This window comes from Pseudomonas sp. W4I3 (assembly GCF_030816195.1).
Classification (GTDB): Bacteria; Pseudomonadota; Gammaproteobacteria; order Pseudomonadales; family Pseudomonadaceae; genus Aquipseudomonas.
Map to the genome: position 1 here is coordinate 5,403,810 of NZ_JAUSXS010000001.1, position 461,373 is coordinate 5,865,182.

Below are 461,373 nucleotides of genomic sequence, written 5' to 3' on the forward strand. Positions count from 1 at the left end.
CGGACGCTTCTGTTCGAACGACACGTAGGCAATGCGCTTGCCATCCGGCGCAAAACGCGGCGACAGAATCGGCTCGCGCGATTGCAGCAGGGTCACGGCGCGGGCGCCGTCATAGTCCGAGCGCTGCAGGGTGTAACGGGTGTTGTCTACGGAGAAACGCTCAGCGGTGACGTACAGCATGCGTGTCGAGAACGCACCCTTGATACCGGTGAGTTTTTCAAACGACTGGTCCGAAATGTAGTGGGCCATGTCACGCAGTTGTTCAGCGGTACCGGAAACATTGCCGGTCAGGACCTGCTGCTCGGTGGCCACGTTGAACAAGGTGTAGGTGATTTGCAGGCGACCGCCGGCCGGCGTGATGTTGCCGACCATCAGGTACTGCGCGCCCACCGCCTTCCAGTCACGGAACACGACTTCGCTGGCCTGGTTGGGCTGGCTGATCATGTTGCCCTTCGGAATCGGCGCGTAGTAGCCGGAGTTGCGCAGGTCGTCGCTGACGATCTGGGCCATGTCATCCGGCAATACGCTGCCGCCCTGCCAGCCGAACGGTACTACCGCGATCGGGGTAGCCCGATCGCTGCCGCTGGTAACCAGGATGTTCTTTTCATCCGCCGCCGCTATCCCTGCCATACAGCAAATAACGACAAGCATTCCTCGAAGAAGGTTTCTCACAAGGCTAGATCCTCAGGTGTGAATGTCATCTTGAATGAACGATAGGGAGCGAAGTCGCTTGGTTTCATTCCCTGCATCTCGGTCAACCGGCCAATATTCTTGACTGCGGCAACCGCCGAACTGTCGAACGAACCGTCACCACTGGACTTGGCCACGCTGACCGAAGTCACCGTGCCGTCCGGCAACATGCCGATCTGCAGCACTACTGTCATGCCCTTACGTGCCGAAGGTGGACGTGTCCAGCCTTCCGCTGCCCGAGCCCGGATCAGGTCATCGAAACTGCCCGCGACTTCATCGCCACGCTCATCGGCCAAGGCTTGCTGACGCTGCGGCGTGTCGGAAAGCAAATCTGCCAGGGCCTGGGCCTTTTTCTCTTCGGCGGATTTACGTGCTGCTTCCTGGGCCTTTTTCTTGGAGGCGTCGGCGGCAGCTTTCTTCTTCGCATCATTGGCGACTTTCTTCTTCGCCTCGTCTGCTTCAGCTTTTTTCTTGGCGTCTTCGGCGGCTTTCTTCTTCGCGTCTTCGACGATCTTTTTCTTGGCTTCCTCAGCGGCCTTTTTCTTGGCCTCTTCTTCGGCAGCTTTCTTGGCTTCTTCTTCGGATTTCTTTTTGGCTATGTCAGCCAATTGTTTCTCTTCGGCCTTTTTGGCTTCGGCAGCTTTCTCGGACTTCTTGGCTTCATCAGCCTTTTTCGCCTCGTCAGCTTTCTTCGCCTCGTCAGCCTTTTTCGATTCCTCGGCCTTTTGAGCCGCCTCTTCTTTCTTTTGTTCCGCAGCAGCCTTCACCGCTTCCTGCTCGACCTTCTTCTGTTCCATCTGCTCGACTTCGGTCTGGCGCGCAGCCGACTTCTGGGCCTCACCCGCAATCTTCTGATTGGTCTGGGTGGTGGCCTGACTTTTCGATTTCAGCTGATACAGGGTCGCCTGCACGATCGGCTTGGCTGGCGGCAGGTCAGGGGTCATGGCAAAGCTGACGAACAGCATGCCAAACACCAGGACGTGCAGGGCTATCGCCCAAACACCAGGCCAGAAGTAGCTTTCCGAGGCGGACGGCTCTCGCTGTTGCTGCATCAGGGCGCCTCGGTAATCAAGCCAACGTTACCGACGCCGGCCTTCTGCAGCCCGCCCATGGCGCCCATGACGGAGCCGTAGTCGACCGACTTGTCACCGCGAATGAACACCTGGGTGTGCTTGCCGCCTTCGTTGCCGGAGCGAATGATCTTGGTCACGGCGTCAGTCATGGCCGGCAAGGTCAGGGCCTTGTCCTGCTGCTTCTGAGTGTCGACTTCGCTGCCAAGGTTCCAGTAGTAGGTCTTGTCAGCCTTGATCGAAATGGTCAGGACCTGAGTGTTGTTGTCTTGCGGCAAGGCTTCACTGGAAACCTTGGGCAGATCAACCTTCACGCCCTGGTTGAGCATCGGCGCGGTCACCATGAAGATCACCAGCAGCACCAGCATCACGTCGATGTAGGGCACTACGTTCATCTCGGCGACCGGCTTGCGCTTTTTGCGAGCTCGAGCGATTAAAGCCATTGGGAATTACCTGCTTATTCTTCGCTGGTGTGCACTTTACGGTGCAGGATCGCCTGGAATTCATCGGCGAAGGTGTAGTAACGGCCGATCAACGTTTCGCTGGTGGCGGCAAAACGGTTGTAGGCGATTACTGCGGGGATAGCGGCGAACAGGCCGATCGCGGTGGCGATCAGGGCTTCAGCAATGCCCGGGGCCACGGTGGCCAGGGTCGCTTGCTGGGCCTGGGCCAGGCCACGGAAGGAGTTCATGATGCCCCATACGGTACCGAACAGGCCGATGTAGGGGCTGACGGAACCGACGGTCGCCAGGAACGGCAGGCTCTGCTCCAGCTTCTCTTCTTCACGGGAGATAGCAACGCGCATGGCGCGGGCCACGCCTTCCATTACGGCTTCCGGGTCAACGCCAGGCTGCTGGCGCAGGCGCGAGAACTCCTTGAAGCCGGCGCGGAAGATCTGCTCGACGCCCGAATCCGGGTCCGGGTTGCTGCCGGCCTGGCGATACAGCTTGGACAGGTCGATACCCGACCAGAAGCGCTCTTCGAAGCTCTCGAGGGCACGTCGACCGGCACGCAGCAGGTTGCTGCGCTGAAAAATCATGACCCAAGAGGTAACCGATGCGGCTACCAGGGTCAGCATGACCAGTTGCACCACGACACTGGCATTGCTGACCAGGCTCCACATGGAGGAATGGTCGACGACGGTAGGTTCCACGCTAAATCTCCTGCTTTGATTGTTTACCCGCGCCGCTCACGGCGGCAAAGGCCGCACGTAGAGTTTCGGGAATGGCCCGAGGTTTCAAACTGTTGGTGCGAACACACGCCACCAGGAACTGCCCCTCACAGAGCAGCGTTGCATCCGTTGCCCGCCTGACCTGCTGCTTGAATCGCAGGCTGGCACGGTTCAATTCGATGACTTCAGCGCTGACCAGCAGCTCATCGTCCAGTCGCGCCGGTGCGTGGTAACGCGCCTCGCTGGAATGCACGACGAATAACAGGTCCTCCCCTGCCAGCAAGGATTGGGCAAAGCCCAGTTCCCTTAGCCGCTCGGTTCGAGCCCGTTCCATGAATTTCAGGTAATTGACGTAATAAACGATGCCGCCGGCATCAGTGTCCTCGTAATAAACGCGACAGCGATGTGCGAACGACTGATCCCCGTTTTGCGCGCGCATACTCTAGTGCTTACTCCTCAGGTTGCCAATCCGGCTGGGCAACTGTTTTTTCATTCCTGAAACTTTCTTAAGTGACTCAAATGACGACGCCAGACACTGGGACAGCACAAACTTCAGATAAATCGCCCCACATGGCAAATACCTTGTAGGAGCGGGCTTGCTCGCGAATCACCTGAGCGCGCCGCGTACAACCAGACACACTGCATCATCGTTGACGTTTTTCGCGAGCAAGCTCGCTCCTACAATTTTTTAATCGTCTACTGCATCGAGAAATTCGTCTACCACGGGCATCTCTCCCAATCGTGACGGGATATTTAGCCCGAAGTGCAGGTAGGCGTGACGCGTCACCACCCTGCCCCGCGGCGTACGCATGATGTAGCCCTGCTGGATCAGGTAGGGTTCCAGCACATCCTCAATGGTATGACGCTCTTCACTGATGGCGGCGGCCAGGCTGTCCACCCCCACCGGGCCACCGTCGAATTTCTCGATCATGGTCAGCAGCAGACGCCGGTCCTGATGATCGAAACCATGCTCGTCGACGTCCAGCAGGTTCAACGCCAGGTCCGCGACCGCCTTGGTGATATGCCCCTTGGCGCGCACTTGCGCAAAATCGCGCACGCGGCGCAGCAGACGGTTGGCGATCCGTGGCGTACCCCGAGCGCGGCGAGCGATTTCGAAGGCGCCTTCCGGGTCCAGCGGCAAACCGAGGATACTCGCCGACCGGCTGACGATAGTCGCCAGGTCCGCGGTGCTATAGAACTCAAGACGTTGAACAATACCGAAACGGTCTCGCAGCGGGTTGGTCAGCATGCCCGCACGTGTGGTCGCGCCCACCAGGGTGAACGGTGGCAGATCGAGCTTGATCGAGCGAGCGGCCGGGCCTTCGCCGATCATGATGTCGAGCTGGAAGTCCTCCATCGCCGGGTACAGCACTTCCTCGACGATGGGCGACAGCCGGTGGATCTCGTCGATAAACAGCACGTCGTGCGGCTCGAGATTGGTCAGCAACGCCGCCAGGTCGCCTGGACGCTCCAGCACCGGGCCGGAGGTGGACTTGATCGACACGCCCATTTCCTGGGCGATGATGTTGGCCAATGTGGTTTTACCCAGGCCCGGCGGGCCGAAGATCAACGTGTGATCCAGCGACTCACTGCGCCCGCGCGCGGCCTGGATGAACAGCTCCATCTGCTCGCGCACGGTGGGCTGGCCGATGTATTCGGCCAGGCTCAGGGGGCGGATGGCGCGATCCTGCACCTCTTCACGGTCGCGCGGGCCGGTGGCCGCGATCAGACGATCAGCTTCAATCACTTAAATCATTCCCTTCAGGGCTCGACGGATCATGTCTTCGCTGCTCAGGTTCTTGTCCTTGATGGCCGACACCGCTTTGCTGGCCTCCTGCGGCTTGTAGCCCAGGGAGATCAACGCACTGACGGCATCGCTTTCGGCACTGGCAACCTGGGCCGCCGGCATGTCCGGCTGATTCGGTACCAGAGCGAACATACTCGGCACCACTTCCCAGGCCTTGAAACGGTCCTTGAGTTCCACCAGCAGGCGCTCGGCGGTTTTCTTGCCGACACCGGGGACCTTGGTCAATGCCGAGGTATCCTGGGCCGAAACCGCTCGCACCAGCTCGTCCACTTCCAGGCTCGACATCAACGCCAGGGCCAGCTTGGGCCCCACCCCATTGAGGCGAATCAGTTCGCGAAAGAAATCACGGTCGCGCTTGCCAATGAAACCATAGAGCAATTGTGCATCTTCGCGCACGACCAAGTGGGTGTGCAGCGTCAGCGGCTCGCCAACCGACGGCAGGCGATACAGGGTGGTCATGGGCACTTCAAGCTCGTACCCCAACCCGTTTACATCCAGAATCAGGTGCGGCGGCTGTTTCTCAGCCAGGGTGCCGCGCAAGCGTCCAATCACGGTTCAGATCCTTAAAGCGTGGGGGCCAGATAAAGGCTGACCGCACATTTCGATTGCGCTGATGCTATCAGAGACGCAGGCGTCCGCCACGACTGCGTGCCGTGCCCAAGCCATGCGGCAGCAGGCTGGAACGGGTGTGGGCGTGGCAAATGGCAATGGCCAGGGCGTCGGAGGCGTCGATCTGAGGCTTGGCGGTGAGTTTGAGCATGTGCATGACCATCATCTGCACTTGCTCCTTATTCGCCCCGCCGGTACCGACGACAGCCTGCTTGACCTGGGTTGCGGTGTATTCGGCGATTTCCATGCCCTCCTCGGCCCCGGCCACAATCGCCGCGCCACGGGCCTGGCCGAGTTTCAACGCCGAGTCGGCATTCTTGGCCATGAAGACTTTTTCGATGCCCATGGTCACCGGCCCGTAGGTCTGGATGACTTCACGCACGCCGCGATAAACGATCTGCAAGCGTTCGGCCAGTTCACCCGCGCCGGTGCGAATGCAGCCCGACGCGACGTACACACAGCCACGCGGGGTCTGTTGCACCACGCCAAAACCGGTGATGCGCGAACCGGGGTCGATACCTAGGATTAAAGTCATAACGCCTGCGGTTTTAAGGGTACATATAGATCCAATGTGGGAGGGGGCTTGCTCCCGATATCGGTGGGTCAGTCAGTTCATGTGTGGCTGACACACTGCAATCGGGAGCAAGCCCCCTCCCACACTGGATTTTCATCGCGCTTAAGTCAGCTGTTCGGCAACGGACTCAGGGATGTCGGCATTCGAATAAACGTTCTGCACGTCATCCAGGTCTTCGAGCATGTCCAGCAATTTCAACACTTTCTGCGCACCGTCCAGGTCCAGTTCGGCACTGGTGGTCGGCAGCATCACGATTTCCGCGTCCGTGCCCTTGAAACCAGCGGCTTCCAGGGCGTTACGCACCGCGTAGAAGCTGGCGAACGAGGTGAATACGTCGATGGAGCCGTCTTCGTTAGTGACCACGTCGTCGGCGTCCGCCTCCATCGCGGCCTCCATCAGCGCGTCTTCGTCCGTGCCAGGTGCAAAGCTGATCTGCCCCTTGCGCTCGAACAGGTAGGCCACCGAACCGTCGGTGCCCAGGTTGCCACCGCACTTGCTGAACGCATGTCGAACCGCTGCTGCGGTACGGTTGCGGTTATCGGTCATGCATTCGACCATCACCGCCACGCCGCCTGGGCCGTAGCCTTCGTAGGTTAGTTCGACCATGTCGTCGGTGTCGGCGGCGCCGGCACCACGGGCCACCGCACGGTCGATGATGTCGCGGCTCATGTTGGCGCCGAGCGCCTTGTCCAGCGCCAGGCGCAGACGCGGGTTGGAGCCCGGATCACCACCACCCTGACGGGCGGCGACGGTCAGTTCGCGGATCCACTTGGTGAAAATCTTGCCTTTCTTGGCATCCTGACGCTCTTTGCGGTGCTTGATGTTCGCCCACTTGGAATGGCCAGCCATAACACAACTCCGAAATTCTCTAGAAACCTTTATCCATCCCGCTCCAGGCGGACGTCTCGTGTTAAGTGCAGCCCTTGTAACGCAAAGGCGCATCCGAAGATGCGCCTTTAAGACTGCGTAAACCTCAGTGCGCTTTCACGCAGCAGCCTTACTCAGCCTTCGGCGTCTCGCGCAGGCGGATGTGCAATTCGCGCAATGCCTTGGCGTCCACAACACCCGGGGCCTGGGTCATGACGTCCGCAGCACTCTGGGTTTTCGGGAACGCGATCACTTCACGGATCGACTGGGCGCCGGTCATCAGCATCACCAGACGGTCCAGGCCGAAGGCCAAGCCACCGTGCGGTGGCGCACCGTACTTGAGGGCGTCGAGCAGGAAGCCGAACTTCTCTTCCTGTTCCGCTTCGTTGATGCCCAGCAGACGGAACACCGCTTGCTGCATCTCCTTGCGGTGGATACGGATCGAACCGCCACCCAGCTCGGTGCCGTTGAGCACCATGTCATAGGCACGGGACAGCGCGCCGGCCGGGTTGGCTTCCAACTCCTGCGGCGAGCACTTCGGCGCGGTGAACGGGTGGTGCAAGGCGCTGAAGCTGCCGTCGTCGTTCTCTTCGAACATCGGGAAGTCGACCACCCACATCGGTGCCCATTCGCAGGTCAGCAGGTTCAGGTCGTGGCCCAGCTTGATGCGCAGCGCGCCCAGGGCTTCGCTGACGATCTTGGCCTTGTCGGCACCGAAGAACACGATATCGCCATCGACCGCACCGACGCGATCGAGGATCACGTTCAGGTTGGCTTCCGGGATGTTTTTCACGATCGGCGATTGCAGGCCGTCAACGCCGTTGGCGCGCTCGTTGACCTTGATGTACGCCAGGCCCTTGGCACCGTAGATGCCGACGAACTTGGTGTAGTCGTCGATCTGTTTGCGCGGCATGCTCGCGCCGCCAGGCACGCGTAGGGCGGCGATGCGGCATTTCGGGTCGTTGGCCGGGCCGCTGAACACCTTGAAGTCGACGTCCTTGAGCTGGTCGGCCACGTCGACCAGTTCCAGCGGGTTACGCAGGTCTGGCTTGTCGGAACCGTAGCGGCGCATGGCCTCTTCGAAGGTCATGTGCGGGAATTCGCCGAACTCCAGGTCCAGCACTTCCTTGAACAGGTTGCGGATCATTTGTTCGGTGAGGCCCATGATCTCTTTTTCATCGAGGAAACTGGTCTCGATGTCGATCTGGGTGAATTCAGGCTGGCGATCGGCGCGCAGGTCTTCGTCACGGAAGCACTTGGCGATCTGGTAGTAACGGTCGAAGCCGGCCACCATCAGCAGTTGCTTGAACAATTGCGGCGATTGCGGCAACGCAAAGAACGAACCGGCGTGGGTGCGGCTCGGTACCAGGTAATCACGCGCGCCTTCGGGCGTTGCACGGGTGAGGATCGGCGTTTCGACGTCGAGGAAGCCGTTCTCGTCGAGGAAGCGGCGGATGCTGGTGGTCATGCGCGAACGCAGACGCAGCTTCTCGGCCATTTCCGGGCGACGCAGGTCCAGGAAGCGATAACGCAGGCGGGTTTCCTCGCCAACGTCGGAATATTCGTTCAGTGGGAACGGCGGGGTTTCCGACTCGTTCAGCACTTCCAGCTCATAGCCCAGCACTTCGATGCCGCCGGATGCCATGTTCTTGTTCACGGCACCGGCCGGACGCAGGCGTACCTTGCCGGTGATTTTCACGACGTATTCGCTGCGCACGCGGTCGGCGGCGGCGAAGCTTTCGGCGCGGTCCGGATCGAACACCACCTGGGCCAGACCATCACGATCACGGATATCGAGGAAGATCACCCCGCCGTGGTCGCGGCGACGGTGAACCCATCCGCAAAGGGTGATTTCCTGACCTTCCAGGGTCTCGTTCAGTTGGCCGCAATAGTGGCTGCGCATCATGGTAGTGGTTTCACTTCTCGTAATTCGAAATTCGGTGGCAGGCCTGCCTCGTCACCGTACATTAAAGCAGGGGACGGATAATGCAGGAGCCTGCGCGTAGAGTTCAACTCAGTCTGCTTTGTCGCCGCCCGCCAGGTTCTTCTTGGCGCCGGTCTTGAAATCGGTCTCGTACCAGCCGCTGCCGCTCAGGCGGAAGCCCGGCATGGACAACATCTTCTTCAACTCAGGCGCCTGGCAGGCTGGGCAATCGACCAACGGCGCGGCGCTGATCTTCTGAATGGCTTCCAACTGATGACCACAGGAAGCACATTGATAGTCGTACATGGGCATGGAGATGTCTCGGCGATCAGATCGTTACTGCGCCACGCCCTGCCGTTGTGCATAAAGCGCCCGGCATGCGCAGCAAAGCGCGGGATTATATCTGGTAAATCGAGGCAGCGCAGCCGGCTTTCTGCCCGAGGCCCGGCCCGCCAGCAGCAAGGGCCGGGCCCTGCAACATCGAATCACATTGGCCCAGAGGCGACAGGACGGTCTTTCAACACATGAACGACGCACACCACCCGCACCAGCCCGCTGAAGTTCTTCACACCGCCATAACGCAAATGCACTTCGCGGTCGACATAGGACAACAGCGCACTGACCGAGCAGGTATTGAGCCTGGCTATTTCAGTGAGGATGTTCCAATAGACCTGCTCAAGCCGCAGGCAGGTGGAAAACCCGTTGAGCCGCACCGACCGCGATAGGGGTTTGGCGAGCCCCATGTCGAACCCTTTAGCGAAAGGGTCGACCTTTATCTTGTGAAAACCACAGGTTTCCACGCCCTTACCCAATCCACACGACATACACCTGACACTCCCTTGCCAAACCGTTGTCCACGGGTTTCTCCCATTGGACGATCAGCCTATAAAACAGCAGGAAGCGAGAAGCAGCCAGAAGACGCGGGAACCGGTTGTCGTAGGACAACGCCAGCAAGTACGGGGAAACGAGTGAGCGGCGCCAGGGAGGCGCCGCCAGGGGTTCAACGGTTACTGATTCTCGAGCAGCGAGCGCAGCATCCACGCGGTTTTTTCGTGCACTTGCATGCGCTGGGTCAGCAGGTCAGCCGTTGGCTCATCGCTGACCTTGTCGAGCAAGGGGAAAATGCCGCGCGCCGTGCGAGTCACAGCCTCCTGGCCAGCTACCAATTGCTTGATCATCTCTTCGGCGCTCGGCACACCCTCTTCTTCCTTGATCGAAGACAGACGGGCGTAGATCGAGTAGGCACCCGGCGCCGGGAAGCCCAGGGCACGGATACGCTCGGCAATGGAGTCCACGGCCAGCGCCAGTTCGTTGTACTGCTCTTCGAACATCAAGTGCAGCGTGCGGAACATGGGGCCCGTGACGTTCCAATGAAAATTGTGGGTCTTGAGGTACAGCACGTAGGTATCGGACAGCAGCCGTGAAAGTCCGTCGACGATGGATTTACGATCTTCTTCACTGATACCAATATCGATTGCCATGTTTTTCCCCTTCAATTGATGAGCATTCATTGATCAGGTGCAGGGTCACTCTAGCAAGAGTGGTGGCCGCGTGCAGCCCGGCACACCCAGGCGATGTGCGACAAATCGCCCCGCACCGCTGGCGAGGCCGCGACCGGAGAGTCTTTTGCCTTGTAGGAAAAACCTTCAAAAGACCGCTCAAGTTACCTGCACCTGTCTAGGACAAGCCTTCGACGCAAAAATGCCACCGCGATTGCAACACCCCGAAATGCTTGATTTGAGTAGGCACAGCCTTTGCTGTTAAATAGGCGGCGTGTGGCTGCCGTTCATTTCTGCGGCACGCCACATAGGCTGATATCCGCGCACGTGCTCAACGCCTCCCATTGTTCAGAAGCGAACCGTGCCAGTCAGCTCTTCCTTGTGATCCGTCTTAACGTGAGTTAATCAAAATGTTGAAAATCGTCCACCTGCTAACGGGCGTTGCAGCTTTGCTGCTGTCCTTTATCCCGAGCCTGCAGCCTGAAAGCCTGCCCTACCTGCAACAACACGACGCTCTATACCTGGCCTTGTTCGGCCTTCTCAACCTGACACTGGCACCGGTAATTCCTTACTGGAACAAAGGCACGCGTCATCAACTGCAAAACCTGGTCAGCGCGCTGCTGGTACTGACCGTCGTCGTTCAAACCCTCACCCTGCTGGCACCCATGCCTGAAGTGGGCGGCCACCCGGCCATCCTGCTCAGCCTGGTGATTGCTGTGGTCGCCATCGTTCTTCACCTGGCCATCAGCTTCTACCGTTCGTCCCCAGCGGCCGCGTCGCAAAACTACGACATGACCAACCGGGATACCGGGACCGTCAAGTGGTTCAACACTTCCAAAGGCTTCGGCTTTATTTCCCGCGACTCGGGCGACGATATTTTCGTCCACTTCCGAGCCATCCGTGGTGAAGGCCACCGCGTGCTGGTCGAAGGCCAGCGTGTGGAGTTCTCGGTGATGAACCGCGACAAAGGTCTGCAAGCTGAAGATGTGATCGCAGCCCTGCCGCGTCGCTGATTGCACCTGCTGTAAAAAAAACCGCTATCCGGCGTTGGCCGGATCGCGGTTTTTTATTGCGCGCTCAATCAATAGTGAGGCGGCGGTGCTTCTTCTTCCGAAGTTTCGAACTGGCCGCCCATCTCTTCCTGGCGCTTGAGCAAGGCGATCATCTGCAATTGCAGACGCTCCACCGCTTGCTGCTGGGCGACCAGGATGTCATTGAGGGTTTCGATGGTGTCGTCCTGGAAGGCCAGGCGGCTTTCCAGATCGGTGACGCGATCTTGCAGGTCCATGATTCAGTCCTGGGTAAAAATGAAGTCGGCAGGCAGTAGTTCACGCAAGCGGCTGCGGATTGCCGCCACCTGCTCCGTGCTGTAAGGGCGCGCCGGATGCTTGCCCCATACCGGCGCCGGCCAGGCGGCGTCATCACGCTTGCGCACGATGACATGCACATGCAACTGACTGACGACATTGCCCAGCGCGCCGATGTTCATCTTGTCGGCCGCCAGCCCTTCGTTCAGCAACTGGGCGAGGGACGTGGTTTCCTGCCACAACGTCTGTTGCGCAGCGACATCGAGTTGAAATACTTCGCTGATACCGTTGATGCGCGGTACCAGGATGAACCAAGGGTAATTCGAGTCGTTGGACAGAAGCAGGCGACAGAGCGGGAAGTCCCCAATGGCCAATGTGTCTTGTTGCAGGCGTTGATCTAAAACGAACACGTGGGCACTCCGTTCGGTGGGTCGATTTCAGGTGCCCAGCATAACGCCGAATCCCCAAGGCTTCACGGCGAATGCAGGGTTAGCTTGAGACGAGCGCGTTGCACAGACGCACCCTTTCGAGGCAGCTGCACGGTTGAACCACGCTAACTCGGGGGTCTGAGGAATGCACCAAAATGACCCACCCGTGCTTCAAAGGAAGCCGCCGACTACCCACCGGAAGGGTCAATCGGTAACGTTTTGCTCAGGCGCAGGTTTTACAGGCCACCGAACAGCGGTAACACCCGCGCGTTACGCCGTAACCAAACGGCCTAAAAAGCCCGTGCTTATGCGGTTTTTACACTGCCGTAACGTTTTTCACGAAAAAATGACATTCGGTTGGCCCTTTGTGCACGCTTGTTGCATTCACCTCGCTATCGTCGGCAACAGCACCTGGTGGACGCAGGGGTTTTGCGATAAGAAACAGTAGCGTTTCAATGTGTACCAGGGATGACTTCAAACTTTAGAGCAAGTCTGAAAAGAACATTGAAGTTGTCAGCCCGGTTACCGTCGGGCTGTGATTTGCGACACGGAGCTCGCAATTTACGACAGCCTCGTAAAGAAGCTGAAAGGATAGTTGGGTAAGTATCGTCAACAGCGCCGGTGTGAGATAACTTTGCGCCGACACAATAAAGAAAGAGCCGCCCAGATAAAAATACAGGTGGGACGGCAGTACTCTTCCTAAAACCAAAGGAGCAAATCACGATGCGCGTGATGAAGTGGAGCATGATCGCCCTGGCTGTTTCAGCAGGCACCTCGCAGTTCGCAATGGCGTCCGCCCAGGACGATTCCAAGGGCTTCATCGAGGACAGTACAGCCAGCATCCTGACTCGTACCCTGTACTTCAGCCGTGACTTCCGTAACAACGATTCAGGCCAAAGCCGTCGCGAAGAAACCGGTCTCGGTTTCCACGGCCTGTTCAGTTCGGGCTACACCCAAGGCACCATCGGTGTCGGTGTCGATGCCATCGGCTTGCTAGGTATCAAACTCGACAGCGGCAAGGGCCGCGCCAACACCGGCCTGTTCCCTAATGGTTCCGATGGTCGTGCTCAGGACGAGTACTCCAAAGGTGGCGCCGCCATCAAATTCCGTATTTCCGATACGGTCCTGAAAGTGGGCGACCAATACACCACCGCTCCGGTCTTCGCATCCGACGACAGCCGCCTGCTTCCGGAACTGCCGCAGGGTATCTCGATCACTAGCAATGAGATCAAGGGCCTGAAACTGGAAGCCGGTCACTTCACCTCGATCGTCGCCCAGGATCACACCTACAAAGACAGTATCGCCAGCAGCGAGCCAAACACGTTCACTGGCCTGCGACAAGCGAACTTCGTAGGTGGCGTTTACTCTTGGACGCCAGAGTTGACTACCAGCCTCTACTACTCGAAAGTGGAAGACTACTGGAAAAAACTCTATGCCAACGTGAACTGGACGCACGCGCTCAGTGATGATCAGTCCGTGGCTGTTGACTTCAACATCTACGACACCAAGAGCGATGGCGCCGGCCTGGTACGTGCTGAAAAAGACAACACCACCAAGCTCGACAACCGTGCGTTCAGCTTGCAGGGTGCGTATACCTACGGTGCTCACACCTTCACGCTGGCAGCCCAGAAAGTTACTGGCGACGGCGACTATGCTTACGGTGTAGACGGCGGCGGCACGATTTTCCTGGCTAACTCCATCGCACGTTCCGACTTCAACGCCGAGGGCGAGAAGTCGTTCCAGGCGCGTTACGACATCAACATGGCGACCTTCGGCATTCCCGGCCTGAGCTTCATGACTCGTTACGTCACCGGTAGCGGCGCCAACACTGGCACCACATCGAACGGTAAAGAGTGGGAACGCGATATCGAAGGCAAATACGTGATCCAGAGCGGCCCGGCGAAAGACCTGAGCCTGCGTATTCGTCAAGCCACTTATCGTTCGTCGGATGGCGTTTACTACGGTTCGGCTTCGATCGACGAACTGCGTCTGATCGCGCAATACCCGCTGAACATCCTGTAACGACGCCAGTCATTACAACGATGACTTAAGGTTTCGACCTTAAATAAAAAGCCGCTCCCCTGTTTACAAGGGAGCGGCTTTTTTATTGCAGTTATGTTTCAAACAACGAATAACTAGCAAGCTAAGTAACTATATCCAACTGTCGCATTTAACCTGACCTTTCGGCCAACTTAAACGCAACACGGTTTCATGATTTGGAAGGGGCTTCCTGCATCACGCGAATAACGCGCTGCGGGAACGGAATATCAATTCCTGCCGCTTTCAAACGGTCACGCGCCAGCTCATTGAGCATAAACACAACATCCCAGTAATCCGGAGTATTGGTCCAGCAGCGCAGGGAAACGGTGATGGAGCTATCGCCCAGGGTCGATACGACGGCAGCAGGCGCCGGGTCGGCCAGCACGCGTGGGTCTTTGGCCAGTTCCAGCAACACTTCGCGGGCTTTCTGCAGATCAGCCTCGTAGTCCACGCCCACGTCAAACACGACCTTGCGGGTCGGCTGGCGGTTGGTGTTGGTGATGATGCCGTTGGACAGGATGCCGTTCGGCACGATCACGGTCTTGTTGTCGCCGGTACGCAGTACCGTGTGGAAAATCTGAATGCTGTCGACGGTACCCGAGGTGCCCTGGGCTTCGATCCAGTCACCGATACGGAACGGACGGAACAACAGAATCAGCACGCCGCCGGCGAAATTGGCCAGGCTGCCTTGCAAGGCCAGGCCGATCGCCAGGGTCGCAGCACCGATGGCGGCGACGAACGAGGTGGTGGCCACGCCGATCATCGAGGCCACGCTGACGATCAGCATGACTTTCAGCGCAATGTTCGCAAGGCTGGTGATGAAGTGCTGCAGCGCCAGGTCGGCGTTACGCACGGCCAGCAAGCGCCCCACCCGGTGGGTAAAGACGTTGATCAGCCACCAACCGATGGCCAGGGTGATAACGGCCAGCAGTACCCGGCTGCCGTATTCCATGATCATCGGGATCCAGGACTGCGAGGTCTTGATCAAGTGATCCATTTCAGCGTTCAAATCCATCTATCTTCTCCTGTTTGCGGATATGCGGCTTCATTGACTGCCTGAAAACGCAAATGAGCCCCGTAGGGCTCAATGGTAGGCATTGTTGCTGCGGCGTGGGACGGCAAAAACCGCCACAGGTTCCGCAAGGTGCCATCAGTCGCGGAAGTTATTGAACTGCAGCGGCATGTCGAACGTCTTGGCGCGCAGGGCCGCGATGGCCTCTTGCAAGTCATCACGCTTTTTGCCGGTGACACGTACCTGCTCACCCTGGATGGCCGCCTGGACTTTCAGCTTGGCGTCCTTGATGTGCGCGACGATTTTCTTCGCCAGTTCCTTGTCGATGCCTTCCTTGAGCACGGCTTCCTGCTTCATCAGCTTGCCGGAAGCGTAGGCGTCCTTGACTTCAAGGCACTGCACGTCGATCTTGCGCTTGACCAGAGCCAGCTTGAGAATTTCGATCATCGCTTCCAGCTGGAAATCGGCTTCAGCGGTCAGGTTGACGGTCAGTTCCTTTTCCTTGAATTCGAAGCTGCCCTTGCCTTTCAAGTCATAGCGACGGTCCAGTTCCTTGACGGCGTTCTCGACGGCGTTGGTGACTTCGTGTTTGTCCAGTTCGGATACCACGTCGAACGAAGGCATGTCATTTCTCCAATATAAGGGGCGGGCTCAGTAGAGATGGAGCGCGCCCGAGCTAAAATGCCGGGGCATTATAGCGGTTCTTTCGCCGCGTTCACCGCCGGCAACCCCAAGGAGCACACACTGATGTCGACCACCTGGCATATTCTCGGCGCCGGAAGCCTGGGCACCCTCTGGGCCACGCGACTGGCGCGCGCGGGCGTGCCGGTGCGGCTGATCCTGCGCGATCAGGCGCGACTGGCCAGCTACGCGGCGGGCCAGGGCCTTACCCTGGTTGAGCACGGCATTGCACACGCCTACCCAGTCGCTGGCGAAACGCCCGACAGCCCGGAGCCGATCCATCGCCTGCTGGTCGCGTGCAAGGCCTACGATGCCCAGAACGCTGTCGCACAGGTGCAACACCGCCTGGTGCCGGATGCGGAAGTGATCCTGCTGCAAAACGGCCTCGGCAGCCAGGATGCGGTGGCCGCCCAGTTGCCGCACGCGCGTTGCATCTTCGCGTCCAGCACCGAAGGCGCGTTTCGCGATGGCGAATGGCGGGTGGTATTTGCCGGCCATGGCTATACCTGGCTCGGCGATGCGGCTCGGCCGACTGCGCCGCTGTGGCTGGATGACCTGCAGGCCGCCGCCATTCCCCATGAATGGAGCATCGACATCCTCACACGCCTGTGGCGCAAGCTGGCGCTCAATTGTGCGATCAACCCTCTGACCGTGCTCTACCAGTGCCGCAACGGAGGGCTGCAGGCCCATCAATGTGAAGTCGCAACCCTGTGCGCCGAGTTGACCGAACTGCTGGAATATTGCGGCCAGCCCGCGGCTGCGCAAGATCTGCACAGCGAGGTGCAACGGGTGATCCAGGCCACCGCGGCGAACTATTCCTCCATGTACCAAGACGTCGCCAACGCGCGTCGTACCGAAATCAGCTACCTGCTGGGCTACGCCTGCCAGGCGGCCGCCCGCCACCAACGGGTACTGCCGCATCTGCAGCAGGTGCAAGCGCGACTGGTCGAGCAGTTGGTTGCACGCGGATTGCCCAGCGACTGAGGCACGCGCTACCCTGCCGTATGTCTATTGCCTGTGAACAACCTGATGCCATTGCGCCAGCGTCTTGAAAACTTACCGGTAGGGCAGAAATTGCTGGCTGCCCTGCTGGTACTGCTGACCACCGTGTTGCTGGTGGCCAACCTGACCTTTATCAGCGCCGCCTACTGGATCTCCCAGGAAAGCATGGCGCCCCAGGCCTTGCAGGCCATCGGTCGACTGGTGTCCAACCCTGCGCTGGCCGCCGACGCCCTTCAATCCCCAGCCAAGGCCAACGCGCTGCTCAATGAACTGACCAGCTATGCGCCGTTGCGCGCCGCCGCCCTGTACGACGGCGAAGGCAATCGCCTGGCGCAGATGCAACACGGCGACCGCCTGCACCTGCCCGACAATTACCGGCATATCGAGGCCTGGCGCCTCACCGAGTTTCGCAGTAACCAGGTCATCAGTCTGCCCCGCGCCGGCCAACCTTCAGGGCATTTGCTGCTGGTGGCCAGCAGCGAGCTACCGGTGGGCGTTCTACACCGGCACCCTGACCGCAAGCCTGGGCATCCTGATTTTCAGCGTGTTGCTGTGGCTGGTGATTGCCCGGCAGATCAAACGCCTGATCACGCGGCCAATCCACGAACTCGAAGAACTGTCCCGCCAGGTAACCCGCGAAGAGAACTACGCCCTGCGCGCCGGCCCCGGTAACCACGATGAAATCGGCAGCCTGGCGGAAGCGTTCAACACCATGTTGTCACGCATTGAAGCCCGCGAGCAGCAGCTCAAACGCGCACGGGATGACTCCCAGGCCGCCTACGATCAGGCTCAGGGCCTGGCCGAAGAAACCCGCCACACCAACCGCAAGTTGGAACTGGAAGTTCAGGTGCGCAGCAAGATTGAGAAAAAGCTCACCGGCTTTCAGAACTACCTGAACAGTATTATCGACTCGATGCCTTCAGCGCTGATCGCCCTGGATGAACAGCTCTACGTCACCCAGTGGAATCAGGAAGCCACCGCGCTTTCCGGCACGCGCCTGGACGAAGCCCTCAACCAACCGATCTTCCTCGCGTTTCAACCGCTCAAGCCGTACCTGCCGCAGATCAAGGCCACGGTGGAGCAGCACACCGTGGAGCGCATCGAGCGCGTCACCTGGGTCAAGGACGACGAGCCAAAGCATTACGCCCTGACGTTCTACCCGTTGATGGGCGGTGCCGGGCGCGGCGTGGTGATCCGCATCGACGACATCACCCAGCGCCTGTCCCTGGAAGAAATGATGGTGCAATCGGAAAAGATGCTGTCGGTCGGCGGCCTGGCTGCCGGCATGGCCCACGAAATCAACAACCCGCTGGGCGCGATCCTGCACAACGTGCAGAACATCCGACGCCGCCTGTCACCCGACCTGCCCAAAAACCTGGAACACGCCGAACAGGCCGGCATCGAGCTGGACCTGGTCAATCGCTACCTGCAAAGCCGCGAAGTCCCGCAGTTGCTGGACGGAATTCAACAGGCCGGTGCGCGCGCAGCCAAGATCGTCACGCACATGCTCAGCTTCAGCCGGCGCAGCAACCGGCAAATGGCACCGTGCGACTTGCCGGGCCTGATCGACCAGGCCGTGGAGATCGCCGGAAACGATTTCGACCTGGCCATCGGTTTTGACTTCAAGGGCCAGGCGATCATCCGTCAGTTCGATCCGCAACTGGGGCCAGTCCCCGGCACAGCCAACGAACTGGAGCAGGTGCTCCTCAACCTGCTGAAAAATGCCGCCCAAGCGATTCACCTGCGCGAAGACGACAGCGAACCTGGGCGCATCATCCTGCGCACCCGCCTCAACCCGCCGTGGGCCGAAATCCAGGTGGAAGACAACGGCATCGGCATGAGCGAAAACGTGCGTAAGCGCACCTTCGAGCCGTTTTTCACCACCAAGGAAATAGGCCAGGGCACCGGGCTTGGGCTGTCGGTGTCGTATTTCATCATCACCAATAACCACAAGGGCCAGATGGAAGTGCATTCCACCCTGGGCCAAGGCACGTGTTTCACCTTGCGCCTGCCGCTGGCCGGCAGCCAACTGTCCCCCACAGAACTCACCCAACTGGAGCAATGACCATGGGCTTTCGCCTGTCGAAGATCTACACCCGCACCGGTGACCAGGGCGAAACCGGCCTCGGCGACGGCCGCCGCGTGCCCAAGGATCACCCACGGGTGGAGGCCATTGGCGAAGTGGACACGCTGAACAGTCAGCTTGGATTGCTGCTGGCAAACCTTGAAGAACAAAGCGGCAAACATCCTGAATTGAACGATGTCATCGAGGTGCTCACGCCCTGCCAGCATCGGTTATTCGATCTGGGCGGCGAGCTGGCCATGCCGGTGTATAAGGCGCTGAATGCAGCGGAAGTGGATCGACTGGAAGCAGCGATTGATCGCTGGAATGAAGAGGTGGGGCCACTGGAGAATTTCATCCTGCCCGGCGGCTCGGCGCTGATCGCCCAGGCACATGTGTGCCGCAGCCTGGCGCGCAGTGCCGAACGCCGCTGCCAGCACTTGAATGCAGTGGAGCCTTTGGAAGGGGTGGGGTTGGCGTATATCAATCGGTTGTCGGATTTGCTGTTTGTCGCGGCCAGGGTGATTGCCCGGCGCCAGGGCGTTGCCGAAGTTTTATGGCAGGCTGCGGCGAAGCCTCACTGAAGATTATTGCGTGGCTGGCAGGGCCCCATCGGGGGCAAGCCCCCTCCCACACTAGACTGCATTCACAAATCAAAATGTGGGAGGGGGCTTGCCCCCGATGAGCATAGGTATCTACACAACTTCGCTCGGCCCTAAGCCTGTGACGGCTCAGCAGCCGAAGCCTCTCTAACTGACGCCCAGCGTTCCAATGTGGGAGGGGCGGTGCGACGGTTCGACTTGCCCCCGATGGCGGCCTGAAAGCCGACAATGATGTTGGATCAGAGCGAGTACATATCCGTTGCTGCGGTAACGGCGGCTTAGGGTTCCGCCCTTACGGCGGGTCACTTTTGGAAAAGAGCCCCAAAAGTAACCAAAAGGGCTCCTGCCCCACCACTCGGCACCTCGCTCACGCTCGGTGTGCCCGTAATCCGACAGTGATTTGGAGGGCCGCCTCCACGCGCCATCCATGGCGCGGGGCGGCTAAACCGGCATCCCTGCCGGTTTACCCTCCAAATCACTATCGAATTCCGGCCAGCGTGGTTTAACGGGGCGCCTAAGATCAAGATCAAGAGCGGCTCGCTTCGCATCGTGGTTACCGTAGGCTGCTACAAAGTTGTGTAGATACCTATGCCCCGATGAGGCCCGCCAGAGCAACCTCAAACCTGCGGCCAGAACGCCCTGATCCCCGCCACACCCTGAGCCCCTGCCTCCCAGGCTTTTTCCCGCTGCGCAGGCCCAACCCCACCCAACACAAACACCGGCTTGCTGAACCCACGGATCAGCTCGGCCGCCTGTTCCCAACCCAACGGCTGGGCATCGGGGTGGGTCTGAGTCGGCTCAACCGGCGACAGCGTGACAAAGTCCACATCCATCAACTCTGCCAGCGCCAGTTCTTCAGCGTTGTGGCACGAGGCCGCCAACCAACGGTCCTTCGGCAGTGGTCGCCCCTTGCTCGCGTATTTACGCAATTGGGCCGAGGTCATGTGCCAGCCGGCCGAAGGAAAATCCCCCAGCCATTCGAACGGCCCCTTGAGCATCAGCTGCGCCTTGCCGGCACACAGCCCCACGGCGTCCACGGCGAGGTCGCGGTATTTGGGGTCGTAACCGTTGGGCGCACGCAGTTGAACCAGCTTGATGCCACCGGCAATGGCTGCTTGAAGGCCTCGCAACAAGGGCGCGGTTTCCAGTTCACCCGGGGTGATCAGGTATTCGGCAGGCAGGCGCGCTGCCGCAACAATGGGCGCGTTAGCCGCCGGAAACTCATAGTTGATCAAGTCTCGCGGAGCCACCCATTCCAGGGGCTGCCCTTCAACCCCATGGGGCTCGCCGGTAAACGCCGAGACGTCCCAGACATCCAGCAATACTTGCTTGTCCGGGTAGTCATGCTGCACCTGGATCAACGGCCGCGCCAAGGTGACCTGGATGCCCAGCTCTTCCTGCAATTCGCGGGACAGAGCCGTGGCGACCGATTCGCCCGCCTCCACCTTGCCACCGGGAAACTCCCAGAGGCCGCCTTGATGCTGAGTATCGGCGCGGCGTGCCAGCAGGATCCTGCCATCGACACCGCGGATCACCGCTGCTGCTACATGCACTCGTTTCACCGCCGATTTCCTCCGGGTTTCAGGTGCGATATTCCGCGTTGATCTTCACGTATTCGTGGGACAGGTCCGTGGTCCAGATGGTTTCGCTGCATTCGCCGCGGCCCAGCTCGATACGGATGGTGATTTCTTCCTGCTGCATCACCGCCGAGCCCTGGGCTTCGGTGTAGGTTTCGGCACGGGCGCCACGGCTGGCAATGCACACGTCACCAAGGAACACGTCGATCTTGCTTACGTCCAGGTCAGGCACGCCGGCACGACCAACGGCCGCGAGGATACGGCCCCAGTTCGGGTCGGAAGCAAACAGGGCGGTCTTGATCAGCGGCGAGTGCGCCACGGTGTAACCCACGTCCAGGCACTCCTGGTGGTTGCCGCCGCCGTTGACTTCAACGGTGACGAACTTGGTAGCGCCCTCGCCGTCCCGCACGATGGCCTGGGCCACGTCCATGCACACTTCGAATACCGCCTGCTTCAACGCCGCGAACAGCGGGCCTTCGGTAGAGGTGATTTCCGGCAGATTGGCCTGGCCGGTGGCGATCAGCATGCAGCAGTCGTTGGTAGACGTGTCACCGTCAATGGTGATGCGGTTGAACGACTTGTTGGCGCCATCCAGCATCAGGCGTTGCAGCACATCGCGGGAGACTTTGGCGTCGGTGGCGATATAGCCGAGCATGGTGGCCATGTTCGGACGGATCATGCCCGCGCCCTTGCTGATGCCGGTCACGGTGACGGTCACGCCCTCGTGTACGAACTGACGGCTCGCGCCCTTGGGGCAAGGTGTCGGTGGTCATGATGCCGGTGGCCGCAGCCGCCCAGTTATCCACAGACAGATCATCGAGCGCGGCTTGCAGGGCGCCTTCGATTTTTTCCACCGGCAGCGGCTCACCGATCACACCGGTGGAGTACGGCAGCACCTGGCTGGCGTCAACGCCGGTCAACTGCGCCAGCTTGGCGCAGGTGCGCGCCGCCGCGACAAGGCCGGGCTCGCCGGTACCGGCGTTGGCATTGCCGGTGTTGGTCAGCAGGTAACGAATCGCGCCGGCCACACGTTGCTTGGCCAGGATCACCGGCGCAGCGCAGAAGGCGTTGAGGGTGAACACACCGGCAACGGTCGAACCTTCGGCACAGCGCATCACCACCACATCCTTGCGGCCCGCACGCTTGATGCCGGCCGAAGCGATACCGAGTTCAAAACCGGCGACCGGGTGCAGTGTGGGCAAAGGACCAAGACCAACAGCCATGTGTGCGCTCCTTGAAATAGATGATGTCTGTGCCGTCGCTACCGACGGGGAATTAATGGCAAAACGCCGCGACGGCTGATGCCGGTCGCGGCGCAGGGTGTTGCAGCGTCAGGCGAAAATCTTATTCGATCTGGCCGTGGCAGTGTTTGAATTTCTTACCCGAACCGCAATAGCACAGTTCGTTGCGGCCCAGCTTCTGATCATTGCGCACCGGGGTTTGAGCCAGGGCCACATCGACCTCTTCACCCAACACTTCAGGCGTCTCCAGGCCAGGCGCTTCGTCATGCTGGAACTGCATGCGCGCAGCCAGTGCCTCGGCTTCCTGACGCAGGCGCGCTTCTTCCTCGATCGGGTCTTCGCGACGCACCTGAACGTGGGACAGCACGCGGATCGAATCGCGCTTGATCGAATCCAGCAGTTCGGAGAACAACGTGAACGACTCGCGCTTGTACTCCTGCTTCGGGTTCTTCTGGGCGTAGCCACGCAGGTGGATGCCGTGACGCAGGTGGTCCATGGTCGACAGGTGGTCTTTCCACAGGTCGTCCAGCACGCGCAGAACGATTTGCTTCTCGAAGGTGCGCAGTGCTTCGGCACTCGCCTGCTCTTCTTTCTCGTTGTACGCGGCCAGCAGTTCGGCCATCAGTTTTTCGCGCAGGGTTTCTTCGTACAGGTGGTCGTCTTCGTCGAGCCATTGCTGAACCGGCAAATCGACCCCGAAGTCGCTCTTCAGTGCAGCTTCCAGACCGGCAACATCCCACTGCTCAGGCAGCGACTGCGGTGGAATATGCGCGCTGACGGTGGCGTTGAGCACGTCCTGACGGAAATCAGCGATGGTCTCACCAATGTTGTCGGCGGCCAGCAACGTGTTACGCATGTGATAGATCACTTTACGTTGTTCGTTGTTGACGTCATCGAACTCGAGCAGTTGCTTGCGGATGTCGAAGTTACGCCCTTCAACCTTGCGCTGGGCCTTTTCGATGGCGTTGGTCACCATGCGGTGCTCGATGGCTTCACCGGACTGCATGCCCAGGGCCTTCATGAAGTTCTTCACCCGGTCCGAGGCGAAGATACGCATCAGGCTGTCTTCCAGCGACAGGTAGAAACGGCTGGAACCGGCGTCACCCTGGCGACCGGCACGACCACGCAACTGGTTGTCGATACGGCGCGATTCGTGACGCTCGGACGCGATCACCTGCAAACCACCGGATTCCAGCACGGCCTGGTGACGCTTCTGCCAGTCAGCCTTGATCTGGGCGATCTGCTCGGGGGTCGGGTTGTCGAGCGATGCCACTTCCACTTCCCAGTTACCGCCCAACAGGATGTCGGTACCACGACCGGCCATGTTGGTGGCGATGGTCAGCGCGCCGGGGCGACCGGCCTGGGCGATGATCTCGGCTTCTTTTTCGTGGAACTTGGCGTTGAGGACCTTGTGCTCGATGCCTTCCTTGTTGAGCAGGTTGGACACGTGCTCGGAGGTCTCGATGGTCGCGGTACCCACAAGGATCGGACGACCCTTGGCCATGCCGTCCTTGATATCGTTGACGATCGCCGCGTATTTCTCTTCGGCGGTCAGGAATACCAGGTCGTTGAAGTCTTTACGCGCCAGTGGCTTGTTCGGCGGGATGACCACCACCGACAGACCGTAGATCTGATGGAATTCGAACGCTTCGGTGTCGGCCGTACCGGTCATGCCGGACAGCTTGTTGTACAGACGGAAGTAGTTCTGGAAAGTGGTGGAGGCCAACGTCTGGCTTTCGGCCTGGATGTTGAGCACTTCCTTGGCTTCGATGGCCTGGTGCAGGCCTTCGGACAAGCGACGACCGGGCATGGTACGGCCGGTGTGTTCGTCGACCAGTACCACCTGACCGTCCTGGACGATGTATTCGACGTTGCGATGGAACAGTTTGTGAGCACGCAGACCGGCATACACGTGGGTCAGCAGGCCCAGGTTATGCGCCGAGTACAGGCTTTCGCCTTCAGCCAGCAGGCCGATCTGGGTCAGCATGTCTTCGACGAACTGGTGGCCAGCCTCGTTGAGTTCGACCTGACGGGTCTTCTCGTCGATGGTGAAATGACCCTCCTTGGTCACCACGCCTTCGACTTCCTCGATGTGCTGCTCCAGGCGCGGGATCAACTTGTTGATCTCGGTGTACAGGCGCGAGCTGTCTTCGGCCTGGCCGGAGATGATCAGCGGGGTACGGGCTTCGTCGATCAGGATGGAGTCGACTTCGTCGATCACGGCAAAGTTGAGTTCGCGCTGGAATTTTTCTTCCATGCTGAACGCCATGTTGTCGCGCAGGTAGTCGAAACCGAATTCGTTGTTGGTGCCGTAGGTGATGTCGGCCGCATAGGCAGCGCGCTTCTCTTCCGGCGGCTGGAACGGCGTCACCACGCCGACGGTCAGGCCGAGGAATTCATACAGCGGGCGCATCCAGTTGGCGTCCCGGCGAGCCAGGTAGTCGTTCACCGTCACAACGTGCACGCCCTTGCCGGACAGTGCGTTGAGGTAAACACCCAGGGTTGCCACCAGGGTCTTGCCTTCACCGGTACGCATTTCGGCAATCATGCCTTCATGCAAGGTCATGCCGCCGATCAACTGGACGTCGAAGTGGCGCATGCCCATGACGCGCTTACCGGCTTCACGGGCGACCGCAAAGGCTTCGGGAAGCAGCTTGTCGAGGGTTTCACCTTTGGCTATGCGGGCCTTGAACTCTTGGGTCTTGGCGCGCAATTGCTCGTCCGACAGGGCAACCATCTGCTCTTCGAAGGCATTGACCAGCTGCACCGTCTTGAGCATGCGTTTGACTTCGCGCTCATTCTTGCTTCCAAAAAGTTTCTTTAACAAAGGCGCAAACATATCGGCAGGTTCTTCCACACATAGGGATGGAGGGCGCACCGTGAGTGGCCCGAGCAGCCCTCACGGCCGCATGCGAACGCGCATTCTACCCGGAATCGTGGGTGAGGAAAGTGGCGTTGTTCCCGGAGGCGGGCACGGCGCTGTGAGAGGGCTTGTTTAAAATAAGGGCTTTTGCTGGAACTTCAACCCATCAAATGCAGAAGTTACTTGTTGGTTTCACGAGAAAAGCCCTGCCTTTGCATGGCCTCGGGGCCAAGAGGCGCTTTCTGTTAAGATAGCCGCTCTGTTACTTAAGGTGTCTAAACATGGCATTTCGCCCTCTTACAGCCCGCGCTCCCGGCGTGTTGCTTCGCGAAGCCAAGCCGCTCAAAGCCATCTTCGGCCACGCGCAACGCCTGGGGCGTTTGCAACGCCTGCTCGAAAGCCAGCTGCAACCGGCTGCCCGCGAGCACTGTCATGTGGCGTCATGGCGTGAAGGCAACCTGCTATTAATCGTCACTGACGGACACTGGGCAACCCGTTTGCGCTACCAGCAAAAACGCTTGCAGCGCCAATTGATGGAGTTTGACGAGTTTGCCGGCCTGACGCGCATCCAGTTCAAGGTGCAGCCGCCCACCGTACTGCGCAGCACGGCGGGGAATACGATGGACTTGTCGCAAACTGCGGCCGAAACCCTCCAGGCGACAGCCGAAGGGATCAACGACCCGGGCTTGCGCGCGGCCCTGGAACGGCTGGCCGCCCATGCCAGGCCCAAACCCTGAGCCCTACTTGCGTTTGCTGCCACCGAGCAACGAGCCTAACAAGCCACGCACCAGCTGCCGCCCCATCTGATTGGCGGCCTGCTGCATGGCGGATTTCAGCGCCTTGCCTGCTGCGGTTCCCAGGAACGCGCCGGCCTTGTCGGTGAAGCTGGGTTCTTCGGTCGCCGGCTTGGCCTCCTCGGTCGGCCCCAATTCCTTGCGCGCCATCAGCACTTCATAGGCTGATTCGCGGTCAATTGGCTTGTCATACCGGCCCTGCAGCGGCGAACTGGCGACCAACGCCGCACGTTCGGCCTCGGTGAGCGGCCCGATCCGCGACTGTGGCGGTGCGACCAATACGCGCTGGACTACTTCCGGCGTGCCCTTTTCCTGCAAGGTGCCCACCAACGCCTCACCGGTGCCCAACTCGGTCAGCACCGCCAGGGCATCAAATGCCGGGTTGGGCCGGAATCCGTCCGCCACCGCCCGCAGGGATTTCTGCTCCTTGGTGGTGAATGCCCGCAGGCCATGCTGAATCCGCAGCCCCAGTTGCGCCAGTACCGTGTCGGGCAAATCGCCCGGCGACTGGGTGACGAAATACACACCCACGCCTTTGGAGCGAATCAACCGCACTACCTGCTCCAAACGGTCCTGCAGCGCCTTGGGCGTATCGGCGAACAACAAGTGCGCCTCGTCGAAAAACAGCGCCAACAGCGGTTTTTCCGCATCACCGCGCTCCGGTAACTGCTCGAACAGTTCCGCCAGCAGCCACAGCAGAAACGTCGCGTAGACCTTCGGCGCATCGTGCACCAAGCGGCTGGCGTCCAGCAGATGGATACGCCCGCGCCCGTCGCTGGCGGGCTGCAAAATATCTTCGAGTTGCAGGGCCGGCTCGCCAAACAACGCTTCGGCGCCCTGCTGCTCCAGCACCGCGAGGCGCCGCAACAACGCCTGACTGGAACCGGTGGTCATCAACGCTGCGTCGTCGCCCAACAGTTCAGGGTGATAGCGCAGGTGGTTGAGCAAGGCCTTGAGATCTTTAAGGTCCAGCAGCAACAACCCTTCACGGTCGGCCACCTTGAATGTCGCGTACAGCGCCGACTGCTGGCTGTCGGTGAGTTCCAAGAGGCTGCCGAGCAACAACGGCCCCATTTCGCTGATGGTGGTGCGCAACGGATGACCGGACTGCCCGTGGATATCCCACAGGGTGACTGGATAAGCCTTGGGCGCGTAATTAAGGAAGGGCATACCGGCGATACGTTCGGCGACTTTGCCCTGGGGGTTGGCCGCAGCGCCCAGGCCGCAAAGGTCGCCCTTGATGTCGGCGGCAAAGACCGCCACGCCCGCATCACTGAAGGCTTCGGCCAGGCGCTGCAAGGTGACGGTCTTGCCGGTGCCCGTAGCGCCGGCGATCAACCCGTGACGGTTGGCCAGACGGATGGGCTGGGCGATGGGCAGGCCATCTGGGCCGGCACCGATAAGCAGTTGTGTGGAGTCAGGCATTTCGTCACCTATGGTTAATCTTTAGTGCAGCGGGGTCGATACAGACTATGTGAAACCTACAAAGTCTAAAAATAGGACAGATATTTCCTACAGGTGCCCCTGGTGCAAGCACCAGAAGTACCACACCTTTTTTGACGCTGCCATTTTTGCGCATCCGACCAGGACGCGCCTCGAATATCAAGACCTTAGCGGACCCTACAAGCCATGAATAAAAACCTGCGCTTCAGCCATAAAATTTTGCTTGCAGCCTCCCTTATCGTCATCGCCGCCTTCGCGTTATTTACGCTTTATAACGATTACCTTCAGCGCAATGCGATTCGTGAAGACCTCAACAGCTACCTGCATGAAATGGGCGACGTCACCGCCGGCAGTATTCAGACCTGGCTCAACGGGCGCATCGCTCTGGTGGAAAACGCCGCACAGAATATCGCCCTCAATCCCGATCCATCGGTGGTTGCCAGCCTGCTGGAACAGAAAGCACTGACCTCGTCGTTCATGGCGACCTACGTCGGCGACAGCCAGGGCACCTTCACCATCCGTCCCGACACCAAGATGCCCGACGGTTTCGACCCGCGTGTTCGCCCCTGGTACAAGGGCGCCCAGACCAGCAACGGCTCGACCTTGACCGAGCCCTATATCGACGCGGCCACGGGCCAACTGATTATTTCCATCGCCACACCGAGTGCCAAGGCCGGCCAGAGCATCGGCGTGGTCGGCGGCGACTTGAGCCTGCAGACCCTGGTGGACAACATTGGCGCACTGGACCTGGGGGGCATGGGTTACGCGTTCCTGGTCAGCGCCGACGGCAAAGTGCTGGTGCACCCGGACAAAGCCCTGGTGATGAAGACCCTGGCGGACGTCTACCCGAAAGACACACCTAAAATCAGCACCGACTTCAGCGAAGTTCAGGCGAACGGCAAGGCCAATATCGTGACGTTCACCCCTATCAAGGGACTGCCCTCGGTGAACTGGTACCTGGGCATCTCGGTGGATAAAGACAAGTCGTTCGCCATGCTCAGTGAATTCCGTACCTCGGCGGTCATCGCCACGATCATCGCCGTGGTGATCATCATCGCGTTGCTGGGCATGTTGATCCGCGTGTTGCTGCAACCGCTGCACGTGATGACCCGGGCCATGGAGGACATTGCCGACGGCGAAGGCGACCTGACCCGACGCCTGACCATCCAGAACAACGACGAATTCGGCACGCTGGGTACGGCGTTCAACCGTTTCGTCGAGCGCATTCATACCTCGATCCGCGAAGTGTCGTCGGCCACCGAACAAGTCAATGAAGTCGCACTGCGGGTGGTCAGCGCCTCCAACTCATCGATGGTCAATTCGGACGAACAGGCCAACCGCACCAACAGCGTCGCGGCGGCGATCAACCAACTGGGCGCGGCCGCTCAGGAAATTGCCCGTAACGCGGCGCAAGCCTCCAACCAGGCCAGCGATGCGCGGCATCTGGCCGAAGACGGCCAGCAGGTAGTGGAGCGCAATATCAAGGCGATGACCCAGCTGTCGAGCATGATCAGCGCCTCCAGCACCAATATCGAGGAGCTGAACAGCAAGACGGTGAATATCGGCCAGATTCTGGAAGTGATCACCAGTATTTCCCAGCAGACCAACTTGCTCGCGCTCAACGCTGCCATCGAAGCCGCGCGTGCCGGCGAAGCCGGCCGCGGGTTCGCGGTGGTGGCCGATGAAGTGCGCAACCTGGCGCATCGCACCCAGGAATCGGCGCAACAGGTGCAAAAGATGATCGAGGAACTGCAAGTCGGCGCCCGCGACTCGGTGAGCACCATGAGTGAAAGCCAGCGCCACAGCCAGGACAGCGTGGAAATCGCCAACCTGGCCGGCGAACGCTTGAACAGCGTGACTCAACGCATTGGCGAAATCGACGGCATGAACCAGTCCGTGGCCACTGCCACCGAGGAACAGACGTCGGTGGTGGAGTCGATCAACATGGACATCACCGAAATCAACACCCTCAACCAGGAAGGCGTGGAAAACCTGCAATCGACGCTGCGCGCCTGCTCGGACCTGGAGCGCCAGGCTGCACGCTTGAAGCAAATGGTGGGTAGCTTCAGGATCTGATAGATACCCAGCCCCATGTGAGATACCAGTCCGTTAAGGCTTTTTGTGTAGGAGCGAGCTTGCTCGCGAAGAACTCAGGGCCCCGGCGTCTATCCAGAATGGACGCGTTGCCTGGACGTTTTTCGCGAGCAAGCTCGCTCCTACAGAGGACCACTTTCTGGTATTCGGGCGTGCCCGCGTCCCAATCCCGATCGAACATCTATCCTTACCTCAGGTCCACGTTAAGGAGAGCAATGGATCGGAGGGATGTTCATCGTGCATATCGCTGACATAACCATGTTCTACGCCCCGGCCAGCGGTGGCGTACGCACTTATCTGGACGCCAAGCACCGGCGCCTGGCGCTCAAGCCTGGCATTCGCCACAGCCTGCTGGTGCCTGGGGCCCACTTGAGCGAGCGAGACGGTATCTTCGAGGTGCCGGCGCCGCCGCTGCCCTTCGGCAAAGGCTACCGCTTCCCCCTGCGCCTGGCGCCTTGGCGAAACGTCCTGCACGATTTACAGCCTGATCTGATCGAAGTCGGCGATCCGTACCTGACCGCCTGGGCCGCCCTGGACGCCCGGCGCCAGCTCGACGTACCGGTCATCGGCTTTTATCACTCCGACCTTCCGCTGCTGGTGCGCAACCGCATGGGCGCCTGGTTTACCCCCAACGTCGAAGCTTATGTCAGCAAACTCTATGGGAATTTTGACCGGGTACTGGCCCCCAGCCAGGTGATGGCCGACAAACTCAGCGGGCTTGGGGTGAAAAACGTCTTCGTACAGCCATTGGGCGTTGACCTGCAAACCTTCACCCCCGCCGTGCGCGACCCCGGCCTGCGCGCCGAACTGGGGATCGATGAAGACACCCGGCTGCTGATTTTCGCCGGCCGTGGTTCCAAAGAAAAAAACCTGCCGGTGCTGCTCAATTGCATGAAACGCCTGGGCGAAGGTTACCACCTGCTGCTGGTGGGCTCCGGTATGCCGGCCAGCGTGCCGGACAACGTCACCGTGGTCGACGGCTTCCGCCCGGCCCAGCATGTTGCTCGCTTAATGGCCAGTGCCGATGCGCTGCTGCATGGTGGCGACCAGGAAACCTTTGGCCTGGTCATTCTGGAAGCCATGGCCTGTGGCATCCCGGTGGTCGCCGTTGCGGCAGGCGCTTTCACCGAGATTGTCGACGAGCGCTGCGGTCTGCTTTGCGCGCCCAACAACCCAAAAGCCATGGCCGATGCGGTCCGCGAACTGTTCGGCGCCGACAGTCGCCGCCTTGGGGAACAGGCTCGGCGCCATGTGGAACAGCATTACGCGTGGGATGCGGTGGTGGACAGCCTGCTGGGGCACTACCACGCCGTGCTGGGTACTCACAAACCGATGCTCGCCCATGGCTGAACGTTCGGTAATGCTGGTGCTGCATGATGTGGCGCCGAGCACTTGGGCCGATTACCGACCTTTTGTCGAGGCCGTCGATGCGCTGGGCGATGTCCCTATCACCTGGCTGGTGGTCCCGGACTTTCATCACCATAACGCCCTCGCCGCCCACGGTGACTTCCGCCGCCTGCTGGATAGCCGCGTAGCCCGCGGCGATGAACTCGCCTTGCACGGTTATTACCACTGCGACGAACAACCTCGGCCACGTACGCCAAAAGAGTGGTTCATGCGGCGCATCTATACCCATGAAGGCGAGTTTTACCAGCTGTCCGAGGCCGAGGCGTTACTGCGCCTGACTGACGGCATTGAAGTATTCCAGCGTAATGACTGGCCGCTGCACGGGTTCGTGGCACCCGCCTGGTTGATGAGCCAGGGCACCCGACTGGCGCTGCGCCAGTTACCGCTGAGCTATACCAGCGATCCGCAGCATCTGTATCGCCTGCCTGACTTCACGCCCGTCCATGCGCCGGGCCTGGTGTGGAGCGCTCGCAGTGCGTGGCGCCGGGGCCTGTCCAAAGTGCTCAGTGATCGGCGCGAGCAGCGCTGGCAGACAGCCCCGGTGATCCGTCTGGGGTTGCACCCCGTGGACATGCGCCATGCGTTCTCGCGCAATTACTGGCTGCACACCCTGCAACGACTGCTCGACGACGGCCGCACGCCACACACCAAGGTCGCTTGGCTGTCGACGCTGCCATGCGCCGGCTGATCTGGCTCCTGCTGGCGCTGTTGGTCGCCGTGGTGATTCCGGTGTGGCTGGGTGGCGGCGAAACCATGGCACGGCTGCGGCAGTTTCCGCTGCCCCAGTTACTGGGGATGTTTGCCATGATCATCGGCTGCTGGTTGATCAACAGCCTGCGCATTCGCTTGTTGCTGGGCGAACAGCGAGGCAAGTTGGGATGGCGCAAAAGCCTGGGCGTGGTGATATCGACCGAGTTCGCCATGTGCGCGACGCCGGGCGGTAGCGGTGGGCCGCTGACGCTGATGGGCCTGCTGGCGCGCAATGGCATACGGCCTGCCCACGGCAGCGCGGTGTTTGCCATGGACCAATTGAGTGACTTGCTGTTTTTCCTCTGCGCACTGCTGGGCATCGTGCTGTACGCGTTGTTCCATAGCCTCAGCCCGCGCCTGGAGTGGCTGCTGGGGGTCAGTGCGGTGTCGATGATCGGTGGCGTCGTCGGTTGCCTGATGGTAGTGCGCTTTCACCGCCGGCTGATTCGCCTGGCCGGGCGGGTGCTCAAGGCCCTGCATGTGCGCGTCGGCACGCGTCGGCGCTGGGCCCGCCAGTTGCTGCGCTTCCTCGCGGCATTCACCCAGACGCTGAAATTGCCCTGGCCCACGCTGCTCGGCGTGTTTGCGCTGACCAGCCTGCATTGGCTGATACGCTACAGCGTGTTGTACCTGGCGCTAAGAGGGCTGGGGGGTGATGTGCAGTGGGCCTGGAGTTTCCTGATCCAGATGCTGTCCTTGACCGCAGGTCAATTCAGCCTGTTGCCCGGCGGGGCCGGGGCGGCGGAGTTAACGTCGGCGGCCTTGCTGGCGCCCATGGTGGGCAAATCCACGGCAGCGGCGGCGATTCTGATCTGGCGCGCAGTGACCTACTACTTCTATCTGCTGGCCGGTGCGCCTGTGTTTCTGTTGATGGTAGGCAAACCGCTGCTCAAGCGTCTTTTCCAGGGGCCGCGGGCGGCTTCTCGGGTTCCTGCAACTGCTCCCACAACTGGGCAGCGCCCGGAAATTCAGTACCGTCATCGGCGCCCAGCGCGTCCGGGTCGTAGCGACTCAGACACCCCTCGCCCACTGTAGCGGGTGGCCTGGATGTCGCCTTGTCGAGTGGATCAGTCATGGTCGGCTCCTGAACATAAAAAAGGGCCCGTAGAGTTTTACTCCCGGGCCCCTGCTTGTTCAATCACAACGCGCTGATCAGAACACCACGGTCTTGTTGCCGTGCACCAACACGCGATCTTCCAAGTGATACCGCAAACCGCGCGCCAGCACCATCTTCTCGACGTCACGACCGAAACGCACCATGTCTTCGATGCTGTCGCTGTGGCTGACACGAACCACGTCCTGCTCGATGATCGGACCGGCGTCCAGTTCTTCGGTGACATAGTGGCAGGTCGCGCCGATCAACTTCACGCCGCGCAGGGACGCCTGGTGATAAGGCTTGGCACCCACGAACGAAGGCAGGAAGCTGTGGTGAATATTGATCACCTTGCCGGCGTATTCGCGGCACAGTTCCGGCGGCAGGATCTGCATGTAGCGCGCCAGCACCACCACGTCGGCGTCGTGCTGTTTGACCAGGCGGGACACCTCGGCGAAGGCAGGCTCCTTGTCCTGCGGGTTGACCGGCACGTGGTAATACGGGATGCCATGCCATTCGACCATGCTGCGCAGGTCATCGTGGTTGGAGATCACACAGGCGATCTCGCAGTCGAGTTCATCGCTGTGCCAGCGGTGCAGAAGGTCCGCCAGGCAATGGGATTCACGGCTGGCCATCAGGACGACGCGTTTTTTCTGCTCGGTGTCGGTGATGTGCCAGGTCATCGAAAACTCTTCGGCGATCGGCGCAAACGCCTCGCGAAAGGCTTCCAGACCAAAAGGCAATGTATCGGCACGGATTTCGTGACGCATGAAAAACCAACCGCTGAGATCATCCGAGTGATGGCTCGCCTCGGTGATCCAACCGTTATGAGAAGCCAGAAAGTTACTGACCTTGGCAACGATGCCAACCCGGTCCGGGCAAGCAATCACCAGCCGAAAAGTGCGCATTAGGGGGAAACTCCAGAACTTCACAAAGGCCGCCATTCTAGCGATTGCGCAGAAAAACTGCAGTACTCCTTGCGCCTTATTCTGAACCCCAACGACAGCAACAGCCCTTAATAGCGTAAGGTTTTACCACCGGTATATGCCCGTGCCCGGGTTAACTCGGCACTTAGCAGCATTAAGGCAATTGTTGTTAGCGGCTCGCCTGATAATTAACTCGATTGCAGAGCGCAGCCGCAAACATTCAATGTAATTCACCTAAATAGCCGGTTAAATGTTTACTTGATCAAATTGCCTGACTATTATTAGGCCACTCACCCTGTCAATCAGCGTTCTACATAAGGTAGTCCACATGTCTCTGATCAACGAATATCGCGCCACCGAAGAAGCTATCAAAGAGCTGCAAGCCCGTTTGAAGAACCTGTCGCAAGACGACAAGCTGAAAACCGAGCTGGAATTCGAAGGCAAACTGCGCACCCTGATGGGCGAATACTCCAAATCCCTGCGTGACATCATCGCGCTGCTCGATCCGGAATCGAAAGTTAAAGCACCGCGCGGCGCTGTGAAAACTACCGGCACCAAACGTGCTCGCAAGGTCAAGCAATACAAAAACCCGCACAACGGTGAAGTGATTGAAACCAAAGGTGGCAATCACAAGACTCTGAAAAGAGTGGAAAGCCAAGTGGGGCGGTGACGTGGTTGAAGGTTGGGCTACCCTGCTGGGCTAAGCCTGGTCGGATTCACACCCGATACGCAACACATTAAAAACGCCAGCTTGCTGGCGTTTTTTATTGTCTGGTTTTTTTGCAGTTGCCCGCTACAGATTCAGGCGAGCCGCTAAAGAGTCGGCATAGTCCTGCCACTCACCCAGTACCTGGCGCTGGAACGAAGTCGCACTGTTTTCCAACTCCTCACGCGCAAGCTTAAATGCCATCAAGGTATTGGGTGCGCCCCACGCCGGGTCTGACAAACGTTGCTGACAGAAAAGTCTCCAGCGCTCTTGTTCCTCAATGCTCAAGGTTTCAGGAAAGTTACGCGCGCGGTAGCGAAATAATAATTCCGGCAAACGACGATCATCGAAGGGCCATTGCTGACGTCCTAATTGAACCGGCTCTGCCATGCGAACTTGTTCACATAAACGCCGGTCACGGTCGCCGATAAAACCGTCGTAGAGCTGCTGCTCCGGATCCTCGTTCGCCGCAAATTCCTCCTCGGTATAAATGCTCGCCAACTTGTCACGCCAAACTTCCTGTGCGTCAGTTAGTCGCAGCGCGCGCGCCTGATAAACGTCCATATCCAATTGCAGCCGCTCGCGATCTTCGGCCCGCAGCACCTTCAAGGGCGCGACGACCGGGCAGCGATTGATGTGCAACAACTTCAAAGGCACCGGCAGCTCACCTTCCGCCAGTTGATCGCGGCGCGTATAAAGGCGTTCGCGCAACATGTCGGCATCCAGCTCGAGCAGGCCCTGCGGGTCGAGCCCCAGGTCGCAGACAATCAATGCATTGCGATTGCGCGGGTGCCACGCCAAAGGCAATACGACTCCAAGATAATGACGCTCGGCGCTGAAGCGTCCGGAAATGTGCACCATCGGCTGCAACAATCGCACCTGGTCCATTACCCGTTGCTTGCTGCGCAACTGGAACAACCATTCATACAGTTTGGGTTGTTTGTCCCGCACCAACCGCGCCAGGGCAATGGTTGCGCGTACGTCAGACAACGCATCATGAGCCTGGCCGTGGTCGATGCCATTGGCCTCGGTCAAGCGCTCAAGCTTGAGCGTCACGCGCCCGTCTTGCTCGGGCCACACAATCCCTTCCGGTCGCAGGGCATACGCGGTGCGCATCACATCGATCAAATCCCAGCGACTGTTACCGCCCTGCCACTCACGCGCATAAGGGTCGAAAAAATTGCGGTACAGGCTGTAGCGCGTCATTTCGTCGTCGAATCGCAAGGTGTTGTAACCCGCGCCGCACGTACCGGGCGCAGACAGTTCAGCGTGCACCCGCGTCATGAAATCCGCTTCGCTAAGGCCCTTCTGCGCCAGCACCTGCGGGGTAATCCCGGTGATCGCACACGCCGCCGGATGGGGCAGGATATCGTCGCTGGGCTGACAATAAAGGTTGATCGGCGGGCCGACTTCGTTGAGCTCGAGGTCGGTACGAATGCCGGCTACCTGCAGCGGGCGATCGCTGCGCGGGTTGATCCCGGTGGTTTCATAGTCGTACCAGAAAATGGAGGTCACGGGCTGTTCCTGTGCTGAAGACCGGCAAAGTCTAGGCGCTGAAAGGTGTCAGGGGCCAGCGATACCTTACTGTACAAACATCCAGTTAAATCTTGAAGGGTTGCTTCCAGCCTCGACACTGCTAGCATCCGTCTCTCTCAGTCGCTTCGCACTGCCAAGGACCGCAATGCCAATAGCCCCTTTGGATACCTGCTACCAGATCGAGACCCCGGAGGGTATCGACCTGCCCTTGCGCCCCGCCGGCCTGCCGCCAAGGGCATTGGCGTTTGCCTTCGACCTGCTCGTGCGTGGCGTGATCATGGGCATCCTGCTTGTGCCCCTGGCGCTGCTGGGCAACCTCGGGCTCGGCTTGGGCTCGCTGCTGCTGTTTCTGGTCAGTTGGTGGTACATGGTGCTGTTCGAAGTGCTCAATCAGGGCTGCTCCCCCGGCAAGCAGGTCATGGGCCTGCGCGTGGTGCAGGACGACGGCACCCCCATCGGCTGGTCGGCATCGCTGATCCGCAACCTGCTGCGCTTTGTCGACATGCTGCCCTTCGGCTACTTCTTCGGCGCCGTCAGTTGCCTGCAGCATCCGCATTTCAAGCGGCTCGGCGACCTGGCTGCGGGTACGCTGGTGGTCTACCGCGAACAGTCGCTGGCCCGCCCACGCATCCCCCCGGCCGCCGCCCTGCGCTTGCCCTTTGCACTGGACCTGAGCGAACAGCGAGCCATACTCGGTTTCGCCGAACGCCAGGCTGAGCTGTCTGCCGAACGGGTGCAGGAACTGGCTGCAATCCTCGCCGCGCCCTTGCAGGTGTCTCCGGCTCGCGCCGTGGAGCAACTCAACGGTGTGGCCCATGGCTTGTTGGGGCCGACATGAAGCAGAGCCTTTTCGAAAGCCGTCACCAGCCGCAATGGGAAACCTTCGCCGAACAGCTGCAACAGTTGGAGCGAGGCAAAGCCTGCGAGGTATCCGACTTCCCTTATCACTATCGACGCCTATGCCAACACCTGGCCGTGGCCCAGGAGCGCGGCTACAGCAGTTACCTGGTGGACCGCCTGCAACAACTGGCGCTGCGCGGCCACCAGCAACTGTATCGTCATCGCAGCCAAACGACGGCGAACGTACTGGCCTTCGTCCTGGCCGGCTTCCCGCGCCTGGTGCGCGAACAGTGGCGCTTCGTACTGGTCGCCAGCCTGCTGTTCTTCGGCAGCCTGCTGGGTATCGCTTTGCTGGTCTACCTGTTCCCCGACCTGATCTACAGCATTGTCAGCCCGCAACAGGTGGCCGAGATGCAAAGCATGTACGACCCCGCCGCGAGCCGCCTGGGGCGCGCGGCCGAACGCGCCTCCAGCGAAGACTGGATGATGTTTGGCTATTACGTGATGCACAACATCGGCATCGCCTTCCAGACCTTTGCCGCCGGTTTGCTGTTCGGCCTGGGCAGCGTGTTCTTCCTGGTATTCAACGGATTGACCATCGGGGCGGTCTGCGGGTACCTCAGTGAAATCGGCTACGGCCAGACGTTCTGGTCATTTGTGATCGGTCATGGCGCCTTCGAACTCAGCGCCATTGCTCTGGCCGGTGCAGCAGGCCTGCAACTGGGCTGGTCGCTGATCGCTCCAGGGCCACTGGCACGTAGCGAATCCCTGCGCCTGGCAGCCCGCAAAAGCGTGCAGATGCTCTGCGGGGTCATGATATTCCTGCTGATCGCAGCGTTCGTCGAAGCCTACTGGTCGTCCACCACGACCGTTGCACCTTGGATCAAATACCTCGTGGGCAGCGCACTTTGGCTGCTGGTGGCCGCCTACCTGATCTTCGCCGGCCGGACTTACCATGCGCCTGACTGACTCAAGCGTGGTCATCCGCCCGCGCACCTCCTGGGAAGCCATGGACCTTGGCGTGCTGATGGCCGGGGAACATCGGGCATTGCTGATGAGCAGTTGGGCACTGGTAAGCCTGCCTGTGTTCACCCTGCTCACTGCGCTGCTGTGGCAGTACCCGTCTTACGCCATATTCGTGTTCTGGTGGCTGAAGCCCGCGTTCGAGCGCTTGCCGTTGTACATTCTTTCCAAGGCCCTGTTTGGTGAAACGCCCAGCCTGAAACAGGCCGTTCGACAGTGGCCACGCCTGCTCAAGGGGCAACTGCTCGCCAGCCTGACCTGGCGTCGGCTGAGCTTGAGCCGCAGCTTAGTGCTGCCAGTAAGTCAGCTCGAAGGCCTGGAGGGTCAAGCTCGTCAGCAGCGCCTGGGCGTACTGCAACAGCGCAATGCGGGCGCCGCGCGCTGGTTGACGATCATCGGAGTGCATCTGGAAATCGGTCTGTGGTTCGGTTGTATGGCGCTGTTCTATCTATTCATCCCGGAGCAGGTCGAACTGGATTGGGACTGGCAGCGCCTGGCACTGGCGACAGGCCCGCAGGGGCTATGGCTGGAACACCTGAGCAATGCCTTCTATGCGTTGATCCTCGTGTTCTGGGAACCCATCTACGTCGCCTGCGGCTTCAGCCTGTATTTGAACCGTCGCACCGTACTGGAAGCCTGGGACCTTGAACTGGTGTTTCGAAGGTTGCGCCAACGTCTGAGCAGTGTGGCGCCGCTGTTGTTGATAGCCGTCGGGCTGGCACTGGTGCAACTGAGTTCATCGGCGATGGCCGATGAAATACCTGATTCAAAGTCCCTCAGCACCCAGGCGGCCAGCCAATCGATCAAGGCATTGCTGGAAAAGCCGCCGTTCAAGAACCCAGAAACCGTGACCCGTTATCGTTTTGGCGAGGAAAAACCCGCCACTGGCCGCAAAGCCCAAGGCGACGGCAAGCTGCCTGGGTGGCTCCAGCACTTGCTTGATAACCTCAACAGCAACACCTTCAAGCACGTGGCCCAAGGCCTGGAGATACTGCTATGGGCCCTGGTGATTGGCGGGCTGGCCTTGGTGGTGTGGCGCTACCGTGAATGGCTGCGCACGTTTGTCAGCCGCAGACGGCGACCTCATCCCAAAGCCGCAAAACCTGCGCCGGCCCAGTTGTTCGGGCTGGACGTGGGGGTCGAAACATTGCCCGACGACATCGCCAGCGCCGCCGAACAGCTATGGCCCAACCAACCGAGAGAGGCCCTTGGCCTGCTCTATCGCGGCCTGCTCAGCCGGCTGCTGCATGAGTTCAACCTGCCGCTCAAAAGTGCCGACACCGAGGGCCAGGTACTGGAGCGCATTCACCCTTTGCAGCATCCGCAGTTGCTGGCATTCAGTCACGAGTTGACCCGTCACTGGCAAAACCTCGCCTATGGCCACCGCTTGCCTCCCGACGCCGCCCAGCAAAAGCTCTGCAGCGACTGGCGCGCACTCTTCAGTGGCGGAGCGAGCCAATGAACCGACCCTTAGTCTGGATGGCGCTGCTGCTGGCTTGCCTGTTAGGAGTAGGTGGCCTGTATGCCTGGCACAAGGCAATTCCCTATGAGGAAGTCGTGGATCGCGGCCCATCGCCGCAGGCACTGGCGAATCCTTACCTGGCGGCCGAGCATTTCCTGCGCGGGCAAGGCGTGGCGGTAGCGCACGCCAATGGACTTGAGCGCCTGGCCGACCTGCCCGCCACCGGCCATAGCCTGCTGTTGCTGGGGGAGCGCAGCAACATGACCCCGCGCCAGGTTGAACAGCTGCTGGCATGGACAAAAGCCGGCGGCCACCTGCTACTGGTGGCCGAAGCGTTATGGGATGACGAGACTGGAAAAAGCGGCGATTTGTTGCTCGATCGTCTCAATCTGCGCCAGTCCTTGAGTGATGACTTCGACGAGCCGGCGCCACCGCGCAAAAAAGTCGCGCCGGACCTCACCAAACTGTATGTCGACAATGAAACCGCGCCGGCGTACTTCAGTTTCGACACCGACTTCAACCTTACCGACCCCAAGCACTTGGCGCAGTTTTCAGCCAACAGCGCCAAGTCCAGCCATTTGATGCAAGTTGACCTTGGGTCAGGCCGCGTCACGGTGATTACCGACAGCGACCTGTGGAAAACCCCAGGCATCGGCAAACACGACAACGCCTGGCTGCTGTGGTACCTGACCCAGGGCACTGACGTAACCTTGCTGTTCAACAGCGACGTGGACAACCTGCTCACCCTGTTAATCCGCTATTTTCCCCAGGCCCTCGTCGCGCTTGCAGCTCTGATTGCGCTGGCGCTCTGGCAAGCCGGCATGCGCCAGGGCCCGATCCAGGCGACCGCGCCCAAGGCACGGCGACAACTGCAAGAGCATTTGCGCGCCAGCGCCGACTTCCTGCTACGCCGCAACGGCCAAGGCACACTGCTGCAAGCCTTGCAGCAGGACCTGCTGCGCACCGCTCGACGGCGTCACCCCGGCTTCGAACACCTCGACACGGCCGAACAATGGCAGGTGCTGGAACGCCTGACGCGACAACCCTCTCATATCATCAGCCAGGCACTCGGCGCACCGACGCTGAAACGGCTCTCCAGCGCGGACTTCAGCCGCCAGGTGGCGTGCCTGCAAACCCTCAGGAATGCCCTATGAGCGACTCTCCAATGGCCGATGCCCTGACCACCGAACAACGTCTTCAATCCGCCAGCCAACAGGCCCAGGCCCTGCGCGTTGAGTTGCGCAAGGCGGTCATTGGCCAGGACGCCGTGATCGACGACGTACTCACCGCATTGATCGCCGGTGGCCATGTGTTGCTCGAGGGCGTTCCCGGCCTGGGCAAGACGTTGCTGGTGCGGGCGTTGGCCCGTTGCTTTGGCGGCGACTTCGCGCGCATCCAGTTCACCCCGGACCTGATGCCCAGTGATGTCACCGGCCACGCGGTGTACGACCTGCAGACCGAACAGTTCAAGCTGCGCAAGGGGCCGGTATTCACTCACCTGCTGCTCGCCGACGAAATCAACCGTGCCCCGGCCAAGACCCAGGCGGCACTGCTCGAAGCCATGCAGGAGCGCCAGGTCACTCTGGAGGGCGAAGCTTTGCCCATCGGCGCGCCGTTCATGGTGCTGGCCACCCAGAACCCCATCGAGCAGGAAGGCACCTACCCCTTGCCCGAGGCCGAGCTGGACCGATTCATGCTCAAGGTCCGCATGGATTATCCCGACGCACAACAAGAGTTGGACATGGTGCGCGAAGTCAGCCGCTCGTCACGGGCCGACATGCTCGATGTGCAACCCTTGCGCACTGTGCTGCAAGCCGAAGACGTGGTGCAGATGCAGCAGACCGCCAGCGGCATGCCCCTGGATGAACAGGTCCTCGACTATGCCGTGCGCCTGGCGCGAGCGACGCGCAGTTGGCGAGGCTTGGCCATCGGTGCCGGTCCACGGGCCTCTATTGCCCTGGTTCGCGGCGCCCGTGCCCGGGCGCTGTTGCGCGGGGGCGAATTCGTGATTCCGGATGACGTCAAGGGTTGCGCCCTGGCGGTGCTGCGTCATCGCGTACGTCTTTCGCCCGAGTTGGACATCGACGGCCTGGAGGTGGATCAGGTGATCATGCAGTTGCTCGACCAGACCCCGGCACCCAGGCAGTAACGCCGACATGAAACCGACCCGTCTGTTCCTGACCTGGCTGGGTGTGCTGCTAGCCCTCAATATCCTCCTGGGCATGTCGGTGGCGTTGCAGTTCAAGGTGCCCGATGCCTTGCACGCAATCGCCTGGGGCCTGCTGCTGGCCCTGCTTTTGCTGTCGGTGCTGGATGCCCTAAGGTTGCGCCGCCGGCCGTCCCCACGCGTGCAAAGGACGCTGCCAGGCAGCCTGGCGTTGGGGCGCTGGGGCGAAGTGCGGCTGTCACTGGAACATGACTATCCACAACCGCTGACCGCGCAGGTGTTCGATCACGTGCCCGACGGACTGGTTGTGGATAACCTGCCCCAATCCATCCCGCTGCGCCCCGGCGAACGTGGCGAACTGGGTTATCGGGTGCGCCCCGTGCGACGTGGACATTTCAGCTTCAGCCGCTGCGAAATCCACGTGCCCAGCCCCTTGGGATTGTGGTCGGCACGGCGCTGGATCGAAGGCAGCGATGCCACGCGCGTCTACCCGGATTTCGCCCGTTTATCCGGTGCGCAGTTGCAGGGGGTGGATAACTGGCTGAGCCAACTGGGCGTACGTCAGCACCAGCGGCGCGGGCCGGGCCTGGAGTTTCATCAGTTACGCGAGTTTCGCGACGGTGACAGCCTGCGTCAGATCGACTGGAAAGCCACGGCGCGCCAACGCACGCCGATTGCTCGCGAGTATGAGGATGAGCGCGACCAGCAGATTGTATTCATGCTCGATTGTGGCCGGCGCATGCGCAGTCAGGATGACGAGTTGTCCCACTTCGACCACGCGCTGAATGCCTGCTTGCTGATGAGTTATGTCGCCTTGCGCCAGGGCGATGCGGTAGGTCTGTGTACCTTTGCCGGCGACCAACCGCGTTACCTGGCGCCGGTCAAGGGCAGCAGCCAGTTGAACGTTTTGCTCAATGCGGTCTACGACCTGCAAAGCACACGCCAGACAGCCGACTATGAGGCCGCCGCCAGCCAGTTGCTGGCTCGGCAAAAACGCCGCGCATTGGTAATCGTGGTCACCAACCTGCGCGATGAAGACGATGAAGCACTGCTCGGGGCTATCCAGCGAATCGGTCGACACCACCGGGTACTGGTCGCGAGCTTGCGAGAGGAAATACTCGATCACTTGCGCCAGGCCCCGGTCCAAACCCTACCCGAAGCACTGGCCTACAGCGGCGCAGTTGACTACCTAAACCGGCGAAACCAGCTGCATGATCGCCTGGGTGCGCATGGGCTGGCAGTGCTGGACAGCTTGCCGTCGACGTTGGGCGCCGCGCTAGTGACCCGTTATCTGCGCTGGAAAAAAGCCGGCGTGTTCTGAAGACAGGCATACGACCAGGCTAGACGCAGATAGTCAGGCAGATGCCTGCAACGGATCGAAACTGAAGTAATGCAACAAAGCGCTGATCAGCTGTGTGTATTCTGCGCACGCCTGACGCACGCGGAAACCCGAGTCGTAATGCTGCGGGTTGACATCTTCATGGCTCCACAAACACGTTGCGGTGAGGCTAACAGCCTGGAACTCGCCGTCCGGCCCCGGAATTTTCAAGCACAGCTCAAAATCTGCACCGATCATCATCGGAAGCTGGCTGATCAGCATCAGCCCGTCCTCAGAAACGTCGCCCAGAAAACCGATTGGCTTGTCCGTAAGCCGATTGAACACCTGCAGAAAATAAGGCAGCTGATGCCGTTCGATCCGTCGTTCGATAAACATGTTGAGTTCGCCATCCAATAAAGCCAGTGATTCGGAACGAGCCCAGCGCTCGCTCTCCCTGGATATCGGTGTGACAAGCGCTCGTTGTCACAAAACAGCTGCCGAATCCGGGCCTTGCATTCTTTTGAATAGAAAGTTGTACAAACAGACATTCAAAGAATAACCCAAGACTGGAAACCGGCCAGTTATGAAGCGACAAATAGCATCACAAAGACGTCGGCCGAGGTTGCGCCACACTCACCCCAGAGGTATGGCCCAGCTGGCGCAAGGTATCGAGCCGGGCTCGGGCACGGTAAGCGTATTCGCTTGCCGGGTATTGGCTGATGATGAATTGATAGGTTTGCGCGGCATCGACGAACAGCTTCTGCCGCTCCAGGCACTGGCCGCGCAGCATCGAAACCTCAGGTTGCACATAACGACGGGTGCGGCTCTCACGGTCGACCTGGGACAATTCCAGGGTGACCCGCGCGCAGTCACCCACCCCATAGGCGCGATAAGCGTTGTTCAAGTGATGGTCCATCGACCAACGGGTGCAGCCGACAACACTGACGGCCAGGGCAGCAACGAGCAAAATTCGCATGGGGGTTCTCCTGTCTTGTGCAGTGTATCGACCCCTGGTCGAAAATCTTCAAGGTGTTTGCCTTCCATCCTCAGCAAAAACAAACCGATCGTCGATAAGTAGTGCAAACGAACAATGACTACAACGAAAGAGCATAGTAGCCTTCCCCAGCGCTTGAACTCAGGAGTCTGTGCATGTCCGTCCGTCGTACCAAAATCGTCGCCACCCTTGGCCCGGCCAGCAACTCGCCGGAAGTCCTCGAACAGCTGATTCTGGCTGGTTTGGACGTTGCCCGTCTGAACTTCTCCCACGGCACCCCGGACGAGCACAAGGCTCGCGCCAAGCTGGTGCGTGACCTGGCCGCCAAACACGGCCGCTTCGTGGCGCTGCTGGGTGACCTGCAAGGCCCGAAAATCCGTATCGCCAAATTCGCCAACAAGCGGATCGAGTTGAAGATCGGTGACAAATTCACCTTCTCCACCAGCCATCCGCTGACCGAAGGCACCCAGGACGTCGTAGGCATCGACTATCCGGATCTGGTCAAGGACTGCGGCGTCGGCGACGAACTGCTGCTGGACGACGGCCGCGTGGTGATGCGCGTCGACACCGCAACCCCGACCGAACTGCATTGCACCGTGATCATCGGCGGCCCGCTGTCCGACCACAAAGGCATCAACCGTCGCGGCGGTGGCCTGACCGCACCGGCCCTGACTGAAAAAGACAAGGCCGACATCAAGCTCGCCGCCGAAATGGAAGTGGACTACCTCGCCGTATCCTTCCCGCGCGACGCCGCCGACATGGAATACGCACGTAAACTGCGCGACGAAGCCGGTGGTACCGCCTGGCTGGTGGCGAAGATCGAACGCGCCGAAGCCGTGGCCGACGACGAAACCCTCGACGGCCTGATCAAGGCTTCCGACGCCGTGATGGTTGCCCGTGGCGACCTGGGCGTGGAAATCGGCGATGCCGAGCTGATCGGTATCCAGAAGAAGATCATCCTGCACGCACGCCGCCACAACAAAGCGGTGATCGTTGCGACGCAGATGATGGAGTCGATGATCCAGAACCCGATGCCGACCCGCGCCGAAGTGTCCGACGTGGCCAACGCCGTGCTCGACTACACCGACGCCGTGATGCTCTCGGCTGAAAGTGCCGCAGGCCCGTACCCGCTGGAAGCCGTGCAGGCCATGGCGCGTATCTGCCTCGGCGCCGAAAAGCACCCGACCAGCAAGACCTCCAGCCACCGTATCGGCAAAGAGTTCGAAAGCTGCGACCAGAGTATTGCCCTGGCCGCCATGTACACCGCCAACCACTTCCCGGGCGTAAAGGCGATCATCGCCCTGACCGAAAGTGGCTACACACCGCTGATCATGTCACGCATCCGTTCCTCGGTGCCGATCTACGCGTTCACCCCTCACCGCGAAGCCCAGGCGCGCGCGGCGATGTTCCGTGGCGTGTACACCATTCCGTTCGATCCGGCTTCGCTGGCACCGAACGAAGTCAGCCAGAAGGCTATCGACGAGCTGGTCAAACGCGGCGTAGTCGAGAAAGGCGACTGGGTCATCCTGACCAAGGGCGACAGCTACCACACCACTGGCGGCACCAATGGCATGAAGATCCTGCACGTGGGCGACCCGCAGGTCTGAGTGTCACGCTGGAAAACATGTGGGAGGGGGCTTGCTCCCGATAGCGGTGGATCAGTCACACATAAACTGACTGATCCATTGCTATCGGGAGCAAGCCCCCTCCCACATTTGACCGTGCACCTTTCAAACAACTCGGTCGATTGTGGGCCTGCGATGGCGTCGGTCATGGCGAATCTCGTGGCGGGAGGATTCAGCGCTCAACCACGGGGCAGGAACACGTCGGCCAGCAATTGATTACGCGGCAGTCCCGCCAGGAACAAGCGCTTGGCGAACGCCTCGACGCTGACGGGGTGCCCGCAGAGTAAGGCCTGGGTTTGCCTGGAAACGAGCCGCAGTTGTGCCAATGCCTGGTCCAGCTGTGCCGTCGTCCACAACTCCACGGTCACGTTCGGATGGCTCGCGGCCAGCGCCGCCAAGGGCGCGGCCAGGTAATGCCCTTCGGCGTCATGGGCCAAGTGAATCAGGCGGATAGCGCCTTGGTGATCCTGGCGCAGCGCTTCACGCAACACACCCCACAATGGTCCCAGGCCGGTGCCGGAGGCGAGCAGCCACAGCGGCCGCGATTGCCAGTCCGGGTCGTATTGCAGCGCCCCGCCGCGCAGCTCGCCCAGGCGTAGACGATCACCGGTTTTCAATTGTCGCGCCGCATTGCTGAATGCGCCGGGCAGGCGGCAATCCAGATGAAACTCCAGGTACTGATCTTCCTGGGGCAAACTCGCCAGGGAATACGGCCGCGCCACCTGCCCCGCCCACAACACCAGGTGCTGCCCCGCCCTGTACCGCAAGCCGCGTTCGGGAAGCAGGCGCAGACGCAGCACCGATGCGTTCAGCCAATCGGCACTCACGACCTCGGCCGCCATGCCGTCACGTGCAGGGTCGAAGGCTTCGACCCGCAGATCGCCGACGACCTGGCACTGGCACGCCAGGTGCCAGCCGTCGTGGCGTTGCGCCGGGCTCAACGCGTCAGGTTGCAGGTTTCGAACCTCACCCCGGCAACGCACCAGACAGGCGTGGCAACTTCCGGCGCGGCAACTGTAGGGCACGGCCACACCCGCCTGGTTCAAGGTATCCAGCAGGTTGCTGCCGGTGGCTACCGACCAATGGCGTTCGCCGACGTAGAGTTCAGGCATACAAGGGCTCAATCACAAAGGGCGCGCACAGGGAATCATGCCTGCGACAGTTTGACCATAGTCGGGTGTATCGGCCACCGCGCCGGGTTATACTGCCGCGCCTTTTTAGCGTCGCGCCTGCACCAGTGGCGTGCCTTGGAAAGGTGGTTTCAGCCGACCGATGCACCCCACTGAAGCCACCTTATTGAATGTTCCCTTATAGAGGAGCGCGACTCATGACCGTGATCAAGCAAGACGACCTGATTCAGAGCGTTGCCGACGCCCTGCAATTCATTTCCTACTACCACCCCGTTGACTTCATCCAGGCGATGCACGAGGCCTATCTGCGCGAAGAATCGCCGGCCGCCCGTGATTCGATCGCCCAGATTCTGATCAATTCGCGCATGTGCGCCACCGGCCATCGCCCAATTTGCCAGGACACCGGTATCGTCACCGTGTTCGTGCGCGTGGGCATGGATGTACGTTGGGATGGCGCCACCATGGGCCTGGACGACATGATCAACGAAGGCGTGCGTCGCGCCTACAACTTGCCGGAAAACGTCCTGCGCGCATCCATCCTGGCCGACCCGGCAGGCGCGCGTAAAAACACCAAGGACAACACCCCGGCAGTGATTCACTACTCCATCGTCCCGGGCAACACCGTGGAAGTGGACGTGGCCGCCAAGGGCGGTGGTTCCGAGAACAAGTCGAAAATGGCGATGCTCAACCCGTCCGACTCGATCGTCGACTGGGTGCTCAAGACCGTTCCGACCATGGGCGCAGGCTGGTGCCCACCGGGCATGCTCGGCATCGGCATCGGCGGCACCGCCGAGAAAGCCGCGGTGATGGCCAAGGAAGTGTTGATGGAATCCATCGACATTCACGAGCTGAAAAAGCGCGGCCCGCAGAACCGCATCGAAGAGATGCGCCTGGAGCTGTTCGAAAAGGTCAACCAACTGGGCATCGGTGCCCAGGGCCTGGGTGGCCTGACCACCGTGCTCGACGTAAAAATCATGGACTACCCGACCCACGCCGCGTCCCTGCCGGTGTGCATGATCCCCAACTGCGCCGCCACCCGCCACGCGCACTTCGTGCTCGACGGTTCGGGCCCGGCCTCGCTGGAAGCGCCGCCGCTGGACGCCTACCCGGAAATCGTCTGGGAAGCCGGCCCATCGGCCCGTCGCGTCAACCTCGATACCCTGACGCCGGAAGAAGTGCAAAGCTGGAAGCCGGGCGAGACCGTGTTGCTCAACGGCAAGATGCTCACCGGTCGCGACGCGGCGCACAAGCGCATGGTCGAGATGCTGAACAAGGGCGAAACCCTGCCGGTGGACCTCAAGGGCCGCTTCATCTACTACGTCGGCCCGGTTGATCCGGTGCGCGAAGAAGTGGTTGGCCCGGCGGGCCCGACCACCGCGACGCGGATGGACAAGTTCACCCGCCAGATCCTCGAGCAAACCGGCCTGCTGGGCATGATCGGCAAGTCCGAACGCGGCCCGACCGCCATCGAAGCGATCAAGGACCACAAGGCCGTGTACCTGATGGCCGTGGGCGGCGCCGCTTACCTGGTGGCGCAGGCCATCAAGAAATCGCGCGTCGTCGCGTTCGCCGAACTGGGTATGGAAGCGATCTACGAGTTCGACGTGAAGGACATGCCGGTCACCGTTGCGGTGGACAGCAATGGCGAATCCGTACACATCACCGGTCCTGCCATCTGGCAGAAAAAGATCAGTGAGAGCCTGGCGGTGGAAGTGCAGTAAACCAATGTGGGAGGGGGCTTGCTCCCGATAGCAGTGTGGCAGCTAAAGATTAGCTGACTGACTGACCGCTATCGGGAGCAAGCCCCCTCCCACACACGTTCCGGACAGCTCATGGTATGGTGCTCGCCCCCTACCGGCTTGTTCATCATCGTATGATCGCAATCCCTCGCCCCCTGCGCCTGACCTTCTACTCCCTGCTGATCATTGCCGGCGCCGTACTGGCCGCAGCGCTTGCCACGCGCCATGCCGAACGCCAGGCCCTGGTGGACGATGCCGCCCGCGCCAACCAGCAACTCACGCTATATGGCAATTCGCTGCACACCCTGATCGAACGCTACCGCGCTTTGCCCGCCGTACTGGCCCTGGACTCGGAGATGATCAACGCCTTGAAAGGCCCGCTGGATGCCACTACCCAGGACTTGCTCAACCGCAAACTGGAACGCATCAACGGCGCCGCACAGTCTTCCACCCTGGAATTGATGGACCGCACCGGCCTGGCCGTGGCCGCCAGCAACTGGAACCTGCCCAGCAGTTATGTGGGGCACAACTACGCGTTTCGACCGTATTTCAGCCAGACCCTGAGCCAGGGCACCGGGCGTTTCTATGCGGTGGGGGTGACCACCGGGATTCCAGGCTACTTCCTTTCCAGCGCCGTGGTCGACGAACACGAACAGTTTCTCGGCGCCATGGTGGTCAAACTCGAGTTTCCCGAACTTGAACGCGAATGGGCCCAGGGCAACGACCTGCTGCTGGTCAGCGATGCCCGCGGCATCGTGTTTATCGCCAACCAGCCGGGCTGGCGTTACCGCAGCTTGCGTGAGCTGTCGGCCAGCGACCTGGCGGAACTGAAGGCCACCCGCCAATACGACAAGAAGCAACTGCAACCGCTGGAGACCCGCATCCTGCAGCGCTTCGACGACAACAGCCACTTGATGCGCGTCAACGGTCCCGATGGCAACGCCAACTACATCTGGGAATCGCTGCCGCTCAAAGCCGAAGGCTGGACCCTGCACCTGCTGCGCAAGCCCCAGTTCCCGTTCGAAGACCAACGCAACGCCGGCCTTGCCGCCGCCGGGTCCTGGCTGGCGCTGGTGTTCCTAGTGCTGTTCCTCAGCCAACGCTGGCGCCTGGCGCGTTTGCGTCAACGCAGCCGCGAGGAGCTTGAGCAGCTGGTCGAGGAGCGCACCCAGGCCCTGCGTACCGCCCAGGATGGTCTGGTGCAGTCGGCCAAGCTCGCGGCATTGGGGCAGATGTCCGCCGCCCTCGCCCATGAAATCAACCAACCGCTGACCGCCCAGCGCATGCAATTGGCCACGCTGCGGCTGTTGCTCGATCACGGCCGCGTCGACGATGCCTACAAGGCACTCACGCCGCTGGATGACATGCTCACACGCATGGCCGCGCTGACGGGCCACCTCAAGACCTTCGCGCGTAAAAGCCCCAGCGGCCTGCGCGAACGCCTGGACCTGGCCACGGTGGTCGATCAATCCCTGCACCTGCTCGACGCGCGCCTGCGCGATGAAGCGATCAGCACCGTATTGGACGTGACCCGCCCCGCCTGGGTACGTGGCGACGCGATTCGTCTGGAACAGGTGCTGATCAACCTGCTGCGCAACGCCCTGGATGCCATGGCCGACAAGCCGCGCAAACGTCTGGAAATCCGCCTGCACGCCGATCAACAGCTCTGGCAGTTGAGCGTCAGCGACAGCGGCGGCGGGATTGCCGAAGAACACTTGAACAATGTCTTCGACCCCTTCTTCACCACCAAGCCGGTGGGTGACGGGCTCGGCTTGGGGCTGGCCGTGTCCTACGCTATCGTGCATGAGCTGGGCGGACGCCTGGTCGCCGGCAACCGGGGCGACGGCGCGGTGTTTACCCTGACCTTGCCTGTTGCGCTGGAGACGCCCGACCTATGTTGAACGCGGTGATTGTGGTTGATGACGAAACCAGCATTCGTACGGCCGTCGAGCAATGGTTGAGCCTGTCAGGGTTCGAGGTGCAGTTGTTCAGCCGTGCCGAGGAATGCCTGGCGCAGTTGCCCAGGGACTTCCCCGGCGTAATCCTGAGCGACGTGCGCATGCCCGGCCTCAGCGGCCTGGAGCTGCTGGCCGAAGTGCAGCGTCGTGATGCCGACTTGCCGGTCATCCTGCTCACCGGCCACGGCGACGTGCCGATGGCCGTCGACGCCATGCGCGACGGCGCCTACGACTTCCTGGAAAAACCCTTCAGCCCGGACGCCCTGCTCAACAGCCTGCGCCGCGCCCTGGATAAACGCGGGCTGATCCTGGAAAACCGCCGCTTGCATCGACAAGCCGATCATCGCGCGCAGCTGGAATCGAGCCTGCTGGGGGTGTCCAAGAGCCTGCAAACCCTGCGACGCCAGGTGCTGGACCTGGCGTCGCTGCCGGTCAACGTGCTGATCCGGGGTGAGACCGGCAGCGGCAAAGAGTTGGTTGCGCGCTGCCTGCATGATTTCGGTCCACGGGCGAAAAAGCCCTTTGTGGCCCTCAACTGCGCCGCGATCCCCGAGCAACTGTTTGAGGCCGAGCTGTTCGGCCATGAAAGCGGCGCGTTCACCGGCGCCCAGGGCAAGCGCATCGGCAAACTGGAATATGCCCACGGCGGCACGCTGTTCCTCGATGAAATCGAAAGCATGCCCCTGGCCCAGCAGGTAAAACTGCTGCGCGTGTTGCAGGAACAGAAGCTGGAGCGCCTGGGTTCCAATCAAAGCATTCATGTGGATTTGCGCATCATCGCGGCCACCAAGCCGGATTTGCTGGAGGAGGCCCGCGCGGGGCGTTTTCGCGAAGACCTGGCGTATCGCCTCAACGTCGCGCAACTGCGCCTGCCACCGTTGCGCGAGCGGCGCGAAGACATCCCGCTGCTGTATGAGCATTTTGCCCAGGATGCGGCTCAGCGCCTGGGGCGCGGCGCCGAGCCGTTGAGTGGCCCGGCGCTGGGGCGCCTGCTCAGTCATGACTGGCCAGGCAATGTGCGCGAGCTGGCCAACGCGGCCGAGCGCCAGGTGCTGGGGCTTGGCGAGCCGGAACCGGAAGGCATCGAGGCCGGGCAATCGTTGGCGGCGCAACAAGAGGCGTTTGAAGCGCATTGCCTGAAAGCCGCGCTGACCCGGCACAAAGGCGATATCAAGGCGGTGCTGGCCGAACTGCAACTGCCTCGGCGGACCCTCAATGAAAAGATGCAGCGCCATGGGTTGGTACGGGAGATGTTTCTCTAGCAGCCATTCGATCGCCATCGGGGGCAAGTCGAATCGTCGCACCGCCCCTCCCACAGTGGACCGCGTTTATTCAGGAACAATGAGGTCAAAATGTGGGAGGGGGCTTGCCCCCGATGACGTCAGCAGCCATAAGCGGATTTCCGCTCATCCCCGCAAAACCATCAGCAACTTTCCGCTCAAAAAAACCTTGAAACCCTTCTAAACCGGGCCTTCACCCACCTGGCACAGCTCCTGCTATAGCCCGAACAGGCTGCGCACGCGCCGCTCCATAAAAACAACTAGATGAAGGATCCTTCAATGGATAACTCCAATACCTTGCCTCTGGGGTCGGCGGCTGCGCCGACCAAAGAACGCACCACCTCCAGCCGGATCAAATCGATCTTCAGCGGCTCCGTCGGCAACATGGTCGAGTGGTATGACTGGTATGTCTACGCCGCGTTTTCGCTGTACTTCGCCAAGACCTTCTTTCCGAAGGGCGACACCACCGCCCAATTGCTCAACACCGCCGCGATCTTCGCCGTAGGCTTCCTGATGCGCCCTATCGGCGGCTGGCTGATGGGCCTGTACGCCGACAAGGTCGGGCGTAAAAAAGCCCTGATGGCCTCGGTCTACCTGATGTGCTTCGGCTCGCTGCTGATTGCCCTGAGCCCCAGCTATGAAGTCATCGGCATCGGCGCGCCGATCCTGCTGGTGTTTGCCCGTCTGCTGCAGGGGCTGTCCGTCGGTGGCGAATACGGCACCTCCGCCACGTACCTCAGCGAGATGGCGACCAAGGAACGCCGTGGTTTCTATTCCAGCTTCCAGTACGTCACCCTGATCTCCGGTCAGCTCATAGCCCTGGCGGTGCTGATCGTCCTGCAGCAAGTGCTGACCACCGAGCAGCTGTATGCGTGGGGCTGGCGTATCCCGTTCGCCATCGGCGCCCTGTGTGCGGTGGTTGCGCTGTTCCTGCGTCGCGGCATGGAAGAGACCGAATCCTTCACCAAAAAGGAAAAAGCCAAGGAAAGCGCAATGCGCACCTTGATGCGCCACCCCAAGGAACTGCTCACCGTGGTCGGCCTGACCATGGGCGGTACCCTGGCGTTCTACACCTACACCACCTACATGCAGAAATACCTGGTGAACACCGTCGGCATGAGCATCTCCGACTCCACCACCATCTCGGCCGCCACGCTGTTTCTCTTCATGTGCCTGCAACCGCTGGTGGGCGGGCTGTCAGACAAGATTGGCCGGCGGCCGATCCTGATCGCCTTCGGTGTCCTCGGCACTTTGTTCACCGTGCCTATCCTCACCACGCTGCACACCATCCAGACCTGGTGGGGCGCATTCTTCCTGATTATGGCGGCGCTGATCATCGTCAGCGGCTACACCTCGATCAACGCAGTAGTGAAAGCCGAGCTGTTCCCCACTGAAATCCGCGCCCTGGGTGTAGGCCTGCCGTATGCCCTGACCGTGTCGATCTTCGGCGGCACCGCTGAATACATCGCGCTGTGGTTCAAGAGCATCGGCATGGAAACCGGTTATTACTGGTATGTGACCGCGTGTATCGCGGTGTCTTTGCTGGTCTACGTGACCATGAAAGACACCCGCAAGCATTCTCGGATCACCACCGACTAAAAATATGGGAGGGGGCTTGCTCCCTCCCACATTGTTATGATGCGTGCCCCAGAACCGAGTATGGAAAAGGCGATGTCCGACGATATCCACTTCTACGAACCCGCCAAAGGCCACGGCCTGCCTCATGATCCGTTCAATGCCATTGTCGGTCCACGACCGATCGGCTGGATCTCGTCACACGACAGCGAAGGCCGTCTGAATCTGGCGCCCTACAGTTTCTTCAACGCGTTCAATTACATTCCGCCGATCATTGGGTTTTCCAGCGTCGGTCGAAAGGACAGCCTGAACAATATCGAGCAGACCGGCGAGTTCGTGTGGAACCTGGCGACGCGCCCGCTGGCCGAGCAGATGAACCAGAGTTGCGCCGCCGTTTCGCCCGACGTGAATGAATTCGAATTGTCCGGCCTGACGCCGGTGGCGTCGAAAATCGTCGGCGTACCGCGGGTGAGCGAGAGCCCGGTATCGTTCGAGTGCAAGGTCACGCAGATCATCCAGCTGCAACGCGCCGACCAGCAGTTGGTACCCAGCTGGCTGGTACTGGGCGAAGTGGTCGCGGTGCACATCGCCAAATGGCTGCTCAAGGATGGGATCTACGACACCGCCGCCGCTGAGCCGATTTTGCGCGGTGGCGGCCCGGCGGATTATTTCCAGCTGGGCCCAGAGGCGCTGTTCAAGATGTACCGACCCGGCGCCACCAAAGCCTGACTGAAATACAGTCAACCTGTGGGAGGGGGCTTGCTCCCGATTGCAGTGTGTCAGTCAGCTAATGTGTAGCTGATACACCGCTATCGGGAGCAAGCCCCCTCCCACATTAGTTTGTGGCAGTTGTCCAAGTCAGCTGGCCTTCTGCGTCCACATCGACCAAGTGCTCAAGCTCCACAGTCGCCGCATCGTCGGCATCGGAGGCGGTCTTGAAGGTCTGCCCTTCGAGGATCTTGTGAAACTGCGCAGCGCCCATGCCATCCAGTGCCTTGACGGCGACGGCGGCGCTGTAGCCACCCTCTCCCGGCACTACGGCGGAAACGGCTTCGTGGTGGGCAAATTGTTTACGTGCCATGTTGAAAGTCCTGGCCAAAATTAAAAGTCGGCCATTCTAACCCTCTCAACCGGCCAGTTGCAGGTACTCGTCGTAAGCGTTGACGGCGGATGCATCGGTGAAGGTCTGGAAGTCCATGCTGCGCACGACCATGTCGTTCAGCAGCTCGGTAAAGACCATCAGGGCCGGCGAATTGAAGTAGGCGCTCATCGCCTGTTCACTGCTCCAGAAGCCCGAAATCAGCCACACATCGGGGTCTGTCTGGGAATGCTGCAACGAGAACTGCAAGCAACCCTGAGCCTGTCGGCCCGGTTCGATCAAACTGCTCAAGCGTGCACCGAGTTCGGTGCTGCACCCGGTACGGGCACGGATAAAGGCCATATGGCTCGCGGGAATGGGGGTGGACATGTTCGACTCTCCCGTTGAGAAGTGATGCTCGGCAAGCACTGTGGGGGCGTGTTGCCACAGGATCAAAGATAGCGGCGCCGGTGCGGGCACGGTTAGTCAATTCCTGCAGGCTTATTGCACAATCCTGCGAGAAGCGTAGGCAGGACGTCCCAGCTGCGGATTTATTCCAAGCGCGAACGCCATGTTTCAGGGAGATGACAGCCCCTTTGCTTGCCTGATCCACGCAATGGCGCAGGATCAGGCAAGGATTGTGCAGAATCGACGTAACACTTTTTGAAAACCCACCGCTAAGCTGAGCCCCATCAAACCCGCGTGTAGAGGACGCCCCATGTCGTCGCCCGACCTCAAGCCCATGCCCCTCGATGCCGAGATGGAAAAGCAGCGTGCCGAACTGGCCAGCATTGTGCACCGCCATACCTGGGAGGATGGTTCCTACGGCACCGCGATCACGTCGCTGTACCTGAACCGCCACAACACGCCGCGCGACTTCATGCCGGTGCTGGTGGAGCCGGCCCTGTGCATCCTGGCCAGTGGCAGCAAGGAAGTGCGCCTGGCCGACGAAATTTTTGCTTATGACCCGCTCAATTATTTGGTGTTCTCGGTGGCCATGCCGGTGTCCGGCCGAATTATCGACGCCACTCCCGATGACCCCAACCTCTCGGTGCGCATCAATATCGACCCGGCCCAACTCACCGCACTGATTGCCGAAGCCGGGCCGATGGGCGTGCCATCGCGTCCAACCGCCCGTGGCATGTACGTCGACCGCATCGACACTCAGCTGCTCGACGCCGTGCTGCGCCTGACCCGACTGCTGGACACGCCCAAAGATATCGCGATGCTCGCGCCGCTGATCAACCGCGAAATTCTCTACCGCTTGTTGCGTGGGCCCCAAGGCTATCGCCTGTACGAAATTGCCGTGGCCAACAGCCAGAGCCATCGGGTGAGCCAGGCGATCAAGTGGTTGAACGGTAACTACGAACAGCCGCTGCGCATCGATGACCTGGCGCGGGAAGTGAACCTGAGCGTCTCGACCTTGCACCACCGCTTCAAGGCGATCACCGCCATGAGCCCGCTGCAATACCAGAAACAACTGCGCTTGCAGGAGGCCCGGCGACTGATGATTGCCGAAGGGCTGGAGGCTTCGGCAGCCGGGTATCGGGTGGGCTATGAAAGCCCCTCGCAGTTCAGCCGGGAATACAGCCGGTTGTTTGGTGCACCGCCTTTGCGCGACTTGGCCCGTTTACGCCAAAGCATCTGACCTGATGAAGATCAAAATGTGGGAGGGGGCTTGCCCCCGATTGCGGTGGGTCAGCTACACATTGGCTGACTGACACACGGCTATCGGGAGCAAGCCCCCTCCCACATGGGCTCCGGCGTATGTTCAGTCGAGGCCGCGGGGCAGCTGCAAGGTCACCCGCAATCCCCCCTCGCGCAAATTCTGCAAACTCACTTCACCGCCGTGGCTGTGGGCGATGTTGCGCGCAATCCCCAGCCCCAAACCATAGCCTTGCTGCTGCCCGGCGAGGCGAAAGTGCGGTTCGAACACCTGCTCCAGGCGCTGTTCCGGCACGCCGGGGCCTTCGTCATCCACGTGCAGGATGAACTCGATGCCGTTGTCCTCGATGCGCAAATGCGCGTTCTGCCCGTATTTGAGCGCATTGTCGATCAGGTTGCCGATGCAACGCTTGAGCGCCAGCGGCTTGCCAGGGTAAGTGGTCAGGGCGTGCCCATGCTGGGTGACTCGCCCATTGCCGTTGGGCGCAAGGTACGGTTCCACCACGCATTCGAGCACGTGGTTAAGGTCCACAGGCTGGATGTTCTCGTGGATATCGGTGTCTTTCACGCATTGCAGCGCGCCCTTGACCAGCAATTCCAGCTCATCCAGGTCACGCCCGAACTTGGTTTGCAGGTTCTCGTCTTCGAGCAATTCCACGCGCAGGCGCAGGCGCGTGATGGGCGTGCGCAGGTCGTGTGAAATCGCGCTGAACAACTGGCTGCGTTCGGTCAGGTAACGGCTGATGCGCTCACGCATGGCATTGAACGCACGCCCCACTTCCACCACTTCGCTGCCGCCGCCTTCGGCCACCGGTTCTACATCGGCGCCCAGGGACATGTCCCGCGCCGCCCGCGCCAAGCGCTTGAGCGGCCGGCTTTGCCAATGCACCAGCAGGCCGATAAACAGCAGCAGAAAACCGCTGGTCAACACGATAAACCACACCTGCTGGGCGGGCAGGCCTTGCTCTTCAAGGCTGGTGTAGGGCTCGGGCAACAGCGAGGCAATGTACAACCATTCACCGGGCGCGAGCTGAATCTGGGTGACCAGCACCGGCGGGTTGACCGGCTCCAGGGTCAATGCGTAGTGAGCCCAGGAGCGTGGCAGTTCATCGAGCTTGAGACCGGCATTGAAGATGCGCAGGTCTTCGGCGCTGACGAACTCCACCGAGATATGCACATCGGCGCCTAGGGTCTGGCGCAGCACCTCGTCCACCGCCACCAGCACCGCCTGCTTGCGCGGGGTTTCGGGCAATATCTGCATGTCCAGCGGACGGTCATTGAGGGTCACCACAAACCGCGTGCCGCCCATGCTGCGCAACTGGTCGAGCACCAGCGGGCGATAGGCCACCGGCAATGAACGGAAGTAACTCACGCTGGCGGTCATCGAATGCGCGAGGCTACGGGCGCTGGTGACCAGGCCCTCCAACTGGGTGGCGCGCAGCTGCGACACCCAGATCACGCTGGACAGCGCCTGGGCGAACAGCACGGCGAGCAGGGTCAGCAGCAACATGCGCCCAAGCAGCGAGCGCGGCACGGGAAAACGGCGGCGGCGTTCGCTCAGGTGTTCAGTGGGCATTGCCGGCAACCACGCTGGCTGCCAGTTGATAGCCGCTGCCGCGTACGGTGCGGATCAGCCGCGGAGGTTTTTCGGTGTCGCGCAGGCGTTGGCGCAGGCGGCTTACGGCCATGTCGACGATCCGATCCAACGGCATCAGGTCGCGACCACGGGTGGCGTTGCCGATGGTGTCGCGGTCGAGGATTTGTTGTGGGTGGTCGAGAAACAGTTTGAGCAAAGCAAAGTCGGCACCGGAAAGGATCACCTCTTCGCCATCCACGTGAAACAGGCGGTGGCTGATCATATCCAGGCGCCACTCATCGAACACCAACACCTCGCCGCCACTGCTGCGCTCCTGGCCGAACTGGCAGCGACGCAGCAGCGCCTTGATCCGCGCCTGCAACTCGCGTGGGCTGAACGGCTTGCCGATGTAGTCATCGGCGCCCAGCTCCAGGCCGATCACGCGGTCGGCTTCGTCGGAACTGGCGGTAAGCATGATGATCGGCACCTGCGCCTGGCGCGGGTGCTGGCGGATCCAGCGGCAGAGGCTGAAACCGTCTTCGTCCGGCAACATCACATCGAGGATGACCAAGTCGCACGGCGCCTCGTTCATTGCCTGGCGGAACCCCGCGCCATCGGCCACGCCACGGACCTGGAAGCCGGCGCGACTGAGGTAGGTTTGCAGCAATTCGCGGATTTCCTGGTCGTCGTCGACGAGGAGAATCGATTTACTGATTACGCTCACGGGGTCCTCCTTGTTGTGATGGGGTGCTCTTGATGGCGTCATCGGGGGCAAGCCCCCTCCCACATTTGAAACGCATTCCAGTGTGGGAGGGGTGCCACGATTCGACTTGCCCCCGACGAGGCCATCACAGCCTAAGCAAATGCCTGCTCCAGCGCCACACCCGCCCCGGTCAACCCCGAATATGGCGCCGTCACCAACCATACCGGAATGCCTTTGAAGTAGTCGCTCATGCAACCTTTGTCCGCAAAGCTTTTGGCGAAACCGCTGTTGATAAAGAAGTCGGCAAACCTCGGTATCACCCCGCCCACGATATACACGCCGCCACGCCCGCCCGTGGTCAGCACATTGTTGCCCGCCACCCGGCCCAGCCAGATGCTGAACTGGTCGAGGACTTCCATCGCCACCGGATCGCCCGCCAGGCCCGCCGCCGTGATGGCCTCGGGCGTGTCCAGCACCGGTGTGTGCCCATCCACCGCACAAATCGCCCGGTACAGGCGCGGCAACCCGCCGCCGCTCAACGCGGTTTCAGCGCTGACGTGGCCAATCTCGCTGTAGATGTGTTGCCACAACTGGGTTTCGCGCGGGCTGCTCAGGGGCAGGTCGACATGGCCGCCCTCCCCTGGCAACGCGGCCCAACGGCCTGCGCCGAGGTCCAGCAGCGTACCGACGCCCAGGCCGGTGCCCGGGCCGATCACCACCGCCGGCCGCAACGGTTCCGGCGTGCCTTCACAGACCACGCGAAATTCATCGGGTTGCAAGCGGGTCATGCCCAGGGCCATGGCCGAGAAGTCGTTGACCAGCAGCAGTTCGTCCACCTGCAACGCCTGGCAAAAAGCCGTCTTGCTCAAGCGCCAGTGGTTATTGGTGAACTTGAACTCATCGCCGCTCACCGGCCCGGCTACCGACAGGCACACCGCGCCGATGTCGCCAATCGCCAGGCCTTCTTCATCGAGATAGACCTTGATGGCCTCCTCAGGGCTTGAGTGATCCGCCGTGGCCAGCACGCGGATCGCATGCAGTGCCTGATCCCGCCACAACGCAAAACGGGCGTTGGTACCCCCGATATCACCGACCAGCGCTAACTTCACTTAAGCGTCTCCAAGGCAGAGGTAAAGGCGCTGGCGCCCTGCTCTGCGGAGCTTGCGGCCAAGCGCATGAATGCAAACAACTCGCGACCGGCGCCCACGTTATTGCCCAACAGGCCCGTGGCCGGCGTGCGCGCGGCAAACTCTTCGGCGTCCACCTTAAGCTCCAGGGTGCCGGTGACGCCATCGACGCGAATGATATCGCCATCTTTAACCCGCGCCAGCGGCCCGCCGCTCTGGGCTTCGGGGTTGACGTGGATCGCGGCGGGGATCTTACCCGACGCGCCGGACATACGCCCGTCTGTCACCAGCGCCACTTTGAAACCACGGTCCTGCAACACGCCCAGAAACGGCGTCATCTTGTGCAATTCGGGCATGCCGTTGGAACGCGGGCCCTGGAAGCGCATCACCGCGACGAAGTCTTTTTCCAACTGGCCGGCCTTGAACGCATCGGCCAGGTCCTGTTGATCCTGGAACACCACGGCCGGTGCTTCGACCACCTGGTGCTCCGGCGCAACGGCCGAGACTTTCATCACGCCACGGCCAAGGTTGCCTTCCATCACCCGCAAGCCGCCTTCTGGCGAAAACGCACGGGCCACGGGGCGCAGGATGGTTTCGTCGAGGCTTTCGATGGGGCCGTCGCGCCAGATCAGTTCGCCGTCGACCAGGAACGGCTCCTGGGTGTACCGGCTCAAGCCCTTGCCCGCCACGGTGTTGACGTCTTCGTGCAGCAGGCCGGCTTCGAGCAGTTCGCGGATCAGGAAAGACATGCCGCCCGCTGCCTGGAAATGGTTGATGTCAGCCTTGCCGTTCGGATACACGTGAGACAGGGTCGGGACCACCTCGGAGAGGTCGGCCATGTCCTGCCAGGTCAGGATGATGCCCGCCGACATCGCGATGGCCGGCATGTGCAGGGTGTGGTTGGTGGACCCGCCCGTGGCGTTGAGGGCGACGATGGAGTTGACGATGGACTTCTCGTCGACGATCTCGCCGATGGGCGTGAAGTTGCCGTTGGCCTTGGTCAGGCGCGTGACCTGATGCGCGGCCTCGCGGGTCAGCGCGTCGCGCAGCGGCGTGTACGGGTTGACGAACGAAGCGCCCGGCAGGTGCAGGCCCATCACTTCCATCAACAGCTGGTTGGTGTTGGCGGTGCCGTAGAAGGTGCAGGTACCGGGGCTGTGGTAGGACTTCATCTCCGATTCGAGCAGCTCTTCGCGGGTGGCCTTGCCTTCGGCGTAGCGCTGGCGCACATCGGCTTTCTGCTTGTTGGAGATGCCCGACGGCATCGGCCCGCCAGGCACGAAGACCATCGGCAGGTGGCCGTAGCGCAGCGCGCCCATCATCAGGCCGGGGACGATCTTGTCGCAGATACCCAGCATCAGCGCGGCGTCGAACATGTTATGGGACAGCGCTACCGCCGTGGACATGGCGATGACTTCGCGGCTGAGCAGGCTCAGTTCCATGCCCGGCTCGCCCTGGGTCACGCCGTCGCACATGGCGGGCGTGCCGCCGGCGAACTGGCCGACCGAGCCGACTTCGCGCAGGGCTTTCTTGATTTGTTCAGGGAAATGTTCGTACGGCTGGTGCGCCGAAAGCATGTCGTTATACGAAGAAACAATTGCCACGTTGGCGGCATTCATCATGCGCAGGCTGTTTTTGTCTTCGGTGCCGCAACCCGCCACGCCGTGGGCGAAGTTGGCGCACTGCAGCTTGCCGCGCATCGGACCGTCGCTGGCTGCGCCGCGAATGAGCGCAAGGTAAGCCTCGCGGGTGGCGCGGCTGCGGGCGATAAGCCGTTCGGTGACCTCAAGAACGCGGGGATGCATGTATAGAACTCCAGGCTAACGGATGTGGCGACCTGAGTGTCTATGCTGATCAAACGCCCGCAGCGCATGGGATGGCAGGGAGTCGTTTGGATCATCGGACCAGTTGATTCAGGTCACTCGTTGTAGATTGAACAAAATATTGCCACTAAAAAGGCTTGTTTTCTATTTTTATGCGAATAATCTTGTAATTCTTACAACAAATCGACGATAGGCACCTTCCAATGACTCTACGCATCGCAATCAATGGTTTTGGCCGTATCGGCCGTAATGTCCTGCGCGCACTGTATACCCAAGGCTACCGCCAGGATTTGCAGATCGTCGCCATCAACGATCTGGGCGACAGTTCGATCAATGCCCACCTGCTCAAATACGACACCGTCCATGGCACATTCGAAGCAGAGGTCGCTCACGATCAGGAAAGCCTGACCGTCAATGGCGACCGGATCGCCGTCAGTGCCATTCGCAACCCGGCCGACCTGCCGTGGGCCGCGCACAAGATCGACGTGGTGTTCGAATGCACCGGGCTGTTCACCGACCGTGACAAGGCTGCCGCCCATATTACCGCCGGCGCGCGCAAGGTGATCATCTCCGCTCCAGCCAAGGGCGCGGACGCGACCGTGGTCTATGGCGTGAACCATGACATTCTGCGTCAATCGCACCAGATCATCTCCAACGCATCGTGCACCACCAACTGCCTGGCGCCGGTCGCCCAGGTGCTGCACCGCGAACTGGGCATCGAAAGTGGCCTGATGACCACTATTCACGCCTATACCAACGACCAGAACCTGACTGACGTCTACCACACCGACCCGTACCGCGCGCGTTCGGCCACCCAGAACATGATCCCGAGCAAGACCGGCGCCGCTGAAGCCGTCGGCCTGGTGCTGCCGGAGCTCGCGGGCAAGCTGACCGGCATGGCCGTGCGCGTGCCGGTGATCAACGTGTCGTTGGTGGACCTCACCGTACAGCTGAAGAAAGAAGCCACGGCTGATGAAGTCAACGCGCTGTTGAAGCACGCCAGCCAACACTCGAAAATCCTCGGCTACAACACCCTGCCGCTGGTTTCCAGTGACTTCAACCATAACCCGCTGTCGTCGATCTTCGACGCCAACCACACCAAGGTCAGCGGCAAGCTGCTTAAAGTGCTGGCCTGGTATGACAACGAGTGGGGCTTCTCCAACCGCATGCTGGATAACTGCCTGGCGCTTTGCAACGCCGAGTAAAAACCCATTTGGAATGGGGCTTGTGTGGGAGGGGGCTTGCTCCCGATGGTGGTGTGTCAGTCACTCATATATTGACTGGCACACCGCTATCGGGAGCAAGCCCCCTCCCACATTTGAGCGGTGCAAGGCTGTAGAAATAGCCACTTGCCATTTCAGTTGATGATAAGCATTATCATTAACTGCAAATCGGTCTGGTATCACTGTGAGCCAATCTCGCTTCAACCACGTTTTTCTCACCCAACGGGTGATCCTGCTGCGCACTCTGCAACGCATGGTGAATAACCACAGCACTGCCGAGGACCTGTTGCAGGAAACCTACCTGCGCGTGACTCGGGCCCTGAGTGAGCGGCCGATCGACCACCTGGAACCCTTCGTCTACCAGACAGCGCGCAACCTGGCGCTGGATCATTTGCGTTCGCGCAGGATCCAGGCCCGCACCCTGCAGGAAGATGTCCCGCTGGATGTCCTGCAAAGTGTCGCCGCCCCGATCAGCACACCTGAAGACGCGACCCAGGCCGAGCAATTGCTTGAGCACCTGAGCGTCAGCCTGGGCCAGTTGAGCGCCCGCCAGCAACGCATCTTCATCCTCAGCCGCCTGCACGGTTGCAGCTACCAGGAGATTGCCGATCAGTTGCAGGTGTCCTTGAGCACCGTACAAAAGGAACTGAAGTTGATCATGGCCATCTGTGTAGGTGTGGCCGAACGGCTGGATCAGCCTTAAGCTTCACTCGGACAGAAGTGTCGATCCAAGCTGTAGGAAAAATGAATAGAACGTGGCGAAGACCCGAGGAACACCGTGACGGACCCGAATAAAGTGCGCCCCCATGAGCTGGCTCATGAGGTGCTGCAAGACGCGGCCATGGACCAAGCCCTCGATTGGCTGATCGCCTTGCAGTGCCCGCAGCCAGGCCAGCACGCCGCGTTCCAGGCCTGGCTGGCCGAGAGCCCGGCGCATGCCCACGCCTTTAACAAAGCCCAGGCTGCCTGGGGCGGCGCGCCGGTGCACAGCGCCGCCGTGGCCCTGGCCGCGCCGCGCAAACCGAGCGCCTGGCGCCGGGTCAAACCGCACTGGAAACCCCTGGCCACCGCGGCCGTGCTGCTGCTCGGCCTGTTCAGTTTCAGCAACCTGCCGGTACGCCTGCAGGCCGACCACCTCACCGTGGTCGGCGAGCGCCAGCGCCTGCAACTGGACGAAGGTTCCAACGTGCTGTTGAACACCAATTCGGCGTTTTCCAGCAGCGTCACAGACCACCAGCGCATCGCCCGCCTCTACCAGGGCGAAGCGTTTTTCGACATCGCCCCAGCCCGTGGCCTGCCGCTGGAAATCGACGCCGGCCCGGTGCGCGCCAGCGTGCAGGACACCGCGTTTGCCGTGCGCTATCTCGACGGCGAAGCCCAGGTGCAAGTGCAGCGCGGTGATGTCGACCTGAGCAATACCTTCAACGACGCGCGGGTGCGCCTGAGTGCCGGCCAGAGCATCCGCATCGGCCCCAAGGGCTTCGGCCAGCCGGCCAAGCTGGATGCCGGTAAGGACCTGGCCTGGGTTCAGGGCCGCCTGGTCTTCGAGAACTGCCCGATGAGCGAGGTGCTGACGGAGCTGCGTCGCTATTACCCGGGCTGGATCGTCAACACCAACGACAAGCTCGCCAGCGTCGCGGTCACCGGCAATTATCGCCTCGACCAGCCGCTGGATGTGGTGCGTTCCCTGGCCCACATCACCTCGGCCAAGCTGTCGGAATACCCGGCGCTGGTCATCTTGAACTAAATGAGAATTATTTTTACTCGATCCTGACCGGCGATACGTCTCGTTATAGCCAATGCAACTGATTCCTATTTGGATAGGTTCGCAACTATAAGATTCGTATCTCCGGAGCGCTCTCGATGTCCTCTCGTTTCAACCGCCGGTCTTGTTCGCCCGTCCTGTCTCTGCTGACCGCCGCCATACTGATGGCCGGCGCGCCGGCGATGGCCGCCACTGCCGCCGAACCGGTGCCGCGCAGCCACGGCAACTACACGTTCAGCATCGAACAGCAGCCACTGGTGTCGGCACTGAATGCCTTTACCGGCGTGACCGGCTGGCAAGTCGGCCTGCCGGCTGAATTGGGCCAGGGTGTATCGTCCCCAGGCGTGCGCGGTGCGTTGTCGCCGGAGAAGGCGCTGGAGCGGCTGTTGGCGGGGACAAACCTGAGCTATCGCAAGCTGGGCAATAACAACATCGTCCTGGAGAAACGTGCCACCGGCAGCGCTCTGAACCTGCAGCAAGTGACCATCAGCGCCACCCGCACCGAGCAGGATGTGGACAGCGTACCGAGCATGGTCAGCGTGCACGACCGCCAGGAGCTGGACCGCCAGAACGTCAACACCACCCGCGAACTGGTGCGTTACGAGCCGGGCGTGTCGGTGGGCGGCGCCGGCACCCGCTCGGGCAACGCGGGCTATAACATTCGCGGTATCGACGGCGATCGCATTCTTACTCAGGTCGACGGCGTGGAAGTGCCGGACAACTTCTTCAACGGCCCCTACGCCAAGACCCGGCGCAACTACGTCGACCCGGAAATCGTCAAGCGCGTGGAAATCCTGCGTGGTCCGGCCTCGGCCCTGTACGGCAGCAGTGCGATTGGCGGCGCGGTGAGCTACTTCACCCTCGACCCGGATGACATCATCAAGCCCGGCCAGGACGTCGGCGCGCGCCTGAAGACCGGTTACAGCTCCGCCGACGAAAGCTGGCTGACCTCCGCCACCGTCGCCGGCCGCGTGCAGGACTTCGACGGCTTGCTGCACCTGAGCCAGCGCAACGGTCACGAAACCGAATCCTATGACGGCAACAACGCCACCGGCCTGGCCCGCACCGGCGCCAACCCCGAAGACGCGCGCACTACCAACGTGCTGGCCAAACTGGGTTGGAATTACGGCGACGACAACCGCCTGGGCCTGACCTACGAGAAGTACAAGGATGATCGCGACGTCAACCTGAAGAACGCCGTGGGCGGCCCTTTCGTCGGTGGACGCGGTTTCAACCTTTACCGAGACCGTCGCGGCAACGACACCATTACCCGCGAGCGTTTCGGCCTGGAAAACAGCTTCGCCCTCGACTCGCCCATCGCCGACCGCATCAAGACCAGCCTCAATTACCAGATCGCCAAGACCGACCAGACCACGGCTGAAATCTACCAGTCGGGCCGTCGCGTATTGCGCACCCGCGATACGCTGTACGAAGAGAAACAGTGGGTCTTCGATGCGCAACTGGACAAGGCCTTCAGCCTCGGTGACACCGATCACCAAGTGACCTACGGCACCACGCTCAAGCAGCAGAAAGTCACCGGTTCGCGCGAAGGCAGCGCCACCTGCCTGGCGGTCGGCAGCGGCTGCACCGCCATCGGCGCGCCCAGCCCATCGGCCGGCGACAGCGTGAAGAAAGCCAGCGACTTCCCCGATCCGACCATCAACACCTATTCGCTGTTCGCCCAGGACCAGATCACCTGGGACAAATGGACCTTCCTGCCCGCCGTGCGCTATGACTACACCCGGCTCAAGCCCAAGCTGACCGAGGAATTCCTCAGCACCGTGAACCCCACCGGTGAATATTCCGTCGACGGCAAGGACAAGACCTGGCACCGCGTCACGCCCAAGTTCGGCCTGACCTACGCCCTGACCGATCAATACACTTGGTTCGGCCAATACGCCGAAGGTTTCCGCACACCGTCCGCCAAAGCCCTGTACGGCCGCTTCGAAAACCTCAACCTGGGCTACACCGTGGAGCCCAACCCCGACCTCAAGCCGGAAACCAGCAAGGGCATCGAAACAGGGCTGCGCGGCAAGTTCGACGAGGGCTCGTTTGAAATCGCGGTGTTCTACAACAAATACCGCAACTTCATCGACGAAGACAACGCGGTGGTCGGCGGCACCGTCGAACAGTTCCAGGCGGTGAATATCAAGCGCGCCACCATCAAGGGCGCCGAAGCCAAGGGTCGCCTGAACCTGGATGCCTTCGGTGCGCCACAAGGCCTGTATACCCAGGGTGCGGTGTCCTACGCCCATGGCCGCAACGACGACAACGGCGAGCCGCTCAACAGCGTCAACCCGCTCAAGGGCGTCTTCGGCCTGGGCTACGATCAGGACAGCTACGGCGGCCTGGTGAGCTGGACCTTGGTGAAAAAACAGAATCGCGTCGACAGCAGCACTTTCCACGCGCCGGACGGCGATACCAGCGGCCCGTTCAAGACGCCGGGGTTCGGCATTCTCGACCTGACCGCCTACTACAAAGTCACCCACGACGTGACCATCAACGGCGGCGTCTACAACCTCACCGACAAGAAGTACTGGAACTGGGATGACGTACGCAGCTACGACAGTGTCGGCGAAGCCGCGGTGACCGGCCCGGCCAACCTCGATCGCCTGACCCAGCCGGGCCGCAACTTCGCGATCAATGTGATCTGGGACATCTGACGGCAACCGCCTCACCTCGCCGCGATGATTTCGCGGCGGGGTGAGGATTTTTTACTGTGCCGCGTCTTCCTGTTCGTCTAGTTGATAACCGCTCTCTTTAGAGCCAACAGGCGCTACCCCTTCTCAAGGACTTTTTATGACCGCTTCTCCTACCGCAGAACGTCCAAGCCTGCGCTCCCAGCGCCTGAACCAGATCACCCACGAACCGCACACCAAGCTCGACGCGCTGGTCAAAGCCCACGCCCCGTTTGAAACCCAGGCCAACTTCGCCCGCTTCGTGGTGGCGCAGTACCTGTTTCAATCGGAGTTGGTCGCGCTGTACAACGATGCCGAACTGAACCAGATCATCCCGGACCTGGCCCAGCGCTGCCGCGCAGACGCTGCCAGGCTCGACCTGGGCGACCTCGACACCGACGTGCCTGCACCGGTTGCCGGTGCCGTCAACAACCCCGGCCGCGCCGAAGCCTTGGGCTGGCTGTTCGTCTCCGAAGGCTCCAAACTGGGCGCTGCCTTCCTGATCAAACGTGCCGTGGGCCTGGGCCTGAGCGAAACCTTCGGTGCCCGTCACCTGGGCGAGCCGGCGGGCGGGCGTGCCGAAGGCTGGAAACGCTTCACCCGCACCCTCGATGCGATGCAACTGAGCGCCGAAGAGGAAGGCGCCGCGGAGAAAGGTGCGATCGATGCGTTCGTGCGCTTCACCGTATTGCTGGAACAGGCGTACGCTAGCGCCCCTGAACTGGCCTGAGCCCCAATTTAAGCGCGATCCAATGTGGGAGGGGGCTTGCTCCCGATGGCGGTGTATCAGTCAACGAATCTATTACTGACCCACCGCCATCGGGAGCAAGCCCCCTCCCACATTCAGACCGCATTTCAATGCTGACTTTTTTGTTGCTCCCAACCTTGCACACACCATGACCGGCAAACTCCAATCCACCTCTAAAATCGCGCAGATCCTGTACGGCCTGCTGGCCTACGTCAGCCTGGGGATCGGCCTGGTGGCGATTGTCATACCGGGTTTGCCCACCACCGAATTCATCCTGCTGGCCGCCTGGGCCGCCACTAAAAGCTCACCACGCCTCAGCGCCTGGCTGGAAAACCACCGCCTGTTCGGACCGATCCTGGTCAACTGGCGCAATGGCAAGATCATCGCGCGCCGGGCCAAAGTCAGCGCCACCGTGAGCATGTTGCTGTGCGCCGCGCTGATGCTGGTGATGCTCGACCATGGCTGGCCGATCTACCTGGCAATCGCCGGCATGAGCCTGGGCAACCTGTGGATCTGGTCGCGCCCCGAACAGCTCGCACGCCCCGTATAACGCTGCGTGCAGGCGCCTACCGCTCATCGGCTGTTACTCATGAATTGATTTGTTACGCCGATGTTTCAGGCATGGCGCCGAATGGACTTGGCACTTTTGCGTGCTTCTCAACAAGTCCATTCGTGAGTGAACCTATGTTCGACACCCTCTCTATCCGCTTGAAAATCGTGCTGCTGTCCGGCCTCTGCCTGCTAGGCGTGATTGCACTGGTGGTCGGCATTAACATCTACAACACCAACCAGAACGACCAACTGGTCAGTGACTCAAGCTCACGAATGCTGACGGCCAGCGTAGAACAGCTGCTACAGGCCAAGGCGGCCGAACAGGCCGTGCAGTTGCAGAAAACTTTCAACGAAAACCTGCTAGTGGTCACCGCCCTCGCCGACCAGGTCAAAGACCTGCGCAACCTAGGGACCAAGCGTTCCCTGGAAGCCGGAGCCCTGCGCGAAGATCTCAATCAGAGCGTAAAAACCGCCTTTGACCGCAACACCAAGGTGCTGGGCATCTGGCTGTCGTTCGAACCCAACGCACTGGATGGCAAGGACAGCGAATTCGTTGACGACAAGGCGCGCGTCTCCAACGAGAAAGGCCGCTTCTCCAGCTATTGGAGCCGGGCCGGCGGCGAAAGCCTGAACACGATCATGGTTGAAGATGACCTGACGAAAACCACCCTCAACCTCAGCGGCACGCCCTACAACATTTGGTACACCTGCCCACGCGATACGCGCACCACCTGCCTGCTGGACCCGTACGAAGACACGGTGGCCGGCAAACCCGTGCTGATGACCACCATCTCCCAGCCTTTGATCGTGGACGGCAAGGTGATCGGCGTGGTCGGTGTGGACATCGCCCTCAATGCCCTGCAAGCCGTCACCGATGCGGCTCAGAAAGACCTGTTCAACGGCGCTGGGCATTTGGAAGTGCTGTCCAGCACCGGCCTGATCGCCGCCTACAGCGGTGAGCCGGCGCGCGTGGGCAAGAACCTGATCGACACCCTTGGCGCCGAAGGCAAAGAGATCGTGCAACTGCTCGCCAATGATCGCCCGATGATCCGCGAACAGGACGAGACCATTCGCACCGTGTACCCCGTCAAGCCGATTGCCGACGCCAAATCCTGGGGCGTCGTGATCAAGCTGCCCAAGGCCGTGATGCTCGCCGATAACGTCAAGCTGCAAGCGGTGCTTGACGACGCGCAGTCCACAGGAACCCTCAAAGCCTTGCTGGTCGCGGCGGCCGCCGGCCTTGTTGGCCTGCTGCTGATCTGGCTGACCGCCACCGGCGTGACCCGCCCGATCAACAGCGTGGCGGCCATGCTCAAGGACATCGCCAGCGGCGACGGCGACCTCACCCAACGCCTGGCCTATGCCAAAAAAGACGAACTGGGCGAGCTGGTGAACTGGTTCAATCGCTTCCTCGACAAGCTGCAACCGACCATTGCGCAGATCAAGCAGAGCATCACCGAAGCGCGCGGCACGGCCGACCAGTCCTCGGCCATTGCGCGTCAGACCAGCGAAGGCATGCAGGTGCAGTTCCGCGAAATCGACCAGGTGGCCACCGCGTCCAATGAGATGAGTGCCACCGCCCATGACGTCGCCAACAGCGCCTCCAACGCCGCCAGCGCGGCACGCGGCGCGGACCAGTCGGCACGCGAAGGCATGTCGATCATCGAACAAAGCACCCGCGACATCACCACCCTGGCCGAGGAAGTCAGCAAGGCGGTGGGCGAAGTCGAGGCGTTGGCCGTCAACAGCGAACAGATCGGTTCAGTCCTGGAAGTGATCCGCAGCATTGCCGAACAGACCAACCTGCTGGCGTTGAACGCGGCAATCGAAGCGGCGCGTGCCGGGGAAAGCGGGCGCGGTTTTGCGGTGGTGGCCGATGAGGTGCGCAACCTGGCCAAACGCACCCAGGATTCGGTCGAGGAAATTCGCCTGGTGATCGAACGCATCCAGAGCGGCACCCGCGGCGTCGTGGCGACCATGCACTCGAGCCAAAGCCAGGCCCAGAGCAATGCCGGGCAGATCCATCAGGCCGTGCAGGCGCTGGGCAAGATCAGCGACGCGGTGACGGTGATCAGCGACATGAACCTGCAGATCGCCAGCGCCGCCGAACAGCAAAGCGCAGTGGCTGAAGAGGTCAATCGCAACGTCTCGGCGATCCGCACCGTGACCGAAACCCTCACCGGCCAGGCCACCGAGTCGGCGGCCATCAGCAGCCAGCTCAATGCCTTGGCCAGCCAGCAGATGAAGTTGATGGATCAATTCAAGGTTTAAGCAACACCACACCTCAATGTGAGAGGGGGCTTGCCCCCCGCTCAGTCCTTTCCCGGTTTTGGTATCGCAATGCGGCTACTGGACTTGATTTCACGCAACGCCAGGCTGGACTGGATGGACGCAATGCCCACCTGACGTCTGAGCACCTGCTCGACAAAGTCGCTGTAGCTATCAAGATCCTTCGCCAACACCTGCAACACGTAATCGGCATCACCAGTGATCTTGTGACAGGCCAACACTTGCGGCAATTGCGCAATCACCGCCTCGAAGGCGTCCGGAGCATGGTCGGCATGGGTAGAAAAACGGATATGCACAAACGCCATGATATCCAACCCCAGCATGCGTCGATCAAGGTTGGCTTGATAGCCTTTTATGACGCCCGCCTCCTCCATTCTCTTACGCCTTCGCCAACAAGGCGTCAGGCTTGACGATAGTCGCTCACTGAGCTCGGAATTGGAAATACTCGCGTCCTCCTGCAGCAACTCAAGGATAGCGAGGTCGGTTTGGTCAAGGCTGATACGTTTGGAACTTTTTTTCTGCATTAAGCCATTCCTGAGTAAAAAAACCCGAAATATCTGCTAATCCGCGAAAACAAAGCAAAGAAATCGCCTCCTGGCCAGAACAGAATATTTGCACTGGTTCACATTAACGGATGCGCAGAATGTTTACAGTTTTTAGTGATTCCCACCGTTTGCACCACGGCACAGAATTAAAAGACGGCGTACTCAAGCCGTCCTTCGAACAACCAAGCCGGGCCGATACCGTCCATGACCGCGTCAAGCAGGTCGGCCTGGGCCAGATCATCGAACCGCGCGCATTTGACCGGTCGTGCTACGTCAATGCGCACAGCGAGCGCTACGTCAGTTTTCTGGAAAGTGCCTGGACGCAATGGTGCGCAACCGGACGCACTCACGATGCTTTGCCGCTGGTATGGCCCGTGCGCGATCTGGCCAACGACCAAGTACCGACCTTCATCGACGGCAAGTTGGGTTTCTACGCCATGGATGCCGGCTCCCCGATTACCGCCACCACTTGGCAAGCTGTAAAAACCAGCGCCGATATAGCCCTCACCGGCCTTGCCCTGATCGATGAAGGCCATGACAGTGCGTTTGCGCTGTGCCGCCCGCCGGGACATCACGCTGCACGCGAATACATGGGCGGCTACTGCTACCTCAATAACGCGGCCATTGCCGCACAACGGGCCATTACCCAAGGCGCCCAGCGTGTTGCGGTACTGGATGTCGATTTTCATCATGGCAATGGCACACAGAACATTTTCTACGACCGCAGTGACGTGATGTTCGTCTCGCTGCACGGCGAGCCGGCCGTCTCCTATCCCTACTACTCAGGCTTCAGCAGCGAAGTCGGCGCCGGCCTTGGCGAGGGGTTCAACCACAACTACCCCTTGCCCAAAAGCACCACTTGGGAAAGCTACGGCAACGCCCTGCGCCATGCCTGCAGAACGCTCAAGCACTTTGCCCCAGAGGTGCTGGTGATTTCGCTGGGAGTCGACACATTCAAGGACGATCCCATCAGCCATTTCCTGCTGGAAAGCGATGATTTCATCGGGATCGGAGAGCTTATTGCCAGCGTTGGCTGCCCCACTCTGTTCGTGATGGAAGGGGGTTACATGGTCGACGAAATCGGCATCAACGCCGTCAACGTGCTGCACGGATTCGAGAGCAAACGCAGCTGAGCCATCCCTCGCTCAACGGCCTTCAATTCTGGAACGGAGAATAAGAACATGACGCTTTTCATAGATGTCGATGACGCTGCACGCCTGTTTACCCAAGTGGGCATCCGGCGCGCTATCCGCGACATGGCGACCTACATCAAGGCTGACTACGCACGCTGGGCGCACTTTGATAAATCGCCGCGCACCGCCAACCACTCGGCAGCAGGCGTCATCGAACTGATGCCCACGGACGATGGCCAGCAGTATTCATTCAAATACGTGAACGGCCATCCGCACAACGGCCAGCAGAACCTGCTGACGGTCATGGCTTTCGGTGTCCTGGCTGATGTGCAGAGTGGCTATCCCACCCTGCTCAGCGAACTGACCTTGACCACTGCCGTGCGTACCGCCGCAACGTCCGCGCTGGTGGCGCAGTCCTTGGCTCGCTCGAATGCGACCTCGATGGCCCTCATCGGCAACGGTGCCCAAAGTGAATTCCAGGCGCTCGCCTTTCATGACCTGTTGAGCATCAGCGAAATCCGCATCTTCGATATCGATCACGACGCGTCCCTCAAGTTGAAGCATAACCTCGCGATGTTTCCGGACATCGAAGTCATTCTGGCCGGCTCCGTGAAGGAAGCAGTCAAAGGCGCGGATATCGTCACCACGGTCACCGCCGACAAAGCCTATGCAACGATTCTGACCCCCGACATGATCGAGCCCGGCATGCACATCAATGCGGTCGGCGGTGACTGCCCGGGTAAAACCGAACTGCATGCCGATATCCTGCGCAACGCCCGGGTCATCGTCGAATTCGAGCCGCAGACACGCATTGAGGGCGACATTCAGCAACTGGAAGCCGACTCTCCCGTGATCGAATTTTTCCGGATTGCGCGGGGTGAAGTGGTTGGACGCGAAAACGATACGCAGGTGACTGTCTTCGATTCGGTGGGCTTTGCCTTGGAGGACTTTTCGTCACTGCGCTACCTCAACGATCTGGCCCAGGCACAGCAAATCGGTCGACGCATCCACCTCGTACCGACGCCGGCCAACATCAAGAACCTCTTTCAACTGCTGGATCCGCTACCGGCCAAAACCTCGCGCCTGCGCACCGTCAACTGATCGGAATGGCCGCCCCCCAGCCACTTGGCGAGGGGGCCATCGCCTTCCAGGCATGCCTGTGATTAGCCGCTGTATTTCTAACAAGAACGCTCGACACCTACTTTCTGCCAAAACTCAAAAACATAAAATCAAGAGGTTTTGCAATGAAATCGAATTCTTCCGGGCTGCTTGAACAGCCCGCGCTGCAGCGCACGCTGGGCAATCGTCACATCCAGCTAATGGCCATGGGCGGTGCCATTGGTACCGGCCTGTTCATGGGCTCCGGGAAGATCATCGCCCTCTCCGGGACGTCGATCATCCTCATCTACATGATCATCGGACTGTTCGTGTTTTTCGTCATGCGTGCCATGGGCGAAATGCTCCTGTCCAATCTCAACTTCAAAACCTTTGCCGACTTCGCCGGTGCGTACCTCGGCCCGCGCGCAGCATTCTTCCTCGGCTGGTCGTACTGGCTGAGCTGGAGCGTGGCGGTGATCGGCGATGCCGTCGTGGTCGGCGGATTTTTCCAGTATTGGTTTCCCGACGTGCCGGCGTGGATACCCGCGGTCGGGATGCTGGCGACCCTGTTCGCGCTCAACGTGCTGACGGTCAGGCTGTTCGGGGAGGTGGAGTTCTGGTTCGCAATCATCAAGATCATTGCGGTGGTGACCCTGATCGGCGTCAGCACCGTGCTGATTGCCAGCTCGTTCGTCTCACCCAGCGGGGTCACCGCGTCCCTGAGCCACCTGGTGGATAAACAGGCAGCGTTCCCTAACGGATTGTTCGGCTTCTTTGCCGGATTTCAAATGGCGATTTTCTCCTTCGCCGGCACTGAGCTGATTGGCACAGCCGCCGCCGAAACTCGATCTCCGGAGAAAACCCTGCCCAAGGCAATCAACTCGATTCCGCTGCGGATCATCTTGTTCTACGTGCTGGCCCTGATCTGCATTATTGCTGTGACGTCCTGGCAGCAGGTGTCCGCAATCAAGAGCCCGTTTGTCGAACTGTTTCTTGTGGCAGGGTTCCCCGCAGCAGCTGGCATCGTCAACTTCGTGGTACTGACGTCTGCGGCGTCATCGGCAAACAGCGGCGTATTTTCATCGAGCCGTATGCTGTTCGGGTTGGCCAACCAAGACAACGCGCCCCACGTATTCCGACGGCTGTCGAGTAACAGCGTGCCGCTGTTGAGCTTGGCGTTCACGATGCTGTTGATGCTGGTGGGAGTATTGGTGCTGTTCGTCGTTCCGCAAGTCATGACAGCCTTTACTATCGTCTCTACCGTGTCGGCGATCCTGGTGATTTTCACGTGGTCGACGATCCTGGCGTCTTATATTGCCTATCGCAAAAAACGCCCTGATCTGCATGCGAAGTCGGCTTACAAGATGCCTGGGGGAGTACCGATGGCCTGGGTTTCCCTGGCGTTTCTGGGCTTTGTGCTCTGCCTGCTGGCGTTGCGGCCTGATACGCGTATTGCCCTGATGGTCATGCCGGGATGGTTCGTGTGGCTGGCAATTGCTTATCAGTTGACTCGCGCCTTGAAGCCAACGTCTGACGCTATTCCTGGCAGGCAGAACGCGACAGTGGCGCAGCCCTAATGAAACGAATGGCTTGATCCACTCGGACTCACCAAAAGCTGCTGGGTATGTACCACCGCCATCGGGCAAGCCTCAATACCTGTAGGAGCGAGCTTGCTCGCGAAAAACGCCCAGACAACGCGTTCATTCTGGATAAACGAGTGGGCCCTGAGTGCTTCGCGAGCAAGCTCGCTCCTACAAAAACCTTACAGACCGGTCCAGGCCTGGACGAACGCTGTCAGGTCTTCCTTCGGCGCGGTGCGCGGCGGGTTCTGTGGGGTGCCCAGGTAGAGAAAGCCAATCACTTCCTCGCCAGCTGCCAGCCCCAGGCCTTTGGCGACGTGGGCCGAGTAGGACAATTCACCCGTGCGCCACACCGCACCAATCCCCTGGGCATAAGCCGCCAGCAGAATGCCGTGGGCCGCGCAGGCGGCTGCCAGCAGTTGTTCGGACTTGGGCACCTTGAAGTGCTCCTGCAGGCGAGCAATCACCACCACCACCAGCGGCGCGCGCAATGGGCCGTTCTGGGCCTTGTCGATCGCGGCTTGCGGGGCATCGGCATCGTGCAGGCGGGCGGCTTCGGCCAACAGCGTGCCCATCTGCTCACGGGCGGCACCTTCCACGGTGAGGAAACGCCACGGGCGCAACTGGCCGTGGTCGGGCGCACGCATGGCGGCGGCGAACAGCACGTCGCGCTGCTCCTGGGTCGGTGCCGGTTCGAGCAAGCGCGGCACGGAAACACGGTTGAGCAAAGCGTCGAGAGCCTGCATTGGCCACCTCCTGAAAAAAATGTGCGGTCATTCTAGCGGAATGAATCGGCATGCCACCAAACGATAATTGCTCTTATTCAAACTGCCCCGCCCTGTTAGACTTTGCGACCACCTTTTTCGCCTTCGTTCAGGAAACTCGATGTTCCGTTCGCTACTTCACCTGTGCGCAGCCTTGATGGCCCTGGGCCTGACCGCCTGCGACGATGCCCCTCGGTTTACCCAGGCCGAGCCGGGTGAAGCGCGCGCTGGCGGTGCCACGACGGTGAACAAGCGTGACCAGAACGCGTTTTCCCTGCCCTCGGCCAACCTGGCGCCCACCCGCCGCCTGGACTTCAGCGTCGGCAACAGTTTCTTTCGCAGCCCCTGGGTGATCGCGCCGTCCACCACCACCGCACGAGACGGCCTGGGCCCGCTGTTCAATACCAACGCCTGCCAGAACTGCCATATCAAGGACGGCCGAGGCCATCCACCGCTGGCCGACGCGCCGAACGCCGTGTCGATGCTGGTCCGCCTGTCGATCGCCGCGCCTGTTACCGAAAAGGAACCTTACGCCAAACTCATCGAGCAACTCGGCGTGGTGCCAGAGCCGGTGTATGGCGGGCAACTGCAGGACATGGCCGTGCCTGGCGTGGCCCCGGAGGGCAAGGTGCGGGTCGATTACACACCGGTGAACGTCCAGTTCAAGGACGGTACGGTGGTCGAGTTGCGCAAGCCCGACCTGCAGATCACCCAGCTCGGCTATGGCCCGATGCACCCCGACACGCGTTTCTCTGCGCGCATCGCTCCGCCGATGATCGGCCTGGGGCTGCTCGAAGCCATCAGCGACGCCGACATCCTGCGCAACACCGACCCGGAGACTGCTGACAGCGAAGCCATCGTCGGCCGGGCGAACCAGGTGTGGGATGACGCCGAGCAAAAAACCGTACTCGGTCGGTTTGGCTGGAAAGCCGGGCAACCCAACCTCAATCAACAAAATGTTCACGCGTTTTCTGGTGATATGGGCCTCACCACCTCCTTGAGACCCTTCGATGACTGCACCGACGCCCAAGTCGCCTGCAAACAGGCGCCCAACGGCAACGGCCCCGATGGCGAGCCGGAAGTCAGCGACAACATCCTGCGCCTGGTGCTGTTCTATACGCGTAACCTCGCCGTGCCGCTGCGCCGCGACGTCAACGCTCCGCAGGTGCTGGCCGGCAAGAACCTGTTCTACCAGGCCGGTTGCCAGGGCTGTCACAAACCGACGTTCACCACGGCCGCCAACGCCGCTGAACCTGAACTGGCCAACCAGGTGATCCGCCCCTACAGCGATTTGCTGCTGCACGACATGGGCGAAGGGCTGGCCGACAACCGTACCGAATTCAAGGCCGGTGGCCGCGACTGGCGTACCCCGCCGTTGTGGGGCATCGGCCTGACGCAAGCCGTCAGTGGCCACACCCAGTTCCTGCATGACGGCCGCGCCCGCAACCTGCTCGAAGCCGTGCTCTGGCATGGCGGGCAAGCGCAAGCGGCGCAGCAGCATGTGTTGTCATTCGATGCCGAGCAGCGTGCCGCGTTGCTGGCGTTCCTGAATTCTCTATAAGCTTTGCCCCAATTACTGAAGGGAGCTCGACATGTTCCGTCCCAAGTTGTTGTTCACCAGCCTGGCCGCCCTCGCCCTCGGCGCCTGCTCGCCCCAGGACCCGCAAGCGGTGACCTCGGCGGCCATCGCCAAGCAAGTCATCCTGCCGACCTACAGCCGTTGGGTTGAAGCCGACCGTCAACTGGCCGTCAGCGCCCTGGCCTACTGCCAGGGCAAGGAAAGCCTGGACACCGCCCGCGCCGACTTCCTCCACGCGCAGAAAGCCTGGGCCGAGCTGCAACCGCTGCTGATCGGCCCGCTGGCCGAGGGCAACCGTGCCTGGCAGGTGCAGTTCTGGCCGGACAAGAAGAACCTGGTAGGCCGCCAGGTCGAGCAACTGGTTGCCAGCCAGCCACAGATCGACGGCGCCGCCCTCGCCAAATCCAGCGTGGTGGTGCAAGGCCTGTCGGCCTACGAATATATCCTCTACGACGCCAAGCCTGACGTTGCCGACGAAACCCAGAAAGCCCGGTACTGCCCGCTGCTGATCGCCATCGGCGAGCGCCAGAAAGCCCTGGCCGAAGAGATCCTGGCCAGCTGGAACAGCACCGACGGCATGCTGGCGCAGATGACCAAGTTCCCGAACCAGCGCTATGCCGATTCCCACGAAGCCATCGCTGACCTGCTGCGCGTGCAAGTGACCGCCCTGGACACCCTGAAGAAAAAACTCGGCACGCCGATGGGCCGCCAGACCAAGGGCATCCCGCAACCGTTCCAGGCCGATGCCTGGCGCAGCCAGTCGTCGCTGCAAAGCCTTGAAGCCAGCCTCGCGGCCGCCCAGACCGTTTGGGTGGGTGTGGACAACAAAGGCTTGCGCGGTCTGCTGCCGGCAGAGCAGAAAGCCCTGGCCGAAAAGATCGACGCCGCGTATGCCGCGTCGCTGAAACTGTTCGCCAGCAACCAGCGTTCCCTCAACGAACTGTTGAACGATGACGCCGGGCGCCAGCAACTCAACGATCTCTACGACAGCCTCAACGTGGTCCATCGCCTGCATGAAGGCGAGCTGGCCAAGGCGCTGGGGATCCAACTGGGCTTCAATGCCAACGACGGTGACTGATGATGCTCAGGCGACAGGCTTTGGCGGTTGGCAGCGTGCTGCTCAGCGCACTCACGCTGGGTGGCTGGACGCTGTTCAAAGGTAATGGCGCTTCACAAAGCAAGCACGGTCCGTTGCTGCTGTCGGCGCGTGACGATGCCGACGGCAAGCACTACGCCGTAGGTTATCGGCTGGACGGCAAGCAGGTGTTCGCCACTCAGGTCGGCCAGCGCTGCCACGACATCATCAACCACCCGACGCTGCCGATTGCGCTGTTCGTCGCCCGCCGCCCGGGCACCGAGAGTTACCTGGTCGACCTGCGTGATGGCGCACTGCTGCAAACCATTACCTCCAACGCCAACCGCCACTTCTATGGACACGCCGTGATCCACAAAGACGGTGAATGGCTGTACGCCACCGAGAACGACACGTCGGACCCCGGCCGTGGTTTGCTCGGGGTGTACCGGTTCGAAGGCGAGCGGCTGGTGCACAGCGGGGAACTGTCGACCCATGGCATCGGCCCGCATCAGGTGTCATGGATGCCCGATGGCGAAACCCTGGTGGTGGCCAACGGCGGCATTCGCACCGAAGCCGAAAGCCGCGTGGAGATGAACCTCAACGCCATGGAACCGAGCCTGGTGCTGATGCACCGCGACGGCAGCCTGATCAGCAAGGAAACCCTGGGCCAGCAAATGAACAGCGTGCGCCACATGGGGATCGCCAGCGATGGCACCATTCTCACCGGGCAGCAGTTCATGGGGCCGTCCCAGGAACGTTCCGAATTGCTCGCGATCAAGCGTCCGGGCCAGCCGTTCGTGGCTTTCCCGGTGGCCGATGAGCAGTTGCAGGCGATGGGTCACTACACCGCCAGCGTCGCGGTGCACAGCGAGCTGCGGCTGGTGGCGCTGACAGCACCGCGTGGCAACCGGTTGTTTATCTGGGACATGGACAGCGGCGAACTGCGCCTGGATGGGCCCTTGCCAGACTGTGCCGGTGTGGGCGCGGTGGCGGACGGGTTTGTTGTGACGTCAGGCCAGGGGCGCTGCCGGTTCTACGATTGCCGCCAGGAAAAATTGCTCGCGCAGCCGCTGGAATTGCCGGCGGGGTTTTGGGATAACCACCTGCATCTGGTCTGATTCCCGATTGCAAAAAAAAGGGCCTCGCATCGCAAGGCCCTTTCCGGGGGTTTCAATCGTTTCAACTTTGCGGCCTCATCGCCTGAGACATCCCGAACATGAACAAAAGCAGCTCATGATCGGGTTTGGCCGCCACACTGACCTTGGCGATACGTGGCTGCAGGCATTGCCCACCGCCCTGCACCGCACTGAGTACCTGTGTGCGAGGCTGTTCCCACGCGGCCAGGGCCAGGGCTGCAATGCCCAATGCCCCGACCAGGAACAAACCTCGTGCTATTTCTAGCTTCATCTGGATAAACCCTTGATAGCGCTGCCAAACGCCGTCTCGTAAAAGTAGCTGAGTTTCTTCCAGTCGGTATCGTTCCACGACGAATGGCGGCGCAATTGCAGCATGTCATGGGAGGCGGCCCGATAAGCGGTCAGACGCTGGCGGCATTTTTCAAAGTCCAGCAGCGCCACTTCCACGTTCACCGCGTCACCTTCGCCGGTAACCCGTACGAAGATATGCTTGATGTACAGGCAACCATGCTGCCAGCGCCCCTTGTGCATGCGCGCCAGGGTGCCGGCCAGTTCCTTGAGCACGCGTTCATGCACCTCTTCACCGTATTGCTCACGGCCGCCGGCGGCGTACCAGTTTTCAATCTCGTCGAAACCGTCCAGCGAAGCGGTGACCAGCAGGGCCTTCCACTGATGCTCCGGGTCGCGTCGCGCCTCGCAGAACACCAACTCCGGCACGCGTACATCCAGCAAGCGCAAGCCCTTGAGGGCATCGCGCTCACGCAACACGGTCGGACGCCCAAACGGATGCAACCAGCTGCGGTAGATGTGTCCGGTCTGGCGCTTGCAATAGAGCAAGCGCCCATTGGGACTGACCACCCGCTGCACGCCACTCTCACCGCCACGCCGACGATTGGGCTCTTCAACCCATTCACCCTGCTGACGCCAGAAAAAATCAAATCGTTCTTCGGGAGCTACATGACTGCCTACTACGCACTCAACTGCCATCCTGTTACCTCTTACGCAATACATAAACTCGCCACATGGCGTAGAGCGGCATGAAGTCCAGAGACTCCTGAACTCGGAAACCGGCCTGCTCGAATTCTGCCTCGACAGTAGCAGCCGGTAACACAAACCGGTTTTGGTAACCTTCCTGCTCACCTTTCTTGCGACGACGCACTTCGGCGCGCTTGCGCTTCCAGGCCTTGAAATTGCCGTCCACCCAGAGCGACATAATCACGCTGTCGCGGGTAACACGTTGAAACTCACGCAGTATTGTCATTCTGTGCGCAGGGTCACCGATGTGGTGCATCAAGCGCATGCAGAAAATACTGTCGACCGAATTATCTGGCAAATCGATATCAAAGGCGGATGTCTGCAAAGGGCGTACCCGTTTCACCACATCCGCTGGTTGAGCCACCGTGGCGACTTTCAACATCGACGCCGAATTGTCGGCCCCGATAATCACGCGGTTGGGTTTCTCGGCCAGCAACGGCCAGAACCGACCGGCGCCACACGGCAGGTCGAGCACCAGACCCGGCTCACCGGCCATGGCCAGCGCACCGCGCGCCAGTTGCTCGTCGCGCTTGTGGGACAACCGGCGAGCCAGGTTGTCCTGATGCTTGAGCAAATATTGCTGCGCGTGTTGATCGTCGTACTTTTCTGAGAATTCCAACTTGATCGGGGAAGGCATCTTACGTCTCCGGTAACTGATGCCTACAACCCTATGCAGAGAACTGTGATGAACAAGTCAACTCATTGTGAAAAACTTGTCCTGTCTAATCTCATACATTTCAAGACTTTACAGAAACATTTAGTAGCACCGGGCCATCTTCGCTGAAAAGAACGCAACGTGCAGCAGCAAACTGACAGACTGAACGGTCAGGTTTTGACCCGGCCCAGTTCGACATGAAAACGGCAGCCATTGGGCTCCATGGTGCTCAACGTCACGCTCCAGCCTTGGCTTTCACAGATACGCTGCACCAGCGACAAGCCGAGCCCCAAGCCGTCGCCGCGCTTCTCGCTGCCGCGCACGAACGGCTCGAACATCGCCTCGCGCTTGTCTTCAGGAATGCCCACCCCGGAATCTTCCACCACAAAGCCGCTCGGCTCCAGGGTGAGGCGGATGAAGCCCTGCTCGGTGTAATGCAGTGCATTGCGCAACAGGTTGCCCATTACGGCGTGCAGGAACGTGGTGTTGTAGCGCGTGTCCAGCGGGTTGCCAGGGCAATAGATCAATTCCAGGCCTTTTTGCTCGATGGGCCCGCGCCAGATCCCGAGCAGGTCCTCGGCGACCTGTGTCAGGTTGACCTGGGCCGACATGGCGGCATCGTCGTGTTTGGCGCGGGCCAGCATCAGGAAGGTCTGTACCAGTTCGCGCATTTCTTCACAGGCCCGGGCGATACGCAGGACCTGGTTGCGACCCCGTTGATCGATAGCCGGGTTCTCCAGCAGCAGCTCACAGGAACTGGCCAACACCATCAGCGGTGTGCGCAGTTCATGGCTTACATCGCTGGTAAACAGCTGTTCGCGAGACAGCGCCTGGCGCAAGCGACCCAGCGTGGCATCGAATGCCACCGCCAACTCGCCCACTTCATCGGCCGCATAATCCGGCGCCAACGGCGGTGCAAGTCCCAGCAGTTGGTCGCGATGGCGCACCTGACGCGCCAGCCTTACCACCGGCGCCATCACCCTGCGCGCCAGCACCCACCCCAGAAAGACCGCCAACGCCAGGCTGAGCACGAAGCCCACCAGCACCACGGCAAACAGGACGCGCTCGCGCTCTTCGAAATCGCTCTGGTCCTGCAGCAGCACATAGCGCCGCCCGTCGATCACTTCGACCATGGCGTGGTACGACAGCGACTCGCGAAACACTTCATGAAAGCCTGGGTCCAGATGGCGCAAGTCCTTGGGCAGTTCGAAATCGCCGGGGCCGCCGCTGAAATAGAACAACTGGTCAGGCTCGGGCCGGTGTCGCCAGTCTTCCATGCTGTCCATCAAGAGCAGGCGTTGCAGGTCACCGCCCAGGCCCGCCGAAATCAACTTCTCTTCCACCAGGTGCACCGTCGCGACGATGCCCATGGCGAAGGCCCCCGCCACCAACGCGCTCATCAACGCAAAGGCAATGATGATCCGCTGGGCAAGGCTTTGCTTAAACTCCATCACGGCCCTCGGCCAGGCGATAGCCCACACCGTGCACCGTTTGCAGCAGCGGCTTGGCGAAGGGCTTGTCGATCACTTGGCGCAATTGGTGAACGTGGCTGCGCAGGCTGTCGCTGTCCGGGCAATCGTCGCCCCACAAGGCTTCTTCGAGGATTTCGCGGCGCAATACGTGCGGGCTTTTCTGCATCAACACCGCCAGCAGCTTCAGGCCGACCGGGTTGAGCTTGAGCAGGCGCCCTTCGCGCGTGACCTCCAGGGTATCGAGGTCGTAGTTCAGGTCACCCACCTGCAAGGCACGACGCCCGCCACCCTGGGCACGGCGCAGCACCGCTTCGATACGCGCGGCCAGTTCGGACAAGGCGAACGGCTTGAGCAGGTAATCATCGGCCCCGGACTTGAAGCCCTGCAGCCGGTCGTCCAGTTGGTCGCGGGCGGTGAGCATGATCACCGGCGTGTCGCGCCGCGCGTCTTCGCGCAGGCGTTTGCACAGGGTGTAACCATCGATCCCCGGCAGCATGATGTCGAGCACGATCAAGTCGTAGTGCTCGGTGGCGGCCAGGTGCAGGCCCGACAAACCGTCCTGCGCACAGTCCACTGTGTAGCCTTTTAGCCCCAGGTAATCGGCCAGGTTGGCCAGAATATCGCGGTTGTCTTCAACCAATAAAATTCGCATGGGCAGTGTCTCCGTACGCGGTAACGGCCGTGTTGGCTCGCGCAGCTTAAGGCCAAGTGTCGCTCAGGGATAGACCCGCAGGGCCCGTCGATAAAGGTTTTCAACTGATTATTCAGCTGAACGAGTTTTTCACTATAGCTTCACAAACTGACTACAGTGTCAGCGTGAAGATCGCCCCCATTGATAAAAGGAAATTGGACATGGGTTTTCCCAAAACTGCGCCTATGCGCTATCTGCTGTTGATAACCGGTGCCTGGCTGGTTGTTTTCCTGCTCACTCGCAGCGTGCTGCTCATCACTCACCTGGACGAGGTGAGCGGCAACCTGCTGCCGGTGTTTGGCGTGGGTGTGCTCTACGACCTCGGTTTCCTGGCCTATGCGGCGCTGCCGCTGGGGCTGTACCTGTTGCTGTGCCCGCCTGCGCTGTGGCGCCGCCGTGGTCACCGCTGGTTCCTGCAAGCGCTGCTCACGGTGAGCCTGTTCGCGATGCTGTTCACGTCGGTGGCCGAATGGCTGTTCTGGGATGAATTCGGCGTGCGCTTCAACTTTATTGCCGTTGATTATCTGGTGTACTCCGACGAGGTATTGAACAACCTGTTGGAGTCCTACCCGATCGGCAAGCTGCTCAGCCTGCTGGCGATGCTCGCGCTGATCCTGAGCGTGGTACTGCGCAAGCCTTTCAACGCGGCGATGGCCGCGCCTTTGCCGGTGCTGCGTGGCCGCTTGGTGAGTGCCCTGGCCTTGCTGGTGGTCGCCGGCCTCAGCCTGCAGTTGATCAGCCAGGACAGCCCGCGCACCCAAGGCGGCAACGCGTACAACAACGAACTGGCCAGTAATGGTCCCTATCAGTTCTTTGCCGCGTTCCGGAACAACGAACTGGACTACACACAGTTCTATAAAAGCCTGCCGACCGAGGTGGTCGCCAAGCAATTGCGCGCCGAACTCAGTGAGCCTAATGCGCGCTTCGTCGACCAGGACCCGCTGGATATCCGCCGCGCCATCACCAACCCCGGCACGCTGCGCAAACCCAATATCGTGCTGGTCACCATCGAGAGCTTCAGCGCCAAATACATGGGCAGCAACGGTGATGAGCGCAACCTCACACCCAACCTCGATGCGCTGCGCAAACAGAGCCTGTTCTTCAATAACTTCTATGCCACCGGTACGCGTACCGACCGTGGCCTGGAAGCCATCACCCTGGCGATTCCTCCTACGCCCGGGCGCTCTATCGTCAAGCGCATCGGCCGCGAAAGCGGTTTCGCCAGCCTGGGGCAGCAGCTCTCCGCGATTGGCTACGACAGCGTGTTCGTCTACGGCGGGCGCGGCTATTTCGACAACATGAACGCGTTTTTCAGCGGCAATGGCTACCGCGTCGTCGACCAGAGCAGCGTGCCCGAATCAGAAATCTCGTTCAAAAATGCCTGGGGCATGGCCGACGAGGATCTCTACAAACAAACCCTGAAACTGGCCGACGGCGACTACGCCAAGCAGCAGCCGTTCCTGCTGCAGTTGATGACCACCTCCAACCACCGCCCCTACACCTACCCGGACGGGCGTATCGATATCAAATCCGGCAAGGGCCGCGACGGTGCGGTGAAATACACCGACTACGCCATCGGCCAATTCCTCGACGCCGCGCGGCAGAAGCCCTGGTTCGATAACACGATCTTCGTGTTTGTTGCCGACCACACCGCCGGCAGCGCAGGCAAGGAAGACCTGCCCATCACCAACTACCAGATACCGCTGTTTATCTATGCGCCCAAGCTGATCGACGCCCGAGAAAACGCGCAACTGGCCAGCCAGATCGACCTCGCGCCCACGCTGCTGGGCCTGATCAACCTGAGCTACGAATCAACGTTCTTCGGCCGCAACCTGCTGCAGGACAATCCGCTGCCACCGCGCGTGGTGGTCGGCAACTACCAGCACCTGGGCCTGTTTGATGGGACTAACCTGGCGATCCTCAGCCCGCGCAAAGGCCTGCGTCGCCATGACCAGGCGCTGGGTGACAGCCAGGAACTGCGCGTGGGCAGCGATGACCCGTTGATCCAACGGGCCATCACTTATTACCAGGCCGCCAGCTATGACTACAAACAACAATTGCTGAGCTGGAGAGCCCCCAAGGAAGAGGCCCCTGTCTTGAGCACACGCTAATCGGAAAGTCCCGTACAGGTGAGTACGGGACTTTTTTTGCCAAGGTTCGTCATGAATCCCCCCGCCTCTCTTCCCGTTTCAAAACCGCTGAATTTCTGGCTGTGTCTAGGCCTCCCCGCCGGCGCTGCACTGGCCTTGCTGCTGCTGCAGCTGACCTCGCTGGACATGGACCTGGCCAAACGCTTCTACGACGCTGAGCAGGGTGCTTTCATTGGCCGCTACAGCTTCTTCCTCGAAGACATCCTGCATGACCGGGCCAAGCAACTGGTGATCCTGTTCTCGGTACTGGCGATCCTCGCACTGGTCGGCAGTTTCATCCTGCAGCGACTCAGGCCTTATCGCCGCGAGCTGGTGTGCCTGGTGCTTTCCCTGGGATTGGCGACGGCCTTTGTGGCGCCGCTGAAAACTGTCACCGCCGTGCAATGCCCGTGGAGCCTCAAGGAGTTTGGTGGCCAGGAAACCTACAGCGAACTGCTCAGCCCTCGCCCGCCTACCGATAAACCCGGTCGCTGCTGGCCGGGCGGGCATGCGGCGACCGGGTTCGCCTTGTTCGCCTGGTTCTTTGCCCTGCGCGATCGCCGGCCACGCATGGCGCGCAACGCATTTATCTTTGCGGTGGCCTTGGGCAGCGTCTTTTCAATCAGCCGCATGCTGCAAGGCGCGCACTTTTTTTCCCACAATGTGTGGACGGCAATCTTCTGCTGGTTGATCTGCCTGGGCCTGTATTGCGTGCTGTTGTACCGGCCATCGAAGTCCGTCACCTCGCTTTGACGGCTTGCGCAACCCCCATAAAAAAACCCCGCCTGCATCGCTGCAGGCGGGGTTTTTCAGTAGCCGGGTAAGGCTGGCTTACATCATGCCGCCCATGCCACCCATGCCGCCCATGTCTGGCATACCGCCGCCAGCACCTTCAGCCTTCGGCTTGTCAGCGATAGCAGCTTCGGTAGTCAGGATCAGGCCACCGATGGAGGCTGCCGCTTGCAGCGCGGAACGGGTCACCTTGGTTGGGTCCAGGATGCCCATTTCGATCATGTCGCCGTACACGCCAGTCGCAGCGTTGTAACCGTAGTTACCTTTGCCGTTCTTGACTTCGTTGACCACAACGCTTGGCTCGTCGCCGGAGTTGGCAGCGATCTGGCGCAGCGGTGCTTCAACGGCACGACGCAGTACAGCGATACCGACGTTCTGGTCAGCGTTGTCGCCGGTCAGATTGGTCAGGGCTTCCAGAGCACGGATCAGCGCAACGCCACCGCCAGGTACCACGCCTTCTTCAACGGCTGCACGGGTTGCGTGCAGGGCGTCTTCAACGCGGGCCTTCTTCTCTTTCATTTCAACTTCGGAACCAGCGCCAACCTTGATCACTGCAACGCCGCCGGACAGCTTGGCCAGACGCTCTTGCAGTTTTTCACGGTCGTAGTCCGAGGAAGTCTCGGCAACCTGGGCACGGATCTGAGCGATACGCGATTCGATGTCGCCTTCAACGCCAGCACCGTCAACGATGATGGTGTTTTCCTTGGAGATGGTCACGCGCTTGGCGCTACCCAGGTTTTCCAGGGTGGCGCTTTCCAGGCTCAGGCCGATCTCTTCGGAGATAACGGTACCGCCGGTCAATACGGCGATGTCCTGCAGCATGGCCTTGCGACGGTCGCCGAAGCCTGGAGCCTTGACGGCTGCGACTTTGACGATGCCACGCATGTTGTTCACAACCAGCGTCGCCAGAGCTTCGCCTTCAACGTCTTCGGAAACGATCAGCAATGGACGGCCGGCTTTGGCAACGGCTTCCAGTACTGGCAGCATTTCGCGAATGTTGGAGATTTTCTTGTCGACCAGCAGGATCAGCGGGCTGTCCAGCTCGGCAACCATGGTGTCTGGCTTGTTGACGAAGTACGGGGACAGGTAGCCACGGTCGAACTGCATGCCTTCTACAACCGACAGTTCGTTTTCCAGGCCCGAGCCTTCTTCAACGGTGATCACGCCTTCTTTACCGACTTTTTCCATGGCTTCGGCAATGATGTCGCCGATGGAGCTGTCGGAGTTGGCGGAGATGGTACCTACCTGAGCGATAGCCTTGGTGTCAGCGCATGGCTTGGACAGGTTTTTCAGCTCGGCAACGATGGCGATGGTCGCCTTGTCGATACCGCGCTTGAGGTCCATCGGGTTCATGCCGGCAGCGACGGCCTTGTAGCCTTCGTTGACGATGGCCTGAGCCAGAACGGTAGCGGTGGTGGTGCCGTCGCCAGCGTCATCGTTGGCACGGGAGGCAACGTCTTTGACCAGTTGCGCGCCCATGTTTTCGAAACGGTCTTCCAGTTCGATTTCTTTGGCTACGGAAACGCCGTCCTTGGTGATGGTCGGAGCGCCGAAGCTCTTCTCGATGATCACGTTACGGCCTTTCGGGCCCAGGGTCGCTTTTACTGCGTCAGCCAGGACGTTGACACCGGTGAGCATTTTCTTGCGGGCGGAGTCGCCGAATTTAACTTCTTTAGCAGCCATGATCGATATTCCTTAAATACTTTGGAGTAAGCGGGAAAATGAGCGGGAATCAGTCTTCCAGTACGGCGAGAATTTCGTTCTCAGCCATTACCAGCAAGTCTTCGCCGTCGATTTTCACAGTGTTGCTGCCGGAGTAAGGGCCGAAAACAACCTTGTCACCCACTTTCACGGCCAGCGCACGTACTTCACCGTTTTCCAGGGCCTTGCCTGGGCCTGCAGCCAGAATCACACCGTGGTTGGCTTTTTCAGCAGCCGAACCTGGCAGGACGATGCCGCCAGCGGTTTTCTTTTCTTCTTCACTGCGACGGATGACGACGCGGTCATGCAGAGGACGAAGCTTCATTGTCGATCTCTCCTAATTGTGTTTTTCATCGGCCGGTATCAATTCCGGCGGGTTAAATTCCGGCGGTGCCGGTCGCGGTTCGCTGGGCGAACCGCGGAAGTCTGTCTAGTGTCACCACCAGAAACCTTGCGGTGACCGTTACATAAGGGCGCCCAGGCTTATTACAAGGGGCAGCGAATGAAATTTTTTGTGTCTGCTCAAGGGTAAATGCAACACGGCACCCGAAGGTGCCGTGCCAGTGCAGCGGTTATTTGCTGTCGCGGTGCTCGAACTCGCCTTCGATCACATCCCCTTCACGCCCCAGGGGCTGGCGCGGTGCAGGGCCGCCACGGGGCTGCAGGTCATCGGCGAACGCACGCTGGCGCATGGCCGCTTCTTCGGCGCGTTGGCGCATCTTGCCGGCCAGCAGCTTACGGGTGACCGGCAGCAGCATGACCAGACCGACCACGTCGCTGATAAAGCCGGGCAGGATCAACAGGCCACCGGCCAGCGCCATCATCAGGCCTTCGAGCATGGTCTGGGCGGGCAGCTCGCCGCGGTTCAGGCTTTCACGGGCACGCAGCGCCGTGGCCAGGCCGGCGACGCGCAGCACCAGAACGCCGAGCATCGAGCCGAGGATGATCAGCAACAGTGCCGGGAAAAATCCGATCGCACCGCTGACTTGAACGAATACGAACAGCTCCAGCACCGGGAACAAAAGAAAAAGCAGCAAAAAAGGGCGCATCAAATGGTTCCTCAACGCAAGAATGCCTTGCTAGTCCACCTTAGATGACGTCGCCTTTTCGTGAATTCAAGCGCTAACGTCTGATTTTTTCGGCCAGGTTTCGGCGTGAGCCAATGAAACCAGGGCTTCGCGTACTTGTGTCGGCGTGTTGCAGGACTCGGCAAACGGCAACCAATGCAGCGACTGACCGATGCGCAGGTGCATGCCTTCGCTGTCGATACCCACCAGTTGTGCCGGCTCGGTCGCCGGTAAACCGGCGAGGTGGACGTAGTGGGCGATAGCCTTGGCGTGATCGCTGTTCATGTGCTCGATCATGCTGCGCTCAGCCTTGCCCGCGAATGGGTTGGCCAAGGTCAGCTGATCGATCCAGTGGATCGCACCAAAGCCACCGATGTAACGGTGGCGCACCGGCTTGAGTACCCAGAAATCGAAGTCGTGGGCCTTGTGGTAGTTGGCCGACTCGGGGAAGTAGCGGTAATAGCGCTCGGCAGCGGCTTCGATGGCAGCGGCGTCCTCCAGCTTCTCGGCTTGCGCCAGGTAGGTCAGCCGCCCGACGGCCTGCACATCGTCGGCCTCGCGCTCACCGACCAGCAGCGAGCACTTGGGGTCTTTCTGCAGGTTGTGAGTGTGCTGGGCGATGCGGCTGATCAGGATCAGCGGGCGGCCCTGCTCGTCGAGGCAGTACGGCACGACCGAACCGAAGGGAAAACCGGGCATGGCTTTGGACAGTGTGGCCAAGGCCCCACGGTATTCCTTGAGCAACAGCTCTCGGGCGTTCCTGGCAACGTGCGCGCTCAATGTATGACTCCTGGTTGTTTCGCCGCCCATGGCATATGGGAATAGATCTCAACACAAGGTAATCAATATCCGCGCAGGTTGCCAGAGCGCTCGATGCAGCGTTACCAGGCCACGCCAAACCCTGCGGTGTAGCGGGTTTTGCTCAGGCTGCTGTCGGAGTCGCCGCTGATGACGTCGCGCTCCGCCTTGAGATTGAGCGATGCCCATTCGGTGACCTTGTAGCGCAGGCCCATCTCGGCATCCAGGGAGTACTCGGCCGGACCGTCCAGCGGCTTGCCCAGTTCGCCGTTGGTGAAGAATTCCACGGTCTTGCCCACCAGGTAGCGGTTGTAGTTCCACTTCATGGCCAGGGAATAGAAATTGTCCTTGCCGCCGTCGGCGTATTCGTAATCGGTGCGGTTGACCAGCGAGCCGAGGGAGAACGCGCCCAGCTCGTCGTCCCAGAACTGATAGCCCGGGCCGGTACCGACGGTGCGCTGGCGCGCCAGGTCTTCGACCTTGTCGCGCTTGTAGGTCAGGCGGCCCTGCCAGAACCAGTGCTCGGTGATAAAGCGGTCGAGGTCGTATTCCAGAGCCCAGTTGTCGGTGGTGGTGACGTCGTCCTGGAACTCGCGGTTGTATTCGCCCTTGCCGGTATGGCGCCACTGGCCGTGACGGGCCGAGGTCTTGAAGTCGATGTCGTAGTCGTTGGTGTCTTTGTCGGCGCGCTTGTAGTCCAGCGCCAGGTCGACGTTGCCCTTCCAGACCAGGTCCTCGATCACAGGCTTGGGCTTGATGATCTGCTGGATACTGGCCAGGTCCACGGTCTTGGGCGCTTCGCCGTTGGCCAGCACGACCTTGCCATCCTCGGCCGCCTTGAGGGACTTGGCCTTTTCACCGGTATAGGCGTCCTGCTTGACCAGCAACTCCTGGTCGCTCTCCAGGGTTTTGACCTGCTTCCAATCCACCGGGATTGCGCCCCCGTAGCTGGTCTGGATCAGCAACTTGCCGCCGTCGAAGACTTTGATCTTGCCGGTCAGGCGGTCACCGTTCTTCAACCAGACGGTATCGGCGAGCAAAGGCGTGGAAGCACTGAGGACAGCGAGGCACAACAGGGTTCTGGACAACATAAGCAGATACGGGGCTCGGGGGTTGGCGAAAAAAGAAGGGGCTATCGTCGTAGATAGCCTGAACTGACTCAACTATTTATAGTGAGTTCAATTCTCACCGCCAAGTTTACAGACGTTTCTTACAAAAACACCGACGTTCTCAACGGATAGCCTCACAGTGAATGAACCTGCCGACACCCCGCAGAGCCCCGCCGACATGCGCCGCACCGCGCTTTACCTGACGTTGGCGCAAGTGCCGCCAGGTTGCGTGGTGAGCTACGGGGAGTTGGCGCACCTGGCAGGGCTGGGACGCGCCGCGCGCTGGGTCGGACGTACCTTGAGCCAGCTTCCGGCGGATACCCGACTGCCCTGGCACCGGGTGTTGGGCGCCGGTGGTCGGATAAGTCTGCCGGTGGGCAGTGCCTCAGGTGACGAGCAACGTGCGCGTTTGCGCAGCGAAGGTGTCAGTATCCTGAACAATCGCGTTGATATTCAGCGCCATGGCTGGCGCCCGGTAGAGCACAGCGGTTAGAGTGCGCGCTTTGTTTCCGCAAATCTGAGGCAGACTCCAGCCCATGCCCCGTAAAACCTGGCGCGCCGCGCTCGCCGCCTATGCCAGCCCCTCGACGTTAGTGCTGTTGTTGCTCGGTTTCGCTGCCGGCCTGCCTTATATGTTGGTGTTCTCGACGCTTTCCGTGTGGCTGCGTGAGGCGGGTGTTGCCCGCGAGACCATCGGTTACGCCAGCCTGATCGGGCTGGCGTACGCCTTCAAATGGGTCTGGTCGCCGCTGCTCGACCAATGGCGCCTGCCGTTGCTCGGTAAACTCGGGCGCCGGCGTTCCTGGCTGGTGCTTGCCCAGTCGCTGGTGATCCTCGGATTGATCGGCATGGGTTTTTGTGACCCGCAAAAACACTTGTCCTGGTTGATCGCCATTGCCGTCGTCGTTGCCTTCGCGTCGGCCACCCAGGACATCGCTGTCGATGCCTACCGCCTGGAAATCGCCGACGACAGCCGCCAGGCCGCCCTCGCCGCCAGCTATATGTCCGGTTATCGCATCGCCGCCCTGCTCGCCACGGCCGGTGCGCTGTTCTTTGCCGAAGGCTTCGGCTCCACCGGTTTCAACTATAAACACTCGGCGTGGACCGGCACTTACGTGCTGTTCGGCGTGTTGATGGTGCCGGCACTGCTCACCACCTTGTTCATGCGTGAACCCAACGTGCCGCTGCGCACCCAGCTGCAGGCCGGACGCTACAGCTTCATGCATCAGTTGGTATCGGTGTTCGTGCTGATCGTGCTGCTGGTGTCGGTGCCGGCGATGTTTACCCAGCTGTACAACACCGATTTCGCCAGCGTGTTGTTCCAGGGCGTGAGCCTGTGGGAACTGCTGATGGAAGACCGCGCCTTCCTGCGGGCCATCCTCTATATCCTGCTCACCGGCCTGTGCCTTTCGGCCATGGGCCGCCGTGGCCTGGCGCCGGTGCTGACGCCGGTCAACGACTTCATCCTGCGTTACCGCTGGCAGGCGTTGCTGCTGCTCGGGCTGATCGCCACCTATCGCATGTCCGACACGGTCATGGGCGTGATGGCCAACGTGTTCTATATCGACCAGGGCTTTACCAAGGACCAGATTGCCGGGGTCAGCAAGATCTTCGGCCTGATCATGACCCTGGTCGGTGCCGGCATGGGCGGCCTGTTGATCGTGCGGTTCGGTATTCTGCCGATCCTGTTCATCGGCGGCGTGGCCTCGGCCGGCACTAACCTGCTGTTCGTGATGCTCGCCGACATGGGCCCCGACCTGCAGATGCTGATTGTCACCATTTCCCTGGATAACTTCAGCTCGGGCCTGGCCACGTCGGCGTTTGTCGCGTACCTGTCGAGCCTGACCAACCTCAAGTTCTCCGCCACCCAATACGCGCTGCTCAGCTCGATCATGCTGTTGCTGCCGCGCCTGATCGGCGGCTATTCCGGGGTGATGGTGGAGAAGTTCGGCTATCACAACTTCTTTATGATCACCTGCCTGCTGGGTGTGCCGACGCTGTTCCTGATTGCCTTGCACTGGTTCCAGGAGAACCGGCGCATTCGGTTGAATCCGCCGCAGGAAGACTGATACGACTCAGTCAGTGTGGGAGGGGGCTTGCTCCCGATAGCAGTGTGTCAGTCAGTGCATCTGACACTGACACATTGCTATCGAGAGCAAGCCCCCTCCCACATTGGATCTCCCACAGTCAGTCAGATCCCCCCGCAATGTCACGCCTGTACTCCAGCAGCAACCGCCCGTACAATCCCAAGTCATTTCAAGTCCAAGCAACCGACAACGGCCTACCATGCGTACCAGTCAATATTTGCTCGCCACACAGAAAGAAACGCCTTCCGACGCGGTTGTGATCAGCCATCAGCTGATGCTGCGCGCCGGCATGATCCGCAAGCTGGCCTCTGGCCTGTACACCTGGCTGCCCATGGGCTTGAAGGTGATGCGCAAGGTCGAAGCCATCGTTCGTGAAGAAATGAACGCCGCCGGCTCTCTGGAAGTGTTGATGCCGAGCACTCAACCGGCTGAACTGTGGCAGGAATCCGGGCGCTGGGAAGAGTACGGCCCCGAGTTGCTGCGCTTCAAGGACCGTCATGGCCGCGACTTCTGCGCCGGCCCGACCCATGAAGAAGTCATCACCGACCTGATGCGCAACGAGTTGAGCAGCTATAAACAGCTGCCGCTGAACCTGTATCAGATCCAGACCAAATTCCGTGATGAAATCCGCCCACGCTTCGGTTTGATGCGCGGCCGTGAATTCATCATGAAGGACGCCTATTCGTTCCACGCCGACCAGGCTTCCCTGCAGGCGACCTACGACCGCATGCACCAGGCCTACTGCAATATCTTCACGCGCCTGGGCCTGAAATTCCGTCCGGTTGAAGCGGACAACGGCTCCATCGGCGGTGCCGGCTCCCACGAATTTCACGTGCTGGCCGAATCCGGCGAAGACGATATCGTGTTCAGCAACGGCTCGGACTACGCGGCGAACATCGAGAAGGCCGAAGCCATCCCACGGGAAACTTCGCGCCCAGCGCCGACGCAGGAACTGCGCCTGGTCGACACCCCAGACACCAAGACCATCGCGGCCCTGGTGGAAAAATTCAATCTGCCGATTGAAAAGACCATCAAGACCCTGATCGTGCGCGCCGAAGAAGAAGGCAAGCTGATCGCCCTGGTGATCCGTGGCGACCACGAGCTCAACGAAATCAAGGCCGCCCAGCAACCTGGCGTGGCCAGCCCGCTGGTCATGGCCACCGATGCCGAACTGCGTGACGCCATCGGCGCCGGCGCCGGTTCCCTCGGCCCGCTGAACCTGCCGCTGCCGATCATCATCGACCGTTCGGTCGAGCTGATGAGCGACTTCGGTATCGGTGCGAACATCGACGACAAGCACTACTTCGGCGTGAACTGGGAACGCGACCTGCCGGTTCCGACCGTGGCAGACCTGCGCAATGTCGTGGCCGGCGACCCGAGCCCGGACGGCAAGGGCACCCTGGAGATCAAGCGCGGCATCGAAGTCGGGCACATCTTCCAACTGGGCAACAAGTACAGCAAGGCGATGAAGTGCGAAGTGCTGGGCGAGAACGGCAAGCCGATCACCCTGGACATGGGCTGCTACGGCATTGGCGTGTCCCGTGTGGTCGCTGCCGCCATCGAGCAGAACAACGACGAGAAAGGCATCATCTGGAGCGACGCCCTGGCACCGTTCCAGGTGGCGCTGGTACCGTTGCGCTATGAAACCGAGCAAGTACGCGAAGCCACCGACAAACTGTATGCCGAACTGACGGCCGCCGGTTTTGAAGTGCTGCTCGATGACCGGGACAAGAAAACCAGCCCGGGCATCAAGTTCGCCGACATGGAACTGATTGGCATCCCCCACCGCATCGTGGTCAGTGACCGCGGCCTGGCCGATGGCAATCTGGAATACAAGAGCCGGACCGAAGCCCAAGCCCAACCGTTGCCGGTGGCTGACGTGCTGTCTTTCCTTCAGGCGCGTATTCGTCGCTGAAAACCAGATCAAGAGAAGTCATGTTCAAGCGAAACACCAGAGCCCTGGGGGGCGCCGCCTTGTGCGGCGCCCTGCTGGTCAGCGGCTGCGCCAACCAGATGTCGCAACGCAGTGAGCACGAGGAGCGGGTCGAGCGTAAGTTGCTCGACCACAGCCTGCAGATCGATGTAGGCGAGCCCAAAGTGCTGGAGCTGCCGCAACGTCGGGTTCGGATTCACGAGCAAAAGACCTTTGAAGTCACCGAATTCGAAGTCACCCGGCGTTACGACCGCTACACGCCCTATCAGCCCTGGCGCAAACTCTATGAGATGCCCTTGGGTGCCGTGGCCCTGGTGGCTGGCGCGGGCGCCAACGTGGTGAACATCTTTGCCCTCGGCAACCTGCCTGCCAGCATGACGCGCGAGTGGCTGAGCTATGGCGTGGACGGCATCAACCCGTTCATGAACGTGCAATCCCACGGCCGTGCGCAACAGAACCTCGCGGGTATCGATGAAATTCAGCGTGACAAGCGCCTGGAATATTCAAGCCTGCCCTGGAGCGAACGCCCGGTGCAGGTCACCGCTGGCAGGCAGACCCATGACCTGACCACCGACCGCGACGGCGTACTGCGCCTGAACCTGTTGGACAGTCCGTTTTCCGAGCAGGACCTCAACCGCGTCACCACTTTGAAGATCAGCGTGGAAGACGGCCAGGACGATGTGCACACGGACGCGACCCTGGCGATCAGCAACACCCTGCGCGGCAAATTGCTGGAAGCCCATGGCCTGATCTACGACGACCTCGAGGACGACGAAGTGAGCCAATGGGTGCACCGGGTCAAGCGCCTCTCGGAGTTGGGCCTGGAAGAAGAAGCCAGCGAACTGGAACAAAGCCTGATTGAACTGACGCGCAATGATCCGGAGCTGCAGCAGGAGTTTTTGCAGGCCCTGGCCAAGGATGCAGGACGGTTGGTTGCAGACCCTGGCGCACGCTGAAATCTGAAGCCTGTTGGAGATCAAATGTGGGAGGGGGCTTGCTCCCGATGGCGGTGTTTCAGTCACTGAAAATATTGACTGATCCACAGCTATCGGGAGCAAGCCCCCTCCCACATTTGCTCCGGTGTCTACCAGGAGAATTCGAGCTGTTCATTGCCGCTGCGCAAATCCAACAACCTCACCCCAATCCCCAGCAACCGCACCGGCTTGCCACCACGGTTGAACGCCTGGGTCATCAGCTGTTGATAACTTTCCAGGTCCCGCCCTGCCCCCGCCTGCTCCAGGGTGGTTTGGGTAAAGTCATGAAACTTGACCTTCACGAACGGCTTGCCTGCGCGGTAGCTGCTGTCGATTCGCGCCATGCGCCCGGCCAGGGTTTCCATCAGCTCGGGCAGCTTCGCCAGGCAACTTGAAAGGTCCGGCAGGTCCACATCGTAGGTGTTTTCCACACTGATGGACTGCCGCCGACTGTCATTGTGCACAACGCGGTCATCAATCCCACGGGCGAGGCTCCAGAGCCGTTCACCAAAACTGCCGAATTCGCGCACCAGCGCCAGCTTGTTCCACTCACGCAATTGCAGGCAATCCTCGATGCCCAGGCGCGCCAGCTTGTCGGCGGTGACCTTGCCGACCCCGTGCAATTTGCTCACCCGCAATTGGGAGACGAAATCTTCGACCTGATCCGGGGTAATCACAAACAGGCCGTTGGGTTTCTTCCAGTCGCTGGCGATCTTGGCCAGGAACTTGTTGGGCGCCACGCCGGCAGACACCGTGATGTGCAATTGGTTGGACACGCGCCGGCGGATGTCCTGGGCGATGCGCGTGGCGCTGCCGCCAAAGTGCGGGCTGTCGGAGACGTCGAGGTAGGCTTCATCCAGCGACAGCGGCTCGATCAAATCGGTGTAGTCGCGAAAGATCGTCTGGATTTCCTTCGACGCTTCTTTATAGGCATCCATGCGCGGCTTGACGATGGTCAGGTCCGGACACAGCTTCAAGGCGTGACGTGACGACATCGCGGAGCGCACCCCATACGCCCGCGCCTCGTAATTGCACGTAGCGATCACCCCCCGCCGATCTGCCGAGCCGCCGACAGCCAAGGGCTTTTGCGCCAGGCTCGGGTCGTCGCGCATCTCGATGGCGGCGTAGAAGCAATCACAGTCGACGTGGATGATTTTGCGCTGCGTCATATAAACGGGGTGTGGGTCAACGGTTGGCCAGTATCGCATTCACCCCTGTATATAGCACCAGTAGTTTGAATCTTCTGTCTGAGCGGTAGGAAATATCGCAGATGAATGTGTTTTCTCAATCGAATTCAGCCTTCCAATAGAGCTGAAAGCCTCGCCCTGACTGGCTCTGCGCCCTTCCTGCGCTTACCCTGGAGCGCTAACCACTTGAAGCACAAGCGCTTTTTTTTGGTTTTCGGGTTGACACACTCGCGTTCCTCTGTAGAATGCCGACACACAGACGCGGGATGGAGCAGTCTGGTAGCTCGTCGGGCTCATAACCCGAAGGTCGTCGGTTCAAATCCGGCTCCCGCAACCAAACATCAAAAAAGGCTACTCGAAAGAGTGGCCTTTTTTGTGCGCGCCTGTTTTTACCCCTCCCCTTGTAGGAGCGAGCTTGCTCGCGAAAGACGTCAACGATAACGCAGCGCTTCAGGTAGCCAGCGGTGTCTGGAAGTTTTTCGCGAGCAAGCTCGCTCCTACAGGGAGATGCCAAGGCCTTGATTTTGAATAAATCCCACTTATTTAAGCCATTGGCTCATTAACGGTTGACACCTCGGCGCTGGACTGTAGAATGCCGCCCACAGACGCGGGATGGAGCAGTCTGGTAGCTCGTCGGGCTCATAACCCGAAGGTCGTCGGTTCAAATCCGGCTCCCGCAACCAAACATCAAAAAAGGCTACTCGAAAGAGTGGCCTTTTTTGTATCCGGTGAAAAAGTTCTTCTGAAACAATGGCATGGCATCTTTCATGAAACCGTAGACGGTTTGTAGAGTCCATCTCATTGCACGCTATGCTCAGTGCTCAAGCGCTACCCTCTACGACCAATGGCCGCAGTCGCCGCACTCGGTGATCCGCGTTAATATTTGTAATTATTTTGTCCATAGGGATTGGTAACTTGGCTGGATACCTCCATCCTGTCGCGCACAATCCACGAGGTGATTGATGCGCGCCAACTCGTCTGAACCACAAGACACCGTCACAGCGGAACAACCGATCCCTCCCACCCGTTTGCGTTGGCTGGATCTGTTGAGCAAGTACCGTCAGCCCATTGGCCTGGCCGTCACCCTGCTGCTGTTTGCCATTGCCTTGATCGCCTGCCGGCACCTGTTGCTGGAGCTTGACCTTTACGCCCTCCACGACTCGATCCTGGAGGTGCCTAAACCGGCCTTGCTCGGTGCATTTGCGGCAGGGGTGGCCGGCTTCATCATTCTGTTGGGCTATGAATTCTCCGGCGCGCGTTATGCCGGTGTGAAGCTGCCCGCCAAGACCCTGGCCTTGGGCGGCTTCACCGCCTTTGCCATCGGCAACGCGATTGGCTTGTCGATGCTCTCGGGCGGGTCGGTGCGCTACCGTTTATACGCACGTCACGGCATTGGCGCTTCGGAAGTCGCCCACATGACCGTGTTCGCCAGCCTGGCGCTGGGTTGCGCGCTGCCGCCACTGGCTGCATTGGCCACGCTGAGCAACTTGCCGGCGGCATCGACCTACCTGCATTTGCCGCAAAGCCTGCTCGGTGGGGTCGCCGGCGCGGTGCTGCTGCTGTCGGCCATGCTGTGCATCGGCATCTACCGCCGTCGCCTGCCGGAACAACCTTACCCGGATAACCTGCTGGTCAAGGTCGGGCGTCGCACCCTGCGCCTGCCTGGCCGTCGCCTGACGTTCCTGCAACTGATCATCACCGCACTGGACGTCGCCGCTGCGGCGGGTGTGCTTTATATGCTGCTGCCGGAAGCACCGCCCTTCGGCCCGTTCCTGTTGGTGTACCTGCTGGCCCTGGCGGCCGGCGTGCTCAGCCACGTACCGGGCGGCGTGGGGGTGTTCGAAGCGATCCTGCTGGCGGCCTTCGCCGACAAGCTCGGCGCCGCGCCACTGGCGGCCGCGCTGCTGCTGTACCGGATGATTTATGTGGTGTTGCCGCTGCTGATCGCCTGCATCTTTCTGCTGGTCAACGAGGCCCAGCGCCTGTTCCAGACTCAGCAGAGCCTGCGGGTCGCCTCAGGCCTGGCGGCACCGGTGCTGGCCGTACTGGTTTTTTTGTCCGGCGTGGTCCTGCTGTTTTCCGGCGCCACGCCGGAGATCGATTCACGCCTGGAAAACATCGGCTTCCTGATTCCCCACCGCCTGATTGACGCTTCGCACTTCGGTGCCAGCCTGATCGGCGTGCTGTGCCTGTTACTGGCCCAGGGCCTGCGTCGACGTTTGTCGGCCGCCTGGATGCTGACCATGGTGCTGCTGCTGGTCGGCGCCCTGCTCTCACTGCTCAAGGGCTTCGACTGGGAAGAAGCCAGCCTGATGACCATGACCGCCGTGCTGCTGGCGATCTTCCGACGCTCGTTCTACCGCGCCAGCCGCTTGACCGAACTGCCGTTCTCGCCGCTGTACCTGGTGGCCAGCGTGTGCGTGCTGGGTGCGTCGATCTGGCTGCTGCTGTTCGCCTACCAGGACGTGCCCTACAGCCATCAACTCTGGTGGCAGTTCACCCTCGATGCCAACGCCCCGCGCGGCCTGCGCTCATTGCTGGGTGCTGCCGTATTGCTGGTGATCGTGTCACTGACCTGGCTGCTGCGTACCGCGCGCCCGGTGATCCATCTGCCGACCCCGGAAGAACTCGAGCGCGCCGCCAAGATCCTGATGGCGTCCTCGCAACCTGATGGCGGCCTGGCGCTGACCGGCGACAAGGCGTTGCTGTTCCACCCCAACGATGAAGCCTTCCTGATGTATGCCCGTCGCGGGCGCAGCCTTGTGGCCTTGTACGATCCGATTGGCCCCACTCAACCGCGTGCCGAGATGATCTGGCAGTTTCGCGACCTCTGCGACATCCACCATGCACGGCCGGTGTTCTATCAAGTACGCGCCGAGAACCTGCCGTATTACATGGATATCGGGCTCACCGCGATCAAGCTGGGCGAAGAAGCCCGTGTCGATCTGAAACGCTTTGACCTGGAAGCCAAGGGCAAAGAAATGAAGGATCTGCGCTACACCTGGAACCGTGGCACCCGGGACGGCCTGTCCCTGGAAATCTGCGAACCGGGCACGGCGCCGATGGATGAATTAAAAGTTATCTCGGACGCCTGGCTAACCGGTAAGAATGTGCGCGAAAAAGGCTTCTCCCTGGGCCGCTTCAGCGACGACTACCTCAAGCACTTTCGTATCGCGATCATTCGCTTCGAAGGGCGCCCGGTGGCCTTTGCCAACCTGCTCGAGACGTACAACCATGACCTGGCCAGTCTTGACCTGATGCGCGCCCACCCGGAAGCGCCGAAGCTGACCATGGAATTCATGATGGTCGGCCTGATTCAACATTATAAGAACCACGGCTACGCCCGCTTCAGCCTTGGCATGGTGCCGTTGTCGGGCCTGCAACCACGGCGTGGCGCGCCACTGACCCAGCGTTTGGGCTCGATGGTGTTCCGCCGTGGCGAGCAGTTGTATAACTTTCAAGGCTTGCGCCGCTTCAAAGACAAGTTCCAGCCTGACTGGGAACCCCGTTATATGGCTGTGCCCGCAGGACTTGATCCGCTGGTGGCACTGGCCGACACCGCCGCCCTGATCGCGGGCGGCTTGACTGGATTGGTGAAACGCTGATGATTCGACGCTCCTGGCGGTATGTATTGGCCTTTGTAGTGCTGCTTGCGCTGATCCTGGGCGGCGGCTACTGGTACTGGAACCGCCCTGCCCCACAGCCGACCCTGGAGCAATTGCCCCAGGCCGACGGCTCAGTGATGACCCGCGTAACCCCGGCCAACACGGCGAAAGCCCGTGTGGCGGTGGCCGTGATGGCCGACGAAACGCTCACCGACAGCCAACTGATCGCCTTGAGCCAGGGTGGCTCGGCGCAGATCGTTCAGGTGGTCCTGCCCAAGGATGACTGCAAACTGCAGGAGCAAGCGCTGCAAAGCGCCCTGGGCCAGCTTAAAGGCCCGGCGACCCTGGTCAGCGGCATCGGCCCTGGCGCCGCGCTCGCCTGGCGCTGGCTGGCCACACAGAACGACGACAAGGCCAACGCCATCTCCGTCGGCTTCGCCCTGAAACAGGAAGGCTGCAACGACGCACTGCCGAAAACCGCCGCCCATGGCAATTGGCTGGTGGCCTGGAACGACAACCCTGACGATGAAAGCGCCAGTTTCGTACGCGACACACCGCGTGCCACCACCAGCATCAGCGACTACGACATTCATTACCCGCAGGTCCTGAACAACGAGTTGCGCAAGCAACTGGTGGGTTCGGACAACGGCGGCCTGGCGATTCCAGTAGTGGAAGTGCCAGCAGGCCAGGCCAAGGACACGGTGACCCTGTTCCTCTCCGGTGACGGTGGCTGGCGCGACCTGGACCGCGACGTGGCCGGCGAAATGGCGAAGATCGGCTACCCGGTGGTCGGCATCGACACCCTGCGCTACTACTGGCAGCACAAGAGCCCGGAACAGAGTGCCAAGGACCTTACCGAACTGATGCAGCACTATCGGCAGAAATGGGGCACCAAGCGCTTCGTGCTGACCGGTTATTCATTCGGCGCCGACGTACTGCCGGCCATCTACAACCGCATGCCCGAAAACGAGCAGCAACGGGTCGACGCGATCATCCTGCTCGCCTTCGCCCGCACCGGCAGCTTTGAAATTGAAGTGGAAGGCTGGCTGGGCAACGCCGGCAAAGAAGCCGCCACCGGCCCGGAAATGGCCAAGCTGCCAGCGGACAAGGTGGTGTGCATCTACGGCGCCGAGGAAGTCGACGAGAGCGGCTGCACCGACAAGACCGCCGTGGGCGAAGCCATGAAGCTGCCTGGCGGGCATCACTTCGATGAGAACTACCCGGCGCTGGCCAAGCGCTTGGTGGATATCATCGTCAAGCATCAGGCCAAAGCCGAGTAAGCGGTACACATAACCCAATGTGGGAGGGGGCTTGCTCCCGATAGCGGTGGGTCAGTCCTATCAACAGTGACTGACACTCCGCCATCGGGAGCAAGCCCCCTCCCACATTGGTTTGTGGTATTGCTGATGATCAGCGCGGTTCGATATGCGCAATCATCAGCTGTACCGTTTCATTGCCGCGATACTCGTTCACATCCAGCTTGTAGGCCAATTCCACCCAGCGTACCGTCGGGTTCGGCCAGATTTCACGGTCCACGCCAAACGCGATGCCATCGAGCTTCACTGACCCGCATTCGCTCTTGAGCACCACCTTCAGGTGCCGTTCACCCACCACTCGCTGCTCCACCAACTGGAACACGCCGTGAAACAACGGCTCGGGAAAGTGCTGCCCCCAGGGGCCGGCATGGCGCAGTGCGCGGGCCAGTTCCAGGTGAAATTCTTCCACCGCCAGAGTGCCGTCGGTGAGCAGTCGACCGGTGAGGTCTTCCTCGCGCAGTTGCCGACGCACTTCGGCGTCGAAGGCTTGGGCGAACAAGGGGAAATTCGCTTCGGGCAGCGTCAGGCCCGCCGCCATCGCGTGCCCACCGTACTTGGCGATCAGGTTGGGGTGCTGGGTGGCGACCACCGCCAGCGCGTCACGGATGTGAAAGCCTTGTACCGAACGCCCGGAGCCCTTGAGCAGGCCGTCACCGGCATCGGCAAACGCGATGGTGGGACGGAAATAGCGCTCTTTCATGCGCGACGCCAGGATCCCGATCACCCCTTGGTGCCACTCCGGGTCGAACAGGCACAAGCCGAACGGCATCGACTCCACCGGCAAATCCTTGAGTTGCGCCAGGGCCTCGCGCTGCATGCCTTGTTCGATGGACTTTCGGTCCTGGTTCATGCCGTCCAATTGCGCGGCCATTTCCCGCGCCGCGCCGATGTCCGAGGTGAGCAAGCATTCGATGCCCAGGCTCATATCGTCCAGGCGCCCGGCGGCATTGAGCCGTGGGCCGAGGATGAAGCCAAGGTCGGTGGAGGTGATGCGGGCGTGGTCACGCTTGGCCACTTCCAGGATCGCCTTGATCCCCGGACGCGCACGGCCGGCGCGGATACGTTCCAGCCCCTGATGCACCAGGATGCGGTTGTTGGCGTCCAGCGGCACCACATCGGCAACGCTGCCCAGGGCCACCAGGTCGAGCAGCTCGCCAATGTTCGGCTGCGGGTTGCTGTCGTACCAGCCCAGGCTGCGCAAGCGCGCGCGCAGGGCCATCAATACGTAGAAGATCACGCCCACGCCGGCCAACGCCTTGCTGGGGAACGCACAGCCTGGCTGGTTCGGATTGACGATCGCATCCGCCGCCGGCAGTTCATCGCCCGGCAAGTGATGATCGGTCACCAATACCTTCAGCCCCGCCGCCTTTGCCGCGGCCACGCCCTCGACGCTGGAGATACCGTTGTCCACGGTGATCAGCAACTGCGGCTCGCGCTGCAGCGCCACCGCAACGATCTCCGGCGTCAGGCCGTAGCCGTATTCGAAACGGTTGGGCACCAGGTAATCGACATGGGCCGCACCGAGCAAACGCAGGCCCAGAGTACCGACGGTGCTGGCAGTGGCGCCGTCGGCATCGAAGTCACCGACGATCAGGATACGCTGACGCTGCTCCAGCGCCGTCACCAGCAGGTCGACGGCGGCATCAATGCCCTTGAGCTGCTGGTAGGGAATCAACCGCGCCAGGCTCTTGTCCAGCTCCGCTTGCGATTGCACCCCGCGTGCGGCGTAGAGACGGGTCAGCAGCGGCGGCAATTCACCGAGAAATGGCAGGACGGCGGGCAAGGGACGGGGATCGATACGCATACGGTGGGGATAACTTCTCACTGATACAACGGTTGAACGACAATTCAAAACGCTATGAAGATCAAATGTGGGAGGGGGCTTGCTCCCGATAGCGGTGAGCCAGTCACACCATCATTGGCTGACACTCAGCTATCGGGAGCAAGCCCCCTCCCACAGATTCAATCACGTCCGCCCACCAGCCATTGCAGTTGCACTTCGTGCTGGCCACGGTCGTCGGTGACGAAAATCGTGCCTTCGCTGATCATCACATCCCACTTGATCACGCGAGGCATGTCCTTGGCCAGGGTCTCGAGGATTTCCTGAGGCACAGCAGCGATGTGGACGTTTTTCAGGTTATTGGCCACCGGCACGACCTTGCCTTCCCACACGCGCAGGCTGCCATAGGCCAGCAGGCTGGTGCGTTCGGTACGGCGCGAGCACCAGGTCAGGCGGTCTGCATCCGGCTGGCCGACTTCGATCCAGTGCAACACCCGATCATCCAGGCTCTTTTCCCACAAGGCCGGCTCGTCGACGTCCGACAAGCCACGGCCGAACGCCAATTGCTCGTTGTACCAGAGGGCGTAGGCCAGCAGGCGCACGGTCATGCGTTCTTCGGTTTCCGAAGGGTGGCGGGCGATGGTCTGTTTAACGCTCTCGTACACCGAACGGTCGAGGTCGGTGAGGTTGAGTTCGAATTTGTAGGTCGTGGACGGCTGGGCCATGAACGGGCTTCTAAAGACAAGGAAAGGCGGCCAGTCTAACCGATGGCGAGGCCATTGAACGAATACTGCGCGGCATCCCCCCTTATCCCTGGGACGGTGGCCTGTGTTAAAAGGCAAGACACTACTGTCCCACGCGTGTAAGGATCCCCATGTCGCTCAACGCCAAACCGCTTGCAGGCCTGAAAGTCATCGAACTCGGCACGTTGATCGCCGGCCCGTTTGCCTCGCGGATCTGCGCGGAGTTCGGCGCCGAGGTGATCAAGGTCGAATCCCCGGATGGCGGCGACCCGCTGCGCAAATGGCGCAAGCTGTACGAAGGCACCTCGCTGTGGTGGTTCGTGCAGGCGCGGAACAAGCAGTCGCTGACCCTCAACCTCAAGCACCCCGAGGGCCTTGCGATCCTCAAGCAGTTATTGGCCGACGCCGACATCCTGATCGAAAACTTCCGCCCCGGCGTGCTGGAAAAGCTCGGCCTGAGCTGGGAAACCCTGCACGCACTCAACCCCCGGCTGGTGATGGTGCGCCTCTCGGGCTTCGGCCAGACCGGGCCGATGAAAGACCAGCCGGGCTTTGGCGCGGTGGGTGAGTCCATGGGCGGCTTGCGCTACATCACCGGCTTCGAAGACCGCCCGCCCGTGCGCACCGGGATTTCCATCGGCGACTCGATGCGGCGTTGTGGGCGGTGATCGGCGCGCTGATGGCGCTGCGTCATCGCGAGGTCAACGGTGGCCTGGGCCAGGTGGTGGATGTGGCGCTGTACGAAGCCATCTTCGCCATGATGGAAAGCATGATCCCCGAGTTCGACGTGTTCGGTTTTATTCGCGAACGTACCGGCAACATCATGCCCGGTATTACCCCCTCCTCGATTCACACCAGCGCAGACGGCAAACACGTGCAGATCGGCGCCAACGGCGATGCGATCTTCAAGCGCTTCATGGCCGCCATCGGCCGCGTTGATCTGGCAAACGACCCGGCGCTGGCCAGCAATGATGGGCGTGACAGCCGCCGCGACGAGCTGTACGGGGTGATCGACCGCTGGGTCAACGGCTTGCCCCTGGAGCAGGCCATGGCGCAACTGAACGCGGCCCAAGTGCCCGCCAGCCGCATCTACAGTGCCGAAGACATGCTGGGCGATCCGCAATTCCTGGCCAGGGAGATGTTCCTCAGCGCCCAATTACCGGGCGGCAAGGATTTTAAAATGCCGGGCATCGTGCCCAAACTGTCGGACACGCCAGGCAGTTGTGAATGGGTGGGGCCGCAGTTGGGCGAGCACAACACGGTGGTGCTCAGCGCCCTGGGGTATGACGCGGCAGCCATCACCCGCTTGCGTGCGGACGGCGCGATCTGAGGGCGTGTTGCGCCAAATTCCAGGCAAAAAGAAACCCCGAGGAGTGGGGAGACAACTCGGGGTTAAACGTGATCTACAAAGACCAGTACAACAAGCCACAAACACCGGAGCACAATGTTTGCTCTTGCTGTTACAAACTCTGACCGGCCGTGTTGTAGGAAGTTTCGAAGGATAAATAATTCTTCATGCGCATACCGGGGTTCGTGTCATGGCGGCGTTTCGCAAGGCTGCGAAGACCGAGGGCTCGAGTCGACCTTCGGCGATTTTCAAATCGCGCAGCAGGCAATCCACCACATCCACCAGCGCGCGCTTGTCGCTCAGTTGTGCGCGGTTGACTTCGCGCTCGACCATGATGGCGCCACCGGGGTTTTTCACGGTCACCATGCATTCGCCTTGCACACCAGAGGTGGTCAGCGTAACCAGATAAGGGCTCAGTGCTTCTTCAAGCAACAGGCTGATACTTTCCATCTCGATCACCACTCAATAGTTCGGGAACAATCGTTTCAACGGGTGCTGCATCTCTCCTAGTGACTGGTTGTGACGTAGGAAAGTTCGCTTTTTCGTCTCTGTGGGGCCGCAGGGGGTGACGGATTCCAGCATGCGCCTGCAACATGACAACGAAAAAACGGCCGCACATAAATGCTTACGCAATGAGCTGCTGTTTTGGGGTTCGCCGAGCGCGCAGGCCGGGGGCGAATCCTATACTCGGTGAGCGCTGATCACTCGGCCGTGCGGGTAGAGCGCATGTCATATGGCCCTTATTGCGAAGGATGAAGAGGATGTTGGAACACAATGAACAACAAGCATCGATCGAGAAAATTCACGCGGACATATCACGCATTTATGCCGAACAGCGCACGTTCAATGCTGAAGTCCACAAGATAACCCGCGAGATCTTCTGGTACCCCGTGGGCATCGCAATAGGCTTTTTTACGGCTGTTGGTACGGTAATGGCGCTGGCGCATAAGCTGCTCACATAAACAATATGACTGCCGGGCCTGCCAGCAACAAAAAACGCCGCTGACCCAGGGAAGGGAAAGCGGCGTTTTTGTCTACGCGGGTGTGCCTTACAGCGGCTTGCCCCGATTGCCGTGCTGGCTGACAAACGCCTGCACCGTCTTCAGATCGTTGGCCAACACCGTGCAGCGCTCTTCGCGCTCGAACAGATCAGCCAGGTGCTCCGGCAGTTGCAGGGCCTTGCCCACACCGGCCTTTTCCACCGCTTCCGGGAATTTGACCGGGTGCGCCGTGCCCAGGATCACCATCGGGATATCCAGGCTGCGACGGCACTCGCGGGCGGCCTTCACACCAATGGCGGTGTGCGGGTCGAGCAGCTCACCGGTCTGGGCATAGACCTCGGCAATGGTTTCGCACGTCTGTGCATCGTCCACCGCCAGGGAGTCGAACAGCTTGCGGGTCTCGGTCCAGCGCTCTTGTTCGACGCTGAAACTGCCCCCTTGCTTGAAGCTGTTCATCAGTTCGGCCAGCGCCGCGCCGTTGCGACCGTGCATGTCGAACAACAGGCGTTCGAAGTTCGACGAGACCATGATGTCCATCGACGGCGACAGCGTGGCGTGCAGGGTTTCCTTGACGTACTGGTTGCCACTCATGAAGCGGTGCAGGATGTCGTTGCGGTTGGTCGCGACGATCAACTGGTTGATCGGCAGGCCCATGTTGCGTGCCAGGTAGCCGGCGAAGATGTCGCCGAAGTTGCCGGTCGGCACCGAGAACGACACCGAACGCGCCGGGCCGCCCAACTGCAGGGAGGCGTGGAAGTAGTAGACGATCTGGGCCATGATCCGCGCCCAGTTGATCGAGTTCACCGCCACCAGGCGCGTGCCCTTGAGGAAGCTCTGGTCGGCGAAGCTGTTCTTGACCATTTCCTGGCAGTCATCGAAGTTGCCTTCGATGGCGATGTTGTGGATGTTCTCACCGAACAGGGTGGTCATCTGGCGACGCTGCACTTCCGACACGCGCTTGTGCGGGTGCAGGATGAAGATGTCGACGTTTTCGCAGTGCTTGCACCCTTCGATGGCCGCCGAGCCGGTATCGCCGGACGTAGCGCCGATGATTACCACGCGCTCGCCGCGTTTCTCCAGCACGTAGTCCAGCAGGCGGCCGAGCAGTTGCAGGGCAAAATCCTTGAACGCCAGGGTCGGGCCGTGGAACAGCTCAAGCACCCACTCGTTGCCGTTCAGCTGGCGCAGCGGGGCAATGGCGCTGTGGGAGAACACGCCGTAGGTTTCTTCCAGGATCTTTTTGAAGTCCGCGTCCGGAATACTGCCGGTGACGAACGGGCGCATCACCCGGAACGCCAGCTCGTGGTACGGCAGGCCGGCCCAGGAAGCGATTTCTTCCTGGGTGAAGCGTGGCAGGTTTTCCGGCACGTACAGGCCGCCGTCGGTGGCAAGGCCTGCCAGCAGAACGTCTTCGAAATTCAGGGCCGGTGCCTGGCCGCGGGTGCTGATGTAGCGCATAGGGGCAAACCTTCGGTTTGGGCTTCAAGCTTCAAGTGACAAGCTTCAAGTTAAAGCAGATCTGCTTCCACTTGAAGCTTGTAGCTTGGCGCTTGCAGCTGGATTAATTCAAATGTTCGACGCGAATGCGAACGACCGGGCCCACTACGCCCTGCAGGGCTTCCAGGGCGGCGATCGCATCGTTGATATGCTGCTCGAGCACGCGGTGGGTCAGCAGGATCATCGGCACCTGGCCGTTCTGCTCCTCGACTTCCTTCTGCATGATCGACTCGATGTTGATTCCGCGCTCCGACAGGATGCTGGCCACCTGGGCCAACACGCCCGGATGATCCTGGGCCTGGATGCGCAGGTAGTAGGCGCTTTCGCAGGCCTCGATCGGCAGGATCGGATGGGCCGACAACGAGTCCGGCTGGAAGGCCAGGTGCGGCACGCGGTTTTCCGGGTCGCTGGTCATGGCACGCACCACGTCCACCAGGTCGGCGATCACCGAAGAAGCGGTCGGCTCCATGCCGGCACCGGCGCCGTAGAACAGGGTGGAACCGGCGGCGTCACCGTTGACCATCACCGCGTTCATCACGCCATTGACGTTGGCGATCAGGCGGTCGGCCGGGATCAGCGTCGGGTGCACGCGCAGCTCGATACCGGCCGGGGTGCTGCGCGCCACGCCGAGGTGCTTGATGCGGTAGCCAAGGGCTTCAGCGTAGTTCACGTCGGCGGTGGTCAGCTTGGTGATGCCTTCGGTGTAGGCCTTGTCGAACTGCAGCGGGATACCAAAGGCGATGGACGCCAGAATGGTCAGCTTGTGAGCTGCGTCGATGCCTTCCACGTCGAAGGTCGGGTCGGCTTCGGCATAACCCAGGGCCTGGGCTTCGGCCAGCACGTCTTCGAAGGTACGGCCCTTTTCGCGCATTTCGGTGAGAATGAAGTTACCGGTGCCGTTGATGATGCCGGCCACCCAATTGATGCGGTTGGCGGACAGGCCTTCACGAATCGCCTTGATCACCGGAATGCCGCCGGCCACCGCCGCTTCGAACGCCACGATCACGCCCTTCTCACGCGCCTTGGCGAAGATCTCGTTGCCGTGCACGGCGATCAGCGCCTTGTTGGCGGTGACCACATGCTTGCCGTTCTCGATGGCCATGAGCACCAGCTCACGGGCCACGGTGTAGCCGCCTACCAGCTCGATAACAATATCGATTTCAGGGTTGGTGGCCACGGCGAACACATCGTTGGTAATCGCAATACCGGTCGTTTCGAACTGAGGCTTTGGCGAACGCGTGGCAATTTGCGCCACTTCAATTTCGCGCCCTGCACGGCGGGAAATTTCTTCAGCGTTACGCTGAAGTACGTTAAAGGTGCCGCCACCGACGGTCCCTAACCCACAGATGCCTACTTTGACCGGTTTCACTGAAGAACTCCCCATGAAACGGCCGACTCAAGGTCGGCCGTGGAACACAGCCGCACAACGGCGGCTCTCAATTAATGACCCGCCGACGGTTCGGCGGATCATGCTCGTCAAAGGCTCGACGATTAATGCTTACTTGGCACCCAGTGCCAGTTTGGCAACTTGTGGCGCCGGCTGGTAGCCCGGAATCACCTGGCCGTCGGCCAAAACGATGGCCGGTGTACCGTTAACGCCGATGGACTGGCCCAGGGCGAACTGCTTGGAAACCGGGTTGGCACATTTGGCCGCCTTGATTTCCTTGCCGTCGACCATCTTGTCCATGGCCGCTTTCTTGTCGGCCGAGCACCATACTGCCTGCAACTGCTCGTCACCCGGCGAGCCCAGGCCCTGGCGCGGGAACGCCACGTAGCGTACTTCCACGCCCAGCTTGTTCAGCGCGGGCACTTCGGCGTGCAGCTTGTGGCAGTACGGGCAGGTGGTGTCGGTGAACACCGTGATGTGGGTCTTGGTTTCGCCGATGGCCGGGTACACCACGGTTTCAGCCACCGGAATACCATTGATCAGCTTGGACACGCCCAGGCGTTCGGCTTTCTCGGTCAGGTTGACCGGCTTGCCGTCCTTCAACTGGAACAGGTAGCCCTGAACGATGTACTGGCCGTCGGCGCTTGCGTACAGCACGCGGCTGCCCTTGAGCTTGACTTCATACAGGCCGGCCATCGGGCTGGCGCTGATGCTTTCGATCGGCGTGTCGAGCTGCAGGTTGACCAGGCTCTTGCGAATGGCCTGCTCGGCCGCATCATCGGCGACGGCAAAGGTGGAAACCAACGCAATGGCTGCGGCGGCAATAATCTGGGTCAAGCGCATGGGAACTCCTGAAGGCAGATACAGGGACGGGTGCAGGTACGCCGATTGGAAATTGGGAGTGTGACCGTCGCCTTTGAACCGGCAAAGCCTACCACAGTTGGGCCGCAGGGCAGCCCGTAGCCGGGTAAATTGGGATTTTTCAGCCGCGCGGGTGGTGCTTGGCGTGCATATCCTGCAAGCGCGCCCGTGCCACGTGGGTGTAAATCTGTGTGGTGGACAAGTCACTGTGCCCGAGCAACATCTGCACCACACGCAAATCCGCGCCGTGGTTGAGCAAGTGCGTGGCAAATGCATGGCGCAGGGTGTGAGGCGACAGCGTCTTGCCGATCCCGGCCACCTTGGCCTGGTGCTTGATGCGGTGCCAGAAGGTCTGCCGGGTCATCTGCTCACCGCGCAGGCTGGGAAACAGCACATCGCTGGGGCGGCCACCAAGCAGTTCGTGGCGCGCATCACGCATGTAACGCTCGACCCACACAATCGCCTCTTCCCCCATCGGCACCAGGCGCTCCTTGCTGCCCTTGCCCATCACCCGCAACACGCCCTGACGCAGGTTGACCTGCTCCAGGGTCAGGCTGATCAACTCGGTCACTCGCAATCCGCAGGCATAGAGCACTTCCAGCATGGCGCGGTCGCGCTGGCCGATGGCTTCGCTGAGATCCGGAGCGGCGAGCAAGGCATCCACGTCGGCTTCCGACAGGGATTTGGGCAATGGCCGCCCCAGCTGTGGCATGTCGATTTGCAGAGTGGGGTCGACTGCGATGAGTTTTTCCCGCAGCAGGTGGCGATAAAAGCCACGCACGCCGGAGAGAAAGCGCGCCGTGGAACGCGGTTTGTAGCTCTGCTCCAGGCGCCAGGCCAGGTGATCGAGGATCAGCTCCCGACCAGCATTGATCAGCTCGAGGTTTTTTTCCTGCAACCAACCATTGAACAGCGCCAAGTCGCTGCGATAGGCCTGGCGGGTGTTATCCGACAGGCCCTTTTCCAACCAGAGGGCGTCAAGGAAGCGGTCGATCAGGGGGTGGTCAATGGCGGGCATGAGGGCTCAGGCGAATGAAGGTGGTGTGCGATGGATGCTATCGCAGGCAAGCCAGCTCCTACAGGGGCAATGCACGCCAATGTGGGAGCTGGTTTGCCTGCGATGGCCACGACTCGGTTTCAGATCAATCGACAAACCCAGGCAGCACCGGCACCGGGCGCTTGTCGGCATCAATTGCGACAAAGCTGAACACGCCCTGGATCGCCCGCTCACGGCCATCGGCGCTCATGCTTTCCACATACACTTCGACTTCCACCTTGAGGCTGGTGTTGCCGACTTTGATCACACGGCCGATCAGCTCAACGATGGAACCGGCCGGGATCGCATGATTGAAATCGATGCGGTCGGTGGAGACCGTCACGAGCGGCAATCGGCAGAAGCGCGTGGCGGTGATGAACGACACTTCGTCCATCCACGCCAGCGCTGTGCCGCCGAACAAGGTGTTGTGGTGGTTGGTGGTCGGCGGGAACACGGCCTTGGTCACGTGAGTCACGGACAAGTCGGTGCGGCGCTGGATTTCTTCGAGGCGGGTGGTCATGGACAAATACCGGGCATTGGGCAAATTTCAGGCACAAAAAAGCAGCCCGTAGGCTGCTTTTTTCTGCATCGGGAAGCTGGACTTAAGCCAGTTTTTCCTTGATGCGAGCTGCTTTACCGGACAGGTCACGCAGGTAGTACAGCTTGGCTTTGCGTACGTCACCGCGACGTTTCACAGCCATGCTGTCGATTTGCGGGCTGTAGGTCTGGAAAGTACGCTCTACGCCAACACCGTTGGAGATTTTACGAACAGTGAAAGCACTGTTCACACCACGGTTACGCTTGGCGATTACCACGCCTTCGAACGCTTGCAGACGCGAACGGTCGCCTTCCTTCACTTTCACCTGAACGACAATGGTGTCGCCCGGGGCAAAGGTAGGGATCTCTTTGGTCATCTGCTCTGCTTCGAGTGCAAGGATGATTTTGTTAGTCATGCTGTGCTCCTAAGGTAAGTCAATGGACCTACCATCGATACGTTGTTAACTATCGTCCCGCGCGAGGATGTATTCCTCGAGCAGCTTCTTCTCTTCTCCAGAAAGCGAGCGGCTTTCCAGAAGATCGGCGCGTCGTTCATAGGTCCGACCAAGGGACTGCTGTAAACGCCAACGCCGGATGTGTGCGTGATTGCCACTTAGCAATACGTCGGGAACACGCTGATCCGCATACACCTCCGGACGGGTGTAGTGCGGGCAATCCAGCAAACCATCCGTGAAGGAATCTTCCTCCGCAGAGTCCGCATGCCCTAAAGCTCCAGGCAGCAGTCGTGTAACCGCATCTATCAGGACCATCGCCGGCAGCTCGCCGCCAGACAGGACATAGTCCCCAATCGACCACTCTTCATCGACATGAGCTTCTATAAAACGCTCGTCAATGCCTTCATAGCGACCGGCAATCAGGATCAGTGCTTCCTCATTCGCCAGTTCACGTACCGCAGCCTGTTTCAGCTGACGGCCTTGAGGGGACAGGTAAATTACCTTCGCCTTCTCCCCGGCGGCTGCCTTGGCCTCAACCAACGCGTCTTCCAGGGGCTTGATCTTCATCACCATGCCCGGGCCACCGCCAAATGGGCGATCGTCCACAGTGTGATGTCGATCCGTCGTGTAGTCTCGCGGGTTCCAACAGGTGAGCTGCAACAGCCCCTGTTTCACCGCCCGACTGGTGATGCCGTACTCGCTGATGGCGGAAAACATCTCGGGAAACAAACTGATCACTTCAATGCGCAAATTAGCCACGCTTAGAAGTCCGCGTCCCATTCCACCTTCATCTCGCCCGCTGCCAGGTCGACGGCCAACACGCACTGCCCGGTATAGGGCAACAGGCGTTCGCGATCATCCAGGCTGCCAGCGCAAGGCTTGACCACCATTACATCATTGGCGCCGGTTTCCAGAAGATGATCGATTTTCCCGAGCAATTGCCCCAGTTGATCAATAACCTTCAGACCTTCCAGCTGGTACCAGTAGTACTCGCCGTCGGTCAATTCAGGGAACAGGTTGCGCGGCACGCAGATCTCATAACCAGCCAGAAGACGAGCTTCTTCACGATCATCAAGACCCTTGAGCTTTGCGACCAGGAACTTGTCGCTCCCGCGTCCACTGACCAGCTCCACCTGTTTCACACTACCTTCGCGCTTGAGCGTCCAGGTTTTGTACTGCAACAGGTTTTCAGTCGGATCAGTAAAGGAATACACCTTCACTTCGCCGCGAACGCCATGAACAGAATAAATCTTGCCGATAACGATCAAATCATCAGCAACAGTTGGCGTCGCGTTCATATTGCTCAGGCTGCGGCCTTAGCCGAGTCCTTCAACAACTTGGCAACACGCTCAGAAGGCTGTGCACCAACGCTCAGCCAGTAGGCTACGCGCTCTTGGTTCACGGACAGGCGGACTTCTTGACCACGAGCGATCGGGTTGAAGAAGCCAACTTGTTCCTTGTGAGAGCCGTCACGTGGGTTGCGGCTGTCAGTTACGGTCAAGTGGTAAAACGGGCGCTTTTTGGAGCCGCCAAGGGCAAGACGGATTGTTAGCATGTGAACATCGTTCCTGTAGTCGGTGCTGCAAATCTAAATGCACAGCGGGCATAGGTGCCCGAAAGGCCGCATATTCTAAGGAATATCCGGACTTTTGCAAATGTCTTTTTCTGGCGCCTATCAGCGTGCCATTCAGATCTGCTATAGAGCCGTCGGTTAAAACGGCAGGTCAGCGCCCGCCAACGGCGGGTTTGCTGGAGATCCCACATCCCTGTGGGTCGGAGCGCAAGCTGGGCTTGCGCTCGAATACTTTACATTTTCGGCATGCCGCCGCCGGGCAACATACCGCCCATGCCGCGCATCATCTTGGCCATACCGCCCTTGGCGGAGAATTTCTTCATCATCTTCTGCATCTGCTTGTGCTGCTTGATCAAGCGACCGATGTCCTGCACCTGGGTGCCGGAACCCATGGCGATCCGGCGCTTGCGCGAACCGCTGATCAGCTCAGGGTCGCGGCGCTCGGCCGGGGTCATGGAGTTGATGATGGCTTCCATCTGCTTGAACTGCTTCTCTGCCGCGCCCTGAGCGTTGCCCATTTGCGCCAGGTTCACGCCGCCGATGTTCGGCAGTTTGTCCATCAGGCCGCCGAGGCCACCCATGTTCTTCATCTGCTGCAGCTGGTCACGGAAGTCTTCGAGGTCGAAGCCCTTGCCCTTCTTCAGCTTTTTGGCCAGCTTGTCGGCCTTGTCTTTATCGAGCGTGGCTTCGGCCTGCTCGATCAGGCTGAGCACGTCGCCCATGCCGAGGATGCGCGAGGCGATACGCTCCGGGTGGAACGGCTCGAGCGCTTCGCTCTTCTCGCCCATACCGATGAACTTGATCGGCTTGCCGGTGATGGCACGCACCGACAGCGCGGCACCGCCACGGGCGTCGCCGTCGACCTTGGTCAGGATCACGCCGGTCAACGGCAGCGCATCACCGAAGGCCTTGGCGGTATTCGCCGCGTCCTGGCCGGTCATGGCGTCGACCACGAACAGCGTCTCTACCGGGTTGATCGCGGCATGCAGCGCCTTGATCTCGCCCATCATCTCTTCATCGATGTGCAGGCGACCGGCGGTATCGACGATGACCACGTCGATGAATTTCAGCTTGGCTTCTTTAATAGCCGCGTTGGCGATATCGACCGGCTTCTGGCTCAGGTCCGACGGGAAGAAGGTCACGCCTACTTCGCCGGCGAGCATTTCCAGCTGCTTGATAGCGGCCGGGCGGTAAACGTCGGCCGAGACCACCATCACCGACTTCTTCTTGCGCTCTTTAAGGAAGCGCGCCAGCTTGCCCGCGGTGGTGGTCTTACCCGCACCTTGCAGGCCGGCCATCAGCACGACGGCCGGCGGCACGGCGCTCAGGTTCAGGTCTTCGTTGGCCGCGCCCATCAGGCTTTCGAGCTCGGCCTGGACGATCTTCACGAACGCCTGGCCCGGGGTCAGGCTGCGCGACACTTCAGTGCCGACCGCACGCTCCTTGACCGAATTGACGAAGTCCTTCACCACCGGCAAAGCCACGTCGGCTTCCAGCAACGCCATGCGCACTTCACGCAGGGTGTCTTTAATATTGTCCTCGGTCAGCTTGGCCTTGCCGGTTACGTGGCGCAGCGTCTGCGAGAGACGGTCAGTCAAGTTTTCAAACATGCGCGATCCTTTCAGGCCCTATTCAACGAAATGCATTGGTAGACCGAGGTAATGGCAGCCCAGGCTGTGGTAAATCGCTATTAAAAACAGCGCTCGGCGAGCCTGCGGCGTGGGCAGGTCGCGGATTATAGCGAAGACTGCGCCCGTGCACACCCGCTGTCTGGCCCGGGAGTCTTTCGTGCGGCGCGGGTGTGTGCCAAACTCAGCGCCTTTCGGGCTTGTCTCTCAGGATTTATGCTCCCTTTGTCACCCAGTTTGCTACCCAGTCTCGCCGCCGCCATTTTGTATGCCGCTGCGACCCTCTATCAGGGCACTCGTCTGGCCCAAGGCGCCAAAGCGGACAAACGTCTGCTGACAGGCCTTGGCGTGCTCGCCCTGCTGGCCCATGCCGCCAGCCTGTTTACTCATTTGATGACCCCGGTCGGCCTGGGCCTGGATTTTTTCAGCGCCGCCAGCCTGATCGCCGCCGCCGTGATCGCGCTGACACTGCTGGCGTGCTACCGGATTCCGGTCGAGAACCTGCTTGTCCTGCTATTCCCGCTGGGGATGCTCACGGTGCTGCTGGCGCAATTCGCGCCCACCGGCACCGTGCAGGTGATCGATGAAGAACCGGGCATCCTCGCGCATATCCTGCTGTCGATCCTTGCCTACGGCATGTTCACCATCGCGGTATTCCAATCGCTGCTGGTGCTGTTGCAAGACCACCAGCTCAAGCACAAGCACCCGTCCGGGCTGATCAAGAACTTCCCGCCGCTGCAAACCATGGAGAGCCTGTTGTTCGGCTTTTTATGGGCAGGCTGGACCTTGTTGTCGCTGTCGCTGATTTCCGGCTGGCTGTTCGTCGAGAACCTGTTCGCCCAGCATCTGGTGCATAAAACGCTGCTGGCCTGCCTGGCCTGGGTGGTGTTCAGCGTATTGCTGTGGGGCCGCAACCGCCTCGGCTGGCGTGGACACAAGGCCATCCGCTGGACCCTGGCCGGTTTCTGCCTGCTGATGCTGGCCTATTTCGGCAGCAAGCTGGTCCGCGAATACATCCTGCATATCTGACTGGCGGCGATCATGGACAACTTGCCCCTTGGGCCGATGCTCGCCGTAATTGCCCTGCTGATTTTATGGGCAGCGCTGTTTACGGCCATCGAAGCCGCACAACAACACCTGCTGGCCCTGCGCCCCGGCACACGCCAGGGCGACAAGGCTGCCGCACGCCTGAGCTTCCCGCGCCACAGCCTGATCCTGTGCAACAGCCTGTGTCGCGCAGCCGTTGTCATCCTGTGCACGCTGTTGGCGATTTATGCCTGGGCGCAAAACGGGCCATGGCTCGGCTGGCTGATCTCCTGCGCGCTGCTGCTGATTCTCGCCGACTACCTCCCCCGCGCCCTGGCGACTCGCTATCCGCACGCAATACTGGGCTTTGGCAATGCCCTGCTGGGCGTACCGCTGAAAATTCTCTACCCCGCGGCCTGGTTACTCAATGGCATCAGCCTGATGTTGCTGCGCCCGTTCGCACGCAAGCCCGGCGTAGTGAAAAAGAGCGACGAGCCGTTGTCCGACCACGACGACGAACCGCACCATGACGCCGACGAAGAGCATAGCCTCGGCATGCCTGGCATCCATGCCCTGGACAACATCACCGTCAACGACATCCTGGTGCCGCGCAGCGAAGTGGACGGCATCAACCTGGATGACCCGATCGAAGACATCGTCGAGCAACTGCGCACCTCCCAGCGCACGCGGCTGCCGGTGTTCCACAGCGATATCAACCAGGTCGAAGCGGTGCTCAATACGCGGCAGATCCAGCATCTGCTGCCCGATGCCAGCCTGACCAAGGAAGCGCTGCTGGCCGCCTGTCACGACCCCTACTTCGTGCCGGAAAGCACGCCTTTGCAGCTGCAACTGCTGAATTTTCACAAACAGCAGCGGCGCCTGGGCATGGTGGTGGACGAGTACGGCGAAGTGCTGGGCATCGTTACCCTGGAAGACATCCTGGAAGAAATCGTCGGCGAATTCGAAAGCGAGCAGGCTGTGGATAACCCGCACATCGAAGCCCAACCCGACGGCCGCTACATCATTGACGGCGCAGCCTCGATCCGCGAGCTGAACAAGAGCCTGGGCTGGCACCTGCCCAGCGACGGTCCCAAGACCCTCAATGGCCTGGTGACCGAAGCCCTGGAGACCATCCCGGACTGCGCGGTCTGCCTGAAAATCGGGCGCTACCGCCTGGAAATCCTCGAGACCGAGGACAACCGGGTGAGCAAGGTACTGATCTGGCATACCAGCTACGTGCCTGTCGCCATCTGACTTCCTGAACACCACCCCTCCCACATTTGGAATTGCGGCGCTCCAGCTACTTGTTGTATTTCCACACCCCTTCCTATAATCGGGACGGCTTACCCAAGCCCCGCCCGACCGCGTGCTACCCGCACTCAGCGTGTCCAGGCACCGCTTCACCATGTCCGACCGGTGTTTGCTCCCATCCCGAGCCGCCCCGCGCACAACCCTGATCCATGGGTGTTCGACCAATAATAATCCGCGTCCAAACGCGCAATGACCGTCAGGGATACCTCCATGAGCACCACGTATAACGAGGCCGCAACCGCCGCCCCGACCAACTCGACGGCCCGCGTGGCGACCGCGAGCATCGTCGGCACCGCCATCGAGTTCTACGATTTCTATATCTACGCCACGGCTGCGGCACTGGTCATCGGCCCGGTGTTCTTCCCGCAGACGTCCGGCACTGCGCAGATGCTGGCGTCGTTCCTGACGTTCGGCATCGCCTTCATAGCACGCCCGCTGGGTTCGGCACTGTTCGGCCACTTTGGCGACCGCATCGGCCGCAAGTCGACGCTGGTGGCCTCCCTGCTGCTGATGGGCGTGTGTACCACGCTGATCGGCTTGCTGCCCGGCTACGACAGCATTGGCGCCTGGGCACCGATTCTGTTGTGTGTATTGCGCTTCGGCCAGGGCCTGGGGCTGGGCGGGGAATGGGGCGGCGCGGCATTGCTGGCCACCGAGAACGCCCCCAAAGGCAAGCGCGCCTGGTTCGGCATGTTCCCGCAATTGGGCCCCTCGATTGGGTTCCTGGCGGCCAACGGCTTGTTCCTGATCCTGGCCATGAGCCTGAACGACGAGCAGTTCCGCAGCTGGGGCTGGCGCATCCCGTTCATCCTCAGCGCGGTGCTGGTAATGGTGGGCTTGTATGCACGGCTCAAGCTGCACGAGACGCCAGTATTCGCCAATGCCGTGGCCCACGAAAAACCGGTGAAGGTGCCGCTGGTGGAGCTGTTCAGCCAACATTGGCTGCCGGTGCTGCTGGGCGCAGCGTCGATGGTGGTGTGCTATGCGCTGTTCTATATCACCACGGCGTTTTCCCTGAGCTACGGCGTGTCGACCCTCGGCTACAGCCGTGAAACCTTCCTCGGCCTGTTGTGCTTCGCGGTGCTGTTCATGGGCCTGGCGACGCCGCTGGCGGCGCTGGCCAGCGACCGCTACGGGCGCAAGCCGGTGCTGATTGTCGGCGCGGTCCTGGCGATTCTGTCGGGCTTTACCATGGAGCCGCTGCTGACCCACGGCTCAACCTGGGCCGTGGCGCTGTTCCTGGCGCTGGAGTTGTTCCTGATGGGCGTGACCTTCGCGCCGATGGGTGCGCTGCTGCCGGAACTGTTCCCGACCCGCGTGCGTTATACCGGCGCTTCGGCGGCGTATAACCTGGGCGGCATTGTGGGAGCGTCGGCGGCACCGTTCTTCGCGACCAAGCTGGTGGCGATGGGCGGGCTGAGTTATGTCGGTGGGTATGTGTCGGCGGCGGCGTTGCTCAGCCTGATTGCTGTGCTGTGCCTGAAAGAAACGCGGGATAACGACTTGAACAAGGTCGCCTGATACACCGCTATCGCCTGTAGGAGCGAGCTTGCTCGCGAAAAAGGTACATCCGACGCAGCGATGCGCCTGAAATACCTTCGCGAGCAAGCTCGCTCCTACAGGTTCTGTATTACAGCTCTACAACAACCGCTTGAGAAGCACGAATAGCCTTGGCCCGAGCCGCTTCAATCGACTCATCTCGCGCCAACGCCACGCCCATGCGGCGCTGACCATTCACTTCTGGCTTGCCAAACAGACGCAACGCCGTGTCCGGCTCGCTCAACGCGGCGCCCAGGTTGGCGAACGCCGTCTGGGTCGACTGCCCTTCCACCAGAATCACCGCCGAGGCCGACGGCCCGAACTGACGGATCAATGGAATCGGCAGGCCGAGGATGGCGCGCGCGTGAAGGGCGAACTGCGACAAGTCCTGGGAAATCAGGGTTACCAGGCCGGTGTCGTGCGGGCGCGGCGACACTTCGCTGAACCACACTTGATCACCCTTGATGAACAGTTCCACGCCAAACAGACCACGGCCACCCAGGGCTTCGGTCACGGCCTTGGCAACCCGCTCGGACTCAGCCAGAGCAATCGGGCTCATGGCCTGGGGCTGCCAGGACTCCTGGTAGTCGCCCTTCTCCTGACGGTGGCCGACCGGCGCGCAGAAGGTGGTGCCGCCGATGTGGCGCACGGTCAGCAGGGTGATTTCGTAGTCGAAGTCGATAAAGCCTTCGATGATCACACGCCCCTTGCCGGCGCGCCCGCCTTCCTGGGCGTAATCCCAGGCTTTCTGGACGTCGTCGGCGCTGCGCAGCAGGCTCTGGCCCTTGCCCGAGGAACTCATCACCGGCTTGACCACACAGGGGAAGCCCAGGTCCTGCACGGCCTTGCTGTAGTCTTCGAAGGTGTCGGCGAAGTGGTACGGCGAGGTCGGCAGGTCCAGCTCTTCGGCGGCCAGGCGGCGGATGCCTTCACGGTTCATGGTCAGCGAGGTGGCGCGCGCGGTCGGGATCACGGTGAAGCCTTCGGCTTCCAGCTCGACCAGGGTCGCCGTGGCGATGGCTTCGATTTCCGGCACGATGAAGTGCGGCTTCTCCGCCTCGATCACGGCGCGCAACGCAGCGCCATCGAGCATGTTGATCACATGGCTGCGGTGCGCAACCTGCATGGCCGGCGCGTTGGCGTAGCGATCCACGGCAATCACTTCAACGCCCAGGCGTTGCAGTTCGATTACCACTTCCTTGCCCAGCTCACCGCAGCCACACAGCAAAACGCGGGTCGCGGTTGGCGACAATGGAGTTCCGATTCGGGTCATCTCAGGTCCTCAGGGGAGCGGATCAGGGGGAGAAAGGCCGGCATTTTACATGAACTGCAAAAATTGGCCTCAGTTGGCGACGGTGCGCCGGCGGATGCGCCAGGCCATGACCAGCCACACCACGGTGACACCGGCGAACTTCGACACCAGCGCAGTGCCCGCCACGGCCGGCGTCAGCGCACCGATCAGGCCGAAGAAGATAAAGGTATCGAGGGGAATGCTCAGCGCCGAACTTATCCACAGGCGATCGTGCAACGGGCGCCGGGTAATGCTGAACACCAGCCAGTCGATGCATTCGGACACCGCAAAGGCCGTGGCGCTGGCCAGGGCGATGGACGGATCGGAGGTGATATAGGACAGCACCAGCGCCGCCAGCATGGCAATGATCGCGCCGTGGCCGAAGCGGGTTTGCACCATGTCGCGCAGGATAAACACCAGGCCGCCCCAGGCGGACCAGATGACGTCCAGGTGTGGGGCGGTGGAAAAAGCGAAGTTGATCAGCACGACGCTGCTGATGTAGGCGATCAGGAAGAGCATGGGGCGATAGAACCTGTAGGAGCGAGCTTGCTCGCGAAAAACGTCAACGATTACGCGGGAAGCCTGACTATACGCGGTGTTCTTGCGTTTTTCGCGAGCAAGCTCGCTCCTACAGAGGCATCATCCACACCAAGCCACTCGCCTTTGCCCGCTCATGACACAACCCCAATACCACCCGACGTTCGGCGTTGTCCATGCGGCTCCAGCGCGTAATCTCTTCCACGGTGCGCTGGCATCCAGTGCAGATATCCTCATCATCCAGCGCGCAAATGCTCACGCACGGCGAGGCGACGGGGCGTTCAACCGCGCTCATTCTGCCTGCTCAATCAGGTCCCGCGCGTACCGCTGCGCGTTATGCACATAGTGCGCGGCGCTGGCTTCGAGCATGCGCTTCTGCGCTTCGGTCAGCTCGCGCACCACCTTGCCCGGCGAGCCCATCACCAGCGAGCCATCGGGAATTTCCTTGCCTTCGCCGATCAGCGAGTTGGCGCCGATGATGCAATGCTTGCCGATCTTGGCGCCATTGAGGATCACCGCGTTGATGCCGATCAGGCTGTAGTCATCGACGGTGCAGCCGTGCAGCATGGCGTTATGACCGATGGTCACGCCGGTGCCGAGGGTCAGTGGGTAGCCCATGTCGGTGTGCATCACGCTGCCGTCCTGCACGTTGCTGTTCTTGCCGATCAGGATCAGCTCGTTGTCGCCACGCAACACCGCGTTGAACCATACGTTTGCGCCCTCCTCCAGCTTGACCTTGCCCACCAGCGTGGCATTGGGTGCCACCCAGCTGTGTGGATGGGTCTCGACGCTGGCATCGCCCAGGCGGTATTTCATGGTTTTCCCTCACGGCTCGCCATTCAAACGATGGCTTAGATATTGATGAAGCTCTTGGGTGGCTGGTGCAGGCTGATCTGGGCATCGTCATAGAGCAGGTTGATCAGCTCGACGATCATGATTGCCGTCAGGCCCCAGATCTTGTATTCGCCGAACCTGTAGCTTGGCACATACCAACTGCGGCCCTGGTAGTCGATGCGGTGGGTGTGCTCGCGGGGGTCCTGGCGGAAGAAATCCAGCGGGACGCTGAAGACAGCGGCAATTTCGGCGTCGTTGGCCAGGTATTCGACATAATCCGGGATCACGCCGACGTACGGCGTTACGCGAATGCCATGCAGGGAGATCAACGGGCTCAACGGCCCGATCACTTCGACCAGCCCCGGCGGCAGGCCGATTTCTTCCTCGGCTTCGCGCAGGGCGGTGAAGATCAGGTCCGGGTCTTCGGGGTCGCGGCGCCCGCCGGGGAAGGCCACTTCGCCACCGTGGGTCGACAGGCCGCTGGCGCGCAGGGTCAGGATCAGCTCGGGTTCGTCACTGCGGGTAATCGGCACCAGCACCGCGGCCTCGGGGAAACGCCCGTCAGTCTCAAGAGTGTGGGGGGTGTGATTGCTTACCCGGCGAAGTAGCTCGTCCAGCATGAGTCATCTCGGTCTGTTGGCTACCTTGCATCATGCACCAAAGCGGGCAGGCGCCCAAGCCCAAAACCGCTGGCATGTCGCTAAACGACAACTTGCAGGGCCTTGCCCGCCACGCCAAGATAGGCCCACTCTCCAGGAACCCCAGCATGAACTTCTGCAGCCAGTGCGGTAAACCGGTTACCCAACGCATTCCCGAAGGCGACGCACGTCTGCGCTACGTCTGCGACCACTGCTCGACCATTCACTATCAGAACCCCAATATCGTCGCGGGTACCGTACCCGTGTGGGGCGACAAGGTGCTGCTCTGCCGCCGCGCGATCGAACCGCGCCTGGGTTACTGGACCCTGCCCGCAGGCTTTATGGAAAACGGCGAAACCGTGGAACAGGCCGCCATGCGCGAGACGCTGGAAGAAGCCTGCGCCCGCGTGCGCAACCTGAGCATCTACACCCTGATCAACGTGCCGCACATCAGCCAGGTGCACATCTTCTATCGCGCCGAGCTGGTCGACCTGGACTTCGCCGCCGGCATCGAGAGCCTGGAAGTGAAGCTGTTCGCTGAAGCCGATATCCCTTGGTCCGAGCTGGCTTTCCGCACGGTCGGGCGTACCTTAGAATGCTTCTTTGCCGATCGTCGGCAACAGCTGTTCCCGGTGCGCAGCGAGTCCGTGCCACCGCTGTCCAAGCCCGCCCAATAACAAGCCGGCCAATCGTCGCCAAAGGGAAATCGTTTCAATGCGTTGGTTGCTTGCTCTTATCTGCCTGTCGTTCGCTGCCCTGTCCTCGGCCTCCACGGTGGAAACACTCGGCGGCAAACCCGTCGAAAAAGTCCTGGTGCTTAAATCCGCCCACCAGTTGCAACTGATCAACGACGGCAAGCCGCTCAAGACCTATCGCATTTCCCTGGGTAAGAACCCCAAGGGCCACAAGCTGATCGAGGGCGACCGCCGCACCCCTGAAGGCCTTTACTGGATCGACTGGCGCAAGACCAGCGAGCGTTTCAACCTGGCCATGCACATTTCCTACCCCAATATCAGCGACGCCGCCCGCGCCCGCCGCGAAGGGGTGAAACCGGGCAGCATGATCATGATCCACGGCACCCCGGACACCGAGGACTACCCGGAACAGTGGTTCCACACCCTGGACTGGACCGACGGCTGCATCGGCATGCGCAATGTGGACATGCGTGAGGTCTGGGGCCTGGTCAAGGACGGCACCCTGATCGAGATTCGGCCCTGATACTCGACCGCTCGTAAAATAATTCGAAAATATTTCCTGCCCCGAGCAGCGCTGACCGGCGAATACCAGTTCACGGCACACGCTGAGCACTTGCGCACCTGACCAAGACCTCTCTAATACCACTTGATACCGGGCACCCTTAAGGTGCCCGTAAACCGTGGCGCGCACCGTTTTGGTAGCATTGACATGGTATCTAAGTGGTATTAATTTTCGGCCATTACCGGGCGACAACACTCCAATAACGCATCGGAAACCTGACAAATGAACCCCATCCTGGCCTTGCGCCCTGACGACAAGCAATCCACGCCGTTGTACCTGCAACTGGCTCGCAGCCTGGAAGCAGCGATCCATGCCGGCCAGTGGAAATCCGAACAGGCCCTGCCCTCGGAACGCGCCCTCAGCGAACAGCTGAGCATCTCGCGAGTCACCGCCCGTAAAGCGCTGGAAGTGTTGCTTGCCCAAGGCCTGATTCGCCGCAGCCAGGGCTCCGGCACCTTTATCACACCGCGCCTGGAGCAACCGCTGTCACGCCTTTCGGGGTTCAGCGAAATGCTCCGGCTCAAGGGCTTTGTGCCCAGCTCCCAGTGGCTGGAGCGCGACATCACCCCGCCCACCCACGAAGAGCTGATCCGCCTGGGCCTGTCGCCTACCGACAAAGTGGCGCGCCTCAAGCGTTTGCGCAAAGCCGATGACACCGTGATGGCGATTGAAATGACCACCCTGCCGGCCTCAGTGCTGCCCCATCCACAAGCCATCGGCAATTCGCTGTACGAATACCTGGAAGGCATCGGCAAGCCTATCGTGCGGGCGCTGCAGCATATCCAGGCGATCAACGCTTCGGACGAGTTCGCCAAACTGGTGGGCATCGCCCCCGGCACCGCCATGCTGCTGATGACCCGCGTGGGCTACACCGCCGACAACACGCCGATTGAAATCACCGACACCTACTGCCGCAACGACTACTACGACTTCGTCGCAGAGCTGCGCCGTCATGATTATTCCGCTGAACTGCGACTCTAGAGAACTGCCCATGTCCGAAGACAATATCCTCACGCCCAGCGGCTGGATGCGCGGCCGCCTGGTGCACGAGCACGGCAAGGTCGTTGCCATTGAAGGCACGCCGTGCAACCCGGCCGACAACGAGCTGCCCTATTTGCTGCCAGGCTTCATCGACCTGCACGTGCACGGCGGCGGCGGTGCGGACATCATGGAAGGCGCCGAAGCCTTCGAGACCATCACCCGCACCCACGTGCGCTTTGGCACCACCTCGCTGCTCGCCACTACCATGACCGCGCCGGTCGACGAAATCTCCCGTGTGCTCGGCGAGCTCGGCAGCTTTTGCGAGCAGCGCCCTGCAGGCAGTGCCCGCGTGCTCGGCGTCCACCTGGAAGGCCCCTACATCAACCCCGGAAAACTCGGCGCCCAACCCAACTTCGCCCACACCGCATTGATGGCCGAAGTCGAAGCCTACCTGCGCCTGGCGCCGATCCGGGTGATCACCATCGCCCCGGAAATCGCCGGCCATGACAGCCTGATCCGCGCCCTCAGCGAACGCGGCGTGCGCATGCAGATCGGCCACACCCTGGGCAGCTATGAAGAAGGCGTGGCCGCCCTCGCCGCCGGCGCCACCAGCTTTACCCATTTGTACAACGCCATGAGCCCGCTGCATCACCGCGAGCCAGGCATCGTCGGCGCTGCGCTGGCCCACGCCAAATACGCCGAGTTGATCCCCGACCTGCTGCACGTGCACCCCGGCGCCATGCGCGTGGCGCTGCGCTCGATCCCGTGCCTGTATTGCGTCACCGATTCCACCGCCGCCGCCGGCATGCCCGATGGCGAATACAAGCTGGGCAGCCACACCGTGACCAAGTGCCTGGGCGGCGTACGCCTGGCTGACGGCACCCTGGCCGGCAGCACCCTGACCATGGACCAGGCGCTGCGCAACCTGGTGAAGATCGGCCTGCCGATCAGCGAAGCCTCACAACGCCTGTCGCAATTTCCTGCGGATTATCTGGGCCTGGAAGAACGCGGCCGCCTGCAACCCGGCAGCTTTGCCGACTGCGTGCGCCTGGACCGCTCCCTGACACTCACCGACGTAATGGTCGAAGGAGAAACCATTGACTTCAAAAATGCTTGAAGAGGCCCTGGCCTCCTGTGACGCCGTCGCGGCGCAACTGCAACGCCTGGAGCCGATGCTGGAAGAAGTCGCCGGTCGCCTGCGCCGCCAGCCGCCACAAGTGGCGATGACCGTCGCCCGTGGCAGCTCGGACCATGCCGCCAGCTACTTCGCCTACCTGGCCATGCAGCACGTGGGGATTCCGGTGGCGTCGCTGCCAATGTCGGTGGTGACGTTGCTGCAGGCCCCGTTGAAGGTCAGCGGCCAGGTCGCATTTGGTTTCTCCCAGTCGGGGCAAAGCCCGGACCTGGTCAACAGCCTGCGCCTGCTGCGCAAGCGCGGGGCCTTGAGCATCTCGATGGTCAACGCCGAAGAGTCGCCGCTGGAAGCTGCCTGCGAGTTTCACGTACCGCTGTGCGCCGGGCCTGAACTGAGCGTGGCCGCCACCAAGAGCTTTATCGCCACCCTCAGCGCCAGCGCATTGCTGGTTGGCCATTGGAACCAGGAAGCCGATCTGCTGCACGCCTGCCAGGCGCTGCCCGAGGGCCTGCGCGACGCCGCCAAACAGGACTGGCGCGCAGCCATCGAGGCCCTCAAAGACAGTCAGCGCCTGATGGTGATCGGCCGTGGCGCCGGTTTTGCCATCGCCCAGGAAGCCGCGCTCAAGCTCAAGGAAACCTCGGCGATCCAGGCCGAAGCCTTCAGCAGCGCCGAAGTGCGCCATGGGCCGATGGCCTTGATCGACGAAGACTACCCGTTGCTGGTGTTCGCCCCACGCGGCGCCGAACAGGCCGGCCTGCTGACCCTGGCCGCCGATATGCGCCAGCGCGGCGCCCGCGTGCTGCTGGCCGCGCCGGACGATATCGCCGAACGCGACCTGACCTTAAGCCGCGCCGAACACCCAAGCCTGGACCCGATCCTGGCCATCCAGAGCTTCTATGTCATGGCCGCAGGCCTGGCGGTTGCGCGTGGGATGAACCCCGATCAGCCACGTCACCTGAGCAAAGTCACTCGCACTCACTGAGTCGATTGCCGTGTTTTCCTGATGAGTACCGTGCCCATGTCTAACAACAATAACCGACTGACCCTTAGCGCCCCCTTGACTGGACCGGTGCTGGCCCTGGGCAATGTCCCAGACGAAGTGTTCGCCAGCGGCGCCATGGGCGACGGTATTGCCATCGATCCGTTGAATGATTGCCTGCACGCGCCGTGTGATGGGGTGATCATCCACGTCGCCCGCACCGGGCATGCGCTGACCCTGCGTGCCGACAACGGTGCGCAGATACTGATGCACATCGGCATCGACACCGTTGAGCTCAATGGCGAAGGCTTTGCCCTGCTGGTCAAGGAAGGTACCCGGGTGAGCCAGGGCCAGGCGCTGGTGCAATTCGATCTGGACCGCATTGCGCGCCAGTGCAAGAGCCTGGTGAGCCTGATCATTCTGACCAACAGCGACCGTTTCGAACTGACCCCCTGCCCGCTCGGCACGGTCAAAGTCGGAGAGCCATTGATGCAGGTGGCGTTGCGTTCAACCGCCCCTGTTCAAGCGGCTGTGGATAACTCCAGCGCCGAAGCCAGCGCCAGCGTACGCATCACCCACCGTGGCGGTTTGCATGCGCGCCCCGCGGCGCTGATCCGCAAGACCGCCCAGGGTTTCAGCAGCCAGTCGCAGCTGCATTTCGGTGACAAGTCGGCAGCCTGTGACAGTTTGATTGGTTTGATGGGGTTGGGCATTGGCGAAGGTGACGAGGTGCGTGTCAGCTGCCGTGGCAGCGATGCCGACGCGGCTTTGCACGCGTTGATCGCGGCGCTGTCCGTGGCGGTCAGCGAAGAACATCACGCTCCCGTGGTGGCTGCTGTACCACGGCGCGCCAGTGTAGAGGCCGATGTGTTGCAAGGCGTTTGTGCAGCGCCCGGCCTGGTGTGTGGCCCGTTGTTCCGTTTGACTGGCGTCGAGCTGCCCGAAGACACCGGCAACCATTCGGCCAGCGAGCAAACGCAGCGTCTGGACGCGGCACTGGAGCAGGTGCGCGGCGAAATCCGCAGCACCCTGGACCACGCCCGCCAACGCAAGCACGTCGACGAAGAAGAGATCTTCGCCGCCCACCTCGCCCTGCTGGAAGACCCGGCCCTGCTGCAAGCGGCTGCCGGCGCCATTGCCCAGGGCAGCGCCGCGACCCACGCCTGGCGTGATGCGATCCAGGCCCAGTGCGCAGTATTGCTGGCGCTGGGCAAGCCCTTGTTTGCCGAACGCACCAACGATCTGCGCGACCTGCAACAACGCGTACTGCGGGCGCTGCTGGGCGAAGCCTGGCACTTCGAGTTGCCCGCCGGTTCGATTGTCAGCGCCCATGAACTCACGCCCTCCGACCTGCTGCAACTGAGCGAACAGCAGGCCGTGGGGATCTGCATGGCCGAAGGCGGCGCCACGTCCCACGTGGCCATTCTGGCGCGGGGTAAAGGCTTGCCCTGTTTGGTGGCGCTGGGCGCGGCGGTGCTTGATGTGCCCCAAGGCCAGCGCGTGGTGCTGGACGCCGCCAATGGCCGCCTGGAACTGGCCCCCAGCGACGCGCGCCATGCCCAGGTGCATCAGATTCGCGATGCGCAGAAGGTGCGCCACCAGCAGCAACAAGCCCAGGCCCACTTGCCAGCGCACACCACCGACGGCGTGAGCATTGAAATCGCCGCCAACGTTGCCTCCAGCGCTGAAGCCCAGCTCGCCTTTGAAAACGGCGCCGATGGCGTCGGCCTGTTGCGCACCGAATTTCTCTTCGTCGACCGCCGCACCGCGCCGGATGAACAGGAACAGCGCCAGGCCTATCAAGCCGTGCTGGATGCCATGGGCGACAAGTCCGTGATCATCCGCACCATCGACGTGGGCGGCGACAAGCAACTGGATTACCTGCCGCTGCCCGTCGAAGCCAATCCGGTGCTGGGCCTGCGCGGTATTCGCATGGCCCAGGTACGCCCGGAACTGCTCGACCAGCAACTGCGCGCGCTGCTGCAAGTCAGCCCGCTGCAGCGTTGCCGCATCCTGCTGCCGATGGTCAGTGAAGTGGATGAACTGCTGCAGATCCGCCAGCGCCTGGAGCACCTGTGCCAGGAGCTGGGGCTGGCCCAGCGCCCCGAACTGGGGGTGATGATCGAAGTCCCCGCCGCCGCGCTGATGGCGGAACAACTGGCCGAGCATGCGGACTTCCTGTCCATCGGCACCAATGACCTGTCGCAGTACACCCTGGCCATGGACCGCGACCACGCCGGCCTCGCCGCCCGCGTCGATGCGCTGCACCCGGCCTTGCTGCGGCTGATCGCCCAGACTTGCGCCGGTGCGGCGAAACACGCGCGCTGGGTCGGCGTGTGTGGCGCCCTGGCTTCCGACCCCTTGGCCACGCCGGTGCTGGTCGGCCTGGGCGTCAGCGAGCTGTCGGTGAGCCCGCCGCAGATCGGCGAAATCAAGGACCGCGTCCGCCACCTGGACGCGGCGCAATGCCGGCAACTGAGCCACGGCCTGCTCAACCTGAGCAGCGCCAAGGCCGTTCGCCAAGCCTGTCAACACCATTGGCCGCTGAGCTGAAAACAACAAGAATAGGGAGACACGCCATGTACCAACATTTCATCGAAGGCCTGCAACGCCTGGGCCGCGCCCTGATGCTGCCGATTGCGATCCTGCCGATCGCCGGCCTCTTGCTGCGCCTGGGCGACACCGACTTGCTCAACATTGCGGTGATGCATGACGCCGGGCAGGCGATCTTCGCCAACCTGGCGCTGATCTTCGCCATCGGCATCGCCGTCGGCTTTGCCCGCGACAATAACGGTACCGCAGGCCTGGCCGGGGCAATCGGTTACCTGGTGATGATCTCCACGCTCAAGGTGATGGACACTTCCATCAACATGGGCATGCTCGCCGGTATCGCCAGCGGCCTGATGGCCGGCGGGCTGTACAACCGCTTCAAGGACATCAAACTGCCGGAATACCTGGCGTTCTTCGGCGGGCGGCGCTTCGTACCGATTGTCACAGGTTTTTCGGCGGTGGGCCTGGGCGTGATCTTCGGCCTGATCTGGCCACCGATCCAGCACGGCATCAACAGCTTCGGCGTGTTGCTGATGGAAAGCGGCAGCCTCGGCGCGTTCGTGTTTGGCGTGTTCAACCGCCTGCTGATCGTCACCGGCCTGCACCATATCCTCAACAACATGGCGTGGTTCGTGTTTGGCAGCTTTACCGACCCGGTAACGGGCGCGGTGGTCACCGGCGACCTGACCCGCTACTTCGCCGGCGATCCGAAAGGCGGCCAGTTCATGACCGGCATGTTCCCAGTAATGCTGTTCGGCCTGCCGGCCGCGTGCCTGGCCATGTACCGCAATGCCCTGCCGGAGCGGCGCAAAGTGATGGGCGGGATTTTCCTGTCGATGGCGCTGACCTCGTTCCTGACCGGGGTAACGGAGCCCATTGAATTCGCGTTCATGTTCCTCGCGCCGTTTTTGTACCTGATCCACGCGGTGCTGACCGGCCTGTCGATGGCCGTGACCAATATGCTCAATATCCACCTGGGCTTTACCTTCTCCGGCGGGTTCATCGACATGGTGCTCGGTTGGGGCAAGTCCACCAATGGCTGGCTGGTGTTCCCGGTTGGCCTGGCTTACGCGCTGATCTACTACTCGGTCTTCACCTACTGCATCCGCCGCTTCAACCTGAAGACGCCGGGTCGCGAAGATATCCAGGTGGCACAGGCCGAGGTGATGACCGATAACCAGCGGGCCAGTGCGTATATTCGTGCGCTGGGCGGCGCGGACAATCTGCTCAGCGTGGGCGCGTGCACCACACGTCTGCGCCTGGACATGGTGGATCGCAACAAGGCCGTCGATGCTGAGTTGAAAGTCCTGGGCGCCATGGCCGTGGTTCGGCCGGGCAATGGCGGGAGTTTGCAGGTGGTGGTGGGGCCGATGGCCGATAGCATTGCCGATGAGATCCGCTTGGCCATGCCTTCGTTTGTCGCCAGTGCGCCTGCGGCGGTGGCGCCTGTGGATAAGCCGGTGGCGGTGGATGTGCAGGAGGCCGGGAAATGGCTGAGCGCGTTGGGTGGTCGCGCGAATGTGCGCCAGCTGGAAGCGGTGGCGATGACCCGTTTGCGGGTGGAATTGGCGGACGACTCGGGGTTGTCCGAGGCGGACCTGACCGCGCTGGGTTGCCAGGGTGTAAGCCAGCTGGACAGCGGTGTTTGGCACCTGTTGATTGGCGACACGGCGTCCGGGTTGGGTCAAGCACTGGAGCGGCTGGTCTCTCGCCCAATCAACGCCTGACCGATCGTTCCCCACGCTCTGCGTGGGAATGCCGCCTCGGACGCTCCGCATCCCGCCGTTGCGTAAAAGTGACGCGAGGTCGGCGCCAGGGTTTAGAGAGGTAGTGGCTTTGCTGGCCTCATCGGGGGCAAGCCCCCTCCCACAGTTGACCGCATTGCCAAGTCCGGCACGGATCAAAAATGTGGGAGGGGGCTTGCTCCCGAATGGGCTTTAACTGGCGCTGGAAGAGTTAAGTTCGGGCACCTCGTTCAAGTCCAACACCCGATCCACCATTAACTGAATACCCTCCAACATCCGGCAAATCGCCAAAACAACATCACGCTGTGCGCCGGCGACTTCAAATGCCAGATGGCTTGTTAGCGCCTGCACCGAAGCAATGTCCTGCGAGGCATTGGCGAGTAAGGTTTCGTTATCGATACTGAGTCGGACGCTGAATAGCTGATCGGACGGGGGGTTTGGGCTGTCTTTGATCATTGTAAAACTCCTGAAAAATAGGAGCTGCCAGCATCACTTGCAGATGATGGGTGGCAGCTGTGCGCGGGCCTGCAAGACCGAGTCAGAAGCACCTCGGCAGACCCAAAGGTCTCCCGCGCACAGCCACCAGAACACGATGACCATGAAAAGCGCCACGATTATAGCGGCGCTTCCGAGCTTCTAACATTATTTCGGCGGGCTTGCAGTCCCGGTCGCTGAATTGGCAGCGACTGGCGAAGGTTAGTTATGTAAGTTCCAACGGACAACCTGAAAGGCTTGTGGGAAAGGTCTGAGGCGCCAGCTCCCACAGTGGGGTGATGCATGACAGGACAACACGTTCAAACTGTGGGAACTGGGCTTGCCCGCGATGAGGCCCTTACAGCCAACAAAAAACCCGCCGGCCAAACTGGCCCAGCGGGTTTCTTGCTTCCACAGCCGACGCAGTCATATATGCACCATCATTCAGGACAAAGAAATAACCGACAACTTCGTTTCGGACTCATGGCTGTTCGTGACATAGGCACGGGTTTCATCTACCACAGCAATTCCCATAGGGTTACGCCCTGCGGAAATTGAGCCAATCCGCTCCAGACTTTTCATATCCACAACCTCAACCCCACTATCAGGAAAAACACAGGCGTATACACGACCACCATCTTTGCTGAACGCAATTCCATAAGGCTGGGAGTTAACTTTGATCTCCTTTTCCACTTTTCGAGTAGTAGTATCAATGACGGACAGCGTACTATGTATAAACGCTCCTACAACAATCCTCCTTCCATCCTCACTCATAGCCAAGCCATAGGGATAGGCGCTTACAGGAACAGATTCAATGATATTAAAATTAGCTAATTCTACATACGAAACGCTATTCCCCAACGACATGGTTAACCACGCATGTGTACCGTCCTGTGTAATTGCGATGCCTGCCACGCCATGTTCAAACTGGAAACGATCTATAACCTTCGCAGCTGCGATATCAATAACCACCAATCTCTCGCCGGTGATATAAGCCTTCTTGCCATCAGGACTGATCGCCGCTTGAAAGCCAATCATATCGACCGGCACCAAAGTAACCTTCTTAGTCAATGCATCAATAATTGAAACCTCACTACTTCCACCAGTAACGACTATTACATATTTCCCATCCGGACTAACAGCCATAAAGCCCGCGAGCTTCCCGACGTCAATCACTTGAGTGACAGTATCAGTAGCAACATCAATCAACGTCACACTACTATGTGACCAATTACTCACGTAAGCCTCTTTGCCATTGGGTGTGATAACCACATAACGCGAACCGTTTTTAACGGGAATGTCGGCGTACGAATTTTGATTGTCGTTCATATTTATTGCTCTCTTGGGCTTCAGGCGACCCCGAGTTGGGGTGATAGCGATAAAATCCCAGACGACAAACAATATCTACTGTCAAACTTAACAGGTGCAGGCTATTTTCAGACCGACGGTAAAATAAAAGCCCGTTGAACATAACGCTCAACGGGCTTTGTTTACATCGAATTGCGAATCAAAAATCCGCCAACTGCCACACCTCATACGCCGGTGTCTCATACGGGTGACTGAGTTTCAAAGCAGCCACAACAGCCGCAATCAACTCATCCGCCACCACCAGCTCAACGGCACGGCCGGCCTGGCCGGGGCAATCGGCTACCTGGTGATGATTTCCACGCTCAAGGTGATGGACACTTTCATCAACATGGGCATGCTCGCCGGTATCGCCAGCGGCCTGATGGCCGGCGGGCTGTACAACCGCTTCATCAAACTGCCGGAATACCTGGCGTTCTTCGGCGGGCGGCGCTTCGTGCCGATTGTCACAGGGTTTTCGGCGGTGGGCCTGGGCGTGATCTTCGGTCTGATCTGGCCACCGATCCAGTTCGGCCTGCCGGCCGCGTGCCTGGCCATGTACCGCAATGCCCTGCCGGAGCGGCGCAAAGTGATGGGCGGGATTTTCCTGTCGATGGCGCTGACTTCGTTCCTGACCGGGGTGACGGAGCCGATTGAATTCGCGTTCATGTTCCTCGCGCCGTTTTTGTACCTGATCCACGCGGTGCTGACCGGCCTGTCGATGGCCGTGACCAATATGCTCAATATCCACCTGGGCTTTACCTTCTCCGGCGGGTTCATCGACATGGTGCTCGGTTGGGGCAAGTCCACCAATGGCTGGCTGGTGTTCCCGGTTGGCCTGGCTTACGCGCTGATCTACTACTCGGTTTTCACTTATTGCATTCGCCGCTTCAACCTGAAGACGCCGGGTCGTGAAGATATCCAGGTGGCACAGGCCGAGGTGATGACCGATAACCAGCGCGCAACCGCTTATATCCAGGCGTTGGGCGGTCGCGCGAATGTGCGTCAACTGCAAGCCGTGGCGATCACCCGGCTGCGGGTGGAGTTGGGGGATGATTCGGTGTTGTCCGAAGCGGACCTGACTGCGCTGGGCTGCCAGGGCGTGAGCCAGCTCGACAGCGGTGTTTGGCACCTGCTGATTGGTGACAAGGGGTCCGGGTTGGGTGAGGCGCTGGAACGGCTGGTCTCTCGCCCAATCAACGCCTGACCACTCGCTCCCACGCTCTGCGTGGGAGCGATCAAACCGTCATCAATCCTCGACCGTGACCTTCCACACGTCGGACGGCTCCTGCCCGCCACGCGTGGAAGCTACAAAATTATAGAGACCAGGAGCCAAACCGGATACGTCGGCCATATAGGTCGTATCCGTCTGCGCCGTTGTATAGCCGACCTGGATTCCGTTATTAGTAATCTGGATTGCCTGGTCAGCCAGCACCGCCTTCCCACTGACCTTGAGATCCTTCGACGATGTAGAGCCACCATTAGGAATCGCTGTACCGTCTTGAGTGCTTACCCGAACAATCGTTACTGGCATGGTACTTCTCCTTGAGCATTGAAGTGAGGCTCAATTGAAGCGCTTAATTTTCCAGAGCGTAACTGTCATAACTAACAGGTACGTCGTCTTTCACGATAGGCGGTTGGTGCCGGATGCCGGGGGGGTGAGGCGAGTTCCGAGGCGCCTGTTCCGACGCCATCGGGGGCAAGCCCCCTCCCACATTTGACTGCATTCCAAAGCTGGAACTCGGTTAACTGTGGGAGGGGGCTTGCCCCCGATGAGGCCCTCACAGCCAACAAAAAACCCGCTGGCCAAACTGGCCCAGCGGGTTTCTTGTATTGACAGCCAGCGCATCAAAAATCCGCCAACTGCCACACCTCATACGCCGGTGTTTCGTACGGATGACTGAGTTTGAGCGCGGCCACCACAGCCACGATCAACTCATCCGCTACCACCAGTTCAACCTTCCATTCTTCAACCACTTCAACCTGGCCCACCTGCCCGATAAACGGCTGACTGCCGTCCAGCGCGCGGAATTGGCCCTGGCCCAGCACTTGCCAGGCGCAGCTGTCGTAGCTGCCGATGCGCCCGCCGCCGGCTGTGAAGACGGCGGTTTTCACCGTCTCCACGTGGCTGTCGGGTACGAAGAAGGCGAGCTTGTACACGGCCTTAGTTCACCCACACGCGGGCGTTGCGGAACATGCGCATCCAGGCGCCGTCTTCGTTCCACTCTTCCGGGCGCCACGAGTTCTGCACAGCGCGGAATACACGTTCCGGATGCGGCATCATGATGGTCACGCGACCGTCGCGGCTGGTAAGGCCGGTGATGCCGCGTGGCGAGCCGTTCGGGTTGGCCGGGTAAGTCTCGGTGACCTTGCCGTGGTTATCCACAAAGCGCAGGGCCACGGTGCCGGACAGGTCGGCTTCGAGCAGCGCTTCTTCGCTGGCGAACTCGGCATGGCCTTCACCGTGAGCGATGGCGATCGGCATGCGCGAACCGGCCATGCCTTGCAGGAAGATCGAGTTGGATTCCTGCACCTGCACCATGGCGACGCGGGCTTCGAACTGCTCGGAACGGTTACGCACGAAGTGCGGCCAGAACTCGCTGCCCGGGATCAGTTCGCTGAGGTTGGACATCATCTGGCAACCGTTGCACACACCCAGGGTGAAGCTGTCGTTGCGCTCGAAGAAACCCTGGAACGCATCGCGGGCACGGCTGTTGAACAGCGCGGACTTGGCCCAGCCTTCGCCGGCACCCAGCACGTCGCCGTAGGAGAAACCACCGCAGGCCACCAGGCCTTTGAACTCGTTGAGGTCGACACGGCCGGCGAGGATGTCGCTCATGTGCACGTCGATCGCATTGAAGCCGGCGCGGTCGAACGCCGCCGCCATTTCCACCTGGCCGTTGACGCCCTGCTCACGCAGTACGGCAACCTGTGGGCGAATGCCTTTCTTGATGTAGGGCGCAGTGATGTCCTGGTTGACGTCGAAGCTGAGCATGGTGCTCAGGCCCGGGTTGTCCTCTTCCAGGATCACATCGAATTCCTGCTCGGCGCAGTCGACGTTGTCGCGCAGACGCTGGATCTGGTAGCTCGTCTCGGCCCACTGGCGTTGCAGCAGGCGGCGCTGACCGGTAAATACCGTGTCACCGTTGAACGAGATATTCACTTCGCCGTTGTTGATCGGCTGACCGATCACCGCCACGCACTCGGCCAGGCCAGCGGCGCTGAACTGTGCAAGCACGTCTGGAGTGGCGTCCTGACGCACCTGGATCACCGCACCCAACTCTTCGTTGAACAGGATGCCGTTGATTTCGCCAGCATCCTCGGCAACGCTGTCGAGCACGATGTTCAGGCCGCAGTGACCGGCAAACGCCATCTCGACAACGCTGGTCAGCAAACCACCGTCGGAACGGTCGTGGTAAGCCAGCAGGTGGCCGTCGGCGTTGAGGCCCTGGATCACGGCGAAGAAGGCCTTCAGGTCTTCAGCGTCGTCGACGTCCGGCGCCTGTTTGCCGAGCTTGCCGTGGGTTTGCGCAAGGATCGAGGCGCCCATGCGGTTTTGGCCACGGCCCAGGTCGATCAGGATCAGGTCGGTGGTGCCCTTGTCCATGCGCAGTTGCGGTGTCAGGGTCTGGCGAATGTCGGTGACCGGTGCGAAACCGGTGACGATCAGCGACAGTGGCGAGGTGACGCTCTTGTCGGTGCCGTCTTCGTTCCAACGGGTGGCCATGGACATGGAGTCCTTGCCCACCGGAATGGTGATCCCCAGTTCCGGGCACAGCTCCATGCCGACAGCCTTGACGGTGTCGTACAGGCGCGCGTCTTCACCAGGGTGGCCGGCAGCGGACATCCAGTTGGCCGACAGTTTGATGTCGGACAGTTTGCCAATGCGCGAGGCGGCGATGTTGGTGAGGGTTTCACCAATGGCCATGCGGCCCGACGCCGGAGCGTCCAGCAGGGCCAGCGGCGTACGCTCGCCCATGGCCATGGCTTCACCGGTGTAGACGTCGAAGCTGGTGGCGGTGACGGCAACGTCAGCCACCGGCACCTGCCATGGGCCTACCATTTGGTCACGGGCCACCAGGCCGGTGATGGTGCGGTCGCCGATGGTGATCAGGAAGCTTTTGCTCGCCACGGCCGGGTGGTGCAGCACGCGTTCGATGCTGTTGGCCAGGTCCAGCGTGCTTGGGTCGAAGTCATCGCCCAGCTCGGCTTCACGTACCGCCGAACGGTGCATGCGCGGGGCTTTGCCCAGCAGCACTTCCAGCGGCATGTCCACCGGGCTGTTGCCGAAGTGGCTGTCGGTAACGGTCAGTTGGGGTTCGGCTGTGGCTTCGCCGACCACGGCAAACGGGCAACGCTCGCGCTCGCAGATGGCCTGGAAGCGCGCAAAGTCTTCAGGGCCGACCGCCAGTACGTAACGTTCCTGGGATTCGTTGCTCCAGATTTCGTGCGGGGCCATGCCCGGCTCGTCGTTAGGAATGTTGCGCAGTTCGAAACGGCCACCGCGGTCGCCATCGTTGACCAGCTCCGGGAAGGCGTTGGACAAGCCACCGGCACCGACGTCGTGGATGAAGCTGATCGGGTTCTTGTCACCCAACTGCCAGCAACGGTCGATGACTTCCTGGCAGCGACGCTCCATTTCAGGGTTTTCGCGCTGCACGGAAGCGAAGTCCAGATCAGCCGAGCTGGTGCCGGTGGCCATGGAGGAAGCCGCGCCGCCGCCCAGGCCGATGAGCATCGCCGGGCCGCCGAGGACGATCAGCTTGGAGCCGACCAGGATCTCGCCTTTCTTGACGTGTTCTTCACGGATGTTGCCCATGCCGCCGGCCAACATGATCGGCTTGTGGTAACCGCGCACTTCATCGCCGCGCGGGGTGGTGATGGACTGCTCGAAGGTACGGAAGTAGCCGGTCAGGGCCGGACGTCCGAATTCGTTGTTGAACGCGGCGCCGCCCAGCGGGCCTTCGATCATGATGTCCAGCGCGGTAACGATGCGCTCGGGCTTGCCGTACGGCACTTCCCACGGCTGTTCGAAGCCAGGGATCTGCAGGTTGGACACGGTGAAGCCGGTGAGGCCCGCTTTTGGCTTGGCGCCACGGCCGGTCGCGCCTTCGTCGCGGATCTCGCCGCCGGAACCGGTGGCTGCGCCGGGGAACGGGGCAATCGCGGTCGGGTGGTTGTGGGTCTCGACCTTCATCAGGATGTGCACCGGTTCCTGCACCGCACCGTACTGGCGGGTTTCAGGGTCCGGGAAGAAACGGCCGGCGACGGAGCCGACGATGACCGAAGCGTTGTCCTTATAAGCCGACAGAACGCCTTCGCTGTGCATCACGTAGGTGTTCTTGATCATGCCGAACAGGCTTTTTTCCTGGCTTTCGCCGTCGATGTCCCAACTGGCGTTGAAGATCTTGTGACGGCAGTGCTCGGAGTTGGCCTGGGCGAACATCATCAGTTCGATGTCGTGCGGGTTGCGCTTCAAGCCGTTGAAGGCGTTGACCAGGTAGTCGATCTCGTCTTCGGCCAGGGCCAGGCCCAGCTCGGTGTTGGCCTTCTCAAGGGCGGCGCGGCCACCGCCCAGCACGTCGATCGCGGTGAGCGGCTTGGGCTCGGCGTGGCTGAACAGGCCGGCAGCCTGTTCCAGCTGGCTGACGATGATCTGGGTCATGCGGTCGTGCAGGCTGCTGGCGATCAGCTCGGCTTCGGCCTCGCTGAACTGCCCGGCGACGTAGAAAGCGATACCCCGCTCCAGGCGCTGGATGCTCGAAAGGCCGCAGTTGCGGGCGATGTCGCTGGCCTTGCTCGACCAGGGCGAGATGGTGCCGAACCGTGGCAGAACCAGGAACAAGCGGCCCGCAGGCTCTTGGACCGGAACGCTTGGGCCGTACTTCAGAAGGCGTGCCAGCACTTGCTGTTCGTCGGCGGTCAAGACGCCGGTTACGTCGGCGAAGTGAGCAAATTCAGCATACAGGCCTGTAACAGCTGGAACCTTCTGGCTCAGTTGCTCAAGGAGTTTGCTGTGGCGAAAGGCAGAAAGGGCAGGAGCGCCGCGCAGGATCAACATCTTCGGGACAGCCTCGGAAGGGGGTGTGCTTTGAGGCCGTGCATTCTAGCGTAAACCTTCGCCAACGGCACCCGAAACGCTACCGGTGGCCGCTGCCGAACGTCAGTTGGCCGGATAAGGCCGCTTTGGCAACGTGATACCGGCTGTTCGGCGCAGATATTTTAACCGTCACAATCACGCGCCAGGCCCCGTTTCTGTGGGCTGCAGCACAGTTTTCGAGGCGCTAGCAGACAAGTCCGATGCTGTCGAGATATGGCGCCGTGGGCCGTTTGCGTATACTGCGCAGATGTTCTCCCCAACTGCTTTGCGCCCGCGCTGCGCCAAATGGCTCATCGCAACCGGACTCTTCCTGATGCTCAGCGCCTGTGTTGATAAACCCAGCACGCTCGAGCGAATCAAGGAGGATGGCGTATTGCGGGTGGTTACTCGCAACAGCCCGGCCACGTATTTCCAGGACCGCAACGGAGAAACCGGTTTCGAATACGAGCTGGTCAAGCGCTTTGCCGATGACCTGGGCGTAAAGCTGGAAATCGAAACCGCCGACAATCTCGATGACCTGTTCGGCCAGCTGGGCAAACCCAACGGTCCGGTGCTGGCCGCCGCCGGCCTGGTCAGCAGCGAGCAGCGCCAGCAGCAAGTGCGCTTCTCCCACCCCTACCTCGAAGTCACCCCGCAGATCATCTACCGCAACGGCCAGTCGCGGCCAACCAACGCGGCGGACCTGGTGGGCAAGAAGATCATGGTGCTCAAGGGCAGCACCCACGCCGAGCAGTTGGCAGCGCTTAAAAAGCAGAACCCTGCGATCGAATACGAAGAATCCGATGCCGTCGAGGTGGTCGACCTGCTGCGCATGGTCGACGAAGGGCAGATCGACCTGACCCTGGTGGATTCCAACGAAGTCGCCATGAACCAGGTGTACTTCCCCAATGTGCGGGTAGCCTTCGACCTGGGCAATGCCAGCAACCAGAGCTGGGCCGTAGCCGCAGGGGAAGACAACAGCCTGCTCAACGAAATCAACAGTTACCTGGACAAGGTCGAGAAGAACGGCACGCTCCAGCGTCTGAAAGATCGCTATTACGGGCACGTCGATGTACTGGGGTATGTCGGCGCTTATACCTTCGCCCAGCATTTGCAACAGCGCCTGCCCAAGTACGAGAAACACTTTCGCACCTACGCCAAGGAAGAAAAGGTCGACTGGCGACTATTGGCGGCCATCGGCTATCAGGAATCGCTGTGGCAACCGACCGTCACCTCCAAGACTGGCGTGCGCGGCCTGATGATGCTGACCCAGAACACTGCCCAGGCGATGGGCGTGTCCAATCGCCTGGATGCCAAGCAAAGCATCATGGGCGGCGCCAAGTACCTGGCCAAGATCAAGGACGAGCTGGACGACAAGATCGCCGAGCCCGACCGCACCTGGTTTGCCCTCGCCGCCTACAACGTCGGCACCGGCCACCTGGACGACGCGCGCCTTTTGGCCAAAAAGGAAGGCCTGAACCCGAACAAGTGGCTGGATGTGAAGAAGATGCTGCCGCGCCTGTCGCAGAAGCAGTGGTACAGCAAAACGCGCTACGGTTATGCCAGGGGTGGCGAGCCGGTGCATTTTGTGGCGAACATCCGGCGCTACTACGACATTCTGACCTGGGTGACCCAGCCGCAGCTGGAAGGCAACCAGGTGGTGGAAGGCAACCTGCATGTGCCGGGCGTGGACAAGACCAAGCCGCCCGAAGATAGCCCACAGCTCTAAGGCCACTGAAGAATCAATGTGGGAGGGGGCTTGCCCCCTCCCACATTTGATCTCCACTGGGCTTAGAGGCCGGTGATCAGATGGAACACCCCGCCCGTCAAGACCATCACCCCAGGCACCCCTGCAGCCTTCAACGCCGCAGCATCGAACTTCTCAACATCCTGCAACTGCACCCGCACCCGCGTCAGCGCCACACGCTGCTGCGATTTGAGGTTATCCGTGCCGCCCAGCGCACTCACCACGTCGGCCGATAACAGACCCTGCGTCGGCGCCTCTACGGGCTCGGCAATCAAATCCGGCGTCAGGGCTTTCCAGAACGCCCGCTGTAATTTCTCGAACATGCTCAGTGCTCCACGACAGATGAGGTTTCAACAGTAGCGGCGTGGTACTGGCGCAGGGCCTCACGCACTTGGCCGGCTTCTTCCAGGCCCAGCACCTGGCGGGCGATGATCTGGCAGTCGGCCAGGTCCAGTTCACGCACGGTGGCCTTGATGCTTGGGATCAACGGTACGCTGACCGACAGTTCATCCACCCCCAGCCCGATCAACATCGGCACCGCCAGGGTTTCAGAGGCCAACGCACCGCATACGCCCACCCACTTGCCGTGGGCATGGGCGGCATTGACCGTGGTGGCGATCAGGCGCAGCACCGCCGGGTGAAAGCTGTCGGCCTGGCTGGCCAGGCGTGGGTGATCGCGGTCCATGGCCAGGGTGTATTGGGTCAGGTCATTGGTGCCGATGGAAAAGAAATCCACATGGGGCGCGAACACATCCGCCATCAACGCGGCGGACGGCACTTCAATCATGATGCCCAGTTTGGGCATCTCGCTGAGTCCGAGCGCCCGCGCCTCTTCTTCCAGCATCTTGCGCGCCAGGTGCAGTTCCGACAGCAGGCTGACCATCGGCAGCATGATGTGCAGTCGCGCCAGCCCGGCGCTGGCAAGGATGGCCCGCAGCTGTTCGCGCAACAATTGCGGCCGCTCCAGGCACAGGCGAATACCACGCAAGCCCAGGAACGGATTGGTCTCGGCTTCCATTGGCACATAGACCAGCGGCTTGTCGCCGCCGACATCCAGGGTGCGCACCACCAGATTACGCTCGCTGCCCAGGGCGCGGGCGATAGCGCCATAGGTCGCCGCTTGCTCGTCGGGGCTGGGCGCGCGGTTGCGGTCCAGATAAAGAAACTCCGAACGCAACAGGCCGACGCCTTCACCGCCCAGGGTCAGGGACTGCTCGACTTCCTGCAACGAGGCGACATTGGCCGTCACATCGACGTGATGACCGTCGCGGGTGGTTGCCGGCTGCGAGGCCTGCGCCACGTCGCGCTGATGGCGCAGCGCCTGTTGCTTGCGGGCGGCGTCCAGCTGTTCGATTTCGACCAGGTTCGGCTCCAGGTGCAACTCGCCTTTGTCGGCGTCGAGCAGCACCGGTTTACCGTTGGCCAACCCGAGTACCTGGGCTGAAACGCCGCATATTGCCGGCAAGCCCAACGCCCGGGCGAGGATCGCGACGTGGCTGGTGGCGCCGCCGCCAACCGTGACAAACCCCAGCACCTTGCGCGTATCCAGGCTGGCGGTCTGCGAAGGTGTCAGCTGCTCGGCGATCAGAATCGCGCGCTCCGGCACATCCCACACGCTGTCCTGAACACCCAGGATCAGTTTCAACACACGCTGACCAACATCGGCCAGGTCGGCCGCTCGCTCGGCGATCAGTGCATTGCCCAAACCCTGGAACAGTTCGGCCGTCGTGGCCGTGGCACTGTTCCAGGCAAACGCGGCGCTCTTGCCCTGCGCCAGTAAACGATGGGCCTGTTCGAGCAAGGTAGGGTCTTCGAGCAATTCTTGATGAGCGCGGAAAATCTCTGCCTGGGCACTGCCGCCCGCTTTGTCTTGCAGGGCTTGCAGTGCGCGGGTTGCAGCCAGCAGGCCACGCTCCAGGGCGGCGCGTTCAGCCGCTTCACCGGTGCCGGCTTCGGTGATCGTCAGCTCAGGTTCGACCACTTGGACGACCTCCCCGAACGCCGACCCCGGTGATGCGCAGACACCTTTGAGCAAGATCGCCGACGGCACGCTAGCGACCGGCTCAACCTCCCTGCTCACCGTCTCGCCACAGCCCTCAGCCAGCAGGGCCACCAGCGTATTGATCGCCATCTCGGCGTCCTGCCCTGCTGCGCTCACTTGCAGGATGTCGCCCCGTACCGTTTGCAGGGCCATGATCGCCACCAGCGATTTGGCGTTGGCGCTCTGGGTTTGCTTGTGCAGATAAATGCTGGCATTGAACCCCTTCGCCGCCTGAGCGAGCACCGCTGCCGGGCGCGCATGCAAGCCGTTGGGGTTGTGCAAGGTCAGCGGCTTGGAAAACAGCGCATCGCCGTCCTCCTCGTCCGGCGCCTCAACCGCGTCGCGTGGGGACAACTGCAGCAGCGGCTGGCCGGGCTCTACCAAACCGCTCGCCAACACGCTGAACGGTTCGCCACTGACCACCAGCATCAACGTCAGCAAACTGCGCGCATTGAGCGCCACATAGTCGGCGTCGAACTCGATCAACGGCTGCCCGGCCGTCACACGCTGGCCCTCTTCGACCAGGCGGGTGAAGCCCTTGCCTGCCAGATTCACGGTGTCCAGGCCGATATGCATCAGCACCTGCACGCCGTTGTCGTCGGTGACACTGACCGCATGGCCGGTGTCCTGAATATTGCTGATGGTTCCGGCCAACGGCGCGCAGAGGGTTTGCGAGGTGGGGTCGATGCACAGGCCATCGCCGATCATGCGGCTGGAAAATACCGGGTCTGGAACCTGATCCAACGCCAGCAGCAGCCCGGACAGGGGCGCCAGCAATTCCAGGGGTTGAGAGGGGTTCATGGCTTCACCTGTTGTTGTGTTCTGTAAAAATCAGGGGTGACAGGAATCAACGGTGGGACGGGGCACGCCCTCCCACACTTACTTCCACCAATACTCGACTTGCACACCCACATTCGACCCATGCCGCGCCGTGCCATACGCGCCGGTATCGGACAACGCCGAGCCCGCCGCCAGTTCGTTCGCCGCGCGTTTGGCCGCTTCGTTCCAAGTGGCATAGGTGTAGTACAAGCGCACTTCCGGCCGCGCCCAGAAATCCGGGCCGTTGGGCGACCAGGTTGGGGCGAAGGTAAATTTGCTCAGCTTGCGCGTGCCACCCGTGGCATCGACCTGATCATGCCCAAGCTCGGCGACCAGTTTGAACTGCTCGCTGATGGCATACGCCGGGCGCACGCCGAGAGACATCCAGGTCTGGTCCTGGCTGCCCGGGCGAATATCCTTCTGGTACACCGCCTCGACCTGCCCACCGAAACGCGGGGTCACCTGCCAGTCGAAAAACTCCACCGCGCGGTAACTCTTGCTGCTCTTGTCCAGCAAGGTATTGCCGGTGTAACCCAGGCCAGTGCCGGGGCCTTCGCCGTACTGCAGGGCGAATTTGTTCTTGCCGCCCAGGAACGGTTTCTGTACGTGCTGCGCAGTGATCGCCCAGCCACTGTTGGTGTCCCGCCCGCCGGCTTTTTCGATGTAGCTCAAGCCCAGTTCCAGTTCGCCGCCGGGGTTGGTCTTGAAGCCCGCGATGTTGAAGTCGTGGCGCGTGGCGTATTCCTTCTGGTACAGGTTGTCCTTGCGGGAAATGGCGTAGCTGTACTTGAGGTCGCCAATCAGCACGTCCTCGATACCACCGCCCGTGGCGCTCTGGTTCCAGTAGTAGAAGTCGGAAATATGGATGTCGTTACGCTTGTAGTAACGCCGCCCGGCCCACAGCGAACCACCATTGAGGCTCGGCAGGTTGGACCATTGCGCGTACATCTGCGGCATGCGCGCCGAGCCGTTGTCCTCGCCCTGGAACTTCAGGGCGCGGTCGTACTTGTTATAGAGGGAAGCCATGGCGTCGACGCTGAGCACCGAACCATCGTCGAACGTCAGCAGGTCCTGGCGCAATTCAAGTTCAGCGTACTGCTCGCATTCGTTGCCCAGGCGGTATTTGGTTTGCGCCCCAGGCAACTGGAAACACTGCTGCTTGCCGCTGCCGGTGGAAGTGCCGGCGCCGCTGCGCAGGTAACCAGCAAACTCCAGGGCTTGGGCGCCAAACGGCAGGCTCAGGCAGGATGCAACGAGGCCCAGCTTTATTGTTGTCTTCATGAACCACTCCAATTTTTTTATTGTTTTTCTTACTGTCTTGTGTGACGCGATCACCTGTAGGAGCGAGGCGGGCGGCTAGCCCTTGCTCGCGAAGAACTTCCAGCCTCCACGCTGCGCCTGGAAGGGCGCGTTATCGTTGACGATCTTCGCGAGCAAGCTCGCTCCTACAGGCGGCATTTCAACCAGTCAGGTGCAGCACGAAGGATTCATAAGGGCGCAACACCACTTTGCTAGTACGCAGCGGGCAGTCGGGGTAGTTGCTGATCAGCACGCGTTGTTCGCTCGCCGCATTGATGACGTGGTCGGGCAACTGGATTTCGCACGGGGTGCCGTAGAAGTTGCTGACCACCAGCAAGCGTTCGCCGCGCCCTTCTCGCACGTAAGCCCAAACCTGACGGTGGTCCTGCAGCAGCGGGCGGTAAACGCCTTCCTGGATCAGGGGTTCGTGGCGACGCAAGGCGATCAGCGCGCGGTAGTGATGCAACACCGAATCGGGATCATCCCGTTGGCGCTCAACGTTGATCTGCGCCGCGTTGGCCGGGATACCGATCCACGGTTCACCTTGGCTGAAACCGGCATTGGCCTGGCCGTTCCACTGCATCGGTGTGCGGCCGTTGTCGCGAGACTTCTGCATGATCGCCGCCATGCTGGACGCCTCGGACTCACCGGCATCGCGCTTGAGACGGAAGATGTTCAAGGTCTCCACGTCGCGGTATTGGTCGATCTTGTCGAACCCCGGATTGGTCATGCCCAGTTCTTCGCCCTGGTACACATATGGCGTGCCCTGGAGGAAGTGCAACGCCGTGGCGAGCATCTTGGCCGAGACCACGCGATGCTCGCCGTCATCACCGAAGCGCGAGACCACCCGTGGCTGATCGTGGTTACACCAGAACAGCGCGTTCCAGCCGCCGCCGGCCTGCATGCCCACTTGCCAGTCGGAAAAGATCTGCTTGAGCTGCAGGAAATCGAAATCGGCTTTCACCCACTTCTGCAGGTTCGGGTAATCGACTTTCAGGTGATGAAAATTGAAGGTCATCGACAGTTCTCTCGACGCCGGATTCGAGTAGCGGATGCAGTGTTCCAGGCTGGTGGAGGACATTTCGCCGACATTGATCAGGTCATGCCCAGCGAAAACTTCGCGGTGCATTTCCTGCAGGTATTCGTGCACGTTCGGGCCGTCGGTGTAGAAGCGCCGGCCATCGGTGTTGTCGTCGGGGAAATCCGCAGGCTTGGAGATCAGGTTGATCACGTCCAGGCGAAAGCCGCCCACGCCCTTGTCACGCCAGAAGCGCATCATCTTGAATACTTCGGCGCGCACCTTGGGGTTGTCCCAGTTGAGGTCGGCCTGGGTGTGGTCGAACAGGTGCAGGTAGTACTGCCCGGTCTGCGCCTCGTACTCCCAGGCCGAACCGCCGAACTTGGATTCCCAGTTGTTCGGCTGGTCGCGCCAGATGTAGAAGTCGCGGTAAGGGTTGTCGAGGCTGCTGCGCGCCTGCTGGAACCACTCGTGCTCGATGGAGGTGTGGTTGACCACGATGTCGAGCATCAACCTGATGCCGCGCTTGGCCGCTTCGCTGATCAGCAGGTCGCAATCGGCCATGGTTCCGTAACTGGGGTCGATGGCGTAGTAGTCGCTGATGTCGTAGCCATTGTCGCGTTGCGGTGAGCGCAAAAACGGGGTGATCCACAGGCAATCGATACCCAGCCATTGCAGGTAGTCGAGTTTGTCCACGATGCCCAGCAGGTCACCGGTGGCATTACCCGCGTGGCTGTGGAAGCTTTTGGGGTAGATCTGGTAGATCACCGAGTGTTGCCAGGTTTGCATGGGCGGTTCCTTTAAATAGTTTGTGCTGGCCTTAAAGGCCTAATCGGGGGCAAGTCGAGTCGTCGCACCGCCCCTCCCACATTTGGAATGCGTTCCCCTGTGGGAGGGGGCTTGCCCCCGATAGCGATAGCTCAGGCGACGCGATAACCGGGCCGCACAATTTTCATGTTCAACGCACAGGTCAGGCCGAACGGCACCACCATCGCAATGACCATCCCGACCACAAAATTGGGGATGAACTGCGGAACGATCGAGATAAACCCAGGCAAGCCACCGACGCCGATGGCCGAGGCCTGGACCTTGCTCAACGAGAGGAAAATGCTGCCCAGGGCCGAGCCGAGCAACGCGGCATAGAAGGGAAACTTGAAGCGCAGGTTGACCCCGAACATCGCTGGCTCGGTGATGCCGAAGTAAGCGGAGATCGCCGATGTCGAGGCCATGCTTTTATCCCGCGCATTGCGCGAGGTATAGAACACCGCGAGCGCGGCGCTGCCCTGGGCCAGGTTGGACATGACGATCATCGGCCAGATAAAGGTGCCGCCCTGGGTGGAGATCAGTTGCAGGTCCACGGCGAGGAACATGTGGTGCATCCCCGTGATCACCAGCGGCGCATACAGCAGGCCGAAAATCAGCCCGCCGACCATCGGCGCCAGGTCGAACAGCGTGACCAGGCCTTCGGTGATCAGGATGCCGAGGTGACGGGTCACCGGGCCGATCACCGCCAGGGCCAGCACGCCAGTAACGACGATGGTGGTGATCGGCACCACCAGCAGCTGAATGGCGTTTGGCACGTGCGCCCGCAGCCATTTCTCGATGACGCTCATCACGTAGGCCGCCATCAGGATCGGCAGGATCTGGCCCTGGTAGCCGACTTTCTCGATCCTGAACCAGCCGAAAATATCGAAGTACGGCAGGCTCTGGCCGTCGAGCCCCGCCACGGCCTTGCCGTAGTTCCAGGCGTTGAGCAGGTCCGGGTGCACCAGCATCAGGCCGAGCACGATGCCGAGGATTTCACTGCCGCCAAAGCGTTTGGCCGCCGACCAACCCACCAGTGCCGGCAGGAACACGAACGAGGTGTTGGCCATCAGGTTGATCAGGCTCCACACGCCGTCCAGGTTCGGGTAGGCCTCCAGCAGCGTCTGGCCCTCGATGAACATGCCCTTGGCGCCCATCAGGTTGTTGATGCCCATCAACAGGCCGGCAATGATCAGCGCCGGCAGGATCGGCATGAACACATCGGAAAACACCCGCACCAGGCGCTGCAGGGCGTTGGTCTTGTCGGCGCCCTTCTTCTTGACGTCGGCAATGGTGGCGGCGGCCAGGCCCGTCTGTTCGCGCAGGGCGGCGTAGACCTTTTCCACTTCGCCGGGGCCGATCACGACTTGGAAAAGCCCGCCGGTAAAGAACGAACCCTTGACCAGGTCGACCTGATTCAACGCGCTGGCGTTGACCAGGCTCGGGTCTTTGAGCGCCAGGCGCAGGCGCGTCACGCAGTGGGCCGCTTGCTCAAGGTTGTCGCGGCCACCGAGGTTCTCAAGAATCTGGCGGGCAATGTTTGCATAGTCGTGGCTCATGCTCGTTTCCACTGTGATTGTTGTTATGGGTGGCAGTCTTGGCAGCACGCCGAGAAGGCAAACGTACTCGTCTGTACGAGTTAAATCAACAACTCGTCTGTACGAGTTACAATTTGTTTATCTTTGCGGTCAGGCGCGGAACATTCCTGTCGACAGCGTCAGTGGCGAATGGACAAACCCCACCCGTGCCACTAAGGTTCCTGCCTTGATAGCGCCGTTCCCTTCTTAAGCCGGGCATAGAGCCAACCCATGAGCAAATACAACCAGATCTATACGGATCTGCTTGCCAGCATCACCACTGAACGCCTGCAGCGCGGCACGCGCCTTCCCTCCGAAACCGAACTGATGGACAGCTACCAGGCCAGCCGAGGCACGGTGCGTCGGGCCATCGAACAGCTACAGGAACGCGGTTTCGCGCAAAAAATCCACGGCAAGGGCACCTTTGTGTTGTCGCCGAACCCGATTGAGTTTCAGTTGGGTGGCATCGTGAGCTTCCATGAAACCCACGCCGACCTGGGCGATGACATCCACACCGAAGTGGTCGAATTCACCCAATTGCCGTTGGAAGGCACATTGCTGCAGCACATCGAGGCCGAGCCCGGCACGCTGATCACACGAATCAAACGCGTACGCCGCATCGGCGGCAAACGCGTGATCCTGGACATCAACCACTTCGTCGCCGAACTGATCCCCGGGCTGGATCCGGACATCGCCAGACAGTCGATCTACGCGTTCATCGAAGGGACCTTGCAACTGCAGATCAGCTACGCCCAACGCACCATCGAAGCCCTGCCCCGCAGCAAGGACGACCAGGCGCATCTGGACCTAGAAGGCCAGAGCCATGTGATCGTGGTGAGCAACCAGACGTTTTTGCAGGATGGGCGGCAGTTCGAGTACACCGAGTCGCGGCATACGTTGGATAAGTTTTATTTTTCGGATGTGGCGCGGCGCTGAAATCTACGCGCAGGCTTGGGGGCGAATGGCTGGGCTTTAATCGATGGTGTAGCCCCGCCGCTGATCAAACTCCTGATATTTTTGGGAAATAGCAGGATCGTCTGAACGCCCCTCGACAGTGTCCGTCGTTACTAATCCATTCAGGCCGCGGACGGAATGAATAGCGGCCTCCCAGGCGGCCGGCTCAACGGGTGGCTCGATGAATTTCTTTAAGTACGTATCCAGAATGCCCTTATCCGGCGTCTCGATCTCCTGACTCAGGGCGGATAGGTAGGCTGACTTATCCGTCCGGCCCCAATTGATGGAGAATCCTGCGCGGTGGCAGAGAACTGAATGAACCACCAGCATCGTTCTTCCGTTTCCATCAAGAAATGGATGCCCGTATGCGAAAAACCCCATCACCAGGCCTGGCGATTTCTTTACGACAGCCTTGTTCTGCCCCAGACGAAGCCCTTCTTCAACGGCTCTTTTAGCTTCGTATGGAAGGCAAAAACAAGTTCCTGCTTTAGAGATCGCCAAGTCAGGAGAAGTCGTCATCCTGTCACTGCCTGCCCACGGGTAAAGGTCGCCAAACAGAAGCGCGTGAACCTGTAGAAAATCGCGATACGTGATAGTGCGCTTCTTAGCCAGATAAGCCATTGCGTCAGCAAGGTTCGCCGTGAAGAGGTCATGTTCAAGCTGCTTGACGATGTTGAGGTCTTTTTCACCCACAACATTTCTCAGGTAGCCCTTCGCGTCAAAATCCTTGAATGGATCAAACACGCCGCTTTTCCCTCAAGTAGTTGGTGAGCAGGTGAACCGCTTCCAGGCCGGTGACTTTTTTCTCTTTCTTCAGCGCGATGACCAGGTTTTCTATGACATCAGTGCGAACATCGTCGCCCGCCAACCGAGAAACATTTTCTGCCCACTCATCTGCGTAAGTCCGGCTATAAGCGACCTGGCATGAGTCCGCCAGATCCATCACGTAACGCCGCAATCCAGACTCAGGGATGATCAACGCCCCCGTGTTAGGATGACGCCGCACCGAGCTTTTCGGTTTCCGGGCTGGGGTGGGTTCATTGACATAAACCACCGATCGTCCACCGAGCGATAACTTGCGTCGAATCCGGCGGCTACCTTTTACGCATATATTTGCGTCTTTTGACACGACTGAACGCCCGGATCCGGGTTTGACGACTAGCACAGACGCACTCACCCCCAGCCGCTGAAACACCTCAACGGCGAGTGTTTCAAGGTCAGCTACGGGAGTCACAATGCCTGTATCCGGATGACGAGAAGCTTTCGCGTAGATGCCAATGCCCATGCGGACGATCACGCCTTTGCGCATTAGCTCATCCAGCGCGACAGACACCTGTGAATGCCCCCCAAGCGCTGCAACATCCATGCGCAGGATCACGTTTTCAAGCATGCCATCAATGGCACGCTGCATACGCTCTTCCAGCTTCATGTTCAGGCCTCCACAATCGCGACCGCTCACACTGAGCAATGGCATCTGCTTGTTAATTCGATCAGAAAAAATACGGTAGCTTTGCTTCATTTCGATTATGGGCAAGCTCAGCACATTCTCCAACCTTTCCCGGCTTAACGTAGAGATTCTCCGGGGCAGCGTATGAAGTCGCAAACTTCCTGATAATCCCTGTCAGCTTGCGTGATTACGTGCCATGACGACCCACGCCGCACCGTCGATCATCACCGACCGTTCGCCCGGAAGGCCCGCGAAGGCGGCACGAACAGCAGCCGCAGCGTGAGCGCGGATGTCGTCGGGCTGATCGGCGAGCGCTCGTGACAGCGAGCCGCCCTCGAACGCCATCTTCACCGCGTCGTCGATCGCGGCCTCCCGTGTCCCGCCCACGCCGAACGGGATGCAAGCATCGAAGGGCTCGATCGCGATGTCGGTGAAGCCAGCCGCTGTCAGGACGCGCGCCACGCGCCCCCGGTCGCCGAACGAGAATGGGCCGGGCGCTTCGGGATCGGGCGGCGCGGGCGGCGGGATGATGCCCTTTAGAGCACCCATCGGCAGGCGTACCCAATCATTCTCGGCCGCGCTGCGCCAGCAGACGAAAGCGACTCGCCCACCCGGTTTGAGCGCACGGCGCATATTCACGAACGCCGCCACCGGATCGTCAAAGAACATCACCCCGAAGCGCGAGAACAGGATGTCGAACGCGCCCTCGGGAAACTCGGTGCTGCTGGCGTCGGCCACCTGGAACACGGTCGGCGTATCCTGCGGCGCCAGTGCGCGCGCTCGGCCGATCAACGGCTCGGATATATCCACCCCCAGCACATGGCCGCGCACGCCGACCCGGACGGCCAGCTCAAGGCTGGTAGCCCCCGCGCCGCAGCCGACGTCCAGTACGCGTTCGCCCGTGACAGGCGCGGCAGCGTCGATCGCGGCCTGGCCGAACGCCGCCATCATCGCGTCGAGCCGAGCCTGGTTGGCGGCCCAGTACTCTCCGCTTTTGCCGTTCCAGTCGGCGACCTGATAGGCATTTTGCTCGGTCATGCTGTGCTCCTTTTTATAGTTCGGTCTCGACTCGCGCCACCTTTGGTGGAGGCAACTGGAGATGGGCATTTGCGCGCTTAAACCAGCATAGACTGCTGGGCAAAGATACCCGCCGTCGCGCCATGCGACGTTGCCAGGGTGACCGAGGCCATGAGCGGATTGGCGAGGTCGCCTGCGGCGTAGATGCCGGGCGTGCTGGTTTCGCGGCGCTCGTCGACCTTGATGGCGATGCCCTGGGGCGTGTTGACCGTAGCAAGGCCGACTGATTCATGCAGGCTTGCGGACGGCTTGTTGCGCGGATGCGCGAACAAGATGTCGACCGCAACATCGGGGCCGCTATCGAGCTTGACGGTGGCATGACGGCTGCCGTGACGGCCGATTTCGATGATTCGGCCCTCGACGACGGGAATATGGCGACGCGCCAGATCAGCCCGGATATCGGGTGCAATCTCGTGCCCATCGGCAAAGACCGTCAACGTATCGGTCCAATCGTGATAAAGCCTGACATGATTGTGCGACTGCGGCCCGGACCAGACGAGGCCCCAATGCTGGCCGGCGACTTCAAAGCCGTCGCAATACGGGCACGGCACGATGGAGCTACCCCAGCTTTCGGCAAAACCCTGAACAGCCGGCATCTGGTCGGCGACGCCATAGCTCAGGATCAGGCGACGTGCCCTGAGGCTTTCACCACCAATGAGCACAGAAAAGTCGTCGATGGTGCCGCAGATGCTCTCGGCCCGCGCATTGACCAGCCTGATCGAGGGATAACGCGCCAGCTGCTGCCGCGCCTCGGCCAGGATCTGCAGCGGTGGCTTGTGATCGTGGCCGAGCAGGCCGTGCGAGTGACCCGCGAAGCGATTGCGCGGCAGGCCGGTATCCAGAACGGTGACCTCGCGGCGGGCACGACCCAACTGCAAAGCGGCGGCGAGGCCGGCAAAGCTGCCGCCGATGATGATGACGTCATTCATGGTGATGGACTCCGTACTGCGATGAAGGGTCGGGCCGAGCCTGGTGCGCAATCATCGTCCAGCGATGCCTTGGCTTGCAGGCTTAAGATACTTTGGAGTACCCTAATTTACGAATTACAATACTGTCAAGTACTGGAATGTTTATGACCGAAAACAGCCAGGCCCGACGCGGCCGGCCCGCCAACGAAGCGCTTGGCCAAACGATAGTCGACGCTGCGTGCGAACTGTTTGTGGAGTTGGGTTTTCAAGCCACGACAATGGACAAGGTCGCGAAGCGGGCGAAGATATCCAAGCTAAGCATTTATCGGCACTTCGAGAACAAGGAAGCTCTGTTCAGCGCGGCCATTGCGGCGCGCTGCCATCAGTTTTCACCACAGGCGCTGTTTGAAGGCATCGACGGTTCGGCCGAGGATCAACTCATGGCCGTGGGATCATCCCTGCTTCGCACGCTCCTGAACCCGGAAGTCCGTGGTGTCGAAGCCATGATTATGGCCGACAAGACCAACCAAAAGTCGTTAAGCAAGCTCCAATACGAAGTCTGCCACCTTCATGTCATCGCCCAAATCGAGGCCCTGTTGCGTCAATTGCACGCCAAGAAGGTTCTGAACGTGCCCGCGCCTCTTCAGTCCGCCCACTTGTTTGCCGCGCTGTTCAAAGGCTGCGATCTGCTCAGTGTCGTACGCTTCGATGAGGCTAGAGCAGAAGACGCCCACGAAATCGAAACCTATTGCCGTTCGGCCGTCGCCCTGTTTCTTGCCGCGCACGGCGTGTAGGTTAACCACGGTGACGTCGGGCCGTTCGCACCAAAGCCCAAGCCTTGACGTTTAGCCGCTGTACGCAACATAAACAAAAAGCCCGCTGTTACGCGGGCTTTTGTGTTTAGCGAAGACGGATCATTCCCACTCAATCGTCGCCGGCGGCTTGCTCGACACGTCATACGTCACGCGCGAAATGCCTTCGATTTCATTGATGATACGGCCGCTGACGGTCTCCAGCAGTTCGTACGGCAGGTGCGCCCAGCGGGCGGTCATGAAGTCGATGGTTTCCACCGCACGCAGGGCCACGACCCACGCGTAGCGACGGCCATCGCCTACAACGCCTACGGATTTCACCGGCTGGAACACCACGAACGCCTGGCTGACTTTGTGGTACCAGTCGGCCTTGCGCAGTTCTTCGATGAAGATGTGGTCGGCGCGACGCAGCAGGTCGGCGTATTCCTTCTTCACTTCACCCAGGATGCGCACGCCCAGGCCTGGGCCCGGGAATGGGTGGCGGTAGACCATGTCGTACGGCAGGCCCAGTTCCAGGCCCAGACGGCGGACTTCGTCCTTGAACAGTTCGCGCAGCGGCTCTACCAGCTTGAGGTTCATCTCTTCAGGCAGGCCACCCACGTTGTGGTGGGACTTGATCACGTGGGCCTTGCCGCTCTTGGCGCCGGCCGACTCGATCACGTCGGGGTAGATGGTGCCCTGGGCGAGGTACTTGATGTTGTCCAGTTTGTTGGACTGGGCATCGAACACGTCGATGAAGGTGCGGCCGATGATCTTGCGCTTCTTCTCCGGGTCGGACTCGCCGGCCAGGTTGTTGAGGAACTGGTCCTCGGCGTTGGCGCGGATCACCTTGACGCCCATGTTCTCGGCGAACATGGCCATCACCTGCTCACCTTCGTGCAGGCGCAGCAGGCCGTTGTCGACGAAGACGCAGGTCAACTGGTCGCCGATGGCCTTGTGCAGCAGGGCCGCTACCACCGAGGAGTCAACGCCGCCGGACAGGCCGAGCAGGACGTTATCGGTGCCGACTTGAGCACGCACTTGAGCGATGGCGTCTTCAGCGATTTTGGACGGGGTCCACAGGGCTTCACACTCGCAGATGTCGAGGATGAAGCGCGACAGGATGCGCCCGCCTTGCTTGGTGTGGGTCACTTCCGGGTGGAACTGCACGCCGTAGTAACGACGCTCGTCGCTGAACATGCCGGCGATCGGGCAGCTCGGGGTGCTGGCCAGGATGTGGAAGTCTTCCGGCATCTTGGTGACCTTGTCACCGTGGCTCATCCACACGTCGAGGCCGAACAGGCCGTCGGCGTCGATATGGTCTTCGATGCCGTCCAGCAGGCGGCTCTTGCCGACCACGTCAACCCGCGCATAACCGAATTCACGCAGTTCGGAGCCTTCAACCTTGCCGCCCAGTTGCTCGGCCATGGTCTGCATGCCGTAGCAAATGCCGAAGACCGGCACGCCCAGGTCGAACACCGCTTGCGGGCAGCGCGGACTGTTGGCTTCGTGCACGGACTCGGGGCCACCGGCCAGGATGACGCCTTTGGGCGCGAATTCGCGAATCGCTTCGTCATCCATGTCGAACGGGTGCAGTTCGCAGTACACGCCGATTTCACGCACGCGGCGGGCGATCAGTTGGGTGTACTGGGAACCGAAGTCGAGGATCAGGATGCGGTGGGCGTGAATGTCGAGGGCCATGAGGTCAGTCTCGTCTAATGAATCAGAAACAACTCGGGGCTGAAAGAACAGCCCCGGTTACTTAACGTTTTGCTGGAAGCCTCAACCTACGCGGTAGTTTGGCGCTTCCTTGGTGATCTGCACGTCGTGGACATGGGATTCAGCCATGCCGGCGCCGGTGATCCGTACGAACTCTGGCTTGGTGCGCATTTCTTCGATGTCGGCGCTGCCGGTGTAGCCCATCGAGGAACGCAGGCCACCCATCAGTTGATGGATGATCGCGCTCAGGGTGCCTTTGTACGGCACACGGCCTTCGATACCTTCCGGTACGAGCTTCTCAGCGCCTGCCGAGGAGTCCTGGAAGTAGCGGTCGGACGAACCCTGCGCCTGGGACATGGCGCCCAGCGAACCCATGCCACGGTAAGCCTTGTAGGAACGACCCTGGAACAGTTCGATCTCGCCTGGCGCCTCTTCGGTACCGGCGAACATCGAGCCCATCATCACGCAGGAAGCACCGGCAACGATGGCCTTGGACAGGTCACCGGAGAAACGGATGCCGCCGTCGGCGATCAACGGAACGCCGGTGCCTTCAAGGGCAGCGGCGACGTTGGCGATGGCGCTGATTTGCGGCACGCCGACACCGGCGACGATACGCGTGGTGCAGATCGAGCCTGGGCCGATACCGACCTTGACTGCGTCCGCGCCTGCTTCGGCCAGCGCTTTGGCGGCAGCGCCAGTGGCAATGTTGCCACCGATCACCTGCACTTCAGGGAAGTTCTGCTTGACCCAGCGAACACGATCGATCACACCTTTGGAGTGACCGTGAGCGGTGTCGACCACCACCACGTCAACACCGGCAGCAACCAGGGCCGAAACGCGGTCGCCGGTGTCTTTACCGGTACCGACGGCGGCGCCCACGCGCAGACGACCTTGGTCATCCTTGCTGGCCAGCGGGTAAGCCTTGGCTTTTTCGATGTCGTTGACGGTCATCATGCCTTTGAGGGCGAATTTTTCGTCGACGATCAGCACGCGCTCGATGCGGTGCTTGTGCAGCAGTTCGCGCACATCGTTCTTGTCGGCGCCTTCCTTGACCGTGACCAGACGCTCTTTGGGCGTCATCACTTCGCGGACGGTGACTTCAAGACGGTTCTCGAAACGCACGTCACGGGAAGTGACGATGCCGACCAGGTCGCCATCGTGCAGTACCGGAACGCCGGAGATGTTGTGCATGCGGGTCAGTTCGAACAGATCACGCACGGTAGCGTCAGCTTCGATGGTGATGGGATCTTTCACCACACCGGCTTCGTAACGCTTGACCTTGCGCACTTCGGCAGCTTGCTGCTCGATGGTCATGTTCTTGTGGATGATGCCGATGCCGCCTTCCTGAGCCATGGCAATGGCCAGACGGGCTTCGGTGACGGTGTCCATGGCAGCGGAAACCAGGGGAATATTCAGCTCGATGCCACGGGTTAGGCGGGTCTTGAGACTGACTTCGTTAGGAAGCACCTCGGAATAACCGGGCACTAGTAGAATGTCGTCGAATGTCAGAGCTTCTTGGCTGATACGCAGCATCGCGGGGGCTCCCGAGCGGGAAAATGGAAGCGCGCCATTATACTCAGACACCCCTCGGGTCTCAACGTAAAACTCTGACATATTTGGGAATACGGATAGGTGGGGTCAAAGCTCGACTTTGACCCAGGCGATCTTCTGGTCCAGCCAATCGGCAAATTCGTCGATAAAGCTTTGCTTGAAGCCCGCCTCCGCCCAGTTGTTGAAGATAAAGCCCAGGTTGGAGAACCCGCATTCCTGCAGGAACAGGAAGCCGTTAATGTCGTCTTCATGCCCACACAGCGGGCAGGTGAAGTTGTCGGTGTGGCCGGGCATCCAGTCTTCCAGGCTTTCGAACAGGGCTTCACCGACTTCCTTGCGGCATTCGGGGCAGCCCGCTTCTTCAAGAAAGCCCTTGGCCGGCGTATAGATGCAGCGTTTGTAGATGATTTCCAGGCCATTGACCGGTTCGTTGAACGGCAGTGCCTGCGGGTGCAGCACCACCGCACGGGCACCGTCGGCCAGAGCGTAGGCCATGCGGTTGCCGGTTCGGCCGCAGGTGGTCAGTTCTTCCTTGATGATGTTCTTGCGCACCAGCCAGCGCACGATTGCCCGCGCGCGGGGCTCGTGGACCGGCAAGGTGGAGATTTTCGGGACAAGGATGCTTTGGGAATTCATGGGAGTCCTGCGGTGTGGCTGCTGACGCTATCGGGGGCAAGCCCCCTCCCACACTTGAATGGTGAACACAGTTAACTGTGGGAGGGGGCTTGCCCCCGATGGCGCCCTGAAGGCTGGCAGCTTAATCCCTGCTCCACCCAGGTCAAGTACTCAAATACCGCCCAATCAACGCAATACCGCTGGCCAGCACCAACCAGGTCACCAGCCTTACAAACGCCTCGCGGGACATGCGCGTCGTCAACCGGCGCCCGCACCACAACCCCAGGGCCATCGCTGGCAACAGGCACACCGCCAGCATCAACAAGGGTAAATCCGCATACACCCCGGCAATCAGGAACAGGCTCAGGCGCACCACCGTGCTGCAACTGATCAACGCACTTTGCGTGGCTCGCGCCGCGTCCTTGGGCAAACGGCTATTCAAATAGATCGCATATAAAAAGCCGCCACTGCCGAACAGCGCCCCAAACAAGCCGCCGACCGTACCCATAGGGATTGACCAGCCCGTCGCCAACTGCGTGGGCCGCGCCTTCACCGCCAGGCTGTAGATCGCGTACGCGCTGATAAACAGACCCATCAGTAACAGCAGCAGGTCCGAATGCAGGTTGAGCAAAAACACCACACCCAGCGTGCAACCCATCGCCATGCACGGCAGCAATCGCACCAGTTCTGACGTGTTCACGTCTCGCCGCGATTGCAGCAGGTTGCCAAACGCCGCAACAAAATCCAGCAGCACCAGCAGCGGAATGATCTTCGACAGCGGCATGAAAACGATCAGGATCGGCCCCGCGACCAGTGCCGTACCGAACCCGGCAATGCCAAATACCACATAGGCCACCACCACACCCAGGCCGATCACCAGCCAGTCCATAGCGCCGAACGGCCACTGACTCATCCACTCAACCAGGCTCATGGGCTATTCCTTAAATAGACATGGCGTTCACTTTAGCCATCGCGGAGTGTTGCGACTAATATCGTCAAAGCCCGCCACCCATCTCAAAAAGGCATGAGCCGTGATTTCCACTCGCCAGCTGCGTTACTTCGTCGAAATCGCCGACAGCGGCAGTTTCAGTGCCGCCGCCGAACGCCTGTTCGTGGCGCAATCGGCCTTGAGCCGCCAGATCAAGGAGCTGGAGTCCCAACTGCAAACCCCGCTGTTCGAACGCACCGCACGCCAGCCACGCCTGACAGCTGCCGGAGAGGCGTTCTACCCTCGGGCGCGCAATCTGCTGAGCGACCTGAACAAGGCGAGTGAAATGGCCACTCAGGTCGGCAACGGCCAACTCGGCACCCTGCGCCTTAGCCATTCGAGCACCGTACCGATGAGCGGCGCCTTGCTGCGCGGCGTCAGTCGTTGGCTGGAACGCTGTCCCGGCGTGTCGATGGACATCGTCAAACTGTCCTCCGAAGCCCAGCTGGAGGAAATCGCCGACGGGCGCCTCGAAGCAGGGCTGCTGCGCCTGCCAGTGTTGCGCCAGCGCGAAGGCGTGCGCGTGCTGCCTTTATACAGCGAGCCGCTGTTATTGGCGGTGCCGCCGGGCCACCCATTGGCACGCCGCGATACGCCAGTGGAATTGGCGCAGCTCAAGGACGAAGCGTTTATTTCAGTGCCCCACCCCCAGCGCGGCGGGCTGAGTTATCTGTCGGCAGAGTTGTGCATGCGTGCCGGATTTTTCCCCAAGGCGGCACGGGTGATGTCGCGCAAGACCACGCAATTGCAGCTGATCCAGGCCGGTTTTGGTATTGCCTTGTTACCAAAATCCATGCAGGACATCGCGCCCGCCACCCTGCACTTCTTGCCGCTGGCCGACCCGGATTGCCACAGCACCGTGGCCCTGGCCTGCGCCCAGGCGCCGAGCGCGTTGGTGGAGCAATTCTGCCAAACCTTGCGCGAATGCCTATAAACTGCGCCCATGATTAAAGATCCTTTTGCCCGACTGGGCCTGGACCGCGAAGTCCTGACTGTCAGCCAGCTCAACGGCCGCGCGCGGGTGTTGCTCGAAGACGTGTTCACCAATATCTGGGTTGAAGGCGAGATCTCCAACCTCGCCCGCCCGGCCTCCGGCCATGTGTATTTCACCCTCAAGGACAGCGGCGCTCAAGTGCGTTGCGCGCTGTTTCGAAACAACGCTGCTCGGGTGCGCCAGGCGCTGAAGGATGGCCTGGCGGTGAAGGTGCGCGGCAAGGTCTCGTTGTTCGAGGGCCGTGGCGACTACCAACTGATCCTAGACACCGTGGAGCCAGCGGGTGATGGTGCGCTGCGCCTGGCCTTCGATGCCTTGAAGGAAAAGCTCAGCGCAGAAGGCCTGTTCAGTGCCGAGCGCAAGGTGCCCTTGCCGGCGCACCCTCGGCGCATCGGCATTATCAGCTCGCCAACCGGCGCGGTGATTCGCGACATCATCAGCGTATTCGGCCGCCGCGCGCCGAACATCGAGCTGACGTTAATCCCGACCGCAGTGCAAGGCCGCGAAGCCATCCCGCAGATCGTGCGGGCGTTGAAACTGGCCGACGCCCGCGGCTTCGACGCGCTGATCCTGGCCCGTGGCGGCGGCTCGCTGGAAGACCTCTGGTGCTTCAACGAAGAAGCCGTGGCCCGCGCGATAGATGCCTGCGTCACGCCCATCGTCAGTGCCGTCGGCCATGAAACCGATGTATCGATCAGCGACTTCGTCGCCGACGTGCGCGCCCCTACCCCATCGGCCGCCGCTGAACTGCTTGCACCGGACGCCAGCCACCTGGTGCGCCAAGTGGAAAACCTGCATCGCCGCCTGGTGATGCTGATGCGCAATCGTCTGAGCCACAGCCGCCTGCGCCTGGAAGGCATGGCCCGCCGCCTGCGTCACCCCGGTGAGCGTCTGCGCCAGCAGGCCCAGCGCCTGGACGACCTGGACATGCGCCTGCGCCGCGCCTTCGAGCGCAGCCTCAACACCCGTCGCGAACGCTTGATCCGCCTGGAAACTCGCCTCGCCGGCCAGCACCCGGGCCGCCAACTGGCGCTGCTGCGCCAGCGCCTGGACAGCCTTGCCGAGCGCCTGCCCCGCGCCATGCGTGAAGGCCTCAAGGCGCGGCGCCTGCAACTGCAAAGCCAGGTGCAGACACTGCAGGTGGTCAGCCCGCTGGCGACCCTCGGCCGGGGCTACAGCATTTTGCTGGACGAACGCGGCCAGGCCATTCGCAGCGCCGCGCAAACCCATACCGGCCAGCGCCTGACCGCGCGCCTCGGTGAGGGCCAACTGCAAGTGCGTGTGGAAGACAACCACCTGACGCCTGTCACCCTTTCGCTACTGGATTGACTGATGCCACGCTTTCTCAGTTTGTTGATGCTCGCTTGCCTGACCTTCAATGCCCACGCCGACAGCTACATCACCCGCACACTGAACAAGCCGGTGCCTGGTGGCGTGGCGGTGGTCGACCTGGGGCCTGCCGCAACGGCGCCCAAGGCGGTCTACCTCGGGCGGCCGGTGCTGGTGGTCAGGGAGCAGAGTAACTGGCTGGCAATTGTCGGCATCCCGCTGACGGTCAAGCCGGGCAATGAACGCATCAGCAGCGGCGCACGCGTTCTGCCGTTTGTGGTGGGTTACAAGAAATACCCGGAACAGCGCATCACGCTTAAAAACAAAAGCCAGGTCAACCCCGACCCGGCGCAGTTGAAGCGCATCGAGGGTGAACTGGCCGTGCAGCTCAAGGCCTACCGCAGCTTCAGCCCGAACGTGCCGAGCAACCTGGTGCTGGACAAGCCGGTGAACGGGCCGCTGTCGAGCAAATTCGGCGTGCGCCGCTTCTTCAATGGCGAGGAGCGCAACCCGCACTCGGGCCTGGACTTTGCGGTGCCGGCCGGTACGCCAATCAAGACGCCTGCGGCCGGCAAGGTGATCCTTACCGGCAACTACTTCTTCAATGGCAACACGGTGTTTGTCGATCACGGGCAGGGCTTTATCAGCATGTTCTGCCATATGTCGAAGATTGACGTGAGCGTCGGCCAGCAACTGGGACGCGGCACGGTAGTGGGCAAGGTAGGTTCGACAGGTCGGGCGACCGGACCGCATATGCACTGGAACGTCAGCCTTAATGATGCGCGAGTTGATCCGGCGATCTTTATCGGCGCTTTCCAGCCCTGAACCATTCGATTGCGCAGCCGGGAAAGGCTGCGCAATTAAAGCCGGCCATAGCCTGACTAATGGTCATAAAATCTCGTTTATTACGTGAATAGCAGAAGTTATCTCAATTTTTCTCGACTGCTTGCCATCCTCTGCCTCCACGGTTAGGGTTGGGCTTATGAAAACCTCTCACACCCTCATTCAGCGCCGTCAGCACCGCAGTCTGTGCCTCGTCAGCGCACGACTGCCAAGCTGAATCGATCTGTCTCGCCCCAAGCGTCGTCCCCAACAACAGTGATTCGGCAGGCCGCCTTTTCTCGGCCCTATGACAAAGGATTTTGCGATGAGCATGCTCAAAGACCCGTCTTCGAAATACCGTGCGTTTCCGACCATCGATATCCCGGACCGTACCTGGCCGTCCAACACCATTACCACCGCGCCGATCTGGTGCAGCTCGGATTTGCGTGATGGCAACCAGTCGCTGATCGAGCCAATGGATGCCGCAAAAAAACTGCGCTTCTGGAAGACACTGGTCGCCGTCGGTGTGAAGGAAATCGAAGCCTCCTTCCCCGCCGCGTCGCAAACCGATTTTGATTTCGTACGCACCCTGATCGAAGACAACCACATCCCCGAGGACACCACCATCCAGGTGCTGACCCAGGGCCGTGAAGACTTGATCGCCCGTACTTTCGAATCCCTGCGTGGCGCCAAAAAGGCCATCGTGCATTTGTACAACGCCACCTCGCCGTCGTTCCGCCGCATTGTGTTCAACCAGGACAAGGACGGCATCAAGGCAATCGCAGTGAACGCGGCCAAGTTGTTCGTCAAATACGCAGCCCAGCAGCCGGAAACCCAGTGGACCTTCGAATACTCCCCGGAGACCTTCAGCGCCACCGAGCTGGAGTTCGCCAAGGAAGTCTGTGACGCGGTGATCGAGGTGTGGAACCCGACGCCCGCGCACAAGATGATCCTCAACCTGCCGGCTACTGTGGAATGCGCCACGCCGAATATCTATGCCGACCAGATCGAGTGGTTCGGTCGCCATATCAACCGCCGTGACAGCGTGATCATCAGCCTGCACACCCACAACGACCGTGGCACGGGCGTGGCCGCCACCGAGCTGGGCCTGATGGCCGGGGCTGATCGTGTCGAAGGCTGCCTGTTCGGCAACGGCGAGCGCACCGGTAACGTCGACCTGGTGACCGTGGCGCTGAACATGTACACCCAGGGCCTCGACCCGCAGCTGGACTTCTCCGATATCGACGGCGTGCGCAAAGTCGTCGAGGAGTGCAACCAGATCCAGGTGCACCCTCGCCATCCATACGTTGGCGACCTGGTGCATACCGCGTTCTCCGGCTCGCACCAGGATGCCATCCGCAAGGGCTTCTCCCAGCAGAAAGACGACGCGTTGTGGGAAGTGCCGTACTTGCCGATTGACCCGGCCGACATCGGCCGCAGCTACGAGGCGGTGATCCGCGTGAACAGCCAGTCGGGCAAGGGCGGGATCGCCTACCTGCTGGAGCAGGAATACGACATCAGCTTGCCACGCCGCATGCAGATCGAATTCAGCCAGGTGGTGCAGGCTGAAACCGACCGCGTCGGCCTGGAAATGACCGCACCGCAGATCTACGCCTTGCTGCAACGCGAATACCTGCAAGCCAACACTCCGTACGCGCTGGTCAGCCATCGCCTGCAGGAAGAAAACGGCAACAGCTACGTGGAAGTGGAAGTCTCCGGCAAAGGCCAGGGCGAGACCAACCTGCACTGGAAAGGCAAAGGCAACGGCGCGCTGGAAGCGCTGGTGGCGGGCTTGCCGATTGGCGTGGAGATCATGGATTACAACGAACATGCAATCGGCGCGGGTACCAACGCTAAAGCGGCGGCGTACATCGAGCTGCGCGTGAACGGCGAACGCCCGGTACACGGCGTGGGCATCGATGAAAACATCACCACAGCGAGTTTCAAGGCGCTGTTCAGTGCGTTGAACCGCTCGTTGAGCCAGCAGGAAGCGAAAGCGGCCTAAGCTTATCGGCGCAATGCAAAAGGCCCCTGGGTGAGAATCCAGGGGCCTTTTTACTGTGGAATTGCGGTGTTGCTGGCGGCCTCATCGGGGGCAAGCCCCCTTCCACAGGGGAATGCATTCCAAATGTGGGAGGGGCTTGCCCCCGATGGCGGTCCGTCAGACAAACTGAAAGCTATCGGCATCCAGGTTCGCCGGAAAACGGGTGCGGTACGCGGCCAACTCCGGCGCATCCAGCCTCACCTGAAACACCCCATCCGCCTCCCCGGCACTCAGCAAGGTCTCGCCCTGGAAGTCCAGCACCTGGCTGTCCCCGGTGTAGGCAAAGCCCTTCCCGTCCGTGCCCACGCGGTTCACCGCGGCGACGTAGCACAGGTTCTCGATGGCCCGCGCAGGCAACAGTCGATTCCAATGCTGACGCCGTGCGCCCGGCCAGTTGGCGGTATACAACAGCAGATCAGTGTCCTGGGCATCTCGACTCCACACCGGGAAGCGCAAGTCGTAGCAAATCAACGGACGAATACGCCAACCGTTCAACTCGAACTGCACCTGACGTTCGCCGGGGGTGTAGTGATCGTGCTCGCCAGCCATGCGGAACAGGTGGCGCTTGTCGTAATGCAACACCTCACCGTCCGGCCGCGCCCACAGCAGGCGGTTACGGTGACTGCCGTCCGCCGCCTGGATGATCACGCTGCCAGTGATCACGGCGTTGTATTTCGCGGCCTGGACCTTCAGCCAACGGTGAGTCGGGCCGTTTTCCGGTTCGGCCAGGGAAGCCGACTCCATGGAAAAGCCGGTGGTGAACATCTCCGGCAATACGATCAGGTCGGCGCCGTTGGCCTGCTCCAACAGCAGCTCGAAATGTTCCAGATTGGCCTGGCGGTCGTGCCACGCCAGGGTGGTCTGGACCAGGGCAATGTTCAGGTTAGGCAAAGCACTCAAATCACGCATAGTTTTGCCGCCGCTTGTTGCAGCGTCTCCTCGCGTTTGGCAAAGCACAGGCGCACCAGGCGCTGGCCTTGAGGCGGGTTGCGGTAGAACACAGAGATGGGAATCGACGCCACGCCGTGTTCGCGAGTCATCCATTCGGACATGGCGACATCATCCAGGTCCGGGCGAATCCGGGAATAATCCACCAGTTGAAAGTAAGTCCCCGCCGACGGGCTGAAGCTGAACCGCGACGGCGCCAGCAACCGGCAGAACAGGTCGCGCTTGGCTTGGTAGAACGCCGGCAGCGCCCCCACGTGCTCCGGGTGCTCTGCCATGAAATCGGCCAGCGCGTACTGCAACGGCGTCACGCCACAGAAACTGACGTACTGATGCACTTTGCGCAGCTCGGCAGTGAGGGCCGGCGGCGCAACCACATAGCCGGTTTTCCAGCCCGTGACGTGATAAGTCTTGCCGAACGAGCTGACCACGAACGCACGCGAGTACAGCTCCTCGTGGGCGAGCACGCTGACGTGGGGCACGCCGTCGAACACCAGGTGTTCGTACACTTCATCGCTGAGCAGATAGATATCGCGCCCGCGAATCAGCTCGGCCAGTTGGTCCAGTTCCTCACGGCTGATCAGCGCGCCGCTGGGATTGTGCGGGGTATTGAGCACGATCATGCGCGTGCGCGGCGACAGCGCGGCCTTGATGCGCTCGAAGTCCAGGCTGAAATCCTGTAAGCCCAACTGCACATGCACGCAGCGCCCGCCGGCCAGCTCTACCGAGGGCGCGTAGCTGTCGTAGCAAGGGTCGAAGATGATCACCTCGTCACCATTGCGGATAACAGCCTGGATAGCGCAGAAGATGCCCTGGGTAGCGCCGGGGGTTATGGTGACCTCAAGGTCGGCATCGACGCTGACACCGTAGCTGTGGGCAATCTTCGCCACCACTTGCTGGCGCAGGGCGGGCAAACCGCTCATCGGTGCGTATTGGTTATGGCCGTTGGCGACGTGCCGACCCACGGCGTCGAGCAAGTCTTGAGGGCCATTGAAGTCCGGAAAACCCTGGGACAGGTTGATTGCGCCGGTTTCGGCCGCCAACTGCGACATGCTGGTGAAAATGGTGGTGCCGACATTCGGCAGCTTGCTGGTGATCATGGGAGCCCCCTTCGGGTGAGCCCAAGTTTTAAGCTGCAAGCTGCAAGGAGGTCAAGGGGCAAACTGCCAGGCACAAAAAAGGGCCCCCAAAGGAGCCCTCTCTTGCAGCTTGTCGCTTGGAACTTGCAGCTGCTACTTCTTATCCCTGCGCTTCTTGTCGGCCTTCTTGTGGTGAGTCATCAAACGACGCTTCTTGTTCACCTGACGGTCGGTCAGTGTGTTCTTGTTGCCTTCGTACGGGTTCTCACCACCCTTGAACTCGATACGGATCGGCGTACCGACCAGTTTCAAGACACGGCGGTAGGTGTTCTCAAGGTAACGCACATAGGACTTGGGCACCTTCTCGATCTGGTTACCGTGGATCACGATAATCGGCGGGTTGGCACCACCCAAGTGGGCGTAACGCAGTTTGATGCGGCGGTTGTTGACCATCGGCGGCGCGTGCTCGCCAACCGCGTCTTCCAGGATCTGGGTGAGGCGGTTGGTCGGCCAGCGCGTAACCGCGGACTTGAACGAGTTCTGTACGGACGCGTAGAGGTTGCCCACGCCGGTGCCGTGCAGTGCCGAGATAAAGTGGATATCGGCAAACTCAACGAAGAACAGGCGACGCTGCAGCTCGATCTTGACGAAATCGCGCTCGCTTGGCGTCATGCCGTCCCACTTGTTGATCGCGATCACCAGGGCACGACCGGCTTCCAGGGCGAAGCCCAGCAGGTTCAGGTCGTGGTCAACCACGCCTTCGCGGGCGTCCATCACGAAGATCACCACGTTGGCGTCTTTGATCGCCTGCAGGGTTTTCACCACGGAGAATTTTTCAACTTCCTCGTGGATCTTGCCGCGCTTGCGCACACCGGCGGTGTCGATCAGCGTGTACTTCTCGTCGTTGCGCTCGAACGGGATGTAGATGCTGTCGCGCGTAGTGCCAGGTTGGTCATAGACGATGACCCGGTCTTCACCCAGCATGCGGTTGACCAGGGTCGACTTGCCGACGTTAGGGCGGCCGATGATGGCGATCTTGATCCCGTCTTTTTCGCTCGGGCCAGGAATGCGCTTGGCTTCCTCGCCTTCGGCGACGATCTCTTCTTCACCCTCTTCTTCGTCGGCGTCATCCTTGGGGAAACTGCTCAGGGCAATTTCCAGCATCTGGGTGATGCCACGACCGTGGGCACCTGCGACCGGGATTGCGTCGCCCAGGCCCATCGGGCTGAACTCGGCGCGGGCCTGTTCAGGATCGATGTTGTCGATCTTGTTGGCGATCAGGTAGGAACGCTTGTTGCGCTTGCGCAGGTGCTCGCCAATCATCTGGTCGGCAGCGGTGTAGCCCGCACGGGCGTCCACCAGGAACAACACGACATCGGCTTCTTCAATGGCCAGCAGCGACTGCTCGGCCATTTTTTCGTCCATGCCATGTTCGTCACCGGAGATACCACCGGTGTCGACAATAATGTAGGAGCGCCCTTGCCACTTTGCCTCACCGTATTGGCGATCACGGGTAAGACCGGACAAGTCGCCGACGATGGCGTCGCGAGTCCTGGTCAGGCGGTTGAACAAGGTGGACTTGCCGACGTTAGGTCGGCCCACCAGGGCGATTACGGGAACCATGCGGCTCTCCACTTCGTTATTTCAGAAAATACAAAAGCCGCTGCAGGGCAGCGGCTGGTGCTCGACTGTAGGAGCGAGCTTGCTCGCGAAAATTGCAAAGGCACCGCGTTCATTCAAGCATCACGCGTTATCGTTAACGATTTTCGCGAGCAAGCTCGCTCCTACAGGTGAAGCTGCCTGGGGAGTTTAGTCCCCGGGCATCGTTCTTACTTGATGGTCAGGGCTTCCAGCTTGCCGCTGTTGCCATACACATAAAGCATGTTACCCACCACCAGCGGACGCGCACGCAGGCCGTCGCTGTCGATACGCTCGCGACCTACAAAGCGACCGTCCACCTGGCTCAGCAGGTGCAGGTAACCTTCGAAGTCACCGACCGCTACGTAGCTGGAGAAGACTTCCGGTGCCGACAGTTGGCGGCGAGCCAGGGAATCGTTGCTCCACAGCGCAGTGGTGGAACGCTCGTCGACACTTTCAACGGTGCCGGACGCCAGGCTTACGTAGACGCTGCCAAACCCTTGGGCGACACCGGCGTAGCTGGAAGCATCACGCTGCCAGTTGACCCGACCGCTCTGCAGGTCCAGCGCCGCAACACGGCCCTGGTAGGTGGCGACGTAGAGGGTCTCACCCGACAGCAACAGGCCGCCGTCGATGTCCACCACACGATCCAGTTCGGAACGACCTTGTGGGATTGCCACACGGGTTTCCCAGACAGGCACGCCGTTCTGGGTATTCAGGGCGACCACTTTACCGGTCGACAGCCCGGCAACGGCCAGATTGTTGGTCACAATCGGACCACTGGTACCGCGCAAGGTCAGCACCGCCGGGGTGCTGTCGTACAACCAGCGCTGGTTGCCGGTGGCGGCGTCCAGACCAATCACACGGTCATCCTGAGTCTGCACCACGACGATGTCGCCGTTGGTGGCAGGCGGTGCGAGGACTTCACTGGTCACGCGAGCGCGCCATTTCTCTTCACCGGTGCTGGAATCCAGGGCCACGACTTCACCCTTGAGGGTGCCGAGCATGACCATGCCGTAACCCACGCCTACCGCGCCGGAAACTGGCAACTCAAGGTCTTTCTTCCACTTCACGTCACCGTTCATGCGATCCATGGAGGTCACGATGCCGGTTACGTCAGCGGCCACAATGTTGTCACCGTCGATTGCCGGTACCAGCATGTTGTAGGTTTCGCCCTGACCGTCACCGATGGAGCGGCTCCACTGCTTCTGCAGGACCACTTCTTCCTTGAAGCTGGTCAGCTCCGCAGGCGGCAGTTCTTTTTTACTGTTGCTGCTGCAACCCGCGGCCAGAACGGCCAGAGCCAGCAATGCTGCATGTTTCCAACGGATCACGTCACGCATCCCCTTTGGCCAGGTCGTCCAGCTTGATTTGTAAGCCACCGACCGCCGCTTCATCAGACAGCGCCGCCTTGGCTTTTTGGTACGCAGCATTGGCTTCGTCGGTACGACCCAATTGGACCAACAGGTCGCCCTTGAGCTCTTCGCGAGTGGCTACAAATGCCTTGTCAGCATCGCCGTCGAGCAGTTTGAGTGCTTCGTCAGCCTTGTTCTGTGCCGCCAATACCTGTGCCAGGCGCTGACGTGCGATTTCACCCAGGGTCGGGTTGGTCGGCTTGTCGGCGATGGCCTTGAGCTCGGTGGCTGCATCATCCAGCTTGCCGGTATCGACCGCGACTTTCGCGACGAAGAGGCTGCCGTACTGGGCGTAGGTAGTACCGCCAAATTCGTTCTTCAACTTGCCGGCCAGGTCTGCCACTTGAGCAGGGTCCGGCTTGCCGTCCGGCGTCAGGGTAGTTTCCAGCAGTTGCTGATAAACGATCGAGGCGCCTTGGGACTGGTTGGCCTGATACTTGGTCCAGGCTTGCCAGCCGAACACCACCACTAAAGCCAGCAGACCGCCAGTAACCAGAGGCTTGCCGTTACGCTGCCACCAGTCCTTGAACTCGGCCAGTTGCTCATCATCAGTACTCGACACCCCAATACTCCTTAATCGCTAAATTCGGCTGTTCGACAGCTTCAACCCTGCACAACGCAGGTGGCCAGGTGCGCAGCGAGCGCATCAAAGGCAATGTTCTGTTGTTCGCCCTGGCCACGCAGGGGTTTGAAACCTATCACTTGCTGGGCCAACTCGTCATCGCCGAGGATCAACGCATACAACGCGCCGCTCTTGTCGGCCTTCTTGAACTGGCTCTTGAAGCTACCCGCACCGGCATTGATCTGCAGGCGCAGGTTCGGCAGTTGGTCACGCACTTTTTCGCTCAGGGCCAAGGCAGCCAGTTCGGCGGCCTCGCCAAACGCACAAAGATACACGTCCACCTGACGGGAAATCTCTTGCGGCACTTGCTCCAGGGTTTCCAGCAGCAGAATCAGCCGCTCGATGCCCATGGCGAAACCCACGCCCGCAGTCGGCTTGCCGCCCATCTGCTCGACCAGGCCATCGTAACGGCCACCGGCACACACGGTGCCCTGGGCGCCGAGTTTGTCGGTGACCCATTCGAACACGGTCTTGCTGTAGTAATCGAGGCCGCGCACCAGCTTGGGGTTGATCACATACGGAATACCCGCCGCATCCAGGCGAGCCTTGAGGCCCTCGAAGTGCGTTCGGGATTCTTCGTCCAGGTAGTCGGCCATTTTCGGCGCGTCGACCAGTACAGCCTGGGTGTCGGCGTTCTTGGTATCCAGCACGCGCAAAGGGTTGGTCTTCAGGCGGCGCTGGCTGTCTTCGTCCAGTTTATCCAGATGGGCAGACAGGTACTCGACAAGGGCGACCCGGTAGCGGCCCCGGGACTCGCTGGTGCCCAGGCTGTTGAGCTCGAGCTTGACCGCGTCGCGGATGCCCAGTTCGCCCCACAGGCGCCAGGTCAGCACGATCAGCTCGGCGTCAATGTCCGGCCCGTCCAGGTTGAAGACTTCGCAACCGATCTGGTGGAACTGGCGATAACGACCTTTCTGCGGACGCTCGTGGCGGAACATCGGGCCGATGTACCACAGCTTCTGGGTCTGGCCGCCACCGGTGATGCCATGCTCCAGCACAGCGCGAACGCACGCGGCGGTACCTTCCGGACGCAGGGTCAGGGAGTCGCCGTTACGGTCTTCAAAGGTGTACATCTCTTTTTCAACGATGTCGGTCACTTCACCGATGGAGCGCTTGAACAGCTCGGTGAACTCGACGATCGGCATGCGAATCTGCTTGTAACCGTAGTTATCCAGCAGGCGCGCGACAGTGCTTTCGAAGTAACGCCACAGTGGCGTCTGCTCCGGCAGGATGTCGTTCATGCCACGAATGGCTTGCAGAGACTTGCTCACATCAAATCCTTAAATTCGTTCAATCAGCCGCGAGCGATCAGCGCTGCGTCAGCGGCGACCTTTTCGGCCGCTTTCTCGCGGATCAGCTTTTCCAGCTCATCCACCAGATTGTCATTCGTCAATTTCTGCGACGGTTTGCCGTCGATATAAATCAGGTTCGGGGTACCGCCGGTCAAGCCCACATGCGCCTCTTTGGCCTCGCCCGGTCCGTTGACCACACAACCGATCACCGCGACATCCAGCGGCACCAGCAGGTCTTCCAGACGCAACTCCAGGTCGTTCATGGTTTTCACCACGTCGAAGTTCTGCCGCGAACAGCTCGGGCAGGCAATGAAGTTGATGCCACGGGAACGCAAACGCAGGGATTTGAGAATGTCGTAGCCGACCTTCACTTCCTCTACGGGGTCTGCCGCCAGGGAGATACGGATGGTATCGCCAATCCCTTCGGCGAGCAGCATACCGAGACCCACCGCAGATTTCACTGTGCCTGAGCGTAATCCGCCCGCTTCAGTGATACCCAGGTGCAACGGCTGCACGATTTCCTTGGCCAGCAGGCGGTAGGCTTCTACGGCCATGAACACATCGGAAGCCTTTACGCTGACCTTGAAGTCCTGGAAATTCAGGCGTTCCAAGTGTTCAACGTGGCGCAGTGCCGACTCGACCAGCGCGGCCGGGGTAGGCTCGCCGTATTTCTTTTGCAGGTCTTTTTCCAGCGAGCCGGCGTTGACGCCGATGCGGATCGGAATCCCGCGATCACGGGCCGCATCCACCACAGCGCGCACACGATCTTCGCGACCGATGTTGCCCGGGTTGATACGCAGGCAGTCCACACCCAGTTCGGCTACGCGCAACGCAATCTTGTAGTCGAAGTGAATGTCGGCAACCAGCGGCACCTTGACCAATTGCTTGATGCGGCCAAACGCTTCGGCGGCGTCCATGTCTGGTACGGAAACCCGCACGATGTCCACGCCAGCCGCTTCCAGACGATTGATCTGGGCAACGGTGGCGGCCACGTCATTGGTGTCGCTGTTGGTCATGCTCTGCACCGCGATGGGGGCATCGCCGCCCACCGGCACCGAGCCGACCCAGATCTTGCGCGATACGCGACGTTTGATTGGAGATTCGCCGTGCATGACTATTGTCCCAACTTGAGGCGAGCTGTCTCGCCACTGGTGAACGGCGCCACGTCCACAGGCTGGCCGTTATAGGCCACTTGCGCGCCACGGGCGAAGCCCAGACGCAGCGTCAAAGGAGGCTTGCCGCCCTGGTCCAGAGTATCTCCCTTACGCTTGAGACCGCTAAACAGCACTTTGCCATTGCCATCGGTGACTTGCGTCCAGCAGTCAGCGACGAAGGTGATCTGTACGCGCCCGTCACCGGCGATCAGCGCAGGGGTAGTGGGCGGTGAGATGGCTGGCGCCGTCGGTGCGGCCGGCGCTGGAGCGGCCGCCGCTGGGGCCTGGGCGACTGGCGCTGCTGGAGCCGGAGCGGGCACGGCCGCAGTCGCAGCGGGTGCGTTGCTGGCTTGCGGAGCAGGCTGTTCAGCGGTGGCCGGCGCTTCTGGCGCGGCCTGGCCTTCAGCGACCGCCTGGTCTTCCGGCTCATCCAGCGGATGAATCTGGGTGGTACCGTCGGCGCTTTCGACCTCGACGTGTTCCAGAGCGTTGCTGGTCAGGTCTTTATTGCGCTGGGTGGTCTGGTCTTGCCACCAGACAAAGCCACCGCCGATCACGGCAATCAGCAGCAACAGGCTGACAATGCGCAAGATCGTGTGGGAAACCCGCGTGGGCTCTTCGATACGGCCGAGGCCATGGACATTGCTGCCCTGGGAGTCGGTGCCGGTGAACTCGTCGAACGCCTGGACCAGCACGGTCTGGTCGATCCCCAGCAATTTGGCATAGGCGCGGATATAGCCGCGGGCAAAGGTATGCCCAGGCAACTTGTCGAACGCGCCAGCCTCAAGGTTGGCCAGGGAGGTGGTGGTCAGATTGAGCTTGAGGGCCACTTCCGCCAGCGACCAACCATTGCTTTCGCGGGCCTGACGCAAGGTCTCGCCTGGGTTGACGCGATTAGCTGCTACAACTTCCGGGTGCGCGGCTTTCATCATTGCTCCGACAGGTATTGCTGATATTCCGGCGTACCGGGATAGAGTCGTTCGAGTTGCTGGCCAAAACGTGCGGCTGTGCCCGGTTCTTCATGAACCGTCGCCAGGCGCACACCAAGTAACAGACTACGTGCATTGTGCCCGCTGAGCAGGCTGAAACGCTCGTAATAGTCACGTGCCGGCACATAATGCCTATCTTCGTAAGACAACTCAGCCATTTCAAGCAAAGCGCGTGGTTGGCGAGCGTTCAGGAGCAGGGCTTTTTCCAACTGCTGGCGCGCAAGCTTGCGCTGGCCCAGGTGGATCGAGGCCACCCCCAGGTTCTCGAACACGCGCGAGCGCTCAGGATAAAGGGTATCGGTGCTGGCTTGCTGGAAATACCCGGCCGCCTCTGCATACCGCTTCTGCTCGAACAGGAAACTGCCGTAGTTGTTCAACAAACGCGCGTCCCCAGGTCGGGAAGCCAGTGCCTTGCTGAAATAGCAATCGGCCAACTCGGGCTCGGCCTGGGCCTTGAACACCAGCGCCAGCGCGGCATTGGCATCAGCATCGTCGGCATCCAGTTCGAGGGCCTTCTTCAAGGGCACCTTGGCCTGCTCGCTCATGCCTTGTTGCAGATAGCCCAAGCCGAGTTGCACATAGGCCACACGCGCCGCTTCACGACCCTTGCCGGTTTGCAGCGGGCTGTCATGGCCCGATGAAACACAACCGGTCGCCAGACCGGTTACAAGCAACAGCAGCGCAAGGCGCAAGGGCATAGAGGTCCTCTCTCAGGTTCGTTTTGCAGCGCTTTGCGCAACATCATCGGCGGCATTCAACTCACGCACGGCGATGTAACGCTCACTGCGACGGGTGCGATCCAGCACCTGTCCTACCAATTGGCCACACGCGGCATCGATGTCTTCGCCACGGGTCGTGCGGACGGTGACGTTGTAGCCGGCCTGGTGGAGTTGATCCTGGAAACGACGGATGGCGTTGTTGCTCGGCCGCTCGTAGCCAGAATGCGGAAACGGGTTGAACGGAATCAGGTTGATCTTGCACGGGGTGTTCTTGAGCAACTCGATCATCTCGACCGCATGCTCGACCTTGTCATTGATGCCCTTGAGCATGGTGTACTCGATGGTCAGCACGCGCTTCTCACCCAGGGTGGCCATATAACGCTGGCAGGATTCGAGCAGCATCTTAAGCGGATACTTCTTGTTGATCGGCACCAATTGGTTACGCAATGCGTCATTAGGTGCGTGCAGCGACAACGCCAGGGAAACGTCGATGTGCTTGGCCAGCTCATCGATCATCGGTACCACGCCGGAGGTCGACAGAGTCACACGGCGCTTGGAGATGCCGTAGCCCAGGTCGTCCATCATCAGGTGCATGGCCGCAATCACGTTGTCGAAGTTCAGCAGCGGCTCACCCATGCCCATCATCACCACGTTGGTGATGGCACGGTCGACGGTCGCCGGGACGCTGCCAAAGGATTTGTTGGCAATCCACACCTGGCCGATGACTTCGGCGGCGGTGAGGTTGCTATTGAAGCCTTGCTTGCCGGTGGAGCAGAAACTGCAGTCCAGGGCACAGCCTGCCTGGGACGAAACGCACAAGGTGCCGCGCTTGCCCTGGGGAATGTACACGGTCTCGACGCAGCTGCCGGACGCCACGCGCACCACCCACTTACGGGTGCCGTCGCTGGAGATGTCCTCGCTGACCACTTCGGGACCACGGACCTCAGCAATGGCCTTGAGCTTGTCGCGCAGGGCCTTGCTGACGTTCGTCATGGCGTCGAAATCGTCGACGCCAAAGTGGTGAATCCACTTCATTACCTGACCGGCACGGAAACGCTTCTCCCCGATTGAGTCGAAGAATTTCTCCATTTCCGGCTGAGTCAGACCCAGCAGGTTGGTTTTAACAGTCGATGTAGTCATGGATTCACCCTCACTCTTTAAGCCGATGCTTAGCGAGCGGTTACTTCAGTAGCGGCGAAGAAGTACGAGATTTCGCGAGCAGCAGCGGCTTCGGAGTCCGAACCGTGTACAGCGTTGGCGTCGATGGACTCAGCGAAGTCAGCACGGATGGTGCCGGCAGCCGCTTCTTTAGGGTTGGTAGCGCCCATCAGCTCACGGTTCAGAGCGATAGCGTTTTCGCCTTCCAGAACCTGAACAACAACAGGACCGGAGATCATGAAGGCAACCAGGTCGCCGAAAAAGCCACGAGCGCTGTGCTCAGCGTAGAAGCCTTCAGCTTCAGCCTTGGACAGTTGCTTGAGTTTCGAAGCTACAACCTTCAGGCCGGCTTTTTCGAAACGAGTGGTGATCTCGCCGATGACGTTTTTTGCAACAGCGTCAGGCTTGATGATGGAGAAAGTACGTTGAACAGCCATGGTGTAACTCCAGAAACGGTAATTTACGAAAAATTAAACCCGCGAATTATACGCGGGTTATTGGGTATTGCCTAACTGCGTAAAAAGGCGGCTCAGTCTGCTTCTTCGATCCACAGGCCTTGAATCGCCTCCAGGACCTTTTCGCCACCCCGATCAGGGATGTCGTCGAAGTCCGGCAGCGCCATTACCAGATCACGCAATTTGACGAAGTTCACAGTGAGAGGATTGACCTCAGGATGAGCTTCGGCAAGTTGTATAGCGATTTCTTGTACATCAACCCATTTCAGGCTCATGACAGTTCCTTGAATCAATGCGGCGCTTCGGCCGCATGGTTGAGCGAATATTTCGGGATTTCGACAGTGATGTCTTCAGTGCCGACCTTTGCCTGACAGCTTAGGCGAGAAGTCGCCTCCAGGCCCCAGGCGCGGTCGAGAAAATCCTCTTCCAGTTCGTCCGCTTCCTCAAGGGAGTTGAAGCCCTCGCGGATGATGCAGTGGCAGGTGGTGCAGGCACACACACCGCCGCAGGCGCTTTCGATCTCGATATGGTTGTCATGGGCGACTTCAAGGATGGACTTGCCGGTCTCAGCCTCAACAACCATACCGTCCGGGCAATGCTCGGCGTGTGGCAGAAAAATGACCTGCGGCATCAGTTATTCCTCAATTTCATTCAGGTTGCGACCCGCCAGGGCGGCTTTTACCGTCTGGTCCATACGGCGGGCGGCAAAGGCATCGGTGACGTGTGACAGGCGTTTGGTCTGTTGCTCGATGGCGTAACCATCGTTGCCTTTCATGAGTTCGGCCAGTTCCTGCATCTGCAGGTCGATGACCATGCGCTCTTCGGCGTCCAACAGGCGCTCACCATCGGCATCAAGCGCGCCCTGCACCGCTTCGAGCAGGCGCTGGGCGTCGACTTGTTGCTCACGCAGCACGCGGGCGACCTTGTCATCGCCGGCATATTGGAACGAGTCCTTGAGCATCTTGGCGATTTCACCGTCAGTCAGCCCGTAGGACGGCTTGACCTGGATGCTGGCCTCGACGCCCGAACCCAGCTCGCGAGCCGCGACACTGAGCAGGCCATCGGCATCAACCTGGAAGGTCACGCGAATCTTCGCCGCGCCCGCAACCATGGCCGGGATACCGCGCAGTTCGAAGCGCGCCAGGGAGCGGCAGTCGCTGATCAGCTCGCGCTCACCTTGCAGCACATGAATCATCATGGCCGTCTGGCCGTCTTTATAAGTGGTGAAGTCCTGGGCGCGCGCGACGGGGATGGTGGTGTTGCGCGGAATCACCTTCTCCATCAGGCCGCCCATGGTTTCCAGCCCCAGGGACAACGGGATCACGTCGAGCAACAGCAATTCGCCGCCATCGCGCTTGTTGCCAGCCAGGGTATCGGCCTGGATCGCGGCACCGATGGCCACCACTTGATCCGGGTCGATTTCAGTCAGCGGCTGGCGGCCAAAAGCTTCGGCGACAGCTTTACGAACGCGCGGAACGCGGGTGGAGCCGCCCACCATGACCACAGCACCGACGTCTTCCAGCTCGATACCCGAATCACGCACGGCGCGGCGGCAGGCTTTGAGGCTGCGGGCGACCATCGGCTCGATCAACGCATCGAAGGCTTCACGGGTGAGCTGGGCCGACCAGGTGCCGTAAGAAACTTCAACAGTCGCAGCATCCGTCAGCGCTTCCTTGGCAGCACAGGCGGTTTGCAGCAGGTTGCGCTGCGCGCCCGGGTCCAGGTCGGCAGACAAGCCCGCGCTGCTGATGATCCAGCCTGCGATGGCATGGTCGAAGTCGTCGCCGCCCAGGGCGCTGTCGCCGCCGGTCGCCAGTACTTCAAAGACACCGCCGGTCAGGCGCAGGATCGAAATATCAAAAGTACCGCCGCCCAGGTCGTAAATCGCGACCAGGCCTTCGGCATGCTGATCCAGGCCATAAGCCACGGCAGCAGCGGTGGGCTCGTTGAGCAAGCGCAGAACGTTCAGACCGGCAAGTTTCGCCGCGTCCTTGGTGGCTTGGCGCTGAGCGTCATCGAAATAGGCCGGGACAGTGATCACCGCACCGACCAGTTCGCCACCCAAGGTTGTTTCCGCACGCTGGCGCAGCACCTTGAGGATATCGGCAGACACTTCCACCGGGCTTTTCGGGCCTTGAACGGTGTCGATGAATGGCATGTGGGATTCGCCGCCGACAAAGCGGTACGGCAGCTGGTCGCCCAATTGCTTGACGTCGGATAACCCACGACCCATCAGGCGCTTGACCGACAACACGGTGTTCAATGGGTCGGTAGACGCCGCCAGCTTGGCGGACTCGCCCACTTCGATGCGGTCGGCGTGATAACGCACGGCGGATGGCAGGATCACCTGGCCGTCGGCGTCGGGCAACGGCTCGGACAGGCCGCTGCGCACGGCAGCGACCAGGGAATTGGTGGTGCCCAGGTCAATCCCGACCGCCAGGCGACGCTGGTGCGGTTGAGGGCTTTGGCCGGGTTCGGCGATTTGCAGTAGAGCCATGGTAATCAGGTCTTATCTGTCTATCAGGCGTGCATCACGGGCAGCACTGGGTTAATCGTCGAGGCGCTCTTCTAGCTGGCGCACTTCGTAGGTGAGCTTGTCGAGAAACTGCATGCGCCGCATCAGGCGCTCGGCCTGCTCGCGTTGCGCTGCGTCATCCCAACAGGCCGCGAAGCTTTCGTTGAGCTCATCCTGGGCGGTTTTCAGGCGACGCTTGAACACCGCGACTCCGGCCACATCGGCTTCGTCCTGCAAGTCTTCGAGTTCTTCGCGCCACTGCATCTGCTGCAGCAGGAAGTCCGGATCATGCACGGTGACTTCCATCGGCAACTCACCGCCTTTCATCGCGAGCAAATAACGTGCGCGCTTGGGGGGGCTTTTCAGCGTCTGATAGGCTTCGTTGAGGCTGGCCGATTGCTCCAGCGCCAGGCGTTGCTCACGCTCGGAAGCGTCAGCGAAGCGGTCCGGATGCACGCCACGCGCCAATTCTCGATAGCGCGTGGCAAGCTGCTCGAGGTCCAGCCGAAAGCTCGGTTGCAGCTCGAATAAAGCGAAATGACAAGGAGTACCCACAAGAAGCCTCAGATGTTGAAGCTTTCGCCGCAGCCACATTCACCGCGCACGTTGGGGTTGTTGAACTTGAAGCCTTCGTTCAACCCTTCCTTGACGAAATCGAGCTCGGTGCCGTCCAGGTAGGTCAGGCTTTTCGGGTCGATGATCACTTTCTCGCCGTGACTTTCGAACACCTGGTCTTCCTCAACCACCTCGTCGACAAACTCCAGCACGTAGGCAAGGCCGGAACAGCCCGTGGTGCGAACACCCAGACGAATCCCCTCACCTTTACCGCGCCCATTCAGGGAGCGGCGAATGTGCTGCGCAGCCGCTTCTGTCATGCTGATAGCCATCGTTGACTCCTTACTCGTCGCCAAATGCTTAGATCAAGCCTTTCTTCTGCTTGTAGTCGCGAACGGCCGCCTTGATGGCGTCTTCTGCGAGTACGGAGCAGTGAATTTTCACTGGCGGCAGGGCCAGCTCTTCGGCCAGCTGGGTGTTGCTGATGGTGACAGCCTCATCCAGGGTCTTGCCTTTCATCCACTCGGTAGCGAGGGAGCTGGAGGCAATGGCGGAACCGCAGCCGTAAGTCTTGAACTTGGCGTCTTCGATAACGCCAGCGTCGTTGACCTTGATCTGCAGGCGCATCACATCGCCGCACGCCGGAGCGCCAACCATGCCAGTGCCGACATCAGGATCTTCCGCGTTCATCTTGCCGACGTTGCGCGGGTTTTCGTAGTGGTCGATGACCTTTTCGCTGTAAGCCATGGTACTGATTCCTCACTCATCAGGGCCGCTCTGGAACCCTGTAGAAACGCCTGCGTTTTCCGCCACGTTCCTACAGAGCTTGGGTGGCGGCTTCTATATTTAGTGTGCCGCCCACTCGATCTTGGAGATATCGACACCGTCTTTGTACATGTCCCACAGCGGCGACAGAACGCGCAGCTTGTTGACAGCTTCGCAGACTTTCTGCGCGGCGTAGTCGACTTGCTCTTCAGTGGTGAAGCGGCCGAAGGTAAAGCGGATCGAGCTGTGTGCCAGTTCGTCGTTACGGCCCAGGGCCCGCAGCACGTAGGACGGCTCCAGGGAGGCCGAGGTGCAGGCCGAGCCGGACGATACCGCCAGGTCCTTGAGCGCCATGATCAGCGACTCGCCTTCGACGTAGTTGAAGCTCAAATTCAGGTTGTGCGGTACACGTGCAGTCATGCTGCCGTTGATGTACAGCTCTTCAAGGTTCTCGACCTGCTTGTAGAAGCGATCGCTCAACGCCTTGATGCGCACGTTTTCGGCAGCCATGTCTTCCTTGGCTACGCGGAAAGCTTCGCCCATGCCGACGATCTGGTGGGTCGCCAGGGTGCCGGAACGCATGCCGCGTTCGTGGCCGCCACCGTGCATGGCGGCTTCGATACGCACGCGTGGCTTACGGCTCACGTACAGTGCGCCGATGCCTTTAGGGCCGTAGGTCTTGTGGGCCGAGAACGACATCAGGTCGACTTTCAGCTTGGACAGGTCGATCTCGACCTTACCAGTGGACTGAGCGGCATCGACGTGCAGCAGAATGCCCTTGGAACGGGTCAGTTCGCCGATTGCTTCGATGTCGTTGATCGTGCCGATTTCGTTGTTCACGTGAATCACGGAAACCAGGATGGTGTCATCACGCAGCGCGGCTTCGATCATGGCCGGGGTGACGATACCGTCGGTGGTCGGCTCGAGGTAGGTGACCTCAAAACCTTCACGCTCCAGTTGGCGCATGGTGTCGAGGACAGCCTTGTGCTCAATCTTGGTGGTGATCAGGTGCTTGCCCTTGGTCGCGTAGAAATGCGCCGCGCCCTTGATCGCCAGGTTGTCGGACTCGGTGGCACCGGAGGTCCAGACGATTTCACGCGGGTCCGCACCCACCAGGTCGGCGACCTGGCGACGAGCGTTCTCGACCGCTTCCTCGGCTTTCCAGCCGAATACGTGGGAGCGGGAGGCCGGGTTGCCGAAGTTTCCGTCAACCAGCAGGCATTCGCTCATCTTTTGCGCGACACGCGGATCAACCGGGGTGGTCGCTGAGTAATCAAGGTAAATCGGCAATTTCATGGACTTTCTCCTAAATCAGGCTGGCTGGCGTGCCGTTAGCTCTGCGGCTGTCACTCGACGGCGGACGCTTCGATCTTGTCCAGACGCGGCGCCTTGGTGTTGCAACGGCGCTGGTCCTGACGCTGGGCTACTTCTTGCACCTCACGGCGAGTCACAAGATCAGCCAAGCTGATACCACTCAAAAACTCATGGATCTGCAGGCTCAAGTCGCACCACAAGTGGTGCGTCAGACAGGTGTCGCCAGCATGGCAGTCACCCAGACCCTGGCATTTGGTGGCGTCGACGGATTCGTTGACCGCGTCGATCACCTGAGCCACCTGGATGCCCTGCATGTCGCGGGACAACTGATAGCCACCACCTGGGCCACGAACGCTGGAAACCAAGTTGCTACGGCGCAATTTGGCGAACAGCTGCTCGAGGTAAGACAGGGAAATGCCTTGGCGCTCGGAGATATCGGCCAGGGACACCGGCCCAGTTTGCGCGTGCAAAGCCAGGTCGAGCATGGCAGTCACCGCGTATCGGCCTTTTGTAGTCAGTCTCATGGACAAGTACCAAGGTGTTTCAGAATGGGAGCAAGTATGCGATTCCCGAGTATTTAAGTCAACTATAAGACCTAGTACTTTAGTCAGGATTACCCGTAAAAAGGGCGCGCGAATCATAGCAGGGTGGGGTGGGGAGGAACAGCGGCAGCGGATGACCAGCAATTCCAGACACTATGGAGACCCAATGTGGGAGGGGGCTTGCCCCCGATAGCGGTGCATCAGCCAATACTTCAGTGACTGACCCACCGCCATCGGGAGCAAGCCCCCTCCCACAGGAGAACTCAGCCAGCCTTGGTGGCGGCTTCGTCCTTGATCTGGGCGAAGTCTTCTTCACGCAGCTCAGGCAGCTCTTTCGCACAGTAAGTGCTACCCAGATCCTTCAGCGCGCCGCACATCCCGTCCAACTTGCCATCTACCGCTTGCAGATGATCAAGCAGTTGGCCAATGGCGCGAGCCACCGGGTCGGGCATGTCTTCGCTGACACCGTAAGCGTCGAAACCGATCTTCTCGGCCATGGCCTTGCGCTTGGCTTCCAGCTCGTCGCCAACTTCCGGCTTGACGATGATCCGCCCAGGAATGCCCACCACTGTGGCACCGGGAGGCACTGCCTTGGTGACCACCGCATTGGAACCCACCTTGGCGCCCGCGCCTACAGTGAAGGGGCCGAGCACCTTGGCGCCCGCCCCCACCACCACGCCGTCACCCAGCGTCGGGTGGCGCTTGCCTTTATTCCAGGTGGTACCGCCCAAAGTCACACCCTGATAAAGCGTCACGTCATCGCCGATCTCGGCCGTCTCGCCAATCACGATGCCCATGCCATGGTCAATAAAGAAGCGACGACCGACCTTGGCGCCCGGATGAATTTCGATCCCGGTCAACCAGCGCCCGAAGTTCGACACCAGGCGCGCCAGCCACTTCCAGCCCATGCCCCACAGGGCGCCGGACAAGCGGTGAATCCAGATCGCGTGCATGCCCGGGTAGCAGGTCAGTACTTCAAAGGCGTTGCGCGCCGCCGGGTCACGGTGGAAAACACTCTGGATATCTTCTCGCAAACGCTCGAACATTTTTAATCCTTCCGCTTAAGGAGCTCGCCACGGGCCGCTTTCTGGGTTTCCGTGAGGATGCCACGCAATATATTCATTTCCGCCCGGCTGACCGAGCTGCGTCCGTAAAGGCGACGCAGGCGCGCCATCAAGTGCCGTGGTTTTTCAGGATCAAGGAACTCGATGGCCACCAGGGTTTGCTCCAGGTGCTCATAGAATCGCTCCAGCTCGTCCATGGTGGCGAGCTCGCCACTTTTGGTCGATGCAACCTCTTCCTTTTCCATCTTGCTGGGCTGACCGGCAGCCGCCAGCCAGGCCATGCGCACTTCGTACGTCAGCACCTGCACCGCCGCGCCGAGGTTCAGCGAACTGAACTCGGGGTCTGATGGGATGTGCACGTGGTAATGACATCGCTGCAGCTCTTCGTTGGTCAGGCCGGAGTCTTCACGGCCAAATACCAGGGCGATTTCTGCACCACCGGCCGCTTCCTCCACCACTTTGGTGCCGCACTCACGCGGATCCAGCAGCGGCCAGGGAATGCGACGATCACGAGCGCTGGTGCCGAGCACCAGGTTGCAGCCGACCAGGGCGTCTTCCAGGGTCGCGACAACCTGGGCGTTTTCCAGGATGTCATTGGCGCCGGATGCGCGGGCATCGGCCTCGTGGTGCGGAAACACACGCGGCTCGACCAGCACCAGGCGTGTCAGCCCCATGTTTTTCATGGCTCGAGCTACCCCGCCGATGTTGCCGGGGTGACTGGTATTGACCAGGACGACACGAATGTTTTGCAGCAAGGGAGGCGCTCTCGGACACGGGAAAGGGGAGCAAATCTTACAGAACCGCCCAAGGTTATGCCACGAAAGCTAACGTCGTCCTTCACCTGAAGAAAGTTTCTGCTAGAATGCCCGGCTTTCTTTAACAACCTTAGGTGACACATCCATGCAGCCCATGCTGAATATCGCGCTGCGCGCCGCCCGCAGCGCCAGTGAATTGATCTTCCGCTCTATCGAGCGCCTGGATACCATCAAGGTCGACGAAAAAGACGCCAAGGATTATGTATCCGAGGTGGATCGCGCCGCCGAACAGAAAATCATCGACGCTCTGCGCAAGGCCTACCCTACCCATGGCATCCTCGGTGAAGAAACCGGCCTGCACAAAGGTAGCGGCGAAGGCGAAGACTACCTGTGGATCATCGACCCACTGGATGGCACCACCAACTTCCTGCGCGGCATCCCGCACTTTGCCGTGAGCATCGCCTGCAAATACCGTGGCCGCCTGGAACATGCCGTCGTTCTCGACCCTGTTCGCCAGGAAGAATTCACCGCCAGCCGTGGCCGTGGCGCCCAACTCAATGGCCGTCGCCTGCGCGTCAGCGGCCGCACCAGCCTGGATGGCGCCCTGCTGGGCACCGGCTTCCCGTTCCGTGACGATCAAATGGACAACCTGGAAAACTACCTGGGCATGTTCCGCGCCCTGGTCGGCCAGACCGCAGGTATTCGTCGCGCTGGCGCAGCGAGCCTGGACCTGGCTTATGTGGCTGCCGGTCGTTTCGACGCATTCTGGGAGTCGGGCTTGTCCGAGTGGGACATGGCTGCAGGCGCCCTGCTGATCCAGGAAGCAGGCGGCCTGGTGAGCGACTTCACCGGCGGTCACGACTTCCTTGAGAAAGGCCACGTGGTTGCCGGCAACACCAAATGCTTCAAAGCAGTGCTGACGGCGATCCAGCCGCACCTGCCGGCTTCGCTGAAGCGCTAAGCGAGCGAGCACAAAAAAGCACCCCGAGGGGTGCTTTTTTTATGCCTGGGATTTGCTGTGTAGTGAAACTCTAGCAACACCACCATTCAAATGTGGGAGGGGGCTTGCTCCCGATGGCAGTGGATCAGCACCTGATTGGCTGGCTGATACACCGCTATCGGGGGCAAGCCCCCTCCCACATTTTGAACTGTATAGGCTTTAGAATCTGTTACTGCTGATTCTGGCCGAGGATCAGACGACCTTCTTTGTCGACTGGAATCTGGCCGCCTGGATCACGCTCCATACGCACAGTGCCTTCCTTGCCGTCCAGGTTGTAACGCACGTCGTAACCCACAACCTTGTCACTGATGTCGTTCACGGTGTTACAACGGGTTTGGGTAGTGGTGTAGGTATCACGGTTCTGCATACCTTCCTGAACCTTGTTACCCGCATAACCGCCACCAACCGCACCGGCTACCGTAGCCAGCTTCTTGCCATTACCACCGCCGATCTGGTTACCCAGCAGGCCACCGGCAAGGGCACCCACCACGGTACCGGCGATTTGATGCTGATCCTGCACCGGACGCTGCCGGGTCACTGTGACGTCCTTGCAGACCTCACGCGGGGTTTTAATCTGGGTTTTCACCGGCTGTACCGCCAGTACTTGCGCATACTCAGGGCCGCTTTTTACCAGGCTGTAGGTGGCGACAGCACCCCCGGCAGTCACACCGACAGCACCCAATACCGCACCAACCAGCAACGACTTGTTCACGTTGAACCTCCTGACCATCACAAACGGATCGAAAGATCCGCGCTATACCCAGCCTTGGAGCAAAAAAAAGGGCGTGAGTTCAATCTCGCGCCCTTCTTGCAACCGTTGATCAACAAACGCCCATCAAGGACGGTCGTCGACCTCCTTGCCAGTGCTGGCCGGAGGGATCAGGTCTTCGCTGTTGAGGTTCAGCCAGATCAGCACCACGTTGGCGATGTAGATCGACGAGTAGGTACCCGCCAGAACGCCAATGAACAGTGCCAGGGAGAAGCCCCACAGGTTGTCGCCACCGAAGATCATCAGCGCCGCGATCGCCAGCAAGGTGGAGATCGACGTAGCCATGGTGCGCAGCAGCGTCTGGGTGGTGGAGATGTTGATGTTTTCGATCAGCGTCGCCTTGCGCAGTACGCGGAAGTTCTCACGAACCCGGTCGAATACCACGATGGTGTCGTTGAGCGAGTAACCAATGATCGCCAGCACCGCCGCCAGTACCGTCAGGTCGAAGGTGATCTGGAAGTACGCCAGGATACCCACGGTCACGATCACGTCGTGGATCAGCGACACAATGGCGCCGACACCGAACTTCCACTGAAAGCGGAACGCCAGGTAGATCATGATCCCGACCAGCGCCATCAGCATACCGAGGCCGCCCTGGTCGCGCAGTTCTTCGCCCACTTGCGGGCCGACGAACTCGACGCGCTTGACCGACGCCGGGTTATCGCCACCGACCTTCTGCAAGGCCTCTGCCACCTGGTGACCCAGTTGCGGGTCTTCCCCAGGCATGCGCACCAGCAGGTCGGTAGTGGCGCCGAAGCTCTGCACCACCGCCTCGTGATAGCCGGCCTTGACCAGCTCGCCACGCACCAGCGTTACATCGGCAGGCTTCTCGTAGGTCAGCTCGATGAGCGTACCGCCGGTGAAGTCCAGGCCGTAGTTCAGGCCTTTATGGAACCAGCTGAACAACGCCAGAACGGTAAGGAGCACGGTGGCGCCGAACGCAATGTTGCGAACGCCCATGAAGTTGATTGTACGTAACATGGCAGCCCCTTAAATCCACAACTTCTTGAAGTCACGTCCGCCAAAAATCAGGTTGACCATTGCGCGGGTCACCATGATGGCCGTGAACATCGAGGTAAAGATACCGAGGGACATGGTCACCGCAAAACCCTTGACCGGGCCGGTGCCCATGGCAAAGAGAATCCCGCCGACCAGCAACGTGGTCAGGTTGGAGTCGAGAATCGCGGTGAATGCCCGGCCGAAGCCTTCGTTGATTGCACGCTGTACGGTCATGCCGGCAGCGATCTCTTCACGAATCCGCGAGAAGATCAGCACGTTGGCGTCAACCGCCATCCCCATGGTCAGCACGATACCGGCAATACCCGGCAAGGTCAGCGTAGCGCCCAGCAGCGACATCAGGGCCAGCAGCATCACCATGTTGCCCGCCAGGGCCACGGTGGCGATAACGCCGAAGAAGCGATAGATGGCGATGATGAACAGCGACACGAACAACATGCCCCACAGCGCCGCATCGACACCCTTGGTGATGTTGTCGGCACCCAGGCTTGGGCCGATGGTGCGTTCTTCAGCGAAGTACATCGGCGCAGCCAGGCCACCGGCACGCAGCAGCAAGGCCAGTTCCGAAGACTCACCCTGGCCGTTCAGGCCGGTGATACGGAATTGCGCACCCAGCGGCGACTGGATGGTCGCCAGGCTGATGATCTTCTTCTCTTCCTTGAAGGTCTGCACCGGCACGTCTTTTTCGACGCCGTTGACCATCTGCTTGGTGTAGGTGGTAACAGGGCGTTGCTCGATGAAGATCACCGCCATGCTGCGACCGACGTTGCTGCGCGTGGCGCGGCTCATCAGTTCGCCGCCGTGACCATCCAGACGGATGTTCACTTCAGGGGTACCGTGCTCGCCGAAACCGGCCTTGGCGTCGGTAACCTGGTCACCAGTGATGATCAAGCCACGCTCGATCAACGCGGGAGGACGGTTGCCTTCACGGAATTCAAACTCTTCGGAAGTGGCGCGCGAAGCACCCGGCTCAGCCGCGAGGCGGAATTCCAGGTTGGCGGTTTTACCCAGAATACGCTTGGCTTCAGCGGTATCCTGCACGCCCGGCAGCTCAACCACGATACGGTTGGCACCCTGGCGCTGCACGATCGGCTCGGCTACACCCAGCTCGTTGACGCGGTTACGCACCGTGGTCAAGTTCTGCTTGATCGAGTATTCGCGGATTTCCGCGATCTTGGCCGGGCTCATCGCCAGACGCAGCACCGCCTGACCATTCAGGTCGGCCGGCACGATGTCGAAATCGTTGAAGTTCTTGCGGATCAGCGCACGGGCCTGTTCGCGGGAAGCTTCGTCAGCAAAACCCAGCTGAATGGCGCCATTGAGCTGCGGCAGGCTGCGATAGCGCAGCTTCTCTTTGCGCAGCAAGCTCTTCACGTCGCCTTCGTAGACTTTCAGACGCGCGTCGAGGGCTTTGTCCATGTCGACTTCCAGCAGGAAGTGCACACCGCCGGACAAGTCCAGACCCAGCTTCATCGGGTGCGCGCCAATGCTGCGCAACCATTGTGGCGTGGTCTGTGCCAGGTTGAGCGCAACAACGTAGTCATCACCCATGACCTTGCGCACAACGTCTTTGGCCGGCAATTGGTCTTCTTGCTTGGTCAGGCGCAACAAGCCGCCCTTCGCACCAGCCGCCAATGTTGCCGCCTTGACCTGGATGCCCGCGTCAGTGAGCGCTTTGCTCGCGCGTTCCAGATCAGCCTGATTGACCTGCAGCGCAGTGCTGGCGCCAGTGATCTGGATCGCCGGGTCATCAGGATAGAGATTGGGAGCGGAATAAATAAAACCGATCGCCAGCACCGCCAGGATCAGTACGTATTTCCACAGAGGGTATTTGTTCAGCATCACGCCGCCCGCTTATAACGCGGGGCGCCTTGCGCGCCCCGTCGATTGGTAAAGGTTGTTACTTAGATCGCTTTGAGCGTGCCTTTAGGCAGCGTGGCGGCGATGGCGCCCTTCTGGAACTTCATTTCCACGGTGTCGGAAACTTCCAGTACCACGAAAGCATCGGAAACCTTGGTGATCTTGCCGGCGATACCGCCAGTGGTCACGACTTCGTCGCCTTTTTGCAGGCTGCCCAGCAGGTTTTTCTGCTCTTTGGCGCGCTTGGCCTGTGGACGCCAGATCATCAGGTAGAAGATGACCAGGAAGCCGACCAGGAAAATCCACTCGAAACCACCGCCCATAGGGCCGGCAGCGGCAGGCGCAGCGGCGTCAGCCATGGCGTTAGAGATAAAAAAGCTCATTTAGCACTCCAGTTGCAAATAGTGAATCTTAGGGTCGGGAAACTCAGTCCAAGGGCGGCACAGGGAGCCCGCGCTTGGCATAGAAGGCATCGACGAAGGCGGCCAATGTACCCTGTTGAATAGCCTCGCGCAAACCAGCCATCAGGACTTGGTAATGACGCAAATTGTGGATGGTATTCAACATGCTACCCAGCATTTCCCCGCACTTGTCCAGATGGTGCAGATAAGCACGCGAGAAGTTCTGGCAGGTGTAGCAGTCACAGGTGGGATCCAGCGGCGAATCATCATGGCGATGGAACGCGTTACGGATCTTCAGCACGCCTGTATCGATGAACAGATGCCCATTGCGGGCATTACGGGTTGGCATCACGCAATCGAACATGTCCACACCGCGGCGCACACCCTCTACGAGATCTTCCGGTTTGCCAACGCCCATAAGGTAACGAGGTTTGTCTGCCGGCATCAGGCCTGGCAGGTAATCCAGCACCTTGATCATCTCGTGCTTGGGCTCGCCCACCGACAAACCGCCGATGGCCAGGCCGTCAAAACCAATCTTGTCGAGGCCTTCCAGCGAGCGTTTACGCAAGCTTTCATGCATGCCGCCCTGCACGATGCCGAACAACGCGGCGGTGTTATCGCCGTGGGCATTCTTGGAGCGCTGCGCCCAGCGCAACGACAGCTCCATGGAAATACGCGCGACATCTTCGTCAGCCGGGTACGGCGTGCACTCGTCGAAAATCATCACGATGTCCGAGCCCAGGTCGCGCTGCACCTGCATCGACTCTTCCGGGCCCATGAACACCTTGGAACCATCCACCGGCGAGGCGAAGGTCACGCCCTCCTCCTTGATCTTGCGCATGGCGCCCAGGCTGAACACCTGGAAACCACCGGAGTCGGTGAGGATCGGGCCTTGCCACTTCATGAAGTCGTGCAGGTCGCCGTGCTTCTTGATCACTTCCGTGCCCGGGCGCAGCCACAGGTGGAACGTGTTGCCCAGGATGATCTCGGCGCCGGTGGCAACGATGTCACGCGGCAGCATGCCCTTGACGGTGCCATAGGTGCCGACCGGCATGAAGGCCGGGGTCTCGACGGTGCCGCGCGGGAACGTCAGGCGACCACGACGGGCCTTGCCATCGGTGGCCAATAATTCAAACGACATACGACTCATAAGTTGTCCTCAGGGCCGCGCGGCGCCGGATTGCGGGTGATAAACATCGCATCACCGTAGCTGAAAAAACGGTACCCATTGTCGATGGCGGCCTGGTAAGCGGCCATGGTTTCCGGGTAGCCGGCAAATGCCGAAACCAGCATCAACAGCGTGGATTCGGGCAAATGGAAGTTGGTCACCAGGCAGTCGACCACATGGAACGGCCGGCCTGGGTAAATGAAGATATCGGTGTCGCCACTGAACGGCTTGAGCACGCCATCCCGCGCCGCGCTCTCCAGCGAACGCACGCTGGTGGTGCCCACCGCAACCACCCGACCGCCACGCGCCTTGCACGCGGCAACCGCGTCCACCACTTCCTGGCTGACTTCCAGCCATTCGCTGTGCATGTGGTGGTCTTCGATGTTATCCACACGCACCGGCTGAAACGTGCCGGCCCCCACGTGCAGGGTCACATAGGCCGTCTCGACGCCCTTGGCAGCGATGGCGTCCAGCAGCGGCTGGTCAAAATGCAACCCGGCCGTCGGCGCCGCCACGGCACCGAGCCGCTGGGAGTACACCGTCTGGTAGCGCTCGCGGTCCGAGTCTTCGTCGGGGCGGTCTATATAAGGAGGCAACGGCATGTGGCCGACGCGCTCCAGCAGCGGCAACACCTCGTCGGCAAACCTGAGCTCGAACAAGGCGTCATGACGCGCAACCATCTCGGCCTCGCCACCGCCATCGATCAAGATACTCGACCCCGGCTTGGGCGACTTGCTGGAGCGCACATGGGCCAGCACGCGATGGCTGTCCAGCACCCGCTCCACCAGAATTTCCAGCTTGCCGCCGGAGGCTTTCTGGCCAAACAGCCGTGCCGGAATCACCCGGGTATTGTTGAACACCATCAAATCGCCCGGGCGCAAATGCTCAAGCAAATCAGTGAATTGACGGTGTGCGAGGGCACCGCTCGGCCCGTCCAGGGTCAGCAGTCGACTGGCGCGACGCTCGGCCAACGGGTGGCGAGCGATCAGCGAATCAGGGAGCTCAAAAGTAAAGTCAGCAACGCGCATGATGGGGTTCGTCTAGCAGGGCCGGGAAGTCTAGCCGAAATAGTCAAAATTGACCATGAAACGTGATTGACCAACGGTAATCTCATCTCTATACTTCGCCGCCATTGAGCCCTGATGGCGGAATTGGTAGACGCGGCGGATTCAAAATCCGTTTTCGAAAGGAGTGGGAGTTCGAGTCTCCCTCGGGGCACCATCTTAAAAAAAGACCTTGAAATTCAAGGTCTTTTTTTTCGTCTATAGAAAAGTGGGCAGCCCGCAGATTCATTCTTCACCGCCCACTGCCAACCTGAAACACGGTCCGCTGTAGGAGCTGGCTTGCCTGCGAAGACGCCAGCCCAAACACCCTCAAACCACCTGCCTACACACCAACCGATTCCCCCTCCTCCACCACCCCATTCGGCAACATCCCCTTCGCCAAATCATCCACCACCGCCTTCGCCATCTCCCCCAAATAATGCGCCGCCCAGGCATAGCGATCCGCGCTGTTATCCATCGCTGCATCCAACGCCAGCATTTTGGAACAGTGCAGAAGCTCGGAAGCATGTTCCAGGGCATCGCGGATGGGTACGCCGGAATTGACGCGGAATAGGCGGTGAAGGTTGGGCTGTTTGCCGCAGGTGGAAAAGTGATGACGCCGAGGGTTTTGTTGAGGGGTGGGTTGATCATTGGGCACCTCCGATCTGAGCGGGGGTGTCGATTGCGGTACTGCGAGGGTAAGGCCTGTCAGAAACGCTCATGGTTCTAGCTCCTAATGTCGAAAAGCTGCCACATTCGTTATCAGGCGAAAGGGTGGCAGCTGTGCGCAGGCTGATAAACCGGGACAATAGGAACCCGGCAGGCCCGAAGGCCTCCCGCGCACAGCCGCCATAACACGACTGTGCGGACGCAAAAAAAGCGTCGGCATGGTGCTGGAGACGCTTGAGCGCCTATTGTTCCACGGGTTATCAGGCCCGGTCACTGAATTTGCAGTGACTGTGGAAAGGTAGCTCAGGAGCGTACGGGTCTAAAAGCTGGGATCTGTGGCGAAAAGTTTCTGATAGCTAGGCTGAGGTTATCAATTCAAGACAATAGTTATGCGCGCTCTACTCACGCCTCAACGGTAAGTGGTACTCCGACAGGCCGCAGTCGGCCAAAAGCGGTCAGTTCCGAGGTACACCTAAAATAAAGCCGTGTCACTCCCGGCGACACGAACAGCATACAAAACTCCTCCGGCGGCAAATGTGAATAGCTTTGTTGAGGGAAAGCATCAGAGTTCTGGGAATTTTGACACCATGGGTATCCCCATTTCGGTCAGCTCTTTTTTATCTTGAACAGATAAACAAGTACTACCATAAAGATCACGGTTTTTTGCGTATTGGGTATATTTAAGCATGTAGCTCATTGCACTTATCGAGTCGTAGTAACTTAACGAGTACTTGTCCCGAAGCAGACGTTTTAAATCGATGCAGTAAAGCTCAAATGCTGAAACTTGGGACTCATCGACTTCACCGGTAAGCTTAGCCATCTGCTGCATGTTTATATAAGAGGCCTCATTGCTCGCTGAGTCCCATAGCCTTGAGGACTGGCCTCCCTGCACCGTTAAGCTATTCAGTGGATTAATGTCTGGAATCATAATGGGAGGCTTTTCACCTTTTGAGTCTACCTGAGCAGCAATGAAACTTGGAGAGAGGTGAGAGTAGATTGTTATCCTCGCAATTATGCCGCCTTCATCATCGCCTCTGGCCAAATCTTGCTCACCTTGGATATTATAAACATACTGTCTGCTTCCATCTTTTGCAGGCTGCAAAAAACTAATCTTAGTTACATTGCTGGTTTTGGTTATGGTTTTGCTGATAGAACTGTCAATTGTAGCAACAGCTCGAGCCACTAAGTCCTTAGACAACTCCGAAATAATCCATGTCCCTGGCTGCACAGAAGTGAAAGCCTCGGTAGCACTGGCGATATTTTGTGCGATGGATACGTCGGTTCTATTAGAAGCAACATAGTTAATTTCATATTTCAGCTGGGTGCTGGCTCTTACCAGTACCGAAGGTGACTCATACTTATCTTCTGTTGATAATTGCCATGAGTTGCCGCCTGCGTCACGCCTGTAATTAAAAATCACCACCGGTGGCAGCTTTACATCGTTGAGTATGGGTGTGACGGTTACGCCAAATTGCTGTACTTCTTGACCAAATATATTTCGTGCAAGTCTTTCAATTGCACCTTGTTCGCCGCTTGAATAGGTTGTTGGGAACGTCGATTCGATGCGTAGCTGACCATAATAATAATTTGGCGTGGGCGTAGGGTTATAAATAGCTGTTCCCGCTTCATCCCTGTAGATACCTGCGGTTTTTTTTGGCTTCAGATTCGGCTCGACGGGATCCACTGGTTTTGGAAATGGGAGGCAGCCGCCCAACCCTGCCACACTTAATGCGACCAACATCATCTTTTTCAATTGAGCAGCTCCATGATTTGCCCTGGATGGTGCAGGATCGCGTTAGAAGACTTCACCTGCGACTAACCAAGCGCGATCAGGACACGAGCATAGCTGACACTTGGAACAAATCCAGGAGGCAAGAAACAACTGATCCACAGCCTCAGAAAGCGGGCTAATCCTCCTGAATCTACGCAGCGAATCGCGGCCATTTTTATAGGTACGCTCGAATGACTGCTCTTGGCCGATTGTGTTGAAAAAGTCGGCTTTCCCAAAACACTCGAATATTGATGGATGAAAACACCTCTGTTGCACGCTGCTACGTGAAATCCGAGTCTTGGACCTTCTGCCAAAAATTCAGATTTCAATCTCAGACGCGTACTTTTATGGCGTGGAATTCGAAGCCGACTTTTTCAACAGAATCGGCCGATTGTTGCCTTTCGCCACCGGCAGCGATCTGTCGATAGATGCCGGTGTCGCGCTTCTGCGTATCTCCTGATAGATATCTAACGGATTGATCTGTCTCAGGATAAAGTGGCGTGTCAAATGATCAGGGCATGCACATGTCAAAAATGACTCAGAGCTTGAGCGTTAATGAACAGATCTCTTACCTGAAGGTAGGTACAGAGCTAGGTATTTTTAGCGTAGCGGACGTTGCCCAATGGGCAGATGATCAAATCGCTACACAAGAAGACCCTGCCTACGAGCTGATAGAGCTTTCACTCATGAGTAACTCGAACCGATACGAGATTGCAGATCAATTGGTTCGAATTGGGGCGCCCTCTTTAAACCCCGCTGAGGTCTTGCCGTGTCTACTCGCCAAGGCACATAAGAGGCTCCTCAATGAACCAGATTTTGGACGGATTTTAGCGGAGGGGCTGTACCGATCCTGGTCAGCCTCAATCTACGACTTCCCAGAAATCTTGAATCCATGCGGTTACTTCGACGATGCCTATTCATTGGCTGAGAACGGGGTATATGGGACGACCGATCAGATAACGCGCGAGCTACTTGAGTTCACCTCTCGATTCCAGAACTGCACTGAGCTTTTTAGCGCCTAAATGACAGATGTGGGAGAAGGCTACCAGCTGCGAGAGGTCGCTTTCGACCCATTGCGATCATTCGCAGGAGCCACCAGAATCGGGGGACTTCTGGTGGTGAGGTGACGCATTGTGAGGATTGAAGTATCAGAAGAAGCCGACTGGACGTTTTTCGAGGACGTGGCCCGTGTTCTTGAGCAAGGGCTGGGAGGTTGCTGGAAAGAGAGGCTCGATGGTCAAGACCAGCGCTACTGGGATCTGTTGGTAGATGAACACACGCTCGCCTTGCACCTTGAACACTATTTAGGCATTTCAGTGGTCATTCCCGATGGCGCAGATGACATCGCTCGAAGAGTATGTGCATTGCTCAAGCAGCCTCCTTGCGGGTGAGCCCGCTCCAACAAAGATCACATCTGATCTAGACGGCAGCAGTGGGTCGATTTCTGCCTGTAGCCACCGTCAGCTTTTGGCCGAAAGCGATCATCGCCTGACCTTAGATACAGCAAATGACATACCTGTAAGCTATGCAGAAGACCTGCTGCCAACTCTCTCCAGATCCAGCACGATTACCGTGCAGTCCTAGCGCGCGACGCATCTAACTACTCTGGTGCAAATTGCCGACAAAGTCGTATGCTGGAGGCCATTGGCCATGCAGTACTGGCCGGCCGAGGCGCAAGGGACTGATGAACAACCTAAACTTCCAAAATGAAAGCCCGTCCGATGTCGATGTTTTCAAGGGCGAGAGTCACGACCGCGTGGCTCAAGCGATGCATGATTATCTAAAGCCTAAAACCAATCACCGCGTGATTGGATTGGACGGTGAATTCGGCTCAGGGAAGAGCTCGATCCTTCAGATGCTCGAAAAGAAGATCGTTACGGAGAAGTCGAAGACGAAGCTGTGGCTCTTTGACTGCGAGCAGAATTATCAAGGCTCGATCAAAAGCAATTTTATCCAACAACTGACCGAGCAAGTGACAGAACTGCTCAAGACATTGGGTCGAGAAAAGCAAACCGCGGAGGTCGAAACCAGCCGCGACATCGCCTTAGGTCGGCACTACAGCTACACGAAGGACACCCGCAGTCATATCAGTATCTGGGCAGTGCTACTGATCGCAAGTGGTGTACTTACGCCGACCTTCATTCGTGACTATCTAATTCGCCTTCATGGCAGCGATTCTCTCGCCCTAGGGCTCCATGCTCTTTACCTGCTGGCGTGCACAGCGCCTGGCATTATTCTTCTGTTCGCGTATCTGGCTAACCGAAGAGAAGAGGATCCTAAGAAGCGCTGGAACTTGGCCAGTCTGCTCAAAGGCAGCTCAGATGATCGAATCACCGAAACTATCGAAGTCAGCAAAGAGGTAAGCCCTCTCGATTTGAAGCAGGCCCTCCGGAAGCAGCTACATGCAGTGAAGGATTACCACATCATCATTGTGATCGATAACTTGGACAGGCTCCCACGGGATGTCTTACGAGCGGTATGGAGCGATCTAGAAATTTTCACGTCCGTCACAGGCGAGGAAAATCTCAGTGTCATAGTGCCATTCTGCTCCACAAAGGTATCCAAATATCTCAATGGTGATAACGAGCAGAGCTACGACTCGAAGGACTTCATCGCCAAAAAGTTCCCTGTGGTGTTCCGTACCCCGCCGATCATCACATCCGGCTGGAAAGATGCATTCAGGAAACTTTGGAGTGAGAGTTTTGGTGCATCCAACCTGTTGGATGCTGATGCGTGCAGCGTGATTCTCCAGCGTCATAGCCCCATGGCTGGCGGGTTGGTGACTCCTCGCCTACAGAAAAGATTCATCAACGACATCGCAACCACACTGCTGGTCACTGCAGATAGACCAAGCGTAGTCTGCATCGCTGCCTACTTGGCAATCTGCAAATATAATAGCGTGGCCATCGAGGAGATGCTGAAAGACCCAGATGCTCCGACGATCGGTGAGAGCGCTAAGAGCGCCACAGAGGCTGAAGATGAAACCGCCCAAGCCGTGGCGCTGAACATCGATAAAACTAAACGCTCCCTGAAGGCACTTCTGGGAGAGGACATGAAAACAGGCTGGCCCATCCAGATCCTACAGATCCATTTCCAGACATCTTCGGATATCGCCATCGCTGAGCTGATCGACCAGCCACTTGAAGATGCTATCGAATCCCAGGACGGTAAAAAGCTCGCCGCACTCGTCCCTTACTTTGGGTTCAAAGACTCTTTTGTTCGCCGCTTGGAGACACCCGTTTCCCCGGTCAGTCTTCTGAAAACCCTCCATCAAGCGTCTCAAATGGAAGGATGCAGTATTGATGACCTGCTGCCGCACGTGAGTGCGAAATTCGGGGATGGGGATCAGTTGAATACGGTAAGCACAGAACCCAGTTACTTTGAATCCATCAAAGGACTGATTGGGTTAGGCCTACGCAGAGACATCTTCGAGAAAGCACTGGCGACTGCCAAAACCGCGTTCGAAGAAATGGCAGAAGAGGCCTATGATCCTGAGTCTGTTGAAGGCTATACAGAGACCATTACCAGGTACGACAGCTACCTGGATTCTGTGAACGCCCTCTTTGAACCCTTGACCATGGGTGGTGCTGAACTGTTGTTCCATATAGTGATGCCCGATCCAGATCTCAAAAAGATTGATACGAGTAAAATCAGCCTCAACGACAATGGCTTGAGGGACGCAGTGCTGCAACTGGCAGCGACTGAGCATGCAAAGCTGAATCGAGTTCCACTCAATGAAAGCGATTGGCTGCCATGTTTCACAGCCTATTTTGGCCAAAAAAGACTGAGCACTATCCCTAGGCCTTATTTCTTAGGTGTTGAGGCCACTGCGGCAGTTACGACGGCAATTGATTTGAACCCTACTGAACATAGGGTCTGGTTCGCAGCAGCCCTGTTCGGAAAGCTTTCCAGCGCGATACCACAGCTGATTCTGGTGCATCTACCTAACGTGAAATCCAACCGCATCAAAGTCTCAATTGCAGTCATGTACATGAGGCTGAACACGGGGGTACCACTAAGCGAGATTCCAGGCATCAAGGAGGCCTTTGAAGCCGAGCAGGATTATCTGGACGCGTTGGTTCGGGCAGCGATCATCTCTGAAAACCTCTTCAAACTGACGATTGAAGATGAGTCTTCACACCTAGTGGCACCGATTCTATCTAGGCTGATTAAGGTCGGAGCCATCGGAAACGTTGCCTCTGACCACGTCTATGAGTCGTATTCGACCCTTGCGGGTAGGCTGAGTGGCTACGACCTAACGGATAATGAATTTCTTGATTGGTTCACCTCGTTCAACTTGGCATCCGAGAAAGTACCCGCGCTCCCAGATATCGACACGCTGTTCTTGAGACACGCCCTTGAGGGATCCAACGCCAAGTTGCTGGAGTTGCGAGCCGCCATACTTGATCGTAGCTTTGGGATAGATATTGATGCTTCTGGATGGACGAACCTCATTGAAGCTGCCAGCACCAATGAGCGAACTGCGTTGAGATACATGATCGACCACAAAATCGATTTTGCGGGTGAGACTTCGGCTCACCAAGCTATGTCCGTCTGGCTTATAGCTGCAGTCAAACAAGCCACGTTCGCCAAACCTTCCTACACGATCATTCAGAATTCAAAGCTACTGCTCAACCTCTTTGAAAAAGACACCCGCGCCATTACTGGCACCATGCTTCGACCATCTGTATACGATCTCAATGTCTCTGTGGAGGCCTCAATCTTTATTCTGGGCGAATACGGCGAGCTGTTGCCGAGCATCACCCCGAGAACACCTGAAGAGGAGGAACGTCTTCTTCAGGTACTACTGCAGATGAACAATGATCCTGAGGGCACAAGATCCGCAGCGAGTTTTATAGATTCAAGAGCGTCTCAATTCGCTGAGTGGAAAATTTCTAATGAACATAAAGACACGTACGCTTCCCAGGTAACCAAGCTTAAGGAACGCCTCCCAAATATCTACACTAACCTGTCCGAGCAGCATGGGAACAAGGGACGCATGCAGAAATTGGCAAGAACCCTTTTCGGCAAAGAGTGAAAAATTGAAGTCGCCTGCATCGACTTGACGACATAAAACGTGGGGGAGGAAAGCAGGCGAAACTTCTAGCGGCACTCTGGTAATCAATTATGTAGTAGGTCGGCTTACACTCGTGACGTCTAGCGGGGCGGTTTGAGCCGAGACCATGAAGGACAGTCGGTCGGTTAGGACGTATAACCGGTATCAGCCAAAGTTGACGTTGACGTTGACGTGACGTCTGAGCTCAGGGCGTCGCATCTACAGCGAATTATTAAGCGTGTTTATGTACTCCATCCAATTTGTTGATATCAACTACCACCTCATACTCTATTGATTGATCCGAAAATAAAACATAGTCTTTTAGGTATCTCGTTTCTAATACGACCCTGTTATTCTCATCAAACCAGTCCTGGCCTAAATAATGAGCATACGCAAATTTTTGAGCTGACTCTAACGATGTAGACCACGCTTGCCCGAAGGAGCGGTTTTCAAGCTCGCTTCTATCGCAGCCTCGATATAGGGTCAAAATCCGAGGCAATGAGTCAATATCGTTTGGCTCAAGCACTTCTGTGAGCACTATTTGGGGGTGCCAACACTCATTTTCTTGACGTGTATAAAGTTGATGCAGGCCATTGTATGCATAACACACAAATGAATGTCGCAAGGCGTCGAGCACCTGAAACGCTTCGCTATTTACTATCTCGTCAGTGATCTCGCAGAAAAGCGCATTTATCAAGTCTTCGGCCTGATTGCCTCTGAAGCACGAAAGGTCTCGATGCAACCCTGACGCCTCAAATGCCTTAATTGTTTCTATGGATCTTGATATTGCGGCTATCGCGACCTCCTTGAACTCCGAAAAGAATGGCTCACTCAGCTTTGACTCAATTGACTCAACAACTACCTTCCTGCTTTTCGACATAAAGTCACGGTCTGAATATGTAAACATTTACCAGGCTCCCACGATGCCAGAAATCAGCCAGCTGCTTTAGCCAGTCGGCTGCATTCAGTATTTAGATGTCTCGCATGAAAGCATCAACACCTCGTATGCCCTTTCAAAATACTCAGTTAACTTTTCGCGTGCAGCAAATTTTTTTGAAAGCTCTGCAGGATGTATTGAGACGCTCCTAATTTCCTAGACGCCGTCGACTGGCTCCTTTTGGCCGATTGCTGCCCGCCATAAATGGCAGAAATCGGCCAAAAGCAGGCGTTACATTAAGAGCTGCTTTTAGCCGATATTGGATAGGGTGGTGGATTCCAGCTGCAATCCCTCAACAGCTGCATGCCTCCCCGCCTCGCATTATCTATTTCTCAACGCACGTGATTCAGCGCCTGCGCCCTCGCTAAGCGACTTCTAATAGACCATTAGTCGCTTTCACATGATTCACCACTGCTTCAGTGATTTGAGGAATACTCCACCCTTCGGCATTAATAATGGTGCTATCTGGATAATGGGCTCGTATGTGCAACACATGGTCATGCAGACATACAAACAACACATCATTATTTTTTAGGCGAGCCTTGAGTGCTATCAAATATTCAGGTGCAGCCTCCGATCCCACCACCATGACACGCGGAGAAGCAAAATTCGCAATTGCGGGACGGTCAATTACGGCAACTGAACAGTTTGACGTGCGAATTGCTTCAAACCAAAAACCGTCCATTAACGATTCAACCAAAGTATTTTGGTTCGTGTCGAAGATAATATCCACAAGCTTTGGGAACCAGGCAACATAGCCGATGGCGGATGGTTTTAGCTCTTCAGTTGTAAAACATGCCCGAAACAATTCCTCAGCTAGCTTAGTCAGTTTTTTATCAACATACATCAACCTTGAAACTAGCTCATCGTATTCATGCTTTTGTACCGGGTGACTCAGGTGCAGTATCTCAACAGGATCAACATGACCCTTACCTTGGCTCGGTTTCCCGGTAGCGGTCGCTTCCAAACGTCCGCTTATGAACGCAAGCAGACTGTTGTGGCCGTCCGCTATGGGTCGATAGAAGTCGCTCATAAGTGGCTGCTATCGGCCGATAGCCGCCCTTGACCAAGCAAATCAGTTTTACCTTAACAGCTGCGCAGCTTTCCCAATTCAGCGTCCCGCGCTGCGACCTACGAGCAGAAAAAGGGTACGGATCTATAATCTAAGCAAAATAAATCTGCCCCCTCTTCGCTCCGCCACCAAGGACATCAACCTACCGACCGGTACAGCAATCGGTGTGCTCATCCGCAATGGCCAGCGGCTGATCGCCCATAAGGCCACCGTGACCGAGTCAGACGATCACATCATCATGTGTCTCGCAAATAAGAACGCATCCGTGATGTGAAACGGTTTCAGATGTAGTTGAGTTTTGTCTGAACAGCTCGCCCCCTAACTGAACCTCCGCCCCATCCATCTGGTCAGCAACGCTCGTCGCCCAACCCGAATTCTCCCTCCCCGTGCGCATCACAACCCTACGCACCACGCCTTCACGGCCGTCAACAGGGAGAACCCACTCAATGTCTGAACCCAAAAATCCCCAGCCCCCACTCCAAGGCTCCCAGTCCGACGGCTCCGCCGCCGGCGGCTGGCCCGCACTAAACGCCGTCAACAAGCACCTGCTCCACCAGCACATCCTGCTCAAGGGCAACCGTACCCTGTTGTCCATGAACAAGCCGGACGGCTTCGACTGCCCCAGTTGTGCCTGGCCAGACCCAAAGAAGCCGCACACCTTTGAATACTGTGAGAACGGGGCCAAGGCGCTGGCGTGGGAGTCGACCAAAAAGCGGGTCACGCCCCAGTTTTTCGCTCAGCATACGGTGAGTGAGCTGGCTACCTGGAGCGATCACGACCTGGAGGATCAGGGCCGTATCACCGAGCCAATGCGCTATGACGCGGGCAGTGACAAATACTTGCCGGTCAGTTGGGATGAGGCTTTCGCCGAGATCGGGCAGGAGCTGCGCCAGTTGAGCGATCCGTGGAAGCTGGAGTTGTACACCTCGGGGCGTACGTCAAACGAAGCGGCGTTTTTGTATCAGTTGTTTGGCCGCTTGTATGGCATGGCTAACTTTCCTGACTGCTCGAACATGTGTCACGAGACCACCAGCGTGGCGCTTCCTGAGTCGATCGGCGTCGGCAAAGGCACCACCACGCTGGAAGACTTCGAGAACGCCGATGCGATTTTCATCTTCGGTCAGAACCCCGGTACCAACAGCCCGCGCATGATGTCGGAGCTGCATGCCGCCGCGCGCCGTGGTGCGAGCATCATCTCGTTCAACCCGTTGCGCGAGAAGGCGCTGGTGCGGTTTGCGTCCCCCCAAGGACCCGCGCGACATGCTCAGTCGCAGCGGCGTGAAGATCAGCTCGCAGTACCATCAGGTCAGAATCGGCGGCGACATGATTGCCGTGCAGGGCATCTGCAAAGCGGTGATCGAGGCGGACGATGCGGCTCAGCGTGAAGGGCTGCCGCGTGTACTGGATGTCGACTTCATCGAGGAGCACACCCACGGCCTTGAGCGGTTCGCCGATTACTGCCGACAGCTGCCGTGGGAGATCATCGAGCGTCATTCGGGCCTGACGCGTCAGGCGCTGGAAGAGGTGGCGGCGGTGTATATGCGTTCGCAGCGGGTGATCTGTTGCTGGGGCATGGGCATTACGCAACACAAGCGCGGTGGCGACGCGATGCAGCAGATCATTAATCTGCTGCTGTTGCGCGGCAACATCGGCAAGCTGGGCGCGGGTGCTTGCCCTATTCGCGGCCACTCCAATGTGCAGGGTGACCGCACCATGGGCATCTACGAAAAAGCCGGCGAGCCGTTCCTGGCCAGCATGAGCAAGGTGTTCGGGTTCGAGGCGTCCCGCAAAGGTGGGCATGATGTGGCCGAGGCCTGTGAAGCGCTGCTGCGCGGCGAGGTGGAAGCGTTTATTTCGATGGGCGGCAATTTCTTCCGTGCCATCCCGGATATCGACGTGGTGTGCCCGACCGTCAAGCGCCTGAAAATGACCGTGCTGGTCAACACCAAGCTCAACCGCAGTGCAACGGTCCATGGCCAGAAAGCGTTTTTGCTGCCGTGCATCGCCCGCTCGGAGCTGGACATGCAGAACGGCGTGGCGCAAACCGTTACGGTGGAAGACTCGATGTCGATGGTGCACGGCTCCACCGGCATGCTCGAGCCTGCGTCGAAACACCTGATCTCCGAAGTGGCGATCATCGTCGGCATGGCCAAGGCGACGCTTGAACCCAACCCCAACGTGGATTGGGACAGCTACGTGAGCGATTACGCGCGTATCCGCGACAAGATCGAAGCCGTGCTGCCCGAGCAGTTTTATGACTTCAATCAGCGCATCAAAGAGCCCGGCGGTTTCCGCCTGCCCAATGGCGCCAGCGAGCGCCAGTGGAACACCGAGTCGGGCAAGGCCAACTTTCTCTTTCCCGAGGGGGTTTTTGACGAAGACGACACGCCACCGGGCGCCGATCATTTGCAGTTGATGACGATCCGCAGCCATGACCAGTTCAACACCACGGTGTATTCCAACGATGACCGTTACCGGGGTATCTACGGCGACCGCATGGTGGTGATGCTCAACCCGCAGGACATCGAGCGGCTTGGGCTCAAGGCTGGGGACTACGTCGAATTCCAGACGGCCCTCGACATGACAACGCCGCGTCGTGCGCAGGGCTTCAAAGTCATCCCCTTCGACGTACCGCAAGGCTGTTGCGCCGCCTACTACCCGGAGACCAATGGCTTGCTGCCACTGGCGAACCGGGACAGCCGAAGTAACACACCGGCGGCGAAATCCATCCCGGTGAACCTGGTGCGGATGAATCCAGAGCAGACGCAAGTGGCGTTGGAACGGCGCGGATTGATTGCGGCGGCCATCTAAGTCTGGTGTTACAGCTCGTTACCTCCAAAAGCGAAAAGAGGGACAGATTTATTCCGGGAGGAATAAATCTGCCCTCCTCCGCTCTCCCCTGTTGCCCGACAAAAGGTTCAAGCCAAACGATTCGCAGCATTCGGTTCTTTTTTTTCATGCCTGGAACAGTGATCATCGCCCTCCCCTAAAGCCCCAGGAACACAGACCATGGAATTGACGCTGGAAGCGGCCGCGCTCTTTGCACTGAAGCTGGCGCACGAGCGCGAGGATGGCAGCCCGCTGCTGCGCGATGATCCGGTGATGCAAGCCTATGACCGCGAGGTGTTTGGCTTGTTGGTGCGCCAGGGGGATTTGCCTGGCATACAGCTGAAGCTGGATGAATGCCTGACGTCAGCGCTCGAATCGTTGGGCGGCGCAACGACTGTGATGGGCCGGGAACTGCAACGGCTTGCCCTGGACGTGCACCAGGCATCGACACTGGAAGCACTCAGTGCCCGGCTCGGCGCGCTCAAGGATTATCTGAAAGCCATCCTGTGAACCGCGATTACCGACGCCTCTATACCGCCATCCGCACCGCCAATCCCATCAGCACCGTGCCCATCAGCCAGCGCTGTACCACCTGCCATCCTGGCCGGGTGACGAAAAACACCGCGATGGACCCCGCCAGCGTGGCAATCACCGCATTGACGCTCACGCTGATGAAAATCTGGGTGAAGCCCAGCACCAAGGATTGCGTCAGCACGCTGCCATGACCGTTCGGGTCGATGAACTGAGGCAGCAGTGACAAATACATCACCGCCACCTTGGGGTTCAGCAGGTTAGTCACCAGGCCCATGGTGAACAGTTTGCGCGGGCCGTCCTGAGGCAAGCTGCGCACCTGGAACGGCGAACGGCCACCCGGCTTGACCGCCTGCCAGGCCAGATAGGCCAGGTACAACGCGCCGCCAATCCGCAGGGCGTCGTACGCAAAGGGCACCGCCATCACCAACGCGGTAATACCGAATGCCGCGCACAGCATATAAACCAAGAAACCCAACGCAACGCCGCCCAGGGAAATAAACCCGGCCACGCGCCCCTGGCAGATCGACCGCGAAATGAGGTAAATCATGTTCGGGCCGGGTGTAAGCACCATGCCGAGTGATATCAGCGCATAAGCGAGCCAATTGGACAATTCAGGCATGGTTGGGCTCTGGGGAGGTCTGTTGTGTCGACGCGAAACATCTGGTCAACGTTGTAAGGTTGGACGCCATGGTAGGGCGTTCAAAATGCGCGCGTTAGATACAGATCTGCGCGCAAAACGTCATACACCAGCGACACCACTCAGCCAGGACAAGCACATGATCGATTTCAATAACAAAGGCTTCTTCAAGCTCAAACAAAACAACGAGTACGCCGAACGCGTGGCGGCATTGCTGCTGGAGGGCGAAGAGGTGGTCGATTCCTACAAGGCCATGCGCGACGGCGTAGTGTTCACCACCAAACGCATCATTGCCGTGAACGTGCAGGGCATCACTGGCAGCAAGAAGGATTTCACCTCGCTGCCGTATAAAAATATCGTGGCGTACTCGGTGGAAACGTCCGGGACGTTTGATCTGGATTCGGAATTGGAGATTTACTTCTCGTCGCTGGGGAAGGTGAAATTCGAGTTCACCGGCAAGACCTCGATTGTGGAAATCTCACGCCTGATTTCCAAGCACCTGCTGGGCTGAACCACTGCACGATTCAACCGCTTAACCTGTAGGAGCTGGCTTGCCTGCGAAGACGCCAGCCCCTACACCGCCAAACTCCGCACTTACACTTAAGCAGTCCGCACCAGGCATAGCCCCGCTCAACTGACTTTTCCCACGCAAGCCATCGAACAAAGCCAATATCAGCCCCCGATTCTCCCTCGTAGTCTCACTGCCTCGTACAAGGAAGTGAGCCGTCATGTCAGAACGCGCATACCCCATCACCGAAGAAGAACAGCTCAGAGGGCGCATTCTGTCGCCGCAGCCCAAGCGCGTGCCCTATTCGCCGCACATTGACCTATCCGAACCACTTCCCGGCCCGGCGCCTGCGCCCGAGAAGCTGCCCGGCTGTACCTTCACCAAATCCTGCCAATTGCCCGATGGAATCATTCATTACGCCGACCCTGCCGGTTACGTACCCCTTGAACTGATCAAAGACTACGGCCATTTCAGTCTGCTGGGTGGGCGCGAATTGGACAGCCGAGGCGCGATGGCCCTGCGCAAGATCAGCGGCAGCGCGCTCCCGGTAGGCTTGGGTCAGTTGGCGTTGCGCTCGGCCGTCGTGGAGTCCGCTGCTGCGGCTGCAGGCACCGTAGGCGCTGGCCTGCTGGCAGGTTTGGTGGGGCTGGTTTGGCCGTCAGAGCTGGGCGATAGCGCGCTTTATAGCGAAGAGCAATTGCGCTCGATGCAAAAGGCACGCTCGCAGATGCGCTTGCATATCGAGCAACGCGAGGACGGCACGCTCAAGGGGTACGGGTTTTATACCGGCAACCACCCGAACTGGCAGATGATCAATGTCGTGCAGTTCCAAAGCCGTGGCGATCAATTTGTGGCGGATTTGGGCCAGGGCGTTGAGCTGATCTGGACGCCTGCGATTGACCCTGGCGACACCCTTGGCATCCCGGCATTGGAAGCTGCGCCACAAGCGCCGGTGGTGTGGATCTACCCACCGACGGAGAAGGCCGCGCAGATACTGGTGAACCCGATTTATCCACCGGAGTACCGGGATTTTATTCTGGTGTTCCCGGTGGAGTCGGGGGTTCGGCCGTTGTATGTGGCGGTTAATGAGCCGAGGAAGGGGCTACGAAACCCAGATCATGATTACTTCCCTGCGCTCGAAACCGAAGACATAACAGGCTTCCCTGGGCTGATCCCCCAAAAACCTTTGACACCAAGAAAAGGCGGAGCGGGCTTACGTGAACGATGGATAGACGCAAAAGGAAAGAGAATATTCGAATGGGATTCCAAAAAAGGCGAGCTGGAAGTCTATCGAAAAAGTGATTTGGAACACCTCGGCGCGTTTGACCCTTACACCGCCGAGCGTCGAGGACCGGCGGACCCAAAACGTCGGATTTACAAATAACGAGGAACGCGCAAATGGCGATGAAAATCAGATTGCGGTGGTACGAAAAACACACTGATAACTTGAAGGCGGATGAGTATTCAGCGGCTATCGAGGACTCGGACGGTATTCTGGAAGCGTTGGGGTTAGGTGAGGAAACCGCGATATATGCGGATGTATTCAACCTGCTGCCTAATTGGATAACGATTATCCAGCCGTATTTCCAGCACATGATTGAACCCGACCAGCTCGACTACCAGATTTCCTTCCGTTACCAAGGCGCGTGGCCACCGCCTCCAAAACAACCAAAGAAGGGATCATGATGCAATGAGACCTACATCGCAAAAGCCTCTCTATCGCTCAGTCAACACCCGAACCCATGGCGTACGCCACGGAAGCTGCCGCGCGTACCGGTACGAACGACACAGCAAGGCCGAAAAGCGCGCGCAATCAACTCGCGGGTCAATGCACAGCCATCAACGACACGGGCTCGATTACACACCGCTATTCCGCTTTCTTCTGTCCAAAGTCGGCCACCCATGGAGCCAAGTTTTCAGCGAAGCCAAGGCCCGCCTGGACCGTCCGGATCCAGTGTTCTGGATGGTTGCGCAGCATGAAAGCGACAAGCAGGAATACGTAAGAACGGACGAAAATAGCTACTACAGCGGCTTGTGGGTGGACGAGGCTGGCCTGCTGCAAAAGGTCAACCCGCAGCTAACGCCCGAGCACATGATAAGCTTCTACGACTACTGCACCCAAACGTTCAACGGCGTGGTGTTCACACAGGCTTTACCGCGATCGCAGGGGCACGATAGCTCACAGAGCTGATGCGCAGTGCCTCAACGCTTATTTAGGCTGAAACGTCTCAAGATACGCCAATATATTTTCAATCTTCTCCTGGTCACTAATGCCCCAGAAGATCATCCGCGTACCGCTCACCACTTTCTTCGGCGCTTCGATATAGGCCGCCAGTTTGTCGCGGGTCCAGACCACGCCGGAGTTTTTCATGGCGTCGGAATATTGGTAATCCGTGGTCGTCCCCGCGGGTCGGCCGATGATGCCGTTGAGTTGCGGCCCGAATCCGCCACGTGCGCCTTCGCCGACACTGTGACAGCCGCCACACGTCTTGGTGAACAGCTTGCCGCCCGCCTCGGCGTCGCCGGCAGCAAACGCCGGGTGGGCATTGAAGATCAGGGCTAAGGTCAACAAGGCATACTTCATCAGAGGGCTCCGCATCGAGTGTTGCCTACGATTATGCCTGTTTAAAATCGACTTCCCCCTTCGTACGCTCGCGCTAACCGTCAAACGACCACCCATCGTTTAAAAAACATCCAATCGAACCTATGTGCCCAGCCTCCACTCCACCCTACTGGAACCTGATGGTGGAGAAGGATCATGGCTCAGCCATCGATTTTAGTGCTGGAAGACGACGAAATCATTCGGGCGTTAATGGTGGATGTGCTGGAGGACTTCGGCGCAGTGGTGACGTCGTTCCCTTCGGCCGACGAAGGGATGATTTATCTGGAGCGGGGCGACGAGCCGGTGGACCTGATTGTGAGCGATGTGCAGATGCCGGGCCTGCTTAACGGTTACGACTTGAGCCGCGTGGTGGCTCATCGCTGGCCTGAGGTTCAGGTGGTACTGACGTCGGGCAACACCACGATAGCGTCGCAGTTGGGCGGGTCGGTGCGGTTCCTGCCCAAGCCCTGGAGTACCGACCACTTGCTTGAGTGCGTGCAAACAGCATTGACTCAGCAAGGTCTGTCGATGCATTGATAGCGTCGCGATATCACTTCAATCGAACTTCGCGGCCCCTTCTGCGGTCACTAAACCCGAAAGGAGCGACATTTCTGATCCGCAGGTCAGCCTTTTCGCTGCTGCGTTCAGCTGACGACCATGAATTGTGTAGAATCGTCGCCCATTTTCACGCGTCATTCATGGCCGAGAGGCCCACAGTTCGAGCTCATTGAATGCATTCAAAGGCCCATGACGTTAGTGCGCCCTCCTTGTTGGAAACGTTGCGCACAGGCACGGGGCTGCTGCATGTCGCGTTGGAAAAGCGCCTGCCGTTTTTTTCCGAGCATCTGGATACCGACTGGTACCGGCGCTTGCTGCAGGCGTACTACGGTTTTTATCAACCGATGGAAGCTGCGCTGTATGGCAGCGGCTTAATTCCCGACGGATATGACGCTGCATCGCGTACGAAAACGCCGACACTGGTCAATGACCTCTACGCCCTCGGCCTGAACGAACACACCCTCCGCGTCCTGCCCCGTTGCACCCAACTCCCTGACCTGGACACGCCAGCTGCCTGCCTGGGCACCTTGTATGTGCTGGAAGGCGCGACGCTCGGTGGGCAAGTACTGCGCCGCGAAATGGCCTTGCGCCTGGCGATCGATGCCGACAACGGCGGTGCGTTTCTGGATATTTACGGCGTAGAGACGGGCCGACGCTGGAAAGATTTTCTCGACTACCTGGCTCGCGTGCCGCTGGACGCGACCGCCAGAGAGCGCGCAGTCATCGCTGCGCGCTCCACATTCAGCGGCTTTGAGCAATGGCTCGACAGCCAGGAGGTACTGCTATGAAACCCGACGATTTTGAAGAGCTGCTTGCCAACTGTGCTGACGAGCCCATCCGCTTTCCGGGGGCAATCCAGCCTCATGGTGCGCTGCTGACCTTGTCGGAGCCCGACCTGAACATCATCCAGGTCAGCGCCAACGTGGGTACATTGTTCAACCATGCCCCCGAGGCGCTGTTGGGCCAGCCACTGCACACGCTGATCGGTACGGAGCAGGCGCACGCCGTGCAGGCCATGGCGCAGCACAACACATTTTTCGATGCGCCACCGCTGCATGTCACGCTTAACGGCACGCCTTTCGAGGGCCTGCTGCACCGCCATCAAAACGTGCTGGTACTTGAATTCGAGCCGCACCTGGAAAATTTCACACCGCGCGCATTGAACGGTCGCACCAGTAACCTGGGCAAAATGCTGCAACGCTTGCAGGCCGCGAAAACCCTGCAGGCGCTGTACGAGATCAGCGTGAATGAAATCCAGGCCATGACCGGTTACGACCGCGTGCTGATCTACCGCTTCGAAGACGAAGGCCACGGCCAAGTGATCGCCGAAGCGTCGGCGCCGTCCATGGAACTTTTCAACGGCCTGTTCTTCCCCGCGTCCGACATCCCGGAGCAGGCGCGCGAGCTCTACCGCACCAACTGGCTGCGCATTATCCCCAACGCCGCCTACGAGCCCGTACCGCTGCTGCCCAAGCTGCGCCCCGACACCGGCCAGCCTCTGGACCTGAGCTTCGCCACCCTGCGCAGCGTGTCGCCGATTCACTGCCAATACATGAAGAATATGGGCGTGCTGTCGTCCATGAGCATCTCACTGATGAAGGGCGACAAGCTCTGGGGCCTGATCAGTTGCGGCAATCGCGAGCCACTGCTGGTGCCGAACGAGTTGCGCACCGCCTGCCAAACCATCGGCCAGGTGCTGTCGTTACAGATCAGTGCCATGGAGGCCCTGGAACTGAGCCGTCAGCGTGAGGAAAAAGTTCAGGCGCTGGCGCTCCTCGACCAGGCGATGAAGGCTTCGCAAGACACGGTGTTCGACGGCCTGGCTCAACAAGGCCAGTTGCTGATGGACCTGACTCGGGCAGGCGGCGTGGCGATCATCGAGGACAGGCAATTGCACCGCTACGGCAACTGCCCGGAACCGGCGCAGATTCGCGCCCTGCACAAGTGGCTGCAGGAACGCGACGAGCCGGTGTTCTCCAGCCACAACCTGGTCTCTGTCTACCCACCGGCCGCCGAGTTTCAGCAGCTGGCCAGCGGCGTACTGGCCCTGCATCTACCCAAGCCCGTGGACAACGGTGTGCTGTGGTTCCGCCCGGAGGTGAAGGAAAACATCAACTGGAGCGGTGACCCGCAGAAACCGCTGGACCTGGAAAACTCCGACGGTAGCTTGCGCCTTCGCCCACGCACCTCGTTTGAAATCTGGAAAGTGGTGATGGCAGGTATTTCCACCAAGTGGAGTCATGGCGACCTGTTCGCCGCCAACGACCTGCGCCGCTCGGCCCTGGAAAACGACCTGGCCCGCCAGGTAAAGCGCGAGCAGTTGGCGGTGCGCGCGCGTGATGACCTGGTGGCTGTGGTGTCTCACGACCTGCGCAACCCGATGACCGTCATCTCCATGCTCTGCGGCATGATGCGAAAAGCATTCAGCTCCGAGGGCCCGCACACCTCGCGACGAATCTCCACGGCCATCGACACCATGCAACAGGCCGCCGGGCGCATGAACGTGCTGCTGGAAGACCTGCTCGACACCTCGAAAATCGAGGCTGGGCGCTATGTGGTCAAGGCCGTGCCGCTGGACGTGAGCCAAATGTTCGATGAGGCTTACGCGCTGCTCGCCCCGCTGGCGATGGAAAAAGGCATCGACCTGTCGTTCAACGCTGAGCCCGGCCTGCTGATCAACGCCGACCCGGAGCGCTTGTTCCAAGTGTTGTCGAACCTGATCGGCAACGCCATCAAGTTCACCCCGCGCCAAGGCAATATCGGCATCAGCGCCATGAGCAACGGTGAAGAAACCGTCTTCTCGGTGCGTGATTCCGGCGAAGGCATCGCGCCGGACCAGTTGCCTCACGTGTTTGAACGCTACTGGACGAAAACCGAAAACAACCCCACCGGCAGCGGTTTGGGGCTGTACATCACCCAAGGCATCGTCCAGGCCCATGGCGGCCAAATTGTTGCCGAAAGTGAGGTGGGCCGGGGCAGTGAGTTCCGGTTTACCGTGCCCAGGGTGACTGAAGGCTCACTGACCTGATGCGGTAAAAAAATGTGGGAGCGGGCTTGCTCGCGATTACGCAGTGTCAGTCGACAGATGAGCTGACTGATACTGCGCATCGCGAGCAAGCCCGCTCCCACATTTGTTTTGCGTTACCGGATAAATCTCATACAGGCAATATCACCACCGCTTGCAACCCGCCACCCTGGCGCTCGGACAGCGTCAGGCTGCCGCCATGCTCCAGCACAATCGCTCGGGCGGTCGACAGCCCAAGCCCTACACCGCCCGTGCTTTTATTGCGTGACCCCTCCAGACGATAGAACGGCAGGAATACATCCTCCCGATGCGCCGCAGGGATGCCCGGCCCCCGGTCCAGCACCCGAATCACCACCTCCCCATGCTTGCTTTGCAACTCGATCTGCGGCGCCGTGCCGTAGTGGATCGCATTGTCCATCAGGTTGGTCATCACCCGCTTGAGACCCAGGGGCCGGCCGAAGTACACCAGGCGTGGCGGGCCGCTAAAGGTGAGGTCGATGGCCTGGTCGCGATAATCGTCGATCAGGGTCTGCAGCAACTCCGCCAAATCCAGTTGGGTGGCCTGTTCCAGGCGAGCATCGTCGCGGAAAAATTCCAGGGCGGTGTTGATCATGGCCTGCATTTCATCGACGTCGCGGAACAGTCGCTGCTGCTGGTCGGTATCCTCAACGAATTCACCGCGCAGACGCAGGCGGGTCAGCGGCGCGCGCAGGTCGTGGGAGATGGCGGCAAGCATCTGCGTACGGTCCTCGATGAAGTGCCGCAATTGCGCTTGCATGCTATTGAAGGCCAGAATCGCCTGGCGCATTTCGTGAGGTCCCACCGGCTCGATCGGCGGCGCGCGAAAGTCGCTGCCAAAGCGCCGCACACCTTGGGCGAAGTGTTGCAGCGGGCGCGCCAGACGCCGGGTGGCGACCAGGGTGACGAGTGCGGTAGACACCAGCACCAGCGCCAGCACGATCAGGCTGCGCACACCATCGTCGAGCCCCCAACTGCGTGTGCCGGTACTGAACATCAGCCAGGAGCGATCGGTTAGCTGCATCAACAGCACATACTGGCCGTTACCGTCCGGCCAGTCGGCAGGTCCATAGACTTCCGTCGGTCGCGTCGGGCCTTCAAGCAGTTGCTTGAACACCTCCTCCCCTGTGCTGAAGTCAGGATCGTTCAGCACCGGCAATCCTAAGGTCGCGCGCTGCGCCGCCCAGGTCACGCTGAAAGACCCATCGCCCATCACCTGAGCAAGGCGTGCTCGCTGCGCCGGCTCAGACGCTTCGATCACACGGACCACCACTGCGACTTTTTCCAGCAGTCCGGTTTCGGTCAGCGGTGGCCTGGCCCATACACCTGCCAATTGCACGAACAGGGCATTGAACGCCAGCGCGGTGATCATCGCGACCAGCACGGTCAGCGCGATCCAGCGCGCCACCGTGTCGCGCGGGCGCTGGCTCATGAGCGGCTCACGCTGGCGGTGAACTGATAGCCGCCATTGCGCACGGTGCGGATCATCGCCGGGCGCTTGGTATCGAACTCCAGCTTGCGGCGCAGACGGCTCACTTGCACGTCGATGCTGCGGTCGACGGCGTCATGGCTATGGCCGTGCGCCAGGTTCAACAACTGTTCGCGGGTGAGCACGCGCTGGGGATGCTCGAGAAATACCAGCAGCAGGTCGAACTCGCCCGACGACAGCGCAATCATCACCTGGTCCGGCGAGCGCAACTCCCGGCGCGTGAGGTCCAGTTGCCAGCCGTCAAAACGGATCAGCGGGCGCGCGGCCTGCCCGGTAGGCGGTCGGCTTTCACCCGCGCGGCGCAATACCGCACGCACCCGCGCCAGCAGTTCGCGGGCGTCGAAGGGTTTGCTCAGGTAATCGTCGGCGCCCATTTCCAGGCCCACCACGCGGTCGCTGAGCTCACCCATGGCCGTGAGCATGATCACCGGCGTCGCATACTGCTGGCGCAGGCGCTGACACAGCAGCAGGCCGTTATCGCCGGGCAGCATCAGGTCGAGGATGATCAGGTCGACGGGCTGATGTTCCATCGCCGTCCACAGTTGGGGGCCACTGGCGACGGTCTCTACCGCATAGCCGTGTTGCAGGAAAAATTTCTTCAGCAGGGCGAGGACTTCAAGGTCATCGTCGACGATTAACAGGTTGCTCACCGGCAGGCTTCACTGGGCTGGGTAAAGCCGCCATCTAAAACTATTCGACGCGGTCCGTCATATATTTCAACCGTGCAATAAAGCGTCAGTGACGCAATAAACCAGACATCTTCGCGCAAGGCTGCCATGCGAGCATCTGCCTCCCTTTTGATTTGTGAAAGGCTTTTCAACATCGCAGTCATATTTTGCAGCGACGCGTTTATAGCGGCCCCGCTTGCGCCGCTATTAAGGTTGGCCTGGCTTCGCGCCAATAGGCGAAGTCATCCTCTCCTCAAGAAGGAAACATCCATGATCAGCGGAATCAATCACTCACTGGGCAGTTTTCACTACCCACCTCTGCAGCAGGATGATGCAGAGTCCCAGCGAAGGAAACGCAGCACCGACTCCACACGGATGCAATTGAATAGCGCCGAGCCAGATGGCACGGCGACCAATGATCGTTCCAGAAAAAGAAGTGGTGGGCTGGATCACCTGGGTCGGGGCAACCTGCTTTAACTGACCGCTTACGAGGGGCAGTGCACGGCCCTTCGTATCTTCCCCTTAACAAAACCATGACATTCGCTCGCTTAAACTCACCGGTTCAATCCAGCTTGGGACCACGACCTGCATGTCGCACTCCGACACACTGCCCGCCGTACTGGCCGGCCCGCTGCTGCGACGCCTCGAAGCTCGGCGCCTGGTGTTGTGGCTGGTAGCAAGTCGAGCACTGGAACTGACCTTGAAGCTGCATCTGCCCGCCCAGACACTGGACATTGCCCTGGACCAGTGCCAAGTAGTGCCGGTAGGGCGTCACGCGTTTATTCATTTGATAGATGTGTCGCTGGACGAAGCGCTGCCCCTGGACGTCGCGATCAGCTACGACCTGGTGTTTGACAACACCGGCATAGCCGACTGGGCACCGCACCTGCTGTATGCCGACGCTCAATACCCCAGTTTCGTGTTGCATAGCCGTATTCACCAATTGGTGCACGGCTCATGCCGCAAACCCCATCACAGTGCCGACGAGGGTTTACTGTGCGTCGACCGTCTGCTGGCCGAAGCCCAAACCCCGGCCGAACGTCCGGCTTTGCTGATGATGAGTGGTGATCAGGTCTACGCCGACGATGTCGCCGGGCCGATGCTGCGTGCGATACACGGGTTGATTGCCCGGTTGGGCCTGTTCGACGAATACCTCGAAGGCGCGGTGGTTGATGACAGCGTCAGCCTCTACGGGCATCCGGCCAGTTATTATCAGCGTGCCGATCTGCTGCCGGCACTGGACAGCAACGAGACCTTGCGCGAGCGCTTCTTCGGTGGCGTGAAAAAGCCGATTTTCACCAGCAGCACCGCCGATAACCACTTGGTGAGTTTCGCCGAAGTCATCGCGATGTACCTGCTGGTATGGTCGCCCACGCCCTGGACGCTGATCACGCTTGAGCGCCCACATCTGAGCATGGAGCGACAGCAGCGCTACGTCAGCGAAGAGGTCCGGATCGAACGATTCCGCGACGGCCTGCCGGGTGTCGCGCGGGTATTTGCCCACCTGTCGACCTTGATGATCTTTGACGACCATGACATCACCGACGACTGGAACCTCAGCGCCCAATGGGAAGAAACTGCCTATGGCCACCCCTTCTCCAGGCGCATCATCGGCAATGCCTTGCTTGCTTATCTGCTGTGCCAGGGCTGGGGCAACCAGCCGGATGCGTTCGCCGAACTGCTGCGCCAAACCCAAGCGCTGACCACCCAAACCCAGGCCAACCACCTGGACGCAGCCGCACAGGACGCATTACTCGAAACGCTGCGCAAGTTCCAACACTGGCACTATGTGCTGCCGACGACCCCCGCATTGGTGGTGCTCGATACCCGCACCCGGCGCTGGCGCAGCGAGTTCACCCTCAAGCAACCCTCCGGCCTGCTGGACTGGGAAGCCCTGAGCGAACTGCAACAGGATCTGCTCGACCACCCTTCGGCCATCATCGTCTCGCCCGCACCGATCTTTGGCGTAAAGCTGATCGAGACCGTGCAAAAAGTGTTCAGTTGGTGCGGTTACCCATTGTTGGTGGACGCGGAAAACTGGATGGCCCATCGCGGGGCCGCCCAGGTGATTCTCAACATCTTCCGCCACTCCCGCACACCGGGAAACTACGTGATTCTGTCGGGCGACGTGCATTACTCGTTCGTCTACGAAGTGCTGATCCGCCACCGCAACGTTGGCCCCAATATCTGGCAGATCACCAGCAGCGGCATCAAGAACGAGTTCCCGCCACGCCTGCTGGAATGGTTCGACCGTCTCAATCGCTGGCTCTACTCGCCACGCTCGCCGCTCAACTGGTTTACCCGGCGCCGAACCATGCAGGTGGTACCACACATTCCGGAACATGCCGAGGCGGGAGAGCGGTTATGGAATTCTGCAGGGATCGGCCAAGTGTTTTTCAACGAACAGGGCCAACCTGAGACGATTTATCAGCACAATGCGGATGGTAAACCTCGCACGAAGATGATCGCGCCACGTTCCTGAAGCAGCAAGTCTGCCCTATTCAAAGCCCGCCAACGGCGGGTACAGTAGCTCAGCCACGGAGTATCGGCGTCAACACAGCTGGCCTTGGAAGCCAGCTCACGCAGGAAGCGCGTAGATGGACGATACAACCGGCAACGAGCCGCTGCGTAATGACTTTTCCGATTTCAGTACCGACATGTTTCACGCAATCATGGAATTGGTCAGCGATGGGATATGGGACTGGAATGCCAACACCGGGTTCGTCTACCGCAATCCCGGCTGGTACGAGATGCTGGGCTATCCGCGCCACTCCCTGGAAAACAGCGTATTCACCTGGGAAAACCTGATCCACCCTGAAGATTACCCGCGCGTGATGACCGGGTTCGATGACTATATCTGCCAACGCGCCCCCCATTACCGCGCCGAATATCGCTGTAAGAAACACGACGGCACCTACCTCTGGATCGAGGACCGTGGCTACATCATTGCGCGCAATCCCGACAACTCGGTAGCTCGCATGGTGGGCGCGCATCGCGATATCCATACACGCAAATGTTCAATGGAGCGCCTTGAAAAGCGTAACCGGTCGCTGGAGGCCCTGGTGGTCGAGCGCACCCTTGAATTGTCACGCGTCAATCAGCAACTGCAATTGCAACTGGACGAAAACCGCTCCCTGGCCGAACGGGACGCTCTGACGCGCATCGCCAACCGTTATCGCCTGGAACAGGTTTTGCTGCAGCAGTGCGAGCGCGCCGAGCGCTTTCGCTTGCCACTGGCGCTGGTGGCTATGGATATCGATGACTTCAAGCCGATCAATGACCAGCACGGCCATGCCGTAGGGGACCAGACGCTGATACAGGTAGTAGAAGGCCTGGAAGCCTGCGTACGGGCCGGTGACCTGCTGGCCCGCTGGGGCGGCGATGAGTTCATGCTGGTATTGCCCAACAGTACTGTGGAGGCGGCAAAGGAGCTGGCTGAAAGGGTGCGCGCTAAAATTCAGGAAATGCCCGCCGTCGGTGGTTCCAGGATAACCCTGAGCCTGGGCGTGGTGGAACGGCGGGCGGGCGAGACACCGGCAGCCCTGATGGCACGAGCCGATCAGGCGCTATATCGGTCCAAGGCGGCCGGGAAAAATGGAGTGTCGGAATAACTAACCGGTAGTCACCTTGCCAGTGACGGTCGGCGCGTACTTGAGCCTGGCAACCCGAGCGCACATCCCGACTTTTAATAATGATGCGGCGACTTTATTTCGTTTGCGGCAAGGGCGCTCGCGCGGCTTAGATAAAACCCAGCCCATCACTGCCGAGTCAACGATTCATGAGCCGCGAAACGATCAGCCAATCGATCTCCATCGTCCACCCCATCAGCCTCAGCCACGGTAAAAACGCCGAAGTCTGGGACACCGAGGGTAAGCGCTATATCGATTTTGTCGGCGGTATCGGCGTACTCAACCTCGGCCACTGCCACCCCGCCGTCGTGAACGCGATTCGCGAGCAGGCGACCAGGCTCACCCATTATGCGTTCAACGCCGCGCCGCACATGCCCTACCTCGACTTGATGGAGCGCTTGACCGCGTTTATTCCGGTGAGCTACCCGGTCAGCGGTATGCTCACCAACAGCGGCGCCGAGGCGGCAGAAAACGCCTTGAAGATTGTGCGCGGTGCCACCGGCCGCACGGCGGTGATCGCTTTTGACGGAGCCTTTCATGGGCGTACCCTGGCCACCCTCAACCTCAATGGCAAGGTCGCGCCCTACAAGCAAAAGGTCGGCGCACTGCCAGGCCCCGTGTATCACCTGCCCTATCCCAGCGCCGATAATGGTGTCACCTGTGCCGAAGCACTGAGGGCCATGGACCGCCTGTTCAGCGTGGAAATCGACGTCAACGATGTCGCCTGTTTCATCATTGAACCGGTACAGGGCGAAGGTGGGTTCCTCGCCCTGGATATCGAGTTCGCCCAGGCCCTGCGACGCTTTTGTGACGAGCACGACATCCTCTTGATTGCCGACGAAATCCAGTCCGGTTTCGGTCGCACCGGCCAACGATTTGCCTTCTCGCGCCTGGGCATCGAACCCGACCTGATCCTGCTCGGCAAAAGCATCGCCGGCGGCGTGCCGCTGGGGGCGGTGGTGGGTCGCAAGGCACTGATGGACAACCTGCCCAAAGGTGGCCTGGGCGGTACCTATTCCGGCAACCCCATCGCCTGCGCCGCCGCCCTGGCGACCCTTGAAGTCATGACCGATGAACACCTGCAGGCATGGGGCTCTCGGCAGGAAGAGGCGATCGTCGGACGTTATCAGGCGTGGCGCGCGCAGCACCTGTCGCCCTATCTGGGCCGCCTGACCGGTGTCGGTGCCATGCGCGGCATTGAACTGGCGCATGCCGATGGCACGCCCGCCGCCAAGCAACTGACCCAACTGCTGAGCCTGGCGCGCGCTGCCGGCCTGCTGCTGATGCCCAGCGGCAAGTCGCGGCATATCATCCGCTTGCTGGCCCCGCTGACCATCGAGCCGGCCGTGCTGGAGGAAGGGCTGGACACGCTCCAAGCGTGCCTTGAGCAACTGGACTAGACGCGTGCCTTCGCTTAGCCCTCTGACGGGGTGCCTTGACCTGACTCCCCTGCCCCCTGAAAATGCCCGACGCTTTTTTGTCTCTCCCGTTTACTGAAGTAGTGAAATTTCAATGTCCGATTCGTACACCGCTGAATCCGCCGAAGCCTCCGTAGTCGCCTTGCACGCCAAAGCCGAGTACGAAAACGCCATCCATCTTTCACAGCATGTGCCAGCGGCCAAGATCATCAGCGAAATGGTGCTGGACGCGTTTCACACCTCCAAGGAAAGCGACCAGATCCGCGAGTTGCGCATGGCTATCCGTCAGGCCCATGACACCTTCGACGACGACAAAGCCTACGACCTGATGGGCCAGCTCAAGCAATTGAAGGACGCCGAAGCCGCCGATAACGCCGCCCTGGAAGACCTGAGCAGCAAGTTCTCCATCAGCCGCATCCTGTCCAGCTTCAAGGACGACCCCGACTTCCAGGAGCTGGTCTACGGCCTGGCCCTCAAGGTGCTGAACCAGTCGCACCAGGCTATCAGCAACCCAAGCGCCGGCAAGGGCAAGGCCGCACGCGCCAAGAAAGAAGCCGAAGTGTTTGTGATCAGCAAGGACGGCGCCAGCGTCACCCTGCCGCTGCGCACACCGCGTTCCAAACTCAACGTCGACCGTGAAGCGTTCGAGTTCCTGGGGTTCAGCTTTGTGGGCGAGGGCGATGAGGCCGAGCTGGAAGTGGAGAGCTTTGTGGATAATGCGGGTACCGAACAGCCTTTGAGCCGCAAGAGCGTGATCACGGCGCTGCAACAGCAGACTGCGTTTGACGGGTACAGCATCACCCAGCAGTAAAGCATTGCTGGCACCACGTGGGAGCACACCCGCTCCCACGTCAGTGTCTAGGTTGCTTCAGCCAACGCGATGGACCTGCGCCGCAAAAGCCTCGCGAAAGCGCTCCATCTCCTGCCGGTTACCCACCGTCACCCGCACCCACTGCGGCCAATTCTTCCATACCCGCCCTACCAGCACATGTTGTTCAGCCAGCCGCTCGACCAGCTGTTGCGCCGGTTGCCTGACGTCGATCATGAAGCAGTTGCTGTGGGAAACCGTGCAGGCAAACCCCTGCCCCTTCAGCCAGGCAAGGGTCTCATCACGCACGCTGGCATTGAGCGCTTTGCGTTGGCCCAGCAGCTTCACGTCCTCCAGGCTGGCATGTGCGCCGAGCAAGCTGGCACCCGCCGGTACGTTGTCGCCGCCAAACACCGCGAGGCGTTCCAACAGCGCAGGATGGCCGATGGCCAAACCGATGCGCGCACCGGCCATGCCGTAGATTTTCGAGAACGTGCGCAGTACCAGCAGGTCGTCGTGATCGTTGATCCAGCTCACGCAGCTTTGGGCATCGCAGAAGTCGATATAGGCCTCGTCCACCACCAGCACGCTGCCTTTGGGTTTGTTCGCCAGCGCCTGGCGGATCGCCTCGGTGGGGGTCAGGGTGCCGGTCGGGTTGTTGGGGTTGCACAGGTACAGCATGCCGGCCTGGGGATCCGCTGCGAGCATGGCCGGCACATCATGGGCATGCTGGGCATCGAGGTCGACTTCGTGCACCGGTGCCTTGTTCGACTCCGCCGCCTGACGCGGAACTTCATAGGATGGCGTGGCCATCACCAGACCACGGGTTGGACCGGTGAATGCCAGCACGGCATAGCGCAGAGCGGCCATGGAGCCGGCGAACACTGCAACGTTGTCCTCGCTGACGCCTTGCTGCAGGGCAAACAGCGCAGCCAACGCGTACATGTGCGGGTAGGGATAACGCCCCGATGCCGGGTTACCTAGCTGCATGGCCTCGAGCGCCGCTTTCGACGGCCCATAAGGGCTTTCATTGTAATTGAGCAGTACGTAGTCAGAAGCCGCCGGCGCAGGGCTTGCGAGCGCCCAATCGAGATGCCCAAGCACAGGCAAGGCCGCACCCAGTGCGAGAACGGACCGACGACTGACGCTGACCATGGTGACTACTCCTTGTAGGCGGACGGGAATTCGTACGAGTCGTACAGAGGAGTATGACGAGGAATATGTCGCCCGATTTAGCACTACCTGGTTAACCGAGCCAACGCCGCCGACCGCGCCTGACCTGCCGGAACGATGCACTCAGCGCTTTATTGTCGAGGATCACGCATGTAACACTCGTTGCCAGGAAGCCGAAAATACGCCACGGCAAGCTCTAGGCTGCTGGTCTCGCGCGGCAATGGACGATCATGACAAGAAGGAACGGGTGAGCACGTGATGCACAGACGGGAAAAAACCGAGCACCTGAAGAGCAACATCAGGTACTTGATCAAAAGTCGCGGCGAAACCCAGCTTTCGTTAAGCAGCGCCGCCGGGCTGACCAGGACCACCATCTACAACATCCTGGAAGGCAAGGTCGCCAACGTACAGCAGTCGACCATTCGCAAGATCTCCGACTTCTTCGGGGTCTCCTATGAAGAAATCGAGACCATCAATTTCGAAGCCAAGGAAATCATCGAGAGCAACGTGTCCCCCTTGGGCAACATGAACCCGGCAGCGGTGCCGGTGCTCAAGGAAAGCCTGCTCATGCAGAACCTGGGCAAGCGCATCGGCGAACTGTCCACGCTGTTCCCGCTGACTTACTACTTCGGCCTGTCCTGCAATTTGATCGGCGTGCTGCTGGAGCACGCAATTCCCGGCATCAACGAGCCGGGGGATCTGCTGATCGTGCAAAAAGGCGCGTCCAGTGACGACAAGGAAAAGCTGATGTACGACCGCGCCACCAAGAAGCTGTTCATCAGCCTCGAACCCTGCGCGAATTCAGAACGTTTATGTGTCATCGGCGATATTTTCGAGGAACGCTTCAATGACCACGGCTGAAGTGAGCGCTGAAAACAGTAAATACAAGCTGCTGGGCTTTGAGAATGACAAACGTCTGGCCGTGGTCATGGTGATCGCCACCGGCAAGGTCATCAAGATCAAGCTCAGTGAAGTGCTCAACAGCGAGATGATGGACAACTTCAACAAGCTGGAAATCAAGAACCTCTACAAGAAGTTCTACTCTCAGGCCGGCACACTCACCGCTTACGACATGAACGACCGCAATGAAAACTCGTGGATGATCTACATCATCCTGAACCTGTTGCTGTTCACGTTCTATATCTTCACCAGCATCGCCGCGACCAAACCGATTTACCTGGAATCGATGGGCATCATCGTCACGCCGGGCACGTTCCTGTACCCGTTGACCTTCCTGATCGTGGACCTGCTGAACGAGAACTTCGGGCTGCGCCTGGCCCGCCGGGCGATTCTGTTTGCGTTTGCCAGTAACGCGATGATCATCATCCTGCTCTATGGCTCGACCTTCCTGCCGGGGTTGCCGGGCTGGAAACTCGATGGACCTTACAACGACGTGATCCTGCAAGTGTCGTCGGTGCTGATCGCCTCTTCGGTGTCGTTCCTGGTGTCGGAGAACATCAATTCCTACCTGCTGTGCAAAATCAAGGAACTGACCAACTCCCGATACCTGTACCTGCGGATTTTCCTCAGTACGTTCTTTGCGGTCATCATCGACAGCTTCCTGTTCTGCTTTATTGCCTTCTACGGCGTCATGCAGACCAGCGACCTGCTGAGCATGATCTATGTCCAGATCGCGATCAAAGTCGGTTTTGCGTTCTTCAATATCCTGCCCGCCTATGGGGCGCGTTCGTTGTTCAAACGCTATCTGACCAGTGCCAGCGCATGAAACCATTGGCTAGCGGATAACCTTGTGGGAGGGGGCTTGCCCCCGATGGCGGTGTGTCAGCCGAACATGCATTCACAGGCACGGCCTCATCGGGAGCAAGCCCCCTCCCACATTTGGACCTCACTATTTCAGCTGCAGCTTATGCTTGAGGCTCTGCATCACATCCGCCTTGTTCTGCAGGTAATCATTCAAGCCCCGGGCGCGCAGGTTGCACGCGTCACATTCGCCACAGCCGGTGCCGATGATGCCGTTGTAGCAGGTCAGTGTCTGCTCGCGCACCAGCTCCAGTTGCCCGTGGTAATCGGCCAGGGCCCAGGTTTCGGCCTTGTTCAGCCACATCAGCGGGGTGTCGAGACGCACGTCATATTCCATGCCCAGCTTGAGGGCCTGGTTGAGCGCTTTGACGAACTCGTCTCGGCAATCCGGGTAGCCCGAAAAGTCGGTTTCGCAGACGCCGGTGATCACGGTCTCAGCCTTCACTTGATAGGCGTAGATCGCAGCCAGGGTCAGAAACAGGATATTGCGCCCCGGCACGAAGGTGCTCGGCAGGCTCTCACCTGAGCTGTTCACGGTCGGCACGGGGATGTTGTCACGGGTGAGGCTGCTGATCGCCAGCTCATTGAGCAGGGACACATCCATCACTTTGTGCACGGTGGCGCCCAGCTGTTTGGCCAGCTTTTGGGCCACTTCGATTTCCGCCACATGCCGCTGACCATAATCGAAGGTGATGCAGTGCACTTCGTCATACAGCTTCAGCGCCTGGATCAGGCAGGTGGTCGAATCCTGCCCGCCACTGAACACCATCACGGCTTTTTTACTCATTGCATGGCTTCCCGCATTCGTGGAATTAAGTAGGAGCGAGCTTGCTCGCGAAAAACGTCAACGATAACGCAGCGCATCCGGTTTGACACAGCGGTCAATAAAAAACCCCGCGCATCTTCCGAAGGCGGGGTTTTTCACTGCAAGACCACTCAGTGGGCGTAGGTCAGCAACAGCTCTTTCGGCACTTGGAAATCCAGGGACATCATCACGCTGAGCGCGGTGATGGTGAAGATCGAGAACACGAACAGCTTGCGCGCCCAGACGGTGTCATCCACCGCCTTGTAGCCGGTCCAGGCCATGTACAACCAGTACATGCCCATGGCCGCGGCGACGGCGAGGTAGCTCATGCCGGCGTAGCCACTGAAGGTCAACATCAAGGTCGCCACGAGGAAGGCCAGGATGTAGAGCAGGATGTGTTTCTTGGCTACCTGAATGCCACGCTTGACCGGCAGAACCGGAATCGACGCAGCCAGGTAGTCATTGAAGCGGAAAATCGCGATGGCGTAGGAATGCGGCATCTGCCACAGGCTGAACATCACCAGCAGCACCAGCGCGGCCATGTCGAAGCTATTGGTTACAGCCACATAACCAATCACCGGAGGCATCGCCCCCGACAGACTGCCCACGAGCGTGCCGTGCACCGACTTGCGCTTGAGGTAAAGGCTGTAGAGGCCGACGTAGATGACAAAACCGATCACGGCAAACAGCGCCGCCAGCGGGTTGGCCACCTTGTACAACAACACCACGCCGGCAACACCCAGGACGGTCGCGAAGATCAGTGCCAGTTTCAGGGAGATAAGGCCCTGGACCAGCACACGATTCTTGGTGCGCTCCATCTTGATGTCGATGTCACGGTCGATGCAGTTGTTGAACACGCAACCGGAAGCAACCACCAGGGACGTACCGATCATCGCAGCCAGGAAGATGGCCAGATCGACATGTCCCTTGGAGGCCAGGAAGAAACCGCCCGCCACAGAAAGCACGTTACCGAAAATGATCCCCGGTTTGGTGATTTGGATAAAGTGCTTAAGCGACATCGGGTTTTACCTCACTTCGCCATCATGAACGTATGGATGCTGAACATGATCCAGATCGACAAGCCAACCAGCAGCAGGATTACCAAGCCTGCGAACACGAACGCAATCACGTTATCGCGCTGCTCTTTGGAGCGATCCAAATGCAGGAAGTACACCAGGTGAACCAGCACCTGAATCACCGCGAACGCCAGTACGATCATCAAGGTGATCGACTTCGGCAGGGTCGGGTACATCACCAGACCGAACGGGATGAGCGTCAGGATTACCGACAGGATGAAGCCGATAGCGTACGACTTAACGCTGCCGTGGCTCGCATCATGGCTGTCATGGTCATGGGAGTGTGCATTAGCCATTACAGGGTCCCCATCAGGTAAACAACGGTGAAGACGCAGATCCAGACCACGTCCAGGAAGTGCCAGAACAGGCTCAGGCAGCTCAGGCGAGTCTTGTTGGTGTTGGTCAGGCCGTGCTTATTGACCTGATACATCATCACCGCCATCCACAGCAGGCCAGCCGTTACGTGCAGACCGTGGGTACCTACCAGCGTGAAGAACGCGGACAGGAAGCCGGAACGGTGCGGGCCGTAGCCTTCGGAGATCAACAGGTGGAACTCGTTGATCTCCATGCCGATGAAGCCCAGGCCGAACAGGAAGGTCAGTGCCAACCAGCTCAGTACGCCTTTCTTGTTGCCCTTGTAGAAGGCCAACATGGCGAAGCCGTAGGTGATCGAACTGAACAACAGCAAGGCGGTTTCGCCGAGCACGTAAGGCAGTTCGAAGATGTCGTGGCCCGACGGGCCACCCGCTACGTTGTTTACCAGTACCGCGTACACCGCGAAGATCGACGCAAACAAGATGCAGTCGGTCATCAGGTAGAGCCAGAAACCGAAAACGGTCATCGGCCCCGAGTCGTGGTGATGGTCATCGTGCCCATGGTCATCGACATGGGCGTGTCCAGCATTGGTCACTAAGTTCGACATGGTTTAAGCCTGTTCCAACGAGGTTTCTACACGGTTGGCCGGGATTTTCTTCTCGGCGACCAGGCGAGCGTGCTGCTCGGCTTCGATGCGTTCGATCGTTTCGACCGGCACCATGTAGCCTTGATCATCACGTGCGGCGTGGACGATGAAGTAACCGATGGTACCCACCAGGCCCACGATCGCCAGCCACCAGATGTGCCAGATCATCGCGAAACCGAACACGGTCAACAGCGCACCCATCACCACGCCAGTGGCGGTGTTGTTTGGCATGTGGATCGGCTCGTAATGCTTGGGACGCTGGTACGCAGTACCGTCTTCCTTGGCTTCGGTGAACGCATCGATGGTGTTCGCAGTAGGGATCACGGCGAAGTTGTAGAACGGCGGTGGCGACGAGGTCGACCATTCCAGGGTGTGGCCATTCCATGGGTCACCGGAGTCGCAAGCGTTCTGCTTACGGTCACGGATGCTCACGTACAGCTGGATCAACTGGCAGGCGATACCGGCAGCGATCATCAGCGCACCGAACATGGCGACGTACAGGTACGGTACCCACTCAGGGTTGGTCGTAGCGTTCAGACGACGGGTCATGCCCATGAAGCCCAGAGCATAGAGCGGCATGAACGCGACGAAGAAGCCCGAGATCCAGAACCAGAATGCAGCCTTGCCCCAACCTTCGTGCAGCTTGAAGCCGAACGCTTTCGGGAAGTAGAAGCTGAAACCAGCGATGTAACCGAATACCGCACCACCGATGATCACGTTGTGGAAGTGAGCGATCACGAACAGGCTGTTGTGCAGTACGAAGTCAGCACCCGGGATGGCCAGCAGTACGCCGGTCATGCCGCCGATGGCGAAGGTCACCATGAAGCCCAGGGTCCACAGGACCTGGCTGGTCATGCGCAAACGACCGTGGTAGATGGTGAACAGCCAGTTGAATAGCTTCACCCCCGTCGGGATGGAAATCAGCATCGTCGCCAGGCCGAAGAAGGCGTTGACGCTGGCCCCCGAGCCCATGGTGAAGAAGTGGTGCAACCACACCATGAAGCCCAGTACCGAGATTGCGCCCGATGCGTAGACCATCGAGTGGTGACCGAACAGGCGCTTGCCGGTAAAGGTCGAGATCACTTCGGAGAAGATACCGAACGCTGGCAGGATCAGGATGTACACCTCAGGGTGACCCCATGCCCAGAACAGGTTCACGTACATCATTGGATTGCCACCAAGTTCATTGGTGAAAATGTGGAAATCCAGGTAACGGTCAAGCGACAGCAGCGCCATGGTAGCGGCCAGGATCGGGAACGAAGCCACGATCAGCACGTTTGCCCAGGTGCAGGTCCAGGTGAAGATCGGCATGTCCATCAGTTTCATGCCAGGGGCGCGCATCTTGAGGACGGTGGCCAGGAAGTTGACCCCCGTCAATGTCGTCCCGAGTCCTGATAGCTGTAGCGCCCAGATGTAGTAGTCCACACCCACGCCCGGGCTGTATTGCAGGCCCGACAGAGGTGGATACGCAACCCAACCGGTCTTGGCGAACTCGCCGACGCCCAGGGACAGGTTGATCAGTACAACGCCGGATACCAGCAGCCAGAAGCTCAGGGAGTTCAGGAACGGGTAGGCAACGTCACGGGCACCGATCTGCAGCGGCAAGGCAAGGTTCATCAAGCCGGTGAAGAATGGCATCGCCATGAAGATGATCATGATCACACCGTGGGCGGTGAAGATCTGGTCATAGTGTTCAGGCGGCAGGTAGCCAGGCGAACCCTCGGTGGCCATGGCCAGCTGGGTACGCATCATGATGGCGTCGGCAAAACCACGCAGCAGCATGACCATGGCAACGATGACGTACATGACACCGATTTTCTTGTGGTCGACAGACGTCAACCACTCGGTCCACAGGTAGGTCCACTTTTTGAAATACGTAATGGCTGCAAACAGCGCCAGACCACCCAGCGCGATCATGGCGATGGTCACCATTACGATCGGCTCGTGGAATGGGACCGCGTCCCAACTTAATTTACCAAACATCGTTTACTCCTCTGCCCCAGCAGTTGAATGCGAGCCCGTGTCAGAACCTTCAACCGCGGCCACTTCTTTCTTCTCGTGCTTGACCGGCTTGCCTGGCTTCATACCTTCGTACTTGTCGACGATTTTCTGAAACAGGTTCGGCTCGTACGTGGAGTACAGGGCGACTGGGTTGTTCTGGCTTGGTTTGGTCAGGGCGTCGTATTCAGCTTGATCAAGCTGTTTAGGTGCGGCCTTGACTTCGGCTACCCAGGCGTTGAAATCTTCCTGGCTCGTCGAGATCGCTTTGAATTTCATGCCGGTGAAGCCAGCGCCGCTGTAGTTCGCGGAGATGCCTTCCATTACAGCTTTTTCGTTGGCAATCAGGTGCAGGCGAGTCTGCATGCCTGCCATCGCGTAGATCTGACCGCCCAGGGCTGGGATGAAGAACGAGTTCATCACGGCGTCGGAGGTGATCCGGAAATTAAGCGGAGTGTTCTCTGGGAACTGGATTTCGTTGACGGTGGCGATACCCAGGTCCGGGTAGATGAACAGCCACTTCCAGTCCAGCGCGACCACTTCGATGTTGATCGGCTTGACGTCGGATTCCAGCGGACGGTACGGGTCCAGCTCGTGGGTCGACTTGTAGGTGATGTAACCCAGGGCGATGATGATGAGGATCGGCACCAGCCACACTGCGATTTCAATCTTGGTGGAGTGCGACCACTTCGGCGCGTAGGTCGCGCTGGTGTTCGACGCGCGGTATTTCCAGGCGAAGGCGAAGGTCATGATAATCACAGGCACCACGACCAACAGCATCAGCAGGGTGGCGGTGATGATCAGGTTTCGTTGATCCAGACCGATCTGTCCTTTCGGGTCCATCAAGGTCCACTTGCAGCCTCCCAGCATTAACATCATGCCAAGCAGCGGCAAAAAGCCTAGTAATCGGGGGTACCTGTTTTTACTCATCTCACGACCTCTAAAGCAGCTTGCGCAATGCAGTTGGGTTTTGATCGCCAACACTTCACCCTGCCAAGGGTTGGCATTTCTCTTCGATTGAATAAGAGCCTGCCCGTCACGTCATAGCTGTACGTTTCACGGACCTGCGGTGAGTTCTTATTCGATTTCGTGGCTAAAGGCCTTGTTACAGACCAATTCCATTTGGTGCGGATAGTTGAAGGCTGCCGGAACCTGGGGTCGCACAGAGCCTTCCATCTGCTCCTCGACCGCTCCAATGCTCAAATATTGAACAGCACCGGACATTCAGTGCGGGCGATTGTAGTTAGCTAGCGATGTATAAACCATGTCTGATAAAGAAATAATTTTTATCGATTACAGCAATAATCCTTCACCATTCCTGCAAGGGTTCGCGACTTTATCGCGTTCAATTCTCAACAAAAACCACAAAAATTGCGCTGCTATTGGGCATATTGCCATCCCCCTTACAGCGTGTAAGGGCATAGCAAACGCAGCGAAGTGCCCATAAAACAAGGCATTTACACAACGCCTGCGTGCTGAAACTCCACGTGCTTGGCGGTGTCTTTCAAGCCACGAAGTGACAGCACAATTTGCACGGTAGATGCAAATTCAGAGGCCGGTTCGGCCGGTCACAAACCGCCTGCGACCGCCTCCGTGTGACAACATGTCGCACACTGCGCGCACCATTCTTTGCCGCTCGTCACGGCTCTTTCACAAATCCCCACACACAAAAACGCCCCGGCCTTCATTCAAGGAGACCGGGGCGTTTTGTTGAACCGGTTCAGACTTTGGGGTGGCGATTGCGATAGATGCACAGCGGCACCAGGATCACCGTCAGCACGAAGGCCACCAAGGCCCATTGCGCCAGGGACAGGCCGAGGATTGGCGGATAGGGTGTGCTGCAGAAGCCGTCAACCTGAAAGCCCAGGGGAAACACTTTGGCCAGGGGCAGGTCATCGACGATCGGCTGCAACACATCGATGCCGCAGCTGACCTGAGGGAAGAACTGGGTGTACACGTGATGACCGGCCGCGGCCACACCGCCCAGGGCGCTGAGGACCACCAGCCCTTCAAAGAACGTGACGGCTCCCTTGGTACGCATCGCGGCACCGATGAACGCAAAGAGCGCAATCAACAGCAAGGCGTAGCGCTGCAGGATGCACAGCGGGCACGGCGCTTCGCCCAGCACCACTTGCATGTAGAGCGCCCCGCCGATCAGCGCCAGGCAGATGATGCCCAGCAACACCAGAAAGCGCCGCTCCCTGCCCAAACGCATTTCGTCACTCATCCCCGTTTCCCCATGCCTGATTATGGTTGTGCCTAATGGCAACAAGTTTACACACAGGCACTCGTTAAAACAGAGAGGGGTTAACAACGGATTAATCAGGCAAATGAAGAACCCAATGTGGGAGGGGGCTTGCTCCCGATAGCGGTGTGTCAGTGACAGACAAGCTGACTGATCCACCGCTATCGGGAGCAAGCCCCCTCCCACACTGGTTCACTGTTGCTGCGAAGAACCTATTCCAGCGACGCAGCCGGGCCGAAGAATTCGTAGCGGCTTTGTTTCTCCGGTACGCCCAAGGCCTTCAGGTGGCGCTTGATCGCAGCCATGAAGCCTTTAGGGCCCAGGAAGTAGGCGTCAATGTCGCGCTGCTCGGGCAGCCAGGCAGCCAGTTGCTCCTGGCTCAGCAGGCCGACCTTGTCCGCCGTCGGGCTCACGCCGTCGTCTTCGGCATAGCAGTAAAACCGTTTGAGCTGCGGGTGCCTGGCCGCCAGGGTGTCCACCCAGTCACGGAACGCATGCACCGAGCCGTTACGCGCACAGTGGATAAAGTGCACGGGGCGCTCGGTGGCCAGTGCCGCTTCCAGCATCGGCAGGGTGGGCGTGATGCCCACACCGCCGCTGATCAGCACCAGCGGCTTATCGCCGGCGGCCAGGGTGAACTCGCCCGAAGGTGTGAACAGGTCAATGGTCGCGCCGACATGCAGTTGGTCATGCAGGTAGTTGGACACTCGCCCACCGGCTTCGCGCTTGACGCTGATGCGGTACAGGCCGCTGTCGCTCAATGCCGACAGGGAATAGTTGCGGCGTACTTCCTCGCCGTCGAGCACCAGTTTCATGCCGATGTACTGGCCGGGCGCGGCGCGCAGGATCGGGCCGTTATCCACCGGAGCGAAGTAGAACGAGATGATTTCGTCGCTCTCCTCCACGCGCTTGACCAGCAGGAACGGCCGCGCACCGCGCCAGCCGCCGGGCGCCTGGGCTTTTTCATCGTAGATAGCCGCTTCGGCCCCGATCAGGATATCCGACAACTGACCGTACGCCGCGCCCCAGGCACTCATCACCTCTGGGGTGGCAATCTCGCTGCCCAGCACTTCGGAAATCGCGCGCAGCAGGCAGGCACCGACGATCGGGTAGTGTTCCGGCAGGATCTGCAAGGCCACGTGCTTGTTGATGATCTTGGTCACCAGGTCGCCCAACTGGTCCAACTGATCGATGTGCCGCGCATACATCAGCACGCCATTGGCCAGGGCTCGGGGCTGGTCGCCGCTGGCCTGGTGGGCCTGGTTGAACAGTGGGCGAACTTCAGGGTATTCGGACAGCATCATGCGGTAGAAATGGGTGATCAACGCTTCGCCGCCACTTTCCAGCAGGGGCACAGTGGATTTGACGATGGCACGGTCTTGGGCACTCAGCATGGGAGACTCCTGGGTCTTTTAATTCGTTGCCTTTAGATACTCAGTAATCGTGCCAACTAATAAACCCTTTATTTTCAATCAGTTGAACATTATGTAGTCAGTATGACTTCCTACAGTTTATAGTCATAAGGACCACAAGGAGTCATTATGACTGCACAATCGTTGCTCACCACCCTGCTGCCCCTGGTCGCTGACTTGTCTCGGGACCTGCCCGAAGGCGAACGCTATCGACGCCTGCTGCAAGCCATGCGTGCCCTGCTGCCGTGTGATGCCGCCGCCCTGCTGCGCCTGGATGGCGAGTGGCTGGTGCCGTTGGCCGTGGATGGCTTGAGCACCGATACCTTGGGCCGCCGCTTCAAGATCAACGAACACCCGCGTTTCGAGGTGCTGCTGAGCAGCCCCGGCCCCACCCGCTTTGACAGCGACAGCGACTTGCCCGACCCCTATGACGGCCTGGTCGACGGCCTGCACGGGCACCTGGAAGTTCACGATTGCATGGGTTGCCCGTTGTTTATCGACGACCAACCCTGGGGCCTGCTGACCCTGGACGCCCTCGACACCGAACGCTTTGAACGGGTCGAACTCGATGCCCTGCAAGCCTTTGCCAGCCTCGCCGCCGCCACGGTCAACGTCGCCGAGCGCATTGAGCGCTTGGCGCTGCGCGCCGAAGACGAGCACCAGCGTGCGGAGATCTATCGCCAGGCCAGCGGTCAGCAGCACACGCAAATGATCGGCCAGAGCAAGGCGCACAAGCACTTGGTCGAGGAAATCAAACTGGTGGGCGGCAGTGACTTGACCGTGCTGATTACCGGCGAAACCGGCGTCGGCAAGGAGTTGGTTGCCCAGGCGATCCACGCCGCGTCGTCGCGAGCCGACAAACCCATGATCAGCCTCAACTGCGCCGCGCTGCCCGAAACGCTGGTGGAAAGCGAGCTGTTCGGCCATGTGCGCGGCGCCTTCACCGGCGCGCTGAATGAGCGCCGGGGCAAGTTCGAACTGGCCAATGGCGGTACGTTATTCCTGGATGAGGTGGGCGAGTTGTCGCTGACCGTGCAGGCCAAACTGCTGCGTGTCCTGCAAAGCGGCCAGTTGCAGCGCCTGGGGTCGGACAAGGAGCATCAGGTGGATGTGCGCCTGATTGCCGCTACCAATCGCGACCTCGCCGAAGAAGTACGTAATGGCCGCTACCGCGCCGACTTCTACCACCGGTTGAGCGTCTACCCACTGCGGGTACCAGCGCTGCGTGAACGTGGGCGCGATGTGCTGCTGCTGGCCGGCTTTTTTCTGGAACAGAACCGTTCACGCATGGGCCTGGGCAGTCTGCGCCTGACGGGCGATGCCCAGGCGGCGCTGCTGGCCTACGACTGGCCGGGCAATGTGCGCGAGCTCGAACATTTGATCGGACGCAGCGCGCTCAAAGCCCTGGGCCATAGCCGCGAGCGGCCGAAGATCCTCAGCCTGAGCGCTGCGGATCTGGACCTGCCTGCTGTCAGCACCTCAACCCTCGAAGCACCGGCCGCCGCAGTGCCCGCCGCGACTGGCGACCTGCGCCAGGCCACCGAGCAGTACCAGCGCCAGATCATCGACGCGTGCCTTGCGCGCCATCAACACAACTGGGCCAGTGCCGCCCGCGAACTGGGGCTGGACCGCGCCAACCTGGGCCGAATGGCCAAGCGCCTTGGAATGAAATAACCAGTGTGGGAGGGGGCTTGCCCCCTCCCACATTTAGACTGTCTTCGCCTTGAAGACCGGGCTCATAACCTTCGGTTTGCGAAACACCAGCACATTACCCAACATCACCAGCACCAACCCCGCCAGCGCTGGTGCGGTCCACTGATACCCCTCGGCAAAGGCTGATACGTTCAGCGCCACCACCGGGAACAACACGGTGCAATACGCTGCGCGCTCCGGCCCCATGCGCCCGACCAGCGTCAGGTAGGCGGTAAAGCCAATCACCGAGCCTGGTATCACCAAGTACCCCAGGGCGCCAAGGTAGCGTGCGCTCCAGTCCATCTCGAACGGAATACCGCGCACGGCGCAATAGGCCGCCAGCATCGCTGCACCATAGCCCATGCCCCAGGCGTTGGTGGTCAAAGGCCGCAGACCGGCTTTCTGCTGCAGGCTGGACAGCATATTGCCCGCCGAAAAACACATCGTGCCCAGCAACGCCAAGCCCAGGCCGAGCAGGGTTTGCGGGCTGGCGGCGTGCCCCGCCAACTCGGGCCAGAACAGAAAGCCCAGGCCGAGCAAGCCAAGGCCGCCGCCCATTAACACATTGCGCGCGACCCGCTGGCCGAAAAACACGCGGGCGTTCAGCGCGTTCCACAAGGTTGCCGTGGAAAACACCACCGCCACCAGCCCGCTGGGGATCCATTGGCTGGCGGTGAGAAAACACATGAAGTTGACGCAAAACAGGCACAGGCCCTGGGCCAGGCAGATCAGGTGACCGCGCCGGTTCATCACCTGCAGCCGGCGGCTGAGCAGCAACAACACGAACAGCACCAGGGCCGCCAGGGCGAAGCGATAGACGATCGACACGGGAATCGCCACCACGCCCAACTGCCATTTGAGTGCGATCCAGGTGGTGCCCCAGATCAGCACGGTGAGTAAATACAGGAAAAGGTTCATAACAGGCTCCGGTGATAGAGCCACAGTGTCGCCCTCATCGCGCGCGGATCTCTTGCACATTCTTGCGCTTTTGTCGGCACCGGGGATCACAGCGCCATGACGGCAGAGTAGGATGCAAAACGTCGGAGAACACACCATGCCTGAGCTCGAATCCCTGCAAGTCTTTCAAGCCCTCAACCGCTCGCCCAACGCACGGCTGGAAGCCTGCGCCGAGCTCGGTGACGGTTTGTCCGCGGCGTTGTGGAGCAACCACCACGATGCCCAGGATTATCAGGCGCCCGGCCATCACACCTTGTCGTGCTACATCGGCGGCGGCACCGGCACCTTTCGCCGTGACCAGCCGGGCACCAAGGGCGGTCCCGACAAGCTGTGCATCCTGCCGGCCGAGCATCAATCCGCCTGGGTGATCAATGGCGAGATTCGCCTGGCCCATGTGTATTTCAGCCCCGAACAATTCGCCCTCGGCTGCATCACCCTGCTCGACCGCGAACCCCGTGAACTGCAACTGCGCGAAAGCACTTTTCTTGAAGACGCCAGCCAGGCCGCACGCTTTCACCAGTTGATCGCCCTCAACTGGCACGAGCCCGGCGAGCGCCTGCTGACCAGCAGCCTGGCCCATGAAATGCTCAGCCATACCCTGCTCAACCAGGTCGGCGCCCGCGAGGGGCTGCGCGTCAAAGGTGGGTTGGCCGCGCACCAGCGGCGGCGGATGGTGGAGTACATCGAGCATCACCTGCAAGACGCTATCAGCCTCGGCCAACTCGCCGATCTGTGCGCCCTGTCGGAATACCATTTCGCGCGCATGTTCCGGCAAAGCTTCGGCCTGCCGCCGCACCAGTACCTGCTGACGCGCCGGCTGGCCCGTGCGCAGAGTTTGTTGCGCAGCAGCGCCCTGGCCATAGGCGAAATTGCCTGGATGAGCGGTTTTTCCAGCGCCAGTCATTTCAACCAGCGTTTTCGCCAGGCCATGGGGGCCGCGCCGGGGGACTATCGTCAGGCGTTTCGCCGCTAGCCCATCAGGCCCAGGGTCTTGGCCTTGGCCACGGCCTGGGTGCGCCGCTCCACCCCCAGTTTGCTGTGGATACGCCGCGCGTGGGTCTTGACGGTGTGCAGCGAGATATACAAGCGATCGGCAATTTCCAGGTTGGAGTTGCCCAGCGCAATCAACTGCAGCACTTCCAATTCGCGCTGGCTCAGCGGGTTTTCCGTGACACCGACTGGCGAGGCTTGCGGTTCGAGCCCCAACTCGCTCAATAGCCCTGGCGCACGTAAACGCAACTCGCGAACCGCCTGCTGCACCTGACAACGCGCCGCCAATTCCAGCCCGGCCTGCAGCGCCAGTCGCGCCTGGGCCGGCTCGCCCAGCCGCCAGCTCACCTCCCCCAGCACCAGCTGCAGTTCGGTTTCAAGGCACAGCATGCCGCGTTGCCGGGTGCTCTCGAGCAAGGCGCTGAGCCGCTCCAGCGGGCGTTCGGCGCAGCCCAGCCTGACCTCGGCCAACACCAACAGGTACTCAAGACGCGGGATCAATTCCAGGGTGGCCGGCGGCGCCTGCTTGGCGCAGGGCCCTTGAAAGTGACGCAGCACGCGGCGCATCGCTTGCACGGTCAATTCGGCGCGCCCTTGCTGCAACCAGAAATGCCCGCTGATCAACAAAAGCACCGCGCGGTACACCACGACGGGGACGTGGCGCTGCTGCATCAGCCGTTCGGCGTCGCGCAGTTGGATAAACGCCTGGGCGTAGTCACCGCGATTGGCCGCCAGCAACGCCAGCCCGAGATACCCGTAAAGCACACGCTTGTCCTGGCTGTGCAGGCAAATATTCAAACCGGCCTCGAAACACTCGCTCGCCAGCGCGTCCTGCCCCTGGCGCAATGCCAGATGCCCGCGCCGCAGGGCGATCCGCCCCATCAGTGGCCCGGCCTGCAAGCGCTGCCCGACCAGCATCGCCTGCACGCTTTCCAACAGGCTTTGCGCCCGGTAAGGCGCGCCGCGTTGTTCCAGCAATTGGGCGTGATCCAGCTCAAGCAAGGCCTCCAGCACCAGCGAGCCGTGGGCACGGGCCAGGCACAGCGCTTCACGGTTCAGGGCTTGGGCAACGTCCAGCTCACCGCGCAGCATCGCTTGCTGGGTCAGGCCCGACAGGCACATCAGGCGCGAGGTCCAGGCGCTCTCGGGCAAGGCTTGCAGCGCCTCAAGAAAATGCTCCCGGGAATGCTCGGCATCGCCGCTCAAGTGCAGCAACCAGCCCACTTGCGCCTGCCAGCGCGCCACCAGATGGCGCTGCGCAGCTGCCGTCGGTCGCGGCGCGAAGCGGGCCAACTGGTCGATGCACAACGCCGCCTGCTCAAACCGCCCGGCGAATAGCAGCGCGGCCGTGACCAGCCCCACCAATTGCGCCGAGCCGAGCATCAGTTCATCGCCATGCTGCTCATGCAGGCGCAACAGCAGCAAGGCATTCTGTCCGCGGAACAAATCTTCGAAACTGAAGTGCTGCAGCAGGCTCACCGCCCCTTCATATTCCTGCGCCAGCAGCGCCTGCTCGAAGGCGGCCTGCCAGTCCTGCTCGGCGCTGAACCACTGGCAGGCGCGCCGGTGCCAGGCGCGCTTGGCCGCCCAGGGTTCTTCGCGCAGCACCCGTGAAAGCGGTGCAAAGATGTGCAGCCATTCGGTGCTGCCTTCCCAGGGCTGGATAAACGCACCGAGCGCTTGCAGCTCCCGCAGGTACCGTGCGCCGTCTCCAGAGCCGAACAGGTGTTCACACAGGCCCGTATTGAAACGCGGCAGATTGGCCAGCACCCGCCAGGCTTCCGCCAACTCCGCCGGCAAACTGCTGAAGACTTCGTGTTGCAGGTAATCGAGCACGGTTTTATCGGGATGGCCGTCGCTGAGCAACGCGATGCGCAGACCGGCGCACCACCCTGCGCTGAACTGCATGACGCTATCCACGCTCTGCCCCGGGCCGAGCAATGCCTGGGCTTCGGAAGTATTGAAGGCCAGTTCCGCGCTGCCACATTCCAACAGTTCGTCGTCAAGCAACAGTCGCGGCCAATTGCACGCCGGCCGCCGTCGCGCACCCAGCCACCAGGTCAGCGCCGGGCTGCTGGCGGTGAGCAAGCGGTCCAGCAAGGCATCCAGCTCGGGGGCGGGCAGGCGGCAGAAATCATCCAGGAACAACCAGACCGTGGGCTGCCAACGCTCCAGATCCAGCAATAACGTCGCTTCATCGATATAAGGCAGCCCCAGGCTGTGGGCCAGGCGCCGGGAGAAATCGTCAGGGCATGCAACCACACCATTGAGCGCCAGCCAGTAAACCTGACACCCGAGCGGCGCCTGCAAGGCGCACTCGGCGAGCAGCGCGCTCTTGCCACTGCCACCCGGCGCGCACAGCAACTTCACACGTGCCGGTGCTGCGAGCAAAGGCCCGGCAAGACGCGGGCGCAACACATGGTGAGCGGACAGCCGAGGCATGAATCCAGGACGGTCCAGGCAGCGTGTCATGGCGGTCATTGCTGCATCCTGCGTTTTTATTGTTGTGCAACCCTAGACCTGTGGTGGACGGTTGTTGAAGAAGTATTCAGCGGGGTGATTAAGGACCATGCACAAAACCCGATGTGTATATCACCCAATGTGGGAGGGGGCTTGCTCCCGATGAGCATAGGTATCTACACAACTTTGTAGCAGCCTACGGTAACCACGATGCGAAGCGAGCCGCTCTTGATCTTGCTCTTGATCTTAGGCGCCCCGTTAAACCACGCTGGCCGGAATTCGACAGTGATTTGGGGGGTAAACCGGCAGGGATGCCGGTTTAGCCGCCCCGCGCCATGGATGGCGCGTGGCGGCGGCCCCCCAAATCAATGTCGGATTACGGGCACACCGAGCCTAGGCGAGGTGCCGAGTGGTGGGGCAAGCGCCCTTTGGTTACTTTGGGGCTTTTCCAAAGTGACCCGCCGTAAGGGCGGAACCCTAAGCCGCCGTTACCGCAGCAACGGATATGTACTCGCCCTGATCCAACATCATGGTCGGCTTTTAGGCCGCCATCGGGGGCAAGCCCCCTCCCACATTGGAACGCGGAGCGTCAGTTATAGAGGCTTCGGCTGCTCAGCCGTCACAGGTTTAGGGCCGCGCGAAGTTGTGTAGATACCTATGGCCATCGGGGGCAAGCCCCCTCCCACATTTTGATTGCATTTCACATCAGCGCACGCCTTCGGACCTGAGCGCGGCTGGGGTGTAGTCGGCTGCCTTGGCCGCAAAGCCGAACACAAAGCTGCTCTTCTCCTCGTTCTTCATGCCCAAGGCGATGTAGCGCCCGGCGATCAGGTCGTACAGGGTTTCCACGGTGTAAGCCGGCACTTGGTGGTCGTAGTAGAACTGGGCGTGACCTTCGGCGACGCGCCACAGTTGGCCGCGACCGTCGTAGTGGTCCACCAGGGCGACCTGCCAGCTGTCTTCGTCGATGTACATGTGGCGCTTGGCGTAGATATGGCGCTCGCTCGGCTTGACGGTGCCGACCACTTCCCAGACGCGATGCAGCTCGTAGCGGGTGAGGTCCTGGTTGATATGCCCGGCCCTGATGATGTCGTCGTACTTGAGGCTCGGCGAATCAAGCTTGTAGCTGTTGTAAGGGATGTACAGTTCCTTCTTGCCCACCAGTTTCCAGTCATAGCGGTCGGGCGCGCCGGAGAACATGTCGAAGTTGTCGGTGGTGCGCAGGCCGTCGGAGGCGGTGCCCGGCCCGTCATAGGAAACCTGCGGCGCCCGTCGCACGCGGCGCTGGCCGGCGTTGTAGATCCAGGCCAGGCGTGGCTCCTTCACCTGGTCGAGGGTTTCGTGCACCAACAGCACGTTGCCGGCCAGCCGTGCGGGCGCCGTGACCGATTGCTTGAAGTAGCTGAGTACGTTGGCTGCCTTGGCCTGATCGATATCGGGAATGGCCTGGGGCACCGCGACTTCCTCTTCGAAGCGGATCGGCGTGTAGCTGCCATTGGTCTGCGGCGTGGCCTGGGTGATGATGCGGCGCAGGTTGCCGCCGTGGTAACGGGTGATGTGATTCCACAGCACCTCCACGCCGTTCTTCGGAATCGGGAACGCGTAGTAACGGTTACCGGTGAAGTTCTCCAGGCCGTTGCCGTCGTTGATTGCCTTGACGTTCAGGGCGCTGCGCTTGATCGATTCGTAGATATCGGCCGGCAGGTTGACCGTACGGTGGCTCGGATACACCGGGATCTTGTAGGTTTCGGGGTAGCGCTTGAACATCGCCACCTGGCCGTCGGAGAGCTTGTCCTTGTACTTGTCGACCGTGGCGGCGGTGATCACAAACAGCGGTTTTTCACTGGCGAACGGGTCGGCGAGAAAGCCCTTGCTGTCCACCGCGCCGGCGTTTTTCGGGATGCCGCCGGTCCAGGCCGGAATCGAGCCATCGGCATTGCCGGCTTTTTCCGCGCCCACCGGGGTCAGTGTGGTGCCGAGTTTGGCGGCTTCTTCCGGCGATACCGCGGCCATCACGTGGGCGGCCAACAGACTCAGGGCCAACACTGCAATTGTCTTACGCATAGGTTCTTGTCCTTCTTTAAGCCAAATCAGAAGTTCACGCCGAAGCTGAGGGCGAGGAAGTCACGGTCGGTCAGGGTGTTGTAGTCGCCGCAAAAAAAGTCGGTGTAGCTGAGGCTGGCGGTGTAGGTGCTGCGGTAGTCCGCATCCACGCCAACGCTGATGGCCTTGGCGCCTTTGTTGAACACACCGTTGGGGCCGTAGCCGGCGACGTCATGCGACCAGGACAGGTTGGGCTTGAGATTGACCCCGGCAATGGCGTTGTTGTAGTCGAGGATCGCCCGCGCGCGGTAGCCCCAGGAGGTGGAGGTGACGAAGCCGTCGGTGTCCCCTTCGAAACCGTAGGCGCCGTACACCGAGTCGCGGCCATAACGCAGCTTGGTTTTGTCTTCCAGGCCCGCGACGTGCACCACGGCCGCCTCCCCCACCAGCGTCAGGCGTTCGGCGCCCAGCACCTGGTCGAAGAACTGGGTCATGGTGCTTTGGATCTGGGTGATTTCCTTGCGGCGGTAGCCTTTGTTGTCGGCGCCAAACGAGCTGCGGATCGGCGACGCGGTATTGCCGGCGATGGGATTGACCAGCGCCAGGGTCAGGTCGGTGGTGTTGAGTTGCACCGGGGCATTGGGCCGGTAACTGATCTCCCCGGTCCACGCCGTGCCTGTGGGCAAGGTGGTGGAGAAGCTGGCACCGAACAGACGGATATCTTCTGGGTAGTCCAGGTAGTACTGGCCACGACCGAGCATGGTGCTCTGGGCCAGGGCCGAACCGAAGCCCGGCGGGGCGGCGGCACCAATGGCGCCGATGGTCGCCAGGTTGGTATTGGCGGTGATCGTGCCCACGGTCGGCGTGCGGCTGTGGTAATTCATGAAGTACAGGCCGTATTCGGTGTCGTCGCCCAGCCAGCGCAAAGCCGCGCCGAACTGGCCGGAGTCACGCGCATCACGGTCGGCGGCGCGCTGCACCACCACACCTTCGCGGGTGACTGAAAAGCCTTGGCCGCGTGCCGCTGCAATCGGTTGCAGCGGTGCAATCGCGGGGTTACCCACCGTGTAATTACCGGTGCAGCCATCTGCCGCCACGTCACCACCGAAGAACGTGCCGCAGTTGTCCAGCACGGTCTGGTCCCATTCCAGCTGGTAGAAACCTTCCACGGTCAGTTGGTTGGTCAGGCTCTGGGAAGCAAACAGCATGTTTACCGGGATCAAGCCTTCCTTGATCTCGGCCCCCGGACGACGGAACGCCGACACGTCGATCGGGTTGATGCTGTTGATGGAGTTACCGATGAAGGTACTTTCGCCCCAACTGACCACCTGCTTGCCGGCGCGCACGGTGCCAGGCAGGTCGCCCAGGGAATAGTTGTGATAGACGAAGGCGTCGAGGATCTGCGCACCGCTGGATTTGGCGCCCTCCTTGCGGTTGTGGTCGCTGATCTGCTTGAACTCGCGGTCTTCGTCCTTGAGTTCGAAGTCGTACCAGTACTTGCCACGTACGAACACACCGGTGTCGCCGTATTTCAGCTCAAGGTCGTGCAGGCCCTTGAAGATTTTCGAGAAGGTCTCGCCTTTCTTGAAGTTGAGGCGCCCGTCATCGCCGGTGGACGCCTGGCCCGTGCCGCCGTTGACGGTGCCGACCAGGCTCTTGTCGGCGTCGCGCATGCCCCAGCTTGCACCGACCGACAGCGAGGAATCGAATTGCCCTTCGATCTCGCCAATGTTGAACGAAACAGCCTGAGCCTGGGCGCAGCAGCCCAACGCAACCGCAGCGGCCAGCGCCTCTGGCATGAAGATGGCGCGCATTGTTGTTTTTGTCATGCGTCTTCCCCGGTGAGTGACAGAAGGCCCCACCCTACTGCTGCCCATGGGGAGCGATAAGCGCACCAAGGAGGTATTCGTGTTGTCGCTCGAAAGGATGACAAGCCGCGCCGGGCAAGGGTGTAGCGCGCGTCATGGATTGGATGGATGAAGCGCTATCAGAAGCATCGATGCCGTGCCGGACATTGTTGTGATTTTGGTAACAGTCCTTGTCCTGAAGCGCTATTACTCATTCTGTTACAAGCGTCTATTCTTACCTCGCTTTCAGGGCAAACGGCCCGCTCCCAGATTCGGGAGAAAAGCCTGAATTCTACGGATTGTTCCTATATTCAATCTGTTACCAGTGTTCACTGACGTTGATTTATCGCTCCTTGATCCAACGTCTTACTTCGGCCGCTGCCTGTGCAGCGGCCTTTTTTATGCCTGCAATAAAAACGGGGCGCCATTGACGCCCCGCAGGATTCACTATTTTTATGGCAACGATCAGAGGCTGAACTTCTGCAAGTTAGCCATCATCTCCTTCAATGCCTCAATCGTGTCCTTGGGGTGCGCCGCGCCTTCGAAGTCGCAGATCTGCTGCCAGTGCGCCGCCACGTCATCCGGCGAAAAGCCCGCCTCGGGATCAAAGCCCACACCCAGGCTGCGCTCCCAACGGGTCTTGCCGATCCAGCCGCCACCCACCTCAAACAAACCCGAGGTTTCCTGACAGGCTTCGCTGCCCAGGTACACCACGAGCGGGCTGATCAGTTCCGGCTTGAGGCGCTCGAACACCTGCGGCGGGATCAACCCTTCGGTCATGCGCGTGGCGCCGGTGGGGGCAATCGCGTTGACCAGGATGTTGTTCTTGCGGCCTTCCAGCGCCAGGGTGCGGGTCAGGCCATACAGGCCGAGCTTGGCCATGCCGTAGTTGGACTGGCCGAAGTTGCCGTAGATGCCCGAGGTGGACGCGGTGAAGATCACCCGGCCATACGCCTGCTCACGCAGATGCGGCCAGGCGGCGCGCGTGACTTTGTAGGCGCCTTCGACGTGCACCCGGTAAACCAGGTCCCAGTCGCTGTCCTCCATCTTGTGGAAGGTCTTGTCGCGCAGGATACCGGCGTTGTTCACCACCACGTCGATACGACCGAATGCATCCAGCGCGTTCTGCACGATTTTGTCGCCGTCGGTGACGGAGTCATGGTTGGCGTGCGCAATGCCACCCGCTTCGCGGATTTCGGCGACCACCCGGTCAGCCGCCGAGGCATTGGCGCCCTCGCCCTGGGTCGAGCCACCGAGATCGTTGACCAGCACTTTGGCGCCGTGCCGAGCGAACAGCAGCGCATGGGCCCGGCCCAATCCACCGCCGGCACCGGTGACGATCACGACCTTATCCTGCAACTGCACTGACTGACTCATACCCAACTCCTCTGGCAACGATGGCAATGGGCAGAGTGTCGGGCACAGGGCCTTTGGTCACAATAACTACGGCCGACCCTGAATAGTGCTCGATAAGGCAGCGGGATGATGCCGTGCGCTCAGGAACAGGCCGCACGCACCGACTGCTGGCCAATGCGCTCACGAAACGCCTGGTAGTGCGTGAGCACCTGCACCGGCGCCTCGATCTGTGGGTAATGGCCGATGTTGGCCAGCAATATCGCGTCGGCATGCGGTACGAGCTGTTGATAGCGCTCCACCATATGCGCGCCGGAAATGGGGTCGACTTCACCGTCGATGACGCGCAACGGCACCTCGTCGCGTTGCATTGCCGCCACCCAGCGGTCACGCAGGCGCCGACGCTGGGGGATGTAATTGATCAGTTTGTGCAGGATGCGCGGGCCGTCGTTGTGTTCAAGCAGGCTCCAGAAATCATCCAGGGCGCTCTCACTGGGCCGTGTCTGGGGACCGAATATCTGGTTGAAACTGTTGGCCAGGCCGCTTCGTCCAGTGGCGCGGCCGATCATCCAGCCCAAGGGGCTGAGCAATAACTTCTGCACCAGGGTGGCGCGATGGGTTTCGGGAAACAGCCCACCGTTGAGGAACACGCAACTGGCCATGTGGAACCGGCCTTCGTAATGCCGGGCCAGCAGTTCCTGGGCAACGCTGTCGCCGTAGTCGTGGGCCAATACGTGCACAGGCTGCATCACCCCCAGGTGTTCAAGCAGCGCCTGTTGCAGGTCCGCTTGCTCCAGCAGGCAATAACCGTGGTCCAGTGGTTTGGCCGAGTCGCCAAAACCGAGCATGTCGCAGGCGATCACCAGATTGCGCTGGGCCAAGGGTTGCCACAGGTAATGCCAATCCCAACTGGCCGTAGGAAAGCCATGAATCAGCAGCAGCGGCTCGCCCTGCCCGGCCACCCAGTAACGAATGGAGCGGCCGCGAAAGACGAAATCCTGGCCACGTGTGCGCCAGGCGCTGAGCGGTATTTCGGCAAGTGGCATCAGCTTTTATACCCGGGGTTCTGGTGATCCAATTTGCGCAGCAGCGCCGGCCAGGCCAGCGCACCCCCCATACCTTGGGCGCTTTTTGTGACAGCGGCCACCATCGCCTTGGCGCCAGCCAGCACCTGCGGCTCGATGGCGATCAACTCGGCAGCGCCGTTCTGCGCCAGCACCTGGATGTCACAGGCACGCTGGAAAGTGAACATCATCAGAAAGGTGTCGGCAATGGTCGCGCCGCACGTCAGCAGGCCGTGGTTGTGCAGCATCAGAAAGTTGTTCTCGCCCAGGTCCGCCTGCAGGCGCGCCTTCTCGTCGTGGTTCAGGGCGACGCCTTCATAGGCGTGATAGGCCAGGCTGGACAGTACAAACAGCGACTGCTGGCTGATCGGCAATACGCCCTGCTTTTGCGCCGACACGGCGACACCGGCAGCCGTGTGGGTGTGCAGCACGCAGGTCACGTCGTGGCGCACTTCGTGGATGGCGCTGTGGATGGTGTAGCCCGCAGGGTTGATCTCGTAAGGGCTGTCCATGCGCTTGTTACCGGCCTGGTCCACCTTGACTAGGCTCGAGGCGGTGATCTCGTGGAACATCAGCCCATACGGATTGATCAGGAAATCATCGGTGCCCGGCACCTTGGCCGAAATATGCGTGAAGATCAGGTCATCCCAGCCATGCATCGCCACCAGCCGATAGCAGGCCGCCAGGTCGACACGGGCTTGCCATTCGGCGGCACTGACCTGCTCTTGGACATTCTGTGACGAGAGAACGGGGGCTAAACTCACGATGATGACCTCCTTGGCGCACTTATTCTTGTTGTGTAAGTGAGTGGCCAGTCTAGTCAGACGCCCTGGCTTGCGGAGTTGCCTTCGCAGCCAGCTTGATGACTGAGCGAGTCAGCCAAGAGAATAGTACAAATAGGTGTCAGAGAAGCGCCGTCAATAAAAACACGCAGGACGGCGCCTCGCAGGCGGTCAAGGCTTGAGTGCGGTGGTCAACTCGGCCAGCCACGGCTCGGCGTCGGCCTCCGGGGTCACGCTTTCGCTCGCGTCCAGGCGCAGCATCGGCAGCACTTCACGCACGCCCAGTTCGCTGAACAGTTCGCGCATCTGCTCGCCGCCGCCACAGAAGGTATCGCCGTAGCTGGCGTCACCCAAGCCGATGACGGCGCCCGGCAAGCCGCGCCAGGCGGCGGGCAGTTGGTCACGCATGCTTGAATACAGCGGTTGCAGGTTGTCGGGCAACTCGCCCATGCCGGTGGTGGAGGTAACTGCCAGGAACGCCTCGGGGGCGAAGGCCTGCACGTCCGCCAGCGTGGCTCGCGGGTTGTGCCAGGCTTGAAACCCTGCGTCTTTCAGGATTTTTTCGGCGTGCCGAGCGACTTCTTCGGCCGTGCCGTAGACCGAGCCGGAAAGGATGGCGACTTTCATCAATCTGATCCTGTAGTTGAGCGAAAGCGTGGGATATTAGCAGCTGGTGCAGATTTTTCAGCGCGCGCCGTGCAACATTCAAGACGTGTCATAAACTTGAGACCTCAACAACAAGCCATGGACCGCTCAATGATCAACGCCAACCTGATGCAAATGGTCATCAACGCCTCCAATGACGGGATTGTCGTTGCCGAACGAGAAGGCGCGGACAAACCGCTGATCTACGTCAACCCGGCCTTCGAACGCCTGACCGGTTATACCCTGGATGAAATTCTGTACCAGGATTGTCGCTTCCTGCAGTCGGGAGACCGTGACCAGCCGGCCCTGATGGCGATTCGGGACGCACTCGACAACGGCGGCGCGTGCCGGGAAACCCTGCGCAACTACCGCAAGGACGGCACGCATTTCTGGAACGAGCTCTCATTGTCATCGGTGTACAACGTGGCCGACCGGCAGACGTATTTTGTCGGTGTGCAAAAAGACGTCACCACCCAGGTAAAAGCCCAGCAACGCGTCGCTCAACTGGAAGCTCAGGTGGCGGAGCTCAAGGCTGAGTTGGCTGCGCTCAAAGCGACAGGTGGAATTAACAAGCTGTAAAAATTGCGGTCTTTAGAGCAATAATGGCCTTTTAATGCCCGACCCTTGAGCCCTATCAATGCAACGCGATGCCCTCTTGACGCAGGACGAGCTGGATTTCATCCAGAACATGCAGCATAACCCGCAGCTCAACCTGCGGGATGCTGGCTCGAGCCTGACGGTGAATGGCGGTGCGCAGATTCGCGATTTGCTCACTCGACTGGCCGCTCACGACCAAGTCACCATCCAGGCGCAGTTCGACAACCAGCAGCTCACCTTCCCCCTGCACCTGGTGGAGGATGAGTTTCATGCGGTACATCTTCGCCTGGGCGTGCCGAGTATCTATGAAGACGGGCCGATGATCCGCCCATGGCGCCTGGCCCTTGAAACCCCGGTTGCCCTGGAGAACGTCAAGGGCTACGCCAGCGCACTGTGGGTGCACCAAGTGTCATTCAAGGGCGTATTGGTCGAAGGGCGTGGCCGGGCCAGACCGCCAAAAACCTTTTCCTTGTGGTTCAGCCCGTCCGGCTACGAGCGCATTGCGCTGCGCGGCACACTGGAGCGGGAAACCGCCCGTGGATTGTTCGCGTACCGCTTGAATCAGAGTGACGCGGATGAGATCGAGCGCCTGCGCCAATTCATCCTGCACCAGCATCGTCTGGTGCATCCGCAGGTACATGCCTGAGTCAGGTATCCAGACCGCCACTGAGAAACTGCTGCAAGCGGCGCTGCATCTGACGCCCTTCGCTGCCCAGGCAGCCGATGGACGTGCTGTCCAGATCGGTGTGCAACAGGTCTGACGCAGCGCCTGCCAGAAGCAGCGGGCAATCCAGGGTCAGCGCCAGGCGGTTCAACCGCATAGCCATGTCGTGCTTGTGCAGGTGATTGGAGAAAATGATCAGTGCCTGGGGGCGGATTTTTTCGCAGACCAGGGTCAACTCGTCGACCGGCTGGCCCAAGCCCAACACTTTCACGGTCAAGTCTTCCCGGCTCATCAACAGCGCCGCCACCAATAGCTCCAACCTGTGGGACTCTCCAGGCATGGCGGTCAGTAGAACGCGCGGGGCGGTCGAGGCGCTCGCCGCTTGCAGGCGCAGGACCGTCTGTACACACAGAAAAGCGTCGTAAAACAGCCACTCGCTGGCCTGACCGAAACGGCCCTGACGGCGCAGCAAGTCGTTCCACAGCGGCATCAGAATGTCTTGAAACGCAACGCTTAGGGGGTAGGTAGCGAAAATCTGGCCGTACACGCTCTCCAACTGGCGATCATCGAATGCACTGATGGCCTGCATCAGCCGAGTCCGCCACTGCGGCCATTCGTTGTCTTCAACAGCGCCGCGCTCGGCACGAATCGCTTCGAGCTGTTGATCGTCACGCGCCAGAATCTTGCCAACCTTGCTCACCGCTACACCGCGCTCAGTCCATCCAATAATACGATTGACGGTCTCGATATCGGCCATGGAGTAGAGACGGTGCCCGCTTTCGGTGCGCACGGGCTGGATCAGCCCGTAGCGCCGCTCCCAGGCACGCAAGGTGACCGGGTTGACGCCTGTCAATCTCGAGACTTCCCGAATGGGAAACAGCTGAGCTGAATCCGTTGGAGTTAGTGGCGAGATGCTATCGATTGGAGCAGTAATCACAGGCATTGGTGACCAAATGTGCAGCGCAAAATGAACCTCATTTAACGCATTTCGATTTATCTATTTCAAGACCCGTGCTTATCGGACCAATGTCTCTGGCGTATTTCGGCAAAAGAGGAATAATCCTTGCCTGTTTTTCAGAGGGCGGCCTTACCCGGCCCCCTCTTAGTGCGCCACCTACCCGGTTCAGCGCACCCGTCTAATTGGAGATACACAATGTCTACCTCACCCGTCACCTTGATGGTCGCGCGCCGCGTGGCCAAGGGTCGCTACGAAGAACTGATGGCTTGGCTGCGTGAAGGCGAGCAATTGGCCACCGACTTCCCCGGTTACCTGGGTTCCGGGGTGCTGGCACCACCGCCCCATGATGATGAATTCCAGATCATCTTCCGCTTCGCCGATGAAAAAACCCTGCATACCTGGGAGTTTTCCGCCTCGCGCAGTGCCTGGCTGAGCCGTGGCAGCGAGCTGTTCGCCGACCCGTCCGAACATCGGGTGAGCGGCATCGATGGCTGGTTCGGCGCTGTGGGCGCCCGTCCGCCGCGCTGGAAACAGGCAGTGGCGATCTGGTTGGCGTTTTTCCCGGTGTCGCTGCTGTTCAACTTCGGCCTGGCACCCTTGCTCGGCGAACTCGACCTGTTCAGCCGGGTACTGGTCAGCACCTTGGCGCTCACACCGCTGATGGTCTACTTCTTCATTCCGCTGTCGACCCACCTGCTGGCGAACTGGCTGCATCCCACGCCACCGCGCAAGGCCAGCGAAGCGGCTGCTTGAGTACAGGGCAGACTCGTCGCTGGTATAGTTTGCACCTACCCGCGACGCGAGTTTCCCATGACTGCAACCAACGCCCCGATCCTGATCACCGGAGCCGGCCAGCGTGTCGGCCTGCATTGCGCCGAACGCCTGTTGGACGACGGGCATTCAGTGATATTCAGCTACCGCAGTGAACGTGCGGGTGTGCAACGGCTGCGCGAGCGCGGTGCGGTCGGCGTGTTTGCCGACTTCTCCAGCGAAGCAGGAATTTTGGCGTTCATCGATGAGCTCAAGGCACGCACCGACTCGCTGCGCGCTATCATCCACAACGCCTCGGCGTGGATCGCAGAAACGCCTGACGACGAAAGCCACGCCTTTACCGACATGTTCAGCGTGCACATGCTTGCGCCGTACCTGATCAACCGGCATTGTTCACCCTTGCTGCAACGCTCGACACCAGCCGACATCGTGCACATCAGCGACGACGTGGTGCGCAAGGGCAGCCGTCAGCACATCGCCTATTGCGCCACCAAGGCCGGGCTCGACAGCCTCACGCTGTCGTTTGCCGCGCAGTTCGCGCCGTTGATCAAGGTCAACGGCATTGCGCCGGCCATGGTGATGTTCAACGAGGACGACGACGCGGCTTACCGCGCCAAAGTCCTGGCCAAGTCGGCCCTGGGCATCGAACCCGGGCCGGAGGTGATCTACCAGAGCGTGCGTTACCTGCTGGACAACCCCTATGTCACCGGGACCACCCTGACCGTCAACGGCGGGCGGCATATCAAATAAGCCGTTTTTGAGGATGTTGTATGACTTTGTCCCTGCCCCACCATTACCGCGAAATCCTCAAGGGCCTGGGTGAAGATCCTGAGCGCGAGGGCCTGCTCGACACGCCCAAGCGCGCCGCCAAGGCGATGCAATACCTGTGTCATGGCTACGAGCAGAACCTGGAAGAAATCGTCAACGGCGCACTGTTCGCCTCCGACAATGACGAGATGGTGATCCTCCAAGACATCGAGCTGTACTCGCTGTGCGAGCATCACTTGCTGCCCTTTATCGGCAAGGCCCATGTGGCCTATATTCCGACCGGCAAGGTGCTGGGCCTGTCGAAGCTGGCGCGCATCGTCGACATGTACGCCAGGCGTCTGCAGATCCAGGAAAACCTCACGCGGCAAATCGCTGACGCGATCCAGCAGGTCACCCAGGCCGCCGGCGTGGCGGTGGTGATCGAAGCCAGGCACATGTGCATGATGATGCGCGGTGTGGAAAAACAGAACTCAACCATGAACACCTCGGTGATGCTCGGCGCGTTCCGCGAGTCGAACACCACGCGCATGGAGTTCCTGCAATTGATTGGACGGAGCAAGTAGCAATGCCACAACTTCAACCAGGCATGGCGCGCATCCGGGTCAAGGACCTGTGCCTGCGCACCTTTATCGGCATCAACGAGGACGAAATCCTCAACAAGCAGGATGTGCTGATCAACCTGACCATCCTGTATGCCGCCCAGGAAGCCGTGCGCGATAATGACATCGACCATGCCTTGAACTACCGCACCATCACCAAGGCGATCATTGCGCACGTAGAAGGCAATCGATTTGCCTTGCTCGAGCGCCTGACCCAGGAGCTGCTGGACCTGGTGATGAGCAACGAATCGGTGCTGTACGCCGAAGTCGAAGTGGACAAGCCCCACGCGCTGCGCTTTGCCGAGTCGGTTTCGATTACGTTAGCTGCAAGCCGTTCGCTGCAAGCTTCAAGCTAAAAGCCACACGCATTCCAACTTGCAGCTTGAAGCTTACCCGCTTGAAGCTATCTTCGGAGAGATTCCATGAACGACCAACAACGCCTCGAACTCGAAGCCGCCGCCTTTCGCCGGCTGGTAGCCCACCTGGACAGCCGCAAGGATGTGCAGAACATCGACCTGATGAATCTGTCCGGCTTCTGCCGCAACTGCCTGTCCAAGTGGTACAAGGCCGAGGCCGATGAGCGCCAGATCGAGCTGAGCCTCGATGACGCCCGTGAAGTGGTGTACGGCATGCCGTACGCCGAGTGGAAAGCTCAATACCAGAAAGAAGCCAGCGCCGACCAGCAAGCGGCGTTTGCCAAAGGAAAACCCATGACTGACCTGAACACCCTGCGCGCCAGCCTCACCAGCGGCCAACACGCATTTGCCGATACCTTGGCCTTCGTCGCAGCCGGTTACGACTACCAGCCGCAAGCCTTCACCAACGGCGACGTCGAAAACGCTGCCGGCCAGAACGAAGGCTCGTGCAAGACCTTGGGGTTGGCGCTGTTGGAAGGCTTGAGCGATCAGGAAGCGTTGCTGGCGTTCGGTGAGCATTACCGCTCGGTGGTGGCGACGCCTGAAGGCAGCGACCATGGCAATATCCGTGCGCTGATCAAACACGGCCTGGCCGGCGTGACATTCACCGCCCAACCCCTGACCCGCAAATCCTGAGTCAAACACAAATCAAAATGTGGGAGGGGGCTTGCCCCCGATTGCGGTGGTTCAGTACCAATGTACTGACTGACACACCGCTATCGGGGGCAAGCCCCCTCCCACATTTGTTTTGCAGCGTTGCTTAGAATGTAGCGTTCTGCAGACCATCGAGGTAACGCTCGGCGTCCAGGGCCGCCATGCAACCGGCGCCGGCCGAGGTGATGGCCTGGCGGTAGACGTGGTCAGCCACGTCACCGGCAGCGAAGATGCCTTCGATGTTGGTAGCGGTGGCATTGCCTTCACGGCCGCCCTGCACCACCAGGTAACCATCTTTGGCTTCCAGCACACCCTCGAACAGCGAAGTGTTCGGCGTGTGGCCGATGGCGATGAATACGCCGTCGACTTTCAGCTCGTCGAAGCTGCCGTCGTTGTTCTTCAGGCGGGCACCGGTTACGCCCATGTTGTCACCCAGTACTTCGTCCAGCGTGGCGTTGAGCTTGAGGATGATCTTGCCTTCAGCGACACGGGCGTGCAGCTTGTCGATCAGGATCTTCTCGGCACGGAAGGTTTCGCGGCGGTGCACCAGGGTCACGGTGCTGGCGATGTTGGCCAGGTACAGCGCTTCTTCCACAGCGGTGTTGCCGCCACCGACCACAGCCACTGGCTTGTTGCGATAGAAGAAACCGTCGCAGGTCGCGCAGGCGGAAACACCCTTGCCCATGAACGCCTCTTCCGATGGCAGGCCCAGGTAACGGGCGCTGGCGCCGGTGGCGATGATCAGCGCGTCACAGGTGTACACACCGCTGTCGCCGGTCAGGCTGTAAGGCTTCTTGGAGAAATCGACCTTGTTGATGTGGTCGAACACAATCTCGGTTTCAAAGCGTTCGGCGTGTTCTTTCATACGCTCCATGAGCACCGGGCCGGTCAGGCCGTGGACATCGCCCGGCCAGTTGTCGACTTCAGTGGTGGTGGTCAACTGACCGCCCGCCTGCATGCCGGTGATCAGCAGCGGCTTGAGGTTGGCCCGGGCAGCGTAGACGGCAGCGCTGTAACCGGCAGGGCCGGAACCGAGAATAATCACTCGCGAATGACGGGTATCAGACATGACTCACTCCTATCGACCGCCCGCACAACAGGACGGCTGGAATAAAAAAGGACCGCGAAGCACTTGGGGAAGGCTTGAACTCGCGGATCCTGAAAATGATGGGTGCAGCGTATAGAGGGGGGCAAGATTAAGGAAATACGCAATAACAATCCAGCTCATAGGTGGTCTCTATGCAGTCGACCGGTTTGATCGACCTTCTCGCTCACTTAGGTGTTACTGCTGATGTCGCCACTTTCACCGTCACGGCAAAGCCGGTAAGGTCGGCGCGTTCGCCCTTCTGCTCGGAGTCTTCCATGCCTGCCCCCGTTCTTTCCGGCCCGCAATACCTGCGCGAAGGCCTCAAACTGGTGTTGAGCCCCGGCCTGCGCCTGTTCGTGCTGCTGCCACTGGCGATCAACCTGGTGCTGTTTTTCGGTTTGATCTACTTTGCCGGCCATCAATTCAGCCTGTGGGTCGACCACCTGATGCCCACGCTGCCCAGTTGGCTGAGCTTCTTGAATTACCTGCTGTGGCCGTTATTCGTGGTGCTGGTGGTGCTGATGGTGTTTTTCACCTTTACGATGCTCGCCAATATCATCGCGGCGCCGTTCAACGGTTTTCTCGCGGAGAAAGTCGAGGTCGTGGTGCGCGGCACCGACGACTTCCCACCGTTCAGTTGGGGCGAACTGATAGCGATGGTCCCGCGCACGCTGGCCCGGGAAATGCGCAAGCTGGGTTATTTCCTGCCACGGGCCATCGGCCTGTTCATCCTGTCGTTCATTCCAGTGGTCAACCTGATCGCCGCGCCATTGTGGTTGTTGTTCGGCGTGTGGATGATGGCAATCCAGTACATCGACTACCCGGCCGACAACCACAAGCTGGGCTGGAACGAAATGCTCGCCTGGCTGCGCCAGAAGCGCTGGCAGAGCATGAGCTTTGGCGGGATCGTCTACCTGGTGCTGCTGGTGCCGGTGGTCAATTTGCTGATGATGCCGGCGGCGGTCGCCGGGGCCACGCTGTTCTGGGTGCGCGAGCAAGGGGCGGAGGCGATGGCGGGGCAACAGGTGGCCCGGTCATAAATCCATCATCCCAGTGACACAATGAAGACATGGCCCGCAGCGACACTGTGGGTCATGACGACAGCTTCGCTCCACATCACCCTGATCACCGAAACCTTCCCGCCGGAAATCAACGGGGTGGCCAATACCCTTGGCCGCCTGTGCGACGGTCTGCGCGCACGCGGCCACCAGATCGAACTGGTGCGCCCACGCCAAGGTGTCGACCAGAGCCGACCGAGTGACGATGAGTTGCTGCTGTGCCGGGGCTGGCCGTTGCCGGGGTATCCGGGGCTGCAATGGGGTCAGTCGTCGATGCAAAAACTGCTGCGGCGCTGGACCCGTTCGCGTCCGGATGTCTTGTATATCGCCACCGAAGGGCCATTGGGTCTGTCGGCGTTACGCGCGGCGCGGCGCTTGGGAATCAGCGTGGTCAGCGGCTTTCACACCAACTTTCAACAGTATTCGAACCAGTACGGCTTGAGTCTGTTAAGTCGCCTGGTCACCCATTACCTGCGCTGGTTTCATAACCGGTCGACGTTGACGCTGGTGCCCAGCGCGAGCCAACGCCTGGAGCTGGAGCGCCGGCACTTCGAGCGTCTCGGGATGCTGTCGCGGGGCGTCGATAGCCAACTGTTCCACCCGGCGAAACGCGACGACGCCCTGCGCGAAAGCTGGGGCTTGGAGAGCGACGATCTTGTGGTGCTGCACGTTGGACGCCTCGCCCAAGAGAAAAACCTCGGGCTGCTCAAACGCTGTTTCGATACGTTGCAGAGCACCTACCCATCGCGACGGCTCAAGCTGGTCATTGTCGGCGATGGCCCGCAGCGCAGCCTGTTGCAGCGCGATTTGCCCGACGCGATATTCTGCGGCGCCCAGCGCGGTGAAGCGCTGGCGCGGCATTACGCTTGCGGCGATCTGTTCTTGTTTCCCAGCCTGACCGAGACGTTTGGCAATGTGGTGCTGGAAGCCATGGCTTCCGGGCTGGGTGTGGTGGCCTACGACCAGGCGGCCGCCACCCAGCATATTCGCCACGGCTACAACGGTGTGCTGGCGATGCCAGGGGATGAGAATGCATTTTGCGATGCGGCCGTGTGGCTGCTGGAAGAGCGCGAGACGCTGCGCCGAGCGCGCTTGAATGCCCGGCAACACGCCAGTCGTCAAGGGTGGCCGGCGATTATCGAGCAATTCGAGCGCCAGCTACGAGGAGCCTGCGGGGAACCGCTAGTGAGCCCTTCACGGACTTGTGTGCGTTGAAGGCCCCTCGTAAATAGGTTTAGAGGGCATGACAGGTTGGGTAAGGATTACCTGATATTTAAAAGGGGAACGCCCCTGCGGCGAATTGCCAATCATTGATACCTGCCACTTTGGGCAGGCCCTTCACTCAATGGAGATACTGAAACATGTCAACTTATGGAATGGGCGTGCGCCACGGCGTCAACCTGTCTACGGCAGAGTGGACACGCCAGCAACAGATACTGGATAAGTCCAGGGCCGAGCCCCCCACCTACGACCAGTCTGCACGTAAGGACGGACACAAGACCGATCACAGCCGAGAGCTGAGGAAGGGATTGGAGTACTGACGTTACAGACCGGCTCCCCGCGACGTTCACGGGGAGCACCGCCCTTTACACCAGGCTCGTCAACGCCTCGCGACTGAACGGCAGGATGTCGGACTCACGCCCTTCACGCACCTTCACCGCCCAATCCGGATCCACCAGCAACGCACGGCCCACGGCCACCAGATCGAACTCGTCGTTATTCAAGCGCTCCAGCAGCTTTTCCAGGCTCGCCGGCTGCGCGACTTTGTCGGTGTTGACCATGAACTGCAAGAATTCGCCATCCAGGCCGACGCTGCCCACCGTGATCGTCGGCTTACCGGTAAGCTGGCGAGTCCAGCCGGCCAGGTTGAGGTCGGAACCTTCGAATTCCGGCTCCCAGAACCGGCGCGTGGAGCAGTGGAAAATATCCACACCGGCGTCGGACAGCGGCTTGAGGAATTCGCCCAACGCCTCGGGGGTTTGCACCAGGCGCGCGGTGTAGTCCTGCTGCTTCCACTGGGAAAAACGCAGGATGATCGGAAAGTCCGGGCCGACTGCAGCGCGAGTGGCCTGGATCAGTTCGATGGCGAAACGTGAGCGGTTGGCCAGGCTGCCGCCGTACTCGTCGGTGCGCTGGTTGCTGCCCTCCCAGAAGAACTGATCCACCAGGTAGCCGTGGGCGCCGTGGATCTCCACACCGTCCATGCCGATGCTTTGAGCATCTTTGGCCGCTTGGGCGAACGCGTTGATCACGTCCTTGATGTCCTGGGTGGTCATGCCGTGGACGACCACATGGCCATCTTTGAGCTTTTCTATCGGGCCATAGGCCGGCACGCTGGCGTCCGGTTCGGTACCGAGACGGCGCACACTGCCCACATGCCACAGCTGCGGAACAATCTTGCCGCCTTCGGCGTGGACCGCGTCGACCACTTTCTTCCAGCCGGCCAATGCCGCTTCGCCATAAAAATGCGGAACGTTGGGGTAGCCGTTGGAAGCTTGATGGCCAACCACAGTGCCCTCGGTGATGATCAGCCCGACGCCGGCGGCGGCGCGACGGCGGTAGTACTCAATCACTTTGGAGTTGGGTACGCCACCCGGTGAGAACGAGCGCGTCATGGGCGCCATGACCACGCGGGTCGACAGCTGCAGTGCACCGAGCTGGAATGGTTTGAATAACGCTTGAACAGGCATGGGAGCACTCCACATCAGACGGATTTATGACGTGGATAATATGGGCGCCCCGGCTTGCTGGATAGCACTATTGATCTGGGTGATTAAGGCGATAAAAGCCACCGAATACCTGTAGGAACAAGCTTGCTCGCGAAGAGCCTGGGGACGCCGCGTATATCCAGAGTACACGCGTTATCGTTGGCGATTTTCGCGAGCAAGCTCGCTCCTACAGGGCACAGGATTAGCTCAGGGCTTTTTCGATGGCCTGGATGATCAAAGGATCGTCCGGCGGGGTACGTGGCGAAAAGCGCGCCAACACGCGACCGTCCTTGCCGAGCAGGAATTTTTCGAAGTTCCAGGTGATATCCCCGGGAAATTCGGCGCCCTCGCCCGCCAGCAGGCGGTATAGCTGGTGACGGTCCGGCCCGTTCACCTCAAGCTTGCTGCCCAGCGGAAAGGTCACGCCGTAGTTCAGGCTGCAGAACTCGCTGATCTCCTGCTCGGTGCCCGGCTCCTGGCCCGCAAACTGGTTGCATGGCAGGCCCAGCACGGTAAAACCCTGGCCTTTATATTGCTGATAGAGGTTTTCCAGCGCCGCGTATTGCGGGGTCAGGCCGCATTTGGAGGCCACGTTGACCACCAGCACCACTTGCCCCTTGTAAGGGGCCAGCGGCAGCTCTTGCCCGTCCAGCGCTTTGAGTTTCAGGTCGTGGAAAGCACTCATGACAAACTCCAGATATCCCATGTTCTTCGCATTGCAGCGGTTCGAGATTACAGACCACAAGCTTTCAATCATAGATGCCGATTGAAAAACTCGCCCGCCGGTTATTGCGCTGTTGGCCAGGGCAAAATCGGAATCGCCGTCACTGCGTTCTGTGGGCTGCCTTCGATCAGGCGGTCGCTGTAGACCAGGTACACCAGCGTATTACGCTTCTTGTCGAGGAAACGTACCACCTGCATGGTCTTGAATACCAAGGAAGTGCGCTCCTTGAACACTTCGTCGCCGTCCTTGAGTTCGCCCTTGAAGTGGATCGGGCCAACCTGGCGGCAGGCAATCGAAGCCTCGGCGCGATCTTCGGCCAGGCCCAGGCCGCCTTTCACGCCGCCGGTCTTGGCGCGCGACAGGTAACACGTCACGCCGTCGACCTTGGGGTCATCGAAGGCTTCGACCACGATCCGGTCGTTGGGGCCGACAAACTTGAACACTGTCGAGACCTGGCCGATCTCTTCGGCCGAGGCCAGCAGTGGCATGGCCAGTAGCAGGCCGAGCAATCCCTTCATGATGCGCATCGTGTATTCCTTTGGTTAAACCAGGATCAGGTTGTCGCGGTGAACCAGTTCCGGTTCGGCCATATAACCCAATAGACCGACAATCGCGTCAGACGACTGCCCGATGATTTTCTGCGCCTCAAGGGCACTGTAGTTGGCCAGACCGCGAGCGATCTCACGACCATCCGGTGCCACGCACACCACCATTTCGCCACGGCGGAAGCTGCCTTGCACCAACTTGACGCCCACCGGCAGCAAGCTCTTATTGCCCTGGGACAACGCCGACACAGCACCCGCGTCGAGCACCAGAGTGCCACGGGTTTGCAGGTGCCCGGCCAGCCACTGCTTGCGCGCCGCCAGCATACCGCGCTCCGGCGACAACAGCGTGCCGATGCGCTCTCCGGCCTTGAGACGGTCCAACACGCGCTCCAGGCGCCCGCCGACGATGATGGTATGGGCACCCGAACGCGCAGCCAGGCGAGCGGCGCGCAGCTTGGTCTGCATGCCGCCACGACCCAATGCACCACCGACGCTGCCGGCCACGGCGTCCAGCGCCGGGTCATCAGCACGGGCTTCGTAGATCAACTGGGCGTCGGGGTTGTTGCGCGGGTCGGCGTCGAACATGCCGTCGCGATCGGTGAGGATCACCAGCAGGTCGGCTTCCACCAGGTTGGCCACCAGCGCGGCAAGGGTGTCGTTGTCGCCGAAACGGATTTCGTCGGTGACCACGGTATCGTTCTCGTTGATCACCGGGATGACCTTGAGCTCCACCAGTGCGCGCAGGGTGCTGCGGGCGTTGAGGTAGCGCTTGCGGTCGGACAGGTCGTCGTGGGTCAGCAGGATCTGCGCCGTGTGGCGGCCGTGCTCGGCAAAGCTCGATTCCCAGGCTTGCACCAGGCCCATCTGGCCGATGGCGGCGGCGGCTTGCAGTTCGTGCATCGCGCTGGGTCGCGCGGTCCAGCCGAGGCGGCTCATTCCGGCAGCCACTGCCCCGGACGAGACCAGCACCAACTCGACACCGGCCTCATGCAAGGCCACCATCTGCTCGACCCAGACGCTCATGGCTGCGCGATCCAGACCCTTGCCATCCGCCGTCAGCAATGCGCTGCCGATCTTTACGACCCAGCGCTGCGCGCCTGTCACTTTGCTCCGCATCATCTTCAACCTTAGAGTGAGGGCCGCGCGACCCAGCGCCGCCCATAACGTTATACCCGGATACCAAAACGCCGCTCCAGGGAGCGGCGTTCAAGTTTATCGCAACGAATCAGTCGCGCACGTAAATGATTTCCGGACCGTCTTCATCATCCACGTCTTCTTCGTCCCAGTCATCGTCGCCGATGTCATGGACCGACTTCACGCCGCTGCGACGCAGGGCACGCTGGTCGTCCAAGGCCTGCAGCTGGGCGCGGGCTTCGTCTTCGATCTGCTGGTCGAGCTCGGCCAGTTCTGCCTTGAATACCGGGTCGGCCGCCAAGCGGTCGGCACGGTCTTCGAGGTAGCGCATGATGTCGCGGGTCAGGCGCTCAGTGCCTTCTTTGGCGATGGCCGAGATCACGTAGATCGGACCTTCCCACTCCAGGCGATCGACGATTTCCTTGACGCGCTCTTCGTGCTCTTCCTCAAGGATCTGGTCGCACTTGTTCAGCACCAGCCAACGATCACGCTCGGCCAGGGCCGGGCTGAACTTGGTGAGCTCGCTGACGATCACTTCGGCGGCGTCCGCGGCATTGGTTTCATCCAGTGGCGCCATGTCGACGAGGTGCAGCAGCAAACGGGTACGCGACAAGTGCTTGAGGAAGCGAATCCCCAGACCCGCGCCATCGGAAGCACCTTCGATCAGGCCGGGAATGTCGGCAATCACGAAGCTTTTCCAACGGTCGACGCTGACCACGCCCAGGTTTGGCACCAGGGTGGTAAACGGGTAGTCGGCGACTTTCGGCTTGGCGGCCGAGACCGAGCGGATGAAGGTACTTTTGCCGGCGTTCGGCAAGCCCAACAGGCCGACGTCAGCGAGTACTTTCATTTCCAGCTTGAGGTCACGCTGCTCGCCCGGCTTGCCCGGCGTGGTCTGGCGTGGCGCACGGTTGGTACTGGACTTGAATCGGGTGTTACCCAGACCGTGCCAGCCGCCCTGCACAACCATCAGCTTCTGGCCGGCCTTGGTCAGGTCGCCGATCACTTCCTGGGTGGCGGAGTCGATGATCGTGGTGCCGACCGGTACGCGCAGTACCAGGTCTTCACCTTTCTTGCCGGTGCAGTCGGTGCTGCCGCCGTTGGAGCCACGCTCGGCATCGAAGTGCCGGGTGTAACGGTAGTCGACCAGGGTGTTGAGGTTCTCGTCGGCCATCATGTAGATGGAACCGCCGTCACCGCCGTCACCGCCGTTGGGGCCACCGTTTTCGATGAATTTTTCGCGACGGAAACTCATGCAACCGTTACCGCCGTCGCCTGCTTTTACTCGGATGGAAACTTCATCAACAAACTTCATAACAAAACGCCTCTCGCCGCACGGACGAGCTTAAGAAACCAAGACATAAGACTCTTGCAAAAATGAGCGCAGCGACCTCAAGCAACGACCGCAAATCCTGCTGCCCTCGCCCATGACGAACAGCTTTGCAAGAGACTCACTCCACAAACGAAAAAGCCCCGTCGCAAGACAGGGCTTTTCCAGCGATCTCGCAATTAAGCTGCGACAACGCTCACGTAACGGCGGTTGAACGCGCCCTTTACTTCGAACTTGATCACGCCTTCGATTTTAGCGAAGAGGGTGTGATCTTTACCCATGCCAACACCGTAACCGGCGTGGAATTGGGTGCCGCGCTGACGCACGATGATGTTGCCCGGAATGATTTTCTGGCCGCCATACATCTTCACGCCAAGGCGTTTGGCTTCTGAGTCGCGACCGTTACGGGTACTACCACCAGCTTTTTTGTGTGCCATGAGTCAATTCTCCTAGTGAGGAATTAGGCTGAAATTAAGCCTGAATACCGGTGATTTTGATCTCGGTGTACCACTGGCGGTGGCCCATACGCTTCATGTGGTGCTTACGACGACGGAACTTGATGATGCGGACTTTATCGTGACGACCTTGGGAGATCACTTCAGCCACAACGGTAGCGCCAGCAACAACTGGAGCGCCGATGTTCACGTCATCGCCATTGGCGACCAACAGAACGCGATCAAAAGTAACGGATTCGCCGGTAGCGATTTCCAGTTTTTCGATCTTCAGGTATTCACCTGGGGCGACCTTGTATTGCTTGCCACCAGTAACAATTACTGCGTACGACATGGTATTTCTCCGATAATCCTGCTCACCCAGCTCTTTATAAGAAGAGGTATTGGCTGGCATGGCTGCATGGGATGGACGTCCCGAATGCAATTGCGTAAGGCAGGTGCTGCCCAGGAAGTTCAGGGTGCGCGATTGTACGCAAGCAACAGAAGTGTTGCAAGAGGCCGTCCATCGCGCCTTGACACCCAGAGACATGGGTCCTAGCATGCCGCGCAACCCTTCTGGAGCGACTGTCGCTGATGCAACCCCAAGCTTTCTACCGCGCGGTCGCGGACGATTTTAGCGCCGTCGACGGCATCATCAAGCAGCAGCTGACGTCTAAAGTGCCGCTGGTCTCCAAAATTGGCGACTACATTACGTCGGCGGGCGGCAAGCGCCTGCGTCCTTTATTAGTGTTGCTGTGTGGCAAGGCCCTGGGCCGCGAAGGCGATGACCTGCGCCTGCTGGCGGCCACCATCGAATTCCTGCACACCGCCACCCTGCTGCACGACGACGTGGTCGATATGTCTGGCATGCGCCGTGGTCGCGAGACCGCCAACGCCATGTGGGGCAACGCCCCGAGTGTGCTGGTGGGCGACTTCCTGTACTCGCGCTCGTTTGAAATGATGGTCGAGCTGGGCTCGATGCCCGTGATGAAAATCCTTTCACAGGCCACGCGCATCATCGCCGAAGGCGAAGTGCTGCAGCTGTCGAAGGTGCGCGACGCCAGCACCACCGAAGAAACCTACATGGAAGTGATTCGCGGCAAGACTGCGATGCTCTTCGAAGCCTCCACCCACAGCGCCGCTGCGTTGTGTGGAGCAAGCGCCGAACAGGCCGAAGCCCTGCGCACCTTTGGCGACCACCTGGGTGTGGCGTTCCAACTGGTGGACGACCTGCTCGACTACCGTGGCGACGCCGAGACCCTGGGCAAGAACGTCGGTGACGATCTGGCCGAGGGCAAGCCGACCTTGCCGCTGATCTACACCATGCGCGAAGGCACGCCGGAACAGGCTGCACTGGTGCGCAAGGCGATCCAGAAAGGCGGCATCGAAGACCTGGAAAGTATCCGTGCTGCCGTGGAAGCCTCGGGCTCCCTGGAATACACCGCCCAATTGGCACGTGACTACGTGGCCCGCGCAATCAAATGCCTGGAAGCCCTGCCAGCCAGTGAATACCGGGACGCCCTGGTCGAACTGAGCGAGTTTGCGGTCGCCCGTACACACTAAAGCACCATCGCCGCAAAACAATGTGGGAGGGGGCTTGCTCCCGATAGCAGAGTGTCAGCCAATGGATAAGTTGGCTGCTGCACCGCCATCGGGAGCAAGCCCCCTCCCACATTTGGATTCATACAACCTGCCAGACCACAAACCCCTATATAATGTGCGACTTTTAGCCATCCCGACTTTCAAGGAGCTTTAGTGAGCACATTGCCACCCTGCCCGAAATGCAATTCCGAATACACCTACGAAGACGGGGCCCAACTGGTCTGCCCGGAATGCGCCCATGAGTGGTCCGCCAATGGCGAAGCCGACGTGGCCGGCGATGAAACCGTGAAGAAAGACTCCGTGGGCAACGTCCTGCAGGACGGCGACACCATCACCGTGATCAAGGACCTCAAGGTCAAGGGCACTTCACTGGTGGTGAAGGTCGGCACCAAGGTCAAGAATATCCGCCTGTGCGACGGCGACCACGATATCGATTGCAAGATCGACGGCATCGGCCCGATGAAACTCAAGTCCGAGTTCGTGCGTAAAGTCTGATCTTATTGCATTCCATCCCACGCCCGCCGTGGGATGGCGTTTCGCCCTCTTGATTGACCCATCGCAATCGTCGCCCAGAAAATATCGGAAACCGCCAATAGGCACTTGCTATTCAACGAATAAGAATTATTCTCATTGAAACTCATCAAGGAGAACGACCATGACTTATTTGATAGACGCCTGGCTGGACCGTCCACACCCCTACCTGCGGATCCTGCATCGGGAAACCGGTGAAGTGTGTGCTGTGCTGGAAGAAGAAGCGCTGAGTGAACTGCAGGACCAAGGCGATCTGGATGTGAATGGCCTGAGCTCGAGCGAACCCGGCGTGCTGAAGGAAGTGGTGCGTAACTTGTTTCTATTCTGCTACGCCCGAGCGTTGCGCCCGGCGACGGAGCTCCATGGCAAGTTTCATCCATGAGCAAAGCTGCAAAACCCTGTAGGAGCGAGCTTGCTCGCGAAGGCCGCATAAACAACGCGTTCATCCAGGATGCCCGCGTCATCGGTGACGTTTTTTTCGCGAGCAAGCTCACTCCTACAGATGATCAACAGCAGGTCTTACAGAACGTCGAGCAGCTCGACGTCGAATACCAGAACGCTGTGCGGCGGGATGCTGCCAACGCCTTGAGCGCCGTAAGCCAGTTCGCTCGGCACGTACAGGCGCCATTTGCTGCCGGCATTCATCAGTTGCAGGGCTTCGGTCCAGCCGGCGATTACGCCGCCAACCGGGAATTCTGCAGGCTGGCCGCGCTCGTAGGAGCTGTCGAATACCGTGCCGTCGATCAGTGTGCCGTGGTAATGAGTGCGCACTTGATCTTCACGGGTCGGCTTGGCGCCATCACCGGCAGTCAGCACTTCAAATTGCAGGCCGGAAGCCAGGGTGGTGATGCCGTCACGCTTGGCGTTTTCAGCCAGGAATGCAAGACCGGCGCCCGCAGCAGCTTCAGCCTTGGCGGCCGCTTCAGCCTGCATGACTTCGCGGATCACCTTGAAGCTGGCAGCCATTTGCTCTTGGTCCACACGGCTTGGCTTACCGCCGAACGCGTCGGTCAGGCCGGCCAGGATCGCGTCCAGGCTGACGCCCGGTGGTGGGTTGTCACGCAGTTGGTCGCCCAACTGACGGCCGATACCGTAGCTGACGCGGGTTTCGTCGGTGGACAGATTAACTTCGGACATGAAGAGGCTCCGCTGTAGGACAACGCGATTTTCCGCGCCATCCAAAACTAAAAGGGCCCGCAGACTAGCACACAAGTCCGACACGTGATGAGCCCACCTTCCCATCCGCGCACTGCGCTGGCGCCCCCTTCGTCGCACCGGCAATAAAAGCATTTCAGATTCACGCCCTGCCGCCGATACAGCGCTACACACTTTGGCTGGCCCCAACAACAACACCGTCCAGCAAACCGACATCACTCTTGCGGAGCATTCGATGAACAGCTGGTTCGGCAACATCAGCGTCAACCTCAAACTGGGCCTGGGCTTCGGCCTGGTGCTTGTCCTCACCTCGATCCTGGCACTCACCGGCTGGAACAGCCTGGGCAGCCTGATCGACCGCAGCAACTGGATGAGCGACATCACCCAGCTCAACGCCTCGCTGACCAAGCTGCGCATCGTGCGTCTGCAATACATGCTGGCCAACGGCGATGAAGCCGTGGCGCAGAACGTACAGACCAGCCTTGATGCCTTCGCCGCCCAGCAACAGAAACTGCTGGACAGCTTCAAGAGCCCGGAAAACCTCAAGCTGCTCAACGAACAGAAAGCCGTCATTACCGCGTATCAGCAGTCCCTGAACAAGATGCGTGAGGCCTATCGCAACGGCAACGCTGCGCGCCAGGTCATGGGTGACAAAGCCGATGCCGCCAACGCACAAATCAATGCCCTGGACACCAGCGTGCAACAAATGCCGGAAAGCCCGGAGCGTTTCGCACAGTTCCAGGCCGTGACCAATGCCAAGGAAGAATTCATGCTGGCGCGCTATGAAGTGCGCGGTTACACCAACAACGTCAATGCAGAAACCGAAGCCCGCGCCGCTGCACAAATCGAGAAAGCCATCGCCGGGTTGAAAAGCCTCAACGCCGTCTTCGGCATCAGCCAGCAAACCGCGCTGTCCTCGCTGGAAACTGCACTCGGCGCCTATCGCAGCGCCGTACAGAGCTACAAGGCCGCCAACGCCAACATCGTGACCGCCCGCGCTGAAATGACCACCCAAGGCACCGATATCGTCACCATCAGCGACAAGCTGTACGACATCCAGCTGGAACGCCGCGACGCCGAAAGCGCCCAGGCTCGCAGCCTGCAATTGATCAGCACGTTGCTCGCCCTGTTGGTCGGCATCATCGCGGCGCTGGTGATCACGCGCCAGATCACCCGTCCGCTGCAAGAGACCCTGGCCGTGGTTGAACGCATTGCCTCCGGCGATCTGAGCCATAACATCCAGGTCACCCGCCGTGATGAGCTGGGTGTGCTGCAACAAGGCATTCAGCGCATGGGCACCACCTTGCGCGAGTTGATCAGCGGGATCCGTGATGGCGTGACCCAGATCGCCAGCGCGGCCGAGGAGCTGTCAGCCGTTACCGAGCAGACCAGCGCCGGCGTCAACAGCCAGAAGATCGAGACCGACCAGGTCGCCACGGCGATGCATGAAATGACCGCCACCGTGCAGGAAGTGGCGCGCAACGCCGAACAGGCTTCCCTGGCTGCAGCCGATGCCGATGGGCAGGCCCGTGCGGGTGACAAGGTGGTGGCCGAGGCCATCGCCCAGATCGAACGCCTGGCCGCTGAAGTGGCACGCTCCACCGACGCCATGGCGCACCTGCAGCAAGAGAGCAACAAGATCGGCAGCGTGATGGATGTGATCAAGGCCGTGGCCGAACAGACCAACCTGCTGGCCCTCAACGCCGCGATTGAAGCGGCGCGCGCTGGTGAAGCCGGACGCGGGTTCGCCGTGGTTGCCGACGAAGTGCGTGGCCTGGCCCAGCGCACACAGAAATCCACCGAGGAAATCGAAGGCCTGGTTGCCGGCTTGCAGAATGGTACCCAGCAGGTGGCCAATGTGATGAACAACAGCCGCAGCCTCACCGACAGCAGCGTGGAACTCACGCGCAAAGCCGGTGTGTCCTTGGAAAACATCACCCGCACGGTGTCGAACATCCAGTCGATGAACCAGCAGATCGCCGCCGCCGCCGAGCAGCAGAGCGCCGTGGCCGAAGAGATCAGCCGCAGCATTGTGAACGTACGCGATGTGTCTGAGCAGACCGCTACGGCGAGTGACGAGACGGCCAAGTCCAGCGTGGAACTGGCGCGGCTGGGGAGCCAGTTGCAGCAGATGGTCAGCCATTTCCGGGTGTAACGAACTGCAAGCTCACCACAGATACAGCCCCGGTCACTGACCGGGGCTGTCATCAATCAGTTAATCCTCCCCCTCCTCGACAAACACCAGCCGATTTCCAAACGGATCCTTGATGCTCATTTCCCGCGAGCCCCAAGGTGTTTGCTCGACGCCAGGCTTGGCATAACGGTAATCCTTGGCCTGCAATTGCTGCTGGTACGCGTCCACCCCTTGCGCCTGAATCCGCACCGCTGCGCCCGGCGACGCATCGCCATGATGTTCGGACAAATGCAGCACGCAATCACCCAGCGACACCTGCAGGTACAACGGGAAATTTGCCTCGAAGCGATGCTGCCAATCAACCTTGAACCCCAGGAAGTCAACGTAGAACTCCAGCGCCTTGGCCTCGTCGAAAATCCTCAAAATGGGGGTTACTTTTCCTAGGGACATTAATTTTTCTCCTTGTGCGTCCCGCCACTATGCCGCCATGTCCTCACACCCACAACTCAGTTATCCGCCCCTGCAGAGCACGATCATGAGCCAGGTGAACCTCGTCGAATCCATACGCGCCTTCTCCGAACATGTTCAAGTCTCCATTGCGACGCAACTCGTCAATTTCGCCAGGCTCTTTGCCCTCCCGCGCCTCAAAGAATTGCGGGTTGTGCTCCACATTCTCAACCAGCGAGACCGCAGGCATTTGCGATGCGTCAATTTCGTATAGTTTGTACTGTCCATTGAATTGGGTCTGACCGTACTCGATGGCAGCTTCTTTGGAACGAGAGGTAATGAGCACATCACCCTCCATCATTTTCTCTACGCCGCCGAAGAAGTTTGAATCATTAAACCCATAGGTCACCGGGCTACCGCGCCGCTCCACCCTCTCGGTACTCTCTGCACGGTACAGTTTTGGAATATTCGTTCTTTCGATCATTCCCCGACTATTGAAGTAGCCACCGGCAGGCAGTGTGACGTTGTCTTTGAACCGGTTCTCTTTCAAGACATGAGCATCGTTGTAGGGCGAATATTGCGCACTGGACGTCGCATTGGAGGCCGGCGAAGCGTCCATTGGATCGCCAGCGTCGGATGAGACAGGAGAGCCCGGAACCACCGCAGGCTCTGAAAACGCCATGGACTCACTGGACAAATCGGGCCGTGACGGGCGGTTCGATTCGGTCAAGAACGCAGGAGTAGCCACGAGGCCCGGTGCTAGATAACTGTCTAAGGCGTGATCATACAAAGGGTTGACCGGGCGTGGCGTTGAAAACTGAAAGGGTTTTGTAGGGCTCGCCAGGTAGCCAATCTGTCCATTGACGCGCTGCAATGAGGGCGCCTGTCTAGCTGTTACAGGCTCTCCAGGGGCTTTAGGCAATGCGCTTTTGCCAGCTGCGTGCACCAACGCCATGGTGGCCACATCGAATAACGCTGCCTGGAAACCCCCTTGACGTTCTTGCTGGGTGTCGCCGTCGACGGCCTTTTCAGCCTCCAGCCCCACCTGTGCGCCCAAGGCCACGGCACCGATGCCTACGCCGATAGGTCCGAGCAACGCCAAGGGGATGGAAAAAACCGCATTGGCCGATTGCACAAACCCCAGGGCATCATCCTTGTGGACCTCAGCATTGGATTTGATTTCAGTATCAATATCCGCAGCAATCCGGGCTTGTGTCTGTTTAGCCATAAAGGCAAACAGATCATCATCCACACGTTGATTATTGGCGTTGATGTGGCTCAAATCTGCCGCCATCTCACCGGTGCCAAGCTTTTTCAGGGCACTGTCTACACCGTTGACGCTCAGCGCCCCAAAAATACCCTGCTGACGATCGGCAAGAGAAAAGTGTTGTGCGAGCGCTGCGGCCTTAATGGGGTCCTTACCCTGTGCCACCACCCATTGATTAAGTTCTGTCAGGTTCAAGAACTTGAGCAAGGATGGCTTCTCCCCAGGAATGTACACAATTTCTTCGCCATTACTGCGTACGAACCGATAGATATCAGTGGCGTTGTAGCCGTTGATATCCAGGCGCAGCAAACTGGACGATCCAGAGTAAGGTGCCCGCGTGCGCAGTTGGGTCAGTGTCGGTTCTTCGTCAAGACCAATGTTGGGGGCGCCCATGTCCATGAGTAAGCGGTAGTCATTTTCCGAAAGGCCCTGGGTGGGATCTGAACGATAGGCCTCCCTCGCCAGCCTGGCCTCACTGATGAACTTGGCCTTAGCCATGCCTTGCCAATCGGTATAATGTTTTAACCAGAATGTATCGAATGACTTCGACACCTGCTCTTGCAAGTCGGCATTACGCACCATGGCCAGCATTTGCGAAGGCTTAAGGCGCAATTCGTTGTCTTTGTTGTACACACCCGCTTCTGGCCCATCCAGATAAATCCCATAAGCCGCGTCGAGGTCCCGCCAACTTTCCTTGGCGGCGGGAACATCCTCGGTAATTTTTGAATAGATATACCCCGGGCCGGTACGATCAATAATCAACCTTCCGAGTCGGCTGAAAAAATCCGAGACACTGTCACTGTGAAATATAGTCATCGGACTAATGTTCGAAGAAGCGAAGTGCGCCGCTGTCTGCACTTTACCCGATACGCCATACTGCTCGGCCGCAAAAAAATCGCTGGTTACCGCTTCCGTTAATGTCATCGACCTTTCGGGCCTGCCACTGTGCTCGTACTGTGTAACAGTGCTTTGAGACGAGGTGGTCTGTGCAGGAAAAAACTGATGCAGCCAGACTTTATCAGGGTCGATACGCTTACCCGTTCGTAACTCGACATTATCCTGTATCCAGGACTTTACCCATTGATGAGGGTCAGGCAGACCAGCGCCGGAATCAGAAGTAAACGGTTTATTAGCTGCGATATGAGCAGACACAATACCGCGCACCCTCGCCTGCTTATCTGCAACTTCAAGTGCTTTAGGACGATTCAAAATAGCATTGACTGGGCTATGCATGAGACATTCCTTACAATGATTTGAAAAACGTTTACTCAGCTCAACAACGAGGCACAATTAATATCTATCAGTCGACACACAGGCCTGCGCACGACGGATAAATTAAATTGACGTTGAAGACACCGCCCCAAAAAAGTAAATATCTACCGCTATGGAGAAACGCCCCAAATCATAAGGATATTTTCAGTCAGTACAATCGACCACGTGTAACCACAAACAACCAAATACGACTAAACATTAATAACCGAAAAACCCCTTCCCTCATAAAGTCGCACATTTTAAACAAAGCAATATAAATACATATTTCAGGTTGCTGACCTCACAGCAAAGCCACCACGTAAATCACCCGAACGGGCCAGAAACAAGCCGGATCGCGGCCCACAGGCCCGCCCTTGGTCATAGCTCAGCACCCCGTTGACCCACACGCCCTCAATCCCTTCGGCCGCGCGCTGTGGCTCTTCGAAATCCGCCATGTCCTTCACGCGCAGCGGATCGAACAGCACCAGGTCGGCCCAGTGCCCTTCGCGGATCTCACCCCGCTCCGCCAGGCCAAAACGCGCCGCCGACAACCCGGTCATCTTGTGTACCGCTGTGTGTAGCGCAAACAAGCCGACATCACGACTGAAATGTCCCAGCACCCGTGGAAACGCGCCCCATAACCGTGGGTGAGGGAACGGGTCTTCGGGCAAACCGTCCGAGCCCACCATCGACAGCGGGTGCGCGAGGATACGTCGCACATCCGCTTCATCCATTCCGTAATACACCGCCCCCGCCGGTTGCAGGCGGCGGGCGGCGTCCATCAGCGAAACGCCCCACTCGCCGGCAATATCCTGCAGGTCACGCCCGCCCATTTCAGGCTGCGGCGTGGACCAGGTGATCGTAATGCGAAACGCATCGGTGACCTGCTTGAGGTCCAGGGTCGAAGAACTGGCCGCGTAGGGATAGCAATCACACCCCACCGGATGGGTTTTCGCCGCGGCTTCAAGCGACGCCAACAGCTGCGGGCTACGCCCCCAGTTACCCGCACCCGCGCACTTGAGGTGGGAAATAATCACGGGCACCCTGGCATGCCGGCCGATCAGAAAGGCTTCGTCCATTGCGTCCAGGACCGGCTCGAATTCACTGCGTAAATGGGTGGTGTACACCGCGCCGTAAGCCGTCAGTTCTTCGCTTAGTTGCAGCACCTCGTCGGTCTCTGCATTGAAGGCGCTGGCGTAGGCCAGGCCTGTGGATAAACCGAGGGCGCCGGCGTCAAGACTCTCCTGCAGCTGCACCCGCATGGCCGCGATTTCGTCTGCGCCCGCGGTGCGGTGCAGGTCGTCCATATGGTTGCTGCGCAATGCGGTGTGGCCAATCAGTGCCGCGACGTTCACCGCCGGATGCGCGCCCTCGACCGCCGCACGGTAGTCGGCAAAACGCGGGTAAGCGAAGGCCTCACGCGTGCCCAGCAGGTTCATCGGGTCCGGCGGATCGCCGCGCAGGCTCACCGGCGACGCGCTGATGCCACAGTTACCGACAATCACCGTCGTTACGCCCTGGCTGAGCTTGGGCAGCATTTGCGGATGGCGGATCACCACCGTGTCGTCGTGGGTGTGCACATCGATAAAGCCCGGCGCCAACACACGGCCAGCGGCGTCGATCACATGCTCCGCCAGCGCCGTGGACAGGTCGCCGATCGTCTCGATACGCCCATTGCGCACGCCCACATCCGCGAGGTACCCAGGGCTGTTGCTGCCATCAATGATCAGCGCCTGGCGAATCAGCGTGTCGTACTTCATTTCAGTCTCCAAGCGGCAGGCTGTCGGGGCCGCCGCGGTAATCGTCCAGGGCCAGTTTGATCCGGCGCAGGCGTTCCTGGTTTGCGTCAGGCATGGCCAGCGCCAGCTCGGTGGCAAGCAGGTCGATGGCCAGCAGCATGCCGTAGCGCGCAGCGGTGGGTTTGTAGATAAAGCTGGTTTCAGCCGGTTGCAGCGGCAGCAGCACATCCGCCAATCCGGCCAGGGGGGAGTCCGCCAGGGTGATGGCGATAATGCGTGCATCGTAATTGCGCGCCAGCGTCACCACATCCAGCAGCTCAGGGGTAAGCCCCGTCAGCGAACAGACAATCAGCGCCTGTTCCGGCCCCAGGGTCGCGGCGGTCACGCGCATCATCACCGGGTCATGGCAGGCCGCAATCGGATAGCCCAGGCGCACCAGGCGCACCTGCAGTTCATCGCTGCACAGGCTCGACGGGCCGCCCATGCCAAACGCGTGAATCATGCGTGCCTTGCCGAGCAGACTGACGGCGTCGGCAAAGCTGTGTTGATTGAAGCCCGACAGGTGCTGGCGCAACGTCGCTTCGATATCGCCGAGAATCTGCCGATGGAACGCCGACTGTTCCGGCAACCCCGCCGGGTCCAGAAAGCGGCTGCCCACCCCGCTGGCCTGGGCCAGTTGCAGGCGCAGATCACGCAAATCGCGGCAACCGACACTGCGGGCAAACCGCGACAAGGTGGCCGTGCTGACCTCGGCCCGTTGCGACAGCGCTTCCAGACTGGCCGACGCGGCAAAGCTCACGTCACCGAGCATCAGCTTGGCGATACGCCCTTCGCCGGCGCTGAAGGAATCCTGGCGGGCGCGGATCTGGTAGAGGATGTCCATGGGGGCTCCGGGTTACAAGAAACGGCTCATAAAACAAGGGACAGACCGTAAGTGAGACCGAAGGCAACCACCGAAATCAGAGTTTCCAGCACGGTCCAGGTCTTGAAGGTCTGGATCACCGTCATATTGAAGTATTCCTTGATCAGCCAGAAGCCGCCGTCGTTGACGTGGGAAAAGATCACCGAACCCGCACCCGTCGCCAATACCAACAATTCAGGGTGTGGATAACCCATCCCCAGGGCGACCGGCGCGACCACACCGGACGCCGTGGTCATCGCCACCGTGGCCGAGCCCGTGGCGATACGCATCAGCGCGGCGAACAGCCAGCCCATCACCAACGGCGATAGCTGGAACGCGTTGGCCAGGCCGAGAATTTCGTGGGTGACACCGGCATCCACCAGGATGCGATTCAAGCCGCCGCCGGCACCTACCAGCAGGGTGATGCTCGCCGTAGGCGCCAGGCATTCATTGGTGAACTTGAGGATCGACTCGCGGTTGAAGCCCTGGGCCAGACCCAAGGTCCAGAAACTCACCAGGGTCGCCACCAGCAGCGCGATTACCGAGTTACCGATGAATAACAGGAATTGGTTGAAGCCGGTGCCCGGCGTGGAAATCACATTGGCCCAGCCGCCGATCATCATCAGCACCACCGGCAGCAGAATGGTGGCCATGGTCAGCGCGAAGCTTGGCAGACGGGTCCGTGGTTCGCGCTCGATGAACTGGCGTTCCAGCGGGTTTTGCGCCGGCAGGTGGATACGCGGCACGATGAACTTGGCGTAGACGGGGCCGGCGATGATCGCCGTAGGAATACCGATCAGGATCGCATACAGCACGGTCTGCCCGACCGAGGCGTTATACGCCAGCACCGCCATCATCGCCGCCGGGTGCGGCGGTACCAACGCATGCACCACCGACAGGCCGGCCACCATCGGCAGGCCGACCATGAGGATCGACACACCCACGCGCCGCGCCACGGTAAAGGCGATCGGCACCAGCAAGACAAAGCCCACCTCGAAAAACAGCGGCAGCCCCACCAGAAACGCGATGCAGACCATCGCCCAGTGGGCGTTGCGCTCGCCGAAACGGTTGATCAACGTACGCGCCACCTGCTCCGCGCCACCGGACTCGGCCATCATCTTGCCGAGCATGGTGCCCAGCGCCACGACCAGGGCGATATGCCCCAGGGTCTTGCCAACCCCGGCTTCGTAGGAGCCCATGATGGTGTCCGCCGGCATCCCGGCCATCAGCGCCAGGCCAATGGACACCAGAGTGATGACGATAAACGGGTTGAGTCGGTAACGTGCGATCAGCACGATCAAAGCGATGATGGCGATGGCAGCGTATGCCAACAGCCCGAAGCCCGGTGATGCGGCCATGCGGTACTCCTCGGAAAGGGTCACGTCGAATTGGTTGTGAAACTCATAAATCATTACCGAGGCGCTTTTTCAAATTTCATGAAAGTAATTTTCGCGCACGGATAAGCGCTGTCGCGAAGGGATATGCCCAACGCTTCTTTATGAAAATTTAAGGAGCGTTCTTACATGACGTTCGCAGAAGGCTGGAAACTCAAACAGCGCGCTTGAGTCATACACTCATACCCATCGATGCCAGGAAAACACAGATGATTCGCACGACATTCGCCGCCGGCGCCCTGCTTCTCGCCGTGTGCGGCACTGCTGCCGCCGCCGATAACCCGGCGTTGAAAAAATGCATGGACGGCGCCAACACCACCGCAGAGATGGTCGGTTGCAACGTCAAGGAGGCCAAGGTGCAGGACGCCCGGCTGAACAAGGCTTACAAGACCGCACTGGCCGCCCAGGAAGGCAACCGCAGGGACCAATTGCAGGATCTGCAGCGCCTGTGGATCAAATACCGTGACGCCAATTGCGCCTTTGCCGGCAGTGCCACCGGCGGCACCATCGATCAGGTCAACGGCTCGGGCTGCGTGCTGGACATGACCGAGGCCCGTGCGCAGGAACTGGAAGACCTGGTCGGGCCGTAACCCTAATCGTGATGAACCTTCGCGCGCTTGAGCAGCTTCTTGCAGCGCTCCGACAAATGCAGCACGCGCAAATGCTTGCCCGCCTTGCTGTAGCGCTCACGCAGGGTCATCAGCGCGGCAATCGCTGAATAGTCGACAAAGCTCAGGTGACGGCAATCGAGCGTCACCTGTGCCGGGTCGTTGGCCGGGTCGAATTGATTCAGGAACGGCGTGGTCGACGCAAAGAACAACGTGCCGTGCAGACGGTAGAGTTTGCTGCCGTCGGCTTCCAGGTGTTCATCGGCATACAGTTCACGCGCCTGTTGCCAGGCGAAGTTCAGCGCTGCAATCACGATGCCGCACAGCACAGCGGTCGCGAGGTCGGTGAACACGGTGATGACCGTCACTGCCATGATCACCAGCACGTCATTGAGCGGCACCTTGTTGATCACCCGCAACGACGCCCAGGCAAAGGTCTGCTGGGACACCACGAACATCACCCCCACCAGCGCCGCCAGCGGAATCCGCTCGATCAACGGCGACAGAAACAGGATGAACAGCAGGATCATCACCCCGGCGAACACCCCGGAGAAACGCCCGCGCCCGCCGGAACTGAGGTTGATCACGGTTTGCCCGATCATCGCGCAACCGCCCATGCCGCCAAACAGGCCCGAGACCATGTTCGCAGCGCCCAGGGCCACGCTTTCGCGGTCGGGGTAGCCACGGGTTTCGGTAATTTCGTCGGTGAGGTTGAGGGTCAGCAGGGTTTCCAGCAGGCCGACCATGGCCATCAGGAACGCATAAGGCGCAATGATGCCCAGGGTTTCGAAGGTCCAGGGGATCTGCGGCAGCGCGAAGGCCGGCAGGCCGCCGGCGATGTGCGCCATGTCGCCAAGGGTGCGGGTGGGCAGGCCGAGCAGGTACACCGCCAGGCCCACGCCGAGGATTGCCACCAAGGCAGGCGGCACGGCGCGGGTCAGGCGTGGCAGCAGGTAGACGATGGCCATGGTGACCGCGACCAGAGCGACCATCACGTACAGCGGCGTACCGCTGAGCCAGGTTTCACCGCTTTTGAAGTGCTCCAACTGCGCCAGCGCGATGATAATCGCCAGGCCGTTGACGAAGCCCAGCATCACCGGGTGCGGCACCATGCGCACCAGCTTGCCCAGGCGCAACAAGCCGAAAGCGACCATGATCAACCCGCCCAGCAGCACGGTCGCCAGCAGATACTCGACGCCGTGCTGCACCACCAGTGCCACGATCACCACCGCCATCGAACCTGCCGCTCCGGAGACCATACCGGGGCGACCACCGAACAGCGCGGTGAGGGTGCAGATGATGAACGCGCCGTAGAGCCCCATCAACGGGTTGAGATGGGCCACCAGCGCGAAGGCGATGCATTCGGGCAGCAAGGCAAATGACGTGGTGAGGCCGGCCAGGGCGTCGGCGCGCAGACGGGTGAGGTTCATGGAGTACCAGGGAATTGCGGGGATGAGGCGAGGAATGGTACGGAATTGAGCGAGGTGGGGCTAGCCTGGAAGACTTCGGTCGTTGCAATCGGGGGCAAGCCCCCTCCCACACTTGACGGTGTTCCAACTCTGGAATGCATTCAATGTGGGAGGGGGCTTGCCCCCGATAGCCGCACCTCGGTATCACCCGAACATCACACCATCTCGTTGCGAATCCACTCAACCACCGACGTACGCTTCGGCGCCCAGCCCAGCAATTCACGGGCATGCTTGCCGCGCACCCGGCTGTTGGAGCCCAGGCCATAGTTGGCCATTTCATAACCCCACTCGGCTTCCGCTTCGGCCAGGGGCCAGTCCTGCGGTTCACCCAGTCCAAGCGCTTGTGCGATGGCGGTGGTCATGTCGATAAATGCGGCTTCGCTGCTTTCCACGAAGTAGAACGTGCCCGGCACATTCTTCGTCAGCGCCAGCAGGTACAACGCAACCACGTCTTCGATATGCACGTTGGACCAGATGTTCTGCCCTGGCCCCACATGGCGCACCACGCCACTCTTGCGGGCCTGCTTGAGCAAGCGCGGCAATTGCACGCTGTCACGCTTCACGCCCAGGCTGTGACCGTAGATCAGGGTGTTACAGATCACCGCTGAATTCACACCCTCCTTGGCTGCGGCCAGGATCAAGTCATCAATCGCCACGCGGGCAGCCTTGTCGGCGGTGGGCGCTGGCAGGTTGTCTTCGAAGTAGACGACATCACTGGCCTTGCCGCCCGACGCATCGCCGACGATGCTCGAACCGCTGGTGTGCAGAAACACTTTGTTGGAGCCTTTCAAGGCGGCCAGCAGGGTTTCGACGCCAGCGCGGTGGTCGCTGCTGGCGGCATTGATCACCGCATCAGCGTGCTGCGCCTGTTCGGTCAATACGGCGGCGTCATCCAGGGTACCGATCACCGGGGTGATGCCCAGTGCCGTCATTTGCGCGGCTTGCTCGGTGCTGCGCACCAGGCCGGTAACGGTATGCCCGGCCTTGACCAGACCGGTGGCGATGGAGCCGCCGATAAAACCTGCTGCGCCGGTAACGAATACATTCATGGAGAGTGCTCCTGACTGGGTAAGTAATGAGCCCAGTATCCAGCAGGCTATGCGGCCGAATAAGCCCGTGTCGGCCAATTCACTCTTGCGCTGCGGTCACGAATCAACGGGCATAACGTGCCAGCTTGGCCTGGATAAAATCCAGGAAATACTGGATACGCAATGCCAGTTGCGAGTTGCGGTAGTACACCGCATGGATCGGTTGGCGATAGCCACTGTTGAACGCTTCCAGCAGCGGTACCAGGCGCCCGGCCTCGATGTCTTCGTGGGTCATGAAGTTCGACAGGCAGCAAATGCCTTGTCCGTGCAATGCCAGATGGCGCAGGGTTTCACCGCTGGACGCGGCAATGTCCGGCTGGACCAGCCAGCGGTCGCCCTCCACATGGCGCAGCGGCCAATGGTTGAGGCTGTCGGTCTGGGTGAAGCCCAGCAAGGTATGCTCAGCCAGCTCGGCGACAGTGCTCGGCGTGCCGTGTTGCTTGAGGTAGTCGGCGCTGGCCAGGATGTGCAGCGGTGTGCTGCCCAGCGCGCGGGCATGCAGGGTAGAGTCTGCCAGGGCGCCGATACGGATGGCGATGTCGGTGCTTTGCTCCAGCAGGTCGATGATCAGATCGTCGCTGTTCAGCTCCAGCTGGATGTCCGGATAAAGGCTACGAAATTCGCCGATGTAGGGCATGATCCCATGCAGCATGAACGGCACCGCCGCATTGATGCGCAGCCGCCCGGCCGGTTTTTTCTGGCGTGACGACAGGCGTTCCTCCAGCTCTTCCATCTGCGCCAGGATGACCTTGGCCTGGTCGAAAAAGTACCTGCCCTCCTCGGTCAGGTCCATGCGCCGCGTGGTGCGGTTGATCAGGGTGGTGTCGAGCTTGGCTTCCAGGCGCGACAAGGTGCGGCTGACCGCCGACGGCGTCTGTCCGACCTGCTCGGCGGCAGCGGAAATCGAGCCGCATTCAATCACGCTGACGAAAATCTGCAGCTCATCGGATCGGGCTTTCACGGGCGGTCCTTCTTATCGGCTCATGAATCAGCGCCCATTATTAACCAGCCAGCAACAAATGAGCGCCCAGCAGCGCCATGCCCGTGAAAAAAACCCGCTTGAACCACAGCGCACTGATGCGCTGGCGCAGCGCCTGGCCCAGCCACATGCCAAGCAATGCCGGGACCAGCGCCACCAACGACGCCCCCACTTCACCGCCGCCGAGCGCACCGCGCCAGGCCAGCCCGGCGGCCAAGGCCAGGGTCGACACGCTGAACGACAGCCCCAGCGCCTGCACCAGTTGATCGCGGCTCAAGCCTAATGCTTGCAGGTATGGCACCGCAGGAACCACGAACACGCCGGTGGCCGAGGTGATGAGGCCGGTGATCAACCCACACAACGGGCCCAGCCAGCGCTCGGTTCGGGGAGCTACGTTAAAGGTGGGCAGGAACAAACCACTCAGCGCATACACCAACAGCGCCCCGCCCAACGCACGGACCACCCACGGCCCAGCGTCCATGCCCAGCCACAGCGTGCCCAGCCCGGCGCCGAGGGCAATCAGCACAAACATCGGCCACAACCGCTTGAGCAAGACACTCAAGTGCCCACCCAGCGCCAATTGCCAGAGGTTGGTGACCGTCGAAGGAATGATCAGCAATGCCGCAGCCTGCGTTGGCAACATAGCCAGGCCGAGCATGCCCATGGCCACGGTGGGCAGGCCCAGGCCGATCACGCCCTTGACGGTGCCGGCCAGCAGGAAGGTGCCCATCACCAGCAGCGTCAGGGCTGGACCGAGGGTTTGGTAGAACGTCAGGAAAGTAGTCATGACCCGATTGTGCGAGGTTGCTGAGCCGCTGGAAATTCACCATATACTGAGGCAGCCTCTTGTTTTGAATGAGGCTGAGGACAACTTGAGCATGCACTTTGACCTGATCGACCTGCGCCTCTACCTGCACATACTCGACACCGGCAACATCACCGCCGGCGCCGCCCGCAGCCATTTTTCCCTGGCCGCCGCCAGCGCTCGCATTCGGGCGATGGAGGCGTCACTGGGCATCGAATTGCTCGAGCGCGGCCGCCGTGGCGTCACCCCGACACCGGCCGGCAAAGCCCTGGGCCGCCATGCCCGCCTGCTGCTGCAACAGGCCGAGCATCTGCAACACGACCTGGCGGAGTACGCCAACGGCGTCAAAGGCCAGGTGCGCTTGCTGTGCAATACCACCGCCCTCAGCGAATACCTGCCGGAACGCTTGGCCGACTTTCTGTGCGAGCATCCCAACCTGGATATCGACCTGCAGGAGCTGCCCAGCCTGCGTATCACCCACGCTCTGCGCCAGGGCACGGCCGACCTGGGCATCATCTCCGATGCGGTGGACACAACCGGCTTGCAGACCCTGCCCTTTCACGACGACCCGCTGGTGCTGATCATGCCGTTGGCGCATCCGCTGGCAAGTGGCACGGTGAGTTTCGTCGACAGCCTGCAACACGACTATGTGGGCCTCGCCGCCGGCAGCGCGCTGGCGGTGTACCTGGAAGAACAGGCGCTGCACGCAGGGTTTCGCCTGCAAACGCGCATTCGCGCCGAAGGTTTCGACGGGGTGATTCGCATGGTCGCCCGCGGTGCGGGCCTGGGCATCGTGCCCCTGGCCGCCCTCGACCGCTGGCCGCAGCAAGATTGCATCAAGGCCCAGCCCCTCAAGGAGGACTGGGCCTGTCGCCAACTGCTGCTCTGCGCGCGGTCGTTCGATCAACTGCCCGGTTACGCCAGGGCCTTGTTCGACACCTTGGCCCTGCCCTTGCGGAAAAACCCGTAGTACACCGCGCTGAGGATCAGCAGGAACGGCACGCCAAACACCAGGGTCATCCTGAACGCCTCGGTAAAATACGTGGTGATCATCACCGCGCCCATCAGCACCAGCCCCAGCAACGTGCTGTACGGAAACAGGCGCAGCTCGAAGGACAGCTTCGGCGCGCCATGGCGCTTGCGGTAGCGCCGGAAAAACAAGTGGGTGAGGAAGATCATGAACCAGGTGAAGATTGCGCCGAACATCGAGATCGCCATCATCAGCGTGAACGAGCTTTGCGGGTACACCACGTTGAGCAGGGTCGCCAACGCGATACCGGAGCTGGACAGCAGCAAGGCATTGAGCGGGATGCCGCTCTTGCTCAACGCACCCATGGACTTGGGCGCAAAGCCTGCGCGGGACAGGCTGAACATCATGCGCGTGGTGATGTAGAGCTGGCTGTTCATCGCCGACAGCGCCGCGATCAGGATCACGAAATTCATCACCCCGGTGGCGCCGGGAATGCCGATGGTCTGCATCACCGTGACGAACGGGCTCTGGGCTTGGCCGGCCTGGTTCCACGGCACGATGGCGAGCATCAGCGCCAGGGTCAGCAGGTAGAACACCACCAGGCGCACGATGGTTGCGCGAAAGGCTTTCTTCACCGCCCGCTCCGGGTCGGCCGCTTCACCGGCCGCCACGGCGATCATCTCCACACTCAAATAGCTGAAGATCGACACGATCACCGCCATCCACATACCGCTCAACCCGTGGGGGAAAAAACCATCATGGGCCGTGTAGTTCTGCACGCCGTAATCCGGGTTACCCGAGCCGAACACCACGTACACCGCCAGGATGATGAAGCCGACGATCGCGCTGATCTTGATGGTGGAGAACCAGTATTCGAAGTTGCCGAAGGTCTTCACGCTGATCGCATTGAGCAGAATCAGCACGCTGGAAAACGACACGATCCACACCCATTCCGGCACATTGGCGAACCAGTACTTCATGTACATTGCCACCGCCGTCACCTCGGCCCCCACGGCCAATACAATCGCCGCCCAGTAGGCATACCGCACCAGGAACCCGGCCAGCGGGCTGATGTAGAACTCGGCGTAGGCGCCAAAGGAGCCGGAGGTGGAATGGGCCACCGTCATCTCGGCCAGGCACCCCATCAGTATCAAGGTGATCAGCGCACCGATGGCGTAGCTCAGCAGCACGCTGGGCCCGGCATAGCCAATCGCGTAGGCGCTGCCCATGAACAGCCCGGTGCCAATGGCGCCGCCGATGGCGATCATGCTCATCTGCCCGGAAGTGAGCTGGCGCCGGAGGCCCAGTTCGCGGTGGGTAATTTCTGCAAAGCCGTTGTCTGGCGTGGTCACGTGGTGTGCCCCTTTTATTATTGTGGTTGAGCGGTTGTCACAGATCCCTGTGGGAGGGGGCTTGCTCCCGATTGCGGAGTGTCAGTCACTCCATGTGCCAGCTGACACACTGCTATCGGGAGCAAGCCCCCTCCCACATTTTGATCTGTGTTTATTCAGGTAACGCTATGGCGAACTTTGAATTGCGGCTGGTCCCAGGTGTTGTTGTCGAGAATGTCACCGAGGATTTCCACGGCGTCCCACACGTCAGTGAAGCTGGTGTACAGCGGGGTGAAACCGAATCGCATGATGCGCGGCTCGCGATAGTCGCCGATCACGCCACGGGCGATCAGGGCCTGGATCACTGCATAGCCCTGGGGGTGTTCGAAGCTCACGTGACTGCCGCGCCGCGCATGTTCGCGGGGCGTGATCAGCACAAGGTTGTGGGCTGCACAGCGGCTTTCAACCAACGCGATAAACAGGTCGGTCAAGGCCAGCGATTTGGCGCGCAGGTGGCTCATATCGGTGCGTTCGAACACCTCGAGGCCGCATTCCACCATGGCCAGTGAGGTAATCGGCTGGGTGCCGCACAGGTAGCGCACGATGCCGGCACTCGGCGCATAGTTGGCTTCCATCGCGAACTGTCGGGTATGCCCGAACCAGCCCGACAGCGGCTGGCGGACCAGGTCCACCAGCGCCGGGTGGACCCACACGAACGCCTGGGAACCGGGACCGCCATTGAGGTATTTGTAAGTGCAGCCAATCGCGTAATCCGCCCCGGCCGCGTGCAGGTCGATGGGCACCGCGCCCGCCGAATGCGCCAGGTCCCAGATGCTCAGCGCGCCGCATTCATGGCTCAAGGCGGTGAGCGCGCGCATGTCGTACATATAGCCGGTCTTGTAGTTGACGTGGGTGAGCATCACCACCGCCACGTCCTGGTCGATGGCTTGGGGCAGTTCATCCGGGCTGTTGACCAGACGCAGGGAGTAACCCTGTTGCAGCAGCTCGGCGAGGCCCTCGGCGATGTACAGGTCGGTGGGAAAGTTGCTCGCTTCGCTGACGATCACCTTGCGCGAAGGCTCGCGCTGGCGCTGCACGCTCAGCGCGGCACTGAGTACTTTGAACAGGTTGATGGAGGTGGTATCGGTGATGACCACTTCGCCCTCACGCGCACCGATCAGCGGCGCCAGGCGATTGCCCAGGCGCTGGGACAGCTCTGCCCAGCCGGCGCTGTTCCAGCTGCGGATCAATCCATTGCCCCACTCCTGCTCGATCACCTGTTGTGCCCGTTGCAACGCTGCAACCGGGCGCGCGCCAAGGGAGTTGCCGTCGAGGTAGATCACGCCCTCGGGCAAGGCAAATTCGCTGCGCAATGGCGCCAGCGGGTCCTGAGTGTCGAGGGCTTGGCAATGGCTTCGGGGGGTCATGGTCGGTCCTGGTTTTTATGGGGAATATGGACCAAATAATGAACGAAGTTTTAGAGAATTTTCGTGCAAACTGGTGGGCAACCGGCTATTTAAGCCGTAGGAAATTCGAATTTAGCCCCTAAACACGCGGATTTATTCTAACCATGATTCTCGACGCCACCGACCTGCGCCTCCTGCATTTCCTGCAACAGGATGGCCGTATCAGCAACCAGGAACTGGCGGAAAAAGTCGCGCTGTCGCCTTCCGCCTGCCTGCGCCGTCTGCGCCTGCTGGAGAGCGAAGGCGTGATCAGCGGCTATCGGGCGGTGCTCAACGCCGAGCAGTTGGGCATCGAGTTGGAGGCCATCGTCCACCTGTCGTTGCGCCAGGATGTGGAAGACTGGCATGAGACGTTCATCAAGAAAGTGCAGGGTTGGCCGGAGGTGGCCAGCGCTTATGTGATCACCGGCGCCAGCAACTATGTGCTGCGAGTGCAGGCGCGCAACCTCAAGCATTTTTCCGACTTTATCGTGAACCACCTGAACCGCACGGCGGGGGTGATGGACATACGTTCGGAGATTGTGTTGCAGAAGATCAAGGATCGGGATGAGGTGTTGGATCTGGTTGTGCGCAAATAGCACATACACCATACATCACATGTGGGAGGGGGCTTGCTCCCGATAGCGGTGGGTCAGTCACAGTGTCTTTGACTGACCCACCGCTATCGGGAGCAAGCCCCCTCCCACATTTTTTTACCGCGTTCAGTCCTCGAGGGCGCGCACGCGCTGCAGGCGTTGTTGCTCTACCGGGGCAGCGGCTACCTGCAGTTCAAAGTCGAAATCGATCTGTGCAAACCTGCCCTCCACGCCAAACTCCCGCGCCAGTTGCGGATCGTCGCTGAAGCGAATCTCGGCGATCAGTTCGTCGCGGGTGGCGTAGGCAAAGTCATCGTGCAGGTACGGGTCGTCCGACAGGTTGATCTGGGTGGTCAGGTGCCGATGGCCCGGCGCCGAGATGAAGAAGTGAATGTGCGCCGGACGCTGCCCGTGGCGCCCCAACTGGTCGAGCAACTGCTGGGTTGGCCCGGTCGGCGGGCAGCCGTAGCCGGACGGCACGATGCTGCGAAAACGATAGTTGCCCTGGGCGTCGGTCTCGATGCGTCGGCGCAGGTTGAATTCCGACTGGCTGGGATCAAACCAGGAATAGGTGCCGCCGGTATTGGCCTGCCACACATCGACAATCGCCCCGGCCAGCGACTTGCCGTTGGTGTCGCGCACCTGCCCGCGCATGAACAGCGGCACGGCGTCGTCCTTGCCATCATCCAGGCGCGCTTCGTATGTGGACAGCGGGGCACCGGCCACATACAGCGGGCCTTCGATGGTGCGCGGGGTGCCGCCGGATTTGCCGGCTTCGATGTCGGCGGCGTCCATCAGCAAGTCCAGGTAATGCTCCAGGCCCAACCCGGCGGCGAGCAAGCCAGCTTCCTGATTTTTACCCAACTCGTTGAGGTAGTTGACCGCCTTCCAGAACTCTTGCGGGGTCACTTCCAGGTCTTCGATGATGTTGACGGTGTCGCGCAGGATCCGGTAGATCAGCGCCTTGGCGCGCGGGTTGCCACCGTCATTGAGGTTACCGCTGGCTTCTTCGAGAAACTGCTGGGCGTGGGCCGTCTGGGACAGTCGGATGGACATGGTGCAATCCTCATCTTGTAATTATTGGGTGCAAAACAGGCTCAGCGGTCGTCGTCATGGATCGACGACGGGTGCCGGCACAACGGGTTCACTTCGATGGCCATATAGGGAAACAACGGCAGTTGCATCAGCGTGTCGTGCAGGTCTTGCACGCTGTCGACATCGAACACGCTGTAGTTGGCGTAGTGCCCGGCGATGCGCCATAGGTGGCGCCATTTGCCTTCGTGTTGCAGGCGCTGCGCGAGCGCTTTTTCTTCGGCCTTGAGGCCAGCGGCGCGCTCGGCGGGCATGTCGAGCGGCAGGTTCACGGTCATTTTTACGTGGAACAACATGGCAGGCGCCCCTTAGTGTTTGTCACGACGGAAGAACGCCAGGCGCTCTTCATCGATCGCCAGGCCCAGGCCCGGCGCGGTGGAGACATGCAGCTGGAAATCGCGGTACAGCGGCGGCTCGGTGAGGATGTCTTCGGTGAGCAGCAACGGGCCGAACAGCTCGGTGTCCCACGCCAGCTTGTTCAGCGTGAGGAACGCGTGAGCCGAGGCCAGGGTGCCGATGCCGCCTTCGAGCATGGTGCCGCCGTAGAGGCCGATGCCCGCCGCTTCGGCAATCGCCGCCGTGCGCAGTACCGCCCGTGGGCCGCCGTTCTTGGCGATCTTGAGGGCAAAGACCGAGGCCGCGCCTTCGCGGGCCAGGTTGAAGGCATCTTCGACGCATTCGATGGATTCATCGGCCATGATCGGCGCCGGGCTCGACAGGTTCAGCCGTGCCATGCCGCCTCGGTTATTGCGCGAGATCGGCTGCTCGATCAGGTCGATACCGTGGTCACCCAGGACCTTGCAGGCACGCAGCGCCACGGCCTCGTCCCAGGCCTGGTTGACGTCGACCCGCACGCTGGCGCGCTCACCCAACGCCTGCTTGATCGCGATCACATGGGCCAGGTCGCGACCGACTTCACCGGCGCCGATCTTCAATTTGAAGATGCGGTGGCGGCGCAGCTCCAGCATCTTCTCGGCCTCGGCAATGTCTTGTGCGGTGTTGCCGCTGGCCAGGGTCCAGGCCACTGGCAACGCATCGCGCACACGGCCGCCGAGCAGTTCGCTGACCGGCAGATTCAGGCGTTTGCCGAGGGCATCGAGCAAGGCGCTTTCAATACCCGACTTGGCGAAGGTGTTGCCGCGAATGCTGCGCTCCAGGCGCAACATGGCCGCGTTGATATTGCTCGCGTCATGGCCGATCAGCAGCGGCGCGAAGTGCTGGTCGATGTTGGTCTTGATGCTCTCAGGGCTCTCGTTGCCATAGCTCAGGCCACCGATGGTGGTGGACTCGCCAATGCCTTCGATGCCGTCGGCGCAACGCAGGCGGATGATCACCAGGGTCTGCTTCTGCAGGGTGTGCATCGCCAGCTTGTGCGGGCGAATGGTGGGCAGGTCGACGATGACGGTTTGGATCGACTCGATGGGGCAAATCGGCATGGCAATACCCGTTGGGTTCTTTATAGGGTTGCGCCGATTCTGTGCTGCAGGGTTGACGGGTTCCAATATAGAATTGGTCTGGTTCAATACCTTCAAGGTATTAAAGGAGTCAATATGGAACTGCGTCACCTGCGCTATTTCCAGATGCTGGGGGAAACCCTCAACTTCACCCGTGCCGCCGAGCGCCTGCACATTGCCCAGCCGCCGCTGAGTCGGCAGATCCAGCAATTGGAGGAGGAACTGGGGGTGGTGCTGCTCGAACGCGGCCGACCGCTGCGGCTGACCGAGGCCGGGCGGTTTTTCTATGAGCACGCCAACGTGCTGCTCGAACAGCTGGGCAAGGTGTGCGACAACACTCGGCGCATCGGCCTGGGCCAGAAGACCTGGCTGGGCATCGGCTTTGCGCCGTCGACCTTGTACGGCGTGCTGCCCGAACTGATTCGCCAGCTGCGCAGCCATGAATCGCTGGAGCTGGAATTGGGCTTGTCGGAAATGACCACCTTGCAACAGGTCGAAGCGCTCAAGGCTGGGCGCATCGATGTGGGCTTCGGGCGGATCCGCATCGACGACCCGGCCATCGTCCAGCGTGTACTGGTGGAAGATCGACTGGTGGCGGTGTTGCCCAGCGGTCATCCGTTGCTGGGCGCGCCCGCGAGCCTTGCGCAGTTGGCCGCCGAGCCGTTTGTGCTCTACCCCGGCAACCCGCGGCCCAGCTATGCCGACCATGTGATCGCGTTGTTCGACGCCCACGGCCTGAGTCTTCAAGTGGCGCAGTGGACCAACGAGTTGCAGACCGCTATCGGCCTGGTGGGCGCAGGCATGGGCGTGACGCTGGTGCCGGCGTCGGTGCAGGTGCTGCACCGGGCGGATATTGGTTACACACCGATAGTGGAAGCCACCGCGACCTCGCCGATCATTCTCAGCCGGCGGGTGAATGATCAATCGCCGGGGCTGCGGCATTGCTTGCAACTGGTTGAAGAGCTGATCTGAAACCCTCCAGACACCACCGTTCAAATGTGGGAGGGGGCTTGCTCCCGATAGCAGTGTGTCAGTGAGCTGATTTGTGGCTGACACGCCGCCATCGGGGGCAAGCCCCCTCCCACATTGGATTTGCATTGCTCTAGAGGCTGCGAAGGCGCTTGCGTTGCAGGGTCTGGCTGGGGGATTCATCGAACAATTTGCGGTACTCCGCCGAGAACCGTCCCAGGTGAGTAAACCCCCAGCCCAGGGCGATTTCGGAGATGGTCCGCGTGGTGCCATGCTCGAGGATTTCCTGGCGCACCGCTCCCAGCCGATGCTTCTTCAGATACGCCATGGGCGACAGCGCGAAGTATTTGCGAAACGCATCGAACAGCTTGAAACGCGACACGCCGGCCACCGCCTCCAGGTCTTCCAGGTGCACCGCCTCGCGCGCGTTGTCATGCAGATACTGGCGCGCACGGATCAGGTAGTGCGGCAGCTTCACGCCGAGCACGTCGCGCAGTTCTTCGGAGTAGTTGCTCGGCTGCGCCAGGATCAGGCCCTTGATCAATGAGCTTTCCAGGTCCCGGGTGAAGGCCGCTTGCTCGTACAGTTCGCTGCTGCGCTCGAACTCGGCAATGAAGTAGCGTGCCATGCGCCACCATGACGCCGGGGCGCCGTCCACCGCGTCCATCACCGGTTCGAACCGCAGCGGCGCCTCGATCGGCCGTTGCAGCAAACCTTCCAGGGATTCGCTCATGGCGGCGCGCGTGATCACCACCTGCAACTTGCGGCAGTCACCGGAAATCGCCAGCACCTGATGCTCGTTGGGGGAGATGATCACGCCCTGGTCACGGTTGGAACTCAAGCGCTCGCCGTTCTTGCTCAGCTCCTGCTCGCCGATCAGCGGCAGGCTCAGGCTGTAGCTGCTGAAGTGTTCGGCGTCTTCGATGTCGATGGTCACGTCGGTGCCATATTCGATCACGCCCAGGGTGGTGGCGCGGGACTTGAACACGTTGGCACTGTGGTGAAAACGCAGGCGTTCAGGCGTGGCCGTCGCCAAACGATGGGGCCCGCAGATGCCGGACATCCAGCTGCAGGCGCCCTCCAGGTCGAAGCGTTGAATACGGATATCACGTGTCTGGCTACTCATCGGGGTGCACCCACGGCGGTTAGGCGTTTGCGCGCTCTGGCGGCGCGTCGTCAGTGTTCGACAGCAAGTTCCAAGCCACGCCAGCGCGGTCGCCACTGGGCGGATAGCAAAGGTCGACTATGTGGATAACTCACGGCTGTTTTCGACCCTTACCGCCCATCACAGTAGCGCATCACCTTCGCCCACCGCACCGCAGTGGGTATTTGCTGCCCAACTTTGCGGCCCATCTTCCCCGATTAAGCGGATAGCCCGCGCCCTGCCCCACTGCCTCTAATGGACCACCGATTAGCCCTGATCAAAAAAGGTGCCTCCCATGAGTGGTGCAAGAAACGTCGAGCAGTGGAAAACCTTTATCGAAAGTTGCCTGGACTTTCGCCCGGCCGATGAAGTGTTCCGCATCGCCCGCGACATGTTCACCGAGCCCGAACTGTTCGACCTGGAAATGGAACTGATCTTCGAGAAGAACTGGATCTACGCCTGCCATGAAAGCGAACTGGCCAATAACCACGACTTCGTGACCCTGCGCGCCGGGCGCCAGCCGATGATCATCACCCGCGACGGCGAAGGCCAGCTCAATGCGCTGATCAATGCCTGCCAGCATCGCGGCACCACCCTGACTCGCGTGGGCAAGGGCAACCAGTCCACGTTCACCTGCCCGTTCCACGCCTGGTGCTACAAAAGCGACGGCCGGCTGGTGAAGGTCAAGGCGCCGGGGGAATACCCGGAAGGTTTCGACAAGGCCACGCGCGGGCTGAAAAAGGCGCGCATCGACAGCTACAAGGGCTTTGTGTTTATCAGCCTCGACGTGAACGGCACTGACAGCCTGGAAGACTTCCTGGGTGACGCCAAAGTGTTCTTCGACATGATGGTGGCCCAGTCCGCCACCGGCGAGTTGGAGGTGCTGCCGGGCAAGTCCGCCTACACCTACGACGGCAACTGGAAGCTGCAGAACGAAAACGGCCTGGACGGTTATCACGTCAGCACCGTGCACTACAACTACGTGGCCACGGTGCAACATCGCCAGCAGGTAAATACCGAAAATGGCGCCAGTGCCGGCAGCACCCTGGACTACAGCAAGCTTGGCGCCGGCGATGCCAACACCGATGACGGCTGGTTCGCCTTCAAGAACGGCCACAGCCTGTTGTTCAGCGACATGCCCAACCCCAGCGTGCGCTCCGGCTACGCCACCATCATGCCGCGCCTTGTGGCGGAACACGGCCAGCAGAAAGCCGAATGGATGATGCACCGCCTGCGCAACCTGAATATCTACCCGAGCCTGTTCTTTCTCGACCAGATCAGCTCCCAGTTGCGCATCATCCGCCCGCTGGCGTGGAACAAGACCGAGATCATCAGCCAGTGCCTGGGGGTGAAGAACGAGTCCGACGCCGACCGCGAAAATCGCATTCGCCAGTTCGAGGATTTCTTCAACGTGTCGGGCATGGGCACGCCGGATGACCTGGTGGAATTTCGCGAGGCCCAACGGGGTTTCCAGGGCCGCCTGGAGCGCTGGAGCGACATCTCGCGCGGCAGCCATCGCTGGGAAACCGGGCCGACGCCCAACAGCGAAGCCATTGGCATCCAGCCCGCCATGACCGGCACCGAATTCACCCACGAAGGCCTGTACGTCAACCAGCACCGCAACTGGCAGCAGTTCCTGCTCAACGGCCTGGACCAGCAGGCGCTGAAACCGCGGGAGGTGAAGTGATGAATGCCCAGTTGCAGTACCAGATCGAGCAATTTTTCTACCGCAAATCCGAACTGTGCGACGCCCAGGACTGGGACGCCTACGTGCAGCTGTTCGACCCGCAGAGTGAATTCCACCTGCCGCAATGGGACTCCGAACATGTCTACACCCAGGACCCCAAGCGCGAGATGTCACTGATCTATTACGCCAACCGCTCGGGGCTGGAGGACCGGGTATTCCGCCTGCGCACCGGCAAGGCCGCCTCGGCCACGCCGATGCCACGCACCTTGCACCTGATCAACAACGTGCGCATCGGCGAGCTGGCGGATGGCGGGCTGGAGGTACGGTTGAACTGGCACACGCTGTTCTATCGGCTGGCGACTTCGGAGCAGTTCTACGGGCAAGCCACCTATCGTCTCAAGCCACACGGCGACAGCTGGCTGATCACCCGCAAGCATGCGTTATTGCTCAACGACACCATCAACTCGGTGCTGGATTTCTATCACCTCTGATCAAACACATCCCACCCTGTAGGAGCGAGCTTGCTCGCGAAAAACGTCAACGATGACGCGGGCATTCTGGATGCACGAGGTGATCTTGTGTTCTTCGCGAGCAAGCTCGCTCCTACAGGTGATCACACTTAACCCACGGAGTACTGTGGATGAATCACAAAGTGGCCTTCAGTTTTGCCGATGGCAAGACCCTGTTCTTCCCGGTGGGCGCCCATGAGATCCTGCTGGACGCAGCCTTGCGCAACGGCATCAAGATCCCGCTGGACTGTCGCGAAGGCGTGTGCGGCACCTGCCAGGGGCGCTGCGAATCCGGCGATTACAGCCAGGACTATGTCGACGAGGAAGCGCTGTCGAGCCTGGACCTGCAACAACGCAAAATGCTCAGTTGCCAGACCCGGGTGAAGTCCGACGCAACCTTCTACTTCGATTTTGATTCGAGCCTGTGCAACGCGCCGGGGCCGGTGCACGTGCGCGGCACGGTGAGCGACGTGCAATTGGTGTCGGCCAGTACCGCGATCCTGCAAGTGCAGGTGGAGGCGCCGCTGGATTTCCTGCCGGGCCAGTATGCGCGGCTGTCCGTGCCGGGCACCGACAGTTGGCGTTCCTATTCCTTCTCCAACCTGCCGGGCAACCCGCTGCAGTTTCTGGTGCGCCTGTTGCCCGACGGGGTGATGAGCAACTACCTGCGCGAGCGCTGCCAGGTGGGGGATGAGGTGGTATTGGAGGCGCCGCTGGGGGCTTTTTACCTGCGGCACGTCACCCAGCCGCTGGTGCTCGTCGCCGGCGGCACCGGGTTGTCGGCCTTGCTGGGCATGCTCGATGAGCTGGCCGCCATTGGCTGCGATCAGCCCGTGCACCTTTACTATGGCGTACGCACCGAGCAGGACCTGTGCGAAGCCGCACGCATCAGCGGCTACGCGTCGAAGATCGCCGATTTTCGCTACACCGAAGTGCTCAGCGACGCCTCGGCGCAGTGGACGGGCAAGCGCGGCTACCTCACCGAGCATTTCGACCTGGCCGAACTGCGGGACAGATCGGCGGATATGTACGTCTGCGGGCCCCCGCCGATGGTCGAATCGATCCAACAATGGCTGAAGGATCAGGCACTTGATAGCGTTCAACTGTATTACGAAAAGTTTACGCAGAGTAATATCTGACCCTCAGCACTTCTGAGGGGCTGATGCGGCCTGCACTCACCCTTAAGAAAAACAAGTAGAAGGGAACGTTAATGGCGGATGACATGGTTAACCCGGTGGGCCTCAAACGTGGCCTGAAGAACCGGCATATTCAACTGATCGCTTTGGGAGGAGCGATCGGTACGGGGTTGTTCCTCGGCTCGGCCGGGGTGCTCAAGTCGGCGGGACCGTCGATGATCCTGGGCTACGCGATTGCCGGCTTCATCGCCTTCCTGATCATGCGCCAGCTCGGCGAAATGATCGTCGAAGAGCCGGTGGCCGGTTCCTTCAGCCACTTTGCGCATAAATACTGGGGCGGCTACGCAGGCTTTCTCGCCGGCTGGAACTACTGGGTGCTCTACGTGCTGGTGGGCATGGCCGAACTGACGGCCGTGGGCAAGTACATCCAGTTCTGGTGGCCGGAAATCCCGACCTGGGTCAGTGCGCTGGTGTTCTTCGTCGCGGTGAACCTGATCAACACCCTGAACGTGAAGTTCTTCGGTGAAGCCGAATTCTGGTTCGCGATCATCAAAGTGGTGGCGATCGTCGGCATGATCGTGCTCGGCTGCTACCTGCTGTTCAGCGGTACCGGCGGCCCTCAGGCGTCAGTCAGCAACCTGTGGAGCCACGGCGGTTTCTTCCCCAACGGCGGCATGGGGCTGCTGATGTCGATGGCGTTCATCATGTTCTCGTTCGGTGGCCTGGAGCTGGTGGGCATCACCGCCGCCGAGGCCAGCGAGCCACGCAAGGTGATCCCGAAGGCGATCAACCAGGTGGTTTACCGGATCCTGATTTTCTACGTCGGCGCCCTTACCGTGCTGCTATCGCTGTACCCGTGGGATCAACTGCTGCAAACCCTCGGCGCGTCGGGCGATGCCTACAGTGGCAGCCCGTTCGTGCAGATCTTCTCGCTGATCGGCAACGACACGGCGGCGCACATCCTCAACTTCGTGGTGCTGACCGCGGCGTTGTCGGTGTACAACAGCGGCGTGTACTGCAACAGCCGCATGCTGTTCGGCCTGGCCGAGCAAGGCGACGCGCCCAAAGCGCTGATGAAGCTCAACAAGCAAGGCGTGCCGCTGCGGGCGCTGGCGATTTCGGCGGCAGTGACCCTGCTGTGCGTGGTGGTCAACTACGTCGCGCCGCAGAGTGCGCTTGAGCTGCTGTTCGCGCTGGTGGTTGCCTCGCTGATGATCAACTGGGCGCTGATCAGCATCACCCACATCAAGTTCCGCAAGGCCATGGGCGAGCAAGGCGTGACGCCGTCGTTCAAGACCTTCTGGTTCCCGTTCAGCAATTACCTGTGCCTGGCGTTCATGCTGATGATCGTCAGCGTGATGCTGGCGATCCCGGGGATACGCGAGTCGGTGTATGCGATGCCGGTGTGGGTGGGGGTTATCTACGTTGCCTACCGGTTGCGGGTTCGAAACACGCAGGTCGTGACAGCGCAGTAGTACCCATGTGGGAGGGGGCTTGCTCCCGATGGCGGTGTGTCAGTCATTGAAGTGTTTACTGACCCACTGCTATCGGGAGCAAGCCCCCTCCCACATTGGATTGCATTGCACACATGAAAAGCCCCGGTGATCCGGGGGCTTTTTGTTTAGAGCGTTGAGCGTACTCGCCACAGTTCGGGGAACAACACCGTGTCGAGCATCTTGCGCAAATAGCCTACGCCTTCGGTGCCGCCAGTGCCCGGTTGGAAGCCGATAATCCGCTCGACCGTGGTCACGTGCCGAAAGCGCCACTGGCGGAACGAATCCTCCAGGTCGATAAACTTCTCGGCCAGTTGATACAAATCCCAGTACCGGCTCGGGTCGCGATACACCTCACGCCAGGCCGCCTCTACGGAATCATCGTGCACCGTGGCGGCCGTCGGGTCGCGTTCGGTGCGCGTGGGATCGATCACCAGGCCTGCCTTGAGCATCAGGTTGATCGCCTCGTCATACAGCGACGGCGTGGCAATCGCCACCTGCAGCTGCTGCAACAACTCCGGGCGATGCGCATGGGGCCGCAGCAACGCCGGGCTTTTGTTGCCGAGGATGAATTCAATCTCACGGTACTGGAACGACTGGAACCCGGACGACTGCCCGAGGAACGGGCGGATCGCCGTGTATTCCGACGGTGTCATGGTCGCCAGCACCGCCCAGGCGTGCACCAGTTGGTCGAAGATCCTGGAGACCCGCGCCAGCATCTTGAAGGCTGGCGGCAACTCACCCAGGCGCACGTGCTCACGGGCGGCCTTGAGTTCGTGCAGCATCAGCTTCATCCACAGCTCCGAAGTCTGGTGCTGGATGATGAACAGCATTTCGTTGTGGTCCGGCGACAGTGGGTGCTGAGCGCTGAGGACTTTGCCCAGGTCCAGGTAGTCGCCGTAGCTCATGGACTCGGAAAAATTCAGCTCAGCGTTGTGCCATTCTTCCGGGGGCTGGCCGTCGGCAGGCTTATATTCTGAAGAGAAAGGACATTGGCTCATCGCGAGGGCTCCAAAAGCGGGCGCAGGATTGCGCGGACCGGGCTGGCATCGAGGTTGGCAAAACGCAGCGGCAGCGCGATCAGTTCATAGTCGCCCTCCGGTACGTCATCGAGCACGATGCCTTCGAGGATCGCCATGCCATGGCGCGCCACGGCGTTGTGCGAATCCATGGTCTTGGACTGTTGCGGGTCCAGGGACGGCGTATCGATACCGATCAGGCGCACCCCAAGGCTGGCGAGCAGCTCGATGGTTTGCGGGGCGATGGCGGTGAAGTTCGAGTCCCAGTGCGTCAATGGCGCTTGTGGATAAGTGCGCAGCAAGACCCGTTCGGGCAGGTTATCCACACGTCCCTCGAGTTGATGCGGTTGCACCAGAGCGCCACTGCCCAGGCAGTGCAGCACCCGGCACGGGCCCATGTACACGTCCAGCGACACCTCGCCAATCGGTGCGCCGTCGGCGCTGTAATGCAGCGGTGCGTCGACATGGGCACCGGTGTGCGGCGACAGGGTCACGCGCCCCACATTCACCGGGCACTCGGGACCAAACTGCCACACGCGCTCTTCCTGGAACGGCGTATCGCCCGGCCAGGTCGGGGTCGCCGCGCTCAAGGGCGGGCTGATGTCCCACCACGTTGTTATTGGGTTCATTTCAAGGCTCTCGGCTGTCACTGGAGTGAATGATACGAGGGCCAGCTGTGAATTTTCTTGCGAATTCTGCCGTGAAGGCGGAAATTTTTCGCACTTACTGCGAGGATATAGCTTATTCACGCTCGAAAATTTCGCCTGATGGCCCATGTGGGAGGGGGCTTGCTCCCGATAGCGGTGTGTCAGTCACTGATTTGTAACCGAACCACCGCTATCGGGGGCAAGCCCCCTCCCACATTGGGCTGCATTGTGTCTGAGGGGATTGCGTTCTGCTGCGTTTCTGGGCATCCGGATGTCGAGTTCAGACCACTGGCAAACAGCTCGGCGCTATAGGGTTCGACTTCTGTTTCCTTGCCTCGGAGTCATCATGTCCCAGCCGATCACTGTTCTGCGCGATACCCACCCCTTGCCGGTCCTGGATGCCTGCAAATGGGAAAAACTCGAGGGCGATCCGCATACCGTCAACCTCAACGCCTACACCAGCGAAGACGGCAGCAAGATCATGGGCACCTGGATCTGTACGCCGGGCAAGTGGTACGTGGAATACGTGAAGTGGGAGTACTGCCATTTCCAGGAAGGCTACTGCGTGATCACACCCGAAGGCATGGCGCCGATCCATCTGCGGGCTGGGGATATCTTTGTGGTGGAACCGGGGATGAAGGGCACGTGGGAAGTGGTGGAGACGGTGCGCAAATATTTTGTGTTTGCCTAGGCATTATGGCGAGGGAGCTTGCTCCCTCGCCACAGTGTTTATTTGGGCTTGCGGTAGCTGTTGATGATCGCCGAGAAGTCCTTGCCCCCTTCCCCACGCTGACTCATCGACTGGTACAGCTGCTGCGCCACCGCACCGAGGATCACCGGCTGGTGCGCCTGGCGCGCCGCTTCAGTGGCCAGCCCAAGATCCTTGAGCATCAGGTCTGCGCCAAAACCACCGGTATAGCCACGCGACGACGGCGCAGTTTCAATCACGCCCGGCCACGGATTGTAGGTGTCCGAACTCCAGCAGCGCCCGGTAGAGCTGTTGATGATTCCGGCCAGCACCTTTGTATCAATCCCCAACGCATCGCCCAGGGCCATGGCTTCACTGACGCCGACCATGCTGATGCCCAGCAGCAGGTTGTTGCAGATCTTGGCGATTTGCCCGGTGCCCACATCACCGCAGTGCACAATATTGCGGCCCATCTGCGCCAGCACCGGTTGCAAGGTGGCGAACAGTTCGGGGGTGGCGCCGACCATGAAAGTCAGCGTCCCGGCTTGCGCCCCGCCGGTGCCGCCGGAGACCGGCGCGTCGGCCATCACTACGCCTTGCTTGGCCGCAGCCGCCGCGACATCGCGGGCGGTCTGCGGGTCGATGGTGCTGCAATCCACGGCCGGGATGCCTTCGCCGATGCCGGCGAGCACACCGTCCTCATTCAACCATACGCTGCGCACATGCGCGGCGGCCGGCAGCATGGTAATCACCAGCTCAGCGCGTTGGGCCGCGTCACGCGGTGAGTTGCTGACGCGGCCGCCCAATTCGGCCAGTTCCTGGAGCACGGTCTGGTTCAGGTCGAACAGGTTCAGCGCGTGCCCGGCCTTGATCAGGTTGCGGGCCATGGGCGCGCCCATGTTGCCCAGGCCGATAAATGCAATGTTCATGGTGCCTCCCGGGCTCAGCGCAGGTTGATGGTGGTGTTGACGCCATCGTTGACCGTGTCGTCATCGAACCAGCGGCTGGTGACGGTTTTGGTCTGGGTGTAGAACTGCACCACTTGCTTGCCGTACGGACCCAGGTCGCCGAGCTTGGAACCACGCGAACCGGTGAAGCTGAAGAACGGCACCGGCACAGGGATCGGAATGTTGATGCCCACCTGGCCCACATCGATTTCGCTCTGGAATTTACGCGCCGCCGCACCGCTCTGGGTAAACAGGCCGGTGCCGTTGCCAAACGGGTTGGCGTTGACCAGCGCAATGGCTTGATCAAGGGTGTCGACTTCCAGCACCACCAGTACCGGACCGAAGATTTCCTGGGTGTAGATCTGCATATCGGTGGTCACGCCCGAGAACAGCGTCGGGCCGACGAAGTTGCCTTGTTCGAAACCCGGCACCTTGATGTCACGGCCGTCCAGCTCCAGCTTCGCGCCTTCTTTCACGCCGCTTTCGATCAGCTCCAGGATGCGCGCCTTGGCACGCTTGGAAATCACCGGGCCGACATCGGTGCCCGCTTCGCTGCCAGCGTTGACCTTGAGTTTCTGCGCCAGCGCCTTGAGATCCGGCAGCCACTGCTTGGCCGCGCCCACCAGCACCACCACCGAGGTGGCCATGCAACGCTGGCCCGCCGCGCCGAAACCGGCACCGACCAAGGCATTGAGGGTGTGCTCGCGGTTGGCGTCCGGCAGCACCACTGCGTGGTTCTTGGCGCCCATCATCGATTGCACGCGCTTGCCGTGTTTACCGGCCAGGTCATAGACGTGGGTGCCCACGGCGGTCGAGCCGACGAAGGACACGGCCTTGATGTCTTTGTGGGTGCACAGCGCATCCACCACGTCCTTGCCGCCGTGCACCACGTTAAGCACGCCAGCGGGGACACCGGCTTCCAGCGCCAGCTCCACCAGCAGCATGGTCGACAGCGGGTCTTGCTCAGACGGTTTCAGGACGAAGGTATTCCCGCACGCGATGGCCATCGGGAACATCCACAGGGGAATCATCGCCGGGAAGTTGAACGGGGTGATGCCGGCGCAGACGCCGATGGGTTGGCGCAGGGTGTAGGTGTCGACGCCACCGGCGACGTTCTCGGCGAACTCGCCCATTTGCAGGGTGCCGATGGAACAGGCGTGTTCCACCACTTCAAGCCCACGGAAAATATCGCCCTCGGCGTCGGCAATGGTCTTGCCCTGCTCGGCGCTGAGTACCACGGCGATGCGCTTGGAGTGCTCGCGGATCAAGGCTTGCAGCTTGAGCATGATGCGCATGCGCGCGCCGATCGGGGTGAGTTTCCAGGTTTGGAAGGCTTGATGGGCGGCGTCAATGGCGGCGTTGACTTCGTCGGCCGTGGCGAACGGGACTTTGGCCAGCACTTGCTGGGTGGCGGGGTTGACGATGTCTTGCCACTGGGTGGTCTTGGACTCGACCCATTCACCGTTGATCAACAACTTGACCTGTTTAACGGAAATATCGGCAGATGCGTTCATGGGGTCTCCAACTTTTATAATTATGCAGAGAACCAAGGCGTTGAATCGCCTTGAGGATGAGGCGTTCGGACTGTTTTTGGAGTATAGATGTGCAAATCTCTAATAAGAACGCACATAAAAGCCGGTTCAATATGCAAAAAAACATCACATCATTGGGCTCCCTGAATTGGGATGACCTGAAGTTTTTCCTCGAAGTGGCCCGCACCCGCAAGGCCAGCGTCGCCGCCAAGCGTCTGGCAGTGGACTACACCACCGTGTCGCGGCGCATCAGTTCACTGGAAGTGTCGCTCGGTACCCTGCTGTTCGAAAAATCCCGGACCAACGGTTTTGTCCTCACCACCGAGGGCCAGCGTTTACTGGGCTATGCCGAATCCATCGAAAGCACCTTGCACATGGCGTGCGAGCAGGTCTCCGGCTCCGGCGTGGCGCTGTCGGGGCACGTGCGCATGGGCTGCACCGAAGGCTTCGGCAGTTTTTTCGTCACTCCGCAACTGAGTCATTTTGTCGATACTTACCCTGCGATCTCGGTCGACATCCTGCCGCTGCCGCACTTCATCAGCCTGTCCAAGCGCGAAGCCGACATCGTCATCGCCCTGGAACGCCCGGAACATGGGCCCTATGTGTGCTGCAAACTGTGCGACTACCAACTGCAGCTGTACGCGACCCAGGATTATCTGGACCAACACGCGCCCATCCAACGCCCGGCGGATTTGGCCGAGCATCCGTTTATCAGCTATGTGGATGACCTTGCGTTCAGCTCGGAGCTGCTGTACCTGGCGAACGTAGTCCCAGGCGCCAGCGCCAGCCTGCGCAGCACCAGTGTGATTGCACAGTACGTCGCGGTGCAGCAGGGGCGGTCGATGGCCATATTGCCGTGCTTCCTGGCGGCGCAGGACCCGCGCTTGCTGCCGGTGCTGGGGGAGCAGATAGCGATTACGCGGCAGTTCTGGATGTACTGCCGGGAGGACTTGCGCAAGTTGAAGCGGATTACGTTGTTGTGGGATTACATCCGCGAAGTGACGGAGCAGAACCGGGGGTTGCTGATGGGGCAGACGCGGGAGATGCGGTTCGCCGATTGAACACGTTGCATAGGCCAATGTGGGAGGGGGCTTGCTCCCGATTGCGGTCTGTCAGTTAAAAAATTGCTGACTGACACACCGCAATCGGGAGCAAGCCCCCTCCCACATTTGAAATGCATTTCAGGTTGAGGTGGGGGAAGTGCCTCAGTCGGCAATCACTACGATCGACACGCGCCGGTTCTCGGTGCGGCCCGCAGTGGTTGTGTTCGATGCCACCGGCTCGCTGCTGCCCAGGCCGCGCAGTTGGATGTTTTCTTCTTTCATGCCCACGCTGCTCAACACCTTGCCCACGCTTTTGGCGCGGCGCAGGGACAGGGATTGGTTGTAGAGTTCTTTGCCCGACGCGTCGGTGTGACCTTCGACGCGCACGCGTTCGATGCCCGCGCCCACCAAGGCTTTACCGATACGCTCGACGATCTCGGTGCTGGGCTTGTTGAGGGTTTCGACGTCACTGCCAAACAGCACTTTGCCCGACAGACCAAAGGCCCAGCCGTCGTCCGTCAGCTCGAAGCCCTGCTGCTTGAGCACGGCCACTTGCGCCGGGGTCAGGCCTTTGGGCGGTGGGGTCTGGCACCCGCTGAGGGCCAGGCAGGCGACAAGTAAGGTGATGAAGAGGACGCGTGCGTTAGAAAACAAGGGATTAACTCCTGTGTTGAACATTGACGACGGAGGGTTCCGATTCCGCCGTTTGCTGGCTGCCCGAGGACAGCCGTTTGGCCTGGTACATCGCCGCGTCGGCGGCATTGAGCAAGGCGCCGGGCGTGGCGCCATGCTCGGGGTAAACGGCGATGCCGATACTGAGGGAGGTCGATACCAGGTTGTTGCCAGGCAGTGGGATTGGCTTGTCCATACTGGCAATGATCTTGTCGGCGATGCGCTGCGCATCTTCGGGCTTATGCAGCGGCGCGAGCAGGACGGCAAATTCGTCGCCGCCCAGGCGGGCCACCAGGTCATCTTCGCGCAATTGTGCACGCACGCGCTCGGCGACGGCCATGAGCACGGCATCGCCGGCGGCGTGGCCGAAGTTGTCGTTGATGTCTTTGAACCGATCGCTGTCGAGAAACAGTACCGCCACCCGTTCGTTGGCTTTGGCGGCGCTGCGCAGGGCGCGAATCAAGCGGCCTTCGAAAAACGCACGGTTGGGCAAGCCGGTGAGGCTGTCGTGGCTGGCCTGGTGGGCAAGGGTTTCGTTTTCACTTTGCAGGTGGCTTTGCCAGGCTTCCATCTCACCCAGCAGGGCGTTGAAGTCACTGCCCAGGCTGTCGAGTTCGGCGATCTGTGCAGGCGGCACGCGGCGGTCGAAGTCACGCTCGCTGCGGGCGGCGTGGGCCACGGCGGCAAGACTTTGCAACGGCCCGGTGATCCCCCTCAACAGACGCCGTGCCAAGTGCAGGGCTATCCAGGCGCTGAGCGCGGTGCATATCACAATGCCCGCCAGGCCGCTGAGCAAGAAGCGCAACAGGCTGCCGCCATGACCGGTCAGGTGGATGCTGCCGACGGGGTTGCCCTGATGAAGGATCGGCTGGCTGATGGGTTGCTCGAGCAAGGCATGCGCCAGCTCCAGCTCCACCCGTGACAACATGCCGGTGTTCGGCCGCACCCATTGCGCCAGCAGTTTGCCGCTTGCGTCAAAGACTTCGGCCTGGGCGACTTCTTCGGTAGAGGCAATCAGGCTAAGGGCTTCCGTGGCTGCGGCACTGTCGTCAAACACCACTGCCGCTTCCACGGTGTAATTGATCGAGCGTGCGATCAAGTGCAGGTTATGTTCGGCGTACACCCGCAGCGCGAGCACACCGAGCAGGGTCAGGGACACACTGGCCAGGGTCACTGCCACGAGGGCCAGGATCATGTGCCCTCGGCCAATGACCGAACGCAGGGTCGGCCGCGCTTTAGCCGGCCTCATGGCGCTGGCGCCCGACGGCGCGACAGTTGCAGCACGCTGGGGTGAATGCGCACGCCACTGCGGGCGACGGAATCCAAGTTCACCTCGAACGACACTTGCGCATCGCTCACCCGCAGGCAGAACAAGCTACCCACGGTGCAATGGTCACCGCCTTCGCTGATGCTGAGCACCGGATGCCCCATCAATGAGGTAAACAACGCGGTGCGTTCGTCAGCGCTGAGTTTGCCGATGTAAACGGCGTCGCAGGCACCGACGATATCGGGGTTGTTCGCCAGCAGGCGGCGCACGACCACCGGACGGCCGGTCGCCTGGGTGGTGCCCTTGATCAGGTCGTCGGTGTACTGGGTGGGCCCGACGATGCACAAGCGCAGTTGCGCGGGCTCCACCGGCCAACGGGCATAGCTGAGAATACCGAGCACGACCTGGGTCACCGCCTGGGCGCGCTGCTCAGCCGGGCTGGGCGTCTGTGCCCACGCTTGCGGAGCGAGCAGGCATAGCACCACCACCTGTAACAGGCGCCTCCAGCTCAAACTACGCTCGGTGAGCGAGACAGCCACGTTCATGCAGCGATTCTCTCAAGAAATTTCAAAGTGATGCCGCAACGATAGCACAGCGGCGGAAGCCCCCACGAAGCGAGCCTTTCACGGGGCTACCTATTTTTTCAGAAAAGTCTGACGACCGAATCAGAAATATTACATGACCGTTCAGTCAGTTTTATTCGGGTGTGGCGTCCAGCTCAAGCATCAGCCCGCTCAAACGCTTGACCCTGCGCCGTACGGCTTCCTCAAAGACACCGGCACGCGGCTCGATCAGGCTGAACCAGCGTTTGGCACGCGTGATACCGGTGTAGATAAGTTCTTTGGTCAGAACCGGGTTCAACGCGTCCGGCAGGATCAGCGCGGTATGCGTGAACTCCGAACCCTGGGATTTGTGCACGGTCATGGCGTAAACCGTTTCCACATCGTTGAGCCGGCTGGGCAGCACAAAGCGCACGCCGCCCTGGCCGTCGTTTCGCGGGAAGGCCACGCGCAGCACCTGGGGGCCGCCATCGCTTTCGGGCAGCTTCAAGGCGATGCCGATGTCACCGTTCATCAAGCCCAGGCCGTAGTCGTTACGGGTCATCAATACCGGGCGGCCTTCATACCATTGCTCATCGCCCTCGATCAGCCGCACCTTGCGCAACGCAGCGGTGATGCGCAGGTTCAATCCTTCGACTCCCCACGGGCCTTTGCGTACCGCGCAGAGCAGCTGGAACGCGTCGAAGGCCTGCAGCAGTTGTTGCGCCCAATCGGTCCAGGCGTGGTCGTCGCGCGGGGTGTCCAGTGCAGGACGCGCCGACTGCAGCAGGTTCAGGTAATAACGATAGCCTTGGGCACCGTCACCCTGCCCATCCAGCACCAGGCGCTCGAGCGCATGATCGTGCTCGCCTTTGAGGCTGAGGCAGAACAGGTCGTCATGACTGCGCGCGGCCAGCAACTTGCGCGCTTCTTCAGCGTTCTGCTGGTTCACCCAACGCGCCAGCTGGCCGATGCCGCTGCCCTCGCCGAAACGACGCGAGTAGCGCAGCATCACCACCTGCTGGGCCAGCGGATGGCTGCCGTCGAGGTCCTCTTGCAAGCCGCTGTTGCCGAGGTCTTCGTTGCTGACCGCTTGCAGCCATTGGCGCGTGGCCGGGCTGTACCAACCGGCCTCGGCATCGCGGCACAAGTCGCCAAGCACGGCGCCCGCCTCTACCGAGGCGAGCTGGTCCTTGTCCCCCAGCAGCACCAGGCGCGCATGGGGCGGCAAGGCGTCGAGCAGGTTGGCCATCATTTCCAGGTCGATCATCGACGCTTCGTCCACCACCAGCACATCCAACGGTAACGGGTTGCCGAGGTGATGACGGAAGTGCCGAGTGCCCGGGCGACTGCCCAGCAAGCGGTGAACCGTGGTGACCTGGGTCGGGATTTTTTCGCGCACTGTGTCGGGCACTTTCAACGACAACACTTGCTGGCTGATCGACTCGGTAAGACGTGCGGCGGCTTTACCGGTGGGCGCGGCCAGGCGGATACGCAACGGATTGCCGCCTTCCACGGCAGGCGCCTGCAACAGTGCGAGCAGGCGAACCACGGTGGTGGTCTTGCCGGTGCCGGGGCCGCCCGTGACGATGCTGAACGCGCCACGGGTGGCCAGGGCACAGGCGAGTTTTTGCCAGTCGATCACGCCATCGGGCGCCGGTTGATCGAACAAGCCATTGAGGCGCTGCGGCAAATCGGCGGCGACGGTTTCGTGGCTGGCCAGACGCCGTCGCAGTGCACTGTCGATGCGCCGTTCGTAAGCCCAATAGCGGCGCAGATAGAGACGTTTTCCGGACAGCACCAACGGACGGCTCTGGGCCGACTCACTGCCATCGACCGCCAGCGCGACCAAGCGGCTGGAGGCCAGCGTATGGCACCAGTGGGCGCCGTCCAGACCTTCGAGCAATTGCGACGGCAACAGCATCGCACCGGTTTGCAAGTCACCTTCGGGCGGCAACGACAAGGCAAAGTCCGGCGCCTTGAGGGTTTCGAACAGGTCGAGGCACACATGGCCGTGGCCCAATTGGTGGCTGGTCAATGCCGCCGCCAGCAGCACCAGGGGGTCGGCGTGAGGGTCCAGCTCATGCAGAAAGCCGACGAACGCTTTGTCCAGGGCCCGCAGCCAGCCACGGTCGACCCAACGCTCCAGCAGGTGCATCAGGTCGGCGGCGCGGCTCAGGGGCGTCAGTTCCTCCAGCAGTAGCGGCGACAGGCTCATAGCAGCACTCCTTGTTCCCAGGCAGGTTCGGCTTTGGGCGGGATAGCCTTGCCCTGGAACAACAGGTCCAGCCCTTCGATCAGCTCTCGCGGCGGCCGGGTGAAATACGCGCCCTGACTCACCGATTGCGTGCCGCGCAGGAACAGGTAAAGGGCACCGCCGATGTGGCGTTCATAGTCGTAATCGGGCAGGCGCGCCTTGAGCTGACGATGCAGGGCCAGCAGGTAAAGCACGTATTGCAGGTCATACCGATGCTCAAGGATCGATTGTTCCATGGCATCCAGGGTGTAGGCCGAATCGTCGGGGCCGAGCCAGTTGGATTTGTAGTCAGCCACGTAATAGCGGCCGTCGTGCTCGAAGGTCAGGTCGATAAAGCCCTTGAACATGCCGTTGAGCAATACCGGTTCGGCCGCCACGCGGGAAACGCCGTTGTGGGTGTACTGGCACACCAGTTTGTCGAGGGCGAGCACGTCGACCTTATGGCTGGCGAACCAGAATTCCATTTCTATCTGATACTGCTGCAGGGCGCTGAGACTGACCCGACCGTCATACAGCGGCAGTGGCGTTTGCAACAAGTGGCCAAGCCAAGCGCTGAGGGTGACGATCCAGCCTTCCCAATTGCGGCGGTTGCAACGGGCTCCGACAGCGTTTTCGATGGCCTCGGGGCTCAGGTTGAAACGTTCTTCACCGGCCCACTCCAGCAAGCCGTGAAGGAAGGTGCCTGGATTCGGACCGCGTGGGAATCGATGAATGTCACCGCCCGACGCCGCCACTTCGCGCGGAGCGTCGGGGTCCAGGCGTTCGTCATCGAACAGTTTCTGCGCCTGCGGGCTTTCAGGCGCTTCGAGATTCGCGGCGCTCATGCTGTCGCCAATGCGCAAGGCGCTGTAGGAAGCGATCCACCAGTTCTCCGCGGCCTTGCGTTTGGGCAACAGCGGAGCCAGCAAGGTGGCTTGATTGCGCGGTGGATGGAACACAACGTCTTGTGCGGGCGGCACATGGTCATAGCTGATCGCAGGGCAACCTTGCTGCAGATCCATCAACCAGCGTGCCAGGCCGGCGGACTCGCCCAGCGGCGCACCGGCGCCAAGCAAATAGCCCAGCGCCGAGAGGTGCAGCACCGAGCTGCTGCTGTTGCCGCGCTTGAGGTCGGCGATGCCCAGCCAGCAAGCGTGCTTGGCGCGGGTCAGGGCGACATACAGCAAGCGCAGGTCTTCGGCCAGGCGCTCATCGTCAGCCTGGGCGATCAACTCAGCGGTGGGCCGCAGGCTCACCTGGGATTTGCCCTGCTCGTCGTGGTAATGCAGCGGCAAGCGAGTGCCGTCCACCGGTTTGGCCGAACAGATGAAGGGCAGGAACACTAGATCGTATTCGAGGCCCTTGGATTTGTGGATCGTCACCACCTTGACCAGTTGCTCGTCACTTTCCAGGCGCAGGATCTGCTCTTCACCGGCTTGCCCCGACAGCGCCAAGTGCTCGGCAAGATGGCGAATCAACGCCTGTTCGCCGTCCAATTCCGACGCGGCCTGTTGCAGCAGTTCGCTCAGGTGCAACAGATTGGTCAGCACACGCTCGCCATCGCTGCGGGCGATCAGGGTTTGCGGCAGCTGGAAGTCATGCAGCAGGCGGCGCAGCATCGGCAGCACGCCTTGGGTGCGCCAGATCGAGCGGTAGCCACGGAACTGCATCACGCGGCTTTCCCACGCCAGTTCGTCCTGGTTCAGACGCTCCAGTTCCGTCAATGACAGGTTCAAGGTGACACAGGCCAGTGCCGCGCGCAGCGGACGCTCGACGTCCGGCTCGGCGCAGGCCTTGAGCCAGGCCAGCAGATCGTGGGCTTCCTGGGCGGCGAAGACCGAGTCCTTATCCGACAGGTACACACTGCGCACGCCCCGCACCGCCAGCTCGGCGCGCACAGCCTGGGCTTCCTTGCCATCTCGCACAAGGATGGCGATGTCTGACGGCAGCACGCCTTTGAAAGTGCTGTCTTTTACGAATCCCGCGATACCTTGCTGACCACCATTGAGTAACGCAACGATCTGCGTGGCGCAGGCAGCGGCCAGTTGCTGGCGATACATCGCGTTGGAAATCGGCTGGTCAGTGGGCAGGTGCCAAAGGTGCATTGCCGGTAGCGTTTGGCCGTCGACCTGCAGCTGTTCTTTACGGCCTTGGGACAGCACCGGGTGAAACGGCACCGGGTTATGGCCGTCTGGCTCACGGAACAGGAACGCGCCTCGGCCTGTTTCCGCGCGCTGAAACACATGGTTCACCGCCTCGACCATCGCATGGCTGGAGCGGAAGTTGGTGCCCAAGGTGTGATGCCGACCGGTGGTGGATTGCCGGGCGCGCAGGTAGGTGTAGATGTCCGCGCCGCGGAAGGCGTAGATCGCCTGTTTGGGGTCGCCGATCAGGAACAGGCCGCTGTCCAGGTGGTTCTCTTCGATGCGGTAAATGCTGTCGAAGATGCTGTACTGCACCGGGTCGGTGTCTTGGAATTCGTCGATCAAGGCCACCGGAAATTGCTCGCGGATCACGCTGGCAAGGCGCTCGCCGCCGTCGGCCTGCAGCGCGGCGTTGAGGCGGATCAGCATGTCGTCGAAACCCATTTCAGCGCGGCGCCGCTTCTCCTCTTCGAAGCGCTTGCCCACCCAGGCGGCGGCGTGTTGCAACACGGCGGCGTCCGGGGTTGGCAGCGCGTCGAGGGCGGCTTTGAGACCGGCCATGGCGTCGATGCCGGGATGCTGTGGCGGCTCGCCTTTCCAGGCTTCGGCCATGCCTTCGGGGGTCAACCGGGTGAAGCCGGTGCCGATGTCCAGTTGCTCCAGGGTTTCGTCAGCGGCCCAGGCACTGATTTTTTCAAACCAGGGCTCGAAGTAACGCGCCTGCATTTTGCGACCGTCGACCGCCTTGGCCGCAACAGCTTGCAGGCAGAGATCACGCAGCTCTGCGGCCCATTGCTGCCAAGGCGCCTTGATGCTGGCCAAGGCCTCGCGGCGCTCTTGCAGGCAGGCGGTGATCATTTCAGCCGGCTCGCGGCTGTCCTCGGCGGGCCGCTCGCTGCCGAACAGCGCGCGCACCCGTGGCATCAGCGCGGCCGGGCCGCCCCAGTTGTTGCGCACCCAGTTGAGCGCATCGTCGCGCATCGGGTAGCAGAACAGGCGCCAGTAGTCGCGCAGCACTTCACCGAGCAGGTCGCTGTGATCGGTTTCCAGGGTCTGGGTAAACAGGCTGCCGCTGTCGAAGGCGTGCTCGCGCAGCATGCGCTGGCACCAGCTGTGGATCGTCGAGACCGCGGCTTCATCCATCCATTGCGCGGCAATGTCCAGTCGATTGGCGCAGGCGGGCCACTGCTCCTCGGGGTATTGGTCGCGCAGGTCGGCGATCAAGGTGTCGGGCGGTTCGATTTCACCTCGAAAGAACCGCGCGGCCTCCGCCAGGCGGATACGGATACGTTCACGCAATTCCTTGGTGGCCGCGTCGGTAAAGGTCACCACCAGGATCTGCGGCGGCAGCAGCTCGCGGCCGAAACCGGACTCATCACCGCCGTTGCCGAGGACCAGGCGCAGGTACAAAGCCGAGATCGTGAAGGTTTTGCCGGTGCCAGCGCTGGCTTCAATCAGTTGGCTGCCTTTGAGCGGGAAGGCCAAGGCCAGGGGTTTGCTACTCATGCGTCGGCCCCTTCGCTGGACAGTGAACGCCAGGGGGCGTTGATCAGGGGGCGATACAAGGTTTCGCACCAGCCTTCGAATTCTTCGCTGGCAACCAGCGCGGCGTAGTCGGGGAACTGGCGAGTGAGCGCGGGCGTTTCGCGGCGTTCGCCGTCGGTGGTCATACCGTCGCCCTCGTAGGCTTTGCAGGCAGCGGCCTGGGCTTTGGCCGGATCGGTTTGGCCGAGCCAGGCAAAGGCGGTCTTGACGGCGACGGGCAGCGGTTGGCTCATGCCGGTGTGCCATGCAAGCAGCAAGTCACCGAGGATGCTCTGCGCGGTGGAGGGATCCAGGGGCGCCAGCAGCAGGGTGTCGTCACTCGCCACCAAACCGGTACTCAACGGCACGCCGCAGGCACAGGCGACCACGTGATTGACCCACGGGCGAATCAAGCGGTGCCACTTGCGCGTCTTGATCGAGCCGATGCTGTTAGGGATGGTGGTAACGCTTAACAAACCGCCATCACTGCGTCGATGCAGGCCGCTGATCCAGCCTTCAAGCTGAATCCCTTGATAGGCAAAACTGATCGGCTCCGCGCCGTTATGCGGGGTTGGCCAGAGCGCCAGGAGTTGCTGGTAGCGCTGCAGCAGATCCGGCAACGGTTCGATCAGCTCGTTACGCAGGCATTCGCCGAAACCGACCATAGGCAGCAAGCCACTGCCTTGCAGACGCAGGGCTTGGGCGTTGAGGGCTTGATCAAGCTGGTCGGGCCGGGTCAGTGCCGCGTTCAGCAGACTGTCGCTGAGGTTGTAGCGTTGCAGCGCGTCGAGGACGAAAGGTTCTTCGTCGGCCAGCGGCACTTCGGCGGCTTCAAAGAACACTTTCAGACGTTGGCTGAAGAAATGTTTTACCGGGTTGCGCAGAAAGTCCTGCAACTGGCCGAGGCTCAGGGGCTCTTCCTGGTGGTGCGGTGCCAACCCAGGCTCCTGTGTCGTTGCGGTGGGGGCTTGGTGCAGCAACTGCCATTCGCGGGCGTAACTGAACAGCGGGTCGCCTTCATGGAAGTAGCGGGCGCTGAATGGTTGCAGCGGGTGCTCCTGGGTCATCGCTTCGATCAAGGGGCGGTCGCTTTGGGCGTTATGCCAGCCGCTGGCGAGATGGTCGCGCAACTGGCCGATCAGCACCGAGGCCGGGCGATCACTGTTGTCGCGGATGCTGCGGCCGACCCAACTGATATAGAGCTGGTCACGCGCGGAAAGCAGGGCTTCAAGCAGCAGGTAGCGATCGTCTTCACGACGGGAGCGATCGCCGGGACGGTAGTCGCTGCCCATCAGGTCGAAGTCCAGCGGGGGTTGCGCACGCGGGTAATCACCGTCGTTCATGCCGAGCAGGCAGACGAGCTTGAACGGGATCGCGCGCATGGGCATCAGGGTGCAAAAATTGACCGCTCCCGCGAGGAAACGCTGGGACAGGCGGCCCTGGTCAAGCCCGGCTAACCAGGCCTCGCGGACCACAGTCAGCGGTAATTCGTCTTGCAGGCCGACGGACTCGCAGGTTTCCAGCCAGGTCTCTCTTAACTGCTCGAGTTGGCCCAACAGGTAGTCATCATGCTCGCTGCTGGGCAGGAAAAACAGCTGCATCAAGCGTTGCAGGCGTTCGCCCCACGCCTGTGGAGGCGCTGGTTGTGACAGGGCGTGATGCGCGTCGTTTAACGCGTCGAGCAAGGCAACCAGTGGGCCGATCAGCGCGGCATCAAGCCCACCGATCTCGTCATAAGGCTCGATGCCGTCGCACGCGACACCGGTGCCGACGGCGTAGCCCAGCAGCATCCGCCGCAGGCCGAATCGCCAGCTGTTCTGCTCCAGTTCTGTGGGCAACCCCAGGCCGGCGCGCTGCTCGGCATTGAGTCCCCAGCGGATGCCCGCGCCTTCAATCCAGCGGTGCAGCGTCGGCAGGTCGCGCTCATGAATGGCGAAACGTTCGCGTAGGGCGGGAACGTCCAGCAAGTCGAGAATCTCGCTGACAGGGAAGCGGCTGTCCGGGAGTTTGAGCAGGTGTTCGACAGCAATCAGCAGCGGGTCGCGGCCGCGTTGGCCCTGGTCTGTCAGGGTGAACGGAATGAAGCGTGGGTCATTTCGCTCCAGTTGGCCGAAAACTGCGCGAATGTGCGGTGCATAGCTGTCGACATTGGGGACCATGACGATGATGTCCCGAGGACGCAATGTGGGGTCGGCGCTGAAGCGCTGGAGCAATTGGTCGTGGAGAATCTCTACTTCGCGTTGGGCGCTGTGGGCGATGTGAAAGCGAATGGACGAGTCGCGCTGCAGGTCGACCGCAGGCCAGCATTCACGGGTCTCATCAAGTGGGCGCAGTTCGAGAATATCGTCCTGAAGCTGGTTGAGCAGCGTGGTGGGCTGGCTGTCGCTGAACAGGTCGATACGGCCATCTCGGAAGGCGGCGCGGTAGCTGTTGGGGTCGTCGTAACTGTCCAATAGGCTGATGTAGTCGCGGCCCTGCTTGCCCCAGGCGGCGAGCAGCGGATGGGCGTGCTGATGCAACGTCTGCGGATCGATGGTGACCGGCATGCCCGCTTTGCGCGCTTGGCGCTTGTATTCGTTACGCAGCAGGTCCTTGTCGGCCACGATGTCCGACCAGTGATGGCGGCAAGGGTTATGCACGCACAGCAACACTTGGCTGAAACGGGCCAGACCCGCCAGGGCTTCGAGCGCTTGGGCGGGCAGTGATGAAATGCCAAAAACGATCACTCGGGAAGGTAGGCCAGGAGGTGCTTGCTCAAGTGTATTGATGCGTTCGATAAAGCGCTGGTGAACGCCCGCGCGACTCTCGGCCATACCCTGCGCCCCTACGTCGAGCAGCAAGGCGCGCCATAACTCAGCCTGCCAGCAGTTGGCGGGGTTAAGCGGTTTGGCTTCGCCGCGCCCGTTGCGTAACTGATGACGGCCTGCTGCCCAGTCCTCCAGCCAATCGGCGCGATACACCTGGTATTGGTCGAACAAGTCGGCCAGGCGCTCAGCGAGCTGGTAGCGTTTGCGCAGGTCGCTGTCGTGGGTCAGGAAGCGTTGCAGCGGCTCGAAGTGAGGTTGGTCGATAAGCTCCGGTAGCAGACGCATAAGCCGCCAGGTCAGTGGGGCCTTATCAAGGAGAGACTTTGGGGGAATTTCGTCACGCCCTAATACCATGCGATAGAGCTGCCACATGAAGCTGCCGGGCAGTTGCACATCGATTGCCGCTGCAATGCCGCAGCCACCCATGTCATCCTCTTGCGGATCTTCGGCCAAGGCTAGCTTGAGCCATTGGGCGATGCCGTTGCTTTGGACCAGAGCGATTTCATTTTCCAATGGTGCCAGGGGATAACGACGCATCCAGCTGACTACCAGGCTGCGCAACTCGTCCAGGCGGTTACCGTGAACCACCATGAATCCAGCGCTGAGGGACGTCGCACCCGGCATAACGGTTTCCTTGGAAAAGCAAAAATCGAGGCATGGACTTTAGCACTGAAGACCATTGCAATGAGCGTCCAGACACTTTTCGACCGCCCAAAACAAAACCCCTGTCTGCGTTAGCAAACAGGGGTTCTGGAATTTAATCTTGACGATGACCTACTCTCACATGGGGAAACCCCACACTACCATCGGCGATGCATCGTTTCACTGCTGAGTTCGGGATGGGATCAGGTGGTTCCAATGCTCTATGGTCGTCAAGAAATTCGGGTACTGAGTCGTGGCCAGTTGGCCTCGCTTCAGCAAATTGGGTATGTAATAGAATTTGGTGTTTTGTGAGCGTCGAACTTTCGGTTCATCTCGTCTTCACACACCGCAATCTGGTCTCTCTCGAGTCGCAAATTGCTTGGGTGTTATATGGTCAAGCCTCACGGGCAATTAGTATTGGTTAGCTCAACGCCTCACAGCGCTTACACACCCAACCTATCAACGTCGTAGTCTTCGACGGCCCTTCAGGGAACTCAAGGTTCCAGTGAGATCTCATCTTGAGGCTAGTTTCCCGCTTAGATGCTTTCAGCGGTTATCTATTCCGAACATAGCTACCCGGCAATGCCACTGGCGTGACAACCGGAACACCAGAGGTTCGTCCACTCCGGTCCTCTCGTACTAGGAGCAGCCCCTCTCAAATCTCAAACGTCCACGGCAGATAGGGACCGAACTGTCTCACGACGTTCTAAACCCAGCTCGCGTACCACTTTAAATGGCGAACAGCCATACCCTTGGGACCGGCTTCAGCCCCAGGATGTGATGAGCCGACATCGAGGTGCCAAACACCGCCGTCGATATGAACTCTTGGGCGGTATCAGCCTGTTATCCCCGGAGTACCTTTTATCCGTTGAGCGATGGCCCTTCCATACAGAACCACCGGATCACTAAGACCTACTTTCGTACCTGCTCGACGTGTCTGTCTCGCAGTCAAGCGCGCTTTTGCCTTTATACTCTACGACCGATTTCCGACCGGTCTGAGCGCACCTTCGTACTCCTCCGTTACTCTTTAGGAGGAGACCGCCCCAGTCAAACTACCCACCATACACTGTCCTCGATCCGGATAACGGACCTGAGTTAGAACCTCAAAGTTGCCAGGGTGGTATTTCAAGGTTGGCTCCACGCAGACTGGCGTCCACGCTTCAAAGCCTCCCACCTATCCTACACAAGCAAATTCAAAGTCCAGTGCAAAGCTATAGTAAAGGTTCACGGGGTCTTTCCGTCTAGCCGCGGATACACTGCATCTTCACAGCGATTTCAATTTCACTGAGTCTCGGGTGGAGACAGCGCCGCCATCGTTACGCCATTCGTGCAGGTCGGAACTTACCCGACAAGGAATTTCGCTACCTTAGGACCGTTATAGTTACGGCCGCCGTTTACCGGGGCTTCGATCAAGAGCTTCGCGTTAGCTAACCCCATCAATTAACCTTCCGGCACCGGGCAGGCGTCACACCCTATACGTCCACTTTCGTGTTTGCAGAGTGCTGTGTTTTTAATAAACAGTCGCAGCGGCCTGGTATCTTCGACCGGCATGAGCTTACGGAGCAAGTCCTTCACCCTCACCGGCGCACCTTCTCCCGAAGTTACGGTGCCATTTTGCCTAGTTCCTTCACCCGAGTTCTCTCAAGCGCCTTGGTATTCTCTACCCAACCACCTGTGTCGGTTTGGGGTACGGTTCCTGGTTACCTGAAGCTTAGAAGCTTTTCTTGGAAGCATGGCATCAACCACTTCGTCATCTAAAAGATGACTCGTCATCAGCTCTCGGCCTTAGAATCCCGGATTTACCTAAGATTCCAGCCTACCACCTTAAACTTGGACAACCAACGCCAAGCTGGCCTAGCCTTCTCCGTCCCTCCATCGCAATAACCAGAAGTACAGGAATATTAACCTGTTTTCCATCGACTACGCTTTTCAGCCTCGCCTTAGGGACCGACTAACCCTGCGTCGATTAACGTTGCGCAGGAAACCTTGGTCTTTCGGCGTGGGTGTTTTTCACACCCATTGTCGTTACTCATGTCAGCATTCGCACTTCTGATACCTCCAGCAAGCTTCTCAACTCACCTTCACAGGCTTACAGAACGCTCCTCTACCGCATCACTTACGTGATACCCGTAGCTTCGGTGTATGGTTTGAGCCCCGTTACATCTTCCGCGCAGGCCGACTCGACTAGTGAGCTATTACGCTTTCTTTAAAGGGTGGCTGCTTCTAAGCCAACCTCCTAGCTGTCTAAGCCTTCCCACATCGTTTCCCACTTAACCATAACTTTGGGACCTTAGCTGACGGTCTGGGTTGTTTCCCTTTTCACGACGGACGTTAGCACCCGCCGTGTGTCTCCCATGCTCGGCACTTGTAGGTATTCGGAGTTTGCATCGGTTTGGTAAGTCGGGATGACCCCCTAGCCGAAACAGTGCTCTACCCCCTACAGTGATACATGAGGCGCTACCTAAATAGCTTTCGAGGAGAACCAGCTATCTCCGAGCTTGATTAGCCTTTCACTCCGATCCACAGGTCATCCGCTAACTTTTCAACGGTAGTCGGTTCGGTCCTCCAGTTAGTGTTACCCAACCTTCAACCTGCCCATGGATAGATCGCCCGGTTTCGGGTCTATTCCCAGCGACTAGACGCCCTATTAAGACTCGCTTTCGCTACGCCTCCCCTATTCGGTTAAGCTCGCCACTGAAAATAAGTCGCTGACCCATTATACAAAAGGTACGCAGTCACCCAACAACGTGGGCTCCCACTGCTTGTACGCATACGGTTTCAGGATCTATTTCACTCCCCTCTCCGGGGTTCTTTTCGCCTTTCCCTCACGGTACTAGTTCACTATCGGTCAGTCAGTAGTATTTAGCCTTGGAGGATGGTCCCCCCATATTCAGACAAAGTTTCTCGTGCTCCGTCCTACTCGATTTCATGACTAAGAGATTTTCGCGTACAGGGCTATCACCCACTATGGCCGCACTTTCCAGAGCGTTCCGCTAATCTCAAAGCCACTTAAGGGCTAGTCCCCGTTCGCTCGCCACTACTAAGGGAATCTCGGTTGATTTCTTTTCCTCAGGGTACTTAGATGTTTCAGTTCCCCTGGTTCGCTCCATACACCTATGTATTCAGTGTAAGGTAACCATCTTATGATGGCTGGGTTCCCCCATTCAGACATCTCCGGATCAAAGTCTGTTTGCCGACTCCCCGAAGCTTTTCGCAGGCTACCACGTCTTTCATCGCCTCTGACTGCCAAGGCATCCACCGTATGCGCTTCTTCACTTGACCATATAACCCCAAGCAATCTGGTTATACTGTGAAGACAACATTCGCCGAAAATTCGAATTTCTCAGTTAAGAGAACTCACAAATTTTACCTTAGCCTGATCCGTTACCAGTGAAAGTAACGTTCAGTCTATCTTTCTATCACATACCCAAATTTTTAAAGAACGAACTAGTCAAAGACTAGAAATCAACATTCACCATCACAACAATGGAATGCTCATTTCTAAGCTTTATACCGACAGAAGCAGTAGTGGTGGAGCCAAACGGGATCGAACCGTTGACCTCCTGCGTGCAAGGCAGGCGCTCTCCCAGCTGAGCTATGGCCCCGTATTTCTACAGGCGTTTCCCACACAAAATTGGTGGGTCTGGGCAGATTCGAACTGCCGACCTCACCCTTATCAGGGGTGCGCTCTAACCAACTGAGCTACAGACCCAATTTCGGGCTGCTTCTTTCGTCTTCTTCAATGAATCAAGCAATTCGTGTGGGAACTTATGGAGCAGCTGATGTCGTCGATTAAGGAGGTGATCCAGCCGCAGGTTCCCCTACGGCTACCTTGTTACGACTTCACCCCAGTCATGAATCACACCGTGGTAACCGTCCTCCCGAAGGTTAGACTAGCTACTTCTGGTGCAACCCACTCCCATGGTGTGACGGGCGGTGTGTACAAGGCCCGGGAACGTATTCACCGCGACATTCTGATTCGCGATTACTAGCGATTCCGACTTCACGCAGTCGAGTTGCAGACTGCGATCCGGACTACGATCGGTTTTGTGGGATTAGCTCCACCTCGCGGCTTGGCAACCCTCTGTACCGACCATTGTAGCACGTGTGTAGCCCAGGCCGTAAGGGCCATGATGACTTGACGTCATCCCCACCTTCCTCCGGTTTGTCACCGGCAGTCTCCTTAGAGTGCCCACCATTACGTGCTGGTAACTAAGGACAAGGGTTGCGCTCGTTACGGGACTTAACCCAACATCTCACGACACGAGCTGACGACAGCCATGCAGCACCTGTCTCAATGCTCCCGAAGGCACCAATCTATCTCTAGAAAGTTCATTGGATGTCAAGGCCTGGTAAGGTTCTTCGCGTTGCTTCGAATTAAACCACATGCTCCACCGCTTGTGCGGGCCCCCGTCAATTCATTTGAGTTTTAACCTTGCGGCCGTACTCCCCAGGCGGTCAACTTAATGCGTTAGCTGCGCCACTAAGAGCTCAAGGCTCCCAACGGCTAGTTGACATCGTTTACGGCGTGGACTACCAGGGTATCTAATCCTGTTTGCTCCCCACGCTTTCGCACCTCAGTGTCAGTGTTGGTCCAGGTGGTCGCCTTCGCCACTGGTGTTCCTTCCTATATCTACGCATTTCACCGCTACACAGGAAATTCCACCACCCTCTACCACACTCTAGTCAGTCAGTTTTGAATGCAGTTCCCAGGTTGAGCCCGGGGATTTCACATCCAACTTAACAAACCACCTACGCGCGCTTTACGCCCAGTAATTCCGATTAACGCTTGCACCCTCTGTATTACCGCGGCTGCTGGCACAGAGTTAGCCGGTGCTTATTCTGTCGGTAACGTCAAAACAATCACGTATTAGGTAACTGCCCTTCCTCCCAACTTAAAGTGCTTTACAATCCGAAGACCTTCTTCACACACGCGGCATGGCTGGATCAGGCTTTCGCCCATTGTCCAATATTCCCCACTGCTGCCTCCCGTAGGAGTCTGGACCGTGTCTCAGTTCCAGTGTGACTGATCATCCTCTCAGACCAGTTACGGATCGTCGCCTTGGTGAGCCATTACCTCACCAACTAGCTAATCCGACCTAGGCTCATCTGATAGCGCAAGGCCCGAAGGTCCCCTGCTTTCTCCCGTAGGACGTATGCGGTATTAGCGTCCGTTTCCGAACGTTATCCCCCACTACCAGGCAGATTCCTAGGCATTACTCACCCGTCCGCCGCTCTCAAGAGAAGCAAGCTTCTCTCTACCGCTCGACTTGCATGTGTTAGGCCTGCCGCCAGCGTTCAATCTGAGCCATGATCAAACTCTTCAGTTCAAACATCTTTGGGTTTTTAAGAAACCCTAAACTTGGCTCAGCAATCGTTGGTTACATCTTTGATTTCTCGCGGAGTAACTTGTGATGCTGATAATCTTGTTGACTATCAGTCTGACTCCACAAGCACCCACACGAATTGCTTGATTCAGTTGTTAAAGAGCGGTTGGTTAAGATCTTTCGTCTCAACCGAGGCGCGCATTCTACAGCAGCCTCATTTGCTGTCAAGTGGTTATTTTCAGAAGCTTTCGAAGAATTCTTCAACAACTTCAACCACTTGCGCTTGCGATCTCTCGTAAGCGGGAGGCGAATTCTACAGCGTTACACGCTGCTGTCAACACCTCTTTTTCAACTTCCTTTTGGCTTCGATGAACTGAAGCAACCTGCTGCCGAAACCTACTTAACTCATTGTTTACCAAGGAGTTTTCCGTTTCGACTGCGCCGGAAGTGGGGCGAATTATAGGCTTCCAGAATCTGCCGTCAAGGGTTAATTACATTTTTGTTGCTGAAGGAGCTTTTTTGGTAATAAGCCGCGGGATTCGACGCATCACTGCCGGCACACGCAGCACCAGGAGCAGTGCACCTATAGAGGCATAGATAGCCCATTCCTTCAGGTCCGCCCGGACTATCCAGAGCATGTGCAGCAAACCGAGCCCCAGAATCACGTAGACCAAGCGATGCAGTTTCTTCCAGCGACTCCCTAACCGGCGCTGACTATAACGATTGGAAGTCACCGCCAACACCAGCAAAGATACAAACCCCAACGTGCCGACAATTATGTACGGGCGCTTACGCAACTCCACGCCCAGCTGCGACCAGTCAAGACCCAGAACGAACACGCAATAAGCCGCCAGGTGCAGTACCACATAGGCAAAGCACCACAAACCCAGCTGCCGACGCACCGCTATCCACCCTGCCCAACCGCTCAGCTTCTGCAGCGGGGTCATCCCGAGCGTGATCAGCAACAGAATCAAGGTACCCAGACCCAGGCGATCAACCAGCACTTTGCCCGGGTCGGGCCCCAGGGCGAAACTCCAGGCTTCATATAGCCAGAACAACGGCCATACAGCGGCCGCTATAAAGACGCCGATGCGCCAGATCGGATGACGCATCAGTAGTTCTTCTTCAGGTCTAGACCTGTATAGAGAGAAGCGACCTCATCCGAATAGCCATTGAACATCTGCGTCTCACGCACGTTCGGGCTAAAAAGGCCGCTCGGTAGCCGCCGCTCCCGCGCCTGAGTCCAACGCGGGTGATCAACCGTAGGGTTCACATTCGCATAGAACCCGTACTCATCGGCAGCAATGCTCTGCCAGGTCGTTTTCGGCTGCTCGCTCACAAGACTGATCCGCACGATCGACTTCACGCTCTTGAAGCCGTACTTCCAAGGCACCACCAAACGTAAGGGCGCACCGTTCTGGTTAGGCAGCTCTCGCCCATACATACCGACGGCAAGGATCGCCAATGGATTCATCGCTTCGTCCAGACGCAGCCCTTCTATATAAGGCCAGTCGATCAGGCCAAAGCTGGAGCGCTGACCCGGCATGCTCTTCGGGTCCTTCAGGGTTTCAAAGCGGATGAATTTTGCTTTGGACGTAGGCTCAACCTGCTTGAGCAAGGCGGAAATAGGAAAGCCGATCCAGGGAATAACCATCGACCACGCCTCGACGCAACGCAGGCGATAGATGCGCTCTTCCAATTCATAGGGCTTCATGAAGTCTTCCAGGGCGTAGCGCCCGGGCTTGGCGACCTCACCATCAATCACAACACTCCAGGGCTCAGTCTTGAGTGAGCCCGCGTTTGCGGCTGGATCGCCCTTGCCTGTGCCGAACTCATAGAAGTTGTTGTAGTGGGTCGCATCCTTGAACGGCGTGATGGCCTCGTCCTTGACTGTCACCGCCTGCCACTTCGTGCCCGCAAGCTTTTGCGTAAACCAGCTGGGCGCCTTGCCCGGCTCGACATCGGCATAACGTGCAGCCTCGTCGGCGCTGGCCCAACGTGGCAGGCCGCTTGCGGCAATACCGGCAAGCGCACCACCGAGCAAGCTGCGGCGAGAGAGGTAAAACGATTCAGGCGTGACATCCGACTCGTGGCAATCGGACGCTTTGGGCAATTTGATTAACATGGCAACTCCGCAGCATTGGAGGACAGGTGCACCAATAGACTGCGGAGTATGAGGGAAATTACATTAAGGCAATGTTTTGTCCCGGCGAAGATGCAGCAAATACTGAATCGGCCCCGAAGCGGCGTAAACCAGGAAGGCCAGCAATAGAATTCTCGGCGGATCGCTGAATACCACCGCAAACACCAGCACCACGACAAGAATCGCCACGAAAGGCACGCGCCCCTTGAGGTCGAGCTCCTTGAAGCTGTTGTACTTGATGTTGCTGACCATCAGCATGCCGGCTGCCGCAACCATCAATGCCACCAGGAACGACATCTTCGAACCCTGGATGCCGTAGTCACTGAACGCCCAGACGATACCCGCCACCACGCCAGCCGCCGCCGGGCTGGCCAAGCCAATGAAGTAACGCTTGTCGGCAGTGCCTACCTGGGTGTTGAAGCGCGCAAGACGCAACGCTGCGCCCGCCACATAGATGAAGGCCACCATCCAACCGACCTTACCCATATCACCCAGCGCCCAGGCGAACGCCAGCAACGCAGGGGCGACACCGAAGGCAACCATGTCCGACAAGGAGTCGTACTCGGCACCGAAAGCGCTCTGGGTGTTGGTCATGCGTGCGACACGTCCATCCAGACCATCAAGCACCATGGCGACGAAGATAGCGATGGCGGCAAAACCAAAGTACTTGCTTGCACTGGCGGCATCCCCCGCCGCCAGTGCGCTCTGGGCACTCATGGAGTTGATGATGGAATAGAAGCCGGCAAACAGGTTCGCCGTGGTGAACAGGTTGGGCAGCAGATAGATGCCACGATGCCGGACCTTGCGGCCTTCGGCATCGTGCCCTTCTTCGACATGTTCATCGATCGGTAGCAGGCTTTCGGCGTCAGAAGCCTGGTTTGGCTCTTCGGGACGTTCGCTCATGGACTTTACCTTGCAACGGTGTGAAAAAAATTCGACAGATACTTGCGGCGAGTGTTCGCCGGCAAACGATGCAGCTTTATACCAGAACCCGCTTACCCAAACGAAAAAACGCGGCCGAAGCCGCGTTTTCACTTGATACGTACGACTTAGTTTTTGGCTTTGTCGACGATCTTGTTGGCACCGATCCACGGCATCATGGAGCGCAGTTGCTCGCCGATGACTTCGATACCGTGAGCGGCGTTGTTACGACGCTTGGCGGTCATCGAAGGGTAGCCGGTAGCGCCCTCGCTGATGAACATTTTGGCGTACTCGCCGTCCTGAATACGTTTCAGAGCGTTGCGCATAGCCTGACGGGACTCGGCGTTGATCACTTCCGGGCCAGTCACGTACTCACCGTACTCGGCGTTGTTGGAGATCGAGTAGTTCATGTTGGCGATACCGCCTTCGTACATGAGGTCAACGATCAACTTCAGTTCGTGCAGGCATTCGAAGTAGGCCATTTCTGGCGCGTAGCCAGCTTCAACCAGGGTTTCGAAAACCGGCTTTTACCAGTTCAACAGTACCGCCGCACAGTACGGCTTGTTCGCCGAACAGGTCGGTTTCAGTCTCGTCCTTGAAGGTGGTTTCGATGATACCGGTACGACCGCCACCAACACCGGCAGCGTAGGACAGTGCAACGTTCTTGGCGTTGCCCGAAGCATCCTGGTAAATCGCGATCAGGTCAGGGATACCGCCGCCCTTGACGAACTCGGAACGTACGGTGTGGCCCGGAGCCTTCGGCGCGATCATGATCACGTCGAGGTCAGCGCGTGGCACAACCTGGTTGTAGTGGATCGCGAAGCCGTGGGAGAAGGCCAGGGTGGCGCCTTTCTTGATGTTCGGCTCGATTTCGTTTTTGTACAGCGCGGACTGGAACTCGTCCGGGGTCAGGATCATGACCAGGTCGGCAGCCGCAACAGCGGAAGCAACGTCAGTCACTTTCAGGCCGTGGGCTTCTGCCTTGGCAACGGTAGCCGAGCCTTTGCGCAGGCCAACAGTGACGTCAACGCCGGAATCTTTCAGGTTGCACGCTTGAGCGTGGCCCTGGGAACCGTAACCGATGATGGCGACTTTCTTGCCCTGGATGATCGACAGGTCACAATCTTTATCGTAATAAACTTTCATGAGGTTCCTCTATATATCCAGGCCGTAAGGCCATTCGCTAATTGGGTTAAATGCTGAGTACTTTGTCGCCACGGGCAATCCCGGTGACACCACTGCGTACGGTTTCCAGAATCGAGGCCGTCCCGATCGACTGGATGAAGCTGTCCAGCTTGTCGCTCGTACCGGTCAGTTGAACGGTATAAACGCTGGCGCTCACATCGACGATCTGCCCGCGATAAATATCGGTGGTGCGCTTGATCTCGGCACGCTGGGCGCCTGTGGCCTTGACCTTGACCAGCATCAGCTCGCGCTCGATGTGGGCACTTTCCGACAGGTCGACCAGCTTGACCACTTCGATCAGCTTGTTGAGGTTCTTGGTGATCTGCTCGATCACCTCATCGTGGCCCACGGTGGTCAACGTCAGGCGCGACAGGGTCGGGTCTTCGGTTGGGGCCACGGTCAGGCTTTCGATGTTGTAGTTGCGTTGCGAAAACAGGCCGACAACACGAGACAGAGCGCCGGGTTCGTTCTCCAGAAGCAGGGAGATAATGTGCCGCATGATTAAGTACGCTCCGTCTTGTTCAGCCACATGTCGCGCATAGAGCCGTCTTTGATCTGCATCGGATAGACGTGCTCGCTGGTATCCACCTGAATATCGATGAACACCAGGCGGTCCTTCATGGCGAACGCCTCTTCCATCTTCGGCTTCAGATCTTTCAAATCGGTGATGCGCATGCCGACGTGGCCATAGGCTTCAACCAACTTGACGAAATCCGGCAACGATTCCATGTAGGAATGGGAGTGACGGCTACCGTAGCTCATGTCCTGCCACTGACGAACCATGCCCAGCACGCCGTTGTTCAGGCAGACGATCTTCACGGGAAGGCCGTACTGCAGGCACGTCGACAGCTCCTGGATGTTCATCTGTATGCTGCCTTCACCGGTGACACAGGCAACGTCGGCATCCGGAAAGCTCAGCTTTACGCCCATGGCCGCCGGAAAACCAAAGCCCATCGTGCCCAGGCCACCGGAGTTGATCCAGCGGTTAGGCTTGTCGAACTTGTAGTACTGCGCGGCGAACATCTGGTGTTGGCCCACGTCGGAGGTCACAAAGGCGTCGCCCTTGGTCACTTCGCACAGGGTCTCGATCACGGTTTGTGGCTTGATGATGCTGCCGTCGCCCTTGTCGTATGGGAACAGGCCACGATCACCGCGCCATTCGTCGATCTGCTTCCACCAGCTGGCGACGGATTCCTTGTTCGGCGTTTCGCCGATGTCCTTGAGCGCTGCGACCATTTCGGTCAGCACGCTTTCCACCGGACCTACAATCGGCACGTCGGCCTTGATGGTCTTGGAAATGGACGCCGGGTCGATGTCGATATGGATGATCTTGGCATTCGGGCAGAACTTGCTCGCACCGTTGATCACGCGGTCATCGAAGCGTGCGCCAACCGCCAGGATCACGTCGGCGTGGTGCATGGCCAGGTTGGCGGTGTAGCTGCCGTGCATGCCGAGCATACCGACGAACTGACGGTCCGAGCCCGGGTAGGCACCGAGGCCCATCAAGGTATTGGTCACCGGCAGGTTGAGCAGCTTGGCCAATTCGGTCAGCGGTGCGGAACCGCCCCCCAGAATGACGCCACCGCCGGAGTACAGCACCGGGCGCTTGGCCGCCAGGAGCATTTCTGCGGCCTTGCGGATCTGCCCCGAGTGCCCACGCACGGCAGGGCTGTAGGAGCGCAGCTTGGCTTTCTTCGGAAAAATGTATTCGAATTTCTCGGCCGGGTTGGTCATGTCCTTGGGGATATCCACCACGACAGGACCCGGGCGACCGGATTGTGCGAGGTAGAACGCCTTCTTCATGACTTCCGGGATTTCCGACGCGTGCTTGATCATGAAGCTGTGCTTCACGATCGGCCGGGAGATACCGATCATGTCGGTTTCCTGGAACGCATCGGTACCCACCATGGTGCTGGCGACCTGGCCGGAAATGATCACCATCGGAATGGAGTCCATATAGGCAGTCGCGATGCCGGTGATGGCATTGGTTGCGCCTGGGCCGGATGTGACCAGTACCACGCCGGCTTTACCGGTGGCACGGGCGTAACCGTCAGCCATATGGGTTGCGGCCTGTTCGTGGCGAACCAGGATGTGGGTAACAGCCGGTTCCTTGAACAGTGCGTCGTAGACATGCAGCAGAGCACCACCCGGGTACCCGTAGATATAGTCGACGCCTTCGTCACGCAAAAAGCGGACGAGCATCTCACCGCCAGATAAAAGCTCCACGTTGTTCACCTCTAAAACGCCAGAATACCGTCCGTTGAAAACCGACGGGTCTTAATAGGTTTACTTCTCAACAGAGCATGAGCGACGGTGGTCGCCGACTACGTCAGCACTGACTGAGCAAGTATTGGGATCGTCCCAAGTGTTGCGGGCTTTTCCCACCCAGCGCGAGGTAACGCGTTGCGGGTGTTACAGGTCGGCGCGGATGTGCGCCTCATGATCTGCTGAGCGGGCCTGCTTCTGGCAGTCCCGATACAGCGGACTTTGGATTCTTCTGTTTCAGGCCCTTCAAGTCAAGCAATAATTGCGCTTTTTTCCAACTAAGCGCATGAGAACGTAGAAGAAAGGCCTGTGAGGAGGGATAAAACTCGCCTGAATGTCGTCAAGCGGTAGAAATGTGCGCAAGACTGCCGGAAAAGCCGGCAGTCAGGCAATTAACGAGCGTCGACGATCAATTGGTCGAACTTTTTCAGCGCATTGCGCAAACCAAGGCTCTCGCGCGGACGGTCGGCGTAGACCATCTCGGCCATTTCCAGAATTCCGGACGCATTGGGCAGGGGCAGGTCCTGTTCGAGGATCTGCTTCATGCGCACCAGGAAAATCCATTGCAGCCACTGGTGGAAATCCAGGGTATCGACTGAAAACGGCTCGACGCTGCTGAGCGCTTCAGTGCTGGGGGACACCTCATCCCACCAGCCCTGCACGCGCAGCTCTCGCTCGATCAATAACAACTGTTCGGCAATCGCCGGGAACCGCGCATCCATCAGAGGCTGACCTTGGCTTTTGCCCGAGCCTGGGCAGCGCCGGCGGCGTCGCCTTGGGCGGCACGCGCATCGCCAATCAGCGCCCACAGACTGGCTTGCAGGTCCGGACGTCCATTGGCCATGGTCAAACCACGGCGCGCGAACTGCTCGGCTTGCGGTGCATCCCCCTGGGCCATGCGTACCTGGGCCAGGCGATACAACACTTGTGGTTCGCGAGGGGCAACGCGTTGGGCGCGCTCAAGACTCGACGAAGCGCCATTGAGATCGCCACCGGCCTGCTGTTGCTGGGCAGTGGTGAGCAGCGCCAATACCGGGCCATCCAGCTGCTCGTCCGCCGACAGGCCGCCAGCAGTGGACGACGAAGGGATGCCGCTTGGCGTCGACGGCATGGTGTAGGTGCCCTGATTGATGGGCGCCGCTTGCATCGGCGTCGAATCGATCGGCCCCGACGTGCTCGGCCCTGGGGTCCATGGTTCGGCACTGATCGGCGCTGCGGTTGCAGCACCACTGCCCGGCACCATCACCACCACGCCCGAATCCTGCGGCATCGCCTGAGGCTTGGCCTGTGCCGGACGGTTCGTCACGGTTTGACGAAACCCGCCAGTGGCCGAAATACGGTCGTTACTGGAAACGTTCGTACTCGAATCCACAACCGGGATCGAGCCGCGCTGCACGCTGGAGCAACCGCCGAGCAGAGCCAGAACGGTAATCGCTGGAATCCACAACTTGTTCACTTGAAACCCTCTTTGCTTAATTCATCCAGCCCTTGACCCAATCCATCACCGAGTCCGCGTCAGCAGGGGCGCTGCCCCCGCATGCGGCACCGGGTGGTGGCTCGCTGCCACGAATATACGGCATCTGCACCGCGCCCGGGCAGTTGGCATCTGAACCCTGACCGGTGTGCGGATCAATCCAGGCCTGCACGATGTTGTCGGGCTGCGGCATGTTGAGCGGCAACGGATCAGCTTTGCGCATGAAGCTGGTCCAGACCTGAAGCGCACCGGTCGCACCGGTGAACGGCGTCTTGCCATTATCGTCACGGCCCAGCCATACCACGGCCAATACGTCCTGGCCAAAACCTGCGAACCAACTGTCGCGCGAGTCGTTACTGGTGCCGGTTTTGCCCGCCAGCGTCAGGTTCGACGGCAGCACGCTGTAGACCGAGCGCCCGGTACCTTCACGCATCACGCGCTGCATGGCGTTCTGGATCAGGTAGATGGAGCCCGCGTCGAAACGCTGCTGGATCTGGAACGGGTAACGCTTGAGCGGTTCGCCCTCGGCCGTCAGCACGCTGCGAATGCCGCGCATCGGCGTATTGAAACCGCCGTTGGCCAAGGTCTGGTACATGGTAGCCACTTCCATCGGGCTCATCGCCGCCGCGCCCAGGAGCATCGAAGGGAACGCCGGAAACTCTCGTTCGATACCCAGCCGCGCCAGCGTCTTCAGAACAGTCGGCACACCGACTTCGAGCCCCAAGCGCGACGTCGAGATGTTGTAGGAATGCGCCAGCCCCTGATACAGGAACACGGTGCCGTGGGAGCGGCGGTCGAAGTTCTTTGGCGTCCACACCTGGCCATCGGCACCTTTGATCGACAGCGGGTCATCCGACAGCCAACTGGTCAGCGTGTACTTGCTCGGTTTTTCCAGGGCGGTCAGGTAAACCGCCGGCTTGACCAGCGAGCCGATCGGGCGCACGGCATCCAGGGCGCGGTTGAACCCGGCGAAACTGGCCTGACGGCTGCCGATCATGGCCTGCACCTCACCGGTTTCCGGGTTGGTCACGACCATGGCGGCTTCTACTTCGTCGGAGCCTTTACGGCCCGTCAGGCGCTTGAAGGTGTCATTGACGGACGCTTCTGCCTTCATCTGCAGAATCGGGTCAAAGCTGGTGAAGATGCGCAAGCCTTCTTCGGTCAAGTCTTCGTCGCGGTAGTCTTCACGCAGTTGACGCTTGACCAGGTCAATAAAGCCCGGGAATGAGCTGTCTGCCAGCTTGCCGCGAGTGGTGACGCCCAGTGGCATTTTCTTCGCGGCGGCGACCTGTTCGGCTGTGGCAACGCCCTGCTGCTCCAATACATCGAGCACCAGGTTGCGGCGTTCCAGCGCTCGTTCAGGGTTGCGACGCGGGTTGTAGTAGGACGGCCCCTTGACCATCCCCACCAGCAACGCGACCTGATGCAACTTCAATTCGGACAACGGCTGCCCGAAGAAAAACTGGCTGGCCAGGCCGAAACCGTGCACCGCGCGCTGACCATCCTGACCGACGAAGACTTCGTTGAGGTAGGCCTCAAGGATCTCCTGCTTGCTGTAATGCAGCTCCAGCAGCATCGCCATCATGGCTTCGGTGAGCTTGCGGGTCAGGCTGCGCTCATTGGTCAGGTAGAAGTTTTTTACCAACTGCTGGGTGAGCGTACTGCCGCCCTGGGTCATTTTGCCGCCGGAGGTATTGACCCAGATCGCGCGGGCAATCGACTTCGGCGAAACGCCCCAATGGCTGTAGAAGTCGCGGTCTTCTACGGCAACCAGGGTTTCCAGCAGATACGGAGGTGCTTGATCGAGCTTGATCAGAATTCGGTCTTCAAGGTTCTTCGGGTAGATACCGCCAATCATCAGCGGCTCAAGGCGCACCACCGGCAGCTTGGCGCCGTTGAGCGACGACAGCTCGGCCACGTAGTCGCCGGAAAAACGCACGCGTACCGGCTGGGCTTTTTCCAGGCCTTCATAGAACTGGAAGCCGCGGGTATTCAGGTCGACCGTATTGCCGCTGACGGCCGCCGCGCCCGGGCCGTTGCTGACGGGTTCGCGTCGGTAGCCCAGCGCATCGAGCTCGGTGAGGAAGTCTTCCTTGCTCAGTTTCTGGCCGGCGAACAGTTCCAGCGGGCGTGCATACACCTTGGCCGGAATGGTCCAGCGCTTGCCGGAGAACTTCTCCTGGACCACGGCGTCGAGATACACCGCGACGCCGGCGAGCGCTACAAGGCCCACTAGGCCGAGCTTGAGCGCCCAGCCCAGCCACGGGCGCAGGCTGCGCGAAGGAGGTTTTTTACGGGAACGGGGAGATCGGGTTCGAGTCATGGCGGCGGATTATACGCACTTTATTGATGATCAACATGAGCCGGAGAGCGGTTTGCACGACCGCCTGTAGCGGCCATAATGCCCACCATGATTTCTCCCAGACTTTGAAGGATCGCCCGTGAGCCAGTCCCTGATTGCCGCCCTGCAAAACCCGGCTTTGTACCCGCATCCGGTGGAAGCGTTTCAAGTCATTGAAACCCATATTTCCTGGGTGATTCTGACCGGTCCCTATGCTTATAAACTGAAGAAACCGATGAACTTCGGGTTCCTGGACTTCACCGATCTGGAAAAGCGTGGCCACTTCTGCAACGAAGAGCTGCGCCTCAACCAGCGTCTCACCGAAGATTTGTATCTTGAAGTGTTGCCAATTACCGGCTCTGCCGACGCACCACAATTAGCTGGCGACGGCCCGGTGATCGAATATGCGCTGAAAATGCGTCAGTTCCCGCAAAGCCAGATGTTGAGCACCTTGCAAGCCAACGGTGAACTTACCAGCGCGCACATTGACGAAATGGCCAGCCAGATCGCGCACTTCCACCTCAACGCCCCCAAGGTTGCGCAAGAGCACCCGGCCGGTACCCCGGAAGAAGTGATGGCCCCGGTACGCCAGAACTTCGAACAGATCCGCCCGTTCCTCAGTGACAAGGCTGACCTTACTCAATTGGAAGCCCTGCAAGCTTGGGCCGAAAGCAGCTTCGAACGCCTCAAGCCGCTGCTGGAACAGCGCAAGCTCAATGGCTTCACGCGCGAGTGCCACGGTGATATCCACCTCGGTAACGCCACCCTGATCGATGGTCATGTGGTGATCTTCGACTGCATCGAATTCAACGAGCCGTTCCGCTTCACCGACGTCTACGCCGATACCGCGTTCCTGGCGATGGACTTGGAAGACCGTGGCCTTAAATGCCTGGCGCGCCGCTTCATCAGCCAGTATCTGGAACTGACCGGCGACTATCAGGGCCTGGAGCTGTTGAATTTCTACAAGGCTTATCGCGCACTGGTGCGGGCGAAAGTGGCCCTGTTCAGCATGCCGAGCGAAGCCAACCCCGTGCAGCGGGCCACGACGCTGCGCCAGTACCGCAACTATGCCAATCTGGCTGAAAGCTACAGCACGATTCCGTCGCGCTTCCTGGCGATCACCCATGGCGTATCGGCCGTGGGCAAAAGCCATGTCGCCATGCGCCTGGTCGAGGCCTTGGGCGCTGTTCGCCTGCGTTCGGACGTGGAGCGCAAGCGCCTGTTTGGCGAGCAGCAGGTGGAAAACACCCCGCAAGCCGGCATCTACAGCCATGACGCCAGTGCTGCGACATACACGCGCCTGAACGAAATTGCCGACACCGTGCTCCGCGCGGGTTTCCCGGTGGTACTGGATGCCACCTTCCTCAAACGCGAACAGCGTGACGCGGCGGCCCGGGTTGCCGAAGCCACCGGCGCCCCGTTTCTGATCCTGGATTGCAATGCGCCCCAGGCCGTTATCGCCAGTTGGCTGGCACAACGTCAGGCGGATAAAAACGATCCGTCCGACGCAACGCTGGTCGTGATCGAAGAACAACAGGCCAATCGTGACCCGCTGACAGCGCAGGAGTTGCTCCTGAGCAAGCGCGTCGAGACCAATGAAAGCGGGACCCTTGATGCGTTGGTTGCGCATATTCGTCAACGCTTGCCCGGCCTGTAAGAAATATTTCTTGGTCGTGTCGCCTACTTAGGCGCACGACCCTGCGATAGTGGCACTATAATGGCACCACAATACCAACAGGAGTTGCCGTCATGAGTCAGCCAAAGCTTCTTGATACTCCGCTCTACGCGCTCCTGCACAACGACGACGTTCGGGGCTTCAACCAACAGCGCCCCGACGACGGCGTGATCGATATGCGCGGCGGCGACTTTCGAGGGCTGGATCTGCGCGAACTCAATGCTGCCGGCATCGACTTCACCGACGCGTACTTTCGCTCCGCTGACCTGCGCGGGCTGGATTTACGCGATTGCTCATTGGAAGGCGCCAGCCTCGCCCATGCGCAGATTTCCGGTACTTATTTCTCACCCGACCTGACGGCTGACGAAATCCTGATGTCAGTGAACTTCGGCACCCGCCTGCGCTACCGCACCAAATAACTCAAAGCTTAAGCCCCCCGGCGGCGTAAGACGTGCCGGGAGCGCGCGCCTGCCTGACACATAGCGCCATTCTTATAAGCTTTTGAGTCGTTCCCGACCAAAGAATCACGCTTTTCCTACTGAGCGCTACACTCATTTTCAGGCTTGCTGGTCACGATACCCACCGCACCATTCGGCCGTCGCAAGGAGGCTTGATGAACGATGAGCTGCAACACCTGAAAAATCTTGGCAAGACGTCGGCGCAGTGGCTGCATGCGGCGGGCATCCACAGCGCGTCCGACCTACGCCGGCTGGGGGCTGTCGATGCTTATCGCGCCGTGCGCACGCGCGGGTTCAGAGCGTCAAAAGTGCTGCTGTATGCGATTGAAGGCGCATTGATGGACGTGCATTGGAACGACATCCCCGCGGAGCGCAAGGAGGCGTTGAATCGTCAGTTGGATGCGCTCTCGACGCGCCAGAAGATCTAGACCTGAAGATCTACCAAAGACTCGTGGCGAAAAATCCGAAAACAGCGGTTGACTCTCAAATGAGAATCGTTATGATTATCACAGCTGATCGCGAGATCAGCCGATAACTGAAAGACCATTGGTTCGGACTCTCAGATTATCTCCTCATCAGGCTAATCACGGTTATTTGACCCGGCTCTTGCCGGGTCTTTTTTTGGCCTGAGAAAACTGAACTCAGCGTGCGATGATCAATGGATGACCACGCTCCGGATGCGACTGCACCAACACTTCCAGCCCAAACACCGCCTTGAGCGGCTCGGGCTGCAGTACCTGCGTCGGCGTGTCCAGAGCATGAGGGCGTCCATTTTCCAGCAACAGGATACGATCACAGTAACGTGCCGCCAGATTGAGGTCATGCAGGATCACCAGCACCGCAGCACCACGATCAGCAAAGCTGCGGATTGCCTGCAAGGTCGTATGCTGATGCAACGGATCGAGCATTGACGTCGGCTCATCCAGCAACAACGTCTGCCCCGCCTCGCCCGGCCATAACTGTGCCAGGACACGGGCCAGGTGCACCCGCTGACGCTCGCCGCCCGACAAAGCCAGGTAACTGCGACCACTCAGGTGCCCGATATCCGCTGCGTGCAGTGCCGCGCTGATGATTTCTTCATCGCGCACTCGCCCGGTCTGATGTGGCAGACGCCCCATGCCGACGACTTCCTCGACACGGAAAGCGAAATCCAGGGTTGAGCTCTGAGGCAGTACCGCCAGGCGCCGGGCTCGCTGCGCTCCGCTCAGATGCTTGAGCTCTTGCTGGTCCAGCCAGACCTTGCCCTGATCAGGGGTCAATTCGCCGCACAGCGCACTCAGCAAGGTACTTTTCCCTGCACCATTGGGGCCCAGTACGCCCAGCACTTCGCCCGGCCGCAGTTCCAGGCTGATATCCGCCAATACGGTTTTGCCCCCGCGGCGAATCTGCAACGCTTCCACCCGCAGCATCAGGCGCGCCCTCGCAGCAATAAATACAGGAAAAATGGCGCGCCAATAAACGCGGTGACAATACCGATCGGTAGTTCCGCCGGCGCCAGCGCCAAACGCGCCACCAGATCCGCAAACAGCAGCAAGCTCGCGCCCGCCAGCACCGAAGCAGGCAACAGCACTCGGTGATCCGGCCCCGCGAGCAACCGCACCAAGTGCGGTACCACCAACCCGACAAAGCCGATCATGCCCGCCGCAGCCACCGCCGCGCCAACGCCCAGCGCCGTACAGAACACCAGCTCACGCTTGAGCCTTTCAACGTCAATGCCCAGATGGCTGGCCTCGGATTCACCCAACAGCAGCGCATTCAAGGCCTTTGCTCGGCGCGGCAACCACAACGCCACGCCCGCACTCACCAGCAGTAGCGGCCACAATCGCGAATAGCTGGCGCCATTGAGGCTGCCCAGGTTCCAGAATGTCAGCGTGCGCAAGGTGGCGTCGTCCGCCAGGTAGGTAAACAGCCCCACCGCAGAACCGGCGAGGGCTGTCAGCGCAATGCCGGCGAGTAACATCGTCGCGACGTTGGTCTGGCCATTGCGTCGCCCCAATCGATACACCAACGCCGTGACGCCCAGCCCTCCCAGAAACGCACAAATCGACAATAGATAGGGCCCGAATGCATCCGGCAGGCCACCAAAAAACGAGCCCCCGACGATTGCCACCGCAGCGCCCAATGCCGCGCCACTGGACACGCCCACCAATCCAGGATCGGCCAGCGGGTTGCGAAACAACCCCTGCATCGCCACGCCCGACAACGCGAGCACGCCACCGACGGCCAGGCCCAGCAGCGTGCGCGGTAAACGGATCTGCCCCAGGATCAATTCGGCCTGCTCAAGCCCCTGGGGCTCAATCGGCACGCCCACCAATCGCAACGCCGCCCTGAGTGTGTCGAACAACGGCAGGCTGACCGGCCCCAAGGCCAATGAAAGCCAGATCGCCACCAGACATAACAGCGCCAGCCCGATAAACAGGGTTTTGGGTTTAACCAGCGTCGTCATGGGGCGGGTTCAGCCTGGGCTGGATAAAACACGGCGGACAACTGCGCCAGGCTTTGCGGCAAGCGCGGTCCGAGCCCGCCCACCAGCAGCGTCGGGTCCAATTCGATCACCCGCCCGTGTTTGGCCGCTGGCATGGAAGCGAGGATAGGGTTTTCCTTGAACAATGCCGCACGGGCCGCTTCACCGCTCAGCGCTCGATCAGCAAATACCAGCACTTCAGGACTCAACCCGGCCAGCGACTCCACCGAGAACGGCTTGTAACCCGTGTGGGTCGCCAGGTTCTGCCCGCCGGCCTGTTGCACTATCCAATCTGCGGCGGTGTCCCTGCCGGCGATCAGCGGCTTGCCCCCCGCATGCCCGAGCAACAGCAACACACCGGGCGCTTTTTGCGTCAACCGGGCCTTGGCCACCGTGGCTTTCTGCTGATTCAGCACCTGCTCATACTCGCTAAACAATTCGCTGGCCTTAGCTTCCCTGCCCAGCAGCTTGCCCAGGTGCAACAGGTTGGTTTTCAGGCTGGGTAAATCCGGCTGCGCCGAAAACATCTCCACCTGCACCCCGGCGCCGCGGATTTGCGCCAGCACCGGCGGTGGGCCCATCTCTTCAGTGCCCACCAGCACCTGCGGGCGCAGGCTGAGAATGCCCTCGGCCGACAATTGACGCTGATAACCGATACTGGGCAATGCCTTGAGTGACGCCGGATGCTGGCTGGTGGTGTCCACGCCGACCAGCTTCGACTCCCCTCCCAATGCCGTCACCCATTCCGATAACGCTCCACCGGCGCTGACCCAGCGTTGCGGCAGTTCCAGGGCTTGGGCCGCGTGGTTCACCAGCAGTCCGGCAACAAGCGCAATAACGCTGGCACTCAGGCGCATAACAGGGTTTCCTTTCAAGGCGGGGCCGCTCAAGTACTCATTAATGTGACAGATAAATCCTACCTGGCATCGTATAGAGCACCCGTTCAGCTGACGGGCGAAGCAGGCATTTGATAATTATTTGCATTTGCACGTCAAGGCACCTAAGGACTGATATGAAGTTTCTCTGCCCATCCGCGGCCCTTGCGGCCGACAGCAGCCTCGGTTTTGATATCGACGGCTGCAAACTGTTGGCCGTGCGGCGCGCTGGCATTGCCTACTTCTATATCAACCGCTGCCCCCATCGCGGCATTGCGCTGGAATGGCAACCAGACAGCTTCCTCGACTCAAGCGCCAGCCTGATTCAATGCGCCACCCATGGCGCGCTGTTCCTGATCGAAAGCGGCGAATGCATCGCCGGCCCCTGCGCAGGCCAAAGCCTTACCGCCCTGCCCGGCCGCGAAGACGAACAAGGCCTTTGGGTCGAACTCTAGTTGCTCAACAGCACCTTCAAGGCACGCTCGACGTGGATTTCTTCAGGCGTGACCCGCACACCGTACGCCAGCACCTCGACACCGGCCGCCTTGGCCTCGCGTAAGGCAGCGGCATAACCCGCGTCGATCTCCACCGCCGGACGCACCGCATCGATCCCCGACAAGTTGACGCAATACAACTGCACCGCCCGAACGCCTTCACGCGCCAGGTGCGCCAACTCCCGCAGGTGCTTGGCACCGCGCTGGGTCACTGCATCGGGAAACGCCGCCACAGAGGTGCCATCAAAGCCCAAGGTGACACTTTTGACTTCGACGAACGCCGCGCCGTGCGGGTAATCCAGGCGAAAATCGATCCGACTGTTTTCCTGGCCGTATGGCACTTCGCGTTTCAGCGTGGTAAAGCCGTTGAGCTCAGTGATCACACCGGCGCGCAATGCCTCCTCGACCAACTGATTGGCGCGGGCCGTGTTGACGCACGCCAGCCGGCCCTGGGGCGTTTCGGCGATTTCCCAGGTGCCGGGCAATTTACGCTTGGGGTCAGTGGAGCGGCTGAACCACACTCGGCCACCCTCCACCATGCAGTTGAGCATCGAACCGGTGTTCGGGCAGTGAATGGTGAGCAACTCGCCGGTAACGGTTTCGATATCGGTGAGAAAGCGCTTGTAGCGGCGGATCAGCCGACCTTCTTCAAGGGGAGGATGAAAACGCATCAGCCTTGCCAGCTCCGCAAGCCACGGGCAATTCGCTTAACCGCTTCTTGTAGCCGATCAAGGTTTTGCGTGTAGGCAAAACGCACGTGATGACCCGCCTGATGACGTCCGAAATCCAGCCCCGGGGTAAAAGCTACATGTTCGGTTTCCAGGAAATGGCGGCAGAACGCGAAGGCATCACCGCCAAATGCGCTGATATCCGCATAAAGATAGAACGCACCTTCAGGCTCCACGGCGATGCCAAACCCCAATTCACGCAGAGCCGGCAGCAGGAAGTCACGGCGCCGGCCAAATTCGGCGCGGCGCTCTTCCAGAATGCTCAGGGTTTGCGGGGCAAAACAGGCCAAAGCCGCGTACTGGGCCATGCTCGGCGCGCTGATGTAGAGGTTTTGCGCCAACTTCTCCAAATCACCGACCGCTGCAAGGGGCGCCACCAGCCAGCCCAGGCGCCAGCCGGTCATACCGAAATACTTCGAAAAACTATTCAGAACAAATGCATCGTCGTCGACTTCCAGCACGCTGGCGGCGTCGGTGCCGTAGGTCAACCCGTGATAGATCTCGTCAACCACCAGGTGACCATCGCGCGCCTTGATGGCATTCGACAGCCCGCCCAATTCGTCCCGGGTGAGGATCGTCCCGGTAGGGTTGGCCGGGGAAGCAACCAGCGCGCCGACGCTGTCTTGATTCCAGTGTTGAGCCACCAAGTCGGCGGTCAATTGGTAACGCTGCTGCGGGCCAACCGGCACCAACTGCGCCGCGCCCTCGACCAAGCGCAGGAAATGCCGATTGCAGGGGTAGCCTGGATCCGCCAGCAGCCAGTGCTTGCCCGGATCCACCAGCAGGCTGCTGGTCAACAGCAACGCGCCGGAGCCGCCGGGCGTCACCAGAATGCGCTGCGGATCGACGTTCAACCCGTAGCGTTGCTGGTAGAAACCGCTGATCGCTTCGCGCAATTCGGGCAGCCCGCGGGCGGCGGTGTAGCGGGTCTTGCCGTTGGCCAGCGCGGCTTGGCCAGCCTGGATAATCGGTTCGGCCGTGGTGAAGTCCGGCTCGCCGATTTCCAGATGGATCACGTCGTGCCCCGCTGACTGCAGCTCATTGGCCCGCGCCAGCAACGCCATGACATGAAAAGGTTCGATGGCGCGACTGCGCGCACTGTAGGGCTGAGCCATTAGCCTTCCTTAGACGGTGAGGACAAACCTGGATTCTACCGAACCCTCGCGTTAAAACATGCTCTATTGCCTATCCGGCCGACTTAACGGGCCGGGCAAGCGCCGGCAAAACGACTAAAATCAACATTCGAGACACCACATAGCCAGCCACGACGGGGTGCTGCAGTTTGCAACCCCGGCGCGACAGGCTCGACAACCGGGAGTGGCGCACCCCGAATCTATCTGGTAAGTTCGCCCGCTTGCAGCCGCAGGGCCGGCAGGTGTCGGTGACGTTGCAATCCTGCGCAATGGATTAGAAGAGTGAGAGGCGGTCTATTCATGTCCACCCAAGCAAAGCAACAGCAGACTCAAGGCCTCGGCGGCTTCGAACCCTATGTGGAAAAAAAGGGCGAGGAGTACATGGGCGAGCCCATGCGCGAGCACTTCACCAAAATCCTGAACAAGTGGAAACAGGATTTGATGCAGGAGGTCGACCGCACGGTTGACCATATGAAGGACGAAGCAGCCAATTTCCCTGACCCGGCCGACCGTGCCAGCCAGGAAGAAGAGTTTGCCCTCGAACTGCGCGCCCGCGACCGCGAGCGCAAGTTGATCAAGAAGATCGACAAGACCCTGCAACTGATCAAAGACGAAGAATACGGCTGGTGCGAATCCTGCGGTGTCGAGATCGGTATTCGTCGCCTGGAAGCCCGCCCCACCGCGGACCTCTGCGTAGACTGCAAGACCTTGGCTGAAATCAAGGAAAAACAGGTCGGCAAGTAATAGCGGCCGAGCTGAACGAATGGGGCGTGCGAACGCCCCATTTTTGTTGCTGGCGTTTACCGATTTTCCAGTAGTATCCGGCCCATGACTGCCTCTACCTATATCGGGCGCTTCGCCCCCACGCCCAGCGGCCATCTGCACTTCGGCTCCCTGGTCGCCGCCCTCGCTTCCTACCTCGACGCCCGCGCCAATCAAGGCCGCTGGCTGATGCGCATGGAAGACCTCGACCCACCCCGTGAAGAACCCGGCGCCCAGGCGGCAATCCTGCATGCCCTGGAAAGCTACGGCTTTGAATGGGATGGCGAACTGGTTCGCCAGAGCGAGCGACACGACGCCTACGCCAAGGTGTTGAACGACCTGTTCAACCACGGCCTGGCCTACGCCTGCACCTGCTCGCGCAAACAGCTGGAACCCTACCATGGGATTTACCCCGGGCTGTGTCGCAATGCCGGTCACGAGCAGCAGGATGCCGCCATCCGTCTGCGCGTGCCCGAGCTTGAATACCATTTTACCGACCGTGTTCAGGGCGAATTCCGACAGCACCTGGGGCGCGATTCAGGCGACTTCATCATCCGCCGTCGCGATGGCCTGTACGCCTATCAATTGGCCGTCGTCCTGGATGACGCCTGGCAAGGCGTTACCGACGTCGTGCGCGGCGCCGACCTGCTCGACTCCACGCCCCGCCAGCTCTACCTGCAGGAATTACTCGGGCTGCGCCAGCCGCGCTACCTGCATGTGCCGCTGATCGTCCAGCCGGACGGTAACAAACTGGGCAAGTCGTACCGTTCGCCGCCGCTGACGGCGGACCAGGCCACACCGTTATTGCTCAGAGCGCTGCGCGCCCTCGGCCAGCCGGCCGGGGACGATCTGCTTTACGCAAGCCCCAGGGAACTGCTGGATTGGGGCATCCAGCAGTGGGATGCCACATTGATCCCTCGCACACTCACGCTGGCCGAAGCGCAATTGAACTGAAGGCGCTTGCAGCTTGCCAGCCATCCGTTACCATCGCCGCAATTCTTCAATCAGAGGCCAACATGTACATCTATCGATTGGTCCTGCTGCTGGTCGTCGGGATCTACCTGTTTTCCCCCGCCATCATGGATTGGTGGATCGATGCCACAGGCGCCTGGTACCGCCCTTACCTGCTCTGGCTGATCCTGATCGTCGTGACTTTCATCCTGCAGAGCCAAAAAGATGCCGATGAGCTTTAGCCTCACCCAGATGCTGCTGATCAGCGCCGCCTACCTGGCTGCGCTGTTCGGCGTCGCCTGGATCAGTGAGCGCGGAATGATTCCGCGGGCGATCATTCGCCATCCGTTGACCTACACATTGTCCCTGGGCGTATACGCCAGCGCCTGGGCGTTCTACGGAACGGTGGGCCTGGCCTATCAATACGGGTATGGTTTCCTGTCCAGCTACCTGGGGGTATCCGGTGCATTCCTGCTGGCGCCGGTGTTGCTGTACCCGATTCTGAAAATCACCCGTACCTATCAGTTGTCGTCGCTGGCGGATTTGTTTGCCTTCCGCTTTCGCAGTACCTGGGCCGGCGCGCTCACCACGATTTTCATGTTGATCGGCGTGCTGCCGCTGCTGGCCCTGCAGATTCAGGCAGTGGCCGACTCCATCAGCATTCTCACCCGCGAGCCCGTGCAGCATCGCGTCGCCCTGGCCTTCTGCGCCTTGATCAGCCTGTTCACCATTTTCTTTGGCTCGCGCCATATCGCCACCCGCGAAAAACATCAGGGCCTGGTATTTGCGATTGCTTTTGAATCGGTCATCAAGCTGATTGCCATCGGCGGCGTCGGGCTCTACGCGCTCTACGGCGTGTTCGACGGCCCGCAGCAGTTGGAATTGTGGCTGCTGCAAAACCAGACCGCCCTCGCCGCCTTGCACACGCCGCTGCAGGAAGGCCCCTGGCGTACGCTGCTGCTGGTGTTCTTCGCCTCGGCGATCGTGATGCCGCACATGTACCACATGACCTTCACCGAAAACCTCAACCCACGCTCCCTGGTCAGCGCCAGCTGGGGCTTGCCACTGTTCCTGCTGTTGATGAGCCTGGCAGTGCCGCTGATTCTCTGGGCCGGACTGAAACTGGGGGCAACGACCAACCCTGAGTACTTCACCCTCGGCATCGGCATCGCCGCCAACAGCCCGGCCCTGGCGTTGCTGGCCTATGTCGGCGGGTTGTCGGCGGCCAGTGGCCTGATCATTGTCACCACGCTGGCACTGTCCGGGATGGCACTTAACCACCTGGTGCTGCCGCTGTACCAACCGCCTGCCGAAGGCAACATCTACCGCTGGCTGAAATGGACACGCCGCGCGCTGATCGTCGCGATCATCATGGCCGGTTACGCCTTTTATCTGCTGCTGGGTCCCGGCCAGGACCTGGCCAACCTCGGCATCGTGGCATTTGTCGCCACCCTGCAGTTCCTGCCGGGCGTGTTGTCGGTGCTGTACTGGCCGACCGCCAACCGTCGGGGCTTTATCGCCGGCTTGCTGGCAGGCGTCCTGGTGTGGCTGGTGACCATGCTGCTACCGCTGGTCGGCAACCTGCAGGGGTTCTACATACCGCTGCTGAACATGATCTACGTGCTGGACGACACCAGCTGGCACATGGCCGCGATCGCCTCGCTGGCCGCCAACGTCTTGATGTTCACTCTGATCTCGCTGTTCACCAACGCCAGCCCCGAAGAAACCAGCGCCGCCGAGGCCTGTGCGGTGGATAACGTGCGCCGCCCGCAACGCCGCGAGCTGCATGCGGCCTCGCCCCAGGAATTCGCCACGCAGCTGGCCAAGCCGCTCGGCGCCAAGGCCGCGCAAAAGGAAGTGGAACAGGCCCTGCGGGATCTGTACCTGCCGTTCGACGAGCGCCGCCCCTATGCCCTGCGCCGCCTGCGTGACCGTATCGAAGCCAACTTGTCCGGGTTGATGGGCCCTAGCGTGTCCCAGGACATGGTGGAAACCTTCCTGCCCTACAAGGCCGGCGGCGAAAACTACGTGACCGAAGACATCCACTTCATCGAAAGCCGGCTGGAGGATTACCACTCGCGCCTCACCGGCCTTGCCGCCGAGCTCGACGCCCTGCGCCGCTACCACCGCCAGACCCTGCAGGAACTGCCGATGGGCGTGTGTTCCCTGGCCAAGGACCAGGAAATCCTGATGTGGAACAAGGCCATGGAAGAGCTGACCGGGATAGCCGCGCAACGCGTGGTCGGCTCTCGCCTCAATACACTCGGCGAGCCCTGGAAAGAACTGCTGCAAGGCTTTATCAACCTGCCCGACGAGCATTTGCACAAGCAGCACCTGGCCCTCGACGGCCAGACCCGCTGGCTCAACCTGCACAAGGCCGCGATTGACGAGCCCCTGGCCCCTGGCAACAGCGGCCTGGTGTTACTGGTGGAGGACCTGACCGATACCCAGATGCTCGAAGACAAGCTGGTGCACTCCGAGCGCCTGGCCAGCATCGGTCGCCTGGCCGCCGGGGTGGCTCACGAGATCGGCAACCCGATCACCGGTATCGCCTGCCTGGCGCAGAACCTGCGCGAAGAGCGCGAGGAAGACGGTGAAATCACCGAGATCAGCGGGCAAATCCTTGAACAGACCAAGCGCGTGTCACGCATCGTGCAGTCGCTGATGAGCTTCGCCCACTCCGGCGCCCATCAGAATCAGGACGAAGCGGTATGCCTGGCCGAAGTGGCGCAGGATGCCATTGGGCTGCTGGCCTTGAACCGGCGCAATTTCGAAGTACAGTTCTTTAACCTGTGCGATCCGGACCATTGGGTCGATGGCGACTCACAACGCCTGGCGCAGGTGCTGATCAACCTGTTGTCCAACGCCCGTGATGCGTCCCCGCCGCACAGTGCCGTACGCGTCAAGAGCGAGGCTTTCGAGCACACGGTCGACCTGATCGTGGAAGACGAAGGCAGCGGCATTCCACAGAACATCATGGACCGATTGTTCGAACCTTTCTTCACCACCAAGGACCCAGGTGAAGGTACCGGTCTGGGCCTTGCACTGGTCTATTCCATCGTTGAAGAGCATTATGGACAAATCACCATCGACAGCCCGGCTGACACCGAAAGCCAACGCGGCACCCGTATTCGGGTGACCTTGCCGCGTCATGTCGAAGCGACGTCCGCTGTGAACTGAGACCGTCGAGAGAATTGAATCAATGCCGCACATTTTGATCGTCGAAGACGAAACCATTATCCGCTCTGCCTTGCGTCGCCTGCTTGAACGTAATCAGTACCAGGTCAGCGAAGCCGGCTCGGTGCAGGAAGCCCAGGAGCGGTTCAGCATTCCCACGTTCGACCTGATCGTCAGCGACCTGCGCTTGCCGGGCGCACCGGGTACCGAACTGATCAAGCTGGGCCAGGGCACTCCGGTGCTGATCATGACCAGCTACGCCAGCCTGCGCTCGGCCGTGGACTCGATGAAGATGGGCGCGGTGGACTACATCGCCAAGCCTTTCGACCATGACGAGATGCTTCAGGCTGTGGCCCGCATCCTGCGTGACCGCCAGTCGGCCAGCAGTGCGCCAGCCGAACCGCGTCCGGCAGGAAAAGCTGCCGACAAGCCAGGCGTCGACAACAGCAACGGCGAGATCGGCATTATTGGCTCCTGCCCGCCCATGCAGGACCTTTACAGCAAGATCCGCAAAGTGGCACCCACCGACTCCAATGTCTTGATCCAGGGTGAGTCGGGCACCGGCAAGGAGCTGGTGGCCCGTGCCCTGCACAACCTGTCCAGGCGCGCCAAGGCACCGATGATCTCGGTGAACTGCGCGGCGATCCCCGAATCCCTGATCGAGTCCGAACTGTTTGGTCACGAAAAAGGCGCATTCACCGGTGCCAGCGCCGGGCGTGCGGGCCTGGTCGAAGCCGCCGATGGCGGCACGCTGTTCCTCGACGAGATCGGCGAATTGCCGCTGGAAGCACAGGCGCGCTTGCTGCGGGTGCTGCAGGAAGGCGAAATTCGCCGGGTCGGTTCGGTGCAATCGCAAAAGGTCGATGTGCGCCTGATCGCAGCGACGCACCGCGACCTCAAGAGCCTGGCCAAGATCGGCCAGTTCCGCGAAGACTTGTATTACCGCTTGCACGTGATTGCGCTCAAGCTGCCAGCACTGCGTGAGCGTGGCGCCGACGTCAACGAGATTGCCAATGCGTTCCTGCTGCGCCAGAGCGCGCGCATCAACCGAACCGACCTGAAGTTCGCGCCGGACGCCGAGCAGGCGATCCGGCATTACTCGTGGCCGGGTAACGTGCGGGAACTGGAGAACGCCGTTGAGCGTGCGGTCATTCTGTCGGAAAGCCCGGAAATTTCCGCCGAGCTGCTGGGCATCGATATCGAGCTCAGCGACCTGGACGACGACGACTTCATCGGCCTGGCGCCGCAACAGGGCACAGGTAGCACTACCAGCCATGAGCCGACGGAGGACTTGTCCCTGGAGGACTACTTCCAGCACTTCGTCCTCGAGCACCAGGACCACATGACCGAGACCGAACTGGCGCGCAAGCTGGGCGTAAGCCGCAAATGCCTGTGGGAACGCCGCCAGCGCCTGGGTATTCCACGGCGCAAGACCGGCGTCGCCAGCGAGAGTTGAGGGCCCGCACCACAGGTAACACCTGCTAATGTGAAAAAACTGTTACCGCGGATATTACGCGTAACAAAAGCCGGGGCTTACGGTAACGAAGCCCCGGCTTTTTTTCGCCCGCCAAAACCCGATAATCGCCTCAAACCCCTGATTTTGCTGGGCGATGCAAAAGTTGGCACGCACCCTGCTATATGCTTAGTACAAAAACAATAACAAGCTTTGTACAAGACAATAAAAATAAGACGAATCGACTCACGCATAACAAAAACAACACGGCGGAGGCGCAGCTAACTGATTCTTTTGGAGAGGCGTTGCATTGGGGCTTGCCCCGCAACCAGGCCGAGAACAACAAAAACTGCCCTAAGGCAGAGCCTGAACTGGTTGGATCGTAGATCAGCAACACAGCGACCAAAGCAATCCGTTTGCTCTTGACTCCCGATTGGGAGTGTCATGAAGGTGAAGCTTCATGGCGAGGGCGATCAACAAAAACAAGAAGCCCGAAAACCATAATAAAAAAAGAGCACGCAACTACTTCTGGGGGAGCTTCGGCTCCCCTTGTAGTTTCCGATAGATACTCCGGATTCACCTTCAAACGCTTATGGCGCAACGCCTGCAGCTTGTTCCTACACCATCCCCTGACTAAATGCTAGAATCCCGGCCCATCATGCGGTCATTCTTCGTTATGGCCGAACATTCCTTCAAACAGTGCATCCCATGCTGAAGAAGTTGTTCCAGTCATTCCGTTCTCCCTTGCGTCGTACGCAACACATTCGCAGCACGCCTGAAGTGCTTAACAGCAATCAGCATTCATTGCAGCGTGCTCAGTTCAGCCGTTACGCAGTGAACATCGTCGAACGTTTGCAGAACGCCGGTTACCAGGCTTACCTGGTGGGCGGGTGCGTACGCGACATGCTGCTCAATATCACGCCGAAGGATTTCGACGTCGCCACCAGCGCCACGCCTGAACAGGTGCGTGCCGAATTCCGCAATGCGCGGATCATCGGGCGCCGCTTCAAGCTGGTGCATATCCATTTCGGGCGCGAAATCATCGAAGTCGCGACGTTCCGCGCCGGCCATCCGCAAAACGATGAAGAGGAGGACACCAATCAGTCTTCCCGCAACGAGAGCGGACGCATCCTGCGCGACAATGTCTACGGCACGCTGGAAGAAGACGCGCAGCGCCGCGACTTCACCATCAATGCCCTCTATTACGATCCGGTCAGCGAGCGCATCCTCGATTACGCCAACGGCGTGCACGATATCCGCAACAACCTGATCCGCCTGATCGGCGATCCGACCCAACGCTACCAGGAAGACCCGGTGCGCATGCTGCGTGCCGTGCGGTTCGCCGCCAAGCTCAACTTCGGTATCGAAAAGCACACGGCCGCACCGATTCGCGAATTGGCACCGATGCTGCGGGAGATCCCGTCGGCGCGTCTGTTTGAAGAAGTGCTCAAGCTGTTCCTGTCGGGCTACGCCGCCGACACCTTTGAAATGCTCGTCGACCTGCAGTTGTTCGATCCACTGTTCCCGGCCAGCGCCGAGGCTTTGGAGCACAACCCGACGTATACCCACACCCTGATCAGCGAAGCGTTGATCAACACTGACTTGCGCATCAAGCAGAACAAACCGGTCACCCCGGCGTTCCTGTTTGCCGCCCTGTTGTGGCCGGCGTTGCCTAAACGCGTCCTGCGCCTGCAGGACCGTGGCATGCCGCCAATCCCTGCGATGCAGGAAGCCGCCCACGAGTTGATCACCGAACAGTGCCAGCGCATCGCCATTCCGAAGCGCTTCACCCTGCCGATCCGCGAAATCTGGGACATGCAAGAGCGCCTGCCGCGCCGCAGCGGCAAACGCGCCGACCTGTTGCTGGAGAACCCGCGCTTCCGCGCCGGCTACGACTTCCTGTTGCTGCGTGAAAGCGCCGGCGAGCAGACCGACGGCCTGGGTGAATGGTGGACCGACTATCAGGATGCCAATGACAGCCAACGCCGCGAGATGATTCGTGAACTGGGCAGCAAAGGCGACAGCACCGGTGAAGGGCCGAAAAAGCGTCGCCGCAGCACGAGCAAGCGCAAACGTAGCGCCGCCGAAGGCTCAGGCGCAACGGGCGAATAAACGTGGAGCGTATCTACATCGGCATGGGCAGCAACCTGGCTGCCCCGGCGCAGCAACTGCGCAGCGCTATCGAAGCCTTGGCGCGACTGCCCGGCACTGCCCTTGCCGGTGTCTCCGCCTTCTACCAAAGCGACTCTCTGCTTCCCGGCCAACCGCGTTACACCAACGCGGTGGCGGCCCTGGACAGCACCCTTGCGCCGCTGGACCTGCTCGATGCGTTGCAAGCCATCGAAAACGACCAGGGCCGCGAGCGCGCTGAACGCTGGGGGCCACGCACCCTCGATCTGGATATTCTGCTGTTTGGCGATCGCCTGATCGATGAGCCGCGCCTCAAGGTGCCGCACTACCAGATGCACCTGCGGCCGTTCGTCCTTTATCCACTGGCTGAGTTGGTGCCTGCCGACCTGCAACTGCCAGACGGGCAAAGCCTCAGCGGCTTGCTTGAAGCCTGCCCATTCGTCGGCCTGGAACGCCTACCTCTGTAGGAGCGAGCTTGCTCGCGAAAGTCGTCAACGATCACGCGCCCAGCCTGATTAAACGCAGTACCTGTGGGTTCTTCGCGAGCAAGCTCGCTCCTACAATCGCGTCAGTAACAGCGGTAACACCGCCATCGTAACAATGCGGTAACACATCCAATTGACTTCCCGTGTCCTCCTCACGACTATAGGCGTCCCGCTGCCGCCAACCCGGCACTGAAGGGCGCAATCCAGGCCTTATAAGCACTGCTCTCAAGACAGTGCGCCTGTATAAACGAAGACTCACGCGCGTTACTCGCTGTTTCCAAGCGCCTGAACGAGGACCCTTTTCATGCCAGACATTACCCTGACCACCTTGCAGAGCCTCAAGCTCAAAGGTGAAAAAATCACCATGCTGACCTGCTACGACGCTACCTTCGCCCACGCCAGTTGCCAGGCCGGAGTCGAGGTGTTGCTGGTGGGCGACTCCCTGGGCATGGTTCTTCAAGGGAATGACAGCACGCTACCCGTTACCACCGATGAGCTCGCGTACCACACCGCCAGCGTCAAGCGTGGCAACGACGGTGCATTTATCATCGCCGACCTGCCGTTCATGGGTTACGCGACGCTCGAACAGACCTTCCAGAACGCCGGCAAACTGATGCAGGCGGGCGCGCACATGATCAAGGTCGAAGGTGCCGTCTGGCTCGCCGAGTCGATCCGACTGCTGGCTGAGCGCGGCGTACCGGTCTGCGCGCACATGGGCCTGACGCCGCAGTCGGTCAACCTGCTGGGCGGCTATAAAGTGCAGGGCCGCAATGAAGCCCAGGCACGCCAGATGCGCGCCGATGCCATCGCCCTGGAGCAAGCCGGTGCCGCGATGATCCTGCTGGAGTGCGTCCCCAGTGAACTGGCCGCCGAAATCACCCAGGCCGTCAAGGTACCGGTGATCGGCATCGGCGCCGGCTCGGCCACCGATGGCCAGGTGCTGGTGCTGCACGACATGCTCGGCCTGTCGATCAGCGGCCACGTGCCCAAGTTCGTGAAAAACTTCATGGCCGGCCAGACCAGCATTCACGCCGCGCTGAGCGCTTACGTCAGCGAAGTCAAAGCCGTGACCTTCCCCGGCACCGAACATGGATTCTCTGCATGAACACCGTTAAAACCCTACGCGAGCTGCGTTCCGCCGTGACCCATGCGCGCAATGCCGGCAAGCGCATCGGCTTCGTGCCGACCATGGGCAACCTGCACAACGGCCACGCCACCTTGGTGAGCAAAGCGGCGCAGCAATCGGATTTCGTGGTGACGAGCATTTTCGTCAACCCGCTGCAATTCGGCGCCGGCGAAGACCTGGACAAATACCCGCGCACTCTCGCCGCCGACCAAGAAATGCTGCTGCAAGCCGGTTGTAACCTGCTGTTCGCGCCAACGGTCGAAGAGATGTATCCCGACGGCATGACCGGACAAACCCGCGTCAGCGTGCCCCAGCTCTCCGAAGGCCTGTGTGGGGCCAGCCGTCCAGGGCATTTCGAAGGCGTTGCCACGGTGGTCAGCAAGCTGTTCAACATGGTGCAGCCGGATATGGCCGTCTTTGGCCAGAAGGACTATCAGCAATTGGCGGTGATTCGCGCCATGGTGCATGACCTGAACATGCCCATCCAGATCATCGGCGAGCCGACCGTACGCGCAGCCGATGGCCTGGCGCTGTCATCGCGCAACGGTTACCTCAGCGAAGAGCAACGGGCGATTGCACCGGTGCTGTACCGCAGCCTCAGCCAGATCGCGGCCGCCATCAAAAGCGGTGAGTCTGATTTCGCCAGGCTGCGCGCCGAGCACATCCAGCAGATCGAAGCCGCTGGCTTGCGCATGGATTACCTGGAAGTGCGCCAAGGCGTGCACCTTCGCCCAGCCACGCCAGAAGATCGGGACATTGTGATCCTGGTCGCCGCCTATCTGGGCGCGACTCGCTTGATCGACAATCTGCATTTGAACCTCGACTGACCCCTCTCGACACCCCGCGCCGATTGCCCTGATCGCTGTGCCGGTATAAAAAAGTACCGGCCACAGCGCAGACAAAGCCAAGACATATCGACACGCTAGGTTTAATGTAATCGCCCTGCGCGTATGGTTAGCGCTATCTGGAACTCGTGGCCAGTGAAAAGACTGGATGTTCCGGATTTTGAAGTGTCCTAAAAGGCAGTCCCCGTAATAAAAAGGAAACCCGCAGCGATGGCGTACTACCGCACCCCTCATGACGTTACCGCGCTGCCCGCCTGGCAAGCGCTCAATCAACATCGCCAAGCCATGCAGGATTTCAGCATGCGCGAGGCGTTCAATGCCGACCCCCAGCGTTTCTCAGAATTCACCCTGAGCAGCTGCGGGCTTTTCCTCGATTACTCGAAAAATCTGATCACCCGCGAAACCCGCGACCTGCTGGTGGGCCTGGCCAACGAAGTCGGCCTCAAAGATGCGATCAACTCGCTGTATGCCGGCGAGCCAGTCAACTCCTCCGAAGGTCGCCCGGCGCTGCATACCGCCCTGCGCCGCCCGGTGGGCGACAAGTTGTCGGTCAACGGTGTGAACATCATGCCGGACGTGCACAAGGTGTTGAACCAGATCACTGACCTGGTCGGCCGCATTCACGATGGCCTGTGGCGTGGTTACACCGAGAAGCCGATCACCGACGTGGTGAACATCGGCATCGGTGGTTCGTTCCTCGGCCCGGAGCTGGTCTCCGAAGCGCTGTTGTCCTACGCTCATAAAGGTGTGCGCTGCCATTACCTGGCGAACATCGACGGCAGCGAGTTCCACGAGCTGACCATGAAGCTGCGCGCCGAGACCACCCTGTTCATTGTCTCGTCCAAGTCCTTCAACACCCTTGAAACCCTGAAGAATGCCCAGGCCGCTCGCGCCTGGTACTTGGCCCAGGGTGGCTCGGAAGCCGAGCTGTACCGCCACTTTATCGCCGTGTCGAGCAACAACGCAGCGGCCGTGGCGTTCGGTATCCGCGAAGAAAACATCTTCCCGATGTGGGACTGGGTCGGTGGGCGTTACTCGCTGTGGTCTGCGATTGGCTTGCCGATTGCGCTGGCAATCGGCATGTCCAACTTCAAGGAACTGCTGTCCGGTGCCTACACCATGGACCAGCATTTCCAGAACGCCCCGTTCGAAGACAACATGCCGGTGCTGCTGGGCTTGCTGGGCGTATGGTATGGCAACTTCTGGGGCTCGCAGAGCCACGCGATCCTGCCGTACGACCACTACCTGCGTAACATCACCAAGCACTTGCAGCAGCTGGACATGGAATCCAACGGCAAGAGCGTGCGCCAGGACGGCACACCGGTAGCCACCGACACCGGCCCGGTCATCTGGGGCGGCGTGGGCTGCAACGGGCAGCATGCTTATCATCAGTTGCTGCACCAAGGCACCCAACTGATTCCGGCCGACTTCATCGTGCCGATCGTGAGCTTCAACCCAGTCTCCGACCACCATCAGTGGCTGTACGCCAACTGCCTGTCCCAGAGCCAGGCACTGATGCTCGGCAAGACGCGCGCAGAAGCCGAAGCGGAGCTGCGCGAAAAAGGCATTCCGGAGGCCGACGTACAGAAACTGGCGCCTCACAAGGTGATTCCGGGCAACCGTCCGAGCAACACGCTCGTGGTCGAACGCATCAGCCCACGTCGCCTGGGCGCGCTGGTCGCCATGTATGAGCACAAGGTGTTCGTGCAGAGCGTAATCTGGGGCATCAACGCCTTCGACCAATGGGGTGTCGAGCTGGGCAAGGAACTGGGCAAAGGCGTCTACAACCGCCTGACCGGCGCCGAAGAAACCTTGGCCGATGATGCTTCCACCCAGGGCCTGATCAACTACTTCCGCGGTCGTCACCGCGGCTGATCCAGGTAGTGAAAGGCCAATGTCCGTTCGGACATTGGCCTTGAACCCTCACACATCAGGGTGCATCTTTATGACTTGTCGCCAAAACAAGAATAAGGAGCGCTCATGTTCGATATCAGTCAATTCCCGTCCGCCGACGCCGTTCGTCGGGCTGCGCAACTCAGTCAAGAGGACTATCAGCGCCTCTACCGCCAATCCATCGAACAGCCGGTCACTTTCTGGGCCGCGCAGGCCAAGGGCTTCCTCGATTGGGTAACGCCGTGGCACACCGTTCATAGCGCCGACATCAGCACCGGTGCCGCGCAATGGTTTGCAGGTGGACAGCTCAACGTCAGCTACAACTGCATCGACCGTCATCTGGCACAGCGTGCCGATCAGCCGGCCTTCATCTGGGAAGGCGATGACCCTGCAAAATCCTCCAAAATCACTTACCGCCAACTTCATCAACACGTCAGCCGACTGGCCAACGTGCTGAAGAGCCGTGGCGTAAGAAAAGGCGACCGGGTGTGCATCTATATGCCGATGATCCCGGAAGCGGCCTACGCCATGCTGGCCTGCACACGCATCGGCGCGGTGCACTCGGTGGTGTTTGGCGGGTTCTCGCCCGACGCCCTGCGTGATCGCATACTGGATGCCGACTGTCGTACTGTCATCACTGCCGACGAAGGTGTACGCGGCGGCAAGCCGGTGGCGCTCAAGCACAACGTGGATAAAGCACTGGCCAGTTGCCCGAACGTCAGCACCGTACTGGTGGTACAACGCACCGGCGCAAGCGTGAACTGGAGCGAAGGCCGCGACCTCAAGTATCAACAGGCCGTGGATGCCGCGAGCGACGATTGCCCGCCCGAGCCAATGGACGCCGAGGCCCCGCTGTTCATCCTCTATACCTCCGGCAGCACAGGCAAACCCAAGGGCGTGCTGCACAGCACCGGCGGTTATCTGCTGCAAGCGGCAATGACCTTCAAGTACGTGCTGGACTACCAGGAGGGCGAGGTGTTCTGGTGCACCGCCGACGTGGGTTGGGTCACCGGCCACAGCTACATCGTCTATGGCCCGTTGGCCAATGGGGCGACGTCATTGATATTCGAGGGCGTACCGAGTTACCCGGACAGCTCGCGCTTCTGGCAGGTCATCGATAAACATCAGGTGAATATTTTCTACACCGCGCCGACCGCATTGCGCGCGCTGATGCGTGAAGGCAGCGGCCCGCTACAAAGCTCTTCACGCGCCAGCTTGCGCCTGCTGGGCAGTGTCGGTGAGCCGATTAACCCAGAGGCGTGGGACTGGTACTTCAACGCCGTCGGCGAACAGCGCTGCCCGATTGTCGATACCTGGTGGCAGACCGAAACCGGCGGCATCATGCTCAGCCCGCTGGCCAGCGCCCAACGCATCAAGCCAGGTTGTGCCACCCAGCCGATGTTCGGCGTACAACCGGTGTTGCTGGATGAGCAAGGTAAAGAAATCAGCGGTGCCGGCAGCGGCGTGCTCGCGATCAAATCCAGCTGGCCGGGGCAGATCCGCAGCGTCTACGGCGATCCGCAGCGCATGATCGACACCTATTTCAAACCCTACCCCGGCTACTACTTCACGGGCGACGGCGCGAGGCGCGATGAGGACGGCGATTACTGGATTACCGGGCGGGTCGACGACGTCATCAACGTATCTGGCCATCGCATCGGTACGGCCGAAGTCGAAAGCGCCCTGGTGCTGCACGACCAGATCGCCGAAGCCGCGGTGGTGGGCTATCCCCACGACGTCAAAGGCCAGGGCATCTATGCCTTCGTCACGCCAATGAACGGCGTCGAACCCAGCGATGCACTGAAAAAGCACCTGCTGGAGTTGATCAGCAAGGAAATCGGCAGCTTCGCCAAACCAGAATTTATCCAGTGGGCGCCCGCCCTGCCGAAAACCCGCTCCGGCAAGATCATGCGCAGGATTCTGCGCAAGATCGCCTGCAACGAGCTGGACAGCCTGGGCGACACCTCGACGCTGGCCGACCCGAGCGTGGTGGACGGCTTGATCGAGGAACGCCTTAACCGATAGCCTCGAAATAACCCCCGGCCTGTTCAGGCCGGGGCTGTTAAACTGCGCGACCGCAATTGTCCTCATTTACCTGCAAGCAAGGCGCGCTCCATGACTCCCTTGAACCAGGCGCTGCGCGCCGCCCTCGATCATCGCCAAGACCTGATCAGTGAACTGCATGCCCAGGGGACTGACTGCTACCGATTGTTCCACGGCAGCCAGGAAGGCGCCGGCGGCCTGACGATCGATCGCTACGGCCCGCAATTATTGGTGCAAAGCTTTCACCAATCCCTGGAGCGCGCTGATCTGTTGGACCTGCACCAACTGATCAACCAATACATGGGCCTGGAATTGCTGCTGGTGTACAACGACCGCTCCCGTGGCAACTCGCGGATCGACCGAGAAGACACCGTCTACCGCGCCGAACCTGCCGCGCTGGAAGATCTGGTTGGTCACGAATGGGGCCTCAACTACCGTGTCCGCGGGCGCCATGCCGGGCAGGATCCGCTGCTGTTCCTTGATCTGCGCAACACCCGCGGCTGGGTCAAGGCGCACTGCGCCGGTAAAAGCGTACTCAACTTGTTCGCCTACACCTGTGGCGTCGGCTTGAGCGCGGCGGCGGGCGGCGCGCGCGAAGTCTGCAACCTGGACTTTGCCGAGGGGAACCTGGCGGTCGGTCGCGAGAACGGCCTGCTCAACCCGCAGTTGCCGACCATGGAGTTTGTACAGTCCGATTACTTCCCTGCAATCCGCCAACTGGCCGGCCTCGCCATCACTCAGCGCCGTGGCCAGAAATTGCCCAGCTACCCGCGCCTGGAACAGCGCCAGTATGACCTGGTGCTGCTCGATCCCCCCGCCTGGGCCAAAAGCGCCTTCGGCACCGTCGACCTGTTGCGTGACTACCAAAGTCTGCTCAAACCCGCCTTGTTGGCCACCGCCGATAATGGCGTACTCATTTGCTGCAACAACCTGGCGAAAGTGAGCATGGATGACTGGCGCGAACAGGTGCTGCGTTGCGCCGAAAAAGCCGGTCGCCCCGTGCGCGATTGGCAGGTGATGGCGCCGGGAGCGGACTTCCCGTCGAAAGACCAACAGCCTCCGCTGAAGACCCTGATCCTGCAATTGTAGGAAGTTTCCCAAGGCCCGCTGTTCTTCGGAACCGAAATCACGTGCCATACTCCAAGGCACTCTCGTTCGACATAGATGGCGTCACCCATGCCCAAAGGATTGACCCGCGCCCTAGGCGCCTTGTTGACTGCCCTTGCGTTGTACAGCTTGCTGGGCTTTCTGATTCTTCCCGGCATTGCCCTTCGCATTGCCAACCAGCAGTTGGCCAACTACGCGACGGTACCGGCGCGTATCGAGCGTATCGAGCTCAACCCGTTCAGCCTGGAGCTGACGCTATGGGGGCTGAAGATCGGTGAACCCGGCAAGGAACAGCTGGGCTTCGCGCGCCTCTATGCCAATCTGCAGATTGACAGCCTATGGACCCGCGCGCTGCACCTGGCCGATGTGCAACTGGAACAACCCAAGACCGAATTACTCTTCGACAAGTCCGGCCAGTTGAACCTGGCGCAGCTGTTCAAATTGCCTGCGAGCGAGCCGACCCCGGCCGATCCCGACGCCAAGCCCTTCCCGCTGCGTATCGACAGCATCAAGCTGGCGGGCGGTTATGTGCACTTCGAGGACCTGCGTCCCAGCGAACCCATCGAATTTCTCTACGACAAACTCGACTTCGAACTGAAGAACCTCAGTACATTGCCGGAAGATAACGCCGACATGACGTTGGTGGCCGCAGGCCCCGCGGGCGGGCAGATCGACTGGAAGGGCAACTTCAGCCTGGTGCCGATCACCTCACAAGGTTCGCTCAAAGTCACCGACGGCAAGATGAAAGCCTGGTGGCCGTATGTGCGCGATGCCCTGCCGCTGGTGCTTGAGGACGGCGTGCTTAATTTCAGCACCGACTACACCTTCAGCCTGGCCAAAGAGACCGAACTGAACCTGACCAACACCACCGCCAGCATCGCGCCTTTCGCAATCAAGGCGCCGGATGGTCGACCTTTGGCACGCTTGGAACGCCTGGACGTCAGCGAGACCACGGTGGACCTCGCCAAGCAGAAGGTGGTGATCGGCAAGATCCGCAGCAACAAACTGGAAACCTGGGCAGCCCGCGAAGCCGATGGGCAGCTCGACTGGCAGAAGCTGTTCGCCAGCCAACCCGCCAAGCCGGCCAAGGCGCCGGAGCCTGCCTCTGCCCCCGCAACCGCCGATTCGCCTGAAGCGAAACCGGCCGCGCCGAACAAGCCCTGGCAAGTGCTGCTCAAGGACGTGCAACTGCGCAACTATCAGGTGCACCTGGCCGACCGCCAGGCCAAGCCTGCGGTAGCACTGGAGCTGGGCCCGTTGAACGTCGACGTGCAGAATTTCGACAGCCTCAACCAGAGCCCTTTTACCTTGAAGGTCGACACCGGCCTGGGCAAGCAAGGCAAGATCCAGGCAACCGGCGAGGTCAACCTCAATCCGGTCAGCGCCAAGCTGAAAGTGAACACCCAGGACATCGACCTGCGCGTCGCCCAATCCTATATCAGCCCGTTCATTCGCCTGGAACTGCGCAGCGGCATGCTGGGCAGCAATCTGGATGTAAACCTCAAAAGCACCGAACCGCTGGCCCTTCAGGTCACCGGCCGGGCGCAGGTGGATCAGCTGCACACGCTCGACACCCTTAAGTCTCGTGATTTCCTCAAGTGGCAGCGCCTGGTGTTGGAAGGCGTGAACTACCAGCATGGCGACAGCCTGACGATCGATAAGGTCAACCTGCTGCAACCCTATGCGCGCTTCATGATCAATGACGACCGCACCACCAACATTGACGACCTGCTGATTCCGCAGCCCGCCGACAGCGGTGCCAAGTCTTCTGCCAAGCCGGCAGCGAGCAAAGACAAGCCGCTGGGTATCCGCATCGGGCAGATCGCGATCAACGACGGCTCGGCCAATTTCGCCGACTTCAGCCTCACGCCCAACTTCGCCACTGCGATTCAACAGCTCAACGGCCAGATCGGCACCATCGACAGCCGCCAAGCCAAGCCGGCCAGCGTCGACATCAAGGGCAAGGTGGACCGCTACGCACCGGTGACCATCAAGGGCAGCGTGAACCCCTTTGACCCGATGGCCGCGCTGGACATCGCGACCAGCTTCAAACGTGTCGAGCTGACCACCCTGACGCCGTACTCAGGCAAATTTGCCGGTTTTCGCATCCGCAAAGGTCGCCTGAACCTGGACTTGCATTACATGATCACCAAAGGTCAGTTGAAGGCTGAGAACAAGGTGGTGGTCGAGCAATTGCAACTGGGTGAGAAGGTCGACAGCGCCGACGCCGTGGACTTGCCGATTCGCTTGGCAATTGCCCTGCTCAAGGACAGCGACGGCAAGATTTCCATCGAACTGCCGGTGACCGGTGATTTGAACAACCCACAATTCAGCGTGATGCCGATTGTGTGGCAAACCCTGCGTAACCTCGTGGTGCGTGCGGCGACGGCGCCGTTCAAGTTCATTGGCGGGCTGGTGACCGGCGGGGGCTCGGAAGACCTGGGCAATGTCTCGTTCGCCGCAGGCTCGAGCGAACTGAACAAAGACGCCGAAGGCGCCCTCAACACGCTGGCCAAGGCGCTCAAGGAACGCCCTGCCCTGCGCCTGGAGATCGAAGGCACTGCCGCTGCCAGCAGTGACGGTCCGTTCCTGGCGGCACAACGGCTTGAGCGTGAATACCAATACAACTACTACAAGATCCTGCAGCGTCGCGGCGATAAAGTGCCGGCTCAGGCATCATTGCTTGTCGTGCCGGAGAAGGAAAAGGCGCCGTTGCTGGAAGGCATCTACCGCACCCGTCTGAAGCAACAGCCACCGGCCGAGTGGAAGGACTTGGGTAACGATGAGCGCACCGCCAAGCTCAAGGATGGCGTGATCAAGTTCTGGAGTGGCAGCGACGTGCTTCTGCGCCAACTGGGCCAGGACCGAGCCAGTACCATCAAGGACTATTTGGTGGATAAGGCTCAGCTGGAAGACGACCGCGTGTACTTCATTGATGCGCAGCTGGGACAGGCTGAGAAGGATGGTCGGGTCGTTACGCCGATGCACTTGGATGCCGAGTAACCCCATGTGGGAGGGGGCTTGCTCCCGATAGCGGTAGATCAGTCAATTATATTTTGACTGTGACACCGCTATCGGGAGCAAGCCCCCTCCCACATTGTGATGCCGCGTCTGGCCGGCAAATTATGGCGCCCAAATAGAACAGGCCCCGACACAAGTGCCGGGGCCTGTAATGACCACATCCGTGTGGTCGGTCGCATGAACTCCAGAGGTGCCTCGGGTGGATATCTAACTCACCCTAAGCCGCCGCTATCCGGTTCAGACGAAACCTGTGGGTTACTCTGCTTTCAGGCCATCAGCCGATACAGCTTTAACGCCTTTGATTTTCTTGGTGATCGCAACAGCAGTTTCTTTCTGCGCGGCGGTCACTGCGGTAGGGGACGACAGCGAAACTACGCCCTTGTTGGTTTCAACCTTGATGTCGGTGCCAGGAATACCTTTCTCGGTAACCAGGTCAGCCTTCACTTTGGTGGTGATCCAGGTGTCGCTAGTCGCCTCTCCAGCGTTGTGGGCTGCGCCTTTGGTTTTATCGATACCGTCAGCCTTGGTAGCGCCGCCAGCCAGCAGGCCGTCTGCGGAAACTGCAGTCACGCCTTTGATTTTTTTGGTGATGGCTACGGCGGTCGCTTTCTGCGAATCCGAGATAGCAACCTCGGAAGACAGGGAAACCACGCCTTTGTTGGTTTCAACCTTGATGTCCGAACCTGGGATGCCTTTTTCAGTCAGCAGGTCAGCTTTGACTTTAGTGGTGATCCAAGTGTCCGAGGTAGACTCTTTGGCTTTGGTCACTTCACCTGCCGCCAAGGTCATCGGGGCTTGGGAAGTCTGAGCAAAGGCTACGTTAGCACCCATGGCCAGAGTCAGAGCGGTAGCAGTAGCGAGAGCGAACTTCTTCATACGAGTAACTCCTGTTTTATTAAAAGTCTGCAGTTCATAAAAATCTTAGTGCTGCAGCGCTGACAGGGATATTGCAGGCAGTGTGCCAAGTCGGCACTCAGCAAAAAACCCTTATAAAACAGAAGCTTATAAAACATGCCGTTTTTCGGAATCGTGCAACTTGCATGAAGCCCATCGTGCCTGCATGCAAGTTGCGGCTTTTGGGGTGGGGCTAAACGGCTGATTCTGCTCCACTTTCTTGCGCGCATAAAAAAAGGACTCCGAAGAGTCCTTTTTTCAGCTTGAAGCTTTAGGGGTGATTAAACGCCCGAAGCCTTGGCTGCTGCTACGTCCTTGATGGACAGTTTGATACGGCCGCGGTTGTCCACGTCCAGTACCAGCACTTCCACTTCCTGGCCTTCTTTGAGAATGTCGGTCACTTTCTCAACGCGAGCGTCGCTCAGCATGGAGATATGAACCAGACCGTCTTTGCCCGGCAGGATGTTGACGAATGCGCCGAAGTCGACGATGCGCTCAACCTTACCGACATAGATCTTGCCGATCTCGGCCTCAGCGGTGATACCCAGGACGCGCTGGCGTGCAGCTTCAGCCGCTTCCTTGGTTTCGCCGAAGATCTTGATCGAACCGTCGTCTTCGATATCGATCGAAGCCTTGGTTTCTTCACAGATCGCACGAATGGTCGCGCCGCCTTTACCGATGACATCACGGATTTTGTCGGTGTCGATTTTCATCGCGATCATGGTCGGAGCATTTTCCGACAGCTCGGTACGCGACTGACCAATGATCTGGTTCATCTGGCCGAGGATATTCAGGCGCGCTTCCAGGGCTTGGCCCAGGGCGATCTCCATGATCTCTTCGGTGATGCCCTTGATCTTGATGTCCATCTGCAGCGCGGTCACGCCTTTGGCGGTACCGGCTACTTTGAAGTCCATGTCGCCCAGGTGGTCTTCGTCGCCCAGGATGTCGGTCAGGATGGCGAACTTCTCGCCTTCTTTAACCAGACCCATGGCGATACCGGCAACCGGCGCCTTCATCGGCACACCAGCGTCCATCAGCGCCAGAGAAGCACCGCAAACGGAAGCCATGGAGCTGGAGCCGTTGGACTCGGTGATTTCCGACACCACACGGATGGTGTAAGGGAACACGTCGGCAGCCGGCAGCATCGCTGCGATCGAACGACGGGCCAGACGGCCGTGACCGATTTCGCGACGACCAGCGCCACCCATGCGACCACACTCGCCCACCGAGAACGGAGGGAAGTTGTAGTGCAGCATGAACGGGTCTTTTTTCTCGCCTTCCAGGGTGTCCAGCAGTTGTGCGTCACGGGCAGTACCCAGTGTCGCGACAACCAGTGCCTGAGTTTCACCACGGGTGAACAGCGCCGAACCGTGAGTCTTCGGCAGAACGCCGACTTCGATGTTCAGTGGACGAACGGTGCGGGTGTCGCGACCGTCGATGCGAGGCTTGCCGTTAACGATGTTTTCGCGAACGGTGCGGTATTCGATTTCGCCGAAAGCCGCTTTGACTTCGCTGGAGGAAGGCTGGCCTTCTTCACCGGACAGCTTGGCCACGACCTGATCCTTCAGCTCGCCCAGGCGAGCGTAACGGTCAGCCTTGACGGTGATGGTGTAAGCGTCGGAGATGGCAGCGCCGAATTCTGCGCGGATGGCGCCCAGCAGTGCGGTGGCTTCTGGCTGTGGAGCCCAGGTCCAGGTTGGCTTGGCCGCTTCGGCGGCAAGTTCCTTGACGGCGTTGATCACAACCTGGAACTCGTCGTGAGCAAACAGTACGGCGCCCAGCATCTGGTCTTCGGTCAGCTCTTTGGCTTCCGATTCAACCATCAAGACGGCTTCGGAGGTACCGGCAACGACCATGTCCAGGCTCGAAGCTTTCTGCTGCTCGTAAGTCGGGTTCAGCAGGTAGCCGGTGCTTTCGTGGAAAGCCACACGAGCTGCGCCGATCGGGCCATCGAAAGGAATGCCGGAGATGGCCAGGGCAGCCGAAGTACCGATCATTGCAGCGATGTCCGGATCGGTCTTTTTGCTGGTGGAGACGACGGTGCAGACAACCTGCACTTCGTTCATGAAGCCTTCTGGGAACAGCGGACGGATCGGACGGTCGATCAGTCGGGAAGTCAGGGTTTCTTTCTCGGAAGGACGGCCTTCACGCTTGAAGAAACCGCCAGGGATCTTACCGGCAGCGTAAGTCTTTTCCTGGTAGTGAACGGACAGAGGGAAAAAGCCTTTGCTCGGGTCAGCGGTCTTGGCGCCAACCACGGTCACCAATACGGTAACGTCGTCGTCAACGGTAACCAGCACTGCGCCGGAGGCTTGACGGGCGATACGGCCTGTCTCGAGGGTAACGGTCGACTGACCGAACTGGAATTTTTTGATAACCGGGTTCACGGTGTCCTACCTTCTTTGTGGCTCTTGGGGAACTTGTTTTCTTGCGAAATTATTGGGCAATGTCGGGAATCGGCCCAACCCTTGTCCAGGGGGTAAAACGTGTGTCCAGATAAAACTTGAGGCTGGGAGCCTGCCATGGGCCAGCGGGAACCCCACTGACACACGGCAGACAACCAACCTCTAGCGCAATCGCTGATTAGCGACGCAGACCCAGGCGACCGATCAGAGCCTGATAACGACCCAGATCCTTGCCTTTCAGGTAGTCCAGCAGCTTACGGCGCTGGTTTACCATGCGGATCAGACCACGACGGGAGTGGTGGTCTTTACCGTTGGCCTTGAAGTGACCTTGCAGTTTGTTGATGTTGTGGGTCAGCAGTGCAACTTGCACTTCTGGCGAACCAGTGTCACCAACAGCTTGCTGATAGTCAGCTACGATTTGTGCTTTTTCTTGAACGTCGAGAGCCATGAGGCAATCCTTTTTTCAGGAAACCACCCAAAGGATGGTTTCAACAGGCCAGGGACAAATCCCTGTATCTAAAAATGAGTGTTGACCGTGCCTGTTAACAGCCACACTCGTCCGGTCATTCTGACCGAATCAGTCTACGCGGCGCGATGCGCCCGTCTTCGCTCACTTCACCGATACCGATAAAGCGACCGTTATGATCCTGTACCCGCACCATGCCGAACTTCGGGGCATCCGGGGCGCGTACCGGTTGGCCGTTGAGCCAGTAGAACGCGCTGTGTTCCGAGAAGTGTAGCAATGGCCAATCCAGCAAACCGCTGTCCGATGGCATCAGGAAGCGATCAACCGCTTCATTGCCGCCTTCGGCGTGTACCGCTTCCAACTCTTCCAGCGTGACCGTCTGAGCGAGGCTGAAAGGTCCGGCCTGGGTGCGCCGCAGTTCTGCAACGTACGCGCCGCAACCGAGCTGTTCACCAATATCTTCCACCAGGGTACGGATATAGGTGCCTTTGCTGCAGTCCACGGCCAAGCGTGCGGTTTCACCTTCACAGGCGAGCAATTCCAAGCGCGCAATAGTAACAGAACGCGGTTCACGCTCCACTACTTCGCCCGCACGTGCCAGCTTGTAAAGTGGCTGCCCGTCACGCTTGAGAGCCGAGTACATGGGTGGTATCTGACTGATTTGCCCACGAAAAGCGGGTAAAGCGGCTTCGATATCAGCACGACCAACGGTCACATCGCGAACCTGCAGAACATCACCTTCGGCGTCCGCCGTGGTGGTGGTCTTGCCCAGTTGCATCAGGGTTTCGTAACCCTTGTCGGAATCCAGCAGGTATTGCGAGAACTTGGTCGCTTCGCCAAAGCACAACGGCAGTACGCCGGTGGCCAAGGGATCGAGGCTGCCGGTATGCCCGGCCTTTTCGGCATTGAGCAGCCAGCGAACCTTCTGCAACGCGGCATTGGAGGTAAAGCCAATGGGCTTGTCGAGCAGGATAATGCCACTGACGTTGCGGCGGATACGTTTGACCTGAGCCACCGCTTACTCCTTGGCGTCTTCAGGTGTGGACGGATGCTGGCTGTCTTCAGCCACGGCGCGCTCGATCAGCGCCGACAGGTGTGCACCACGCACGACGCTTTCGTCGTAGTGGAAGTGCAACTGCGGAACGCTGCGCAACTTCATTTCACGGGCCAACTGCATGCGCAGGAAACCTGCGGCGGAGTTGAGCACCTTGATGCTTTGCGCGATTTCTTCGCTATTGTCCTGGCCCATCACGGTGATGAAGATTTTGGCGTGACCCACGTCACGGCTCACTTCAACGGCAGTGATAGTGACCAGGCCAACGCGCGGGTCTTTGACTTCGCGACGGATCAGTTGGGCCAGTTCGCGCTGCATCTGATCGCCGATACGCTGGGTACGGCTGTATTCTTTTGCCATGTCTTGTTACCTGTTGCTGCCACACGGTGAAACCCGTGGGGTCTGAAAGCGGCAAACGCCCGGCCTGACAAAAGCCAGACCGGGCGTTGCGTTTAGAGTCCGTACGCTACGCGGGGCATCTGCATGCCCACACGTGGCGTGGCTCCGGAAGTGCGCGAGTTAGAGGCTGCGAGCAACCTGAACCTTCTCGTAGACTTCGATCTTGTCGCCAGGCTTGACGTCGTTGTAGCTCTTGACACCAATACCGCACTCCATGCCGGCACGTACTTCGGAAGCGTCATCCTTGAAGCGGCGCAGGGATTCCAGCTCGCCTTCGAAGATAACGATGTCTTCACGCAGCACACGGATAGGACGGTTGCGGTACACGGTACCTTCGATAACCATGCAGCCGGCAATCGCGCCGAATTTCGGCGAGCGGAACACGTCACGCACCTCGGCGATACCCAGGATGTTCTCCCGGACGTCGCTGCCAAGCATGCCGGTAAGGGCTTTCTTGACGTCTTCGATGATGTCGTAGATGACGTTGTAGTAACGCATGTCCAGGCCTTCCTGCTCGACGATCTTGCGAGCGCCGGCATCGGCACGCACGTTGAAGCCGAACAGTACAGCGTTGGAAGCCAGTGCCAGGTTGGCGTCGGATTCGGTGATACCACCGACACCGCCACCGACAACGCGCACTTGCACTTCGTCGTTACCCAGGCCGTTCAAGGCGCCGTTCAACGCTTCAAGGGAGCCACGTACGTCAGATTTGAGGACGATGTTAAGCGTCTTCTTCTCTGCCTGGCCCATGTTCTCAAAGATGTTTTCCAGCTTGCCGGCGTGAGCACGAGCCAGTTTGACTTCGCGGAACTTGCCTTGACGGAACAGAGCCACTTCACGGGCTTTCTTCTCGTCGGCAACCACGCTCATCTCGTCGCCAGCGTCCGGGGTACCGTCCAGGCCGAGGATCTCGACAGGGATGGAAGGACCGGCTTCCTTGATTGGCTTGCCGTTCTCGTCGAGCATGGCACGTACACGGCCATAGTTCGAGCCGACCAGCACCATGTCGCCTTGGCGCAGGGTACCGTCTTGAACCAATACGGTTGCCACCGGGCCGCGACCTTTGTCGAGACGCGATTCAACTACAACGCCACGGCCTGGAGCCGATGGAGTGGCTTTCAGTTCGAGTACTTCAGCTTGCAGCAGGACTGCTTCGAGCAGTTCGTCCACGCCAGTACCGACTTTGGCCGAGACCGAAACGAACGGCGTATCACCGCCCCACTCTTCGGAAGTCACGCCGTGAACCGACAGCTCGCTACGGATGCGATCGAGATCGGCGCCCGGCTTGTCGATCTTGTTCACTGCAACAACCAGTGGAACACCAGCGGCCTTGGCGTGCTGGACAGCTTCAATGGTCTGCGGCATCACGCCATCGTCCGCTGCAACGACCAGGATCACGATGTCAGTCGCCTTGGCACCACGGGCACGCATTGCGGTAAACGCGGCGTGACCTGGGGTGTCAAGGAAGGTGACCATGCCGCGCTCGGTTTCAACGTGGTACGCACCGATGTGCTGGGTGATACCACCGGCTTCGCCAGCGGCTACCTTGGCACGACGGATGTAGTCGAGCAGGGATGTCTTACCGTGGTCAACGTGGCCCATTACGGTCACAACTGGCGCGCGGGAGAACGTTTCACCTTCAAACTTCAGGGACTCGGCCAGGGAATCTTCCAGGGCGGTGTCGCTGACCAGGGTCACTTTGTGGCCCAACTCTTCAGCCACGAGTTGAGCAGTTTCCTGATCAAGCACCTGGTTGATGGTCGCCGGGGTACCCAGTTTGAACATGAACTTGATGATTTCAGCAGCCTTGACCGACATCTGATTGGCGAGATCGCCAACGGTGATGGTCTCGCCGATCTGCACATCACGCACGACAGGGCCGGTTGGGCTCTGGAAACCGTGGGCGTTGCGCTTTTTCAGCTTGGCCTTGCCGCGACCACCACGACGGAAGCCATCGCTCTCTTCGTCGGTGGTACGTGGGGCAACGCGTGGAGCAGGCGCTTTTTCTTTGACCGAGGCACGATGTGGAGCGTTTTTACGCTCACCATCGCCACCACCACCGCGACGATTGTTATCGTCGGCACGGGGTTTGTCCGGGCGACGAGGTTCATCGCGCTTGCGGGCGTCTGCTGCAGGAGCAGGAGCGGCAGCCACCGGAGCGGCCTCACGCACAGCTTCAACAGGAGCGGCAACCGCTTCAGTGTTAGCAGGTTGCGCAGCAGCAGGCTGGCGACGCGCTTCTTCTTCGGCGCGACGCTTGGCTTCTTCTTCAGCCTTCTGACGAGCAGCATTTTCTACTGCGCGACGCTCTTCAAGTTCGCGTTTGCGCTCGGCTTCGATTTCTTCCGGGCTGCGTTGTACGAAGACTTTCTTCTTGCGTACTTCAACGCTGATGCTCTTGCTACCCGCAACACGCAGGGTGCTGGTGGTTTTGCGCTGCAATGTAATCTTGCGCGGTTCTTCCACTTTTGCCTTGTGGCTGCTCTTCAAGTGAGTCAGCAAAGACTGCTTCTCACTATCGCTCACACCTTCATCGGCGGCGGTGTGCGGCAGACCTGCCTCACGCATCTGCTGCAACAGGCGCTCTACCGGTGTTTTGACCTCATCGGCCAGTTGTTTCACCGTGACTTGCGTCATGCACTTCTCTCCTCAGGCCGCGCCTAATTACTCGAACCAATGGGCTCGGGCGGCCATGATCAACTTGCCGGCACGATCTTCGTCAATGCCGTCGATGTCGAGCAGATCGTCAATAGACTGCTCGGCCAGGTCTTCGCGGGTAATTACGCCGCGCACCGCCAGTTCCATCGCCAAATCCTTGTCCATACCCTCAAGCGAGAGCAGGTCTTCGGCCGGATGGGCGTCTGCCAGCTTTTCCTCAGTAGCGATGGCTTTAGTCAACAAACGATCCTTGGCCCGAGCGCGAAGCTCGTTGACGATGTCTTCGTCAAAGCCGTCGATGTTGAGCATTTCTTCCAACGGTACGTAGGCAATCTCTTCCAGGCTGGTGAAGCCTTCATCTACCAGCACCTGTGCCAGTTCTTCATCGACTTCCAGCTCTTCGATAAAGTTGCGCAGGATGTCACCGGTTTCAGCTTGCTGCTTAGCCTGGATGTCCGATTCGGTCATCACGTTCAGGGTCCAGCCGGTCAGTTGGCTGGCCAGACGCACGTTCTGACCACCACGACCAATGGCCTGAGCCAGATTGTCTGCGCCAACGGCGATGTCCATTGCATGGGCATCTTCGTCAACGATAATTGCCGCCACTTCAGCTGGCGACATGGCATTGATCACGAACTGCGCCGGGTTATCGTCCCAAAGAACGATGTCCACACGCTCACCGCCCAATTCGCCCGACACTGCCTGGACGCGCGAACCGCGCATACCAATGCACGCGCCTTGCGGGTCGATGCGTTTGTCCTTGGAGCGGACCGCGATCTTGGCGCGCGAACCCGGGTCGCGGGACGCAGCCATGACTTCGATCAGACCTTCGGCGATTTCCGGCACTTCAATGCGGAACAGCTCGATCAGCATTTCCGGCGCGGTACGCGACAGGATCAGCTGAGGGCCGCGGTTCTCGGTGCGGATTTCCTTGAGCAGCGCGCGCAGACGCACGCCGACACGGAAGGTTTCGCGAGAAATGATGTCCTCACGGGCCAACAGTGCCTCAGCATTGTTACCCAGGTCGACGATCACGTTGTCGCGGGTGACTTTCTTCACGGTGCCGGAGATGATTTCCCCCAGACGCTCGCGATAGGCGTCAACGACTTGAGCACGCTCGGCTTCGCGAACCTTCTGCACGATGACCTGTTTGGCGGTCTGTGCAGCGATACGGCCGAATTCGATCGATTCGATCTTTTCTTCGACGACATCACCGACCTTGGCGCCCGGATGCGTTTGCGCAACCTTGCTCGGCCAGGTTTCAATCGCCGGATCATCAAGATCGGCTTCTTCGACGACCGTCCAGCGACGGAAAGTCTCATAGGCACCGGTGTGGCGGTTGATTTCCACACGCAGATCAACTTCATCTTCAAAACGCTTTTTGGTAGCAGTGGCCAAGGCCAGCTCCAGCGCTTCAAAAATCACGTTTGCCGGTACGCCCTTTTCATTGGATACCGACTCAACAACCAGCAGTACTTCTTTGCTCATCGTACGCCTCGCCTTTCGCAAGCCATTGGATCCGCGGGATCCGCGTCTCAGTCAAAACTGGGAATAATGTTGGCCTTGTCGATCATATCGATCGGCAACAGGAACTCATGGTCTTCTACCTGCACCACGACGTCCTGCTCTTCTACACCGCGCAGAAGGCCCTGAAAGTTGCGTCGCCCTTCAAAAGGCGATCGCAGCTTGATCTTCACTTGTTCACCGGCAAATTTTGCAAACTGATCAATAGTGAACAGTGGGCGTTCCATGCCTGGCGAGGAAACTTCGAGGGTGTATTCAACGGAAATCGGATCTTCAACATCCAGCACACCGCTGATCTGACGGCTGACGATGGCACAATCGTCCACCAGCACACCGCCCTCTTTATCGATATAAACGCGCAACATTGAGTGGCGACCTTGAGCCGAAAACTCAATACCCCAGCATTCATAGCCTAGGGCCACGACCACCGGGGCCAGCAAGGCCTGCAACTCTTCTAGCTTGCTCGACACCTGAACCCCCTCGTGCATGTATGTGCATGCTGTGCAAAATAAAAAAATGGGCGAAACGCCCATCCTTGAAACGCCGTCGAACAGCGGCGTTGAAAGTGTCCAGCTAACAAAAAGCCCCTTAAAAGGGGCTCCGCTAAAACTGGTTGCGGGGGCCGGATTTGAACCGACGACCTTCGGGTTATGAGCCCGACGAGCTACCAGACTGCTCCACCCCGCGACAAAGCTGGGGCGGAAGTATACGACCGATCCCTTGCAGGGTCAATGTAACCTTCCACCTACAAGAAAGCCCGCAACAGCGGGCTCTCTTGATAATTGGTACCGAGAAGGGGACTCGAACCCCTACACCCTATGGGCACAACCACCTCAAGGTTGCGTGTCTACCAATTCCACCACCTCGGCAATACAGCGTTTACAACCCTTCTTACTTCTGCTCTTGAGCTGGAGGCACGTCAGTCGCTGGAGTAGCCGACTTTTGCTCTTGAAGCACCGGTACATCATCAGAAGCCGGTTTTGCTTTTGGTACTTCCAACACTGCTGGATTTGGCAAGCCTACTTGAGTCAGCACATGAGCTTTCTCTTTAGCAAAGTAACCTAACCCTAAGCTGGTTATGAAGAAACCTGCGGCAAGTATAGCAGTAAACTTACTAAGAAAGGTAGAGGAACCTTGGCTTCCGAACACAGTATTTGAAGCACCTGCACCGAAAGACGCACCAGCATCCGCACCTTTACCCTGTTGCAACAAAACCAGGGCAACTACGCCCAGGGCAGCCAACAGATGAAAAACGACTACGACTGTTTCCAGCATTTTTTCAGTTTCCCGCGGCGCGACAGATCGCACCGAACTCATCTGCATTCAGGGAAGCTCCACCAATGAGCCCCCCATCGATATCCGGCATGCCGAACAGTTCGACCGCATTGGCCGCCTTCACGCTGCCGCCGTATAGAAGCCGCACACCTTGCGCGACCTCAGAATTCTCTGCCGCCAACTGCGCGCGGATGGCTGCGTGCACATCCTGCGCCTGTTGCGGTGTAGCAGTCAGCCCGGTACCAATGGCCCAGACCGGCTCGTAAGCAATTACTGCCTTTGCAAATGCACCAACACCCAGCTCCTCGATGATGCTGCCCAGCTGACGCGAGACAATCTCAAGAGTCTTGCCTGATTCGCGCTGTTCAAGGGTTTCCCCTATGCACAACACTGGAATCAAGCCACAAGCCTGTGCCGCTGCGAACTTGCGGTTGAGGGTCCCGTCACGCTCGCCCATCATCTGACGACGCTCGGAGTGCCCGACAAGCACATAGGAACAACCCGCATCAACCAGCTGACTCGGCGAAATCTCACCGGTCAACGCACCTTGCATGGGCTCCACCGCAGAATTCTGCGCGCCGACCTGAATCGACTTGCCTTTCAAGCCATCAACCACTTGGTTGATATGCAAGCAAGGCGGGAACACCGCTACATCAACACCGCTAGGCAAGGCCAAGTGACGAAGGCCATTGATCAGCTCAGCGACACTGGCGCGGGTACCGTGCATCTTCCAGTTACCAGCTACCATAGTGCGACGCATGCTGTACCCCGTCGGTCAAAGTGGGCGCAGATGTTACCCAACCACATCACCACTGGCAAGCCGAATTCAGGCGCAAACTTCAGTTACCAGTTTTGCCAGGTCTTCGGCGTGACCGCGAACCTGTATCTCGTCCTCGCCCTCGACCATGACGCGCACTAGCGGCTCTGTGCCAGACTTGCGCAATAACACACGTCCACGCCCAGCCATCGCCTGAGTCACGCGCTCGCAAGCTTCTTTGACAGAAGGGTGCTCGATCGGATTTGCGCCGCCGGAAAAACGCACATTAAGCAGCACCTGCGGACACTTGCGCAGCGCCTGTCGCGCTTGTGCCAGGCTTTCGTCACGACGACGCAAGGCCAGGAGCACCTGCAGTGCCGCGATAATAGCGTCGCCCGTCGTGGTGTGCTGGAAGCACACAACATGCCCGGAGTTCTCGCCGCCCACCAGCCAGTTACGCTCCAGCAACTCGGCAATCACATAACGGTCACCGACATTGGCGCGAATGAAGGGAATGCCCAGCTCTGCCAAGGCCAATTCAAGCCCGAGGTTACTCATCAAGGTGCCAACGACGCCACCCTGCAGCTTGTTACGCTCATGCAAGTCGCGGGCAATGATGAACAGCAAATCATCGCCATCCACGATCATGCCGGTGTGATCCACCATCAGCACACGGTCGCCATCGCCATCAAATGCGATGCCCAGGTCCGCATGTTCAGCCAGAACCGCAGCCTGCAACTGCTCCATATGCGTGGAGCCGCAGTTGTCATTGATGTTCAAACCGTTAGGCTGAGCGGACAGCACGGTTACCTGTGCGCCAAGCTCTTTGAAGACACTCGGCGCCACCTTGTAGGTCGCACCGTGGGCGCAATCGACGACGATCTTCAGCCCGGCAAAATTGGTGCTGCTCGGGACGCTGCTCTTACAGAATTCGATGTAGCGACCGGACGCATCATTGATACGCGAAACCTTGCCCAGCTTACTGGACTCGACCACTGTCATCGGCGCATCCAACAGCTCTTCGATCATCAGCTCGATCTCGTCGGGCAATTTGGTGCCCTGCCCCGAGAAGAACTTGATGCCGTTGTCGTCATGCGGGTTGTGCGAGGCACTGATCACGATACCGGCTTCAGCGTGAAAGGTACGCGTCAGGTAGGCGATCGCCGGCGTCGGCATCGGGCCCAGCAGCATCACATCGGCGCCGGCGGCGGACAAACCCGCTTCCAGTGCAGATTCAAACATGTAGCCTGAGATACGCGTGTCCTTGCCTACCAGGATGCGGCAAGCGCCCATGCTGCGGAACGCCATACCTGCCGCCCAACCCAGCTTGAGCATGAAATCAGGGGTAATCGGAAATTCGCCGACCCGACCACGAATACCGTCGGTGCCAAAATATTTCTTAGTCATGAGTGCTCCATCATTCTTATTCGGCTGATTCCACAGCGGCAATCATGCGCACCACGTCCACCGTCTCGGCGACATCGTGCACACGCAAAATACGAGCGCCCTTGGTCACGGCCAGCGCAGCAAGCGCAAGGCCACCAAACAGGCGCTCACCAACCGGACGATTCAAGGCCTGCCCTATCATGCTCTTGCGTGAAACACCGACCAACAGCGGCCGACCAAGGGCATGCAGGGCCTCCATATGCTTGAACAGGCTTAAATTATGTTGCAGGGTCTTGGCAAAGCCAAACCCCGGATCAAGGATGATCTTTTCCGGAGCAATACCCACGGAGGCGCATTGAGCGACCCTGCCGGCAAGAAAATCCCCCACCTCGCCAACCAGATCGTCGTAGTGCGGATTATCCTGCATATTTCCGGGCTCGCCCAGCATATGCATCAGGCACACAGGCAGACCAGTCGCTGCAGCGGCGTCGAGGGCACCGTCACGCTGCAACGAACGCACATCGTTGATGAGCCCCGCACCCAAGCGCGCCGTTTCACGCATTACCGCAGGCGTTGATGTATCCACAGAGATGATCACGTCCAGCTCACGGGCGATACGCTCGACAATCGGCGCCACTCGCTCCAACTCCTCCACAGGAGAAACAACGCGAGCCCCAGGCCGGGTTGACTCGCCGCCGACATCAATCAACGTCGCACCAGCAGCCACCATCGATTCCGCATGACGCAACGCAGCGTCCTGCCGGCTGAAGCGGCCGCCATCGGAAAACGAGTCTGGAGTTACATTCAGGATGCCCATGACATGTGTATGGGCCAAATCAAGAACCCGGTTGCCGCAAGGCAACCGGGTGGAGGACGACGCAAGAATCATTTCAAACCTTAATGATCAGCTGCAGGGCCGCCAATCGGGGCTTCAGGACGCTCGTTCTGCACCACCGGCGGAGTACCGGAGGTACCTGAACCGCCTTCCCAGTCGCGAGGCTCCCGAGGCGGACGACCCGACATGATGTCGTCGATCTGATCGGCATCAATGGTCTCGTACTTCATGAGCGCATCCGCCATCGCGTCCAGCTTGTCGCGGTTGTCGGTGAGGATCTGCTTGGCCGTGCCGTAGCACTGGTCAATGATACTGCGCACCTCGGAATCGATCAGCTTGGCTGTCTCCCCGGAGAAACTGGCGCTTTGACCGCCACCGCCACGCCCCAGGAATACTTCACCTTCTTCCTCGGCATACATCAAGGGACCGAGCTTTTCCGACAACCCCCACTTCGTCACCATGTTTCGTGCGATCTGGCTGGCACGCATGATGTCGTTGGAAGCGCCGGTGGTTACCCCGTCGAAGCCCAGCGTCATTTCTTCGGCAATCCGGCCGCCGTACAGAGAGCAGATCTGGCTGATCAGTGCGCGCTTGGAGAGGCTGTAGCGATCCTCTTCCGGCAGGAACATGGTCACACCGAGCGCGCGACCGCGAGGAATGATCGATACCTTATAGACCGGGTCATGCTCAGGCACAACGCGACCAACAATGGCGTGACCAGCCTCGTGATAAGCGGTGTTCTGCTTCTCCTTCTCGGACATGACCATGGATTTGCGCTCGGCGCCCATCATGATCTTGTCCTTGGCCAACTCGAACTCTTTCATTTCAACGATGCGCTTGCCGGTACGGGCTGCGAACAACGAAGCCTCGTTCACCAGGTTGGCAAGGTCTGCACCGGAGAAGCCGGGAGTCCCACGGGCAATCACGGCCGGAGCCACGTCGTCACCCATTGGCACTTTGCGCATATGTACTTTGAGGATCTGCTCGCGACCACGGATGTCGGGCAGGCCAACCACGACCTGACGGTCGAAACGGCCTGGACGCAGCAGCGCAGGGTCCAATACGTCCGGGCGGTTGGTTGCGGCGATGACGATAATGCCGTCATTCATCTCGAAACCGTCCATCTCCACCAGCAACTGGTTGAGGGTCTGCTCACGTTCGTCATGACCGCCACCCATGCCGGCGCCACGATGGCGACCAACGGCGTCGATTTCGTCAATGAAGATGATGCAAGGTGCGTGTTTCTTGGCCTGCTCGAACATATCGCGAACACGGCTGGCACCGACGCCGACGAACATCTCGACAAAGTCGGAACCCGAAATGGTGAAGAACGGCACCTTGGCTTCGCCGGCAATCGCCTTGGCCAGCAAGGTTTTACCGGTACCCGGCGGGCCGACCATCAGCACGCCGCGAGGAATACGCCCGCCCAGGCGCTGGAACTTGCCGGGATCGCGCAGGAACTCGACCAACTCGCCGACTTCTTCCTTGGCTTCGTCGCAACCGGCGACATCGGCCAGGGTCGTTTTCACCTGGTCCTCCGAAAGCAGGCGCGCCTTGCTCTTGCCGAAGCTCATCGGCCCGCCCTTGCCTCCCGCGCCGCCTTGCATCTGGCGCATGAAGAACATGAACACGGCGATAATCACCAGGATCGGGAAGCTGGCCACAAGGAGCTGGGTCCAGATGCTCTGCTGTTCAGGCTGCTTGCCTTCCACAACGACCTTGTTGTCCACCAGGTCGCCGATCAGACCGTTGTCCTGAATGGCCGGACGAATGGTCTTGAAGCTGTCGCCATCAATACGCTTGCCGGTGATCACGTAGCCGTCAACCGCTACGCGCTCGACCTTGCCATCCTTAACTTGCTGGATGAAGTCGGAATAGTTGAGGGTCTGCGGCTCGTTAGGGCTGGAGAAGTTGTTCATCACCGTCACCAGGACAGCCGCGATGATCAACCACAGGATCAGATTCTTTGCCATATCGTTCAATTAACTACCCTCTGAAGCAAGCTCCGCTACTGGCGCGCGCTTCGCATGATATTCACCGGCCTAACTTACTACATTACCTACAACACTGGCAGGCGCCGTCTGTAACCCTTTGTGAAACTTTGACCACACAATATTCGTAAAGCTTCGTGACGAAAGCGATATAAAAAAACCTATCGCCCTCCTCCATTTTCTCAAAAACGCTCTTCGCTCGCCGCGCCTTCCACACCGCGAAAGCCGCGGCACAGGAGGTATTGCTCACGGGACCTGTCCCGGGAAGAGTCAGGTTTACGCGTCTGGACTTTGTCAAACAGCTTGCGGATGTTCTTGTGGTACTCGTCAAAACCCTCGCCTTGGAAGACTTTGACCAGAAAATCACCCCCCGGACGCAATACCCGCCCTGCCAGATCCAGTGCCAACTCGCACAGGAACATGGCGCGCGGCATATCAACAGCCGGTAATCCACTCATATTGGGGGCCATGTCGGAAATCACAAGGTCTACCTGCGAATTTCCGACGGCCTCGAGAATCTGCGCGAGCACGGCGTCCTGAGTGAAGTCCCCATGAACAAAGGTCACATCCGGGATGCTGTCCATTTCCAGGATGTCGGAAGCGATCAAGCGGCCTTGACCGCCAATCAGACGACTGGTCACTTGAGACCAGCCCCCGGGAGCCGCGCCGAGGTCGATAACGCTCATACCAGGCCGGATCAGTTTGTCCTTGTCCTGGATCTCCAGCAGCTTGTAACTAGCCCGGGAACGGTAGCCGTCCTTTTGCGCCTTTTTGACGTAAGGATCGTTGAAATGCTCTTGTAGCCACTTAAGGCTGGTTTTGGAACGGGCCACGGGCCACCTCGAAAATAAAACGGGTCGTGATTAACTGGGCGGTCCCGGACTCGCTCGGGTAAACTGGCCGCCGCTTTTTACAAGATCAGACGCAGGGGTCAGATTATGCCGCTCACTCAAGAGCAGAAGAAACAGTACAAATCCATTGGCCACCATCTGAAACCAGTTCTGATTGTGGCAGACAATGGTTTGACTGAAGGTGTGTTAGCCGAATTCGAACGCGCACTCAATGATCATGAACTGATCAAAATCAAGGTCAATATCCTTGATCGCGAAGCGCGTCTGGCCGCCGTTGCAGAACTGTGCAAGGTTGGCAAAGCGGACCTGGTTCAGGTTATCGGCAAGATGGCGCTGCTGCATCGCAAGAACTTCAGCGTCAACAAGCAACTGTCGAACGTACATCGTTTCAAATGACGACAAGGGTCAAGGGCGTGCTTTGCGCGCCCCGCCACTCCATCCCGGCGCAGGCTGTATCGCCAGCACCAAGCCAGAAAACCCTAGTACAAGATAGCTGAACAACTGCCAGCGCAACGCTTGCGGTAGCCACACATGCACAATGCAATACATTGCGCACGCATACAGCGCCATCAGCAGGAGCTGGCCGCGTATATCCCGCCACAAACTCCCCAAGCCTTCAGCCCTGACCAGCACCAACGCCTGGAGCATCACGCACGCTGCAGCAAAACTCACCAGCAAGGTAGTCAGCAGCCCACCGATCTCATCGATCAGCAAAGGTGCCAGGCCTATCAAACCCAGCGCCGGCAACACGCCAATGTGCAACAACCATAGACCACCGACCCAGAGCATCTGGGAGAGCTGCCAAAGCATGGCGCCCGCACGAAGCGGGCGCCGTCTTTCAGATATGACGAACTTCGACAATCTCGTACTCGATCACGCCGCTCGGCGTTTTCACGGCAACCACATCGCCTTCTTCCTTGGCAATCAAGGCGCGGGCCAGCGGCGAACCAACAGAGATCTTGCCGAGTTTGAAGTCAGCCTCGTCTTCGCCGACGATGTGGTAGACCACACGTTCGTCGGTTTCAACGTTGGCGATTTCGACAGTCGTACCGAAAATCACTTTGCCGGTGTGAGGAATGGTCGTCACATCGATCACCACCGAGTTCTGCAGGCGGCCTTCGATATCACGGATACGAGCCTCGACCATGCCTTGCTGCTCACGAGCGGCGTGGTATTCGGCGTTTTCCTTCAAGTCACCCAGCTCGCGGGCCGTACCGATGTCCTGGCTCAGCTTTGGACGTACGACCTTGGTCAGATGGGCGTGCTCTTCTTCCAGGGCCTTGAAGCCCTGGACGGTCATTGGATATTTGGTCATGCCTTCAATCCTGCGTGTAGATCCTGCAAGCGGCGCACGGTCTTTTCCGGACCGAACTTGAGCGCTTCGCAGATAGCTTCGCCTGCAGCGATGGTAGTGGTGCAATAGATCTTGTGCTGCAGGGCATTACGACGAATGGAGTAGGAGTCCGCGATCGACTGGCGACCTTCGGTGGTGTTGATGATCAGCGTGACTTCGTCGTTCTTGATCATGTCGACCACATGCGGACGGCCTTCCGTCACCTTGTTCACGCGACGTACTTTCAGGCCGGCAGCTTCGATCAGCTTGGCGGTCCCGGCGGTAGCCACGACTTCAAAGCCCAAGTTGATCAGATCACGGGCCACACCCGCAACCAGTGGCTTGTCGTCATCACGCACACTGATGAACGCGGTACCGCCGGTCGGCAGCACTTCGCTGGCGCCCATCTGAGCCTTGGCGAATGCTTCGCCGAAGGTGTCGCCCACACCCATCACTTCACCGGTGGACTTCATTTCCGGGCCTAGGATCGGGTCCACACCAGGGAATTTGGCGAATGGGAACACCGCCTCTTTCACACTGTAGAAGTTCGGAATGATTTCCTTGGTGAAGCCGATTTCCTTTAGGGTCTTACCGGCCATTACGCGGGCAGCGATCATGGCCAGGGACACGCCGATGCACTTGGACACGAACGGTACGGTACGCGAAGCACGCGGGTTGACCTCGATGACGTAAATGTCTTCGCCTTGCAGCGCCAACTGGACGTTCATCAGGCCGACAACACCCAGCTCCAGGGCCATTTTCTTGACCTGCTCGCGCATCTCGTCCTGGATATGCGCAGGCAGCGAGTACGGCGGCAGCGAGCACGCGGAGTCACCGGAGTGAACGCCAGCCTGTTCGATGTGCTGCATGATCGCGCCGATGACCACGTCGGTACCGTCGCACACCGCGTCAACGTCCATTTCGATGGCGCAGTTGAGGAAGTGGTCGAGCAGCACCGGGCTGTCGTTGGACACTTTCACGGCGTCGCGCAGGTAACGCTTGAGCTCTTCTTCTTCGTAGACGATTTCCATCGCGCGGCCGCCCAGTACGTAGGACGGACGCACCACCAGCGGATAGCCGATCTTGCTGGCTGCGCGAATCGCTTCGTCTTCGCTGCGCACGGTGGCGTTCGGCGGCTGACGCAGGTTCAGGCGCTCAACCATTTGCTGGAAGCGCTCGCGGTCTTCGGCGCGGTCGATGGCGTCCGGACTGGTACCGATGATCGGCACGCCGGCTGCTTCCAGGGCACGCGCCAGTTTCAGCGGGGTTTGACCGCCGTACTGAACGATCACGCCTTTTGGCTTCTCGACGCGACAGATTTCCAATACGTCTTCCAGCGTCACCGGCTCGAAGTACAGACGGTCGGACGTGTCGTAGTCAGTGGAAACGGTTTCCGGGTTGCAGTTGACCATGATGGTCTCGTACCCGTCTTCGCGCAGTGCAAGGGCGGCGTGTACGCAGCAATAGTCGAACTCGATGCCCTGGCCGATACGGTTCGGACCGCCGCCCAGGATGATGATCTTGTCGCGACCCGACGGCGCGGCTTCGCACTCTTCCTCATAGGTGGAGTACATGTACGCGGTGTCGGTGGCGAACTCGGCTGCGCAAGTGTCAACGCGCTTGTAGACCGGGAAGATATCCAGCTTGTGACGATGGGTACGCAGGTTCTTCTCGGTCACACCCAGCAGCTTGGCCAGGCGTTGGTCGGAGAAACCTTTGCGCTTGAGGCGGAACATCAGGTCGCGGTCGATAGACGACAGACCGAGGGTCTTGACCTTCTCTTCTTCCTTGATCAGATCTTCGATCTGCACCAGGAACCACGGGTCGATCATGTTCATGCCGAAGATATCTTCGACGCTCAGGCCGGCGCGGAAGGCGTCAGCCACGTACCAGATACGCTCGGCGCCCGGCACGGTCAGTTCGCGCTTGAGGATGCTCATGCTTTCCGGGTTGCTCAGATCGAGCTTCTCGTCCAGGCCGCAAACACCGACTTCCAGGCCGCGCAGGGCTTTCTGCAGGGACTCCTGGAAAGTCCGGCCAATCGCCATGACTTCACCGACCGACTTCATCTGTGTGGTCAGGCGCGCATCAGCCTTGGCGAACTTTTCAAAGGCAAAGCGCGGCAGCTTGGTCACGACATAGTCGATAGACGGCTCGAAAGACGCCGGCATGGCGCCGCCGGTGATTTCGTTTTGCAGCTCGTCCAGGGTGTAGCCGATAGCCAGCTTGGCAGCGATACGCGCGATCGGGAAACCAGTCGCTTTCGATGCCAGCGCGGAAGAACGCGACACACGCGGGTTCATCTCGATCACGACCATGCGACCTGTGTCCGGGCAGATGCCGAACTGAACGTTGGAGCCGCCGGTTTCAACGCCGATCTCACGCAATACCGCCAACGAGGCGTTACGCATGATCTGGTATTCCTTGTCCGTCAGGGTCTGCGCTGGAGCCACGGTGATCGAGTCACCGGTGTGCACGCCCATCGGGTCAAAGTTTTCGATGGAGCAGACGATGATGCAGTTGTCCTTCTTATCGCGGACAACCTCCATCTCATATTCTTTCCAGCCGATCAGGGATTCGTCGATCAGCAGCTCTTTGGTCGGCGACAGGTCCAGGCCGCGCGCGCAGATTTCTTCGAACTCTTCACGGTTGTAAGCAATGCCGCCACCGGTGCCGCCCATGGTGAAGGACGGACGGATAATGCAGGGGAAGCCCAGCTTTTCGAGAACGGCGTTGGCCTCTTCCATGCTGTGGGCAATACCGGAGCGCGGGCAGTCGAGGCCGATGGACTTCATCGCCTTGTCGAAACGCGAACGGTCTTCAGCCTTGTCGATGGTGTCGGCGTTGGCACCGATCATCTCTACGCCGAACTTTTCCAGGACGCCTTCGCGCTCCAGGTCCAGGGCGCAGTTCAGTGCGGTCTGGCCGCCCATGGTGGGCAACAGCGCATCCGGACGCTCTGTTTCGATGATCTTGGCGACGGTCTGCCATTTGATCGGTTCGATGTAGGTGGCGTCGGCCATGGCCGGGTCGGTCATGATGGTGGCGGGGTTGGAGTTCACCAGGATGACGCGGTAACCCTCCTCGCGCAGGGCTTTACAGGCCTGGGCGCCGGAGTAGTCGAATTCGCAGGCCTGGCCGATTACGATCGGGCCGGCGCCGAGAATCAGGATGCTTTTTATGTCTGTACGTTTTGGCATGGGTTTGTCACTCAAATCCGCAGGTCAGTCGGCAAGCCGTCTTGAACAATCTTTGAAGAGCCTGCGGGGGCCACCGAAATCAGGGGCCGCCCGCACGCCGCTCAGTCAGCGTCGCTTGGCCATCTCATTGATGAAACGGTCGAACAGCGGCGCTACGTCGTTCGGGCCCGGGCTGGCTTCAGGGTGGCCCTGGAAGCTGAACGCGCTCTTGTCGGTGCGCTCGATGCCCTGCAGGGAACCGTCGAACAGCGACTTGTGAATGGCACGCACGTTAGCCGGCAGTGTCGCTTCATCCACCGCAAAACCGTGGTTCTGGCTGGTGATCATTACAACGCCGGTGTCCAGATCTTGCACAGGGTGGTTGGCACCATGGTGGCCGTGTCCCATTTTCAGGGTTTTGGCGCCGGAGGCCAGGGCCAGCAACTGGTGGCCCAGGCAGATACCGAATACCGGAATCTCGGTTTCCAGCACTTCCTTGATCGCCTGGATGGCGTAGTCGCATGGCTCAGGGTCACCCGGGCCGTTGGACAGGAACACGCCGTCCGGTTGCAGGGCGAGCACTTCGCTGGCCGGGGTCTGTGCAGGCACCACGGTTACGCGGCAGCCACGCTCGACCAGCATGCGCAGGATGTTGTATTTGACGCCGTAGTCGTAGGCAACCACGTGATAGGGCAACTCGGCAGCGTCGATGGTCGCGTGACTGTCGGTCTTCAGATCCCAGACAGTGGAGCGCCACTCGTACTTCTCTTTGACGCTGACGACTTTCGCCAGGTCCATGCCTTTCAGGCCAGGGAAACCTTGCGCTGCGGCAATCGCCGCCTTTTCGGAAATATTGTCACCGACCATGATGCAGCCGTTCTGCGAGCCTTTCTCACGCAGGATGCGCGTCAGGCGGCGCGTATCGATACCGGCGATCGCCACAACGTTGTTGGCTTTCAGGTAATCGGACAGCGACATCGTGTTACGCCAGTTGCTCGCGACCAGCGGCAGATCGCGAATCACCAGACCGGCCGACCAGACACGATCAGACTCGACGTCTTCCGGTGTGGTACCGGTGTTGCCGATGTGCGGATAGGTCAGGGTAACGATCTGCTGGGCGTAGGAAGGATCAGTAAGGATTTCCTGATAGCCGGTCATGGCAGTGTTAAACACTACCTCTCCAACGGTTTGACCGTCGGCTCCAATGGCTTCGCCGCGAAAAATGCTGCCATCAGCAAGGGCGAGTATGGCTGGCTTAGTCAAGAAGACCTCCCGTAAATAAAGCCTGAAAGGGCGATCGCAGGTTGTAAAAAAGCGGAGTGACGTATGGACACGTCACCCCGCTTCTTCACTGAATTATTCTGCGCGCTTTTAGTGGACACACTAAAGCTGTAGCTTACAGAAAAAGGCTTTTTGGGTCCACCGCTAATTGAGCCTTAAAGGCAGGAGAATGCGACAGGACGTCGCCTAGCGGGTAAAAACGAGGGCCCAGCATAAGCCTGGGCCCCTGTTTTAGCTACTGATTAGTGCAGATCGAGCACATCACGCATGTCATAGAGGCCCGCCTCGCGGCCTTCCAGCCAGAGCGCAGCACGTACCGCCCCCTTGGCAAACGTCATGCGACTGGACGCCTTGTGCGTGATTTCCAGGCGCTCGCCCTCGGAGGCGAACAGTACAGTGTGATCACCCACCACATCGCCACCGCGCACGGTTGCAAAACCAATAGTGTCGCGCGCGCGCGCACCGGTATGGCCTTCGCGGCCGTACACCGCCACCTTCGACAAGTCGCGGCCCAGCGCATCGGCAATCGCCTCGCCCATGCGCAGCGCCGTGCCCGAAGGTGCGTCGATCTTGTGGCGATGATGGGTCTCGATGATCTCGATATCGGCCTCATCCCCCAGCACGCGCGCCGCCATATCAAGCAGCTTGAGCGAGAGGTTCACACCAACGCTGAAGTTGGCGGCGAAGACGATAGGAATATCCTTGCCCGCCTCCACCAGCAATTGTTTCTGCTCAAGCGTCAAACCCGTAGTGCCGATCACCATCGCCTTGCCTGCTTTACGGCAGAACGCGAGGTTTTTCAGCATCACCTCTGGCAGCGTGAAGTCGATCAACACGTCGAACTCGTCCGCCACCTGCTCCAGGCTGCCGGACAACGAAACGCCGATACGGCCCAGCGAGGCCAACTCACCGGCATCCGCACCGATCAGCGTACTGCCCGGACGAACGATGGCCGCGGTCAGCCCAGACGCCGGCGAGCGCAGTTGCACCGCTTCGACCAGTGTCTTGCCCATGCGTCCGGCAGCACCCATTACGGCTATACGTCGCATACTCACTTCCTTACAGGTCGCCGAAGAAGCGCTTCACGCCATCGAAAAAGCCCGTGGTTTTTGGCGAGTGAGAGTCATCACCCGCCAATGAACTGCGGAACTCTTCAAGCAACTCACGCTGACGGCGATTCAGGTTGACGGGGGTTTCCACCGCCACACGACACATCAGGTCGCCAGCACCACCACCGCGCACGGGCGCAACACCCTTGCCACGGATGCGGAACTGTTTACCGGTCTGCGTACCCTCAGGAATCTTGAGCTTGACCCGACCATCAAGGGTCGGAATCTCCAACTCGCCACCCAGCGCTGCGTCGACAAAGCTGATGGGCACTTCACAGAACAGATGCTTGCCATCGCGCTGGAAGATCGAGTGCTCGCGCACATTGATGACCACGTACAGGTCGCCGGTAGGGCCACCCTGAGTACCCGCCTCGCCCTCACCCGACAGACGGATGCGGTCGCCGGTATCCACGCCCGCCGGCACCTTCACCGAAAGCGTCTTGTACTCTTCGACACGACCTTCGCCGTGGCAGGAATCGCACGGATCGGAAATGATCTTGCCCTGGCCATGGCAACGCGGGCAGGTTTGCTGCACCGAGAAGAAACCCTGCTGCATGCGCACCTGGCCAATACCGCCACAGGTCGGGCAGGTGATGGGCGAAGAGCCTTTCTTTGCACCCGAGCCATCGCACGGCTTGCAGTTGACCAGCGTCGGCACACGGATATTGACACTGGTGCCACGCACGGCTTCTTCCAGGTTCAGCTCCAAGGTGTAGCGCAAGTCACTGCCACGTTGGGCACCGCCACGCTGGCCGCCACGGCCACCACCGAAGAAATCACTGAACACATCACCGAAGATATCGGAGAAGTTCTGGCCACCAAAACCGGCACCACCGCCACCCATGCTCGGGTCGACGCCGGCATGCCCATACTGGTCGTAGGCTGCACGCTTGTTGGGATCAGACAGACATTCGTAGGCCTCATTGGCCTCTTTGAACATTTCTTCGGACTCTTTGCTGTCCGGATTACGGTCCGGGTGGTGCTTCATCGCCAGGCGACGGTAAGCCTTCTTCAGGTCCGCCTCGCTGGAGCCACGCTCCACACCCAATACTTCGTAATAGTCACGCTTTGCCATAAGTCTTTGCACTCTTAAGGACGTTCAGCCAGACCCTCCTGAGCCTCGCCAAACTCGTTGAGCCCCAATGAAGGCCCGGACCCAACTCACGTCAATTCAACGATCCTGGTCATTACTACTTTTAGCCGGTCACCCGACTAAAAATGCGGTATTTACTGCTCGGAAAGCAGGAGCATTCCCGATCACACCGCCAGCATCCGAACGCTGTCGCATGCTGTAAAAATTCGCATACCCCAGACACGCCAACGCGGGAGCAAGCTCCCGCGCGGCGACATCCTACCAGTCACCGCTTGTGAGCGGTCAACCGGGCGACCAAGTTACTTGTGGTCTTTGACTTCTTCGAACTCGGCATCGACAGCATCGTCGTGCTTGGCTTCAGGTTCTGCTTGCTGTGCAGCACCTTCGGCCGGCTGGCCTTGCTCGGCGTACATTTTCTGAGCCACTGGCGCGGAAACCTTCGACAGCTCCTCAACCTTGGCTTCGATAGCAGCCTTGTCGTCGCCTTTGATAGCGGCTTCCAGGGCAACTACAGCAGCTTCGATTGCGGTTTTCTCTTCGTCGGTTACCTTGTCGCCCGCATCAGCGACCATTTTGCGCGTGGAGTGAACCAGCGCATCACCCTGGTTACGGGCGCCAGCCAGCTCAGCAAACTTGGCATCCGCATCGGCGTTGGCTTCAGCATCACGAATCATCTGTTGAATTTCTTCATCAGACAGACCGGAGTTGGCCTTGATGGTGATCTTCTGCTCTTTACCGGTAGCCTTGTCTTTCGCACCAACGTGCAGGATACCGTTGGCGTCGATGTCGAAAGTCACTTCAATTTGCGGCACGCCACGAGGTGCTGGTGGAATCTCAGCCAAGTCGAACTTGCCCAGGGACTTGTTCTGCGCAGCTTGCTTACGCTCACCTTGCAGTACGTGAATAGTCACTGCACCCTGGTTGTCATCGGCAGTCGAGAACACCTGAGATTTCTTGGTAGGAATCGTGGTGTTTTTCTCGATCAGCGCGGTCATCACGCCACCCATGGTTTCGATACCCAGGGTCAGCGGGCTGACGTCCAGCAGCAGCACGTCCTTCACGTCACCGGCCAACACCGCACCCTGGATGGCAGCACCCATGGCAACCGCTTCGTCCGGGTTCACGTCTTTACGTGCTTCTTTACCGAAGAACTCGGTTACTTTCTGCTGCACCAGCGGCATACGAGTCTGGCCACCGACCAGAATCACGTCGTTGATGGCGCCAACGTCGATACCCGCGTCTTTCAGTGCGATGCGGCAAGGCTCGATGGTGCGCTGAACCAGGTCTTCAACCAGTGCTTCCAACTTGGCGCGAGAGATCTTCACGTTCAAGTGCTTAGGACCGGTAGCGTCTGCAGTGATGTACGGCAGGTTCACGTCGGTGGACATGCTCGACGACAATTCGATCTTGGCCTTCTCAGCAGCTTCTTTCAGGCGCTGCATTGCCAGCGGGTCACCCTTGAGGTTCATGCCGCTTTCTTTCTTGAATTCGTCAACGAGGTAGTCGATCAGACGAATGTCGAAGTCTTCACCACCCAGGAAGGTGTCGCCGTTGGTAGCCAGCACTTCGAACTGGTGCTCGCCATCCACTTCAGCGATTTCGATGACCGACACGTCGAACGTACCACCACCCAGGTCATAAACGATCACAGTGTGGTCGCCTTTGGCCTTGTCCATACCGTAAGCCAGGGCGGCGGCGGTAGGTTCGTTGATGATACGTTTTACGTCCAGACCCGCGATGCGGCCGGCGTCTTTGGTTGCCTGGCGCTGGCTGTCGTTGAAGTAGGCCGGAACGGTAATCACCGCCTCGGTCACGGTTTCACCGAGGTAGTCTTCGGCAGTCTTCTTCATCTTTTTCAAGACTTCAGCCGAAATCTGCGGTGCAGACATCTTGTTGCCATTTACTTCAACCCAGGCGTCACCGTTGTCAGCCTTGGCGATTTTGTAAGGCACCATCTTGATGTCTTTCTGTACGACTTCTTCGTCGAACTTACGGCCGATCAGACGCTTTACCGCGTACAGAGTGTTGTGCGGGTTGGTAACAGCCTGACGCTTGGCCGACTGGCCCACCAGGATTTCGCCGTCGTTGGCGTATGCGATGATGGACGGCGTGGTACGCGCGCCTTCAGCGTTTTCGATAACTTTGGCCTTGCCGTTTTCCATGACCGAGACACACGAGTTGGTGGTCCCCAGGTCGATACCGATAATTTTGCCCATGATTGACTCTCCCGAAACTTGAATTTGGTTGCCGCAGCAGTTGTGGCTAACTGCGGTAGCACTTAAACGCTTGACTTATAAATGGGGGCCTTGCGGCGGATTTCAAGCCTGCTCATCAATAGAAGGCGAAACGGGTGCAGGAGCCTTGCTCACCACCACCATCGCCGGGCGCAACAGGCGACCATTGAGCAGATAGCCCTTCTGGAACACCTTCAATACGCTGTTAGGCTCAAGGTCGTGACTTTCCTGCATCGCCATCGCCTGATGATGCTCGGCATTGAACGGCTCACCGCCTTGTGGATCGATGGCTTCCAACTGATAACGCTTCAGGGTGTCCTGGAACATTTTCAGGGTCAGTTCGATCCCTTCGCGCATCGGGCGGATGTTTTCATCATCCGGATTGGACAGTTCAAGGCCACGTTCCAGGCTGTCGATAATCGGCAGCAGGTCATTGGCGAATTTCTCCAACGCGAATTTGTGAGCCTTTTCTACGTCCTGCTCGGCACGGCGGCGGACGTTCTGCAGATCGGCGGCAACACGCAACGACTGATCCTGCGCTGCGGCCAATTGCTCTTCCAGCACTTGCACACGAGTACCCAGTTCATCGCCGGCAGCCGAATTGGCGTCTGGCGTTTGCGTATCCTGCGTCTGTTCGTCAGCCATAGATTTCTCCTTTCAAAATCATGCGCGAACTCAACTCGCGCTTCTGTTCCGGTATATGGGGCCACAATTTTCAGGTTCAAGGGCGCAGGCGTTACCAAAAGTCTTTCGTGTCTCCCGGTTGTTTTCCGGCGCTAGATTTCGCATTGCACTAAAAAAAACCGACTTCCAAGCAAATCGAGCTAAGCCGCAGGATTGTCAGCCCGGAACAAAACACTGTATAAATAACCAGACCTAAAGCCTGGGAGCGACCTTCATGCTCGTGCACCTGTCCGTACATAACTACGCCATCGTTGAACATCTGGATCTCGAACTGGATCGCGGCATGAGCGTAATCACAGGCGAGACCGGCGCCGGCAAGTCGATCATGCTCGACGCACTGGGCCTGACACTGGGTGATCGCGCCGACAGCGGCGTGGTGCGCCCCGGTGCCGACAAAGCCGACATCCTGGCCACCTTCGACCTGGGCGACATTCCCGAAGCCGAAACCTGGCTGGCCGAGCGCGACCTCAACAACGAAGGGCCGTGCATTCTGCGCCGGGTGATCACCGCCGAAGGGCGCTCACGTGGCTATATCAACGGCACGCCCTGCCCCCTCGGCGACCTGAAAGCCCTGGGCGAACTGCTGATCGATATCCACAGCCAGCATGAACACCAATCGCTGCTTAAAACCGACACTCATCGCCGCCTGCTCGACGAGTATGCCGGCGCCACCGATCTTGCTCGCCAGGTTCAACTGGCCGCCCAACGCTGGCGCCAGACCCGCCAGGAACTGGAACGCCTTTCCAACTCCGGCGACGAGCAACGCGCTCGCCATCAATTGCTCAGCTATCAACTCGAAGAGCTTGAAAGCCTGGGCCTGGGTGAGACCGAATTGGAGCAGCTTGAGCAGGAACACAAGAACCTGACCAACGCCGAGACGCTGCTGGGTATCTGCCGCCAGGTGGTCGAGCAATGCAGCGAAAGCGATTCGGGCAATGTGCTTAATGCACTGACGGCGAGCCTCAATCGCCTGTCCAGCGTGAATAACGCATCCGGCTCACTGAGTGAAGCCACCACCTTGCTGACCAGTGCACAAATTCAGGTAGAGGAAGCGGTCGGTGAGCTGAACCGCTTTCTGGATCATTTCGACGCCGACCCGGCACGCCTGCAGGAAATAGAAGAGCGACTGGACACCATCTACACCCTGGCGCGCAAACATCGGATCCAGCCAACCGAAGTAGCGGCAATGCAGCAAAAGCTGATGGACGAAATCGAGACCCTGAACGCAAACGACGAGTCCATCGAACGCCTCGGCGAAGAACTCGCCTCCTTTGCTCGCCACTATCAGGAAAAGGCTCGCGAGCTGAGCGACCTTCGCCAGCAGGCTGCTACCCGACTGGCCGGCGCCGTGGAACAGGAAATCCAGCGCCTGGGCATGCCTGGTGGTCGTTTCACCATCCAATTGAATGCCAACACCACCAATGAGCTACAGCCCCATGGACTCGAACAGGTCGAGCTTCTGGTAAGCGCCAACCCGGGGCAACCGCTCAAAGCCCTGGCAAAAGTCGCCTCCGGCGGCGAGCTTTCACGGATCAGTCTGGCAATCCAGGTCATCACCGCACAAACCTCGCGGGTGCCGACACTGGTATTCGATGAGGTGGACGTTGGCATTGGCGGCCCGACTGCCGAGATTGTCGGTCAGTTATTGCGACGCCTGGGGGAGCGTGGCCAAGTACTTACCGTGACCCACTTACCGCAAGTGGCAGCCCAAGGGCATCAGCATTTGTTCGTGCACAAGGTGCGAGGCAGCGACGCGACGCGCACAGCCGTGTCCAAGCTGAACAAGTCGGAGCGCGTGGAAGAAGTGGCGCGGATGCTCGGCGGTATTGATTTGACCAAGGAGTCCCTGGCTCATGCGAAAAAAATGGTCGTCGCCGCAAAGGCTTGAGACGAGCATTTTCCTTCTTATATAAAGCACGAAGGCGACCTTAAGGTCGCCTTCAATCGTTTCGCAGAGCAAATCTGCGACGATTTTTACTTTTTCTTACGGATGTACAGCACCAGATTATGGTCCACCAAATCGAATCCATGCTCCTCGGCAATTTCGTGCTGGAGCTTTTCGATCGCAGGGCTGGTGAACTCGATAACCTCATTGGTATCCAGATCAACCATATGGTCGTGGTGCCCGCCATCGGCCAATTCAAACACTGCATGACCGCCGTCGAAATTATGACGAACCACCAGCCCTGCGGCTTCAAACTGGGTCAGGACACGGTAAACCGTGGCCAGGCCAACGTCTTCATTAGACTCCATCAGCGCCTTGTAAACGTCCTCGGCACTCATGTGGCGCTGCTCGGCAGAATCGAGCATTTGTAGAATCTTGACTCGGGGCAGAGTCACTTTGAGACCGGCTTTGCGTAGTTCGCTATTTTCAACCATGGTTAGCTTTCTCGCGGATGCTGCTTCGCAGCTTCTCTTAATACGGGTATGATCGGCGTTTACGTTGTCCCAGCCAAGATAGTGGAAGTCGCCCACCGATGCAAAACACCAAGCTCTTGCTAACCAGTTTCACCTTTGTGGGACTGCTCGCACTCGCCGGTTGTTCATTCCCCGGGGTTTACAAAATCGACATCCAGCAGGGCAATGTCGTCACGCAGGACATGATAGACCAGTTACGCCCGGGAATGACCCGACGGCAAGTACGGTTTATCATGGGTAACCCCCTGCTGACCGACACTTTCCATGCCGATCGCTGGGATTATCTCTACAGCATCCAGCCTGGCGGCGGTGAGCGCCAGCAGGAGCGCGTCAGCGTCATTTTCAATGGCAATGACCAGCTTGTCAGTCTGTCCGGTGACTTCATGCCTGGCGTAAGCCGCGATGAAGCCCTACTGGGCAAGGACACCGGCACCAGCGTGACCGCCCCTGCGCAGGAAGCCGAGAAGCCGAAATCCGAGGTGCCGGCCAAGCCAGGCTCCTTGCTGGACCAGATCCAGAAAGACGTCGATGGCGTGGAGACCGTGCCCGTCCCGACGCCACAGCCTCTGGACACCAGCCCGCAGTAACAAAGCGACACTCAACAAAAAGCCCGGCATGCCGGGCTTTTTGTTGTCTGGCTGATTTATAAGCCCTGCTGCCTGGCCTTCGCCGCCTTGGCAGCACGTTGCCTGCGCACTTCCTTGGGATCTGCCAGCAACGGCCGGTAGATTTCGATTCGGTCACTGGGCTGCACAACACGCACGTCGGCGTCCGCAACCACCTTACCGAAGATCCCCAAAGGGCATTCCGCCAGCGCCAGCTGCGCAAATTGCTCAGCGATCCCCGACATTCGCACCGCCGCCCTCAGGCTCGTGCCCACCGGAACCGTCACCTGAAGTAAAACCTGGCGATCAATGGCGGCGTGTACCACTTCAATCTCAACCATGCAGTTGCTTGGCTCGCTCACAGAACGCATCCACCAGCGTATTCGCCGCCTGATTGAATAAAGGTCCCAACGTCGCCCGAACAATGGGGCCGGCATAATCGAACGACAGGTCCAGGCTGATCTTGCAGGCCTTGTCCGTCAGCGCCTTGAATACCCATACACCATTGCAACTGGGTGAACGGCCCCTCCTGCAGATTCATCTCGATGGATTTTCCAGGCACCAGCACATTTCGCGTAACAAAGTGCTGGCTAAGCCCACCCTTGGCTACGCCGACGCTGGCAACCATGTGCTCGTCACCGCTCTCCAGCACCTCGGCTGTCGAGCACCACGGCAGGAATTCCGGGTAACGCGCCACGTCGTTGACCAGGTCATAGAGCGCCTGTGCGGGATAGGGCAGCAGGGCCGAACGTTGAATATGCGTCGTCATGTGAGCGTTATTTCCACAGCTGAGCGGGCAAACATCGCGAAAGAACAGCCAGATCCGCGAGAGAAAAAAACCAAAGTACTGCCGGCATTGTCCGGGATTCGTCCAACACGCTCAAGCACGCAGGTTGACCGTAGCCGACACGCTCGCAACTCCCTATAATGCCGCCCCTATGGCTAAACAAAAGAAACACCCCACAGGGACCATCGCGCAAAATAAAAAGGCGCGACACGATTACTTCATCGAACATCGGTTCGAGGCTGGTCTGGTCCTGGCCGGCTGGGAAGTAAAGAGTCTGCGTGCCAGCAAGCTGCAGCTGGTCGACAGCTATGTGCTGCTCAAGGATGGCGAGGCATGGCTGCTTGGCAGTCATATCACCCCGCTGACCACTGCGAGCACCCACGTGATTGCCGACCCGGTGCGCACGCGCAAACTGCTGCTCAATGCCCGCGAGCTGGAAAAACTCGCTGCGGCCGTGCAACAGAAAGGCTACGCGTGCATCTGCTTGTCCTGGTACTGGAGCAAGCACCTGGTCAAGTGCGAGATTGCACTGGGCAAGGGCAAGAAGGAATACGACAAACGCGATACCGAACGCGAGCGCGACTCCAATCGCGAATTGCATCGCGCGGTGCGCAACAAGGGCAAGGAAGAATAACCTTGTGACGCTGCAGCTTCGGGCTACCCGCCCGAGGCTACAGGCCCTTGCGTCGCTCCGCCCGGGCTACGCGCTGAACCTCCTGACGCACCTCCTCCAGCACTTCCTGCACATACAGCAGGTGACGTGTTGAAATCTCCCGCGCCTGCTCGGCCCGCCCTTCAATAATTGCCAGGTACAGGTCGCGATGCTGACTGATCAGCATGTCGCGGGTCTCGCTGCGCTGCTGATACATGCCGCCAATGTTGGTCACCACATTACGCTTGAGCAGATCAAACAGCCCGCGAATGGTATGCAGCAACACGGCGTTATGACTGGCCTCAGCAATGGCCAGGTGAAACCTCGCATCAGCAGCACCCTCCTCTACTCGACTCACCTCATCGGCACGCGCATAGCAATCCTGCAACGCTTCGAAAGCCGCCTTCAGCCGCTCACGATCAACTTCGGTTGCACGTAATGCCGCGTAGTAGGCACAGGAAGCTTCAAGCGTCTGGCGAAACTCCAGCAAGTCCCGCTGCGCCTCAGGATTGTTTTCCAGCAAATGCAACAGAGGGTCGCTAAAGGTCGACCCGAGCGACTCCACGACATAATTGCCTCCGCCCTGACGGCTGACCAACAACCCCTTGGCCGCCAGCTTCTGGATCGCTTCCCGCAACGAAGGGCGCGACACGCCAAATTGCTCAGCCAAAGCGCGCTCGGCCGGCAAACGCTCGCCCGACTTCAACGTGCCCTCAAGGATCATGCCCTCAAGCTGCTCGACAATATCGTCAGACAAACGGCGCTGACGCACCTGATCAAACCCCATAACCCACTCTCCACCATCCCGACCACTCGCCGGGGCCTCTATTCTGGCCTATCGCCGCGCGCGCGGCACCTATCAGAACGCCCTCGATTCAGCCGATCAGAACAATCAACGCCCTGCGTACGACCAAAGTTTCGCAGGCGGCAAATTGACACACCCCTGCCTGGCCTCTTAATCTAGCCCACAGCGACTGTAAATTGGTATTACCAATTACCCAAGCCATACAAACAACAACAATCAGGGGCCACCCCATATGCAAACCTGGCAACAGCTCTACAGCCCTCTCGGCAGTCTCGGCGTATCTGCATTGGCCGCCGTTATCCCCATCGTATTTTTCTTCCTGGCCCTGGCCGTATTCCGCCTCAAGGGGCACGTGGCCGGCAGCATCACCCTCGCGCTGTCGATCCTGGTCGCCATCTTCGCCTTTCAGATGCCGGTAGACATGGCCCTTGCCGCCGCCGGCTATGGCTTTGCCTATGGTTTGTGGCCGATTGCGTGGATCATCGTGGCCGCGGTATTTCTCTACAAGTTGACAGTCAAGAGCGGCCAGTTCGAAATCATCCGCAGCTCGGTCCTGTCGATTACCGACGATCAACGCCTGCAAGTCCTGCTGATCGGTTTCTGCTTCGGCGCCTTCCTCGAAGGTGCGGCCGGTTTCGGTGCGCCCGTGGCCATTACCGCCGCGCTGCTGGTAGGCCTGGGTTTCAACCCGCTCTATGCCGCCGGCCTGTGCCTGATTGCCAACACCGCCCCCGTCGCCTTTGGCGCGCTGGGCATCCCGATCATCGTTGCAGGCCAAGTCACCGGCATCGACGCGTTCAAGATCGGCGCGATGACCGGCCGCCAACTGCCATTGCTGTCGTTGTTCGTGCCCTTCTGGTTGGTGTTCATGATGGACGGCCTGCGCGGCGTTCGCGAAACCTGGCCCGCAGCCCTGGTGGCGGGCTTGAGCTTCGCCGTCACACAGTATTTCACCTCCAACTTCATCGGCCCGGAACTGCCGGACATCACCTCTGCACTGGCCAGCCTGATCGCCCTGACCTTGTTCCTGAAAGTCTGGCAACCCAAGCGCACCGCCGGCGCACAGATTGCCGGCGCCACCTCGAGCACAGCGGTCACCGCCAGCGCTGGCGGCTTCGGCCTGCCACGCAACACCCTTGTTTCGCCGTACAGCCTGGGGCAGATTTTCAAGGCGTGGTCGCCGTTCCTGATCCTCACCGTACTGGTCACCCTCTGGACCCTCAAACCCTTCAAGGCGATGTTCGCCGCCGGCGGCTCGATGTACAGCTGGGTGTTCAACTTCGCGATCCCGCACCTGGACCAACTGGTGATCAAAGTCGCACCGATCGTCACCAACCCCACCGCCATCCCGGCCGTGTTCAAGCTGGACCCGATTTCAGCAACCGGCACCGCGATTTTCTTCTCGGCGCTGATCTCGATGGCAGTTCTGAAGATAGACTTCAAAACTGGTCTTACCACTTTTAAAGAAACCTTTTACGAACTGCGCTGGCCGATCCTGTCCATCGGCATGGTGCTGGCCTTCGCCTTTGTCACCAACTATTCGGGCATGTCGTCCACCATGGCCCTGGTCCTGGCCGGCACCGGCGCTGCCTTCCCCTTCTTCTCGCCTTTCCTCGGCTGGCTTGGGGTTTTTCTGACAGGCTCCGACACTTCGTCCAATGCCCTGTTCAGCTCGTTGCAAGCCACCACCGCACACCAGATCGGCGTCAACGACACCTTGCTGGTCGCGGCAAACACCAGCGGTGGCGTGACCGGCAAAATGATCTCGCCGCAATCCATCGCCGTCGCCTGTGCGGCGACCGGCCTGGTGGGCAAAGAATCCGACCTGTTCCGCTTCACCCTCAAGCACAGCCTGTTTTTTGCCACCCTCGTCGGGCTGATCACCTTGGCGCAAGCGTATTGGTTCACCGGTATGCTGGTGCACTGAGACGCGCACGTAATAGGGTAAGAATCGACGCCGGACAACCATGCCGGCGTCAGCTATTTCTGGAGGACCGATGAGCCTGCCTGCTGGATTCCTGAACGACGTCGCACAACTGATTCCGAAAGATCGTCGTTTTGACGATGCACTTTCCACCCTTGCCTTCGGCACCGACGCCAGCTTTTACCGATTGATCCCACAGTTGGTGATTCGCGTTGAATCGGAAGACGAAGTCGTCACGCTGCTGCAACTGGCCCAGCGCGACCGTGTGTCCGTGACGTTCCGCGCGGCGGGCACCAGTTTGTCCGGCCAAGCCATCAGCGACTCGGTGCTGATCGTGCTCGGTGAGCAGTGGAATGGCCGCGAAATCCGCGGGCAAGGCATGCAGATCCGCCTGCAACCCGGCGTCATCGGCGCCCAGGCCAACGCCTGGCTTGCGCCATACGGGCGCAAGATCGGGCCGGACCCGGCGTCGATCAACGCCTGTAAAATTGGCGGCATCGTCGCTAACAACGCCAGTGGCATGTGCTGCGGCACGGCACAAAATACCTATCACACCCTGGCCGGTATTCGTCTGGTACTGGCCGACGGCAGCCGCCTGGACACCGAAGACTCCGCCAGCGTCCAAGCCTTCCGCCAGTCCCATGGAGCGCTGCTTGAGCGCCTGGCAGCACTGGGCCGCGAGACACGGGCAAACGCCGAGCTGGCTGCAAAGATCCGCCACAAATACCGTCTGAAAAATACCACCGGCCTGTCGCTCAACGCCCTGGTGGATTTTGATGACCCGCTGGATATCCTCAGCCATCTGCTGGTGGGCTCCGAAGGCACGCTGGGTTTTATCAGCGCGGTGACCTACGACACAGTGGTCGATCACCCAAACAAAGCCTCAGCGCTGATCGTGTTCCCGGACGTCGAGACCTGCTGCAACGCGGTGACCGTGCTGAAAACCCAACCGGTCTCGGCGGTCGAGCTGCTGGACCGGCGCAGCCTGCGCTCGGTACAGAACAAGCCGGGCATGCCGGAGTTCGTGCAGCATCTATCGGAAAATGCCTGCGCACTGCTGATCGAATCCCGCGCGGCCTCGTCGTCATTGCTGCATGAGCAGCGTGCACTGATCATGGCCTCCCTGGCCTCTTTCCCCGTGGAGAAACAGGTCGACTTCACCGAAGACCCGCTGGAAAACGCTCGCCTCTGGGCAATCCGCAAGGACACCTTTCCCGCCGTGGGCGCCGTGCGCAAAACCGGTACCACGGTAATCATCGAAGACGTCACTTTCCCGGTCGAGCAGCTGGCGACTGGCGTTAACCGCCTGATCGAACTGTTCGACAAACATCACTACGACGAAGCCATCCTTTTCGGACACGCCCTGGAAGGCAATCTGCACTTCGTGTTCACTCAAGGCTTCAACAGCAGCGCCGAAGTCGCACGCTACCAGGCGTTCATGGACGATGTTGCACACTTGGTGGCGGTTGAGTTCGCAGGGTCGCTGAAAGCCGAACACGGCACTGGCCGCAACATGGCGCCGTTTGTCGAGCTGGAATGGGGCAGTGATGCCTTTCAACTGATGTGGCAGCTCAAGCGCCTGCTGGACCCCAACGGCATCCTCAACCCAGACGTGGTGCTCAGCCATGACCCGCAGATTCACCTCAAGCACCTCAAGCCCCTGCCTGCCGCCGATGAGCTTGTGGATAAGTGCATTGAGTGCGGCTTCTGCGAACCGGTTTGCCCGTCCAAAGGACTGACCTTGAGCCCGCGCCAACGCATTGTGATCTGGCGCGACATCCAGGCTAAAAAACGCGCCGGCGTGGACACCACCGAACTGGAAGCGGCCTATCACTACCAAGGCATCGACACCTGCGCCGCAACCGGCCTGTGCGCCCAACGCTGCCCCGTAGGCATCAATACCGGCGACCTGGTAAAAAAGCTGCGCAGCCGCGACGCCGACCGTACGAAAACCGCCGAATGGCTCGCCACCCATTTCGCCACCGCGTTGCAAGGTGCGCGCTTTACCCTGCATGTCGCCAACGGCGCGCGCATGCTACTGGGAGCGCCACGCCTGGCGAAGTTATCGGCCCGCTTGACCAGGCTGTCCAAGGGACAGGTCCCGCAATGGACCAACGCCATGCCGCAACCGGAAAAAGCCATTCGCTTCAGCCCGGCCGTCAACGACGAGCGACCTCGGGTGGTCTACCTGGCGGCCTGCGTCTCACGCGCCATGGGCCCGGCTGCGGGTGATAAAGAACAAATGTCGCTGTACGACAAAACCCGTGGCCTGCTGGAAAAAGCCGGTTACCAAGTCGTCTTTCCCGACAATCAAGACAACCTGTGCTGCGGCCAGCCCTTCGCCTCCAAAGGCTACGCCGAACAGGCCGAACACAAACGCCAGGAACTGATCGGCGCGCTGCTCCACGCCAGCCGTGGCGGCCTCGACCCGATCTATTGCGACACCAGCCCGTGCACCTTGCGCCTGGTACAAGACCTGGGCGAGACGCGCCTGGACCTCTACGACCCGGTACGCTTTATCCGCACCCATCTTATGGACCGCCTCGACTTCACGCCGCAGGAAGCGCCCATCGCCGTGCACGTCACCTGCAGCACCCAGCACCTGGGCGAAAGCCAAGCGCTGATCGACCTCGCCCGACGCTGCGCCAAGACCGTCGTCATTCCCGAAGGCATTCACTGCTGCGGCTTTGCCGGCGATAAAGGCTTTATCACGCCGGAACTCAACGCCCACTCACTGCGCACCCTCAAGGACGCGGTGCAGCACTGCAGCGAAGGCATTTCCACCAGCCGCACCTGCGAGATCGGCCTGACCCAGCACGGCGGCATCGATTATCACGGGCTGGTGTACCTCGTGGACCGCGTAACCCAGGCCCGCGCCCACTAACCCTGCAAAAAAACCGAACCCTTGCGCGCCGGCGTAGTCATCTGCATAGGCCTCGACAACGAGGCCCATCAGTGATGTCGCTGGCAAGCCCGCAACGCCAGCAGCGTCGAGCCCATTTCGCAAGGAGATACCTTATGAAGCGTTCCGCTCTTGCTGGCTTGTTCATGACCGCTGCGATGCTGGCGTCCCCTGCCTTTGCGGCCGGTGATAAAGACCTGTGCCAGATCAACCTCGACAAAATCAACAACGGCAAAGCGCTCCTCGCTACCGACACCAGTGGCAAAAGCGGCGAAATCGACACCGCCGTCGCCCAAGCAAAAGCGGCCAGCGCCGCGGGTGATCACAAAAAGTGTATCGAAATCACCTCCAAGGCCCTGCAAGACCTGCAGAACAGCGAAAAAGGCGGTCAGTGAGTGATAACGGGGCCAACCTTCGGGTTGGCCTTCCGTGACGGTTTGGCGTACACTGCACAGGCTTGTCACTCACGAGAAACAACGAGTTACAAGCACGGGGCCGTTTAGGATTCGACGCCGGTCGCGAAACTTTAGGTGCATGCCGAGTTGGTAACAGAACTCGTAAATCCACTGTTGCAACTTCTTATAGTTGCCAATGACGAAAACTACGGCCAGGAATTCGCTATCGCTGCGTAAGCAGCCTTAGATCCTGAGCTTCTGGTACCTTCGGGTCCAGCAATCACCAGGGGATGTCTGTAAACCCAAAGTGATTGTCATATAGAACAGAATCGCCGTGCAGTACGTTGTGGACGAAGCGGCTAAAACTTACACAACTCGCCCAAAGCACCCTGCCCTTCGGGTCGCTGAGGGTTAACTTAATAGAAACGGCTAAGCATGTAGTACCGACAGCGGAGTACTGGCGGACGGGGGTTCAAATCCCCCCGGCTCCACCATTTCATCATCTAAAGACGTCTACGGACGTCTTTTTTTGTGCCTGGAATCCATTAAATACGGGGGCTTCAGGGCTATTGCGGGCTTTCGAGGTTTTTAGAGTTCCAGGCAATTTGGTATTCCCAATGGTATTCCCGGCTACCCGGCGCTAATCTTGGGAATACCAAAAGGTGTCATGGAGTACTTCTCATGTGCGCTCAAACCACTCGCCTCTCCGACCGTCAGCTCAAGGCGGTCAAACCGAAAGACAAAGATTATGTCCTCACCGATGGCGACGGGCTCCAACTGCGAGTCAGGGTCAATCGCTCGATGCAGTGGAATTTCAACTACCGGCATCCCGTCACCAAGAATCGAATCAACATGGCACTCGGCTCTTATCCCGAGGTTTCTCTTGCGCAAGCGAGGAAGAAAACCGTTGAGGCCAGAGAGCTGCTTGCGCAGGGCATCGACCCAAAAGCTCAGCGCAATGAGCTGAAGGAAGCCAAACGAGCGGAAACGGAACATACGTTCGAGAACGTAGCCACCGCGTGGTTCGAATTGAAGAAGGACTCCGTTACCCCGGCGTATGCCGAAGACATCTGGCGCTCGCTCACACTGCATGTTTTTCCAAGCATGAAATCAACGCCGTTATCGGAAGTGAACGCGCCGATGGTCATCAAGCTGCTTCGTCCGATTGAAGCTAAAGGCAGCCTCGAGACAGTTAAGCGAGTGAGCCAGCGCCTTAACGAGATCATGACCTACGGGGTCAATTCCGGAATGATCTTTGCCAACCCTCTCAGCGGCATTCGAGCGGTGTTCAAGAAACCTAAGAAAGAGAACATGGCAGCGCTACCACCAGATGAGCTTCCGGAGCTCATGATGGAAATCGCGAACGCCAGCATCAAGCGGACGACCCGCTGCCTGATCGAATGGCAGCTACACACTATGACCCGCCCTGCCGAAGCGGCGACTACCCGATGGGCAGACATCGACTTCGAAAAACGCATCTGGACCATCCCTGCAGAGCGAATGAAAAAGCGTCGTCCGCACACAATCCCGCTGACCGAACATGCACTCTCGTTATTGGAGACGCTTAAGCCCCATAGCGGCCACAGGGAATATGTGTTCCCGTCAGATAGAAATCCGCGCACCCACGCGAATAGCCAGACAGCCAACATGGCATTGAAACGAATGGGCTTTCAGGACCGCTTAGTCAGCCACGGCATGCGCTCCATGGCCAGCACAATTCTGAATGAGCATGGATGGGATCCGGAGCTAATCGAAGTCGCGCTGGCGCATGTCGATAAAGACGAAGTTCGAAGCGCCTACAACCGGGCGGATTACATCGAACGCCGGCGTCCAATGATGGCCTGGTGGAGTGAACATATCCAGAAGGCAGCCACCGGCAGCCTGTCGGCATCCGCCATCAATCAAACCAGGGACCGTAACGTCGTGCCGATACGCTGAGCAGGCGACAATTCGTGCCGTGCAGCAGGGCGACTGAAGTGGCGACTGTCGCTAAATCAGCCGCATGCCTGCGCTTCTTCGGCCAAGCCCCCAAGTATGGGAAGGCTCCGCATTCCCATACTTGGGGGCTCACGCTTAAAGGTCTATCAGACAACCACGAGTTGCGCCTTTCTGCGGCGGATCAGCCCTGCTGTTAACTCATAGTAATAGATGGTCGCTGGTGCTGAGCAACGCAGGTAGTGCTCTAAAAACCATCTGGTGTGCTTTTCCTTCCAGGACCAAGGGGTCGCACAACTCCAGCGCTCACGAATCGCCTCGTGCATCCTTTCTGCCTGCCTGATATGCCGCTGCCGCGTGGCATGCGCACCTTTGAGCACGGGGCTCAGAAACAACGCCATATCGAACTCGGACTTCATCGACGACCTCCGATGTAGGCACTCACCACGTCGATGCGGTTATGCCCCAACTCGTGGCTGATCTGCTGACGTGCACGCCGATCGAGTGCTCGATCCTCTCGTTGACCACAACCGCCATTGATGGGCGCGGAGAAGCCGGTCAGTTGTTCATAGCGCTCACAGGCGTAAGCCGCCCGCAGTTCATGAAAGCCTTTCAATCCATGCTCATGCATGATGTCCCGCGCCGGTCGTACGATTGTCTGTAAGAAATCTTTGTAGCTTTCATCAGGTGTTAACAGATTCCGACTGCCCTTGGGTGAGGCCTCGCTGGCCCTGTCGAGGGCGCCACGAACTTGATCCGTGACCGCAATCCAACGCGGTGCCGATGCGCCTGATCGACCGCCTTTGGTGCCGTCCTGGATATCGATCTTGCCCAGTTGCCGGACCTCACGTTGCAGTCGGGGCAGATCGGCCAGGATCGCTTCGCGCAGGCGCATACCAGTCTCACGGGCGAGGAGCACAATGGCACTCACCCTCGATTGCTGACGATCTGACAGAGCCCGCGCGATCAACTCGACCTGCGCACGGTCTTGGCCTTGCGGAGCCTCACTACGCACGCTTGAGCGCTGCAAGCCAAGCGCCTTACTCGGACTCGGGATTTTGACGTACTGATCACCGCGCAGCGCGGCCATCGTTCGGTTCACGCTGGACAGTCGGTTCTGCGCGGTGGCAATACCGACGTTGCCCTGATCAACCTGCTCCCGCACGTGGACGGCGTACCGCATGAGGATCTCGCGGTCTATCTGGCGCGCGTCGTTGACCCTCGGTCCTTCATCGGATCGACACCAATGCACGAACGCCTGCCAGCGATCACTATGGGCTTTGACGGTAGCAAAATGGCCGTCGCCAAACAGGTCTTTCAGTGCTTGCGGTCCAGCATAGCTAAGCTGGCGACCGAAGCCGAAATTGCGCCCCGCTCGCTTACCGACCCGAGCCATTTTTCTGTTCCTGATCGACTGCCGCGAGATCATGCAAAAGGGCTCGCCAGTGCGCACTTACAATCGCGAACTGAGCCCAATCAGTCGGGCGAAAACACAGCGTGTTGTCGGTGACGTAAAGATGCGCACCCTCCTCTTTCAACCATTGAATAATGGCTGTCGTAGAGGCGATAGCTTTATGGGTGGTGGCGACACTGGCGACAGCGGCGACAACCCTTGTCCTGCCTGGTTTTGAGCGTGGCGACAAAGTGGCGACAGTAGCGGCGACAAATCGCGCTTTGGGCTCCTTTTGACGCTGAGCCAGATGGTTGCGCAGCGCTTCATCAAGATTAAACATGGCCCACCTCGAAGGTGTGGCCATCAGTGATCAACCACTGATGATCAATCAACTCGACCAGCAGCTTAGCGGCATGACGACTGCTCTTGCGGGCAAAGCGGGGACCGTTGCGATTCAATTCACGAATACTGAAACGCTTCCAATCTTTGACCTGTAGCCATCGCAGCAGCCGGTCTGCCTCCTCTTTTACTCGACACACTGGCTCCTGCTCAGTCAGGCGCTGGATCTCGTTGAGGTAGTAGCCGACTAAAGCGGAGGCCCGTTGGATATGGTCGACCTCCACGACGCTGCTCTCCTCCACAACTGCAAGAATGCCGGCGACGCGCAGCAGGTTATCTGCGGCCTTTGATCCGCTGGGCCGTACGCTGGCCAGCTCGCCAAACTCCCCCAACTGAGCTTCGATAGCATCATGCAAATCAATCCACCGACGACGCGCCAGCGGACTGAGACTCAGCTTTGACAGCTGCAAGGCTCCGTCAGCGGAAAGTGACCAAGGCTGATAAAACAGAGCCGAAAGGCGGTGATGATAGCGCTTGAGGGCGGCGTCTTTGGACAAGTCGACAGCCTGGTAGCTACGTTGCCCGGCTAGACTGGTTGGCCAGGTCATCAAGCAGCGCCCTAGAATGCCTTGGCCCTGCAGCAACGGGTCACTGAGTAACTGCATGGCCAAATACGGTTGCAGCATCAGGTGCAGGCTCAGGCGTCGGTCATAGGCTCTTAGGCTTTCGCCTGCCATAGAGCGAGCACGATCAATCGGGCTACCGTCCCAGAGTGACGACAAGGTCGTGACCGCTTTCAAACGGTTGTCCCGACTCATGGTGCTGCTGCCAAGGAATTGTCCGCCCTCGTCACAGAACAGCCCCATGCACGGCAAGTCATGGCAGAGCCCCTTGATCAGGGCCTCGATCGTCGGGTCTGTGGTGATCAGCCGAGGGGCCGAAGGCTCCGCTTCGAGCGGTACGCTGTTTGTGGGGGCGGGATCGGCAGGACTGATACGCTGCGCTTGTCGCTGTGCGGCACGGTACCGAAAGAGCTGCTCACGATAATGTTGCCACTGTTCACGCTCCCATTGGCGCGCTGGCAGCAGTGCGGATCGGTCTGCCGCGGTCTTGCGATCACCGGACGCAGCCACCGTGATCAGGTACAACGACAGGGGATAATGTCTGCCGTCGAGTTGTAAGCCCGCATGACCTTGAGTGGCCAGGGCCGAGGCGGCCAACACCGATTGCGCGGCCAGTGCTTGGGGCACGCCGATGACCTCGGCCATGCGCTCAACCGCAGGCCCAAGAATCCCACCCAGTGCCTGCACGGGATAAGGCTGGGGCACGGGGTTCGACTCAATCAACGGTCGAGGTGGTCGTGGTAGTTCAAGCTTCGGATCTAACTGCTGCATGGGCCCTCTCCTCGATCATTACTGGTTGTCCTCACGTAGTCCCGCCACGGCTGTTGAGTGTTATCAGGGATCAAGGCCCCTGCGGCCTGTGAGGTGTTCACTGACGTGGAACGAACGGCTCCTTACGACCGGGAGCAAGGGCATGACCCATGAATCTGGCCTCCTTAGACGCATCCGAAGATGCGGGCGGGTGGAGGCTGTGCCGGCTGACGAGTTCGGCACCTGGAGATCCTGAGCGGGAGAAGGCAACAACATCGACACCTGGGGCATGCCTGACTGTCAGTCAGGTGCAGTCTTTCCATAGGCTGCGGCACCGGCGCCTGTGTCGTTGCGGATTGCGGCGAATCGGATTTGTCAGGCCGATTGTCACGAGGAGAGATGCGGCAATGCCCTTTGTGACGTGGCTTGCAGCAGTGGTACGAGCGCCCGTCTCTTTCCAGAAGAAAGAGACGGGCGCAGTCGGGCGCAGCGAAGTGCGTCGAGAAGTGAGGTTGCTGTAGCGCAGCGAGGAGGGTCCATCGTCTGCCGCAATGGACAGATAAGCCGAGTAGGCATCCTTCACTCTTGGGGAGTGACCGTGCGAGCCGCCGGACGCTAATCGCACTTCGGGAGAACCACCACCAAGTGGCGTAGCCTTGAAGGTTCTGGCTACCTGGGCAGGTGCTGTCAACGACAGCGATCCGTGCGCCAATTTTTATACCCACTCGAAAAGGCGGTCAAGCGTCACGGCCAAAGCGCTTAGAAAGTGGCGACTGTCGCCACTTTTGTCGCCATGCTCCAGGCCACGTTCCACGTGGGCTGTCGCCGGCGTCGCCGCTGTCGCCCACCCCCCTACATCCATGCCCAACGAGGAAGATCCGCACATACACTGAAATGGCGCCGCGCTCGATAGAAATCGCGGGGAATTACCGACGGGTGAAAGCAAGCATGGCGCTAACCAAATTTGAAAATGAGAGGGTGGAACGCGGCGGCTTCGAGAAAAAGCGAGTGAACCCTCCGATCGGCGCGATCAAAGATCGCTTGATCGGAGGGTTTGGCGGGAAAAGCAAATCTCAAACGTCAATTACAGGCTCAGGCATCAAAGCGGGTTGATGGGGAAGTGACGGCCTCACGTCGCATAATCAGCGTCTGCTGCAACCGCAACAAAAAACCTGCTTCAAATGCCTCTTGTGGATCACCTGCACGATGACGTTTTCGGTCCTGAGACAGCGCCCACCATAACGGTAGTGATGAGCCTTCAAGCCAAGTCTCTGCGCAACGAACACCCTCCTTTATTACCGGAGCGAACTCATCGCCCCAAGGTGTTTGGATCGCGGGAGACCCTTCTGCGGGCGGAACAGAGACGTACTCATGGATCTGTTGATGAACGCTTTGAGCTGGAATACCAGTCAAATTTCGGAATGCCTTGTCGTACAAAACGGCGGCGTCATCCAACAGCTCAACTGCCAGTTCAACGTCTTGCGGAAAATGAAGCAAAATACTCTGGGCTCCGTTAAGCCGGAGAGTGGCAGCCTGCCGCAGTTTAATCGCCGCACCTTCAGGCGTAAGCGATGAGGTATCGATGCTGTTGGGTTTGGGGAGGCCAATGAGAAGCGAAAGATCAAACATCGCGGAATCCTCCGAGATAGTTTGCAGCTTCAACCATTTGGTCAAGGTGGCGCACGAGCTTAAAAGGGGGACATGCCATTTTCCTTATCTCCTTGGTTTGATTAAGGAATGCCATCCACCGTTGCGACACGAATAGGTGGCACACCGTACAGGGGTCGCAAACCGGAAACCAAGGAACCCGGCCAGGCCGAAGCCTGCCCTGCACGGTGCGCCATAGAAAAGCAGCAGCTAGCACTTGAAGTGCTGACTGTGCGATATGGCACATACCGCGCCTTGGTTCCGATTCAGGTTGCGACACCCGGTCGCGGGATTGACCGCGACGGAGCAAAGCGTAAATGTGAAACCGCGACAATACAAGCATGAGTATCAATAAGTGCCGCATCCGAATGAAAGCGCCAGGCAAAAACTAACGTTCGTAGGCATCTAGGGCTTAGGCGGGTCAGGTACCACGCAACGTCTTTTCACTATCGAATCCGATCACGCTGATAGAATCGATAACGCTATACATTACATCACTCGAGAAATGGTATGAATACAGAGCTTACGGAAGAAGAAATGCGTTGGGCGCTATTTGGCGAGCCTGAGACCCCGGCATTAGCAAATAACTCACACGTGCAAGCCACCACTCCGGATGTCGTGATTGTGGGGCCGGCAAAGGCAGCGGAGAAAAAGAAACGTTCAAAAGCCTTTACTCCCCGGCTAAGAGTCACACTGAAGGTGGGAAATGAATTCGAGGGAAAGATGCACGAGATGGTACATGAGGCCGATACGCTGAGCTCCCTAGTTGCAGAGCAAGAAGCTACAAAGACGGCCAGAAAAAAATTCAGGTTTGTGGAAGTGGTATCGGTCGAATCGATGTAAGCGGCCCTCTAATGTGGAATAAATCGCATTCTGTTACCGTGAGTAACTCACCGACCAGCTCGCGTCGATTGAGGGCTCAAGCCTCCCTGCTCGGGACACAGCTGGCCTATGGCGTAACGCCGTATAACTAATATCTGGACTACAGTTCTTTAGGACCTGATGAATCGGCACAGGATGATCAAGTATATGCTTTCGCGTGAACTGCTAGGAATTCTGTTGACGACTAATTAGGAGTCTCCGAAACCTCCCGGCTGGCCCACTTCGGCCAGTTCCGGTAATAATATCTCGTCTTGCACCCGGAAACATAAAATACGCCGGGAATGTGGCGAGCTTCCTCAGGGAGGCTCGCATTGATCATTTTGTTTTCACTTGACCGCTCATTAGCATTGGGAGAAGCCAGTTACGAATTGCTTTAAGCTGCATATTTTCTTTCAACAGGATATCCCTCTGCTTAAAGAGAGATTTACAGTGCTCTTCATAATCTTCAAGTAGATTTTTGGGAGGGAGCGGCGCTTTGAACCACTTAATACCATTCAGATCCAAGTGAAGAACGAGCGTTCCGGATGCAAAGTGTTTTATATATTGGTGATAGCTTCGCGAATTAAAAAGTTGCTCTAGGTACGCCACACCGAAAACACTTGAAGAAACTGATGCCACATCGCATGAAATCAAAGGATTAATTTCAAAGATGTCAGGAATAACAAATGCCTTGCCTGTTATGTCCGCGTTTCTTGTTACATCAGTGATAGCTACAACAAGATCGCCAGCTCTAAGTTGACTGTCAGGCTTGAATTTGCCATTAAAATACTTTGTTCCCTCTGGTTTGAACTGCCCGCTCAGGGAGAATGAGTTTAAGTTTATGAAAGGGGCACCCCTTTCTTGGATGTCAGAACTTTTATATGAGATCCCTCTCTTGAAAGAAATTACATCTCCAAGCTCGCATGCCTTCCAGCCCTCTGGGATCTCACGCTTCAAAATTTGGTTGTAACACATTTTACCACCGGACGTTTTGTACGGTTGTCCGTTAGCATTAGGAAAATCAAACTGAATAAACCAATAGTTGTAGAGAGCTTCTGCCATAGCTTCCAATTCGGCGTTGATACCGATATTTATTTCTATTTTTTTGTCGATTTTTTTCAAAATTGACGCAGCACGCGCCTGTTCGTCTAGTGGTGGGATACGTATCTCAAAGTTGGGGAGGTCCTTTAATGCAATCCTGTCGACTGTTGCGCCGCGGATTGTATTTCCTACGATCGTTTGTTGAAAAGCGGGCGATAGATAAGCATATAGTAGGTAGTCCGATAATACTTTATCCGGCTTTGGTCGCAGTAATCCCATGCGTCGGCCCAGGCATGCTTTAATTCCTGAAGGCATCAAAGCCGCTTCACCTAATCGAGTTTCATAAGAAAACAACAAGTCACCCTCTAAAGGCGTAACTCGCTTAGTCCATTTTTTAAAGTCTGCATCGCTCAAAAACGCGGATTTAGACAGGTCTAACCATCCCTGGTTCAAGCTTGATATGCTAAGGAAGTATGGCCCAGATTTTATTTTTTTTGGCGTTGCGTGTGGGCCATCATACACTTCGGCAATTTCACCAATAGTGGTCATATACTTATCCATTTAATACAGCCTTGGAAAGTTGCTCTTTAATATCTATTTCTAAGGTTTTTGACTGGTTAAATAGATGGTCAAGATTGTCGATAAATTTACCCATTTTGGCAGCGAACTGCTCCGGAGTAATATCCACGTGTTCAATCTTTACATCGAAATACTGACCGGCGCTTAGGCTGTAGTTTTTCGTTGCTAAATCTTCGTAAGTAACCGCCACCGAGAAGCCCTCTTTTGCTTGCTTGGCGTTGAATACATCAATTATGCATTGTTCTTCTTCCTGCGCGAGCAGCGTTTTCTGATTTTTACCATCTTTGACTTTTTGACCAAGATTGGAGGCGTCAACCAGAACTACATCGCCTTTGTTATTGTCGTCTATAAAGAGAATGGATACATTGGTGCCGGTGGTGGCAAAAATATTGGAGGGCATAGACACAACACCGGCGAGCATTTTATTTTTGACTAAGTGTTCACGAATGCTCTTATCAATCCCTGACTGCGCGGTGATAAAACCGGTTGGCACTACCACTGCAGCTTTACCGCCAGCTTTCAACGAGTAGATAATGTGCTGCAAGAACAGTTGGTAAATCTCCATCTTGTCCTTGGCTTTGGCTTTTATCTTTGGTATGCCAGCAAAAAAACGATCTTGGTTTTCCTTAGTATCTAGCGAATTTCTGATATCACTAAAATCCAATTTGAAGGGCGGATTTGATACTATGTAATCGAATTTTCTTAGAGTCTTGCCATCTTTATGGTGAGGATGAAGTAAGGTGTCGCCCTCAATTACGTTCGGGATTGAATGAACAAGATTGTTGAGGATTAAGTTGAGTCGCAATAAATTGGACGACTTCTTGGATATGTCTTGGGTATAGATTGAACAACGCGTCTCACCTATTGCGTGAGCAACATTCATCAGCAGAGTGCCAGATCCTGCAGACGGATCGTAGCAACTGACATTTCTAATGCTACCTTGTTGCTCTCTCGGTACAAGTATCTCCGCCATAATGCGAGCTACTGCATGAGGAGTGTAATATTCTGCATATTTACCCCCTGAATTGCTGTTGTAATCTTTGATTAAGTATTCAAAGATTGTTGCATAAAAATCAAATTTCTGATCAAAAATTCTTTCAAAACTGAACGTTGCTAGCTTGTTGATAATAGCTCGGCAAAACGTGTCCCGTTTAGAAACAGTCACATTTTCACTGATCCTAGTAAAAAGCTGTACTTTTTCTCCGGTATCAGTCATCACTGCAAATATGTCATTGTTTAGTATTGCAATGTCTATTAGGGTATCATCAAATAATTTTGCAAAATCCGCTTCGTTTTGTTTTTTATACAGATAAGATATTAAATGCTGAGGCTTTAAAAGTGCTGTATCACTTGAGCCTAAACGTCGTTGTAACTTCGTATAAGCCTGGACTGACAATTCATTCAGCTTTTTCTCCCAATCCTGCGCCACGGACAAAATCGGATATATTTTTTTTGTTTCGTACGCAAATTTGTCACTTAAAAATTTATATAAGAATGCTTGGGTGATGATATCAAATTCACTTGCGCTATTCCCCAGGCCGTTTGTTGCGCAAATCGACTTTAAGTTATCAATTAGTTCTTTGGTGTTTTGTTGAAATTCGATTTCTACCACGTTACTGCTCCGGTATTAAATTCTTTCGTGTATTCGTTAGCGACTAGATGCTGCAGATAGTCAGCTGCAGGTATAGTCAATTCAAACTTGTGATCATCTTCAAATACACTAAATATTTTTGAGCCTATCTTTCGCGTAAAATACTTTTCATTATGGATGATTTGCTCATTATCCAAGATAAGAATGTCAGTTTGATCTTTAACCTCCCTTAGCGCTTCAAATAATTTGCGCTCAGGACAACTTACTTTATTTGTCTCTAATATTCGCTTGTGCACGCGCACGTACTTTCTGTCGCCGGAATATTTTTGTCTTAACTGTTCGTTTTCGCGATTCAGCTCTTTGGCACGGCTGTGAATTTTATGGAGCTCATCAATATTGGCTATCATTTCGTCCTGAGTGACTTCGCTAAGATTTTTTTTCTTAAATAGGCGCTCAAGCTCTTCCTTTAAACTTACAAATATCGGGTCGTGCTGGTCAAAGTTGCTTGTCAAAGCTTCACGGGTTTGGCGAAGCGTATTCTTCAGTTTGTCGGCTAGTACAAGTTCTTCTTCACCAACCTTGATGAATTTGAAAATAACATCTTCCAACGCAACACTCAGTAGGTTTATGGTGTCTGTGCCTTGCTCAATGCTTTCCTTGAGATTAAGCATGTCCAGATGATTGCTGGTTTCCCGATAAAGAATGTTCAACTTGACGAAGTCAAGCTTGTCGAGGAAGCTATTTTCCTCCTGCAGGCGGATTAAGTTGTAAAGGCTTTTTGCGTCAGCAAGCGCATTCTTCAACGCCAGAATGATTTTTCTGTCCTGAATCTGACAAATCTGGTTAGTGAAGATCTCGGCATTTTCAATGTCAAATCGGAAGAGCAGGTCTTTAATGTGCTCGATTTCCTGTCTAATCTCCTGTTGAGATTTAAACAGGTTGGAGTAGTGCTCCATCTCGTCACCAAGCTCTGACTGTAGCTCGTCAAAGTAGGCTTTATTTGTTACATCAAACTCTTTGCGAATATCGGCAAAGTCCACTACATAGCCATATCGAAAATTTTTGTAAGTCCTGTTAACTCGGGTAAGAGCTTGCAGTAAGTTGTGCTTGCGAATTACCCGGCCTAAGTAAAGTTTTTTTAGGCGCTTGGCATCAAATCCGGTGAGAAGCATATTGTAAACAAATAATAAGTCGATCTTGCCCGCTTTAAAATCCTCAACCAAGTTTTTGCGATCTTCCTTAGTGCCTGTATCGTGCAGTATGAGAGCGGCGCTCTTTACCTTGTTATCTAGTTTCAATTTTGCTGCATAGCTGCCTTGCTTAACGTCGTTAATCAGTATTTTTGCCGATTCTTCTATCCCATAGAGTGGCTTTAACGGATCTGCATAGATACGTTGGAAAATATCATACATCTGTTTTGCTTGGTCTGAGCTATCACAGATGACCATGCCGCCAATAGTTGACTCGTTAAGTGCTCCACGGCTCTTACTAAAGTCTGTGACGATATAGTCGAGCATGGGTTCGACGAAGCTCGGGTGAGCATAAATGAGCTTGCGATCCACATCGCCCATTTTTACCTCAGCCTCTTCTAACGCCTGCTGTAAAACCATTTTGTAGTTAGTAGCAATTTCTTCCCTGATAAGACGTAGTGTGTAGCCATCGGCAATTGAGGCGTTGTAATAGTATTTATGGATGTAAGCCCCGAATAGCGCCCGGGAGTTGTAGTCTTCGCCTAGTAGTGGTGTCCCCGTCAGACCAATCTTGATGGCATCGGCATCAGACTGGGTCAAGTTAGCCAAAAAGCTACCTTTGGGGTTATAACTCCGATGTACCTCATCTAGAAAATAAACTCGCTGGATGTCAACGTCGTAGTCCTTTGTGGATACCACGTCAGGGTCATCTTTAAACTTTTGAATATTTACTACGGTGATTTCAGGTTTGCCAGAATGGTTATGAATTACCTGGGTCGCTTTAATATCATGAGTAAATGCTTTACGGGAATTAATGGTATGTACGGTCAGACCACGAGCCGTAAACTCCATCTGAGCCTGCTGCAGCAAATTCAAACGATCTACAATAAAGTAAAATTTTGGAATGACTTGTTGCTTCTGGAAATAGTCTGTCAGGAATTGCACGTTGTAGAATGCGAGTGCGGTTTTCCCGCTACCTTGGGTGTGCCAAATAATTCCTTTTTTGATACCAGCATTCAACTTCCCTTCGATGGCTTTTGTTGCGAATAGCTGCGGGTAGCGCATGATGTGCTTTTGTAAGCCGTCAGGTTCTGAGACGTACGCAATCCCATAGCGAAGAATAAATGCTAGTCGCTCCTTACTAACTAAAGAAGTACAAATACGGTTGGTTGGTCGATTCGGATCTTTATTGATTATGAATTCTGGATTGCTGCGAATTACTTCTAAGTTATTGTCCTTTAAAACCCGAAGCTCGTCATCGTCCTTCAATGGTCTTAGAAGCGCCGTTAGATTTAATGTTTCTTCTTCGCGAAAATAGTTAAATATTGGTTTCTGGTAAGAGGCGCTAGCATAGAAGGCGCCTTGGATGGGCTCGGGATCAACGTTGTCATACTCCATGTTATTGGAGAAGATCATGTATTGCGTAATATTGGTGAAGCGTTTGAATTTTGGGTTCTGAAAGCGTTTATTAATGCGAGAGCGCTCTGCAATTATACCTTCGCGATTGTTTGGTTTTTTAACCTCAATAAAAATCAACGGCATTCCGTTAATCAACAATGTTATATCTGGGCGAAATTCTTCATCACCGTTCTTGCAGGTAAGTTCGGTGACCACATGAAGACTGTTATTATTGAAGTTTTCGAAGTCAATTAATTTGGTATTGGAGCGATCACTGAGTCTCTCAAAGAAGGCTCGACCCAGATCTTCATTATCCAACAATAGTTTGACATCTTCCAGCAACCTACCTGCGTCATTGAGCGCAATGTCGGGATTGATTTTCGCAATAGCAGCATTGAATAATTCAGGAAATATATTGGTATCCAGATCCCAAGATTGATTTTTCAGTGACAAATAACTGTACCCCAACTTCATTAAGTGAAGAATAGTTGGGATTTTTACTCGAGTATCTTCATTAAATTTCATAACAGTCCCTGTTTACTGGGTGTGTGTTCGAACAGCTCGCCTATCTGGCATTCAAACAGCTCGCATAACTGTTCGATTGCTTCCAAATCAACTTTTTGCGCTGTTTCCTTGTACAGCAGAGTAATGGTCGCCCTGCTCAATCCTGTTTCTCTGGCGACATCTGCTATACGCATCTTGCGTTCACCCATCAGACGTGCGAGATGGCAGCGGATCATTGATTTAGTCTCTTATTCGGCGGTCAAATTGGCGGTAGGATGGTACCACAAAATGCGGTTCTGGACGACATTATTTTAGCTGGAATTGCATAATTCAACTTGACTGAGCGGTTTTCGGAGTTTAACGAGGGAATCTACCAGAAGGGTGATGCTCTGGATTTCTAAAGGATATGGTCGGCGCGCCCCTATTGCCAACTTTGCGCGACTCGATAGCTGGTTGCCTCGCAAGTGAGGTCGCTTTCGCTTGCACAGTTTTACCTGCACCCGTGTATCACATGAAATTCAACGTCTTTGATGATCCTGCAGACTCGGGTCGGAGGGGATGCGATAAAGCTTCCATATCCCCCATGACACATGAATAGCCCTAGAGAGCTAAATGCAATGATCGATTAATTCGTGGCGTATTCTGTCCGTAAATTCATTTTTTATGCGATGTCTGGCTCGATGTCCTCTCGCGATAGGGAGTTTTGCCTACGGTGTAAAATGCCAAGACTTGTCTAGACGCATCGTGAGCAAACACACGGTCAGGAGAGAGTAATAGCACGTCGATTCAGTGTGCTGGTTTTGATTCAAAAACTGCGCAACGTGTTTTCTCTGCCAAGTCCATGGATTGTCGCGTTGCCAGCGCTCAGCGATTGCTGTTGGATGGTATCGCCTGATGGTGATGGCGTTAGCGAGTGGTGCGTGACCCGGTCAAGACGCCTGCCAGGAACAGCTCCATATCGAATGCCGTGCTCATGCTCGACCACCAATGTAAGCCGACTCCACGCCGATACGGCCGTGCCCCAGCTCATAGCTGATTTGTACTCGAGCCTCCTGATCGAGGAGTCGGTTCATCTAATAGCAATCCACCGTTGATGGGCGCGGGATGATGGGTGATTTTGCTCGTAACGTTCGCATGCATCGGCTGCCCGCAATTCATGGAAGCCTCTGAGGTTGTGCTTATGGAGGATTGTCCCGTGCGGGGCCGACGATGCTCTGCAAGAAATCGAGGTAGCGTTCATTTGCTGCAAGCAGGTTGCAGCTATCGTCAGGCGAGACCTGTTTGGTAAACCTCAGTGCGTCACGAACATGAACGTCTACCATATCCAACGAGGTGCTAACGGGTGCAGAGATGAGCCAGAATGTGCTCGCCCACAACCTTGAAAATCATCGGCACGGCTGACTTCCTGAACGCGTTGACGGCTTTAAACCGGTCAATTTACTTTCTCCAAAGGGCTTTAAGAGGTTTCTGAGCCGTTTTAACTGTTCCAGGAAACGTCATGGCCATGATCGGCGAGAAACGTGAGCAGGCCCTATTAGCGTCGACAGAGAAAACCCAATTCAGCGTTTTACACACTCTGGCCAATATTCTGCCTGTTGCCCCGCGGCTATACGCAGCTCACCGCTCATCATGGATACGAAGTACTCTAGTCAGCGCGGATGTGAACGGTTTTCAGATCGAATACAAACAGGCGGTCAGGTGGAGCGCAATTCGCAAGGTATTCCAATTGGTATTCCAACCAAAAAACAAAACAAATATTAATTATAAAAATCAATAAGATAAAAGTCAGGTTCAGATTACCCCGGCCCACCAATTCGAAGCATCAACAAAACCCGCCTTATACGGGTTTTGCTGTTTCTATGGCTTTAAAAAGCCCAGCAGCCAGACCTTCAGAATTTTCCTGCAAGAAGCCGCGCCATTGATGAACTCCCCCTCCCGCTCCCACCCCGCTAATCTCCCACCGTCGCTGCAAAATCAGCGACCGGGTTTAGCAGCTCGGTTAATATCAAGGCCTGCAGAGCCATCCTCCATTCACGCGATGCTTTGAGCATCCGCTGGATTGCGTTATGGCGGCTGTGCGAGGGGCACTTTCGGGTGCGCCGGGTTCCTTGATTCCTGGTCTGCTAACCCGCGTACAGTCGCCACCCTTTTCGTTTAGCAGCGATGTCTGGCGACTCCATCAATCAAGGAGTTTCAGTTATGAAAAAGATCACCCCCAATCCCCCAACCACCCTCTTCACCCTCGCCCCAGGCATCCCCGCCGAAGCCCTGCTGGTCCAAGCCAGTGAAACCCTCGCCTCGCTGAACGCCATGACTACCGATCTGGCCTTTGAACTGGAAGGCTCGCACCGCCACAAGTTGCTGGCTGCTCAACAACTGATTGTGCTGGGTGAGTTGCTGCTGGAGCGGATGCTGGATACTCAGATAGCCACTATGCAACCACCTGTCGCAACCTGAGCGCGGACTTTATATAGGTCATCCTTGAGCAGGTTGCGTTCACGCAAGCGGCGTCCAGCCTCCGATAGCCGGCTGATCAACAGTTGCCCGGACGTAACACAGACAGCCGATACCGCAATATTCAGCGGTACAAACACTGCATCCGACGTTACGCTCATGTCTTTCTCCGGCATGCCGCTATCAATCGAATGCCTTTGAGGCTGTTTACCCTGCGTTGATCTTGCGCCAATGACGACCGTTCACTTACTCCCTGGCAGGTGCCTTGATGGACATCAAACAACTCAAATTCCTGATCGCGCTGGAGCAAACCCGTCACTTCGGCCAGGCCGCCGCGCGCTGCCATATCACCCAGCCGACGCTGTCGATGCGCCTGCGCAATCTGGAGGATGAGCTGGGCCTGGAGTTGGTCACTCGGGGCCAGCGGTTCGAAGGCTTTACCGAGGCTGGGGAACGTGTGCTGGCCTGGGCCAGGACTTTGCTCGCGGCCCATGACGGGTTGTTCGCTGAAGCGGCGGCGTGTCGGGGGCAGTTGGTGGGTAACTTGCGTCTGGGGCTGGTGCCGCTCAGTGGTTTTAACCCGATCAGCTACATTCAGGGGCTGTCCCAGACGTTTCCGGAGCTGAAGTTCAGTCTGTCGTCCATGAGTTCGGACAAGATCATCGAGGCGTTGGGCACCAATCAGTTGGACTTGGGGGTGTGTTACCTGGACCACGTGAACGCCAATTACCTGGATTTTTTCGAACTGGGCGAGACCCGCGTCGGCCTGTTGTATGACACGCGCCACTTTCACTTCGAAGGCAGCGAGATGAGCTGGGAAGACGCTGCCGCATTGCCCCTGGGGATGATCAGCACGGGCATGCACTATCGCAAGTCCATCGACCTGAGCTTTCGCAGTCGTGGCCTCGACCCCCAGCCTATTCTTGAAAGCGACTCAACCTACCAGCTGTTCCAGGCGATCCATGAAGGCTTTTGCTGCGCAATTATGCCGTTGGACAGCGCCCTGGAAAGCCCGATTGAAAACCTGGCGTTTATCCAACTGCCGGACGCCAGTGTGCTCGCGCCGCTGGGGATGGTGATGCGCAAGACCGAACCGCGTTCGGCCATCGCCGAGAAGTGTTTTGCGCACGCAAGAGAGCTGTTTGCCGCCAAGGGGCAAGGTTAACCGGGCCTCACAAAAACCCCACACTCGTTCACGAACCGTTAAGAAACCCCTCCTTATACTCGCCGGTAGCCATGGCCGCTCCCCCGAGCGGTCCCCCTGCTCGGTAGTCACTCCATGACGCGTCCCGTTCCCCTGCTGCTCCTGCTCGCTGGTCTGCTGTTTTTCTTCGCCCTGGGCAACCATGAACTGCAAGGCTCCACCGAAGCCCGGGTGTCCGGGATCGCCATGGCCATGCACCTGGACAATGACTGGGTGGTGCCGCGCCTGTTTCGCGAGCCGTTTCTGGAAAAGCCGCCGCTGAGCCTTTGGCTGGATGCCGGGGCGATTCGTGTGTTTGGCGCGAGCACCGGCGCCGTGCGCTTGGCGTCTGCTTTTGCCGGGTTGTTCAGCGTGATGCTGCTTTACGGCATGCTGCGCCGGTTCGGGCGGCCCAGCACGCTGGCGTTCAGCGCGGCGTTGATCCTGGCAACCATGGCCAGCTATTGGGGCAACGTGCGCGGGGTGGGTGAGGATTCATTGCTCAGCCTGGGGGTGACGGCCGCGTTGCTGGGGTTCTATCAGGCGACGCGACCCGAGTCGGAGCGCCAAGGCTCCACGGTGTGGGCCTGGGCGTTATTTACGGCGGGGATGGTCATCGCCACGTTGAGCAAGGGCGTGCTGGGCTTGGCGATGCCGGGGATTGTGATTTTCGTCTACCTGGCCTGCACCAGCCTGATGGATAAACGCCTGCGTGTCGGCGACTGGCTCAAGCCAGCGCTGTTCACACTGCTGGCCTTGGTGCCGCTGCTGATCTGGCTGGGGTTTCTGTTTCAACGCGGCGGCATGCAGGCCGTCGGTGAGGTGCTGTGGACCAACAGTGTCGGACGCTTCAGCGGCTCGTTCGTCGAAGCCGGGCACTACGAGCCCTTCTACTACTATTTGGCCAAACTGCCTGAGGCTTTCCTGCCGTGGAACATCCTGGTGTACCTGGGCCTCTGGCACTTTCGCAAAAGCCTGGCGAGCAACCGCTACCGCCTGTTTTTCAGCGTATGGCTGGTGGCGCAGTTCACCCTGCTGACCTTGGCCTCCAGCAAACGCACGGTCTATTTGATGGCACTGACCCCGGCTGCCGCCGTACTGGCTGCCGAATATGCGCGGGTGCTGCTGGAGTGGGTGAGCACACATAAGCCGGCGCTCTACCGCTACCACCGGCGCATCATCGGCGCCGTGTTCAGCCTGGCTATCGCCTGCTACCTGAGCGCAGCGTTCTGGTTTGCGCCGAAAGCCGATGCGCGTCACTCATTCGTGCCCGTCATCAGCCAGGTGCAGCTATTGCAGGATGAGGGCAAACAAGTGGCGCTGTACCAGCCCAATGAACGGATCGCCGGGGCCAGTGTGTTTTATCTGCAAGCCTACTTGCCGATTCTGCAGACCGAGCCTCAATTGCGCGCCTTTCTAGGCGCCAGGCCCGGCAACGTCGCGCTGTTGGACCATACCGATCGCCTGGATCAGAACGTGACCGTGATCAAGAAAATGTCGGTCAACCGCCAGCCTTACTACTTCGTCGAGCAGTAAGGCCGACGCGGGCCGTCAATGCTTGGTGAGCTTGTCCAGGTAACCCATGGCAAACGCCGAGACCACGAAGGTCATGTGGATGATCACGTACCACATCAGGTGCTGCGGATCGACGTTCTTGGCGTCCATGAAGATGCGCAACAGGTGGATGGAGGAAATCGCCACGATGGAGGCCGCTACTTTCATCTTCAGCGACGAAGAGTCCATGGTGCCCAGCCAGTTGAGCTTTTCCTTGTTTTCGTCGATATCGAGCTGCGAGACGAAGTTCTCGTAGCCGGAAATCATCACCATCACCAGCAGACCACCGACCAGGGCCATGTCGATCAGCGACAGCAGCAGCAGGATGACTTCTGCTTCCAGCATGGTGAAGATATTGGGAATCACATGAATGATTTCCTGGAAGAACTTCAGCGCCAGGATCAGCAGGCCCAGGGAAAGCCCCAGATAGATCGGTGCCAGCAGCCAACGCGAGGCATACATCGTATTTTCGATAAAACGTTCCATTGAATCTCACACAGCGTGGCTAAAAATGGCGCCGAGTATACCAGCCGCCAGCCGACACCTGTCACCGCGAGAAAACTGAGCCAAAGTGGCATCTGTAAGAGAATTTTTCTGCTAGTGTCGAGCCCATCAACCAGGCTCGATGATGTCGGACAGGAAAACTCTGATGATGGATGTGCGATCCCCTTTGGCCACGCTCGGCCTGTGTGCGGCGTTGCTGATGACCAGCGGCTGCTCCCCCAAAGAAGAGCAGAAGCAGGCCACCCTCGAAGAGAAAACCAGCCAGTTCGAACAGTCTCTCGATAGCATCCAGGACCCCAAGCTGCGCGACGCCATCGCCGACCTCGGCGGCTCGCTGCTGTTGCTGGAGCGCGCGCGCCTCAAGCTCGCCGCCAAGCCCATCGAAGCCGAATACGGCGAAGACACCCTCGCCCTGCTCAGGCACTACCCCACGCCCCAGGCCCTGGTGGATACCTATATCAATGGTCTGTTCGTGTTGCGCCGCGGCTCCCATTCCGACTACCTGACGGATTTGCAGCCGGTGTTTCCGTTCACGTTCAACGCCCCTGACCAGTTCCCCTTTCCCCATGGCCTGGAATGGCAGTCGGTGACCCTCAGCAACAACAAAGTCGTTCCCTACCAGCCGGAATGGTCGGAAACCGATCCTGGCATCCAGCTCAGCCCGAGCAGCTCCAACCTGACCAACCCCGACGACCTGACGGTGACTTACCCGTTCATCGAGGGTATCGAGACCGAAAACAAGAGCCAGCCGCAACCCATCAGCCTCAAAGGTGCGATCGAAGTCGCCGCGCCAGGCAAAGTGCTGGCCTTTGACCTGTCGAAAAAGGACGTGGGGCACCCGCGCACCGAGGGCAATATCACCCTCAACCTGCTCTCGCTTGAGAACAATTACGCCGAGCTCGAACTGACCAACAGCGAGCCCCTCGCTGCCGAGCTGGGTGACGACTCGCCGAACCCTCTGCTGGTGCAGGCACGGGACGGCACCGGCCAATTTCTCACCCGCTCTGGCTCGATCAACGAAAATGCCGCCCAAGTGGCATTCTATGAGCACCAGTTAGCCGAGATGCAAAAGCAGAAGGCCTGGTCCGAGGCATTCGAAAAGCAGCTCACCGACGCGCAAAAAGCCTTCGAGCATAAGCAGAACAGCCATTACGCCAAGGTGTATTTCAACGGGATGGTCGACACGCTGCAGGTCAATGTCCTGGACTTTTCCAAGGCCACGGTGACCCGCAAGGAGCTGGACCTGCCCGTGATGCGCTTCGACAAAAACAGCCTGCAACAAACCGTGCAGCCCTTGCCGATGCCGGTTACGGTGTATGACGACGCTGCCGCCAGCTGGCTCAAAGACGCGTCGATGACCGAAGAGCAGTTGAAAAGCAGCGTCACCATCAGCCAATCGACCGAAGACGCGAGCGCCGCGAAAGTCGTGTTCGACCACCCTTTCACCTTCAACGACGACCTGGTCGGCGCCGAACGCAACAACAGCGACGCGCCGATCACCTTTTTCGCGGCCGATGACAAAGGCGAACGCGGCGAGCCCATCGAGTTGCCCACCGAAGCGTTCGAGCTGAACGCGGCCAGCGGCACACTGACCTATGACCTCAACCTGTTCCCGGAAACCCCGGCGTTCGTGGTCGGCTCGGTGCCATTGTTTCTCGCCACCATCGAGAAGGCCTCGATTGACCCAACCCAGCTGCCCAAGGGCCTGGCGCTCAAGGACAACGCACTGATCGTCGACCAGCGCGCGTTTCCCTCCGACAGCTGGCGCTTCTACGCCAAGGACAGCAGCGGCAACTACCTCAAGGAAATTCTCGGCGTGAGCCACCGCGCCGAGGAATACGGCACGGCGATGTTTGACGTGCATTATTTCTACGGCCACCCAACCACTCTGGAAAGCTACCAGCGCACCGACCTCGACACCGTGCAATATGGCTTCGAGGTCAAGCTGGACAAACCGGAAAGCAAATAGCCCGCGATTACAGGGCCAATTGCTCCTGGCCGCCGTTGAGTTGGCGCAGATGGGCTTGCAGGTGCAGGCACCAGATCTGCGGCTCGTCCAACTGTTCGTAGCCATGCAGGGTCAGGCTGTCGACGATGGAACCCAACATGGTTTCTGCCACGAACGGCCCGTGAAACGGGCCTTGAGACTTGACCGTGGAAGGCTGTTCGCCCGACATGCCGGCGGCAAACAATAACGTCCACATCCCAGTCTCCCCGGCGAGGGGGCGGATGGAGCATTCGATACGGGTTTGCAGGCCCAGGCACTGGCGGGTAAGGCAAAGGTTGCGCGGCATGGCGGCGACCCTCGGTAGATCGGCGTTCAGCCCCAGCGCAAAGGCGAGGCTGTTTCTATCCTGCGACTCCTGTGGATATCCTTAAACTGAGGATAGAAGAAAAACGCGACAAACCAGGGTTGTAGAGACCAACGGCACTGGCTTGCGTTTGTTCGTCAATTTAATGGCATTCACAAATCAAAATGTGGGAGGGGGCTTGCCCCCGATAGCAGTGTGTCAGCCTCAGTATTTTTGACTGACACACCGCTATCGGGGGCAAGCCCCCTCCCACATTTTTTTATCCCAGTGGCCTTGAGAAATCAGCTTGGCTTGGCCTCAGCCAGCGCCTGTTGCGCCAGTTCCTTTTCCGCCTCCTTCAAGTCTTCCTCGCTGATCATTTCCGCAATCGCGCGCAAACGCTCTACCACGCGAGCATTGACCGTGCCTTCCGGGAACTGCCCCTCGGCGTCCGGCTCGCCGGCATCCTCGCCCACCAGCAGGCTCAGCGCTTCATCCGCCTGGCGCACCGCATAGACATGGAATTGCCCGGCGCGCACAGCCTGCAGGACCTTTTCGTCGAGCATCAGCGTGGCCACGTTGGCCTGGGGAATGATTGCGCCCTGCTCACCCGTCAAACCGCGCGCTTCGCACAGGCGGAAGAAGCCTTCGATCTTCTCGTTGACCCCGCCCACGGCCTGCACTTCACCAAACTGGTTGATCGAGCCGGTGATGGCAAAGCACTGCTTAAGCGGCGTTTTCGACAAGGCCGAGATCAAGGTACAGGCTTCGCCCAGGGAGGCACTGTCGCCATCCACGTAACCGTAGGACTGTTCCAATGCGATGCTCGCCGAGATCGCCAGCGGGAATTCTTGAGCGTAACGGCTGCCCAGGTAACCGGTGAGGATCATCACGCCCTTGGAGTGAATCGGCTGGCCAAGGTTGACCTCACGCTCGATGTCGACAATACCGCTGCCGCCGGGGTACACCGTGGCGGAAATCCGCGCCGGTACGCCGAATGCCGAATCACCGACTTCCAGCACTGTCAGCCCGTTGCACTTGCCCACGGCAGCGCCTGCGGTGTCGATCAGGATCACCCCGGCAAGCATGTCGTCGAGAATCCGCGCCGACACGCGACCGGTGCGGGTGGCCTTGGCCTTGAGCGCACGTTCGATGTGCCCGGCGTCGGTCATTTCGTCGCCCGCCAGGTGACGGATGAAATCCGCCTCACTGACCAGTTGGAACAAGTCGCCAATGCGCGCCGACAAGCGGCCCTGATGTTCCGCCAGGCGTGCGCTGTAGGTCGCCAGCCGCGCCACCGCATCCGACGTCAGCGGCGCCATGCCCTCTTCCGAGGTGCGCGTCTTGAGCAACTGGGCGAACTGCTCCAGGCTTTCGTCGACCATCGGAATGTCTTCGTCGAAGTCCACCAACACCCGGAACATTTCCTGGAAGTCCGGATCGGCATCCTGCAACGCGTAGTACAGCTGGCGCGAACCGATGATGATCACCTTGACCTGCAACGGGATCATCTGCGGGTTGAGCGTCACGGTGGCCAGGCGACCCAGTTCGCCAAGCGGCGACTCCATCTTCAATTTGCGCGATTGCAAGGAGCGCTTGAGCGCATCCCACACAAACGGCTCACCGAGCATCTTCTCTGCTTCCAGGATCAGGAAACCCCCGTTGGCACGGTGCAACGCGCCTGGGCGCAGCTGACGATACGTGGTGTACAGCGCGCCCTGGTCGGTGCTGTATTCGATACGGCCGAACAGGTTGTCGTAGGTCGGGTGCGGCTCGAACACCACCGGCGCGCCGCCGTTGACCGCATGGCCAACCACCAGGCTCGGGCAGTACTGCTCTTCCAGCAGTTTGCGCGCCTGGGCGTCAGTCTTCGAGTCGTCCACCAATTGCTCGACCACGGTTTTCAGCAGGTAGACCTGCATGGCCTGCAGGTAACCGCAGACGGCGGCGTTTTCCGCGTACTTTTCCGACAGCGGAGCGAGCAAAGGCTGCAGGGCCAGGGTGATGGTTTCTTCGTTGAACTGGCGCAGCAGGTTGTTCGATTCACGCTTCCACTGCGGCAGGCTCGCCAACTCTTCGTTAAGGCGCTCTTCCAGTTCGGAAATATCCGTGTGAAAACGCTCGCGGTCGGCTTCCGGCAGTTGCGAGAACTCCGCCTCGTCCAGGGCCTTGCCATCGAGCATCGGCGTGAAGGCGATGTTGGAACTGTCGCGGTACAGCGCCACGTCTTTTTCCAGGGCCAGACGCTCGATCACGTCCAGGGCCTTGTCGTAACGCTGGTTGAACGCACGGTCGATGGCGCTTTTGCGCTGTTGATAAGTCGGGTGCTCGAACACCGCCGGGAAGGTCGCCACTAGGTTGTCGACCAAGCCGTTGATATCGGCGATGAACGCCGCCGCGGCGCCGCCTGGCAATTCCAGGGCGCGCGGTTCGCGCGGCTCGTCGAAATTATTCACATACACCCAGTCCGACGGGGTTTGCAGGCGTTTGCCTTCGGCCTTCAGGTAACGTTTGACGAACGAGAAGCGACCGGTACCGGGCTCGCCCATGACAAACACGTTGTAACCGGGACGTGGCATCGCCACGCCGAACTGCAATGCTTCAACCGCACGTTCCTGGCCAAGCACACCGCGAAAGGGCTCCAAATCATTGGTGGTCGAGAAGCTGAACTGTTCAGCGGAGAAAGGGCGAGTCAGCGCTTCGGGCGCTAGACGCAAGCTGGCAGCAACAGGATCAGGCATCGGGCTTCCTTACATCAGGCGGGGCAGATGGGGGCATTCTGGCTCTCGGTTGCGCGCTCTGGCAAGGCGCGCTTATGGGAAAGCGTAGACAGCACACGCGCCGTACAAAAAAATCGTTCAAGACCGAATGTTTTATAAAAAATCACGGAACCCCTGGAACGTGCCTAAACTCCAAACTGCGCGGGTTGGACTAATAACTGGCCCCTAGGGTGCTGCGAAGCGCCTGAACCCTTGTCCATTGGTTTGCACACAAAGAGAACAAAGCTATGAAACGGATCCTTCTTGGTACTCTCTTCACCGTCGTCTCCCTCAATGCAATGGCAGAAGCACCAGGTGGCCCGAACTGCGGTTGGGGCAACATGTTGTTCGAAGGCCAGCGCGGTACTCCGGCCCACTTCCTTGCCTCCACCACCAACGGCACCTCAGGTAACGCCACCTTCGGCATGACCTCGGGCACCAACGGTTGCAGCACCAACAGCGCGCTGAGCTACGGCGGCAAGTCGTGGATTGCCATGAATGGCATGATGAACGAGCTGTCCGAAGACATGGCCAAGGGTAACGGCGAAGCGCTGACCACCTACGCCGTGGTACTGGGCGTGGCACCGGAAGATCGCGAGCACTTCGCGGCCGTGACCCACGAGCACTTCCAGCAGATCTTCAGCAAGGCTGACGTGACCGCTGACGACGTGCACAACAACACCATTGCCGTACTGAAAAGTGATGCCCGTCTGGCGAAATACGCTACCCAGGCTTAAGCTCGACCTGCCCGCGTCTCTTGAGGCGCGGGCTTTATTTTTTTGACCTGTCCCCCTTGGGTCTTTTTTTCAGTCCGACTTAAGTAGCCCCCATGCTCAAACGCCTCGCTTGCCTGGCTCTCTTCGCCTGCGCCCCGCTGCATGCGGCACCGCACCTCGACGATCAACGTTTGCAGCAACTGGCCAATGACCCTTTCTGGTTATCCCTGGGCCATTACGAAGCCGGCAAGATCAAGGGCTGGCGCAGCTATGTCAGCGACAAGAAGTTTTTCCTCGCCGCCGATGGCGCGCACCATCCGGACGCCGAACTCAAGGCCACCGTGCAGGCGTTGTACGCACCGGCCAGCCTGGGTGAAAAGCACGCCCAATGTGTGTACCCCGCCCGCACCCGCTGGCTCAAGGACCAGTTGCAGTTGAACGACCTGCCGGCGGTGGACTGCAAGGAATTCAAGCAGTGGTTCAGCGACGTCGCGCCCCACAGCGCGGTGATGATTTTCCCGGCGGCGTACCTCAACAGCCCGTCTTCGATGTTCGGCCACACCTTGCTGCGCATCGACCAGGCCGACGTGCAAAGTAACAACACCGCGCTGCTCAGCTACGCGATCAACTTCGGCGCCTACATCGAAGGTTCGGACAACAGCATTCTGTATGCCTGGAAGGGCCTGATGGGCGGCTACCCCGGCCTGTTCGCCCTGGTGCCCTACCAGGAAAAACTCTCAGAGTACCGCAGCCTGGAAAACCGTGACCTGTGGGAATACCGCCTGAACCTCACCGAAGTCGAGACCAAGCGCATGGTCGAGCACGTGTGGGAACTCAAGCAGATCCAGTTCGACTATTTCTTCTTCGATGAAAACTGCTCCTACCGCCTGCTCGAACTGCTGCAAGTGGCGCGCCCCGGCCTGCGCCTGACCGAACAGTTCCCGCTGACCGCAATCCCCACCGATACCGTCAAGGCCGTGAAAGACGCGGGCCTGGTAGAGAAAATCGACTATCGCCCCTCCCGTGAGCGCGAACTGCTCGAGCGTGCCAAACCGCTGGATGGCGATGAGCAACAATGGGTGCTGAGCATCAGCGACGACCAGAAGCAGCTGCAGGCGCCGGCCTTCAAAGCCCTGCCCCGCGAGCGTCAGGCGCTGATCATCGATGCCGCCTATCGCCTCGGCCGCTACCGCGCCAACGGCCTGGAACGCGACACCGAACGCTCCCAGCGCAGCTTTGAACTGCTGCGCGCGATCAACCAGAACCCTGCGCCAGACCTGAAGATCACCCCGCCCGGCCTGCCGGAAAACGGTCACGAGTCGCGCACCTGGCAGGCCGGCATCGGTACCCGTGGCGACAAAGCCTTCGGCGAATACGGCCTGCGCATGGCCTACCACGACCTCAACGACAACGCCGAGGGCTTCCCCCTTGGCGCGCAAATCGAGATCCTGCAGATGAAACTGCGCCAGTACGAAGGCAACCACTGGCAACTGCAGCAACTGGATCTGGCCACCATCCGTTCCCTGACCCCGCGCAACGCCTTGCTGCAGCCCTGGTCCTGGCAAGTCACCGGCGGCCTGGAGCGCGTACCGGGCAAACACGACGACGAAACCCTCGTCGCGCACGTCAACGGCGGCGCCGGCGGCACCTGGCAGTTGAGCGACGACATGCTCGGCTTCGCCCTCGGCACCGTGCGTGTGGAACACAACAATGACTTCAGCGAAGCCATCTCCCCCGCGGCCGGGTTCAACACCGGCGTGTTGTGGAAAAACCCGCTGGGCAACCTGAGCCTGGAAGCCAAGGGGGATTTCTTCACCAATGGCGAAGTACGGCGCAGCATCAGCCTGAACCAGCAGTGGGAACTGTCGCGCAACCTGGGCCTGCGCTTGAGCGCCCAGCGCGAATACAGTCACTTGTCGACGCCAGTGAATGAAGTGATGCTCGAAGTGAAGTGGTATCACTACTGATTCAAGCCGGACAAACATCAAAATGTGGGAGGGGGCTTGCTCCCGATAGCGGTGAACCAGCCACCCGATGCAGTGACTGACACTCAGCCATCGGGGGCAAGCCCCCTCCCACATTGGGTTCTCGTATAGCCAAGTAAGCTGTATCGCCTGCCAGGAGCATCATTAACATGGCCGTTAACTGCACAAGCCTCGAAGAAATCCGAACCCACATCGACAGCCTCGACCAGCAAATCGTCACCCTGCTGGCAGAGCGCGGACGCTACGTATCTCAAGCGGCACGCTTCAAAAAAGACGCTGATGGCGTCAAGGCACCGCAACGAGTCGAGCAAGTCATCGCCAAGGTGCGGGAGATATCCCAAACGGTGGGCGCCAATCCTGAGGTCACCGAACCGGTGTATCGCGCGATGATTGCAGCGTTTATCCAGCAGGAGTTAGCGGAGCATGCCGCCCTGGGAGAAATACGCTAAGCGTTACCAAAATTCTTCACCTGCACAGAAAATCCTCAAAAAGCTCCAGGTCTCTGATTTTTAAGTAGAAAATTTTGGAAGGTTTTTGAGCTTTTTTGACTAACTGAAAACTTGCTCTGCCTAAGCCTCGCTTTATGAGGATATGTAACTAGTCTCGGGTAGCAATCATATTGCCACCACGTCTATACACGGACCCGAATAGGTAAGAGGCTCACTATGGATTTTTTTGAAAAGCTCACCAGCCTGGCCGCAAAGGTTAGGTTGCAAGGCCCTGCCATTCAAACAGAAGAGGCCACAAAAAATGCCTTTGTAATGCCTTTTATCAACACAGTGCTTGGCTACGACGTATTTGATCCGCAGGAAGTGACGCCTGAGTTTGTCTGCGATGTCGGGACAAAAAAAGGCGAAAAAATCGACTATGCCATTATGAAAAATGGCGAGGTTCAAATACTCATCGAATGCAAAAAAATCGGTGAATCATTGAGTATTAACCACGCGTCGCAGCTTTTTCGTTACTTCCATGTCACAAGCGCGAGAATTTCAATTCTCACCAACGGCCAGGTTTATCGGTTTTTTACAGATCTTGATGCGCCCAATAAAATGGATGAGAAACCGTTCTTAGAACTGGACTTGCTGGATATTGATGAATACTCCGTGCCGGAGTTGATAAAACTCACTAAGTCTGCATTCGACGTCGACTCGATCATCAACGCTGCGGGTGAACTGAAATACGTAAGTCAACTCAAAAAAATTATCGGCGCCCAGGTAAGCAAACCAGAAGACGACTTCGTGAAATTTTTCGCATCGCGTGTTTACGAAGGAGTGATCACACAAAAAGTACGTGATCAGTTTTTCGAATTGACACGAAAAGCGTTGGCTCAATTTCTGAATGATCAAATCAATGATCGACTCAAATCAGCGATGAGCGGTGCAATTCAGCCGACAGTTGCTTCCTTGACTGCTGCAAATAGCGTGAGCACAGATAGCCCTGATCGTGACGAGTCAGAAGATAAGATTTTGACAACGCTTGAAGAGTTAGAGGGTTATCACATTGTCCGTGCTGTCGTCCGCTCCGTTGTCGATGCCAAACGAATCGTTCAGCGAGATACCCAGAGCTATTTTGGGATATTACTGGATGACAACAATCGTAAGCCCATTTGCCGACTCCACTTCAATCGCAGCCAAAAATATCTTGGGATATTTGATGAGGACAAGAATGAAACCCGACATGCGATTTCAACCATCGATGAAATTTACGAATATGCAGATCAACTGAAAAAGACAGTGGGCTATTACGCCTGAGTGCTACATCTAGAACCCGAAACATCGATAGTTTCGTGGCGAGCGGGCTTGCCCCGCTCGCCAAAAAAGCTATATCCGCTTACGTTGAGGGCGTCATCGCTTGGGTCAGGTCATCCACCACGGCCTTGCCCATCTCACACAGATAATGTGCAGCCCATGCGTATTGTTCGCCGCGCACATCCATGGCGGCTTCCATTGCGAGCTTCTTGGAGTAGTAAAGCAGGGTAGAGGCATGTTCCAGGGCTTGCTCAATCGGCATGCCTGAATTAACGCGGAACAGTGGCTTTTCGTTTTCGCCGTAATCGCCAAACGTGACAACACCGAGGGTGGTGATCGTGGACAGGGGGGGATCGGGGACGACCTTGCTCATGATGATTGCTCTCTGCAGAAGTAGAGCCGCCACATCACATCGCTAAACATGAAGAGGGTGGCAGCTGTGTGCAGGTTAGCGATCCGGGCCAGGAGCACCCCGGGTAGACTCGAAGGTCTCCAGCACACAGCCACCATAAAACGTTAAAAGCAGGCAAAAGCCGACTGATAGTGTTGGAAGCGGTGACACGCCTGAAACCCGGATCGCTAAACCCGATCGCTGATGTGCAGCGACCCAGGGAGGCTAGTGACTCAAACAGTACGGCGCAATAGGCCAGAGATTCTCTAGGAATCGTCCTGCAATTTAAAGGGAATCGTCGTTGATGGCCCTTTAACCAACTCCTTTCACACCTCCTGAACAATAGATCGTTCCCACGCTCCCGCGTGGGAATGCAGCCCGTGACGCTCCGCGTCACCCGTGCGCAGTAATCGAAACTTGCAGCGGTTGGCGGGACGCGGAGCGTCCCAAGAGGCATTTCCACGCAGGGCGTGGGAACGATGAAACTTACTTCTCACAGCCCTTTCACACCGCCTCGACAAATCCCTGACTAGACTTTCTCCATCAGCCGTAAATCGGCCAGGGAGTTCGCCATGTGGCGGTATGCGGTCATGCTGTGTGCAGTGGTTGGGCTGTTGGGCTGCCAGACAACCCATCAGGATTTGCTGGCCAAGGGTTATCCGCCGGCCTTTGCCGATGGCTTTGACGACGGTTGCAGCAGTGGTCGCCAGGCTGCCGGGGTGATCACGGGAGAGTTTCGCAAGAACGTTGCGCGCTATCTGAAAGACCGGCAATACGCCGAAGGCTGGGAAGACGGTTTCCGCCAGTGCAAGGCCATGCGTGAGAACGAGGAGCTGCGCGACTATCAGGACCGCCGCCGGGACGACCGCGAGCATGAATGGCAGCAGGAAAAAGATCGGGATGCGGCCAAAGCCTATCGCTCGCAATAGCTCGCTTTTGTGTTGGAAGCGGAGCGTGGGAACGATCGTGCGGTGGACATGGCCCAAACTCCATTGAGGAGAATGTCATGAGCCGAGCTTTTGTGAATGAAGATAACGCCGCCGCCCAGGCTGATCAGCCGGTGGAGCGTCAGGTCAGTGAGCAGCCAAATCGCTTGACCACCCAGGGTCTAGCGCTGTTGCAGGCCAAGGTGGGGCAGTTGCAACTGGAACACAGCAAAGAATCCGCTAAAGGCGAACAGGCTGACAAACAACGCCTGGCCGACCTTGAGCGGGACTTGCGTTACTTCAACCAGAGGGTGCAGAGCGCCCAGGTCGTGGCGCCGGCGACTTCCACCGACAGGGTGCAGATCGGCAGTTGGGTGACCTTCGCCAATGAACAGGACGAACAGCAGCGCATCCAGTTGGTCGGCGAAGACCAGGCCGACGCCAACGCGGGCTTGATCAACTGGGGTTCGCCCCTGGGCCGCGCGTTGCTGGGCGCCCAGGTGGGTGACGAGGTGCTGTGGAAGCGCCCCGTCGGCGATCAGTTGATCGAAGTGCTGCGCATTGAGCCCCAGGGTTAAACGATGCCCTGGGCCAGCATTGCATCGGCGACTTTGACGAAGCCTGCGATGTTCGCGCCTTTCACGTAGTTGACTCGGCCGTTTTCTTCGCCGTAATGCACACAGGCGTGGTGGATCGACTGCATGATGTTGTGCAGCTTGCTGTCCACCTCACCGGCGGTCCACAGCAGGCGCATGGCGTTCTGCGACATCTCCAGGCCACTCACGGCCACGCCGCCGGCATTGGAAGCCTTGCCCGGCGCAAACAGAATGCCCGCTTCGATAAAGATATCCACTGCCTCCAGGGTGGTCGGCATGTTGGCGCCTTCGGCCACACAGCGACAGCCATTGCGCAATAGGGCGCGGGCCGCGTCGGCGTCGAGTTCGTTCTGGGTGGCGCAGGGCAGCGCGATGTCGCAAGCCAGCTCCCACGGCGTTTTACCTGGGCGAAACTCCAGGCCGAAACGCTCGGCCAGTTCGCTGATGCGGCCGCGCTGTACGTTTTTCAGCGCGAGCAGTGCCTCCCATTGCTCCTCGGTCAAACCGCTCTCGGCATACAGGGTGCCTTCGGAGTCCGACAGGGAAATCACCTTGCCACCCAGGTCCATCACTTTGCGCGCCGCGTACTGCGCCACGTTGCCTGAACCGGAAATCGCCACGCGCTTGCCTTCGACCCGCTGGCCGTCGCGCTTGAGCATTTCTTCGGCGAAGTACACACAGCCAAAACCGGTGGCTTCCGGGCGGATCAGGCTGCCGCCGTAGGTCATGCCCTTGCCGGTCAATACCGAGGTGAACTGATTGCTCAGGCGCTTGTACTGGCCGAACAGAAAGCCGATTTCACGGGCGCCCACGCCGATATCGCCGGCCGGTACGTCCACGTCCGCACCGATGTGGCGGTACAGCTCGCTCATGAACGCCTGGCAGAAGCGCATCACTTCGGCGTCGCTCTTGCCCTTGGGGTCGAAGTCCGAGCCGCCCTTGCCGCCGCCCATGGGCAGCGAGGTCAGGGAGTTCTTGAAGGTCTGCTCGAAGGCGAGGAATTTCAGCACGCCCAGGTTCACCGAAGGGTGGAAGCGCAAGCCGCCTTTGTAAGGGCCGATGGCACTGTTCATCTGGATGCGGAAACCGCGATTGACCTGGACCTTGCCGTGGTCATCCACCCAAGACACCCGGAACGTAATTGCGCGTTCCGGCTCGCAGATGCGCTCCAGAATGCCCGAGGTCAGGTAGTGGGGATTGGCTTCAAGAAACGGCCACAGGCTGCGCAGAACTTCTTCTACGGCCTGGTGGAATTCCGGTTGGTCAGGGTCGCGTTTCTTGAGGCGGGCAAGGAAGGATTCGACGGATTCGTGCATGAAAAGTCTCGGCAAAATGATTGTTGTTAAACAGAGATTGAGCCGGACTCTAACAATTCATTTCGCACCGGGACAGGGCAAAATGTCGCCTTTGTGAAATTAAATGGTGCATTAGGTATAAATAAAGCGGCTTTTTTGCCCCTGAATGGGGATTTCAGGCTGGGTTATGCACCAATAGTTAGATAGCCATCGGGGGCAAGCCCCCTCCCACATTGGAATGCATTTCAAAATGTGGGAGGGGGCTTGCCCCCGATGGCTCCAACTCGGTCTCGATGAAAAAGCAGGCAAAAAAAACGGAGCCCGAAGGCTCCGCTCTTTCACACCACCAACCCGAATCAGGCCAGCTTCTTGTGACGCACACGGTGCGGCTGGGCAGCGGCCTCACCCAAACGCTTCTTACGGTCCGCTTCGTACTCGGTGTAGTTGCCTTCGAAGAACACCGCCTGGGAGTCGTCTTCGTACGCCAGGATGTGGGTCGCGACACGGTCAAGGAACCACCGATCGTGAGAGATCACAATGGCGGCGCCCGGGAAGTCCAGCAAGGCTTCTTCCAGGGAACGCAGGGTTTCAACGTCGAGGTCGTTGGACGGTTCGTCGAGCAGCAACACGTTGCCGCCTTCTTTCAAGGTCAGGGCCAGGTGCAAGCGGCCACGCTCACCACCGGACAGGTCCTTGACGAACTTCTGCTGGTCGCCGCCCTTGAAGTTGAAGCGGCCGACATAGGTGCGCGACGGGATTTCATAGTTGCCGATACGGATCTGGTCGGAACCGTCGGAAATCTGCTGGAACACCGTCTTGCTGCCGTCGAGGTCGTCGCGGCTCTGGTCCACACAGGCCATTTGCACGGTTTCGCCGATCTCGATGCTGCCCGAATCCGGGGTTTCCTTGCCCATCAGCATGCGGAACAGGGTGGATTTACCCGCACCGTTACCACCGATAACGCCGACGATCGCGCCTTTTGGCATGGCGAACGACAGGTTATCGATCAACACGCGGTCGCCGTAGCCTTTGCACACGTTCTTGAATTCGATGACCTTGTCACCCAGGCGCGGGCCGGCCGGGATGTAGATCTCGTTGGTTTCGCTGCGCTTCTGGAATTCCTGCGACTGCATTTCTTCAAAGCGTTGCAGACGGGCCTTGGATTTGGACTGGCGGGCCTTGGCGCCTTTGCGCACCCATTCCAGTTCTTCCTTCATGGCTTTTTCGTGAGCCGATTGCTGCTTGGATTCGGCGGCCAGACGGTCGGACTTGGCTTCCAGCCAACCGGAGTAGTTGCCCTCGTAAGGGATACCGGCGCCACGGTCGAGTTCGAGGATCCAGCCAGCAACGTTGTCCAGGAAGTAACGGTCGTGCGTGATCGCAACCACGGTGCCTGGGAAGTCGTGAAGGAAATGTTCCAGCCAGGCGACGGAATCGGCGTCCAAGTGGTTGGTCGGTTCGTCGAGCAGCAACATGTCGGGCGCGGAAAGCAGCAGGCGGCACAGGGCCACACGGCGCTTCTCACCACCGGACAGGAATTCGATTTTGGCGTCCCACGCCGGCAGGCGCAGCGCGTCGGCGGCGACTTCCAGTTGGCGCTCCAGGTTGTGCCCGTCGCCCGCCTGCAGGATCGCCTCGAGCTTGGCCTGTTCGGCGGCCAGCTTGTCGAAGTCGGCATCCGGTTCGGCGTAGGCGGCGTAGACCTCGTCCAGGCGCGCCTGGGCGTCCTTGATCACGCTGACAGCTTCTTCGACCACTTCGCGCACGGTCTTGCTCGGATCCAGCTGGGGTTCCTGCGGCAGGTAGCCGATGTTCAGTTCGGGCATCGGGCGGGCTTCGCCTTCGAACTCGGTGTCGACGCCGGCCATGATTTTCAGCAGCGTGGACTTGCCCGAACCGTTGAGGCCGAGCACGCCGATCTTGGCGCCCGGAAAGAAGGACAGCGAAATGTTTTTAAGAATTTCCCGCTTCGGAGGAACAACTTTTCCCAGCCGATGCATGGTGAAGACGTATTGAGCCAAAATGGAGCCCTCTGAGTAACAGCCTGAACAAAGGCCTGCATTCTACGTCAAGATCACCCCGTGAACAGATGCAGACCGCTGACTGGCCCAGCCACCCTCCGTCAGAAGAGTCTCAGGGCCAGCATGTTCAACGTCATCTGGCTGTGCAACAGCATGACCAGCAGGATCGCGCAGGTGCACAGCGCCTGGCCCAGCACGCCAAGGTGGATGCGGCGCGCGGCGGGTTGCCACTGTTCGGTCTGCGCCTGCGTGCGCTCAAGAACCTCCCTGGCCGGGTCGCGCAGGCATTTTTCGAGCACCGAATCGAGTACGAACAGGCTGACGCTGAGCACAAACCATACTTCGAAGCTGCGGCGCCAGTCCAGGAGCCAGAACATCAGCACGCCGCTCAGGATCAGCCCCCAACCGGCGACGTTGTAAAAGCGATCCGTGAAGGTCAACCCCCTCAGCAGCAAGGGCTTGGTCAGCTCGTCGCACCGTTTGAGCTGCGCCGACAGCCAAGGGGCCACCAGCAACGGGCCGGTGGCCGCCACGGCCGCCAGTACATGGAAAATCCTCAACGCATCGTATTCGGTCATCGCCCGGGCCTCGTGGCACATAAAGACAGAGGCCTAGGCTAAGGCAGTCCTCGCTCGTCCAGAATGGTCCGGCAGGACATAAGAACGAACAGAACGGACATTTTCAGGCCAGGTGTTCCGCGCTGCCCTGCAAAGTACTGCGCACCTTGCCGGGACTGCTGCCAGTGACCCGGCGAAACCAATGGCCAAAGGAATCGCTTGAAGCAAACCCCAGGTGTTGCGCCACGCGCTCATTGGTGTGCTCGACCATCAGTCCCCGATAAGCCTCCACCAGCAGCAGGCGATTGTGCCACTGGGTGTAGCACAACCCGGTCTGCCGACGAAACAAACGGGTCAGGGTGCGCTCGGTAGCGCCAACCTCGCCGCCCCACTCCGCCAGGCTCTTGCGCATGCCCGGCCGGGCAATCAGTTGGTCGGTGACGCGCTTGAGCCGCAGGTCGCTGGGCAGCGGCAGGACCATGTCACTGGCTGGAATCGCGCTGATATCTTCAAATAGCAACTCCACGATGCAGTTGCGCTGGGCGTCGGACAGTGGCCGCACGTTGTCTTCGGCGAGGCGCTCGCACAGGGCGATCATCAGCGAAGACGCATCGATGAGCTTGAGCTGGGGGGAAAAGTCCCTGGACCGCTCAGCCCCCAGATAGAGCACCGTGAGGTCTACCTGGGTGTCGGCGGCGCCGGCGTGCAGGGTCTGCGGCGGAATCCACACCGCCATACCCGCCTTGAGCAGCCAGCGTTGATCTGCGGTACTGCCCTGCAGCATGCCCTTTTTGACCAGGACGAATTGCCCGATGGGGTGTCGATGGGGTTCGCTTTCGTCGGCGTCCAGCTTGGTTATCTGGCGCTCGACGACCAGCGCAGCGTGGTGGGTCATTTCAACTTGCATTACTACCCCAGTGAGTCTTTCCGTAGTCCAATGGCCGAAGGCATTCCACACGCAAAGAGTAAACCGCATCCCATAATCAGGCCAAGCACCAGGAAAGTCGCGGGGTAGGCATGGCCCGGCGGCAGGTAGAGCGCAACCGCGACCATCCCGTTGACGCCAAAAGCGGCGCCGAGACTGCGCAGGAACTGCACCGTGGAGGTGTAAGCCCCCAACTGTTCCACCGGCGCGCTGTTCTGGGCAAAGACCAGCGTAGTGGTTGCCGTCAGCCCCATCCCCAGCCCGACCATCACCTGCCCGGCGCCGATCCCCGGCCAGAACGCCCAATACAGCCCGGCCGCCACGCTCGAACAGCCGAGCATCAGCAGCAGCATGCCGCCGACCGCCATCGTCTTGAAGCCGACGCGGGCCAGGCGCTTGCCGCATAGCGTCGCGCCGGCCACCCAGCCCAGCGCGGCCAGCATGATCAGCGCGCCACCGGACAAGGCGCTGGCCCGGACGTGATCGAGCGCCACCGGCAGCAGGCTGACGGACGCGTACAAGCCCACGCTGGAGACCATCACCAGCACCATGACAACCCCGAGCACCGGCCGTGTGAAGAACCCCAACGGCACCGGGCTGCTGTCCGGTGCGGCACGAACGCGAGCGGCCAACACACCTAGCCCGACCAGCATGACCACGGTCAGGACCGGCATCGGGTGGGCAAGCCATTCCAGCGGATGGTTGCTCAGCAGCAGCAGCGCCGCACACGCGAATACGGCCAATGCGCCTTGTGCCAGTGGGTCCACATGCCGGCTGGCCTGGCCACGGCCGATGGTCGGGGCGAAGAACAGCGCCAACAGCGCCAGCACGCCAAGGGGCAAGTTGAGCCAGAACACAGCGCGCCAGCTCAGCGTGCTGCCCAGCACCGCACCGGCCACCGGCCCCAGCACCGCCGCCAGCCCCCAGACACTGCTGAGCATGCCTTGCATGCTCGCGCGCTTGGGCCCCTCGAACAGCGACGCCAACAACGAGTAGGACAACACGATGATGCCACCCGCGCCCACGCCCTGCAGCGCCCTGCCCGCGATCAACATGATCATGTCCTGGCTCAGGGCCACCCAGACAGAGGCGACAATGAACACACACAGGCTGACCTTCATCATCGCGCCGACCCCGAACCGATCGGCGAGCGCGCCCGCCAGCGGCGCGACCAGGGCCAGCGGCAGCAGGAAGCCGGAAACCACCCAGGGAAACAGGGTGGTGTCCTGCATCTGGGCGTTGATCTGCGGCAGGATGGTGCTGACCGCCGTGCTGTCCATGGCGGCGAGGAACAGCGCGACCAGCACGGCGACCACACTCAGCGGGTACTTCCCTGCCCCGGCCTCTGGCGAGGCAAGCGTTTGTGACTTCATGGCGCGATCCTCAATGAAAATACTGGGTGTGAATCGCGCTGGCTCGGGAGAACTCACTGACGATGCCCGCGGTGTCCGGGTCCATGTAGTCGTCGACTTTGCGAATCAGGTCCTGGGACTGGACGATCTCTCTGAAACGCAGGGTCATCTCCAGCTGGGTGTGGGCGGCCTGGTTGTTCTGCGTGTAGTCCAGATCGAATTCCGCCTTGATCTGCTCGCCGCTGGTGATAGCCAATTGCGTGTTCATCGCCTCGGTGTCATGAATCAATTGGTGCATGCGGCGGCGCTCTTCGCTGCTGAGGGTTGGAATGATCCGGTCGAACACAAAGTGGTCGAACTGGATGTGGCGCGCCTCGTCCAGGCCATGAAAATGCAAGAGCCGCGTCAACAGGCTGTGCTGCATCGGGTCCAGCACCTTCAACCGGCGCTCGAACACGGTGATGACTGACTCGCCGACGTATGCGGTGGCGCACAGCGCGGCCAGCTTGATCTTGGGCGACTCATCGCCTTCGTAGAGGGCGCGACGCTCGGCGAAGAGGTTGTCCTTGAGCTTGATGTCACGCCCCGACAGATGCCTGATGTACTGGTAGAAGCTGCTGGCGTGGTTGATCTCTTCGGCAGCGAAGCAGGACAGCGCGCCGTACAGGGAGTCGCCTGCAGTCAGCGTGTCGTCGTTGGACTGCGCCTCGCACAGGATGCGCGTCATGGTGTTGGCCACGTGCATTTCGATCTCGGCCAGTTGCCCCAACTCCTTGTACAAATAGGCCACGGCCTTGTCTTCCTGACCGGCTTCCCCGACCAGTGCATTGGACAAAAAGCGCAGCTCGTCATCGGTGCGCGCGCCCGCCCATTCCATGCGGTTGGGGTGCAGGTAATTGATGTGCGCCAGCTCGTTGATGGTTTTCAGGTTTTTCATGGCGATGCTCTTAATCAAGGTAGGAAAGGGCGTTAAAAATCGTGCGCGCGGGGTCATCGATCGCCCGACGCCCGTGCATGACGCGCGTGTTGTCGATCAGCACCACATCGCCACGCTGCCAGCCCACATCGACGGTCAGTTGCTCGCAAAGTCCGTCCAGTGCGTGCAGTAACTGCGGGTCGATCGGCTCGCCGTCGGCGAAGGTGATCCGCGGCGCTTGGTAATGGTTGGAAGGGCCGAACAGGCTGTTGGCAAACGCCGGCTGGGCCTCTTGCGCAAGCCGGCTGTTGCGGATGGCCGGGGTGCGAAAGCGGTAGGTGATCGAGCCGTCCTCGTTCAGCTCGATCAAGGAGCCCGCGTCCTGAGGCGTCAGCGAGATCAGATCCTGCAGGGTCACGGCCTCGATGCTGGCCGGCGCGTCGGTGCCCTGGGCCAGGGCATGAAAGGCGTAGGTTTTCCATTTGTCCGCCTCGACCCGGCGGGCGTACATGATCTCGCGCTCGGTAAATGCCGCGCGCTGCTCGGCCGTCAGGTGTCGGTACACGGCCTTGCCGTCGCACAAAGTGGTCTGTGACCCTCGGGCCGGGGCGGTCTGGCAATAGAACCAACACAGGTCCGGCCAGAAGGGGCTGTTGCCGTTTTCGCAATGCAGGCCTACCGCGTCCAGGCCGGCGTCGACTTTCTGCGCGGTGTTGCCGTCAAACGTGCGTGCCGGGTCCAGGCTGATCCTGCCGCTGCACTGGCGTACCAGGCGGGAAAATCGGTCAATGCTGTGTTCAAACCCGCGCAACACCAGATAGCCATGGCTGGCCAGCATACTTTTGAGCAAGTCCGGCGCCAGCTCGAAGAGTGCCTGGGGTGCGCGGGGCGACACGATCAGGCCACTGTGCTCGGTGTGGGGAACCGTGGAGAGCGTCATGCGCAGATCCTCGCTGTTGAATCCTGCAGGAACCGGGAAAGTTGATCGCGACGCGGACGCCCGGTAACCGTGAACAGCCGGCCCATCACCTCTTCGCTGTGCACGACCAGGACCGGATGCTGAATGCGCTCGATTTCGTTCAAATGGCTGCGGGCAAAGGCCCGGATCCGCTCGCGGACTTCGGCGGGGTCGGCCTGGGCGTCGATGATGAACACGCCGCCCATGAAGGCTTCGCGATCACCGAATACGATGACGTGCTCCACATTCGGCAGCTGTCGGTACGTTGCTTCGAGCCACTCGGGAGACACGTTGCGGCCGTTGGCGGTGATGATCATGGTTTTCTTGCGACCGATGATGCTCACGAAGCCCTCCGGGTCGATCGTGGCCAAGTCGCCGGTATGCAGCCAGCCATCGCTGTCGATGGCGCAGCTGCTGGGGTCTTCGTTGGTATAGCCGGCAAACAGTGAACTGCTGCGCACCAGCAGTTCGCCGTCGTCAGCCAGGCGCAGCGCCACATGGGGCAGCGCCTGGCCGACGGTGCCCAGGCGGTTGGCGGCGCGATGATTCCAGGTGGCCACCGAGCTGTTCTCACTCAGGCCGTAGCCTTGAAAAACCTCGATGCCCAATTGCTGCAGCCGCACCAGCACGTCGAGTTCCACCGGCCCGCCCCCCGCCGCCAGCAACGGCAAGCGCGGGGTGCCGAAGAGTTGCTCGATACGTTCGGCCATCGACGGCCCGCAGGTGTCGGCACGCTGGGCAATCGCTTCGACCAGCGCGGGCGTGAGCGTCATGGCCGTGGGGCGTGCCTGGCGAATCAGGGCCAGGCGATCTTCGGCCAGTGCGCCGGGGCTGCCCAGAGGCGCCAGGCTGACCGGGGGCAGCAGCACCACGCCGCCGGACGTCAGCGGCATGTACAGCCCCGTCACCTGTTCAATCAGCAGACTGAACGGCACCAGTACCAGGTAGCGTTGGTAGTCCTCGGGCTGCGCGCGCTGCCATAGGGCTTCGACCAGCGCGCCCAGGCCATCGCGACGAATTTGCACGCCCTTGGGCTGGGAAGTGGTGCCTGAGGTGTGGATGACCTTGATCACGCCGTCCTGCGCCAAGCCAGCCGTGGACGAGGGTGTCGACGGGCTGACCGGTCCAGGCAGCGCTGATACCTGACGCACATCGGCCGCTAATGCCAGGCCCGCGTGACACCAGGCTTGCAAAGCATGCGCGCCCTGCTCGTCGGTCAGCACCAGTGCGCAGCCTTGCAACAGATGCCGCGCCTGATCAACGGAGAACGCCAGAGGCACGGGCACCTCCACCCGTTCGCCGATCATCAGGGCCAGATCGGCCAACACCCATTCGGCGCTGTTGCCCATCACGATGCCGACCCGACTGGAACCGGGTGTTGCCCGTGCGACAACATCGGCCAGTTGCCGCGCCTGGGCGACCAATTGCTGATAGGTAAAGGCGACCGCCTCCGGCTTGGTGCTGTCCCGGTCCAGTTGCACCACGGCCGCTGCGTGGGGCGTGCGCCGGGCCTGGGCCAATATTTCAGTCAGGACATTCATGCGGCCACCTGCTCGGGATGCCCGATCAGGCGCTCGAAGCCCGAGAACTTGAGCCTGCCGCAATACTGGCTAAACAAGTGGGAGCACTCCTCCAGCAGGATGACGCCCGTCTGGGGTGACTGCGCGTAGTAACTGCCCCACTGGCGCAGCTCCAGCTCGGACAAGCGATCCGCCCCGGCATCGCCCATGATCCGCAGCGGAATACCATGGTATTTGAGCAGTACCCGCAACCGGCGCGTGGAGGTGCACAAGATGGCCTTGGCGCCCATGAACCAGGCAAGAATCGGCAGCGCCTTGATGATCTCCGCCGCCGCGTGGGAGTCGTCCGATGCCAGCGAGCCGATTTCCACGATGTGCTCACGCAGCAGGCACTGCTGGCTCAGCGACGCCAGGACAGCCTCGATCGGCTCGTCGAAATAACGTTCGGAAAACAACGGCTGGTTGGGCGAAGCGAATGAAATGCCGGCGCAGGCGGTGAGTTCGCCACTGGTCAGACTGCGTCGCGCTATCAGTAGGTCCGGGTTGGGCGTCATGTGCGCGCCGTAATGCCGGTGGTAGATATCCTGGATGTAGCCTATCGGCTCCGGTGCACCTTGCTCGCTTCTTCTAATTATTTCGAACCGTGCATGATCAATTTCATTTTGGCTTGAGGTATGAAGAAAGCTGTTCATGACGTATCCCTGTTAACGGCATTTGCCTTTAACAAAGCTACGTAACTGCCCAGGCCAGTAACATGCTCAGCCAGGACAACAAGTCGATTGAAACGGACGTTTATGCATCCCGACCCCTCTAGACCGGGCGTGCATGCCCTTGGTCAGGGTCTGCAAGGCAGGACTGGCACTTTGCCACAACTCAAGGCATGCTAGCCGCCCTTCGGGCGTCCGGCTTATAGTGCACGTCGCGCGCCAGTCCAGCCAAACCGCAGGATCACAGCTTGTCCAAAGTCACGCCGCCAACTCCCTTGCGCGCCGCTCATATAGCGCCGGGAGCGCCCCTGCACGGCACCCTCAAAGGCGCGTTGGCGACGCTCGTGCTGATGTTGCTCGCGTTATTGTTCTGGCAGTTGCTCGATCAGTTACAGCAAAACCAGAAAAATCAGCAGCAATACACCATCGACTACAGCGCCGACCTGGCCGAGCAGATCAGCCAGAATATGGCCTTGAGCGCGCAGATCGCCTTGAACCTGCTGCCGATCGTCGAACCGCCGCGCAACGCCGAGCAACAACAGGCGCTGATGCACACATTGCAGCGTTCATTACCCGAACTGCGCAGCTTCGCCCTGCTCGCCCCCAGCGGCGCCCTGATCAGCGACACCGCCAACGATAGCCAGGACAGCGCCCTGCTCGAAGAACTGGTCAAGCGCAGCCACGCCCAAACCTATTACCTGAGCAATGACAGCGACGGCACCGTGATCTACCTGTTGCTGCACCAGCCCAGCGGTGGCTCGAAGATGTACTGGGCGCTGCGCCTGGCCCCCACCTACCTGGCCAACCTGACTCGCCAGGACGCCCAGGGCCAGCGCCCGATGTGGGCCATCGAGAACCGCCTGAATCAACGCGTGGTCAGCCGTGACAACGGCATGCCGGCCCAGTGGACCAGCGCGTTGACCCCGGACGAATTGAACCAAAGTGTGCTGGTCACGCCCCTGAGCAAGAGCGACTGGCAACTGCGCGGGCTGTTCGACCGCAGCGCGGTACTGGAACAACTGCTGCCGGCGTTTATCGGCAAATGCCTGCTGGGCCTGGCCTTTTCGCTGGTTCCGGTGATTGCGCTGCTGAACATGCGCCGTCGCCAGCGCCAGGTGCATGAAGGCCGGCGACGTTACCAGGACATCTTCGAAGGCACCGGCGTGGCCTTGTGCGTACTCGACCTTTCGGGGGTGAAGGCGTTTTGCGACAAGACCCCGGTGCAGAGCCGCGAACAGTCGCACGCCTGGCTGCGGGCCAATCCCACTGAGCGTCGCAAGCTGCTCAAGGAGTTGCGCGTCACCGAAGTCAACCAGATGGCGGTGCGCCTGCTGAACGTGGGCTCCTGCGAACAAGCCTGGGAGCGCCTGATTGATGATGGCCCACACAACGCCACGTCGATCGGCCAACAGGTGCTGGAAGCCGTACTGACCCGGCAAAAACAGCTGGAGCTGGAAATCCAGCTCAACGATGTGGCGGGCAATGAACAATACCTGTGGCTCGTCATGCGTCTGCCGGAACAGCAGGATGACGTGCGGGCGGTGATCCTCAGCATCAGCGACATCACCAGTCGCAAGCTGATCGAGCTGTCGCTGGTCGAGCGCGAGAGTTTCTGGTCGGACGTGGTACGCACCGTGCCCGACCACCTGTATGTGCAGGACGTGATCAGCCAGCGCATGATTTTCAGCAACCATCACCTGGGCCATACCCTCGGCTACAACAAGGCCGAACTGCAGCAAATGGGCGAGTACTTCTGGGAAATCCTGCTGCACCCCGAAGACGCCGAGCATTACCACGACTCGCGTCAGCAGCAGCGCCAGACGGGATACGCGACCCAACTGCACTGCCAGCTGCGCTTTCGGCACCGCAACAACCAGTGGCGCCGCTTCGATATCCGCGAACAGGCCCTGGCCAGGGACACCTCGACCGTGGTCACCCGCATCATCGGCGTGGCCAAGGACATCACCGATCAGATCGAGGCCAGCGAATCCCTGCGTGACAGCGAACAGCGCTACCGCATGCTGGCCGAAAGCATCAGTGACGTGATCTGTTCCACCGACAGCCAACTGGCCCTCAACTACGTCAGCCCATCGGTCAACGCCGTGCTCGGGTATGACGTGGACTGGGTATTCAAGAACGGCTGGCAGTCCATCATTGCCAACCCGCAGCAGCTCACCGGTATTTATGCGCTGATGGAACAGGTCAGCCGCGCCGTGGGCAATCCCGAGGCGTTGAACAACCTGCGCGATGACGTGCAGACCCAACTGTTCCTGTTCGACTGCCTGCGCGCCGATGGGCGCAAAGTGCCCATCGAGCTGCGCGTGGTGCTGGTGTGGGACGAGCATGGCGCGTTCGAAGGCATCCTCGGCGTGGGCCGGGATATCAGCCAGCAACGCCGCGCCGAAAAAGACCTGCGCATGGCGGCCACGGTGTTCGAGCACTCCACCTCGGCCATTCTGATCACCGACCCGGCCGGCTATATCGTGCAGGCCAACGAGGCCTTCAGCCGGGTCAGCGGTTACGCCGTGAGCGACGTGCTCGACCAGTTACCGAACATGCTCACCGTCGACGAACAGCAAGAAGCCCACCTGCGTTACGTGCTCAAGCAACTGCACCAGCACAGCACCTGGGAAGGTGAAGTGTGGCTCAAGCGCCTTAACGGCGAGCACTACCCGGCCTGGGTCGGCATCACGGCGGTGTTCGACGATGAAGGCGATCTGGCCAGCTACGTGTGTTTCTTCAGCGACATCAGCGAGCGCAAGGCCAGCGAACAGCGCATCCACCGCCTGGCGTATTACGACGCCCTGACCCACCTGCCCAACCGCACCCTGTTCCAGGACCGCCTGCACACCGCGTTGCAGTCGGCCGAACGGCAGAAGTCGTGGGTGGTGCTGATGTTCCTCGACCTTGACCGCTTCAAGCCGATCAACGACTCCCTCGGCCACGCCGCTGGCGACCGTATGCTCAAGGAGATGGCCACGCGCCTGCTCGGTTGCGTGGCCGAAGACGACACCGTGGCGCGCATGGGCGGCGATGAGTTCACCTTGCTGCTGCAGCCACGCGTCAGCCGTGAAATGGCGCTGAACCGTGCAATCAACGTGGCCGAGCAGATCCTGGCCAGCCTGGTGAAGCCGTTCGTGCTGGAGGGCCGCGAGTTCTTCGTGACCGCCAGTATCGGCATCGCCCTGAGCCCACAGGACGGTAACGAGCTGAGCCAGTTGATGAAAAACGCCGATACCGCGATGTATCACGCCAAGGAGCGCGGCAAGAACAACTTCCAGTTCTACCAGGCCGACATGAACGCCAGCGCCCTGGAGCGCCTGGAGCTTGAAAGCGACCTGCGCCACGCCCTGGAACAAGACGAGTTCGTGCTCTATTACCAGCCGCAGTTCAGCGGCGACGGCAAACGCCTGACCGGCGCCGAGGCCCTGCTGCGCTGGCGCCACCCGCGCCGAGGCCTGGTGCCGCCGGGGGATTTCATCCCAGTGCTGGAGGAATTGGGGCTGGTGGTGGACGTGGGCGACTGGGTGATCAGCGAAGCCTGTCGCCAGCTCAAGACCTGGCACCAGAACAAGGTGCGGGTGCCGAAAGTCTCGGTCAACATCTCGGCGCGGCAGTTCTCCGACGGGCAACTGGGCACGCGCATCGCCACCATCCTCAAGGACACCGGCCTGCCGCCGGCGTGCCTGGAACTGGAGCTGACCGAAAGTATCCTGATGCGCGAAGTCAACGAGGCCTTGCAGATCCTCGCCAGCCTGAAAAACCTGGGCCTGAGCATTGCGGTCGACGACTTCGGCACCGGTTATTCGTCGCTCAATTACCTCAAGCAATTCCCCATCGACGTATTGAAGATCGACCGTACCTTCGTCGATGGCCTGCCATCCGGCGAGCAGGATGCACAGATCGCCCGCGCCATCATCGCCATGGCCCATAGCCTGAACCTGGCGGTGATCGCCGAGGGCGTGGAAACCCACGAGCAGTTGGACTTCCTGCGCGAGCATGGCTGCGATGAGGTGCAGGGTTACCTGTTCGGGCGGCCGATGCCGGCGAACCGGTTCGAGGCGCAGTTCAGCAATGATGCGCTGTTCATGTTTGACTGAGATTTTGTGTGGGGCTGATGGCCTCATCGGGAGCAAGCCCCCCTCCCACATTGAAATGCATTCCAAATGTGGGAGGGGGCTTGCTCCCGATAGCGGCGGCACAGTCACCGCCTATCCCAGATGAGCCCCACTTGTCCGCGACATGATGTCCTTTCATATGCCATCTAAAACCCATTGGGTTAGAATGCCCTCCTTTTCTGCCCCCGATCCTTGAGGACCGCCATGTTCAGCCGTGATTTGACTATTGCCAAGTACGACGCCGATCTCTTCGCCGCCATGGAGCAAGAAGCCGTGCGCCAGGAAGAGCACATTGAGCTGATCGCTTCGGAAAACTACACCAGCCCTGCGGTGATGGAGGCTCAAGGTTCGGTTCTGACCAACAAGTACGCCGAAGGCTACCCAGGCAAGCGCTACTACGGTGGTTGCGAATACGTCGACGTGGTTGAGCAGTTGGCCATTGACCGTGCAAAAGAGCTGTTCGGCGCCGATTACGCCAACGTCCAGCCGCATGCCGGTTCCCAAGCCAACAGCGCCGTGTACCTGGCCCTGCTGCAAGGCGGCGACACCATCCTGGGCATGAGCCTGGCCCACGGCGGTCACCTGACCCACGGCGCCAGCGTTTCCTCCTCCGGCAAGCTGTACAACGCCGTTCAATACGGCATCGACGCCAACGGCCTGATCGACTACGACGAAGTCGAGCGCCTGGCGGTCGAGCACAAGCCAAAAATGATCGTGGCCGGTTTCTCGGCCTACTCGCAGATCCTGGACTTCCCGCGCTTCCGCGAAATCGCTGACAAGGTCGGTGCCTACCTGTTCGTCGACATGGCCCACGTAGCCGGTCTGGTCGCGGCTGGCGTCTACCCGAACCCAGTGCCTTACGCTGACGTGGTAACCACCACCACCCACAAGACCCTGCGCGGTCCTCGTGGCGGCCTGATCCTGGCTCGCGCCAACGCCGAGATCGAGAAGAAGCTGAACTCCGCGGTATTCCCGGGCGCCCAGGGTGGCCCGCTGGAGCACGTGATCGCTGCCAAGGCGATCTGCTTCAAGGAAGCGCTGCAGCCTGAGTTCAAGACCTACCAGCAGCAAGTGGTCAAGAACGCCAAGGCCATGGCCGGCGTGTTCATCGAACGCGGTTTTGACGTGGTATCCGGCGGGACTGAAAACCACCTGTTCCTGCTGTCGCTGATCAAGCAGGACATTTCCGGTAAAGATGCTGACGCTGCCCTGGGCAAAGCCTTCATCACCGTGAACAAGAACTCCGTGCCGAACGACCCACGTTCGCCGTTCGTCACCTCCGGCCTGCGCTTCGGCACCCCGGCTGTGACCACACGTGGCTTCAAGGAAGCAGAGTGCAAGGAACTGGCCGGCTGGATCTGCGACATCCTGGCGGACCTGAACAACGAATCGGTGATTGACGCGGTACGTGAGAAGGTCAAGGCTATCTGCAAGAAGCTGCCGGTGTACGGCGCTTGATTGCAGTTGCTTGAATAAAAAGCCCGGCGCTTGAGCCGGGCTTTTTTATGCCTGTTTTTTGAATGTGAAATGCAATCCATTGTGGGAGGGGGCTTGCTCCCGATAGCGGTGGGTCAGTGATAGATAAGTGCCTGGCACACTGTCATCGGGAGCAAGCCCCCTCCCACATTTCGACTGTATTTCAGGTCAAGGCTGGTGGACCTTGGCGAAGCCTTCGCGGATCTTGTCTTCCGGCAAATCATCGGCAATAAACACAATTACACTCTCACGCGCCTCACCCTCGGCCCATTCGGTATCCCAGTCGAAACCGTAGAGCTTCAGCACGCCCTGGAACACCAGGCGCCGGTCTTCCCCGGCGATGTTCAGCACGCCTTTGTAGCGCAGCAATTGCTTGCCGTGGTCTTCCAGCAGTTCATTCATGAACGCACTGAGGCGGTCGATATCCAGCGGCTGGTCGGTGCGCAGCACCAGGCTGGAGATGCGGTCGATGGACGGCGCCGCGCTGACCGGGCGCAGGCTCATGCCGGCGTTGAGGTTGAAGCCACGCACGTCGAGCAGTTCGGCCAGGTCGATGGCGCCATGGTCCACCACCCGAATCGGTGCGCGGCGGTTGATGCGGGTCAGGCGTTCGCTGAGGGCGTCGAAGGTGGCGTCGTCCACCAGGTCGCGCTTGCTCACCAGCAGGCGGTCGGCAAAGCCGATCTGGGCCTGGGCGATGGTCTGGGTCAGGTGGTGCTCGGCGTGAGCCGCGTCTACCAGGGTAATGATGCCGTCGAGGATGTAGCGCTCGCGCAGTTCCTCGTCGATGAAAAATGTCTGGGCCACCGGGGCGGGGTCCGCCAAGCCGGTGCATTCGATCACCAGGCGGTCGAAAGCGATCTCGCCACTGTCCAGGCGTTCAAGGAGCAGGTAGAGCGCCTTGGTCAAATCAGTGTGGATGGTGCAGCACACGCAGCCGTTGGAGAGGGTCATGACCTGCACCGGCTCGGCCCCCAGCAGTTGGGTATCGATACCGGCGTCACTGAATTCGTTTTCGATCACGGCGATCTTCAAGCCGTGCTCGGCCTTGAGCAGATGGCGCAGCAAGGTGGTCTTGCCGGCGCCAAGAAAGCCGCTCAGTACGGTGACAGGAATGGGAGAGGACAAAGAAATTCTCCTTGAAGAAACACAGAAACAAATGTGGGAGGGGGCTTGCCCCCGATAGCGGTGTATCAGTGCCACACACGTGCCTGACACACCGCTATCGGGAGCAAGCCCCCTCCCACATGGGGTCACCGCCAGCCCGAATTAACGGGTCAGCAGCACTTGGGCCCACCCTTGCCGCCGTAACGGGCTTCCTGGCGTTCCCGGAAGAACGCCTTGTAGTCCATCATCGGCTTGTCCGGGTGCTTGGTTTGCATATGCTCGACGTACGTGTCGTAGTCGGGCATGCCGACCATCAGGCGCGCGGCCTGACCGAGGTATTTACCGAGGCGACTGATGTCATTGAACATGCTGGCAATCCTCGTTTATGCGTCCGGTACTGCCTGGAACGGGGCTTCTTTATCCGTACGCTCTTTGTTGCCCCAGGCGGCAACGCCGACCTTGAGCGCATAGAACAGAATGCTGAATACCACGAACAGGAACAGCGCCGTCAGCGTTGCGTTGGTGTAGGCGTTGTAGATCACGTGCTGCATCTGATCGATGCTCTTGGCCGGCGCCAGGATCTGGCCATTGGCCAGGGCATCGCTGTATTTCTTGGCCAGCGACAGGAAGCCGATCGCCGGGTTGGCGTCGAACAGCTTGATAAAGCCTGCGGTGGTGGTGCAGATCAGCAGCCAGACTGCCGGCAGCATGGTCACCCAGATGTAGCGCTGGCGCTTCATTTTGATCAGCACAACCGTGGCCAGCATCAGCGCGATCCCCGCCAGCATCTGGTTGGAGATGCCGAACAACGGCCACAAGGTGTTGATGCCACCCAGTGGATCGATCACGCCCTGGTACAGCAGGTAACCCCACATGGCCACACAGCCGGCGGTGGCGATCAGGTTGGCGGTCCAGGATTCGGTGCGCTTGAGCGACGGCACGAAGGAGCCGAGCAGGTCTTGCAGCATGAAGCGACCGGCACGGGTACCGGCGTCGACTGCCGTCAGGATAAACAGCGCTTCGAACAGGATCGCAAAGTGGTACCAGAACGCCATGGTGTTTTCACCCGGCAGCACACTGTGCAGGATCTGCGCGATACCGACCGCCAGGGTCGGTGCACCGCCGGCACGTGCCAGGATGGTGGTTTCACCGATGTCATGGGCCACGGCCGACAACGCCTCGGGGGTAATTGCAAAACCCCAGCTGCTGACGGTCTGCGCCACGGTCACGACGTCGCTACCGACAATCGCTGCCGGGCTGTTCATGGCGAAGTACACGCCAGGCTCGATCACCGACGCGGCAACCATCGCCATGATCGCCACGAATGACTCCATCAGCATGCCGCCGTAACCGATATAGCGGGCGTGGCTTTCACTGGCCAGCAGCTTGGGCGTGGTGCCCGAAGAGATCAGCGCATGGAAGCCGGAAACCGCGCCGCAGGCGATGGTGATGAACAGGAACGGGAACAGGCCGCCTTTCCACACCGGGCCAGTGCCGTCGATGAACTGGGTCAGCGCCGGCATTTTCAGGTCGGGCATGGTGACCAGGATGCCAATCGCCAGGGCGATGATGGTGCCGATTTTCAGGAAGGTCGACAGGTAGTCACGCGGTGCCAGGATCAGCCACACCGGCAGTACCGCGGCCACAAAGCCGTAGCCGATCAGCATCCAGGTGATCTGGATGCCGGTGAAGGTGAAGGCCTTGGCCCAGACCGGGTCAGCGGCAATCTGCCCGCCCAGCCAGATCGAACCCAGCAGCAACAGTACGCCGATGATCGAGATTTCACCGATACGACCCGGACGGATGTAGCGCATGTAGACGCCCATGAACATCGCGATCGGGATGGTTGCCATCACCGTGAAGATGCCCCACGGGCTCTCGGCGAGGGCCTTGACCACGATCAGCGCCAGCACCGCGAGGATGATGATCATGATCAGGAAGCAGCCAAACAGCGCAATGGTTCCGGGAATGCGGCCCATTTCTTCGCGGACCATGTCGCCCAGGGAGCGGCCGTTACGCCGGGTGGACAGGAACAGGATCATGAAATCCTGCACCGCACCGGCCAGCACCACGCCGGCAATCAGCCACAGCGTGCCAGGCAGGTAGCCCATCTGCGCCGCCAACACCGGGCCGACCAACGGGCCTGCGCCGGCAATCGCCGCAAAGTGGTGACCGAAAAGGATATGTTTGTTGGTCGGCACATAGTCCAGACCGTCGTTGTTGATCACTGCGGGGGTGGCCCGCCGTGGATCCAGTTGCATCACGTTATTGGCGATGAACAGGCTGTAGTAACGGTACGCGACCAGGTAGATGGCCACTGCAGCGACCACAATCCACAAGGCGTTGATCGCCTCGCCGCGGCGCAAGGCCACTACGCCAAGGGCGCATGCTCCTACGATTGCCAGCACCAGCCAGGGTAGATGGCGTAGCAGGCTATTATTATTTTTCATTTTTATATTCCAGCCAGGGTGGACAGAAGGACAGCCAGCCCGAGTTTAGCGCTGTTGGCCTTAAAGGCCACCCCCCTACGTTGGTCTAGAGCCTTGCCGGTGCAAAAAAAGCAGAAATAAATGCCGAATGATGGCGTAGGGCTACAATCGCTGTATTCCACAGAGGATTTCACCATGACCGAGCAAGCGTCTGACCGCCGCCGTTTTCGCCGGATTGCCTTCGATGCCAAGACCGAGCTTCGGCAAAACGGACGCGAATGGCCGGTGCAGTTGGTGGATTTGTCGCTCAAGGGTCTATTGGCGAAGCGGCCTGAAGACTGGAAAGGCAACAAGGCGCTGCCGTTCGATGTCGACATACGTCTGGATCCGAAAGCCCATATAAAGATGCAGGTACGCCTGACTCACGAAGAGCATGATCAGTTAGGGTTTGTATGCCAACACATCGACCTGGAATCGATCAGCCATCTGCGACGCTTGATCGAATTGAACCTGGGTGATGAAGAAGAACTGCACCGCGAGTTAGCGGCATTGCTGGAAATCTAACCTCCAGCTCAGGTCAAAATGTGAGAGGGGGCAAGCCCCCTCCCACAGTGGTTTTGTGGTGTTGGCACTACTCGAACAGCGCATCCAGGGCCTGCTCCAGGCGCGTCACCCCAATCACCTGCAACCCCGGTGGCATTTCCTTCGGCGCATTGCCCTTGGGCACGATCGCGCGTTTGAAGCCATGCTTGGCTGCCTCTTTCAAGCGCTCCTGGCCACTGGGCACCGGGCGCACTTCGCCCGACAGCCCCACCTCGCCAAACACCAGCAGGTCATGGGGCAACGGCCGGTTGCGCAGGCTGGACATCACCGCCGCCATCAACGCCAGATCGGACGCGGTCTCCAGCACCTTGACCCCGCCGACCACATTGAGGAACACGTCCTGGTCGTGCGTTGGGATGCCGCCATGGCGGTGCAACACCGCCAGCAGCATGGCCAGGCGGTTCTGATCCAAGCCGAGGGTGACCCGTCGCGGGTTGGCCAGATGGCTGTCATCCACCAACGCCTGGACCTCCACCAGCATCGGCCGGGTGCCTTCCCACGTCGCCATCACTACACTGCCGGGGACTTCTTCCTGGGCACGGGTGAGAAAAATCGCCGAAGGGTTGGAGACTTCTTTCAGCCCCCGGTCAGTCATGGCAAACACACCCAACTCGTTCACCGCGCCAAAGCGGTTTTTCACCGCTCGCAACAACCGTAGGCGGCCGTCGGATTCGCCTTCGAAATACAGCACGGTGTCCACCATGTGCTCCAGCACGCGCGGGCCGGCCAGTGCGCCTTCCTTGGTCACGTGGCCGACCAGGAAGATCGCGGTACCGCTCTGCTTGGCATAGCGCACCAACAGCGCGGCACTTTCACGTACTTGGGAGACGCCGCCAGGGGCAGATTGCAGTTGCTCGGTGAAAATCGTCTGGATCGAGTCGATCACCATGACCTTTGGCTTCTCGATCCGTGCCGTGGCGATGATGCTCTCAATGCAGGTTTCGGTCATGACCCGCAGTTGGTCCTGAGGCAAGCCCAGGCGCCGGGCGCGCATGGCCACTTGCTGCTGGGACTCTTCGCCGGTGACGTACAGCGCCGGCATGCGGCTGGCGATGCTGCACAACGTTTGCAGCAGGATCGTCGATTTACCGATGCCCGGGTCACCGCCGATCAGTACGACCGAGCCGTCCACCAGGCCACCGCCCAATACCCGGTCCAGCTCACCGGAGGCGGTGGAGAAGCGCGGGATCTCTTCGACGCTGACTTCGGCCAGGGTCTTGATCTGCGCCTGTTGCCCGGTCCAGCCGGCGCGGCCGGTGGGGGCAGCGGCGCCACCGCTTTCAATCATGGTTTCAGTCAGGGTGTTCCACGCACCGCACTCGCCGCACTGGCCCGCCCATTTGGGAAAGGTCGCGCCGCACTCCGTGCAGCCGTACATGCGCTTGGCCTTTGCCATTTGAGAACCTCCAACCGAAAAACCGCGATGATAGCTCAGCGCGGCGCCGGGGTCCGGATTTCGCCATTGGCCAAACGTGAAGCACTGTTACCGATGGGGTCTTCGGCGTTGAGATCGGCGCCTTTGGCCTTGAGCTCGCCGAGCAGTTCGACGCGCTTGAACAGCCCGGCATACATGGCAGCGGTCTGCCCCGCGCCGTTGCGTTGGTCGGGGTTACAGTCGGTGGCCAGCAGGCGCTGGGCAATTTTCAGTTCGCCTTTGAAGATGGCGCCCATCAGCGCAGTGTTGCCGCGCTTGTCTTGCACGCACGCGTCGGCACCGGCGGTGAGCAAGCGCTCCACGTAGGCGCTTTCACCGTGGTACGCGGCCAGGATCAACGCGGTGTAGCCTTTGGTGTCCTGGGTGTTGAGGTTGTAGCCGGACTCGATAAAGGTATCGAGCATGTCGAGGTCGCCACGGCGGGCGGCATCGAAATAGTAATCCTGCAACTGCGCCTTGAGCGCACCAGAGTCATTGGATGGGGGTTGTTCGGCCAGCACACTGAACGAACAGCAAGCCAGCAGTGCCCATATGAGCGTACGCATGATCAAAATCCTTGAGAAAGATCCCCTTGTAGGAGCGAGCTTGCTCGCGAAAAACGTCAACGATAACGCGTGCATCCTGGATAAATGCGTTGCCTTTGAGTTCTTCGCGAGCAAGCTCGCTCCTACAGGAGGGCGCGGTTAGTCGCTCAGTTTGTCAGCCAGCGCTTTGACACGCGCCAAGTCGCCCTTGGCCACCTTGGCCACGCCGGTGCCGTATTCCGGGTCGGCTTTGTAGAGGAACGAGAGGATGATGTGCTTGCTTTCATCATCGGTGGTCGCCAGCGAGCCGCCGAAGTTGTCGATCAGGTCCTGACGCTCTTTCTTGCTGTAGGAGCGATACAAGTCACCGGCCTGCTTGAAGTTCTGCTCACGCTGGATCTTCGCCTGCTGGGTACTGCCCGACAGCGGCGACTGGCTGTAGCGCGCAGTTTGCGGCTCTTCCCGTGGCAACAGGCGGCTTGGCTGGTAGTTCACGCCAGTGGTGGTCTTGCCGAAGTTCATTGCACCGTCCTGGTTGCCGTTGTTGACGGCCACCCGTGGCGCATTGATCGGCAGTTGCAGCGCGTTGGCGCCCAGGCGGTACATTTGCGTGTCCGCATAGGAGAACACTCGACCTTGCAGCAGGCGGTCTTCCGACGGTTCGATACCCGGCACCAGGTTGGCCGGCGCCATCGCTACTTGCTCGGTCTCCTGGAACACATTGGCCGGGTTGCGGTTCAGTACCATTTGCCCAACTTTGCGCTCGGGTACATTCGGCCAGATCTTGGTGGCGTCCAACGGATCGAAATCAAACTTGGCCAAGTCTTCAGGCTTCAGCACTTGCACATACAAGTCCCACTTGGGGAAGTCGCCCTTGTTGATATGGGTGACCAAGTCATTGGTCATATGACTGTAGTCGCGCCCTTGCACTTCGGTAACTTGCTTGGGATCAAGATTCTTGATGCCTTGCAGGCTCTTCCAGTGGAACTTGACGTAGTGCACTTCGCCCTTGGCATTGATCAACTTGTAGGCATGTACGCCGTTGCCGTCCATTTCCCGATAACTGGCCGGGGTACCGGAGTCCGAGTACAACTCGGTCAGGGTGCGAGTGGACTCTGGGACATGGGAGAAGAAGTCGAAGCGACGCGAATCATCGTCCAGGTTAGTGCGCGGGTCCGGTTTGAACGCGTGAACCATGTCCGGGAATTTGATGGCATCGCGAATGAAGAAAGTCGGGAAGTTATTACCGACCAAGTCCCAGTTGCCTTCGGCAGTGTAGAACTTGGTGGCGAAGCCCCGTGGGTCGCGCAGGGTTTCCGGGGAGTGGTTACCGTGGACCACCGCCGAGAAGCGCACGAACACCGGCGTGGCTTCACCGGCCGCGAACACCTTGGCTTTGGTCAAGTCGCTGAGGTTGTCGGTCACGGTGAAAGTGCCGTGGGCGCCCGTGCCGCGTGCGTGAACCACACGCTCCGGGATGCGTTCGCGGTCAAAGCGCTGCAATTTCTGAATCAGCTGGACATCCTGCAGCAGCACCGGGCCATTGGCGCCGGCCGTCTGCGAATTCTGGTTATCCCCAACGTTGGCACCGTTATCACGGGTCAGGTTGGCGGCTTGCACGGAGAGGGTCAACAGGCTGGCGGTCACCAATGCCAGCGCCTGGCGCGCCGATACGGGCCTGCGGTTGATTGAACTGTTCATCGAGGTTTCCTCTGGTTTTTTTAGTGCACATTCAGTTGTGCTTGCCAGAGGCTAGTGACCTGCGGGTCAGAAGATAAATAGAAAAACACCACAGGCCCGATTGAGAAAAACATGTGGTAACCCGCTGAAATTATGCGTATTTCGCGCGCGATTGGTGGCACTTTGCAAACTAATTGCGTTTTAATGTGTCGATAACAACCAACAGTGTTAACGGTTGTGTCGCGCAAGCCTGCTACGACTGACTTACACTGACCTCCACCCTTCTCATCTGTAACAAGGAATAACCTATGGGCGTGATCAGTGAGTTCAAGGCCTTTGCGGTCAAAGGTAATGTGGTCGACATGGCCGTCGGTATTATCATCGGCGCCGCTTTCGGCAAAATTGTTTCCTCGTTTGTAGGGGATGTGGTGATGCCGCCGATCGGCCTGTTGATTGGTGGCGTGGATTTCGGCGACCTGGCCATCACGCTGAAAGCCGCCCAAGGCGATGTCCCAGCGGTCGTGCTGGCCTACGGCAAATTCATCCAGAGCGTGATCGATTTTGTGATTGTCGCGTTCGCCATCTTCATGGGTGTAAAAGCGATCAACCGCCTGAAGCGTGAAGAGGCCGTAGCCCCAAGCCTGCCGCCGACGCCAACGAAGGAAGAGGTGTTGTTGGGCGAGATCCGTGATCTGCTCAAGGCACAGCATGACAAACCGCTCTGACCAGCGGATAAGAAGCAGCAACGCGAAGTAACCTGTGGCGAGGGAGCTTGCTCCCTCGCCACAAGTACGGCGTTTGCCTGACAAACCTTAGCTCGTAAGGCTTTCTTACCAGTAGTTTTCCACCGCTACCTGCCCCGGGCGCCGGCTCAGGCTCAGTTGCAGGTCGCGCTGCTTGAGCAACTGCCGGGTGTCATCGACCATTTGCGGGTTGCCGCAAATCAGCACGCGGGAGTGCTCCGGGGTCAGCGCGACGCCGGCAGCACGCTCCAGCTCGCCGTTCTCGATCAACGTGGTGATGCGCCCGTTCAGCGCGCCCGGATGCCGCTCACGCGTGACAATAGGGATGTAGGTCAGCTTGTGGGCATATTCAGCCAGGTGTTCACGCGTGCCCAGTTCAGTGATCAGCGACTGGTACGCCAGTTCCTTGGCCTCGCGAGCGCTGTACACCAGGACGATACGCTCGAACTTCTCCCATACCTCGAAATCCTGCAGGATCGACAGGAAAGGCGCCACGCCGGTACCGGTGCCCAACAGCCACAAATCACGCCCGTCCACAAAACGGTTCAGGGTCAGGAAGCCGGTGGCCTGACGCTCCACCAGCAACGTATCGCCCACTTTCAGGCGACTCAACTCGCTGGTGAACTCACCCCCCGGCACGACAATGGAAAAGAAATCGAGGTGCTCGTCAAACGGCGACGACACGATGGAATAAGCGCGCCACACGGTACTGCCATCTGCCTTGGTGACGCCCAGGCGCACGAACTGGCCGGCGGTGAAACGAAAACCGGGATCGCGGGTGGTGCGCAGGGTGAAGAGGCTGGGCGTCAACGATTGCACGTCGAGCAGGGTCTGGCGGGTAAATTTTTCAGCACTGGCCGTCATGGGTGGCTCCGTTTTGCACAGGGCCTTAGTGTCGCTCAAAGCAGGCCGCGCAAACACCGCTGATTTGTACTGGCATTGCATCAACCCAAGACGGCGACTGTGTCAGTGTTGTGACAAAAGCGGTGAATAGTGCCGCCTCAACTTCGAACTAAACATTTTGCTATTACCGAATTCGAAATCCGCTAAAAGTTGAAGCTGAACGCTCGAAAGATATCACTTTGATACCACCGATAACCTGTTGAAAACGCAAGCGCTACTTTGCTGGGTCTTGAAAACGCTTAGCCCTGATATACCGGGCAAGGCTAAAAGCATACTAACGATTGAATATTTTTCCTGCTCGCTTGTACGACTTATCCTACACTTTGCTTTCGAACGACCTTGGGATCCGGACGTACCCGAGCCAGGTAAAACCTATGGAGACTGTACGATGGTCAAGTGGCGCAATACACGGCTACCCAAGCTGGAAGGCGAGAGCGAAATCACCAGCGTGTTTGAAATGGTCGTCAATCACACCTACGAGTTGGGATTCCAATATTGCTCATTTACGATGAGCTCCCAAGCGCACAGCAACCAAACAGAACCCATCCATCTTAGTAACCATCCAAATGAATGGAGAACTATTTACAAGCAAGCGCATTTCTTCGATGTAGATCCCGTGGTGTCCCAGTGTAAAAATAGTGTACTGCCCATTCTTTGGAACAAAAAAACTTTCAGTGATACCCCTCAATTGTGGGAATTGGCCCAATCGTTTGGCGCGCACTTAGGCTGGACCCAAGCGGTCCATGACTTCCAGGGTGTGTTCAGCATGCTGACGCTGACGCGTGGTAAAGGCGAGGTCAGCCCTGAAGAACTTTACGAAAAAGCCGGGCAAGTGTTGTGGCTCTGCCATGCGATGCATGCGGTTGTAGCGAAAAAATACGCCGATGAAACTCAAGTCAGCGCGCCCAGCAAGCTGACCGCACGGGAAACGGAAGTGCTCAAGTGGTCCGCCATGGGCAAGACCGCCTCCGAAATCGCCGCCATTCTCTGTTTGTCCGAGCGCACCGTAGGCTTTCATATCAGCAGTACCTTCAAGAAGCTGGGGGTCCACAATAAAATCCAGGCCGTGCTCAGCGCCTCCAAAGCAGGGCTGTTTTAACCCCCGCAAGAAACACCGCATGTCATCGCGGTCAAAAAAAAGTAACATTTACGGCCAATTCTGAGTGTTGATGCTGCCCTTTCAGAGGTTGCCTCGCCGTTCACTCAGACGGTTCCGTCGATTACCCAGAGCCTCCCCCGCCATGCCCTTGCTTGACAGCCCCTTCGCCCAGCTCGATTTGATTCGTCAGCCCGAGCAACACAATGACCCGCTGCAAGCCTTCGATGCCGCCGACGAGTATCTGCTCAGCCACCTCGCCAGCCAGCACCCCAACCCGGCGACCCGTGTGCTGGTACTCAATGACAGCTTCGGCGCCCTCGCGGCGAGCCTTGAAGGCCAGGTGCAGGTGATCTCCAGCGGCGACTCATTCCTCGCCGCCCAAGGCCTGGAGAAAAACCTGGTGCGCAACGGCAAGGCGTTTGATGCGGTGCCGTTCGTACCCGCCAGCGATGTGCCGGTTGGGCCTTTCGATCGGGTGCTGCTGCGCGTGCCGAAAACCCTGGCACTGCTGGAAGAGCAACTGATCCGGCTGCACGGGCAGTTGGCGCCAGGCGCCGAAGTGATCGCCGGGGCGATGGTCAAACACTTGCCACGCGCCGCCGGTGAGCTGCTCGAGCGCTATATCGGGCCGATGCACGCCAGCCTCGCGGTCAAAAAGGCTCGGCTGCTGATCGCCACCGTTGCGGATCGCCCTGCCCCCGTATCGCCCTACCCTACCCGCTACACCCTAGATACGCCGGCCATTGAATTGCTCAACCATGCCAACGTGTTCTGCCGCGAAGGCCTGGACATCGGCACGCGTGCTTTCCTGCCGCACCTGCCGAGCAACCTGGGCAGCGCCCGCGTGGCGGACCTGGGCTGCGGCAACGGTGTATTGGCGATTGCCAGCGCACTGCAAAACCCCGACGCGCAGTACACACTGGTGGATGAGTCGTTCATGGCGGTGCAGTCGGCCGGCGAGAACTGGCAGGACGCCCTGGGGCAACGCGAGATGATCGTGCGTGCCGGCGACGGCCTGGCCGGCCAGGAAGCGCAGTCGCTTGACGTGGTGCTGTGCAACCCGCCTTTCCACCAGCAGCAGGTGGTGGGCGACTTTCTCGCCTGGCGCATGTTCCAGCAGGCGCGGGAAGCCCTGGTGGTGGGCGGCGCGCTGTATATCGTCGGTAACCGTCACCTGGGTTACCACAGCAAATTGGCGCGCCTGTTCCGCGGCGTCGAGCAAGTGGCGGCCACGCCCAAGTTCGTCATTCTCAAGGCCCGCAAATAAAAAACCCGTTGTAGGAGCGAGCGAAAACACCCAGGCAACGCGTCCATTCTGGATGAGCGCGGTGCCCGTGAGTTCTTCGCGAGCAAGCTCGCTCCTACAAAAGCCCAGCTCGGGATATCAATGGGTGGTCAGGCCTGCCGCATTCATGAACATGCGCATCAGGCTGGCGACGATGAACAGGGCCAGCACGCTGCCGGTCCAGATCATCGCCAACCACCCAAGGCGTCGCCACAGTGGCTGCTTCTCGGCCTGTTCGATGTCGTGCAACGAAGGTTTGCCCGGCATGTTGCGACCCTCCTAGTGGTAACCGTCTTCATGGGTGACCTTGCCGCGGAACACGTAGTAGCTCCAGAAGGTGTACACCAGGATCAACGGGATGATGAACAAGGTGCCCACCAGCATAAAGCCCTGGCTTTGCGGCGGTGCGGCGGCGTCCCAGATCGATACCGACGGTGGGATGATGTTCGGCCACAGGCTGATCCCCAGGCCGCTGTAACCCAGGAAGATCAATACCAGCGTCAGCAGGAACGGCGTGTAGTGCGCATTGCGTGCCACGGCGCGGATCAGCCCGTACATGGTCACCAGCACCAGCACCGGCACTGGCAGGAACCACAGCAGGTTTGGCAGGGTGAACCAGCGCGAGGCGATTTCCGGGTGGGTCAGCGGTGTCCAGATACTGACGATACCGATCACGGCCAGCACCACGAAGGCCAGCGGTCGCGCGATGTTATGCATCTGCTCCTGCAACTTGCCTTCGGTCTTCATGATCAGCCAGGTGCAGCCGAGCAAGGCATACGCCACGATCAAAGCCACGCCGCAGAACATCGTGAACGGTGTGAGCCAGTCCAGTGAACCTCCGGCAAATTGGCGGTTCACCACCGGTATCCCGTCGATAAACGCCCCCAACGCCACGCCCTGGAAGAACGTGGCTGTCAGTGAACCGCCGATAAACGCCTTGTCCCACAGGTGACGCTTGTGGTCCTTGGCCTTGAAGCGGAACTCGAAGGCCACGCCGCGAAAGATCAGCCCGATCAACATCAGGATCAGCGGCAGGTACAACGCCGACAGCACCACCGAATAGGCCAGCGGGAACGCGCCGAACAATCCGGCACCGCCCAATACCAGCCAGGTTTCGTTACCGTCCCACACCGGTGCCACGGTGTCCATCATCACGTCGCGGTCGGTCTTGCCCTGCACGAACGGAAACAGGATGCCGATGCCCAGGTCGAAGCCGTCCATGACCACGTACATCATGATCCCGAAAATGATGATCACAGCCCAGATCAGCGGAAGATCAATGCCCATCTCAATTCCCCTTTTGCTGGATGTCGTCGTGCTCGTTGCCGGTGCCATCATCGGCAGCGGAGAGCGGACGGGCCGGTGTGCGTTTCTGCCCCGGGCCACCATGGGCCGGTTCAGTGGCCATGTGAATCACAGGCCCTTTGCGCACCAGACGCATCATGTAGCCAAGGCCCGCGCCAAACAGCGCGAAGTACACCACCACGAACAACACCAAGGTGATGGTCATCTGCGCCAGGCTATGCCCGGAGGACGCATCCGCCGTGCGCATCAGCCCGTAGACCACCCACGGCTGGCGCCCGATTTCGGTGGTGAACCAGCCGGCGAGGATCGCGATCAGACCCGACGGCCCCATCCACAGCGCCAGGTACAGGAACGGCCTGGACGTGTACATCTTGTCGCCCCGGCGCAGCCACAGGCTGAACAAGCCGGTGAAGATCATCAGAAAGCCCAGGCCGACCATGACCCGGAACGACCAGAACACCACGGTCGAGTTAGGCCGGTCTTCAGGCGGGAACTCCTTGAGCGCCGGCACCTGTTTATCCAGCGAGTGGGTCAGGATCAAGCTGCCCAAATAGGGAATTTCCACCGCGTACTTGGTCTTTTCGGCTTTCATGTCCGGCCAGCCGAACAGGATCAGCGGCGTGGGCTCGTTGCCGATGTTTTCCCAGTGGCCTTCAATCGCGGCGATTTTTGCCGGTTGATGCTTCAGGGTGTTGAGCCCGTGGAAGTCGCCGATCACCGCCTGGATAGGCGCAACGATCAACGCCATCCACATTGCCATCGAGAGCATTTTGCGTATCGCCGGGTTGTCCTTGCCACGCAGCAGGTGCCAGGCCGCCGATGAGCCGACAAAGAACGCCGTGGCGACGAACGCCGCAGTGGCCATGTGCGCCAGACGGTAGGGGAACGATGGGTTGAAGACCACGGCGAACCAATCGGTGGGGATCACTCGGCCATCGACAATTTCAAAGCCTTGGGGCGTCTGCATCCAGCTATTGGACGAGAGAATCCAGAAGGTCGAGATCAGCGTACCGATGGCCACCATCACGGTGGAGAAGAAGTGCAGGTTGCGCCCCACCTTGTTCCAGCCGAACAGCATCACGCCGAGGAAGCCTGCCTCGAGGAAGAACGCCGTGAGCACTTCGTACGTCAGCAACGGCCCGGTGACGGCGCCGGCGAAGTCCGAGAAACGGCTCCAGTTGGTGCCGAACTGATAGGCCATGACCAGTCCGGAGACCACGCCCATGCCGAAGTTGACGGCAAAGATCTTCGACCAGAAATGGTAGAGGTCACGGTAGGTGTCGTTGCGGGTCTTGAGCCACAAGCCCTCCAGCACCGCAAGGTAACTGGCCAGGCCGATGGTGATCGCCGGGAACAGGATGTGAAACGAGATGGTGAACGCAAATTGAATTCGGGCGAGATCTAGCGCCTCCAAACCGAACATAAGTCTTCCTCTGTCAGGTAATACCGGCTGCGGGCTGGGAGCCTGCACCCACTGCCCCCACGGGATATGGAGTGTGGCGAATTTCAATTCGTTTCTTTTTTTACCCGTCACGCAGGGAATCAGGCCTTTCGGCCGCCAGAGCAATCCCGATACAGGCGTTGATCTGGATCAAGCATCGTTGAAAGAGTAGTCCCATTTCCGATGTCCGGTTATGTGGTCTTTTGCCGCGTGACAGCCTGCCTCACCTCGGTTATTGCAACTCTTTGTTACAACACAATGCTAATCTCGCCGTTCCTTTCGGCCCCGACCTGTACTCCCAATGCCTAGCGAACCCGCGTTGCTGTTACGTCACCACCGCCCTTTCATCGCGTTCTGGCTCGCGCGGATCTTTACCGCCAGCGGCTTCCAGATGCTGACCGTGGCCATCGGCTGGAACCTCTATCAACTGACCGGCAATGTGCTGGACCTGGGGTTGGTCGGCCTGGTGGAGTTCGTGCCGCGCGTGCTGTTCATGCTGCACACCGGGCATGTGGCCGATCGCTATGAGCGGCGTAAAGTCGCCGCCATCTGCCAGACCGTACAGGCGCTGATTGCCCTGTCTTTGGCCATCGGCGGCCTGACCGGCAACGTGACCCGCGAGATGATCTTCATCCTCGCCTTCCTGCTGGGCGCCGCGCGCTCATTCGAAATGCCCACCACCCAGGCCCTGCTGCCGAGCATCGTGCCCAGCGCGCTGTTCCCACGAGCCGTGGCCTCATCACAATCGGCGCAGCAATTGGCGACCATCGTCGCCCCGGCCCTCGGCGGCTTGCTCTATGCGTTCGGCAGCGTCTGGGTATACGGCCCCACCGTGGTGCTGTACCTGATCGCCTGCGTGCTGACCTTGAACCTGCCGGCCCGCCAGACGCCGCTGAACAAAGGCAAGGCCACCCTGGACTCGCTGCTGGCCGGGATTCGCTTTATCCGCAGCCGACCAGACATCCTCGGCGCAATTTCCCTGGACTTGTTCGCCGTGCTGCTGGGCGGCGCCACTGCGTTATTGCCGGTGTTCGCCAAGGACATCCTGTTGACCGGCGCCTGGGGCCTGGGCCTGTTGCGCTCGGCACCGGCGGTGGGGGCACTGCTGATGTCACTGTGGCTGGCGCGCTATGCGGTGGACCGCAAAGTCGGCCGCGTGATGTTCACGGCAGTCGGTGTGTTCGGCGTGGCGACCATCGCGTTCGGGCTGTCGACGTCATTCTGGTTCTCCCTGGCGGTGCTGGTGGTGCTGGGCGCGGCGGACATGATCAGCATGGTGATCCGTGCGTCGTTCGTGCAGCTGGAAACGCCGGACGAGATGCGCGGCCGGGTGAGTGCGGTCAACGGCTTGTTTATCGGGGCGTCCAATCAACTGGGTGAGTTCGAATCAGGAATTACCGCCCACTGGTTCGGCACCGTACCCGCCGTGGTCATGGGCGGGATTGGTACGCTGGTGGTGACGGGGGTATGGATCAAGCTGTTCCCGACCCTGGCCAATCGAGACCGCATGCATGTGCCGGTGGAAGAAACGGCCTTGAAAACCACCGCCTGACCCGCCCTGACAATAAGGTCAAATGTGGGAGGGGGCTTGCCCCCGATAGCGGTAGATCAGTCACATCATGATCGTCTGACACTCCGTCATCGGGGGCAAGCCCCCTCCCACATAGGTTACGCGCTGTTTTTTTAGAGCACCTTGTCCAGGGTGATCGGAAATTCCCTTACCCGCTTGCCGGTGGCGTGATAAATCGCGTTCGCCACCGCCGCCGCAACCCCGACAATGCCGATCTCGCCGACGCCCTTGGACCCCAGCGCATTGACCACTTCGTCGTGCTCTTCGACAAACACCACGTCAATCTCGCCAATATCGGCGTTCACCGGGACGTGGTACTCGGCCAGGCTGTGGTTCATATAGCGCCCCAGCTGATGGTCAATCTGGGTCTCTTCGTGCAGCGCCATGCCAATGCCCCACACCACCCCGCCGAGGATCTGGCTGCGCGCCATTTTCGGGTTGACCACGCGCCCGGCCGCAATCGCACTGACCACGCGGCTGACCTTGATGGTGCCGAGGTCCTCATCCACCCGTACTTCGACGAATACCGCCGAGTGAGTGGCGGTGGCATAGCCTTCACGCTTCTTGTCGGGCTCGCTGTCGACCTGCACCTCCAGCGCGTCTTCACCGCTGTCCTTGACCAACTGGGCCAACGAGACACTCACGTCGCCGGTACGCAACTGGCCGTCTTCGAACCGAACGGTTTGAGCATCCTTGAACACCGGATACACCTGCCGAGCGGTCGCCAGCAGCTTGGCATTGAGTGCCTCACAGGCCTGTTGCACGGCGGTGCCGACGGACGACACGGTAAATGAGCCGCCCTGCAGCGGCGCCGTGGGCAAAGACGAATCGCCCAGCAGAAAGCTGACGTCGGCCATCGCCACGCCACTGGCCTGAGCGGCGATCTGGGTCATCACGGTGTAAGTGCCCGTGCCGATATCAGTGGTGGCGCTGCTGACGGTGAGTTTGCCCTGTGCATCGATGCGCGCCTTGGCGCTGGCTTTCATCTGCATGGCTTCCCACACGCCACCGGCCATGCCCCAGCCGATCAACTGGCGGCCGTCGCGCATGCTGCGCGGCTCGGGGTTGCGCTGGCTCCAGCCAAAACGCTCGGCGCCTTCGCTGTAGCACTCGCGCAGGGCTTTGCTTGACCAGGGTTTGTCTTCGTTCTGGTTACGCTCGGCATAGTTGATCAGGCGCAGTTGCACCGGGTCGATGGCCAGCGCGCAGGCCAGTTCGTCCATCGCGCATTCCAGGCCGAGCACGCCCAAGGCGGCGCCGGGGGCGCGCATATCCAGCGGGGTGTAGACGTCCAGCGGCACCAGCTTGTAGGTCAACTGCACGTTATCGCAGTGGTAGAGCATGCCGCTCCATTCCACCACGTGTTCGCTGAAATCCTCGAAGCGTGAAGTCTGGCCAATCGCGGTATGCCCCAGGGCCAGCAAGCGCCCATTGGCGGCGGCGCCCATTTGCAAGCGCTGCAAGGTGCGCGGGCGATAACCGAAGGTGAACATCTGTTGGCGGGTCAAGGTCACGCGCACCGAGCGCTTAAGCGCCAGCGAGGCCATCACCGCCAGCGGCAGTTGGTACTGCGGGCGCAGGCCCGAACCAAAGGCGCCACCGACGAACGCGGCGAAGACGCGTACCTGGCTTTTATCCAGGCCGAACACTTTTTGCACATAGGACTGACAGTTCTGCGGGCCCTGGGTCTTATCGTGGATATGCAGGGTGCCGTCGGGCTGGTACAGCACGGTACTGGCGTGAGGCTCCATCGGGTTGTGGTGTTCGATGGGCGTGCTGTAGTGCAAGTCGAGGCTGATGGCGGCACCGGCCCACTCGGCCTGGAAATTGCCACGCGGTCCGGGCGGTGTCTGGGGCGAAGGGTGGGCCAGTTCCTGCCGGGTGATCAGGTCCGTTTCGAAGGCTTCGGCCGCGTATTCGATGTCGACCAGCGAGCCCGCATGCCGCGCCAATTCCAGGTTATCGGCGAGCACCAGGGCCAGGGGCTGGCCGCTGTAGAGCACGCGGTCGTTGTACAGCGGACGAAACGGCGAGCCGTCGGCGGCGTCCGCATCGGCGAAGGCATCGTCGTAGCTGGCGATTTTCGGGCGGTTGAGGTGATCAATCACCGCCACCACGCCCGGCAGGGCCAAGGCCCGGGAGGTATCAATGCGAATGACCCGGCCTTTGGCGATCGTGCTCGACACGACGCTGCCATGCAGCAGGCCGTCCTCGGGAAATTCACCGGCATAGCGCGCTTTGCCGGTGACCTTGAGCAGACCGTCGACACGGTCCAGGGGTTTGCCGATGGCGCTCATGGCTGTTCTCCCGCGACCGCAGCGTCGCTCAGTGCACGAATGATTGCGCGGCGCGCCAGCTTGATCTTGAAGCCGTTGTGTTGCAGCGGCTCGGCATCTTGCAGCAGGGCTTCGGCGGCGTCACTGAAGGTTTCGCGGCTGACCGTGCGGCCTATCAGCGAAGCTTCCACCGCGCGGTCGCGCCAGGGTTTGTGGGCCACACCGCCGAGGGCCAGGCGGGCGTCGATGATCTCGTCGCCGTCCAATTCGAGGGCAGCGGCAACCGACACCAGCGCGAAGGCATAGGAAGCACGGTCGCGGATTTTCAGGTAGTGACTGTGGCGGGCCAGGTTGTCGGCTGGCAATTCAATGGCGGTGATCAGCTCGTCGTCGGCCAACTGATTGTCGCGTTGCGGCGCATCCCCGGGCAGGCGGTGGAAGTCGGCAAACTCGATCACCCGCGCCCCGCCGCGCCCCTCGACATGCACCCGCGCCTCCAGCGCCGCCAGGGCTACGCACATGTCCGAGGGGTGGGTAGCGACGCACTGCTCGCTGGCGCCGAGGATCGCATGAATTCGGTTCAAGCCGCTGCGCGCCGGGCAGCCGCTGCCGGGTTCGCGCTTGTTGCATGGCACCGTGGCGTCATAAAAGTAGTAGCAACGGGTGCGTTGCAGCAGGTTGCCACCGGTACTGGCCATGTTGCGCAGTTGCGGCGAGGCGCCGGCAAGAATGGCCTGGGACAGCAACGGGTAGCGCTGCTCGATCAGCGGGTGCCACGCCAGGTCGGCATTGCTCACCAGCGCGCCGATGCGCAGGCCGCCCCCGGCGGTTTCTTCGATGGCATTGAGCGGCAATCCGGTGATATCGATCAGGTGTTCGGGGCGGCTGATGTTCTCTTTCATCAGGTCCAACAGGTTGGTGCCCCCGGCAATGAAACGCGATGCCGCGCTGCTCAAATGCACGGCTTCGTGCACATCGGCCGGTTTGCTGTAATGGAAGGGGTTCATGGCTTGCCTCCCACATTGCTGCAGGCCGGAAGTGCTTCTTCGACGGCTGCGCGGATATTGCTGTAAGCGCCACAGCGGCACAGGTTGCCGCTCATCAATTCCTGGATGTGTGCGCTGTCGTGGGCGCGGCCTTCGTTGGCCAGGCCGACAGCCGAACAGATCTGGCCGGGGGTGCAGTAGCCGCACTGGAAGGCGTCATGCTTGATAAAGGCTTGCTGCATGGGGTGCAGTTGGTCGCCGTCGGCCAGGCCTTCAATGGTGGTCAACTCGGCGCCGTCGCACATCACGGCCAGGGTCAGGCAGGCGTTTATGCGCTTGCCGTCCCGCAACACGGTGCAAGCGCCGCATTGGCCGTGGTCGCAGCCTTTTTTGCTGCCGACCAGATCCAGCTGTTCACGCAGCAAGTCGAGCAAGGTGGTCCAGGGCAACACACTCAATTGGCGATCCTGGCCATTCAAGGTCAAGCGTATCGGGTGGGCAACGAACGGCTGGGCCGCTGCGCCATTGGGGGTCGCGCTCATAAACACCTCACGGGTTGGTGTACATCCGCGGCGTTCAGGAAAATCGCCGTCTCAGGGGTACGACTTCCCGGGGTTTTGAGCGTTCAAGCCAATTGATCAGCGGATATTGAGCTGGGCTTTCAAGGTGTTCTGCGGGGGGTTGATCGAGGTATTGGTGAATTCGAACCAGCCCTGGGCTTGCACGTTCAGGTCAAACACATAGATGTAGCCGATCAGCTTGCCCACACGGTTGCAGGCCTCACTGATGTTTCCCACCTGGCACACCGCCGTGCGTTGCCCGTTCAACTCGGCGCCATTGAAGCGGCCCATCGGGCTATTGCCCAGGCCGACCTCCATCACCGAGACCTTGGTGGGCCCACGGTGCTCGCACATCTGGGTGGTTTGCACCCGTTCCGGGATGGCCTCGCTGCACTTGGCCGATTCGACCTTGAACACCCGCACCTCGCTCAAGGCCGGTGCAGCCGCGCCCCATGCCGGTGCCGCGCCGAGCCACAGGCTCAGGCTCAGGCTCAGGCAAGGGATCAGAGCTAGACTCCACGCATTGGCTTTTTTCATGCTGTCGATGACCTGCTGTTAAACGTCGGCGCAGTATGCCTCAAGGCCATGCGCCACACAGCCTCGGCTGCTGGTATGATGCGCCGCTTTTTCCGATCCTCTCTGAAACCACAAGCGCTTGGCGCAGTTTGTGCTTTGACTTAGAGGTCAACAAATCACGACGCAAGATAGCGTCACAGGGAGCCGGCATGCTGGAAAAGCTGTTTCAACTCAAAGCCCACAACACCAACGTGCGCACCGAGATTCTCGCGGGTATCACGACGTTCCTGGCCATGGCCTACATCCTGTTCGTGAACCCGAGCATCCTCGGCGAAACCGGCATGGACAAAGGCGCGGTATTTGTCGCGACCTGCCTGGCGGCGGCCATCGGTTCGACCGTGATGGGCCTGATCGCCAACTACCCGATCGCCCTGGCGCCGGGCATGGGCCTCAATGCCTTCTTCACTTACACCGTGGTCCTGCACATGGGCCACACCTGGCAGGTTGCCTTGGGCGCGGTGTTCATTTCGGCAGTGCTGTTCTTCCTGCTGTCGATCTTTCGTATCCGTGAGTGGATCATCAACAGCATTCCCCTGCCCCTGCGTTCGGCGATTGCCGCCGGTATCGGCCTGTTCCTGGCACTGATCGCCCTGCACAACGCCGGTATCGTGGTGAGCAACCCGGCCACCATGGTCGGCCTGGGTGACCTGAAGCAACCCGCGCCGATCCTCGCCACCCTCGGTTTCGCGCTGATCGTGGCGCTGGAAGCCCTGGCCGTGCGTGGCGCCGTGCTGATCGGCATCCTGGCGGTCACCATTGTGTCCATCGTCATGGGCTTCACCCCGTTCGGCGGCGTGACCTCGATGCCACCGTCCCTGGCCCCAACCTTCCTGCAACTGGACATCAAGGGCGCGCTGGACATCGGCCTGGTCAGCGTGATCTTCGCGTTCCTGTTCGTCGACCTGTTCGACAACTCCGGCACCCTCATCGGCGTGGCCAAGCGCGCTGGGCTGATGGGCAAGGACGGCCACATGCCGAAAATGGGCCGTGCGCTGATCGCCGACAGTACCGCGGCCATGGCCGGTTCCCTGCTGGGCACCTCGACCACCACCAGCTACATCGAATCTGCAGCCGGCGTGAGCGCCGGCGGCCGTACCGGCTTGACCGCCATCGTGGTCGCGATCCTGTTTCTGCTGGCGCTGTTCTTCTCGCCACTGGCGGCCAGCGTACCGGCCTTCGCCACCGCGCCGGCATTGTTGTTCGTGGCCGTGCTGATGACGTCGGGCCTGGCTGAAATCGACTGGGACGACATTACTGTGGCAGCGCCGGTGGTGATCACCGCCCTGGCGATGCCCTTCACTTACTCCATCGCCAACGGCATCGCCTTCGGTTTCATCGCCTGGACCGCCATCAAGCTGCTTTCGGGCCGCTACCGTGAGCTGAACCCGGCACTGGTGATTCTGTCGATTCTGTTCGTGATCAAGCTGGGCTGGTTCAACGCATGACTTTCGACGCCGCACGCTACACCGCTCAACTGCAAGACAAGGTCACGCGCCTGCGTGACCTGCTGGCACCCTTCGATGCGCCCGAGCCGCAGGTCTTTGACTCGCCGCTGCAGCACTTCCGCCTGCGCGCCGAGTTCCGCCTGTGGCGCGAAGGCGGGGATCGCCACTACGCGATGTTCGCCCAGGACGACAAGCGCACGCCGATCCTGATCGAAGAGTTCCCCATCGCCAGCCAGCGCATCAACCAGTTGATGCCCCAGCTCAAGGCCGCCTGGCAAGCCAGCGCCGCCCTGAGCCACAAACTGTTCCAGGTGGAGTTCCTTACCACGCTGGCCGGCGATGCGATGATCACCCTGTGCTATCACCGCCCGCTGGATGAGTGCTGGCACACCGCCGCCAACCAGCTGGCGGCCGATCTGAACGTGAGCATCATTGGCCGCTCCAAGGGCAAGCGCGATGTGATCGGCCACGACTACGTGGTGGAAAAACTCGACGTGGGTGGCCGCACCTTCAGCTACCGCCAACCCGAAGGCGCCTTCACCCAGCCCAACGGCACGGTGAATCAGAAGATGCTCAACTGGGCGTACGACGCCCTGGGTGATCGCCCGGATGACCTGCTGGAGCTGTACTGCGGCAACGGCAACTTCACCCTGCCGCTGGCGACCCGCGTACGTAACGTGCTGGCCACTGAAATCAGCAAGACGTCGGTGAATGCCGCCTTGAGCAACCTCGATGAAAATGCCGTGGATAACGTCACCCTGGTGCGCCTGTCCGCCGAAGAACTCACCGAGGCGCTCAATGAAGTGCGCCCATTCCGCCGCCTGCAGGGCATCGACCTGAAAAGCTACGAATTCGGCAGCGTATTCGTCGACCCGCCCCGCGCCGGCATGGACCCGGACACCTGCGAACTCACCCGGCGTTTCGATAACATCCTGTACATCTCCTGCAACCCGGAAACACTGGCCGCCAACATTGCGCAGTTGCACGACACGCACCGCATTACCCAGTGCGCAATGTTTGACCAGTTCCCGTGGACGCACCATATGGAATCGGGTGTGTTGCTGACCCGCCGATAAATCTGCCAGGCATCATCAGCTCCCACACTGAAATTCATGTGTCCGTCGAGTCGCCGGGTTCCAAAACATCCTTGCGCGGCCGACCGCCCTTCTTGCCATTGGCTCGGGCGGCTGCGGATTTGGCGGCGCTGCGTTTGCGACCGTTTCGGGAGGCTACCAGGCTTGTAGCGAGGTCCATCAGAGGCTGGCTTGTGGCGATCAGGCCAGTGATTGAAACGTCCAGGTCCTGGGCCTCATAGCAAAGGGCCTTGCCGCCGAAACCGACCTCCAATTGCTGGAAGTCCTGCTGGGAAAACGTCTTGAACTCCGGCAAACCGGCCACCGGCAACATGACACGGCTGCCATCGCTGAAGCCAATGGAGATGCAGTCGTCTTGATAGCGCACGTTGCTGGCGTTGGCATACAGACGCTTGAGCTTGCGCCCACGAGCGATTGCCTTGTCGACGTCGGCATCGCTGAGAGGCACGTAGGGTTTGACGTTGGCTTTTACGATTTTCTTCATAATTCAATCTCCACAGACCCCGGTGCCCTGACCAGGCTCAACATTGTTTTTTGCCCCACGACGTCGTGCCGCGCTCGCGCGATCACATAAACACCCCGCCGAATGATCAACCCCGGCAACAATTCACTGGTTTCCCAATCCCAGGAATGGTTCTCCAGGCAAACCGTTTGCAGATTTTCCCACCAGATCCTGCGTGCCCGCGCCAGGTAGTGCCGCTGCATTATTGCCTTGCGTAATTCCTCCAAGACCGCTTTGGGTGGCTGGCGGCGTTCAGGGTTTACATCCCACAGTTCCACGTCCCCATCCAGAAAACTGAAACGAAAACGCGCATCCCATGCCCTTCCTCTGACATGCACATGAGGCGGGCAATGCTCATCCCTGAGAAATACCGAAATCACATATCCCTTGTAAGCACCTACTCTCATCGTAACCCATCCGTTAGGTTATTTTCCGCCAGGTAACAATTTCCCCGTGCCACCCGACAACCGGCTTCATGCTCACGAAGCTGCTTCAAAGATTAGTAACGACGAACAACCCGGCGAACGCCGGGTTGTAACCACTCGTGCCAACGGCTAGGTAAACTCAGGCCGCGCCCGAAAATCGTGTTCACACTGCAATCCGACGCAACAGTTCATCAGAAGCAGCCCTGCTGATTAACGGTTCGATAATCGAACAGGTTCAGCGACTTCATTTGACCAAACTAACCATTCAGTACATTTTATCTCCACAACCTATAAGAACTGTGGAGATACACCTGATGCCACCCATCGTGCTGGTGCTCAACGGCCCTAATCTCAACCTGCTCGGTACCCGCGAGCCCGCCACTTATGGCCATGAAACCCTGGCCGACATCGCGGCCCTGTGTGGTCGCAGCGCGGAAACATTCGGGCTGACCATCGAATTTCGCCAAACCAACCATGAAGGCGAACTGCTCGACTGGATCCACGCCGCCCGTGGTCGTTGCGCCGGGATCGTGATCAACCCGGCGGCCTGGACCCACACATCGGTGGCGATTCGCGATGCGCTGGTCGCAAGCGAAGTGCCGGTGATCGAGGTGCATTTATCCAACGTGCATGCCCGTGAGGCGTTTCGTCATCACTCGTTTGTCTCGCCCATCGCCAAGGCGGTGCTGGCCGGGTTTGGCAGCCATGGCTATCACTTGGCCCTGGAACACTTCAGCCACTCGTTGAAAGGGTGCGCCTGATGAAACCCCGCGTTCTCGCCGGCCTCATCGGCGCCGGCATCCAGGCCTCCCGCACGCCCGCGCTGCATGAGCAGGAAGGCGACGCCCAAGGCCTGCGTTATCTGTATCGCCTGATCGACCTGGAAGCGCTACGCCTGGACAGCCACGCCCTGCCCGATCTGCTGCGTGCCGCCGAACAGATGCATTTCACAGGCTTGAACATCACTTACCCGTGTAAACAGGCGATTCTGCCGTTGCTGGATGAGTTGTCCGACGAGGCGAAGGGCATTGGCGCGGTCAACACCGTGGTGTTCAAGGACGGCAAGCGCATCGGCCATAACACCGACTGCCTGGGGTTTGCCGAAGGATTCCGGCGCAACTTGAATGATGTGCCGCGCCAGCGTGTGGTGCAGATGGGGGCCGGCGGTGCGGGCGCGGCGGTGGCGCATGCGCTGCTGGCCGAAGGTGTGGAGCACTTGAGTATTTTCGATGTGGACACCCACCGTGCCCGCGAGCTTGTGGATAACCTCGCCCAGCGTTTTGGTGCCGGTCGTGCCCAGGTCGGCAGCGACTTGGCCAACGCCATGGCCGAGACCGATGGCCTGGTCAATACCACCCCGATGGGCATGGCCAAGCTACCCGGCACACCGGTGCCCGCCGCGCTATTACATGCAGGGCTGTGGGTGGCGGAAATCGTGTACTTCCCGCTGGAAACCGAACTGCTGCGCGACGCCCGCGCCCTGGGTTGCCGTACCTTGGATGGCGGCAATATGGCGGTGTTTCAGGCGGTGAAGGCGTTTGAGTTGTTCAGTGGGGAAGCGGCAGACGCCGGCAGGATGTTGGCGCACTTCAAGAGCATGGAGACCTGACTGGAAACACAGTTCCAATGTGGGAGGGGGCAAGCCCCCTCCCACAGGGATTGCATTTCCAGCCTGGAGGTTTTGGGTTCTCAGGCTTGCAGGTAACGCAGCACCGACTCGCAAATCATCTCGCGGTGCCGCTGCTTGATCGCCTCATCCGACAATTCGATCTGAAAAATCTCGCTGAAGGTATGCCGGTTGGATACACGGTAAAAACTGAACGAATTGATCAACAGGTGCACATCCAGTGGCTCCAACCCTTCGCGAAACAGCCCCATTTCGGCACCGCGACGCAAGGTCTCACCGAGCCCCTCGAGAATTTTGCTGTTCATGTCCTTGATCGTGCTGGTGCGTTTGACGTACTCGGCATTGTGGATATTTTCGATGCTGACAATGCGCACGAAATCCACATTCTGGTCATGATGATCGAAGGTGAACTCCACCAGCCGGCGGATCGCTTCGCGCGGTTCCAGGGCCGTGAGGTTCATGCGGGTTTCGGTGTTGCGAATGTCGCCGTAGAGCTTCTCCAGCACCTCGACGTAGAGCTGCTCTTTGCTGCCGAAGTAGTAATAGATCATGCGCTTGGAGGTGTGGATGCGCTCGGCGATGGCGTCCACGCGGGCCCCGGACAGGCCTTGCTGAACAAACTCGACAATGGCTTCCTGGAGGATATTCTCGCGGGTCTTTTCCGGATTGTTCTTGCGACTCTTGCGCGGTGCGTCTGACACGGCAGAGAGATCGGGGGTCGGGGTCATGGTGCGCTCACGGCGTTTTTATGCAGGCCCGATTATGGGCCGAGGCGCTTCCCGAAGGAAGCACCTGGCCGCCGTTTTACCCGCTCCTCGATGGTGATTTGGAGACGGCTATCGGGAGCAAGCCCCCTCCCACACTTTTGACGGTGTTCGCCGCTCAAATGTGGGAAGGATTCATAGACGTGCCTGACGCACTGCGCCGCTGCGCGACTTGGCCATCGCCGCCAAACGCACTGCCACGTTGGCCGCGCCATAACCGGCATAGCCGTTCTTGCGCTGGATGATCTCGAAGAAAAACCTTCCCTCGAAGGCTTCGGTGTAGACATGAAACAGCTCACCGCCCTGGGCATCACGGTCGTACAGCACGTTGTAGTACGCCAGTTCGCTGAGGAATTCGTCGTCGAAATCAAAACGCGCGGCCAGGTCGTCGTAGTAATTGAGCGGGATGTCCAACAGCGGCACCCCGGCGTCCTTGGCGCGGCGCACCTCGGCGAAAATATCCGCGCAGTCGAAGGCAATGTGGTGCACGCCCGAGCCGCGATAGCTTGAAAGCGCGTGGGAAATCGCCGTGTTGCGGTTCTCGGAAATATTCAGCGGCAGACGGATCGAGCTACAGCGGCTGCGCAGTGCGCGGCTTTTTACCAAACCGTAAGGGTCGGGCAGCACCACTTCGTCATCGGCTTCGAAATCCAGGATGCTTTTGTAGAACAGCACCCAGCTGTCGAGGCTGTCGGCCGGCAGGGCCATGGCCATGTGGTCAATGCGCAACAAACCGCCGCTGGCGGCGGTCGCGGGTTGCAGGTTGAAATCGGTGTCGTAGAGCCCGCCTTCGCTGGGGTCCACCAGGTAAATCAGGCTGCCATCAGGTGCACGCACTGCAGCCAACTCCAGCTCGTTGGGCCCGACCAGGCCACGATAGGGCTGGCCCTTGTAGGCCACCGCCCGTTCCAGCGCCTTGGTGCTGTCCTTGACCCGCATCGCCATGGCGCACAACGACGGCCCATGGGCCTCGAAAAAGTTGTGTGCGAAGGAATAGGGTTCGCAATTGAGGATCAGGTTGATATCGCCCTGGCGCAACAGGCTCACATTCTTGGAACG

At 59.7% G+C, this 461,373-nt stretch carries 397 protein-coding genes, 7 tRNA genes, 3 rRNA genes, 1 other RNA gene and 17 pseudogenes (2 of these 425 running past the window's edge); 167 read left to right on the plus strand and 258 right to left on the minus strand.

Annotated features, from left to right (window positions below; genetic code table 11):
• The 13 genes from tolB to QF045_RS24645 all read right to left on the minus strand — a co-directional run.
• Positions 1 to 651, minus strand: the 5' portion of a protein-coding gene (gene tolB / locus QF045_RS24585; RefSeq protein ID WP_057723839.1) for a Tol-Pal system beta propeller repeat protein TolB. 630 nt of this gene lie to the left of the window's left edge; only the first 651 of its 1,281 coding nucleotides appear in the window; it begins with the start codon at positions 649 to 651; the stop codon falls past the left edge of the window.
• Positions 652 to 668: 17 nt separating this feature from the next.
• Positions 669 to 1,742 carry a cell envelope integrity protein TolA gene (gene tolA / locus QF045_RS24590; protein WP_306494415.1) on the minus strand — a complete coding sequence of 358 codons (1,074 nt, stop codon included), beginning with the start codon at positions 1,740 to 1,742 and terminating at the stop codon, positions 669 to 671.
• Entirely contained in the window at positions 1,742 to 2,194 is a 453-nt protein-coding gene (gene tolR, locus QF045_RS24595; protein WP_161793227.1) for a protein TolR, read from the minus strand. Before tolR ends, tolA begins: the two co-directional genes overlap by 1 nt.
• A gap of 23 nt (positions 2,195 to 2,217) precedes the next feature.
• Positions 2,218 to 2,913: a protein TolQ gene (tolQ, locus tag QF045_RS24600; RefSeq protein ID WP_015885609.1), complete on the minus strand. Its 696-nt coding sequence runs from the start codon at positions 2,911 to 2,913 to the stop codon at positions 2,218 to 2,220.
• A gap of 1 nt (position 2,914) precedes the next feature.
• Positions 2,915 to 3,370 carry a tol-pal system-associated acyl-CoA thioesterase gene (gene ybgC / locus QF045_RS24605; protein ID WP_124364183.1) on the minus strand — a complete coding sequence of 152 codons (456 nt, stop codon included), beginning with the start codon at positions 3,368 to 3,370 and terminating at the stop codon, positions 2,915 to 2,917.
• A gap of 249 nt (positions 3,371 to 3,619) precedes the next feature.
• Positions 3,620 to 4,678, minus strand: coding sequence for a Holliday junction branch migration DNA helicase RuvB (ruvB, locus tag QF045_RS24610; protein WP_306494416.1), 1,059 nt, complete (start codon positions 4,676 to 4,678; stop codon positions 3,620 to 3,622).
• Positions 4,679 to 5,290: a Holliday junction branch migration protein RuvA gene (ruvA, locus tag QF045_RS24615; protein ID WP_016973269.1), complete on the minus strand. Its 612-nt coding sequence runs from the start codon at positions 5,288 to 5,290 to the stop codon at positions 4,679 to 4,681.
• Between the two features lie 67 nt (positions 5,291 to 5,357).
• A complete protein-coding gene (ruvC, locus tag QF045_RS24620) occupies positions 5,358 to 5,882 on the minus strand; it encodes a crossover junction endodeoxyribonuclease RuvC (RefSeq protein ID WP_015372843.1) in 525 nt (174 codons plus the stop codon).
• Between the two features lie 141 nt (positions 5,883 to 6,023).
• The gene (locus QF045_RS24625; protein WP_306494417.1) at positions 6,024 to 6,770 is read right to left on the minus strand and encodes a YebC/PmpR family DNA-binding transcriptional regulator; all 747 of its coding nucleotides are present in this window, start codon (positions 6,768 to 6,770) and stop codon (positions 6,024 to 6,026) included.
• Positions 6,771 to 6,918: 148 nt separating this feature from the next.
• The gene (gene aspS, locus QF045_RS24630; RefSeq protein ID WP_073522935.1) at positions 6,919 to 8,694 is read right to left on the minus strand and encodes an aspartate--tRNA ligase; all 1,776 of its coding nucleotides are present in this window, start codon (positions 8,692 to 8,694) and stop codon (positions 6,919 to 6,921) included.
• A gap of 108 nt (positions 8,695 to 8,802) precedes the next feature.
• Entirely contained in the window at positions 8,803 to 9,024 is a 222-nt protein-coding gene (locus QF045_RS24635) for an FmdB family zinc ribbon protein (RefSeq protein WP_003193872.1), read from the minus strand.
• A 173-nt stretch (positions 9,025 to 9,197) separates the two neighbouring features.
• The gene (locus QF045_RS24640; RefSeq protein WP_306494418.1) at positions 9,198 to 9,536 is read right to left on the minus strand and encodes a ribbon-helix-helix domain-containing protein; all 339 of its coding nucleotides are present in this window, start codon (positions 9,534 to 9,536) and stop codon (positions 9,198 to 9,200) included.
• Between the two features lie 183 nt (positions 9,537 to 9,719).
• A complete protein-coding gene (locus QF045_RS24645; RefSeq protein WP_003193874.1) occupies positions 9,720 to 10,193 on the minus strand; it encodes a Dps family protein in 474 nt (157 codons plus the stop codon).
• Positions 10,194 to 10,621: 428 nt separating this feature from the next.
• Here QF045_RS24645 and QF045_RS24650 point away from each other — a divergent pair, with 428 nt between their 5' ends.
• Positions 10,622 to 11,224 (plus strand): cold-shock protein, encoded by a 603-nt coding sequence (locus tag QF045_RS24650; protein ID WP_005790922.1) that lies wholly within the window; start codon positions 10,622 to 10,624, stop codon positions 11,222 to 11,224.
• A gap of 68 nt (positions 11,225 to 11,292) precedes the next feature.
• Here QF045_RS24650 and QF045_RS24655 read toward each other — a convergent pair whose 3' ends face one another.
• Both QF045_RS24655 and QF045_RS24660 read right to left on the minus strand, forming a co-directional pair.
• Positions 11,293 to 11,499 (minus strand): SlyX family protein, encoded by a 207-nt coding sequence (locus QF045_RS24655; RefSeq protein WP_124364187.1) that lies wholly within the window; start codon positions 11,497 to 11,499, stop codon positions 11,293 to 11,295.
• 3 nt (positions 11,500 to 11,502) lie between these two features.
• Positions 11,503 to 11,928, minus strand: a complete 426-nt coding sequence (locus tag QF045_RS24660; protein ID WP_306494419.1) for an HIT domain-containing protein — start codon at positions 11,926 to 11,928, stop codon at positions 11,503 to 11,505.
• Positions 11,929 to 12,669: 741 nt separating this feature from the next.
• On the opposite strand from QF045_RS24660, the gene QF045_RS24665 reads away from it, so the two are divergent.
• A complete protein-coding gene (locus tag QF045_RS24665) occupies positions 12,670 to 13,968 on the plus strand; it encodes an OprD family porin (protein ID WP_124387987.1) in 1,299 nt (432 codons plus the stop codon).
• Positions 13,969 to 14,155: 187 nt separating this feature from the next.
• Here the strand turns inward: QF045_RS24665 and QF045_RS24670 are convergent, their stop codons facing one another.
• A complete protein-coding gene (locus QF045_RS24670) occupies positions 14,156 to 15,001 on the minus strand; it encodes a mechanosensitive ion channel family protein (RefSeq protein ID WP_306494420.1) in 846 nt (281 codons plus the stop codon).
• A gap of 135 nt (positions 15,002 to 15,136) precedes the next feature.
• On the minus strand, positions 15,137 to 15,622 hold the full coding sequence (locus tag QF045_RS24675) for a YajQ family cyclic di-GMP-binding protein (RefSeq protein WP_003193880.1): 486 nt from the start codon (positions 15,620 to 15,622) through the stop codon (positions 15,137 to 15,139).
• Positions 15,623 to 15,745: 123 nt separating this feature from the next.
• Between QF045_RS24675 and QF045_RS24680 the strand changes: the two genes are divergently transcribed.
• The 3 genes and pseudogenes from QF045_RS24680 (at position 15,746) to QF045_RS24690 (ending at position 19,327) form a co-directional block, all read left to right on the plus strand.
• Entirely contained in the window at positions 15,746 to 16,663 is a 918-nt protein-coding gene (locus tag QF045_RS24680) for a putative 2-dehydropantoate 2-reductase (protein WP_306494956.1), read from the plus strand.
• Positions 16,664 to 16,708: 45 nt separating this feature from the next.
• Positions 16,709 to 18,746, plus strand: a pseudogene (locus tag QF045_RS24685) (ATP-binding protein).
• Positions 18,747 to 18,748: 2 nt separating this feature from the next.
• The gene (locus QF045_RS24690) at positions 18,749 to 19,327 is read left to right on the plus strand and encodes a cob(I)yrinic acid a,c-diamide adenosyltransferase (RefSeq protein WP_306494421.1); all 579 of its coding nucleotides are present in this window, start codon (positions 18,749 to 18,751) and stop codon (positions 19,325 to 19,327) included.
• A gap of 635 nt (positions 19,328 to 19,962) precedes the next feature.
• Here QF045_RS24690 and QF045_RS24695 read toward each other — a convergent pair.
• From QF045_RS24695 to secA, 3 genes and pseudogenes are all read right to left on the minus strand, one after another.
• Entirely contained in the window at positions 19,963 to 20,907 is a 945-nt protein-coding gene (locus QF045_RS24695; RefSeq protein WP_306494422.1) for a Nudix family hydrolase, read from the minus strand.
• Between the two features lie 19 nt (positions 20,908 to 20,926).
• Positions 20,927 to 22,145 (minus strand): annotated as a pseudogene (argJ, locus tag QF045_RS24700) (bifunctional glutamate N-acetyltransferase/amino-acid acetyltransferase ArgJ).
• A gap of 121 nt (positions 22,146 to 22,266) precedes the next feature.
• Positions 22,267 to 25,002, minus strand: a complete 2,736-nt coding sequence (secA, locus tag QF045_RS24705; RefSeq protein ID WP_306494423.1) for a preprotein translocase subunit SecA — start codon at positions 25,000 to 25,002, stop codon at positions 22,267 to 22,269.
• Positions 25,003 to 25,307: 305 nt separating this feature from the next.
• Between secA and QF045_RS24710 the strand changes: the two genes are divergently transcribed.
• Positions 25,308 to 25,763 carry a DUF721 domain-containing protein gene (locus QF045_RS24710; RefSeq protein WP_306494424.1) on the plus strand — a complete coding sequence of 152 codons (456 nt, stop codon included), beginning with the start codon at positions 25,308 to 25,310 and terminating at the stop codon, positions 25,761 to 25,763.
• 3 nt (positions 25,764 to 25,766) lie between these two features.
• Here the strand turns inward: QF045_RS24710 and QF045_RS24715 are convergent, their stop codons facing one another.
• The gene (locus QF045_RS24715) at positions 25,767 to 27,245 is read right to left on the minus strand and encodes a helicase HerA-like domain-containing protein (RefSeq protein WP_306494425.1); all 1,479 of its coding nucleotides are present in this window, start codon (positions 27,243 to 27,245) and stop codon (positions 25,767 to 25,769) included.
• 204 nt (positions 27,246 to 27,449) lie between these two features.
• Here QF045_RS24715 and QF045_RS27840 point away from each other — a divergent pair.
• The 5 genes and pseudogenes from QF045_RS27840 to QF045_RS24735 all read left to right on the plus strand — a co-directional run.
• Positions 27,450 to 28,481, plus strand: a pseudogene (locus QF045_RS27840) (cache domain-containing protein); the annotation flags it as partial.
• A 93-nt stretch (positions 28,482 to 28,574) separates the two neighbouring features.
• Positions 28,575 to 29,339 carry a methyl-accepting chemotaxis protein gene (locus QF045_RS27845; RefSeq protein ID WP_373424496.1) on the plus strand — a complete coding sequence of 255 codons (765 nt, stop codon included), beginning with the start codon at positions 28,575 to 28,577 and terminating at the stop codon, positions 29,337 to 29,339.
• Positions 29,340 to 29,594: 255 nt separating this feature from the next.
• Positions 29,595 to 30,707, plus strand: a complete 1,113-nt coding sequence (locus tag QF045_RS24725) for a glycosyltransferase family 1 protein (protein WP_306494957.1) — start codon at positions 29,595 to 29,597, stop codon at positions 30,705 to 30,707.
• Entirely contained in the window at positions 30,700 to 31,452 is a 753-nt protein-coding gene (locus QF045_RS24730; protein ID WP_306494427.1) for a polysaccharide deacetylase family protein, read from the plus strand. Before QF045_RS24725 ends, QF045_RS24730 begins: the two co-directional genes overlap by 8 nt.
• On the plus strand, positions 31,440 to 32,549 hold the full coding sequence (locus tag QF045_RS24735; protein ID WP_306494428.1) for a lysylphosphatidylglycerol synthase transmembrane domain-containing protein: 1,110 nt from the start codon (positions 31,440 to 31,442) through the stop codon (positions 32,547 to 32,549). Before QF045_RS24730 ends, QF045_RS24735 begins: the two co-directional genes overlap by 13 nt.
• 117 nt (positions 32,550 to 32,666) lie before the next feature.
• Here the strand turns inward: QF045_RS24735 and purU are convergent, their stop codons facing one another.
• The gene (purU, locus tag QF045_RS24740) at positions 32,667 to 33,515 is read right to left on the minus strand and encodes a formyltetrahydrofolate deformylase (RefSeq protein ID WP_019821236.1); all 849 of its coding nucleotides are present in this window, start codon (positions 33,513 to 33,515) and stop codon (positions 32,667 to 32,669) included.
• A gap of 346 nt (positions 33,516 to 33,861) precedes the next feature.
• Between purU and mvaT the strand changes: the two are divergent.
• Positions 33,862 to 34,237 (plus strand): annotated as a pseudogene (gene mvaT, locus QF045_RS24745) (histone-like nucleoid-structuring protein MvaT).
• Between the two features lie 89 nt (positions 34,238 to 34,326).
• Here mvaT and sbcB read toward each other — a convergent pair.
• Positions 34,327 to 35,754 carry an exodeoxyribonuclease I gene (sbcB, locus tag QF045_RS24750; protein WP_306494429.1) on the minus strand — a complete coding sequence of 476 codons (1,428 nt, stop codon included), beginning with the start codon at positions 35,752 to 35,754 and terminating at the stop codon, positions 34,327 to 34,329.
• Positions 35,755 to 35,920: 166 nt separating this feature from the next.
• Here sbcB and QF045_RS24755 point away from each other — a divergent pair, with 166 nt between their 5' ends.
• Genes QF045_RS24755 through QF045_RS24780 form a run of 6 tightly spaced genes read left to right on the plus strand, consistent with a single transcriptional unit; the run spans position 35,921 to position 42,588 of the window.
• On the plus strand, positions 35,921 to 36,613 hold the full coding sequence (locus QF045_RS24755) for an RDD family protein (protein WP_306494430.1): 693 nt from the start codon (positions 35,921 to 35,923) through the stop codon (positions 36,611 to 36,613).
• Positions 36,610 to 37,584 carry a stage II sporulation protein M gene (locus QF045_RS24760; RefSeq protein ID WP_306494431.1) on the plus strand — a complete coding sequence of 325 codons (975 nt, stop codon included), beginning with the start codon at positions 36,610 to 36,612 and terminating at the stop codon, positions 37,582 to 37,584. The genes QF045_RS24755 and QF045_RS24760 overlap by 4 nt, the downstream gene beginning before the upstream one ends.
• Positions 37,571 to 39,100, plus strand: a complete 1,530-nt coding sequence (locus QF045_RS24765; RefSeq protein ID WP_306494432.1) for a DUF4129 domain-containing protein — start codon at positions 37,571 to 37,573, stop codon at positions 39,098 to 39,100. The genes QF045_RS24760 and QF045_RS24765 overlap by 14 nt, the downstream gene beginning before the upstream one ends.
• A complete protein-coding gene (locus QF045_RS24770; protein WP_306494433.1) occupies positions 39,097 to 40,254 on the plus strand; it encodes a DUF4350 domain-containing protein in 1,158 nt (385 codons plus the stop codon). The genes QF045_RS24765 and QF045_RS24770 overlap by 4 nt, the downstream gene beginning before the upstream one ends.
• The gene (locus tag QF045_RS24775; protein WP_306494434.1) at positions 40,251 to 41,249 is read left to right on the plus strand and encodes a MoxR family ATPase; all 999 of its coding nucleotides are present in this window, start codon (positions 40,251 to 40,253) and stop codon (positions 41,247 to 41,249) included. The genes QF045_RS24770 and QF045_RS24775 overlap by 4 nt, the downstream gene beginning before the upstream one ends.
• 7 nt (positions 41,250 to 41,256) lie before the next feature.
• A complete protein-coding gene (locus QF045_RS24780) occupies positions 41,257 to 42,588 on the plus strand; it encodes a DUF58 domain-containing protein (protein ID WP_306494435.1) in 1,332 nt (443 codons plus the stop codon).
• Positions 42,589 to 42,621: 33 nt separating this feature from the next.
• Here QF045_RS24780 and QF045_RS24785 read toward each other — a convergent pair whose 3' ends face one another.
• On the minus strand, positions 42,622 to 42,981 hold the full coding sequence (locus QF045_RS24785; protein WP_306494436.1) for a PilZ domain-containing protein: 360 nt from the start codon (positions 42,979 to 42,981) through the stop codon (positions 42,622 to 42,624).
• Between the two features lie 205 nt (positions 42,982 to 43,186).
• Entirely contained in the window at positions 43,187 to 43,561 is a 375-nt protein-coding gene (locus QF045_RS24790; RefSeq protein WP_306494437.1) for a tol-pal system YbgF family protein, read from the minus strand.
• A 173-nt stretch (positions 43,562 to 43,734) separates the two neighbouring features.
• Between QF045_RS24790 and pyk the strand changes: the two genes are divergently transcribed.
• Positions 43,735 to 45,186, plus strand: coding sequence for a pyruvate kinase (gene pyk, locus QF045_RS24795; RefSeq protein ID WP_124388010.1), 1,452 nt, complete (start codon positions 43,735 to 43,737; stop codon positions 45,184 to 45,186).
• 197 nt (positions 45,187 to 45,383) lie between these two features.
• On the opposite strand, the gene QF045_RS24800 is transcribed toward pyk, so the two are convergent.
• Positions 45,384 to 46,316: an iron-sulfur-binding ferredoxin reductase gene (locus QF045_RS24800; RefSeq protein ID WP_306494438.1), complete on the minus strand. Its 933-nt coding sequence runs from the start codon at positions 46,314 to 46,316 to the stop codon at positions 45,384 to 45,386.
• A gap of 215 nt (positions 46,317 to 46,531) precedes the next feature.
• Here QF045_RS24800 and QF045_RS24805 point away from each other — a divergent pair, with 215 nt between their 5' ends.
• From QF045_RS24805 to QF045_RS24825, 5 genes are all read left to right on the plus strand, one after another.
• Entirely contained in the window at positions 46,532 to 48,055 is a 1,524-nt protein-coding gene (locus tag QF045_RS24805) for a fumarate hydratase (protein ID WP_065887574.1), read from the plus strand.
• Positions 48,056 to 48,207: 152 nt separating this feature from the next.
• Positions 48,208 to 49,974, plus strand: coding sequence for an ATP-binding protein (locus QF045_RS24810; protein WP_306494439.1), 1,767 nt, complete (start codon positions 48,208 to 48,210; stop codon positions 49,972 to 49,974).
• Positions 49,968 to 51,293: a sigma-54 dependent transcriptional regulator gene (locus tag QF045_RS24815; protein ID WP_306494440.1), complete on the plus strand. Its 1,326-nt coding sequence runs from the start codon at positions 49,968 to 49,970 to the stop codon at positions 51,291 to 51,293. The genes QF045_RS24810 and QF045_RS24815 overlap by 7 nt, the downstream gene beginning before the upstream one ends.
• Before the next feature lie 297 nt (positions 51,294 to 51,590).
• Positions 51,591 to 52,910: an MFS transporter gene (locus tag QF045_RS24820; protein ID WP_306494441.1), complete on the plus strand. Its 1,320-nt coding sequence runs from the start codon at positions 51,591 to 51,593 to the stop codon at positions 52,908 to 52,910.
• Positions 52,911 to 52,982: 72 nt separating this feature from the next.
• Positions 52,983 to 53,615 carry a flavin reductase family protein gene (locus QF045_RS24825; protein WP_306494442.1) on the plus strand — a complete coding sequence of 211 codons (633 nt, stop codon included), beginning with the start codon at positions 52,983 to 52,985 and terminating at the stop codon, positions 53,613 to 53,615.
• Positions 53,616 to 53,721: 106 nt separating this feature from the next.
• Here QF045_RS24825 and QF045_RS24830 read toward each other — a convergent pair whose 3' ends face one another.
• Together QF045_RS24830 and QF045_RS24835 are read right to left on the minus strand one after the other, a co-directional pair.
• Complete coding sequence (locus QF045_RS24830; RefSeq protein WP_306494443.1) at positions 53,722 to 53,967, minus strand: hypothetical protein; 246 nt, start codon at positions 53,965 to 53,967, stop codon at positions 53,722 to 53,724.
• Positions 53,968 to 54,012: 45 nt separating this feature from the next.
• Positions 54,013 to 54,354: an antibiotic biosynthesis monooxygenase family protein gene (locus QF045_RS24835; protein WP_306494444.1), complete on the minus strand. Its 342-nt coding sequence runs from the start codon at positions 54,352 to 54,354 to the stop codon at positions 54,013 to 54,015.
• 328 nt (positions 54,355 to 54,682) lie between these two features.
• Between QF045_RS24835 and QF045_RS24840 the strand changes: the two genes are divergently transcribed.
• Entirely contained in the window at positions 54,683 to 55,612 is a 930-nt protein-coding gene (locus tag QF045_RS24840) for an AraC family transcriptional regulator (RefSeq protein WP_306494445.1), read from the plus strand.
• 123 nt (positions 55,613 to 55,735) lie between these two features.
• Here QF045_RS24840 and QF045_RS24845 read toward each other — a convergent pair whose 3' ends face one another.
• From QF045_RS24845 to edd, 4 genes are all read right to left on the minus strand, one after another.
• Positions 55,736 to 57,205: an ATP-binding protein gene (locus QF045_RS24845; RefSeq protein ID WP_306494446.1), complete on the minus strand. Its 1,470-nt coding sequence runs from the start codon at positions 57,203 to 57,205 to the stop codon at positions 55,736 to 55,738.
• Positions 57,195 to 57,929: a response regulator gene (locus QF045_RS24850; RefSeq protein WP_124364221.1), complete on the minus strand. Its 735-nt coding sequence runs from the start codon at positions 57,927 to 57,929 to the stop codon at positions 57,195 to 57,197. The genes QF045_RS24845 and QF045_RS24850 overlap by 11 nt, the downstream gene beginning before the upstream one ends.
• A 131-nt stretch (positions 57,930 to 58,060) precedes the next feature.
• Positions 58,061 to 59,017 (minus strand): glucokinase, encoded by a 957-nt coding sequence (locus QF045_RS24855; protein WP_306494447.1) that lies wholly within the window; start codon positions 59,015 to 59,017, stop codon positions 58,061 to 58,063.
• A complete protein-coding gene (gene edd / locus QF045_RS24860) occupies positions 59,014 to 60,840 on the minus strand; it encodes a phosphogluconate dehydratase (protein WP_306494448.1) in 1,827 nt (608 codons plus the stop codon). The genes QF045_RS24855 and edd overlap by 4 nt, the downstream gene beginning before the upstream one ends.
• Before the next feature lie 221 nt (positions 60,841 to 61,061).
• Here edd and gap point away from each other — a divergent pair, with 221 nt between their 5' ends.
• From gap to QF045_RS27855, 8 genes and pseudogenes are all read left to right on the plus strand, one after another.
• Positions 61,062 to 62,063 carry a type I glyceraldehyde-3-phosphate dehydrogenase gene (gap, locus tag QF045_RS24865; protein WP_124388026.1) on the plus strand — a complete coding sequence of 334 codons (1,002 nt, stop codon included), beginning with the start codon at positions 61,062 to 61,064 and terminating at the stop codon, positions 62,061 to 62,063.
• Positions 62,064 to 62,265: 202 nt separating this feature from the next.
• The gene (locus tag QF045_RS24870; RefSeq protein WP_306494449.1) at positions 62,266 to 62,784 is read left to right on the plus strand and encodes an RNA polymerase sigma factor; all 519 of its coding nucleotides are present in this window, start codon (positions 62,266 to 62,268) and stop codon (positions 62,782 to 62,784) included.
• A gap of 75 nt (positions 62,785 to 62,859) precedes the next feature.
• A complete protein-coding gene (locus QF045_RS24875; protein WP_306494450.1) occupies positions 62,860 to 63,828 on the plus strand; it encodes a FecR domain-containing protein in 969 nt (322 codons plus the stop codon).
• A 116-nt stretch (positions 63,829 to 63,944) separates the two neighbouring features.
• Positions 63,945 to 66,509 carry a TonB-dependent receptor gene (locus QF045_RS24880; RefSeq protein ID WP_306494451.1) on the plus strand — a complete coding sequence of 855 codons (2,565 nt, stop codon included), beginning with the start codon at positions 63,945 to 63,947 and terminating at the stop codon, positions 66,507 to 66,509.
• 136 nt (positions 66,510 to 66,645) lie between these two features.
• Positions 66,646 to 67,254, plus strand: a complete 609-nt coding sequence (locus QF045_RS24885) for a biliverdin-producing heme oxygenase (RefSeq protein WP_306494452.1) — start codon at positions 66,646 to 66,648, stop codon at positions 67,252 to 67,254.
• A gap of 166 nt (positions 67,255 to 67,420) precedes the next feature.
• Complete coding sequence (locus tag QF045_RS24890; RefSeq protein WP_306494453.1) at positions 67,421 to 67,822, plus strand: YbaN family protein; 402 nt, start codon at positions 67,421 to 67,423, stop codon at positions 67,820 to 67,822.
• A gap of 275 nt (positions 67,823 to 68,097) precedes the next feature.
• Positions 68,098 to 69,237: pseudogene (locus QF045_RS27850) on the plus strand (HAMP domain-containing protein); the annotation flags it as partial.
• 102 nt (positions 69,238 to 69,339) lie between these two features.
• Complete coding sequence (locus tag QF045_RS27855) at positions 69,340 to 70,095, plus strand: methyl-accepting chemotaxis protein (RefSeq protein ID WP_373424497.1); 756 nt, start codon at positions 69,340 to 69,342, stop codon at positions 70,093 to 70,095.
• Positions 70,096 to 70,136: 41 nt separating this feature from the next.
• Here QF045_RS27855 and QF045_RS24900 read toward each other — a convergent pair whose 3' ends face one another.
• Positions 70,137 to 70,637, minus strand: coding sequence for an Lrp/AsnC family transcriptional regulator (locus QF045_RS24900; protein WP_306494454.1), 501 nt, complete (start codon positions 70,635 to 70,637; stop codon positions 70,137 to 70,139).
• Between the two features lie 119 nt (positions 70,638 to 70,756).
• Between QF045_RS24900 and QF045_RS24905 the strand changes: the two genes are divergently transcribed.
• The 3 genes from QF045_RS24905 (at position 70,757) to QF045_RS24915 (ending at position 74,466) form a co-directional block, all read left to right on the plus strand.
• Positions 70,757 to 71,791, plus strand: coding sequence for a histone deacetylase family protein (locus QF045_RS24905; RefSeq protein ID WP_306494455.1), 1,035 nt, complete (start codon positions 70,757 to 70,759; stop codon positions 71,789 to 71,791).
• A 48-nt stretch (positions 71,792 to 71,839) separates the two neighbouring features.
• On the plus strand, positions 71,840 to 72,892 hold the full coding sequence (locus tag QF045_RS24910) for an ornithine cyclodeaminase (protein ID WP_306494456.1): 1,053 nt from the start codon (positions 71,840 to 71,842) through the stop codon (positions 72,890 to 72,892).
• Positions 72,893 to 73,035: 143 nt separating this feature from the next.
• The gene (locus QF045_RS24915) at positions 73,036 to 74,466 is read left to right on the plus strand and encodes an amino acid permease (RefSeq protein WP_306494457.1); all 1,431 of its coding nucleotides are present in this window, start codon (positions 73,036 to 73,038) and stop codon (positions 74,464 to 74,466) included.
• Between the two features lie 185 nt (positions 74,467 to 74,651).
• On the opposite strand, the gene QF045_RS24920 is transcribed toward QF045_RS24915, so the two are convergent.
• The gene (locus QF045_RS24920) at positions 74,652 to 75,215 is read right to left on the minus strand and encodes an NAD(P)H nitroreductase (RefSeq protein ID WP_306494458.1); all 564 of its coding nucleotides are present in this window, start codon (positions 75,213 to 75,215) and stop codon (positions 74,652 to 74,654) included.
• 139 nt (positions 75,216 to 75,354) lie between these two features.
• Here QF045_RS24920 and QF045_RS24925 point away from each other — a divergent pair, with 139 nt between their 5' ends.
• Genes QF045_RS24925 through QF045_RS24935 form a run of 3 tightly spaced genes read left to right on the plus strand, consistent with a single transcriptional unit; the run spans position 75,355 to position 79,005 of the window.
• Positions 75,355 to 76,794 (plus strand): di-heme oxidoredictase family protein, encoded by a 1,440-nt coding sequence (locus QF045_RS24925; RefSeq protein ID WP_306494459.1) that lies wholly within the window; start codon positions 75,355 to 75,357, stop codon positions 76,792 to 76,794.
• A gap of 31 nt (positions 76,795 to 76,825) precedes the next feature.
• Positions 76,826 to 77,890: an imelysin family protein gene (locus QF045_RS24930; RefSeq protein WP_306494460.1), complete on the plus strand. Its 1,065-nt coding sequence runs from the start codon at positions 76,826 to 76,828 to the stop codon at positions 77,888 to 77,890.
• Positions 77,891 to 77,892: 2 nt separating this feature from the next.
• A complete protein-coding gene (locus QF045_RS24935; RefSeq protein WP_306494959.1) occupies positions 77,893 to 79,005 on the plus strand; it encodes a DUF1513 domain-containing protein in 1,113 nt (370 codons plus the stop codon).
• A gap of 61 nt (positions 79,006 to 79,066) precedes the next feature.
• Here QF045_RS24935 and QF045_RS24940 read toward each other — a convergent pair whose 3' ends face one another.
• From QF045_RS24940 to colR, 5 genes are all read right to left on the minus strand, one after another.
• Positions 79,067 to 79,294 (minus strand): hypothetical protein, encoded by a 228-nt coding sequence (locus tag QF045_RS24940; RefSeq protein ID WP_306494461.1) that lies wholly within the window; start codon positions 79,292 to 79,294, stop codon positions 79,067 to 79,069.
• Positions 79,291 to 80,010 carry a lipopolysaccharide kinase InaA family protein gene (locus QF045_RS24945; RefSeq protein WP_306494462.1) on the minus strand — a complete coding sequence of 240 codons (720 nt, stop codon included), beginning with the start codon at positions 80,008 to 80,010 and terminating at the stop codon, positions 79,291 to 79,293. The genes QF045_RS24940 and QF045_RS24945 overlap by 4 nt, the downstream gene beginning before the upstream one ends.
• Positions 80,011 to 80,014: 4 nt before the next feature.
• The gene (locus tag QF045_RS24950) at positions 80,015 to 80,695 is read right to left on the minus strand and encodes a class I SAM-dependent methyltransferase (protein WP_306494463.1); all 681 of its coding nucleotides are present in this window, start codon (positions 80,693 to 80,695) and stop codon (positions 80,015 to 80,017) included.
• Between the two features lie 188 nt (positions 80,696 to 80,883).
• Positions 80,884 to 82,164 (minus strand): HAMP domain-containing sensor histidine kinase, encoded by a 1,281-nt coding sequence (locus tag QF045_RS24955; RefSeq protein WP_306494464.1) that lies wholly within the window; start codon positions 82,162 to 82,164, stop codon positions 80,884 to 80,886.
• Positions 82,154 to 82,837 (minus strand): two-component system response regulator ColR, encoded by a 684-nt coding sequence (colR, locus tag QF045_RS24960; protein WP_003208587.1) that lies wholly within the window; start codon positions 82,835 to 82,837, stop codon positions 82,154 to 82,156. Before colR ends, QF045_RS24955 begins: the two co-directional genes overlap by 11 nt.
• Before the next feature lie 200 nt (positions 82,838 to 83,037).
• Between colR and QF045_RS24965 the strand changes: the two genes are divergently transcribed.
• Positions 83,038 to 84,987, plus strand: a complete 1,950-nt coding sequence (locus QF045_RS24965) for an LTA synthase family protein (protein ID WP_306494465.1) — start codon at positions 83,038 to 83,040, stop codon at positions 84,985 to 84,987.
• A 51-nt stretch (positions 84,988 to 85,038) separates the two neighbouring features.
• Entirely contained in the window at positions 85,039 to 85,758 is a 720-nt protein-coding gene (locus QF045_RS24970) for a phosphatase PAP2 family protein (protein ID WP_306494466.1), read from the plus strand.
• A gap of 78 nt (positions 85,759 to 85,836) precedes the next feature.
• On the opposite strand, the gene groL is transcribed toward QF045_RS24970, so the two are convergent.
• The 5 genes from groL to QF045_RS24995 all read right to left on the minus strand — a co-directional run bounded on the left by groL (position 85,837) and on the right by QF045_RS24995 (position 90,454).
• Positions 85,837 to 87,480 (minus strand): chaperonin GroEL, encoded by a 1,644-nt coding sequence (gene groL / locus QF045_RS24975; protein WP_057723897.1) that lies wholly within the window; start codon positions 87,478 to 87,480, stop codon positions 85,837 to 85,839.
• Positions 87,481 to 87,529: 49 nt separating this feature from the next.
• Complete coding sequence (locus tag QF045_RS24980; RefSeq protein WP_124364240.1) at positions 87,530 to 87,823, minus strand: co-chaperone GroES; 294 nt, start codon at positions 87,821 to 87,823, stop codon at positions 87,530 to 87,532.
• Positions 87,824 to 88,070: 247 nt separating this feature from the next.
• Positions 88,071 to 88,547 carry an FxsA family protein gene (locus QF045_RS24985; protein ID WP_124424854.1) on the minus strand — a complete coding sequence of 159 codons (477 nt, stop codon included), beginning with the start codon at positions 88,545 to 88,547 and terminating at the stop codon, positions 88,071 to 88,073.
• Positions 88,548 to 88,613: 66 nt separating this feature from the next.
• Positions 88,614 to 89,345: a HugZ family protein gene (locus QF045_RS24990; protein ID WP_306494467.1), complete on the minus strand. Its 732-nt coding sequence runs from the start codon at positions 89,343 to 89,345 to the stop codon at positions 88,614 to 88,616.
• A 101-nt stretch (positions 89,346 to 89,446) separates the two neighbouring features.
• On the minus strand, positions 89,447 to 90,454 hold the full coding sequence (locus QF045_RS24995; protein WP_306494468.1) for a DUF481 domain-containing protein: 1,008 nt from the start codon (positions 90,452 to 90,454) through the stop codon (positions 89,447 to 89,449).
• A 196-nt stretch (positions 90,455 to 90,650) separates the two neighbouring features.
• Here QF045_RS24995 and QF045_RS25000 point away from each other — a divergent pair, with 196 nt between their 5' ends.
• The 4 genes from QF045_RS25000 to QF045_RS25015 all read left to right on the plus strand — a co-directional run bounded on the left by QF045_RS25000 (position 90,651) and on the right by QF045_RS25015 (position 95,448).
• Positions 90,651 to 90,965: an MGMT family protein gene (locus tag QF045_RS25000; RefSeq protein WP_256657733.1), complete on the plus strand. Its 315-nt coding sequence runs from the start codon at positions 90,651 to 90,653 to the stop codon at positions 90,963 to 90,965.
• A 43-nt stretch (positions 90,966 to 91,008) separates the two neighbouring features.
• A complete protein-coding gene (locus QF045_RS25005) occupies positions 91,009 to 92,541 on the plus strand; it encodes an AmpG family muropeptide MFS transporter (protein ID WP_306494469.1) in 1,533 nt (510 codons plus the stop codon).
• Positions 92,542 to 92,758: 217 nt separating this feature from the next.
• Positions 92,759 to 94,474 (plus strand): proline--tRNA ligase, encoded by a 1,716-nt coding sequence (locus tag QF045_RS25010; RefSeq protein ID WP_306494470.1) that lies wholly within the window; start codon positions 92,759 to 92,761, stop codon positions 94,472 to 94,474.
• Between the two features lie 20 nt (positions 94,475 to 94,494).
• Positions 94,495 to 95,448 carry a hypothetical protein gene (locus tag QF045_RS25015; protein ID WP_306494471.1) on the plus strand — a complete coding sequence of 318 codons (954 nt, stop codon included), beginning with the start codon at positions 94,495 to 94,497 and terminating at the stop codon, positions 95,446 to 95,448.
• Between the two features lie 128 nt (positions 95,449 to 95,576).
• On the opposite strand, the gene dinB is transcribed toward QF045_RS25015, so the two are convergent.
• Positions 95,577 to 96,635, minus strand: coding sequence for a DNA polymerase IV (dinB, locus tag QF045_RS25020; protein ID WP_306494472.1), 1,059 nt, complete (start codon positions 96,633 to 96,635; stop codon positions 95,577 to 95,579).
• 278 nt (positions 96,636 to 96,913) lie between these two features.
• Between dinB and QF045_RS25025 the strand changes: the two genes are divergently transcribed.
• The 4 genes from QF045_RS25025 to QF045_RS25040 all read left to right on the plus strand — a co-directional run bounded on the left by QF045_RS25025 (position 96,914) and on the right by QF045_RS25040 (position 101,538).
• Positions 96,914 to 96,990 (plus strand) — tRNA-Met (locus QF045_RS25025).
• 269 nt (positions 96,991 to 97,259) lie between these two features.
• Positions 97,260 to 97,336 (plus strand) — tRNA-Met (locus tag QF045_RS25030).
• 279 nt (positions 97,337 to 97,615) lie between these two features.
• Positions 97,616 to 100,258 carry a bifunctional lysylphosphatidylglycerol flippase/synthetase MprF gene (mprF, locus tag QF045_RS25035; protein WP_306494473.1) on the plus strand — a complete coding sequence of 881 codons (2,643 nt, stop codon included), beginning with the start codon at positions 97,616 to 97,618 and terminating at the stop codon, positions 100,256 to 100,258.
• On the plus strand, positions 100,258 to 101,538 hold the full coding sequence (locus QF045_RS25040) for a virulence factor family protein (protein WP_306494474.1): 1,281 nt from the start codon (positions 100,258 to 100,260) through the stop codon (positions 101,536 to 101,538). Before mprF ends, QF045_RS25040 begins: the two co-directional genes overlap by 1 nt.
• Before the next feature lie 130 nt (positions 101,539 to 101,668).
• Here the strand turns inward: QF045_RS25040 and recJ are convergent, their stop codons facing one another.
• Together recJ and QF045_RS25050 are read right to left on the minus strand one after the other, a co-directional pair.
• Complete coding sequence (gene recJ, locus QF045_RS25045; protein WP_306494475.1) at positions 101,669 to 103,378, minus strand: single-stranded-DNA-specific exonuclease RecJ; 1,710 nt, start codon at positions 103,376 to 103,378, stop codon at positions 101,669 to 101,671.
• 158 nt (positions 103,379 to 103,536) lie between these two features.
• Entirely contained in the window at positions 103,537 to 104,079 is a 543-nt protein-coding gene (locus tag QF045_RS25050) for a YaeQ family protein (protein ID WP_306494476.1), read from the minus strand.
• Positions 104,080 to 104,228: 149 nt separating this feature from the next.
• Between QF045_RS25050 and QF045_RS25055 the strand changes: the two are divergent.
• Positions 104,229 to 105,427, plus strand: a pseudogene (locus QF045_RS25055) (CaiB/BaiF CoA transferase family protein).
• 183 nt (positions 105,428 to 105,610) lie between these two features.
• On the opposite strand, the gene QF045_RS25060 reads toward QF045_RS25055, so the two are convergent.
• Complete coding sequence (locus tag QF045_RS25060) at positions 105,611 to 105,895, minus strand: DUF3509 domain-containing protein (protein WP_306494477.1); 285 nt, start codon at positions 105,893 to 105,895, stop codon at positions 105,611 to 105,613.
• 311 nt (positions 105,896 to 106,206) lie between these two features.
• On the opposite strand from QF045_RS25060, the gene QF045_RS25065 reads away from it, so the two are divergent.
• A complete protein-coding gene (locus QF045_RS25065; protein WP_306494478.1) occupies positions 106,207 to 106,407 on the plus strand; it encodes a hypothetical protein in 201 nt (66 codons plus the stop codon).
• An 87-nt stretch (positions 106,408 to 106,494) separates the two neighbouring features.
• Here the strand turns inward: QF045_RS25065 and thrC are convergent, their stop codons facing one another.
• The 10 genes from thrC to ffh form a co-directional block, all read right to left on the minus strand.
• A complete protein-coding gene (gene thrC / locus QF045_RS25070; RefSeq protein WP_306494479.1) occupies positions 106,495 to 107,904 on the minus strand; it encodes a threonine synthase in 1,410 nt (469 codons plus the stop codon).
• Between the two features lie 103 nt (positions 107,905 to 108,007).
• Positions 108,008 to 109,312 carry a homoserine dehydrogenase gene (locus tag QF045_RS25075; protein WP_306494480.1) on the minus strand — a complete coding sequence of 435 codons (1,305 nt, stop codon included), beginning with the start codon at positions 109,310 to 109,312 and terminating at the stop codon, positions 108,008 to 108,010.
• Positions 109,313 to 109,441: 129 nt separating this feature from the next.
• Positions 109,442 to 110,173, minus strand: a complete 732-nt coding sequence (locus QF045_RS25080; RefSeq protein WP_057723916.1) for a thioredoxin fold domain-containing protein — start codon at positions 110,171 to 110,173, stop codon at positions 109,442 to 109,444.
• A gap of 139 nt (positions 110,174 to 110,312) precedes the next feature.
• The gene (gene xerD / locus QF045_RS25085; protein ID WP_306494481.1) at positions 110,313 to 111,209 is read right to left on the minus strand and encodes a site-specific tyrosine recombinase XerD; all 897 of its coding nucleotides are present in this window, start codon (positions 111,207 to 111,209) and stop codon (positions 110,313 to 110,315) included.
• Between the two features lie 124 nt (positions 111,210 to 111,333).
• On the minus strand, positions 111,334 to 111,747 hold the full coding sequence (locus QF045_RS25090) for an acyl-CoA thioesterase (RefSeq protein WP_306494482.1): 414 nt from the start codon (positions 111,745 to 111,747) through the stop codon (positions 111,334 to 111,336).
• 82 nt (positions 111,748 to 111,829) lie between these two features.
• Complete coding sequence (rplS, locus tag QF045_RS25095; protein ID WP_003175895.1) at positions 111,830 to 112,180, minus strand: 50S ribosomal protein L19; 351 nt, start codon at positions 112,178 to 112,180, stop codon at positions 111,830 to 111,832.
• Between the two features lie 45 nt (positions 112,181 to 112,225).
• Positions 112,226 to 112,999 carry a tRNA (guanosine(37)-N1)-methyltransferase TrmD gene (gene trmD / locus QF045_RS25100; RefSeq protein ID WP_177343966.1) on the minus strand — a complete coding sequence of 258 codons (774 nt, stop codon included), beginning with the start codon at positions 112,997 to 112,999 and terminating at the stop codon, positions 112,226 to 112,228.
• Complete coding sequence (gene rimM / locus QF045_RS25105) at positions 112,981 to 113,517, minus strand: ribosome maturation factor RimM (RefSeq protein WP_057723919.1); 537 nt, start codon at positions 113,515 to 113,517, stop codon at positions 112,981 to 112,983. The genes trmD and rimM overlap by 19 nt, the downstream gene beginning before the upstream one ends.
• A 5-nt stretch (positions 113,518 to 113,522) precedes the next feature.
• Positions 113,523 to 113,774, minus strand: a complete 252-nt coding sequence (gene rpsP, locus QF045_RS25110; protein ID WP_003238923.1) for a 30S ribosomal protein S16 — start codon at positions 113,772 to 113,774, stop codon at positions 113,523 to 113,525.
• A 251-nt stretch (positions 113,775 to 114,025) separates the two neighbouring features.
• Positions 114,026 to 115,402: a signal recognition particle protein gene (gene ffh, locus QF045_RS25115; RefSeq protein WP_003193965.1), complete on the minus strand. Its 1,377-nt coding sequence runs from the start codon at positions 115,400 to 115,402 to the stop codon at positions 114,026 to 114,028.
• A gap of 234 nt (positions 115,403 to 115,636) precedes the next feature.
• Between ffh and QF045_RS25120 the strand changes: the two genes are divergently transcribed.
• From QF045_RS25120 to QF045_RS25130, 3 genes are all read left to right on the plus strand, one after another.
• A complete protein-coding gene (locus QF045_RS25120; protein WP_124388063.1) occupies positions 115,637 to 116,449 on the plus strand; it encodes an inner membrane protein YpjD in 813 nt (270 codons plus the stop codon).
• A gap of 12 nt (positions 116,450 to 116,461) precedes the next feature.
• Positions 116,462 to 117,700 carry a transporter associated domain-containing protein gene (locus QF045_RS25125; RefSeq protein WP_306494483.1) on the plus strand — a complete coding sequence of 413 codons (1,239 nt, stop codon included), beginning with the start codon at positions 116,462 to 116,464 and terminating at the stop codon, positions 117,698 to 117,700.
• A 267-nt stretch (positions 117,701 to 117,967) separates the two neighbouring features.
• The gene (locus QF045_RS25130; RefSeq protein ID WP_306494484.1) at positions 117,968 to 119,278 is read left to right on the plus strand and encodes an MFS transporter; all 1,311 of its coding nucleotides are present in this window, start codon (positions 117,968 to 117,970) and stop codon (positions 119,276 to 119,278) included.
• A gap of 109 nt (positions 119,279 to 119,387) precedes the next feature.
• Here QF045_RS25130 and purT read toward each other — a convergent pair whose 3' ends face one another.
• The 5 genes from purT to QF045_RS25160 form a co-directional block, all read right to left on the minus strand.
• Positions 119,388 to 120,569 (minus strand): formate-dependent phosphoribosylglycinamide formyltransferase, encoded by a 1,182-nt coding sequence (gene purT, locus QF045_RS25135; RefSeq protein WP_306494485.1) that lies wholly within the window; start codon positions 120,567 to 120,569, stop codon positions 119,388 to 119,390.
• Between the two features lie 69 nt (positions 120,570 to 120,638).
• Positions 120,639 to 121,106 carry a VUT family protein gene (locus QF045_RS25140; RefSeq protein ID WP_306494486.1) on the minus strand — a complete coding sequence of 156 codons (468 nt, stop codon included), beginning with the start codon at positions 121,104 to 121,106 and terminating at the stop codon, positions 120,639 to 120,641.
• A gap of 109 nt (positions 121,107 to 121,215) precedes the next feature.
• Positions 121,216 to 121,419: a DUF1289 domain-containing protein gene (locus QF045_RS25150; RefSeq protein ID WP_306494487.1), complete on the minus strand. Its 204-nt coding sequence runs from the start codon at positions 121,417 to 121,419 to the stop codon at positions 121,216 to 121,218.
• The gene (locus QF045_RS25155; protein ID WP_306494488.1) at positions 121,416 to 121,940 is read right to left on the minus strand and encodes a gamma carbonic anhydrase family protein; all 525 of its coding nucleotides are present in this window, start codon (positions 121,938 to 121,940) and stop codon (positions 121,416 to 121,418) included. Before QF045_RS25155 ends, QF045_RS25150 begins: the two co-directional genes overlap by 4 nt.
• A 35-nt stretch (positions 121,941 to 121,975) precedes the next feature.
• Positions 121,976 to 122,578 (minus strand): CoA pyrophosphatase, encoded by a 603-nt coding sequence (locus QF045_RS25160; protein WP_033898592.1) that lies wholly within the window; start codon positions 122,576 to 122,578, stop codon positions 121,976 to 121,978.
• Between the two features lie 146 nt (positions 122,579 to 122,724).
• Here QF045_RS25160 and QF045_RS25165 point away from each other — a divergent pair, with 146 nt between their 5' ends.
• From QF045_RS25165 to nagE, 7 genes are all read left to right on the plus strand, one after another.
• Positions 122,725 to 123,273, plus strand: a complete 549-nt coding sequence (locus QF045_RS25165; RefSeq protein WP_306494489.1) for an NUDIX hydrolase — start codon at positions 122,725 to 122,727, stop codon at positions 123,271 to 123,273.
• A gap of 37 nt (positions 123,274 to 123,310) precedes the next feature.
• The gene (locus QF045_RS25170) at positions 123,311 to 123,814 is read left to right on the plus strand and encodes a murein L,D-transpeptidase family protein (protein ID WP_306494490.1); all 504 of its coding nucleotides are present in this window, start codon (positions 123,311 to 123,313) and stop codon (positions 123,812 to 123,814) included.
• 261 nt (positions 123,815 to 124,075) lie between these two features.
• On the plus strand, positions 124,076 to 124,834 hold the full coding sequence (locus tag QF045_RS25175; RefSeq protein WP_306494491.1) for a GntR family transcriptional regulator: 759 nt from the start codon (positions 124,076 to 124,078) through the stop codon (positions 124,832 to 124,834).
• A 10-nt stretch (positions 124,835 to 124,844) separates the two neighbouring features.
• The gene (gene nagA, locus QF045_RS25180) at positions 124,845 to 125,951 is read left to right on the plus strand and encodes an N-acetylglucosamine-6-phosphate deacetylase (RefSeq protein ID WP_306494492.1); all 1,107 of its coding nucleotides are present in this window, start codon (positions 124,845 to 124,847) and stop codon (positions 125,949 to 125,951) included.
• Positions 125,944 to 126,954, plus strand: a complete 1,011-nt coding sequence (locus tag QF045_RS25185; protein ID WP_373424498.1) for an SIS domain-containing protein — start codon at positions 125,944 to 125,946, stop codon at positions 126,952 to 126,954. Before nagA ends, QF045_RS25185 begins: the two co-directional genes overlap by 8 nt.
• 36 nt (positions 126,955 to 126,990) lie before the next feature.
• Positions 126,991 to 129,504: a phosphoenolpyruvate--protein phosphotransferase gene (gene ptsP, locus QF045_RS25190; RefSeq protein WP_306494494.1), complete on the plus strand. Its 2,514-nt coding sequence runs from the start codon at positions 126,991 to 126,993 to the stop codon at positions 129,502 to 129,504.
• A 26-nt stretch (positions 129,505 to 129,530) separates the two neighbouring features.
• Positions 129,531 to 131,228, plus strand: coding sequence for an N-acetylglucosamine-specific PTS transporter subunit IIBC (gene nagE / locus QF045_RS25195; RefSeq protein ID WP_306494495.1), 1,698 nt, complete (start codon positions 129,531 to 129,533; stop codon positions 131,226 to 131,228).
• Positions 131,229 to 131,438: 210 nt separating this feature from the next.
• Here the strand turns inward: nagE and QF045_RS25200 are convergent, their stop codons facing one another.
• The 3 genes and pseudogenes from QF045_RS25200 to QF045_RS25210 all read right to left on the minus strand — a co-directional run.
• Positions 131,439 to 131,702: a DUF6124 family protein gene (locus QF045_RS25200; protein WP_306494496.1), complete on the minus strand. Its 264-nt coding sequence runs from the start codon at positions 131,700 to 131,702 to the stop codon at positions 131,439 to 131,441.
• A gap of 462 nt (positions 131,703 to 132,164) precedes the next feature.
• Complete coding sequence (locus tag QF045_RS25205) at positions 132,165 to 133,049, minus strand: hypothetical protein (protein WP_306494497.1); 885 nt, start codon at positions 133,047 to 133,049, stop codon at positions 132,165 to 132,167.
• A gap of 178 nt (positions 133,050 to 133,227) precedes the next feature.
• A pseudogene (locus QF045_RS25210) lies at positions 133,228 to 133,344 on the minus strand (NGG1p interacting factor NIF3); the annotation flags it as partial.
• On the opposite strand from QF045_RS25210, the pseudogene QF045_RS25215 reads away from it, so the two are divergent.
• Positions 133,336 to 134,271: pseudogene (locus QF045_RS25215) on the plus strand (PTS transporter subunit EIIC); the annotation flags it as partial. The pseudogenes QF045_RS25210 and QF045_RS25215 overlap by 9 nt on opposite strands.
• Positions 134,272 to 134,313: 42 nt before the next feature.
• Here QF045_RS25215 and QF045_RS25220 read toward each other — a convergent pair.
• The 3 genes from QF045_RS25220 to purL all read right to left on the minus strand — a co-directional run bounded on the left by QF045_RS25220 (position 134,314) and on the right by purL (position 139,125).
• On the minus strand, positions 134,314 to 134,598 hold the full coding sequence (locus tag QF045_RS25220; RefSeq protein ID WP_306494498.1) for a hypothetical protein: 285 nt from the start codon (positions 134,596 to 134,598) through the stop codon (positions 134,314 to 134,316).
• Positions 134,599 to 134,912: 314 nt separating this feature from the next.
• Positions 134,913 to 135,224 (minus strand): NGG1p interacting factor NIF3, encoded by a 312-nt coding sequence (locus tag QF045_RS25225; RefSeq protein WP_306494499.1) that lies wholly within the window; start codon positions 135,222 to 135,224, stop codon positions 134,913 to 134,915.
• 4 nt (positions 135,225 to 135,228) lie between these two features.
• A complete protein-coding gene (gene purL / locus QF045_RS25230) occupies positions 135,229 to 139,125 on the minus strand; it encodes a phosphoribosylformylglycinamidine synthase (RefSeq protein WP_306494500.1) in 3,897 nt (1,298 codons plus the stop codon).
• 286 nt (positions 139,126 to 139,411) lie between these two features.
• Here purL and mltF point away from each other — a divergent pair, with 286 nt between their 5' ends.
• Positions 139,412 to 140,872, plus strand: a complete 1,461-nt coding sequence (gene mltF, locus QF045_RS25235; protein ID WP_306494501.1) for a membrane-bound lytic murein transglycosylase MltF — start codon at positions 139,412 to 139,414, stop codon at positions 140,870 to 140,872.
• Between the two features lie 62 nt (positions 140,873 to 140,934).
• Here the strand turns inward: mltF and QF045_RS25240 are convergent, their stop codons facing one another.
• The 5 genes from QF045_RS25240 to treP form a co-directional block, all read right to left on the minus strand.
• A complete protein-coding gene (locus QF045_RS25240) occupies positions 140,935 to 141,213 on the minus strand; it encodes a PTS transporter subunit EIIB (protein WP_306494502.1) in 279 nt (92 codons plus the stop codon).
• A 2-nt stretch (positions 141,214 to 141,215) separates the two neighbouring features.
• On the minus strand, positions 141,216 to 143,732 hold the full coding sequence (gene ptsP, locus QF045_RS25245) for a phosphoenolpyruvate--protein phosphotransferase (protein ID WP_306494503.1): 2,517 nt from the start codon (positions 143,730 to 143,732) through the stop codon (positions 141,216 to 141,218).
• A gap of 78 nt (positions 143,733 to 143,810) precedes the next feature.
• A complete protein-coding gene (locus QF045_RS25250) occupies positions 143,811 to 145,031 on the minus strand; it encodes a carbohydrate porin (protein ID WP_306494504.1) in 1,221 nt (406 codons plus the stop codon).
• A 178-nt stretch (positions 145,032 to 145,209) separates the two neighbouring features.
• Complete coding sequence (gene treC, locus QF045_RS25255) at positions 145,210 to 146,856, minus strand: alpha,alpha-phosphotrehalase (protein WP_306494505.1); 1,647 nt, start codon at positions 146,854 to 146,856, stop codon at positions 145,210 to 145,212.
• A gap of 131 nt (positions 146,857 to 146,987) precedes the next feature.
• Entirely contained in the window at positions 146,988 to 148,430 is a 1,443-nt protein-coding gene (gene treP, locus QF045_RS25260; protein WP_306494506.1) for a PTS system trehalose-specific EIIBC component, read from the minus strand.
• A gap of 249 nt (positions 148,431 to 148,679) precedes the next feature.
• On the opposite strand from treP, the gene treR reads away from it, so the two are divergent.
• Positions 148,680 to 149,384 (plus strand): trehalose operon repressor, encoded by a 705-nt coding sequence (gene treR / locus QF045_RS25265; RefSeq protein WP_306494507.1) that lies wholly within the window; start codon positions 148,680 to 148,682, stop codon positions 149,382 to 149,384.
• A 36-nt stretch (positions 149,385 to 149,420) separates the two neighbouring features.
• Here treR and QF045_RS25270 read toward each other — a convergent pair whose 3' ends face one another.
• From QF045_RS25270 to QF045_RS25285, 4 genes are all read right to left on the minus strand, one after another.
• Positions 149,421 to 150,146, minus strand: coding sequence for a Fic family protein (locus QF045_RS25270; protein WP_306494508.1), 726 nt, complete (start codon positions 150,144 to 150,146; stop codon positions 149,421 to 149,423).
• Entirely contained in the window at positions 150,139 to 150,945 is an 807-nt protein-coding gene (locus tag QF045_RS25275; protein WP_306494509.1) for a hypothetical protein, read from the minus strand. Before QF045_RS25275 ends, QF045_RS25270 begins: the two co-directional genes overlap by 8 nt.
• Before the next feature lie 78 nt (positions 150,946 to 151,023).
• Positions 151,024 to 151,887, minus strand: coding sequence for a class I SAM-dependent methyltransferase (locus QF045_RS25280; RefSeq protein WP_306494510.1), 864 nt, complete (start codon positions 151,885 to 151,887; stop codon positions 151,024 to 151,026).
• A gap of 77 nt (positions 151,888 to 151,964) precedes the next feature.
• On the minus strand, positions 151,965 to 152,855 hold the full coding sequence (locus tag QF045_RS25285) for an NAD(P)/FAD-dependent oxidoreductase (protein ID WP_306494511.1): 891 nt from the start codon (positions 152,853 to 152,855) through the stop codon (positions 151,965 to 151,967).
• A 143-nt stretch (positions 152,856 to 152,998) separates the two neighbouring features.
• Between QF045_RS25285 and QF045_RS25290 the strand changes: the two genes are divergently transcribed.
• The gene (locus tag QF045_RS25290) at positions 152,999 to 153,628 is read left to right on the plus strand and encodes a TetR/AcrR family transcriptional regulator (protein WP_306494512.1); all 630 of its coding nucleotides are present in this window, start codon (positions 152,999 to 153,001) and stop codon (positions 153,626 to 153,628) included.
• Positions 153,629 to 153,748: 120 nt separating this feature from the next.
• Here the strand turns inward: QF045_RS25290 and guaA are convergent, their stop codons facing one another.
• The 4 genes from guaA to QF045_RS25310 all read right to left on the minus strand — a co-directional run bounded on the left by guaA (position 153,749) and on the right by QF045_RS25310 (position 158,441).
• Positions 153,749 to 155,326, minus strand: a complete 1,578-nt coding sequence (gene guaA / locus QF045_RS25295; protein ID WP_015885725.1) for a glutamine-hydrolyzing GMP synthase — start codon at positions 155,324 to 155,326, stop codon at positions 153,749 to 153,751.
• 81 nt (positions 155,327 to 155,407) lie between these two features.
• The gene (guaB, locus tag QF045_RS25300) at positions 155,408 to 156,877 is read right to left on the minus strand and encodes an IMP dehydrogenase (protein WP_306494513.1); all 1,470 of its coding nucleotides are present in this window, start codon (positions 156,875 to 156,877) and stop codon (positions 155,408 to 155,410) included.
• A gap of 105 nt (positions 156,878 to 156,982) precedes the next feature.
• The gene (locus tag QF045_RS25305) at positions 156,983 to 157,531 is read right to left on the minus strand and encodes a sugar ABC transporter ATPase (protein ID WP_306494514.1); all 549 of its coding nucleotides are present in this window, start codon (positions 157,529 to 157,531) and stop codon (positions 156,983 to 156,985) included.
• Positions 157,532 to 157,673: 142 nt separating this feature from the next.
• On the minus strand, positions 157,674 to 158,441 hold the full coding sequence (locus QF045_RS25310) for a sulfite exporter TauE/SafE family protein (protein ID WP_306494515.1): 768 nt from the start codon (positions 158,439 to 158,441) through the stop codon (positions 157,674 to 157,676).
• Positions 158,442 to 158,541: 100 nt separating this feature from the next.
• Here QF045_RS25310 and QF045_RS25315 point away from each other — a divergent pair, with 100 nt between their 5' ends.
• From QF045_RS25315 to leuA, 4 genes are all read left to right on the plus strand, one after another.
• A complete protein-coding gene (locus tag QF045_RS25315) occupies positions 158,542 to 159,432 on the plus strand; it encodes a LysR family transcriptional regulator (RefSeq protein ID WP_306494516.1) in 891 nt (296 codons plus the stop codon).
• Between the two features lie 9 nt (positions 159,433 to 159,441).
• Complete coding sequence (gene xseA, locus QF045_RS25320; RefSeq protein ID WP_306494517.1) at positions 159,442 to 160,821, plus strand: exodeoxyribonuclease VII large subunit; 1,380 nt, start codon at positions 159,442 to 159,444, stop codon at positions 160,819 to 160,821.
• Positions 160,822 to 160,824: 3 nt separating this feature from the next.
• Positions 160,825 to 161,646: a peptidoglycan DD-metalloendopeptidase family protein gene (locus QF045_RS25325; RefSeq protein ID WP_306494518.1), complete on the plus strand. Its 822-nt coding sequence runs from the start codon at positions 160,825 to 160,827 to the stop codon at positions 161,644 to 161,646.
• Positions 161,647 to 161,968: 322 nt separating this feature from the next.
• Positions 161,969 to 163,648 (plus strand): 2-isopropylmalate synthase, encoded by a 1,680-nt coding sequence (gene leuA, locus QF045_RS25330; protein ID WP_306494519.1) that lies wholly within the window; start codon positions 161,969 to 161,971, stop codon positions 163,646 to 163,648.
• Between the two features lie 156 nt (positions 163,649 to 163,804).
• Here the strand turns inward: leuA and QF045_RS25335 are convergent, their stop codons facing one another.
• The 21 genes from QF045_RS25335 to trmJ form a co-directional block, all read right to left on the minus strand.
• Entirely contained in the window at positions 163,805 to 164,596 is a 792-nt protein-coding gene (locus tag QF045_RS25335; protein ID WP_306494520.1) for an amidohydrolase, read from the minus strand.
• Positions 164,584 to 165,732: a pyridoxal phosphate-dependent aminotransferase gene (locus QF045_RS25340; protein ID WP_306494521.1), complete on the minus strand. Its 1,149-nt coding sequence runs from the start codon at positions 165,730 to 165,732 to the stop codon at positions 164,584 to 164,586. The genes QF045_RS25335 and QF045_RS25340 overlap by 13 nt, the downstream gene beginning before the upstream one ends.
• A 132-nt stretch (positions 165,733 to 165,864) precedes the next feature.
• Positions 165,865 to 167,334: a ribosome biogenesis GTPase Der gene (der, locus tag QF045_RS25345; protein ID WP_306494522.1), complete on the minus strand. Its 1,470-nt coding sequence runs from the start codon at positions 167,332 to 167,334 to the stop codon at positions 165,865 to 165,867.
• A gap of 206 nt (positions 167,335 to 167,540) precedes the next feature.
• Positions 167,541 to 168,692: an outer membrane protein assembly factor BamB gene (gene bamB / locus QF045_RS25350; protein ID WP_306494523.1), complete on the minus strand. Its 1,152-nt coding sequence runs from the start codon at positions 168,690 to 168,692 to the stop codon at positions 167,541 to 167,543.
• Entirely contained in the window at positions 168,685 to 169,326 is a 642-nt protein-coding gene (locus tag QF045_RS25355) for a YfgM family protein (RefSeq protein ID WP_124388098.1), read from the minus strand. Before QF045_RS25355 ends, bamB begins: the two co-directional genes overlap by 8 nt.
• 41 nt (positions 169,327 to 169,367) lie before the next feature.
• On the minus strand, positions 169,368 to 170,657 hold the full coding sequence (hisS, locus tag QF045_RS25360) for a histidine--tRNA ligase (RefSeq protein WP_306494524.1): 1,290 nt from the start codon (positions 170,655 to 170,657) through the stop codon (positions 169,368 to 169,370).
• 23 nt (positions 170,658 to 170,680) lie between these two features.
• Positions 170,681 to 171,790, minus strand: a complete 1,110-nt coding sequence (ispG, locus tag QF045_RS25365) for a flavodoxin-dependent (E)-4-hydroxy-3-methylbut-2-enyl-diphosphate synthase (protein ID WP_003175952.1) — start codon at positions 171,788 to 171,790, stop codon at positions 170,681 to 170,683.
• A 2-nt stretch (positions 171,791 to 171,792) separates the two neighbouring features.
• Positions 171,793 to 172,761, minus strand: coding sequence for a RodZ family helix-turn-helix domain-containing protein (locus QF045_RS25370; protein WP_306494525.1), 969 nt, complete (start codon positions 172,759 to 172,761; stop codon positions 171,793 to 171,795).
• Entirely contained in the window at positions 172,761 to 173,519 is a 759-nt protein-coding gene (pilW, locus tag QF045_RS25375) for a type IV pilus biogenesis/stability protein PilW (protein WP_306494526.1), read from the minus strand. The genes QF045_RS25370 and pilW overlap by 1 nt, the downstream gene beginning before the upstream one ends.
• Before the next feature lie 12 nt (positions 173,520 to 173,531).
• A complete protein-coding gene (gene rlmN, locus QF045_RS25380) occupies positions 173,532 to 174,680 on the minus strand; it encodes a 23S rRNA (adenine(2503)-C(2))-methyltransferase RlmN (RefSeq protein WP_306494527.1) in 1,149 nt (382 codons plus the stop codon).
• Between the two features lie 29 nt (positions 174,681 to 174,709).
• Positions 174,710 to 175,135, minus strand: a complete 426-nt coding sequence (ndk, locus tag QF045_RS25385; RefSeq protein WP_003175956.1) for a nucleoside-diphosphate kinase — start codon at positions 175,133 to 175,135, stop codon at positions 174,710 to 174,712.
• A 92-nt stretch (positions 175,136 to 175,227) separates the two neighbouring features.
• Complete coding sequence (iscX, locus tag QF045_RS25390) at positions 175,228 to 175,428, minus strand: Fe-S cluster assembly protein IscX (RefSeq protein ID WP_034128025.1); 201 nt, start codon at positions 175,426 to 175,428, stop codon at positions 175,228 to 175,230.
• A gap of 14 nt (positions 175,429 to 175,442) precedes the next feature.
• Positions 175,443 to 175,784: an ISC system 2Fe-2S type ferredoxin gene (fdx, locus tag QF045_RS25395; RefSeq protein WP_003175958.1), complete on the minus strand. Its 342-nt coding sequence runs from the start codon at positions 175,782 to 175,784 to the stop codon at positions 175,443 to 175,445.
• 3 nt (positions 175,785 to 175,787) lie between these two features.
• Entirely contained in the window at positions 175,788 to 177,650 is a 1,863-nt protein-coding gene (hscA, locus tag QF045_RS25400) for a Fe-S protein assembly chaperone HscA (RefSeq protein ID WP_306494528.1), read from the minus strand.
• Positions 177,651 to 177,701: 51 nt separating this feature from the next.
• On the minus strand, positions 177,702 to 178,223 hold the full coding sequence (gene hscB, locus QF045_RS25405) for a co-chaperone HscB (protein WP_306494529.1): 522 nt from the start codon (positions 178,221 to 178,223) through the stop codon (positions 177,702 to 177,704).
• A gap of 8 nt (positions 178,224 to 178,231) precedes the next feature.
• Entirely contained in the window at positions 178,232 to 178,555 is a 324-nt protein-coding gene (gene iscA / locus QF045_RS25410; RefSeq protein WP_003209680.1) for an iron-sulfur cluster assembly protein IscA, read from the minus strand.
• Positions 178,556 to 178,583: 28 nt separating this feature from the next.
• Complete coding sequence (gene iscU, locus QF045_RS25415; protein ID WP_003175965.1) at positions 178,584 to 178,970, minus strand: Fe-S cluster assembly scaffold IscU; 387 nt, start codon at positions 178,968 to 178,970, stop codon at positions 178,584 to 178,586.
• Between the two features lie 99 nt (positions 178,971 to 179,069).
• Positions 179,070 to 180,284: an IscS subfamily cysteine desulfurase gene (locus tag QF045_RS25420; RefSeq protein ID WP_191952396.1), complete on the minus strand. Its 1,215-nt coding sequence runs from the start codon at positions 180,282 to 180,284 to the stop codon at positions 179,070 to 179,072.
• A gap of 50 nt (positions 180,285 to 180,334) precedes the next feature.
• Positions 180,335 to 180,826, minus strand: coding sequence for a Fe-S cluster assembly transcriptional regulator IscR (iscR, locus tag QF045_RS25425; RefSeq protein WP_003194020.1), 492 nt, complete (start codon positions 180,824 to 180,826; stop codon positions 180,335 to 180,337).
• 281 nt (positions 180,827 to 181,107) lie between these two features.
• The gene (gene cysE / locus QF045_RS25430) at positions 181,108 to 181,890 is read right to left on the minus strand and encodes a serine O-acetyltransferase (protein WP_306494530.1); all 783 of its coding nucleotides are present in this window, start codon (positions 181,888 to 181,890) and stop codon (positions 181,108 to 181,110) included.
• Positions 181,891 to 181,892: 2 nt separating this feature from the next.
• On the minus strand, positions 181,893 to 182,663 hold the full coding sequence (gene trmJ / locus QF045_RS25435) for a tRNA (cytosine(32)/uridine(32)-2'-O)-methyltransferase TrmJ (RefSeq protein ID WP_124388106.1): 771 nt from the start codon (positions 182,661 to 182,663) through the stop codon (positions 181,893 to 181,895).
• Between the two features lie 145 nt (positions 182,664 to 182,808).
• Between trmJ and suhB the strand changes: the two genes are divergently transcribed.
• A complete protein-coding gene (gene suhB, locus QF045_RS25440) occupies positions 182,809 to 183,624 on the plus strand; it encodes an inositol-phosphate phosphatase (RefSeq protein WP_003175971.1) in 816 nt (271 codons plus the stop codon).
• A gap of 208 nt (positions 183,625 to 183,832) precedes the next feature.
• On the opposite strand, the gene QF045_RS25445 is transcribed toward suhB, so the two are convergent.
• The 6 genes from QF045_RS25445 to queA all read right to left on the minus strand — a co-directional run bounded on the left by QF045_RS25445 (position 183,833) and on the right by queA (position 189,906).
• A complete protein-coding gene (locus QF045_RS25445; RefSeq protein ID WP_005791197.1) occupies positions 183,833 to 184,375 on the minus strand; it encodes a glycine zipper 2TM domain-containing protein in 543 nt (180 codons plus the stop codon).
• A 123-nt stretch (positions 184,376 to 184,498) separates the two neighbouring features.
• On the minus strand, positions 184,499 to 185,413 hold the full coding sequence (secF, locus tag QF045_RS25450) for a protein translocase subunit SecF (protein ID WP_306494531.1): 915 nt from the start codon (positions 185,411 to 185,413) through the stop codon (positions 184,499 to 184,501).
• Positions 185,414 to 185,422: 9 nt separating this feature from the next.
• Positions 185,423 to 187,291 (minus strand): protein translocase subunit SecD, encoded by a 1,869-nt coding sequence (gene secD / locus QF045_RS25455; RefSeq protein ID WP_306494532.1) that lies wholly within the window; start codon positions 187,289 to 187,291, stop codon positions 185,423 to 185,425.
• Between the two features lie 62 nt (positions 187,292 to 187,353).
• Complete coding sequence (yajC, locus tag QF045_RS25460) at positions 187,354 to 187,692, minus strand: preprotein translocase subunit YajC (RefSeq protein WP_003175975.1); 339 nt, start codon at positions 187,690 to 187,692, stop codon at positions 187,354 to 187,356.
• Positions 187,693 to 187,735: 43 nt separating this feature from the next.
• Positions 187,736 to 188,851, minus strand: a complete 1,116-nt coding sequence (tgt, locus tag QF045_RS25465) for a tRNA guanosine(34) transglycosylase Tgt (RefSeq protein ID WP_003175976.1) — start codon at positions 188,849 to 188,851, stop codon at positions 187,736 to 187,738.
• 5 nt (positions 188,852 to 188,856) lie between these two features.
• Positions 188,857 to 189,906, minus strand: a complete 1,050-nt coding sequence (queA, locus tag QF045_RS25470) for a tRNA preQ1(34) S-adenosylmethionine ribosyltransferase-isomerase QueA (protein ID WP_306494533.1) — start codon at positions 189,904 to 189,906, stop codon at positions 188,857 to 188,859.
• A gap of 108 nt (positions 189,907 to 190,014) precedes the next feature.
• On the opposite strand from queA, the gene QF045_RS25475 reads away from it, so the two are divergent.
• Positions 190,015 to 190,099: transfer RNA gene (locus tag QF045_RS25475), tRNA-Leu, on the plus strand.
• 165 nt (positions 190,100 to 190,264) lie between these two features.
• Here the strand turns inward: QF045_RS25475 and QF045_RS25480 are convergent.
• A pseudogene (locus tag QF045_RS25480) lies at positions 190,265 to 190,572 on the minus strand (DUF3077 domain-containing protein).
• 580 nt (positions 190,573 to 191,152) lie between these two features.
• Complete coding sequence (locus QF045_RS25485; protein ID WP_306494534.1) at positions 191,153 to 192,343, minus strand: hypothetical protein; 1,191 nt, start codon at positions 192,341 to 192,343, stop codon at positions 191,153 to 191,155.
• A gap of 518 nt (positions 192,344 to 192,861) precedes the next feature.
• On the opposite strand from QF045_RS25485, the gene QF045_RS25490 reads away from it, so the two are divergent.
• The 3 genes from QF045_RS25490 to QF045_RS25500 all read left to right on the plus strand — a co-directional run bounded on the left by QF045_RS25490 (position 192,862) and on the right by QF045_RS25500 (position 197,399).
• On the plus strand, positions 192,862 to 193,383 hold the full coding sequence (locus QF045_RS25490; protein WP_306494535.1) for a hypothetical protein: 522 nt from the start codon (positions 192,862 to 192,864) through the stop codon (positions 193,381 to 193,383).
• A 111-nt stretch (positions 193,384 to 193,494) separates the two neighbouring features.
• The gene (locus QF045_RS25495) at positions 193,495 to 193,752 is read left to right on the plus strand and encodes a DUF3630 family protein (RefSeq protein WP_306494536.1); all 258 of its coding nucleotides are present in this window, start codon (positions 193,495 to 193,497) and stop codon (positions 193,750 to 193,752) included.
• A gap of 293 nt (positions 193,753 to 194,045) precedes the next feature.
• On the plus strand, positions 194,046 to 197,399 hold the full coding sequence (locus tag QF045_RS25500) for a P-loop NTPase fold protein (protein WP_306494537.1): 3,354 nt from the start codon (positions 194,046 to 194,048) through the stop codon (positions 197,397 to 197,399).
• 250 nt (positions 197,400 to 197,649) lie between these two features.
• Here QF045_RS25500 and QF045_RS25505 read toward each other — a convergent pair whose 3' ends face one another.
• Positions 197,650 to 198,324 carry a hypothetical protein gene (locus QF045_RS25505; RefSeq protein ID WP_306494538.1) on the minus strand — a complete coding sequence of 225 codons (675 nt, stop codon included), beginning with the start codon at positions 198,322 to 198,324 and terminating at the stop codon, positions 197,650 to 197,652.
• Positions 198,325 to 198,718: 394 nt separating this feature from the next.
• Entirely contained in the window at positions 198,719 to 199,387 is a 669-nt protein-coding gene (locus tag QF045_RS25510) for a hypothetical protein (protein WP_306494539.1), read from the minus strand.
• A gap of 485 nt (positions 199,388 to 199,872) precedes the next feature.
• Here QF045_RS25510 and QF045_RS25520 point away from each other — a divergent pair.
• A pseudogene (locus tag QF045_RS25520) lies at positions 199,873 to 202,237 on the plus strand (FdhF/YdeP family oxidoreductase).
• 198 nt (positions 202,238 to 202,435) lie between these two features.
• Positions 202,436 to 202,765 (plus strand): hypothetical protein, encoded by a 330-nt coding sequence (locus QF045_RS25525; RefSeq protein WP_306494540.1) that lies wholly within the window; start codon positions 202,436 to 202,438, stop codon positions 202,763 to 202,765.
• 19 nt (positions 202,766 to 202,784) lie between these two features.
• On the opposite strand, the gene QF045_RS25530 is transcribed toward QF045_RS25525, so the two are convergent.
• Positions 202,785 to 203,408 (minus strand): LysE family translocator, encoded by a 624-nt coding sequence (locus QF045_RS25530; protein ID WP_306494541.1) that lies wholly within the window; start codon positions 203,406 to 203,408, stop codon positions 202,785 to 202,787.
• Between the two features lie 157 nt (positions 203,409 to 203,565).
• Between QF045_RS25530 and QF045_RS25535 the strand changes: the two genes are divergently transcribed.
• From QF045_RS25535 to QF045_RS25550, 4 genes are all read left to right on the plus strand, one after another.
• Positions 203,566 to 203,937: a PH domain-containing protein gene (locus QF045_RS25535; protein ID WP_306494542.1), complete on the plus strand. Its 372-nt coding sequence runs from the start codon at positions 203,566 to 203,568 to the stop codon at positions 203,935 to 203,937.
• A 217-nt stretch (positions 203,938 to 204,154) separates the two neighbouring features.
• Positions 204,155 to 205,318 carry an S-type pyocin domain-containing protein gene (locus tag QF045_RS25540; RefSeq protein ID WP_306494543.1) on the plus strand — a complete coding sequence of 388 codons (1,164 nt, stop codon included), beginning with the start codon at positions 204,155 to 204,157 and terminating at the stop codon, positions 205,316 to 205,318.
• A gap of 14 nt (positions 205,319 to 205,332) precedes the next feature.
• Positions 205,333 to 205,620, plus strand: a complete 288-nt coding sequence (locus tag QF045_RS25545) for a colicin E3-like toxin immunity protein (RefSeq protein WP_306494544.1) — start codon at positions 205,333 to 205,335, stop codon at positions 205,618 to 205,620.
• 142 nt (positions 205,621 to 205,762) lie between these two features.
• Positions 205,763 to 206,125 (plus strand): hypothetical protein, encoded by a 363-nt coding sequence (locus tag QF045_RS25550; protein ID WP_306494545.1) that lies wholly within the window; start codon positions 205,763 to 205,765, stop codon positions 206,123 to 206,125.
• Positions 206,126 to 206,143: 18 nt separating this feature from the next.
• Here the strand turns inward: QF045_RS25550 and QF045_RS25555 are convergent, their stop codons facing one another.
• Entirely contained in the window at positions 206,144 to 206,518 is a 375-nt protein-coding gene (locus QF045_RS25555) for a cytochrome c family protein (protein WP_306494546.1), read from the minus strand.
• Positions 206,519 to 206,692: 174 nt separating this feature from the next.
• Between QF045_RS25555 and QF045_RS25560 the strand changes: the two genes are divergently transcribed.
• From QF045_RS25560 to QF045_RS25570, 3 genes are all read left to right on the plus strand, one after another.
• A complete protein-coding gene (locus QF045_RS25560) occupies positions 206,693 to 207,073 on the plus strand; it encodes a response regulator (RefSeq protein ID WP_306494547.1) in 381 nt (126 codons plus the stop codon).
• 194 nt (positions 207,074 to 207,267) lie between these two features.
• Positions 207,268 to 207,882, plus strand: a complete 615-nt coding sequence (locus QF045_RS25565) for a biliverdin-producing heme oxygenase (protein ID WP_306494548.1) — start codon at positions 207,268 to 207,270, stop codon at positions 207,880 to 207,882.
• Complete coding sequence (locus QF045_RS25570) at positions 207,879 to 210,122, plus strand: ATP-binding protein (RefSeq protein ID WP_306494549.1); 2,244 nt, start codon at positions 207,879 to 207,881, stop codon at positions 210,120 to 210,122. Before QF045_RS25565 ends, QF045_RS25570 begins: the two co-directional genes overlap by 4 nt.
• Positions 210,123 to 210,249: 127 nt before the next feature.
• Here the strand turns inward: QF045_RS25570 and QF045_RS25575 are convergent, their stop codons facing one another.
• On the minus strand, positions 210,250 to 211,569 hold the full coding sequence (locus tag QF045_RS25575) for a cell wall metabolism sensor histidine kinase WalK (protein WP_306494550.1): 1,320 nt from the start codon (positions 211,567 to 211,569) through the stop codon (positions 210,250 to 210,252).
• Positions 211,566 to 212,276, minus strand: a complete 711-nt coding sequence (locus QF045_RS25580) for a response regulator (protein ID WP_306494551.1) — start codon at positions 212,274 to 212,276, stop codon at positions 211,566 to 211,568. The genes QF045_RS25575 and QF045_RS25580 overlap by 4 nt, the downstream gene beginning before the upstream one ends.
• Before the next feature lie 288 nt (positions 212,277 to 212,564).
• Between QF045_RS25580 and QF045_RS25585 the strand changes: the two genes are divergently transcribed.
• The 5 genes from QF045_RS25585 to QF045_RS25605 all read left to right on the plus strand — a co-directional run bounded on the left by QF045_RS25585 (position 212,565) and on the right by QF045_RS25605 (position 218,152).
• On the plus strand, positions 212,565 to 212,771 hold the full coding sequence (locus QF045_RS25585; protein ID WP_306494552.1) for a hypothetical protein: 207 nt from the start codon (positions 212,565 to 212,567) through the stop codon (positions 212,769 to 212,771).
• A 112-nt stretch (positions 212,772 to 212,883) separates the two neighbouring features.
• A complete protein-coding gene (locus QF045_RS25590; RefSeq protein WP_306494553.1) occupies positions 212,884 to 214,776 on the plus strand; it encodes an alkaline phosphatase D family protein in 1,893 nt (630 codons plus the stop codon).
• 115 nt (positions 214,777 to 214,891) lie between these two features.
• Entirely contained in the window at positions 214,892 to 215,905 is a 1,014-nt protein-coding gene (locus QF045_RS25595; RefSeq protein ID WP_306494554.1) for a diguanylate cyclase domain-containing protein, read from the plus strand.
• A 167-nt stretch (positions 215,906 to 216,072) separates the two neighbouring features.
• Complete coding sequence (locus QF045_RS25600; protein WP_306494555.1) at positions 216,073 to 217,323, plus strand: aspartate aminotransferase family protein; 1,251 nt, start codon at positions 216,073 to 216,075, stop codon at positions 217,321 to 217,323.
• Positions 217,324 to 217,435: 112 nt separating this feature from the next.
• The gene (locus QF045_RS25605; RefSeq protein WP_306494556.1) at positions 217,436 to 218,152 is read left to right on the plus strand and encodes a hypothetical protein; all 717 of its coding nucleotides are present in this window, start codon (positions 217,436 to 217,438) and stop codon (positions 218,150 to 218,152) included.
• A 57-nt stretch (positions 218,153 to 218,209) separates the two neighbouring features.
• Here QF045_RS25605 and QF045_RS25610 read toward each other — a convergent pair whose 3' ends face one another.
• Positions 218,210 to 219,304 carry a pyridoxal phosphate-dependent aminotransferase gene (locus tag QF045_RS25610; RefSeq protein ID WP_306494557.1) on the minus strand — a complete coding sequence of 365 codons (1,095 nt, stop codon included), beginning with the start codon at positions 219,302 to 219,304 and terminating at the stop codon, positions 218,210 to 218,212.
• Positions 219,305 to 219,580: 276 nt separating this feature from the next.
• On the opposite strand from QF045_RS25610, the gene QF045_RS25615 reads away from it, so the two are divergent.
• Both QF045_RS25615 and QF045_RS25620 read left to right on the plus strand, forming a co-directional pair.
• Positions 219,581 to 220,183 (plus strand): helix-turn-helix transcriptional regulator, encoded by a 603-nt coding sequence (locus QF045_RS25615; protein ID WP_306494558.1) that lies wholly within the window; start codon positions 219,581 to 219,583, stop codon positions 220,181 to 220,183.
• Positions 220,170 to 221,048, plus strand: a complete 879-nt coding sequence (locus QF045_RS25620) for a queuosine precursor transporter (protein WP_306494559.1) — start codon at positions 220,170 to 220,172, stop codon at positions 221,046 to 221,048. The genes QF045_RS25615 and QF045_RS25620 overlap by 14 nt, the downstream gene beginning before the upstream one ends.
• A 123-nt stretch (positions 221,049 to 221,171) precedes the next feature.
• Here the strand turns inward: QF045_RS25620 and queC are convergent, their stop codons facing one another.
• The 8 genes from queC to hmpA all read right to left on the minus strand — a co-directional run bounded on the left by queC (position 221,172) and on the right by hmpA (position 229,562).
• A complete protein-coding gene (gene queC / locus QF045_RS25625) occupies positions 221,172 to 221,870 on the minus strand; it encodes a 7-cyano-7-deazaguanine synthase QueC (RefSeq protein WP_306494560.1) in 699 nt (232 codons plus the stop codon).
• Between the two features lie 149 nt (positions 221,871 to 222,019).
• Complete coding sequence (gene cyoE, locus QF045_RS25630) at positions 222,020 to 222,907, minus strand: heme o synthase (protein ID WP_003176002.1); 888 nt, start codon at positions 222,905 to 222,907, stop codon at positions 222,020 to 222,022.
• An 11-nt stretch (positions 222,908 to 222,918) separates the two neighbouring features.
• Complete coding sequence (cyoD, locus tag QF045_RS25635) at positions 222,919 to 223,260, minus strand: cytochrome o ubiquinol oxidase subunit IV (protein WP_010206434.1); 342 nt, start codon at positions 223,258 to 223,260, stop codon at positions 222,919 to 222,921.
• Positions 223,260 to 223,886, minus strand: coding sequence for a cytochrome o ubiquinol oxidase subunit III (locus QF045_RS25640; RefSeq protein ID WP_010206435.1), 627 nt, complete (start codon positions 223,884 to 223,886; stop codon positions 223,260 to 223,262). The genes cyoD and QF045_RS25640 overlap by 1 nt, the downstream gene beginning before the upstream one ends.
• A gap of 3 nt (positions 223,887 to 223,889) precedes the next feature.
• Entirely contained in the window at positions 223,890 to 225,908 is a 2,019-nt protein-coding gene (gene cyoB, locus QF045_RS25645) for a cytochrome o ubiquinol oxidase subunit I (RefSeq protein ID WP_122720239.1), read from the minus strand.
• A gap of 3 nt (positions 225,909 to 225,911) precedes the next feature.
• Complete coding sequence (gene cyoA / locus QF045_RS25650) at positions 225,912 to 226,853, minus strand: ubiquinol oxidase subunit II (RefSeq protein ID WP_306494561.1); 942 nt, start codon at positions 226,851 to 226,853, stop codon at positions 225,912 to 225,914.
• A gap of 790 nt (positions 226,854 to 227,643) precedes the next feature.
• Positions 227,644 to 228,150, minus strand: coding sequence for a disulfide bond formation protein B (locus QF045_RS25660; RefSeq protein ID WP_306494562.1), 507 nt, complete (start codon positions 228,148 to 228,150; stop codon positions 227,644 to 227,646).
• Between the two features lie 230 nt (positions 228,151 to 228,380).
• Positions 228,381 to 229,562, minus strand: a complete 1,182-nt coding sequence (hmpA, locus tag QF045_RS25665; RefSeq protein WP_306494563.1) for an NO-inducible flavohemoprotein — start codon at positions 229,560 to 229,562, stop codon at positions 228,381 to 228,383.
• Between the two features lie 147 nt (positions 229,563 to 229,709).
• Here hmpA and norR point away from each other — a divergent pair, with 147 nt between their 5' ends.
• Positions 229,710 to 231,254, plus strand: coding sequence for a nitric oxide reductase transcriptional regulator NorR (gene norR / locus QF045_RS25670; RefSeq protein WP_306494564.1), 1,545 nt, complete (start codon positions 229,710 to 229,712; stop codon positions 231,252 to 231,254).
• A gap of 33 nt (positions 231,255 to 231,287) precedes the next feature.
• Here norR and QF045_RS25675 read toward each other — a convergent pair whose 3' ends face one another.
• A complete protein-coding gene (locus tag QF045_RS25675; protein WP_306494565.1) occupies positions 231,288 to 232,190 on the minus strand; it encodes a DMT family transporter in 903 nt (300 codons plus the stop codon).
• A gap of 136 nt (positions 232,191 to 232,326) precedes the next feature.
• Between QF045_RS25675 and QF045_RS25680 the strand changes: the two genes are divergently transcribed.
• On the plus strand, positions 232,327 to 233,202 hold the full coding sequence (locus QF045_RS25680; protein WP_306494566.1) for a helix-turn-helix domain-containing protein: 876 nt from the start codon (positions 232,327 to 232,329) through the stop codon (positions 233,200 to 233,202).
• Here QF045_RS25680 and QF045_RS25685 read toward each other — a convergent pair.
• From QF045_RS25685 to QF045_RS25715, 7 genes are all read right to left on the minus strand, one after another.
• Positions 233,199 to 235,700 carry a LuxR C-terminal-related transcriptional regulator gene (locus QF045_RS25685; RefSeq protein ID WP_306494567.1) on the minus strand — a complete coding sequence of 834 codons (2,502 nt, stop codon included), beginning with the start codon at positions 235,698 to 235,700 and terminating at the stop codon, positions 233,199 to 233,201. The genes QF045_RS25680 and QF045_RS25685 overlap by 4 nt on opposite strands.
• A gap of 684 nt (positions 235,701 to 236,384) precedes the next feature.
• Positions 236,385 to 237,743 carry a DUF1329 domain-containing protein gene (locus QF045_RS25690; protein WP_306494568.1) on the minus strand — a complete coding sequence of 453 codons (1,359 nt, stop codon included), beginning with the start codon at positions 237,741 to 237,743 and terminating at the stop codon, positions 236,385 to 236,387.
• A 26-nt stretch (positions 237,744 to 237,769) separates the two neighbouring features.
• The gene (locus tag QF045_RS25695) at positions 237,770 to 239,551 is read right to left on the minus strand and encodes a DUF1302 domain-containing protein (RefSeq protein WP_306494569.1); all 1,782 of its coding nucleotides are present in this window, start codon (positions 239,549 to 239,551) and stop codon (positions 237,770 to 237,772) included.
• A gap of 483 nt (positions 239,552 to 240,034) precedes the next feature.
• On the minus strand, positions 240,035 to 240,946 hold the full coding sequence (locus tag QF045_RS25700) for an SDR family oxidoreductase (RefSeq protein WP_306494570.1): 912 nt from the start codon (positions 240,944 to 240,946) through the stop codon (positions 240,035 to 240,037).
• A 119-nt stretch (positions 240,947 to 241,065) separates the two neighbouring features.
• On the minus strand, positions 241,066 to 241,968 hold the full coding sequence (locus QF045_RS25705; protein WP_306494571.1) for an alpha/beta fold hydrolase: 903 nt from the start codon (positions 241,966 to 241,968) through the stop codon (positions 241,066 to 241,068).
• Positions 241,968 to 242,750: a class II aldolase/adducin family protein gene (locus QF045_RS25710; RefSeq protein WP_306494572.1), complete on the minus strand. Its 783-nt coding sequence runs from the start codon at positions 242,748 to 242,750 to the stop codon at positions 241,968 to 241,970. Before QF045_RS25710 ends, QF045_RS25705 begins: the two co-directional genes overlap by 1 nt.
• A 189-nt stretch (positions 242,751 to 242,939) precedes the next feature.
• Positions 242,940 to 243,395, minus strand: a complete 456-nt coding sequence (locus tag QF045_RS25715; RefSeq protein WP_306494573.1) for a flavodoxin — start codon at positions 243,393 to 243,395, stop codon at positions 242,940 to 242,942.
• 129 nt (positions 243,396 to 243,524) lie between these two features.
• Between QF045_RS25715 and QF045_RS25720 the strand changes: the two genes are divergently transcribed.
• Positions 243,525 to 243,992 carry a PAS domain S-box protein gene (locus QF045_RS25720; RefSeq protein ID WP_306494574.1) on the plus strand — a complete coding sequence of 156 codons (468 nt, stop codon included), beginning with the start codon at positions 243,525 to 243,527 and terminating at the stop codon, positions 243,990 to 243,992.
• Positions 243,993 to 244,050: 58 nt separating this feature from the next.
• Positions 244,051 to 244,656, plus strand: coding sequence for a hypothetical protein (locus tag QF045_RS25725; RefSeq protein WP_306494575.1), 606 nt, complete (start codon positions 244,051 to 244,053; stop codon positions 244,654 to 244,656).
• Between the two features lies 1 nt (position 244,657).
• On the opposite strand, the gene QF045_RS25730 is transcribed toward QF045_RS25725, so the two are convergent.
• Positions 244,658 to 245,617, minus strand: coding sequence for a MerR family transcriptional regulator (locus QF045_RS25730; protein WP_306494576.1), 960 nt, complete (start codon positions 245,615 to 245,617; stop codon positions 244,658 to 244,660).
• A gap of 210 nt (positions 245,618 to 245,827) precedes the next feature.
• On the opposite strand from QF045_RS25730, the gene QF045_RS25735 reads away from it, so the two are divergent.
• From QF045_RS25735 to QF045_RS25760, 6 genes and pseudogenes are all read left to right on the plus strand, one after another.
• Positions 245,828 to 246,385, plus strand: coding sequence for an antibiotic biosynthesis monooxygenase (locus tag QF045_RS25735; RefSeq protein ID WP_306494577.1), 558 nt, complete (start codon positions 245,828 to 245,830; stop codon positions 246,383 to 246,385).
• A gap of 57 nt (positions 246,386 to 246,442) precedes the next feature.
• Positions 246,443 to 247,153 carry a dihydromonapterin reductase gene (gene folM, locus QF045_RS25740; RefSeq protein WP_306494578.1) on the plus strand — a complete coding sequence of 237 codons (711 nt, stop codon included), beginning with the start codon at positions 246,443 to 246,445 and terminating at the stop codon, positions 247,151 to 247,153.
• Between the two features lie 20 nt (positions 247,154 to 247,173).
• Positions 247,174 to 247,734 (plus strand): GTP cyclohydrolase I FolE, encoded by a 561-nt coding sequence (gene folE, locus QF045_RS25745; protein ID WP_306494579.1) that lies wholly within the window; start codon positions 247,174 to 247,176, stop codon positions 247,732 to 247,734.
• A gap of 2 nt (positions 247,735 to 247,736) precedes the next feature.
• Entirely contained in the window at positions 247,737 to 248,126 is a 390-nt protein-coding gene (gene folX / locus QF045_RS25750; protein WP_306494580.1) for a dihydroneopterin triphosphate 2'-epimerase, read from the plus strand.
• A gap of 66 nt (positions 248,127 to 248,192) precedes the next feature.
• Positions 248,193 to 248,477: pseudogene (locus QF045_RS25755) on the plus strand (DUF1244 domain-containing protein); the annotation flags it as partial.
• A 3-nt stretch (positions 248,478 to 248,480) separates the two neighbouring features.
• On the plus strand, positions 248,481 to 248,822 hold the full coding sequence (locus tag QF045_RS25760; RefSeq protein WP_306494960.1) for a HopJ type III effector protein: 342 nt from the start codon (positions 248,481 to 248,483) through the stop codon (positions 248,820 to 248,822).
• 124 nt (positions 248,823 to 248,946) lie between these two features.
• Here QF045_RS25760 and trxB read toward each other — a convergent pair whose 3' ends face one another.
• Positions 248,947 to 249,909: a thioredoxin-disulfide reductase gene (trxB, locus tag QF045_RS25765; RefSeq protein WP_057013125.1), complete on the minus strand. Its 963-nt coding sequence runs from the start codon at positions 249,907 to 249,909 to the stop codon at positions 248,947 to 248,949.
• Between the two features lie 293 nt (positions 249,910 to 250,202).
• Here trxB and cysZ point away from each other — a divergent pair, with 293 nt between their 5' ends.
• The 3 genes from cysZ (at position 250,203) to QF045_RS25780 (ending at position 252,526) form a co-directional block, all read left to right on the plus strand.
• Positions 250,203 to 250,967, plus strand: a complete 765-nt coding sequence (cysZ, locus tag QF045_RS25770) for a sulfate transporter CysZ (protein ID WP_306494581.1) — start codon at positions 250,203 to 250,205, stop codon at positions 250,965 to 250,967.
• Positions 250,968 to 251,021: 54 nt separating this feature from the next.
• Complete coding sequence (locus QF045_RS25775) at positions 251,022 to 252,200, plus strand: glycosyltransferase family 1 protein (RefSeq protein ID WP_306494582.1); 1,179 nt, start codon at positions 251,022 to 251,024, stop codon at positions 252,198 to 252,200.
• Between the two features lie 146 nt (positions 252,201 to 252,346).
• Positions 252,347 to 252,526 (plus strand): hypothetical protein, encoded by a 180-nt coding sequence (locus tag QF045_RS25780; RefSeq protein ID WP_306494583.1) that lies wholly within the window; start codon positions 252,347 to 252,349, stop codon positions 252,524 to 252,526.
• 45 nt (positions 252,527 to 252,571) lie between these two features.
• Here QF045_RS25780 and QF045_RS25785 read toward each other — a convergent pair whose 3' ends face one another.
• The 7 genes from QF045_RS25785 to rplU all read right to left on the minus strand — a co-directional run bounded on the left by QF045_RS25785 (position 252,572) and on the right by rplU (position 258,212).
• The gene (locus QF045_RS25785; RefSeq protein WP_306494584.1) at positions 252,572 to 253,675 is read right to left on the minus strand and encodes an NADH:flavin oxidoreductase; all 1,104 of its coding nucleotides are present in this window, start codon (positions 253,673 to 253,675) and stop codon (positions 252,572 to 252,574) included.
• A 220-nt stretch (positions 253,676 to 253,895) separates the two neighbouring features.
• A complete protein-coding gene (locus tag QF045_RS25790) occupies positions 253,896 to 254,378 on the minus strand; it encodes a glutathione peroxidase (RefSeq protein ID WP_306494585.1) in 483 nt (160 codons plus the stop codon).
• Between the two features lie 101 nt (positions 254,379 to 254,479).
• Complete coding sequence (locus tag QF045_RS25795) at positions 254,480 to 254,944, minus strand: CreA family protein (protein ID WP_124388169.1); 465 nt, start codon at positions 254,942 to 254,944, stop codon at positions 254,480 to 254,482.
• A 15-nt stretch (positions 254,945 to 254,959) separates the two neighbouring features.
• Positions 254,960 to 256,078, minus strand: a complete 1,119-nt coding sequence (gene proB / locus QF045_RS25800; RefSeq protein WP_057013120.1) for a glutamate 5-kinase — start codon at positions 256,076 to 256,078, stop codon at positions 254,960 to 254,962.
• A gap of 109 nt (positions 256,079 to 256,187) precedes the next feature.
• Entirely contained in the window at positions 256,188 to 257,411 is a 1,224-nt protein-coding gene (gene cgtA / locus QF045_RS25805) for an Obg family GTPase CgtA (protein ID WP_306494586.1), read from the minus strand.
• A 194-nt stretch (positions 257,412 to 257,605) separates the two neighbouring features.
• Positions 257,606 to 257,863: a 50S ribosomal protein L27 gene (gene rpmA, locus QF045_RS25810; RefSeq protein WP_003176049.1), complete on the minus strand. Its 258-nt coding sequence runs from the start codon at positions 257,861 to 257,863 to the stop codon at positions 257,606 to 257,608.
• Between the two features lie 34 nt (positions 257,864 to 257,897).
• Positions 257,898 to 258,212, minus strand: coding sequence for a 50S ribosomal protein L21 (gene rplU / locus QF045_RS25815; protein ID WP_003176051.1), 315 nt, complete (start codon positions 258,210 to 258,212; stop codon positions 257,898 to 257,900).
• A 239-nt stretch (positions 258,213 to 258,451) separates the two neighbouring features.
• On the opposite strand from rplU, the gene QF045_RS25820 reads away from it, so the two are divergent.
• From QF045_RS25820 to QF045_RS25830, 3 genes are all read left to right on the plus strand, one after another.
• Positions 258,452 to 259,420 (plus strand): polyprenyl synthetase family protein, encoded by a 969-nt coding sequence (locus QF045_RS25820; RefSeq protein WP_306494587.1) that lies wholly within the window; start codon positions 258,452 to 258,454, stop codon positions 259,418 to 259,420.
• A 192-nt stretch (positions 259,421 to 259,612) separates the two neighbouring features.
• Positions 259,613 to 259,954, plus strand: a complete 342-nt coding sequence (locus QF045_RS25825; RefSeq protein ID WP_306494588.1) for a zinc ribbon domain-containing protein YjdM — start codon at positions 259,613 to 259,615, stop codon at positions 259,952 to 259,954.
• A gap of 160 nt (positions 259,955 to 260,114) precedes the next feature.
• The gene (locus QF045_RS25830; protein ID WP_138813875.1) at positions 260,115 to 260,372 is read left to right on the plus strand and encodes a hypothetical protein; all 258 of its coding nucleotides are present in this window, start codon (positions 260,115 to 260,117) and stop codon (positions 260,370 to 260,372) included.
• 137 nt (positions 260,373 to 260,509) lie between these two features.
• Here the strand turns inward: QF045_RS25830 and QF045_RS25835 are convergent, their stop codons facing one another.
• Positions 260,510 to 261,127, minus strand: coding sequence for an FKBP-type peptidyl-prolyl cis-trans isomerase (locus tag QF045_RS25835; protein ID WP_010206497.1), 618 nt, complete (start codon positions 261,125 to 261,127; stop codon positions 260,510 to 260,512).
• 253 nt (positions 261,128 to 261,380) lie between these two features.
• Between QF045_RS25835 and QF045_RS27860 the strand changes: the two are divergent.
• Positions 261,381 to 262,397 (plus strand): annotated as a pseudogene (locus tag QF045_RS27860) (methyl-accepting chemotaxis protein); the annotation flags it as partial.
• Positions 262,398 to 262,706: 309 nt separating this feature from the next.
• Positions 262,707 to 263,300: pseudogene (locus QF045_RS27865) on the plus strand (methyl-accepting chemotaxis protein); the annotation flags it as partial.
• A gap of 60 nt (positions 263,301 to 263,360) precedes the next feature.
• Here the strand turns inward: QF045_RS27865 and QF045_RS25845 are convergent.
• The 5 genes from QF045_RS25845 to QF045_RS25865 all read right to left on the minus strand — a co-directional run bounded on the left by QF045_RS25845 (position 263,361) and on the right by QF045_RS25865 (position 270,242).
• Positions 263,361 to 263,729: a glyoxalase superfamily protein gene (locus tag QF045_RS25845; protein ID WP_306494590.1), complete on the minus strand. Its 369-nt coding sequence runs from the start codon at positions 263,727 to 263,729 to the stop codon at positions 263,361 to 263,363.
• Between the two features lie 43 nt (positions 263,730 to 263,772).
• A complete protein-coding gene (locus QF045_RS25850) occupies positions 263,773 to 266,226 on the minus strand; it encodes a dermonecrotic toxin domain-containing protein (protein WP_306494591.1) in 2,454 nt (817 codons plus the stop codon).
• A gap of 305 nt (positions 266,227 to 266,531) precedes the next feature.
• Positions 266,532 to 268,004 (minus strand): amidohydrolase family protein, encoded by a 1,473-nt coding sequence (locus QF045_RS25855; RefSeq protein ID WP_306494592.1) that lies wholly within the window; start codon positions 268,002 to 268,004, stop codon positions 266,532 to 266,534.
• 1 nt (position 268,005) lies between these two features.
• Positions 268,006 to 268,866 (minus strand): MurR/RpiR family transcriptional regulator, encoded by an 861-nt coding sequence (locus QF045_RS25860; RefSeq protein WP_306494593.1) that lies wholly within the window; start codon positions 268,864 to 268,866, stop codon positions 268,006 to 268,008.
• A gap of 26 nt (positions 268,867 to 268,892) precedes the next feature.
• Complete coding sequence (locus QF045_RS25865) at positions 268,893 to 270,242, minus strand: gluconate:H+ symporter (RefSeq protein ID WP_306494594.1); 1,350 nt, start codon at positions 270,240 to 270,242, stop codon at positions 268,893 to 268,895.
• 245 nt (positions 270,243 to 270,487) lie between these two features.
• Between QF045_RS25865 and QF045_RS25870 the strand changes: the two genes are divergently transcribed.
• Positions 270,488 to 270,868: a lysozyme inhibitor LprI family protein gene (locus QF045_RS25870; RefSeq protein WP_306494595.1), complete on the plus strand. Its 381-nt coding sequence runs from the start codon at positions 270,488 to 270,490 to the stop codon at positions 270,866 to 270,868.
• Positions 270,869 to 270,870: 2 nt separating this feature from the next.
• On the opposite strand, the gene QF045_RS25875 is transcribed toward QF045_RS25870, so the two are convergent.
• The 4 genes from QF045_RS25875 to QF045_RS25890 all read right to left on the minus strand — a co-directional run bounded on the left by QF045_RS25875 (position 270,871) and on the right by QF045_RS25890 (position 275,209).
• Positions 270,871 to 272,316, minus strand: a complete 1,446-nt coding sequence (locus tag QF045_RS25875; protein WP_306494596.1) for a SulP family inorganic anion transporter — start codon at positions 272,314 to 272,316, stop codon at positions 270,871 to 270,873.
• A 194-nt stretch (positions 272,317 to 272,510) separates the two neighbouring features.
• Complete coding sequence (locus QF045_RS25880; RefSeq protein ID WP_306494597.1) at positions 272,511 to 273,404, minus strand: NAD-dependent epimerase/dehydratase family protein; 894 nt, start codon at positions 273,402 to 273,404, stop codon at positions 272,511 to 272,513.
• A gap of 103 nt (positions 273,405 to 273,507) precedes the next feature.
• Positions 273,508 to 274,404, minus strand: a complete 897-nt coding sequence (locus tag QF045_RS25885) for a LysR family transcriptional regulator (protein ID WP_306494598.1) — start codon at positions 274,402 to 274,404, stop codon at positions 273,508 to 273,510.
• A gap of 40 nt (positions 274,405 to 274,444) precedes the next feature.
• Positions 274,445 to 275,209: a sulfite exporter TauE/SafE family protein gene (locus QF045_RS25890; RefSeq protein WP_306494599.1), complete on the minus strand. Its 765-nt coding sequence runs from the start codon at positions 275,207 to 275,209 to the stop codon at positions 274,445 to 274,447.
• A gap of 91 nt (positions 275,210 to 275,300) precedes the next feature.
• On the opposite strand from QF045_RS25890, the gene QF045_RS25895 reads away from it, so the two are divergent.
• Positions 275,301 to 276,197: a LysR substrate-binding domain-containing protein gene (locus tag QF045_RS25895; RefSeq protein ID WP_306494600.1), complete on the plus strand. Its 897-nt coding sequence runs from the start codon at positions 275,301 to 275,303 to the stop codon at positions 276,195 to 276,197.
• On the opposite strand, the gene QF045_RS25900 is transcribed toward QF045_RS25895, so the two are convergent.
• The gene (locus QF045_RS25900; protein ID WP_306494601.1) at positions 276,143 to 277,549 is read right to left on the minus strand and encodes an amino acid permease; all 1,407 of its coding nucleotides are present in this window, start codon (positions 277,547 to 277,549) and stop codon (positions 276,143 to 276,145) included. The two genes, QF045_RS25895 and QF045_RS25900, sit on opposite strands and share 55 nt — an antisense overlap.
• Before the next feature lie 155 nt (positions 277,550 to 277,704).
• Entirely contained in the window at positions 277,705 to 278,955 is a 1,251-nt protein-coding gene (gene kynU / locus QF045_RS25905; protein WP_306494602.1) for a kynureninase, read from the minus strand.
• Between the two features lie 143 nt (positions 278,956 to 279,098).
• Here kynU and QF045_RS25910 point away from each other — a divergent pair, with 143 nt between their 5' ends.
• On the plus strand, positions 279,099 to 279,572 hold the full coding sequence (locus tag QF045_RS25910) for an Lrp/AsnC family transcriptional regulator (protein WP_017531067.1): 474 nt from the start codon (positions 279,099 to 279,101) through the stop codon (positions 279,570 to 279,572).
• A 123-nt stretch (positions 279,573 to 279,695) separates the two neighbouring features.
• On the opposite strand, the gene catA is transcribed toward QF045_RS25910, so the two are convergent.
• The 3 genes from catA to QF045_RS25925 are packed head-to-tail and all read right to left on the minus strand — an operon-like array spanning position 279,696 to position 282,097.
• Positions 279,696 to 280,625, minus strand: coding sequence for a catechol 1,2-dioxygenase (gene catA / locus QF045_RS25915; protein WP_306494603.1), 930 nt, complete (start codon positions 280,623 to 280,625; stop codon positions 279,696 to 279,698).
• Between the two features lie 41 nt (positions 280,626 to 280,666).
• Positions 280,667 to 280,957, minus strand: a complete 291-nt coding sequence (gene catC / locus QF045_RS25920) for a muconolactone Delta-isomerase (protein ID WP_124388188.1) — start codon at positions 280,955 to 280,957, stop codon at positions 280,667 to 280,669.
• Positions 280,958 to 280,969: 12 nt separating this feature from the next.
• A complete protein-coding gene (locus QF045_RS25925; RefSeq protein ID WP_306494604.1) occupies positions 280,970 to 282,097 on the minus strand; it encodes a muconate cycloisomerase family protein in 1,128 nt (375 codons plus the stop codon).
• A 114-nt stretch (positions 282,098 to 282,211) separates the two neighbouring features.
• Between QF045_RS25925 and QF045_RS25930 the strand changes: the two genes are divergently transcribed.
• The gene (locus tag QF045_RS25930) at positions 282,212 to 283,087 is read left to right on the plus strand and encodes a LysR family transcriptional regulator (protein ID WP_306494605.1); all 876 of its coding nucleotides are present in this window, start codon (positions 282,212 to 282,214) and stop codon (positions 283,085 to 283,087) included.
• Between the two features lie 130 nt (positions 283,088 to 283,217).
• Here QF045_RS25930 and QF045_RS25935 read toward each other — a convergent pair whose 3' ends face one another.
• Complete coding sequence (locus QF045_RS25935; protein ID WP_306494606.1) at positions 283,218 to 284,210, minus strand: helix-turn-helix domain-containing protein; 993 nt, start codon at positions 284,208 to 284,210, stop codon at positions 283,218 to 283,220.
• A 313-nt stretch (positions 284,211 to 284,523) separates the two neighbouring features.
• Here QF045_RS25935 and antA point away from each other — a divergent pair, with 313 nt between their 5' ends.
• From antA to QF045_RS25955, 4 genes are all read left to right on the plus strand, one after another.
• A complete protein-coding gene (gene antA / locus QF045_RS25940) occupies positions 284,524 to 285,915 on the plus strand; it encodes an anthranilate 1,2-dioxygenase large subunit (RefSeq protein ID WP_306494607.1) in 1,392 nt (463 codons plus the stop codon).
• Positions 285,915 to 286,406: an anthranilate 1,2-dioxygenase small subunit gene (gene antB / locus QF045_RS25945; RefSeq protein WP_124388193.1), complete on the plus strand. Its 492-nt coding sequence runs from the start codon at positions 285,915 to 285,917 to the stop codon at positions 286,404 to 286,406. Before antA ends, antB begins: the two co-directional genes overlap by 1 nt.
• A gap of 149 nt (positions 286,407 to 286,555) precedes the next feature.
• Entirely contained in the window at positions 286,556 to 287,563 is a 1,008-nt protein-coding gene (antC, locus tag QF045_RS25950; protein WP_306494608.1) for an anthranilate 1,2-dioxygenase electron transfer component AntC, read from the plus strand.
• 71 nt (positions 287,564 to 287,634) lie between these two features.
• Positions 287,635 to 289,035: an amino acid permease gene (locus QF045_RS25955; RefSeq protein ID WP_306494609.1), complete on the plus strand. Its 1,401-nt coding sequence runs from the start codon at positions 287,635 to 287,637 to the stop codon at positions 289,033 to 289,035.
• A 146-nt stretch (positions 289,036 to 289,181) separates the two neighbouring features.
• Here QF045_RS25955 and kynA read toward each other — a convergent pair whose 3' ends face one another.
• Together kynA and kynB are read right to left on the minus strand one after the other, a co-directional pair.
• Positions 289,182 to 290,054: a tryptophan 2,3-dioxygenase gene (gene kynA / locus QF045_RS25960; RefSeq protein WP_306494610.1), complete on the minus strand. Its 873-nt coding sequence runs from the start codon at positions 290,052 to 290,054 to the stop codon at positions 289,182 to 289,184.
• On the minus strand, positions 290,051 to 290,701 hold the full coding sequence (kynB, locus tag QF045_RS25965) for an arylformamidase (protein WP_306494611.1): 651 nt from the start codon (positions 290,699 to 290,701) through the stop codon (positions 290,051 to 290,053). The genes kynA and kynB overlap by 4 nt, the downstream gene beginning before the upstream one ends.
• Before the next feature lie 364 nt (positions 290,702 to 291,065).
• On the opposite strand from kynB, the gene QF045_RS25970 reads away from it, so the two are divergent.
• Entirely contained in the window at positions 291,066 to 291,410 is a 345-nt protein-coding gene (locus QF045_RS25970) for a cupin domain-containing protein (protein WP_124388198.1), read from the plus strand.
• A 38-nt stretch (positions 291,411 to 291,448) separates the two neighbouring features.
• Here the strand turns inward: QF045_RS25970 and mmsB are convergent, their stop codons facing one another.
• Both mmsB and QF045_RS25980 read right to left on the minus strand, forming a co-directional pair.
• Positions 291,449 to 292,336: a 3-hydroxyisobutyrate dehydrogenase gene (gene mmsB, locus QF045_RS25975; protein WP_306494612.1), complete on the minus strand. Its 888-nt coding sequence runs from the start codon at positions 292,334 to 292,336 to the stop codon at positions 291,449 to 291,451.
• Positions 292,337 to 292,350: 14 nt separating this feature from the next.
• Complete coding sequence (locus QF045_RS25980; RefSeq protein WP_306494613.1) at positions 292,351 to 293,868, minus strand: CoA-acylating methylmalonate-semialdehyde dehydrogenase; 1,518 nt, start codon at positions 293,866 to 293,868, stop codon at positions 292,351 to 292,353.
• Between the two features lie 131 nt (positions 293,869 to 293,999).
• Between QF045_RS25980 and QF045_RS25985 the strand changes: the two genes are divergently transcribed.
• Positions 294,000 to 294,947: a LysR family transcriptional regulator gene (locus QF045_RS25985; protein ID WP_306494614.1), complete on the plus strand. Its 948-nt coding sequence runs from the start codon at positions 294,000 to 294,002 to the stop codon at positions 294,945 to 294,947.
• 144 nt (positions 294,948 to 295,091) lie between these two features.
• On the opposite strand, the gene QF045_RS25990 is transcribed toward QF045_RS25985, so the two are convergent.
• The 20 genes and pseudogenes from QF045_RS25990 to mrcB all read right to left on the minus strand — a co-directional run bounded on the left by QF045_RS25990 (position 295,092) and on the right by mrcB (position 322,398).
• Positions 295,092 to 295,583, minus strand: a complete 492-nt coding sequence (locus QF045_RS25990; RefSeq protein ID WP_306494615.1) for an OmpA family protein — start codon at positions 295,581 to 295,583, stop codon at positions 295,092 to 295,094.
• Between the two features lie 4 nt (positions 295,584 to 295,587).
• Positions 295,588 to 296,850 carry a diguanylate cyclase domain-containing protein gene (locus QF045_RS25995; protein ID WP_306494616.1) on the minus strand — a complete coding sequence of 421 codons (1,263 nt, stop codon included), beginning with the start codon at positions 296,848 to 296,850 and terminating at the stop codon, positions 295,588 to 295,590.
• Positions 296,847 to 297,413 (minus strand): YfiR family protein, encoded by a 567-nt coding sequence (locus tag QF045_RS26000; protein ID WP_306494617.1) that lies wholly within the window; start codon positions 297,411 to 297,413, stop codon positions 296,847 to 296,849. The genes QF045_RS25995 and QF045_RS26000 overlap by 4 nt, the downstream gene beginning before the upstream one ends.
• Before the next feature lie 151 nt (positions 297,414 to 297,564).
• Positions 297,565 to 299,625: an exodeoxyribonuclease V subunit alpha gene (gene recD, locus QF045_RS26005; RefSeq protein ID WP_306494618.1), complete on the minus strand. Its 2,061-nt coding sequence runs from the start codon at positions 299,623 to 299,625 to the stop codon at positions 297,565 to 297,567.
• The gene (recB, locus tag QF045_RS26010) at positions 299,622 to 303,293 is read right to left on the minus strand and encodes an exodeoxyribonuclease V subunit beta (protein WP_306494619.1); all 3,672 of its coding nucleotides are present in this window, start codon (positions 303,291 to 303,293) and stop codon (positions 299,622 to 299,624) included. The genes recD and recB overlap by 4 nt, the downstream gene beginning before the upstream one ends.
• The gene (gene recC / locus QF045_RS26015; RefSeq protein WP_306494620.1) at positions 303,290 to 306,742 is read right to left on the minus strand and encodes an exodeoxyribonuclease V subunit gamma; all 3,453 of its coding nucleotides are present in this window, start codon (positions 306,740 to 306,742) and stop codon (positions 303,290 to 303,292) included. The genes recB and recC overlap by 4 nt, the downstream gene beginning before the upstream one ends.
• Positions 306,743 to 306,879: 137 nt before the next feature.
• Positions 306,880 to 306,995 (minus strand): 5S ribosomal RNA (gene rrf / locus QF045_RS26020).
• 155 nt (positions 306,996 to 307,150) lie between these two features.
• Positions 307,151 to 310,042: ribosomal RNA gene (locus QF045_RS26025) — 23S ribosomal RNA — on the minus strand.
• Between the two features lie 247 nt (positions 310,043 to 310,289).
• Positions 310,290 to 310,365, minus strand: a tRNA-Ala gene (locus tag QF045_RS26030).
• Positions 310,366 to 310,395: 30 nt separating this feature from the next.
• Positions 310,396 to 310,472: transfer RNA gene (locus QF045_RS26035), tRNA-Ile, on the minus strand.
• Positions 310,473 to 310,553: 81 nt separating this feature from the next.
• A 16S ribosomal RNA gene (locus tag QF045_RS26040) occupies positions 310,554 to 312,090 on the minus strand.
• The 16S, 23S and 5S rRNA genes sit together here with 2 tRNA genes alongside, the layout of an rRNA operon.
• A gap of 488 nt (positions 312,091 to 312,578) precedes the next feature.
• Positions 312,579 to 313,199, minus strand: a complete 621-nt coding sequence (msrQ, locus tag QF045_RS26045; RefSeq protein WP_306494621.1) for a protein-methionine-sulfoxide reductase heme-binding subunit MsrQ — start codon at positions 313,197 to 313,199, stop codon at positions 312,579 to 312,581.
• Positions 313,199 to 314,212 (minus strand): protein-methionine-sulfoxide reductase catalytic subunit MsrP, encoded by a 1,014-nt coding sequence (msrP, locus tag QF045_RS26050; protein WP_306494622.1) that lies wholly within the window; start codon positions 314,210 to 314,212, stop codon positions 313,199 to 313,201. Before msrP ends, msrQ begins: the two co-directional genes overlap by 1 nt.
• A gap of 63 nt (positions 314,213 to 314,275) precedes the next feature.
• Positions 314,276 to 315,133: a CDP-diacylglycerol--serine O-phosphatidyltransferase gene (gene pssA / locus QF045_RS26055; RefSeq protein ID WP_003176097.1), complete on the minus strand. Its 858-nt coding sequence runs from the start codon at positions 315,131 to 315,133 to the stop codon at positions 314,276 to 314,278.
• A gap of 146 nt (positions 315,134 to 315,279) precedes the next feature.
• Positions 315,280 to 316,297 (minus strand): annotated as a pseudogene (gene ilvC / locus QF045_RS26060) (ketol-acid reductoisomerase).
• A gap of 46 nt (positions 316,298 to 316,343) precedes the next feature.
• Positions 316,344 to 316,835 (minus strand): acetolactate synthase small subunit, encoded by a 492-nt coding sequence (ilvN, locus tag QF045_RS26065; RefSeq protein WP_003176102.1) that lies wholly within the window; start codon positions 316,833 to 316,835, stop codon positions 316,344 to 316,346.
• 2 nt (positions 316,836 to 316,837) lie between these two features.
• Positions 316,838 to 318,562, minus strand: a complete 1,725-nt coding sequence (locus QF045_RS26070) for an acetolactate synthase 3 large subunit (RefSeq protein ID WP_306494623.1) — start codon at positions 318,560 to 318,562, stop codon at positions 316,838 to 316,840.
• 431 nt (positions 318,563 to 318,993) lie between these two features.
• A complete protein-coding gene (locus QF045_RS26075) occupies positions 318,994 to 319,323 on the minus strand; it encodes a YqcC family protein (protein WP_306494624.1) in 330 nt (109 codons plus the stop codon).
• Positions 319,323 to 320,057 carry a M48 family metallopeptidase gene (locus tag QF045_RS26080; RefSeq protein ID WP_306494625.1) on the minus strand — a complete coding sequence of 245 codons (735 nt, stop codon included), beginning with the start codon at positions 320,055 to 320,057 and terminating at the stop codon, positions 319,323 to 319,325. Before QF045_RS26080 ends, QF045_RS26075 begins: the two co-directional genes overlap by 1 nt.
• A 16-nt stretch (positions 320,058 to 320,073) precedes the next feature.
• Positions 320,074 to 322,398 carry a penicillin-binding protein 1B gene (gene mrcB / locus QF045_RS26085; RefSeq protein ID WP_306494626.1) on the minus strand — a complete coding sequence of 775 codons (2,325 nt, stop codon included), beginning with the start codon at positions 322,396 to 322,398 and terminating at the stop codon, positions 320,074 to 320,076.
• 118 nt (positions 322,399 to 322,516) lie between these two features.
• Here mrcB and QF045_RS26090 point away from each other — a divergent pair, with 118 nt between their 5' ends.
• From QF045_RS26090 to QF045_RS26100, 3 genes are all read left to right on the plus strand, one after another.
• Entirely contained in the window at positions 322,517 to 324,073 is a 1,557-nt protein-coding gene (locus QF045_RS26090; RefSeq protein ID WP_306494627.1) for a bifunctional aminoglycoside phosphotransferase/ATP-binding protein, read from the plus strand.
• 92 nt (positions 324,074 to 324,165) lie between these two features.
• The gene (locus tag QF045_RS26095; RefSeq protein ID WP_306494628.1) at positions 324,166 to 324,510 is read left to right on the plus strand and encodes a pentapeptide repeat-containing protein; all 345 of its coding nucleotides are present in this window, start codon (positions 324,166 to 324,168) and stop codon (positions 324,508 to 324,510) included.
• 194 nt (positions 324,511 to 324,704) lie between these two features.
• Positions 324,705 to 324,977 carry a TfoX/Sxy family protein gene (locus QF045_RS26100; RefSeq protein ID WP_306494629.1) on the plus strand — a complete coding sequence of 91 codons (273 nt, stop codon included), beginning with the start codon at positions 324,705 to 324,707 and terminating at the stop codon, positions 324,975 to 324,977.
• Positions 324,978 to 325,190: 213 nt separating this feature from the next.
• Here QF045_RS26100 and QF045_RS26105 read toward each other — a convergent pair whose 3' ends face one another.
• Genes QF045_RS26105 through QF045_RS26115 form a run of 3 tightly spaced genes read right to left on the minus strand, consistent with a single transcriptional unit; the run spans position 325,191 to position 327,870 of the window.
• The gene (locus QF045_RS26105; RefSeq protein WP_306494630.1) at positions 325,191 to 325,958 is read right to left on the minus strand and encodes a heme ABC transporter ATP-binding protein; all 768 of its coding nucleotides are present in this window, start codon (positions 325,956 to 325,958) and stop codon (positions 325,191 to 325,193) included.
• Entirely contained in the window at positions 325,958 to 326,941 is a 984-nt protein-coding gene (locus tag QF045_RS26110) for an iron ABC transporter permease (RefSeq protein ID WP_306494961.1), read from the minus strand. Before QF045_RS26110 ends, QF045_RS26105 begins: the two co-directional genes overlap by 1 nt.
• A 50-nt stretch (positions 326,942 to 326,991) precedes the next feature.
• Positions 326,992 to 327,870: a hemin ABC transporter substrate-binding protein gene (locus QF045_RS26115; RefSeq protein WP_306494631.1), complete on the minus strand. Its 879-nt coding sequence runs from the start codon at positions 327,868 to 327,870 to the stop codon at positions 326,992 to 326,994.
• A 155-nt stretch (positions 327,871 to 328,025) separates the two neighbouring features.
• On the opposite strand from QF045_RS26115, the gene QF045_RS26120 reads away from it, so the two are divergent.
• Positions 328,026 to 328,343 (plus strand): Rieske 2Fe-2S domain-containing protein, encoded by a 318-nt coding sequence (locus QF045_RS26120; RefSeq protein ID WP_306494632.1) that lies wholly within the window; start codon positions 328,026 to 328,028, stop codon positions 328,341 to 328,343.
• On the opposite strand, the gene sfsA is transcribed toward QF045_RS26120, so the two are convergent.
• Entirely contained in the window at positions 328,340 to 329,053 is a 714-nt protein-coding gene (sfsA, locus tag QF045_RS26125; protein WP_306494633.1) for a DNA/RNA nuclease SfsA, read from the minus strand. The genes QF045_RS26120 and sfsA overlap by 4 nt on opposite strands.
• Positions 329,053 to 330,225, minus strand: coding sequence for a pyridoxal phosphate-dependent aminotransferase (locus tag QF045_RS26130; protein ID WP_306494634.1), 1,173 nt, complete (start codon positions 330,223 to 330,225; stop codon positions 329,053 to 329,055). The genes sfsA and QF045_RS26130 overlap by 1 nt, the downstream gene beginning before the upstream one ends.
• Positions 330,226 to 330,543: 318 nt before the next feature.
• On the opposite strand from QF045_RS26130, the gene dksA reads away from it, so the two are divergent.
• From dksA to QF045_RS26195, 13 genes are all read left to right on the plus strand, one after another.
• Positions 330,544 to 330,987 (plus strand): RNA polymerase-binding protein DksA, encoded by a 444-nt coding sequence (gene dksA, locus QF045_RS26135; protein ID WP_003194150.1) that lies wholly within the window; start codon positions 330,544 to 330,546, stop codon positions 330,985 to 330,987.
• Positions 330,988 to 331,071: 84 nt separating this feature from the next.
• Positions 331,072 to 331,959 carry a tRNA glutamyl-Q(34) synthetase GluQRS gene (gluQRS, locus tag QF045_RS26140; RefSeq protein ID WP_306494635.1) on the plus strand — a complete coding sequence of 296 codons (888 nt, stop codon included), beginning with the start codon at positions 331,072 to 331,074 and terminating at the stop codon, positions 331,957 to 331,959.
• Between the two features lie 62 nt (positions 331,960 to 332,021).
• Positions 332,022 to 332,198, plus strand: a complete 177-nt coding sequence (locus QF045_RS26145; protein WP_003176118.1) for a hypothetical protein — start codon at positions 332,022 to 332,024, stop codon at positions 332,196 to 332,198.
• On the plus strand, positions 332,182 to 335,136 hold the full coding sequence (locus QF045_RS26150) for a sensor histidine kinase (RefSeq protein WP_306494636.1): 2,955 nt from the start codon (positions 332,182 to 332,184) through the stop codon (positions 335,134 to 335,136). Before QF045_RS26145 ends, QF045_RS26150 begins: the two co-directional genes overlap by 17 nt.
• Before the next feature lie 22 nt (positions 335,137 to 335,158).
• Positions 335,159 to 336,589: a sigma-54 dependent transcriptional regulator gene (locus QF045_RS26155; RefSeq protein ID WP_306494637.1), complete on the plus strand. Its 1,431-nt coding sequence runs from the start codon at positions 335,159 to 335,161 to the stop codon at positions 336,587 to 336,589.
• Between the two features lie 705 nt (positions 336,590 to 337,294).
• On the plus strand, positions 337,295 to 338,698 hold the full coding sequence (locus QF045_RS26160; protein ID WP_306494638.1) for a polynucleotide adenylyltransferase PcnB: 1,404 nt from the start codon (positions 337,295 to 337,297) through the stop codon (positions 338,696 to 338,698).
• Positions 338,699 to 338,700: 2 nt separating this feature from the next.
• Positions 338,701 to 339,183 (plus strand): 2-amino-4-hydroxy-6-hydroxymethyldihydropteridine diphosphokinase, encoded by a 483-nt coding sequence (gene folK, locus QF045_RS26165; protein WP_306494639.1) that lies wholly within the window; start codon positions 338,701 to 338,703, stop codon positions 339,181 to 339,183.
• Between the two features lie 322 nt (positions 339,184 to 339,505).
• Positions 339,506 to 340,306, plus strand: a complete 801-nt coding sequence (gene panB / locus QF045_RS26170; protein ID WP_306494640.1) for a 3-methyl-2-oxobutanoate hydroxymethyltransferase — start codon at positions 339,506 to 339,508, stop codon at positions 340,304 to 340,306.
• Entirely contained in the window at positions 340,303 to 341,154 is an 852-nt protein-coding gene (gene panC, locus QF045_RS26175; protein WP_306494641.1) for a pantoate--beta-alanine ligase, read from the plus strand. Before panB ends, panC begins: the two co-directional genes overlap by 4 nt.
• 228 nt (positions 341,155 to 341,382) lie before the next feature.
• On the plus strand, positions 341,383 to 343,047 hold the full coding sequence (pgi, locus tag QF045_RS26180) for a glucose-6-phosphate isomerase (protein WP_306494642.1): 1,665 nt from the start codon (positions 341,383 to 341,385) through the stop codon (positions 343,045 to 343,047).
• Between the two features lie 105 nt (positions 343,048 to 343,152).
• On the plus strand, positions 343,153 to 345,090 hold the full coding sequence (acs, locus tag QF045_RS26185) for an acetate--CoA ligase (protein ID WP_306494643.1): 1,938 nt from the start codon (positions 343,153 to 343,155) through the stop codon (positions 345,088 to 345,090).
• A gap of 90 nt (positions 345,091 to 345,180) precedes the next feature.
• The gene (locus QF045_RS26190; RefSeq protein ID WP_306494644.1) at positions 345,181 to 346,197 is read left to right on the plus strand and encodes a class I SAM-dependent rRNA methyltransferase; all 1,017 of its coding nucleotides are present in this window, start codon (positions 345,181 to 345,183) and stop codon (positions 346,195 to 346,197) included.
• 87 nt (positions 346,198 to 346,284) lie between these two features.
• On the plus strand, positions 346,285 to 349,218 hold the full coding sequence (locus tag QF045_RS26195; RefSeq protein WP_306494645.1) for a DUF748 domain-containing protein: 2,934 nt from the start codon (positions 346,285 to 346,287) through the stop codon (positions 349,216 to 349,218).
• A gap of 273 nt (positions 349,219 to 349,491) precedes the next feature.
• Here the strand turns inward: QF045_RS26195 and QF045_RS26200 are convergent, their stop codons facing one another.
• From QF045_RS26200 to rlmE, 16 genes are all read right to left on the minus strand, one after another.
• A complete protein-coding gene (locus QF045_RS26200) occupies positions 349,492 to 350,112 on the minus strand; it encodes a BON domain-containing protein (RefSeq protein ID WP_306494646.1) in 621 nt (206 codons plus the stop codon).
• Positions 350,113 to 350,411: 299 nt separating this feature from the next.
• Positions 350,412 to 352,517: a polyribonucleotide nucleotidyltransferase gene (gene pnp, locus QF045_RS26205; protein WP_306494647.1), complete on the minus strand. Its 2,106-nt coding sequence runs from the start codon at positions 352,515 to 352,517 to the stop codon at positions 350,412 to 350,414.
• Positions 352,518 to 352,713: 196 nt separating this feature from the next.
• Positions 352,714 to 352,983: a 30S ribosomal protein S15 gene (rpsO, locus tag QF045_RS26210; protein WP_003176135.1), complete on the minus strand. Its 270-nt coding sequence runs from the start codon at positions 352,981 to 352,983 to the stop codon at positions 352,714 to 352,716.
• Between the two features lie 115 nt (positions 352,984 to 353,098).
• Complete coding sequence (truB, locus tag QF045_RS26215; protein ID WP_032884721.1) at positions 353,099 to 354,016, minus strand: tRNA pseudouridine(55) synthase TruB; 918 nt, start codon at positions 354,014 to 354,016, stop codon at positions 353,099 to 353,101.
• Positions 354,017 to 354,019: 3 nt separating this feature from the next.
• A complete protein-coding gene (gene rbfA / locus QF045_RS26220) occupies positions 354,020 to 354,415 on the minus strand; it encodes a 30S ribosome-binding factor RbfA (protein WP_003176137.1) in 396 nt (131 codons plus the stop codon).
• A 159-nt stretch (positions 354,416 to 354,574) separates the two neighbouring features.
• Positions 354,575 to 357,091 carry a translation initiation factor IF-2 gene (infB, locus tag QF045_RS26225; protein WP_306494648.1) on the minus strand — a complete coding sequence of 839 codons (2,517 nt, stop codon included), beginning with the start codon at positions 357,089 to 357,091 and terminating at the stop codon, positions 354,575 to 354,577.
• Positions 357,092 to 357,118: 27 nt separating this feature from the next.
• Positions 357,119 to 358,600, minus strand: a complete 1,482-nt coding sequence (gene nusA, locus QF045_RS26230) for a transcription termination factor NusA (protein ID WP_306494649.1) — start codon at positions 358,598 to 358,600, stop codon at positions 357,119 to 357,121.
• Between the two features lie 47 nt (positions 358,601 to 358,647).
• Positions 358,648 to 359,106 (minus strand): ribosome maturation factor RimP, encoded by a 459-nt coding sequence (gene rimP / locus QF045_RS26235; RefSeq protein WP_003235029.1) that lies wholly within the window; start codon positions 359,104 to 359,106, stop codon positions 358,648 to 358,650.
• A 140-nt stretch (positions 359,107 to 359,246) separates the two neighbouring features.
• A tRNA-Met gene (locus QF045_RS26240) sits at positions 359,247 to 359,323 on the minus strand.
• 96 nt (positions 359,324 to 359,419) lie between these two features.
• Positions 359,420 to 359,505: transfer RNA gene (locus QF045_RS26245), tRNA-Leu, on the minus strand.
• 22 nt (positions 359,506 to 359,527) lie between these two features.
• On the minus strand, positions 359,528 to 359,911 hold the full coding sequence (secG, locus tag QF045_RS26250) for a preprotein translocase subunit SecG (RefSeq protein ID WP_010206600.1): 384 nt from the start codon (positions 359,909 to 359,911) through the stop codon (positions 359,528 to 359,530).
• A 4-nt stretch (positions 359,912 to 359,915) separates the two neighbouring features.
• On the minus strand, positions 359,916 to 360,671 hold the full coding sequence (gene tpiA, locus QF045_RS26255) for a triose-phosphate isomerase (RefSeq protein ID WP_306494650.1): 756 nt from the start codon (positions 360,669 to 360,671) through the stop codon (positions 359,916 to 359,918).
• Between the two features lie 66 nt (positions 360,672 to 360,737).
• Positions 360,738 to 362,075 carry a phosphoglucosamine mutase gene (glmM, locus tag QF045_RS26260; protein ID WP_306494651.1) on the minus strand — a complete coding sequence of 446 codons (1,338 nt, stop codon included), beginning with the start codon at positions 362,073 to 362,075 and terminating at the stop codon, positions 360,738 to 360,740.
• A gap of 16 nt (positions 362,076 to 362,091) precedes the next feature.
• Complete coding sequence (folP, locus tag QF045_RS26265; protein WP_306494652.1) at positions 362,092 to 362,943, minus strand: dihydropteroate synthase; 852 nt, start codon at positions 362,941 to 362,943, stop codon at positions 362,092 to 362,094.
• 8 nt (positions 362,944 to 362,951) lie between these two features.
• Positions 362,952 to 364,862, minus strand: coding sequence for an ATP-dependent zinc metalloprotease FtsH (gene ftsH, locus QF045_RS26270; RefSeq protein ID WP_306494653.1), 1,911 nt, complete (start codon positions 364,860 to 364,862; stop codon positions 362,952 to 362,954).
• A gap of 200 nt (positions 364,863 to 365,062) precedes the next feature.
• Positions 365,063 to 365,713 carry a 23S rRNA (uridine(2552)-2'-O)-methyltransferase RlmE gene (gene rlmE, locus QF045_RS26275; protein WP_032862906.1) on the minus strand — a complete coding sequence of 217 codons (651 nt, stop codon included), beginning with the start codon at positions 365,711 to 365,713 and terminating at the stop codon, positions 365,063 to 365,065.
• Positions 365,714 to 365,818: 105 nt separating this feature from the next.
• Between rlmE and QF045_RS26280 the strand changes: the two genes are divergently transcribed.
• Entirely contained in the window at positions 365,819 to 366,127 is a 309-nt protein-coding gene (locus QF045_RS26280; RefSeq protein ID WP_057725014.1) for a YhbY family RNA-binding protein, read from the plus strand.
• A 9-nt stretch (positions 366,128 to 366,136) separates the two neighbouring features.
• Here QF045_RS26280 and QF045_RS26285 read toward each other — a convergent pair whose 3' ends face one another.
• The 8 genes from QF045_RS26285 to grpE all read right to left on the minus strand — a co-directional run bounded on the left by QF045_RS26285 (position 366,137) and on the right by grpE (position 376,605).
• Positions 366,137 to 366,541 carry an MFS transporter gene (locus QF045_RS26285; protein WP_306494654.1) on the minus strand — a complete coding sequence of 135 codons (405 nt, stop codon included), beginning with the start codon at positions 366,539 to 366,541 and terminating at the stop codon, positions 366,137 to 366,139.
• A gap of 28 nt (positions 366,542 to 366,569) precedes the next feature.
• Positions 366,570 to 367,046 (minus strand): transcription elongation factor GreA, encoded by a 477-nt coding sequence (gene greA, locus QF045_RS26290; protein ID WP_306494655.1) that lies wholly within the window; start codon positions 367,044 to 367,046, stop codon positions 366,570 to 366,572.
• Positions 367,043 to 370,264, minus strand: coding sequence for a carbamoyl-phosphate synthase large subunit (gene carB, locus QF045_RS26295; RefSeq protein ID WP_306494656.1), 3,222 nt, complete (start codon positions 370,262 to 370,264; stop codon positions 367,043 to 367,045). The genes greA and carB overlap by 4 nt, the downstream gene beginning before the upstream one ends.
• Before the next feature lie 105 nt (positions 370,265 to 370,369).
• The gene (gene carA, locus QF045_RS26300; protein WP_306494657.1) at positions 370,370 to 371,506 is read right to left on the minus strand and encodes a glutamine-hydrolyzing carbamoyl-phosphate synthase small subunit; all 1,137 of its coding nucleotides are present in this window, start codon (positions 371,504 to 371,506) and stop codon (positions 370,370 to 370,372) included.
• A 260-nt stretch (positions 371,507 to 371,766) separates the two neighbouring features.
• Complete coding sequence (gene dapB / locus QF045_RS26305; RefSeq protein ID WP_306494658.1) at positions 371,767 to 372,573, minus strand: 4-hydroxy-tetrahydrodipicolinate reductase; 807 nt, start codon at positions 372,571 to 372,573, stop codon at positions 371,767 to 371,769.
• Between the two features lie 10 nt (positions 372,574 to 372,583).
• On the minus strand, positions 372,584 to 373,708 hold the full coding sequence (gene dnaJ / locus QF045_RS26310) for a molecular chaperone DnaJ (protein WP_124388246.1): 1,125 nt from the start codon (positions 373,706 to 373,708) through the stop codon (positions 372,584 to 372,586).
• A 317-nt stretch (positions 373,709 to 374,025) separates the two neighbouring features.
• Positions 374,026 to 375,942 carry a molecular chaperone DnaK gene (dnaK, locus tag QF045_RS26315; RefSeq protein WP_306494659.1) on the minus strand — a complete coding sequence of 639 codons (1,917 nt, stop codon included), beginning with the start codon at positions 375,940 to 375,942 and terminating at the stop codon, positions 374,026 to 374,028.
• 102 nt (positions 375,943 to 376,044) lie between these two features.
• A complete protein-coding gene (grpE, locus tag QF045_RS26320) occupies positions 376,045 to 376,605 on the minus strand; it encodes a nucleotide exchange factor GrpE (protein WP_057725007.1) in 561 nt (186 codons plus the stop codon).
• A gap of 253 nt (positions 376,606 to 376,858) precedes the next feature.
• Between grpE and recN the strand changes: the two genes are divergently transcribed.
• Positions 376,859 to 378,532 carry a DNA repair protein RecN gene (gene recN, locus QF045_RS26325; RefSeq protein WP_306494660.1) on the plus strand — a complete coding sequence of 558 codons (1,674 nt, stop codon included), beginning with the start codon at positions 376,859 to 376,861 and terminating at the stop codon, positions 378,530 to 378,532.
• An 86-nt stretch (positions 378,533 to 378,618) separates the two neighbouring features.
• Here recN and fur read toward each other — a convergent pair whose 3' ends face one another.
• The gene (gene fur, locus QF045_RS26330; RefSeq protein ID WP_010562662.1) at positions 378,619 to 379,023 is read right to left on the minus strand and encodes a ferric iron uptake transcriptional regulator; all 405 of its coding nucleotides are present in this window, start codon (positions 379,021 to 379,023) and stop codon (positions 378,619 to 378,621) included.
• 98 nt (positions 379,024 to 379,121) lie between these two features.
• On the opposite strand from fur, the gene QF045_RS26335 reads away from it, so the two are divergent.
• Complete coding sequence (locus QF045_RS26335) at positions 379,122 to 379,649, plus strand: outer membrane protein assembly factor BamE (RefSeq protein ID WP_306494661.1); 528 nt, start codon at positions 379,122 to 379,124, stop codon at positions 379,647 to 379,649.
• Positions 379,650 to 379,705: 56 nt separating this feature from the next.
• On the opposite strand, the gene QF045_RS26340 is transcribed toward QF045_RS26335, so the two are convergent.
• Both QF045_RS26340 and QF045_RS26345 read right to left on the minus strand, forming a co-directional pair.
• Entirely contained in the window at positions 379,706 to 380,008 is a 303-nt protein-coding gene (locus QF045_RS26340; protein WP_306494662.1) for an RnfH family protein, read from the minus strand.
• Positions 380,001 to 380,436 (minus strand): annotated as a pseudogene (locus QF045_RS26345) (type II toxin-antitoxin system RatA family toxin). Before QF045_RS26345 ends, QF045_RS26340 begins: the two are co-directional and overlap by 8 nt.
• A gap of 169 nt (positions 380,437 to 380,605) precedes the next feature.
• On the opposite strand from QF045_RS26345, the gene smpB reads away from it, so the two are divergent.
• The gene (smpB, locus tag QF045_RS26350; RefSeq protein WP_003176160.1) at positions 380,606 to 381,088 is read left to right on the plus strand and encodes an SsrA-binding protein SmpB; all 483 of its coding nucleotides are present in this window, start codon (positions 380,606 to 380,608) and stop codon (positions 381,086 to 381,088) included.
• Between the two features lie 37 nt (positions 381,089 to 381,125).
• Here smpB and QF045_RS26355 read toward each other — a convergent pair whose 3' ends face one another.
• Positions 381,126 to 381,893 carry an FCD domain-containing protein gene (locus tag QF045_RS26355; protein ID WP_306494663.1) on the minus strand — a complete coding sequence of 256 codons (768 nt, stop codon included), beginning with the start codon at positions 381,891 to 381,893 and terminating at the stop codon, positions 381,126 to 381,128.
• Between the two features lie 250 nt (positions 381,894 to 382,143).
• On the opposite strand from QF045_RS26355, the gene QF045_RS26360 reads away from it, so the two are divergent.
• The 5 genes from QF045_RS26360 (at position 382,144) to QF045_RS26380 (ending at position 389,070) form a co-directional block, all read left to right on the plus strand.
• Positions 382,144 to 383,838 (plus strand): lactate permease LctP family transporter, encoded by a 1,695-nt coding sequence (locus QF045_RS26360; RefSeq protein WP_306494664.1) that lies wholly within the window; start codon positions 382,144 to 382,146, stop codon positions 383,836 to 383,838.
• Between the two features lie 70 nt (positions 383,839 to 383,908).
• Positions 383,909 to 386,719, plus strand: coding sequence for an FAD-binding and (Fe-S)-binding domain-containing protein (locus QF045_RS26365; RefSeq protein ID WP_306494665.1), 2,811 nt, complete (start codon positions 383,909 to 383,911; stop codon positions 386,717 to 386,719).
• Between the two features lie 134 nt (positions 386,720 to 386,853).
• The gene (locus QF045_RS26370; RefSeq protein WP_306494666.1) at positions 386,854 to 387,132 is read left to right on the plus strand and encodes a hypothetical protein; all 279 of its coding nucleotides are present in this window, start codon (positions 386,854 to 386,856) and stop codon (positions 387,130 to 387,132) included.
• Positions 387,133 to 387,228: 96 nt separating this feature from the next.
• Positions 387,229 to 387,626, plus strand: a transfer-messenger RNA (tmRNA) gene (ssrA, locus tag QF045_RS26375).
• Positions 387,627 to 387,813: 187 nt separating this feature from the next.
• Positions 387,814 to 389,070: an integrase domain-containing protein gene (locus QF045_RS26380; protein WP_306494667.1), complete on the plus strand. Its 1,257-nt coding sequence runs from the start codon at positions 387,814 to 387,816 to the stop codon at positions 389,068 to 389,070.
• 146 nt (positions 389,071 to 389,216) lie between these two features.
• Here QF045_RS26380 and QF045_RS26385 read toward each other — a convergent pair whose 3' ends face one another.
• The 5 genes from QF045_RS26385 to QF045_RS26405 all read right to left on the minus strand — a co-directional run bounded on the left by QF045_RS26385 (position 389,217) and on the right by QF045_RS26405 (position 393,801).
• Positions 389,217 to 389,486 (minus strand): hypothetical protein, encoded by a 270-nt coding sequence (locus tag QF045_RS26385; RefSeq protein ID WP_093202012.1) that lies wholly within the window; start codon positions 389,484 to 389,486, stop codon positions 389,217 to 389,219.
• Positions 389,483 to 390,463, minus strand: coding sequence for an integrase domain-containing protein (locus QF045_RS26390; RefSeq protein WP_306494668.1), 981 nt, complete (start codon positions 390,461 to 390,463; stop codon positions 389,483 to 389,485). Before QF045_RS26390 ends, QF045_RS26385 begins: the two co-directional genes overlap by 4 nt.
• On the minus strand, positions 390,447 to 390,800 hold the full coding sequence (locus QF045_RS26395) for a hypothetical protein (protein ID WP_011332380.1): 354 nt from the start codon (positions 390,798 to 390,800) through the stop codon (positions 390,447 to 390,449). Before QF045_RS26395 ends, QF045_RS26390 begins: the two co-directional genes overlap by 17 nt.
• Positions 390,793 to 392,193 carry a YfjI family protein gene (locus QF045_RS26400; RefSeq protein WP_306494669.1) on the minus strand — a complete coding sequence of 467 codons (1,401 nt, stop codon included), beginning with the start codon at positions 392,191 to 392,193 and terminating at the stop codon, positions 390,793 to 390,795. The genes QF045_RS26395 and QF045_RS26400 overlap by 8 nt, the downstream gene beginning before the upstream one ends.
• A 1,071-nt stretch (positions 392,194 to 393,264) precedes the next feature.
• Positions 393,265 to 393,801, minus strand: coding sequence for a LasR-specific antiactivator QslA (locus QF045_RS26405; RefSeq protein WP_306494670.1), 537 nt, complete (start codon positions 393,799 to 393,801; stop codon positions 393,265 to 393,267).
• Positions 393,802 to 394,329: 528 nt separating this feature from the next.
• Here QF045_RS26405 and QF045_RS26410 point away from each other — a divergent pair.
• Positions 394,330 to 394,662 carry a hypothetical protein gene (locus QF045_RS26410; protein ID WP_306494671.1) on the plus strand — a complete coding sequence of 111 codons (333 nt, stop codon included), beginning with the start codon at positions 394,330 to 394,332 and terminating at the stop codon, positions 394,660 to 394,662.
• Positions 394,663 to 395,016: 354 nt separating this feature from the next.
• Here QF045_RS26410 and QF045_RS26415 read toward each other — a convergent pair whose 3' ends face one another.
• The 5 genes and pseudogenes from QF045_RS26415 to QF045_RS26440 all read right to left on the minus strand — a co-directional run.
• Entirely contained in the window at positions 395,017 to 396,270 is a 1,254-nt protein-coding gene (locus QF045_RS26415; protein WP_306494672.1) for a restriction endonuclease subunit S, read from the minus strand.
• A gap of 4 nt (positions 396,271 to 396,274) precedes the next feature.
• On the minus strand, positions 396,275 to 397,912 hold the full coding sequence (locus tag QF045_RS26420; protein WP_306494673.1) for a class I SAM-dependent DNA methyltransferase: 1,638 nt from the start codon (positions 397,910 to 397,912) through the stop codon (positions 396,275 to 396,277).
• Complete coding sequence (locus QF045_RS26425; RefSeq protein ID WP_306494674.1) at positions 397,906 to 401,004, minus strand: type I restriction endonuclease subunit R; 3,099 nt, start codon at positions 401,002 to 401,004, stop codon at positions 397,906 to 397,908. Before QF045_RS26425 ends, QF045_RS26420 begins: the two co-directional genes overlap by 7 nt.
• The gene (locus QF045_RS26430) at positions 401,001 to 401,219 is read right to left on the minus strand and encodes a helix-turn-helix transcriptional regulator (RefSeq protein WP_306494675.1); all 219 of its coding nucleotides are present in this window, start codon (positions 401,217 to 401,219) and stop codon (positions 401,001 to 401,003) included. Before QF045_RS26430 ends, QF045_RS26425 begins: the two co-directional genes overlap by 4 nt.
• Positions 401,220 to 401,954: 735 nt before the next feature.
• Positions 401,955 to 402,322, minus strand: a pseudogene (locus tag QF045_RS26440) (integrase); the annotation flags it as partial.
• A 159-nt stretch (positions 402,323 to 402,481) separates the two neighbouring features.
• Between QF045_RS26440 and QF045_RS26445 the strand changes: the two are divergent.
• Together QF045_RS26445 and QF045_RS26450 are read left to right on the plus strand one after the other, a co-directional pair.
• A complete protein-coding gene (locus tag QF045_RS26445; RefSeq protein ID WP_306494676.1) occupies positions 402,482 to 402,760 on the plus strand; it encodes a hypothetical protein in 279 nt (92 codons plus the stop codon).
• A gap of 422 nt (positions 402,761 to 403,182) precedes the next feature.
• A complete protein-coding gene (locus tag QF045_RS26450) occupies positions 403,183 to 403,440 on the plus strand; it encodes a DUF6124 family protein (protein WP_306494677.1) in 258 nt (85 codons plus the stop codon).
• Here QF045_RS26450 and QF045_RS26455 read toward each other — a convergent pair.
• Positions 403,431 to 403,598, minus strand: a pseudogene (locus QF045_RS26455) (molybdenum cofactor biosynthesis protein); the annotation flags it as partial. The gene QF045_RS26450 and the pseudogene QF045_RS26455 overlap by 10 nt on opposite strands.
• Positions 403,599 to 403,705: 107 nt before the next feature.
• Between QF045_RS26455 and QF045_RS26460 the strand changes: the two are divergent.
• Both QF045_RS26460 and QF045_RS26465 read left to right on the plus strand, forming a co-directional pair.
• Positions 403,706 to 404,602: a LysR family transcriptional regulator gene (locus QF045_RS26460; RefSeq protein ID WP_306494678.1), complete on the plus strand. Its 897-nt coding sequence runs from the start codon at positions 403,706 to 403,708 to the stop codon at positions 404,600 to 404,602.
• Between the two features lie 114 nt (positions 404,603 to 404,716).
• Complete coding sequence (locus QF045_RS26465; protein WP_306494679.1) at positions 404,717 to 406,156, plus strand: glycosyltransferase family 39 protein; 1,440 nt, start codon at positions 404,717 to 404,719, stop codon at positions 406,154 to 406,156.
• Positions 406,157 to 406,171: 15 nt separating this feature from the next.
• Here the strand turns inward: QF045_RS26465 and QF045_RS26470 are convergent, their stop codons facing one another.
• On the minus strand, positions 406,172 to 406,660 hold the full coding sequence (locus QF045_RS26470; protein ID WP_005791582.1) for a TIGR00645 family protein: 489 nt from the start codon (positions 406,658 to 406,660) through the stop codon (positions 406,172 to 406,174).
• Positions 406,661 to 406,823: 163 nt separating this feature from the next.
• Here QF045_RS26470 and QF045_RS26475 point away from each other — a divergent pair, with 163 nt between their 5' ends.
• Complete coding sequence (locus tag QF045_RS26475) at positions 406,824 to 408,647, plus strand: hypothetical protein (protein ID WP_306494680.1); 1,824 nt, start codon at positions 406,824 to 406,826, stop codon at positions 408,645 to 408,647.
• Between the two features lie 7 nt (positions 408,648 to 408,654).
• On the opposite strand, the gene QF045_RS26480 is transcribed toward QF045_RS26475, so the two are convergent.
• Both QF045_RS26480 and QF045_RS26485 read right to left on the minus strand, forming a co-directional pair.
• A complete protein-coding gene (locus QF045_RS26480; protein WP_306494681.1) occupies positions 408,655 to 408,972 on the minus strand; it encodes a hypothetical protein in 318 nt (105 codons plus the stop codon).
• Between the two features lie 299 nt (positions 408,973 to 409,271).
• Positions 409,272 to 411,710: a Lon protease family protein gene (locus tag QF045_RS26485; RefSeq protein ID WP_306494682.1), complete on the minus strand. Its 2,439-nt coding sequence runs from the start codon at positions 411,708 to 411,710 to the stop codon at positions 409,272 to 409,274.
• Between the two features lie 266 nt (positions 411,711 to 411,976).
• On the opposite strand from QF045_RS26485, the gene QF045_RS26490 reads away from it, so the two are divergent.
• From QF045_RS26490 to QF045_RS26505, 4 genes are all read left to right on the plus strand, one after another.
• Complete coding sequence (locus QF045_RS26490) at positions 411,977 to 412,465, plus strand: DUF3015 domain-containing protein (protein ID WP_010206666.1); 489 nt, start codon at positions 411,977 to 411,979, stop codon at positions 412,463 to 412,465.
• Positions 412,466 to 412,557: 92 nt separating this feature from the next.
• Complete coding sequence (locus QF045_RS26495; RefSeq protein WP_306494683.1) at positions 412,558 to 414,411, plus strand: DUF4105 domain-containing protein; 1,854 nt, start codon at positions 412,558 to 412,560, stop codon at positions 414,409 to 414,411.
• Between the two features lie 167 nt (positions 414,412 to 414,578).
• Positions 414,579 to 414,878, plus strand: coding sequence for a chorismate mutase (locus QF045_RS26500; RefSeq protein WP_306494684.1), 300 nt, complete (start codon positions 414,579 to 414,581; stop codon positions 414,876 to 414,878).
• Between the two features lie 216 nt (positions 414,879 to 415,094).
• A complete protein-coding gene (locus QF045_RS26505; protein ID WP_306494685.1) occupies positions 415,095 to 416,180 on the plus strand; it encodes a type I restriction endonuclease in 1,086 nt (361 codons plus the stop codon).
• Positions 416,181 to 416,259: 79 nt separating this feature from the next.
• On the opposite strand, the gene QF045_RS26510 is transcribed toward QF045_RS26505, so the two are convergent.
• On the minus strand, positions 416,260 to 416,550 hold the full coding sequence (locus QF045_RS26510; RefSeq protein WP_306494686.1) for a DUF3077 domain-containing protein: 291 nt from the start codon (positions 416,548 to 416,550) through the stop codon (positions 416,260 to 416,262).
• 590 nt (positions 416,551 to 417,140) lie between these two features.
• On the opposite strand from QF045_RS26510, the gene QF045_RS26515 reads away from it, so the two are divergent.
• Both QF045_RS26515 and QF045_RS26520 read left to right on the plus strand, forming a co-directional pair.
• Complete coding sequence (locus QF045_RS26515; RefSeq protein WP_306494687.1) at positions 417,141 to 417,497, plus strand: hypothetical protein; 357 nt, start codon at positions 417,141 to 417,143, stop codon at positions 417,495 to 417,497.
• Positions 417,498 to 417,574: 77 nt separating this feature from the next.
• Entirely contained in the window at positions 417,575 to 418,072 is a 498-nt protein-coding gene (locus tag QF045_RS26520; protein ID WP_306494688.1) for a GreA/GreB family elongation factor, read from the plus strand.
• Here the strand turns inward: QF045_RS26520 and gdhA are convergent.
• The 9 genes from gdhA to QF045_RS26565 all read right to left on the minus strand — a co-directional run bounded on the left by gdhA (position 418,069) and on the right by QF045_RS26565 (position 428,326).
• A complete protein-coding gene (gene gdhA, locus QF045_RS26525) occupies positions 418,069 to 419,406 on the minus strand; it encodes an NADP-specific glutamate dehydrogenase (protein ID WP_306494689.1) in 1,338 nt (445 codons plus the stop codon). The two genes, QF045_RS26520 and gdhA, sit on opposite strands and share 4 nt — an antisense overlap.
• A 335-nt stretch (positions 419,407 to 419,741) precedes the next feature.
• Positions 419,742 to 421,406 carry an energy-dependent translational throttle protein EttA gene (ettA, locus tag QF045_RS26530; RefSeq protein WP_306494690.1) on the minus strand — a complete coding sequence of 555 codons (1,665 nt, stop codon included), beginning with the start codon at positions 421,404 to 421,406 and terminating at the stop codon, positions 419,742 to 419,744.
• A 101-nt stretch (positions 421,407 to 421,507) separates the two neighbouring features.
• Positions 421,508 to 421,984 carry a DUF2269 family protein gene (locus tag QF045_RS26535; protein ID WP_306494691.1) on the minus strand — a complete coding sequence of 159 codons (477 nt, stop codon included), beginning with the start codon at positions 421,982 to 421,984 and terminating at the stop codon, positions 421,508 to 421,510.
• A 103-nt stretch (positions 421,985 to 422,087) separates the two neighbouring features.
• Positions 422,088 to 422,870 (minus strand): AraC family transcriptional regulator, encoded by a 783-nt coding sequence (locus QF045_RS26540; protein ID WP_306494692.1) that lies wholly within the window; start codon positions 422,868 to 422,870, stop codon positions 422,088 to 422,090.
• Between the two features lie 2 nt (positions 422,871 to 422,872).
• Complete coding sequence (locus QF045_RS26545) at positions 422,873 to 424,261, minus strand: MFS transporter (protein ID WP_306494693.1); 1,389 nt, start codon at positions 424,259 to 424,261, stop codon at positions 422,873 to 422,875.
• Between the two features lie 10 nt (positions 424,262 to 424,271).
• Complete coding sequence (locus QF045_RS26550; RefSeq protein ID WP_306494694.1) at positions 424,272 to 425,177, minus strand: diiron oxygenase; 906 nt, start codon at positions 425,175 to 425,177, stop codon at positions 424,272 to 424,274.
• A 10-nt stretch (positions 425,178 to 425,187) separates the two neighbouring features.
• A complete protein-coding gene (locus QF045_RS26555; protein ID WP_306494695.1) occupies positions 425,188 to 426,096 on the minus strand; it encodes a TauD/TfdA family dioxygenase in 909 nt (302 codons plus the stop codon).
• The gene (locus QF045_RS26560; RefSeq protein WP_306494696.1) at positions 426,093 to 427,655 is read right to left on the minus strand and encodes an AMP-binding protein; all 1,563 of its coding nucleotides are present in this window, start codon (positions 427,653 to 427,655) and stop codon (positions 426,093 to 426,095) included. Before QF045_RS26560 ends, QF045_RS26555 begins: the two co-directional genes overlap by 4 nt.
• Complete coding sequence (locus QF045_RS26565) at positions 427,652 to 428,326, minus strand: thermostable hemolysin (RefSeq protein ID WP_306494697.1); 675 nt, start codon at positions 428,324 to 428,326, stop codon at positions 427,652 to 427,654. The genes QF045_RS26560 and QF045_RS26565 overlap by 4 nt, the downstream gene beginning before the upstream one ends.
• 263 nt (positions 428,327 to 428,589) lie before the next feature.
• Between QF045_RS26565 and QF045_RS26570 the strand changes: the two genes are divergently transcribed.
• A complete protein-coding gene (locus QF045_RS26570) occupies positions 428,590 to 432,441 on the plus strand; it encodes a bifunctional diguanylate cyclase/phosphodiesterase (RefSeq protein ID WP_306494698.1) in 3,852 nt (1,283 codons plus the stop codon).
• A gap of 222 nt (positions 432,442 to 432,663) precedes the next feature.
• Positions 432,664 to 433,917, plus strand: coding sequence for a serine hydroxymethyltransferase (gene glyA / locus QF045_RS26575; protein WP_124388281.1), 1,254 nt, complete (start codon positions 432,664 to 432,666; stop codon positions 433,915 to 433,917).
• Positions 433,918 to 434,103: 186 nt separating this feature from the next.
• On the opposite strand, the gene yjiA is transcribed toward glyA, so the two are convergent.
• The 3 genes from yjiA to QF045_RS26590 all read right to left on the minus strand — a co-directional run bounded on the left by yjiA (position 434,104) and on the right by QF045_RS26590 (position 437,492).
• Complete coding sequence (gene yjiA / locus QF045_RS26580; protein ID WP_306494699.1) at positions 434,104 to 435,063, minus strand: GTPase; 960 nt, start codon at positions 435,061 to 435,063, stop codon at positions 434,104 to 434,106.
• A 149-nt stretch (positions 435,064 to 435,212) separates the two neighbouring features.
• Positions 435,213 to 435,410, minus strand: a complete 198-nt coding sequence (locus QF045_RS26585; protein WP_003176208.1) for a YbdD/YjiX family protein — start codon at positions 435,408 to 435,410, stop codon at positions 435,213 to 435,215.
• A 15-nt stretch (positions 435,411 to 435,425) separates the two neighbouring features.
• Positions 435,426 to 437,492 carry a carbon starvation CstA family protein gene (locus QF045_RS26590; RefSeq protein ID WP_124388283.1) on the minus strand — a complete coding sequence of 689 codons (2,067 nt, stop codon included), beginning with the start codon at positions 437,490 to 437,492 and terminating at the stop codon, positions 435,426 to 435,428.
• Positions 437,493 to 437,666: 174 nt separating this feature from the next.
• On the opposite strand from QF045_RS26590, the gene QF045_RS26595 reads away from it, so the two are divergent.
• A complete protein-coding gene (locus tag QF045_RS26595) occupies positions 437,667 to 438,035 on the plus strand; it encodes a PilZ domain-containing protein (protein WP_306494700.1) in 369 nt (122 codons plus the stop codon).
• 67 nt (positions 438,036 to 438,102) lie between these two features.
• Here QF045_RS26595 and radA read toward each other — a convergent pair whose 3' ends face one another.
• From radA to katB, 3 genes are all read right to left on the minus strand, one after another.
• Positions 438,103 to 439,470 (minus strand): DNA repair protein RadA, encoded by a 1,368-nt coding sequence (radA, locus tag QF045_RS26600; protein ID WP_032884669.1) that lies wholly within the window; start codon positions 439,468 to 439,470, stop codon positions 438,103 to 438,105.
• A 35-nt stretch (positions 439,471 to 439,505) separates the two neighbouring features.
• Positions 439,506 to 440,054: an ankyrin repeat domain-containing protein gene (locus QF045_RS26605; RefSeq protein WP_306494701.1), complete on the minus strand. Its 549-nt coding sequence runs from the start codon at positions 440,052 to 440,054 to the stop codon at positions 439,506 to 439,508.
• A 138-nt stretch (positions 440,055 to 440,192) separates the two neighbouring features.
• The gene (katB, locus tag QF045_RS26610; RefSeq protein WP_306494702.1) at positions 440,193 to 441,734 is read right to left on the minus strand and encodes a catalase KatB; all 1,542 of its coding nucleotides are present in this window, start codon (positions 441,732 to 441,734) and stop codon (positions 440,193 to 440,195) included.
• Between the two features lie 287 nt (positions 441,735 to 442,021).
• Here katB and mscL point away from each other — a divergent pair, with 287 nt between their 5' ends.
• Positions 442,022 to 442,438 carry a large-conductance mechanosensitive channel protein MscL gene (gene mscL / locus QF045_RS26615; protein WP_124388287.1) on the plus strand — a complete coding sequence of 139 codons (417 nt, stop codon included), beginning with the start codon at positions 442,022 to 442,024 and terminating at the stop codon, positions 442,436 to 442,438.
• A gap of 105 nt (positions 442,439 to 442,543) precedes the next feature.
• Here the strand turns inward: mscL and QF045_RS26620 are convergent, their stop codons facing one another.
• Positions 442,544 to 443,320: a ferredoxin--NADP reductase gene (locus QF045_RS26620; RefSeq protein WP_306494703.1), complete on the minus strand. Its 777-nt coding sequence runs from the start codon at positions 443,318 to 443,320 to the stop codon at positions 442,544 to 442,546.
• Positions 443,321 to 443,747: 427 nt separating this feature from the next.
• Between QF045_RS26620 and QF045_RS26625 the strand changes: the two genes are divergently transcribed.
• Positions 443,748 to 444,458, plus strand: a complete 711-nt coding sequence (locus QF045_RS26625) for a LuxR family transcriptional regulator (RefSeq protein ID WP_306494704.1) — start codon at positions 443,748 to 443,750, stop codon at positions 444,456 to 444,458.
• A 142-nt stretch (positions 444,459 to 444,600) separates the two neighbouring features.
• A complete protein-coding gene (locus tag QF045_RS26630; RefSeq protein WP_306494705.1) occupies positions 444,601 to 445,725 on the plus strand; it encodes a class I SAM-dependent methyltransferase in 1,125 nt (374 codons plus the stop codon).
• A gap of 117 nt (positions 445,726 to 445,842) precedes the next feature.
• On the opposite strand, the gene QF045_RS26635 is transcribed toward QF045_RS26630, so the two are convergent.
• Genes QF045_RS26635 through QF045_RS26645 form a run of 3 tightly spaced genes read right to left on the minus strand, consistent with a single transcriptional unit; the run spans position 445,843 to position 448,471 of the window.
• Positions 445,843 to 446,010 (minus strand): DUF2474 domain-containing protein, encoded by a 168-nt coding sequence (locus QF045_RS26635; RefSeq protein WP_124388291.1) that lies wholly within the window; start codon positions 446,008 to 446,010, stop codon positions 445,843 to 445,845.
• Positions 446,011 to 446,022: 12 nt separating this feature from the next.
• Positions 446,023 to 447,030, minus strand: a complete 1,008-nt coding sequence (gene cydB, locus QF045_RS26640; protein ID WP_306494706.1) for a cytochrome d ubiquinol oxidase subunit II — start codon at positions 447,028 to 447,030, stop codon at positions 446,023 to 446,025.
• A 1-nt stretch (position 447,031) separates the two neighbouring features.
• Complete coding sequence (locus tag QF045_RS26645; protein WP_306494707.1) at positions 447,032 to 448,471, minus strand: cytochrome ubiquinol oxidase subunit I; 1,440 nt, start codon at positions 448,469 to 448,471, stop codon at positions 447,032 to 447,034.
• A gap of 319 nt (positions 448,472 to 448,790) precedes the next feature.
• Between QF045_RS26645 and QF045_RS26650 the strand changes: the two genes are divergently transcribed.
• The gene (locus tag QF045_RS26650) at positions 448,791 to 450,041 is read left to right on the plus strand and encodes an MFS transporter (RefSeq protein ID WP_306494708.1); all 1,251 of its coding nucleotides are present in this window, start codon (positions 448,791 to 448,793) and stop codon (positions 450,039 to 450,041) included.
• A 131-nt stretch (positions 450,042 to 450,172) separates the two neighbouring features.
• Here QF045_RS26650 and QF045_RS26655 read toward each other — a convergent pair whose 3' ends face one another.
• The 4 genes from QF045_RS26655 to QF045_RS26670 form a co-directional block, all read right to left on the minus strand.
• On the minus strand, positions 450,173 to 452,356 hold the full coding sequence (locus QF045_RS26655) for a xanthine dehydrogenase family protein molybdopterin-binding subunit (protein ID WP_306494709.1): 2,184 nt from the start codon (positions 452,354 to 452,356) through the stop codon (positions 450,173 to 450,175).
• Positions 452,353 to 453,342 carry a xanthine dehydrogenase family protein subunit M gene (locus QF045_RS26660; protein WP_306494710.1) on the minus strand — a complete coding sequence of 330 codons (990 nt, stop codon included), beginning with the start codon at positions 453,340 to 453,342 and terminating at the stop codon, positions 452,353 to 452,355. The genes QF045_RS26655 and QF045_RS26660 overlap by 4 nt, the downstream gene beginning before the upstream one ends.
• The gene (locus QF045_RS26665; RefSeq protein WP_306494711.1) at positions 453,339 to 453,863 is read right to left on the minus strand and encodes a (2Fe-2S)-binding protein; all 525 of its coding nucleotides are present in this window, start codon (positions 453,861 to 453,863) and stop codon (positions 453,339 to 453,341) included. The genes QF045_RS26660 and QF045_RS26665 overlap by 4 nt, the downstream gene beginning before the upstream one ends.
• 96 nt (positions 453,864 to 453,959) lie before the next feature.
• The gene (locus QF045_RS26670) at positions 453,960 to 454,418 is read right to left on the minus strand and encodes a DUF4879 domain-containing protein (protein ID WP_306494712.1); all 459 of its coding nucleotides are present in this window, start codon (positions 454,416 to 454,418) and stop codon (positions 453,960 to 453,962) included.
• Between the two features lie 188 nt (positions 454,419 to 454,606).
• Between QF045_RS26670 and QF045_RS26675 the strand changes: the two genes are divergently transcribed.
• Together QF045_RS26675 and trmA are read left to right on the plus strand one after the other, a co-directional pair.
• The gene (locus QF045_RS26675; protein ID WP_034100857.1) at positions 454,607 to 455,902 is read left to right on the plus strand and encodes an NCS2 family permease; all 1,296 of its coding nucleotides are present in this window, start codon (positions 454,607 to 454,609) and stop codon (positions 455,900 to 455,902) included.
• Positions 455,899 to 456,978 carry a tRNA (uridine(54)-C5)-methyltransferase TrmA gene (trmA, locus tag QF045_RS26680; protein ID WP_306494713.1) on the plus strand — a complete coding sequence of 360 codons (1,080 nt, stop codon included), beginning with the start codon at positions 455,899 to 455,901 and terminating at the stop codon, positions 456,976 to 456,978. The genes QF045_RS26675 and trmA overlap by 4 nt, the downstream gene beginning before the upstream one ends.
• Before the next feature lie 34 nt (positions 456,979 to 457,012).
• On the opposite strand, the gene QF045_RS26685 is transcribed toward trmA, so the two are convergent.
• Together QF045_RS26685 and QF045_RS26690 are read right to left on the minus strand one after the other, a co-directional pair.
• Positions 457,013 to 457,480, minus strand: coding sequence for a DUF2442 domain-containing protein (locus QF045_RS26685; protein WP_306494714.1), 468 nt, complete (start codon positions 457,478 to 457,480; stop codon positions 457,013 to 457,015).
• The gene (locus tag QF045_RS26690) at positions 457,477 to 457,905 is read right to left on the minus strand and encodes a DUF4160 domain-containing protein (RefSeq protein ID WP_306494715.1); all 429 of its coding nucleotides are present in this window, start codon (positions 457,903 to 457,905) and stop codon (positions 457,477 to 457,479) included. The genes QF045_RS26685 and QF045_RS26690 overlap by 4 nt, the downstream gene beginning before the upstream one ends.
• A gap of 332 nt (positions 457,906 to 458,237) precedes the next feature.
• On the opposite strand from QF045_RS26690, the gene aroQ reads away from it, so the two are divergent.
• Both aroQ and QF045_RS26700 read left to right on the plus strand, forming a co-directional pair.
• Complete coding sequence (aroQ, locus tag QF045_RS26695) at positions 458,238 to 458,684, plus strand: type II 3-dehydroquinate dehydratase (protein ID WP_306494716.1); 447 nt, start codon at positions 458,238 to 458,240, stop codon at positions 458,682 to 458,684.
• On the plus strand, positions 458,681 to 459,532 hold the full coding sequence (locus tag QF045_RS26700) for a shikimate dehydrogenase (RefSeq protein WP_306494962.1): 852 nt from the start codon (positions 458,681 to 458,683) through the stop codon (positions 459,530 to 459,532). The genes aroQ and QF045_RS26700 overlap by 4 nt, the downstream gene beginning before the upstream one ends.
• Before the next feature lie 80 nt (positions 459,533 to 459,612).
• Here the strand turns inward: QF045_RS26700 and QF045_RS26705 are convergent, their stop codons facing one another.
• Entirely contained in the window at positions 459,613 to 460,278 is a 666-nt protein-coding gene (locus tag QF045_RS26705) for a TetR/AcrR family transcriptional regulator (RefSeq protein WP_306494717.1), read from the minus strand.
• A 171-nt stretch (positions 460,279 to 460,449) separates the two neighbouring features.
• A protein-coding gene (gene quiC, locus QF045_RS26710; protein WP_306494718.1) for a 3-dehydroshikimate dehydratase QuiC crosses the window boundary here: on the minus strand, positions 460,450 to 461,373 show its end. Its footprint extends 978 nt past the window's final position; 924 of the gene's 1,902 nt are visible here — the last part of the coding sequence; its start codon lies off the right edge, out of view — the gene reads right to left on this strand; its stop codon occupies positions 460,450 to 460,452.

Excerpts from the sequence above, each read along its gene's own strand:
- tolA (WP_306494415.1), bottom strand. The coding sequence starts at position 1,742 with ATGCAGCAACAGCGAGAGCCGTCCGCCTCGGAAAGCTACTTCTGGCCT.
- ybgC (WP_124364183.1), bottom strand. The coding sequence starts at position 3,370 with ATGCGCGCGCAAAACGGGGATCAGTCGTTCGCACATCGCTGTCGCGTT.
- ruvC (WP_015372843.1), bottom strand. The coding sequence starts at position 5,882 with ATGACTTTAATCCTAGGTATCGACCCCGGTTCGCGCATCACCGGTTTT.
- QF045_RS24625 (WP_306494417.1), bottom strand. The coding sequence starts at position 6,770 with ATGGCTGGCCATTCCAAGTGGGCGAACATCAAGCACCGCAAAGAGCGT.
- aspS (WP_073522935.1), bottom strand. The coding sequence starts at position 8,694 with ATGATGCGCAGCCACTATTGCGGCCAACTGAACGAGACCCTGGAAGGT.
- QF045_RS24635 (WP_003193872.1), bottom strand. The coding sequence starts at position 9,024 with ATGCCCATGTACGACTATCAATGTGCTTCCTGTGGTCATCAGTTGGAA.
- QF045_RS24640 (WP_306494418.1), bottom strand. The coding sequence starts at position 9,536 with ATGTCGTGTGGATTGGGTAAGGGCGTGGAAACCTGTGGTTTTCACAAG.
- QF045_RS24645 (WP_003193874.1), bottom strand. The coding sequence starts at position 10,193 with ATGGCAATCGATATTGGTATCAGTGAAGAAGATCGTAAATCCATCGTC.
- QF045_RS24650 (WP_005790922.1), top strand. The coding sequence starts at position 10,622 with ATGTTGAAAATCGTCCACCTGCTAACGGGCGTTGCAGCTTTGCTGCTG.
- QF045_RS24655 (WP_124364187.1), bottom strand. The coding sequence starts at position 11,499 with ATGGACCTGCAAGATCGCGTCACCGATCTGGAAAGCCGCCTGGCCTTC.
- QF045_RS24665 (WP_124387987.1), top strand. The coding sequence starts at position 12,670 with ATGCGCGTGATGAAGTGGAGCATGATCGCCCTGGCTGTTTCAGCAGGC.
- QF045_RS24670 (WP_306494420.1), bottom strand. The coding sequence starts at position 15,001 with ATGGATTTGAACGCTGAAATGGATCACTTGATCAAGACCTCGCAGTCC.
- QF045_RS24675 (WP_003193880.1), bottom strand. The coding sequence starts at position 15,622 with ATGCCTTCGTTCGACGTGGTATCCGAACTGGACAAACACGAAGTCACC.
- QF045_RS24680 (WP_306494956.1), top strand. The coding sequence starts at position 15,746 with ATGTCGACCACCTGGCATATTCTCGGCGCCGGAAGCCTGGGCACCCTC.
- QF045_RS24690 (WP_306494421.1), top strand. The coding sequence starts at position 18,749 with ATGGGCTTTCGCCTGTCGAAGATCTACACCCGCACCGGTGACCAGGGC.
- secA (WP_306494423.1), bottom strand. The coding sequence starts at position 25,002 with ATGTTTGCGCCTTTGTTAAAGAAACTTTTTGGAAGCAAGAATGAGCGC.
- QF045_RS24710 (WP_306494424.1), top strand. The coding sequence starts at position 25,308 with ATGGCATTTCGCCCTCTTACAGCCCGCGCTCCCGGCGTGTTGCTTCGC.
- QF045_RS24715 (WP_306494425.1), bottom strand. The coding sequence starts at position 27,245 with ATGCCTGACTCCACACAACTGCTTATCGGTGCCGGCCCAGATGGCCTG.
- QF045_RS27845 (WP_373424496.1), top strand. The coding sequence starts at position 28,575 with ATGGTCAATTCGGACGAACAGGCCAACCGCACCAACAGCGTCGCGGCG.
- QF045_RS24730 (WP_306494427.1), top strand. The coding sequence starts at position 30,700 with ATGGCTGAACGTTCGGTAATGCTGGTGCTGCATGATGTGGCGCCGAGC.
- QF045_RS24735 (WP_306494428.1), top strand. The coding sequence starts at position 31,440 with ATGCGCCGGCTGATCTGGCTCCTGCTGGCGCTGTTGGTCGCCGTGGTG.
- purU (WP_019821236.1), bottom strand. The coding sequence starts at position 33,515 with ATGCGCACTTTTCGGCTGGTGATTGCTTGCCCGGACCGGGTTGGCATC.
- QF045_RS24755 (WP_306494430.1), top strand. The coding sequence starts at position 35,921 with ATGCCAATAGCCCCTTTGGATACCTGCTACCAGATCGAGACCCCGGAG.
- QF045_RS24760 (WP_306494431.1), top strand. The coding sequence starts at position 36,610 with ATGAAGCAGAGCCTTTTCGAAAGCCGTCACCAGCCGCAATGGGAAACC.
- QF045_RS24765 (WP_306494432.1), top strand. The coding sequence starts at position 37,571 with ATGCGCCTGACTGACTCAAGCGTGGTCATCCGCCCGCGCACCTCCTGG.
- QF045_RS24770 (WP_306494433.1), top strand. The coding sequence starts at position 39,097 with ATGAACCGACCCTTAGTCTGGATGGCGCTGCTGCTGGCTTGCCTGTTA.
- QF045_RS24775 (WP_306494434.1), top strand. The coding sequence starts at position 40,251 with ATGAGCGACTCTCCAATGGCCGATGCCCTGACCACCGAACAACGTCTT.
- QF045_RS24780 (WP_306494435.1), top strand. The coding sequence starts at position 41,257 with ATGAAACCGACCCGTCTGTTCCTGACCTGGCTGGGTGTGCTGCTAGCC.
- QF045_RS24785 (WP_306494436.1), bottom strand. The coding sequence starts at position 42,981 with ATGTTTATCGAACGACGGATCGAACGGCATCAGCTGCCTTATTTTCTG.
- QF045_RS24790 (WP_306494437.1), bottom strand. The coding sequence starts at position 43,561 with ATGCGAATTTTGCTCGTTGCTGCCCTGGCCGTCAGTGTTGTCGGCTGC.
- pyk (WP_124388010.1), top strand. The coding sequence starts at position 43,735 with ATGTCCGTCCGTCGTACCAAAATCGTCGCCACCCTTGGCCCGGCCAGC.
- QF045_RS24800 (WP_306494438.1), bottom strand. The coding sequence starts at position 46,316 with ATGCCTGAACTCTACGTCGGCGAACGCCATTGGTCGGTAGCCACCGGC.
- QF045_RS24805 (WP_065887574.1), top strand. The coding sequence starts at position 46,532 with ATGACCGTGATCAAGCAAGACGACCTGATTCAGAGCGTTGCCGACGCC.
- QF045_RS24810 (WP_306494439.1), top strand. The coding sequence starts at position 48,208 with ATGATCGCAATCCCTCGCCCCCTGCGCCTGACCTTCTACTCCCTGCTG.
- QF045_RS24815 (WP_306494440.1), top strand. The coding sequence starts at position 49,968 with ATGTTGAACGCGGTGATTGTGGTTGATGACGAAACCAGCATTCGTACG.
- QF045_RS24820 (WP_306494441.1), top strand. The coding sequence starts at position 51,591 with ATGGATAACTCCAATACCTTGCCTCTGGGGTCGGCGGCTGCGCCGACC.
- QF045_RS24825 (WP_306494442.1), top strand. The coding sequence starts at position 52,983 with ATGTCCGACGATATCCACTTCTACGAACCCGCCAAAGGCCACGGCCTG.
- QF045_RS24830 (WP_306494443.1), bottom strand. The coding sequence starts at position 53,967 with ATGGCACGTAAACAATTTGCCCACCACGAAGCCGTTTCCGCCGTAGTG.
- QF045_RS24835 (WP_306494444.1), bottom strand. The coding sequence starts at position 54,354 with ATGTCCACCCCCATTCCCGCGAGCCATATGGCCTTTATCCGTGCCCGT.
- QF045_RS24840 (WP_306494445.1), top strand. The coding sequence starts at position 54,683 with ATGTCGTCGCCCGACCTCAAGCCCATGCCCCTCGATGCCGAGATGGAA.
- QF045_RS24845 (WP_306494446.1), bottom strand. The coding sequence starts at position 57,205 with ATGCCCACTGAACACCTGAGCGAACGCCGCCGCCGTTTTCCCGTGCCG.
- edd (WP_306494448.1), bottom strand. The coding sequence starts at position 60,840 with ATGCATCCCCGCGTTCTTGAGGTCACCGAACGGCTTATCGCCCGCAGC.
- gap (WP_124388026.1), top strand. The coding sequence starts at position 61,062 with ATGACTCTACGCATCGCAATCAATGGTTTTGGCCGTATCGGCCGTAAT.
- QF045_RS24880 (WP_306494451.1), top strand. The coding sequence starts at position 63,945 with ATGTCCTCTCGTTTCAACCGCCGGTCTTGTTCGCCCGTCCTGTCTCTG.
- QF045_RS24885 (WP_306494452.1), top strand. The coding sequence starts at position 66,646 with ATGACCGCTTCTCCTACCGCAGAACGTCCAAGCCTGCGCTCCCAGCGC.
- QF045_RS24890 (WP_306494453.1), top strand. The coding sequence starts at position 67,421 with ATGACCGGCAAACTCCAATCCACCTCTAAAATCGCGCAGATCCTGTAC.
- QF045_RS27855 (WP_373424497.1), top strand. The coding sequence starts at position 69,340 with ATGCAGGTGCAGTTCCGCGAAATCGACCAGGTGGCCACCGCGTCCAAT.
- QF045_RS24900 (WP_306494454.1), bottom strand. The coding sequence starts at position 70,637 with ATGCAGAAAAAAAGTTCCAAACGTATCAGCCTTGACCAAACCGACCTC.
- QF045_RS24905 (WP_306494455.1), top strand. The coding sequence starts at position 70,757 with ATGTTTACAGTTTTTAGTGATTCCCACCGTTTGCACCACGGCACAGAA.
- QF045_RS24910 (WP_306494456.1), top strand. The coding sequence starts at position 71,840 with ATGACGCTTTTCATAGATGTCGATGACGCTGCACGCCTGTTTACCCAA.
- QF045_RS24915 (WP_306494457.1), top strand. The coding sequence starts at position 73,036 with ATGAAATCGAATTCTTCCGGGCTGCTTGAACAGCCCGCGCTGCAGCGC.
- QF045_RS24920 (WP_306494458.1), bottom strand. The coding sequence starts at position 75,215 with ATGCAGGCTCTCGACGCTTTGCTCAACCGTGTTTCCGTGCCGCGCTTG.
- QF045_RS24925 (WP_306494459.1), top strand. The coding sequence starts at position 75,355 with ATGTTCCGTTCGCTACTTCACCTGTGCGCAGCCTTGATGGCCCTGGGC.
- QF045_RS24930 (WP_306494460.1), top strand. The coding sequence starts at position 76,826 with ATGTTCCGTCCCAAGTTGTTGTTCACCAGCCTGGCCGCCCTCGCCCTC.
- QF045_RS24935 (WP_306494959.1), top strand. The coding sequence starts at position 77,893 with ATGCTCAGGCGACAGGCTTTGGCGGTTGGCAGCGTGCTGCTCAGCGCA.
- QF045_RS24940 (WP_306494461.1), bottom strand. The coding sequence starts at position 79,294 with ATGAAGCTAGAAATAGCACGAGGTTTGTTCCTGGTCGGGGCATTGGGC.
- QF045_RS24945 (WP_306494462.1), bottom strand. The coding sequence starts at position 80,010 with ATGGCAGTTGAGTGCGTAGTAGGCAGTCATGTAGCTCCCGAAGAACGA.
- QF045_RS24950 (WP_306494463.1), bottom strand. The coding sequence starts at position 80,695 with ATGCCTTCCCCGATCAAGTTGGAATTCTCAGAAAAGTACGACGATCAA.
- QF045_RS24955 (WP_306494464.1), bottom strand. The coding sequence starts at position 82,164 with ATGGAGTTTAAGCAAAGCCTTGCCCAGCGGATCATCATTGCCTTTGCG.
- colR (WP_003208587.1), bottom strand. The coding sequence starts at position 82,837 with ATGCGAATTTTATTGGTTGAAGACAACCGCGATATTCTGGCCAACCTG.
- QF045_RS24965 (WP_306494465.1), top strand. The coding sequence starts at position 83,038 with ATGGGTTTTCCCAAAACTGCGCCTATGCGCTATCTGCTGTTGATAACC.
- QF045_RS24970 (WP_306494466.1), top strand. The coding sequence starts at position 85,039 with ATGAATCCCCCCGCCTCTCTTCCCGTTTCAAAACCGCTGAATTTCTGG.
- groL (WP_057723897.1), bottom strand. The coding sequence starts at position 87,480 with ATGGCTGCTAAAGAAGTTAAATTCGGCGACTCCGCCCGCAAGAAAATG.
- QF045_RS24980 (WP_124364240.1), bottom strand. The coding sequence starts at position 87,823 with ATGAAGCTTCGTCCTCTGCATGACCGCGTCGTCATCCGTCGCAGTGAA.
- QF045_RS24985 (WP_124424854.1), bottom strand. The coding sequence starts at position 88,547 with ATGCGCCCTTTTTTGCTGCTTTTTCTTTTGTTCCCGGTGCTGGAGCTG.
- QF045_RS24995 (WP_306494468.1), bottom strand. The coding sequence starts at position 90,454 with ATGTTGTCCAGAACCCTGTTGTGCCTCGCTGTCCTCAGTGCTTCCACG.
- QF045_RS25000 (WP_256657733.1), top strand. The coding sequence starts at position 90,651 with ATGCGCCGCACCGCGCTTTACCTGACGTTGGCGCAAGTGCCGCCAGGT.
- QF045_RS25005 (WP_306494469.1), top strand. The coding sequence starts at position 91,009 with ATGCCCCGTAAAACCTGGCGCGCCGCGCTCGCCGCCTATGCCAGCCCC.
- QF045_RS25010 (WP_306494470.1), top strand. The coding sequence starts at position 92,759 with ATGCGTACCAGTCAATATTTGCTCGCCACACAGAAAGAAACGCCTTCC.
- QF045_RS25015 (WP_306494471.1), top strand. The coding sequence starts at position 94,495 with ATGTTCAAGCGAAACACCAGAGCCCTGGGGGGCGCCGCCTTGTGCGGC.
- dinB (WP_306494472.1), bottom strand. The coding sequence starts at position 96,635 with ATGACGCAGCGCAAAATCATCCACGTCGACTGTGATTGCTTCTACGCC.
- mprF (WP_306494473.1), top strand. The coding sequence starts at position 97,616 with ATGCGCGCCAACTCGTCTGAACCACAAGACACCGTCACAGCGGAACAA.
- QF045_RS25040 (WP_306494474.1), top strand. The coding sequence starts at position 100,258 with ATGATTCGACGCTCCTGGCGGTATGTATTGGCCTTTGTAGTGCTGCTT.
- recJ (WP_306494475.1), bottom strand. The coding sequence starts at position 103,378 with ATGCGTATCGATCCCCGTCCCTTGCCCGCCGTCCTGCCATTTCTCGGT.
- QF045_RS25050 (WP_306494476.1), bottom strand. The coding sequence starts at position 104,079 with ATGGCCCAGCCGTCCACGACCTACAAATTCGAACTCAACCTCACCGAC.
- QF045_RS25060 (WP_306494477.1), bottom strand. The coding sequence starts at position 105,895 with ATGGAAAGTATCAGCCTGTTGCTTGAAGAAGCACTGAGCCCTTATCTG.
- QF045_RS25065 (WP_306494478.1), top strand. The coding sequence starts at position 106,207 with ATGTTGGAACACAATGAACAACAAGCATCGATCGAGAAAATTCACGCG.
- thrC (WP_306494479.1), bottom strand. The coding sequence starts at position 107,904 with ATGCGCTACATCAGCACCCGCGGCCAGGCACCGGCCCTGAATTTCGAA.
- QF045_RS25080 (WP_057723916.1), bottom strand. The coding sequence starts at position 110,173 with ATGCGCTTGACCCAGATTATTGCCGCCGCAGCCATTGCGTTGGTTTCC.
- xerD (WP_306494481.1), bottom strand. The coding sequence starts at position 111,209 with ATGCCCGCCATTGACCACCCCCTGATCGACCGCTTCCTTGACGCCCTC.
- QF045_RS25090 (WP_306494482.1), bottom strand. The coding sequence starts at position 111,747 with ATGACCACCCGCCTCGAAGAAATCCAGCGCCGCACCGACTTGTCCGTG.
- rplS (WP_003175895.1), bottom strand. The coding sequence starts at position 112,180 with ATGACTAACAAAATCATCCTTGCACTCGAAGCAGAGCAGATGACCAAA.
- trmD (WP_177343966.1), bottom strand. The coding sequence starts at position 112,999 with ATGGGACGCGGACTTCTAAGCGTGGCTAATTTGCGCATTGAAGTGATC.
- rimM (WP_057723919.1), bottom strand. The coding sequence starts at position 113,517 with ATGAACGCGACGCCAACTGTTGCTGATGATTTGATCGTTATCGGCAAG.
- rpsP (WP_003238923.1), bottom strand. The coding sequence starts at position 113,774 with ATGCTAACAATCCGTCTTGCCCTTGGCGGCTCCAAAAAGCGCCCGTTT.
- ffh (WP_003193965.1), bottom strand. The coding sequence starts at position 115,402 with ATGTTTGAAAACTTGACTGACCGTCTCTCGCAGACGCTGCGCCACGTA.
- QF045_RS25120 (WP_124388063.1), top strand. The coding sequence starts at position 115,637 with ATGCTCCCTTTGTCACCCAGTTTGCTACCCAGTCTCGCCGCCGCCATT.
- QF045_RS25125 (WP_306494483.1), top strand. The coding sequence starts at position 116,462 with ATGGACAACTTGCCCCTTGGGCCGATGCTCGCCGTAATTGCCCTGCTG.
- QF045_RS25130 (WP_306494484.1), top strand. The coding sequence starts at position 117,968 with ATGAGCACCACGTATAACGAGGCCGCAACCGCCGCCCCGACCAACTCG.
- purT (WP_306494485.1), bottom strand. The coding sequence starts at position 120,569 with ATGACCCGAATCGGAACTCCATTGTCGCCAACCGCGACCCGCGTTTTG.
- QF045_RS25140 (WP_306494486.1), bottom strand. The coding sequence starts at position 121,106 with ATGCTCTTCCTGATCGCCTACATCAGCAGCGTCGTGCTGATCAACTTC.
- QF045_RS25150 (WP_306494487.1), bottom strand. The coding sequence starts at position 121,419 with ATGAGCGCGGTTGAACGCCCCGTCGCCTCGCCGTGCGTGAGCATTTGC.
- QF045_RS25155 (WP_306494488.1), bottom strand. The coding sequence starts at position 121,940 with ATGAAATACCGCCTGGGCGATGCCAGCGTCGAGACCCATCCACACAGC.
- QF045_RS25160 (WP_033898592.1), bottom strand. The coding sequence starts at position 122,578 with ATGCTGGACGAGCTACTTCGCCGGGTAAGCAATCACACCCCCCACACT.
- QF045_RS25165 (WP_306494489.1), top strand. The coding sequence starts at position 122,725 with ATGAACTTCTGCAGCCAGTGCGGTAAACCGGTTACCCAACGCATTCCC.
- QF045_RS25170 (WP_306494490.1), top strand. The coding sequence starts at position 123,311 with ATGCGTTGGTTGCTTGCTCTTATCTGCCTGTCGTTCGCTGCCCTGTCC.
- QF045_RS25175 (WP_306494491.1), top strand. The coding sequence starts at position 124,076 with ATGAACCCCATCCTGGCCTTGCGCCCTGACGACAAGCAATCCACGCCG.
- nagA (WP_306494492.1), top strand. The coding sequence starts at position 124,845 with ATGTCCGAAGACAATATCCTCACGCCCAGCGGCTGGATGCGCGGCCGC.
- QF045_RS25185 (WP_373424498.1), top strand. The coding sequence starts at position 125,944 with ATGCTTGAAGAGGCCCTGGCCTCCTGTGACGCCGTCGCGGCGCAACTG.
- ptsP (WP_306494494.1), top strand. The coding sequence starts at position 126,991 with ATGTCTAACAACAATAACCGACTGACCCTTAGCGCCCCCTTGACTGGA.
- nagE (WP_306494495.1), top strand. The coding sequence starts at position 129,531 with ATGTACCAACATTTCATCGAAGGCCTGCAACGCCTGGGCCGCGCCCTG.
- QF045_RS25200 (WP_306494496.1), bottom strand. The coding sequence starts at position 131,702 with ATGATCAAAGACAGCCCAAACCCCCCGTCCGATCAGCTATTCAGCGTC.
- QF045_RS25205 (WP_306494497.1), bottom strand. The coding sequence starts at position 133,049 with ATGAACGACAATCAAAATTCGTACGCCGACATTCCCGTTAAAAACGGT.
- QF045_RS25220 (WP_306494498.1), bottom strand. The coding sequence starts at position 134,598 with ATGCCAGTAACGATTGTTCGGGTAAGCACTCAAGACGGTACAGCGATT.
- purL (WP_306494500.1), bottom strand. The coding sequence starts at position 139,125 with ATGTTGATCCTGCGCGGCGCTCCTGCCCTTTCTGCCTTTCGCCACAGC.
- mltF (WP_306494501.1), top strand. The coding sequence starts at position 139,412 with ATGTTCTCCCCAACTGCTTTGCGCCCGCGCTGCGCCAAATGGCTCATC.
- QF045_RS25240 (WP_306494502.1), bottom strand. The coding sequence starts at position 141,213 with ATGTTCGAGAAATTACAGCGGGCGTTCTGGAAAGCCCTGACGCCGGAT.
- ptsP (WP_306494503.1), bottom strand. The coding sequence starts at position 143,732 with ATGAACCCCTCTCAACCCCTGGAATTGCTGGCGCCCCTGTCCGGGCTG.
- QF045_RS25250 (WP_306494504.1), bottom strand. The coding sequence starts at position 145,031 with ATGAAGACAACAATAAAGCTGGGCCTCGTTGCATCCTGCCTGAGCCTG.
- treC (WP_306494505.1), bottom strand. The coding sequence starts at position 146,856 with ATGCAAACCTGGCAACACTCGGTGATCTACCAGATCTACCCCAAAAGC.
- treP (WP_306494506.1), bottom strand. The coding sequence starts at position 148,430 with ATGAGCCACGACTATGCAAACATTGCCCGCCAGATTCTTGAGAACCTC.
- treR (WP_306494507.1), top strand. The coding sequence starts at position 148,680 with ATGAGCAAATACAACCAGATCTATACGGATCTGCTTGCCAGCATCACC.
- QF045_RS25280 (WP_306494510.1), bottom strand. The coding sequence starts at position 151,887 with ATGACCGAGCAAAATGCCTATCAGGTCGCCGACTGGAACGGCAAAAGC.
- QF045_RS25285 (WP_306494511.1), bottom strand. The coding sequence starts at position 152,855 with ATGAATGACGTCATCATCATCGGCGGCAGCTTTGCCGGCCTCGCCGCC.
- QF045_RS25290 (WP_306494512.1), top strand. The coding sequence starts at position 152,999 with ATGACCGAAAACAGCCAGGCCCGACGCGGCCGGCCCGCCAACGAAGCG.
- guaA (WP_015885725.1), bottom strand. The coding sequence starts at position 155,326 with ATGGCCCTCGACATTCACGCCCACCGCATCCTGATCCTCGACTTCGGT.
- guaB (WP_306494513.1), bottom strand. The coding sequence starts at position 156,877 with ATGCTGCGTATCAGCCAAGAAGCTCTGACATTCGACGACATTCTACTA.
- QF045_RS25305 (WP_306494514.1), bottom strand. The coding sequence starts at position 157,531 with ATGAATTCCCAAAGCATCCTTGTCCCGAAAATCTCCACCTTGCCGGTC.
- QF045_RS25310 (WP_306494515.1), bottom strand. The coding sequence starts at position 158,441 with ATGAGCCTGGTTGAGTGGATGAGTCAGTGGCCGTTCGGCGCTATGGAC.
- xseA (WP_306494517.1), top strand. The coding sequence starts at position 159,442 with ATGATTAAAGATCCTTTTGCCCGACTGGGCCTGGACCGCGAAGTCCTG.
- QF045_RS25325 (WP_306494518.1), top strand. The coding sequence starts at position 160,825 with ATGCCACGCTTTCTCAGTTTGTTGATGCTCGCTTGCCTGACCTTCAAT.
- leuA (WP_306494519.1), top strand. The coding sequence starts at position 161,969 with ATGAGCATGCTCAAAGACCCGTCTTCGAAATACCGTGCGTTTCCGACC.
- QF045_RS25335 (WP_306494520.1), bottom strand. The coding sequence starts at position 164,596 with ATGCGTGATTTGAGTGCTTTGCCTAACCTGAACATTGCCCTGGTCCAG.
- QF045_RS25340 (WP_306494521.1), bottom strand. The coding sequence starts at position 165,732 with ATGATCACCAGCAAGCTGCCGAATGTCGGCACCACCATTTTCACCAGC.
- der (WP_306494522.1), bottom strand. The coding sequence starts at position 167,334 with ATGGTTCCCGTAATCGCCCTGGTGGGCCGACCTAACGTCGGCAAGTCC.
- bamB (WP_306494523.1), bottom strand. The coding sequence starts at position 168,692 with ATGCGTGACGTGATCCGTTGGAAACATGCAGCATTGCTGGCTCTGGCC.
- ispG (WP_003175952.1), bottom strand. The coding sequence starts at position 171,790 with ATGCACGGCGAATCTCCAATCAAACGTCGCGTATCGCGCAAGATCTGG.
- QF045_RS25370 (WP_306494525.1), bottom strand. The coding sequence starts at position 172,761 with ATGAAAGCCGCGCACCCGGAAGTTGTAGCAGCTAATCGCGTCAACCCA.
- pilW (WP_306494526.1), bottom strand. The coding sequence starts at position 173,519 with ATGCCCTTGCGCCTTGCGCTGCTGTTGCTTGTAACCGGTCTGGCGACC.
- rlmN (WP_306494527.1), bottom strand. The coding sequence starts at position 174,680 with ATGACTACATCGACTGTTAAAACCAACCTGCTGGGTCTGACTCAGCCG.
- ndk (WP_003175956.1), bottom strand. The coding sequence starts at position 175,135 with ATGGCTGTTCAACGTACTTTCTCCATCATCAAGCCTGACGCTGTTGCA.
- iscX (WP_034128025.1), bottom strand. The coding sequence starts at position 175,428 with ATGAGCCTGAAATGGGTTGATGTACAAGAAATCGCTATACAACTTGCC.
- fdx (WP_003175958.1), bottom strand. The coding sequence starts at position 175,784 with ATGCCGCAGGTCATTTTTCTGCCACACGCCGAGCATTGCCCGGACGGT.
- hscA (WP_306494528.1), bottom strand. The coding sequence starts at position 177,650 with ATGGCTCTACTGCAAATCGCCGAACCCGGCCAAAGCCCTCAACCGCAC.
- iscA (WP_003209680.1), bottom strand. The coding sequence starts at position 178,555 with ATGGCTATCAGCATGACAGAAGCGGCTGCGCAGCACATTCGCCGCTCC.
- iscU (WP_003175965.1), bottom strand. The coding sequence starts at position 178,970 with ATGGCTTACAGCGAAAAGGTCATCGACCACTACGAAAACCCGCGCAAC.
- QF045_RS25420 (WP_191952396.1), bottom strand. The coding sequence starts at position 180,284 with ATGAAATTGCCGATTTACCTTGATTACTCAGCGACCACCCCGGTTGAT.
- iscR (WP_003194020.1), bottom strand. The coding sequence starts at position 180,826 with ATGAGACTGACTACAAAAGGCCGATACGCGGTGACTGCCATGCTCGAC.
- cysE (WP_306494530.1), bottom strand. The coding sequence starts at position 181,890 with ATGTTCGAGCGTTTGCGAGAAGATATCCAGAGTGTTTTCCACCGTGAC.
- suhB (WP_003175971.1), top strand. The coding sequence starts at position 182,809 with ATGCAGCCCATGCTGAATATCGCGCTGCGCGCCGCCCGCAGCGCCAGT.
- secF (WP_306494531.1), bottom strand. The coding sequence starts at position 185,413 with ATGTTACGTACAATCAACTTCATGGGCGTTCGCAACATTGCGTTCGGC.
- secD (WP_306494532.1), bottom strand. The coding sequence starts at position 187,291 with ATGCTGAACAAATACCCTCTGTGGAAATACGTACTGATCCTGGCGGTG.
- yajC (WP_003175975.1), bottom strand. The coding sequence starts at position 187,692 with ATGAGCTTTTTTATCTCTAACGCCATGGCTGACGCCGCTGCGCCTGCC.
- tgt (WP_003175976.1), bottom strand. The coding sequence starts at position 188,851 with ATGTCGTTTGAATTATTGGCCACCGATGGCAAGGCCCGTCGTGGTCGC.
- queA (WP_306494533.1), bottom strand. The coding sequence starts at position 189,906 with ATGCGCGTTGCTGACTTTACTTTTGAGCTCCCTGATTCGCTGATCGCT.
- QF045_RS25500 (WP_306494537.1), top strand. The coding sequence starts at position 194,046 with ATGAACAACCTAAACTTCCAAAATGAAAGCCCGTCCGATGTCGATGTT.
- QF045_RS25505 (WP_306494538.1), bottom strand. The coding sequence starts at position 198,324 with ATGTTTACATATTCAGACCGTGACTTTATGTCGAAAAGCAGGAAGGTA.
- QF045_RS25510 (WP_306494539.1), bottom strand. The coding sequence starts at position 199,387 with ATGAGCGACTTCTATCGACCCATAGCGGACGGCCACAACAGTCTGCTT.
- QF045_RS25525 (WP_306494540.1), top strand. The coding sequence starts at position 202,436 with ATGGAATTGACGCTGGAAGCGGCCGCGCTCTTTGCACTGAAGCTGGCG.
- QF045_RS25530 (WP_306494541.1), bottom strand. The coding sequence starts at position 203,408 with ATGCCTGAATTGTCCAATTGGCTCGCTTATGCGCTGATATCACTCGGC.
- QF045_RS25535 (WP_306494542.1), top strand. The coding sequence starts at position 203,566 with ATGATCGATTTCAATAACAAAGGCTTCTTCAAGCTCAAACAAAACAAC.
- QF045_RS25540 (WP_306494543.1), top strand. The coding sequence starts at position 204,155 with ATGTCAGAACGCGCATACCCCATCACCGAAGAAGAACAGCTCAGAGGG.
- QF045_RS25545 (WP_306494544.1), top strand. The coding sequence starts at position 205,333 with ATGGCGATGAAAATCAGATTGCGGTGGTACGAAAAACACACTGATAAC.
- QF045_RS25550 (WP_306494545.1), top strand. The coding sequence starts at position 205,763 with ATGCACAGCCATCAACGACACGGGCTCGATTACACACCGCTATTCCGC.
- QF045_RS25555 (WP_306494546.1), bottom strand. The coding sequence starts at position 206,518 with ATGAAGTATGCCTTGTTGACCTTAGCCCTGATCTTCAATGCCCACCCG.
- QF045_RS25560 (WP_306494547.1), top strand. The coding sequence starts at position 206,693 with ATGGCTCAGCCATCGATTTTAGTGCTGGAAGACGACGAAATCATTCGG.
- QF045_RS25565 (WP_306494548.1), top strand. The coding sequence starts at position 207,268 with ATGCATTCAAAGGCCCATGACGTTAGTGCGCCCTCCTTGTTGGAAACG.
- QF045_RS25570 (WP_306494549.1), top strand. The coding sequence starts at position 207,879 with ATGAAACCCGACGATTTTGAAGAGCTGCTTGCCAACTGTGCTGACGAG.
- QF045_RS25575 (WP_306494550.1), bottom strand. The coding sequence starts at position 211,569 with ATGAGCCAGCGCCCGCGCGACACGGTGGCGCGCTGGATCGCGCTGACC.
- QF045_RS25585 (WP_306494552.1), top strand. The coding sequence starts at position 212,565 with ATGATCAGCGGAATCAATCACTCACTGGGCAGTTTTCACTACCCACCT.
- QF045_RS25590 (WP_306494553.1), top strand. The coding sequence starts at position 212,884 with ATGTCGCACTCCGACACACTGCCCGCCGTACTGGCCGGCCCGCTGCTG.
- QF045_RS25595 (WP_306494554.1), top strand. The coding sequence starts at position 214,892 with ATGGACGATACAACCGGCAACGAGCCGCTGCGTAATGACTTTTCCGAT.
- QF045_RS25600 (WP_306494555.1), top strand. The coding sequence starts at position 216,073 with ATGAGCCGCGAAACGATCAGCCAATCGATCTCCATCGTCCACCCCATC.
- QF045_RS25605 (WP_306494556.1), top strand. The coding sequence starts at position 217,436 with ATGTCCGATTCGTACACCGCTGAATCCGCCGAAGCCTCCGTAGTCGCC.
- QF045_RS25610 (WP_306494557.1), bottom strand. The coding sequence starts at position 219,304 with ATGGTCAGCGTCAGTCGTCGGTCCGTTCTCGCACTGGGTGCGGCCTTG.
- QF045_RS25615 (WP_306494558.1), top strand. The coding sequence starts at position 219,581 with ATGCACAGACGGGAAAAAACCGAGCACCTGAAGAGCAACATCAGGTAC.
- QF045_RS25620 (WP_306494559.1), top strand. The coding sequence starts at position 220,170 with ATGACCACGGCTGAAGTGAGCGCTGAAAACAGTAAATACAAGCTGCTG.
- queC (WP_306494560.1), bottom strand. The coding sequence starts at position 221,870 with ATGAGTAAAAAAGCCGTGATGGTGTTCAGTGGCGGGCAGGATTCGACC.
- cyoE (WP_003176002.1), bottom strand. The coding sequence starts at position 222,907 with ATGTCGCTTAAGCACTTTATCCAAATCACCAAACCGGGGATCATTTTC.
- cyoD (WP_010206434.1), bottom strand. The coding sequence starts at position 223,260 with ATGGCTAATGCACACTCCCATGACCATGACAGCCATGATGCGAGCCAC.
- QF045_RS25640 (WP_010206435.1), bottom strand. The coding sequence starts at position 223,886 with ATGTCGAACTTAGTGACCAATGCTGGACACGCCCATGTCGATGACCAT.
- cyoB (WP_122720239.1), bottom strand. The coding sequence starts at position 225,908 with ATGTTTGGTAAATTAAGTTGGGACGCGGTCCCATTCCACGAGCCGATC.
- cyoA (WP_306494561.1), bottom strand. The coding sequence starts at position 226,853 with ATGAGTAAAAACAGGTACCCCCGATTACTAGGCTTTTTGCCGCTGCTT.
- QF045_RS25660 (WP_306494562.1), bottom strand. The coding sequence starts at position 228,150 with ATGAGTGACGAAATGCGTTTGGGCAGGGAGCGGCGCTTTCTGGTGTTG.
- hmpA (WP_306494563.1), bottom strand. The coding sequence starts at position 229,562 with ATGCTGAGTGCCCAAGACCGTGCCATCGTCAAATCCACTGTGCCCCTG.
- norR (WP_306494564.1), top strand. The coding sequence starts at position 229,710 with ATGACTGCACAATCGTTGCTCACCACCCTGCTGCCCCTGGTCGCTGAC.
- QF045_RS25675 (WP_306494565.1), bottom strand. The coding sequence starts at position 232,190 with ATGAACCTTTTCCTGTATTTACTCACCGTGCTGATCTGGGGCACCACC.
- QF045_RS25680 (WP_306494566.1), top strand. The coding sequence starts at position 232,327 with ATGCCTGAGCTCGAATCCCTGCAAGTCTTTCAAGCCCTCAACCGCTCG.
- QF045_RS25685 (WP_306494567.1), bottom strand. The coding sequence starts at position 235,700 with ATGACCGCCATGACACGCTGCCTGGACCGTCCTGGATTCATGCCTCGG.
- QF045_RS25690 (WP_306494568.1), bottom strand. The coding sequence starts at position 237,743 with ATGCGTAAGACAATTGCAGTGTTGGCCCTGAGTCTGTTGGCCGCCCAC.
- QF045_RS25695 (WP_306494569.1), bottom strand. The coding sequence starts at position 239,551 with ATGACAAAAACAACAATGCGCGCCATCTTCATGCCAGAGGCGCTGGCC.
- QF045_RS25700 (WP_306494570.1), bottom strand. The coding sequence starts at position 240,946 with ATGAGTCAGTCAGTGCAGTTGCAGGATAAGGTCGTGATCGTCACCGGT.
- QF045_RS25705 (WP_306494571.1), bottom strand. The coding sequence starts at position 241,968 with ATGCCACTTGCCGAAATACCGCTCAGCGCCTGGCGCACACGTGGCCAG.
- QF045_RS25715 (WP_306494573.1), bottom strand. The coding sequence starts at position 243,395 with ATGAAAGTCGCCATCCTTTCCGGCTCGGTCTACGGCACGGCCGAAGAA.
- QF045_RS25720 (WP_306494574.1), top strand. The coding sequence starts at position 243,525 with ATGATCAACGCCAACCTGATGCAAATGGTCATCAACGCCTCCAATGAC.
- QF045_RS25725 (WP_306494575.1), top strand. The coding sequence starts at position 244,051 with ATGCAACGCGATGCCCTCTTGACGCAGGACGAGCTGGATTTCATCCAG.
- QF045_RS25730 (WP_306494576.1), bottom strand. The coding sequence starts at position 245,617 with ATGCCTGTGATTACTGCTCCAATCGATAGCATCTCGCCACTAACTCCA.
- QF045_RS25735 (WP_306494577.1), top strand. The coding sequence starts at position 245,828 with ATGTCTACCTCACCCGTCACCTTGATGGTCGCGCGCCGCGTGGCCAAG.
- folM (WP_306494578.1), top strand. The coding sequence starts at position 246,443 with ATGACTGCAACCAACGCCCCGATCCTGATCACCGGAGCCGGCCAGCGT.
- folE (WP_306494579.1), top strand. The coding sequence starts at position 247,174 with ATGACTTTGTCCCTGCCCCACCATTACCGCGAAATCCTCAAGGGCCTG.
- folX (WP_306494580.1), top strand. The coding sequence starts at position 247,737 with ATGCCACAACTTCAACCAGGCATGGCGCGCATCCGGGTCAAGGACCTG.
- QF045_RS25760 (WP_306494960.1), top strand. The coding sequence starts at position 248,481 with ATGACTGACCTGAACACCCTGCGCGCCAGCCTCACCAGCGGCCAACAC.
- trxB (WP_057013125.1), bottom strand. The coding sequence starts at position 249,909 with ATGTCTGATACCCGTCATTCGCGAGTGATTATTCTCGGTTCCGGCCCT.
- cysZ (WP_306494581.1), top strand. The coding sequence starts at position 250,203 with ATGCCTGCCCCCGTTCTTTCCGGCCCGCAATACCTGCGCGAAGGCCTC.
- QF045_RS25775 (WP_306494582.1), top strand. The coding sequence starts at position 251,022 with ATGACGACAGCTTCGCTCCACATCACCCTGATCACCGAAACCTTCCCG.
- QF045_RS25780 (WP_306494583.1), top strand. The coding sequence starts at position 252,347 with ATGTCAACTTATGGAATGGGCGTGCGCCACGGCGTCAACCTGTCTACG.
- QF045_RS25785 (WP_306494584.1), bottom strand. The coding sequence starts at position 253,675 with ATGCCTGTTCAAGCGTTATTCAAACCATTCCAGCTCGGTGCACTGCAG.
- QF045_RS25790 (WP_306494585.1), bottom strand. The coding sequence starts at position 254,378 with ATGAGTGCTTTCCACGACCTGAAACTCAAAGCGCTGGACGGGCAAGAG.
- QF045_RS25795 (WP_124388169.1), bottom strand. The coding sequence starts at position 254,944 with ATGCGCATCATGAAGGGATTGCTCGGCCTGCTACTGGCCATGCCACTG.
- proB (WP_057013120.1), bottom strand. The coding sequence starts at position 256,078 with ATGCGGAGCAAAGTGACAGGCGCGCAGCGCTGGGTCGTAAAGATCGGC.
- cgtA (WP_306494586.1), bottom strand. The coding sequence starts at position 257,411 with ATGAAGTTTGTTGATGAAGTTTCCATCCGAGTAAAAGCAGGCGACGGC.
- rpmA (WP_003176049.1), bottom strand. The coding sequence starts at position 257,863 with ATGGCACACAAAAAAGCTGGTGGTAGTACCCGTAACGGTCGCGACTCA.
- rplU (WP_003176051.1), bottom strand. The coding sequence starts at position 258,212 with ATGTCGTACGCAGTAATTGTTACTGGTGGCAAGCAATACAAGGTCGCC.
- QF045_RS25820 (WP_306494587.1), top strand. The coding sequence starts at position 258,452 with ATGCAACCCCAAGCTTTCTACCGCGCGGTCGCGGACGATTTTAGCGCC.
- QF045_RS25830 (WP_138813875.1), top strand. The coding sequence starts at position 260,115 with ATGACTTATTTGATAGACGCCTGGCTGGACCGTCCACACCCCTACCTG.
- QF045_RS25835 (WP_010206497.1), bottom strand. The coding sequence starts at position 261,127 with ATGTCCGAAGTTAATCTGTCCACCGACGAAACCCGCGTCAGCTACGGT.
- QF045_RS25845 (WP_306494590.1), bottom strand. The coding sequence starts at position 263,729 with ATGTCCCTAGGAAAAGTAACCCCCATTTTGAGGATTTTCGACGAGGCC.
- QF045_RS25850 (WP_306494591.1), bottom strand. The coding sequence starts at position 266,226 with ATGCATAGCCCAGTCAATGCTATTTTGAATCGTCCTAAAGCACTTGAA.
- QF045_RS25855 (WP_306494592.1), bottom strand. The coding sequence starts at position 268,004 with ATGAAGTACGACACGCTGATTCGCCAGGCGCTGATCATTGATGGCAGC.
- QF045_RS25860 (WP_306494593.1), bottom strand. The coding sequence starts at position 268,866 with ATGGACATCCTCTACCAGATCCGCGCCCGCCAGGATTCCTTCAGCGCC.
- QF045_RS25865 (WP_306494594.1), bottom strand. The coding sequence starts at position 270,242 with ATGGCCGCATCACCGGGCTTCGGGCTGTTGGCATACGCTGCCATCGCC.
- QF045_RS25870 (WP_306494595.1), top strand. The coding sequence starts at position 270,488 with ATGATTCGCACGACATTCGCCGCCGGCGCCCTGCTTCTCGCCGTGTGC.
- QF045_RS25875 (WP_306494596.1), bottom strand. The coding sequence starts at position 272,316 with ATGAACCTCACCCGTCTGCGCGCCGACGCCCTGGCCGGCCTCACCACG.
- QF045_RS25880 (WP_306494597.1), bottom strand. The coding sequence starts at position 273,404 with ATGAATGTATTCGTTACCGGCGCAGCAGGTTTTATCGGCGGCTCCATC.
- QF045_RS25890 (WP_306494599.1), bottom strand. The coding sequence starts at position 275,209 with ATGACTACTTTCCTGACGTTCTACCAAACCCTCGGTCCAGCCCTGACG.
- QF045_RS25895 (WP_306494600.1), top strand. The coding sequence starts at position 275,301 with ATGCACTTTGACCTGATCGACCTGCGCCTCTACCTGCACATACTCGAC.
- kynU (WP_306494602.1), bottom strand. The coding sequence starts at position 278,955 with ATGACCCCCCGAAGCCATTGCCAAGCCCTCGACACTCAGGACCCGCTG.
- QF045_RS25910 (WP_017531067.1), top strand. The coding sequence starts at position 279,099 with ATGATTCTCGACGCCACCGACCTGCGCCTCCTGCATTTCCTGCAACAG.
- catA (WP_306494603.1), bottom strand. The coding sequence starts at position 280,625 with ATGTCCATCCGACTGTCCCAGACGGCCCACGCCCAGCAGTTTCTCGAA.
- catC (WP_124388188.1), bottom strand. The coding sequence starts at position 280,957 with ATGTTGTTCCACGTAAAAATGACCGTGAACCTGCCGCTCGACATGCCC.
- QF045_RS25925 (WP_306494604.1), bottom strand. The coding sequence starts at position 282,097 with ATGCCGATTTGCCCCATCGAGTCGATCCAAACCGTCATCGTCGACCTG.
- QF045_RS25930 (WP_306494605.1), top strand. The coding sequence starts at position 282,212 with ATGGAACTGCGTCACCTGCGCTATTTCCAGATGCTGGGGGAAACCCTC.
- QF045_RS25935 (WP_306494606.1), bottom strand. The coding sequence starts at position 284,210 with ATGAGTAGCCAGACACGTGATATCCGTATTCAACGCTTCGACCTGGAG.
- antA (WP_306494607.1), top strand. The coding sequence starts at position 284,524 with ATGAGTGGTGCAAGAAACGTCGAGCAGTGGAAAACCTTTATCGAAAGT.
- antB (WP_124388193.1), top strand. The coding sequence starts at position 285,915 with ATGAATGCCCAGTTGCAGTACCAGATCGAGCAATTTTTCTACCGCAAA.
- antC (WP_306494608.1), top strand. The coding sequence starts at position 286,556 with ATGAATCACAAAGTGGCCTTCAGTTTTGCCGATGGCAAGACCCTGTTC.
- QF045_RS25955 (WP_306494609.1), top strand. The coding sequence starts at position 287,635 with ATGGCGGATGACATGGTTAACCCGGTGGGCCTCAAACGTGGCCTGAAG.
- kynA (WP_306494610.1), bottom strand. The coding sequence starts at position 290,054 with ATGAGCCAATGTCCTTTCTCTTCAGAATATAAGCCTGCCGACGGCCAG.
- kynB (WP_306494611.1), bottom strand. The coding sequence starts at position 290,701 with ATGAACCCAATAACAACGTGGTGGGACATCAGCCCGCCCTTGAGCGCG.
- QF045_RS25970 (WP_124388198.1), top strand. The coding sequence starts at position 291,066 with ATGTCCCAGCCGATCACTGTTCTGCGCGATACCCACCCCTTGCCGGTC.
- mmsB (WP_306494612.1), bottom strand. The coding sequence starts at position 292,336 with ATGAACATTGCATTTATCGGCCTGGGCAACATGGGCGCGCCCATGGCC.
- QF045_RS25980 (WP_306494613.1), bottom strand. The coding sequence starts at position 293,868 with ATGAACGCATCTGCCGATATTTCCGTTAAACAGGTCAAGTTGTTGATC.
- QF045_RS25985 (WP_306494614.1), top strand. The coding sequence starts at position 294,000 with ATGCAAAAAAACATCACATCATTGGGCTCCCTGAATTGGGATGACCTG.
- QF045_RS25995 (WP_306494616.1), bottom strand. The coding sequence starts at position 296,850 with ATGAGGCCGGCTAAAGCGCGGCCGACCCTGCGTTCGGTCATTGGCCGA.
- QF045_RS26000 (WP_306494617.1), bottom strand. The coding sequence starts at position 297,413 with ATGAACGTGGCTGTCTCGCTCACCGAGCGTAGTTTGAGCTGGAGGCGC.
- recD (WP_306494618.1), bottom strand. The coding sequence starts at position 299,625 with ATGAGCCTGTCGCCGCTACTGCTGGAGGAACTGACGCCCCTGAGCCGC.
- recB (WP_306494619.1), bottom strand. The coding sequence starts at position 303,293 with ATGAGTAGCAAACCCCTGGCCTTGGCCTTCCCGCTCAAAGGCAGCCAA.
- recC (WP_306494620.1), bottom strand. The coding sequence starts at position 306,742 with ATGCCGGGTGCGACGTCCCTCAGCGCTGGATTCATGGTGGTTCACGGT.
- msrQ (WP_306494621.1), bottom strand. The coding sequence starts at position 313,199 with ATGCGTCATCCGATCTGGCGCATCGGCGTCTTTATAGCGGCCGCTGTA.
- msrP (WP_306494622.1), bottom strand. The coding sequence starts at position 314,212 with ATGTTAATCAAATTGCCCAAAGCGTCCGATTGCCACGAGTCGGATGTC.
- pssA (WP_003176097.1), bottom strand. The coding sequence starts at position 315,133 with ATGAGCGAACGTCCCGAAGAGCCAAACCAGGCTTCTGACGCCGAAAGC.
- ilvN (WP_003176102.1), bottom strand. The coding sequence starts at position 316,835 with ATGCGGCACATTATCTCCCTGCTTCTGGAGAACGAACCCGGCGCTCTG.
- QF045_RS26075 (WP_306494624.1), bottom strand. The coding sequence starts at position 319,323 with ATGGATGCGCGGTTCCCGGCGATTGCCGAACAGTTGTTATTGATCGAG.
- mrcB (WP_306494626.1), bottom strand. The coding sequence starts at position 322,398 with ATGACTCGAACCCGATCTCCCCGTTCCCGTAAAAAACCTCCTTCGCGC.
- QF045_RS26095 (WP_306494628.1), top strand. The coding sequence starts at position 324,166 with ATGAGTCAGCCAAAGCTTCTTGATACTCCGCTCTACGCGCTCCTGCAC.
- QF045_RS26100 (WP_306494629.1), top strand. The coding sequence starts at position 324,705 with ATGAACGATGAGCTGCAACACCTGAAAAATCTTGGCAAGACGTCGGCG.
- QF045_RS26105 (WP_306494630.1), bottom strand. The coding sequence starts at position 325,958 with ATGCTGCGGGTGGAAGCGTTGCAGATTCGCCGCGGGGGCAAAACCGTA.
- QF045_RS26115 (WP_306494631.1), bottom strand. The coding sequence starts at position 327,870 with ATGCGCCTGAGTGCCAGCGTTATTGCGCTTGTTGCCGGACTGCTGGTG.
- QF045_RS26120 (WP_306494632.1), top strand. The coding sequence starts at position 328,026 with ATGAAGTTTCTCTGCCCATCCGCGGCCCTTGCGGCCGACAGCAGCCTC.
- sfsA (WP_306494633.1), bottom strand. The coding sequence starts at position 329,053 with ATGCGTTTTCATCCTCCCCTTGAAGAAGGTCGGCTGATCCGCCGCTAC.
- QF045_RS26130 (WP_306494634.1), bottom strand. The coding sequence starts at position 330,225 with ATGGCTCAGCCCTACAGTGCGCGCAGTCGCGCCATCGAACCTTTTCAT.
- dksA (WP_003194150.1), top strand. The coding sequence starts at position 330,544 with ATGTCCACCCAAGCAAAGCAACAGCAGACTCAAGGCCTCGGCGGCTTC.
- gluQRS (WP_306494635.1), top strand. The coding sequence starts at position 331,072 with ATGACTGCCTCTACCTATATCGGGCGCTTCGCCCCCACGCCCAGCGGC.
- QF045_RS26145 (WP_003176118.1), top strand. The coding sequence starts at position 332,022 with ATGTACATCTATCGATTGGTCCTGCTGCTGGTCGTCGGGATCTACCTG.
- QF045_RS26150 (WP_306494636.1), top strand. The coding sequence starts at position 332,182 with ATGCCGATGAGCTTTAGCCTCACCCAGATGCTGCTGATCAGCGCCGCC.
- QF045_RS26155 (WP_306494637.1), top strand. The coding sequence starts at position 335,159 with ATGCCGCACATTTTGATCGTCGAAGACGAAACCATTATCCGCTCTGCC.
- QF045_RS26160 (WP_306494638.1), top strand. The coding sequence starts at position 337,295 with ATGCTGAAGAAGTTGTTCCAGTCATTCCGTTCTCCCTTGCGTCGTACG.
- panB (WP_306494640.1), top strand. The coding sequence starts at position 339,506 with ATGCCAGACATTACCCTGACCACCTTGCAGAGCCTCAAGCTCAAAGGT.
- panC (WP_306494641.1), top strand. The coding sequence starts at position 340,303 with ATGAACACCGTTAAAACCCTACGCGAGCTGCGTTCCGCCGTGACCCAT.
- pgi (WP_306494642.1), top strand. The coding sequence starts at position 341,383 with ATGGCGTACTACCGCACCCCTCATGACGTTACCGCGCTGCCCGCCTGG.
- acs (WP_306494643.1), top strand. The coding sequence starts at position 343,153 with ATGTTCGATATCAGTCAATTCCCGTCCGCCGACGCCGTTCGTCGGGCT.
- QF045_RS26190 (WP_306494644.1), top strand. The coding sequence starts at position 345,181 with ATGACTCCCTTGAACCAGGCGCTGCGCGCCGCCCTCGATCATCGCCAA.
- QF045_RS26195 (WP_306494645.1), top strand. The coding sequence starts at position 346,285 with ATGCCCAAAGGATTGACCCGCGCCCTAGGCGCCTTGTTGACTGCCCTT.
- QF045_RS26200 (WP_306494646.1), bottom strand. The coding sequence starts at position 350,112 with ATGAAGAAGTTCGCTCTCGCTACTGCTACCGCTCTGACTCTGGCCATG.
- rpsO (WP_003176135.1), bottom strand. The coding sequence starts at position 352,983 with ATGGCTCTCGACGTTCAAGAAAAAGCACAAATCGTAGCTGACTATCAG.
- rbfA (WP_003176137.1), bottom strand. The coding sequence starts at position 354,415 with ATGGCAAAAGAATACAGCCGTACCCAGCGTATCGGCGATCAGATGCAG.
- infB (WP_306494648.1), bottom strand. The coding sequence starts at position 357,091 with ATGACGCAAGTCACGGTGAAACAACTGGCCGATGAGGTCAAAACACCG.
- nusA (WP_306494649.1), bottom strand. The coding sequence starts at position 358,600 with ATGAGCAAAGAAGTACTGCTGGTTGTTGAGTCGGTATCCAATGAAAAG.
- secG (WP_010206600.1), bottom strand. The coding sequence starts at position 359,911 with ATGCTGGAAACAGTCGTAGTCGTTTTTCATCTGTTGGCTGCCCTGGGC.
- tpiA (WP_306494650.1), bottom strand. The coding sequence starts at position 360,671 with ATGCGTCGCACTATGGTAGCTGGTAACTGGAAGATGCACGGTACCCGC.
- glmM (WP_306494651.1), bottom strand. The coding sequence starts at position 362,075 with ATGACTAAGAAATATTTTGGCACCGACGGTATTCGTGGTCGGGTCGGC.
- folP (WP_306494652.1), bottom strand. The coding sequence starts at position 362,943 with ATGATTCTTGCGTCGTCCTCCACCCGGTTGCCTTGCGGCAACCGGGTT.
- ftsH (WP_306494653.1), bottom strand. The coding sequence starts at position 364,862 with ATGGCAAAGAATCTGATCCTGTGGTTGATCATCGCGGCTGTCCTGGTG.
- QF045_RS26280 (WP_057725014.1), top strand. The coding sequence starts at position 365,819 with ATGCCGCTCACTCAAGAGCAGAAGAAACAGTACAAATCCATTGGCCAC.
- QF045_RS26285 (WP_306494654.1), bottom strand. The coding sequence starts at position 366,541 with ATGCTTTGGCAGCTCTCCCAGATGCTCTGGGTCGGTGGTCTATGGTTG.
- greA (WP_306494655.1), bottom strand. The coding sequence starts at position 367,046 with ATGACCAAATATCCAATGACCGTCCAGGGCTTCAAGGCCCTGGAAGAA.
- carB (WP_306494656.1), bottom strand. The coding sequence starts at position 370,264 with ATGCCAAAACGTACAGACATAAAAAGCATCCTGATTCTCGGCGCCGGC.
- dapB (WP_306494658.1), bottom strand. The coding sequence starts at position 372,573 with ATGCGACGTATAGCCGTAATGGGTGCTGCCGGACGCATGGGCAAGACA.
- dnaJ (WP_124388246.1), bottom strand. The coding sequence starts at position 373,708 with ATGGCAAAGCGTGACTATTACGAAGTATTGGGTGTGGAGCGTGGCTCC.
- dnaK (WP_306494659.1), bottom strand. The coding sequence starts at position 375,942 with ATGGGCAAAATTATCGGTATCGACCTGGGGACCACCAACTCGTGTGTC.
- grpE (WP_057725007.1), bottom strand. The coding sequence starts at position 376,605 with ATGGCTGACGAACAGACGCAGGATACGCAAACGCCAGACGCCAATTCG.
- recN (WP_306494660.1), top strand. The coding sequence starts at position 376,859 with ATGCTCGTGCACCTGTCCGTACATAACTACGCCATCGTTGAACATCTG.
- fur (WP_010562662.1), bottom strand. The coding sequence starts at position 379,023 with ATGGTTGAAAATAGCGAACTACGCAAAGCCGGTCTCAAAGTGACTCTG.
- QF045_RS26335 (WP_306494661.1), top strand. The coding sequence starts at position 379,122 with ATGCAAAACACCAAGCTCTTGCTAACCAGTTTCACCTTTGTGGGACTG.
- QF045_RS26340 (WP_306494662.1), bottom strand. The coding sequence starts at position 380,008 with ATGGTTGAGATTGAAGTGGTACACGCCGCCATTGATCGCCAGGTTTTA.
- smpB (WP_003176160.1), top strand. The coding sequence starts at position 380,606 with ATGGCTAAACAAAAGAAACACCCCACAGGGACCATCGCGCAAAATAAA.
- QF045_RS26355 (WP_306494663.1), bottom strand. The coding sequence starts at position 381,893 with ATGGGGTTTGATCAGGTGCGTCAGCGCCGTTTGTCTGACGATATTGTC.
- QF045_RS26360 (WP_306494664.1), top strand. The coding sequence starts at position 382,144 with ATGCAAACCTGGCAACAGCTCTACAGCCCTCTCGGCAGTCTCGGCGTA.
- QF045_RS26365 (WP_306494665.1), top strand. The coding sequence starts at position 383,909 with ATGAGCCTGCCTGCTGGATTCCTGAACGACGTCGCACAACTGATTCCG.
- QF045_RS26370 (WP_306494666.1), top strand. The coding sequence starts at position 386,854 with ATGAAGCGTTCCGCTCTTGCTGGCTTGTTCATGACCGCTGCGATGCTG.
- QF045_RS26380 (WP_306494667.1), top strand. The coding sequence starts at position 387,814 with ATGTGCGCTCAAACCACTCGCCTCTCCGACCGTCAGCTCAAGGCGGTC.
- QF045_RS26385 (WP_093202012.1), bottom strand. The coding sequence starts at position 389,486 with ATGAAGTCCGAGTTCGATATGGCGTTGTTTCTGAGCCCCGTGCTCAAA.
- QF045_RS26390 (WP_306494668.1), bottom strand. The coding sequence starts at position 390,463 with ATGGCTCGGGTCGGTAAGCGAGCGGGGCGCAATTTCGGCTTCGGTCGC.
- QF045_RS26395 (WP_011332380.1), bottom strand. The coding sequence starts at position 390,800 with ATGTTTAATCTTGATGAAGCGCTGCGCAACCATCTGGCTCAGCGTCAA.
- QF045_RS26400 (WP_306494669.1), bottom strand. The coding sequence starts at position 392,193 with ATGCAGCAGTTAGATCCGAAGCTTGAACTACCACGACCACCTCGACCG.
- QF045_RS26405 (WP_306494670.1), bottom strand. The coding sequence starts at position 393,801 with ATGTTTGATCTTTCGCTTCTCATTGGCCTCCCCAAACCCAACAGCATC.
- QF045_RS26410 (WP_306494671.1), top strand. The coding sequence starts at position 394,330 with ATGAATACAGAGCTTACGGAAGAAGAAATGCGTTGGGCGCTATTTGGC.
- QF045_RS26415 (WP_306494672.1), bottom strand. The coding sequence starts at position 396,270 with ATGACCACTATTGGTGAAATTGCCGAAGTGTATGATGGCCCACACGCA.
- QF045_RS26425 (WP_306494674.1), bottom strand. The coding sequence starts at position 401,004 with ATGAAATTTAATGAAGATACTCGAGTAAAAATCCCAACTATTCTTCAC.
- QF045_RS26430 (WP_306494675.1), bottom strand. The coding sequence starts at position 401,219 with ATGATCCGCTGCCATCTCGCACGTCTGATGGGTGAACGCAAGATGCGT.
- QF045_RS26445 (WP_306494676.1), top strand. The coding sequence starts at position 402,482 with ATGGCCATGATCGGCGAGAAACGTGAGCAGGCCCTATTAGCGTCGACA.
- QF045_RS26450 (WP_306494677.1), top strand. The coding sequence starts at position 403,183 with ATGAAAAAGATCACCCCCAATCCCCCAACCACCCTCTTCACCCTCGCC.
- QF045_RS26460 (WP_306494678.1), top strand. The coding sequence starts at position 403,706 with ATGGACATCAAACAACTCAAATTCCTGATCGCGCTGGAGCAAACCCGT.
- QF045_RS26465 (WP_306494679.1), top strand. The coding sequence starts at position 404,717 with ATGACGCGTCCCGTTCCCCTGCTGCTCCTGCTCGCTGGTCTGCTGTTT.
- QF045_RS26470 (WP_005791582.1), bottom strand. The coding sequence starts at position 406,660 with ATGGAACGTTTTATCGAAAATACGATGTATGCCTCGCGTTGGCTGCTG.
- QF045_RS26475 (WP_306494680.1), top strand. The coding sequence starts at position 406,824 with ATGATGGATGTGCGATCCCCTTTGGCCACGCTCGGCCTGTGTGCGGCG.
- QF045_RS26480 (WP_306494681.1), bottom strand. The coding sequence starts at position 408,972 with ATGCCGCGCAACCTTTGCCTTACCCGCCAGTGCCTGGGCCTGCAAACC.
- QF045_RS26485 (WP_306494682.1), bottom strand. The coding sequence starts at position 411,710 with ATGCCTGATCCTGTTGCTGCCAGCTTGCGTCTAGCGCCCGAAGCGCTG.
- QF045_RS26490 (WP_010206666.1), top strand. The coding sequence starts at position 411,977 with ATGAAACGGATCCTTCTTGGTACTCTCTTCACCGTCGTCTCCCTCAAT.
- QF045_RS26495 (WP_306494683.1), top strand. The coding sequence starts at position 412,558 with ATGCTCAAACGCCTCGCTTGCCTGGCTCTCTTCGCCTGCGCCCCGCTG.
- QF045_RS26500 (WP_306494684.1), top strand. The coding sequence starts at position 414,579 with ATGGCCGTTAACTGCACAAGCCTCGAAGAAATCCGAACCCACATCGAC.
- QF045_RS26505 (WP_306494685.1), top strand. The coding sequence starts at position 415,095 with ATGGATTTTTTTGAAAAGCTCACCAGCCTGGCCGCAAAGGTTAGGTTG.
- QF045_RS26510 (WP_306494686.1), bottom strand. The coding sequence starts at position 416,550 with ATGAGCAAGGTCGTCCCCGATCCCCCCCTGTCCACGATCACCACCCTC.
- QF045_RS26515 (WP_306494687.1), top strand. The coding sequence starts at position 417,141 with ATGTGGCGGTATGCGGTCATGCTGTGTGCAGTGGTTGGGCTGTTGGGC.
- QF045_RS26520 (WP_306494688.1), top strand. The coding sequence starts at position 417,575 with ATGAGCCGAGCTTTTGTGAATGAAGATAACGCCGCCGCCCAGGCTGAT.
- gdhA (WP_306494689.1), bottom strand. The coding sequence starts at position 419,406 with ATGCACGAATCCGTCGAATCCTTCCTTGCCCGCCTCAAGAAACGCGAC.
- QF045_RS26535 (WP_306494691.1), bottom strand. The coding sequence starts at position 421,984 with ATGACCGAATACGATGCGTTGAGGATTTTCCATGTACTGGCGGCCGTG.
- QF045_RS26540 (WP_306494692.1), bottom strand. The coding sequence starts at position 422,870 with ATGCAAGTTGAAATGACCCACCACGCTGCGCTGGTCGTCGAGCGCCAG.
- QF045_RS26545 (WP_306494693.1), bottom strand. The coding sequence starts at position 424,261 with ATGAAGTCACAAACGCTTGCCTCGCCAGAGGCCGGGGCAGGGAAGTAC.
- QF045_RS26550 (WP_306494694.1), bottom strand. The coding sequence starts at position 425,177 with ATGAAAAACCTGAAAACCATCAACGAGCTGGCGCACATCAATTACCTG.
- QF045_RS26555 (WP_306494695.1), bottom strand. The coding sequence starts at position 426,096 with ATGACGCTCTCCACGGTTCCCCACACCGAGCACAGTGGCCTGATCGTG.
- QF045_RS26560 (WP_306494696.1), bottom strand. The coding sequence starts at position 427,655 with ATGAATGTCCTGACTGAAATATTGGCCCAGGCCCGGCGCACGCCCCAC.
- QF045_RS26565 (WP_306494697.1), bottom strand. The coding sequence starts at position 428,326 with ATGAACAGCTTTCTTCATACCTCAAGCCAAAATGAAATTGATCATGCA.
- glyA (WP_124388281.1), top strand. The coding sequence starts at position 432,664 with ATGTTCAGCCGTGATTTGACTATTGCCAAGTACGACGCCGATCTCTTC.
- QF045_RS26585 (WP_003176208.1), bottom strand. The coding sequence starts at position 435,410 with ATGTTCAATGACATCAGTCGCCTCGGTAAATACCTCGGTCAGGCCGCG.
- QF045_RS26590 (WP_124388283.1), bottom strand. The coding sequence starts at position 437,492 with ATGAAAAATAATAATAGCCTGCTACGCCATCTACCCTGGCTGGTGCTG.
- QF045_RS26595 (WP_306494700.1), top strand. The coding sequence starts at position 437,667 with ATGACCGAGCAAGCGTCTGACCGCCGCCGTTTTCGCCGGATTGCCTTC.
- radA (WP_032884669.1), bottom strand. The coding sequence starts at position 439,470 with ATGGCAAAGGCCAAGCGCATGTACGGCTGCACGGAGTGCGGCGCGACC.
- QF045_RS26605 (WP_306494701.1), bottom strand. The coding sequence starts at position 440,054 with ATGCGTACGCTCATATGGGCACTGCTGGCTTGCTGTTCGTTCAGTGTG.
- katB (WP_306494702.1), bottom strand. The coding sequence starts at position 441,734 with ATGAACAGTTCAATCAACCGCAGGCCCGTATCGGCGCGCCAGGCGCTG.
- mscL (WP_124388287.1), top strand. The coding sequence starts at position 442,022 with ATGGGCGTGATCAGTGAGTTCAAGGCCTTTGCGGTCAAAGGTAATGTG.
- QF045_RS26620 (WP_306494703.1), bottom strand. The coding sequence starts at position 443,320 with ATGACGGCCAGTGCTGAAAAATTTACCCGCCAGACCCTGCTCGACGTG.
- QF045_RS26625 (WP_306494704.1), top strand. The coding sequence starts at position 443,748 with ATGGTCAAGTGGCGCAATACACGGCTACCCAAGCTGGAAGGCGAGAGC.
- QF045_RS26630 (WP_306494705.1), top strand. The coding sequence starts at position 444,601 with ATGCCCTTGCTTGACAGCCCCTTCGCCCAGCTCGATTTGATTCGTCAG.
- QF045_RS26635 (WP_124388291.1), bottom strand. The coding sequence starts at position 446,010 with ATGCCGGGCAAACCTTCGTTGCACGACATCGAACAGGCCGAGAAGCAG.
- cydB (WP_306494706.1), bottom strand. The coding sequence starts at position 447,030 with ATGGGCATTGATCTTCCGCTGATCTGGGCTGTGATCATCATTTTCGGG.
- QF045_RS26645 (WP_306494707.1), bottom strand. The coding sequence starts at position 448,471 with ATGTTCGGTTTGGAGGCGCTAGATCTCGCCCGAATTCAATTTGCGTTC.
- QF045_RS26650 (WP_306494708.1), top strand. The coding sequence starts at position 448,791 with ATGCCTAGCGAACCCGCGTTGCTGTTACGTCACCACCGCCCTTTCATC.
- QF045_RS26655 (WP_306494709.1), bottom strand. The coding sequence starts at position 452,356 with ATGAGCGCCATCGGCAAACCCCTGGACCGTGTCGACGGTCTGCTCAAG.
- QF045_RS26660 (WP_306494710.1), bottom strand. The coding sequence starts at position 453,342 with ATGAACCCCTTCCATTACAGCAAACCGGCCGATGTGCACGAAGCCGTG.
- QF045_RS26665 (WP_306494711.1), bottom strand. The coding sequence starts at position 453,863 with ATGAGCGCGACCCCCAATGGCGCAGCGGCCCAGCCGTTCGTTGCCCAC.
- QF045_RS26670 (WP_306494712.1), bottom strand. The coding sequence starts at position 454,418 with ATGAAAAAAGCCAATGCGTGGAGTCTAGCTCTGATCCCTTGCCTGAGC.
- QF045_RS26675 (WP_034100857.1), top strand. The coding sequence starts at position 454,607 with ATGCTGGAAAAGCTGTTTCAACTCAAAGCCCACAACACCAACGTGCGC.
- trmA (WP_306494713.1), top strand. The coding sequence starts at position 455,899 with ATGACTTTCGACGCCGCACGCTACACCGCTCAACTGCAAGACAAGGTC.
- QF045_RS26685 (WP_306494714.1), bottom strand. The coding sequence starts at position 457,480 with ATGAAGAAAATCGTAAAAGCCAACGTCAAACCCTACGTGCCTCTCAGC.
- QF045_RS26690 (WP_306494715.1), bottom strand. The coding sequence starts at position 457,905 with ATGAGAGTAGGTGCTTACAAGGGATATGTGATTTCGGTATTTCTCAGG.
- aroQ (WP_306494716.1), top strand. The coding sequence starts at position 458,238 with ATGCCACCCATCGTGCTGGTGCTCAACGGCCCTAATCTCAACCTGCTC.
- QF045_RS26705 (WP_306494717.1), bottom strand. The coding sequence starts at position 460,278 with ATGACCCCGACCCCCGATCTCTCTGCCGTGTCAGACGCACCGCGCAAG.